Consider the following 354,979-nt stretch of genomic DNA (forward strand, 5'->3'; position numbering starts at 1 on the left):
GAGCGGCCTGCCGGGCCCTGGCAACGCCACAACCGGTTGGCTGAACCGCGCGATAGCAGCCTGCCGGCAGGTGAAAGAGTGGCCAAGCTCGGCGGGCTGGCGGTCGGGCCATCGACCCCGCTGGTGATCCGTGGCGCAGCACCCGTGCTCGGCTGGGCGCCGCAGGCGCTGCCGACGCCCAGCGATGCGCTGGCGGAGCGTGTGCTCGACCTCTACAACCATCGCGACCCGGTGCTGGCAGCGGTGCTGCAGAAGGGCGTCGACGCCGACCGCATGGCGATGAGCGACCAGCTCGATGACAGCACGATAAAACCCCGCGGCGGCCTCGCCAACGCCGCCGGCATGCGCCAGTCCGCGCAAGGCGCGGCGAAACTGATGGCCGCCGACGACGGGCCGCGCATTGCGGCGCTGGCCTTCGACGGCTGGGACACGCATGTCAACGAGGGCGGCGCCACCGGGCGGCTCGCCAACCTGCTCGGCGGCCTCGATGGCGCCTTCGAGGAATTCGAGAAAGGGCTCGGCGAGCGCTGGAAGGACACGGCGATCGTCGCCATCACCGAATTCGGTCGCACCGCCCGCGTCAACGGCACCGTCGGCACGGACCACGGCACCGGCACGGTGGTGCTGCTCGCCGGCGGCGCGATCAAAGGTGGCCGCGTCATCGCCGACTGGCCGGGGCTGAAGCCGGCTCAGCTCTACCAAGGCCGCGACCTCGCGCCGACCAGCGATGTGCGCGCGGTGCTGAAGGGGTTGCTTGCCGAGCAGTTCGGGCTCTCCGCCGCGGTGCTCGGCGACAAGGTGTTTCCGGAGTCGGGAGGGGTGAAGCCGATGCGGGATTTGATTGTGTGAGAGCTTCGACTTTGTCCATCAACCGCGAGGCAGGAAGGCGGCGGCACGAGGTGAGATCGGTCGAGATCCTTCGCGCCCCCCTCTGTCCTGCCGGACATCTCCCCCACTTCTTGGGGGGAGATCGGCAGCTTCGGCGCCGCGACCACTCCGCGCTGTGGAACATGGTACGACACTGGCGATTGACGAAAGCCGGCGTGATGTCTGATCTCCGCCCTTGCCTGTCTGAACCCTCGCGCGGGAAGCGCCCGCGCCGTTTCCAGCGCGGGCGTCGATCCCTCGACGGATCACCTGCTCCAATAGCCGGGATGCCAGCGGTGGTGATACCGGAAGCCCGGATGCCAGTGGCGCACGGGCCGGATGAACCGGCGACCGTTCGGCACGCATCTGCCCCAGTGATTCACGTGCCAACCAGGACCGCAGCGCCAGCCGACCGTCTCGATCGGCAGCGGCGCAGCGCTGGGCTTTGCCATCGGCATGGCCTGCGCGCCGGCGGAGAGCATCAAAGTGCCGGCGGCCAATGCGAACGGCAGCAAATATTTGGTGAGCATAAAGTTCGTCTCCGTGATTCATCCCTACCGCCGTGAAACGGACGACAGGGTCGAAATCCGTCGGAGGAGGATGGATCACATCCTCGTTATCGGGCGGCGTCGTCGAGCGTCGCCACGGTCTTCAACGCGCCGTCGAGCATGTCGCCCTTTTCGTCCTTCAGCGCCGCTTCGCGCAGGCGGCGGACCCAGTCGGCTGCGTCTTCACGGCCCTTGAGCATGGCAAGCGCTGAGAGCACGCGGTCGAATTTCGACTGGGCACGGGCGTGGGTGTCGCTGTAGCCTTTGATCAGCCGTCGGCAGTTCAGGATCTCCAGCCCAAGCGCATAGTTTTCGCGCGCATGGGCAAGCGCCAGTTCGTACCAGCGCTCCAGATGCTCGACCTCGACCTTGTGGCGCAGCAGGCGGCGGCGCCAGCGGCGCAGGCCGCCGATGAACCAGAGCATGGCGAAGCCGGTGAAACTGTCGGTGCGGATATGGCGGCCGCGATTGATGCGGCGGTCAAGGAAGGCGGCGAGCTTCGGGCGGCTCTCGATGTAACTGCCGATCGCTACCGGCAGCGTGCCGCAGAATTCCTCGATGCGCGGATGGAAATATTCGGTGACCTGCAGGACCAAGCCTTCCCTGACACCGACTTCCTTGCGCACGCGCCTGTCGCGGGTCGAACGCGTCTTGAGGTCGGCGACGCGGATCATGTCGTCATAGCACATGGCGTTGGCCAGATGTTTCGCCGCCGCGACCGACAGCGCATGGCCACGCGCCGCACTGTCCAGCGCGATGGCCTTGTCCAGCCGGCCGAGATATTCGCCGCCATAGGCGATGTCCTGGTAATCGACGACCTTCTTCAGGCCGCGTTCAGCCATGTCGCGCAGCGGTTCCGGTAGCGCGGCGACACGGGCGGCGAGTTCCTGCCAGCCCTTCAGCAGGGTTTCGGGACCACTGACCTTGGCCGTTGATGTGGTGTCGGGAGCGGCAGGCTTCCCGCTTGCCTTATTCCCGGCTGTCGCGACCGCGATGCCGCGCGCCCGGTCATAGGCGGCGCCGAAAGCGGCAAGGCTGGCCTTGACGCCGCGGCCGCCGGCGCCGATCGCCTGCTCGTAGTTTTCGCGCGGGAAGGGCAGCGCGTCTGAACCGGCCAGCGCGCCGAGCAGGCTGGCCGAGATCATCGTGCCATGCTCGGCGGCGATCTTTTCCATATCGAAGGCGATGAAGCGCTTGGCGGCCACCTCGGCCGTCGCATGCACCTTTTCCGACGAGGCGCGGCCGTCGCCCGGCTCGATCTTTTCCGAGACGGCGGCGATGCGGTGCGAGGAGGCGATCAGCGTCGTGCGCTCGGGCGTGACGAAACCGCGGATGATGGCGCGGCCAGCCTCCATCAGCTCGGCGGCGATCAAGATGTCGACGTCGCCCTGCGAGGGCGAGAGCGCGAAGACCGGCAGCCGGCCGGTGTCGCGCGCCATCTCGATGTAATAGATCGTCGCCCCCGTGCGCTGGGCGACGCCCGCCACCGACGTTGACTGCGCAATGTAGCCGCTGCGCTCGGCGACGTCGGTGATCCAATCGGCGAGCACGCCGCCGCCCTGGCCGCCGACGGCAAGCACGGCAAGTTTTATCACCCGCTCATCATCAGAGGCGCCCGGCTTCGGGCGCAGCGGTGAAGCCTGCTCAAGCATCGGCGAACATCAAACGGCGACTCTCGCGGCGGCGCTGCAACCGGCCGATCACGGCGCGGCGCGCGCTTTCCAGGAAACGGTCCCAGCGGCTCGGATTGTGCACGACATCGGCGCGGTAGAAGGAGGGACAGAGCACGGCCGCATCCGCCACCTCGCCGCAATTGCCGCAGCCGACACAGTTCTGGTCGATCGAAGCGACCGGATCGTCGCGCAGCGGATCGTCGAGCGACTTCACCGAGAGCGACGGGCAGCCGGAGAGCCGCATGCAGGCGTGGTCTCCGGTGCAGACGTCCTCGTCGACCCCGAATTTCGGCTTCACGACCCGCTCGCCGCCCTTGACCGCCTTCTCGACCAGCGGCCTCTCGCGGCGCTGGCGGTTCAGCATGCATTCGGACGAGGCGACGATGACCTTCGGCCCCTTCTCCTCGGTGGTTAGCGCCTCGCGCAGCGTGTCGCGCATCTTGCCGACGTCATAGGTGCGGTCGATGTGGCGCAGCCATTTGACGCCCATGCCTTTCACCGCTTCGGTGATCGGATGTTTTGTGGACTTGGTGCGGTTCGAGGCGCGCGAGGACAGGATGTCCTGGCCGCCGGTGGCGGCCGAGTAAAAATTGTCGACGATGACGATGACGCCGTCATTCTTGTTGAAGACGGCGTTGCCGATCGAGGAGGTGAGACCGTTATGCCAGAAGCCGCCGTCGCCGACGAAGGAGATCGACCGGCGTTTCGCTTCCGGCGAATTGAAGGCGGAAGCCGAGGCCGGCCCGAGGCCGTAGCCCATGGTGGTGGCGCCGAGCTCGAAGGGCGGCATGATCGAGAACAGGTGGCAGCCGATGTCGGAAGCGATGTGGTGCTTGCCAAGCTCCTGCTCGACCAGCTTGGTCGCAGCGAAGATCGGCCGCTCCGGACAGCCGATGCAGAAGCCCGGCGGACGGCCGGGAACGACATTGATGAGATCGGCCGTGTCGACGCCCTCGCCCAGCTTGTTCGGCGCACGAACCTCGCCGGGCAGCAGATGCGGAGCATAGGCGCGCAGGAAGGAGCCAATGCCGTCCAGCATCACCTGCCCGGTATATTCGCCGGCCATCGGCAGATGCTCCTTGCCGACCAGCTTGGTGCCGCGCCCTGCCTTGTGCAGCATCGCGGCAAAGGCCTGCTCGATGTAGTTGGGCTGGCCTTCTTCGACGACCAGCACCGCCTGTTTGCCCTCGCAGAAGGAAAGGAACTCGTCATCGACGAGCGGATAGACGGCGTTCAGCACATAAAGCGGCACGTCGGTGTCGCCATAGGTGTCGGCAAGGCCGAGCCGCTGCAGCGCGCGGACGACCGAATTGTACATGCCGCCCTGCATGACGATGCCGATCGAGCCATTGCCCGGCCCAAAGACCTCGTTGATCTTGCGGCTTTTGATGAAATCGACCGCCGCCGGCCAGCGCTTTGCGACCTTCTCCTTCTCGTGCAGGAAGGAGGCAGGCGGCAGCACGATGCGGCCGGTGTCGCGGCGCGGGGCCGACAGCGCATCGGCCACCGACATTGGCGGCCGCTTGTTGTCCTTGGCGACAAAATGGCCGTGGACGTGGCAGCAGCGGATGCGCACCTGCAGCATGACTGGCGTGTTGGAGGCTTCCGACAGCTCGAAGCCATCCTCGACCGCCTTGACGATCGAGGGCAGGTTCGGGCGCGGATCGAGCAGCCAGACCTGGCTCTTCATGGCGAAGGCGTGGCTGCGCTCCTGCATGATGGAGGAGCCCTCGCCATAGTCCTCGCCGACGATGATCAGCGCGCCGCCGGTGACGCCGCCCGAGGCGAGGTTCGCCAAAGCGTCCGAGGCGACATTGGTGCCCACTGTCGACTTGAAGGTGGCGGCACCGCGGATCGGGTAGTGCACGGATGCGGCAAGCATGGCGGTGGCGGTTGCTTCCGAGGCGCTCGCCTCGAAGTGCACGCCGAGCTCGCCCAGAATGTCCTGCGCGTCGGCGAGCACATCCATCAGATGGCTGATCGGCGCGCCCTGGTAGCCGCCGACATAGCCGACGCCGCATTGCAGCAGCGCCTTGGTGATGGCGAGGATGCCCTCGCCCGCGAATTCCTGGCCGGCGCCAAGCCTCAGCTTTTCAACTTCCTTGGCAAAAGACCGTTCGGCCATCTCTGCCTCCTTCCGTTACCGCCGTTTGGACGGCGGCGCGTACGTCAAACTCAAATGTCGTGCTTGCGGATGTTCTTCAGCATCTTCTGCAGAATCGCGATCAGCGCGGCATATTCTGCATCGTCGACGCCGTCGAACATCGCTTCGAAGGCATCATGCATGGCCGGCCAGGCGCGGGTGAAAAGCGCCCGGCCGTCATCGGTCAGGAACACATGGCGGAAGCGGCTGTCGGCGACGCCCTGCTCGCGCCGCACGAGGCCCTGGCCTTCCAGCGCGTCGAGCGTGCGACTCAAGGTCGATTGCTCGATCACCGTATAGACCGAGAGGTCGTTGACGGTGATGCCGTCGGTGACCGAGAGCACGGCCAGCGTGCGCACCTGCGGAATGGTCAGGCCCTGCTTGCGAAAGTCTTCTCGCAGGGTGGCGTTGTAGCGGCCCATGATGCGGTTCATCAAATAGGGCGCGAATTGCTGCAGGCCGATCTGGCCGAGGGTCGAGATGCGCTGGCGCTTTTCCGGAAGCTTCTGTTCCATCAGAGCCTCCCCGCCAGCAGAAAGCCGGAGCCGCCGCCGAGCCCCGCGCCCGGATGCGTCGAGGCGCCGATATGGTAGAGGCCTTTAATGCCGGTCTCGTGATTGCGGCTGGCCTTAAACGGCCGCCACAGGAAGGACTGGTCGATGGTGGACGAGCCGCCATAGGGATCGCCGCCGACCAGATTGATGTTCATCGCTTCCAGATCGGCAGGCGAATAGGCGCGGCGCGCGATGATGGCGTCGCGAAAACCATCGATGTGATGAGCGAGGATCGCCTCGACGCGGTCGGCGTAGGCCTCGCGCAGCGCCTCGCTCCAGCGGCCCTCGGCTGGGGCCTCGAGCTTGCCGGCGGCATCGCCCTTGATATGGCGCGGCGCTTCCGGAAGCTGCAGCCACAGGATTGCCTTGCCCGGCGGACAGCGCGACGGATCGAGCGCATGCGGCTGGCCGACGCAGATCGTCGGCACTTCCGGCAACAGGCCGCGCACCGCTTCGTTGCAGGCTTTCGACACACCATCCAATCCCGGCGTCAGATGCAGCAGGGCCACCTTGTCGAGGCCCTCGCCGCGCCAGGCCGGCGGCTTGTTCAGCGCGTAGTGGAGCTGGAAGTTGCCCTTACCGTAGCGGTAGGACTGCGTGGCCTTGGTCGCTGCGTCGGGCGCATCGTTGCCGAGCAGGCGGCCATAGAGCTGCGTCGGCGTGACCGAGCAGATGATGCCCTTTGCCGCCGTCAGCGTCTCGCCGGAGGCGAGCCGCACCCCGGTGGCACGGCCGCCGGTCTGGACGATCGAGGCGACGTCGGCGTTGACGCGGATTTCGCCGCCGCGCTCCTTGATCAACGCCTCGAAGGCGGCGAGCAGGTTCTTCGCCCCTCCCTTGACGATCGGTGCGCCGGCCGCCTCCAGCGCGAAGGCGATGACCTTGGCGATCTGGCCGGAGAAGGCGTCTTCCGGCCCAAGCCCGGCATGCAGCACCCAGGGCGCCCAGAGCGCGCGGACGGTATCGGACTTGTACGCGGTCTCCAGCCAGCCCCGCGCCGGCACCAGCGCCTCGCCCAGGACGGCGGCAAGCTCGCGCGGACCGCGCCGCCACGCCTCGCCGGCCATGAGCTTCGTCGTCGGATAGGACCAGAGCGCGCCACCGAGCAGGCCGAAGAGCAGTCCGGCATTGCGTTCGATGTCGCCGACATCGCCGCCATGACGGTCGCCATCGCCGGAGGCAAATGCGTTCAGCGCCGCGATATTGGCGGCCCGGTCGGTGGTGAGCACGGCATGGCTGCCATCGGGCCGAAGCACGCCGGTGGGTGTGGTCGTGTGACAGAATTCCAGCCCGTGCCGCGCAAGATCCTTGCCGAGCGCGGCATAGGCCGGCGAGGTGATGAAGAGGACGAAGGTCGTCGCCATCACGTCATGGACGAAGCCGGGCGCCGTGATCTCATCGGTGCGCATGCAGCCCCCGATGCGGTCGTTGCGTTCGAGCACGAGCACCTTGGCGCCCTTGGCGCCAAGCATCGCCGCGCAGACCAGGGCGTTGATGCCGCTGCCGACGATGATGTGATCGGCAGCGGTCATTGAGGGGAGCTCCCTGCTTTCGGGAGATCGGTTTCAATTGCGCGGGTCAGGGTTCCTTCGCGCCCCCCTCTGCCCTGCCGGACATCTCCCCCACGAGGGGGGAGATCGGCAGTTTCGGCGCCCTGCTCAATCCTACGACGTCGGAGATTGGCGAAAGCGGAGGTGACGTGCAATCTCCCCCCTTGTGGGGGAGATGTCCGGCAGGACAGAGGGGGGCGCCGTAGAGCGCCAGCGTCGCTCCGATCCCACCTCTCCACTACTCCATTGCGCGCGAGCATGATCTTCTCCCGAAGACCGCCACCTCGCCTATTGGCCCGGCACCAGCGCCAGGGCGCGGATCGGGCTGCCGGTGCCGTGCTCGATCTTGAGCGGGGCGACGATCAGGATCGCGCCTTTCGGCGGCAGTTGGTCGAGGTTGCAGAGGCTGGCCAGCCCATAGCGGTTGGCTTTGTGCATCAGCGTGTGCGCCGGGAAAGGCGGCTCCATGCCGCCGGCCTTGCCGGCATCGGTGCCTATCGTCTCTGAGCCCCAGCCCTTGATGTCCTTGCTGATCAGGAACTGGATGGCTTCCGCCGTCGGGCCGGGCGTGTGCGGGCCGGTCTCGTTGGCATTGAGGAACTCGGCTTCCGAACCGTTGCGCTTGTACCAGTCGGTGCGCATCACCACCCATTCGCCGGCATTGATGGCGCCGTGCTTGGCCTCCCAAGCCTTGATATGCTCGACGGTGAGAAGGAAATCGTGATCGGCGGCGGCTTCCACTGAGCAGTCGATGACATTGACCGGACCGACGAAATTCTGCGCCGGAATGGTGTCGGTGGCGCCGTCCGGATAGTCCTTGCCGGTGATCCAGTGCTGCGGCGCGTCGAAATGCGTGCCCGAATGCTCGCCGAGCTTCAGCCAGTTCCAGGCCCACCACGGACCGTTCTTGTCATACTTTGAAATGGGGTGGATCTCGACCTTCGGCGTGTCGACGGCAAGCTCCGGCGGCAGCTTGATCAGCGGCGTGTTGGGCCCGAGCGGCGCCGACAGGTCGACCACCTTGATGGCGCCCGAAAGCAGCTGGCCGGCGACCTCGCCGAGGAGTTTCTGCGTGTCCATTGTCTTCGTTCCCTCTTGTTCGTGCTCATCAAGGCTCGTTGCGGCCCTTAATATCCTACTAGACGAAAACATATGCATCTGCAATTATCTTTAAGCATAAAGCATTTTGGGGCAGGGCGTGAGCGAGTTCGACGCCATCTTTGTCGGTGCGGGCCACAACAGTCTGGCCTGCGCCGCGCATCTGTCGCTCAAAGGCTGGAAAACCGCGGTTTTCGAGCGCAACGCAACTATCGGCGGCGCGGTCCGGACCGCGGAATACACGCTTCCCGGTTTCAGGCACGACTTCGGCGCGATGAACCTGAGCCTGTTCGCTGGCTCTCCCTTCCATCGGAAATATGCAAATGAATTGAAAAGCCATGGGCTGGAATTCGCGCCCGTCGCCGATTGTTTCGCCAGCGCTTTCCCGGATGGAAGATGGTTTGGCGTCAGCAACGATCTCGAGAAGACGACATCGCGGCTCGCCACCTTCTCCGCGGCCGATGCCGCTACATGGCGCCGGCTGGTCGAGGCCTTTCCAGGCGAGGCGGAGCATCTGTTCCCGCTGCTCGGATCGCCGATGAACCCGCGCGCGCTCGCCGGCACGGCCTGGTATCTTTGGCGCAAGAAAGGCATTGGCGGCGCGCTCGATACCGGCCGCTTGTTGCTGTCTTCCCCCCGCGCGTGGCTCGAGGACAATTTCGAGACGCCGCATGTGCAAACCACGCTCGCCGCCTGGGGCATGCATCTCGACTTCGCGCCCGACATCGCCGGCGGCGCCGTGTTCCCTTATCTGGAATCAATGGCCAACCAGAGTTTTGGCATGGTGCTCGGCAAGGGCGGCGCCGACACCATCATCCGCGCGCTTGTCGGCATGGTCAAAGCGGCCGGCGGCAAGATCATGGCCGGCGCGGAGGTGGCGGAGATCACCGTCGCCGGCGGCCGCGCGACCGGCGTGCGGCTCGCCTCCGGCGATTTCCATGTCGCCAGCAAGGCCGTCATTGCCGGCGTCGCGCCCAAGGCGCTGACTGGCAAGCTGTTGCCGAACGGATCCGGCGATGCCGGCTTTGACGCGGCGATGAAAAAGTTCCGCCATGCGCCGGGCACGATGATGATTCATCTGGCACTGGACGATCTGCCGGACTGGAGCGCTGGCGCCGAGCTTCGCCACTTCGCCTATGTGCATCTGGCGCCGTCGCTCGATGCCATGTCGCGCACCTATCAGCAGGCGATTGCCGGCGTGCTGCCCGATCAGCCGGTGCTCGTCGTCGGACAGCCGACCGCCGTCGATCCCTCGCGGGCGCCAGAAGGCAAGCACGTGCTCTGGGTCCAGGTGCGCATGCTGCCGGCGGAAATCCTTGGCGATGCCGCCGGCAAGATCGCGCCCGGTTCCTGGGACGCGGTCAAGGACGCCTATGCCGAGCGCGTGCTCGACATCATCGAGAGCTACGCGCCTGGTTTGCGCCAGAAGATCCTCGGGCGCGCGATCTTCTCGCCGCTCGACCTCGAGCGCGAGAATCCGAACCTCGTCGGCGGCGACCAGATTTGCGGCAGCCACCATTTGGCGCAGAATTTTCTCTTCCGTCCGGCGCGCGGCTTCGCGCGCTGGAACACGCCGGTGTCAAACCTCTACCTCACCGGCGCCGCGACATGGCCCGGCGCCGGCACCGGTGCCGGATCCGGCTTCATGTTGGCGCAGCAACTGGGAGGGCACTAGCAGCAGAATTCCAGGATGGACAAGGCGCGGTTGCCCACCAGACCTTCCGAATGAACAACGCCGCGCGAACAATGAGTCAAAAACCGACAACCAACAAGGGGAACGACCATGACCATCAACAGACGCGATTTGCTTGGATTTGGCGCGGCAGCGCTTGGCGCGGCGACACTCGGACTGCCGAAGGCAGCCAAGGCGGCGGACGAGCTCACCATTGCCTACAACGTCAACCTGCCATCCTGGGACCCGACGACCGGGCCTTCGGCGGTGAACCCGACCATCCAAGGCCTCTACCAGTCCGTGTTCGACCAGTTCATCCCGCAGAAGCCGGACCTCTCCTTCACACCCGGCCTGCTCACCGAATGGGGTTGGAACGACGATCGCAGCAAGGTGACGATGACGGTCCGCGACGGCGTGAAATGGCATGACGGCTCGCCCTTCACCGCCGAGGACGTTGTCTGGTCGCTGCAGCGGGCGGGCGACGAGAAGGCCGGCAACCCGATCCAGTTCGTCTGGAAGAACGTCAACAACTTCAAGATCGACGGAAACAAGATCACCGGCGACGTCGTGCAGTTCGATCCGGTCTATTTCAAATGGATGTCGTTCCTGACCGGCTACATCATGCCGAAGGCCTATTACGAGAAGGTGGGCGCGGAAGGCTTCGAGAAGGCGCCGATCGGCACCGGGCCCTATATGGTCGACAAATTCGAGCGCAACGCCTTCCTGCGGCTGAAGGCCAATCTGAATTACTGGGGTGCCAAGCCAGCCTTCGAGAATGTGACGATCAAGTTCGTCACCGACGCGGCAAGCCGCGTCGCCGAGGTCGAGTCCGGCTCCTCGCAGGTGACGCTCGAAATCCCCTATGAAGAATATGACCGGCTGATCGCCAAGGACGGACTCGCCGGCTCGATCAAGAATGTCTCCGACATCGGCATGATCTTCTTCAACGACATCGAGGCGATGCTCGACAAGAACGTCCGCCAGGCGGCTGTGATGGCAGTGGACAAGGAGCTCTTGGTCAAGCGGCTGCTGCGCGGCTACGGCCAGCCGATCGCCACGCTGGAGACGCCGGAATACACGGCCTTCGACGCGTCGATCAAAGTCGAGCACAATCCGGAAAAGGCCAAGGAACTGCTCGCCGCTTCAGGCTATTCGCCCAAGAAGCCGGTCAAGTTCACCATCCAAACGACCAAGGGCTTCAAGCCCAAGGATTATGAGATGATCCAGGCGATCGTCGGCATGTGGCGCAAGGTCGGCATCGAGGCCAGTATCGAAGTCTACGAGATCGCCAAGCATTACGAGCTGCGAGCCGCCGACAAGCTGGCGCCGGCCGCCTTCTACAACTGGGGCAATGCGATCGGCGATCCGACCACCTCGACCGGCTTTGCCATGTATGGACCTAGCCCGCATTCGGTGTGGGACAGCCAGGACCTGATCGACATGATCAATCCGCTGTGGGGCGAGAAGGACGAGGCCAAGCGCATCGCCGGCTGGAAGGCCGTCGACAAATACATCGCCGAGCAGGCCTATGTGCTGCCGCTGATGCAGTATGCTCAGCCGATCGTGCACTCGAAGAAGGTCAATGTCGTGCAGCATGTATCGGGCGCGCTGCTGCTGGCGCTGATGACCCCGGCCTGATGACATCTGGGAAGCTGCGCTGGCGCAGCGCACCTTCTCCAACGACGCGCAGGCCCCCTCATTCGGCCGGTGAGGGGCCGAATGCATTAGGCTCAGCGAGCATGCTGCTGCAGAGATTTCTTGTTCGTCTGATGACGATGCTGGTCACACTGTTCGGCGTCGCCGTCGTCGTCTTCGTCGTCATCCGCGTGGCGCCCGGCGACCCGATCGCGATGATGCTGCCACCCGGCGCCAGCAATGACGACATAGCGCGTCTGCGCGCGCTCTATGGGCTGGACAAGAGTATTGCGCAGCAGTTCTTCATCTGGCTCGCCGGCGTGCTGCATGGCCATTTCGGCACTTCGATCTCGCTGCGCCAGGATGTGCTCGGCCTCGTCTTCAACCGGCTGCCGGCGACGTTGGAATTGGCCATCGTCGCGCTGTTGATGGCGGTGGCGATCGGCGTCTCCGCTGCGATCCTCGGTGCGCGTTCGCGTGGCACGGCCGTCGAAGCCGGCATCGACATCGCCAGCGGCGCGACGCTCTCCATCCCCGATTTCCTGTGGGGCCTGGTGCTGATCCTGCTGTTCGGCGTGCTCATCCCGGTGTTCGACATTTCCGGTCGAGTGTCACCGCAACTCGACCTGCCCTTCGTCACCCAGTTCTATCTCGCCGAGAGCATTCTCAGGCTCCGCTTCGATCTCACCTGGGATCTGCTCAAGCACATGCTGATGCCGGCGATCGCGCTGGCGTTGCCGCTGGCGGCGATCATCGCGCAACTCCTGAAACAGTCGCTGAAGGAAGTGCTCGACCTCGACTATGTCGTGCTCGCGCGGGTCAAAGGCTTTTCCGAAACGCAGGTTATCCTGCGCGAGGCGTTGAAGAACGCGGCGCTGCCGACGCTGACGCTGGTGGGCGTGCAGTTCACCTTCCTGATCGGCGGCACGGTTATCGTCGAGCGGCTGTTCTCCTATGAGGGTCTCGGCAATATGGCGATCGATGCCGTCATCAACCGCGACCTGCCGCTGATCCAGGGCATCGTGCTGGTCTTCGCGCTGCTCTTCGTGCTGATCAACCTTGGCGTCGACATGATGTATGCGCTGCTCAATCCGAGGCTGCGTCATGGATGAGGCGCGCATTTTGCATCGGGGCCTCAGCCCGCGGCTATGGCTGGCCGGCGGCTGGCTTCTGCTGGCGCTGCTTGCGGCCATCTTCGCGCCGCTGATCGCACCGCAGGATCCGCTGGCACAGGACCTGATGCTCGAGCGTCTGCCGCCCTTCTGGCTTGACGGCGCCGAGCCCGGCTATTGGCTGGGCACCGACAGCCTGGGCCGGGATCTCCTGTCACGGCTGATCTTCGGCGGCCGCATCGCCTTCATCGTCGCCTTCGCCGCGGCGGCGTCCGCCTGCCTCATCGGCTCGGCGCTCGGGCTCATTGCCGGCTATTTCGGCGGTTGGGCCGACCGCGTCATCTCGCGCATCGTCGATGTCTGGATGGCCTTCCCGCCGGTGCTGTTCGCGATCCTTTTAGTCGCGGTGTTGGGCACAGGCTTGAGCTCCGTCATCATCGCCATCGCCGTCATCGACTGGACGCGCTTCTGCCGCGTGATCCGGGCCGAGGCGATGAGTCAGGCGCGCATGGACTATGTCGAGAGCGCGCGCATCGCCGGCTATGGCCGCATCGGCATCATGCTGCGCGAAGTGCTGCCCAATGTGCTGCCGTCGGTGGTGGCGCTCTTGTCGCTTGAGATGGGCATCGCCGTCATCGTCGAGGCGATCCTCTCCTTCGTCAATCTGTCGATCTCGACCGACGATCCGACCTGGGGCGGCATCATTGCCGAGGGCCGGCTGTCGATCCACCAGGCCTGGTGGGTGCTGGTGTTCCCGCTGATCACATTGATCTTCACCGTGCTGTCCTTCAGCCAGTTCGGCGAAGGATTGAAGGCGCGTTTCGATCCGGTGCTGCGATGAGCGCCAATATGGAACCATGCCTCGAAATCCGCTCCTTGAGCGCAGTGCTGCCCAACGGCCAGCGCGTGCTGCGCTCGGTATCGCTCACCGTGCAGCCGGGCGAAGTCCGCGCGCTGGTCGGCGAGAGCGGCGCCGGCAAGACGATGATCGGCAAGGCGGTGCTCGGCGTGCTGCCGAAAAGCGTGCGCATCGTCGAAGGCGAGATGCTGATCGAGGGCGAGAGTCTCGGCCGCCTCGATGCGAAGGCGCGGCGGACGCTGATCGGCGCGCGTACCGCGCTGATCCCACAGGACCCGCTCACCGCACTCAACCCGTCGCGCCGCATCGGCCCGCAGACGACCGACCGGCTGGTGCGCATCCTCGGCTGGAGCGGTGAGAAGGGAGACGAGCGTATCCGGCAGTTGCTCCAAGAGGTGCAGATCCGCGAGCCCGAACGTGTTCTGAAATGCTATCCGCACGAGCTCTCGGGCGGCATGCGCCAGCGCGTGCTGATCGCGGCCGCCTTCGCCGCCGAGCCCAGGCTGATCGTCGCCGACGAGCCGACGACGGCGCTGGACGTGACCGTGCAGAAGCAGATCCTGCGCCTCATCGCGCAATTGCAGCGCAACCACGGCACGGCGCTTCTGTTCGTCACGCACGATCTCGGTGTCGTCGCCAAGATCAGCCAGAAAGTGTCGGTGCTCTATGCCGGCAAGGTGGTCGAAGAAGCCACGACCGCCGACCTCTTCGCATCGCCGCAGCACCCCTACACGCGGGCGCTGATCGCGGCGACGCCGCGCTATACCGATCCCTACGCATCGCTGATGCCGGTGAACGAAACCGTGCTGGCTGGGCTCGCGGACGAGATCGCGGGCGCCGACAGGGCGTGGAGGCCAAGCCATGGCTGAGCCGCTGTTTTCCGTCCGCGGGCTGAAGGTGGCGCTGCCCGACATGACGCGCAAGCCGCTGATCGGCCGGGCGCCACTGGCCGAGATCCTCAAAGGACTGGACTTCGACCTGCCCAAGGGATCGGTGACCGGCATCGTCGGCGAATCCGGTTCCGGCAAGTCGACGCTCGGCCGCGCGCTGGTGCGGCTGATCGAGCCGAGCGCCGGCTCGATCAGCTTCGAAGGGCGAGACATCGGCCATCTTTCGGAAGCGGAGCTCAGACCGCTGCGTCGCGACCTGCAGATGATCTTCCAGGACCCGATGTCGTCGCTCAACCCGCGGCACACCATCTTCAGCATCATCGCGGCACCCTTGAGGCAGAACGGGCTTGGCGACCGGCTGAAAGAGCGCGTGGCGGAAGCCCTGCAGCGTGTGGGCCTGCCGCAGAGTTTTGCCGGCCGCTACCGCCACGAGCTGTCCGGCGGGCAACGCCAGCGCGTCGGCATCGCACGGGCGCTGGCGCTGTCGCCGAAATTCGTTTTGGCCGACGAGATCGTCTCCGGCCTCGACGTCTCGACGCAGGCACAGATCCTGACGCTGCTGGAAAAGCTCGCGGCCGAGATGGGGCTGACGGTCGCCTTCATCAGCCATGATCTGTCGGTGATCCGGCGGCTCTGCCGGCAAGTCATCGTCATGCGCGAGGGAGGGATCGTCGAAGCCAGCGCAACCGACGCGCTCTTCGACAATCCGAAGGAGACTTACACGCGCGACCTGCTCGCTGCCATCCCGCTGCCTGAGATCGATGCGGATTGGCTGCAGCCGCCTGCAAAGGCACCGGCATGAGAAAGGCAAACCTTGTCCGCACACCGAACAGCGGGCCTCGGATGTGCATGGGAGCAAAGTCAGCCCGCCAAAGGAGGGTGACATGAAATACGCCACAAGCGGCGCAATGGTCGGCGCAATCCTGTTCGGCTCAATGGGAATGGCTTCGGCCGACTCGATCCCCGGCATGCGCGGCCACGACCATACCGGCGTCACCGTGCCCGACATGAAGCAGGCCGTCGACTTCTTCACCAATGTGGTCGGTTGCAAGAAGGCGATGTCCTTCGGCCCGTTCGCCGACGACAAGGGCACCTTCATGCAGGACCTGCTCGGCGTCGATCCAAAAGCGGTAATCGAGGAGATCACCCTGGTGCGCTGCGGCTATGGATCGAACATCGAATTGTTCAAATACACCGCGCCCGACCAGAAGGACCTGACGCCGAAGAACAGCGACATCGGCGGCTTCCATATCGCCTTCTATGTCGACGATGTCGCCGCCGCGAAGGCCTATCTCGACGCCAAGGGCGTGAAGACCAGGATGGGTCCTCTGCCGGTCAAAGAAGGACCGGCCGCCGGTCAAACCATCCTCTACTTCCAGGCGCCCTGGGGACTGCAGCTGGAAGCGATCAGCTATCCCGACGGCATGGCTTACGAGAAAGGCGCCGAGACGGTGCTGTGGAGTCCCAAAGATCCAGCCAAGTGAGCTGATCGCGCCGCAATTGTTCAATTATGAAACTTTAAGATTGAAATAATTGCCGGCAGGCGCGATACTGATGTTGGAACCGCCGGCCCCTCGGCGGTCCCTGATGCCCATTGAGCGTTTGACGCAATTCCGGACGGGAAACCGCTACGCACTTTCCCTGGAATTGCTCTAGAGGAGATCGCAAGACATGAAGGTTGCGGTTCTCGGCGGCGGACCGGCCGGCCTCTATTTTGCCATCTCGCTGAAGCTGCGCGACGCCGCGCATGACGTGACGGTCTACGAGCGCAACCGCCCCGACGATACGTTCGGCTGGGGTGTGGTGCTGTCGGCCGAAACGCTGGAGAACCTGACCAGGAACGACCCTGTCAGCGCGGTCTGGATCAGGAAGCATTTTGCCTACTGGGACGACATCGCCGTCATTCATGACGGCGTGCGCACGGTGTCGACCGGCCACGGCTTCTGCGGCATCGGCCGCAAGCGGCTTTTAATTCTGCTCCAGCGCCGTGCGCGCGAGCTCGGCATCAAGATGATGTTCGAGACCGAGATTTCCGATCCCAGGCCGTTCATGGAAACGCACGACCTTGTCGTTGCGGCCGACGGATTGAACTCGAAGTCGCGCGCCACCTTCGCCAACGTTTTCAAGCCCGACATCGACACGCGCAAATGCAAGTTCGTGTGGCTCGGCACCACGCAGAAATTCGACGACGCGTTCACCTTCATCTTCGAAAGGACGCAGCATGGCTGGGTGTGGGCGCATGCCTACCAGTTCGACAGCGAGACCGCGACCTTCATCGTCGAATGCAGCGAACAGACCTGGGCTGCCTTCGGTTTCGGCGCGATGACGCAACAGGAATCGATCGCTGTCTGCGAGCGCATTTTCGAAAAGCATCTGGGCGGCCATTCGCTGATGACCAATGCCAATCACATCAGAGGTTCGGCCTGGATCAACTTCCCGCGCGTGCTTTGCGAGCGCTGGTCTTACAAGAATCTGGCGCTGATGGGCGACGCGGCGGCATCGGCGCATTTCTCGATCGGATCCGGCACGAAGCTGGCCCTGGAGAGCGCCGTCGCGCTCGCCGACTATGTCGAGTCCGAGTCCGACCTCGAAGCGGCCTTCCGCAAATACGAAGATGCTCGCCGCACCGAGGTGCTGAAACTGCAATCGGCGGCGCGCAACTCGCTCGAATGGTTCGAGGAAGTCGAACGTTATCTCGGGTTGGATCCAGTTCAATTCAACTATTCGCTGCTCACCCGCTCGCAGCGCATCAGCCACGAGAACCTTCGTCTGCGCGATGCCGAATGGCTGGCGGGCGCGGAGGAATGGTTCCAGCGCAAGGCCGGCGCCGGCGGCAACATGCTGCGCCGCGCGCCGATGTTCGCGCCATTCAGACTGCGCGAGATGGCGCTCACGAACCGCATCGTCGTCTCGCCGATGGCCCAGTACAAGGCGGTCGACGGCTGCCCGACCGACTGGCATTTCGCCCACTATGCCGAGCGCGCCAAGGGCGGGGCCGGGCTCGTTTATATCGAGATGACTTGCGTCAGCCCGGAGGGACGCATCACCCCCGGCTGCACCGGCTTCTACCAGCCCGAGCATGAGGTCGCCTGGAAGCGGCTGGTCGATTTCGTCCACGCCGAGACCGAAGCCAAGATCTGCGCCCAGATCGGCCATTCAGGCCCGAAGGGCTCGACCCGCCTCGGCTGGGAAGGAACGGACGAGCCGCTGCCGTCCGGCAACTGGCCGGTTATGGCGCCTTCAGCCGTGCCGTGGTCGCCGCAGAATCAGGTGCCGAAGGCGATGAACCGCGCCGACATGGACGTTGTGCGCGACCAGTTCGTCGCCTCGGCGGAGATGGCCGAGCGCTGCGGCTTCGACATGCTGGAGATCCATGCCGCGCATGGCTATCTGCTCTCCGCCTTCATCACGCCGCTGACCAACAGGCGCACCGACGACTATGGCGGCTCGCTGGAGAACCGCATGCGCTATCCGCTGGAGATCTTCCACGCGGTGCGCGCCGTGTGGCCGGCCGAAAAGCCTATCTCGGTGCGCATCTCGGCCAATGACTGGGTAGGGATCGAAGGCGTCACGCCGGCCGATGCGGTCGAGATCGCCAAGCTTCTGCATCAAACCGGCGTCGATCTCTGCGACGTCTCGGCGGGCCAGACCACGATCGCCGCCAAGCCGGTCTATGGCCGCATGTTCCAGACGCCGTTCTCCGACCGCATCCGCAACGAGGTCGGCATGGCGACGATGGCGGTCGGCAACATCTACGAGCCGGACCACGCCAACTCGATCCTGATGGCCGGACGCGCCGATCTGGTGGCGCTGGCCAGGCCGCATCTCAGCGATCCCTATTGGACGCTGCATGCGGCCGTCACCCTCGGCGATCGCGGCGTCAAATGGCCGGATCCTTATCTACGCGGACGCGACCAGATCTACCGGCTGGCCGAACGCGAAGCGGCGGCAGGGCTGAAGGTATGAGCGCATTTATGTTTTCACGTCGGCGCTGCCCCTCATCCGCCTGCCGGCACCTTCTCCCCGTGAAGGACGGGGAGAAGGCACAAGCTCAAACGCTGGCGGCCCCCTCTCCCCGTCCTTCACGGGGAGAGGGTAAGGGTGAGCGGCAGCGCCTTGCCTGGAGGACTGGCGCATGATCACCGGCAAGCATGCGCTGGTCACCGGCGGCGGCTCCGGCGTCGGCCGTGCGATCGCACTGTCGCTGGCGGAAGCCGGCGTCGCCGTCACCATCTGCGGCCGCCGCAAGGCCGCGCTGAATGAAGTCGCGAAGGCAAACGACCGCATCTTCGGCATCGGCGCCGATGTCACCGACGAAGCCGACATGACGGCGCTGTACGAGAAGGCCGAAGCGGCGCGCGGTCCCTTCGAAATCGTCGTCGCCAATGCCGGGATGGCTGCCAGTGCGCCGGCTTACAAGACCTCGCTCGCCGACTGGCGGCGCACGCTCGACGTCAACCTCACCGGCGCTTTCCTGACCGTGAAGCCAGCGCTTGCCGGCATGCTGGCGCGAAACACAGGCCGTATCGTTTTCATTGCCTCGACCGCCGGACTGAAGGGCTACGCGTATGTCGCGCCCTATGTGGCGGCCAAGCATGGCGTCGTCGGGCTGATGCGGGCCCTCGCAGCCGAGACCGCCAAGTCCGGCATCACCGTCAACGCCATCTGCCCGGGCTTCGTCGAAACCGACATGCTGGAGGAATCCATCCAGCGCATCATCGAGAAGACCGGCCGTTCCGCCGATGAGGCACGCGCGAGCCTTTCGGCTGCGAACCCGCAGGCGCGTTTCATCCAGCCGGAAGAGGTCGCCGCGACAGTGCTCTGGCTCTGCGGCGATGCGGCGCGGTCGATCACCGGACAGGCGATCTCGGTCTCGGGAGGCGAGACATGGTAGCGGGACCGACGTCTATCGGGCCGGGCAAGGACAGGCTGCGGCTGTGGATCCGCCTGCTGCGTGCTTCGCGCACGATCGAGGCCGAGCTGCGCGAGCGGCTGAAGAAGCAGTTCGACACCACGCTGCCGCGCTTCGACGTCATGGCGGCGCTCTACCGGTCGCCGGAAGGCATGCTGATGAGCGACCTGTCGCGATTCCTGCTGGTGTCGAACGGCAATATCACCGGCATCGTCGACCGGCTGGTCTCCGAAGGGCTGGTGACGCGCGCGCGCCGCAACGGCGACCGCCGCACCTCGATGGTGCGGCTGACCGAAGAAGGTTCGAAGTCTTTCGCGGCAATCGCCGCGGCGCATGAGAACTGGGTCGGCGAGCTGCTCGGCACTGTCAGCGAGGACGAAGCGCGCCGGCTGACCGGCATGCTGAAATCGTTCCGCAGCAATTGGGAGGGACGCGAATGAGCGCCATGGCCAAGCTCAAGCCGAAGCACTTCCTCTGGGAGGTGGAAGGCAGGGTCGCGAAGGTCCGGCTCGACCGGCCGGAGCGCAAGAACCCGCTGACCTTCGACAGTTATGCGGAGCTGCGCGACACTTTTCGCGATGTCGCTTACGCCGATGATGTCGATGCCGTGGCGTTCCTGCCCAATGGCGGCAATTTCTGCTCGGGAGGCGATGTCCACGACATCATCGGACCCTTGGTCAAGATGGACATGAAGGCGCTGCTCTCCTTCACGCGCATGACCGGCGACTTCGTCAAGGCCATGCTGAATTGCGGCAAGCCGATCATCGCGGCGGTGGATGGCGTCGCCGTCGGCGCCGGCGCGATCATCGCCATGGCCTCCGACATCCGCATCGCGACGCCGGAAGCAAAGACCGCCTTCCTGTTCACCCGCGTCGGCCTTGCCGGGTGCGACATGGGCGCCTGCGCGATCTTGCCCCGCATCATCGGCCAGGGCCGCGCCGCCGAACTGCTTTACACCGGCCGCACGATGAGCGCGGCCGAAGGCGAGCGTTGGGGGTTCTACAATCGGCTGGTCGATGCGGCTGCGCTCGAGGCCGACGCGCTCGAGATGGCAGCTCGCATCGTCTCCGGCCCGACCTTCGCGCATGGCATCACCAAGACGCAGTTGAACCAGGAATGGTCGATGGGTCTCGACCAGGCGATCGAGGCGGAAGCGCAGGCACAGGCGATCTGCATGCAGACCGGCGATTTCGAGCGCGCCTACAAGGCGTTCGTGGCCAAGGAAAAGCCGGTGTTCGAGGGGAATTGAGATGAGCGCGATGCTGGATACGTTGGCAGGACAGCGCCCCCCTCTGTCCTGCCGGACATCTCCCCCACAAGGGGGGAGATCAGCTGTCATCTCTGCCTTCGCCAATCGCCAAGGCCGCAAGAATGAGCGGGGCGCCAAAACTGCCAATCTCCTCCCAAGTGGGGGAGATGTCCGGCAGGACAGAGGGGGGCGCCGTAAAGTGCAAACCTCGCAGAAGTGCGGAGGCACCGATGCCTGACCGTTCCTTCCTCAACTGGCCCTTCTTTGAAAACCGCCATCGCGAACTTGCCGAAAATCTCGACGCCTGGTGCACCAAGAACCTGCCCGTCGATCACCACGATATCGACGCGGCCTGCCGCAACCTCGTCTCCGTGCTCGGCCGCGACGGCTGGCTGAAGCCGACGGCGCTCGATCCCGACAAGCCGGGGCCGCTCGACGTGCGCACGCTCTGCATCACGCGCGAGACACTCGCCCGCCATGACGGGCTCGCCGACTTCGCCTTCGCCATGCAGGGCCTTGGCACCGGCGCGATCTCGCTGTTCGGCACGCCGGAGCAGCAGCGCTGGCTGGAAAAGACGCGGGCGGGCCAGGCGATCGCAGCCTTTGCGCTGTCGGAGCCGCGGTCGGGATCGGATGTCGCCAACATGGAGATGGCGGCTGTCCGCGACGGCGACTTCTATGTGCTTTCGGGCGAGAAGACCTGGATCTCCAATGGCGGCATTGCCGACGTCTATATCGTCTTCGCCCGCACCGGCGAGGCGCCCGGCGCCAAGGGAATTTCCGCTTTGATCGTGCCTGCGGACACCAAAAGCCTTGGCATCGCCGAACGATTGGAAGTTATCGCCCCGCATCCACTCGCGCGGCTCTCCTTCGACAATGTGCGCGTTCCGGCTTCCGCCCTGATCGGCAAACCCGGCGACGGTTTTCGGATCGCCATGTCGGTGCTCGACGTCTTCCGCTCGACGGTGGGCGCCGCGGCGCTCGGCTTTGCTCGAAGAGCGTTGGACGAAAGCATCAAAAGGGTGTCCGAGCGAAAACTGTTCGGCGCGCCGATGGCCGAACTGCAGATGGTGCAGGGCCACATCGCCGACATGGCGCTGAATGTCGACGCCGCCGCCCTGCTCGTCTATCGCGCCGCCTGGACCAAGGATATGGGCGCCGCCCGCGTCACTCGCGAGGCGGCAATGGCCAAGCTGTTCGCCACGGACAAGGCGCAGGAAGTGATCGACAAGGCGGTGCAACTGCATGGCGGCGACGGCGTGCGCAAGGGCCACATCGTCGAGAGCCTCTATCGCGAGATACGCGCGCTGCGCATCTATGAGGGCGCTTCCGACGTGCAGAAAGTGGTGATCGCCAGGCAAGTGATGGGAGCGGCGTGAGATCATGCTTGCGGACCGCATTTCACTTAAGGGAGGCTAGACATGCACACGATCCTGCAGCCGGAAGGCTGGGCCAAACCGATCGGCTATGCCAACGGCGTTGCCGCGCGTGGCCGGCTGGTCTTCATCGGCGGCCAGGTCGGCTGGAATGCCGAGTGCCGGTTCGAGACCGACGATTTCGTCGATCAGGTGCGCCAGACCCTCACCAATGTCGTCGCCGTTCTCGCCGAGGCCGGCGGGGAGCCGCAACACATCACCTCGATGACCTGGTATTTTACCGACAAGGCCGAGTACCTCGCCAACCTCAAAGGGATCGGCGAAGCCTACCGCGCCGTCATCGGCCGGCATTTTCCGGCGATGGCCGCCATGCAGGTGGTGGCGCTGGTCGAGGACCGGGCGAAGGTGGAGATACAGGCAATCGCAATTATTCCGGAGTGAGCCGGAGGCGCTACTGGCTTCTATTTCGCAATGGCCTGAAGCCGCGAAGGCGGCTACGCCAACTCGGCGCTGACGCTCGAGGGATTGTATCTGCCTCCGTCCGTCAGCATTGCCGTGACAGTACGGCAACGGCCGCTTGGCTGCCGCCACAATCTGTGATCAGATGATCATACCCGCGTCGGCGGATATTCGCACGATAAACTTTGCCGGCACCCAAAGGAAAGCAAAAGCGTGGCTCTGGGCTTCGAACCAGTATCGGGACGCATCACCGTCCAGGATGGCGTCTACCAGCAGCTTCGCCATGCCCTCATGGTCGGCAGCTTCGATCCCGGGCAGGTGCTGACCATCGCCTCGCTGGCGGAGGCTTTCGGCACCTCAAACATGCCGGTGCGCGAGGCGTTGCGGCGGCTGGCGGCAGAGAACGCGCTGGAAATCTCGCAGAACGGCTCAGCCTGCGTGCCGGTGGTGACGCGGGCGCGGCTCGACGACCTCTGCCGGGCCCGGCTCGCCGTCGAGGGGCTGGCCGCCGAGCTTGGCGCGCCGCGCCTGACCGCAGCCGAGATCGGCTTGCTGCAAAGGGTTACCGACGACCAGCGGGCGATCGGCCGCGACGGCAGCATCTACGAGCTGATCGCCAAGAACCAGCAGTTCCACTTCACCATATACCGCGCCTCGGGCTCCGACGTGCTGTTTCAGCTGATCGAGACGCTGTGGCTGCGCTTCGGTCCGTACATGCGGCTGTTGTCCAACCATGTCGCGCCGCTGATGCGCGCCGGCACCATGGAGCCTTCGGGCCGGCACGCCGCGATCATAGCGGCCATTAAGGACAAGGATTTCACCCGCGCGCGCGACGAGGTGGTGGCCGATATCACGGCGACACAAGCGACTTTGCGGGCGATCTGTCCTGACGTGCCGGAGCCCAGACCGGTCGATTTTGCCGCTTTCGGAAGGGCGCCTTGATAGGCGGCCGCCGCAGAGTGGCTTTGAAGCCGCCTGGGCCAAGCTCCTGGACCAAGAGAACAGCCGGATTTTGAGGCGCCGACCCGCATTTCTTCAGCCGCGGCGCATTGATCCCTGTCCGTATTTGTGATCACATGATCACAGGGAGCGAGACAGCGAATGTCCGGCTATTTTCTCTATCATTCGATCGGCACCTTCCCCGGCAAGGCCGAGCGAATGGCCGCCTCGCTGACGGATTTCTCGAACATCTGGTCGGCGGAAGACGACGGTCAGTGGCCTGCCGCGCTTGCGGCGCGGCAACGCTTCATCGATGCCTGGAGGCGGCTGATCGAGGCGCCGCAAGGCACGCTGACCACGGCCGAGAATGTCACCGCCGCGCTCTATAGCCTGATCGGTGGCTTGCCGACGGAGCGGCTGGCGGGAAAGCGGCTGCTGGTCGCCGCCGACTGTTTTCCTAGCCTGCATTTCCTGCTGGCGGGCTTGGGAGAGCGTTTCGGCTTCACCCTCGACACCGTTCCATTGCGGCCTGGCGAGACCTGGGTTCGCGACCAGGATTTCATCGACCGCTGGCAGGCGGATGTCGGGCTCGCGCTCATTACCTTCGTCACCTCGACGGCCTCGCACCGCTGCGATGTCGGCCGCCTCGCCGCGCATGGCCGCGCCATGGGCAGCATAGTCGGCGTTGATGTCACACAGGGTATCGGCGTGGCGCCGTTTTCGGTTGCGGCAACGCCGGTCGATTTCGTCGTCTCGACCTCGCTAAAATGGCTGTGCGGATCCTCCGGCGCCGGCATTTTGCATGTCGCGCCGGACCTTTTGGCGTCCTGCCGGCCGGAGTTGCGGGGCTGGTTCAGCCAGCCGAACCCGTTCTCCTGGGATCTTAACGCTTTCACTTACGCCGACGATGCGCGCCGCTTCGATCATGGCACGCCGGCGATCCTGGGAAGCGTCGCCTCGCTGCCCGGACTGGAGTGGGTGGAACAGACCGGAATCGACGTCATCCGCGCGCAGAATGCCGGGCTCGTCGAGCGTATCATCGGTGCCGCATTGGAAAATGGCTGGGAGGTCCGCTCGCCGCTCGATGCCAGTGAACGTGGCGGCAGCGTGATGCTCGGCCTGCCGCAAGGTACCGAGCCGGCGAAGATCATAGCTGCGCTTCGCGACGAGCGGCTTTACTGCGATGCGCGCGGCACGACGCTGCGGCTGTCTCCCGGCATGGTCACCACAGAGACGGCGGTCGATGCGCTGATCGCGCAGCTCACGGAGCATATCGGTTCGCGGCGACGCCGCGCGTCGTGAATTCAGGTACCGCCTCGCCTGCGGCGCCCGGGAGTTTGGCGCCGGAAAGGGGCGGATCAGGAACCGAACCAGAGGGAAGCAAGATGTTGAAACGTCTAGGACTGATTGGGATGGCCGTCGCTGCCGGCCTCGCCTTTGCGGCGCCCGCCTTCGCCGACAAGATCATGGTGGGCGCCTATCCGGCCAACCCGCCATGGGAATACAAGACCGATTCGGGCGCCTTCGAGGGATTTGAGATCGACGTCGCCAATGATGTCGCCAAGCGCATCGGCGCAGAGGTCGAGTTCCAGGATCTCGGCTTCCAGGCGCTGTTCGCAGCGACCGCTTCGGGCCGCATCGACTTTGCCGTGTCCTCGATCTCGGTCACCAAGGAGCGGCTGCAGAACCAGGGCTTCACGCAAGCCTATTACGACAGCGACGGTACCATCGTCGGCAAGGCGGATTCCGCCATCAAATCGCTCGACGATCTGAAGGGCAAGACCATCGGGGTCATCGCCGGCTCGACAGGCGAAGCCTACATGAAGGAGAACGCCGCCAAGCTCGGCGTTGCAGAAACCAAGAGCTACAACGCCCAGCAGGACCTTCTGCTCGACGTGCAGAACGGCCGCATCGACGGCGGCGCGGGCGAGCTCGCCGGCTTCCTGTTCGCCATCAAGCAGATGCCAGCGCTAAAGATCCTGGTGCGCATCCCGACCGGCGAGCGCTTCGCCATGATGACCAAGAAGGGCCATCCGCTGCTTGAAAAGGTCAACGACGCCATCAGCGAAATGAAGAAGGATGGCACCATGGCCGCGATCCACAAAAAGTGGTTCGGCGTCGATCCGGAAGCCGGCACCAGCACGGTGACGCCTGGCCCGATCCCGCAATAAGCCGGCTGATCAGAAATTTAGACGGGAGCGGCAGCAAGAGTTGGCGCTCTCGCTTCGACCATTTGGGTCTCGCCAAACACGGCGAACCTTGTCTCACGGTGAGCGCCGATGGAACTGATCGACACCTTCTTCAACTGGGGCATCCTGGTCCGATCGTTTCCGATCCTGATCCGCGGTCTTGGCAATACCATTCTGCTCGGCTGCGCGGCGATCGTCTTCGGCACGATCGGCGGGCTGGCGATCTGCCTGGTGCGGCTCTACGCGCCGAAGCCGCTCAGGCGGCTGGCGACGCTCTATATCGACATGTTCCGCGCGCTTCCGATCCTGGTGGTGCTGATCCTGATCTACTACGCCCTGCCCTTCATCGGCATCCGCCTGTCGTCCTTCGTCTCGGCAGCACTTGCGCTGTCGCTGGTGTTGGCGGCCTTCACGGCGGAAGTCTGCCGCGCCGGCATCGAGAACATTCCGAAGGGCCAGTTCGAGGCGGCCTCGGCGCTCGGCCTGCCTTTTTGGGTCGCGATGCGCAAGGTGATCCTGCCGCAGGCGATCCGTGTCGTCATTCCGCCGCTCACCAGCAACTGCGTCTCGGTGTTCAAGGACACCGCGCTCGCCTCGGTGGTGGCGATGCCGGACCTCTTGAAGCAGGCGACCGACGCGCAGGCGCTGATGGCCAATCCGACGCCGCTGATCGGCGCGGCGATCATCTATCTCGCCTTCCTGTGGCCGCTGGTGCGGTTGGTCGGCTACCTCGAAGAGCGCGGTAAAGCTCGGTCCGCGCACTGATCCCCTTAGGATGACCTCGATTAGCTGAAGGAGACTCCCGTGAACCGACACCATGTTTCGAAAGCGCAGGAGAGCGCCGCTTCGTTCCCGGTCGAGAAGATCCGCGCCATGTTCCCGGCGCTCCGGCAGGCCGGCGACTTCATCTTCATGGACAACGCCGCCGGTGCGCAGATCCCGCAAAGCGTGCTCGACGCGGTGACCAGCCATCTGGTGGCGCACAACGTGCAGCGCGGCGGCCGCTACGGCCGCAGCGTCACCGTCGACCAGTCCGTCGCCGAAGCGCGTGAAAGCGTGGCGGTTTTGATCAACGCCTACAGCCCGTCCGAAATCTGCTTCGGCATGAACGCCACCTCGTTCATCCGCCTGGTCAGCCTCGGCATCGGCCAGATGCTTTCGGAACGCGACGAGATCGTCGTCACCGACATGGATCATGACGCCAACATCGCGACATGGCTGGCGCTGGAGCAGGCCGGCGCCAGGTTCAAATGGTGGCGCATGCGCGAGGACGGCAATCTGCATGTCGACGACCTCAAGCCGCTGATGTCGGACCGCACCCGGCTCGTCGCCTGCACGGTAACCGCGCACTCGATCGGCTCGATTGTCGATGTCGCTTCGGTCGCCAAGATCGCGCATGCGGCAGGCGCGGAAGTGTTCCTCGACTGCGTGCATTACGGGCCGCACGGGCTGATCGACGTGCAGGCCTGGGACTGCGACTATCTCGTCTGCTCAGGCTACAAGAATTTCTCGCCGCATATGGGTTTTCTCTGGGGCCGCTTCGAAACGCTGAAGCGGCTGCCGACCTTTCGCGAGGACTTCATCCCGGATGAGCCGCCCTACAAGGTCGAGGCCGGCACCTTCATCTACGAGAATGTCTCCGGCATGGACGCAGCGGTGCGCTACCTGGAGTCGATCGGCCGCAATTTCTTGGCCGAGAACAACCGCTCGCGCCGCGACAACATCGTCGCCGGCATGAACGCCATCCGCGAGTACGAGCTGACGCTGGCGCGCGAGATGATGAAGGTGCTGAAGGCCTGCGGCGCGACAATTTACGGCGTCGCCGACGAGGCGCGCATCCATGAGCGCGTGCCGACCTTCTGCTTCAACATCGGCACACTGTCGCCGCAGAGGATCGTCGAGGAGATGGCGGCCTTGCAGATCGGCATCCGCGACGGTCATATGTACGCGCCGCGGCTGATGAAGCGGCTCCACCTGTCGATGGACAGCGGCGCGATCCGCGCCTCGCTGGTGCACTACAACACGGTCGAGGAAGTGCACCGTTTCGGCGAAGCGCTGCGGGCAATCATTGCGAAGCTGTCGTGACGCCCGGACGTCTGGTTCGAGCCTACGCCGCCTTCTTCGCCAGCCTCGCCTTGATGCTTGCCACGTCGGCGCGCGGCGTCGCGGCGAAAAGCGTCTTGGTGTAGCTGTGCTTGGGGTCCGAGAAGACCTCGTCGCGCGAGCCGTATTCGACCGCCTCGCCGAAATACATCACCATCACGTCGTCGGCGATGTAGCGCACCACCGACAGATCGTGGCTGATGAAGACATAGGTCAGCTTGAACTCGTCCTGCAGGTCGGCGAGCAGGTTGAGCACCTGCGCCTGCACCGAAAGATCGAGCGCCGAGACCGGCTCGTCCAGCACCAGCAGGCTCGGGTTCAGCATCAGTGCGCGGGCAATGGCGATGCGCTGGCGCTGACCGCCGGAGAACATATGCGGATAGCGGTTGTAGTGCTCGGGGCCGAGACCGACCTTCTTCAGCATCTTCATCGCCAGGTCGCGGCGTTCCTCGGCCGGCTTATCGGTATTGATCAGCAGCGGCTCGCCGAGCACGTCGCCGATCTTTTGACGCGGGTTGAGCGACCCGTAGGGATTCTGGAAGACGATCTGCACCTTGCGGCGCATTTCCTTGGTCAACCCGTCCTTGGCGATGTCGACCTTGTTGCCGTCGATGAACAAATCGCCGGCGGTCGCGGGATCGATCAGCGTGATGATGCGGGCGAGCGTGGACTTGCCGCAGCCGCTTTCACCGACGATGGCGAGCGTCTTGCCCTTCTCGACGCTGAAGGAGACGCCCTTCACCGCATGCACCGTGCGCGCGGGGCGGAACAGGCCGCCGCCGACATGGTAGTCGCGCTTGATGTTCTTGCCTTCGACAACCTTGGTCATGCGCCGGCTCCGGTCATGCACTGGCTTCTGGGGGCGCCGGCTCGAACAGCATGTCGGAGACGGTCGGCAGCCGGTCGCCGATGGCGTTCTCCGGCAGCGCCGACAGCAGCGCGCGCGTATAGTTGCTCTTGGGGTTCTCGAACAGCGACAGCACGTCGGCCTCTTCCATCTTGCGGCCCTTGTATTGGACGATGACGCGATCGGCGGTCTCGGCGACCACGCCCATATTGTGGGTGATCATGATCAGCCCCATGCCGTATTTGGCCTGCAGCGACACAAGCAGATCGAGAATCTGCTTCTGGATGGTGACGTCGAGCGCGGTGGTCGGCTCGTCGGCGATCAGCAGCTTCGGATTGCAGGCAATGGCCATGGCGATCATGACGCGCTGGCATTGGCCGCCCGACATCTGGTGCGGGAAGGAGTTGAGCCGCTCGGCCGGCTCCGGAATGCCGACCTGCTTCAACAACTCGATGGCGCGCGCCCGGCGCTGTGCGCGATCCATGCCGAGATGGAAGCGCAGCACTTCCTCGATCTGAAAGCCGACGGTGAAGCAAGGATTGAGACTGGCGATCGGCTCCTGGAAGATCATGGCAATGTCCTTGCCGATGATCTTGCGGCGCTCGGCCGGACCCATCTTGAGGAGATCGCGGCCGCCAAACGTCATGCGGTCGGCGGTGACAGCGGCCGTCCAGGGCAACAGGCCCATAACCGCCAGCATCGACACCGACTTGCCGGAGCCGGATTCGCCGACGATGGCGAGCACCTCGCGCTCGTCGACACGGAGCGAGACGCCGTCGACGGCGCGGAATGGGCCGGAGGCGGTCTGGAACTCGACGATGAGGTTCTGGATGTCGAGCAATGCCATCACGACCTCCTGAGCTTCGGATCGAGCGCGTCGCGCAGGCCGTCGCCGATCAGGTTGATGGCGAGCACCGTGATAAGTATGGCAAGGCCGGGGAAAGTCACCACCCACCAGGCGCGCAGGATGAATTCGCGCGCCGAGGCCAGCATGGTGCCCCATTCAGGCGTCGGCGGCTGCGCGCCGAGTCCAAGGAAGCCAAGCGCTGCGGCTTCGAGGATGGCGTTCGAGAAGGACAGCGTGCCCTGGACGATCAGTGGCGCCAGGCAGTTCGGCAGGATGGTCCTGAGCATCAGCCTCAGGTGCCCGGCGCCGGCGACCTTGGCAGCCACTACATATTCGCGGCTCTTCTCGGCCATCACCGCAGCGCGCACCAGGCGGGCGAAATGCGGCTGCAGGACAAGCGAGATCGCCAGCATCGCATTGAACAGCCCGGGTCCGAGAATGGTGACCAGCACCAGCGCCAGAAGCAGCGACGGGAAGGCCAGGATCAGGTCCATGACGCGCATGATTGCGACGTCGACCCAGCCGCGGAAATAGCCTGCCAGCAAGCCGAGCGTGATGCCGCCGACGAGGGCCAGCGTGACGACGACGGCGCCGATGAGCAGCGAGAAACGCGCGCCATAGAGCAGGCGCGAGAGGATGTCGCGGCCGACCGGATCGGTGCCGAGGATATATTGCGAGCTGCCGCCCGCCTGCCAGGCCGGCGGCCTGAGGAAGGCGGTCTTGTCCTGCACGTCGGGTGCATAGGGCGCGAGCAACGGCGCAAAGAGCGCCGCCAGCACCAGCAGGATGAAGACGACCAGGCCGATGACGGCGCCGCGGTTCACCGAGAAATAGTGCCAGAAGGTCTTGAAGCCGGTCAGCCGGTCCGGGCTGCCTGCGGCCATCGGGGCGATTTCGGTCGACTGGCTCATCACGCCGCCCTGATGCGCGGGTTGATGACGGCATAAAGCACGTCGACGATGAGGTTAACGGCCATGACGATGAGTGCGATCAAAAGCAGACCTGACTGCACGACGACATAGTCGCGCTTGAAGATGGAATCGACCATCCACTTGCCGATGCCCGGCCAGGCGAAGATGGTTTCGGTGAGGATAGCGCCGGCAAGCAGCGTGCCGACCTGCAGGCCGATCGTGGTGACGACCGGGATCAGGGCGTTGCGAAGTGCGTGCGCACCGATGACGCGGGCGGCGGAAAGACCTTTGGCGCGGGCGGTGCGGACATAGTCTTCACCGAGCACCTCGAGCATGGCCGAACGGGTCTGGCGCGCGATCACCGCCAGCGGAATCGTGCCGAGCACGATCGCCGGCAGGATGAGATGGCTGAGCGCCGAGCGCAGCGCGTCCCATTTGCCGTAGAGAATGCTGTCGATGGTCATGAAACCGGTGATCGGCTTCAGGAAGAACTGCAGGCCCATGCGGCCCGACACCGGCGTCCAGCCGAGATAGCCGGAAAAGAAGATGATGAGCAGCAGGCCCCACCAGAAGATCGGCATGGAATAGCCGACCAGCGCGGTGCCCATCAACGACTGATCGAACCATGAGCCGCGTTTGACGGCCGCGAATATGCCGGCCGGGATGCCGATCGCCATGGCGAAGATCATGGCGAAGAAGGACAATTCCAGCGTCGCCGGGAAGAGCGTCTTGAACTCCTGGAGCACCGGGCGCTTGGAGGAAATCGAGACGCCGAAATCGCCGGTCGCGACCTCGCCGACATAGCGCGCATACTGCTCCCAGACCGGCAAATTGTAGCCGAACTGTTCCTTGAGCTCTTCGTAGCGGGCGGGGGTGACGCCGTGCTCGCCGGCCATGGCCAGGATCGGATCGCCGGGCAGCAGCCGGACAAAGGCGAAGGCGCAGATGGTGATGCCGACGAGCGTCGGGATCAGAAGTGCGATTTTGTTGAGGAGATATCTGAGCATCGTGAAATGGAATGGGGCGGCGACAATTCGCGCCGCCCCGTTCGCAAATATTACTCGGCCTTGTCAACGCCGTCGAAGCGATGAATGCCGAGCGGGTCCATCTTGAAGCCGCTGACGTTGTTGCGGACAACGGCATAGACCTGGCTGTGAGCCAGCAGGAAGGCCGGCGCCTGCTTGGCGAAGATTTCCTGGGCCTGCTCATAGAGCTTGGTGCGCTCGCCCTGGTCGCTGGTCTTCTTGGCCTTCTGGATCAGGTCCTCGAAGTCCTTGTCGCACCAGCTGGAATAGTTCGAGACGCCGATGGCCGAGCACGCGAAGAGGGTGGCGAAGAAATTGTCCGGATCGCCATTGTCGCCGGTCCAGCCGATCTGGAAGGCGCCGGGACGCTCCTTCTTCTTGCCTTCCTCGCGATACTTGGTCCACTCGTAGTTGACGATCTCGGCCTTGACGCCGACCTTGGCCCAGTCGGCCTGGATCAGCTCAGCCGCGCGCTGGAAGTTCGGGTTGTAAGGACGAACGCGGTCGGAAGCCCAGAGCTGGATTTCCTTCAGCCCGGCGTCGGCCAGCACCTTCTTGGCCGCTTCCGGGTCATAGGAATCGAACTTCACATCCTTGTCCCACGACCACATGGTCGGCGGAATCAGGTTCTGCGCCGGCGTCGCGCCAGCGTCCTGGAACAGCGACTTGATCAGCGCTTCCCGGTCGATCGCCTGGTTGAGCGCGTGACGAACCTCCGGCTTGTCGAGCGGCGGGATCGTGGTGTTGTAGCTCATGTAGCCGATGTTGAGGCCGGCCTGGTCCATCAGGGTCACGTCCTTGTTGGCCTTGATGGTGGCGATGTCGGCCGGGTTCGGATAGGGAGCGACATCGCATTCGCCGGCCAGCACCTTCTGGATGCGGGCGGTCGCGTCAGGCGTGATGGCGAAGACCAAATCGTCGATCTTCTCCTTGCCCTTGAAGTAGTCGGGGTTCGCCGCATAGCGGATGACCGAGTCGAGCTGATAGTCGACGAACTGGAACGGCCCGGTGCCGATCGGCTTGGTCGAGAAGTCGGCCATCTTGCCTTGCTTCTCGAGCTGGTCGGCATATTCCTTCGACACGATCGAGGCGAAGTCCATGCCGAGATTGGCCAGCATCGGCGCGTTCGGCTCGGTCAGCGTCAGCTTGACGGTGAGGTCGTCGACCTTTTCCCACTTGGCGACGTATTTCGGCATGTCCATGCCGGTGTAGTAGTCCCAGGTCAGGTTCGGCAGATACTTCTCGCCGTTCCACGGATTCTGCTTGTTGAACTGACGGTCGAACGAGAAGACGACGTCATCGGCGTTGAGGTCGCGGGTCGGCTTGAAATAGTCGGTGGTCTGGAACTTCACGCCAGGGTGCAGGTGGAAAGTATAGACCAGGCCGTCGTCGGAGATTTCCCATTTGTCGGCGAGGCCGGGCTCGATCTCGGTGCCGCCATGCTTGAACTCGACCAGGCGCGAATAGACCGTGCGCGACGAAGCGTCGAAGTCGTTGCCGCCCGTCGTCGTACCCGGATCGAAATTGGCCGGCGACGCTTCCGAGCAATAAACAAGCGTCTTTGCATTGGCCATCCCGCCGAGGACGCTTGCAGCCAGCAACGCGGCTGCAAAAGTCATTGTCTTTTTCATTGAGCACTCCCTGATGTTCTTCCAAGCCCCTCTATCAGGCTCGCGAAGCGCGCATATAAGCACCGTTTTTGGGGCTTTGGAACACCCCGTTTGCGTACCCCACGGTAAGCAGGAAAAGAATCCGCATTTTCCTCAAATAGCAGAAAAAATGAGCAGAATTTTTCGCTCACGCTAATGTTAACAACCGCATTTTTTTATTGATTGAGGCTCTGCCGAAATGAAACAAGGAGCTCCTGCCTGCGATCCCAGGTCCTCGTTGGGACACGCCTGCGGGAGGCGTCGAGGGACAGGATTTCGGCGGCAAATCTTTCCGCCGCTGCCGCTGGGGCAAGACTTGCACGGCCGCCGATAGAGGCAATACATAGATGCCAGGCCGGATTTCTTGGAATCCGCAATCGGCCGCAGCGGGAGGAACGCTTCCGAAATCGGAAAGAGATGCGGCGCAGAAGCAAAACCAGGACACCAGGGAGGGATTTGGTGGCAAAAGCAGCAAAGACAACGCCCCCGGCGAAGGCAAGAGCCAAGGCCGCGCCCGTCGATGCGGGCGCGCCCAAGGCTTCATCTTCCAAGACCGCTTCGCCAGCCAAAACGCCGTCACCTGCAAAGGCCGGCTCCAAGCCGAAGACCACTGCGAAACCGGCTGCCGCTGCAAAGAAGACGAACCCCACATCCGCCGCCAAGGCTGCAACCGCAAAGACCGCCAGGCCTGCGGCAAAGGCAGCCTCGGGATCGGCCAGGCGGCTGCCCAAGGCGATCACGGAACTCGCGGCAGGGTTGCCGGAAAAGCCTTGGCTGAAAAACTACCCGAAGAACATGCCGGCGGAGATCGGTCCGCTGCCTTACGATTCCATTGGCGACTTCCTTGTCGGCGCCTGCAAGCAGTTCGCCAGCCGGCCGGCGTTCGTGTGCATGGGCAAGTCGATCTCCTATGCCGAGCTCGAGCGGCTTTCGGCGGCCTTCGGCGCCTATCTGCAGTCGAAGGGACTGGAGAAGGGCGCGCGCGTGGCGCTGATGATGCCGAACGTTTTGCAATACCCGGTAGCGATGATGGCCGTGCTTCGCGCCGGCTTCACGGTGGTGAACGTCAACCCGCTCTACACGCCGCGCGAGCTGGAGCATCAGCTCAAGGATTCCGGCGCGCAGGCCATCGTCATTCTGGAGAACTTCGCCAACACGCTGCAGGCGGTGATCGCCAGGACGCCGGTCAAGCATGTCGTGGTCGCGGCGATGGGCGACATGTTGGGCGGGCTGAAAGGCGCGATCGTCAATCTCGTCGTGCGGCGGGTGAAGAAGATGGTTCCCGCCTGGTCGCTGCCCGGCCACGTCAAATTCAACGCCGCGCTCAAGGCGGGCTCGGCAAGCGCCTTCAAGCCGGCGGCAGTGTCGGGCGACGATATCGCCTTCCTGCAATATACCGGCGGCACGACCGGCGTGTCGAAAGGCGCGACGCTGCTGCACCGCAACGTCTTGTCCAACGTGGCGCAGAATTCGCTCTGGGTGGAGGACGCCTATACGGTCAAGCCGAAGCCGGCGCATCTCAACTTCGTCTGCGCGCTGCCGCTCTACCACATCTTCGCGCTGACGGTGAACGCGCTGATGGGCATGCAGCAAGGCGCGCAGAACGTGCTCATTCCGAACCCGCGCGACATTCCGGGCTTCGTGAAAGAACTGCAGAAATACCCGGTCCACATCTTTCCCGGCCTCAATACGCTGTTCAACGCGCTGCTCAACAATGAGGATTTCCGCAAGCTCGACTTCAAGCCGCTGATCCTCACTCTCGGCGGCGGCATGGCGGTGCAGAAAGGCGTGGCCGAGCGCTGGAAGGCGCTGACGGGCTGTCCGGTGAGCGAAGGCTACGGACTTTCCGAAACCTCGCCGGTGGCGACCGCCAACAAGTTCAGCTCCAGCGACTTTACCGGCACGATCGGCCTGCCGCTGCCATCGACCGAGATCGCCATCCGCGACGACGACGGCAACAACGTGCCGCTCGGCGAAGTCGGAGAGATCTGCATCCGGGGTCCGCAGGTTATGGCCGGCTACTGGAACCGGCCGGACGAGACCGCCAAGGTGATGACCAAGGACGGGTTCTTCAAGTCGGGCGACATGGGCTTCATGGATGAGCGCGGCTACACCAAGATCGTCGACCGCAAGAAGGACATGATCCTGGTCTCCGGTTTCAACGTCTATCCGAACGAGCTGGAAGAAGTCGTGGCGCAGCACCCGGGCGTGCTCGAAGTGGCGGCGATCGGCGTGCCGGACGAGCACTCCGGCGAGGTGCCGAAGCTGTTCGTGGTCAGGAAGGATCCAGCGCTCACCATCGAGACGCTGACTGTCTTTTGCCGCGAGAACCTGACCGGCTACAAGCGGCCGAGATACATCGAATTCCGCGCCGAACTGCCGAAGACGCCGGTCGGCAAGATCCTGCGGCGCGCCTTGCGGGAGCAGATTTGAACGAAAATGTTGCCGGCCTGGCGCCAACAGATCGCGCCGGCCTCGATCCCGCCGAATTCATCAAGGCGAACATGCGGCTTCAGTCGGTGCCGTCGCTGCCTGAAATCCGGCTCTATACGGCCCATCCCGGCAGCGGGCTGAGGCGGCTGCTGGAACCGGAGGACGGCTCGCATGAGCAAGCGGCCGAGCCGCAACCGCCCTACTGGGCCTATGCCTGGGCGGGCGGCGCAGTGCTGGCGCGCTATGTTCTCGACCGGCCGTCAACCGTTGCCGGCCGGCGCGTGCTCGACCTCGGCGCCGGTTCCGGCCTTGTCGGTATCGCCGCGGCGCGAGCCGGGGCCAGGGAAGTGACCGCGGCGGAGATCGACCGCAACGGCATCGTCGCGCTCTGCCTCAACGCGGAGGCCAACGGCGTCGCCATCATCATAATCGGCGAGGACATCAGCGGCGGTCCGCCGCCGTCGGTCGACATTGTGCTCGCCGGCGACGTTTTCTATGGGCAAGCGGTCGCGCGGCGGATCGTCCCCTTCCTCGACCGCTGCCTTGCCGCGGGCATCGAAGTGCTGGTCGGCGACCCGGGCCGAGCCTGGCTGCCCAGGCGGCGGCTTCGCCTGCTTGGCGAGTATCAGGTGCCTGATGTCGGCGGAAACGGCGGTAGCGCGCCGAAACCGAGCGGGATATTTGCGTTCCTTCCCAGCGAGCCCTGATCAGCCCGCCGGCACACTCATCCGCGCGGCGAGAAAATCCGGCAGGTCGGCGACCGAATCCAGGATGACGTCGGCCATCGGCGACAGCGAGTCACGCGTGCCTGTGCCGGAAAGCACGCCGATCGCCAGGCCGCAGCCGCCGGCGCGCGCCATTTCGAGATCGTGGCGATTGTCGCCGACCATGGCGATCTCGCCGGGCTTCAGTCCCGTCAGATCGCAGAACGCGATGACCGTGTCGGGCGCGGGCTTCGGGTTCGCGACCGCATCATAGCCGAAGGCGGCGTCGAAGAGCTGCGCGACACCGAGCGTGGCGAGCGTCTTCTCGGCGCCGCTGGTGGAATCGTTGGTGGCGACGCCCAGCCGGAAGGATCGCTTGTGCAGCGCCCGCAGCGATTCGACGATACCGGGCAGCGCGACAGCCATCGACGAGCCCTGAACCGAGGTGATCTCGTTGAAGCGGGCGACGGCCAGCATCTGGTCCTCCTCCGACAGGCGCGGGAACCAGAGCTCGACGACGTCCATGTTCGAGCCCGAGGCAAAGATCGAATCCGGCTTGAAGCGCTTGCTGACGAAATCGAAGCCGGCGGCGGCGAGCAACCTGTCGGCTTTCCAGCGATCGCCTTCGGCGGCGTCCATGGCCATGAAATCGGCAATGCCGAGCCAGGTAGCGTTGAAGTCGACAAGCGTCCCGTCCTTGTCGAACAGAATTCCCTTGATATCCGCCAATCCGTTTACTCCGCGCCACGCAATTGGTGGACATGAGCCACCAATCCGGCAGTCGAGGCGTCGCGTTTTGCGGCAGTCTCCTTGCCTTCCACGACAGGCAGCAGGCCTGTCGCCAGTTCCTTGCCGAGCTCGACACCCCACTGGTCGAACGAATTGATGTTGAACAGCGTGCCCTCGACGAAGACGCGATGCTCATAGAGCGCGATCAGGCGACCGAGCGTGCGCGGATCAAGCTTCCGGTAGAGGATGGTGAGCGACGGACGGTTGCCCGAAAAGACGCGATGCGGCGCGATGCGATCGACATCGGCGGGCTTCATGCCCTTGGCCAGCATCTGCGCGCGCGCCTCTTCCAGCGTGCGGCCCTTCATGAAGGCTTCCGACTGCGCCAGGCAATTGGCAAGCAAGAGATCGTGGTGGGTCCTCAGCTCGGGCTCGTGGCTGACGGCTGCGGCAAGAAACTCGACCGGGATGAAATCGCTGCCCTGGTGCAAAAGCTGGAAAAAGGCGTGCTGGCCGTTGGTACCGGGCTCGCCCCAGACCAGCGGGCCGGTCGGCGTCGTCACCGGGCCGCCGTCCAGTGTCACGCTCTTGCCGTTCGATTCCATATCGAGCTGCTGCAGATAGGCCGGCAGGCGCGACAGGCGCTGATCGTATGGAATGACGGCACGGGCCGGGTATTTGCAGACGACGCGGTGCCACCAGCCGATCAGCCCCAGCAAAACAGGCAGGTTCTTTTGCAGGGGGGCCGAGCGGAAATGCTCGTCCATCTCATGCCCGCCGTCGAGGAAGGCGCGGAAATTGCGCGGGCCGATGGCGATCATCACCGGCAGGCCGATGGCGCTCCAGACCGAGTAGCGGCCGCCGACCCAGTCCCAGAAACCGAAGACGCGGTCGGAGGCGATGCCGAACTTGGCCACCAGGTCGAGCGCGGTCGAGACGGCGGCGAAATGCTTGCCGATCGCTTGCTTGCCCAGCGCCTTTTCCACCCATCTGCGCGCCGTCTCGGCATTGGTCATCGTCTCGACAGTGGTGAAAGTCTTGGAGGCGATGATGAACAAAGTCGTCTCGGGAGACAGGCCTTTCAGCGTGTCGTGGATGTGGGCGCCGTCGACGTTGGAGACATAATGCGGACGCGGGCCGTCGTGGTAGGGCGCGAGCGCCAGCGTCACCATCGCCGGGCCAAGATCAGAGCCGCCAATGCCGATATTGACGATGTCGGTGATCTTCTTGCCGGTGGCGCCGGCCGCCTCGCCGGAGCGAATCGCATCAGCGAAGGCGCCCATCGCGTCGAGCACGGCGATCACATCGGCCTTGGTGTCCTGGCCATCGACCACGACACTCTTGCCGGTCAGATTGCGCAGCGCCGTGTGCAGCACGGCGCGGTTTTCGGTGATGTTGATCTTCTTGCCTTCGAACATCGCGGCGCGTCGGCCTTCGAGGTCGGCGGCGCCGGAGAGCGTCTCCAGCATTGCCATCGTGTCGGCGTCGACCGCGCATTTCGACCAGTCGAGCAGAAGATCGCCATCTGTGGCGGAGAATTTCTCGAAGCGCCTGGGATCGGCGGCGAAGGCTTCGCGCATCGTGCCCTTGGCTGCCGCGCGCTGCTCACGCAGGGCGGTGACCTGCTTGTCGAAGGCTGACTGATCCAATGGTGGCTCCTGGCGGGTTTTTAGACCATTTTAACAGGCCCGATGTTTCCGGCGCGTGTCGTCGCGACATTGTATTGAGCCGGATTTCCGTTTCGTTCAAGCGCGGCAGTGACGCACTGCATCACGCTTTTATGATGCCCCGCAACATCCGCTTCCCTGGCGGACGCGCCCCTTTCGTGACCAATGGATCACTGGCATAAATCCCAGCGATCAGAAAAATTGATTGGCGCAACCCCTTGTGCCACCCCTACACTCGACTGGTCCAGCCAAGTGAAAACAGCTGGCCATCCGAGGATGATCTCCCATGCCACAGCGCAATGACACGGCCATATGGTCCGGCCTGTTCCGGATTTCGGCCGAATCCGGACAAACTCTCCAGGCACAGATCCGCCAGGCGATCGTCGCAGCCATCCTCGACCGGCAGATCGCCGCTTCGATGCCGCTGCCATCCTGCCGGATTCTGGCGGAAAAACTGGGCGTTGCCCGCGGCACGGTGGTGCTTGCCTTCCAGCAGCTGGTCGACCAAGGTTTTCTTGTGGCGCGCGAGAGGCGCGGCCACTTCGTCAACCCTGAAGTGCTGGCCACCCCCGCCAAGCCGCACCAGAAGGCGCCCGACCAGCAGAATGAGATCGACTGGAAGGCGCGTCGGCAGATCGCCGCCAGCGATATGCCGCCGCCGGCCAAGCACGACAACTGGATCAAGTCCTCCTATCCGTTCGTCTACGGCCAGTTCGATCCGGCGCTGTTTCCGACCGCGGAATGGCGCGAGTGCAACCGCATGGCGCTCGCGGTGCTGGAGATCCGCAACTGGGCATCGGACATGGTCGACCGGGACGATCCGCTGCTCATCGAGCAGATCCAGGCCCGGCTTTTGCCGCGCCGCGGCATCTTCGCCAATCCGGACGAGATCATCGTGACGTTGGGCGCGCAGAACGCGCTCTATATGCTCGCCTCGCTGTTGATGACCAAGGGCTCGAAGGTGGCAATGGAAGACCCCGGCTATCCGGATGCCCGCTCGATCTTCCGGCTCGCCGGCGCCGATATCCAGCCGGTCCCTGTCGACCAGTCGGGCATCGTGACCTCGGCGATCCCAAGCGATTCCGGCTTCGTCTTCGTCACCCCAAGCCACCATTGCCCGACGATGGTGCCGTTGTCCGCCGAGCGGCGGCAGGATTTGCTGGCGCGAGCCAACCGCAACAACCAGATCATCATCGAGGACGGCTATGACAGCCAGCTTCTCGACGAGGCGCCGCAGCAGGCGCTGAAGAGCCTCGATCGCTCGGGCCGCGTCATCTATGTCGGCTCGATGTCGAAGACGCTGGCTCCGGGTCTGAGGCTCGGCTACATCGTCGCTTCGGCAGGACTGATTGCCGAGCTTCGCGCGTTGCGTCGCTTCATGCTCAGGCATCCGCCGGCAAACAACCAGCGCGCCGTTGCGCTGTTTTTGTCGCTCGGCCATCACGAGGCGCTGGTGCGCAGGCTCTCCGCCGCCTTCGACGAGCGGCGCAAGCGTCTGGTCCATGCGATTTCCGCTTTCCTGCCAGAATGGCGCTCGACCGACTCGGCGGGAGGCACATCGTTGTGGCTGGAGGGCCCGCGCGGTACCGATTCACGAGGGCTCGCCGAAGCGGCCGCTTCCCGCAGCGTCATCATCGAACCCGGCGACCGGTTCTTCGACCGCAGCGAAAAGCCCTCGCGTTTCATGCGTTTGGGCATCTCCTCGATCTCGCTGCAGCACATCGAGCCCGGGATTCGGGAGCTCGCCACAGCCGCTGGCCGCAGGCCCGCTGCCGCCTGATCACCACGGACTGCCACATCAAGAGCCGGCGTTTTTGCCGGCTCTTTTATTTTGGCTCGCCTCGAGGCTTTAGCATCCTGGCATATTCGACGGGATTGACTGGCTCATAGGCTGTGCCAATGCCGACGGCATAGTCGAGGCACAAAGGGGACGAGGCAGGCCGATGGTGGACCAACCGCCGCGCATCCTGCCCCTGAAAAAGCAAAGGTGGAGTGCTTTCCATGTCAATTGCTCTTGAGAAGCAGGAAACGACGTCGGACCAGCGTTCGCGGCGGTCCGGCGGGCGCGAAGCGCGCCGCGCGATGCGGGCAGCACCGCTCGCAGACGATATCCGTCCGGTGCGAGCCGGCCTCGAAGGCGGCAGCTACGGGCCATTGAGCCAGAACGACAAAGAACGCATCCATGAAGCGGTGCTGACGCTTCTGGAGACGGTGGGCTTCGCCAACGCCATCCCCTCCTGTATCGAGGCGCTGACCCGGGTCGGGGCGAGCTACGGCGACGACGGCCGCATCCGCCTGCCGCGCGCGCTGGTGCTCGACACGATCAAGAAGGCGGCGCGCCACTTCACGCTCCACGGCCAGGATCCCAAGCACGACATGGTGATCCAGGGCAAACGCGTCCACTACGGCACGGCCGGCGCGGCGGTGCATCTGGTCGATGTCGAGAAGCGCGAATATCGCGAATCGCAGCTGCAGGACATCTATGACGCCGCCCGTCTCGTCGACGGGCTCGACAACATCCATTTCTTCCAGCGCACCATGGTGCCGCGCGATATTCCCGATCCGCTCGAGATGGACTTCAACACGCTCTATGCCTGCGTACTGGGGACATCCAAGCATGTCGGCACCTCGTTCACCGTGCGAGAGAACGTCAAGCCGGCGCTGGAAATGCTCTATGCGATCGCCGGCGGCGAGGAGAATTTCCGGGCGCGCCCTTTCGTGTCGAACTCGAACTGCTTCGTGGTGCCGCCGATGAAATTCGCCGAGGACGCCTGCGGCGTGCTCGAAGCCTGCGTCGAGGGCGGCATTCCGATCCTGCTCTTGTCGGCCGGCCAAGCCGGCGCCACAGCTCCCGCCGCGATTGCCGGCGCCGTCGTGCAGGCGGTGGCCGAAGTGCTGATGGGCCTCGTCTATGTCAACGCCATCAAGCCCGGCCATCCGGCGATCTTCGGCACCTGGCCGTTCGTCTCCGATCTCCGGACCGGCGCCATGTCCGGCGGTTCGGCCGAGCAGGCCGTGTTGACCGCGGCCTGCGCGCAGATGGCGCAATATTACGACCTGCCGGGTGGCTCGGCCGCAGGCATGACGGATTCGAAGCTGCCCGACATCCAATCCGGCTATGAAAAAGGCATCACCGATGTGATGGCCGGTCTTGCCGGCCTCAACCTCGTCTATGAATCGGCCGGCATGCATGCCTCGCTGCTCGGCTTCTGTCTCGAAAGCCTGATCATCGACAACGACATGCTCGGCCACTGCCTGCGATGCGTGCGCGGCATCGAGGTGACGGACGAGGCGCTGTCGATCGACACGATCGCCGACGTCTGCCTCAAGGGCCCCGGTCACTATCTCGGCAACGAGCAGACTTTGAAGCTGATGCAGACCGAATATTTTTATCCGGCAGTCGGCGATCGCTTCTCGCCCAAGGAATGGAACGAGAAGGGCCGGCCCGACATTTTGCAGCGGGCTATCGCCGAGAAGAAGCGCGTGCTGGCCGAGCGCTTTCCGCGCCATGTGTCGCGGCTCGTCGACGACAAGCTGCGCGCGCGCTTCGGCGAGATGATCAAGCTGCCGCGCAACAAGATGGGCGGCTGATCTGCAGATCACTCCGCACGCAGCCCATAGCGCTCGACGACTTCGGCGTTGATCAGCTTCGCATGCAGCGTCAACAGCACGATCTGCGCATCGAGGTTGTCGCCGGCTTCGAGCGCGGCCTCGATGCGGCGCTCGGCTTCCAAAGTGTGCTCCCTGCCATTGGCCCGCTCGAAGGTTTCCGGTCCGGCGACGCAATAGCCGCAGAGTTGCGCCACTGATTGATAAGCCTGAGGCGGCGGCTCCTCGGGCCAATGATCCTTCATCAGGTTGACGATGGTGAGCTTGACGCCCTCAGGAACCAGTGCCGGATGCAAGTCGGCCTTGCGCAAGGCGTCGTCGAGCTGGCGCAAGTCGCCCGAACGGCCGAACATGCCGAGGAAGCCGAGGGAAGAGCGCCGTTTCGCCATATATAGCCTCCCTTCGTAGAACCGCCGAGATCGGGCTAATCTGTAGATGCCCCGCGGCCGAAACAAGGGCCATGAGAAAGGGCGGTCCGCCGGAAAGCGGACCGCCCTTCGATTGTCGCCGTGCTCTGAATTCAGTGGTTGTCGCGCGGGACGCCCCTGGTGTGCGCGACATCCTGATACTTCACCGCCGGCTTCAGCACCATGCCGGCGGAGAACTGGTCGACCATGCCGCGCTGGATCTCCTGCCAGGGCGTCTGGTGCTCGGGATAGTCATAGCCGCCATTGCCCTGCAGCGCTGCCCGCCGCCTGGCGATCTCCTCGTCGCCGACAAGGATATTGGCGGTGCCCTTCCTCAGGTCGATGCGGACGCGGTCGCCGGTCTTGAGCAGCGCCAGCCCGCCGCCGACCGCTGCCTCCGGCGAGGCGTTGAGGATCGATGGCGAACCCGACGTGCCGGACTGGCGACCGTCGCCGATGCAGGCCAGCGAATGGATGCCCTTCTTGATGAGATGGGCCGGCGGCTGCATGTTGACCACCTCGGCGCCGCCCGGATAGCCGACCGGGCCGGCGCCGCGCATGAACAGGATCGTGTGCTCGTCGATGCCCTGCGCCGGATCGTCGATGCGGGCGTGGTAATCCTCCGGGCCGTCGAAGACCATGGCGTTGCCTTCGAAAGCCTCCGGATCGTTCGGGTTCGAGAGATAGCGCTCGCGGAATTCGGGCGAGATGCCGCTGGTCTTCATGATGGCGGAATCGAACAGATTGCCCTTGAGGTTGATGAAGCCGGCATTGCTCTTGAGCGGCTTGTCGACGCCGCGGATGACATCATGATTCTCGTTGACCGCGCCGCGGCAATTGTCGCCGATCGACTTCCCGTTGGCGGTGATCGCGTCGGGGTGCGGCAATAGCCCTGCCTTCAGCATCTCCGCCACGACGGCCGGCACGCCGCCGGCATGGTGATAATCCTCGCCGAGATACTCGCCCGTCGGCTGCAGGTTGACGATCAGCGGCACGTTAAGGCCGATGTTCTGCCAGTCGTCATTGTCGAGCGGCACGCCGAGATGGCGGGCGATGGCATTGAGGTGGATCGGCGCGTTGGTCGAGCCGCCGATGGCCGAATTGACGACGATGGCATTCTCGAACGCCTGGCGGGTCATGATGTCCGACGGCTTCAGGTCCTCATGCACCATATCGACGATGCGCTTGCCGGTCTCGTAGGCGATCTGGCCGCGCTCGCGATAGGGCGCGGGGATCGCGGCCGAGCCCGGCAGCTGCATGCCGAGCGCCTCGGCCAGCGAGTTCATGGTGGTGGCGGTACCCATGGTGTTGCAATAGCCGGTCGACGGCGCCGAGGAGGCGACGATGTCCATGAACTCGTCATAATTGATCTCGCCGGCCGACAGCCGCTGGCGCGATTCCCAGACAATGGTGCCGGAGCCGGTGCGCTTGCCCTTATGCCAGCCATTGAGCATCGGGCCGACCGAAAGCGCGATCGCCGGAATGTTGACGGTCGCCGCTGCCATCAAGAGCGCGGGCGTAGTCTTGTCGCAGCCGATGGTCAGCACGACGCCGTCGAGCGGATAGCCGTAGAGCACCTCGACGAGGCCGAGATAGGCGAGGTTGCGGTCGAGCGCCGCCGTCGGCCGCTTGCCGGTCTCCTGGATCGGGTGGCACGGGAACTCGAAGGGGATGCCGCCCATCGAGACGATGCCTTCGCGCACGCGCTTGGCGAGCTCGAGATGGTGCCGGTTGCAGGGCGAGAGATCGGAACCCGTCTGCGCGATGCCGATCAGCGGCTTGCCCGACATCAGCTCGGCGCGGGTCAGCCCGTAATTGAGGTAGCGCTCGAGATAGAGCGCCGTCATGCCCGGGTTGTCGGGATTGTCGAACCACTCCTGCGAGCGAAATTTCTTCTTCTTGGTGGGGGCGCCTGCCATCGTGGTCTCCGTATTTGTATGACAAATCGATATGACAACGCGCTCATGCAGGCAAGAGGCAGACACGCCGCAGACCCGCACTTTGGTGCGATAGACATGGAAAGGGCCGCGCGCCAGGACCAATCGACATCAGCATTCCGGGAGGTCTTGATGGCTTTGGTGATCGAGGGCGAGGAGCGGATCGCCGCACCTGTCGAGAAAGTGTGGGAAGCCCTCAACGACAGGGAAATCCTGAAGGAGGCAATTCCCGGCTGCCGGAGCCTGGAAAGGAAATCGGACACCCGGCGGCGGCCCGGCGAATTACTCGAACACGATGCTGGGCACTGCCGCCTCGGCGGCGCCGCGTTCCTCTTGGACCCTGTCCCATACCCTCGCGGCGATATCGCGATAGATCTTCGCCTCGGCGCCGTCCGGCTTGGATGCGACCACCGGGGCGCCGGCGTCCGAGCTTTCGCGGATGCCCATCTCCAGCGGCACCTCGCCAAGGAAGGTGACGCCGAGCCGTTCGGCCTCGCGCCGCGCGCCGCCATGGCCGAAGATGTCGTAGCGCTTGCCGGTGTCGGGCGCGAGGAAATAGCTCATGTTCTCGACGATGCCGAGCAGCGGCACGTCGACCTTCTTGAACATGTTGAGGCCCTTGCGGGCATCGATGAGCGCAAGGTCCTGCGGCGTCGAGACGATGACGGCGCCGGCCAGCGGCACCTGCTGGGCCATGGTGAGTTGGGCATCGCCGGTGCCGGGCGGCATATCGACGACCAGCACGTCGAGCGGTCCCCATTCGACCTCGCGCAGCATCTGGGTGAGCGCCGACATCACCATCGGGCCGCGCCAGATCATCGGCGTCTCCTCGTCGACAAGGAAGCCCATCGACATCACCTTGAGGCCGTAATTCTGCATCGGCTTCAGGATCTTGCCGTCGACCGTCTGCGGCCGGCCGTGAATGTTGAGCAGCCTCGGCATCGACGGCCCGTAGATATCGGCATCGAGCACGCCGACGCTCAGCCCATTGGCGGCAAGGCCGAGCGCCAGGTTGACGGCGGTGGTCGATTTGCCGACGCCGCCCTTGCCGGACGCCACCGCGATGATCGCATCGATGCCGGGCACGCCGCGTTTGCCGTGACTGTGAGAAGCCGGCGCTTGCGGGCCAGGACGCTGCGGCGCTGCCTGGGGAGCAGGGCGTGGCGACGCTGCTTGCGAAGCCGGCCGAACCGGCGCCTCCATGCCGCCGCCTTTCTTCTCCGCCGTCAGCGCGACGACGGCGTTGGCGACGCCGGGGATCGCCTTGACGACACGCTCGGCGGCGGCGCGCAGCGGCTCCATCTCCTGGGCGCGGGCGGCGGGAACGGTAATCGAGAAAAACACCTTGGAATCGGCGATGAAAATCTCAGATACCAGGCCGAGGTCGACGATGTTGCCGGTGAAGTCCGGTCCATTGACCGTCCTCAGGCGCTCGATGACGGTTTCCTTGGTTACAGCCATGATCTTTCCTCGGAGTTTGGCGTTCCAGATAGTGCAGTTTCCCGGCAGAACCAAGCCGTGGCGCAATGGCTCGTCCGGCGTGCTCCGCAAAACGACCGGTGGTGTCGGATTTGCCTAGCGCGTCCCGATCCGCCGATTGCCATGGCCAATCGATCCAGGGGCCCTATCTCGGTTGCCATGAGCGACGGCAACCGGAAAAGGAGACTGTCATGCTCGCAAACAGCAACGCAGCCGCCAATGTGGCGGTGAAAGACCTTTCGAGAGCAAAGGGCTTTTACGAAGGAACGCTGGGCCTCAAGCCTGTCGACGACATGGCCGGAGAACTGATCGTCTACAAAAGTGGCGACACGGTCATCAATGTCTATCGTTCAGAATTCGCCGGTACCAACAAGGCGACGGCGTTGACCTGGACGGTCGGCGACCAGATCGGCGCCATTGTCCAGGCGCTGAAGTCGAAGGGCGTCACCTTCGAGCGCTATGAGATGCCCGGGCTGACGCTTGAGGGCGATGTCCATGTCGGCTACGGCATGAAGGTCGCCTGGTTCAAGGACCCGGACGGCAACATACTTTGTCTTGCGGGCGAGTAGATTTCAGCCTCAGACCGCCAGGCGCGTGACAAAATAGGTCAACGCCGAAATCGCCGCAGTCGCCGGCAGGGTGATCACCCACGCCACGACAATGTTGCCGGCAATGCCCCAGCGTACAGCCGAGATGCGGCGGGCAGCACCCACGCCGATGATGGCGCCGGTGATTGTATGCGTGGTCGAGACCGGGACACCGAGCCAGGTGGCGGCGAACAACGTTATCGCCCCGCCGGTCTCGGCGCAAAAACCCTGCATCGGGTTCAGCCGAGTGATCTTCGATCCCATCGTGTGCACGATGCGCCAGCCGCCGAAGAGCGTGCCCAGCGCCAGTGCGGACTGGCAGGTGATGACCACCCAGAACGGCACGTGGAAGCTCTGGCCGAGCATGCCTTGCGAATAGAGCAGCACGGCGATGATGCCCATGGTCTTCTGCGCGTCATTGCCGCCGTGCCCCAGCGAATAGAGCGAAGCCGAGAAGAACTGCAGGACGCGAAAGCTGTTATCGACCGCGAACGGCGTCTGCCGAACGAACAGCCATGAGACGATGAGGATAAGGACAAGCGCCAGCACGAATCCGGTCGCCGGCGAGAGCACGATCGCCGCAGCCGTCTTGCCGAGCCCGGACCAGACGATGGCCCCCGGGCCGGCCTTGGCGACGCCGGCGCCGACCAACCCGCCGATCAGCGCATGCGAGCTGCTCGACGGAATGCCGGCGATCCAAGTGACGATGTTCCAGACGATGGCTCCGATGAGCGCGGCGAAGATCACTGCGGGGGTCACGATCTCGGCGTCGACGATGCCCTTTCCCACCGTCTCGGCGACATGCAGACCGAAGAACAGGAAGGCGATGAAATTGAAGAAAGCCGCCCAGAACACGGCATAGTGCGGCCTCAGCACGCGGGTGGAGACGATAGTCGCGATCGAGTTGGCGGCATCGTGCAGGCCGTTGAGGAAATCGAAGAACAGCGCCACGGCGACGAGGCCGACCAGCAGGGGAAAGGCGATCGCAGCGTTCATCTGTTAGACGTTCTCGATGGCGATGCCGCTGATCTCGTTAGCGACGTCCTCGAAACGGTCGACCACCTTTTCCAGCTGGCCGTAAATCTCCGAGCCAATCAGGTAGGCCATAGGGTCGCTGCGACCGTGCCGCTTGAACAGGTCCTTCAGGCCCTGCTCGTGCAGGTCGTCGGCGCGGCCCTCAACGCGCATGACTTCTTCGGCGATGGCGTTCAGCCGCGCGGCGTTGGCGCCAACCTTGCCGAGCAGTGGGATGGCCTCTGCTACCAGCCGGGCGGCCTCGACGATGACGCTGCCCATTTCCCGCATCAGCGGATCGAATTCCCTCATCTCGAACAATTTCACCGTCTTGACGGCCTTGTGCATCGTATCGATGGCATCATCCATCGACTGGATCAGATCCTTGATGTCGCCGCGGTCGAAGGGCGTGATGAAGGAGCGCCTGACGGCAAGCAGCACCTCCGCGGTGATCCCGTCCGCTTCGTCCTCCAGATCGACGATCGTCTGGCACCAGCGGTCGATGTCCCGGCCCTGGAGAAGCTGCTCAAGCGCCTCGGCGCCGCCGACCACCGTGCGCGAATGCCGTTCGAACAGTTCGAAGAAGCGATCCTCGCGCGGCAACAGTCTGCGAAACCAACCCAGCATCTGCTCCTCCCTGCTTCCGCCTACCTCACATAGCGCCATGCGCGGCGCGGGAAAACAGATAAGCCGGCTCAAAAATGTGGATGAGATCCTATCGTTCATCCGCCTTGCGAAGCAAAGCGATTTCCCCGACCTTGGGCAGACCGTGGATCGGATGACATGATCGACAAGCTGGAATTCTTCATCGCTTTAGCCAGGGAAGAGCATTTCGGCCGCGCCGCCGAGGTGTGCGGCGTCACCCAGCCGACGCTGTCGGCCGGCATCAAGCAGCTCGAGGAGCAGCTCGGCGTCATGCTGGTGCTGCGCGGCTCGCGTTTCCAGGGTCTGACGCCGGAAGGCAAGCAGGTGCTGGTTTGGGCGCGCCGCATCGTCGGCGATTCAAGGACCATGCGCGAGGAGATGCGGGCGGCGCGCCACGGCCTGTCCGGCCGCATCCGCATCGCCGCCGTTCCGACGGCGCTCGCCATGGTGGCGCGGCTGACGACGCCATTCCGCGACAAGCATCCCGGCGTCACCTTTTCGGTGCTGTCACGGACCTCGATCGAGGTGCTGACGCTGCTCGGCAATCTCGATGTCGATGCCGGCATCACCTATCTCGACAACGAGCCGCTGGGGCGGGTAACCAGCGTGCCGCTCTATGACGAGCGCTACCAGCTGATCACGGCAGTCGGCAACCCCTATTCCGACCGCGACAAAGTGACGTGGGCAGAGATCAGCCAGCTGCCGCTCTGCCTGCTGACGCCGGACATGCAGAACCGCCGCATCATCGACCAGCATCTGGCGGAAGCCGGCGTGCAGGTGCGGCCGACGCTGGAATCCAACTCGATGATCGTGCTGTTCTCGCATATCCGGACCGGCAAGTGGTCATCGATCATGCCGCTCAACCTTGCGGAAACATTCGGCTTTTCCGAACCGATCCGGGCCATTCCGATCGTCGATCCGGATGCCAGCCACACGGTCGGGCTGGTGGCGGCGCCGCGCGAGCCGCACACGCCGCTGGTGCAGGCGCTGCTGGACGAGGCAATGGCGCTCGCAGACGATTTCCGCGCCCACCGCTAGGCTAGACAATGCGGGCTCAGCGTTTTTGATAGATAATTTCTATCAAGCGACGAGACTGCTTTATTGATCTCGGAGGTTTCCTCTGATTTCATAAGGACTTAGCGATATTGCGCCCTGTGCATGTCGTTGCCCCAAAACGGCTCTATATTTTGGGGTGACATATGTGTTGGCGCCACGGCCAGGGAGGGCGCTGCATGCCGATGCAGCCTGCAAGTACCGAGATCGCGTCGCGCATAGCGGCGATCATCGAGGAATTGAAGGACCTCGAAGGTCCGCTGCTGCCGATTCTCCACGGCATCCAGGAAGAATTCGGCCATGTGCCGCAGGTGGCGCTTCCGGCCATCGCCGACGGGCTGAACCTCTCAAGAGCGGAGGTGCATGGCGTCGTCACCTTCTATCACGATTTCCGCGCCAAGCCGGCCGGCCGGCATGTGCTGAAGCTCTGCCAGGCGGAAGCCTGCCAGTCGATGGGTTCGGAAGCCGTCGCCACCAAGGTCAAGCAACTGCTCGGCATCGATTTTCACGAGACCGCACGCGACGGATCGGTTACACTGGAGCCGGTCTATTGCCTCGGGCTTTGCGCCTGCTCGCCGTCGGCGATGCTCGACGGCGAAGGGATCGGCCGGCTCGACGACGAGAAGATCGAAGAGATCGTCGCGGAGGTGCGTTCATGATCCCGCGCATCTACATCCCTGCCGATTCCGGTGCTCTGGCGCTCGGCGCCGAAAAGGTCGCCAGGGCGATCGAGAAGGAGCTCAAGGAGCGCGGCGTCGAGGCCAAGATCGTGCGCAACGGCTCGCGCGGCGCCTATTTCCTGGAGCCGATGGTCGAGGTTGCGACCGCCGAGGGCCGCGTCGCCTACGGGCCGGTCAAGCCGTCTGACGTGAAAAGCCTGTTCGACAGCGGTTTCCTCAAGGGTGGCCATCACAAGCGCTGGCTGGGCGCGCCAGACAAGATCCCCTTCCTCGCCAAGCAGACGCGGCTGACCTTCGCGCGCTGTGGCGTCATCGACCCGCTGTCGCTCGACAGCTATAAGTCGCATGGCGGTCTGAGAGGCCTGCAGAACGCGGTCGCCATGGCGCCGGCCGAGATCGTGAAACAGGTGACCGAGTCCGGCCTGCGCGGCCGCGGCGGCGCCGGCTTCCCGACCGGCATCAAGTGGAAGACGGTTCTCGATACGAATTCCGAACGCAAATATATCGTCTGCAACGCCGACGAGGGCGACAGCGCCACCTTCGCCGACCGCATGATCATGGAGGGCGATCCCTTCGTGCTGATCGAAGGCATGGCGATCGCCGGCATCGCCACCGGCGCGACCAAGGGCTTCGTCTATATCCGCTCGGAATATCCGCATGCGGTGGCGACGATGAACAAGGCGGTCGCGATCGCCCGCAAGGCGGGCGTGCTCGGCGTCAATGTGCTGGGCTCGCCCAACGCCTTCGACATGGAAATCCGCGTCGGCGCCGGCGCCTATGTCTGCGGCGAGGAAACCTCGTTGCTCAACAGCTTGGAAGGCAAGCGCGGCGTGGTGCGCGCCAAGCCGCCGCTGCCGGCGATCCAAGGATTGTTCGGCAAGCCGACGGTGATCAACAACGTGATCAGCCTGGCCTCCGTGCCGATCATCATGGACAAGGGCGCCGCCTACTACAAGGATTTCGGCATGGGCCGTTCGCGCGGCACGATCCCGATCCAGATCGCCGGCAACGTCAAGCATGGCGGCCTGTTCGAGACGGCCTTCGGCCTGACGCTGGGCGAAATCGTCGACGAGATCGGCGGCGGCACGGCCTCGGGGCGGCCGGTGAAGGCGGTGCAGGTCGGCGGCCCACTCGGCGCCTATTTCCCGCGCGCGCTTTTCGACACGCCGTTCGACTACGAGGCTTTTGCTGCCAAGGACGGGCTGATCGGCCATGCCGGCATAACCGTGTTCGACGACAGCGCCGACATGCTGAAGCAGGCGCGCTTTGCCATGGAGTTCTGCGCCATCGAAAGCTGCGGCAAGTGCACGCCCTGCCGCATCGGCTCGACGCGCGGCATGGAGGTTCTGGACAAGGTCGCCGCGGGCATCGAGGCGGAGAAGAACCTCGCTCTGGTCACCGACCTCTGCAACACGATGAAGTTCGGATCGCTCTGCGCCCTGGGCGGCTTCACGCCCTACCCGGTGATGAGCTCGATCACGCATTTCCCCGAGGATTTTAAGCCGGCGCCGACGCGCGTGGCTGCCGAATAGGAGCTGGCAGATGAACATCAAAGCCGACTTCCCGACACTCATCGAAGAGATCGACTACGGAACGCCGGAGTCGAAAGCGGCGAAGCAGGTGACGCTGACCGTCGACGGGCAAAGCATCACCGTGCCGGAAGGCACCTCGATCATGCGCGCGGCGATGGAAGGCGGGGTCGAGATCCCGAAGCTCTGCGCCACCGACATGCTGGACTCTTTCGGCTCGTGCCGCGTCTGCCTGGTCGAGATCGACGGCCGCGGCGGCACGCCCGCATCCTGCACGACGCCGGTCGGCGAGGGCATGGTGGTGCGCACGCAGTCCGAGCGGCTCGATGCCATCCGCCGTGGCGTCATGGAACTCTACGTCTCCGACCATCCGACCGGCTGGAACGAGAAGGCCGGAACCGGCGCCAGCGAGTTCGACGCGGTTGCGGAGTCGGTCGGTCTGACCGAGAACCGCTACGGCGTCGAAGGCCGCAACCACGTCAAGGAAGAAGGCGGCGTGGCGCCCGGCCATGGCTCGCTGGCGGTCGACTACATCGCCCGCGATGAGTCCAACCCCTACTTCACCTATGATCCGGCGCAGTGCATCGTCTGCTCACGCTGCGTGCGCGCCTGCGAAGAGGTGCAGGGCACCTTCGCGCTGACCATCGAGGGCCGCGGCTTCGAGTCCCGCATGGTCGCCGGCATGCATGAGGATTTCATCGCTTCCGAATGCGTGTCCTGCGGCGCCTGCGTGCAGGCCTGCCCGACCGACGCATTGCGCGAGAAGACCGTGCTCGAGAAGGGCATGCCGGAGCGCTCGGCCGTCACGACCTGCGCCTATTGCGGCGTCGGCTGCTCGTTCAAGGCGGAAGTGAGGGGTGACGAAGTCATCCGCATGATGCCCTACAAGGACGGCAAGGCGAACCACGGCCATTCCTGCGTCAAAGGCCGTTTTGCCTATGGCTATGCCACCCACAAGGATCGGATCCTGTCGCCGATGATCCGGGAGAAGATCACCCATCCGTGGCGCGAGGTGAGCTGGGAAGAGGCGATCGCCCATACGGCAAAGGAATTCCGCCGCATCCAGTACCAGTACGGACGCGGCTCGATCGGCGGCATCACCTCCTCGCGCTGCACGAACGAGGAGACCTATCTCGTCCAGAAACTGGTGCGGCAGGGCTTCCGCAACAACAATGTCGACACCTGCGCGCGCGTCTGCCATTCGCCGACCGGCTACGGCCTCGGCCAGACCTACGGCACCTCGGCCGGCACGCAGGACTTCGACTCGGTCGAATACACCGACGTTGCCGTCATCATCGGTGCCAATCCCGCTACGGCGCATCCGGTGTTCGCCTCGCGGCTGAAGAAGCGGCTGCGTGAGGGCGCCAAGCTGATCGTGCTCGACCCGCGCCGCACCGAGATGGTGAAGTCGGCGCATGTCGAGGCCGACTACCATCTGCCGCTGAAGCCCGGCACCAACGTCGCGGTGCTGACGGCGCTTGCCCATGTCATCGTCACCGAGGGCCTGTTCGACGAAGCCTTTATCCGCGAGCGCTGCGACTGGGCCGAGTTCCAGGACTGGGCGTCCTTCGTCGCCCTGCCGGAAAACAGCCCCGAGACGGTCGGCAAGCTGTCCGGCGTCGATCCTGAAGCGATCCGGGGTGCCGCGCGCCTTTACGCCAAGGGCGGCAACGGCGCGATCTATTACGGCCTCGGCGTCACCGAGCACAGCCAAGGCTCGACTACGGTGATGGCGATCGCCAACCTCGCCATGGCCACCGGCAATATCGGCCGTCCGGGCGTCGGCGTGAACCCGCTGCGCGGCCAGAACAATGTCCAGGGCTCCTGCGACATGGGTTCCTTCCCGCATGAGCTGCCGGGCTATCGCCATATCTCCGGCGAAGCCGTGCGCGACATCTATGAGAGCCTGTGGGGCGTGAAGCTGGACGAGGAGCCCGGCCTGCGCATCCCCAACATGCTGGATGCCGCCGTCGACGGCTCATTCAAGGGCATCTACATCCAGGGCGAGGACATCTTGCAGTCCGACCCCGACACCAAACATGTCGCCGCAGGGCTGGCCGCGATGGAGTGCGTCGTCGTGCACGACCTCTTCCTCAACGAGACGGCGAACTACGCCCATGTCTTCCTGCCGGGCTCGACCTTCCTGGAGAAGGACGGCACCTTCACCAATGCCGAGCGCCGCATCAACATGGTGCGCAAGGTGCTGGAGCCGAAGGCCCGCTACGCCGACTGGGAGGCGACGCAGGAGCTCGCCCGCGCCATTGGGCTCGACTGGAACTACACGCACCCGTCTGAGATCATGGACGAGATCGCCAAGACTACGCCGAGCTTCGCCGGCGTCTCCTTCGAGCTGCTCGACCGTGTCGGATCGGTGCAGTGGCCCTGCAACGAGAAGGCACCGCTCGGCACGCCGATCATGCATGTCGACGGCTTCGTGCGCGGCAAGGGCAAGTTTATCCGCACCGAATATGTCGCGACGGACGAACGGACCGGCCCGCGCTACCCGCTGCTGCTCACCACCGGGCGTATCCTGTCGCAGTACAATGTCGGTGCGCAGACCAGGCGTACCGAAAACGTCGCCTGGCATGCCGAAGATCGGCTGGAGATCCATCCGCACGACGCCGAGAACCGCGGCATCCGCGAGGGCGACTGGGTGCGGCTGGCGAGCCGTTCGGGCGAGACCACCCTGCGCGCGCTGATCACCGACCGCGTGTCGCCCGGCGTCGTCTACACGACCTTCCACCACCCGGACACGCAAGCCAATGTGATCACGACCGACTTCTCGGACTGGGCGACCAATTGTCCGGAATACAAGGTCACCGCCGTGCAGGTGGCGCCATCCAACGGCCCGACCGAGTGGCAGAGGGACTATAACGAGCAGGCCAAGCAGAGCCGCCGCATCGCCCCGCTGGAAGCGGCGGAGTAGTCTTGGCCGCGCGCCGCAAAGCCACGACGCAAATCTCGCGGCTGGCGCGTCGTGCCGGCGGCACGGCGGCTGCGAACCGCATGGTGCCGGAGGAGACGCCGGTCGCGTTCTCCTATGCCGGCACCACCCATGCGGTGATGATGGCGAGCCCGGCCGATTTCGAGGATTTCGCGCTCGGCTTCTCGCTCACCGAAGGCATCGTTGCCGACCCGGCAGAGATCGAGGCGATCGAAGTCGAGGATCTCGGCGCCGGCATCGACATCCAGATCAAGCTGAAGGACCGGGCCAACACGCGCTTCCAGGCGCGACGGCGCCGGCTTGCCGGGCCGGTCGGCTGCGGCCTGTGCGGCATCGAATCCATCGAGGAAGCGATGCGGTCGATCGACGCGGTCGGTTCGTCGAAGCTTACGCTCGACGCCGAAGACGTCACGCGTTCGGTCAAGCTGCTGTCGAAGCAGCAGCCGCTGCACACCGAGACCGGGGCGGTGCATGCTGCCGGCTTCTACGTTCCCGGCAAAGGTATCGTGATGGCGCGCGAGGATGTCGGCCGCCACAATGCGCTGGACAAGCTCGCCGGCGCGCTGGCCAAAGCCGGCATCGACGGCGCGAGCGGCGCCGTCGTGGTCACCTCGCGCGTGTCGGTGGAGATGGTGCAGAAAACCGCCGCCATCGGTGCCCCGATCATCATGGCGGTTTCGGCGCCGACCGCGCTTGCCATCCGTACCGCCGAGTCCGCCGGGATGACGCTGGTGGCGCTGGTGCGCGGCGACGATTTCGATATTTTCACCCACCCCGACCGGGTGGCTTGCGGAGTTGCCAAGCATGTCGCATGACGAAGACCACATCGCCAGCACCAAGGAAAAGCTGGTGCGCATGGCCAATCAGATCGCCACCTTCTTCCATTCGAAGCCGCACGAGGAAGGCATTGCCGGCGTTGCCGAGCACATCAACAAATTCTGGGAGCCCAGGATGCGGCGGCAGTTCTTCGAGCTGCTGGACGGCGACCCGGAAGATTTCGACGAGTTGGTGATCGCCGCCTCCGCCAAGATCAAGCGTCCGCTGACGGCGGAGCAGGCCGACAAGAGCCTCGGTTACAGCAAGCCTGCGGAGGCTGAGGGCGCCATTCCGCACAAGTAGGGCCTTCGGGCCGCATCGGCGCAAAGGTCTTATATTTCCGCTCTCTAAAGTTTCGCTGCCGCAAGCCGGCTGCCTCTGCTATGGTTGACGACAGGAGATCGTCTGGCCGGGCGGGGTAGTTGCGTGAAGCCGATCGAGACCAGATATGCCCGTAGCGGGGATGTGCGGATCGCCTATCAGGTGGTCGGCCAAGGCTCGTTCGATCTCATCTTCGTCCCCGGCTTCATCTCCAATCTCGACCTCCAATGGGAAGACGAGGGCTACAGCCGCCTGCTGAAGCGGCTTTCGACTTTCTCACGGCTGATTCTGTTCGACAAACGCGGCACCGGGCTTTCGGACCGAGTGGACAACCATCACCTGCCCGGCCTGGAAACCCGCATGGATGACGTGCGCGCGGTGATGGACGCCACCGGCAGCGGCCGCGCGGCGATCCTCGGCGCTTCGGAAGGCGCACCGATGGCGATGCTGTTTGCCGCGACCTATCCGGAGCGGACGCGGGCACTCGTGCTCTATGGCGGTTATGCGCATTTCCACAAATGGGTAATGCCGCCGGAGCGCCTGGAAGCCTTCATCGAGGTTGCCGAGACTTGCTGGGGCACCGGCGCGACCTTGCCCAATTTCGCGCCAGGCCGCGTGGATGACACGCATTTTGCCCGGTGGTGGGCACGGTTCGAACGGCTGTCGGCCGGCCCGACGGCCGCGGCAGCCCTTGCCCGCATGAATGCAGACATCGACGTGCGCGGCATTCTGTCCGCGATCAGCGCGCCGACGCTGCTGATCCATCGCCGCAATGACGCGCGCGTCGATCCGGAGGCCAGCCGCTTCCTTGCCAAGAAGATTCGCGGCGCCCGGCTTGTTGAGATACCCGGGCGCGACCATCCGATCTGGACCGGGGACGTCGACCGGGTGGCCGACCTGATCGAGGAGTGCCTGACCGGCCAGCCGGCGGTGGCCGACACCGAGCGGGTGCTTGCCGCGCTGCTGGTGACGCGCATCTTCGACACCGCCAAGCTCGGCGACCGCATGTGGAGCGAGCGCAGCCAGCGCTTCCAGGAAGCATGGCGGCTGCTGGTGGGCCGCCATGGTGGGCGGATTGCCGGCACGCATGGCGAATTGATGATCTCTCGTTTCGACGGGCCGGCGCGCGCCATACGCTGCGCAGCGGCGCTGCGCGATGCGGCGCAGCAGATCGGCGTGGCAAGTGGGCAAGGCGTGCATGTCGGCGAGATCGAAATGCGCGGCCAGCCGGTCGGCCTCACGGCGCGGGTGACCATGCAGCTCGCCACCCATGCCGGACCCGGCGACATCCTCGCTTCGCGGCTGGTCGCCGAACTGGCGATAGGCTCCGGCCTGCGTTTCATCGACGCCGGACTTGTCAGTCTCGACGAGCTGAGCGAGCCGCTGCCGGTGGTCCACGCCACGTCTGAACAACATCTGGAACCGGCCTGCCGCCCCAGGCCCAGGGCCCTGCAGCCAGCTACACTGACGGCGCGGGAAAGCGAGGTGGTGAACCTGATTGCCGACGGCATGAGCAATGCGGCGATCGCCGCCGAGCTGAGGCTCAGCGAGCATACGGTCAAGCGGCACGTCGCCAACATATTGCTCAAGCTGGACCTGCCGTCGCGCGCTGCTGCGGCGGCCTTCTCGGCAAGGCACACTGGCCCGGACGGGCCATGAGTGCCATGGCGCTTTCGGGCGAAGCGAAAGGGGTGTCTCTAGGACTATGAATTCGTCCCATGCAGGCCAAGCGTCAGGTGGACTCGTCAAGAAGCAGACCGACGACCTGTTCGCAGCCGCCATGGCCAGTTCGCAGTGAGAAGTCCCTGCCCGGCAGTAATCGTCGGGCAGCGCTTCGGACATCTACCACCCAAGACGATGGGCACATGGAGGATGAAATGCTGACCAAGACAGTGGACGGCGCGGCGATCAAGAAAGCGATCGAGAGCCGCGACGGCAAGATGCTGGCGAGCTTCTACAATGACGATGCGCTGGTGCGGGTGATCGACCGCAACAACCCGCCGAGCAAGCCGCGCGAAATCCGCGGCCGCGCGGCGATCAGCACCTTCTGGGACGACATCTGCAGCCGGGCGATGACCCACAAGGTCGACGCCACGATCGCCGAGGGCGACAATCTCGCCTTCACCCAGGCCTGCGCCTATCCCGACGGCACCAAGGTGTTCTGCGCCGCGATGCTCGAATTGAAGAACGGCCGCATCGCGCGGCAGACGGTCGTGCAGGCCTGGGACGAGTAGCTCAAGAACGGATTCATCTGCAAGACAGGGAGGAGAACCAAGATGTTCAGCGCCAGATGGCAGATCGACGCCAAGTTCGGTCACAAGCAGACCGCGCTCGAGCTGATGCGGAAATGGGAGCGCGAGATCGGCTCGCAGGTTGGGCTCGCCGACCTGAAATTCCAGCTCATGACCGGTTCAGTCGGCGCACGCGAAGCGACGATCGAGACCCACCACCAGGTCGAGAGCCTGGCCCAGTTGGAGGAGTTCTTCGCCAAGATCGCCAAGATCGAGGCGCACGCCAAATGGGGCAAGGAGCTGGAGCCCTATGTGGTGTCGGGCACCAGCCTGTGGAACATCTACCGCATCGTCGAGTAGCGGCCTGCGTGGCCGACCTCACCCGTTGTGGGAGAGATAGAGGGCTTACCCGTGCGCCACCATCACATGGCGGACGGCGGTGTAGTCCTCCAGCGCGTAGAGCGACATGTCCTTGCCGTAACCGGACTGCTTCAGGCCGCCATGCGGCATCTCGTTGGTGAGCATGAAGTGGGTGTTGATCCAGGTGCAGCCATATTGCAGCCGGGCGGCGGTCGTCATTGCGCGCGAGACGTCCCTGGTCCACACCGACGATGCGAGGCCGTAGTCGCTGTCATTCGCCCAGTTCACCGCCTCGTCGACCTCGGAGAAGCGGGTGACCGAGACGACCGGGCCGAACACCTCGCGGCGCACGATCTCGTCTTCCTGCAACGCTCCGGCGACGACCGTCGGCTGGTAGTAGAAGCCGGAGCCCGCGCCCGGCTTGCCGCCGGTGGTGATCTCGATGTGCTTCAATTCCGAAGCGCGCTCGACGAAGCTTGACACGCGGTCGCGCTGGCGGCGCGAGATCAGCGGCCCGATCTCATTCTCGGTGTCGTCAGGCAGATTGTATTTGATGGTCGACGCCGCCGAGGAGAGATCGGCAACCAGCTTGTCGTAGATCTTCTTGCCGGCATAGATGCGGCAGGCGGCGGTGCAGTCCTGGCCGGCATTGTAGTAGCCGAAGGCGCGCAGACCGTTGACCACCGCGCCGAGATCGGCGTCGTCGAAAACGACGACCGGCGCCTTGCCGCCGAGCTCGAGATGCGTGCGCTTGACCGACTTGGCGGCCGCCTGCAGCACTTTCTTCCCGGTGGCGACGTCGCCGGTGATCGAGATCATGTTGACCTTGGGATGATTGATCAGCGTGTTGCCGACGCTGTCGCCGCGGCCGAGGACGACATTGACCACGCCCTCGGGCAGGATCTCCGACAGGATCCTCGCCAGCTTCAGCGCCGTCAGCGGCGTCTGCTCCGATGGCTTGAAGACGACGGTGTTGCCGCCGCCGATCGCCGGCGCCAGCTTCCAGGCCATCATCATCAGCGGATAGTTCCAGGGCGCGATGGAGGCGACGATGCCGATCGGATCGCGCCGCACCATCGAGGTGTGGCCGGGCAGATACTCGCCCGCGACCTGGCCTGGCATCGAGCGCACCGCGCCGGCGAAGAAGCGGTAGCAATCGACGATCGCCGGGATCTCGTCATTGAGCACGGCGTTGATCGGCTTGCCGCAATTCAGCGCCTCGAGCGCGGCGAACTCATTCGCTTCGGCCTCGATGCGATCGGCGATCTTCAGCAGATAGCCCGAGCGCTGCGCCGGCGTGGTGCGCGACCAATTGACGAACGCTTGTTCGGCGGCACTGACAGCCGCCTCGATCTGCGCCGGACTTGCTTCCGGCAGGTTGAGGATGGTCGCGCCGGTCTTCGGATTGAGGATCGGCTCCTCGATTTCGGTGCCCTTGTCGAATTTCGAGCCGATCAGCATCTGGGTGTCCATGGGGGTTTCTCCCTTCGCAGTAGCGAGTAGCGAGTTGCGTGCAGCGAGTTGCGAATGGCGGGCAGGGTTCGCGATCGATTTTCCCTATTCGCTATTGGCTAATCCCTATTCGCTGTTTTCATTTGCCCGAGCCGGCGATCTGGTCGCCGTCGCGGGTCAGGTAATAGGCAAAGAGGATCGGCAGCAGCGTCACCAGCACGACGACCATGGCGACGACATTGGTGACCGGACGCTGCCGCGGTCTGATCAGCTCCTCCAGCATCCAGATCGGCACGGTCTGCTGCTGGCCGGCGGTGAAGGTGGTGACGATGACCTCGTCGAAGGACAGCGCAAAGGCCAACATGCCGCCGGCAAGCAGCGCGGTTGCAATGTTGGGCAGCACGACATGCCTAAACGTCTGAAAACCGTCGGCGCCGAGATCCATCGAGGCCTCGATCATCGAGCCTGAGGTGCGGCGAAAACGGGCGACGGCATTGTTGTAGACAACGACCACGCAGAAGGTGGCGTGGCCGAGCACGATCGTCCAGAACGAGAACGGGATGTCGGCGAGCGCAAATGCGGAGCGCAGCGCGATGCCGGTGATGATGCCGGGCAGCGCGATCGGCAGGATGACGAGCAATGAAATCGCCTCGCGGCCGAAAAAGCGCGTGCGCGAAACCGCAGCGGCGCAGAGCGTGCCAAGAACCAGTGCGATCGCGGTCGAAATGGCGGCGACGCGGATCGACAGCGACAGCGCCTCCCAGACATCCGGCCTGTTCCAGGTGACGGCGAACCATTGCGTGGTTAAACCCGGTGGCGGCCACACAAAACTCTTCTCTTCGGTGGTGAAGGCATAGACGAAGATCAAAAGGATCGGCAGGTGCAGGAAGAGCAGGCCGCAGGCGGCGGCGATCTTCAGCCCGAGCGGAGCGGATTGGCCGCGATCAGAGCGCATCGAAAGCTCCCATGCGCTTGGCGCCCCACAGATAGAAGCCCATGATGACGATGGGCACCACGGTGAAGGCGGCGGCTAAAGGAATGTTGCCGGCGGTGCCTTGCTGCGAATAGACGGCCTGGCCGATGAACAGGCGCGAGGTGCCGATGATCTGCGGGATGATGTAGTCGCCCAATGTCAGCGAGAAGGTGAAGATCGAGCCGGCGACGATGCCCGGCAGCGCCAGCGGGAAGAGCACGTTGCGGAAGGTCTGGCCGGGCGAAGCGCCGAGATCGGACGAGGCCTCGACGAGATTGCCGGGGACGCGCTCCAGCGCCGCTTGCACAGGCAGGATCATGAACGGCAGCCAGACATAGACGAAGACGATGAAGGTGCCGGTGAAGGAGACCGACAGCGAGTTGCCGCCGACGATCGGCAACGACAGCCAGGCCTCGAGCAGCCACAGCAGGCCGAGCTTGCCTAACAGCCAAGTGAGAATGCCTTCCTTGGCGAGGATCAGCTTCCAGGCGTAGATCTTGACCAGATAGCTCGACCAGAGCGGCAGCATGACGCCGAGATAGAACAGCGCCTTCCAGCGGCCGCGCGCATAGCGCGCCGCATAATAGGCGATGGGGAAGGCGATGACCGCGGAGGCGAGCGTGACGAGCGCCGCCATCGTCACCGTGCGCAGGATGATGTCGAGATTGGCGGCCTGGAACAGGTCGCCATAGGTCTTCAGCGTGAACTCGCGGTTGATCAGGCCGGAGAACTCGTCGATCGAGAAAAAGCTCTGCAAAAGCAGCGCGAAAAGCGAGCCTATATAGACGATGCCAAGCCACAGAAGCGGCGGCAGCAGCATGAGCAGCAAGAGAAGTATCGGCCGGCGCCAAAAGAGGTCGGAGAGCGCCCCGCGCATGCCGCCGTTGCCGGGCAGGATGGCGGGCACGGGCTTGGATTGAACAGCGGCGATTGTCATCGCGCCGCACCGACGATTAAATCAACGGCGGCAAGGCCGAGATCCTTCACACCCCCCTCTGGCCTGCCGGCCATGTCCCCCGCAAGGCGGGAGATCAGCAGCTCGTCTGCCCCGCCAGTTCTGCAACGTCGAAAATCGGCGAAGCGAGCGGCGAGAGCCAATCCCCCCCCTTGCGCGGGAGATGTCCGGCAGGACAGACGAGGGTGCTTTGCACAAACCTCAATCATGCCGACTCGTCCATCAGATGCAGGTGCTCGCGGTTGAAGGTGAGCATCACCGCCTCGCCTTCGGCAGGGAGCGCGGTCCCCGCCGGCACCATGGCATGCAGCCTCAGCCCATCGGCATCCAGCGCCAGCCTTGTGGTGGCGCCGAGATAGTTGGTCCCGACCAGACGCGCGACAACGCCATCGCCGCTCGTCGCGCCCGATACGCGGATGGATTCAGGCCTGAGGCTGCCCCAGCGATGCTGGCCGGAATAGCGCTGCACGAAATCCGGCGGCAGCACGTTGGACGAGCCGACGAAATCGGCGACGAAGCGTGTCCTCGGCCGCTGGTAAATGTCCTCAGGCGTGCCGACTTGCATGATTCTGCCGTCGTTGAAGACGGCAACACGGTCGGCCATGGAAAGCGCTTCGCCCTGGTCGTGAGTGACGAAGACGAAGGTGATGCCGAGCACCTTCTGCAGCGACTTCAGTTCCTCCTGCATGTTCTCGCGCAGCTTGAGGTCGAGCGCGCCGAGCGGCTCGTCGAGCAGCAGCACCTTGGGCTGGTTGACGAGCGCCCGGGCAAGCGCGACGCGCTGGCGTTGGCCGCCGGAGAGCTGGCCGGGGCGCCGGGCCCCATAGCCCGGCAGGCGCACCAGCGAGAGCGCCTCTTCCGCCGCCTTCAGCCGTTCGACCCTGCCGACGCCCTTGACCATCAGCCCGTAAGCGACGTTGTCGAGCACGTTCAGATGTGGGAACAGCGCGTAGTCCTGGAAAACGGTGTTGACGTTGCGGCGATAGGGCGGAACGCCTTCGGCCCGCTCGCCGAAGATGGAGATCGAGCCGGCCGTCGGCTGCTCGAAGCCGGCGATCAGCCTGAGGCAGGTCGTCTTGCCGGAGCCGGACGGCCCGAGCATGGCGAAGAACTCGCCCGGCGCGATGTCGAGATCGACCGCATCGACGGCGCGCACGCTGCCGAAATGGCGCGAGACTTGTTTGAAGGAAACGGCGGAGGTCATGATCTGTCCTGAAGGTTCAGGCTCTCAAATTCGGGCGTCTGTGCTGCCCCTCGTCCGCCTGCCGGCACCTTCTCCGCGTGAAAGACGGGGAGAAGGGACAAACTCCAGCGCTGGCGCCCCCTCTCCCCGTTCTTCGCGGGGAGAGGGTAAGGGTGAGGGGCAGCGCCAACTTCTAAAGGCCAGGCGAACTCACCGCCCGCCGATGACGCCGATATAGTCCGACACCCAGCGGTAATAGGGCACGCACTTGTCATTCTGGCTGGCGCATTTCGATATCGGCGTCTTCCAGAACTTGATCTTCTCGAAATTGTCGTAACCGTTGGTCTTGCAGCCCTCGTCGCCAAGCAGTTCATTGCCCTTGCAGGCGGCGGGCACGACCGGCAGCGAGCCGAACCAGGACGACACATCGCCCTGGACCTTGGGCGAGAGCGAGTGCTCGAGCCACATATAGGCGCAGTTCGGATGGGCGGCGTCGGCTTCCATCATGGTGGTGTCGGCCCAGCCGGTGACGCCCTCCTCCGGCACGGTCGAGGCGACCGGCTTCTTGGCGGCGACCAGCGTGTTCACCTGATACGGCCACGAGCCGGAGGCGACGACGCCTTCGTTCTGGAAATCGTCGACCTGGATCGCGGCGTCATGCCAGTAGCGGCCGACCAGGGTGCGCTGGGTGCGCAGCAGATCGAGCGCCGCCTTGTACTGGTCTTCGCTGAGCTCGTAAGGGTCCTTGATGCCCAGTTCCGGCTTGTGGAACATCAGGTAGTTGGCGGCATCGGCAATGTGGATCGGGCCGTCATAGGCCTGGACACGCCCCTTGTTCGACTTGCCGTCGGGCAGCTTCATCTCCTCGAAAACGACGTTCCAGCTCTTGGGCGCTTCCTTGAAGACGGTGGTGTTGTACATCAGGATGTTCGGGCCCCACTGGTAGGGCACGCCGTAATGCACCTTGTCGACGGTGAACCAGGGCGCGTCCTTGAGACGGTCGTCGACCGTCTTCCAGCTCTTGATGAGGTCGGTGTTGATCGGCTGCACGCGCTTGCCGGCGACGAGGCGCAGGGAAGCATCACCAGAAGCCGTCACCAGGTCGAAGCCGCCCTCGTTCATCAGCGAGACCATCTCGTCCGACGTATTGGCGGTCTTGACGTTGACCTTGCAGCCGGTCTCCTTCTCGAAGGCGGTCACCCAGTCGTAGTTCTTGTCGGTCTCGCCCCGCTCGATATAGCCCGGCCAGGCGACGATATTCAGCTCGCCTTCGCCCTTGCCGACTTCCTTGACGTGGGCGATCGCCTGACCCGAGAAGGTCAGCGCAACCGTCAACGCCGTGCATGACTTCAGGAATGCATTCATCATCGATCTCCCATTTTGGCCCATGACCCCGAAACCGATCCGGTTTTCAACAAGGATCACGCGCAAACCTGAACGCCAGAGTTCCCATCACCCCGGCAGCCGCGCTCACGAGCGGCTTTGTTCCCTGAGCGAAAAGTGCTGTGAAAATTCCGGTTTCGCAAATCCATTTATCAGAAACCCGATATCGGATTTTCCGATACTCTTTCCGACGCCATTCCGGACGGAAGGTTGCGACGAAGTCGCCGAGCCCAACTGTTCACACTTTGCTGGAATTGCTCTGATCAGAGCCGCTGCCGGACCATGCGCTGCGACTGGGCAAGTCCGATAAAGTCGCGGGCGGCCTGCGGCAGGCTGGAACCGCGGCGCCAAACCATGCCGACCTGGACGACCGGAGGCGAGCCGGAGATATCGCGGGATTCGATGCGGTCGCCTTCCAGCGACCAGGGACGATAGACGAGATCGGGCAGCAGCGCCACGCCGGCGCCGGTGGCCACAAGGCTGCGCACGGCCTCGACGGAGCGGGTGCGGAAGGCGACATGCGGTCTCGCACCGAGCGCCGACAGCAGCTTGCCGGTGTTCTCCTCGATCTCGTCGACGGTCAGCATGATCAGCGGTTCGGAAGCGATGTCGCCGATCGAGATAATGTCGGCGCTGGCGAGCTTGTGGCTGAGCGGCAGCCAGAGCCGATAGGCCGAGACTTCGAGGATTTCCGACTGCAGCGCGGTGCGATCGCGCAAATTCGACGTGACCATGACGGCGATGTCGAGCTTGCCGCCGACCAGCAGATGCTCGAGATAGTCGCCATTGTCCTCGATCGCCGAGACTTCGACGCTTGGATACGCGCGGCGGTAGCGAGCCAGCAGATCGGAGAGCACGTAGCCGGCAACAAGCGAGGTGACCCCGAGCTGCAGCCGCCCGCCTGCTGTGAGTTGATCGCCGAGGAAAGCGCGGCGCGCATCGGAAACGTCGGCCAGGATTTTCGTCGCGTGGCGCAGGAACTGGTGCCCCTTATGGGTGATGTTGAGGCCGCGCGGGTGGCGGTCGAACAACTCGACTCCGAGATCGCTCTCCAGCTCCTTGATCGCCTCGGTGACCGAGGATTGCGAGATGGAGAGGTTCTGCGCGGCGCCCGAGACCGTGCCCTGCTCGGCGACGGCGACGAAGAACTGGAGCTGGCGGATGGTGAAGGCCATGCCCGACTAAACACCGGCGCGGCCGGGAAGGAAAGCCGTTGGCGCATCCGGCGCTAGGCCATCGCAATGCTGAGACGCGCGCCGGCCTGGCTGAGAGCGGCGGCGATGTCGCGCGGCGGCGGCTGGTCGGTGGCAAGCTCGGAGAAACCGTCGAAGCCGCAGACCTGAACCAGGCCCTGCCGGCCGAACTTGGTATGGTCGGTGACGACCAGCGAGCGTTGCCCGCGCGACAACACCATGCGGGCGAATTCCGCCTCCTCCAGCTCGTAGTCGGTCAGGCCGGCGACGGCGTCGACCGCGCCGATGGAGATCACCGCATGGCTGACCGAGAAGCGGCTTACGAATTCGATCGCCGCGACGCCGAGGGCAGCGCCTGAATCGCTGCGCAGCTCGCCGCCGGCCATATAGACCTTGTTGCCGTTCACCGTCGCCAGCGTACGGGCGATGTCGGACGAATTGGTGACCACCGTCAGGCGGCGATGGCCGAGCAGTTCGCGCGCCAGGAAGGACGTGGTGGTGCCGGTGTCGAGCATGATCGACTCGCCGTCGCGGATGGTGGCCGCGACCATGCGGGCAATCAGACGCTTTGCCTCGGCATTCTCGCGCATGCGGCGCTCGAACGGCGCCTCGCCTGTCATCGAGCGCAGGCTGACGGCGCCATGCATCTTGAGCAATGCCCCGTCATCGGTCAGCGGTTTCACGTCGCGCCTGACCGTCTCCAGCGACACGCCCAGGCGCTCGGCCAGGCTGGCGATGGTGATCGTGCCCTCCTCACCGAGGAGCCGCAGGATCTCGCCGTGCCGTTTCGAGTGGATCATGTGGATGTCCGGGATTTTGACCGATTCTACGGCATTCCTAACGCTTTTAAAGGAATTGCTCATATTTTCGGGCAAAACACCCAAAAAAGGTCACAGCTTTTTATTGACAGCAACATCACGCTGGCGTGAGATTGTTGTCGTGACAGGCTCGGAACTGCCACAGGAGGGTGATGGCAGAGCCGCAATCGACTGACCAGATTTTCTGGAACGTGCCTGGCGCGAGCTTTTTTCGAATCCGCGGGGGCGGATGCCGGGATCCTAAGCCTGGCCAAGGGGCTCGTCGGTGTGGTGAGGGATATCAATCCCGGCATCCCGCACCGACGAGGCCTTTCTTTTTTCTCTCATCGCTTTGTGAGAGACCGGCGCTTTGTCGAAAGCCGGCCGAAGCAGGACCGAACCCGTGAGCGCCGCCGCAACCACCGAAGACCGCATCCGCGCCCTGCGCTGCTGGAGCGGCGGCATCGAGATCAAGCCGCTGCCCGGCGGCCTCAGCAACGCCAACTATGTCGTTACCGACGCCGCCGGCCGGCACGTGGTGCGCTTCGGCCAGGACTTCCCGTTCCACCATGTCTTTCGCGAGCGCGAGGTGATGACGGCGCGGGCGGCGCATGCGGCCGGTTTCGCGCCAGCCGTCCACTACGCCGAGCCCGGAATTCTGGTGACTCAGTTTCTCGGCGCCAGGACCTTCCTCGCCGAGGATGTGCGCGCCGATCTCGGCCGCGTGGCGGCGCTGCTGCGGCGCTTTCACCGCGAGATGCCGAACCACGTCTCCGGCGCCGGTTTCATGTTCTGGGTCTTTCATGTCATCCGCGACTATGCGCGCACGCTCGAGGAAGGCGGCAGCCGCAAGAAGGACGAGCTGCCGCGCTATCTCGCTTTAGCCGACGAGCTCGAACGGGCGCAGAAGCTTTTGCCGATCGTGTTCGGCCACAATGATCTTTTGCCGGCCAACATCCTCGACGACGGCAAGCGGCTGTGGCTGATCGATTTCGAATATGCCGGCTTCAACACGGCCATGTTCGATCTGGCCGGCGCCGCCTCGAATGCGGGGATGAGCGACGAGGAATCCTTCGCCTTCCTGACCGCCTATTTCATGAAGGAGCCGGACAGCGAGATCCGCCGCTCGCACGCGGCCATGCAATGCGCCTCACTGCTGCGCGAGGCAATGTGGAGCATGGTTTCCGAGCTCTATCTCGACGCGCCCGGGATCGACTACGTCGCCTATACCGAAGAAAACCTGGTGCGGCTCGACGCTGCACTGGAAAACTACCGGACGAGATACGGGACAAGATCATGACTTTGCCCAGCCATGCCGGGATCGTGGTCATCGGCGGCGGCATCATCGGCTGCTCGACCGCCTATCATTTGGCGCGCGACCACAAGGCCGACGTGGTGCTGCTGGAGCAAGGCAAGCTGACCTCGGGCTCGACCTGGCACGCGGCCGGACTGGTCGGGCAGCTGCGCTCGTCGGCCTCAATCACCCGCGTGCTCAAATATTCCGTCGAGCTCTATAAGGGGCTCGAGGCCGAAACGGGACTGGCGACCGGCTGGAAAATGACCGGGTGCCTGAGGCTCGCCACCAACGCCGATCGCTGGACCGAGTTCAAGCGACTGGCGACGACGGCAAAAAGCTTCGGCATGGACATGCAGCTGCTGTCGCCCGCCGAGGTGAAGCGCATGTGGCCGCTGATGGAAACCGGCGACCTCGTCGGCGCCTCCTGGCTGCCGACCGACGGCCGGGCCAACCCCTCCGACATCACCCAATCGCTCGCCAAGGGCGCGCGCATGCATGGCGCCAAACTGTTCGAGGACGCGCGCGTCACCGGATTCGAGATGACGGACGGACGCATCACCGCGGTGAAGACCGAAAAGGGCGACATTGCCTGCGACAAGGTGGTGAACTGCGCCGGGCAATGGGCGAGGCAGGTCGGTGCGATGGCCGGCATCAACGTGCCGCTGCAGCCGGTCAAGCACCAGTACATCATCACCGAGAAGATCGAAGGGCTGGCCAACGACGCGCCGACAATCCGCGACCCCGACCGCCGCACCTATTTCAAGGAAGAGGTCGGCGGGCTGGTGATGGGCGGCTATGAGCCGAACCCGCAGGCCTGGACGACTGAGCTCCCCGGGGGCGACGTGCCCAACGACTGGGCGTTCCGCCTGTTCGATGATGATTACGACCACTTCGAGCAGCATATGGCGCAGGCGATCGAGCGGGTGCCGGCGCTGGCCAATGTCGGCGTCAAGCAAATGATCAACGGATCGGAAAGCTTCACGCCGGACGGCAATTTCATCCTTGGTGTCGCGCCCGAATGCGCCAACATGTTCGTCGGCGCCGGTTTCAACGCCTTCGGCATCGCGTCCGGCGGCGGCGCCGGCTGGGTGCTGGCGCAATGGGTGGTCGACGGCGAGGCGCCGCTCGACCTTTGGCTGGTCGACATAAGGCGGTTCTCCGGTCTGCATCGCGACCGCGGCTGGGTCCGCGACCGCACGCTGGAAGCCTATGGCAAGCACTACACGATCGGCTTCCCGCATGAGGAATATCTCTCGGGCCGGCCGCGCATCGTCTCGCCGCTCTATGAGCGGCTGAGAGAGCACCGCGCCGTGTTCGGCTCGAAGCTCGGCTGGGAGCGGCCGAACTGGTTCGCGCCCGACGGCATCAAGCCGGAAGACGTCTATTCAATGGGGCGGCAGAACTGGTTCGAGGCGGCCGGCGAGGAACATCGGCATGTGCGCGAGAAAGTCGGCATCTTCGACCAATCCTCCTTTGCCAAATACGAGATGACCGGGGCCGATGCGCTGAAGGCGCTCGACTGGATCTGCGCCAACGACATCAACAGGCCGGTCGGCCGGCTGACCTATACGCAGCTTCTCAACACGCGCGGCGGCATCGAAGCAGACCTCACGGTGGCACGGCTCGGCGAGGACAGGTTCTACATCGTCACCGGCACCGGTTTCCGCACGCATGATTTTTCGTGGATCGGCGACCATCTCGGCCAGGGACTCGACGCGGCGCTGAAAGACGTCACCGAGGATTTCGGCACGCTGTCGCTGATGGGGCCACGCGCCCGCGACGTGCTGTCGGCGGTAACGGGTGCGGATGTCTCCAACGCCGCCTTCCCCTTCGGCCACGCGCGCGAGATCGACATCGCCGGCCACACCGTGCGAGCGCTGCGGGTGACCTATGTCGGCGAGCTCGGCTGGGAGTTGCATGTGCCGATCGCCGCGACGGGCGAGATTTTTGATGCCCTCATGGCAGCCGGGAAACAGCATGGCATCCGCCCGGTCGGCTACCGGGCGCTGGAATCGCTGCGGCTGGAAAAGGGCTATCGCGCCTGGGGGGCGGACATCACGCCGAACGACACGCCGCAGGAAGCGGGCCTCGGCTGGGCGGTGAAGCTCAGGAAGAACAACGACTTCATCGGGCGGCGGGCGCTGGAGAAAGCGGCCGGCCAGCCGCTGGCAAAACGTTTTGCCGGCTTCACGGTCGACGATCCGGACGTCGTCCTGGCCGGACGCGAGACGATCCTGCGCAACGGCCAACCGGTCGGCTATCTCACCAGCGGCGGCTATGGCTATACGGTGGAGAAGAACATCGGATATGGCTATGTGCGCAACGCCGATGGCGTCAGCGACGACTTCCTCGCCTCCGGCGCCTATGAACTGGTGGTGGCGATGGAGCGCACGCCGGCAAAGATCCATCTCGAGCCGATGTACGATCCGGCCGGAGAGAAGATAAAGGCTTAAGTAGGAAAGCGGTCAGCCGACGCGCAGCACGAGGCCTCTGCTTGGCACCGCGTCGCCCTCGCCGGGCATCGAGGCGTAAGGCCGTGTTTCTTCAAGCCGGGTTATGACGCCCTCCGCTTCGAGCGCGGCGATCCGCTCGGCAAAGCCGGCCTGCCAAAGCGTGTTCTTGATCGTCAGCACGATGATGCCGCCTGGACGGCAGATGCGGATCAGCTCGTCCAGCCCCTCGACGCCGACATGGCCGGAGGTGAAGACGCCGGCCGAGACGATGCCGGCATAGGCGCCGTCCGCGAAAGGCAAGGCGCCGCCCAGCGCCAGACGATGCAGCGCCGTGTAGACGCCCTTGGCGCCGGCCTTGTCCAGCATGCCTTGCGAGATGTCGAGCGCCTCGACACGAGGATAGCCGGTGATGGCGAGCCATTCGCCGATCAGCCCGGTGCCGGCGCCGGCGTCGAGCACGGGTTCCGCGCCGCGCGGCAGATGGCGGGCCAGCAGGGCCAGGCAGATGGTCGGATGGCGATAGCCGGCCGCCGACATATCGGCGTCGTAAGTTTCGGCCCAGCTATCGTAGATTGCGGCCACTTCGTCCGGCCGTGTTGCGGCATAGGCCGCGCTTAGCGCGCTGTTGTGCTTGCCGTCCACCATTGCCGCTCCCGCCGCCGATTCGTGTCGGCCATGGTAGCCAAGAGGCAAAAACTGTGGAACCGTTCCGCCATAAACATGGCGTGATGGTTAAGGGGGTGACGATGGAAGAGGCGCGCGCGGCGCTAGCCGCCATTCCGGCGCTTGCCGGCTATGAGGGTCCTTTGGAGCGGTTGGGCGGCCTTACCAACCGTGTCTACAAGGCCGGCGAGGTCTGCCTGCGCATTCCCGGCAAGGGCACGGAGGAATATATCAACCGCGCCAACGAGGCAGTGGCGGCGCGCGAGGCGGCCAAGGCCGGCGTCAGCCCGGAGGTGCTTTTTGACGATCCCGCATCCGGCTTGATGGCAACGCGCTTCGTCGCCGACGCCGAGACCATGTCGCCGGAAAAGTTCAAGGCCAGACAGGGCAGTCCGGCGCGTGCTGGCGCAGCCTTCCGCAAGCTGCATGCGTCCGGCGCGGTCTTCCCCTTCCGCTTCGAGCTGTTTGCGATGATCGACGACTATCTGAACGTACTGTCGACCAAGGATGTGGCCCTGCCGCCCGGCTATCACGACGTGGTGCGCGAGGCGGGCAGCGTGCGCGAAGCATTGGTCACGCACCCGATCCAGCTTGCTGCCTGCCACTGCGATCCGCTCTGCGAAAACTTTCTCGATACCGGGGAGCGGATGTGGATCGTCGACTGGGAGTACTCCGGCATGAACGATCCGTTGTGGGATCTCGGCGACCTCTCGGTCGAAGGCAAGTTCGACGCCGGCCAGGACGAAGAGCTGATGCGCGCCTATTTCGGCGGCGAAGCAAGGCCGGCCGAGCGCGGCCGCGTCGTCATTTACAAGGCCATGTGCGACCTGCTCTGGACGCTGTGGGGGCTGATCCAGCTCGCCAACAACAACCCGGTCGACGATTTCCGCGCCTATGCGGACGGACGCTTCGCCCGCTGCAAGGCGCTGATGGAGACGCCCGAGTTTTCACGCCACCTCGCTGCTGTGCGAGAGGGGTGAGCGCAGGCCTGGATCCTAGTTGACGCCTTTCGGCACGTTCTCGGGCGGCACGACGGTTTCCACCACCTTCTGGCGATGGAAGATGAAGATGCCGGCGAGCACAACGATGGCCGAGCCGGCGAGTATCCGCGGGCTCGGCACATCGCCGAAGAAGACCAGGCCGAAGACAATGGCCCACAGGAGCAGGCTGTAATGCAGCGGCGCCAGCGTTGACGCCGGCGCCAGCTTCAGCGCGCGGGTGATCATCAGATGGGCGGCGCAGGAGACGATGCCGAGCAAAAGCATGGCGCCGAAATCGAGCGCCGACGGCGTACGCCAGGCGCCGATGGTCAGAACGCCGCCGACAATCAACGTGCCGATGGTCTGCCAGGTGACCAGCGTCGTGTCACTCGTTCCGCGCAAACGCCGGCCGAGAATGATGGCGAAGCCGAAGGCAATGCTGCCGATCAGCGCATAGGCTGATGACAGCGAAAACGCGGCCGACGATGGCTTCAGGATGATCAGCACACCGCAGAAGCCGACCAGGATCGCCAGCCAGCGCCGCCAGCCGACCTTCTCGCCGAGCAGGAGATGCGAGAGCGCGGCGACATAGATCGGTCCGGCCATGTAGAAGCTCATCACGTCGGCGAGCGGCAGATAGACGACCGCGGCATAGAACAGCCCGGTGTCAAGCGTGGTCGCCGCGACGCGCAGGACCTGCAGCACCGGCCTTTCCACCTGAAAAAGCTTGCCCGCGCCCTGGTTGGCGATCATCGGCCCGAGCACCAAGAAGGCGCCGATGGAGCGAACCAGCACCACCTGACCGACCGAGAAGGAAGCGACCAGCCATTTGCCCATCGCGTCGTTCAGCGCGAACATGAAGTCGCCGGCCAGCATCAAGAGAATGCCGGCGAGCAGGACATTCTTGATCGTGAGATTGCGGGCGAGGAACTGGGCCATGCCCGGCTCCCTACTCGCAATCTGTCGCTTTGAGGAGGGAAATTCGGACGATCCGTGAGACCAGCGGCGGAAATCGGCTGGCGCTACGCGGATTTGTGCCTGCGGTTGACGTTCTCCGGCCGACCGGCGATCGACAGCCGCGTGTCCTGCCTGGTCCGTTCGGCTACCACCTTGCCCCTGGCGATGACATAGAGGCGCTCGGGGCGCAGGCGGACGGCCTCGATCGGATTGCCGGCATCGAGCACGACAAGGCTCGCCCGCTTGCCGACGGTCAGACCGAGATGATCAAGCCCCATGATGGCGGCGTTGACGTTGGTGACCATGTCGAAGCAGCGCGCCATGTCGGCCGGGCTCGACATCTGCGCGACATGCAGGCCCATGAAGGCCACGTCGAGCATGTCCGCCGTGCCCAGCGAATACCATGGGTCGAGCACGCAGTCCTGGCCCCAGCCGACGCGGATGCCGAGCGCCTGCATCTCCTTCACCCGGGCGAGGCCACGCCGCTTGGGGAAGGTATCGTGGCGCCCCTGCAGCATGATGTTGATCAGCGGATTGGGGATCGCAGAGACGCCGGCCTCGGCGATCAGCGGCAACAGCTTCGAGACGTAGTAATTGTCCATGGAATGCATCGAGGTGAGGTGCGAGCCCGCCACCCTGCCCTGCAAGCCGAGGCGCTGCGTTTCATAGGCAAGCTGCTCGATGTGGCGCGAAAGCGGGTCGTCGGTCTCGTCGCAATGCATGTCGACCATCAGGCCGCGCTTCGCCGCGATTTCGCAGAGCTCCGTCACCGAGCGGGTGCCATCGGCCATGCTGCGCTCGAAATGCGGGATGCCGCCGACGATGTCGACGCCCATATCCAGCGCCCGGATCGTGTTTTCGCGGGCCGTCGGCGAGCGATAAAACCCGTCCTGCGGAAAGGCGACCAACTGCAGGTCGAGATAGGGCGCGACCGTTTTCTTCACGTCCAGCAGAGCTTCCACGGCAAGCAGCCGGTCGTCGCAGACATCGACATGGGTGCGGATGGCAAGCAGGCCCATCGACACCGCCCAGTCGCAATAGGCGAGCGCGCGGTCGCGCACCGCCTCATGCGTCAGGAGCGGCTTCAACTCGCCCCAGAGCGCAATGCCTTCGAGCAGCGTGCCCGAAGCGTTGATGCGCGGAATGCCATAGGAGAGCGTGGCGTCCATATGGAAATGCGGATCGACGAAGGGCGGCGAGACAAGATTGCCGCGCGCGTCGACCTCGCTCCGAGCTGCGCCTTGCAACTGAGGCTCGATCGCGGCGATGGTTTCGCCAGCGATGCCGATATCGGCGATCCTGCCGTCCGGCAGCGTGCCGCCGCGCACGATGAGGTCGAAATCCATCTCGTCATCCCTTTGGTAGAATCAGCGTTATCGTGATCGGAAAGGCGGCCCGCCGCAGCCGTTTCTTCCCTGCCGGCGTTTCCTCCGGCGCCAACTCGCTCTATAAGCCGCCTCTCGCCCCCGTGGCGAATCCGAAATTTGCTAAGCCAGACACAGGATCGGCCGTTTGTTTCGCTTCTTCCGCTCGACGGAGAACCAGCGCCTCGTCGCGAGGCTGGTACGAGAATCTTTCCGAGAGCATAAATTCGGCTATGGCGCGGCCATTGTGTCGATGCTGGTGGTGGCCGCCATGACGGGGGCAAGCGCATGGATCCTGAAGGAGATCACCAACGAATTCGTGGTCTACAAGAGAGCGGATCGCGTCAACCTGATCGCGGCCGCGGTCGCCGCTATCTTCGTCCTCAAGGGCCTGGCGACCTTCGTTCAGGCCTATTTCATGAGCCGTGTCGGCAATGCCATCATCGCCGATAGGCAGCGCAAGATCTATGACCGGATCCTGGCGCAAGGCATCGAATTCTACCATTCGACCTCGTCGTCCGACCTGATCACCCGCATGACCAACAACGCCCAAGCCGCGCGCAGCGTGCTCGACCTCGTCGTCACGTCCTATGTGCGCGATCTGGTGACGCTGATCGTGCTGGTCGCAGTGATGGTCTGGGAGCAGCCGGCGCTGTCGCTGATCTGCTTCGTCGTCGGACCCGTGGCGATCTACGGCGTCAACAGCATTCTCAAGCGCGTGCGCCAGATCGCCAAGATGGAATTCCGCTCGCTCGGCCAGATCGTGCATGTGATGCAGGAAACGGCAATCGGCGTGCGCGTCGTCAAATCCTTCAATCTCGAAGGCGCGATGCGCAAGCGCATGTACAAGGCCGTGTCGGACGTACAGAACCGCGCCAACAACATCGCGACGCTCGAGGCAGCCACCAGCCCGGTGATGGAAACGCTTGCCGGTCTGGCGATTGCCGGCGCAGTCTTCATCAGCGGCTTCCTGGTGCTGCAGGGCGGCCAGATGCCGGGCAACATCATGGCCTTTATCGGGGCGCTGCTGCTCGCTTATGAGCCGGCCAAGCGGCTGGCGCGCGTCCGCATCTCGCTGGAGACCGGCATTGTCGGCGTGCGCATGATGTTCCAGCTTGCCGACCGGCCGCTGACGCTGGCCGAAAAGCCCGGCGCCAAGCCGCTGCAGCCGGGCCCGGGCGAAATCCGCTTCGACAATGTCAGCTTCGCCTATCCCGAGAGCCCGCCGGTTTTCGAACAGCTCAACCTGACCCTGGCGGCCGGCAAGATGACGGCGCTGGTCGGACCTTCCGGCGGCGGCAAGTCAACGATCCTCAACCTGATCATGCGCATGTACGACCCGCAAAGCGGCAAGGTCATGTTCGACGGCCAGGACATCTCCTTCGCCACGCTCGATTCACTCAGGCAGAAGATTGCCTATGTCAGCCAGGACACGTTCCTGTTCGCCGGCACCATCATGCACAACATACGTCTCGGGCGTCAGGACGCGACCGACGAGGAGGTGATCGCCGCGGCCAAGGCCGCCAACGCGCATCACTTCATCAGCGCCATGGCCAAGGGCTACGAGACGGAGGTGGGCGAGAACGGCTCGTTGCTGTCCGGCGGCCAGCGCCAGCGCATCTCGATCGCGCGCGCCATGCTGCGCAATGCCGAGATCCTGCTGCTCGACGAGGCGACCAGCGCGCTGGACGCCGAGTCGGAAGCGCTGTTCCGCGACGCGCTGCAGCAACTCACGGTCGGACGCACGACCATCGTCATCGCGCATCGGCTGTCAACGGTGCATCAAGCCGACACGATCGTGGTGCTGGAAAACGGCAAGGTGCTGGAAAGCGGCCCGCACAAGTCCCTGCTCAAACAGGGCGGACTCTATCAGAAGCTTTATGAATATCAGCTGATGCCGTAGGGCCAGCTTCCCCTTCTCCCCTTGCGGGAGAAGGTGGCCGCGAAGCGGCCGGATGAGGGGTGTTGGACGGAGTAAGGCGCTGGAAATTCTGGCTGGCGAAAGGTGTCGCCAAGCTGGAACACCCCTCATCCGTCTCGGCGCTGCGCGCCGATCCACCTTCTCCCACAAGGGGAGAAGGTGCGGTCGGCCCTATTCCGGCACTTTCCTGACAGCACCTTTGTCGGCGCTGGTGGCGAAGGCGGCATAGGCGCGCAAAGCGGTCGTCACCTTGCGCTTGCGCTTTTCCTCAGGCTTCCAGGCATCCGCGCCCTTGGCCGCCATAGCCTTGCGGCGGGCGTCGAGCTCGGCTTCGCTGACGGCGAGATGGATCTTGCGGTTCGGGATGTCGATCTCGATCGTGTCGCCTTCCTGAACCAGGCCGATCAGCCCGCCCTCGGCGGCTTCCGGCGAGACGTGGCCGATCGACAGACCCGACGTGCCGCCGGAGAAGCGGCCGTCGGTGATCAGCGCGCAGGCCTTGCCGAGGCCCTTCGACTTAAGATAGCTGGTCGGGTAGAGCATCTCCTGCATGCCGGGGCCGCCGCGCGGCCCCTCATAGCGGATGACGACGATGTCGCCCGCCTTGATCTCGTTGCCGAGGATCGCCTTGACGGAAGCGTCCTGGCTTTCGAAGACGCGGGCCGGACCGGTGAATTTCAGGATCGACTCGTCGACGCCGGCCGTCTTCACGATGCAGCCGTCGAGCGCCAGGTTGCCCTTCAACACGGCGAGGCCGCCATCCTTCGAGAACGGCGTCTTGGCCGAGCGAATGACGCCCGTCTCGCGGTTCGTGTCGAGATCCTCCCAGCGGCGATCCTGGCTGAAGGCGACCTGCGTCGGCACGCCGCCGGGCGCGGCGCGGAAGAACTCGCGCACATTCTCTGCGGAAGTGCGGGCGATGTCCCAATGGTCGAGCGCTTCGCCCAGCGTTGCGGTGTGGACTGTCGGCAGATCGCGGTTGATCAGCCCGGCCTGGTCGAGTTGGCCGAGGATCGCCATGATGCCGCCGGCGCGGTGAACATCCTCCATGTGCACGTCGGACTTGGCCGGCGCCACCTTGCAAAGCACCGGCACTTTGCGCGACAGCCGATCGATATCCTCCATGGTGAAGTCGACCTCGCCCTCATGCGCGGCAGCCAGGATGTGCAGCACCGTGTTGGTCGAGCCGCCCATGGCGATGTCGAGGGCCATGGCATTCTCGAAGGCTCCCTTGGAGGCGATGCTGCGCGGCAGCGCACTGTCGTCCTCCTGCTCGTAATAGCGCTGCGCAACATCGACGATCAGATGGCCCGCCTCGACGAACAGCCGCTTGCGATCGGCATGGGTGGCCAAAGTCGAGCCGTTGCCGGGCAGCGAGAGACCCAACGCTTCGGTCAGGCAGTTCATCGAGTTCGCCGTGAACATGCCCGAGCAGGAGCCGCAGGTCGGGCAGGCCGAGCGCTCGATCACCTTGACGTCCTCATCTGAAATTCGGTCGTCGGCCGCGGCCACCATGGCGTCGACGAGGTCGAGCGCCTGCGCCTTGCCGCCCAGCACCACCTTGCCGGCTTCCATCGGGCCGCCGGAGACGAAAACGGTCGGGATGTTGAGGCGTAGCGAGGCCATCAGCATGCCGGGCGTGATCTTGTCGCAGTTGGAGATGCAGACCATGGCGTCGGCGCAGTGCGCATTGACCATGTATTCGACGGAGTCGGCGATCAGCTCGCGCGACGGCAGCGAATAGAGCATGCCGTCGTGACCCATGGCGATGCCGTCGTCGACGGCGATGGTGTTGAACTCCTTGGCGACCCCCCCGGCCTTCTCGATCTCGCGCGCGACGAGCTGGCCGAGATCCTTCAGGTGCACATGGCCCGGCACGAACTGGGTGAAGGAATTGACCACCGCAATGATCGGCTTGCCGAAATCACTGTCCTTCATGCCGGTGGCACGCCACAGGCCACGGGCGCCGGCCATGTTGCGGCCATGGGTGGTGGTGCGGGAACGGTAGGCGGGCATCGGTATTCCTTGCTGGCTGGCCGCGCTCAAACGTGGCGCGGCGGCGCTGTATTTCAGTCGGCAGCGGTTATAGCGGCCAAGGTCCGGCCTTGCCACAATTTTGCGCTGCGCCACGATTCTTCAGGAAATTTGAAAAATGCTGTCGGATCGCGCCGCGCCGAGCCGTCCTTGAGGCAGACGGTACGGAAGCCGCGCCAAATCGCCGGCGCGCCGTTGATGATGAGCCAACCTGAACAAGTCGGAGGAGCAAGATATGCAGAAGATCACCACCTTCCTTTGGTTCGACGGCCAGGCCGAGGAGGCCATGAACCACTATGTCGCCATCTTCAAGAATTCGAAGGTGCTTAGCGTCACGCGCTGGCCCAAGGGCCATCCCCAGGAAGGCCAGGTTCTGGTCGCCTCGTTCGAGCTCGACGGGGTGCAGTTCCAAGCCCTCAACGGGGGGCCGCAATACAAGTTCACCGAGGCGATGTCGCTGTCGATCGACTGCAAAACGCAGGAAGAAGTCGATCATTTCTGGGCCAGACTCACCGAAGGCGGCGGCGAACCGGGACGCTGCAGCTGGCTGAAGGACAAGTTCGGCGTTTCCTGGCAGGTCGTGCCGGAGCAGCTGCCGCGCCTGCTTCAGGACCCCGACAGAGCGAAGGCCGGGCGCGTGATGTCGGCGATGATGCAGATGGGCAAGATCGACATCGCCACGATCGAGGAAGCGGCGAAGGGGTGACTACGCGTGAGTAGTGAATGGTGGATGGTGGATGGTGGATCGTGAGGATGCCCGACTACTATTCACTATTCACTATTCACTATTCACTATTCACTATTCACTATTCACTATTCACTATTCACTATCACTATTCACCATCCACTATTCACCACAATCACGCCGCCTTGTCGCGGACCTGATAGTCCTTGACCGCGGCGAAGCGGATCGCTTTCCAACGCTCGGCCTCGTAGTTGAGCGAGAAGGCGTGCTGGGCGAGGAAGACCGGATCGTTGTCGAGGTCGCGGGCGATGTCGCCGCGATGCGCCTCGATAAAGCGCTGGACATCCGCCCTGTCGTCGGCCGAGATCCAGCGGCAGACGGAGAAGCGCGACATCTCGAAATCCACCGGCAGCGTGTATTCGATGTTAAGCCGCTCCTTCAGCACATCGAGCTGCAGCGCGCCGACAACGCCGACGATGGCCGGCGAGCCGTCCTCAGGCGAGAACAGTTGCACGACGCCCTCCTCGGCCATCTGATACAGCGCTTCCTTCAGCTTCTTGGCTTTCATCGCATCGCCGAGGCGGACACGGCGCAGGATTTCCGGCGCGAAGTTCGGCACGCCGCGGAACAGGATCTCCTCGCCCTCGGTCAGCGTGTCGCCGATGCGTAGCGTGCCGTGATTGGGAATGCCGACGACGTCGCCGGCGAAGGCCTCGTCGGCGGTGACGCGGGTGCGGGCGAAGAAGAATTGCGGCGCCGAGAGGCTCATCGGTTTGCCGGTGCGCACCAGCTTGGCCTTCATGCCGCGCTCCAGCTTGCCGGAGCAGACGCGGACGAACGCGATCCGGTCGCGATGGTTGGGGTCCATGTTGGCCTGGATCTTGAAGACAAAGGAGGTCATCTTCCCCTCGGTCGCCTCGACCGTGCGTTCATCGGCTGCCTGGGCCCGCGGCGGCGGCCCGTAGGCGCCGAGCGCCTCGATCAGGTCGCGCACACCGTAATTGCGCAGCGCCGAGCCGAAATAGACCGGCGTCAGATGGCCTTCCCGGAAGGCGTCGATGTCGAGCGGTCTGCACGCTTCCCGCGCGAGCTCCAGCTCCTCGATGAAGTCGTTGCGCTCGTTTTCCGGCAAAAGCCCGGCGACGCGGTTGGAATCCGGGCCGTTGACGGGCGTGCGCTCCTTCTCGTCATCGCTCCGGCGCACCGCGTTCTGCGCCAGGTGATAGGTGCCGGAAAAGGTCTTGCCGCGGCCGATCGGCCAGGTAACCGGTGCCGTGTCCAGCGCCAGCTTCTGCTCGATCTCGTCGAGGATTTCGAAGGGATCGCGGCTCTCGCGGTCCATCTTGTTGACGAAGGTGATGATCGGGATGTCGCGCAGCCGGCAGACCTCGAACAGTTTCAGCGTGCGCGGCTCGATGCCCTTGGCGGCGTCGATGACCATGACGGCCGAATCCACCGCAGAGAGCGTGCGATAGGTGTCGTCGGCGAAATCCTCGTGGCCGGGCGTGTCGAGCAGGTTGAAGACGTTGTCGTCATATTCGAAGGTCATCACCGAAGTGACGACCGAGATGCCGCGCTCGCGCTCGATCTTCATCCAGTCGGACCGGGTCTGGATGCGATCCTTCTTGGCCTTGACCTCGCCGGCAAGCTGGATGGCACCGCCGAACAGAAGCAGCTTTTCGGTGAGCGTGGTCTTGCCGGCATCGGGGTGGGCGATGATCGCGAAAGTGCGGCGGCGCGAAACCGCCTGTTCGATGTCTTCTGCCAATTTTTGGAATCCTGTCTGTGGCGCGGGCTTCTAGCAGCGCATTTTGGGCGTGTCGACAGTTTCGGGCAGACCGGCACGGCCGAACAGCGTAGTCGATGTGGCCTGACAGGAACCTTAGGCCGTTCAGGTTCGCTCGCGATGACGGTCCTGGCGGCCCAACCGGGTAGCTAAACGTATCTCCGCCCGTTCGATGCCGATGTCGCGCAGCAGATAGTCCGGCAATTCGTCCAGCGTGGCCCGACCCCTGCGATTTCGCAGGATGCGCGCAAGCACGCCTCCGCCGGAACGGCAGATTACGAAGATCGCAACGAGGAACCGTCCGAGCGCGGAGTGGTTGGCCGCAAGCTCCTGTCCAAGGATGGTCATGGTTTATCCTCCTCTGTTTGAATGATGAAATCGGGAGGGCCCAGACTGGCCCTCCCGAAGGTTTGGCCGACAGAAGATCAGGATCGATCGTGCTCGCAGCTCGCCTGCAAGGCACTTCACGATCGATCCCTCCGTCAGGCGGCGGCGTATGCCGTCGTCGGATCGAACAGGCGCTTCACCTGCGTGATCTTGGTGGCCGGGAAGCCGCTCATCTTGGCGTGGCGCTGAATGATGGCCTCGTCCTTGGCGAGGTAGACGCAAAAGGTCTTGTCGTCCGCGACGAAGGATTCGACCCACTGAATGTCCGGGCCGAGCTCGGCGAGAACGGCGTTCGAGGCCTTGGAGGCGTCGCGAAGCTGCTCGCGCTCGAATGTGCCGACCTTGGGAATTTCACGTTCGATGATGTATTTCTGCATTTCGAAATCTCCTTGATCTTGGGTTCAAATGCCTCCGGACGCTCGACCAGATTCGATGCCGGTGACATTCCCGGGGCCGCTGAGCTAAACTGCAGCATGGCTCGCCGGGCAGACGGAGAATTGCGCAAGAGGCGGCCGACAGTCCTTACGCCGTCCTTATCTTCTTCCGATCCTTTGCCTACTGCCGTTACAGGATTGCTGCCGATGGGAACTTATTGCTTCGGCGACTTCGAGCTTAACGAGGACGCTCGCGCCCTCCGTCTCGCCGGAAGCGAGATCGAGGTGCAGCCCCTGGTCTTCGATTTCGTCGCCATCCTACTGCGGCACCGGGACCGGGCCATGAGCAAAGACGAATTGCTTGAAACGCTATGGCCGGGCGTGACGGTGACGGAAGCTTCGTTGCAGCGCGTGGCAAGCCTTGCCCGCGGCGTTCTTCGCCAGGGCGGCATGGAAACGGCGCTGCGCAACCTGCCCCGCTTCGGCTACCGCATTTGCCTCGACCAGCCGCCCATTTCGGCGAACGGGCCGGCCGGCGCGGGCGGCAAGCTTTCGAGCCCCGGTTCACCGGTTCTGTCGGCACGCGAAGCTGTTGCTGTTAGAAAATGGCACGAGGCCGCGGCCTGCTTCACCGAAGCGGATGCCGCTGGCGAGCTGCTGACGGCCGATCTCGAGGAATGGGCACTTGCGCTGGAGTGCATGGGGCGCCCGGCTGAAGCCATCCCGCTTCTGGCGCGCGCGGTGACTGCCTACGGCGTGGCCGGCGAGCGCTTGCGAGCGGCGTCCCCGGCAATCGGCTTGGCCAGGGTTCATCTGGAGAGAGGGGAACTTGCCGTCGCCAAGGGCTGGCACAAGCGGGCGGCGCAGCTGATCGATGGCGCAACCGACAGCAGGGAGCACGGCCTGTGGTGCTGGATGGGAGCGCGCATCATGGGCGCGGAAGCCGAGCCGGAGCAGGCGCTTGCGCTTGCCGAACAGGCTTTCGCGGTTGGCAGGGATCTCGAAGATCCGGTCGTGGAGTCGCTCGGGCTGATCTATCGCGGCTTTTTCAAGCTCTGCCTCGGTGAGACCAAATCCGGCCAGGAGGACCAGGATTTCGCCGCCGCGCTCGGCCTCTCCAGCGACGTGGACCCGGTCGTCGGCGGCATTCTCTACTGCAACATACTTTGGGCCTGCCGGAATTTTGGCGACTGGGCGAGGGCCAACCAATGGACCCTCGGCTATGAGGACTGGTGCAGGGGACATGGGCTTGAGGATCTGTCGGGCTCCTGCCGGCTGCATCGCGCCGAAGTGCTCGGCGTTCACGGCACGCTGAAGGAGGCTGAGGCGCTGGTACGTGCCGCGCTCGACCAGCTCGCCGTCGACGCCCCCTGGGCGACGGGCGATGCGCTGCGTGTCTTGGGTGACATTCATCTGGCTGCCGGAGATCTCACCGAGGCGGAAACAGCCTATCGGGCGTCCCATGCCGCCGGCTGGGATCCGCAGCCCGGCCTGGCGCTGCTGCAGCTGGAGCAAGGCCAGGCCGAGGCCGCCTTCAGCGCTCTCGAGCGCTCCCTGGTCGGAAACGGCTGGCCGACGCTGCAGCGGCGAGGCATGGTCCTTGCCACTCTCGCCAAGGTGGCGGCGCGCACCAATCGTCTCGAGCGCGCAAAAGAAGTTATCACCGAGCTGGAGAGCCAGCCGCAGCGCTGGCCGATGGCCTCCATCCGGGCGCTGACCGCCGAGGCCAAGGCTGAACTTTTCATACGGGAAGGCCGCCTCACCGAGGCTGTTCGGGAGCTGCAGACCGCATGCTCGCGCTGGAGCGAGGTCGGCTCGCCGGTCAATGTCGCCGATGCGAGGCTTGCGCTCGCGGCGCTGCTCATTCAGCTCGGCGATCGTTCCGGCGCGGAGCTGGAACTCGGCACAGCGTTGGCGTTAGCGAAGAAGGTCGACTCTTCACGGCTCACGCGGCGCTGCGAAGAGCTGAAGGGCCTGCTTGTCGGGACGCAGAAGATAGCGGTGGGCGGCGCTTAGCCGCTTCTCGCTTGAGGTCTGGCCGGCGCGATGGCATGACGGGGAAATCTCCTCTGAAGGTCATGACATGAGCAGCGCAAAACAAGTCATCGTCATCGGCGCCGGCATCCTCGGCGCATCGATCGCCTGGCATCTGGCGAAGGCCGGAGCGCGGGTGACGGTCGTCTCGACAAGCGGCGCCGGCGGCGTCGCGACGCCCAACTCCTTCGCCTGGATCAACGCAAGCTGGGGCAATCCGGAGACCTATTTCCGGCTGCGCATCCGGGCCATGGCCGAATGGAAACGCTTGGCGAATGATCTGCCGGGCCTGCCGCTTGCCTGGTGCGGCGGCCTGTGCTGGGACCTGCCGGCGGACAAGCTCAAAGCCTATGCGGCCGAGCATGCGTCCTGGGGCTACGGCATCGAGCGGGTCGGCCGCGAGCAGGCGGCTCGGATCGAGCCCAACCTGACCGAGCTTCCCGATTTTGCGCTTCATGTCGCCGAGGAAGGCGTGGCCGAGCCGGTGGCGACCGCAAAGGCGCTGCTGGCGGACGCCGAACGGCTCGGCGCGCGGCTTATTACCGGGACTGTCGATAGACTGACTCTATCGGGCGGCAGGCTGAGCGGCGTCGTCGTTGCGGGTGAAACCATCGCCGCCGACGAGGTGGTGATCGCCGCCGGCGCCGGCGCCCCGGCGATCGCCGCGACGGCAGGCGTCCAGTTGCCGATCAAGACGCCGCCCGGTCTGATCGTGCATTCGCGACCCTACAGGAAACTCCTCAACGGCCTGGTGCTGGCCGAGAGGCTGCATATGCGGCAGACGGCCGAGGGCCGGATCATCGCCGGCTCGGATTTTGGCGGCGGCGATCCGGGCGAGAACCCGGAGGCAACCGCGCTTGAGCTTTTCGAAGCGGTGAAAGCGATGCTGCGCGGCGCCGACGGGCTGGAGTACGATTTCCATACGGTCGGCTATCGTCCCACTCCAACCGATGGTTTCCCAATTGTCAGCCGCGCCGACGGCGTAGGCGGCCTCTATGTCGCCGTCACCCATTCCGGCATCACGCTGGCACCCGCCATCGGCCTGTTTGCGGCCTGCGAAATCGTCGATGGCGAGCGCGATCCATTGCTCGCGCCTTATGCGCTGTCGCGCTTCGCTCAGTAGCCCGGCGGCCGGCGAAACCCGTCGGTCAGCGGCGCGATCGCCGCAGCGACGCCGAGCAGTCTCGCCTCCGACCAGCGCTTGCCGACCAGTTGCAGGCCGATGGGCAACCCGTTGCTGTCCTGCCCGCCTGGTATCGCCAGCGCCGGATGGCCGGAATAATTGAAGACCGCGCCATAGGCCGGCAGCATCCAATAGCTCTCGTCCTTGCCGTCGACCTTGAGCGCGCTGCCTGGCTTGCAGTGCGGAAAGGCCGTTGTCATGGCGACCGGGCAAAGCAAGGCATCGCAGCTTCCGAAGAACCGCTCCCAGGCAAGGATCGACCGGTCGCGGCGAGCGAGCGCCGCGAACCAGCGCGACACCGGCGCAGGCTGTTCCGGCGGTTCCGGTTGCGCTGCCTCCAGCATCATGCCGATCAACTTGCCGCCCTCGGCGAGATCATCATGCAGGTCGAGCTTCGGCAGTTTGGCTTCCTCGACGTGCGCGCCGGCGGAAGCCAGCCTAGCAGCCAATCTCTCGACCGCGGCGCCGATCTCGGCGGCCACCGGAAAGCTGCGGAAGGTGCCGGCGAAGGCGATGCGCAGCGATTTCAGCTCGAGCGTCGGTATCGCATCAACCGGCACCGGCGCCAGATCGGTATCGCCGCCGTCCGGACCGGCAATGATCCGGTAAATCAGCGCCAGGTCCTCCAGATTGCGAGCAATCGGCCCGACACAGGACATCAAGCGGACGCTGCGCGGAATGCCGCCCGGATCGGGAAAAGCGCCGGCCAGCGAGACGCGATGCTCGGTCGGCTTCAGGCCGTGGACGCCGCAAAAGGCGGCGGGCAAGCGGATGGAACTCTGCATGTCGGTGCCGACCTCGAAGGGCGTCATGCCCGCAGCAACCGCAGCGGCGGCGCCGCCGCTGGAGCCGCCCGCTGTGCGCGACGGATCCCAAGGGTTGCAGGTGCGGCCGAACAGCGGATTGTCAGACTGCCAGTCGCCCAGCATGGTGGCGACATTGGTTTTGCCGACCAGCACGCCGCCCGCTCTCTTTAGCCTGGCAACCACAGGGCTGTCCTGCTTGGGAACGTAGTCGGCAAATGGCGGGAAGCCGACCGTCGTCTTCATGCCAGCGGTCTCGTGCGCATCCTTCAGCGTGAACGGCACGCCGTGCAGCGGGCCGAGCGCGGCGCTGCGGGCCAGTGCCGCATCGGCTTCTCGGGCACGCTGAGGCGCACGTTCCCGGTCGAGGAGGATGACGGCGTTCAGTGCTTCGTTATGTCGGTCGATCTGCGCCAGATGCGCATCGAGCGCCTCCACGGCCGAGATTCTCCGCCGGGCAATTGCTGCCGCGAGTTCGGTAGTCGAGGAAAATCCGATGTCCATTGTGCTGCACTCCGGCTGCTTGCCGCGCTGCGCCTTGAACATGGCGGATGAGAGCGCGGCTTCAAGCCGAACTCAGCATTGTTAGGATAGCGGTGCTTGATCGAAATTGCGCCGAGCTGTTGTCATGGCGGCGCTGTCCCGCGACCTTGGCTAGGTTTGGAGCTAGACGGCCAACGCGAACTTAGCAACGGTCGGCGCGAACGGCCGAATGCTGGTGCCGTCCCTTGTCATGGTGACGAAGCTCGACGGCGGGATCGCCTGCCATTCGCCGCCGTCGCGGTCGAACGGTTCGGAGACGATGCAGCGGCCGGCGCGGCTCGCGAATGCGCCGGTATAGAGCGTTGGCGCCTGGCCGTCGGTGGCGTAGCGCACTGCGTAGAGCGCCTCGCCATCGGAAAATGCCGCTGTCAGCTTCAGGGAGGGTTCGAGACCGGCGTGGCGCGAAGCCTCGAGAACGCGGCTGGTGGCGCGGGCTACCGCGCCTTGCGGGTCGGCGGACAGGCCTTCGTCGAGCATCAGCAGGAAGAAGAGTTCGGAATCAGTCGTCCCTTCGCGCTGGTCGAAGACAGCATCCGACAGCGAATTCTCAAGCGCGCGGCGGATCTTCTCGAAGCCGCCGATCTGGCCGTTATGCATGAACGACCAGCGGCTGGAGACGAAGGGATGGCAGTTCATGCGGCTGGTCGCGCCGCCGGTGGAGGCGCGCACATGAGCGAGGAACAGGCCTGATTTGATCTGCCGGCAGAGGCTTTTCAGATTGGGGTCCGACCAGGCCGGCAGTATGTCGCGGTAAAGGCCGGGCTCGGGACGGTCGCCATACCAGGCGAGGCCAAAACCGTCGCCATTGGTCGGCGACTTGGCCTCCTGGGCGCAGTGGCTCTGGGCAATCAGCGAGTGGCAGGGCGCGGTGACGATGTCTTCGAGGAAGACCGCTTCACCGAGATAGGCCGCCCACCGGCACATCGCATTCCACCATTTATCAGGCGCGATCCATCAGAGCCTGAGGCTCCTTCACCGCGTGTGAGCCTCTGTTATTCGTGCGCTCATAGAGCTCACGGACGATTCGGCTGGCGGTAGTCTCGAACAGAAATGGCAAGAAAGCGTGAACGAGGGCGGCGCCCGCGGCCATCGACAGGCGGGAGCAGAACCAGGCGGCGAAGGCCATGTGGCCGAAATAGGTTTCGCCAACCTTGGCCGGGTGAGACGTAAAGAGCGCCGAAAACCGCGTCGTCATGGTGGTCCCTCCTGCTGGGATGAGCCCCGATATTGAGTATCCTGCCACGAGACGAAGGTTCATCGATCCCAAATTGTCCTTGTGTGTAGCCCTATTTTGGGACATTCATCCCAAGAATGGCGTTTGATATCGACGAAACCGATCGGAGATTGCTGGCCGAGCTGCAGCGCGACGGCACGCTTTCCGTCGACCAGTTGTCGGAGCGCGTGGCCTTGTCCCGCAACGCCTGCTGGCGGCGCGTGAAGCGGCTGGAGGAGGAGGGCGTCATTACCGGGCGCGTGGCGCTGGTCGATGCCGACAAGCTTGGACTCGGGCTTTCGGTGTTCATCCTGATCCGGACGTCGAACCATGACCCGGACTGGCTGCAAAAGTTCCGGGCGGCGGTGACGGGCTTTGCCGAGATCACCGGCGTCTACCGGATGTCGGGCGACCTCGACTATGTGCTGAGAGCCCGCGTCGCCGACGTGAAAGCCTATGACAGGCTCTATCAGCGGCTGATCGCCAAGGTGCCGCTCTCGGACGTCTCCGCTTCCTTCGTCATGGAGGAGATCAAGGAGACGACCGTCGTTCCGGTGGAGTTGCGCTGACGCGGAACCGCATTGAAAGAAAGGCGTTGATAGCGTCGCGGCCGGGTTGACCGAATCGGCAGCCGCGCCGATAGGAATGGGCTCATGCGCACGGCTGTCTATCCTTCCTCCGTCATCGGCCCCACCGTCGGTTTCGTCAGGCTTCCGCATGGCGAGGGCTTGCCGCTGCCGACCTATGAAAGCGCGGGCGCGGCCGGGATGGATCTGCGAGCCGCGGTGCCGGAAGACCGGCCGCTGCTTATCCTGCCCGGAAAACGCGCGCTGGTGCCGACCGGGCTGATCGTGGAAATCCCGGAAGGCATGGAAGGCCAGGTGCGGCCGCGCTCCGGCCTCGCCTTCAAACATGGGCTGACCGTGCTCAACACGCCCGGCACCATCGACAGCGATTACCGCGGCGAGGTGAAAGTGCTGCTCGTCAATCTTGGCGATGAGGACTTCGCGGTGACGCGCGGCATGCGGATCGCGCAGATCGTGTTTGCGGCAGTCACGCAGGTGGCCGGCGAAGAACGGGCGCTCGCCGGCGGCACGGCGCGCGGCGCCGGCGGTTTCGGATCGACCGGCACCGCCTAGATGCAAGTCCCAAAACTGGTCATCTTCGATTGCGACGGGGTTCTGGTCGACACCGAGAACCTTGCCAATCGGCGCCTCGCCGACTGGCTTTGTGAAGCGGGCTTTCAAACCACATTCGAATATTGCCGCAAGACCTTCTCGGGCCGCAGCATGGCCTCGGTGCAGAAAGAGATCGAAGAGGCGACCGAGGCCCGGCTCGGCGCCGACTTCGTCGAACGCTGGAACGCCGGCCTGCCGGATCTGTTCGCGCATGGCGTCGAGGCGATCCCTCACGTGCGCGATTTCATCGAAAAGGTGCGCGCCGCCGGTATTGCCTATTGCGTCGCCTCGTCGGCGCGGGTTTCGAAGATGCATATCACGCTCGGGCAGACCGGCTTGTTGCCGCTGTTCGAGCACGCCATGTTTTCCTCGACCATGGTCGGGCGCGGCAAGCCGTTCCCGCACCTTTTCCTGCATGCGGCAAAGACGATAGGCTTCGCGCCGGCCGACTGCATCGTCATCGAGGACAGCGTCGCCGGCACCCAGGCCGGCATTGCCGCCGGCATGCGCGTGTTTTCCTATCACGCCGATCCATTCTCGGACCGCGACGGGCTGGCGGAAGCCGGCGGCGTCCTGTTCGACGACATGCGCGACCTCGCAGGACTGGTGCCGATCCTTTGATCGGACACTGGAGCGGTTCCGCTTTCGTCGAATTGCCGACCCGCTCCAGCTATTTGTTTTTACGCAATTCCGGACGGAAAACTGTTTCACATTCTTCCTGGAATTGCTCCGGGCTGTTCGGCGAAATCTTCCGTGCTAGCGTGCAGCCGTCAAACAGCCGGCGGCTCCCACCCATGGAATCCACCCTGCTTCGCCTCGCCCTCGCTCTTGTGCTTCTGTCATGGCTTTGGGGCCCGGCGAGCGCGGAGAATGTCAGCTTTCCGGACTTTGCCAGCGCCATCCCGGGCCACAAGGACGTCACCTATCTCGACCTCGCCAGGATGGTCATCCCCGATCTGGCGTTGAACGCCGACGGCTTCTACCACGGCGGCTTGCCGATCGAAATGCGTCACGTCGCCGGTCCGGACAGCGGTGGCTCGCCGCCTGAAACGTCAAGCCTGCCCAATGCTGCGGTGCTTGCCATCAAGGCCGGCGGCAAGGACCGGCTGACCATGCTGTTCGATCTCGGCGACTCTCCCGACAGCGCCGAGGGCTATGCGGTGCTGGCGCTCTACGATCTGACCGGCGGCAAGCCGGCGCTGCTCGACGCGGTCAATGTCGCCGTCGATCGCAGCACCTATTTTCGCGAACCGAACAAACTGTCGGTCGGCGCCGGTGACGATATCCTCACCACCATGAGCACGCATTTCAATTCCAGCCAGGGCTATGTGATCACGCCGCTGATCATGGTGCGCAACGACAAGTTCGAACTGATCGACATGATCTACACGTTCGATGAAAGGCTATGCACCTATAGCCGCAAGCAGGACATCGCTTTTAAGGCCATTGCCGGTGGCCGGCCGCATGCAGCCGTCAAGGTGACGGTGACCGATGCCACGATACCAAGCGGCGAAAGCTGCGACGATGCGGCGCCCGAGGCGTCCTCGAAAGACATTTCAGTCATCTATCATTGGGATAAGAAAGCGTCGCGCTACGTGGCGAGTTCAGACGCCCTCAAACGGTTGTCAGCAGAGAACGAGAAACGCTTCTGAGCCGAGCGCATTCGTTTGCCCGAGCGGGGCGACCGCGATAAATTCCCCGCACGACCCATGATTGAGGACCCGCCATGGACAAGGGCAAGATTTTTCGCGATCTGCACGCCTCGACCTTCGTCATGCCCAATCCCTGGGATGTCGGCACGACCAAGCTTCTGGCTTCCTTCGGCTTCAAGGCGCTGGCCACGACCAGCGCCGGCTTCGCCTTCTCGCGCGGCCTGCCCGACGGCGCGGTGACATTCGAGGCCATGATCCACCATTGCCGCGAAGTGACGGCGGCAACCGACCTGCCGGTTTCGGCCGATCTCGAGCGCGGCAAGGGCGACGGCGCCGAGCAGGCCGCAGAAACCATCTTCGCGGCGGAAGCCGCGGGCCTTGCCGGCTGCTCGATCGAGGACCATACGGGCGATCTAGAGTATCCAATCTACGAGTTCTCGCATGCAGTCGAACGCGTCGCCGCGGCCGCCGAGGCGGCGCGCGCCTTGAAGCACGATTTCGTCTTCACCGCGCGGGCCGAGAATTTCCTTTGGGGCAAGACCGATCTCGACGACACGATCAAGCGTCTGCAGGCTTTCGAGAAAGCCGGCGCCGACGTGCTTTATGCGCCGGGCCTGAGCGACATCGACGCGGTGCGGACGGTCTGCTCCGCGGTCAGCAAGCCGGTCAATGTCATGGCGCGACCCGGCTTCACCGTGGCCGATCTTGCTGCGGCCGGCGTAAAACGCGTCTCGCTCGGGCCATGGCTGACGAATTTCGCCTTTGGCATGCTGGAAACCGCTGCGCGGGAAATCCAGCAGGACGGCACCTTCGGCTTCACCCGTTCGGCGATGCCGTTCGGCAAGCTGCAGGCGCTGTTCCGCGGGGGCGGTACCGAGCAGGATTAGAGCGTTCAGCGTTTCACGGAAACACCGAACCGCTCTATCCCCTTGTTGCGCATTTCCGGACGAAAAACCGCTACGCGCTTTTCCTGAAATTGCGCTGGACCGGGTCCCGCGCCGAAACCGCCTTGTGCAGATGCACCATCATGGCGGCGGCAAAGAGCGGGGTCAAAAGGTTGAGCAGCGGCACGGCAAGGAAGACCGCGATCAGCAGTCCGGCCAGGAATACCGTGCCCGCATACTTCCGGCGCAGCGCCTTGGCTTCGGCCTCGGGGCGGAAGCGCATGGCGGCGAACTCGAAGAATTCGCGGCCCAGCAGATAGCCGTTGACGATGAAGAAGGCGGCGAGGTTGATGCCCGGCACCAGGAGCAGCAGCAGGGCGACGATGTTGCCGAGGATCACGACGCCAAAGAATTTTATCGCCAGCGCCATCGACTGCAGCACCGGCACGGCGCGGCCGGGCAGATCGCCGGGATAGTCGGTGCGCTCGACCACCTCGGCGATATCGTCGAGGAACAACCCTGCGACGATCGCCGTCACGGGTGCCACGAGCAGCGCCATGCCCATTGCCAACAGGATGCCGGCGATGATGCCGCTCAGCCATCCTGCCCAGGACGGCAGGCCGGGTACAAATGTCTGCAGCCACGGCCATGCCAGCCATTCGAGCAGGCTCTCGATGCCGAACCAAAGCGCCACCAAGGCGAGCAGCGTCAGGCCCAGCGTCTTCAGAAAGACGGAGCGGAATTCAGGTGAGAACAGCCGGCTGGCGGCGGCGCGGGCGGCGTCGAGGATCACGGCAGGTCCAAGCCCTTACAGAGGAACGTCGTTCCCGAGATAGGCCGGCTTGCTAAGCGGCGCAACTAAAGCGCGTCGCGTGGACGCGCCTTAGGTTTGTCTCGATGCATGTCGTCCTCCCAAAACCGCCATGCACTTTTGGGCGACATGCATTATTGCGCAAGCCTGGCCAGTCTTGCCGGGATGGTCATGGCCGCGACGCCAACGACGACGAAGCCCATGCCGAACCAGGCGCTCGGCCCGAGGCTTTCGCCCAGAAAGACGGCGCCGATGCCGACGCCGATCGGCACGCGCAGATAGGCCTGCGAGGTGGTGCCGACCGAGCCCAGCGTGTGGATGAGCCGGAAGAAGATCGAAAAGGCGAGCGCGGTGGAGAAGACCGAAAGCCCGAAGAGCGCCAGAATCGACGCCGTCGACGGCGCCAACGTCCAGGGCCGGTCGAAGACGAGGCTCAAGGGAATCAGGATCACGGCGCCGCAGATCATCGAGCCGGCGGCCGGCACCATCGGGTCGAGCCCTGTGAAATTGCGGCCGAAAATGGCGGCGCCGGCATAGCAGACGGTGGCGGCGACGACCGCAATGTGCGCCCAGAGCTGATGGCCGATGCCCCCCAGCGCCTCAGTGCCGACGATGAGGCAAATGCCGGCGATGCCGGCGCCGACGCCGACCAACTTGCGCAATGTCACCGGCTCGTGGCGGGTGATCAGCGCCGTCAGCAGGAAGGTGAAGATCGGCGACGTCGCGTTGAGGATCGTGGCAAGGCCGGCGTCGATGGAACGTTCGGCGGCGGCGATCAGCGTGAACGGGATGACGCTGTTGAGGCAGGCCTGGAGCATGAAGCGGCGCCACATGACCACGCCCGGCGGCATGACAAGGCCGCGCCAGCGGATGAGGCCAAGCAGAATGCCGCCGGCGATCAGCGTGCGCCCGGCGATGAAGGTCACCGGCGGGATCGTCTCGACGCCGATCTTGATGAAGGTATAGGAGGCACCCCACAGCGCCGCCAGCAGGCCAAGCAGCGCCAGCTCGGTCGTCATCTCGATCTTATCGGACATGGTGGTTTCGCGCCTTCAGCCTGGTTCGACGGTCGCTCTAGCTCACATCGCGGCGTGGATGTTTCGATGACGCCCCAACCATAGCCGCCGTCGCCTCTAACGATATGGTCCAGTTCGGCGCGACGGCTGCCGCAGCAACCGACCCGAAAGTCGGCGAAGCGGAAACCGGTGCCGATTTTCGGGGTAGGCAAAGCGGCTGCGAGCCGCTAGACCCGCGCGCGGTCGGCGTGGCAGAAAGCCGGACAGTCGTTGGCGGAGACATTGATGCCGGAATATGACGTGCTTTGCATCGGCAATGCCATTGTCGACATCATCGCGCAATGCGACGAGGCCTTTTTGGAAACCAACGGCATCATCAAGGGCGCGATGAACCTCATCGACACCAGGCGCGCCGAGCTCCTCTACAGCCGCATGGGACCGGCGATCGAAGCTTCGGGCGGCAGCGCCGGCAACACGGCGGCGGGCGTGGCGAGCTTCGGCGGCCGCGCCGCCTTTTTCGGCAAGGTGTCGAACGATGCGCTCGGCGACATCTACAGCCATGATATCCGCGCCCAGGGCGTGGCCTTCGACACCAGGCCACTGCAGGGCGAGCCGCCGACGGCTCGCTCGATGATCTTCGTCACGCCGGACGGCGAGCGCTCAATGAACACCTATCTCGGCGCCTGCGTCGAGCTGGGGCCGGAGGACGTCGAGGCCGACAAGGCGGCCGGCGCCAAGGTCACCTATTTCGAGGGTTATCTGTGGGATCCGCCGCGCGCCAAGGAAGCGATCCGGCAGACCGCGAGGCTGGCGCATGCGGCGGGGCGCGAAGTGTCGATGACGCTGTCGGATTCTTTCTGCGTCGACCGCTACCGCGACGAGTTCCTCGATCTGATGCGCTCCGGCACGGTCGACATCGTCTTCGCCAACAGCCACGAGATCAAGTCGCTCTACCAGACCGCTTCCTTCGAGGACGCGCTGGCGGCGATACGCAAGGATTGCAAGATCGCCGCCGTTACTCGCTCGGAAAAGGGCTCGGTGATCGTGCGGGGCGACGAGACCGTCACTATTTATGCGACCACGATCAAGGAACTGGTCGACACGACCGGCGCGGGCGACCTCTACGCCGCCGGTTTCCTCTATGGATACACGACCGGACGCAGCCTCCAGGACTGCGGCGACCTCGGCTCACTGGCGGCCGGGCTGGTGATCCAGCAGATCGGCCCGCGACCGCGCCAGGATCTGCGCCGCGAAGCGGAACAGGCGGGCCTGCTTTAGTTCCGCTGCGTCATCCCGGTCGGGCGCCAAATGAACCCGGCTGTCGCGCCGCTGTCATAGATCGCTCCTAGAGGCACATTGGGCGTTCCGCGACTGACATTTCGGGCGCCCGCAGCAGTTGGGGTGTCAAAAAAATGCAAGACAGCAACCTTCACGGTCGCTGCGTCCGTCACCATTGCGATTGCCGCTTTCCGCTGTAGCCGTTCAACGACCGGCCCCAGCTTGAGAGGAGCGCGGCGCGCAAGACAGATGCATGACCAGATTTCAGAATCCGCCTGAAGGAATTTCGCAAGACGCCTTGGCCGGCCTTGTGGCCGAGGTTGTGCGACAAGCTTTGATGCAGCACGGCGTTTTGCTGGACGCGGAAGCCCTGGCCTCCGCCAGCGCGATTGCCGGCAGCGTTGCCGCCGCCCTTCCCTTCCTGCCACAGGCGCAGCGGCTTGCAATCACCTCCTTCAAGGGCAGCTGGACCGGGCTGACCTCAGCGTTTTTCCGTGCGATGGCGGAAAGAATCGCGCGCGCCGACCCGGCAGACGCCGACACCATGGACGAATGCCCGACGATCCGGCCTGCTAGGCCCGCCTCCCCGCCCTTGGCCGAGCGAGCCTCCGATCTCCAGTCGATGCTCATCGAAGACTGGGCCGGCGAAGTTGCGGGGTCGACCTACCTGGAGGAAAGATTCCACATCCCGCGCTCGACGCTGCATCGCTGGCAAAGGCGGGGCGAGGTTGTCGCGCTGCGCAAGGGCGGCCGCAAACACGTCTTCCCGCTCGCCCAGTTCGTCGACGGCAGGCCGGCCCCGGGTATAGGCGAGGTGTTGGCAGCCATCACCAATCCGAGGCTGGCTTGGTTCTGGCTGACCCGGCCTTCCCCCGAGCTCGATGGCCGCACCCCCATCGAAATGCTGCGCGAGGACATGATCGAGGATGTGGTTCGCGTCGCGCGCAACCTGTCCTGATCCCCCATTTTCACGGATGCTGGTCCACGTTTTTGTGCGCCGCTTCAAGAGTCATTAGGCGGTTATACATTTGTCATAAAACCGTAATAAATGGCACATATGGGACATTTTAAAGTCAAAAATATCGTCTCTAACGTATATATTGTGCAATATGTGCCATTCTTTCAAATATGTGACGAGATATTTGCGCAACAAGACTTCCATAAGTGTCCAAAAGGCGTTTTTCAGACACAATCTCTGCTGTTAACGACAGCCAGTTAGGCCATGTCGAGGGCGAAGAAGCGGCGCCGGTGCGCGACTTTTTCAACGATGGGGACAGGGGCAGCGGAGCCTGTGGGGTCATACGCAAACCTGTCTTGAACCTTTGACTGGAGATTCAAGAAAATGAACATCAAGAGCCTTCTACTCGGCTCCGCTGCGGCCTTGGTCGCAGTTTCGGGCACCCGCGCCGCCGACGCGGTCACCGTCGCCGAGCCGGAACCGGCCGAATACGTCAAGATCTGCGACGTCTACGGCGCGGGTTACTTCTATATCCCCGGCACCGAGACCTGCCTGCGCATCGGCGGCTATATCCGCTATGATGCCGGCATCGGCGATATCGGGACGTTCGACGGCGCCAAGAGCATCGACGTTCGGGACGGCGACGTCCAGAACACCTTCTACAAGAACCTTCGCTTCACGTTGAAGACCTGGACCGGCCAGGAAACCGAGCTCGGCACGTTGAAGACCTACACCGAAACGCGCTTCAACTTCGGTGACAAGAACCTGGTCACCTCCAACGGTGAGGTTGACACCAACCCCGCTGCCAACAAGGCGCCCGACCTGCATTTCGCCTGGATCCAGCTCGGCGGCCTGCGCGTCGGTAAGGACGAAACGCCTTATGACCAGTTCATCGGTTACGCGGGCAATGTCATCCAGGACACGATCATTCCGTACGGCGTCAAGGACACCAACGTCGTCAGCTACTACTTCGATGTGGACGGCGGCTTCTCGGGCGTCATCTCGCTCGAAGAGGGCTTCGGCGTGACCGGCACGATCGACAGCTACGTTCCTCACGTCGTCGGCGGCTTGAAGTACAAGGGCGACTGGGGTGCGGTCACCGGCGTCGTCGCCTATGACAGCAACTATGAGGAAGTGGCCGGCAAGGTTCGCCTCGACGTCAATGTGAGCAAGGAACTGTCGCTGTTCGTCATGGCCGGCTACGGCACCGACGACAACCTCAATGACAATGCCGGCAATGCCATCGATGCCAGCGGTCGCGGCTTCTACAAGCCGTGGGGCGGCAACTGGGCCGTCTGGGGCGGCGGCACCTACAAGTTCAACGACAAGACGGCATTCAATCTCCAGGCTTCGGCCGACGACGACAAGAACTACGCTCTTGCGGCGAACGTCGCCTACACCATCGTGCCGGGCTACACGATCACGACCGAAGTCGACTGGAACCACTTCGGCCACTTCGACGACGGCACCCCGTTCGGCAACTGGACCAAGGCCGACAAGAAGGACAGCGTCGGCGGCATCGTCCGCTTCCAGCGCAATTTCTGATCGAAACCTGCGACCCAAACAAGAAAGGCCCGCCGCATCGCCACGGGCCTTTTGCTTTTGAGTTCGGCAAAGGGCGGGGCGCGGCGGCCGCCTGTCAATTCCCCGCCGTATAGGCGGCGATCGCGGCCATGTTGACGATGTCTGAGTCCTTGGCGTTGAGCGAGACGATCTGCACCGGCTTGTTCAAACCGACCAGCAGCGGGCCGATGACGGTCGAGCCGCCGAGTTCCTGCAGCATCTTGGTCGAGATCGAGGCCGAGTGGAAGGCGGGCATCACCAGCACATTGGCCGAACCGGTCAGCCTGATGAACGGGTACTGCGCCATGGCGCGCGGGTTCAGCGCCACGTCGGCGGCCATCTCGCCGTCATATTCGAAGTCGACGCGGCGCTTATCGAGGATGCGCACCGCTTCCTGCACGCGCTCGGAGCGCTCGCCCTGCGGATGACCGAAAGTGGAGTAGGCGAGCATCGCAATCCTCGGCTCGTAGCCCATGCGGCGGGCAAAGCCGGCCGCCTCCTCGGCGATATCGGCGATCTGCTCGGCATTCGGCATGTCGTGCACCGCGGTGTCGGCAACCAGCACGGTGCGGCCCCTTGCCAGCACGATCGAGACGCCGATCACGCGGTGGCCTGGCTTGGCGTCGATGACGCGGCGCACGTCGTCGAGCGCGGTGGAATAGTTGCGGGTCACGCCGGTAACGATGCCGTCGGCGTCGCCCAGCGCCACCATGCAGGCGGCGAAATGGTTGCGGTCGTTGTTGATCAGGCGCTGACAGTCGCGGAACAGGTAGCCTTTGCGCTGCATACGTTCGTAGAGATAGTCGGTGTAGATCCCATTGCGGCGCGACAGCCTGGCATTGATGATCTCGAGGCCTTGCTTGTTGAGTTCGATGCCGGCGTTGCGGGCATTCTCCTTGATGACGTCGTCGCGGCCGAGCAGGATCGCCGTGCCCAGCCTCTGGTTCACATAGGAGACGGCGGCGCGCATCACCTGCTCCTCCTCCCCTTCGGCGAAGACGATGCGCTTTGGCTGGCGGCGGACGCGGTCATAGATGCGCTGCAAGGTCGAGGCGATCGGATCGCGGCGGGCGGAGAGCTCATGCGCATAGCGGTCGAGATCGAGGATCGGCTTGCGGGCGACGCCGGACTCCATCGCAGCCTTGGCCACGGCAAGCGGGATCGCCGAGATCAGGCGCGGATCGAACGGCACCGGGATGATGTAGTTGGGGCCGAATTTCGGCCGGTTGCCCTGATAGGCGGCGGCGACGTCGTCGGGCACGTCCTGGCGCGCCAGCTCGGCCAGGGCGCGTGCGGCGGCGATCTTCATCTCGTCATTGATGGTGGTCGCCCTGACATCCAGCGCGCCGCGGAAGATGTAAGGGAAACCCAGCACATTGTTGACCTGGTTCGGGTAATCCGAGCGGCCGGTGGCCATGATGGCGTCGGTGCGAATCTCGCCCACTTCCTCGGGCGTGATCTCCGGATCCGGATTGGCCATGGCGAAGATGATCGGGTTCTTGGCCATCGACTGCACCATGGCGGGGGTCAGCGCGCCCTTGGCGGAGAGCCCGAGAAAGACGTCGCAGCCGTCCAGCGCCTCGGCGAGCGAGCGCGCCTCGGTCTTGACCGCATGCGCCGACTTCCACTGGTTCATGCCTTCGGTGCGGCCCTGGAAGACCACGCCCTTGGTGTCGCACAGGATGATATTCTCCGGCGAAAAGCCCATCGCCTTCATCAATTCGATACAGGCGATGCCCGCTGCGCCCGCGCCGTTGCAGACCATTTTCGTGGTCTTCATGTCTCGGCCGGTGATCTCCAGCGCGTTGATCAGCCCGGCGGCCGAGATGATGGCGGTGCCGTGCTGGTCGTCGTGGAAGACGGGGATGTCCATCAGCTCGCGGAGCCGCTGCTCGATGATGAAGCATTCCGGCGCCTTGATGTCCTCGAGATTGATGCCGCCGAAGGAAGGTCCGAGGAAGCGCACGCAGTTGATGAATTCGTCGGCGTCCTCGGTCGCCACTTCGAGGTCGATCGAATCGACATCGGCGAAGCGCTTGAACAGCACCGACTTGCCTTCCATGACCGGCTTCGAGGCCAGGGCGCCGAGATTGCCAAGACCGAGGATTGCGGTGCCGTTGGAGATGACGGCGACCATGTTGCCGCGCGTCGTGTAGTCGAAGGCGCGGCTTGGATCCTCCGCGATTGCGCGCACAGGAACGGCGACGCCCGGCGAGTAGGCGAGGCTCAGATCGCGTTGCGTCGCCATCGGCTTGGTGGCGACGATCTCCAGCTTGCCCGGCCGACCCATGGCGTGGAATTCGAGCGCCTCCTGCGCGCTGACGGAGGGTCCGCTGCTTTCGGTTTTCCTGGCCATGATGCTTTTGATTTCCTCGCCTGTGCGGCACCGCTTGGGACGGCTGCTTGCTTATAGTTCCCACCGATTAAGGCTACACGCGGCGACTGTAAACCGACAAGCCGGGCGAAGCTGCTTCAACGCAGAAGGCCGGCAATGCGGCGGACCGATTGACGGCGAGTTGGCAGCATGGCTCGCGCTTTCCCCTGCTTTTCGAGCCTCCGGCATTAAACCGCCCTGCCACATCTGCTAGCGTTCGGGCATGAACATGCACATGCCGACCGATACCGACGCCCAGGAAACGACGACGCCGGCGCCCACCATGGGCGGCGTCACGCCGATGATGGAGCAGTATATCGAGATCAAGGCGGCGAACCCGGATTCACTTCTGTTCTACCGCATGGGCGATTTCTACGAGCTGTTCTTCGACGACGCCGAAAAGGCGAGCCAGGCGCTCGGCATCGTGCTCACGCGGCGCGGCAAGCACCAGGGCCACGACATCCCGATGTGCGGCGTGCCGGTGCATGCGGCGGACGATTATCTGCAGAAGCTGATCGCGCAGGGCTTCCGCGTTGCCGTGTGCGAGCAGATCGAGGACCCGGCGGAAGCCAAGAAGCGTGGCTCGAAATCGGTGGTGCGCCGCGACGTGGTGCGGCTGGTCACGCCGGGCACCATCACCGAGGACAAGCTGCTTGCACCCTCGGAGTCGAGCTTCCTGATGGCGCTGGGGCGAGTGAAGGGCGGCAATGCAGCCAGCCATGGCAGTTTCGCGCTTGCCTGGATCGACATCTCGACGGGCGCGTTTCGGGTGGCTGAAACCTCGGCCGAACGGCTGCTTGCCGACATTTTCCGCGTCGATCCGCGCGAGCTGATCGTCGCCGAGCCGGTGTTCCATGACGCGGAGCTGCGGCCGGTCTTCGACGTGCTCGGCCGGGTCGCCAACCCGCAGCCGCCATCGCTGTTCGATTCGGCGTCGGCCACGGGCCGCATCGCCCGCTTCTTCGAGGTGGCGACCCCGGACAGTTTCGGCAGTTTTTCGCGTGCCGAGCTGTCGGCGATCTCGGGCGCCATCGCCTATGTCGAGAAGACGCAGAAGGCCGAACGGCCGCCGCTGTCGCGGCCCGAGCGCGAGGAGAACGGCTCGACGCTTTTCATCGACCCGGCGACGCGCGCCAATCTGGAACTCCTGCGCACGCTATCCGGCAGCCGCGAAGGCTCGCTGTTCAAGGCGATCGACCGAACCGTGACCGGGGCCGGGGCGAGACTGCTCGCCGACCGGCTGATGGCGCCGCTGACCGACCCGGCATTGATTTCCGCTAGGCTGGATTCGGTGTCGTTCTTTCGTGCCGAAGCGCGGCTTTGCCAGGGATTGCGAACGAACCTGAAAAGTGTCGCCGACATGCCGAGGGCGCTCTCCAGGCTGGCGCTCAACCGCGGCGGCCCGCGCGACCTTGGCGCGCTCAGCGCCGGCTTCGAGGCCGCGGGCGCGATCGCCGCACTGTTTGCGACGACGCCGCTCCCCGCCGAACTCGCCGCGGCGCTCGCGGCGATCCATGGCTTGCCCAAGGCGCTCGCCCGCCATCTCAGCGAGGCGCTCGACGACGAATTGCCGCTCATCAGGCGCGACGGCGGCTTCGTGCGATCAGGCTACAATGCCGAGCTCGACGAGATGCGGGCGCTGCGCGATGAGTCGCGAAAGGTGATCGCCGGGCTGGAGCGCTCGTTGATCGAAGAGACCGGCATCCGCTCGCTGAAGATCCGGCACAACAATGTGCTCGGCTACTATATCGAGGTGACCGCCAACCATCATTCGATCATGACCGGCAGCGACGCTGCGAAGGCGCGCTTCATCCATCGCCAGACGATGGCCAACGCCATGCGTTTCACAACGACGGAACTGGCGGAGCTGGAATCGAAGATCGCCAATGCCGCCGATAAGGCGTTGAGCATCGAGCTTGCCACCTTCGACCGGCTGACGGCGGAAGTGGTGAGCGAGGCCGACAGCATCCGCGCCGGGGCCGAGGCACTTGCAGTCCTCGACGTATCGTCGGCCTTGGCGCTGCTGTCCGAAAGCGAGGGCTGGTGCCGGCCGGTCGTGGATTCCAGCCTCGCCTTCGAGATTGCCGGCGGCCGCCACCCGGTGGTCGAACAGGCGCTCAGGCGATCAGGCGAAGGTCCGTTCGTCGCCAATGACTGCGACCTCTCGCCTGAAAACGGGGCAAAGGCCGGCGCCATCTGGCTGCTCACCGGCCCGAACATGGGCGGCAAGTCGACCTTCCTGAGGCAGAACGCGCTGATCGCCATCCTTGCCCAGACCGGCTCCTTCGTGCCGGCCGAAAGCGCCCATATCGGTGTCGTCGACCGGCTGTTCTCGCGCGTCGGCGCCTCGGACGATCTCGCGCGCGGCCGCTCGACCTTCATGGTCGAGATGGTCGAGACCGCGGCGATCCTAAACCAGGCCGGGGAGCGGGCACTGGTCATCCTTGACGAGATCGGCCGCGGCACCGCGACCTTCGACGGTCTGTCGATCGCCTGGGCGGCGGTCGAATATCTGCATGAGAGGAACCGTTGCCGTGCGATCTTCGCCACGCATTTCCACGAGATGACGGCGCTGGCCGGCAAGCTTTCGCGGCTCTCCAACGTCACCATGCGGGTCAAGGAATGGGAAGGCGATGTCGTCTTCCTGCACGAGGTCGGCAAGGGTGCCGCCGACCGTTCGTACGGCGTGCAGGTGGCTCGGCTCGCCGGACTGCCGGAAGCGGTGGTGGCGCGCGCCAAGCAAGTGCTGCACCAGCTCGAGGAAGGCGAGGTTTCCGGCAAGACCAACCGGCTGGTCGACGATCTGCCGCTGTTTTCGGTGGCGGTGAAGCTCGAAGCGCCGAAGCCGGCGAAGAACGATGTCCTGGGCGAAGCACTGGGGGCGATCAACCCCGACGAAATGACGCCGCGCGAGGCGCTGGAGGCGCTCTACAGGCTTAAGGGGCTGGCGGCGAAATAAGGCTTTCCAGCGTCATTGCGAGCGCGCCTAGATCATCTCCAACCCGCGCTTGCGCGTCGGCGGCGGAAAGGCGCGGTCAAGGTCGGCAAGGTCTTCCGCCGTCAGGACTAGGTCGAGCGCCGCAGCATTCTGGCGGACGTGTTCCTGCCGGCTGGCCTTCGGGATGGCGATGACGCCTTTTTGCGCCATTACCCAGGCAAGCGCGACCTGCGCCGCGGTGGCGTTGTGGCGGGCGGCAACGGCATCGAGCCTGGCGTTGCGCGCCAGCGCGCCCTGCTCGACCGGCGAATAGGCCATCAGCGGGATGCCGCGCTCAAGGCTCCAGGACGCGAGGTCGAATTCCGGACCGCGCCGAGAGAGATTGTAGAGGACTTGGTTGGTCTGGACGTTGGCGCCGGAGGGTAGGCCGACCAATTCCTCCATCTCGTCGGTATCGAAATTGCTGACGCCCCAATGGCGGATCTTGCCGGCCGCCTTCAAGGCCTCGAAGGCTTCGATCGTTTCCGACAGCGGCACGCTGCCCGGCCAGTGCAGCAGATAGAGGTCGATGCGGTCGGTGGCGAGCCGTTTCAGACTGTTCTCGCAGGCCCGCTTGACGCCGGCGCGCGAGGCGTTGGACGGCAGCACCTTGGAAACCAGAAAAGTCTCGTCGCGGCGCCCGGCGATGGCTTCCGCCACCACCTCCTCGGCGCCGCCGCCGGCATACATTTCCGCCGTATCGATAAGCGTGATGCCGAGATCCAGCCCAAGCCTTAGCGCCGCGACCTCATCGGCGCGGCGCCGGCGGTCCTCACCCATCTTCCACGTGCCTTGACCCAGCACCGGAACGGCTTCGCCTGACGGCAGGAAAGTGGTTCTGATTTTAGAAGACATGGCCTGCTCCGCGTGAGGCTGGATCGCAGCACAAGCATGGCCGAAAATCCAGGCCGAAGTCCTCGCCTTCGTCCGGATTTCCAGCGCGGGAAACTAGTTCACCGGATGCTTGGCAACCCAATCCTGCATTTTTTTGATCTCGGCTTCCTGCGCCTTGACGACGTTCTCGGCGAGGTTGCGGATTTCCGGGTCCTTGCCGTTGGCGATCACCACCTTGGCCATGTCGATGGCTCCCTGGTGATGCGGGATCATGCCGCGGACGAAATCGACATCGGCATTGCCGGTGTAGTTCAGCATCATGTCCTTGTGCATCCTGTCCATGGCCGCCTTGTAGCCAGCGGTTGCGGGGCTGTCCGCGCCCATGGCCATCCCGGACATGTCGTGCTTCATTTCGTCCGATTGCGCGGGCACGCTTTCGAGGAACACCGCGATCAGCATTCCCGCCGCCATCAGCAGCAGCACAATCTTCTTGGCCAAGGTCATCCAATATCTCCTGTTGAATGGAATGTCGTATTTGGGGGCGTCGCTCAGAGTTTCAACGTTCTCAGCCGCAGCGCGTTGCCGATCACCGAGACCGACGACAGGCTCATCGCCGCCGCCGCGATCATCGGCGACAGAAGCATACCGGTGAGCGGGTAGAGCACTCCGGCGGCGACCGGCACGCCGAGCACGTTGTAGAGGAAGGCGAAGAACAGGTTCTGGCGAATGTTGCGGATCGTCGCCTGGGCCAGTGTGCGGGCTCTGACGATGCCGTTGAGATCGCCCTTGACCAGCGTGATGCCGGCGCTTTCGACCGCGACGTCGGCGCCGGTGCCCATGGCGATGCCGACATCGGCGCCGGCAAGCGCCGGCGCATCGTTGACGCCGTCGCCGGCCATGGCGATGCCGGCGCCCCTGGCGCGCAGTTCGTCGACAAGTGCCGCCTTCTGATCCGGCAGCAGCCCGGCACGGATCTCGTCGATGCCGAGCCTGCCGGCGATCGCTTTTGCCGTGCGCTCGTTGTCGCCGGTCGCCATGATGATCCTCAAGCCCTTGTCGTGCAGCGCCTTGATCGCCTCGGCCGTGGTTGCCTTGACCGGATCGGCGACGGCAACCAGGCCGGCAAGCTTGCCGCCGACGGCAACGAACATCGCCGTCTTGCCTTCGGCCTGCAGCGCTTCCGCGCTGGCGGAAACGGGCGCGGTGTCGACGTTGAGATCGGCCATCATCGCCGCATTGCCGAGCGCAACCTTCCTGCCGGACACGGTACCGGCAACGCCCTTGCCGGTTATCGCCTCGAAGTCCTCGGCACCTGCAAGCTTGGCGCCGCGTTCGGCGGCACCTTCGACGATCGCCTCGGCGAGCGGGTGTTCCGAGCCCTTTTCGAGCGTCGCGGCGAGCGCCAGCAATTCATTCTCCGCAATGCCTTCGGTGGCGACGACATCGGTCAGCCGCGGCCGGCCCTCGGTCAAGGTGCCGGTCTTGTCGACGATCAGTGTGTCGACGGAGGCGAAGCGCTCCAACGCCGCCGCTTCCTTGATCAGCACGCCGGCATGCGCGCCGCGGCCGGTCGCAGTCATGATCGACATCGGCGTGGCCAAGCCGAGCGCGCAGGGACAGGCGATGATCAGCACCGACACCGCCGACACGATAGCGAAGGCCAGGCTGGGCTCGGGGCCGAAGAGCGACCATGCAATGAAGGCGATGATCGCCACCAGCACGACAGCCGGCACGAAGTAAAAGGAAACTCGATCTGCCAGCCCCTGGATCGGCGCGCGCGAGCGCTGCGCCTTGGCGACCATTTCGATGATGCGCGAAAGCGTGGTCTCGGCGCCGACCTTTTCGGCATGCATGATGAGGGAGCCGTTCTTGTTGAGCGTGCCGCCGGTGAGCGAATCGCCCTCCGACTTCTCGACCGGCAGCGGCTCGCCGGTGATCATCGATTCCTCGATGGCCGAGCGCCCCTCGAGCACGATGCCGTCGACCGGCACGGCGTCACCGGGGCGGATACGGAGCCTGTCCCCGGTCTTGACGCTGTCGAGCGGCACGTCCTTTTCGGTCCCGTCAGCGCCGATCAGGCGCGCCGTCTTCGGCGCGAGGTCGAGCAAGGCGCGAATGGCCGAGCCCGTGCGCTCGCGGGCTCTGAGTTCCAGCACCTGACCGAGGAACACCAGCGCGACGATGACCGCGGCCGCCTCGAAATAAACCGGCACGCTGCCGTCATGGCCGCGAAACTGGTGCGGGAAGACATCCGGGAACAGCGTCGCGACAAGGCTGAAGAGATAGGCAGCGCCGACGCCGAGCGAAATCAGCGTCCACATGTTGGGACTGCGGTTGAGCAGCGATGCCCAGCCACGATGGAAGAACGGGAACGCCGCCCACAGCACCACCGGGCTCGCCAGCGCCAGCTCTGCCCATGTCTTCGTGCGGCCGTCGACGAAGCTTTCGAAGCTGACGCCGAGCATCGGCGCCATTGCGATGATGAGAAGCGGCAGCGAAAGCACGGCGCTGACCCAAAAGCGGCGGGTGAAATCGACAAGCTCCGGATTCGGGCCTTCGTCCCCGGAGGGCACGCCCACCGGCTCCAGCGCCATACCGCAGATCGGGCAGGAGCCGGGCCTGTCGCGGATGATCTCGGGATGCATCGGACAGGTGTATTGCGTGCCCTTAGGCATCGGCTGCGGCGCAGGCCGGCCGGCAAGGTACTTTGCCGGCTCGGCTTCGAACTCGTCCTTGCATCCGGCCGAACAGAAATAGAAACCCTGCCCCTCGTGTCGGACAAAATGCCTGGCGCTCGCGCGGTCGACATTCATGCCGCAGACGGGATCGGTGGCCGTCAGATATTTGTCCGGCTCGGCCTGGAACTTCGTGCGGCAGCGCTCGCTGCAGAAATGAAAGGTCCTGCCGCCATGCTCGGCCGCCGGCTTGCCGGCCGCCGCGGAATCGACCGCCATGCCGCAGACGGGGTCGCGAATCACCGCTTCGGTCGCAGGCCGAGCATTCTTCCCCGAACAGCAGGATGCGCCGTGCGCATGATGATGGTTATGGTCGGAATGGGTCATCAGCAAATGCCTCGGAACTCTCGGATTGAGGCGGAGGTAGTCCTTCCAGTAACTGGAAGGTCAAGGGTCAGTTTCGATTTTTAGTCTATAAAGTTGATCGGCTGAGCGTCGAACGCACCTTCCGCGTGATGGAATTCGGCCTGTCGCACGCCCCATACACAGCGCGAAGAAAACGCGCTATAGACGCCGCCGAATGGCCAAGATCTCCCTCAAACTCGACGAAATCATCGATGGCGACGCTTTGCGCCGCGACATGACTGCGCTGACGGCGCCGAGCGCAGGCGACGGCTCCGGCAAGGCTGCCCGCACAGCGGTTCTCCAACTGCTCAAGGGCAAGCTCGCGGAAGGGCGAACGATCGCCGAGGCGATGCTGAAGCAGGATGGCGGCGGCCATGCCTGCGCCGAGCGGCTGTCGCATCTGATGGACGAGCTGATCCGGGCGCTTTACGACTTCGCGGCCACCCACGTCTACCAGGTCAAGAACCGATCCGCCGCCGAGCGCATGGCGGTGGTCGCGGTCGGCGGCTACGGCCGCGGCACGCTGGCGCCGGGCTCCGACATCGACCTGTTGTTCCTGCTCCCTTACAAGCAGACGCCGTGGGGCGAGCAGATCGTCGAATACATGCTCTACATGCTGTGGGACATGGGGCTGAAGGTCGGCCACGCCACCCGCAACATCGAAGAGTGTCTGAGGCTCTCGCGCACCGACATCACCATCCGCACCTCGATCCTGGAAGCGCGCTTCCTGTGGGGCGAACGCAAGCTCTATGACGAACTGCTTACCCGCTTCGACCACGAAGTGGTGCGCACCACCGGACCCGAATATGTGCAGGCCAAGCTCGCCGAACGCGACGAGCGCCACGCCAAGGCGGGCGAGAGCCGCTATCTCGTCGAGCCCAATGTCAAGGACGGCAAGGGCGGTCTGCGCGATCTGCAGACGCTGTTCTGGATCGGCAAATACTTCTATCGCGTGCGTACCGGCCAGGAACTGGTCGAGAAAGGCGTCTTCACCGAAGCCGAGTATCGCGAATTCCAGAAGGCCGAGGACTTCCTGTGGGCGGTGCGCTGCCATATGCATTTCCTCACCGGCAAGGCGGAAGAGCGGCTGCATTTCGACATCCAGCGCGAGATCGCCGAGCGGCTGGGCTACACGACGCATCCCGGGCTGTCGGCTGTCGAGCGCTTCATGAAGCACTACTTCCTGGTCGCCAAGGATGTCGGGGATCTCACCCGCATCTTCTGCGCCGCGCTCGAGGAAGAGCAGGCCAAGCATGTGCCCGGCTTCAACCGCATCTTTCTCACCTTCTCGCGGCGCAAGCGCAAGCTTGCCGGCACGTCCGACTTCATTGTCGACAACCACCGCATCAACATTGCCGACGACAGCGTGTTCGAACGCGATCCGGTCAACCTGCTTCGGCTGTTCTGGTTCGCCGACAAGCACGGGCTGGAGTTCCACCCCGACGCGCTGAAGCTGCTGACCCGGTCGCTCGGCCTGGCCAACAAGTCGCTCAGGCGCGACGAGGAGGCCAACCGGTTGTTCCTCGATATCCTGACCTCGGACCGCAATGCCGAGCTCAATCTCAGGCGCATGAACGAGGCCGGGCTGCTCGGTAAGCTGATCCCCGACTTCGGCAAGATCGTCGCCATGATGCAGTTCTCGATGTACCACCATTATACGGTGGACGAGCATCTCATCCGCTGCATTGGCGTGCTGGCCGAGATCGAGCGCGGCGACGGCGCCAAGGTGCATCCGCTGTCGCACTCGCTGATGCCGGGGCTGAAGAAGAGCCGCGAGGCGCTCTATGTCGCGGTGCTCCTGCACGACATCGCCAAGGGCCGGCCGGAGGATCATTCGGAGGCCGGCGCCAGGATCGCGCGACGCATCTGCCCGCATATGGGGCTGTCGGCCGCCGACACGGAGACCGTCGCCTGGCTGGTCGAGAACCATCTCGTGATGTCGATGACCGCGCAGACGCGCGACCTGAACGACCGCAAGACGATCGAGGATTTTGCCTCGATCGTGCAATCGGTGGAGCGGCTGAAGCTGCTTCTGATCTTGACCGTCTGCGACATTCGGGGCGTTGGGCCCGGCGTGTGGAACGGCTGGAAGGGACAATTGCTGCGCACGCTCTATTTCGAGACCGAGCTGCTGTTGACCGGGGGCTTCTCCGAAGTGTCGCGGGCCGAACGCACCTCCGCCGCGCGCGAGCGGCTGGCCGAGGCGCTTTCCGCATGGCCGGCGAAGGAGCGCAAGCGCTATGTCGCCCAGCACTACGAAAACTATCTGCTGACAGTCGACCTGCCCGACCAGTTGCGCCACGCCGAATTCGTCCGCGAGGCGGATGTGGCCGGCAGAAAGCTCGCCACCATGGTGAAGACGCATGAGTTCGAAGCGGTAACCGAGATCACCGTGCTGGCGCCGGACCATCCGCGGCTGCTGTCGGTGATCGCCGGCGCCTGTGCCGCGGCCGGCGGCAACATCGTCGATGCGCAGATCTTCACCACCTCTGACGGGCGGGCGCTGGACACCATTTTGATCTCCAGAGAATTCGATCGCGACGAGGACGAGCGGCGGCGGGCCGAACGCGTCGGCAAGCTGATCGAGGACGTGCTGTCCGGCAAGAGCTGGCTGCCCGAGATGATCGAGAAGCGCGCCAAGCCGAAGCGCGGCGCCAAGGCCTTCCGCATTCCGCCGCGCGCCGAGATCCGCAACACGCTGTCGAACCGTTTTTCCGTGATCGAAATCGAGGGGCTGGACCGGCCCGGCCTGCTCTCAGAGGTCACCGGCGCGCTGTCGGACCTTTCGCTCGATATCGCCTCGGCCCACATCACTACTTTCGGCGAAAAGGTCATCGACACCTTCTATGTCACCGACCTTACCGGCCAGAAGATCGACAGCCCGACGCGCACGGCCACGATCCACAAGCGGCTGATCGACACACTCGAAGGCAACGCGCCCGAACGCATCGGCAAGGCCAAGGCGGCGGCCGCCGAGTGATCATCACCATCCATTTGACGCAATTCCGCAGGCAGTCATCCTCCGCATGAGCCTTGTCAAGAAATTCGCCACCGTCGCCTCCGGCACGCTGATGAGCCGCGCGCTGGGTTTCGGCCGCGAGATGCTGATGGCGGCGGCCCTCGGCACTGGACCGGTCGCCGACGCCTTCAACGCCGCTTTCCAGTTCCCCAACACCTTCCGCCGGCTGTTCGCCGAAGGCGCCTTCAATGCCGCCTTCGTGCCGCTGTTCGCCAAGGAGATCGAAACGCACGGCACCGACGGCGCAAAGCGCTTCTCGGAGGAGGTGTTCGGCGTGCTGTTCTCGGCACTGCTCGCGCTCACCATCGCCATGGAACTGGCAATGCCGCTGATCGTCCGCTACCTGGTGGCGCCGGGCTTTGCCGACATTCCGGGCAAGTTCGAGACGACCGTCCGGCTGGCGACGATCATGTTCCCCTATTTGATCTGCATGTCGCTCGGCGCCATGATGGCCGGCATGCTGAACTCGCTGCGCCGCTATTTCGCCGCAGCGATCGCCCCCGCTTTCCTCAACATCATCCTGATCAGCGTGCTCGCCTATGCCTGGTATCATGGGCTCGACGCGCATGATGTCGGCTTCGGCCTGTCCTGGGGGGTGCTGGCGGCGGGCATCGTGCAGCTCGCCATCGTCTGGGTAGCGGTGCGCCATGCCGGCATCTCGATCGGCTTCCGCCGACCCAAGATGACGCCGAACGTCAAGCGGCTCCTGATCCTGGCGCTGCCGGCCGCTATTACCGGCGGCATCACCCAAATCAACCAGCTGATCGGCACGGCGATTGCCTCCGGGCAGAACAGCGCCGTGTCATCGCTCGCCTATGCCGATCGCATCTACCAGCTGCCGCTCGGCGTCGTCGGCGTCGCGGTGGCGATCGTGCTGCTGCCGGAGCTGTCGCGGGCTTTGAAATCGGGCAATCTGATCGAGGCGGCCAATCTCCAGAACCGCTCGGTCGAGTTCACGCTGTTCATGACCTTGCCGGCGGCCGCGGCGCTTTGGGTGATGTCGGAGCCGATCGTGCGGCTGGTCTATGAGCGCGGCGCCTTCGCCGCCAACCATTCGACGCCGATCGTCGCCTCGATCCTGGCGATCTTCGGCCTCGGCCTGCCGGCCTTCGTGCTGATCAAGGCCTTCACGCCCGGCTATTTCGCGCGCGAGGACACGCGCACGCCGATGATCTTCGCCGCCATCTCCGTCGGCGTGAACGTCGCCACCGCGCTGAGCTTGTTTCCTTCGATGGGCGCGCCGGGCATCGCTGTCGCCTCGGCCGTCGCCGGCTGGGTCAACGCGGCTTTGCTGCTCGGCATGTTGATAAAGCGCGGCCACTGGGGTCGCGACATACCGCTCTTGAAGCGCATTCCCCGGCTGGTGCTGTCGGCCGCGATCATGGCAACGGCACTTTACTTCGCCGAGCACTATTTCGCCGCGCGGCTCGGGCCCGGCTCGCCGCTGGTGGTGAAGGCGACGACCCTGTTCGCGCTCGTCGGCGGGGGTGCGGCGCTCTACTTCATCACCGCTTTTGGCACAGGTGGCGCCGATTTCGGCATGATCCGTCGGAACGTGAAGCGCGGCACGGCGAAATCTGCGCCGCGGAAATCGAACACCGGCTTGGACGAATAACTCGAGCTGGCTTTCAGCAACACCGGTCTTGATCCCGCATTCGCCTTCGTCCATAAGCCCGCCGTCGCAAGACTTTCGCCGCGCGCGGTTTCCAGCCGCATGATTGGCTCCAAAAAGTCTGCAACTTTTTGGAATCATGCGTATACGGCCCTCCACAAGCCATGAGGAAATCATGTCCGCCTTCAAGCCCCTCGTCTTCTCGGGCGTCCAGCCGACCGGCAATTTGCATCTGGGCAACTATCTCGGCGCCATCAAGAAATTCGTCGCCCTCCAGGAACAGTCCGACTGCATCTATTGCGTCGTCGACCTGCATTCGCTGACGGCGCAGCTCGTGCACCAGGACCTTGGCGACCAGACGCGCTCGATCACCGCCGCCTTCCTGGCATCGGGCATCGACCCCAAGAAGCACATCGTCTTCAACCAATCGCGAGTCATCCAGCACGCCGAGTTGGCCTGGATCTTCAACTGCGTGGCGCGCATCGGCTGGATGTACCGGATGACGCAGTTCAAGGACAAAGCCGGCAAGGACCGCGAGAACGCCTCGCTCGGCCTGCTCGCCTATCCGAGCCTGATGGCCGCCGACATCCTGCTCTACCGCGCCACCCATGTGCCCGTGGGCGAGGACCAGAAGCAGCATCTGGAATTGACCCGCGACATCGCGCAAAAATTCAACAACGACTTCTCGGAAAAGATCGCGGCGCTCGGCGTCGGCGTCGAGATGCAGGTCGGCGAAGAGACGGTGAACGGCTACTTCCCGATCACCGAACCGGTGATCGGCGGTCCTGCGGCGCGCATCATGAGCCTGCGCGACGGCTCGAAGAAGATGTCGAAGTCGGACCCGTCGGACCTGTCGCGCATCAACCTCACCGACGATGCCGACACAATCTCGAAGAAGATCCGCAAGGCCAAGACCGATCCGGAGGCCTTGCCGAGTGAAGTCGACGGGCTGGAAAGCCGGCCGGAAGCCGAAAACCTGGTCGGCATCTATGCCGGCCTCGCCGAAATTTCCAAAGCCGACGTGCTGAAGGAATATGGCGGCCAGCAGTTTTCCGTGTTCAAGCCGGCGCTGGCCGACCTCGCGGTCGAAAAGCTCGCGCCGATCGCCTCGGAGATGCGCCGCATCGAGGGCGACCGCGCCTATGTCGACGCCGTGCTCAAGGACGGCGGCGAGCGCGCCCGCGCGATCGCCGAAGGCACGATGAAGACGGTGCGCGACATCATCGGCCTGTTGCAGGACTGATCGGTCCTCGCTGGTTGACTGGGATCGCCATACCGGCCGGCGGCTTGCCGCCGGTCCGTGGCGGTGGCAGATTGCGGCCGAATTGATACCGAGCGGACAGACATGGTTTCCAAACGCCTCAGCCGTGAAGCCGGACATCGCCGCAAATTCCTGGCGATCATCGACGATACGCCGGAATGCGAGCGCGCAGTCGCCTACGCATCGACGCGCGCACAGAGCACCAGCGGCGTGCTGGTCCTGCTCTATGTGATCGAGCCGGACGATTTCCAGCATTGGCTGGGGGTTGAGAAGATCATGCGCGAGGAAGCCAACGCGACCGCGCGCGCGGCGCTCGACACCTATGCCAGCAAGGTGCGCCAGAAGGTCGGCATCGAGCCGGAACTGGTGGTGCGCGAAGGCAAGCCGACCGAGGAAATCCACAAGCTCATCGAGGAAGACCAGGACATCGCCATCCTGGTGCTGGCGGCCGGCGCCGGCAAGGAAGGTCCGGGGCCACTGGTGAGTGCGGTGGCCGGCCGGGGCGCCGCCTTCCCCATCCCGGTCACCGTGGTGCCGCAGAACCTCTCCGACGAGGAAATCGAGAGCCTGGCCTGAATTGGGAAGGCCCCTCCTGCCCGATTGGAACGTCGCCGATCCGCAGATACACATCGATGTTATCAACCAGCCCATAGCCCTTGGCCCGTGTCGGCGGCGCGCCATTTGGAATGGTCACGGAAACGGCCATTCCAAAGGAGCGCCGGTGGACGAATCAACCCGGAAAGCAGGGCGTAGCGGCACGTCAAAGCCGCGAAACGCTGGGACTGGATCACCGGTGCAGCCGCGCTCGCAGGCAGCGCGATCGCAGCAAAAAGCCCGGCAGACGCCTCATGCGCAGCAGGAGCGCAGGCACCGCGTGCTCGCCAAGGGGCACCCGGCCATGGTGGACAGCATCGCCGGCGCGATTACGGTCAAGAATCTCGATCTCTACTATGTCGTCGCTCCCGACGCCCAGATACCGCTGAAAGGCGAGCACGGCTTCGGGCTCTATTTCCACGACTGCCGTTTCCTCGGCGGCTATGAGATGACGCTGGGCGGTTTGCCGCCGATCGTGTTGGCCTCGACCGCGCAAAGAGGTTACGCCGCGCTTTTCGAACTGGCCAATCCCGACCTGCATTGCGATGGGGGGCGACTGATCCCCAAGGACGAGCTCGGCATCCGCTGGGAGCGCATTCTCGATGCGGAGCAAACATGCGTGCGAGAGGTTTTGACCATCCAGAATTTCGGCCACGAGCCGCATGGCTTTCCGCTGGCCCTGCACTTCGGCGCCGGCTTCGAGGACATTTTCAATGTGCGCGGACTGGTGCCGAAGAACCTCGGCAGGTGCGAGCGGCCCGCCTGGCGCGACGGCAGCCTCCACTTTGTCTATCACGGCGCCGACCACGTTCGCAGAACGGCAACAATCGGTTTTTTGCCGGCACCCGATGCCATGCACAGAACGGCGGCCGAGTTCCAGTTCGATCTCGCGCCAGGAGAAAAGCGTACCATCGCGATTACCATAGAATTGAGGGAACTGTCGGAAGAGCCGGAGGCCGAGCAAATGAGCCCGCACCCGGCGTTTGCTCTCGAGGCCTTTGCCGGGACGGTTCAGGCGGATACTGAAAAATGGCTGGAGCAACACACGAAGTTCGACAGCGACAGCCTGCTGCTCAACAGCATCATGGACCGTTCGCTGCGCGATCTCGCGGCGCTCAGGTCGGATCTTGGCAACAGGGAGTATTTCGCGGCCGGCGTGCCGTGGTACGTCGCGGTGTTTGGACGCGACAGCCTGATCGTCGCGCTCGAGATGCTGGCCTTCCAGCCGGGCATCGCCGCCCAGACGCTGCGCCTTCTCGCCGGCTATCAGGGACGTCGAACGGATCGATGGCGAGAGGAGCAGCCCGGCAAGATCCTGCATGAGCTGCGCGTCGGCGAGCTCGCTCGCGCGGGCAATGTCCCGCATGCCAGATTCTACTGCACGGTGGACGCGACCCCGCTCTTCCTGCTGCTTCTCGGCCGCTATGCCGCGTGGACAGGCGACGTGGGGCTCTTCCGCGAACTGCGGGAGCCGGTGGAAAAGGCCTTGGGCTGGATCGCCAAGGCCGGAGACGGGCATGGCGAAGGCTATGTCAAATACCGCACCATCTCGGAAAGCGGTCTCGTCAACCAGGGGTGGAAGGACTCGGCCGACGCGATCGTCAGGACCGACGGCAGCATCGCCAGGCCGCCGATCGCGCTGGTCGAGGTGCAGGGCTATGTGTTTGCGGCCAAGCATGCCATCGCCGATCTCTACGAACGCATTGGCGAGCGCAACAGCGCCATTCAGCTTCGCGGCGAGGCCGAAAAGCTTCGGACACGGTTCAACCGCGACTTCTGGTGTGAGGACCTGGACACTTTCGCGCTGGCGCTCGAGGCGCGCGGCCGCCCGGTCGCGGTCGTTTCCTCCAACCCGGGCCATGCCCTGTGGACCGGCATCGCGGATCGGGGCAAGGGCCGCCGAACCGTGCGGCGGCTGATGCAGGACGACATGTTCAACGGCTGGGGCGTGCGCACGCTCGCGAGCGCGGAGCGGCGCTACAATCCCGTCGGATATCATCTCGGCACCGTCTGGCCGCATGACAATGCGCTGCTGGCGGCCGGCTGCCGGCGGTATGGCGAGGACGGCGCGGCGCTGCGGATCTTCACCGCCATTGTCGAAGCGGCGATGCACTTCCGCCATCACCGGCTGCCGGAGGCGATGGCGGGCTTTCAGCGCAACGATTTCCAGGTGCCGGTGCACTATCCCGTGGCCTGCCACCCGCAGGCATGGGCAGCGGGCGCGGTGCCGTTCCTGGTGACCACCTGCCTCGGCCTGGAGCCCGACGCCTTCGCAAACAAGCTGCGGATCGTGCGGCCGCGACTGCCCGATTTCGTCAGCCGCATCGAGCTTCGCGGGCTGCGGGTCGGCGAGGCAAGCGCCGACCTCGAATTCATGCGCAGGGCGGACGGCGCCGAGGTGAACATCCAGAAGACGAGTGGACAACTCAGCGTGGAAGTCGGAGGATAGGCTTGCCGTGGCGGGCGCTCCGCCGGGGCAAAAACATTCCGCCAGCCAGCCGTTCGGGCGACGCGTTTCGCTTGAATGTCCAGCCGATAGAGCCTATTTAGAACTATTCCAAACTATCGGCCCGGAAGGGCCTGGAGATATCCATGTTCATCCAGACCGAATCGACGCCGAACCCGGCGACGCTGAAATTCCTGCCCGGCAAGGAAGTGCTGCGCGACGGCACCGCCGATTTCCGTGACGCCGAAGGCGCCGCACAGGCTTCGCCGCTGGCCGGCCGGCTGTTCGAGATCCCCGGCGTCACTGGCGTCTTCTTCGGCTACGACTTCATCACCGTGACCAAGGACGGTCCGGACTGGCAGCACCTGAAGCCGGCAATCCTCGGCGCCATCATGGAGCATTTCATGTCCGGCGCGCCGGTCATGGCTTCGGCGGCTCCGGCCAACGACGCCGGCCAGGCCGGCGAGTTCTACGACAAGGCCGACGAGGAGCTGGTGCTCACCATCAAGGAGCTGCTCGACACCCGGGTGCGCCCGGCGGTCGCGCAGGACGGTGGCGACATCACCTTCCGCGGCTTCGAGAACGGCACCGTGTTCCTGCACATGAAGGGTGCCTGTGCCGGTTGCCCGTCATCGACGGCGACGCTGAAGCACGGCATCCAGAACCTGCTTCGGCATTTTGTTCCGGAAGTGCAGCAGGTCGAGCAGGTCGCCTGATAATTCTGCTCCGCCGGCCGCCTGTTGCGGTTTCTGAGCTTCTCGGCGGAGTGAATTTTCTCCAACCGCAAAAACAAAAAACCGGGCCCCAACAGCCCGGTTTTCTGTCTTTGGACGTCTTGTTGTTGCCTAGACGGTCCGCGCACGCAAGCTTTTGTCCGCGGCCATGGTGATCACATCACGATGACCTTGGCGCCGACCGAAGTGCGGTCGTAGAGATCGATAATGTCCTGGTTCATCAGGCGGATGCAGCCCGACGACATCGCCTTGCCGATGGAGAACCACTCCGGGCTGCCATGCAGGCGGTAGCCCATGTCGCCGCCCTTGTTGAACAGATACATGGCGCGCGCGCCGAGCGGGTTCTTCAGGCCCGGCTCCATGCCGCCCGCGAATTTGGCGAGTTCGGGCTGGCGCTTGATCATCGGCGCCGGCGGCGTCCAGGTCGGCCATTCGCGCTTCAGCGCGATATGGGCGGTGCCGTGCCACTCGAAGCCCTCGCGGCCGACACCGATGCCGTAGCGCATGGCCATGCCGTCACCCTCGACGAAGTAGAGGAACTTGTTCTGGGTGTCGACGATGATGGTGCCGGGCTTCTCGGGAGTGTCGTAGCGCACTTCCTGCCGGCGGAAGCGGGCCGGAACCTTCTCGATCGGGATGCGCGGCAGCTGATAGCCGGCATCGGTCATCGCGCCATAGTTGTTGGTGAAGATTTGCCCGCCAATGGTGCTGCACCCGCTGATCGCGGTCGACAGCGCAAGGGCGGCGACGATTGCAAACGACTTCAAGCGCATGAATAGGTCCGACGCCCCGCCTTTTATCAGCGGCACGAGTCGGCCGCTTTCTCACCATCATTCATGCTGGCATTTCTTTTGCTTGCCAAGCGTGCACTGCCTATATGCATGACCTTCCCTGCCGGTAAGTGCCGAACTGCGGCATTTCGGCAACAGGGATCCCAGGATTGTGAAGTAAAATCAACGGGGCAGCCGGAAAGGCTGCCGGAGACAGGAGAGCGCCATGAATGTCGGTGATGCCGCCGAGCGTTCCGGCCTGCCGGCCAAGACCATCCGCTACTATGAGGAGATCGGCCTGATCCTGCCGGCGCGGGCCGAAAACGGCTACCGCGACTACTCGCGCGACGACGTGCACCGGCTGGCCTTCTTGCGCCGCGCCCGCAACCTCGGCTTTTCAATCGATGATTGCAGGCAGCTGATGGCGCTTTATCAGGACCGCGACCGCGCCAGCCATGACGTGCGCGAAATCGCCAGCGCCCATGTCAGGGCGATCGAGGAAAAGGTGCGCGAACTGCAGTCGATGCGCGCGACGCTGCAGAAGCTGATCCACGCCTGCCACGGCGACGACCGGCCGGACTGCCCGATTTTGGATGACATGGCGGGGGCGGCGTGAAGTCGCCGACCGGAGCTAGACAAGTATCCGATCTCTATCTTAGCTCTTGAGCCAGAAACAAATCCTCGGCAGGAGTGCTCCACCATGAAGGGATACTGGCTCATCGTCGGCACCGAGATTTCGGATCAGGAAGCGCAAGCCGAATACGCCAGGCTTTGGAAGCCCATCGGCGAGAAGTATCAGGCACGCAGCAATCCTTCGAAAGTGCCGCCCCTGCTGGTGGAGGCGCGCGATGCCGGTCGGGTGGTGGTCGTCGAATTCCCGTCATTGGAAGCTGCCAAGGGCTGCTATGACGACCCGGCTTACGAGGAAGCGAAGCGGTTTGCGCTGCAGGCGTCGAACCGCGTGCTGCTCATCTTCGAAGGGGATCTGGGGGAGGCGCGATAGAGGCCTGTACAACCGGCGCATAGCCTTTGGACAAACCGGTTGGCCTCGGCAGGCGCAATAGACACCCTGCTTTAACCGCTGCTGATTGAGCTTCTCGTTTGAGGGGGATTTGCGATGACGAAATATCGGAACCCACACTGGTCAAGGTGGCCCGATAGCAAGCGCTAACGGCTCAACAAGTGAGCTCCCAGCCCGCCAGCGGATAATATGATGGATCCGGTGCCGACATTAACTAGGCGCCGTCAAATCCGGGGGTCTGTCAAATATATAATCATGTTTTGATATCGGGTTCAAACCGTGAACAAAATCTGGCATGGTGCCTGCCATGCCTATCGTTTCCCCGATTCCCCTGAACCCGCTGATCGACGGTCGCCAGTCGGAGCGCGCCATGCTGGTGCGGCGCGGCGTGCAGCGGCTGCTCAGCCAAATGGGCGCGCATGTGCTGCCGGAGCTATCCCTGGCCACCGGCCGGCGGGCCGATCTTGTCGCGCTGACCCGGCAGGGCGACATCTGGATCATCGAGATCAAATCCTCGATCGAGGATTTCCGCGTCGACCGCAAATGGCCGGACTACCGGCTGCATGCCGACCGCTTCTTCTTCGCCACCCATCCCGGCGTGCCCGCGGAAATCTTTCCGGAGGAATGCGGCTTCATCCTCTCCGACGGCTATGGCGCGGAGATCTTGCGCGAGGCGCCGGAGCACCGCATGGCCGCTGCGACGCGCAAGGCGCTGATGTTGCGCATCGCGCGTGCGGGCGCGGCGCGGCTGCTGGCGGCGGAGCTTGCCGGTGTCTCGGTGCCGGTGCTGGACGGCGAAAGCGAGTAGGACGCTATCTCGTCGTCGCTCGCCGCGGGCCGCGCAGCACCGGGCTGCATTGCGCCGGGACCCAAAGCGCAGCCCCTACTCGACATTGACGTCCACGACGATCTTGTACGCGTTCCCATCAAAAGTATGAACCGAGAAGGTCATCTGATCCTGCCCCTTAAACCCGGCAGCCGATTTGTAGACGCCTTTTATTCCGTCGACCTTTCGAGAATTGCATTTAAATCTCTGGTTGGTTTTCGCAAAAGATGTGTAAACCTTCCCTTCAACCAACCTAACTTCCCCATGACTCGGCCCGGAGATGATTTTTACATCGTCCTTGCCGGCAGAAGAGCAGTCCACGTTCAGGCTCGCTCCCTTAAAGACGAGAATCTCTTGGCCCGTCAGTGCCGTTTTTTCATAGCTCGACAGATGTGTGAACGCAGCCGCCGGAGAGAGCCCAAGGCCCAAAACCGCGACCGTTGCTATGACACTTGTTGTGCGGCATACCATTTTTGCTGGCCCCTTAACCGAGTGAATTGCCCCATCGCTGTCTGACGGCACGCTGAAGCACGCTAGCACTCCAGCGATAGCTTCAACTCATCAAATTCAAGTCATCGGAAAGTAGTGGTGCGCCTTACAACGCTTCCATTGATCGGCAAGACCGCGTTCCCCGCTGCCCTACTCCACTTCTTCTTCGGCGCCACCGCGCGCCGGCGCCATCAGCAGCACCGCCGCGCCGACCAGCGCGGCGATCAGCGAGCCGGCGAGGATGCCGACCTTCACCGCGTCTTGAAGGGCGGCGTCATTGGCGAAGGCGAGCAGGCCAATGAACAGGCTCATGGTGAAGCCTATACCGCACAGAAGCGAAATGCCGATCATGTGCAGCCAGCCGGCATTGGCCGGCAGGCCGGCGAGGCCCAGCCGGATGGCGAGAGCCGAGGAGCCGAAGACGCCGACCAGCTTGCCGACGACGAGGCCGGCGGCGACGCCCAGCGTCAGAGGCTCGACCAGCGCGGCAACGCTCAGGCCGCCGAGCGAGACGCCGGCATTGGCGAAGCCGAAGATCGGGATGACGATGAAGGGCACGAGCTTGTGCAGGCCGTGTTCCAGCCGGTGCAGCGGCGAGTGCTCGACGTCGTGACCGATGCCGGGCGAACGCTCGAGCGGAATGGTGAGCGCCAGCGCCACGCCGGCAAGCGTCGCATGCACGCCCGATTTCAGCACCAGCACCCAAAGCAGCGCGCCCAGCACGAGATAGGGCAAGAGGTTCATCACCCGCATGCGGTTGAGCACGATCAATACGGCGATGACCGCGAAGGCGGCGCCGAGATAGGCGAGCGACAGGCCGCTGGTGTAGAACAGCGCGATGATGATGACGGCACCGAGATCGTCGATGATGGCCAAAGCGGTAAGAAACACTTTCAGCGAGGCCGGCACGCGGCTGCCGAGCAGCGACAGCACGCCCAGCGCGAAGGCGATGTCGGTGGCGGTGGGGATCGCCCAGCCGGAAAGCGCCGCCTGGTTGTCGCGGTTGACCAACACATAGACCAGCGCCGGAAACACCATGCCGCCGGCCGCAGCGATGCCCGGCAGCACGCGGCGCGGCCAGGTTGAGAGCTGACCGTCCAGCATCTCGCGCTTGATCTCCAGCCCGACCAGGAGGAAGAACACCGCCATAAGCCCGTCATTGATCCAGTGCGAGACGCTGAGCGGCCCGAGATAGGCGTGGAGGGCGGCGAAATAGATTTCGGCAAACGGCGAGTTTGCGACGATGAGCGCAAGGGCGGCGGCCGCCATCAGGATGATGCCGCCGGCCGCCTCACCGTCGAGGAATTCGCGAAGCATCGATTTCGGCCGCTCGTCGCGCATGCCCCCTCCGTCACATGGCTCGCCGGCCGGTGTCCTTCGCGGATGATGCTCAAACTTGCACGACCGGGCAAGCATTGGACCGGTCGGTCAGCGTCGCCCTCCTTGCAAGCGCCGGCGCCGCCCCTCACCTGCCTGCCGGCATCCTCTCCCCGTATGGCGGGGAGAGGGCGCTCTCATCACGGTTTTCGCCAGTCGCCAGCGTTGCTAGGCGGCAGCCAGCGCTGCCTTCGACACCCGCCATCGGCAGCACCGTACGCGTGTTTAAGCAGGTTACCGCGGCGCCCGCTTTGCCAGAATCCGCTGCAGGGTGCGCCGGTGCATGTTGAGCCGGCGCGCGGTCTCGGAGACGTTGCGGTCGCACATTTCGTAGACGCGCTGGATATGTTCCCAGCGCACGCGGTCGGCCGACATTGGGTTTTCCGGGGGTGCGGCCCGCTCGCCCGCGGTGCGGGTCAGCGCGGCAAATACGTCGTCGGCATCGGCGGGCTTCGACAGGTAGTCGACGGCGCCGAGCTTCACCGCCGTCACCGCGGTGGCGATGTTGCCGTAGCCGGTCAGGATGATGGTGCGGGAATCGTCGCGCTTCTCGCGGATGGCGGCGACCACGTCGAGGCCGTTGCCGTCGCCGAGCCGCATGTCGACTACCGCATAAGCCGGCGGGCGAGCGCGCGCCTTGGCGACCGCCTCTTCCACGCTTTCCGCCGTCTCGACCGCGAAGCCCCTGGTTTCCATGGCGCGGGCAAGCCGGGTGAGAAATGGCTTGTCGTCGTCGACGATCAGCAGCGAGGTGTCCTCGCCTTCTACCATTGCGCCGGTGGGTTCTTCTGCGCTCATTTGCGTCAGCATCCTACTGCCTTACTTTTACGCAGATACAATTCTGCAACTGCAATGTCCAATTTTTACAGCCGGCAACAAAGCTGCCATGCGCCAAATGCATAGGCTCACGCATTGTCGAATGCGGTGCCAGGGGCATGCTCGGGATTGAGGAAGACGCCGCGGGGCCAGGTGATCTGCACCACCGCCCCTTCGCCGAGCCCGCTCGAATTGCGAAAATCGATCGTCGCGCCCGAGCGCTCCAGCAACGTCTTGGCGATGAAAAGCCCGAGCCCGAGGCCGCCACCGGCCTCTGTCCCCTGGCGCGTCGACATATAGGGCTCGCCGATGCGGTCGATGATTTCCGGCGGGAAACCCGGCCCGTCGTCGATGATCGAGAAGGAGACCTCCTCACTGTCCCAGTTCCAGCTGACGGTGACCGTGTTCTTGGCGAAATCGACGGCGTTCTCGACCAGATTGCCGAGCCCGTAGATGACGCCCGGGCTGCGCTGCCCGACCGGCTCCGGGCCGATGCGCTCGCCGGGGCGCAGCCGGATCGAGATGCCGAAGTCGCGGTGCGGCGCCGTCACTTCCTCGACCAGCGAGGTCAGCGGCAGGCGCGAAAGATGCGCCTCGCCTTCCGAGGACAGGCTGGTCAGCCGCTTCAGAATCTCGCGGCAACGCTCGCTCTGCGAGCGCAGCAGCTTCACGTCCTCGCTGAATTTCGGATCCTCGCCCAGCGCCTTTTCCATTTCCTTGGCGACGACGGTGATGGTGGCCAAAGGCGTGCCGAGCTCATGCGCGGCGGCCGCCGCGAGCCCGTCGAGCGCCGAAAGATGCTGCTCGCGCTGCAGCACCAGCTCGGTGGCGGCGAGCGCGTTGGCGAGCAGGCGTGCCTCGGCCGCGACGCGGAAGGCATAAATCGCGGTGAAGGCGATCGAGGCGAACACCGCCATCCACATGCCGGCGACATAGATGAAGGGCATCGACAGCGGCGCGCCCTCGTACCAGGGCAGCGGCAGATGGAAGAACACAAGCAGCGTGGCCGCCGCGATAACCAGCGCGCCGAGCACCGCGGTGAGGCGCAGCGGCAGTGACGCGGCGGAAATGACGACGGGCACCGAGAGCAGGACCGAAAACGGATTGGTCAGGCCGCCGGTCATGTAGAGCAGGCCGGCGAGCTGCAGGCTGTCGATGGTGAGGATGACGAAGGCCGAGAGCGGGGTCAGCCGATGCGCCGCGGGATAGCGGAAGGTGAGCCAGAGGTTCATCCAGGCCGAGCAGGCGATGAGCGCGAAGCACAGCGAGACCGGAAGCGGGAATTTCAGCCCGTAGCCGACGACGAGCACCGCGATGCTCTGCCCGACAATGGCCAGCCAGCGCAGGCGGATCAGCGTGTTGAGCCGCAGCCGCTGGCTCTGCTGGGAATCGGGCGCGCGCAGAATATTGATCATCGACTTACGATTATAGCCGCAGGAGGGTGAGCGCTAGTAGCGCTGTGACGGCGACTTGACCGGTCAGCGGCCGTTGTTTCGGTTCACCATCATGAGCGCTTGATGATTGGCCGAGGCCCCTCGCGATTTCGTCATCCACGGGCGGAGCGACGCGAAGCGGAGCGCAGACCCGAGGATCCATTCCCGACTTCGAAGCTCTGCGATGGTTCAGAATTCTGTTCCGCTGCATTTTACGGTCAAGCTAACGGAATGGATCCTCGGGTCTACGCGCGTCGCTTCGCTCCTTGCTCCGCCCGTGGATGACGAAGTGATGGGCGTTTGCGCCAATCGCCAACGCGCGTTGCCCCCTAACACGAATGGCCCGCCGAAAGCGGCACGAACCTATGTCCCGCGCGGCTTGGCGCGGCTGGTGGCGGCCGCCAGCAGCGGGTTTTCCGGCCAGACATGCTTGGGATAGCGGCCGCGCATATCGGTGCGCACATCCGCCCACGAGCCGCGCCAGAAGCCGGGCAGATCGCGCGTCGTCTGGATCGGGCGATCCGCCGGCGACAACAGCTCCAGAGTCAGCGGCACCGTACCGCCCGCGACCGAAGGATGGCGATCGAGGCCGAACAGCTCCTGCACGCGGATCGCCAGCACCGGCCATTCGCCATCATAGCGGATCGGCACATGGCTGCCCGAGGGCGCGTCGAAATGGGTCGGCGCCAGCGCGTCGACTTTGCGCTGCAGATCGTGTGGGACCAGGGACATCAGGCCTGCCGCAAGCGCCGCCGGCTTGATCGCCGCGAAGGAGGCATCGCCGGCAAGGAAAGGCAGCAGCCAGTCGTCGAGACGGCCGAGAAGCGCCTGGTCCGAGACGTCGGGCCACGGCGCGCCGAGGCCGCGATAGAGCCAGCCGAGCCGCTGGCGCAGCGTTTCCGCCTCCTTGCCCAAGTCGAGCAGCGACAGGCCGTGCTCGCGCAGGGCGTCCAGCATGGCCCGATCGGCCTCGGCACCGGAAGGTGCGGGCAGCATGCGCTCGGAAAGGGTGATGGCGCCGAGCCGCGCCGTCTCGCGCACGCGCACGGCGCGGCGCTCGCGGTCGAAACTCGTCTCGCGCTTCGTCTCGATGCGGTCGGCAAGCGCGGTGCGGATAACCGACTCGTCGACGGGCGCGGCGGCGGTGATACGGGCATTCTGCGCCTTGCCCTGCAGATCGGCGACGACCAGCCAGCTCTCGCCGGCAAGCGGATCGGCAGCATCGACCATCGCGCCGGAACCGTTGGCGAGCACGAAGCGGCCGCGCTCGCCGCGGGCTCTGGCGACACGATCCGGCCAGGCATGGATCAGCAAGGCGCCGGGCGCGGCTGGCGAGTCTGCCCTTGCCCCGCCTGCCTGCTTGGCCAGGCGTGCGGCAAGTTGCCGGGCGGCACCGGCGCGCGGCGATTTTTCGGCGCGGAAGCGGATCAGCCGCCGTTCCAAATCTGCGCTGTCGCCGCCAAGCCCGCGCTCCGTCAAAAGCACGGCAAGCATCGCCGCTTCCTGCGCCTGCCCGATCTCAGCCGCTTCGGCCACCATATGCGCGAGCCGCACGGGCAGAGCGAGCTTGCGCATCGCCGCGCCCGCCTCCGTCAAGCGGCCGGCGTCATCGATTGCATGCAGCGCTTTGAGCAACACCCTCGCTTCGTTGAGCGCCGGCGCCGGCGGCGGGTCGAGGAAGGACAGGCTCGACGGATCGGCGACGCCGAAAGCGGCGCAGTCGAGCAACATGCCGGAAAGGTCAGCCTCGAGGATTTCCGGCGGTGTGAAGGCGGGCAGCGCCGCCGTCTGCTCGGCACGCCACAGTCGGATGGCGACGCCCGGCTGCGTTCGTCCGGCGCGGCCGGCCCGCTGATCGGCGGAAGCCTTGCTGACGCGCACCGTCTCCAGCCGGGTCAGGCCGCTTGCCGGCTCGTAGCGCGGCAGGCGCGACAGGCCGCAATCGATGACGACGCGCACGCCGTCGATGGTGATCGAGGTCTCGGCGATCGAGGTCGCCAGCACCACTTTACGGCGGCCAGGCGACGCCGGCTTGATCGCGGCATCCTGCGCCCTGTTGTCCAACTGGCCATAGAGCGGAACGATGTCGGTATCGGCACCGAGGCGATCTTCTAGCCGCTCTGCGGTGCGCTCGATCTCGCGCTGTCCGGGCAGGAACGCGAGCACGCTGCCCTGCTCGGCGGCTAAAGCCAAGCGAACCGCCTTGGCCATCGCGTCCTCGACCGCCATGCCGGCCGGCCGCTCGTCATAGCGGATGTCGACCGGGAAGGCGCGGCCCTCGCTTTCGACCACCGGCGCCCCGTCCAGTAGTTTTGCGACGCGCGCGCCGTCGAGCGTCGCCGACATCACCAGCAGGCGCAGATCCGGCCGCAGCGCGCCCTGCACATCGAGCGCCAGCGCGAGGCCGAAATCGCCGTCGAGCGAACGCTCGTGGAATTCATCGAAGATCACCGCCGCAACGCCGGGCAGTTCGGGATCGTCGAGGATCATGCGCGACAGCACGCCTTCGGTGACGACGAGGATCTTTGTCCGCGCTGAAGTGCGGTTCTCCATGCGCATCGCGTAGCCGACTGTACCACCCGGCTCCTCGCCGACAAGCTCGGCCATGCGACGGGCGGCGGCGCGGGCCGCCAGCCGGCGCGGCTCCAGCAGCACGATCCTGCCTTCGCCGAGCCAGGGCGCGTCGAGCAGCGCCAGCGGCACCAGCGTCGTCTTGCCGGCACCGGGCGGCGCCACCAGCACGGCGCTGTTGCGCCCGGCGAGCGCCTCGCCGAGCACCGGCAGCACGGCGGATACCGGGAGTTCCGGCAAAATTCCTCTGTTCATGGCGTCCGCATATCAGCGGCCACGGTGAGCGCGCAACCTGTCCCGGAATTGCCTAAAGCCTGGTGCGCGTGAACTGGTTCCAGCGCACGGTGCCCAGCCGTACCTCCTCGCGAACCATGGTCAGCAGACCCGAGGCGCCGAGCACCGCAAGGCCGGCCAGCGTCAGCAGGTCGGGATCTTCGCGGAAGAACAACGAGCCCAGCACCACCGCCCAGACGATCTGCGAATAATGCGTCGGCGCGATCCGGTTGGCGGGCGCGTATTTGGCCGCGAGAAGCTGCAACAGCTGACCGCCGGCGGTGAAGGCGCCGGCCATGACCAGCCAGATCAGTTGCTTGCCATCCGGCAAGGTGAACGACGTTGCCGCCACACCGAGGCCATTGAAGAGCAGGCCATAGCCGACAAGCACGCCGAGCATCGTCGTGCGCTTCTCCTGCTGCGCCAGCGACCGCATCAGAATGACGCTGGTGGCGGCAAGAAAGGCGATGGCAAAGGCCGTGAGGTGGCCGAGATGAAGTTCGCGGAAACCCGGCCTGACGACCAGCATGACGCCGGCAAAGCCGGCGACCACGGCGAGCCATCGCCACGGCCCAACCTTCTCCTTCAGGATGAGAGTGGAGAGGATGGTGACGAACAACGGCGCCAGGAAAATCAACGCATAGACTTCCGCCAGCGGAATAGTGGTGAAGGCATAGACGCTGAGCACGCCAGATGCGATGCCCGCCCAGGCGCGGGCCTGCACGGCCCAGGGCCGGCTGGTGCGCCAGAAGTCGCGCCAGCGCTCATCGGCAGGCCTTGTGAAGAACAGGAAACAGCCGGCAAACAAGGTTACGAAGAAGCCGATCTCGAAGACGGTGAACTGCCCGCCCAGGCTCTTGATGACGGCATCGCTCCACGAATAGCTTGCATAGGCGACGAGGGCAAGCAGGATTCCGTTCGGCACGTTCCATATCCGGGAGAAAAGAAGTGAAGATACTGGCGCTGGGGGCTCATCCCGACGATATCGAGATATTCATGTTCGGTACGCTGGCCGCCTATGCCGCGCTAGGCGCAGAGCTGACTTTTGCGATAGCCACGGACGGCGCCAAGGGCGGCAACGGCGATCCGGCCGCGCTTGTCAAAGCGCGGCGCGAGGAAGCGACCGAGGCGGCCACCCTGCTCGGCGTCACACCGCGTTTCCTCGGTTTCCCCGACGGGGCGCTGGTTGCGGATGCCGCATTGATCGACACACTCAAGGCGCTGATCGGCGAGGTGCAACCGGACCTCGCGATCACGCATGCGCCGAACGACTATCACGGCGACCACCGCGCGCTGTCGGACGGCGTGCGCATCGCGGCGTCCTTCGAGGTACCGGTGCTGCATGCCGACACGCTGGGCGGCACAGGTTTCTCGCCGACGCATTACGTCGACATTTCCAGCCACTGGGACCTCAAGGGGCAGGCGATTCTCGCGCATCGCTCACAGGGGCCCGAGCATTATCTCAACGGTGCACGCATGCAGAACGCGTTCCGCGCCGGCCAATGCAACGGCGCGCCCGGCGCGCTGGCCGAGGCGTTTCGGTTCGAGCCCCTCTTCCCCTTTGCCGACATCCGCGAGCTGCTGCCTCCGGCGCCGCGGATCCGGCCGGTCACGGTGGGCCCGAAGAGCGTCAAGTAGCCGGCTGAAGCTACGAGCCGCCAAGGCACCAACAGTTATTTCCCAACGATTTCAAGCACCGCTTTCGTCATGCTGCGGCGCAGCAACGAATTCGCTTGCGTTGTTTAGTAAAAAGAGCATCACTAAACAAATTACTAAACATCGGCGGCACGGCGCGCGCCATGTTCAGGCCCTCGGAGGAGCGAGGTTGAGGCTTTTGAAACCGTCATCCGGACGCGTTTCGCAAATGGGAGGTAAGGCATGAAATCGACCTTGAAACTGGCGTTGGGACTGGCCTCGGCGGCACTCGCGTCGACCGCCGTCTCGAACGCGGCGCATGCGGAAGACCTGACGCTTTGCTGGGCGGCCTGGGATCCGGCCAACGCGCTGGTTGAACTGTCCAAGGACTTCACAAAGGAAACCGGCATCGGCATGAAGTTCGAATTCGTGCCGTGGACCAACTATGCCGACCGCTTCCTTAACGAGCTCAACTCACACGGCAAGCTCTGCGACCTGATCATCGGCGACAGCCAGTGGATCGGCGGCGCGGCCGAGAACGGTCATTACGTCAAGCTGAACGACTTCTTCGACAAGGAGAAGATCAGCATGGATGACTTCGTGCCGGCGACCGTCGTCGGCTATTCCGAATGGCCGAAGAACACGCCGAACTACTGGGCGCTGCCGGCCATGGGCGACGTGGTCGGCTGGACATATCGCAAGGACTGGTTCTCGCGGCCGGAACTGCAGAAGGAGTTCAAGGAGAAGTATGGCTGGGACCTCGCCCCGCCGACGACCTTCGACCAGCTGAAGCAGATCGCCGAGTTCTTCCAGAAGCGGCAGATCGACGGCAAGACCGTCTATGGCGCCTCGATCTACACCGAGCGCGGCTCGGAAGGCATCACCATGGGCGCCATGGACGTGCTTTACAGCTACGGCTTCCAGTATGAGAACCCGAAGAAGCCCTATGAGATGGACGGCTTCGTCAATGCCGAGAAGTCGGTGAAGGGGCTAGAATTCTACAAGGCGCTCTATGATTGCTGCACGCCGCCCGGCGCCTCCAACAGCTACATGGGCGAAGGCGTCGATGCCTTCAAATCCGGCCAGGTGGCAATGCACATGAACTTCGCCTTCACTTGGCCCGGCCTGCAGAAGGACGAGATTGTCGGCGGCGACAAGATCGGTTACTTCGCCAATCCGAAAGGTCCCGACGGCGACCAGTTCGCGCAGCTCGGCGGCCAGGGCATCTCGGTGGTTTCCTACTCCGACAAGCAGGAATCGGCGCTGAAATACATCAAGTGGTTCGCCAACAAGGACGTGCAGGCCAAGTGGTGGTCGCTCGGCGGCTATTCCTGCCTGAATTCCGTCGTCAAGGATCCGAAGTTCCCGTCCAGCCAGCCCTATGCGCAGGCCTTCCTCGACTCCATGGCGATCGTGAAGGACTTCTGGGCAGAGCCGAGCTACGCGCCGCTGCTGCAGGCCTCGCAGAAGCGCTTCCACGACTATGTCGTCGCCGGCCAGGGCTCGGCCAAGGATGCGCTCGACGGCCTCGTCAAGGACTGGACGCAGATCTTCCAGGACGACGGCAAGATGTAAGGCTCCTCCCGAGCAGGTGCGTCCCGTGCCGCCTTGGCACGGGACGCAGTTCAGATAAATTTCATCGCCGAGGCTGACCAGTGACCGATGCAGGACTAACCATGCTCAATCGGACTGCGGACAACGCTGCGCGGGCCACACCCGAGCCGTTGGCCAGGAAGATCCGGGGCATCAGCGACAAGGGCCTCGCCTGGCTGTTCATTTCGCCGACGATCCTTCTGCTTTTAGCCATCAACATCTTCCCGCTGTTCTGGGCGATCTACCTCTCCTTCACCAATTACCGCGCCAACCGCCCGAACGAAGTGGTCAAGAATCTCGGGCTTTCCAACTACAGGCGCATCCTCGGCGACCAGGATATCTGGATCGCCATGCAGACGACGGCGCATTTCGTCTTCTGGACCATCCTGCTGCAGACGGTGCTCGGCTTCACGCTCGCCTGGCTGATCGACCGGAAATTCCGCGGCCACGCCTTCTGGACCACGATCATCCTGGTGCCGATGATGCTGTCCCCGGCGGTGGTCGGCAATTTCTGGCGCTTCCTCTACGAACCGCAGATCGGGCTGTTCGCCTACGCCATCTCATTCCTCACCGGCATCCCGCCGACGAATGTCCAGATGCTGTCCAATGTCGAGCTGGCGCCATGGGCGATCATCATCGTCGACACATGGATGTGGACACCTTACGTGATGCTGATCTGCCTCGCGGGTCTGCGCTCCATCCCAGAATACATTTATGAAGCGGCCGAGGTCGACCGCGCCTCCAACTGGCGGCAGTTCTGGTCGATCACCCTGCCGATGGCGCTGCCCTTCATCATGCTGGCCGTGCTGTTCCGCGGCATCGAGAACTTCAAGATGTTCGACATGGTCAACCTGCTCACCGGCGGCGGACCGGGCTCGACCACCGAGGTCGCCTCGATAACGCTGAAGCGGCAGGCCTTCGAAAGCTGGCGCACCGGCTATTCCTCGGCTTTCGCCATCGTCCTGTTCGTCGCGGTGTTCGGCCTTGCCAACATCTACGTCAAGGCACTCAACAAGGTGAAGCAGAGATGAGCCTGACCGCCGCCCATTCCGTCGTCGCACCTTCGACGAACTCGAAGCGGATCGCCGGCGTGCTCGTCGTCGGCTACGCGCTGATCTCGATCGTGCCGCTCTTGTGGATCTTCGCCACCAGCTTCAAGACGCCGCCGGATTCGATTGCCTATCCGCCGAAGATCGTCTTCCAGCCGAGCATCGAAGGCTACTGCAACCTGTTCACGACGCGCACCAGGCAGACGCCGGAATATATCAACGCGCTCGGACCGGCGACCGGCTTCTGCGACGAGACGGTGCGCAAGCGCAACATGGTGATCGCCGGCCCGTCCAACTTCCTGCCGCGCTTCGTCAACTCGCTGATCATCGCCTTCGGCTCGACCTTCTGCGCGGTGTTCCTCGGCACGCTCTCGGCCTACGGCTTCTCGCGCTTCAAGGTGCCTTTGGCAGACGACCTCCTGTTCTTCATCCTGTCGACGCGCATGATGCCGCCGATCGCCGTCGCGATCCCGATCTACCTGATGTACCGCGAGCTCGGCCTCTCCGACACCGCGCTCGGCATGATCCTGCTCTACACCGCGGTCAATGTCTCGCTGGCGGTCTGGCTGCTCAAGGGCTTCATCGACGAGATCCCGCGCGAATACGAAGAAGCGGCGATGATCGACGGCTATACGCGGCTGCAGGCCTTCTGGCGCACGGTGCTGCCGCAGGCGACTACCGGCATTGCCGCGACCGCCATCTTCTGCCTGATCTTTGCCTGGAACGAATATGCCTTCGCCGCGCTTCTGACCTCCGGCACGGCGCAGACCGCGCCGCCCTTCATCCCGACCATCATCGGCGAAGGCGGCCAGGACTGGCCGGCAGTCGCCGCCGGCACGACGATATTCCTGGTGCCGATCCTGGTCTTCACCATCCTGCTCCGCAAGCAATTGCTGCGCGGCATTACCTTCGGCGCGGTGCGCAAATGAGCACGATCCAGCCTGCAAAACGCAAATCGCGTTGGCCCGTCTGGGCAAGACGCGGCCTGATGGAAAACATCGCCACCGCGATCATCGCCATCGGCTTTTTGATGCTGTTCCAGCCTTTCGCGCTGTCGCTCTACAGCTATTCCTTCGTCACCATGCTCGCCGGCACCGCCATGTTCATCGTCGTCTCGAAATTCCCGGAATAAAAATGGCCGAGATCCGTGTTCAGAACCTGAGGAAGGCCTTCGGCGAGTTCGTCGCCGTGCAGGATTCCAATTTCGTCGTCGAGGATGGCGAGTTCTTCGTCATGCTCGGGCCGTCGGGCTGCGGCAAGACGACGACGCTCCGCATGATCGCCGGTCTCGAACTGCCCACCGGCGGCAAGATCCTGCTCGGCGGCGAGGACGTCACCATGCGCCGGGCGCGCGAGCGTGACATCGCCTTCGTCTTCCAGCTCTTCGCGCTCTATCCGCATATGAATGTGCGCAAGAACATCGGCTTCCCGCTCTTGGCGCAAGGCATGGCGTCGGCCGAGATCCGCACGCGCGTCGAGGAGACCGCGAAGCTGCTGCGCATCGACCACCTGCTCGACAAGTCGGTCTCCGGTCTTGCCGGCGGCGACCGCCAACGCGTCGCGCTCGGCCGCGCCATCGTCAGGCGACCGAAATGTTTCCTGATGGATGAGCCGCTTGGAACCCTCGACACCGAGTTCCGCGATTTGATGGTGCATGAGCTGCGCGAGCTGCACAACCGCATCCACGCCACCACCGTCTATGTCACGCACGACCAGATGGAAGCGATGTCCATGGCCGACAAGATAGCGGTGATGAACCACGGCGTCATCGAGCAGTTCGGCAGCCCGCGCGAGATTTACGACCGGCCGGCCACGATGTTCGTCGCCGATTTCATCGGCTCGCCGCCGATGAACTTCTTGCGCTTCGGCGGTGGGCTCGCGAAGGGTGCGAAGGAGATCGTCGTGCAGGGCGCCAGGGTGACGGTCCCGGAAGTGCGCGAGGATATTGCGCCGGCCGACATGGCGCTTGGCATCCGCCCCGAGCACATCCGCTTCGATGATGCTTCGAAGCTGCGCGGCGCGATCTACGGCACCGAATATCTCGGCACCACGCAGATCGTCGCGGTGGAGACGGCTGACGGCATCATCAAGGCCCGGGTGCCGGCCGGAATCCATCTAAATACGGGCGAACAGGTAGGGCTGGCATTGAGCAGCGCGCGGCTGTCGCTGTTCGAGAAAGGCACTGGACGCGCGGTGAAAACCGCCATGTACGATCAGGCAGTGGAGGCGCGCCATGGCTGACGTGCAGATTCAGGGTGTGACCAAGAGCTTCGGCGAGACAGTCGCGGTCAGCGATCTCGACCTGCAGATCAAGGACGGCGAGTTCGTCGTGCTGCTCGGCCCGACCGGCGCCGGCAAGACGACGACGCTCAGGCTGATCGCAGGGCTCGAGCGGCCGGACAGCGGCACGATCCAGATCGGCGGCCACGATGCGACGGGGCTGTCGCCGGCCGAGCGCGACACGGCCTTCGTCTTCCAGCAATATTCGCTCTACCCGCATCTTTCGGTCTTCGACAACCTCGCCTTCCCGCTGCGCTCGCCGGCGCGGCGTTTTCCGGAGGAAGCAATCCGCCGCCGCGTCGAGGAAGTGGCGCGGATGGTGCGCATCGACCACAAGCTCAACAACCGCTCGACCAGGCTTTCGGGCGGCGAGATGCAACGCGTCGCCATCGGCCGCGCGCTGGTGCGAAAGCCCTCGATCTATCTGATGGACGAGCCGCTGTCCTCGCTCGACGCCAAGCTGCGCGCCGATCTCAGGCTCGAGCTGAAGCGCATCCAGTCCGAGCTCGGCGCCACCATGCTCTATGTCACGCATGACCAGATCGAGGCGATGACCATGGCCGACCGCATCGGCATCCTTTCCGAGGGCGTGCTGGTGCAGATCGGCACGCCGCGCGCGATCTATTCTGAGCCGGCAAACCTTCATGTCGCGGCCCGCCTCGGCCAGCCGGCGATCAACCTTCTGCCGGCAGGGCTGCTGCCCGACGGCGGCGCGCCCACCGGTACGACGACAATCGGCGCGCGCACCGAACATCTCGTGATCGAGAAGGCGGCGAACGGCCATGCCGACGGCGTGGTCGACTGGGTCGAGCATCTCGGCGACCAGAACCATCTGCATGTCACGGTGGGCGTCAAGAAGCTGGTAACGCTGACGGATCCCGACACGTCGCTCGCAAAGGGGGACAGAGTGACGATCCGCTATCGCTCGCCGCTTTATTTTGGGTCGGACGGGCAAAGATTGATGTAGCCGGCGCATCCGCACTTTTTGACGACCCGCAGATACGGACTGGACGAAATCCATGAAGCACTTTTTCAACCGCAAGGACTCGATCGTTACCGAAGCGCTGGACGGTTATCTGGCCACTGCCGGCTCCGGGGCGCTGGCGCGGCTCGACGGCTATCCGGAGATCAAGGTGGTGTTGCGCGCCGACTGGGACAAGGCGAAGGTCAGCGTCGTTTCGGGCGGCGGCGCGGGGCACGAGCCGTCGCATGCGGGCTTCGTCGGCGCCGGCATGCTGACGGCGGCTGTCTCCGGCGAGATCTTTGCTTCGCCGAGCGTCGAGGCGGTGCTGGCGGCGATCCGCGCGACGACCGGGCCGGCCGGCTGCCTGCTGATCGTCAAGAACTACACCGGCGACCGCCTCAATTTCGGCCTCGCCGCAGAAAAGGCCCGCGCCGAGGGCTTCGCGGTCGACATGGTGATTGTCGGCGACGACATCGCGCTGCCCGAAATCGCGCAGCCGCGCGGCGTCGCCGGCACGCTGTTCGTGCACAAGATCGCCGGACATCTTGCCGAATCCGGCCATGACCTGGCCTCGGTCGCGGCGGCAGCGCGGGCGGCGGCGAAGGATATTGTTTCGCTCGGCATCTCGCTCTCCTCCTGCTCGATCCCGGGCCAGACCCACGAGGACCGCTTCGGCGCCGGCGATGGCGAGCTCGGCCTCGGCATCCATGGCGAGCCGGGCGTGGAGCGCATAACCCTGCAGAGCGCCAGTGCGCTCGTGTCCATCATGGCCGAGCGCCTCGCGGCCCGGCTCGATGCCGGCAGCCGCTATGCGCTCCTGATCAACAATCTCGGATCCGTTCCGCCGCTCGAAATGTCGTTGATCGCCAATGCCGTGCTGACCTCACCGCTGGCAAAGGCGGTGACGCTGACGATCGGTCCCGGACATCTGATGACCGCGCTCAACATGAACGGGTTTTCGCTGTCGCTGATCAGGCTCGAGGCGGAGCGCGAGGCGGCGCTGCTGGCGCCGGTCGGCCCGCATGCCTGGCTGCCGGCCAGGCCGGTTCGCCCGCCGGTCGTGGTGGCCACAGCCCAGCCGGCAGGTCGCGACATCGCCAAGGCGGCCAGCCGTGACGCCGGCGCCGAGCGGCTGATTGCTGCGGTCTGCGAGAAGCTGATCTCGCTCGAGGAGGCTCTGAATGGCCTCGACGCCAAAGCCGGCGACGGCGACACCGGATCGACGGTGGCGACCGGCGCACGCAGCGTGCTCGACCGCGTCGACACGCTGCCGCTTGCGGACAAGGCCGCAACTCTCGCCACAATCGGCGATACATTGGGAACTTCTATGGGCGGTTCCAGCGGCGTGCTTTTGTCGATCTTCTTCACGGCTGCCGCACAGTCGCTCAACGGCGGCGCGCCGCTCAGCAAGGCGCTGCTCGCCGGCCTTGACCGCATGACCTTCTACGGCGGCGCGAAGCTCGGCGACCGCACAATGGTCGACGCCCTGGAGCCGGCTCTGAAGGCGCTCGACACGAACGGGCTGGAGGCGGCTGCTTCGGCCGCGCGGAACGGCGCGCAGGCGACGGCGGCGATGCAGAAGGCGAAGGCCGGTCGCTCGGCCTATATCGGCCGCCAGCTTGACATAGCGGACCCGGGCGCGTTTGCAGTTGCCGAGGCGTTCGCGGCCATGGTGGCCATGTTCGTCCCGGCGTGAAGGACAGGCGATGGCCGCACCCGATTTCTCACAATTGATCGCGGCGACTGCGGATACGATCGCGGCGCATGCCGACGAGCTGACCGCGCTCGACCAGGCGATCGGCGACGGCGACCATGGGCTGAACATGAAGCGCGGCTTCGAGGCGGTCCGCGCCGAAAAGGCCGCAATCGCGGCAAAACCGCTGCCGGACGCGCTTAAGGCGATCGGCACCAAGTTGGTGATGACCGTCGGCGGAGCCTCCGGCCCCTTGTTCGGCACGCTGTTCATGGCGCTTGGCAAGGACCTGTCCGGCACGCCCGACCGCGCCGCGCTGACAGCGGCGCTGGGCAAGGCGATCGAGGCGGTTTCGGCGCGCGGCAAATCGCAGCCGGGGCAAAAAACGATGCTCGACGTGCTGCAGCCGGTGTATGAGGCACTGGCGCAGGGCAAGACGGCTGGCGCAATCGCAGACGCTGCCGACAGGGCGGCCGAGGCCACCGTGCCGATGAAGGCCTCGCGTGGGCGCGCCTCTTTCCTGGGGGAGCGCTCGATCGGGCATATGGACGCCGGGGCGCGCTCGACCGCGCTCTTGGTGCGCGCAGTCGCTGAAGCGATCGAGGGTTCTTGATGAGCAATGTCGGTATCGTCATCGTCTCGCATTCGCCGCTGGTCGCCGAAGGCACGGCCGACATGGTGCGCCAGATGGTGGGCGACGAAGTGCCGCTTGCATGGTGCGGTGGAAACGGCCATGGCGGGCTGGGCACCAGCGTCGAGGCGATCATGGGCGCGATCGAAAAGGCCTGGTCGGAAGCGGGCGTCGCCATCCTGGTCGATCTCGGCGGCGCCGAGACCAACAGCGAGATGGCGGTGGAAATGATCGGCGAGCCGCGCTCCCGCAGAATAGTCGTCTGCAACGCGCCGATCGTCGAGGGCGCGGTGATGGCGGCGACGGAATCTTCCGGGGGTGCCTCGCTCAAGGAAGTGGTGGCGACGGCGCATGAATTGTCGCCGTCGTGAGTGAACGGGAATCGACTGAATGTCCGCATCCGCCGAAGCCACGGTTCTGATCACCCACGAGGTGGGCCTGCACGCGCGCCCTTCGGTGAAGTTCACCAAGCTCGCCAAGTCGTTCGCGGCCGAGGTGGAGGTGGCAGTCGCCGCCAACGGCCCCTGGTTCGATGCCAAGAGCATCGTCAAGGTCATGGCGGCCAAGGCGCCGAAAGGAACCGTGCTGCACATAAGGGCGCGAGGCGACGGCGCAAGCAACGCGGTCGAAGCGCTGGTCGGCCTGGTGCAGCGCGATTTCGACGAGGATGCGGATCATGCCCGCTCCGCTTGAGCCGGGTCTGCCGCCCTCTCAATCCGCAAGGAATGCGGGCCATGCGGATTGAGGGCATCCCTGCCTCTCCCGGCTACGCCGAAGGGACGCTGTTCAACCTCGACCGTCCACCGGCTGCTTATGTGGCCAAGGCGAGCGAGGCGGAGGAGAAAGCAGCGCTGAAGGCGGCCATCGGCAAGGCGGTGAGCCGGCTGACCTCGCTTGTCGAGACGGCCGATGGCGATGCCCCCGGCATCCTCGAATTCCACATCGCCATGCTGGAGGACGTCGCGCTGAGCGCGCCCGCCTTCGCGGCGCTCGGCTCCGGAGAGCCGGCCGACGCTGCCTGGCGGCAAGCACTGGATGCCGAGATCGCCGGCTATGAGGCGTCCGACCAGGACTATTTCCGGGCACGCGCCGCGGACTTGCGCGACATCCGCGACCAGGTGCTGCGAGCGCTGAGCGAGGATAGCGAGACCGCAGCACCCCCGGGGTCCATCCTCTATGGCAGCGATATCGCGCCGACGCGTTTCCTCGAAACCGACTGGAGCAGAGGCGGCGGCATTGCGCTCGGGGCCGGCAGCACCGCCAGCCATGTCGCCATGCTGGCACGCTCGCGCGGCGTGCCGATGGTGGTGGGGCTTGGTGCCTTTGCGGACGAGCCCACCGGAAACGCGCTGCTCGACGCCGAGCATGGCGGCATCGTGCTCTCGCCCTCGCCGAAGGAGATCGAGGCGTTCCGGCAATCATCCTCCTCCTTCGCGGCGCGACAAGGCCAGGCGCAGACTTTTCTCGCCCAGCCGGCGGCGACCAAGGCCGGCACGTCGGTGCGGGTGCAGGTAAACATTGCCTACCCTTCCGATGTCGACGGCATCGACATTGCGACCTGTGATGGCGTCGGGCTCATGCGCACCGAATTCCTGTTCGGCAAGGCCCTGCCGGACGAGGAGACACAGTACCAAGCCTACCGCAAGGTGCTGGAATGGGCCGGAGAAAAACCGGTGACCATCCGCACCATCGATGCCGGCGGCGACAAACTGATCCCCGACTTCACCGTCGAGGAGACCAACCCGTTTCTCGGCCTGCGCGGTATCAGGCTGTCGCTGGCGCGGAGCGACATCTTCCGGGTGCAAATCCGGGCATTGCTGCGCGCCGCCGCCCACGGCAATCTGAAGGTGATGTTTCCGATGATCGCCAGGGCCGAAGAGCACAGGCAGGCCGCCGCGTTGTTTGCGGAGGAGGAGGCCGCTCTCGCGTCGCGCGGTGTTGCGCACAAGCTGCCGCCGCTGGGCATCATGGTCGAGGTCCCTTCGGTGGCCATCGCGCCGGAGGCTTTTGCCGACGTTGCCTTCTTCTCGATCGGCTCCAACGACCTGACGCAATATGTGATGGCAGCCGCGCGTGACAACGCCGCCGTTGCACATCTCAACGCTGTCCGCCATCCGGCTGTGATGCGGCTGATCACTTCGGTCGCGGCCTTCGGGCGCGAGAAAGGAATTCCGGTCAGCCTCTGCGGCGATGCCGGCGGCGATCCGGCCGCCATTCCGGCGCTGATTGAGGCTGGCCTGCGCGACCTATCGGTGGCTCCGGCGCAACTCGCCATGGCCAAGGCGGCCATAGCGGACGTTCCGGTGTAAGCACAGCATGGCCAAGCCTGCCAAAATACAAGAAGCCGGCGCGGAAGACGCGATCCGCGCGTATAAGACCATCCTGTCGCAAGTCATCGACCAGCGGCCTTCCGGCATGCGCCAGCGACTTGCCGATGCGCTCGGCAAGCATCGCAGTTTCGTCACGCAAATCTCCAGCCCGGCCTATTCGATCCCCATCCCGTCGAAGCATTTGCCGGCTATCTTTTCCGTCTGCCATTTCAGCCCGGCCGAGCGCGACCAGTTCCTGGCCGCCTATCACCAGGCGCATCCGGGCAAGCTGCCGGCGGCTTCGGGTCAGCGCAAGACGCGCCACGTCTCGCTCATCGTGCCGGATTTCGGCGACGACAAGCAGAACGCAGCGCTCGACCGAGCGATCAACGAATTCATCCAGAAGATCACCAGCATCGCCGGCAGGGGCAGCGGCTGAGCGAGGACCTATTCGGGAGGACTGCCATGAAGAAGTTTCTGAATTCGGTGGACACGGTCCTCACCGAAAGCCTTGATGGCTTCGTCGCCGCGCATTCCGACATCCTCGCGTTCGGCGACGAGCACAAATTCGTTCGCCGCAAGACGCTGAAACCGGGCAAGGTGGCGCTGATCTCGGGTGGCGGCTCCGGCCACGAGCCGCTGCATGGCGGGCTGGTTGGCCACGGCATGCTCGACGCCGCCTGCCCCGGCCAGGTCTTCACCTCGCCGACGCCCGACCAGATGCTCGCGGCCGCGCAAGCCGTCGACACCGGCGCCGGCTGCCTGTTCATCGTCAAGAACTATGAAGGCGACGTGATGAATTTCGACATGGCCGCCGAAATGTCGGACGGCGTTCTGCAGGTGGTGACCAATGACGACGTCGCGGTCGAGAATTCGTCCTACACCACCGGTCGGCGCGGCGTGGCCGGCACGCTGGTGGTGGAGAAGATCGTCGGCGCCGCGGCCGAGCAAGGCATGGCACTGCCCGACCTCAAGGCGCTGGGCGACCGCGTCAACGCCTCGGCGCGCTCGATGGGCGTGGCGCTGACCAGTTGCACGGTGCCGGCTGCGGGCAGGCCGACCTTCGACATTGGCGACAACGAGATGGAATTCGGCGTCGGCATCCATGGCGAGCCCGGCCGGCGGCGCGATGAGCTGAAGAGTGCCGACGCCATCGCCGAGGAGATCTGCACGGCAATCCTCGGCGATCTTGGTGACCGCGCCAGGGGACCGGCGCTGCTTTTCGTCAACGGCTTCGGCGGCACGCCGTCGATGGAGCTTTATTTGATGTACAACACCGCGCGAAAAATCTTCGAGAAGAGAGGCGTGACGGTGACCCGCTCGCTGGTCGGCTCCTATGTCACCTCGCTCGACATGGCAGGCTGCTCGATCACGCTGACGATGCTCGAGGATGAGACGACGGCGCTTTGGGACGCTCCGGTGCACACGGCGGCGCTGCGCTGGGGGATGTAGCGTCGCGCGGGCTTTTCTGCGACCATGGTCGCCTGTTGTTCGCGATATTGCCCGGTTGATGCTGCTCCCGCTTTCACCTGCCGAAGAAAAACTGCTGCTCGAATTTGCCGATCCGGAGGCGCCGTCCGAGCGGGGCGGGGCCCTCTCGGCAAGCAGCCTCATTGCGCTGCTCGCCAATGCCGAGTTCCACGGCGTGCTGCCGATCATGCTGCGCAAGCTTCGGGAAATCGGCGAGGCCGATCTGCCGAACGATGCCGCCCTGCGGCAACAACTCTCCGGGCTTCGCGATCAGGCTACACTGGCGACCGGCCAGTCGATGCTGCTGCAATATCACGGCGACCGCATTATGAAGGCCTTGGCCGCGAAAGGCGTTGCGGCTCGCATCGTCAAAGGCCCGGTGTTCGCGGGCAAGCTTTATCGCCATGCTGCCGATCGGCCGTTCACCGACATCGACATCCTTGTCGATCCGGCCAGCATCGGCGAGGCCAACAACGTGATCGCCGAATGCGGCTTCAAGCTTGCCAGTGGCGAGGCCGAATCGCATGAGTTGCAGGAGTTCAAGTGGCTGGAGAAGGAGAACTCCAGTCTGCTGATCGAGCTGCATGGCAATCTGGTGCATGACACGGGCATGCGGCGGCGCCTGTCGCTCGGCTTCCGCGAGTTGCAGATCATTGACGGCGGCGGGGCCGACACGCCGGCGTCGCTGCTCACCATCGCCATCGTTCATGCCGCCGGAGGCCACAAATTTCACCGGCTGCAGCTCTGTATCGACGTGCTGCAAGGTGTGCGCGCGCTGCAATCGCCGGAAGCCGAAGCGCGCCTTCTCGAAGCCGCGCGTATGACCGGCATCGAGCTCGAGCTGGCGACCGTGCTCAACGTGACAGGGCGGCTGTTCGACGAGCCGCGCGCGATCGCCCTTGCCAACCGCATCAAGCCCGATCTGTCGATACGGCTCGCCAAATGGCTGATCACCGGCAACGTGCTGCTCAGAGTCAATTCGCGGGACAAGATGCGCTCGCGCCTTAGCCGCGACGCCTTCCGATGGGTCCAGCGGCTTGCCCGGCCAAGGCCCTATCCGGCCTGAAAGCCCGTTTGGAGATCTACTTCTCCACCGCGCCGCGGATCAGCCCCGCTGCATCGGCCGGGCTCGAGCCGACTTCCAGGGTGAAAGTGGGGACGGCCCTGACCAGTGCCGCGATCGACGCCATCCGCCGTTTCTGCATCGGCAACAGGCCGGTCAGGCCGGTCCTGACATTGTCGGTGGCAAGCGCGACCATCGCATCGGTCCTGGCCAAGGGCGTGAGCCGGGTGTGGCCGTCGGTCGAGCGCGCCAGATGCAGCAGCGCCGAGACCGGCCTGGGACGGACGTCCTCGATGCGAATGATCTCGGCGAGACGCTCCAGCGAGACGGCCTGCTCGCCCTCGGCGTCCCATCTGTCGCCAAGGCAGGGCGAGAGGAAGGGCAGCATCGCCGCGGTGTTGCGATGAATTTTCACCTTACGCGGCATGCCCCAGGCCAGGGTGCCTTCAGATGTTGCGCCGAGGATCATCACATCGTCCGAGCATAGGCCGAAGCCCTGCGATGCCAGCGCCATTGAAGTCGTCGACTTGCCAGTGCCGCTTGGCGCATGGATCAGCACGAGCGTCCCACTATCGGGCAGCGTCAGACCGGCGGTATGGAGCATGTACTGCCCGCCGGAATCGAGCGCGGCATCCAGCACCATCATCAGCAGCGTCCATTTGACCTTGCTGTCGGGATGAACGCGGATTTCGGCCGAGCCCTCGTCGGCACGGATCGAGGCCGTCTGGAGGCCGGGAAAGACCAGATGGACGACGTCGCCGGCGTCGATGATGCGGCAATGGCCGTCCAGCGGCACTTCGCCGTCGAAGGCGAGCTTCCCCTCCGGGTTTTCGGGCAGCGCCGACGTTTCGAGGATATCGATGTGAAAGCCGGGTTCGACCGCTTCATTGACGCGCAATGTGCCGAGCATCAGATCGAAGCTCGGCCAGAGCTCGGCGCGCTCTGCCGATATGCCGATGACCTGGCCGTTGAGGTCATAGCAAACGGTGGCTGCGGCGCCGGTCAAGCGGCGCGCGCCTTCACGCTGCCGCCGGGGTGGCGATAGATTTCAACCATGTCGGGAAGGCTGTCGCTGACCACCGGCTTGCCGTCGAGGCAAACCCAGCAATGCGCCGACAGGCGCGGCTCATGCATCGATTTGGCATCGACACCGAAATGGAGGTCGGGGTCGAAGCCCGCCATCCGCAGGAAGCGGAAACCGAGCAGCCCTTCCCTCAGGCATCTGCGATCACGCATCACCCAGGGGTGCCGAACCGTGCGGTTGACGCGGCTGACGACGTAGCTGCATGGCAGGCCACGATAGGGTGTGGGCAATTGCAGCGGCGCCAATTTCAGCACGCTTTCGAAATCGCGCCGGGCGACCAGTACCGGTATCAGCCGGGCGCTGAGCCACAGATGAGTGCGGAACAGGGCGCGCAGGAACGGTCCGCCGGCCATCACGCGCCCGGGTCGGCAAGGATGCCTTCGGCCACCAGCTCGGCGGCCAGCGCCGTCATGTCGTCGCCGAGCGTCGCCTTGTCGACCTCGAATTCTTCCGACAGCAGATCGACGATGTGGTCGAGGCTGCGGGCGCCGTCGACCTTGTCGAGGAACGCTTCGGTGGTGGCGTTGCAGGTGTAAAGCTGGCCGCTGCGCGCCAGAAGCACCACGGCGCCGTCGCCGACATGCTGCACGGAGGCGTCGTCCGCCATCCGCAGAACCGTTTCAAAGGCGATTTCAGCCATACGCCCGCTCCCTATGCCGAACTGCAATTAGCGCGGCATGCCGTCGCTGTCCATTGCCAAGCGGGCAACGCTGCGTGTCAGACGGCCGGGCCTATCGGGCCACTCGGGCCCGCAACGATGCTCGACAGCTTCCCGCGCCTGACCGGAACCGGTTTTTCGTAAGTTCTTTTCGTCAAAACTTCCCCGGAAACACTATCCAACTCGCGCGAGAATGATGGTGGGCTGGAACCACTATCAAGCCGCCGTTCGCGCCAGGGTTGCCATCTTTCCCATAAGTAAGCTAAGAGTCTGCCGGCTTTTTGGGGAGTGGACAGTATGCGTTACAACTGGGATCGCGCTCCGACGGCATTCGAACGCCATCGGAAGGCATTGGCGGCCGCCATTCTAATAGCCGGCGGTGTCGGGCTGATGCTGGCAGCACTGCCGCTCTAAGCCGAATTCACTTGCTGACGTCATAGCGCGCTCCGATCCGGGCGCGGCTGGATCCGTTTGCCGGCAGCGTCGACCAAAATGCGGGGAGACATGGCCGGCCAAAGCGGCTTAGGCTATTGCCATACGACGGAATGTTCCTGGGGAGGAAAAGTCGATGGCCTCACGCTACCACGAAGTCTATGAGGGCTGGAAACGCGACCCCATAGCGTTCTGGGCCGAAGCGGCCAAAGCGATCGACTGGTATTCGCCAGCCGAAAAAGTCTTCGATCCGGCGGCGGGCGTCTATGGCCGCTGGTTCACCGGCGCCACCTGCAACACCTGCTTCAATGCCATCGACCGCCACGTGGCGGGGGGGCGCGCCGGCCAGCTGGCGCTGATCCATGACAGCGCGATCACCGGCACGATCCGGAAATTCACCTATGCCGAACTGAAGCGCGAGGTGGTCGCGCTCGCCTCTGTCCTCAAGAACCGTGACATCGGCAAGGGCGATCGCGTGATCATCTATATGCCGATGGTGGCGGAAGCGGCGATCGCCATGCTCGCCTCGGCCCGCATCGGCGCCGTGCATTCGGTGGTGTTCGGCGGCTTCGCCTCGCATGAGCTCGCGACCCGCATCGACGACGCCAGGCCGAAGCTGATCATCACCGCCTCCTGCGGCCTGGAGCCGGGACGCGTCGTCGCCTACAAGCCGCTGCTCGACAAGGCGATCGAGATGTCGAAGCACAAGCCCGATGCCTGCCTGATCCTGCAGCGCGAGCAATTGCACTGTGAGATGAAGGACAATTACGACATCGACTATGCCGATGCGGTCGCCCGCGAGCGCGCCGCCGGCGCCAATGTCGACTGCGTTCCGGTCTTGGCCACCGACCCGCTCTACATCATCTACACCTCCGGCACGACCGGCCAGCCGAAGGGCATCGTGCGCGACAATGGCGGTCACATGGTCGCGCTGAAATGGACGATGGACAACGAGTTCGGCGTCAACCCCGGCGAGGTGTTCTGGGCGGCCTCGGACGTCGGCTGGGTGGTCGGCCATTCCTACATCGTCTATGGGCCGCTTCTGCATGGCTGCACCAGCGTGCTCTTCGAAGGCAAGCCGATCGGCACGCCGGACGCCGGCACCTACTGGCGGGTGATCTCTGAGCATGGCGTGGTGGCGCTGTTCACGGCGCCGACCGCCTTCCGCGCCATCAAGGGGCAGGATCCGCGCGGCGAGTTCGTGCCGAAATACGATCTGTCGAAATTCCGCACGCTGTTCCTCGCCGGCGAGCGCGCCGACCCCGAGACCATCAAATGGGCGGAGCAGAAGCTCAACCGTCCGGTGATCGACCATTGGTGGCAGACCGAGACCGGCTCGCCAATGACCATCAACCCGGCCGGGCTCGGGCTTTTGCCGGTGAAATACGGCTCGCCGGGCGTGCCGATGCCGGGCTACGATATTCGCATTCTCGACGATGCCGGCCACGAGGTGCCGCGCGGCACGCTCGGCAATGTCGTGGTCAAGCTGCCGCTGCCGGCAGGCTGCCTGCCGACGCTCTGGAACGCCGACGCCCGCTTCCGCCAAGCCTATCTCGAGGAGTTCCCCGGTTTCTACAAGACGGCCGACGCCGGCATGATGGACGAGGACGGCTATCTCTACGTCATGGCCCGCACCGACGACATCATCAACGTCGCCGGGCACCGCCTCTCGACGGGCGCGATGGAGGAGGTGCTGGCCGCGCATCCGGACGTCGCCGAATGCGCCGTGATCGGCGTCGCCGACGCGATGAAAGGCCAGGTGCCGCTCGGCTTCGTCGTGCTCAACGCCGGTGTGGCGCGCGACACCGGCGCCATCGAAAGCGAGGTGGTGGGCCTGGTGCGCGAGCGGATCGGACCGGTCGCAGCCTTCAAGACGGTGGTGACGATCAAGCGGCTGCCGAAGACGCGCTCCGGCAAGATCCTGCGCGGCACGATGCAGAAGATCGCCGACAAGGAGGAATGGACGATGCCGGCGACCATCGACGATCCCGCGATCCTCGACGAGATCACGGCGGCGCTCAAGGGGCGCGGCATCGGAATCTAGCCGTCTCGCGGGATCGCAGCGCGAGGCAGCCTAGCGAATTCATCCTGCGCTGCAATCGACTGTTGTGCAATGCAGCAGCACCCCCTAGAAGTCTGCCCGGGGGGCCGTTCCGAAGGCACGGCATGGCTCAGCACAAGACCACATTCGGCGGCGTCGACATTTTGCGTTTCCTCGCCGCCGTCATGGTGATGTTCTATCACTACGGCTTCTGGGTATGGGCGTTTCCCGACGGCGTGTCGGCGCGCTCGACCGGCGGCATCCCTGCCCATCCCGAAATGGCGTTTGTCGGCTCCGGCTGGGTCGGCGTTCAGGTGTTCTTCGTCATCAGCGGCTTCGTCATCGCATTCAGCGCCGAGAATTCGACGCCGCTGAAGTTCTTCGAAGCCCGTGTCAGACGGCTGGCGCCGGCGGTCTGGGTCTGCGCGCCCATCTCCGCGATCGTGCTGCTGATGGTCGGTCTTTCCTGGCCGACCGATGCCGTGGTGCGACTTGCCCGCACGGCGCTGTTCGTGCCGTTCGAGCCATGGGTCGACAGTGTCTACTGGACGCTCGGCATCGAGATCGCCTTCTACGCCATCGTCTGGACCCTGCTGCGGTTCGGCCGATTCGACCTGATGGAAGCTGTCGCCGTCATCATCGGCCTGGTCAGCACGCTGTTCTGGTGTCTCTATTTCGCCTTCGCCTGGACCGATCTCGCGGAGGCGCGCTGGCTGCAGCTCACCCTGGTGCATCACGGCGCGTTCTTCGCGGTCGGCGTGCTCATCTGGCTGATGCGCTTCAAGGCGGTGACAGCGGCACGACTCTGCTTCTCGGCGCTGTTTCTCGCCGGCGGAGCGCTGCAGATCGTAAGCTCGGTCGACGTGCACAGCATCAAGGTGGAAGCGGCGATGCCCTGTGCGCCGCCGATCATCATCTTCCTGGCCGCGGTGGCGCTGATGGCTTGGTCGCTGCGCCTCAACCTTTCCTGGCGCGGCTGGCGCCGGATCGGGCTGATGACCTATCCCCTCTACCTCATCCACGATGTCGTCGGCGCGGCGCTGCTCGGCGTCCTGATCCGCGCCGGCGTGCCATATCTGGTTTCGATCCCGATCGTCGGCACCGCCATGGTCGCGGCAAGCTGGCTGGTGGCGGCCGAGGCCGAGCCGCGCGTCCGCATGCTGCTCGACCGCACGCTTTTCCGCTATCGGCTCAAAGCAGCCTAAAGCGCATCGCGCTGAGACGGAGTCAGGCGACGCTTTTCGGGGTATTGATGCACGTCGTTTTGCCAAGACCGCTGCGCCTTTTTGGCGATGTGCATCGAGCAGCCCGGTGTGGAAATGTTTGCATTCGACATGATATCGAGGCTGGTCCACGCTCCGTGGCATGACCCTAGTTTGAGTACCGAGCCTCAATCCGTGAGCCTGTTCCAACGATCGAGACGACCCCGGCCCTTGCCGCGCGAACGGCTGATGATGGATATGCGCGACACGGTGGTCTACGCGATCGGCGACGTGCATGGCTGCTACGACGAGCTGCGCACGCTGGAGGGGAAGATCGAGCTCGACGCGCTGCAGTTCCGCGGCCGCAAGATCATCATCATGCTCGGCGACTATGTCGACCGCGGGCCCAATTCGCGGCGCGTGGTCGAGCATTTGATGGCACCGCCGCCAGAAGGTTTCATGCGCGTGTGCCTTGCCGGGAACCACGAAGTGGCGATGCTCGCCTATCTCGACGGCCATCTGTCACTGGAGCCGTGGCTCCGCGTCGGCGGACGGGAAACGCTGTTCTCCTACGGTATCGATCCCGACCGCCTGGCCGATCTCTACGGATCGAGCGAAGAGGTAGACGAGCGTATCCGCGAGGCCATTCCGGCCACCCACGTCGCCTTCATGCGCACGCTGCCGGTGATGATCTGTTCGGAGCGGTTCCTTTTCGTCCATGCCGGCATCCGGCCCGGCATCGCGCTCGAAGCGCAGGACGAGGCCGACCTGCTCAACATACGATCCGAGTTCCTGGCGGCGGCTCACCGCCTCGATCGCTGGGTCGTGCACGGACATACGATCGTGGACGTTCCGACGCTCGACGGGCGGCGGCTCGGCATCGACACCGGCGCCTTCCAGAGCGGCCGGCTGACCGCCCTCAGGATCGTCGGCAAATATGGGCGGCTGCTGTCGACCGGAGAATAACCGCCGCGGCTTTTCGTCGGATAAACTGCTTTAGGCGGCCTGCTTGGCGCGCGATTCCGACTTCTCGAGGTAGTAACTCGAATAGCGGTCGAAGAACTTTTCCGAACCGCCGAGAGAGCCGTATTTCGCCAGCTTCTTCAGCTCGACCTTGTTGAGCACCGCGCCGGTGATCTTTTCGGCGATGTAGGGTTCGGACTCCAGCATCGAGCGCACCATGGCGCGTGGCGTGCGGCCCCACTCGGTGACGAGCACGAAGCCGTCGACCAACGGCGCGAAGGCCTTGGCGTCGACCACCGGGCCGAGCGGCGGTAGGTCGACGATGATGTATTCGAACGTCTCCTTGGCGTTCTCGATGAAACGCCGCATGCCGGCGGAGCCGAGAAGCTCGCTGGTGTGCGAGAACTGGCCGCGCACCACGGCCGGGATGATCGCCAGCTTGGTCTGGCGGTCGACCTTGCCGACCGACTGCCAGGTCTGTCCATTGACCACCGCCTCCATCAGCCCGTGCTCCGACTCCATGCCGAGGCTGCGGCTGAGGCCCGGATTGCGCAGGTCGCCATCGATCAGCAAAGTCTTGGCGCCGTTGGCGGCGAGCAGACCGGCGAGGTTCGCCGCAACCGTCGACTTGCCTTCGCCGGGCAGGACGGAGATGACGCCGATCACCCGACTGCCCTTGTCTTCCATCACCACGTCGAAAGCGATCTTGGCATTGCGGAGCGTCTCGGCGAACATCGAGGCCGGCGCATCGAGGCTCACCCGCATGCGCGCCCGTTTCTCGGCGGCCGACAGGCTGGTGACCTTGCCGTCGGCCGGCAAGTCGTCCGGTTTCGACTCCTTGGCCTTGCCGCCGCCGATCGTCGGCAGATAGCCGAGGAATTTCAGGCCGACACGGTCGCGAATGTCCTCGCCTGTCCGGAAGAAGCGCTCGTTGAATTCGTTCAGGCCTCCGCAGCCGGCGCCGAGCATGAGGCCAAGCACCAGCGAGAGCGCCAGCACGCGCAAGGTGCGCGGAGCCGAGGCGGTGAGAGGCATCGACGCGTCGGAGATGATGCGGACCTTGCCGACCGGGAATGACTGCTGCTGCGACGCTTCCTCGTAACGGCTAAGGAAAGTCTGATAGAGCGTGGTCAGCGCCTGCGCCTGCTGATCGAGTTCCTTCAGCCTGACCTGCGACTGGTTGTCGATCGAGCTCTTGCCTGCCTGGGTGGCGATCTTCTCCCTAAGCGCGGTCTCGCGCGCCTGCGCCACCTGATAGTCGTTTCGATAGCTTTCGGTGATCTGTTTCAGCTGTCCGAAGATCTGCGCCGAGACGTCGGCCTTCTCCTTGGCCAGCGCGACCGCCTGCGGGTGATCCTTGCCGAAGTTGTTCTCGACGTCCTGCAATCGCTTGGCGATCGCGAGATAGCGGGTTTTCAGCGCGATGATGACCGAGCTGCTCGGCTGATCGGCCGCTATCGCGGAATCGTTGAAGGCGCTTTCGGAGCCGCTGTCGACGATCGCCTTGTACTGCTGGTAGCGGGCGCTGGCGCGGGCTGTATCGGCCTGCGCGACGATGAGCTGTGCGTTCAGGTCGGCGAGTTGCTTGTCGCTGAGCAACTGGCCGTCGCTGTTTGCGGAAAGCCCGTGCTCGGCCCTGAACTTCTCGACCGCCAGCGCAGCTGCCTGCGAGCTTTCGCGCAGTTCGGTCAACCTGCCCTGCAGCCAAACGGCCGCGCGCTCGGTGGCGTCGAAGCTGGCGTTGAGCTGGTCGGCAAGGTAGGCGTCCGCATAGGCCTTGGTGATGGCCGTGGCCAGAGCCGGGTTGGCCGACTGATAGCCGATGCTGATAACATTGCTGCGGCCATTGCGATCCGCCATCAATCCGGTTTGCAGCACGAGAACCGCGTAGTCATGGGTCGCCGCCTTCATCATGGCTTCGCGCGTTGCGGCATCGACACTCTCGATCCCGGAGATTTCGTTGCCCCCGCCACTGCGGAAATAGCCGACGATGCCGCGCAAGAATCCGATTCCCTGGGCCAAAGCCGATTGCGGCGGGTTCATGAATTCCTGGTTCTGGTCCAGCTTCAGCTTGTCGACCACCTCCGATGCCAGCCGCGCCGAGTTGAGGATCTCGATCTGGCTGAGGATCGTCGCATCCGTCTGCTGCGTGGCACTGACAGCCGAAATGTCGTCCACGACCTTGTTCAGGCCGTCGTCGATCAGCACGCTCGCAAGGGAGGTGTATTGCTTGGGCGTCGTCTGGAGATAGATCACACCCAGGAACAGACCGATGACGGCGCAGACCGCCACCACCTTGGCCTGCCGGGCGGCCATGCCAAGCAGACGCTCGATGTCGATGAAGTCTTCACCCTTTTCCGGTTCGGTGCTGGGCAATGGCATCCTCTTGTCGAGAGGAAAGTTGGCATAATTCATCGTCGGTCCAATTCCAGGTTGCAGGCGCTACCGGCCTTCGAAGAGGGTCGTCGTTACCAGAAAAGGCCACGCAACATTCGTGCCACGGAGCGCCTGGCCAAGAACGCCAAGAGCTTGCGCGGCTGTCGCGCCATCGCGATTTCGCATATGCACCCAAAATTTGGGCATTATGCGGCTACTTCCCGGCGCTCGTGCGACCGGACGAATTGCTGCAGCATTTCGAAGACAGGTCCTTTCATGTCGTCGCGCGCCAGAGCAAAGGCGATGGTGGCCTCGATGAAGCCCTCCTTGGAGCCGCAGTCGAACATGCGGCCGTTGAAGGGCTGGGCAAAGAAAGGCTGGCTTTCAGCCAGTCGAACCATGGCGTCGGTGAGTTGGATCTCGTTGCCGGCGCCGCGTTGCTGGGTGCCGAGCAGGGCGAAGATCTCCGGCTGCAGGATATAGCGGCCGTTGATGTAGAAGTTCGACGGCGCGTTGGCGGGGGCCGGCTTCTCGACCATGGCGGTCACTTCGAAGCCCGAGGCCACCTCGGCGCCGCGGCCGACGATGCCGTATTTGCTGGTTTCCGAAGGATCGCAGCGCTCGACGGCGATGACGTTGCCGCCGGTCCGCTGATAGAGGTCGACGGTTTCCGCCAGGCAGCCCGGCGCGCCGAAGGACACCATGTCGGGGAGCAGCAGCGCGAAGGGCTCGTTGCCGATCACGTCGCGTGCGCACCATACGGCATGGCCGAGACCGTGCGGCGACTGCTGGCGGATGAAGGAGGTGGCGCCGGCCACCGGCAGCAGGCTTTCCAGCGATTGGAGCTGCGCCTTCTTGCCGGTCTGCTCGAGCGTCCCGATCAGTTCAGGGTGCAGGTCGAAATAGTCTTCGATGACCGCCTTGTTGCGCCCGGTGACGAAGACGATGTGCTCGATGCCGGCCTCGAAGGCCTCGTCCACGGCATATTGCACGACAGGCTTGTCGACGACGGGCAGCATTTCCTTCGGCATCGACTTGGTCGCCGGCAGGAACCGCGTTCCGAGCCCCGCCACCGGTATGACTGCCTTCCTGACTTTCTGCATCGCTTATTCCTTCTGAGGATATCGCTTTTTTACCTATCGCTGGCTATGAAATCGCATTCCATGCGCCTGCATACTTCACCTCCCCGTGCCCACGGCAAACTGTGCCGCAACCCTTCTCAGCCGAACCGCGATCGGCATCGACATATGCCGGACCGCGGCCGGATCGCTGAGCGCCGTGCGTATCGCCTTCAGCGGCGCACGCGCCTTGATGTGCTGCACCAATGACAGGAACGAGGCCGCCTTGCGCAGGCTGCGGCCGCGTCTGGCGAAAGCCGACTTGGCGCCGTCGTCCATGAAATGCGCGGCCGCGAAGGCGGCATCGGCCTCGGCCATCGCCTCGACATGATGCAACTCGAGCACGCGCGAGATCGAGCCGGTGCGGATATGGTAGACATAGCCGACGGTCGGCTCGACCACGCAGCGGCCGCCTTTGGCCAGCGCGCTCGCCAGAAGAATGTAGTCTTCGCCGATGCGCAGCTTCTCGTCGTAGCGGAGCTGATTTTCGTCCAGGAAACGGCGCTGGAAGATCGGCTTCAGATAGCCGAGGTTGAAGCGCGACTCGAAAACGATGTTGCCGGCGATATAGTCGGTCAGCGAGATTTCGCCGAGTTCTTCGAGATACCCGGTCGGGAACATGATGTCTTCGGGCGTGCCGTCCTCGCGCACGACCTGGACATTGTCGACCGCAATCTCGGCACCCGCCTTCTCGGCCCGCGCGATCATGGCCGCCAGCCTGCCGGGCAGGAGGGCATCGTCGGAATCGAGCACGGCGACCCAGCGGCCGCGGGCCAGATCGAGCCCGGCATTCCTGGCGCCGCCAGGGCCGCGGTTGGCGGGAAGAGCGACCACCCTGACGATGTCCTGAGGATAAGCGCGCGCGACATCGAGCGTGCGGTCGTTCGACCGGTCGTCGACGACGATGACTTCGATCGCGACATCGCGCTGGGCCATCGCGCTGGCGATCGCCCGGTCGAGAGTTGCCTCGGCGTTGTAAGCGGCGATGACGAAGCTGACGTCAGGCTGCACGCTTTTCCCCTTCCTGCGGAGTGATGCCGTACTGGCGGATTTCGCGGACTCCGACCAAACCGCTGACGACGCCGAGATGCATAATGCCGCGCAGCATGCTGCGGTTCCGTCGCACCGGGCTGACTGCGGCCAAAAGCGCCATACCGAAGCAGTAGCCCGCCTTCGCCGAGGCGAGACCGATCTGGCAGACGCGGCGCAGGCCGCCGGTGTTGCGCCCGATGAGATGGCCGTGCGTCTGCCCGAAGCGGAAGCGGCGGCGGCGCAGCCAGTCGAAGGCGGCCCTCGAGCTCGGCACCACCTCGTCGACGAAGGCCTGGGAGGCAAAGGCGATGCGCCCGCCGGACTTGACCACTGAATCGAAGAATTCGGTGTCCTCGCCGCCGGTCTGGCCACGCGCCAGGCTGAAGCGCCGGTTGCGCAGGCTTTCCTCGGTCATCCTGAGCAGGACGTTGCAGGTGTAGCCGGTGCGGATCTCGCCGCGCACCCAGACGGGCAAGGTCGAGTGGAAATCGCCTTTGCGCATCCAGTCCGGCGCGTCCTGGCGATATGTCGCGCGGACCGGCCCGAGCACGGCCGTCGCGCCGGTCGCCTCCGCGGTCGCCAGGAGTTCGACGAGCCAGCCCGGCGAAGCCGTCTCGTCGTCGTCGATGAAGGCGACGAGGTCCGAGACGCTGGCATCGAGGCAGGCGTTGCGAGCGATCGAGATGTTGCGCGCCGGCGCGTGGCGATAGCGGATCGGCAGCTTCAGTTCCTGCGCCAGCGCCTTCACCAGCGGCTGCGCGCTCGGCTCGTCGTCATTGTCGGCAACGACGATGCCGATCTCGAAACCGGCGGGGTTCTCCAGCGCGGCGATGGAGCGCAGCGTGTCGGCAAGCTCCGGCCTGCGGAAAGTGCAGATGCAGATGTCGATGCTGCCGCTCTTCTTCGCAGCCATCACGTCGCCTCACGCGACGGCTGCGGGCCGAAAAGTTGCAGCCAAAAGCCCATGGACCAGCCCAGATGCATGACCATCACCGACACGCCGGCCAACGCGATGGCGGGATTGCGCTGGCTGATCGCGGTCCGGATGCCGTAACCGAGGCAGACACCCGCCCACACCAGAAACGGCACGGCTGCCAGCACAAAGATCGGAGACAAGAGCGCCATCAGGACCACCGGAAACACCAGCAGCGGGATCATTTGCCGCAACTTGGGCATCATGCGATGCTTGAGCACGTTCCTGGCGCGGCCGCGGCCATAGCCGAGATATTGGAAAAACAGGCTCTTCAAGGTAGAGCGCGGATAATAAACCATCTGCGTCTTGCCGCTCATCCAGATGCGGTAGCCGGCCAGACGGAGGCGGTGATCGAGCTCGGCGTCCTCGTTGTGGCTGAAGCTCTCGTCATAGCCGCCCACCGCGCGGAACGCGGCAATGCGCATCAGCGCATGGTGGCCGTGATCGACCCACTCGCCGGCCGACATGTGGCGGTGCTTGGAGCCGCCGGTACCGAGCCTGGAATTCTGCGCCGCCGCCACGGCTTTCTGTACCGCGCCCGTGCCGCTGGTCAGCATCGAGACGACGACCGAATCGGCACCCGTGGCATGCGCTTCCTCGACCAGCCTGTCGCAATAATCGGCGGGATATCCGCCATGCGCATCGATGCGGATGAGATAGTCGGCGTCGTCGCCGAAGGTCGCCACCGCAAGGTTGATGGCCGCGCTCTGGATGCGCTTCGGATTGGCGATCAGGATGACGCGTGGATCCTCCGCAGCGAGATCTTCGACGATGCGTTGTGTGCCATCGGTGCTGCCGCCGTCGGCCACGACGATGCGCGCGCCGAGCCGCGCCGCGGCCGGCAGCAACCGCTGGAGCAGCCCGCCGATATGAGCGGCCTCGTTGAGGCAGGGGATGACGATCAGGCTCGATGCCGTCGTGCGCGTCATCGGGTTTTGTCCATTCTTAGCCATCCTATGCCAGCGCCTCGGTCGCAAAGCTTCCGCGACCGGCGGTCAGGCCGCGCAGCTTGTCGACGAAAGCCAGGCAATCACTGCGGTCGTAGCTCCAGGTCCGCGGATTGCGTGCCAGCACCCGCGACTTCAGCTTGCCGTAGTGTTCCTGACCCATTCGGCCGAGCGCGGTGTCGAGTCCTTCGGACGTGGCCTCGGACAGAAGCACACCGATGTCCTGCTGCTTGAGGAACCGGCCGGTTTCGGTGCTCGCCATCGAGATCGGCACGGCGCCGAAGCGGCAGCCTTCGTAGAGGCGGTTGGGAAGCAGCCATTCGGAATTCTGGCCCTGTTCGAAGAAATCGATCGCCCAGGAGAAATGCACCTCGCGGTAGATCGCCGCCATGTCCTCCGGATTGCGGTAGGGACCGCGGAAGGAAAGCCAGGGCTCGGCTTCGACAAAGGCATGAAAATCCGGGAATTCGGAGAGCGCGGGACGCCCCCTGAGCACCACTTCAAAGCGTCCGTCTTGCCGGCGGGTGAACTCGGCCAGGAGTTCCAGCGAGCGCCGGCAGCGCAGCGCGCCGAACCAGCCGATGCGCCAAGGCGGCGCCGCCGGACTGTCGTCCTCGCGGCGATGATCCGCCGGCACAGGCATGGTGTCGAAATATTTGTTCTCGATCAGTTCGACCGGCGCCGCGATTTGCCCGAACGGCTTGAAATAATTGGCGACGAAGGCGGGAGAGCTGGTCACCAGAAGCTTGACGTCGCGGGCCAGATGGCGCTCGGCGCCGCGCAGCGTCTTGCCGATCAGGTCGTTGCGCAACACCAGCCGATGGATGTCGAGGCACTCGTAGACGATCGGCACGCCGGCGCCGAAAGCGCGCCTGGCGCGGCTGGCAAGCGCCAGCATCTCGAGATTGCGCGCGATGATCAGGTCGGGTCGCGCCAGGCCCGCGAATTTGGCTCCGATCGACATGGCGGCCTTGGCAACTGCACCGATGCGCTGGGCGAATCGGCCATCGCGCGTCGGTCCGAGGTCGACGGGCTTGATGCCTTCGATCTCGGCGATCGGATTGGAGGTGCGACGGAAGCCCGCCAGGGTTATCCCGGCGCCGCCTGCCCTGAGCATTTTTATCCTCCGGCGCACCGCCGGGTCGGATATGTCATGCACAAGGTACAAGACATGCAGCATGAAACTCGACCGCTTTTGGGCCCGCCACCCAAGAGGGGATGCTAGTACAGCTTTTGCTGCATCGCAACATTTTTGGTGCAGCGTAGCAATCGGCGCACATTTTTTGTTGCGCTGCAAAAACCTCTTGCGGTAGTTTGTGCATGGCGGCGGGCGCCGGTCGCGATGATGACTGGCGCAAAATCAGGAATCCAGAATTTGGAAACCAGTGCATTCGATCCGCCCGAGGGCTCCCTGCGCAGATCGGTCGGGCGCGGCGCCGTCGTCACCGCGATGGCGCAGGGCGTGCGGGTCGCCACCCAAATCGTGTCGGTCATCGTGCTGTCGCGGCTTTTGTCGCCGCAGGATTTCGGCGTCGTGGCGATGTGCGCGCCGGTGCTCGCCTTCATCGCGCTGTTCCAGGATTTCGGCCTGACCCAGGCGACGATCCAGAAAACCGGCATCCGGCACGAGGAGGTCAACTACCTCTTCTGGATCAACACGGCGGTGAGCGTGATCCTGGCCTGCGTGCTTGCTGCGGCGGCTCCCCTGGTCGCCACCTTCTACGGCGAGCCGCGCGTCACCGGGCTGGTTGCCGCCTTCGGCCTGCAGATCATGGCCTATGGTCTCGGCGCCCAGCATCTGGCGCTGCTGACGCGCCGCATGGAATTCAGCCGGCTCGCCGTCATCGACGTCGCCAGCGCCGTTACGGGCCTTGTGGTCTCGATCGCCTGGACCTTCATCGACCGCTCCTATTGGGCGCTTTTTGCCGGCACCCTGACCGGCGCCGTGTTGCCGACGCTTTGCTACTGGGTGTCATCGCGCTGGCGTCCGGGGCTGCCGCGCAAGGTCGAAGGCATCAGCCAGCTGATCAATTTCGGCGCCGGCATCACCGGCTTCAACTTCGCCAATTTCTTCGCCCGCAATCTCGACAATGTGCTGATCGGCAAATATTGGGGCGAGGCGCAGCTCGGCCTCTACGACCGCGCCTACAAGCTGCTGCTTTTCCCGCTCAGCCAGATCACCAACCCGCTGTCGAAGGTGATGGTGCCGGCACTTTCGCGGCTGAAGGACGAGCCGGACCGTTATCGCAGCGCCTATCTGCGCGTCATGCCGCTGATCCTCCTGGTGGCGTTGCCGGGCGTGGCCTTCGCCACCGCCATGTCGGATACGCTCATTCCTTTCGTGCTCGGCCCGCAATGGCGGGAGAGCGCCAACATTTTCCTCGCGCTGGGCTTCGCCGGCCTGCTGCAGCCGCTCAACAATCCGGCCGGATGGCTGTTCGTCAGCCAGGGCCGTTCGGGCGATTTCATGCGCTGGGGCATCATCACCGCCGTCACCTCGGTGCTGGCCTTCGCCATCGGCCTCCCTTATGGCGCGCTCGGCGTCGCGGTCGCCTATGCGGTCAGCGAATATTTGCGGACGCCTTTCCTGTGGCTCTATGTCGGCAAGGCCGGGCCGCTGCGGGCGAGCCATGTGCTGCACGCAGCCGCCCCCTTCGTGCTCGGCGCGCATCTGGCGCTGGCCCTGGTCTGGGTCGCCAAGCCGATGCTGCCGGCGCAGCCCATCATCGCTCTCGCAGGCGGCGCGGTGCTGTCCTATGTCGTCACCATCATCGTCGCGCTCGCCTTCGGCGCCGGCCGCGAGGCGCTTCGGGAGGCGCTGCGGCTGATCCCGGCGCGCGGGTTTTCCCCCGCGCCCAGCGAGGCGAAATGACCTTGCCGGCGCAAACCGCCAGGCATTCCGGCCGCGGCCGGGCAGCCCAAAACTGCTGATTTTTGAGGGTTAGGCAACAGCATGAATTACCGATCGATCTCAGACATGAACGACGCGATCGCGCGGAACCTGCACCGGCTGCCGCGCGACATCGACCTGGTGGTCGGCGTGCCGCGAAGCGGGATCCTCGCCGCGACGCTGGTCAGCCTGACGGCGAATATCCCGATGACCGATCTCGACAGCTTTCTCGCCGGCAAGATCTACACCTCGGGGGTCACCAAGCGGCGCGCGGCGCTCGATCGGCAGCATTCCGAAATGCGCAAGATCCTGGTGATCGACGACAGCGTCAGCGGCGGCAACGCCATGCGCGACGCGCGCAGCAAAATCGCGGCTGCCGGCATCCCGGGCGATTTCGTCTACGTGGCCGTGTTCGGCCTGATTTCGCAGCACAAGGAAACCGACATCGTCTTCGAGGTCGTGCCGCATCCCAGGATGTTTCAGTGGAACTTCATGCACCACGTCTTCCTCGAGCAATGCTGCGTCGACATAGACGGCGTGCTTTGCCTCGATCCGACGGCGGACGAGAATGACGACGGCCCGGCCTACGAGAAATTCCTCACCGAGGCGCGGCCGCTTCTCGGGCCGACGCGCAAGATCGGCTGGCTGGTGACCAGCCGGCTGGAAAAGTACCGCAAGCTGACTGAAGCCTGGCTGGCCAAGCACGAGATCAAATATGACCATCTCGTCATGCTCGACTTGCCGAGCAAGGCCGAGCGGCAGCGGCTTGGCGCGCATGGCAGCTTCAAGGCCGAGTTCTATCGCAAGTCGGACGCCATCCTGTTCATCGAGAGCGAGCACGAGCAGGCGCTCAAGATCGCCAAGCTATCGGGCAAGCCCGTGCTGTGCGTCGAAACCAACATCGTGAGCTTTCCCGACGCGTTTTCCTTGCCGGCGCTGGAGCAGGCGGCCCGCAACCTGCCGGCACGGCTCAGGCAGATCAATTCGCCCGAGGGGCGCAAGAAGGTCATCAAGACCGCCGCCCGCGCCCTGCTCGGCGAACGCGCCTATGAAATGCTGAAGAGCCGGGTCAAAAGGCCAGCGTAAGCAAAACCTTACGCGGATTTAAGGTGCCTCGCGCCGAATCGAATTCAGTCGACGTTTGAGTCGTTGTTTGATGCCTGTCGCGCCCAGAACCGCTGCAGATTTCTGGGCGAAATGCATTAAGCAGCGCGCCGGGCGCGCTGCCGGGCAGCCCTGTCCAGCAAGGCGAAGAAGGTGGCGAACTGGCGCTCGGGATCGAGTTCAGGGCGCTGCGAGAACGTGAGCGCGGCTTCCGAGACTCGCTCATATTCCTCGCGATCGTTCCACAGCCGCCTGAGCGCCGTGACCCAGTCCTCGAGCGGCGCGTCATAGTCCAGCACGACGCCGCCCGAGCCGATCGCTTCGGGCAGGCCGCCGCGGCGCGAGCCGACGACGGGAATACCGCTGCAATGGGCCTCCGAGGCAACGCGACCCCACGCCTCTTCCCATTTGCTCGGCGCTAGCAGGATCCTGGTGCGGCCGTAGAGAGTTTTCATGTCGTCGGTGCGGTTTTCGAGCTTGATATTGGAGAACGGCGCGATCGTTTCCGCGACGCGGGCGCGGTGATCGTCATCCAGCTTCCAGCTTTCGACAAACAGGAAAGGGATCTCCGGGCAGGCGGCCGCGATCCGCACCGCCAGCTCGAAACCCTTTTCCTCGTAGGGATTGATAAAGGTGACGTACTCGCCCGTCGTCGGCGTGCTGTAAGAGGCCGGATCGATGGTCGGCGGGATCACCGTGGAATCGATGCCGAACTCGCGCTTGTAAGTGCGCGCCGTGAACTCGGAATTGGCGATGTAAGACGCCGAGTTCAGCTCGCGCAGATCGCCCCCGAGTTCATGGAATTCCACATTCCTGAGATAGACCACCAGCGGCACGCCCTCGGCCTCCAGCGCCTTGCCGAGCGGAACCGATTTGTGACACTGCACCACCGCTACGTCCGGCTGAAGCTTCTTGACGGCAAAGGCGGCCGCTTCCCAGGGGAACCAGGCGCGCACCACCGGATAGCCGGGGAAATTGTCGATGACGGCGCGCTGACCGAGGAGCTTCATCTTGGCGCGCGCCTTGTATCCGAACATGCCCTGGCCGAACAAGGCCGCAAGCACCGATGCCTCATGACCGTGTTCGATCAACTGTTCCGCCAGATGATGGGTGCTCGACTGGACGCCGCCGCTGAATTGCGGCGGATAGCCGTTTCCGCCTGCGAAGAGAACTTTCATGTTCGGCTCCTTGTCACATTTTTCTTGGCCAGTTTTCCTGGCTTGCCGGCAAACATGCCGGCGGGCAGTGTTCAGGCAGTCTGCTGCTCGAGGTTGGCGAAAGGATTGGTGCATGGATGCCAGCCGGTGAAGCGGATCGGATCATTGGGCGAGCTGCGCCAGGCATAATCGGTCAGCATGTGGAACTCGGCGATGACCCAGCGCTCGAAATTCCCGACATCCTGCTGCTTGCGCCTGGGCAGCAATTCGCGCGCCCTGTCGAGCCTCACGGTCTCCAAAAGCGTCACCGCGTCCGCCAGCTTTTCGCTCGGGAATATCCACGGGTTGCGGTTGCGGAATTCGAGCACGAATTGCTGCAGGTGCTCGATGCGCATGTTGAGCGGGCCGAAGTATTTCTCGAGCGTGATGCGGACCAGATCTTCATCCGAGAAGGACGATACGGCCGCAGCGGCGATGCCGGTCGAAGCAATGCCGCCGGCAACAACGGCCAATGCGGTGCGTCGCGTGATCTTCATCGACCCCTCCTTCATGCCAGCCGGCTCGCCGCCCGCAGCGAAAGCGCCGCGGCGGTCAGGCTTGGGTTGGCGCAGGAACAGCTCGGATAGGTGCTGGTACCGACGACGACGAGGTTCCGGAGCTGGTGGTGGATCATGTCGCGGTCGACCACCGAGTCGGCCGGGCCGGTGCCCATCCGCAAGGTGCCCTGCACATGCGATTCGGTCGGCCTTATGCCGCGATCGAATATCTGCTCGACCGGAAGAGGCTTGAGCAGCGCCGGCAGCCTCTCGAGCGCCTTGGCCATGCCCTTGGTTGCATAGTCGGAGGCACCCTTGAAGCTGACGAAGGCGTTCTCGTTCTTGTCGAGGATCACCCGGTTTTCCGGGTCGAGCAGGTTTTCGGTGACGATGACCAGCGGCAGCGCCTGCCGCAGCCGCCCCTTCTCGGCTCGCATGCCGTGCTGCCAGCGGTTCTCGAAATAGACCAGCGCCGCCGCGTGCTCGGCGCGATGCGGGCCGTCATAGAGGCCGAAATTCAAACCGGTGGTGATGGTGCTGCCGTCGAAATTGTCGACGCCGTCGAGATAGACCTCGTAGTTCCAGCCATAGGATTCATGCAGGCCGAGCCCGACGAATTCGCCGCCGAGCCCCGAGCGTAGCATGATCGCCGGACTCTGGATGGCGTTGGCGCCAAGGATGACGAGATCGCCGCTGACCGAATATTCCTTGCCGTCGCGCACGAAGGCAACCGAACGCACCGAGCCGGCTGAATGATCGAGCCGGCGCACTTCGGCGCCCAGGCATACCGATACATCCGCGTGCTGGAAGACGTGCATCAAACCATTGTTGGCGGTGAACTTGGCGTCGGCCGGGCACAGCCAGCATCTGAGGTTGGCGCAGCATGAGTTGCGCTGCGCCGTCGCGACGCGGGCGCGGGCGGTCGGCATGACGAAATGCTGCTCCGGCTGCGCCGCCTTCATCATGCGGTCCGGCGTCGACATGCGGTGCGGCGGCTGCGGAAACGGCCGCGAACGCGGCAGCATCCGGGCCATGTCGGGGTCGCCGGAGATCGACATGACCTCCTCGGCGTCGCAGTAGAACGGCTCCAGCTCGTCATAGCTGATCGGCCAGTCGTTGCCGACGCCGTATGTGCTCTTCAGCCTGAAGTCGTTGGGATGGAAACGCGGCGTTTGCGCGAACCAGCAGTTGGTGCCACCGCCGAGGCCGATCGTGTAGTTCCACGGCTTGTCGGCATTGTCGGTCTTATAAGTGCTCTCGTCGTCTATGTCGGTGTTGGCGTTCTGGTCAAGCTGCCATTCATGCGTGTTGTGGCGGCCCCATTCCAGCACCAAGACCCGGGCTTTGCGCCGCTTCAGGAACTCATGCAGGAAAAAGGCTGAACCGAACCCGGAACCGATGACGACGAGGTCGAAATGCTCGTTGGCGATTTGTTCGGGCTGAACGTCCATCACCATCAGATCGAATCTCCCGAAACGCGCACGATCATTATCGACCCTCCATCATTGTCGGTCCCACTGTCGTTCGCCGGAGCCATGCGGCGGGAAGCTGGCGGCGGACACTGTCATGCCGCCATCCTGCCGATCGAGTGGTATTCGATGCCGTAGCGGGCGATGACCTTCGGGTCGTAGAGGTTGCGGCCGTCGAAGATGACCGGTGTCGACAGCGCGTCCTTGAGCGCGTCGAAGGAGGGAGCCCTGAAGCTCTTCCATTCGGTGCAGATGAGAAGCGCGTCGGCGCCGCGCAGGGCCGCTTCCTTGGTCCCGCACAAGAGAAGGTCCTCGCGCTGGCCGTAGATGGCCTGGCACTCCTGCATGGCCTCCGGATCGTAAGCCTGCACCTTGGCGCCGGCGGCCCAAAGCGCCTCCATCAGCGTGCGCGACGGAGCCTCGCGCATGTCGTCGGTGTTCGGCTTGAAGGCCAGGCCCCACAGCGCAAACGTCTTGCCCTTGAGGGCGCCCTGGAAATAGCGGTTGACCTTGTCGAACAGCACCGATTTTTGCGCGTTGTTGCGCTCTTCGACGGCGCGCAGCAGCTTGGCGTCGAACTTGACGCCCTCGGCGGTCTTGATCAGCGCGCGCACATCCTTGGGGAAGCAGGAGCCGCCATAGCCGAGGCCGGGATAGATGAAGTGGTAGCCGATGCGCGGATCGCTGCCGATGCCCTTGCGCACCTCCTCTATGTCGGCGCCCAATTGTTCGGCGAGGTTCGCCATCTCGTTCATGAAGCTGATCTTGGTCGCCAGCATGCAGTTGGCCGCATACTTTGTGAACTCGGCGCTGCGGACATCCATCACGATCATCTTCTCGTGGTTGCGGTTGAACGGCGCGTAAAGCTCGCGCATCACCGCCTCGGTGGCCTCGCTCGACGTCCCGACGATGATGCGGTCCGGCTTCATGCAGTCGGCGACTGCCGAGCCTTCCTTGAGGAATTCCGGATTCGAAGCGACGTCGAAGGTCAGGTCCTCGCGGCCGCGCGCCTTCAGCGTCTGGGCGACCCTTTCCTTGATCTTCTCGCAGGTGCCGACCGGCACGGTGGACTTGCCGACGACAATCTTGGGCGCGTCCATCTCGCGGCCGATGGCCTCGGCGACGGCAAGCACGTACTTCAGGTCGGCCGAGCCATCCTCGCCAGGGGGCGTGCCGACCGCGATCATCTGGATCTGGCCATGCTTGACCGCCGCGGCCGCGTCGGTGGTGAAGCGGATGCGGCCGGCGGCGTGGTTCTCCTTGACGAGAGCTTCCAGTCCTGGCTCGAAAATCGGGATGAAACCCTGGTTGAGCCGGTCCACCTTCGCTTCGTCGATGTCGACGCACACCACCTCGTGCCCGACTTCCGCAAGCACTGCGGCCTGGACGAGACCGACATAGCCAATTCCAAACACCGTCAAATTCATTTGGTTCTATTCCTGTTTAAGGCCGGGCCGCAAAAACGGCCCGGCCAGTTAAGATGTCCCCCAGGCCCATGAGGCCTAGATATTCGGCATGATCCGCATCCCAAAACCAGTTCCTACTTTGGGGGACATGCCTAGTTGCTGTTGGTTATGGTGCATGCCAGCGACTCCGGGAACTGGCACGGCTGGCCGAGCGCTGTGAAAGCGATGCGCTTGACCTGCATGGTCACCTTGCGGCCGGGATCGGCGAAGGCGCCCATCCAGTTGGTCAGTTTGTCGCTGCCCCACAAGCTGAAGAATATTTTTTGCGGATTGGTCGGCAATTCGTCCGGGTTGGTCACCTCGTTGACCAGCTTGCCGTTGACATACCAGCGCAGCCGGTCCTTCTCCCAGACGAACCCATAGTCGTTGAAGCCCTTATCGGCGCCGCCTTCGACGTCGACCAGCTTGCCGTTCTTCGGCTTGCCTTGGATATAGCTGTTCACCTGGACTTTGGTCGGGTCCTTGGTGAGGACCTCGAAGTCGATCTCGTCCCAGGGCTTTTTGTCCTGCGGTCCGATATAGGTGAAAAAGGCGGCATTGAGGCCGGATCCGGTATCGGTCTTCATCCGCGCCTCATAGACGCCGTAGCCATAGCGCTGCTTGGTCTGGACCTCGGCGCAGGCGAAGTCGCGATCCTTCAGCTTGCGCTTTTCGAAGCTCAGCGACAGCACGCCGTCCGAAAGTCGGACAAGGTCCTTCGACCATGTGCAGTTCTGATGATTGCCGTTGCTCCAGCCGTCGGAGACGAACCAGCGCGAACGGTCGAAACTCGAAAAATTGTCGACGAAGGACGGCGCGCTCTGCATCTCCTCGGCATGCACCGAATGGGGTGGTGCCACAATAGCGGCCGCGGTCGCAAGCAATGCGCCGGCGAGCCAGAGCTTAGGCGTCTTCGACCTGTTCGAATTCGCGCGCGGCATGCTGCAAGCAGCCGCGGTGGAGGTGTCGTTCGGATATGCGTTCATGACAAACTTACCTTTGTGCTGTCCGCCCCAACCCAAAGTCATTCCTGGCCCGCCTCCAGAGAGCCGCTTCTGATCCTCCGCCTCTTACTCCTCTAATCTCTTGCAGCTATGACCGCGCCTGGAAGCGCTGTCAGCCTCTGCCCGCAGACCTCGCCTGTGCGGCCTGCGAACCGGGTTGCCCGACACCATCGTCGACAATCGCGTCGAGCGAATGACGCAGTTCCTTCATCAGACCTTTCTGACGCGTGAGTTCGGCGATGCGCCGCTCGTAATTCAGGATCGCGCCGGTCATCGTGTTGACATCCGACGACTTGTCTGTCGACGCGGAGCCGTTCTCCATTGCCTCGACCAGGAAAGCGGCGTTGGTCGCCGTCGACCGATAGCGGTTCTCCAGACCGGTCTTTTCCGCTTCGATCTCGGCAGAGATCTGGTCGAACAGCTTCGCCAGACGGTCGAGCCGCTGGAGATCGGTCTGCCGGTCACGAGCCGGATCCCTGGATCTGAAGCCAAAAATCGAAGCCATTCGATCGGCCTTTCGAAATTGCTGCACCGCAGCATAGCTTGCCATTCTCGGGGCACGTAGGCAACCTCGTAGTTTCGGAAAGCGGATTTTTTTGGGAACGGCGCCCGCGCTGACCGCCTTTGTCGGATCATTCCGTCGCGGGACTTGTTGCCGGCAACAGGAAGCGCATCGGCGGCACCTGCTGCTTCGCAGCAATGCCGGCGCGGCGGAGCAAGGCGTCCAGCTTGTCGGCCGCCACGCCGCGAACGATCGGGATCAGATTGGACTGGCTGGCCAAGGCATAGGCGGCGGCCGATGCCAGGCCGCGCTCCGCCTTCACGTCAAGGAAATTCCGCAGCCGGTATTTGTCGCGCACATGGCGCTCGTGGCGCCGCAACGCGGCCTTCGAGCCCTCCGGCAGGTTGCCCAGCGCCAGCAAGGCCAGGTCGGCATCGGCAAGCCGCTTCAGGTCCTGCGTCCTGTGGCGGCCGCTCAGCGAGTCGGCGCGAACGATCGCGCCATAGCCGCAGGACTTGATGATCTTGAAACGCGCGCCGCAGGCGACCGCGCGCGCATAGAGCTCGTAGTCCTCGCCGAGCCGCAGCTTTTCATCGTAGCTCAGCCCGTGACGATCGAGGAACGCCCGGCTGATCACCGGCTTGAGGAAGCCCAGTTCGCCGCGCAGCACGCGGCGGCGAGAAATGTTGCCTTCGATGAAACGCTCGAAGTCGAGGAATTGCGGTTCTGGCGCGAAGGACGGAGCTGCGACCTTGGTGGGGTCGGTCGCGGCATCGTCCCTGATCAGCATGATGTTGTCCGCCGCGAAATCCCAGTCGGCGTTGGCAAACAGCCGGCGGAAACGCCCTTCGAGGAAGAAATCGTCGGCGTCGAGGATGCTGATGAAAGGCGAAACGGAAGCCTTGATCGCGGCGTTGCGCGCAAAGGACGGACCATGGTTGACGTCGAGACGCATCACCTTGAGCCGACCGCTGCCATCATCGGCGGCGCGCGCCACGTTCTGTGTGTCGTCGGTGGAGGCGTCGTCGACCACGACGACTTCCGCCACCTCCGGCTCGCGCAGAGCCGAAGCGATGGCGACCGGTATGGTCCGCGCCGCGTTGCGGGCGGCGATGATGACGCAGACCCTTGGGGTCGTCACGGCCATGATTCACCTTTCGATTGCATGAGTGACCGCCCACCTATGAATGCAAAACCGAATCTTCATGCGTTGCCCCGCACCGGCGCGGCCGCGGCCGGTCGCTCGAAGATCCGCCGGCTGAGATCGGCGGAAGCCGCCCAGCCGGCCTCCGCCAGATAGCGCACCGGCTCGCGACCGCAGAGCTCCCACAGCACCGTTCGCCGCTGCGGCCAGCGCAACGAGGACAGCCAGGGCGCGATCACCATGTGGAAGAGGTCGGCATTCTCGATGCGCGCCAGGATCCGGGTGGCGCGCTCCGAAAGCAGCGTGGCGGTACCGCCAAGCAGAACGTCGGCCGCGCGCAAGCCAAGCAGCAGCGTGTCGGCAAGGCCCTGCTCCGCAGCATGGTCGAGCAGTTTCTGCTGCTCGGCTTCGTTCAGCCTGCGGGCGGCGGCTCTGACGTCGCAGACATAGCCGGCGCAGGGCTCGCGGTTGAAGAAGGCTTTGGCGACGCTGATGCAGGACAAGAGCAACGTGTCGGACGCCGAGATCAGGGGCATGGAGGTGCCCGCAACCTTGACCTCGCGCTTGCGGCGCAGGAAGCCGTCGATGTCGCGCGGGCTCGGCGAGCCCGGCTGCTGCAGCCGATAATGGAGATCGACCGTTGCGGCCCGCACGCCATCGTCGCGGACCATGTGCTGCTCGCCGAGGAAACGCACCCACCAGACCGACCGGGACTTGCCGGCGACCTCGTAGCCGGCCGAGCGAAGGGCTTCGCGGGCGGCAGCGAAGCCGGACGGGCAAACCAGAATATCGACGTCGCCGGACGGCTTCATGAAATGGTCGCCGTAGAGCAATTGCTGCTGGAGCGGTCCCTTCAGGAAGACGAAGTCGATCTGCCTGTCCTGCAACACCTGATGGATGGCGATCGAATCGCCGATGCAGGCGGCATTCATCGACATGGTACGCCGGCGATAGCCATCGAGCCATGCGAGCAATTCGGGAGGCGTCGCGCCGGTGGCCCCATGCGAGAGAGCCTTGAGCATAAAGACGGCGACCTTGTTCAACCTCGCAATGTCGGTAATGTCTGCCACGCAGATTGCCGGAGCCGGCATACCGCCATGGTCGACCGCGCGCGCTGTCGGATTGAAGAACAGCCGCAGACAGGCCTGCACATAGGCGACTTCGTCGGCACTGCCGGTCGCACGCAGCCTGTCGTAAGAAGCGTCCTGCACGGTCATGCCCGTTGTCGTCTCTCCGCAAAACCGCCCGCGGGGGCCTTATACCGCAACTGCGAAGAAAAGCATCGCCAAAAAATCAGGAGCCCCATCCAGGCCCATCCCAAGCCGCCTCGCGCCTGCAACCTGAGCGTTCATATTCGCTCATGGCCGATCACTTTTGAAGACAAATCCGGTGGCGGCGAGGCGAGCCGGCATTCGCTATTTTCTGAAGTATTTTCTTCGCGATTCCCACATAGCCACTTAAGCTTACGGACTTATGCCAATCAAATCATATGCTTACTTAGACGGCAAAAAGGCTATGTTGAACGTTCGAGTGCTGTTCGCCCGAGATGCAAAAGCCGGCGACGTCATCACCGACGCAGGCATGCGCAACCAAGAATTGATTACTACCTGGTAAATCAGGCTTGACTCATAAATGTTGCCGTGCAGCAATTGCGATGCAGCATAGCAATATGCTGGCGGCATTCCGACGCCGCTTCCAGTCTTAATTGGAGAATAGAATGGAACAGAATGTTGAAAAGCAAGAGTACGAGACCCCAAGCCTGACGGTTCACGGTTCGATCGAAACGATCACGCAGGGTGCCTCCGGGACGACGGCGCTTGACGCGGCATTTCCCGCGCACACACCGGTCGGTGAGCTCACCTTCTCCTGAGCTTGTAGCGCCCGGAGTTGTCACAGTTGGGGCTCCGGGCGTTCCCTTTCTTCGAACACTGAGCCGGGGCCTCCTGCCCGGGCTACCTGGACTCCCTAAGGATCGCAGGCAACCGATCCCGGTCGAGGTCACGCAAGCGTTCAACAATGAGGTTTTAGGATGCACTGGAACCCATCGAACCATGACCGCGTGGTCGCGAGCGGCGATGCCGTGGCTTGTGAATTCGGCAACGGACTGGCGCTGCTCCATCTTAAATCCAACATCTACTACAGCCTGAACGGCGTCGGCGCCTACATTTGGGAGCTGATCCAGGAGCCACGACCGATCCCCGACATAACAAGCGCGGTGCTCGCCCGCTATGATGTCGATACAGAACGCTGCAAGGCCGATGTCGAGGGCTTGCTCAAGGGACTGATCGAAGCCGGGCTTGCGAGGTTCCACCATGAGGAACTGGCCTAGGGTCCGCTCGCTTAGCGGGCCGGAGGCGCTGTTTCTGGCGCGCTGCCTGGCAGTGGTCAGCCTCGTGCGGCTGGGGCTTACGCTTTCGTCCTATAATCGCATGCGCACTCTGGTGACTCGACTGGAAGCGAGGAATGACGCTGCCATCGCCGATCTGCGGCGCGTCGCATGGGGCGTTGCCGCTGCTGCGCGATACGTGCCGGGCGCCAGCTGCCTTACCCAGGCGCTCGCCGGACAGTATCTGCTTGCCCGCCAGGGCAAGGCCTCCACGATCAGCATCGGCATCGCGCGCGACCCCGGCGCCGATCTCAAGGCGCATGCCTGGCTGATCAGCGGCGACCACATCGTGCTTGGCGGCTCCATCAACGGCTTTGCCCATCTTGTCGATCACGGACACTAGGCGATGAGCGGCGTCGCCGGAATTCTGCTCAGACAGGATGGCAGCCCAGCGGCGGCGGCCGACATCCAGCAGATGCTGGCGCGCATGCGCCACCGGGCGCGCGACGGCAGCTCATGGTGGACGGACAGACACGCAGCACTAGGCCATGCCTGGCTCAACACGACCGGCGAGCAGGGCCCTGGGCCGCTGACAATGGCCGGCGGCAAGCTCGCCATTACGGCCGATTGCCGGCTGGACAACCGCGAGGAGCTTCTGGCGCGGCTCGGTGTGCGCGACCGATCGGCCGCCGACGCCATACTGCTGATGCACGCCTATCTCAAATGGGGCGAGGCCTGTCCGACCTACCTGCAAGGCGATTTCGCCTTCGCGGTCTGGGACGCCGAGCGCCGGGCGCTGTTTTGCGCGCGCGACCATTTCGGCGTCAAACCTTTCTACTACCACTGCGCCGACAGGCGCTTTGCCTTCGCCTCGGAGATCGGCCCACTTCTGGCGCTGGACGGTGTCGGCAGGGCGCTCAGCGAGCATCAGATTTCCGGCTTCCTCGCCGGCCTGCCGGACGATCCGCAATCCACGCTCTATGCGGAGATCTTTCGCTTGCCCGCTCGGCACAGCATGACGGTGACCAACAATCAGGTCGTGCTGAGCCGCTACTGGGAGATTGAGCCGTCACAAAGGCCGCTGCGTTCGGATGCAGCGGACGAGTTCCTGCATCTTTTCGCGCGATCGGTTGAAAACCGGATGCGGGGCAATCCGTTCGTCGGTGCCATGCTGAGTGGTGGGCTCGATTCGTCCTCGATCGCCTGCATGGCCGGACTTCAAGCTGCGGCGACGCAGAAGCCGAAGCTCAAAACTTTCTCGCTGGTCTTCGAGAGGGGGTCTTCGATGGACGAGCGGCCCTTCATCGATGCAGTGCTGGAGCAATATGGGCTCGACGGCACGCTGATCGCGGTCGGCAACTATGCGCCCTTCGCCGAGTTTGATCGCATTCTGGAGGAACAGGAAGGGACCTTCCTGGCGCCCGGTCTGTCCTTGACCCGCAGCGTCTATCGCACCGCGAGCGCTAAGGGCGTCACAGTGCTTCTCGACGGCCACGGCGGTGACGAGGTCGTATCGCAAGGTCATGGGTATCTGCATGAGCTCGCCCATCGCGGCAGGTGGCTGGAGCTGTGGTGCGAGCTGCACAGTGCCGCCAACACCTATGGCGACGGGATGCTGCCTCTGTACTTCAAGTTCCTCGCCTCCTACGGGCCGGCCTGGCGGATTGCCAGGATGAGGGCGAAGGCCAGGCGCCTGCTCGGAAAACTGCGGCGCAGACCCTCCCATGCACCGCGCGCGGCCTGGGCAGGACTGGTCAATCCGGAGCTTGCCAGGCGCACCGATCTCGCCGAACGTTTCCATCGCACGGCCTTTATGCCCGCCAATGTCAGCACCAGCGAAGCGCTGACCCATCGCTGGCTTTTGTCCACCGGGCTGGTGTCCCATGCTTTCGAGGTTCTCGACAAGGCCGCCGCCAATTTCGCCATCGAACCGCGCTATCCGTTCTGGGACAAGCCGCTGGTTGAATTCTGCCTGGCACTGCCGGGCGAGGAAAAGCTGCGCAACGGCTTCGGCCGCCATGTGTTGCGCCGGGCTATGGAAGGCGTGCTGCCGCCGGCGGTGCAGTGGCGGCGCGACAAGATCGATTTCACCGCCAGCCTGGTCAAAGGCATGATCGTCAACCATCGCGATCTCCTGGACCGGCTGCTGGTGTCGGACAACGACTTGATCGCCCCCTATGTCAATCTGCCCGAGGTGAACGCGGTCTATGCGCGCATGCTGCAGCGGCCCGAGCAGGCGACGCTGCCCGACGTCCAGCATATCTGGCGTTCGGCCTCACTGTCGCTATGGCTGCGGCAGGTCCAACAGCATGGAAGCCCTGCATGAACTCTCCAGCCGCTTCTCTTGCCGCGAGGCCCGGCTCCGCCATCGAAGCGGCCCCTCGAAACGGGCGTGCCCGTCGGTTCTACAAGGCGTACGGCCTGACGATCGGGTCGGAGGTGGCTTTGCCGGAACTGGAACCGACCGCGCCGGCAACATCGGACATCGAGATCGCTGTTGGGCCGATCGATTTTCCGGAGGCTGCATTGCCGAACGCCGCGGCCTTTCGCTTCGAGCCGACACGCCAGTACCTGTCCTGGCAAGCCGTCGGCACCTTCCTAATCAGCGATGCCTCCAGGATCGATGTCGATCCGGCGCCGGGCGTCGATGATCCGCTGCTTGCCTTTCCGCTCCTCGGTCCGGTGCTGGCGCTCACGCTGCATCAGCGCGGTCTGCTCGTCCTGCACGCCAGCGCGATCGCCGTTGGCGGGCAAAGCGTGATCTTCATGGGCGACAAGGGTGCCGGCAAGTCGACGACGGCGGGCGCGATGATCCGCGCCGGTCACCTTCTGCTTACCGACGATGTCGTGGCGCTGGACCTGTCCGCCCCCTCACGGCCGATGATCCTGCCCGGCTTTCCGCAGCTCAAGCTTGCAGCGGATGCCGCGAACGCCATCAGGATCGGCCGAGCGGAGGTGTGGCCGCAGGTGCATCCGCAGATCGAGAAGGCGCAGCATCGCCTGCAGGAAGGGTTCTCCGGCGAGGCCGTGCCGGCGGCCCGGATCTATTTGCTGGAGCGCGACGGGCAGGCGGCGATCACGCCGCTAAAGGGCGCCGCCGCCCTGCCGGCGATCATCAAGTTCTCCTATGTCACGCGGTTCGGCCGGCAGGCGCTGGTCGGCGATTTCGCGTCCACCCATCTCCAGCAATGCGCGCAGCTTGCCGGCCGGATCGGCGTCAGCCGGCTCGAAGTGCCGGCAGGCCTGGAGCGGATCGACGAGGCCGTCGCCCTGATCGAGCGCGATCTGGCCCGGGCAAGGTGAGCAGCGGCATGGCCTGGTCCTCGAAACTTCGCCTGACACTTTTGCGGGACGTGGCCGGCTTCGGTGGTGTCATGGCGCATATCGGCGGGCAGCGCACGCTGACGGCGCTTGCTTTCCTGGTCCTCGGGAGTGTGACCGAGGGCCTTTCGATCCTGCTTTTGATCCCGCTCTTGCATCTGATCGGCAGTGCCGACCAGGATTTCGCCGTGCGCGTACCGGGCGCCTTGCGCTGGCTGGTGCCGGGCGGGACGCTCTCGCTGGCGACGGTGCTCTGCCTGCTCGTCGCGCTGGTGGCGCTGCAGGCGATGTTCAACCGCTTCAAGTCGCTCTACATGGCGCGGCTGCTCTACGACTTCGTCAACCGGGTGCGCATGAACCTGTTCGAGAGCATCGGCAAGGCGCGCTGGGGTGTCTTCACCCGCATGCGCAGCTCCGATCTCGACCACGCGCTGACCGGCGACATCGACCGCGTTCAGTCCGCAGCCTTCTCGCTGCTGATGCTCGCCCAGACGGCGCTGCTGCTTGCCGGCTATCTCGTGGTGTCGGTGTTCATCTCGCCGGTGATGACGTGCTTCGCCATCCTGATCGGCGTGCTCTTGTTCATCGCGCTGCAGCCCTTCCGTGCGCGCGCCACCGCCTACGGTCGCGTGCTGACCGGCAGCCGCCAGGACCAATACCGCACGGTGTCGGAGTTCCTCGGCGGCATCAAGGTGGCCAAGAGCCTGAATGTCGAGGCGAGCTATTTCGCGCAACTCCGCGCGACGCTGGACAAGATGAAGGCGGACAATGTCGCCTATGTCCGCAACAGCACCATCGGCACCGCGCTTTTCCAGGTCGCGAGCGTAATGGGGCTCAGCCTGTTCATCTACATCGCGCTGGTCCGCTTCCATCTCTCCCTTGCGGAACTCGTCGTGTTGCTCCTGGTCTTCATGCGGGTCGCGCCCCGCTTCATGGACATGCAGGTGCAGGCGCAGCAGATGCTGATCAACCTGCCGGCCTACACCGCCATGCAGGCCCTGCAGGCGCGCTTCGATGCCGAGCGCGAGATGGAGCCCGGCGATGCCGCGCCGAACGCAAGGCTGTCGCTCGACAGGGGCCTGGATATCCGCGACGTCTCGTTCGCCTATGGCGACGGCGATGGAAGGCCGGTGGTGAGCGGCATTAGCTTCGGCCTTCCCGCTGGCGAGGTGACGGCGCTGATCGGCCCGTCCGGTTCGGGCAAGAGCACGATCGCCGACATGCTGCTTGGGCTGCTCGAGCCGAGCCAGGGCGGGATCCTGGCGGACGGTGTCGAGATCACCGCGCAAAACCGCAGGGCCTGGCGCGGCCAGGTGGCCTATGTGCCGCAGGACGTGTTTCTGCTGCACGACACAATCGGCGCCAATCTGCGCCTGGCGGCGCCGCAGGCCGGCGACGAGGAGCTTTGGGCTGCGCTGCGCAAGGCTCATGCGGCCGACTTCGTCGAGCGGCTCGACGGGAGGCTCGAAACGGTGGTGGGCGATCGCGGCGTCAGGCTTTCCGGCGGCGAACGTCAGCGCATCGCGCTGGCACGGGCGCTGCTGCGCGAACCCTCGCTGCTCATCCTCGACGAGGCGACGAGCGCGCTCGACTGGCAGAATCAGTCGCTGATCGCTCAATCGATCGAGGAACTGCGCGGCAAGATGACTATCCTCACCATCGCGCATCGGCCGTCGATGATCGCCTTTGCCGACTGGGTCGTGGCCATCGAGGGCGGCCGCATCGTCGAGGTCGGGCAATATCAGCGGCTGAAAGCAAAGTCGGGCAGCCGGCTGGCCAGGATGCTCTCCGGCGAACGGGCCGAACGGGAAACCGCAACATTGGCCGACAATACGCCGCCCCCGGCGCCGGCTGAAAGATCAGCGGAGGCTGCCGCGCCGGGCGGTTAGCTTTTCGCCATCGGGCACCTTGATGCCGCGGTCGGCCTGCCGCGCCTTGTCGGCGGGTATCGGCCCGCTCCTTGCGATCATGGCGAACACCAGAACGAAGTACCCCACCTGAATGCCGACAGCGCAAATCACGGCGCGCATGATGATGGTGCCAAGCGATTCGCCGTCGAGCCAGGACCAGCCGACTACAACAGCGAGCGTGAATATCATCCCGACGATGAACTTTGGCAAAGACATGCTCGTCGGCCCGTCAACCGGCACGCGCATGCAAAGGCTGTGGCTTACCCACCCGCGTAACTCCCCGTTCCGCCAGAGAGCTATTTCTGGCTGCCCAATCCGACCGGTTGCTTCCGGCCTTTCCGACCCATCCAGACTATGACAGCAACAGTTTGCCACTCTATTAAGGCGAGACCTTTGCGGCAAGGCCAAATGCACATGAAGCCACGGGTTTCGCGGCATCGACTCTGCCATGCTGCGGCGCACACCCCTGCATCGCCACCTATTCACTATAGCGAAATCCTCGACAGTAGAACCCGAAACATTAACCAGTATTTAATGCGAAGAACTTACCTGAGCGAGTGATTCCTACGACGTGCAACCGTCGTTCGTCTGCAGCAAAGAATGCACTGCCCAAAATCAGCCCAAAAGCTGTACTACATCTCCCAAAAAACGTCTCACCTTGTCATAAACATGCCACAAAGGCCAAAATTTGGGCAGGGCAGGTTTATTATTTGATCAATTCATGACGGGAACATTTCACGCGAATGGGAAATTGTGTGTTGCGCTGCAGCATTTTTTTGGTATCGTGCCGTAAACCATCCGTTCAACGTATGGAGCTTTTGCATGAGGGACGTCGCCAAGCCGGCTAATGCGGGTTTTTCGCAGGCCGGCATTGATTTTCCACCCCCCATCGGCGGTCTGCTCAAACGCAGTTTCGATATCGTCGGTTCCCTGGCGGGTCTGGTCCTGCTCAGCCCGCTTTTCCTGATGGTCGCCCTGCTGGTCAAGCTTTCCGACCGCGGCCCGATCTTCTACGGCCACAAGCGGATCGGTCGCGGCGGAAGGATTTTTGCCTGCCTCAAATTCCGCACCATGGTGCAGGATGGCGAGAAGGTGCTCGCCGCGCACCTGGCCGCGAATCCGGATGCCGCCGCCGAATGGGCGGCGACGCGCAAGCTGAAGGACGATCCGCGCGTGACGCGTGTCGGCGCGGTGCTGCGGAAGCTCAGCCTTGACGAGCTGCCGCAAATCATCAACATCCTGCAGGGCGACATGAGCCTGGTCGGGCCCCGCCCGGTCGTACGCGACGAGCTCGAGATCTACGGCAGCGCCGCAGTCTATTATCTGAAGTCGCGCCCGGGCCTCACCGGGCTGTGGCAGGTGAGCGGGCGCAACGACGTGTCCTACGACACGCGCGTCGCCTTCGATCGCCACTATGTCGAGAACTGGTCGATGGTCGAGGACATTCGCATCATCGTCAAAACCGTGCCTGCCGTGTGGATGGCGCGCGGCAGCTATTGACCGCCAGGCCTGTCCCGCCAATCTCGGGACAGGCGTCCGGCAGTAATCTCATCGGGCGGATGGGGCTAACGCGGATCGGAAACGTTCATTGAAAAACCACCCCCTCGGATTCCTTTCCAAGGCGCCCAGCCGATTTGCGGCCGTGGCGCTTGCCCTGTCTCTTGCGATTCCCACCATGGCGGTGGCTGGAGACTATCGTCTCGGGCCGCAGGACAAGCTCAACATCCGCATTGCCGAGTGGCAGACGGTCGACGGCACGTTCCGCGACTGGTCATCCATCAACGGCGACTATTCGGTCGGCCCCGCCGGCACGCTCTCGGTACCGTTCGTCGGCGAGATGCAGGCGGCCGGCAAGACGACCTCGGAGATCGCTGCCGCGATCGGTCTCGCGCTGCAGCGCAAGCTGGCACTGCCCGACAAGCCTGAAGCCTCGGTCGAGATGGCGCAGTTCCGGCCATTCTACATTTCGGGCGAAGTGCAGAACCCTGGCCAGTTCCCCTACGTGCCGGACCTTACGGTACTGAAGGCGGTGAGCATCGCCGGCGGCATCCGGCGCAACGCCGATTACGGCCCTCAGCTCGGCAAGGACCTGGTCACCGCCAAGGGCAGTTTCGATATCTATGACGACCAGCGGCTGCGGCTGATCATAAAGCGTGCCCGCATCGACGCAGACCTTGCCGGCAAGACGAGCTTCGAGATTCCGAAGGAGGCTGCGGACGACCCGAGAACGCAGGCCATCGTTGCCGACGAGATGCAGATCCTCACGGCCGACCAGAAGGCGCTGAAGCTGAAGCTGGATGCGCTCGATGACCTGAAAGGCGTGCTCGAAGGCGAGATTGAATCGCTGCAGAAGAAAATCGCCAATCAGCAGCAGCAAGTGGATCTGGCGCAGCAGCAGCTCACCAGCATCGGTCCGCTGGCCCAGAAGGGCCTTGTCGCCAATGCGCGACTGCTCGATTCGAAACAGTCGGTGGCGGACCTGCAGGGCAAGATCCTCGATTATGAGACGGCCATCCTCACCGCCAAGCAGTCGATCAGCAAAGCTGATCAGGACGCCATCGATGCCCGCAACACGCTCAATTCCAACCTGGCCGCGAGCCGGCAGCAGGCCGAGGCCGACCTGAACGAGGCGACGCTGAGGACTGCCATGCAGAAGGGCCTGATCGCCGCGGCCTCGGATCCCGCAATGGCGGCTGCCATAACAGGGGGCCAGGAACCGGCCCTGCTGTATTCGCTGGTGCGTGTTGCCGACGGCAAGACCAGCGAGATTGACGCCAAGGAAGACACGCCGGTGCTGCCGGGCGACGTCATCAAGGTGAAGCTGGCGCCGAGTGCCGGCGGCCCACCCATGGCCAGCCAGTAGCCAGGCGCCCGGGCCTCGCTCAGCGCGGTCCGCGGGAGGAACAAGTCAGGCTCGTTCGCGCCAAGGTGCGGGCGAGCAATCTGTTTGGACCGCTTGAAGGCATAGCATGCAGCCTGCCGCTCCGCGTCACGTCTACCTCAACCTCGACGCCATCCGCGGCGTCGCGGCGATCAGCGTGATGCTCTATCACTTCTCGCCCTTTCTGGCCGACGGCAAAGTGCTGCCGTCGAGCTATCTTGCGGTAGACCTGTTCTTCCTGCTCAGCGGCTTCGTCATCGCCCACGCTTACGACCGCAAGATCGAGAACGGCATGGGCTTCGGCACCTTCCTGGCCATCCGCCTGATCCGCCTCTACCCGCTCTACCTCGTCGGCACGTTGCTCGGCTGCTTCTATCTGCTGATCAAGAACAGGCTGATTGCGACGGAATACATGCCGTTGTCGGAGATCGGCACGCAGCTCACGACAGGCATGCTCTTCATTCCGCTGGTCGGCGATGCCTACCATACGATCTTTCCGCTCAATCCCGCTTCGTGGTCGCTGTTCTTCGAGCTGATCGTCAACATCGCCTATGCCGCCGTCTTCTTCCTGCTGTCGAAACGTGTGCTGACGGCGCTGGTAGCTGTCAGCCTGGTGCTGCTGATCGTCGCCTCAGCACTTGCCGGCACGCTCGATTTCGGCATGACCGGCAAGACCATCATTAGCGGGCTCCCGCGCGTGTCGTTCTCCTTCTTCCTCGGCGTGCTGCTCTGCCGGTCGATGGCGCGCTACCAGGATGGCCTCGGCTTTCTGCGGCGCGGCTGGTGGGTCGAGGCCGCGATCCTGCTTACGCTGATCGTCTTCGCCATCGCGCCTGCGGGTGCTGCCGGGCGTGTCGCCTACGACCTCGCCTCTATCGCCGTCGTGTTCCCGCTGATGGTGGTGACCGGCGCGGTGGCACCGACGGCGCCGCGACTGGCTAACTTCTATGGCTGGCTGGGGCGGGTCTCCTACCCGATCTACATCATCCACACGCCGATGCTGATGATCATCGCGGGGGCCGGCAAGGCGGCGTCGGTCGACCCGTTCGCGCATCATCCCTGGTTCGGCATCGTGATGGCCGTTGTAGTCATCGTCATCGCCGACATTGCCACCCGCATCTATGACGAGCCGGTGCGCCGCTTCCTGCAGCGGCAAATGCAGCGCTCGCGAGCCGTGGCCTAAAGCGCGTCGCAATCTTTCAGATTTGCTCCATGCCCTTTTAGGTTTTGATTTTAAGCATGTCTTTGACCCGAAATCGGTTCTCGCTTTCGGGGGACTAGGCGAAAACCGCGATCAGACCGGCGCCGGCATGTGGCCGTTGGCAGGCTTTTCATCCTGGACAGGAATGGCAACCCGCCGTCGCCGGGCAACCGGCAGCGGGTTCAGCTTGAACAGCCCATAATAGACGATGAAGGAGGCCATGAAATAAGGGCCGAGGATCTCGACCTCGAAGAAGGAGCGGATTAGCATCAGCCCGACGGCGCCGGCGAGCACCACCGAATCGGCGCTCCAGACCCCGAACACCACCTTCGAGATATGGCCGTAGAAGGCGCGCAGGATGATCAGCGCCAGCATGGTGACGCCGACGAAGCCGATCTCGACCAGGGTCTCGATATAGGTGTTGTGGAAATGGAAGCCGGTGCGGGTCGTGATGTAGAACTCGGCCCACAACCGTTCCGGATCGGCGAACCCTTGCACCCAGTAGGCGGCATAGCCGTAGCCGAGCAGCGGGTGCAGCTGCGCCGCCTCCCAACCCTGCTGCCAGAGATAGGTGCGGCCGGTCAGCGTCGAATCCTTGCCGAAGATGCCGAGCACGACGTCCAGCAGGCCGAGGTTCAGCGCGGCCACAACGCCGGCCACCAACGCGCCGCCGCCGACCACGAACAGCACGCGGCGGTAGCGCCGCGACAGGACCCTGCTCATGGTGAGCAAGATGACGATGCCGAGCACCGCCGGCAGCGAGGCGACGGATGTCGCCGAGTGGGAGATTGCCAGCATGTATGCCGACATCAGGATGATCGGCGCGGTCCAGAAGAAGCTCAGCCAGTTGCGCCGGTAAAACATCAGGAAGACGAAAGACAAAAAGATGCCGAACGACGAGAAGAACCCGACCTGGTTCTTGGAGGCGAAGGCGCCGACGAAATTGAAGGTGCCGTCCATTATGTCCAGCGCGTAAGCGTTGACTTTCAGCGAGTAGAGCAGGACGACGAATATCCCGATCAGCGAGCCCAGGACCAGCGTCCGCACGCTGATGGTGCGGGCCGCGATATAGGCACAGCCGATATGCGAGGAATATTGCACCGCCGCACGCGCGCTGATGCCGGCAGCCTGCGACCAGAAGACCGACAGGCAGACATAAGTCGCGAAGAGTATCGGCAGCCAAGCGTTCGAGAGCTTCCAGGTGAAACGCCGGTAGTCGACGAAGAACAGCGGCAGCCAGACCGCGTAATAGGCGAGGATTAGGACCTGACCGAAATTGCTGGAATAGGCAAAGGCAAGAACGGAAACCGCGACGGCAAAGGCGCCATAGGCCTTGTTTGCCTCCGGATCGAGCAGAATGGATTTTGGAATCTTCATGCCGGATTTTTCGTCCGTTCAGCCTTGGAGCAATTCCAGGAAAAGTGTGTGACCGTCTTCCGTCGGGAATTGCGTAAACAACAGTTAGCGCGGTTCAGTGTCTGATAGCCGGCACGAGCCGATGTTCGGCCCTACCGGGTTCATTGTGCACTGCAGCATAATCTATCGCCCTATCGCCGATCGCTCAACCGGAAATGTCGCCACGGGCAAAGAGGCGTTATCACAGGCATATCGCACAGCGAAAAGGCCGGAATGGGGCGGCCCGTTGCTCGTTGCCGGATGATCCCTTCCGAAAATCGATTTCGATTATCGGCTCATGCGAGAACAGGTCCCCGAGCAAGATGCCCAGCGTCCGCCGCGTTCTTCCGAGCGGAGGAGCGTTGGCCTTTGTTCTTCGGCGTCGTCGCCGACTTTGCAATCTTGAAGTGTTGTCCTGAGTACGGTGCAGTCGATGACGACCGGGAGGTGGCAAAAGCTCGACATCACCACCGAGCGCGAGCTGTTCCTGCAGTTTTTCCAGCACCGCGCCGAGGTGTAGCGGCAGGCGTGTCATGGTAATGCAGTCGTTGCAATGAGATAGGACAACCGCCTACGCTGTGAGGACTCTTATCGCGCCGGAGAAAAACGAATGGCCAAGCCGCGAATCTTCCTGGGCTCGTCAGGAAAACAGAAGAAGCTGTTGCAAGCGCTGCAGCGTGGCCTTGAAGATATTGCCAATGTCGAACCTTGGACGACATCCTTCAATCCCGGGACGACAACACTGGGGCGTCTCCTCGAGCTGACGCGCGAGGTCGACTTCGCCGCTTTCGTGTTCGCCCAGGACGACTGGACGAGCGCGAGCCAGCCGGAATCGACCACCACTGTTCCCGCCCAGGCTTCTCCGCGAGACAATGTGGTTTTCGAGGCCGGCCTGTTCGGCGGGGTTCTCGGCATGCGCCGGACGTTCATCCTGCATGCGAATGGTGCCAAGCTTCCCAGCGATCTGCTCGGCCTGACGTCGGTACGCTACGGCGAGGCAGCGAACGCCGCGGAGACCAGAGCGATCAATCAAAAACTGCGAAATGCCATCGAAAATGAGGGGCGAGTCGCCCGCATAGAGGGGTTTTGGTGGCAGTTCTCCCTGTCAGAGCGCACGGCAAGGGAGCCTTCCGCGGTCAGTCTGCTGAGGATCTCGCGGGACCGCAACGGCGCGCTGGAGCTGAACGGCCGCTCATGGCAAGAGAATGGCAGCCTGTCGGCCAGATACTGGAGCGAGGCGTCGAAGGAGAAAGGAGAGTCTTCGGGCATCTTCTACTATTGGAACGGGGAACGGCCGTTGGACGCGAACGCGCCGCAGCTGCACGGGACAGGCGAAATCCGGCTGGAATCCGCCGAGCGCGCGTCCGGATATTTCACGACACGTTCGGACACGAATCCGGAGGTGAATGCGCGAACGTCCGGCGTCTATCTGCGCGCCGATCCGCAGGACTTAGCCATCCTGGACGGGAACGACAATCAGCGGCGCGTGGAGTTGATCGCAGAACGGCTAAGTCACTGGAAGTCGATCAAGAATGTCTGACGACAGTGCTGGCAGTCGCGGCGAAGGCGACGGCGCTTGACGAACGGACCGTTCGGCTCAACAGATTGTCGGGAACGTCTCGATCCCGGAACATTTGGCGGATGCAGGCTGGGGCACTGACCGACTATGCCATAAGGCTGTTCGAGCGCGGCTATATCTGCCTGCCGCTTCGTGCCGGCGGCAAGCATCTCGACCTCGCGGCCATGGAGTATGATCCGTTGCACCTGCGGACGTTGCGCAAGGACCTGAAGGAACTGGCGTTCACCTCCATCACCTTCCAACTGGCGCAGAAGCCGCCGGGCCGCAGCGACATCGCGCGCTGGTTTGGCGACTTTGCCGGCAATGTCGGCATATTGGGTGGATTTGCGAACCTGATGATCCTCGATTTCGATGACGACGCCGGCTACCGTGCCTGGCGGTCCAGTCACAAGGCGATTGCGAACGGCACGCCAATAGCAAAATCGCCGAGCGGATTTCATGTCTATCTAAGAACGCGGGAACCGGTGGTCTCTTCCAGCCTCCATTTCGGCTTGCGCCGGGTGGGTCACGCGAAGGCGCTGGGCGGTTATGTCGTGGGCTGCCCATCGGAGCTGAAGGACGGCTCCTCCTACAGCTGGATCGAAGGCCAGTCGCCATTCGACATGGAACCTCAGGTGGTGGGCAATCTTGACAGTCTTTCGCTGCGCCCGGTGTCGGTGCTCAAGCATTGCTATGACCGGCTGCTCAAGCGTGGCTTCTTCGAACAGCAATGAGCGGCTCACCTGTGGCGGCTGACATCACCGTCGTTATCCCGGCAAGAAACGCGGCTGCAACCATCGAAGCGGCACTCGGCAGTCTGGCTTCCGACAGAGCGGTCATCCGCGAGATTCTCGTGATCGACGACGGGTCGAACGACCAGACAGCTGCGATGGCGAGGCAAAGCGCGCACCGTCACGGCTTGCCGCTGGACGTGGTGGGCGTTCGACTGGGCAAAGCGGGCGCCGCGCGCAATGTCGGACTCGAGCGGGCAAGCGGCAGATCCATATTCTTTCTCGATGCCGACGACGAGGTGATGCCCGGCAGCCTGTCGCGGCTGAGCGCGGCGCTGGCAGGCCCGCCTCGCGCCGGCCTTGCCGTCGGGGCCAGCATACGGCGGACAAAAGGCCGGCCGGACAAGCTCAAGGCACCGCAAGGCTACGGCCCGGACCGGCGAGAGAATGTGCGGCGCTACCTTCGCAACGAAGTGTGGCCAATCGCGATGGGAAGCGCCCTGGTCGCCGGCTGGGCGACCGCAAACCTCCGCTTTCCGGAAACGATCGGCCTCGATGAGGACACCTGCTACTGGACCGCCGTGCTGGCCCGTGCGGACGTGGTTACCGTCGAGACCCCGGTGCTGCTCTACCACCATGACGAGGAACGTATGGCGCGCCGCTTCATCACGGCACCGCGCAGGACCTTCCTTGCCATAGCGCTGGAACTGGACGGGCTGGCTGCCGCCGGCGTCGAACGGGAGGCGGTGCAGTGGCGAAAGGCCTGGATAGCTCAGCGGATCGCCCGACAGTTGATCAGGCACCGCAAGTTCGCCGATGCTGGCGGCATGATGCGCGCGGTCCGAGCGCATAAGGAGCTGGGCCGCAGTTGGAAGGCGATGCGATATCTGGCCAGGATCCGAATCGGGCGACTGACCGAGACTGAGGCTAGGATGTCGCCAATGCCCAATTCAGCGACGTCGCGCCGCACGCTGATCATATGCCACGACCCGCCGTTTCCGCCGAGGTCCGGCGCCGATCTCCGGAATTTCGGCAACGCGACGGCGGCAGCCGCGTTCGGCCCGGTTTGCCTGGCCTCGCTCCTGCCGCGAAGCAGCGACGTCCAACCTGCCGGGCCCGACATTCGCGTGACTGAGCTCATGAACAAGTCCGAACCGCGAGCGCCTTCGCTCGCCCGCTGGAGGGCCAAGGGCGAGAGCCGGATACCGCTCCCGGCGCTGGCGCGGCTCAAGGCGCTCGTAGCGGATTTTCGCCCGGATACTATTGTCGTCGAAGGCGTTGGTCTGTTCAGATTTCTCGCTCCGTTGCGGCCGATGGTCCGGCAACTCGTTCTGGACATGCACAATGTCGAATCGGATCTCGCCGGTCAGTTGCCGCGCAAGAAGCGTTGGCGGCCGTTTTCCTCAGACCTCAGGGCGCTCGAGAGAAAGGCGGCAGCCATCGTCGACCGGATCTGGGTGTGCTCGCAACGGGACCGCCAGCGGCTGGAGGCGTTTGTCCGGCCGCAAGTCTCCGTCCACATCGTGCCAAACGGCATCCCGCGAGCGGACGAGCTGCCGCGGCTACTGCCGCTGCAGCGAGCCGTCTCGGATGCGTTTCCCCTTATCCTCTATGTTGGGCATCTGGGCTATCAGCCGAACGTCGACGCCGCCGAGCGGCTGGGGCACACCATCTTGCCCCGCATTCGCCAGACGCTGCCGACCGCGAAGCTCGTTCTTGCCGGCCGTTCGCCCGAGTCGCGCGTTCGCGCCCTGGCCAGACTGGATGGGGTCAGTCTGGTCGAAGATCCGGACGATATCAGACCTCTGTTGTCCGTTGCCCATCTCGGCATCGTCCCGCTTGCCATGGGCGGCGGCACGCGGATCAAGATCCTCGAAGCAATGGCCTGGGGGGTCCCGGTCATTGCAACGCCGCTGGCAGCCGAGGGTCTCGACCTGATTGAGGGCGACGAGGTGCTTCTGTCGGACACCGACGAGGGATTGGCCGACATGGCGGTCAGACTTTGTTCCGACGATGCGCGCATGGCCAGCCTTCGCGCCCGGGCCCATGACGCCGCATGGTCGCGGTTCGGGCCGCAAGCGATCCGCGAGGCCGTCGGTCAGGGCCTGGGCCTGGATGGCACCCGCGTCGACGCCGACTGTGACCAAGTTCAAGCCGTGAGCCGCGGATGATCCCGAGAATCCTGCACCAGACGTGGAAGACCGACATCGTCCCACCCCGTTTCCAAGGCTATGTCGACAGCTGGAAGCGGCATCATCCGGACTGGACGATGATGTTCTGGAACGATCGGACTTTGCTCGAGTTCGTGGCCGCACACTATCCCAGCTTCCTGCCGACCTTTTGCAGCTACGAGTATGGTATCCTGCGCGCCGACGCGGGTCGCTATCTGCTTCTCCACCATTTCGGCGGCGTCTATGCCGATATCGATTGCGAATGCGTGGCGCCGTTCGATCCGCTCCTGTGCGAGGATCGGATCGTGTTCTGCACGGAGCCGGACGCCCACGCACGCGTGCAGGCGGACTTTCGCGGATTGCCTTACCTTCTGTTCAACGGGACTATGGCCAGCCCGCCGGGACACCCGTTCTGGCTTCATTTGCTGTCGTTCCTGCCCGGGCTCGTCCGCGCAAAACAGGCGATCGACGCCACCGGGCCGTGCGTGCTTACCTCCGCGCAACTCGGCTATCCTGACCAGACGGCGTTTGCGATCCATCCGGCCGAATTGTACTCGCCTCTCGATTCGTCGGGAAAGCGGGCGGGCAGCGGCGGCATGACGTTGTCGATCCACCACTGGGCGGGCACATGGTGGACGCCGGAGAGGCCCACCCGGTTGCGGCATAGGCTGCGCAAGTTGATCTACCAGGCCCGGAACCGCCTGACGCGCGGGACTGTTTCCGATGAGCAAGCCGCCCGGCAAAGCGTCAGCCAAGCGGCCATCGCGGCGCCGCCGCCATTGGGATCCAACCTCGCCGTGCTGGTGCCGCTGCGCGATGCGGCCCAACACATAGAGCCATTCCTCGCCGCGTTGCGGCAGCTCGACTTCCCAAAGGACAAGATGAAGCTCGTCTTTTGCGAAGGCGACAGTTCAGATGGCAGCTGGGAGCGGTTGCAAGGCGCCACTGCGGCCCTGGGCAAGGACTATCGCGAAGTCGTGCTGCTGCGGAAAAAACTCGGCACCGAGCTTGACCGCGACAAGCGAGCGAACCGGCAGCTGCAACGCTTCAGGCGCAGCGGCATCGCCAAGGTGCGTAACCATCTGATCGATCATGGGCTGAGAGACGAGGACGACTGGGCGCTGTGGATCGACATCGATGTCTGGCGTTTTCCAGCGGACGTCGTGACCCGGCTGATTGCAAGGGGGCACCGCATCGTCGCGCCGCACTGCGTGAAAGTCCCAGGCGGCGACAGCTTCGACCTCAACAGTTTCGTCACTGTGCGGCACAACAGAGATCATAACTACTTCCGCCATGTTCACGACGGTCTCTATCAGCCTCCGCGGCACACACATGCAAGGCTGCATATGAGCGATGTCCGCCACCTCGACAGCATCGGCCTGGACGGTGTCGGCGGCACCATGCTCTTGGTCGATGCCGCCTTGCATCGCGGCGGCCTTCGCTTTCCGGAGATCCCCTATCGCGACCTGATCGAGACCGAGGGTTTCGGTGCCCTGGCGAACGATCTCGGCATCAGGCCGATCGGACTGCCGCGGCTGGAGATACAGCACGTCCCCTGGTGAGGCGCGTCTTTCCCAGTTTCCTTCCAGAAACGGCCGGCCGCGGAGGGCAGCGTCGCAGGTGCGCGCGGGCAGCGCCGCGCCACCATCAATCGTGCAACTCTCTCGCGATTGGCGGGCCCACGCTGAAGCCCGAGAACATCACCTCGAAGCCTTCGCGCTGCGGCGAGCAGCACATCATGCCGACGTCGACGCTCCGCGAGACTGGGAAATGGGCCAGCCGCACCGGTTTCCAGCGGCCGTCCGCGGCTTCGAGGTACTGAACGCGAATGGCTTCGGCGTGGCGGGTCAGACGGATCCGTACGCCGTCGGGGTCTGTCGAAATGCTGACCAGCGACCAGTCGGAGGTGTCGTTGGTGACGACAACGGAAAAATAGGCGAGACCGTCCGTGTATTCGATGCCGGCCTTGATCCAGTGCGTTTCGCTGAGCCGCAGCATCAGCCCGCCCTGATCGTAGAGCGCCTTGTATTCGCCCTTGACGGTGACCTCGGCGCTGAAGTCGCCCGCGACGGGACGATAGAGGAAATGGCCATTGTCGCGGCGGAAGCCGTAGAAGGTCTCGCGCCAAAAATCGGTCTCCTTGCCGGTGCGGACATGAAGCGTCCCCTCGCCGAACACATGGTGCGGCGGCGGGTTGAGCCAGGCCATTCCGGCGAAGTCGGACGTCATGACGCCTGCCCGTCAGCCGGCGAACGTATAGGCCGTCTTGACGGTGGTGTAGAACTCCATGGCGTAGCGGCCCTGCTCGCGCGGGCCGTAGCTCGAGCCCTTGCGGCCGCCGAACGGCACATGGAAGTCGACGCCCGCCGTCGGCAGGTTGACCATCACCATGCCGGCTTCGGAATTGCGCTTGAAATGCGTCGCGTGCTTCAGGCTTGTCGTGCAAATGCCGGAGGTCAGGCCGAACGGCGTGTCGTTGGCCACAGTCAGCGCCTCGTCATAATCCTTGACGCGGATGACATTGGCGACCGGGCCGAAGATTTCTTCGCGCGAGATGCGCATGGCGTTGGTGGCGCCGGTAAACAGCGCCGGCCTGAGATAGAAGCCGGGAGTCTCGCGCTCCAGCCGCTCGCCGCCGAAGGCGAGCTCGGCGCCTTCCTGGCGGCCGATGGCGATATAGTCCTCATCCTGCTTGAGCTGGGTCTGGTCGACGACCGGGCCGATCTGGGTCTTGGCGTCCAGCGCGTCGCCGATGACCAGCTTGTCCAGGCGCTCCTTCATGGCGTCGATGAAGCGGTCGTGGATGCCTTCGGTGACGATGAGGCGCGAGGACGCCGTGCAACGCTGGCCGGTCGAGAAATAGGCGCCGTTGACGGCGCAATCGACCGCGACCGCAAGGTCCGCATCGTCGAGCACGACGAGCGGGTTCTTGCCGCCCATCTCGAGCTGGAACTTGCGCATATGCTCCACACTCGCCGCGGCGACACGCTTGCCTGTGCCGACCGAGCCGGTGAAGGAGATGGCGTTGACGTCCGGGCTGTCGAGCATGGCCTGGCCGACGACAGAGCCCTTGCCCATGACGAGGTTGAGCACGCCCTTCGGCAGCCCGGCACGATGCAGGATGTCGACGATGGTCCAGGCGCTTTCGGGAACCAGTTCCGCCGGCTTGAAGACAATGGTGTTGCCGTAGGCCAGCGCAGGCGCAATCTTCCAGGCGGGAATGGCGATCGGGAAGTTCCACGGCGTGATGATGCCGACCACGCCGACGCCTTCGCGGGTCATCTCGATACCGACGCCGGGCCTGACGCTCGGCACCATCTCACCCGACAGCCGCAGCGTCTCGCCGGCGAAGAAGTCGAAGATCTGCGCGGCGCGGATGGTTTCGCCGACGCCTTCGGCCAGGGTCTTGCCTTCTTCACGGGCGAGAGACCGGCCGATCTCGTCCTTGCGCGCCATGATCTCGTCGGAAGTCTTCTTCAGCACGGTATGGCGCGCCAGCGGGCCGGAGCGCGACCAGCCCGGGAAGGCCGCCTTGGCGGCCGCGATGGCCTGCTTGGCCTCCTCCGGCCCTGCCGAGGCGTATTCGCCGACCACATCGTTGGTGTTCGACGGGTTGATGTTGCGCGAGCCGGCCTCGCCCAGCCACTCGCCGTCGATCAGGTTCTTGCGGAGCACGGTCATCTTCATTCCTTCGAGATTGGCAAGTGTGTTCGAGATTGGCTGGCGTGGCAAAGCGCCGATCATTTGTCAGACAAATGATATAGCCATGGTCGGCGCAAACGTCTACCCGAGAGCTTTCGATAAAGGTAGGCGCGCGGCGGTGGAAGTCCACCGGCTTCGTCCTTCACGACAAAGGCCTGACGGCCTCCTTCAGAGGGAGAACGACCAGAACAGGCAGGCGAGCGTTGCCGCGGCGAAGATGACGAAGAACAGGCTTCTGAGCAGGATGTTGCGGCGAAGCTCATTCATGGCGAGATGCGCGCCGACGATCGCCGGGACGAACAGGAAGCGCCAGTTGAGAATTGTCCAAGGCACCTCGCGCTGGCCGAGCGCCCATCGGGCGAGAAGCGAACCGACAATGGCGGCGAACAGCACGATCGTCGCCCAGAAGATCGCGTCGGCGGCATGCGTAAGCACAACCCCGGCGGCGCGGATGGGCAGGATCATCATCAACAGCGCGCTGAAGAAATAAATGGCGGCGATGGCAAGGAACGAACCCGCGTCGGCAATGCCGTCGAGACGCTTAACGCCGAAGGCGCCCTGGGGGTAGCCGTGCCTGGCGACCGCCAGCGACAGCGCCATCAGCAAGGCGCTCAGAACCGTGACCAATGCGAATGTGCCGAGAGCCTTGCTCATGCCGTTCCCTGTCGAGACGAATCACGGGAGTCTAGCAGAGCGCGGCCGCAGAAAACCGCAATTCACCTCGCGGCAGTATCGAAGCGTCAGGCCGAGACGAGTTCGGCCTTGCGCCGGGCCGTCCCGGCCGACGTCGATGAAGCGGCGCGCATGGCGGGCCAATTCCATGTTGTCGGTCCACAGATTCGCCAGATCGCCGTCTTCTTCGACAGGTTCTCGCCGACGATCTCGGAGGAGAAGGATTCGCGTCGAGCACGACATCCCAGGCAGGGGTCGGTGCAGGCGTGGCGACCGGGCTGGTCTTGTCCGGGATATTGGCCGACTATCAGGCGACCTGACCGGACTGTTCCAAGAGCCTGGCGCGTGGCCCGATTACACTCTGGACGCCTTCCGCCGGCGCTGACCTATCCGATGCGAGCGCCGCTTGCCGGATCGAACAGATGCAGCGCCGCTGGGTCCGCGGCGAGCCGGACCGCGTCGCCCGGTTTGACATTGCTGCGGCCCATGACGAAGACGCAGATCTGCTGGTTGGCCAGCCTGACATAGAATTGCGTCGACAGGCCGAGCGGCTCGACGACCTCGACCTGACCTTTCAGCGGGCCGTCGTCGGCCAGCCGGATGTGTTCCGGCCGCAGCCCGACGGTCAGCGCATCGCCATCCTTCAGCGGCAATCCGTCCGGCAGCCTCAGCTTCTGGCCGTCGCCCAGCACGGCATCGACCTTGCCGCCCTTGGCGACCTTTGCCGGCAAAAAATTCATGCCGGGCGAGCCGATGAACCCGGCGACGAAAGTGTTGGCGGGACGATCGTAGAGCTCCAGCGGATGGCCGACCTGCTGCACATAGCCGTCATGCATGACGACGATGCGGTCGGCCATGGTCATCGCCTCGACCTGGTCGTGCGTGACATAGACCGAGGTCGTCTTGAGCTGCTGGTGCAGCGCCTTGATCTCGGCGCGCATGTGGACGCGCAGCTTGGCGTCGAGGTTCGACAGCGGCTCGTCGAACAGGAAGACTTTGGGATCGCGCACGATGGCGCGGCCCATGGCGACGCGCTGGCGCTGACCGCCGGAAAGCTGGCGCGGCAGGCGGCCGAGAAACGTCTCCAGACCGAGGCGCTTGGCGGCGGCGCCCACCCTGCCGTCGATCGTCGTCTTCTCGGCCTTCTTCAGCATCAGGCTGAAGCCCATGTTCGAGGAGACGTCCATATGCGGGTAGAGCGCATAGGACTGAAACACCATAGCGATGTCGCGGTCCTTCGGCGCCACATCGTTGACCAGCCGCTCGCCGATGCGGATCTCGCCGCCGGTGACCTCCTCCAGGCCGGCGATCATGCGCAGCAGCGTTGACTTGCCACAGCCGGACGGGCCGACCAGCACGACGAACTCGCCGTCGGCGATCTCGAGATCGACGCCGTGCAGGATGCGCAGCGCTCCATAGTCCTTCTCGACATGTTGGAGGGTGACGGAAGCCATCGATTATCCTTTGACAGCGCCGGCGGTAAGGCCGGTGACGAGATAGCGTTGCAGGAAGGCGAAGAAGATGCAGACCGGGATCAGCGCCAGGATGGAGGCCGCCATCATCTGTCCCCAGTCGACGGCGAACTTGCCGATGAAGGTGAGCAGGCCGACGGCAAAGGTCTTCTGCTCGTCGCTGGAGATCAGCATCAGCGCGAACAGCAATTCGCTCCAAGCGGCGGTGAAGACGAAGCCGAGCGTCGCCCCCATGCCGGGCAAGGTGAGCGGCACGATCACCCGGCGCATGGCCTGGGCGCGCGTGCAGCCGTCGATCATCGCCGCCTCTTCCAAGTCCTTTGGAATGCTGTCGAAGAAGGACTGCATGAGGAAGGTGGCGAAGGCGGTGTTGAAGGCGGTGTAGATGATGATCAGCCCGGTCAGGCTGTTGGTCAGGCCGAGATCGCCCATGATGCGGTAGATCGGCGGGATGACCATGACCAGCGGGAAAGTCTGGGTCAGCAGAAGCAGGATCGCTAAAGTCGCCTTGCCGCGGAAGGTAAAGCGCGACATCGCATAGCCGGCAAGCGTGGCGATGACCGTGACCAGTGCCGCCGTCGACACCGAGACGATGACGCTGTTCAGGAAGTAGCGCGGGAAGTCGGAAGCCTCCAGCACGGTGTCGAAGTTCTTGAGCGTCGTTTCCGATGGCCAGAAGGTTATGCCTTCGGAATAGAGCAGCCGCTCCGGCGTCACAGAGATCTTTAGCGTCCAGAAGATCGGGAACAGCGCGAAGACGACATAGGCGGCGATCGCGGCGTAGAGGCCGATGCCGCCGGCGATGCGCGAAGAGGTGGAACGGCCGGCGATCATCAGACATGCCTCACAAGTGTGCGGCGGATGGCTATCAGGCCAACCGCATAGGCAATGAGCAGCACCAGCAGCAGCACCGCGACTGCGGACGCATAGCCTTTGTCCAGCGACTTGAAGGCGCTGACATAGATGTAGACCGGCACCGTGCTGGTCGAGCCTGCCGGTCCGCCCTCGGTCATGACGAAGATCAAGTCGGCGAAGGTCGCGATCCAGATGGTGCGCAGCATGACGGTGATGACGATGGTCGGCGCCAGGAACGGCAGCGTCACCTTGGTGAAGCGCTGCCAGGGCGAGGCGCCGTCGATGGCTGCCGCCTCATGCAGTTCCGACGGGATCGACTTCAACGCCGCAAGCAGCGTGATGGCGAAGAAGGGAATGCCGAACCAAATGTTGGCGACGATCGGCCCCCACATGGCTGTCGCCGGATCGGAAAGCACGTTGGTCGGCTCGGCCTTCAGGCCGAGCGCGAAAAGCCAGTGCGGCAGCGGGCCGATGATCGGGTTGAACAGCCAGGCCCAGGTAAGGCCGGAAAGAAAGGACGGCACCGCCCAGGGCAGGAACACCACGGCCTGCACGACCTTGCGGCCATAAAAGGGCTTGTCGAGCAGCAGCGCCAGACCAAGCCCGAGGAAGAACTGGAAGAACAGGCTGGCGGCAGTCCACCAAAGCGTGTTGACCAGCGCCTGGCCGAGCACCGCGTCCGAGAGCATCGCCTGGTACTGGCCGAGCCCGACATATTCCGATTTGAAGGCGGAGAATTTGCGGAAGGAATAGCTGATGCCGATGATCAGCGGCACCAGGAGCACGACGACCAGCAGGACGATAGCCGGCGAAAGATAAAGCCAGGGCTCGATCGCGGCCTTGCTCAGCCGCTTCTTGCGCGGCAGGCCGGTCGATCGGATTTCGGACACTGCGTAGGTCATCGATTTGGCTCTACGGGTGATGGTGAGGCCAGCGTGGCGACAGCGTCCTTCTCCCCATTCACGGGGAGAAGACGCCGGTTCACCCTCCGTAGCTGCAGCGCAGCTGCTGCGGAGGAAGGCAGGCAGATGAGGAGCGGAGCCGACTTTCAGGATTCGGCGCTGCCCCTCATCCGTCACTTGTCCGTGAATGTCGTTCTCCCAAAACCGCTTCGCACTTTTGGGCGACAATTCATCGGGTGACACCTTCTCCCCTCAAGCGGGGAGAAGGAAGAAAGGTCACTTCTTGTTCTTGGCCAGCCAGGCCTGCTGCTCCTTGGTCAGGAACGCCGCCCACTCGTCGGCCACCTGCTTGGCCGGCTTCTGGCCAAGCAGCACTTCCTGGAAGTTCTTGATCGCCACCTGGTCGACGAAGTTGCCGAGGTTTTCCAGATGCGTCGGCGGCGTCACCATTTCATATTTCGAGCTGTCGTTGAGCTCGGTGAACCAGCCCTTGAACTGCTCGGTCTTGAAGTGGGCGTCCTGATCGGCGCCGTTGTGGATCGGGACGACGCCGACTTCCTTGGCCCATTCCAGATTGTCCTTGGGCGACAGCAGCGTCGCCATCAGCTTCCAGGCTTCGTCCTTGTGCTGCGAATTGGCGAACATCGCCCAGCCGGCATAGCCCAGCGTCGGATAGGATTTGCCGCTCGGGCCGACCGGCAGCGGCGCGACCGCAAAGTCGTCGGCGCTCATCTTGTCGGCGATGCCGAGCAGCGCGTCCGGATCCTGGTTGAGCATGGCGCAGGTGCCGGAATAGAAGCCGGTCACCGTCTCGTTGAAGCCCCAGCTCACGGAATCCTTCGGCGCCAGGCCGTTCTTGTACATGTCGGCCAGCATCTGCAGCCCCTTGACCGAGCCCTCCTCATTGATGGTCGAAGTGCCGTCCTCGGTGAAATAGCCGCCCTTGCCGGCGGCGATGTTCATGAACATGTGCATGCCGTTGAAGGCGCCGGGACCGCCGCGCAGGCAATAGCCGTATTTGCCGGGGATGGCGGAGATCTTCTTGGAGAACTCGACGAACTCGTCGAGGTTTTCCGGCGGACGGTCAAGACCCGCTTCCTTGAACAGCTTCTTGTTCCAGAACAGCGCGTTCACATAGTAGCCGTAAGGGATCATGAACTGGGTGTTGTTGACTGTCGAGCCGAACTGCTTGGCGCGGTCGCCGAGCGTCTTGGCGTCGTCCCATTTGGCCATGTAGGGGCCGAGATCCTCGAGCTGGCCGTTGTTGGCATAGAGGCCCATCCAGCGTTCCGGCATCTCGACCACGTCGGGCGTGTCGCCGGCCTGGACCATGGTCAGGAATTTTTCGAATGCCTGACCCCAAGGCAGCGAGACGAGCTCGACCTTGATGCCGGGATTGGCCTGCTCGAATTCGGCGATCTGCTTCTTCAGGAATTCGGTGCGCGGCGGGCTGGTGATGACCTCGACCATCTTGATGGTGGTGTCGGCCAGCGCGGCCCCGGCGGAAATCGCCAGGCCGGCAGCGGCGGCAAGCAGGATTGTCAGTCTTTTCATGTTCGGAACTCCCATTTTGAACACCTTATTTTTTTGCCTTGTCGAAGGCCTGGGCGATGTCGGCCCAGAGATCCTCGACATTCTCCAATCCGACATTGAAGCGGATGGTTCGGGGGCTGACGCCGAAGCGCGCCATCGAATTCAGACCCGGCGTCTGCTCGAGCGAGGCTTTGGCCGGCACGACCAGGCTTTCATGGCCGCCCCAGCTGACGCCGATGCGGAACAGCTTCAGCGCGTCGATGAAAGCCGGAATGTCGACATCCTCCGCGACCTCGAAAGAGAACAGCCCGGCATAGCCGGCGAGCGTCTTCTTGCCGGGATGATTGGAGTAGGCGGGATGGTTGACCCGCTCGACCTTGCCATGCGCCTTCAGCCGCTCGGCGAGCGTGAGACCGCTCTTCATATGATGCGGCAACCGCAGCGGCAGCGTGCGCAGGCCGCGCAGCAGAAGCCAGCCCTCGAAAGGCGAGAGCTTGCCGCCAAGCGATGAATAGGTCTGCTCGTTGATGTGCTTGATATGCGCGGCCGAGCCCGCCACCACCCCGGCGACGGTGTCGCTGTGGCCGCCGAGATATTTCGAAGCCGAGTGCAGCACCAGATCGACACCATGCGAAATCGGCTTCTGGAAGACGGGCGTTGCCCAGGAATTGTCGATGGTGGTGACGATGCCCTCACTCTTCGCCAGCCGCGTCAGGTGCTCAATGTCCTGCAGCTCGAACATCATCGAGGTCGGGCTTTCGAGGTAGAGCAGCTTGGCGCCCGGAAGCGCCGCCGCCACCGCATCGGGGTCCGAGCCGTCGACATAGTCGACCTTGATTTGCAAGCGCGGGAACAGGCGCTCGAACAGGCGGTAAGCGTCGCCATAGCAGTTGCGTACGGCAACGATCCGTTCGCCGGCGCCGACGAAGGCGAGCACGGTGGCGCTGATCGCCGCCATGCCGCTGGAAAAGCCCCGCGCGGCTTCCGCACCTTCCAAGGCCGCGACGCGCGCCTCGAATTCCATCACCGTCGGGTTGTCGCCGCGCGAATAGATCGGCTGCCTTCTCCTGCCGGCAAAGGTGTCGGCCATTTCGGCGTAATTGTCGAAGGTGAAGAGCGATGTCTGGTAGATCGGCGGCACCACAGCGCCGCCGGGGAACGGATCGTCATGCGCGAGAAGCGTCGCCGCCTCGCCGAGATAGTCGCTGGCCAAAGAAGCCGGGTCGAACCCTGTGGGATGCTCGTTCATTTGCGGTCCAAAAGCTTGAGGTTGGCGGCGCCGCGCTTGAGGTCGTTTTCGACAGTAGCGATGAGCTTCAGCGCTTCGGCCCGGGCTCCCTCCGGGTCGTGCGCGGCGATGCGGTCGAAGATGGTGCGGTGATAGGGAAAGCTGGCATGGCCGAAATCGCGCACGCCGAGCGGATGCTCCCAGAAGCGGTGGAACAGCTCGTGCATGGCGCTGATGATCTGCTCGAACAGCGGATTGCCGGAGGCGCGGTAGACCGACTGGTGGAACTCCCAGTCTTCCTCCGACGACATGCCGGCGCGGCTGTGGAAGGCTTCTTCCATGATGTCGAGCTTGCGCTCGATCTCGGCGACCTCAGCCTTGCCGGCGCGGACGGCGCAAAGAGCGGCGGCCTCGGCCTCCAGCGCACGGCGGATCTCCAGGGTGCGCATCAGGCCGGCGAAGTCGTTGCCGCCGGCAAGGGTCAGCGGCATGTGCAGCATGTCGGGCGAAACCGCCGCCTTGAGGTAAGTGCCGCTGCCCTGGCGCCGCTCTACGAGGCCCAGCCCCTCCCAGCGGGTGAGTGCCTCGCGAACCGTGTTGCGGCTGACCTTGAGGCGCTCGGCCAGGATGCGCTCGGTCGGCAGTTTTTCACCGGGACCCAGCGCCTCCTGCCGCACGAAGCCGGCCAACGTCTTCAGGACCGCATCATCGCGGGCCGTCGTCTGGATCGGCGGGAGAGGGTCGGTCACGCTGGTGAATTCCGAAAGTGGTCCAATGGTCCAACCAATTTCTGCATGAACGAAGAGGTGAGTCAACCATGCCGGTCCGATTCGGCGATTTCGATCGATAGCCGAGGGTGCGCGGGCGGCGTCGGCCGGTCACGCGCCGAGCTTCGCTCCAAGCTGCTCGACCTGCAGCGGATCGTCTAGGATCCCATGAGATTGTGCGGCCTCCTGGCCGGCTTCGGTCAGAGCGTAGATGCCGCGCTCGGCCCTGGCGAACCAGCCATAATAGTTGTGCAGCAGGATGCTGGCCGCGCGGGGGGCGACGAGTTTCAAATCGCGCGGCCGCTTCGGGCCGTCGGCCATGGCAGCGGCGCAGGCAATTGCTTCCTGGCGGTATGCGGTCATGATCGGCTTTTGCCGCGTGCTGCCGCCGATGGAGGGATCGCCCTTGCGGCGGTGATGCTCCTCGACCAGCCGCGAGCGCCGCCTCGGGTCGCGCCGCGGCGGCACGGCGGCCGGGCTGAGCAGCAACTCGACCTTGCCTTTCCCGTCGACCGCGAGCAGGCCGAAGCCGAGCCGCCGGCAGAGCGCGCGAAAACGTCGATCGTGCTCGCGGCCCTTGCCGCGCGCCGACATCCGCGCGGCGAGCCAGACCTCGTCGCAGGCCGCCGCCCGATCGACGCCTTGCAGAACGAGCTCGAGATTGAACTGCAGCTTCAGCTCGCAGATGACGACCACGGGCGGCTCGCCTTCGCGCAACCCGACGATGTCGCAGCCGCCGACCTCGCCTTTGACGGTGAAGTCGAGGCTCTCGAGGAACCGCTTCACCGGTGCATAGAGGGACGTTTCCTGCATGGGAGAGGCATAGCCGATTCGAGCCCGGCCGACACGGCAGAAGGCGACGCGACCGCGGGCCGCTATTGCTTGGCAAACTGGCCCCTATAGGTCTGGCCGGCAAGCGTGTAGGTGCCGGCAAGCGTTCCGTCAGGCTGCATCGTAAACGTGATGTCTGCGCCGTTCGGCAGGCGTCCAAGCTTTAATGTGTTCCCGGCGATCCTGCCGGCGCCATCGGCGATCCCCGGCTTGTTGTCGGCCATATCGCCCCATGCGTAGCTGACCGTCACCTGCCCGGCCGGTGAAACGGTCAGCACGGCCAGCTTGCCTTCAAAGGTGCCATCCAGCCGTCCCGCCCAAATGCCTGAAAACGCCGCATATCGGGCGGGGACACTCTTGCCCGGAGGCGTGATCGCCACGGTTTGGTCGAGCACCGCAGTGTCCGGGACAGCGGGAGCCGCGACAGCAGCCGGGGCAGGTTGAGGAGGAGGAGGCGGGGCCTCGGATACCGATTGACAAGCGACAAGCGCCAATGCCGCGAAACCGAGCATCACAGAAAGACTGTTTGGTGGAGCCAATCGGAATCGAACCGACGACCTCTTGAATGCCATTCAAGCGCTCTCCCAACTGAGCTATGGCCCCACTCCCGGCAGTCAGCCGGCGCCGTTTCCGGCGAAGAGATCCGGCGCGGTTGGGCACCGCGCCGTCGTTTAGTGCTGGCGGCTTCTAGCGCCGCCTTCGGTCAAGATCAAGCCTTGAAAAGCCGCTTTTTCGTCACAGGTCAAAATGGCCGGCAAACAATCGCGCCGGGGCCGAAATCAGACCTCGTCCTCGTCGTCGCCGACGCCGATCATATCGGAAACGTCGTCGTCCTCTTCCTCCTCGTCGGCAAGGAAGGTGTCATCGTCATCGTCACCGAGATCGACATCATCCTCGTCGTCGCCGAGATCGGGCAGATCGTCGCCGCCGCCCTTGGTCTCCTCGTCCGCATCTTCGAGCGAGACGATTTCGGCGCCTTCTTCCTCCTCGGAGTCGACTTCCTTGTCGGCGACGTCCTCATCGTCCTCGATCGCGGAAATCTTGCCTTCCTCGAAATAGGAGCGCGGATAGCTCTTGCCGGTGTAGGGCGAGACGATCGGGTCCTTGTTCAGATCGTAGAATTTCCGCCCCGTTTCGGGGTCGACACGTTTTGTGCCAAGTTCAGGTTTTGCCACAGCAAGCCTCGTCAAAAAAAGAATGGTCCCCTTAACCGCAGTTTTCCGCGCTGTCAAAGCCAAAAGCCGGCATCGCAAAACCTTGCATTCGAAGGCCCGCGTGAGGGGATGACCATTGCGGCGCGCCGTGATACGAGACCGCCGCAACACGACGAATTGAGCCGGCCCGCCGGCGCCCGCATTTGGAACAGGACAATGTCTCACGCTGCCGCCCCGAAGCCGGCTACGGCCCGCAAATCCCCTGCCCTTGCCGGCACGGCGCGGGTGCCGGGCGACAAGTCGATCTCGCACCGCTCCTTCATGTTCGGCGGCCTGGCTTCCGGCGAGACGCGCATCACCGGCCTGCTGGAAGGCGAAGACGTGATGCGCACGGGCGCCGCCATGAAGGCGATGGGCGCGCATATCGAAAAGACGGGCGCCGAATGGGTGATCCGCGGCACCGGCAACGGCGCGCTGCTGGAGCCGGAAGGCCCGCTCGATTTCGGCAATGCGGGCACCGGCTCGCGGCTCACCATGGGCCTGGTTGGCACCTATGACATGGAGACGACCTTTATCGGCGACGCCTCGCTCTCCGGCCGGCCGATGGGCCGGGTGCTGGAGCCGCTGCGCCAGATGGGCGTGCAGGTGCTGAAAGCGGCGCCCGGCGACCGCATGCCGATCACGCTGCGCGGCCCCAAGCATGCCGCGCCGATAACCTATCGCGTGCCGATGGCGTCCGCCCAGGTGAAGTCGGCGGTATTGCTTGCCGGCCTCAACACGCCGGGCATCACCACCGTCATCGAGCCGGTGATGACGCGCGATCACACCGAAAAGATGCTGAAAGGCTTCGGCGCCAACCTGACCGTCGAGACCGACGAGCGCGGCGTGCGCCACATCTTCATCGAGGGCCAGGGCAAGCTCACGGGGCAGACTATCGCCGTGCCGGGCGATCCCTCCTCGGCCGGCTTCCCGCTCGTGGCGGCGCTCATCGTGCCGGGCTCGGATATCGTGATCGAGAACGTGCTGATGAACCCGACCCGCACCGGGCTGCTCCTCACATTGCAGGAGATGGGCGGCCGCATTGACATCCTCAACCCGCGCAATGCCGGCGGCGAGGACGTGGCGGACCTGCGCGTGCGCTCCTCCGACCTCAAAGGTGTCGTGGTGCCGCCGGAGCGGGCGCCGTCGATGATCGACGAATATCCGGTGCTAGCAGTCGCCGCTGTTTTCGCCGAAGGCGAGACGCTGATGCAGGGTCTGGAGGAATTGCGCGTCAAGGAATCCGACCGGTTGTCGGCGGTGGCCAACGGGCTGAAGCTCAACGGCGTCGACTGCAGCGAGGGCGAAGCCTCGCTCGCCGTGCGCGGCAAGCCCGGCGGCAAGGGCCTGGGCGCTCATCCCAACGGGCCGGACACGGCGGTGAAGACGCATCTCGACCATCGCATCGCCATGAGTTTCCTGGTGATGGGGCTGGCGACGGAAAAGCCGGTGACCATCGACGACGCCAACATGATCGCGACGAGCTTTCCGGAATTCATGGGGCTGATGAAGGGGCTCGGCGCCGAGATCGAGTGACGGGCGATGGGTTGGAGCCGAACCGAGATGCAGGCGGAACAGCACCCTGCTTTGTCCTGCCGGACATCTCCCCCGCAAGGGGGGAGATTGGCGGCTCCGGCGCTCCGCTCAATCCTGCAACTTAGACAATTGGCGCAAGCCGCGATGACGGCTGATCTCCCCCCAAGCGGGGGAGATGTCCGGCAGGACAGAGGGGCGCGCGAAGGATCGCGGCGCTCATCTTGCTCATTGCGCCTATCGTTCGAGGCGAGCCAATGAGCACCCCCTTCACCATCGCAATCGACGGCCCCGCGGGCGCCGGCAAGGGCACACTCGCTCGCCGGCTCGCCGATCATTACCGGCTGAACCTGCTCGATACCGGCCTCACCTATCGCGCCGTCGCCCATAAGCTGCTCGAGCTCGGTCTGCCGCTCGACAATGTCTCGGCGGCGGAAACCGCGGCACGCCAAGTCGATCTTTCGAACCTCGACCGTACGGTGCTTTCGGCGCATGCGGTAGGCGAGGCCGCCTCAAAGGTCGCCGTCATTCCGTCGGTCCGGCGCATCCTGGTCGATAAGCAGCGCGAGTTCGCCAAGGCGCCGCCAGGCGCGGTGCTCGACGGACGCGACATCGGCACGGTCGTGTGTCCCGACGCCGATATCAAGCTCTATGTCACAGCGAGCGCGGAAGTGCGGGCAAGGCGCCGGCTGGCCGAGATCGAAAGCATGGGCGGCAGCGCCGATTTTGCCACGATTCTCGCCGACATCGAGCGCCGCGACGAGCGCGATATGGGCCGTGCCGACTCCCCGCTCAAGCCGGCGGCGGACGCGCACTTGCTCGACACCAGCGACATGGCAATCGAGGCCGCGTTTCTGGCGGCCATGGCTATCGTTGACCGAGCCATGGCCGCGAAAGACCTCGCCTGAGCTTGGCTATCACGACCGGATCGTGCCTTCGATCGCAGGTCTGCCTGACCTGCTCACGACGGCTACGAAAACCGCCGCGGTGACATAGGCAATCAAGGCGTAAAGCGCTGGCGGGATGGCCATTTCGGCATTGTTGAGCAGATATTCGCTAAGCGCCAGGGCTATGACGAACGCGGCGTTGTGGATGGCCGTTGCCATGGTGATGGCGACCGCCTGCCGCCTCTCCAGGCGCAGCAGCGACGGAACGGCGTAGCCGAGCGCCATGCTCACCACGTTGAACGCAAAGGCGGCAAAGCCGACAACAGGTCCCCAGGTCACGATGACCTGCCGCTGATCGACGACGGCAAAAATAACGACCGCCGCAAGAAAAAGCGTCGCCAGTAGCTTGACGGGCCCCTCCAGGCGCTCGGCCAGGGCCGTGTAGCGGTGCCGGACGGCAACTCCGATCGAAACCGGGACAAGCACAACGGCAAAGAACTGCAGGAATTTCTCGATCGGCAGCGGGATGACGTGCCCGGCGCCATAGAAATGCAGCAGCGAAAAATTGGTGATCAATGGCACCGACACAAGCGCCACCATTGAGCTGATCGCCGTCAGCGTCAGGCTGAGCGCCGTATCGCCCTTGGCAAGGTGGGTGAAGAGAACCGCGGACGGGGCGCCGGGACTGGCCGCGAGCAGCATCATGCCGACCGCCATGGCAGGCGGCAAAGCCGAAACCGACACGATGCCGAAGCAAAGGACGGGAAGAACCAGTATCTGCACGATAAGAGCCACCAGGAGGGCCTTCGGTCGCAGCACCACCTGCAAGAAGTCCTGGAGCTTGAGCGACAGGCCAAGCCCCAGCATGATGATGACGAGGGCAACCGGCAGGAAGATGTTGAAAGTGGCGCTTGACTGCATGGTGATGCTCCCCGTGACAATCCATGTCGGCAAAAAAGAACTGCAACCGCGAACGCGTAATCGCAAAAACATTCGGGCGGAGCACGCGCACCGCCGCGACGCGCACTTGCCTGACACCGGCGAAGTGTCTATAGAGACCGCGTTTCTGGCGGCCATGGCTAACCATCAAAGACTGCTGGCCAAGAGAAACAAGGCCTGATGCGGGTTTTCCTCGTGTTTTCCGTTGCCGGAGGCGATGAAAATACCCATATCGGGCACGAACCAGCCTGCCAGCATTCTCTATGCGCCGGACTTGCCGCTTAAGCGGCCGAGGGCTCTTCAGCCCGGAACGCCGGCAGGCTCACGCAACGCTAACCCACGGCGCCCGCTTCGCTTGTTGTGCGAAGCATTCCAGGAGAAACAATGTCAGCTGCAAATCCCACTCGCGATGATTTCGCGAGCATGCTCGAAGAATCATTCACCGCCGGCCATTCCGGCGAGGGCCAGGTTGTCCGGGGCACGATCACCGCGATCGAAAAGGACATGGCCATCATCGATGTCGGCCTCAAGGTCGAAGGCCGCGTGCCGCTGAAGGAATTCGGCGCCAAGGGCAAGGATTCCTCCCTCAAGGTCGGCGACACCGTCGAGGTCTATGTCGAGCGCATCGAGAACGCGCTTGGCGAGGCCATGCTGTCGCGCGAGAAGGCCCGCCGCGAGGAGAGCTGGGTGCGCCTCGAAGAGAAGTTCACCAAGGGTGAGCGCGTCGAAGGCGTCATCTTCAACCAGGTAAAGGGCGGCTTCACCGTCGATCTCGACGGCGCCGTGGCGTTCCTGCCGCGCAGCCAGGTCGACATCCGTCCGATCCGCGACGTCTCTCCGCTGATGCACAACCCGCAACCCTTCGAGATCCTCAAGATGGATCGCCGCCGCGGCAACATCGTGGTGTCGCGCCGCACCGTGCTCGAGGAGAGCCGCGCCGAACAGCGTTCGGAAATCGTGCAGAACCTCGAAGAGGGCCAGGTGGTCGAGGGCGTGGTCAAGAACATCACCGACTACGGTGCGTTCGTCGACCTCGGCGGCATCGACGGCCTGCTGCATGTCACCGATATGGCATGGCGCCGCGTCAACCATCCGACCGAGATCCTCAACATCGGCCAGACGGTCAAGGTGCAGATCATCCGCATCAACCAGGAAACCCACCGCATCTCGCTCGGCATGAAGCAGCTCGAGAGCGATCCGTGGTCGGATATCGGCACCAAGTTCCCGATCGGCAAGAAGATCAAGGGCACCGTCACCAATATCACCGACTACGGCGCGTTCGTCGAGCTGGAGCCGGGCATCGAGGGCCTCATCCACGTTTCGGAAATGTCGTGGACAAAGAAGAACGTGCATCCCGGCAAGATCCTGTCGACGACGCAGGAAGTCGACGTGGTGGTGCTCGAGGTCGATCCGGCCAAGCGCCGCATCTCGCTCGGCCTCAAGCAGACGCTGGAGAACCCGTGGGAAGCCTTCGCGCGCAACCATCCGGTCGGCAGCCAGGTCGAGGGCGAGGTCAAGAACAAGACCGAGTTCGGCCTGTTCGTCGGCCTGGAAGGCGACGTGGACGGCATGGTGCACCTCTCCGACCTCGACTGGACCCGTCCGGGCGAGCAGGTGATCGAAGAGTACAATCGCGGCGACATGGTCAAGGCGCAGGTGCTCGACGTCGACATCGAGAAGGAGCGAATCTCGCTCGGCATCAAGCAGCTGGCCCGCGACACGGTCGGCGAGGCGGCGAGCAGCGGCGAGCTGCGCAAGAACGCCGTCGTCACCTGCGAGGTCACCGCGGTGAAGGATGGCGGTCTGGAAGTGCGGCTGGTCGACAGCGGCCTCGATACCTTCATCAAGCGTTCGGACCTTTCCCGTGACCGCGACGAGCAGCGCCCCGAGCGCTTCACCGTCGGCCAGAAGGTCGACGCCCGCGTCATCGCCTTCGACAAGAAGACCCGCAAGCTGCAGGTCTCGATCAAGGCGCTGGAAATCGCCGAGGAGAAGGAAGCGGTCGCCCAGTACGGCTCGACCGACTCCGGCGCCTCGCTGGGAGACATCCTGGGCGCGGCGCTGAAGAAGCAGGGCAACTAAGCTCCTTTCTTTACCGAAAGCAAAAACCCCGCTGGAGCGATCCGGCGGGGTTTTTCATTGCACTTTGATCTATGAGGTCAGGCTCGCCCGTAGAGCGGCACCAGCGTGCCGCTCATCGCCTGATTGGCGGGCGAGGCGAGATAGGCGATCGCCTCGGCGGCGGCCTCGAGGCTGACCCATTTGGTGAAATCGGCGTCGGGCATGTCGGCGCGGGTGGTGGGCGTGTCGAGCGTCGAGGGCGCGACCGCATTGACCAGGATGCCCTTGTGCTTCAGCTCCTCGGCCATCGCCTGGGTCATCGCGGCGACCGCCGCCTTGCTCGCGGCATAGGCGACCATTCCGGCGCCGCGCCTGGGATCAAGCCCGGCACGCGCGCTGACGTTGACGATGCGCCCAGCGGTGCCCGACGTCAGCATCGAGCGCACCGCGGCGCGGCTGCAAAGGAAGGTGGTCCGGGCATTGGTGTCCATCATCTCGGCAAAGGATGCCGTCTCGATCTTTTCGACCGGCGCCATGGTGAAACCGCCGGCGAGATGGATCGAAGCCCAAAGCTCCGGAACCTGATGGTAGAAGGCCTCGACCTTGGCGGAGTCCGACAGGTCGACATTGTGCGCCAGATGGACACTGGCGTGAGCCGCGTAGGGAAAATGCGGCGGAGCCGCGGCATGCGCATTGGGCACGTGGCAAATCGCGCCCTGCTCCAGCAATCTGCCGACAACCGCGCCGCCGAGCGCCCCGGTGCCGCCCGTCACCACGACATGCCTGCCGTTAAGCGTTTCCGTCATATTTCGACTGCTCCTGTCGTATTCTTATGGTTATGCCGCCCCAGCCTCGAACGTCGCGCCTTTCGCGTTGTCACTCAATTGAAATATCGACATGGCAGGCGTCCCGTCTTTGCATGCGTCGAGACAAAGCCGCGTAACGTGGCGCGGGCTGCGTCTCGGCCGGATGGGACGGTCGCCAGGACCTTCAATCGACGGTGATTTCTATAACCCGCGGCTTGCCGGCAGTTCGCGCGCGCTTCAGCGCACCGGCCAGGTCACCGACCCCTGTCAGCCGCTCGGCTTCGATGCCGTAGGCCTCGGCGAGCTTGCAGAAATCCGGCGGCGCCGGCGACACGCCGACCGGCTCGACGCCGACATCAAGCATCGAGGTCTCGATCTCGCGATAACCGCGATTGTTCCAGACGACGAAGATCACCGGCGCCTCGGCGTCGAGCGCCGCGCCGAGCTCCGGCAAGGTGAACTGGAAGCCGCCGTCGCCGGTGAGGCACACGACCGGCGCTTCGGGCACGGCAAGGGCGGCACCGATCGCCGCCGGCGGACCGTAGCCCAGCGCGCCGAAACCGGTCGCGGCATTGAACCAGCCGGCCGGACGGTCGTGGTCGTAATAAAGATTGGCGGCGTAGATCGGTTGCGTCGAGTCGCCGACGATGATGGCGCCGGGCAGCGCGTCACGGATCGTCTCCACCGCGCGCAGCTGCGACAGATAGTCTGGCCGCAGCTCCGCCAGAGCGGCCTCTCGCCCTGCGGCAGCGCGGGCTTCGCCGTCTTTCGCGGCGACATGAGCCGCGCCGAGTGCAGCCAGCAGGGCAGAAAGCGCCTCGGCACAATCGGCGTGGATGCCAACCGTCACCGGACGGCGCGCGAGCTGGTCGGCGCCGATATCGATGCGGATGAGGCTCGGCGGCAGCACGAAGCCGCCATCGCCGTAGCCGTCATAGTCGGTGGGGCCGAATTCGGTGCCGGCGGCGATCACCAGATCGGCGTCCGCCATCAGCGCGCGCACCGCCTTGAGGCTGGGGCTTGCCGGCACCAAGAGCGGGTGGCCATGCAGCAGGCCGCGCGCATTGGCGGTCTCGACCACCGGCGCGCCGAGCGCTTCGGCGAAGCGCGTCAGTGCCGCGTCGGCCTTCTTGGCACCGCCACCGGCAAGAATCAGCGGACGGCGAGCCGCCTTGATCAACCTCGCAGCCTCGGCAACCGCCGCCGCGTCCGGAGCGGGCGGCGCGGCGTAGCCGAGCACCGGCGCGAGCCCCTCGGCGGGCTTCACCATGACGTTTGTCGGGATCTCTATGTGAACCGGACCCGGCCGCGACGAGGAGAAGACGGCGAAGGCGCGGGCGAGCGCACCCGGCAGTTCCTCGGCCTCGGTGACACGCTCAGAAGACAGCGCCACCTTCTCCATCATGCCGCGCTGGTCCGGCAATTCGTGCAGGAAGCCCAAACCCTTGCCGAGCGTATCGGTGGCATTGACACCGGAGATCACCAGCATCGGCACCGAATCGGCGCGCGCCTGGCCCATCGCGGTGATGGTGTTGGTGAGGCCGGGTCCGGTGATGACGAAAGCCACGCCCGGCCGGCCGCCGGCGCGGGCGTAGCCGTCGGCCATGAAGCCGGCGCCCTGCTCGTGGCGCGGCGTGATGTGGCGGATCTTCGAACGCGCCAAGCCGCGATAAAGCTCGACCGTATGGACGCCTGGAATGCCGAAGACGGTGTCGACGCCATGCGCCTCGAGCAAGGTGATGAGCGCTTCGCCGAGCGTGGTCATTGGTTTTCTCCCTTTGGAGCGGATCACCGTTTAACGGAAACGGTGATTTGCTCTATCTCTTTGTTTGTTACGCAATCCCGGACGGGAAACCGCTTTTCACCTTTTCCTGGAATTGCTCTGGCCCGTGATGGCGTTTCGTTGAATTGCCATCCCGATCTAACCTTTGTTGAGCATGATCTTTCTCCGAAAACCGGGTCCTACTTTTCGGGATCATGCTTCAGCGGCGCGAGGCCGAGTTCGGCCTCGACAGCCTTGATGCCAATCGCCGCCAACTCGCCGGGCGAGAACATCTCACCGGCCAGGCAGCCTTCGATCCAAAGCCCGTCGATGATCGCATTGATGGCGATGGCATGACGGCGCAGCTGACTTGCGTCCGGTTCGCGCTGTTCGGCGGCGAGCACCTCGGCGACGACCGCTTCCACCTCGTTACGAAAGCCAAGATAGCCTTCGCGGTGAGCACGGGCGAGCGTCGGATCCGCACCGGCACGGCCGATGAAGGTCGCCCAGAGCGAAAACACCCGCTGGTCGATGATCGGCGCGCTGAGATTGGCGGTGACGAAAGCTGCAAGGCGTTGGCGAGGCGAAGCCTCTTCCATGACCAATGCTGCTTTCGCCTGCTCGGTCATGCGGCCGACCAGCGCCGTATAGGCCCCCTGCAGCAATTCTTCCTTGCCGGGGAAATAGTGCCGGATCAGGCCGGCGGTGACGCCGGCACGCAATGCGATGGTGCGCAAAGTGGCGCCCTGCAGGCCATATTCCGCCACGCAGTCCAGAGTCGCTTCGATCAGATCCTGCCGCCGCCGCTCCTCGCCCTCGCGACGGAACTTGCGGCGCGCCGTCATCGGCGCAGGATCGGCCGCGTCAGGCATGTCGGCCCGCCTTCGCAGGCGATACAGAGCGCATCCGCCTCGAAAATCTCAACCGTGCAGCCGGCGGCCTCCATCGCGGCTTTGGTCTTGGGAAAGCCCGCAACGGCAATGACCTTGTGCGGGCTGGTCGGCAGCACGTTCAGGCTGAGGCCGTTGGAAGCGGCGAATTCTCCGGCGTCGCCTTCGACCAGCCTGATGCCGCGCGCCTTCAGCATCTGATAGAACGGAGCCGGCAACAGCGGCGAATAGACCAGCGCGAGATCGTCGGCCAGCGGGCTGATCACCGACATCAGATGCAGGCACGCCTCTTCCCCCTGCCACAGCGGCAGATCAAAACCGTAGACAGAAATTCCCAGCGGCGTCAGCAGGTTCGAAACCTGCTGGATGCCTTCCTGGTTGGAGCGGACCCCGCGCCCGATCGCCAGCGTGCGGGCATCCACCCATACGCAATCACCGCCTTCGACCTGGCCGGGAGCCTCGACGCGGCCGAGGATCGGAATACCCAGCCCTCTGTAGGTTTCTTCATGCAGGGAGGGTTCCCTGGCGCGCAATGGCTTGCCCATGGACAGGATCAGCGCACCGTGCTCGGTCATCAGCGATGGGTCGTGCGTGAACACCGAATCCGAAAGGCCGTCGGCCTTGTCCTCGATCCATTCGATTTCGGCGCCGGAAGCGGCTACCAGTTCAGCAAGGACCGCGTGCTGCGACGCTGCCTTTGCCGGGTTGAACCCCGGGCCGTAGTGCCATTGAGCTCTGTCGGCGTCGCGCATCGCGTTCGCCGCCGACCGCATGAGAACGCGCCGCAGCGGCGCTGCCATGGATTGTGATCCGAAAGCGCTCATCAATGACCTTTTAAGATGAAAAAAACCGAAAAAATTTCATGAACGGCTATTTATACACTTGCGCAACAAGGTCGCAAGTGCCGTAATGAACGGGATTGACGGGCTCGCGCTGCCGGGTCCATGCTGAAGTGAGGAGCGGGACAGTACAGCGTATGTTGATGAGCCGGATGGACGTTCGACGAACTGCCGTCGCCCCTACAGAGGTTGCCCGGTGAGCGCGGTGGAAGCCGCCGCCGTCCCAGCCGGCCAAGCGCAGAGCGGCGCCGCCGAAGCCATCCATGTCGAGAACCTGCACAAGAAGTTCGGCCAGTTGCATGTGCTGAAGGGCGTTTCGCTGTCGGGCGCGACGGCGAGGTGATCGCCATCATCGGCGGCTCGGGCTCCGGCAAGTCGACGCTGCTGCGCTGCATCAACTGCCTGGAAAACCCGACCAGCGGCATCATCCGTGTCAATGGCGAGGAGATCAAGCTGAAGGCCGACAGCCACGGCCATACGGTTCCTGCCGACCGCAAGCAGATCGAGCGCATCCGCTCGAGACTCGGCATGGTGTTCCAAAACTTCAACCTGTGGAGCCACATGACGCTGATCGAGAACGTCATCGAGGTTCCGGTGCACGTGCTCGGCGTCAAGCGCGACGAGGCGATCGCCCAGGCCGAGAAGCTGCTCGCCCGGGTCGGGCTGGCGGAGAAGCGCGACGTCTACCCGGCATTCCTGTCGGGCGGCCAGCAGCAGCGCGCCGCGATCGCCAGGGCACTGGCGATCAATCCGCGCGTCATGCTGTTCGACGAGCCGACCTCCGCGCTCGATCCGGAGCTGGTCGGCGAGGTGCTGAAGGTGATCGGCGACCTGGCGCGCGAGGGGCGCACCATGGTGCTGGTGACGCATGAAATGAAATTCGCCCGCGAGGTCGCGACCCATGTCGTCTACCTCTACAACGGGCTGGTCGAGGAAGAAGGCCCGCCGGAACAGCTGTTCGGCGCGCCAAAATCCGAAAGGCTCAAGCAATTCCTCCGCAATGTCGGCTAGGGCCGGCGTCAAGCGGAGCGAAAACCGGGAACGACAACAAACTGGGAGTCCTGAAATGAAGACTGTTCTCAAGACCTTCGCCGCGGCGCTGCTGTTCGGCGTCGCCGCGATGGGCGTGGCCAAGGCCGATCAGGTCAAGATCGGCGTCGCCGCCGAGCCCTATCCGCCATTCACCTCGCCGGACGCGACGGGCAAGTGGGTCGGCTGGGAGATCGATTTCATCGACGCTGTCTGCGCCGAGGAGAAGCTCGACTGCGTCATCACGCCCGTTGCCTGGGACGGCATCATTCCGGCGCTCACCACCAAGAAGATCGACCTTATCGTCTCCTCGATGTCGATCACCGACGAGCGCAAGAAGACGATCGACTTCTCGGATAAGTACTACAACACGCCGACAGCAATCATCGGACCGAAGGATCAGAAGTTCGGCGCCACGCCGGACGATCTCAAAGGCAAGGTGATCGGCGTTCAGGTGTCGACCGTGCATGCCGTCTACGCCAAGAAGCACTTCACCGGCGCGCAGGAGATCAAGGAATACCAGACGCAGGACGAGGCCAACAACGATCTCGCCGCCGGCCGTCTCGATGCGGTGCAGGCCGACTCCATCGCGCTCGGCGAATTCCTCAAGACGGACCAGGGCAAGGCCTGCTGCGATCTGAAGGGCATGGTCGCGCCGGACGACGAGGTGCTGGGGCCGGGCGTCGGCGCCGGCGTGCGCAAGGAAGACACCGCGCTCAAGGAAAAGATCAACGCCGGCATCAAGGCGATCCGCGCCAACGGCAAGTACGATGAGATCTCCAAGAAATACTTCGACTTCGACATCTATGGCGGCGCCACGCAGTCGAACTGACGCCTCCATTTGATATTTGGGGGCATGGCCAGCGCCATGCCCCTTGGCCCAAACCTTGCCACGCAAGCCCGCCGCTGAACGCTGCGGTCGGCGGCTGCCAGCAATTCGGGGGCGAAGCTGATCAATGCCTTTCTTCCGGCCTCGGCGGCCGGCATCATCGAACTCCTGTCGCCCGTGCCGCCCGGCTGGGGCGGCACCCTGCTGGTCGGATTGCTGCATTCGATCGAGATCGCCATCGGCGCCACCTGCCTTGGTCTTTTGATCGGCACCGGCGGCGCCTGGGGCAAGCTTTACGGCGGACCGGTGACGCGCGATCTGCTCGCCGTCTACACCACGGTGGTGCGCGCCGTGCCGGAACTGGTGCTGATCCTGCTGCTCTATTACGCCGGCACCGATCTCATCAATCAGCTGCTGACCGCGATGGGTTACCAGCGCGTCGACATCAGCGGGCTGGCCGCCGGCATCTTTGTCCTTGGCGTCGTGCAGGGCGCCTATTCGACGGAAGTCATCCGCGGCGCCATCCTGTCCATCCCACAAGGCCAGATCGAGGCCGCCCGCGCCTATGGCATGCCGCCCGGCCTGATGTTGAGGCGCATAACATTGCCGGCAATGCTGCCTTTCGCCATTCCCGGCCTTGCCAATCTCTGGCTGATCGCCACCAAGGACACCGCGTTGCTTGCCGTCGTCGGCTTCTTCGAACTGACGCTCGCGACGCGTCAGGCGGCCGGCGTCACCAAGGCCTATCTGGTCTTCTATCTTGCTGCCGGCGCGCTTTATCTGGCGCTGACGCTGTTTTCCAACGTGATCATCGGCCGCGTCGAGGCCTGGTCGCGGCGCGGCATGCCTTCCGTCAAGGAGGCGCGCTGATGTCGGCCGAAGCGACCGCGATCAATATGGCGGCGCGTGCCTCGCTCTGGCTGAAGCCGCACCGCATCGTGCTGATCCTAATCGCGCTGGGATTGGTCCTCTGCGCGGCCTTCTTCATGCGCTGGGACTGGCTGCCGCAATATTGGCAGATGGGGCTGCTCGGCATCTGGCGGTCGCTGTGGATCCTCGTCGTGACCTGCGCGCTGGGCTTTATACTAGCCGTACCGCTTGGGCTGGCGCAGGCCGGTGGGCCGTTCTGGCTCGCCGCACCGGCCAAGATCTTCTGCACCATCATCCGCGGTACGCCGCTGCTGCTGCAACTGTGGCTGCTCTACTACGGGCTTGGATCGCTTTTTCCGCAATATCCATGGATCCGCGAGTCCTGGATGTGGCCCTATCTCAGGCAAGCCTGGCCCTACGGCGTATTGGCGTTGACCTTGTCATTCGCCGGCTATGAAGGCGAGGTGATGCGCGGCGCCTTCGCCGGCGTGCCGAAAGGGCAGCTGGAAGCCGCGCGCGCCTTCGGCATGAGCCGCTTCAAGATCTTCCGCCGCATCTGGCTGCCGCAGGCCTTTTTCCGCGCGCTTCCGACACTGACCGGCGAAACCGTGCTGCAGCTCAAGTCGACGCCGCTGGTGGCGACGATCAGCGTCATCGATATCTTCGCCGTCTCGTCCAAGGTGCGGCAGGACACTTATCTCACCTACGAGCCCTTGCTGCTGCTGGCGCTGATCTACATGACCATCACCGGCATCCTGGTTCTCATCTTCAGCCGCATCGAGGCCCGGATTCCGGTCAAGATCGGTTAGCAGGGGAGTAGGGGAGTAGGGGAATAGGGGAGTGTTCAGCCACGATCCGCATTCACATTTCCATCCCCATTCGCTATTTGCTCCACAATTTCCCCCTACTCCCTTACTCCCTCAGGACGGCTCCGATGCAACTCACTCTCGACCAGGCAACAGGGCTCTGCCGCATGGCGGCGCTCGGCGCCGGCGCCAACGAGGAGGCGACGCAGTCGCTGGTTGCCTCGATCATCGCCGCGCAAGCAGAAGGCCTGTCGGCGGTCGGCCTGTCGCATTTCATCGACTATCTGGAGGCCATCGAGGACGGTCGCATCGACGGCGATGCCGATCCGGTCGTCACCCGGCCGGCGCTGGCCGTCTACCTGTCCGACGCGCGCGGCGGGCTTGCCCATACCGGCTTCGACCGCACTATAGATGACCTCGTCAAGGCGGCGAGGCTGTTCGGCGTCGCCATCTTCTCGCAAAGGAACGCCTATACCTGCGGCGCGCTCGGCTATTTCACCGGACGGCTGGCAGCGCAGGGGCTGGTCTCGTTCGCCGCGACCAACGGGCCGGCGGTGCTTGCAGGCTCGGGCTCGGTCAAGCCGGTCTACTGCACCAACCCGATGTCCTTTGCCGCGCCTGCCGCGGACGGGCCGCCGTTGGTGATCGACCAATCGTCGAGCGCCACCGCCTTCGTCAACATCCGCAAGGCGGCGGAAGACGGCAGGAAGATCCCCGAGGGCTGGGCACTCGATGCCAGCGGCAACCCGACCACCGATCCGGCGGCGGCGATGAAGGGCGCGATGCTCGCCTTCGGCGGCCAGCGCGGCGCCAACATCGCGCTTATGGTCGAGGTGCTGGCGGCGGGGATTTCCGGCGCCAACTGGTCGCTCGACGCACCCTGGTTCTCCGGCGGGCCGGACAGCCCCGGAACCGGGCTCTTCGTGCTCGCTATCGAGCCCAAATTGGTCGATCCGGATTTTGAGCAGCGCATGAAGGACCAGCTCGACCGGCTGCGGCGGCGCTACGGCGTGCACATCCCCGGCCGTGCCCGGGCAGAGGCCGCTGAAAAGGCGACGGCGCGCGGTGTCGATATCCCGAAGGCGGTCGTGCAGCGCATTTCCGAATTCGCCGAACGCTACTCGGCCTGATCGAGGCATCGCCCGGCAACAAGGCGCGCATTTGCTTCGCGCCGCTTTGAACCTTTCTTAGCCCGGCAGCGACCCATCAGCGGCACCCCACATCGCAAGCCGCAAAAGGGTGGCTTGGATCGCGGCTTGCGATTGGCGGCCGTCGCGCCGGGCGTCCAGGGCCGGGGCGGGCGTGCTTGCTTCACGCCGCCTTGATACCGTCTCAGGTCAGGCCGCCTCGTTGGACCCTGTTTCGGTGCGCTCACTGCCCGGAAAACCCCGCCTCGGCGGGGTTTTCTGTTTCTCACTGCGGCAATAAAACATGCGAAAGTTCGTCAGGTTTATTCTATTTGACGGAGTGGACGCCTTTGCGTCCGTCAAATCAGCAAAAAGGAGACCGCATGTTCGCCAGCACCGACACGTCCAGAACAAGGCTTATCGTTCCGGCCCTAGGCGGACTCTATGCGACACTGAACAATGCGGCCGAAACGCTGCTGCGCGCCGTTGCCGGGGCCTTCCTCGCCATTCATGGCTCGCAGAAGATCGTCAATCCGCTTGGCGCCACGGAAATGGTCGAAGGTCTGGGCTTCTATCCTGGCGTCTTCTGGTCGCCGCTGCTCGCCTGCACCGAATTCTTCGGTGGCATTTTGATTGCCATCGGCCTCGTCACCCGCCCGGCCGCTTTCGCCGGCCTGATCGTGCTTCTGGTCACGGTATGGTTCCACTGGGTCACCATGGGCCAGGGCTTTTCGGGCGCGGAAAAGTCGCTGCTTTGGGCGGCAATCCTCGCCTTCTTCGTCATCCGAGGCGGCAACCGGCATTCGGTCGACGCGCGTATCGGCAAGGCGTTCTGAGCGGCTTTTACCCTGACGCAATTCGGCACGGAAAACCGCTCCACACTTTCCTGGAATTGCTCAAAAACAAGGCGGCGGCGACCTCCGGTCGCTCTTTGCCTTTGACGCGAAACGGATTAAGAAGCGGCTCAGCCAAGCTTTTGCGCGCGGAGCCAGCCATGACCGAAATCCTGCAGACCCCCAAGCTCGTCGTCGTGTTCGGCGGCTCGGGATTCGTCGGCCGTCATGTCGTTCGCGCGCTCGCCAAGCGCGGCTATCGCATCCGGGTCGCCTGCCGGCGGCCCGACCTTGCCGGCCATGTGCAGCCGCTCGGCAATGTCGGCCAGATCCAGCCGGTGCAGGCCAATGTGCGCGTGCGCTGGTCGGTCGACCGCGCCGTTCAGGGCGCCGACCACGTCGTCAACCTCGTCGCCATACTGCATGAGAGCGGCCGGCAGAAATTCGGCTCCGTGCACGAGTTCGGCGCGCGCGCCGTCGCCGAGGCCGCGCGATCGGTCGGCGCCGGCCTCACCCATATATCGGCGCTCGGCGCCGACCTCAACTCGCCGTCGGGATATGCCCGCACCAAGGCTCTCGGCGAGAAAGCAGTGTTCGAGACGGTGCCCGACGCCGTCGTCTTGCGGCCCTCGATCAATTTCGGACCCGAGGACGCCTTCTTCAACCGCTTCGCCAACATGGCGCGCTTCTCGCCCGTGCTGCCGCTGATCGGCGGCGGGGAGACGAAATTCCAGCCGATCTATGTCGGCGACGTCGCCGAGGCGGTGGCACGCTCGGTCGACGGCAAGGTCGAGCGTGGCCAGACCTATGAGCTCGGCGGCCCGCAGGTGTTGACCTTCAAGGAATGCATGCAGGAGCTGCTCGCCGTTATCGACCGCAGACGCCTCCTGGTGCCGGTGCCGTGGTGGGTGGCCAATATCCAAGCCTCGATCCTGCAGCTGTTGCCCAATCCGCTGCTGACCAAGGACCAGGTGCTGCAGCTGCGCGAGCACAACGTCGTCTCCGAAGCCGCCGCCAAGGCGAACAGAACGATCAATGGCCTCGGCATCCAGCCGCAGGCGATCGCCGCGATCCTGCCGAGCTATCTCTGGCGCTTCCGCGCCGCCGGCCAGTTCCAGCAGCGCCGGCCGATCGCCGACCGGTAGACTGTTCCCGATCGGGACCGTTCCAATCAGGCGCGGCGGGAAATCTGCATCGGCAGGCCGCCCTGCGGCTGCGTGGTCAGCTTCTGCACCGGCCATGGCCGAGTTTGTGACGTTACGTCGAAACGGAAGCGCGACAACAGGATGGCCAAAGCAATGATCGCCTCCTGCATGGCGAAGCTGGCGCCGATGCAGACGCGCGGCCCGGCGCCGAAAGGCAGATACTGGAAGCGGTCGATCCGTTCGCGGTTCTCCGGATGGAAGCGCTCCGGCATGAAGGCGTCCGGCCTGTCCCATAGCTTGCGATGGCGATGCACCACCCAGGGCATCACCAGCACGGCGGCGTATCTCGGGATATAAAGGCCGTTCCAGGTCTCCGGCTCGATCGGCTCGCGATTGATCGAGGGCGCTGGCGGATAAAGCCTCAGCGCTTCCTCGAAGGCGGCGCGGGTGAGCGGCATGGCGTCCAGCCATCTTGTCGGATCGGGCTCGCGCGCCAGCACCGCATCGATCTCCTGCTCGACCTTGTCGCGCTCCCAGGGCGCTTCGGCGAGACAGTAGATCGTCCAGCCGAGCGCGCGCGCCGTAGTCTCGTGCCCGGCGCCGATGAAGGTGATGATGTTGTCCTCGACTTCGGCGCGGGTCAGGCCATCCGGCCCCTCGGCTTTCAGGAGTAGCGTCAGGAAATCCTGCGGCACGCCGTCGGGATCGCGCTTCAGCCGCTCCTCGCGCATTTTCACCGTGTTGGCAACGATGTTGCGGAAATAGGCCATGGTCTTGCGGCCGCGGATGCGGGTCAGCCGCGGCAGCCATTCCGGGGCGCGCAACAGGTCGAGCGGATCGACCCGGCCCATGGTCTCGAACAGGCGGTCGATCTCCTTGGCGAAGCTGCCGGGCTCGCCGGCGATCTCGCCGGAAAACAGCGTCTCGGCCAGGATGTCATAGGTGAGCATCGTCATGTCACGGGCGACGTCAGTCGTGCCGCCGGCCTCGTAGCGGGTGGCGAATTCCAGCGTGCGCTTCAGCATCGACTCGGCGAAACCGAAGATGTGGCGCGGCGTGAACACCGGCGCCATCGCCTTGCGCGAGCGCTTCCACGTCTCGCCCTCGGCGGTGAGCAAGCCGTCTCGCAGGATCGGGCGCAGGATCAGCTGGCGCACCGTCGCCATCTTGTAGTTCCTGGCGTTGTCGACCAGCACGTGGCGGATGAGGCCGGGATCGTTGGCGATGACCAGCGGCCCGCCGATACCGGTCACCGAGATCCAGGGCTCGTTGTAGGTATGCTCGCCCCACAGCTCGAGCGGGTTGCGGTAGACGATGCGCATCATCTCCAGCGTCGAGGGCGGCTGGGTGCGCGGCTTCGGCGCAGGCGGCACGAAGGGGGCGGGCTTTGTGTCCATCGGATGCTCCGCTACGACGGCAAATGTAATGCGCGGCAAAGCGGGCGTCCATGTGACCGAACGGAAAGCCCATGGAGAGACCGCCTCGCCTGAATGTGAACGGCGCCCTTCGATGGCTGCTTGTTGACGGTGACCGGTTCCTTTAGTCGCCAACGGATACCGTCAATCGAGGAGCCACCCGTGAAGCACCAGTTGAGCATCATCATCGGCAGCACGCGACCGGGACGGGCCGGACCGATCTTCGCCGAGTGGCTGGAGGGGTTCGCGCGCGAGCACGGCAAGTTCGAGCCGGCGCTCGCCGACATTGCCGCCTTCAAGCTGCCGCTGCTCGACGAGCCGCATCATCCGCGCCTGCGCAAATACGAGAACGACCACACCAAGGCCTGGTCGACGGCGATCGACGCCGCCGACGCCTTCGTCTTCGTGGCGCCGGAATACAATTACTTTGCCGCTCCGGCGATTGTTAACGCCGTGGACTATCTGCTCAAGGAGTGGCGCTACAAGCCCGCCGCCATCTTCAGCTATGGCGGGGTGTCCGGCGGCCTGCGCGCGGCACAGGCGCTGAAGCCGCTGCTGACCTCCGTCGGCGTCATGCCGATCCCGGAAGGCGTGGCGCTGCCTTCCTACAGGACCTTGCTCGACAAGGAGGGCGCGTATCATCCGAGCGAGCAGGTGCTGGGCGGCGCCAAGGCCATGCTGGACGAGTTGTTCCGCTGGAGCGAGGCGCTGAAGGCGCTGCGCGCCGGCCTCCCGGCAGAATAGCAGCCGCCCCGATGTGACTGTTGCAAGGCCGCTCGGGCGCGACTTTCGCGCCGGCATAGCCCGCTGCCCGCACCGCGCTTCCCGGTGTATCGCGCCCGGCCTGCCAACGGCCGCTCGCCAAGCCGGCAAAACGCCTGCAAACCTTGGAAAAACGGCCATTTGCGCCTATATCTAGGACATCAAAACGGCGCGATTCGGGACCATTTTTCCGCGCCGGATCAGCGACATCAATCAGACAGGTATTTATGAGCGATCAGACCGAAAGCGCCATTGGCGCGGAAGCCGAGTATGGCGCCGATTCCATCAAGGTTTTGAAGGGGTTGGATGCTGTCCGCAAGCGGCCGGGCATGTATATCGGCGACACCGACGACGGCTCGGGCCTGCATCACATGGTCTATGAGGTGGTGGACAACGCCATCGACGAGGCGCTGGCCGGGCATGCCGATCTCGTCTCGGTGACGCTCAACCCCGACGGCTCGGTGACCGTTATCGACAATGGCCGCGGGATTCCGACCGATATCCACCCCAGTGAGGGCGTCTCGGCGGCCGAAGTGATCATGACCCAGCTGCATGCCGGCGGCAAATTCGACCAGAACTCCTACAAGGTTTCGGGTGGCCTGCACGGCGTCGGCGTCTCGGTGGTCAACGCTCTTTCGGCATGGCTCAAGCTCAAGATCCGTCGCAACGGCGAAATCTTCGAGATGAGCTTCACGCACGGCAATGCCGACGCTCCGCTGAAGGAGACCGGCACCTACGAGCAGGACAAGCGACCGGGGACCTATGAAGGCCGCAGCGGCAGCGAGATCACCTTCTTCCCGTCAGCCGAAACCTTCACCATGGTCGAATTCGACTACAACACGCTCGAGCACCGGCTGCGCGAGCTCGCCTTCCTCAATTCCGGCGTGCGCATCGTGCTGACCGACGCGCGCCATGCCGACCTCGTGCGCCACGAGCTGCATTATGACGGCGGCCTAGAGGAGTTCGTGAAATATCTCGACCGGGTGAAGAAGCCGCTGATCGAGAAGCCGATCGCCATTCGCGCCGAGCGCGACGGCATCACCGTCGAGGTGGCGATGTGGTGGAACGATAGCTACCACGAGAATGTGCTGGCCTTCACCAACAACATCCCGCAGCGCGACGGCGGCACGCATTTGGCCGGATTTCGCGCCGCGCTGACCAGGCAGATCACCGGCTATGGCGAGTCCTCCGGCCAGACCAAGAAGGAAAAGGTTTCGCTGACCGGCGACGACTGCCGCGAAGGCCTGACGGCCGTTCTGTCGGTCAAGGTTCCGGATCCGAAATTCTCCTCGCAGACCAAGGACAAGCTGGTCTCCTCGGAAGTCCGGCCGGTGGTGGAAAGCCTAGTCAACGAGGCGCTGGGCACCTGGCTGGAAGAGCATCCAACCGAAGGCAAGGTGGTGGTGGAGAAGGTGATCCAGGCGGCCGCCGCGCGCGAAGCCGCGCGCAAGGCGCGCGACATAACCCGCAAGAGCACGCTCGGCGTCACCTCGCTGCCCGGCAAGCTTGCCGATTGCCAAGAGCGCGATCCCGCGAAATCGGAAATCTTCATCGTCGAGGGCGACTCGGCCGGCGGCTCGGCCAAGGGCGGGCGCTCGCGCCAGAACCAGGCTATCCTGCCGCTGCGGGGCAAGATCCTGAATGTCGAGCGGGCGCGCTTCGACCGTATGCTCAGCTCCGACATGATCGGCACGCTGATCACGGCGCTCGGCACCTCGATCGGCAAGGACGAGTTCAACGCCGACAAGCTGCGCTACCACAAGATCATCCTGATGACGGACGCCGACGTCGACGGCGCCCATATCCGCACGCTGCTGCTCACCTTTTTCTTTCGGCAGATGCCGGAGCTGATCGAGCGCGGCCATCTCTACATCGCCCAGCCGCCGCTTTACAAAGTGACGCGGGGCAAGAGCTCGCAATATCTCAAGGACGAAAGCGCCTATGAGGAATATCTGATCGAGTCCGGGCTGGAAGAGGCTTCACTGACGCTCGCCTCCGGCGAGGTGCGGACCGGACAGGACCTGCGCGGGGCCGTCGACGACGCGTTGGCGGTGCGGCACCTGATCAACGGACTGCACACGCGCTACAACCGCAGTGTCGTCGAGCAGGCGGCGATCGCCGGCGCGCTCAACGCCGACGTGCTCGCCGATCTCGGCCGCGCCACCGCCATGGCCGAACACGTCGCCAGGCGGCTCGACATGATCGCCGAGGAGACCGAGCGCGGCTGGAGCGGACGGCTGTCGACCTCCAATGACGGGTCGGGCGGCTATGTCTTCGAACGCACCGTGCGCGGCGTCAAGGACGCGGTCCAGCTCGATGCCGGGCTGATCAATTCGGCCGATGCGCGCCAGCTGGACCGCTATGCAGCGCGTCTGGCGGAAGTCTATGGCGAGCAGCCGACGCTGCGCCGCAAGGAGACTTCCGAGCTCCTTTCCGGACCGCTGGCGCTGCTCAACGCGGTGTTCGCGGCGGGCCGCAAGGGACTGACCATGCAGCGCTACAAGGGCCTTGGCGAGATGAACGCCGAACAGCTCTGGGAAACCACGCTGGATCCGAATGTGCGCTCGCTGCTTCAGGTCAAGGTGGCCGACGCGACCGACGCCGACAGCTTGTTCTCACGGCTGATGGGCGACGAGGTGGAGCCGCGGCGCGAGTTCATCCAGGACAATGCGCTGTCGGTGGCCAATCTGGATATTTGAGGACCGTGCCAATCGGCCCTCTCAGCCTGCCGTCGGTCCGCCGTCCGTGGCGGATGGGGTGATCCGACCGGAACAGAAGGTCTCCTGAAACATTGTGACAGATCGATCACAACTTGTTTCAGGAGGTTTCGATGGGCCGCGGTATCTTGCTCTGGTTGCTCGGGGTTCCGATTCCGATCATCATTCTCATTATGCTTTTTGCCCGCTAGGAGGCTTCGATGCAGCCCACCCTATCGGCAACCGATGCTCCCGGTACGCTAGAATCCTCCGCCACCGCCGTCAGTTGGGGGCCGATCATCGCTGGCGCTTTCGCAGCCTCGGCTTTGACTCTCATCCTTACCTTGCTCGGCTCCGGACTCGGGCTGACGATGGTTTCGCCCTGGTCCGCGTCGAACCCTTCGGTCACCACCTTCGCGGCTACCACCGGCGCCTGGTTGATCGTCGTGCAATGGCTGTCGGCGGGCCTAGGCGGTTATCTTGCCGGGCGGTTGCGGACCAAATGGGTTGGCGTCCACACTGACGAGGTCTATTTCCGCGACACCACCCACGGCTTCCTTGCCTGGGCGCTGGCCACGTTGCTTGTCGCCGGTGTTCTCGGCTCGGTCCTGTCGGCTGCAGTTGGGACGGGCGTGCAGGCGGCATCCACTGTCGCGTCGGGCGCCGCGATGGGTGCCTCGGCAGGCGCGTCGGCAAACGCCAACGGCGCCTCGGTCGACAATGCGACATCGTATTTCGTCGACACGCTGTTCCGTCCGGCGGATGCGAGCAAGCTTGCAGCCGCAAATCCGCAAAACGACGCGGCGACCACCGCGCAAGCGTCTCGCATCCTGGTCGCAAGTGCTGCCGCCGGTGAGGTGTCGGCCGACGACAAGGCCTACCTGGCGCAGCTTGTGACTGCCCGCACAGGCCTTCCGGAAGCCGACGCAAAGGCCCGTGTCGATGCGGTGCTTGCAAAGGTGGAGGAGGCTAAGACCAAGGCCAAGCAGGCGGCAGACACGGCCAGGAAGGCAACGGCCTCATTTGCCCTGATCGGCGCCTTGGCATTGGTCATCGGCGCATTCATCGCCAGCGCTGCCGCAGCTCTCGGCGGCAAGCAGCGCGACGAAGACGAGGCGCTTTTCCTGTCCAAAGGCTAGACTGAACCATCCGGTGATTGAAAGACAAAGCCCGGCTCACGGCCGGGCTTTTCGGTCTTTGAGATGGCAAGCTGGATCAGTGATCGAAAGCCTTGACGATTTCCTCGGTCATCTTCTTGGCGTCGCCGAGCAGCATCATGGTGCCGTCCTTATAGAACAGCGTGTTGTCGATGCCGGCATAGCCCGAACCCAGCGAGCGCTTGACGAAGAGACAGGTGCGGGCCTTGTCGACGTCGAGGATCGGCATGCCGTAGATCGGGCTGCTCTTGTCATCTCGCGCGGACGGGTTGGTGACGTCGTTGGCGCCGATGACATAGGCGACATCGGCCTGCGCGAATTCGGAGTTGATATCCTCCAACTCGAACACCTCGTCATAGGGCACATTGGCCTCGGCGAGCAGCACGTTCATGTGACCGGGCATGCGGCCGGCGACCGGATGGATGGCGTATTTTACCTCGACGCCGTTGGCCTTGAGCTTGTCGGCCATCTCGCGCAGCGCGTGCTGGGCCTGGGCCACCGCCATGCCATAGCCCGGCACGATGATGACCTTCTGCGCGTTCATCATCAGATAGGCGGCGTCGTCGGCCGAGCCCTGCTTGACGGTGCGCTCGATCCCGTCGTCGGCAGCCGCAGCCGTCTCGCCGCCGAAGCCGCCGAGGATGACGGAGATGAAGGAGCGGTTCATGCCCTTGCACATGATGTAGGACAGGATCGCACCGGAAGAGCCGACCAGCGCACCGGTGATGATCAGCGCTAGATTGCCGAGCGTGAAGCCGAGCGCCGCCGCCGCCCAACCGGAATAGGAATTCAGCATCGACACCACGACCGGCATGTCGGCGCCGCCGATCGGGATGATCAGAAGCACGCCGAGCACCAGCGAGGCGGCGACGATCAGCCAGAAGATGAGCTTGGATTCGGTGGTGACGAGCAGCACGATCAGCACCACGAGGGCTACGCCAAGCGCGATGTTGATCAGGTGGCGGCCGCCGATCATGATCGGCTTGCCGGACATGCGGCCGTCGAGCTTGAGGAAGGCGATGACCGAGCCAGTGAAGGTGATGGCGCCGATGGCGACGCCGAGGCTCATCTCGATGAGCGCCTGGGCATGGATGTCGCCGGCCGTGCCGATGCCAAAGCTTTCCGGCGCGTAGATGGCGGCCGCCGCCACCATGACGGCAGCGAAACCGACGAGCGAGTGGAAGGCGGCGACCAGCTGCGGCATCGAGGTCATGGCGATGCGGCGCGCCACATAGGCGCCGACGCCGCCGCCGATGGCAAGCCCCAGCACGATCAGGCCGAAGCGGCCGGCCGAGGGCAGCGCCAGTGCCAGCGTGGTGGCGATGGCAATGCCCATGCCGATCATGCCGTAGAGATTGCCCTGTCGGCTGGTGGTCGGATGCGACAGGCCGCGCAGCGCCAGGATGAACAGGATGCCGGAGACCAGATAGAGGAAGGAAGCGAGATTGACGGTCACGTCACTTTTCCTTCTTCTTGTACATGGCGAGCATGCGCTGAGTGACGAGGAAGCCGCCGAAGATGTTGACCGACACCAGCACCAGGGCGATGAAGCCGAAGCCCGCCGCAAGGCCGGAGGCCGCGATGCCGACGGCGAGCAGCGCGCCGACGACGATGACCGAGGAGATGGCGTTGGTGACGGCCATCAGCGGCGTGTGCAGCGCCGGCGTCACCGACCAGACGACATAATAGCCGACGAAGATCGCCAGCACGAAGATGGCGAAGCGGAAGACGAAGGGATCGATGGCGCCGCCCGAGAGCGCGTGCGCCGCGTTGCCGACAGCCTCGGCGCCGGCGGGCGCATTGGCGAGATCCTGCACCGCGAGGCGTACGGCAGCCGTCGCCTGATCGAGCTGGTCGAGGGCTTTCTGCAGCTGTTCCATCACGCGGTCCCTTCTGGCTTAGGCGAGGGTGACTTGGCTGCGGCCCTCTTCCTGGGCACCGGTTTCTTGTCGGCGGCATCCGCGACCAGGACGGTGGCCGGGATCGCAGCCGGCTCGGTGCGCGGCGTCTCGGCGGCCTTGGCGAAACTGGGGTGCACGACTTGGCCGGCATCGGTCAGCATCGTCGCTTTGACCAACTCGTCATCGCGCTTGATGGCAAGGGTCTTCGTCGCCTTGTCGACCATCGTCTCGAGGAAGGCGTAGAGGTTCTTGGCGTAGAGAAGCGAAGCGGATGCAGCGACACGACCGGGAACATTGAGATGGCCGACGATCTTGACGCCGTTTTCCGTCGTCACGACCCTGCCGGGCACCGCGCCTTCGACATTGCCGCCGCGCTCGACGGCGAGGTCGACGATCACCGAACCCGGCTTCATCGAAGCGACCATGGCGGCCGACACCAGCTTCGGCGCCGGACGGCCGGGGATCAGCGCCGTGGTGATGACGATATCCTGCTTGGCGATGTGCTCTGCGGTCAGTGCCGCCTGCTTGGCCTGATATTCCTTCGACATTTCCTTGGCGTAGCCGCCGGCGGTCTCCGCCGCCTTGAACTCCTCGTCCTCGACCGCCAGGAACTTTGCGCCGAGCGACTGCACCTGCTCCTTCACCGCCGGACGCACGTCGGTGGCGGTGACGACGGCGCCGAGACGGCGCGCGGTGGCGATCGCCTGCAGACCGGCGACGCCGACACCCATGATGAAGGTTTTTGCTGCCGGCACCGTGCCCGCCGCCGTCATCATCATCGGCAGCGCGCGGTCATATTCGGCCGCCGCATCGACCACCGCCTGGTAGCCGGCCAGATTGGCCTGCGAGGAGAGTACGTCCATCACCTGCGCGCGGGTGATGCGCGGCATGAACTCCATCGAGAAGGCGGTGATGCCGGCACTGGCCATCGCGGCAAGCGCCGCATCGTTGCCGTAAGGATCCATGATGGCGATGACGGCCGCGCCCGATTTGTAGCCCTTGAGCTCGGCATCGGTCGGCCGGCGCACCTTCAGCACCACATCGGCGTTCTTGGCGTCCCCGGCAGTTCCAATCGTGCCGCCGGCGGTGGCAAATTCCTGATCGGTGATGCGCGAGCCCAGGCCGGCGCCCTTCTCGACGATCACCTCGAAGCCCAGGCCGGCCAGCCTTTTCACCGTCTCGGGCGAGGCCGCGACTCTCGGCTCGTTCGCGTCAAGCTCACGAGGGATGAATACCGTCTGCCCCACCGCATGATCCTTTCGGCTGGAACCTTGCTGCGCAAGGCGTCGGCCGGGACCTCCGGCGAAACGTCGAACGCAATGGCTTGGAAAGTCTACCGCAGAATGAAATAGCCGACGGCCATGATCACGATGAACAGGATGGTCGCCGAGAAGAAGCCGCCCGCGAAGAAGCCGAAGGCCATGGCCAGCAGAATGGCAGCGCAGACGAGCGAGCCGTATTTGGCGAGCGTGAGAAATGCGTTGTAGGTGCGATCATGCTCGGCATAGTCCATCTGCGCGCCCAGTTCGACAGGACCGGTCGGCGTGTGATCAGCCATAGGAATACCCCTTCGAAAATGCCTTCGAGGCACATAGCGAAAAGCCCGAGCAAGAGCAATGGCGCTATTGCCGCACGGCCGGCGACAACAGCCTCAAACGAAAGTTGAAATGGGCGGAAGCTAAAATTGCGATGGGAGGCCCTCGCCGTGACGAGGGGCGTCGTAGGCCTTTAAAGCGCGTCACGCTGAATCGGATTCAGGCGAGACGCTTCAAAGCTCTTTTTGATGGGTGCCGTTGCCCAGAACCGCTGCACGGTTCCGGGCGAGATGCATTAGGCGGCGAGGTGCGGAAACAGGCCGAGCAGGCCGACCACGATCAGATAGAGCGCGACGATGTAATTGAGCAGGCGCGGCATCACCAGGATCAATATGCCGGCGATCAGCGAGATCAGGGGCGTGAGCGCAAGCGAGTGGATGGTCATAATAATCTTACTCCTTCCGGTGAAAAACCCGATTTGAGCCGGCGACAAGCCTGGGGGCAAGAATGCGGCGCCGCCGATGATCAGTGACGCCGGTACTCGTAACGCGGGAGCGGCGGGGAAGGTTCACGAGGCGCGGAAGGACGCCCGTTCAGGCGGCATCGCGATAGTATTTGGCCGTCGGTACGATCGACAGCGGGGTGAGCCGGTTGATGGCCGGATTGGCGAACATCATCCGCTGCTCCACCGGCGTCGACTTGAAGAAAGGGAAGCGGTCGAGCGTCTGGCGCAAGTTTTCACCACAGGGGATCTCGAACAAGGCGATCGGCGCAAGGACACCCGGAAACACCTTGCCTTCTGTCCGCTGCACGGCATGGAAGATGCGGGCGTAGTAGGCGGAATGTTCGACCTTGACCGGCGTCAGCACGGCCGTCTGGCCAAAATAGCTGGAAGCCACCATGCCGAGCCTCAGCGTCAGGAAAGGCAGGACTCCGGGCGCGGGCGCGCTATCCGCGTCGGTTGCGAACCGGGTTCCGTCTATGAAGGTTTCTCCGCGGGCAAGCCGCTCGGCCAAGATTTCCGGATAGGCGTCGACAGAGGGCGAATAGGGGTGCTCGCGGGAAATGTAATGGAGCCGCAGCGTGCTGACCAAGTGGCCATCGAAATAGACGCCGAACCGGTAGGAATTCGGCAGGTTGTCCCAGCGATCCTCGAACATCCCGCTGGCGATCGGGCCGCACATGCCTGAGCGCAGGTAGGACTGATAGCGAAGACGGTAGATCGCCTCCAGATCTTCGCCCCCCGTGATCAGACGATAATCGACATGCTCCAGCAATTGCATGATCGAACGATTCAGCGCCGAGCCAGCATTTGCGCCGGCGCCAGCCTGCGCATCGTTCCTTGCAGCATCCATTCTCAAGTCCTCGTATCCGCCTGTAAACAGGCTATTCGAGTCAAAATGAGACACAAGCCGAAAATTCGATACTGCTGGTTTACCTTCCGTTAACCTTAACAATGCGCCGGAAAGGGTTGCATGGAAAAGTCGACCGGGCGCCCGGACCTTGGCTCGCATCCGATATCAAAGAGTACACAGCTGCCAGAACTGATAGGACTGGGCCGCCGCAGCTGACAGCAATATAGGACATCTGGCCAAAATACTCGGCTGTATTGAATTGCTTAGAGAAAACAATTGCGAGCTTTTGAACCTGAATAACTCGGGTGAAAACCTTCCGATTTGGCGAAAATGGCTGCGCAGCCAAAGCAACGCGCATTCTCAATCCTGCTTGATGAAATTCCCTATCTGGCCGACCGTCTGGGGGCGAGGCGCAGGTCCGCGGCGAACGGCCAGGTGACGTTCGACATCGTCTCGATGCCGGACGCGCTGAGCGCGGCGCCGAACAGGAAGCCTTGCACGAGGTCCGGCTTGACCGAACGCACCAATATCTTCAGCTGCTCGAAAGTCTCCACCCCTTCGATCGTGACGACCAGGCCCAGCGTCCGGGTCAAGCCGACGATACCCTTCAGAAGATCGAGCGACTGGGGGCTCTGGGTCACGTCGATGAGGAAGGAGCGGTCAATCTTGATCTTGTCGAGCGGCAGCTTGTGCAGGTAGCTGAGGCTGGAATAGCCGGTGCCGAAGTCGTCGAGCGCGATGCGGACGCCCAGCGCTTTCAGCTCTTCGATCAGCTCGCGGGTCAGCGATTTGTCGTCGAGCAGGGCAGTCTCCGTCACCTCGATCTCGAGCCGGTGCGGCGCAAGGCCCGACGCCGCCAGGGCATCACGCACCTTCTGCACGACGTCGCGGTTGCGGAAGTCCTTGGCCGACAGGTTGATCGAAACGCTGGTCTGGGCCGGCCATTTGGCGCATTCGGCGCAGGCCGCCTGCAGCACGAAAGAGCTGATCTCGGAGATGATGCCCATCTCCTCGGCCAGCGGAATGAAGACGCCCGGCGAAATCGGGCCGAGATCGGGATGATCCCAGCGGCAGAGCGCCTCGCAGCTGGCGATGCGCATGGTGCTCATCGACACGATCGGCTGGTAGACGACGCGCAACTCCTTGGCTTGCACGGCGCTGCGCAGATCGGCCTTCATCAGCTGGCGATTGCGGAAGGCGGCGTCCATCGATGCCTCGAACAGCCGCCAGCTGTTCTTGCCGAGCTCCTTGGCTTTGTAGAGCGCGAGGTCCGCCTTGACGATCATGCCGTCAACGTCGGTGTCCTTGACCACGGACAACACCGCGCCGCCGCTGGTCTGGATGCGCAGGCCGTGACCGGCGACGTCGACTTCGCCCTGCAGGCCGGCGAAGATCTCGTCGAGCAGGCTGCTGAGATGGCTCTCATCCTCGATGCGGTCGAAATAGATCATGAATTCGTCGCCGCCGAAGCGGCTGACATTGATGCCCGGCCCGGCGACCGCTGCCAGCCGCTCGGCTACGGCGTAGATCAAACCGTCGCCGACCGGGTGGCCGAGCGTGTCGTTGACGCTCTTGAAATCATCAAGGTCGAGCACCGCCAGGCCGCAGAGCCGGTCGCGGTCGCCGGACGCCATGGCTTCGCCGACCAGCTCGTGGAAGTAGGCACGGTTCGGCAGGCCGGTGAGGTTGTCGTAGCGCGCCATGAAACGGATCTTTTCCTCCGCCTCGACCCGGGCCGTGACGTCCTCGAAGGTGATGACGCCGAGTTCCTGGCTGCCTTCGCGCGCGGAGAACTCGTAGTGCTGGCCATTGGCGAGCGACACGAGCACCTTGCGGTCCCGGCCCTCGCGCAAGGCGCGCGTCAGCTGCGCCTCGATGTAGCGGCAATCCTTCGGTGCCAGCATGCCGCCGGCGACGCCGCGCATCAGAAGGCCGTGGATCGAGCGCCCGAGCAGCGCGTCGGCCGATTTCAGCGACATCAGATGGGCGGCCTCGGCATTGGCGACGGCGACGCGCCCGTCGGGGCCGAGCATGACCAGGCCGTGCGACATCGTGTTGAGCGCGCGGTCGAACCTGCGCGTCAGGTTTCTCGCCTGCTTGTGGCCGATGACCGCCGAGAACAGCACGTTGCGGACATGATCGGCGCCGGTGATGGTGATGAACGTCATCGGGATGATCATCAGGCCGAGGACGACGGAGGGCGCATCCATGCGCAGCAGGAGCGCGAGAGCCGCCGGACCGATGAAGGTCACGGAAAAGATCCGCACCATGCGCGGCGACCCATAGTTGCGGGCGACAACGGTGACCAGGGTCGCCAGCGTCAGCGACATTGCCGCCAGCTCGGCGAACGGTTCGGGATATATGTAGATCGACACGAAACACAGCGCGCCCAATCCGAGACCCTGAAGGCAGCCCTTCAGGATGTAGCTGCGCTCCAACCGCTGCGCGTGTTCGACATCGGCAATCGCGCCGCCTGTCCTCAGGAAGCCGCGAATGCCGAAGTAACGGATAAGGCTGACGGAAAGCAGGGCAAAAGAAAACGCCAGGAACAGGGGATTGTGGGTGCGCAGATAGATCATGAATCCGAGGATCCAGTAGCACGCGCCACCGATCAACAACATGTGCGCGTTGTCGAACAACGACCGCACAAATTGGATATAAACATCCGCGGGGATGCTTTCGGTCTTTGTTTTGCCCATAGGGTCGGCCCAACGCTAAGCCTTGTCATGACACAACCGCCTTAAGAAAGGCTTAGAACAGAACCGTCTTGAGCAGCGGCTTCGGTCTGCCCGCCAAGGGCGCAAAGGACCTAACGCATGTCACCCACAAGTGCGCAGCGGTTTTTGGGAGAACGACCTGCATCGAACAAAGGCCTAAAGCGCCTCGCCTGGATCCATTTCGACGCGAGGCACTTTAGGCCGACCGACGAAAACTTCGGGATTGGTCTGGCGCAATCACTCGGCAGCGCTGAGAACGGGCACCGGAGCGGCCTCGGTCAGCCGCTGCAGCAGCCTGGAGCGCTCTTCGGACGCCTTGGCGGCGCTGGCCTGCCGGACATGGCCATAGCCGCGGATGAGCGCCGGAACGGAGGCCAGAGCGGCGGCGGCCTCGACCTTGCCCGGCGCAAGCGCTGCGGCGATCAGATCAAGATCGGCCTCGTATTGCGCAAGCAGTTGCCGCTCGGCGCGCCGTTCGGCGGTATGGCCGAACAGGTCGAACGCGGTGCCGCGCAGGCCTCTCATGACAGCAAGCAGGCGAAATGCCTTCATCATCCACGGGCCGAAACTCGATTTCCTCGGCTTGCCGTCATTGCCGCGCCGCCCGAGGATCGGCGGCGCGAGGTGAAATTCCAGCTTTTCGTAGCTTTGGAACTGCCTTGCGAGATCGGCGGCGAAGCTGTCGTCGGTGTAAAGCCGGGCCACCTCGTATTCGTCCTTGATCGCCATCAGCTTGAAGAGGTTTTTCGCGGCCGCCTCGGTGACGGCCGTTGAGCCGGGAACCGCTCTCGCCTCGGCTGCGCGCAGGGCCGCGATCCTGTTGGAATAGCGCTTGCCATAGGCGGCGTTCTGGTAGGCGGTGAGGAAAGCCACCCGCCGGGCGACAATGTCGTCGAGCGTTTCGGGTGCCGACGCCGGCTTGCCGGTACGACCGACCAGGCCGCGCACGAAATCCGGCTGGTGCGCGGCGCGACGGCCCCAGCGGAAGGCGGCGATGTTCATCACCACCGCTTCGCCGTTCAATTCTATCGCTTTTTCAACGGCTTCGGCCGAGAGCGGCAGCCCGCCATGCTGGAAGGCGAAGCCGAGCATGAACATGTTGGCGCCGAGCGAATTGCCGAACAGCGCGGTCGCCGTGCGGGTGGCATCGAAGAAGTGGGCCTTGTCGTCGCCGGCGGCGGCACGGATCGCCTTCTTCAGCCGCTCGACCGGCAGCGAAAAATCGGCGGAACGGGTGAATTCGCCGGGCATGATCTCGGCGGTGTTGGCGAGGAACATGGTATGGCCCTCTCGCACCGCGGCGAGCACCTTTTTGGCGCCGGAGACGACGAGGTCGCAGCCAAGCACAAGATCGGCCTTGCCAGCGGAAACGCGGATGGCGTGGATGTCCTCGGGCGTCGGGGCGATGCGGACATGGGTGAAGACCGAGCCGCCCTTCTGGGCAAGGCCCGCCATGTCGATCATGCCGCAGCCCTTGCCCTCGATATGGGCAGCCATGCCCAGCACCGCGCCGATGGTGACGACGCCGGTGCCGCCGACGCCGTCGATGATCGCCGCCCAGCCCTGAGATCCGAGTGGAAATTCGCCGGGTGACGGCACGCCTTCGAGCGGATCGCTCTTGCCGGCAATCCCCTCGGCCTTCCTGATCTTGCCGCCATGCACCGTCACGAAAGAGGGGCAGAAGCCGTTGAGGCAGGAAAAATCCTTGTTGCAGCTCGACTGGTCGATCCGGCGCTTGCGGCCGAATTCGGTCTCGACCGGCTGGATCGAGACGCAGTTCGACTGCACGCCGCAATCGCCGCAGCCTTCGCAGACCAGTTCGTTGATGAAGACGCGCTTGTCGGGATCGGGGAAGGTGCCGCGCTTGCGGCGCCGACGCTTTTCCGCGGCACAGGTCTGGTCATAGAGAAGCACCGACACGCCCTTGACCTCGCGCAGCTCGCGCTGGACGAGGTCGAGGTCGTCGCGGTGATGGATCGTGGCGCCGGGCGGGAAATCGGCCTTGCCGGCATATTTAGCCGGCTCGTCGGTGACGACGGCGATGCGCTCGACGCCCTCGGCGCGCACCTGTCTGGCGATCATATCGACGGTGAGGCCACCTTCGTGCGGCTGGCCGCCGGTCATGGCGACTGCGTCATTGTAGAGGATCTTGTAGGTGATGTTGGCGCCTGAGGAGAGCGCAAAGCGGATCGCCAGCGCGCCGGAGTGGTTGTAGGTGCCATCGCCGAGATTCTGGAAGATATGGCCGCGCTTGGAGAACGGCGCCTGGCCGACCCATTGCGCGCCCTCGCCGCCCATGGCGGTGAAGCCGACCGTGTTACGGTCCATCCACAGCGCCATGAAGTGGCAGCCGATGCCGGCGGCGGCAAGCGAGCCCTCCGGCACCTTGGTCGAGGAATTGTGCGGGCAGCCCGAGCAGAAGAACGGCGTGCGCGAACCGATGTCGACGGTATCGGCGAGCATCGCCTGGAACTGGCGCAGCTTCGCCACGCGCGCCGCGATCTCCTCCAAGGGGCCGATGGTGCGCAGGATACGCTCGCCGAGCGCGATCGCGATCTCGTTCGGGTCGAGCGCGCCCTTGGCCGGAAACAGCCAGTCCCCGCGCTCGTCCTTCTTGCCGACGATGGCAGGCTGAATAGCGGAACCGTAGAGGTTCTCGCGCAACTGGACCTCGATCAACGAGCGCTTCTCCTCGACGACGACGATGGTGTCGAGGCCGCGGGCGAAGTCGGCGATATGCTGATAATCGAGCGGCCAGGGGCAGCCGACCTTGAACAGGCGGATGCCTATGCGATTGGCCGCATTTTCGTCGATGCCGATATCCTCCAGCGCCTGGCGGACGTCGAGATAGCTCTTGCCTATGGTGATGATGCCGAGCTTCGGGTTGCTGCCGCCCGAATAGACAGTCCGATTGAGCCCGTTGGCCTGGATGAAGGCGGAAGCGGCGGCGCGCTTGTGCTCCTGCAGGCGCTCCTCCTGGCCGAGCATGTCGATCTCGTGGCGGATGTTGAGGCCGCCCGGCGGCATGTCGAAATCAGGAATGACGATGTTCAGCCGCTCGATCGAGGCGTCGACCGAAGCGGTCGATTCGATATTGTCCTTGACGCATTTGATCGCCGCCCAGGTGCCGGCGAAACGCGACATGGCGAAGCCAAGGAGACCGTAGTCGATGATCTCCTGGACGCCGGCGGGGTTGAGGATCGGCACCATGGTGTCGACGAACAGGAATTCGGTGGCATGTGCGTTCGTCGAGGATTCGGCCATGTGGTCGTCGCCCATCAGGGCGAGAACGCCGCCATTTCTCGACGAGCCGGCGAGATTGGCGTGGCGGAAAACGTCGCCGGAGCGGTCGACGCCCGGCCCCTTGCCGTACCAGACGGCAAAGACGCCGTCATGGATGCCTTCGCCGAGCAACTCGGTCTGCTGCGAGCCCCAGCACGCGGTGGCGGCGAGCTCTTCGTTGAGGCCCGGCTGAAAGACGATGTCGGCCTGCGCAAGCTGCCGCTTCGCCTTCCACAGCTGCATGTCGAGGCCGCCCAGCGGCGAGCCGCGATAGCCGGAGACGAAGCCTGCGGTGTTGAGGCCGGCGCGGCGGTCGCGCTCGCGCTGCATCAAAAGCATGCGCACGACGGCTTGCGCCCCGGACAGGAAAACGCGCTCCTTGCCAAGGTCGAACTTGTCGTCGAGCGCGACGTCATGCAGCGTCATCAGGCATGTCCTCTGCGGAGGCGCGCCGTGGATCGGCGGCCAACGTCGGAGTGAGAGGCCGCAGTCTTTCTTCCCTTGCGGGACAGGTCAAACGAAATCGCAGCGACCAGAGCGCACGCAACAAACGGTCCCGCTGGAAGCGGTCGCCGCATTCAATCGCACGCTAAACGCTTTGCAGCGCACGAAAATTTCGACCGGTCAACGGGCCTCAAGCCGCCTTCGAGCAATCCGGCTTGGGCGCATCCGGCAGCTTGCCGTCGGGATGGCCGGCAAGGTCCGGGTTGAGCTCGTATTTCGGCCCGATCACCAGCGGCCGGTCCGGCAGCATGGTCTGGTCCGCCGAGGAGGTCATCGTCGTCTCGAGGCTTTGAAGCAACGTGCCGCTCGAATCCTCGATGCGGATCGTCACGGAATAGGGCTTGTCCTTGACCACGCAGGTGAGCGGCGGGCTGGTCAAGGTGATATGCGGGAGCTTCGGCCAGATCTTCTGGTTGACGATGAGCGGGTCGCCGCCGGCCGGATTCTGGAAATTCACCACCGCAATCTGTCCCTCGCCCATCGGCCGCAGCGGTCTCAGCGTGATGACATAGGTGGCGATGCCAAGCCGGTAGTTGAACTCGAACAGCTTGCCGGAAATGGCGAAGAGCTGCTCCTTGCCGGTGTCGCGGCAGGCGCCGAGCGCCGTCGCGGCGATCAGGGCCGCGCCGAGAGCGATCGAACGGAATTTTCTAAGCATTGGTGGCCTCCCTGGCCGCCGTGCGGCGGCGATAATAGCGGTTCGCTTTCTGGCGGTTGCCGCAGACGGCCATGTCGCACCAGAGGCGGCTTGAGTTGCGGCTGCGGTCCAGAAAGAGCCAGCTGCAGTTCGGACAGATCCTGAGCCTGGCAACGGTGTCGTCGCGCAGCAGCGAAAGCGCCGAGACGGCCAAAGCCGCCTCGAAGGCTATCGGCGTCGCCGGATCGCCAAAGGGCCTGCCCGGTGCGCCGATTTCGATGCTGCTGCCGGAGAGGCCGTTGGCGCAGGCGGTCAGGAAATCCGGCAGATGGCCGGCGGCGATCGCGCCTTTCGCTATGGCATGGCGGAACAGGCGGTCCGTCGCCTCGCGGATCGACAGCACGGCCGCGGCGATGCCGCCCGGTTCAGGCGCCTCCAGCCGCCGGCCGCCAAGCTCGGCGGCGCGAAAGCCGCTCGCCGCCTCGGCGAAGCGGGCGATCTCGGCGGGATCAGCGAAACGGTCGAAGGTCTTTTCCGGGTCATTGCGCAGGACGACCGTGTTCGCCGTGTCGAGCGCGAGGATGCCGCCGGTGAAGCGGTGCGGGGTCCAGGATACCGTCATGCCAGAAATCTAACCGATAAAACGTATTTGACAAGTTAGATTTCGGATGCAACGCTCCAAACGGGGGCCAGTTCGCACGGCCCTAGGGATGCTCCATGCTTTATTTCTATCAGCAGGTGCTGAACGGCCTGCATTCGGGCGCGCTCTATGCGCTGCTCGCCTTCGGCTACGTGCTTACCAACGGCATCCTGCACCGCACCAACCTTGCCTATGGCGCGCTGTTTGCCTTTTGCGGCCACACCATGATCCTGACCGCCGCCTTCGGCTATCAGGCGCTGTGGCTGACGCTGTTCGCCTCGGTCGCGCTAGGTATCGTTGCTGCCCTGCTCTATTCGGTGCTGATCAGCCAGGTGCTGTCGCGCAGCGTGTTCGAGAGGCTGGCGGACCGGTCGCCCAACGCCATCGTGGTGACGACGCTCGGCATCTTGCTGTTCCTGTCGGAAGCAAGCCGCATCGCCGCCGACACCCATGATCTCTGGCTGCCGCCGATGCTCGCCCAGCCCGTCGTCTTCGCGCAGGGTGCCGGCTTCAAGGTGACGCTGACCGTTATCCAGCTCTTGGATTGCGCGGCGGTGATGGCGATGGTGGCGGTGGCCGCGTGGCTGTTTTCGCATTCGCGCTTCGGACGCGCCTGGCGGGCCGTGTCCGACGACCCGAAGGCGGCAGCGATGTGCGGCATCGACGTCACCGCGGTGTTCCGCCGCGCGGTGCTCTATGGCGGCTTCTGCGCGGCTTTTGCCGGCATGCTCGCCGGCATCTACTATGGCAACATCAGCTTCGGCACGGGCCTCGTCTACGGCCTCAAGATCCTGTTCGTGACGGCGGTCGGCGGCTACATGTCGCCGCTCAAGGCTGCTCTCGGCGCCGCGGCCTTCGGCATGGCCGAATCGCTGTGGGCCGGTTATTTCCCGCTCGAATGGCGCGACGGCTGGATATACCTCTTCCTCGTCGCCATGCTGGTGCTGATCGGCGCCGGCCGCGACCAGGCCAAGGTCGCCTGAAACCCATCAGACTTTGGTTGCATGAGGCGCCGTGAGGTGACCGGTTTTTACCGTTGCTCGCCGCGTGGGTCGCCGGCACGTGCTTTGCCATGTTGACCATCCGGGCCACGCACTGCATACCGTTGGGCCAAGCGGCGCGACACCGGAGGGGGACTCGGGCGCGGCGCCAGCACTTTGAGTTAGGCATCGTGCTTTCCGAAATCGAACGCGATTCTCGGGGCCGGTGCGCGAGGGAGGAAATGCATGGCAGGGCTGCTCGCTCTATCCACGACGATCGACCGCATCAACGAGTTCATCGGCCGCTGGGTCTCGTGGCTGATCCTGCTTGCGATCCTGGTGAGCGCCGGCAACGCGGTCATCCGCAAGGTGTTCGACATCTCCTCCAACGCCTGGCTCGAACTGCAGTGGTATCTGTTCGGCGCCGCCTTCATGCTGGCCGCCGCCTATACGCTGAAACAGAACGACCATATCCGCATCGACATCGTCTACGGCATGTTCCCCCGCCGCGTGCAGCACTGGATCGACCTCCTCGGCCATCTCCTCTTCCTGATGCCGTTCGTGGTGCTGATGGTGATCTACTTCGTGCCTTACGTGTCGCTGTCCTTCCGCAGCGGCGAGATGTCGACCAATGCCGGCGGGCTGATCGTCTGGCCGGCCAAGGCCATCCTGCTCGTCGGCTTCTTCCTGCTGGCCATCCAGGGCGTCGCCGAGATCATCAAGAAGATCGCCATCATGCGCGGCGACATGGAGGATCCCACTCCCTATGTGTCGGCCCACGACCAGGCCACGCTCGAGGCCGAAGCGCTTGCCGAAGAAGCCAAGGCGCTGTCCGGCGAGGTGCGCTCATGATCGAGTTCATCGCGCAGAACATGGCGCCGATCATGTTCGCCTCGCTGATCATCTTCCTTTTGATCGGCTACCCCGTCGCCTTCTCGCTCGCTGCGAACGGCCTGTTGTTCTTCTTCATCGGCGTGCTCTTGTCGCCCTATTCCGGCGGCTCGATCAACCTCGCCTGGCCGCTGCTGCATGCGCTGCCGGATAATTTCTACGGCACAAGGGTGATGTCGAACGACACGCTGCTGGCCATTCCATTCTTCACTTTCATGGGGATCGTGCTGGAGCGATCCGGCATGGCCGAGGACCTGCTCGACACGGTCGGGCAGCTGTTCGGCCCGATCCGCGGCGGGCTTGCCTATGCGGTGATCTTCGTCGGCGCACTGCTTGCCGCAACGACCGGCGTGGTGGCGGCCTCCGTCATCGCCATGGGGCTGATCTCGCTGCCGATCATGCTGCGCTACGGCTACGACCGGCGCCTCGCCTCGGGCGTGATCGCGGCTTCCGGCACACTGGCCCAGATCATCCCCCCCTCGCTGGTGCTGATTGTGCTGGCCGACCAGCTTGGACGCTCGGTGGGCGACATGTATGCGGGCGCACTGATCCCCGGCCTCGTTCTGACCGGCATCTACATGCTCTACATCCTGATCATGTCGATCGTCCGGCCGAACTCGATGCCGGCATTGCCGCTCGAGGCCCGCACGCTCGGCCACGGCGTGATTTCGCTGATCGTGGCGCTGCTGGTGACCGGCGCGATTTCCTATGCGGCCTATCATTACCTCGCGCCGACGCATGGCGACAATGCGGACATCCTTGGCGCCACCGTGGGCGTGATCGCCATCTACATCGTGGCGATCGCCGACCAGCGCCTCCACATCAACATGATGTCCAAGCTGGCACAGCAGGTGGTGATCGTGCTGATCCCGCCGCTGGCGCTGATCTTCCTGGTGCTGGGCACCATCTTCCTCGGCATCGCCACCCCGACCGAGGGCGGCGCCATGGGCGCCGTCGGCGCGCTGATCATGGCGGGCTTCAAGGGGCGGCTGACGATGGATGTCATCAAGCAGGCGCTGGCCTCGACGACGCGGCTCTCCGCCTTCGTGCTGTTCATCCTGATCGGCGCGCGCGTCTTCTCGCTCACCTTCTACGGCGTCAACGGCCACATCTGGGTCGAGCATCTCTTGACCTCGCTGCCGGGCGGCGAGACCGGCTTCCTGATCGGCGTCAACGTGCTGGTTTTCGTGCTCGCCTTCTTCCTCGACTTCTTCGAGCTCGCCTTCATCATCGTGCCACTGCTGGCGCCCGCCGCCGACAAGCTCGGCATCGACCTGATCTGGTTCGGCGTGCTGCTTGGCGTAAACATGCAGACCAGCTTCATGCATCCGCCGTTCGGCTTCGCGCTGTTCTACCTGCGTTCGGTCGCGGCGCGCGTGCCCTATCTCGACCGCATCACCGGCAAACAGATCGCGCCGGTCACCACCGGCCAGATCTATTGGGGCGCGGTGCCGTTCGTCTGTATCCAGGTGATCATGATCGGGCTTACCATCGCCTTCCCGCAAATGGTGATGCGCTACAAGGGCACCGCCGTCGAGCCGAGCACGATCGACCTCAAGCTGCCGGACATGCCGGGACTTGCGCCGCTCGGCACGCCGCCGGCCGACAATGGCGCGGCGCCCGCCAGTGGCGGCTCGGCGCCCGCCGCGCCTGGCACCCCGGACTTGTCACAGCCGCCGAATTTCGGCGATACGGCCCCCGCCAAGCCGGCGGCGCCGGCGCCCGATCTTTCCAAGCCGCCGAGTTTCAACTGAGGTGACCAAGTCATGAGAGCCGTACGGCTGGAAGCAATCGGCGGCATCGCCCTTCGTGAGGTCGACAAACCTGCGCCGGGGCCGGAGGATGTTCTGGTGCGGATCGAAGCCTGCGGCGTCTGCGGCACGGACCGCCACCTGTTCCATGGCGAATTCCCGTGCACGCCGCCGGTCACGCTCGGCCACGAATTCTGCGGCATCGTCGAGGCGGTCGGCGACGCGGTGTCCGGCATCGCCGTCGGCGATCGGGTCACGGGCGACCCCAACATCGCCTGCGGGCGCTGCAGCCAGTGCCGAGCCGGCCGCGTCAATTTGTGCAGCAATCTCAGGGCTATCGGCATCCACCGGGACGGCGGTTTCGCCGATTATGTCGTGATGCCGCAAGGCCAGGCCTTCCTCCTGCCCGGCAACCTCAAGCCGACGCATGGCGCCTTCTGCGAGCCGCTGGCCTGCTGCCTGCACGGCATCGACCTAGCCGGAATCAGGGCCGGCGGCTCGGTGGTGGTGCTCGGCGGCGGCGTCATCGGCCTGCTCACCGTGCAATTGGCGAAGCTTGCCGGTGCCGCGACCATCATCCTATCGACCAGGCAGGCCTCGCGCCGGGCGCTGGCCGAAGAACTCGGCGCGACCGCTACGGTCGATCCCAGCGCCGTCGATCCCATCGAGGCCATCGCCGGAAAAGCCGGGCTTGTACCGGGCGGCGTCGACGTGGTGCTGGAATGCGCCGGCGTTCGCGACACCGTCGAGCAGTCGATGCGAATTGCCAAGGCCGGAGGCACGGTGGTGATCGTCGGCGTGATGCCGCAGGGGCAGAAGGTGGCTTTCGAGCCTTTCGACGTGCTGTTCCGGGAGTTGAAGGTCCTCGGGTCCTTCATCAATCCCTTCACGCATCAACGCGCCGCGGACCTCATCGCGTCCGGCGCGATCGAGATCGACAAGCTGATTTCCAGGCAGGTGCCACTCGAAGAGGCGCCGCAGGTGATCTCGAACCCAGCCGCCCCCGGCGAGGTCAAGGTGCTGGTCGTGCCGGGCCGGACCTGAAGTCCTGCAACGTTGGCGATTGGCGAAACCGGCGGTGACAGCGCCCTCTCCCCGTCACCATAGGGGAGAGGGCGTAGACCCCGGCTACAGCTTGCCGTTACGCTGCTGCACCATCATGAAGGTGTCGTAGTTGTATTCGGCGACCTGGGCCCAGAGATAGTGCTCCTTGCGGAAGCCTTTGATGGATTCCCAGATCTTCTTGAACGGCGCGTTGTTGGCCTCCATTTCGGCATAGACTTCGTTGGCCTTTTCGAAGCAGGCGGCCATGATTTCCTGGCTGAAAGGAGCCAGCTTGGCGCCGCTGGCGACCAGCCGCTTCACCGCCGCCGGATTGAGGTAGTCGTATTTCTGCAGCATGTTGGCGTCGGCGGCTTGCGCGGCCGTGTGCACCAGCGACTTGTAGGCAGGCGACAATTCCTCGTATTTCGCCTTGTTGAACATCAGATGCACGGTCGGGCCGCCTTCCCACCAGCCGGGATAGTAGTAGTAGGGCGCGACCTTGTAGAAGCCGAGCTTCTCGTCGTCATAGGGGCCGACCCATTCGGCGGCGTCGATCGTGCCCTTTTCCAGCGCCGGGTAGATGTCGCCGCCGGCGATCTGCTGCGGCACGACGCCGAGCTTCTGCACCACTTTGCCGGCAAAGCCGCCGATGCGCATCTTGAGGCCGGAAAGATCGGCGACCGTGTTGATCTGCTTGCGGAACCAGCCGCCCATCTGCACGCCGGTGTTGCCGCCCGGCAGGCCGAACAGGCCTTGCGTTGCAAGGAATTCGTTGAAGAGGTCAATGCCGCCGCCATGGTAGTGCCAAGCGTTCATGCCGCGCGCGTTGAGCGAGAACGGCACTGCGGCACCCAGCGCCCAGGTTGGGTCCTTGCCCCAATAGTAATATGCCACCGTGTGGCATGCCTCGACGGTGCCTGCGGCGGTGGCGTCGGCCGCCTGCAGGCCGGGAACGAGCTCGCCCGAGGCGAAGACCTGAACCTGGAAATTGCCGTCGGTCGCTTCCGACAGCATTTTTGAGAACACTTCCGCACCGCCATAGATCGTGTCGAGCGATTTCGGGAAGGACGATGCCAGCCGCCAGGTCACTTTCGGATTGGACTGGGCTATCGCCGGCGTGGCAAGCGCGGCGGCCGCTGCCGCGACACCAACACCGGATGCACCGGCCTTACGGATGAACGAACGACGATCCATGCATTTTCCTCCCGTTTAGAACCAACAGACCGATGCTCGGACATCCGCGGTGCCCTGATCGGCTGCGCGAAACAATACACGGGCAAGATGTCGAGTCCAGCACCGCGGGCAGCGTGCAACTATAGTCTAACGCCGACCGTCCTGGCCCATTCGGCGAGCCGAAACTTGCCATGGCAAAGTGCCGGCTGATCGCCTATTTTGTAGGCAGAATAATTCGTTAGCCCTCGATGGAACCCGTATCCAAAATGCAGCAGCCGCTCGTTGCCGTCTCAACCGATGTCCGCCAGTTCGACAACTACACATGGCATGCCGCGCCCCAGCAATATATCGAGGCGGCGATCGCCGGCGCCGACGTGTTCCCGCTCTTGGTGCCGTCCTTCGGCGACCGGCTCGATTTCGACGAGCTGCTGTCCTCGGTCGACGGCGTGATGGTGACGGGTTCGAAATCCAATGTGCATCCCTCGCTCTATGGCGGCGATCCCAGCGAGGCCAACGGCCCCTACGACCCGGCGCGCGACTCCACCACGCTGCCGCTGATCCGCAAGGCGATCGAGCGCGGCGTGCCGCTGCTCGCCATCTGCCGCGGCATCCAGGAGCTCAACGTGGCGCTGGGCGGGACGCTCGGCACCGAGATCCAGGAGCGCGAAGGCTCGCTCGATCACCGCGCGCCGGTGAGCGAGAATCAGGACGAGCGCTTCGGCATCCACCAGACGATTTCGATCAAGCCCGGAACCTGTCTCGCCGGCGTGTTCGGCGCCGGCGACATCAAGGTCAACTCGCTGCATCGCCAAGCGATCGACCGGCTCGGATCGAAACTGCAGGTCGAGGCTTTGGCGACCGACGGCACGATCGAGGCCGTCTCGGTCAAGGAGGCCCGCGCCTTCGCCGTCGGCGTCCAGTGGCATCCCGAATATTGGGTGAAGTCGGACAGCAACTCGGCAAAGATCTTCCGCGCCTTCGGCGATGCCGTGCGCCTGCATGCGGCGGCGAAGGCCGGTGCACGCGCGGCGGCGGAATAGCCGAACTCAGTCGCTGGTCGTCGCGTTCAGTGCCAAAAGCGGGGCGGCCGGCGCATAGGATTCGTAGCCGTCGCCATCAGCAACACCGAAGGTGACGATCGGATCGATGCCGTTCTCGCTGAACGCGACCGAGCCGTCGGCCTGCTCGCGCCAGAATTTCACACGCTCGATGCCGGGCATCAGCTTGCTGCAGTTCGGAGCAATTGTCAGCAGCGACAGGCCGTCCGAAACCTCGGCGCCGCGCTTGATTGCGCAGGCCGCTTCGTCGCCATTGGCCGTCAGCCGATAGCTGTTGGAGAGGCCGGCTTGCTCGACCGCGCTTTGGCCGTTGCCGTCGTGCAGGGACTGAACGCCCCCGTATAAGGCGACTGACGCAACCAATCCGGCTAACAGCTTCACTCCGCCTCTCCACATCCTGGCTTGCCGTGCCATGCCGTTCTCCAAACCACGCGCCGATTTTGGACAACATGCATAACGAAGTATGCAGAATGATGGTTAAGCAGGCGTTAATGAGTGTGGCAGGCGTTCCACTCAGGCGCGTGGCTTGACGTTGATCGTCTCCGGCACCGGGGTCAGCGGCCGGCGCTCGCCGAACCAGGAGATGAGATTATCGACGCACAGATCCGCCATGGCCCGGCGGGTGTGGTCGGACGCAGATCCGACATGCGGCAGAAGGGAGGTGTTGGGCGCATCGAGCAGCGCTTTGGGCACATTCGGTTCGTCGGCAAAGACATCGAGCCCGGCAGCAGCGATGGTGCCATTGGAGAGTGCCGCAGCCAGAGCCGCCTCATCAACCGTGCTGCCGCGGCCGATATTGACGAAGACGCCGTCGGGACCGAGCGCCGCCAGGACGCCCGCGTCGATGGCTTTCTCCGTCGCGGCCCCGCCCGGCGCGATGCAAATCAGAGTGTCGACCGCTTCGGCCAGACCCTTCAGCGTCGCATGGTACTCGTAGGACAGGCCATCGACCTGGCGGCGGTTGTGATAGGCGATCGGCAGGCCGAAAGCCTCGAGGCGACGGGCGACGGCGAGGCCGATGCGGCCCATGCCGAAGATGCCGACGCGGCGGCCGCGTAAGGTGAGCCGGCTCAGGCGATAGTCACCCTTCCTCACCCAGTCGCCGTCGCGCAGCCATTTCTCGGCGGCGTACATTTCGCGCACAGTGTTGATCAACAGGCCGATGGCGGTGTCGGCAACCTCTTCGGTCAGCACGTCGGGCGTGTTGGTGACCATGACGCCGCGGGCGGCCGCGTGACGAGCGTCGACGGAGTCATAGCCGACGCCGAAATTGGCGATGATCTCGAGATTGGGCAGCGCGTCGATCATGGCCGCGCTGATGCCGCCGAAGGAGGCGATGCCGCGCACGCTCTCGCGCATCTCGCCGGTGACGAGCGACGGATCGGCGCGCTCGATCCGCACGCGCTTGAACGCCTTGTCGATCCGGCCGATGGCATGGTCGTTGAAACGGCCCGGCACCAGGATGGCGACCGGCGACTTCGCTTCTGTCTGTGTCATTGACGCTCCACCGGCTTGCCGGTGGACTGGCGCACGTGCAGCTCCGGCTTGATCAATTCCTGCGACGGCCGCACGGCCTGCCCGTTCAGCTTGTCGAGCAGCGCGCTGGCGGCGCGGCGGCCGACCTCGCGCTGGCCATTCCAGACCGTGGTCAAGGCCGGCGTTGCTATCGCAGCCTCCTCCAGGTCGTCGTAACCAGTGACGGAAATATCGACGCCCGGCACCAGGCCGGCGCGCGCGATGCCGTTCATCAGCCCGATCGCAACCAGATCATTCCAGCAGCAGGCGGCGGTCGGCTTGTCCTTCAGCGCCAAGAACTGTCCTGCAGCCTCGAAACCAGCCTGCTTGGTGCGCGGTCCAGGAATGCGCCAGGACGGCTTCACCTCCAGCCCGGCCGCCTCCATGGCGTTGACATAGCCCTGGTAGCGATCGCGGCCGGTCGAGGTCTGGTCGGTGCCGCCGATCATGGCGATGCGTTTGTGGCCGAGCGAGATGAGATGGTTGGTCGCGAGTGCCGTGCCATAGGCATCGTCGCCGCGGAAGACCGGCACGTCGGCGCCGGTGACGGTGCGCGCGATCAGCACCGCCGGGAGGCCGTTTTCCTCGGCCATGATGATGTCCTCGGCCGGCGTGCCTATGGCCGGCGACATGATGACGCCGTCGGCGCCGAGCTGCAGCAGCGTGTCGATGAAGGTGCGCTGCTTTTCCAGCTGGTCATAATGGTTGGACAGGATGAAGGTCTGGCGGCTGCGGTCGAGCTCGCTTTCTATCGAGCGCAGAATCTCGGCGAAGAACGGGTTCATGATGTCGTGCACGACGACGCCGACAATGCCGGAGCGCGAGGTGCGGAGCGACGCGGCCCGTCGGTTGTAGATATAGCCGATGGCGCGCGCGTGCTCCTTGATGCGCTCGCGCGTCGAGCCGGCGACCAGCGGGCTGTCGCGCAGCGCCAGCGACACCGTTGCCGTGGACACGCCAAGCGCATCCGCGATCGTCGAAAGCTTGATCTTCTGTGCCAGCCTTGGTCCCCGGCCTTTAAACTGTTTAAATGGGGCTTATGCCATCGATCGAGGGCAAATCAAAGTTTTTTTGCCAAGCTCTCGGCTTCCGTGTCCAAGGAAGCGGAATTGGGCAGGCGAAGCCTGTGCTCGCGGTGGATGATGTAGAGGCCGCTGGCGACGATGATGGCAGCGCCGAGCAGGGTCCAGCGGTCGGGAAACTGGTGGAAGATCAGCCAGCCGGAGATGATCATCCAAACCATCTGCGAATAAGGGTAAGGCGCGAGCGCCGTCGTCGTCGCCAGGCGATAGGCCTGGACCAGGAGCCAATGGCCGCCGGCGCCGAAGACGCCGAGCATCAAAAGGATCACCCAGCGCCAGCCGTCCTGCGGCAGGGACAATGAGAAGGGCAGCATGGGCAGGAGCAGCACCGCCGGCGCCAGCGCCGAGAACAGGATCAGGCTCTCGGATGTCTCCGTCGACGACATGCGCCGGGTCATGATGACGTAAAAAGAATTCGACAGCATCGAGCCCAGCGCGAAGAGATGGCCCATGCCGAACACGCCGACGCCGGGCCGGGTGATGATGAGGACGCCGACGAAGCCGGTGAGGATCGCCAGCCAGCGCCGCCAGCCCGCCCACTCGCCGAGCAGCGGGCCGGCCAATGCGGTGATCACCATCGGGCCGAAGAAATAGATCGAGGTGGTCTCGGCGAGTTGCAGCGTCCTGAGCGCCAGGATGTTGAACATGGTCGAGCCGAAAAGCAGGCATCCGCGCAGGATGTGCGCCGGCAGGTTGTTGGCGCGGAAGCGCGACGGCTCGCGCCAACCGCGAAGGAAAACGCCGACAAGCAGGACATGCACGATGAATCGAGCCCAGGCGACGATCAGCGCCGAGACGCCGGCGAGCACCAGATATTTGCTTGAGGTGTCGAGAAAGGTGAAGCAGACATAGACGCAGAGCATCAACAGCATCGCCGCGGGCGGCGTCGCGCTGTCGTCGTGATTTTTGGGAACGCTCAAAATCGGGCCGGAGGAGAGGTAGACGCCATTCTTTTGCGGCAATCGCCGCCGACCGGCAAGCCAAAAGCGACTGGCCCAACAAGACGTGCCGACAGGCTTAGAGCGCAGTGCCTTGGCGATCAGCAGAACGTTCCTGGTTCGTCATCCCGTGCGGAGCAAGGAGCGACGCGACGCTCGCAGACCCCAGGCTGGCGAAGCAGGGAGGTCGCGGCCAATCTCGAACGTGCGCGACGTCGTCCGGACGAATGGTCAATCAGTCACCAAGAGCATCCTTCCCGGAGAATCAAGCATGCATGCGGGCGCCCTTGGTAATCTTGTCGACGAGCTTCTTTTCGGCGCGCAGCGCGATGCCGACGATCTTGGCGTCGTCCGGCGCGAATTCGGCGAAGACGGCGCGGTTGGCCAGGTCATGGCCGGTGGAGAACATCTCCTCGACATAGGCCGATGTCGTCACGCCGCGCTCCAGGGCCCGGCGGTGGATCGCGGCAAGCGTCGACCCGTCTGCCGACAGCACGATAACGGGCTGGATCGAGAGCGGATTGAAGAAATTGCCGGCGCGGTCGCGATAGGCCTCGCCGATGATTTCAGGACATTGCGCGACGATGCCGCTGGTCAGGAAAGCGGTAACGTTGAGCTTCTGCCAGACGGCGAGATCTTCCTTGAGCACGATTGCAAATTTCGTGTCGAACACCAAAATGTCTCTCCGAGATGTGGATCAGGGACCATGGCGCACGATCTAGGCAATGAGGCGCTGGGAGGTCTTGAACGTTCGTGCGCTGAGGACGACCGGATCGTTTCGGCGCCCGGCGCCACGGGCCTCGAGCGCATCGAGGCGCGATTCCACGGCAATGCTTTCGACCTGCACCGCCACGACACCTACGCCATCGGCGTGACGCTCGACGGCGTGCAGCGCTTCCACTATCGCGGCGCGCTTCGGCACAGCCTCCCCGGCCAGGCAATCGTTCTGCATCCCGACGAACTGCATGACGGCGGCGCCGGCACCGAGCACGGCCTACGATACAGGATTCTCTATCTCGAGCCGTCGATGCTGCTCGACTGCCTCCACGGATCGCCGCTCCCCTTCGTTAAGGATGCTGTGGTGAGCGACCCTCAGTTGCGCGGCACGCTGCTGTCGGCGCTAACACCGCTCACCGAGGAGTTCGACGACCTGTTCGTGGCGGATTTCATCGCGCAGCTGGCGCAGCAATTGAAACGCCATGCCGGACAGCCGGCAAAATCAGCGGGAAAGATCGCGTGGCGGGCTGCCGAGCTGGCGCGCGACTATCTCGAAGAAAACGCTGAACGGCCGGTGCGTTCCGACGAGCTGGAGGCGGTTACCGGCCTCGACCGTTACGCGCTGTCGCGCCATTTCCGCGCGACCTATTCGACAAGCCCGCATCGCTTCCTGTTGATGCGTCGGCTGCAGCGAGCACGGCGCATGATCGAAGCGGGAGAGCCGCTTGCCGAAACCGCTGTTGCGGCCGGCTTCAGCGATCAGAGCCATTTCGACCGGCATTTCAAGAAGGCGTTCGGGCTGACGCCGGGACGCTGGGCGACGCTGGTGCGCGACGCGTAGCGTCGTCGCCCTTTCCGCTAAGCTGCCGATGCTTGGTGGTGCCTGAAGCGACGATGCTGTGCATCGCGCTTGGGTCGCTCGAGACGACGCTTACGCGTCGCTCGTGGGTCACCAACGCCCAGCGGCTAAGCGACGATGCTGCGCATCGCGCTCACGCGTCGCTCGAGACGACGCTGCGCGTCGCTCGTTAATCATCCAGCTCGGCGTCGTCGTCGATGAGGATCAGGTCCTCGTTCGACAGGTTGGCCTCGATGCGGGCGAGCAGCTTGAACAGCGCCTTCTGGTCTTTCTTGTCGAGACCCCTCAGCGCCTGCTTCTCGGTCTTCTTGACCGATTTCTCGATGGCGCGGATGGTTTCGCGGCCGGAGCCGGTAAGGAAGATATGGGCCTGGCGGGCATCGGCGTTGGAGGCGCGCTTTTCGAGAAAACCCTGCGCCTGCAGCCTGTTGATGGTTTTTGTGATCGTCGGCGGACGTACGCCGAGCTTGTCGGCGAGATTGCCGGGTGTCTGGCCGTCTTCGCGGTCGAGCGCCAGCATGATCTGGTCCTGGCCGGCGTAGAAGCCATGTGCCAGAAGCCGCGCAGCAAGCGCCGTGCGCGCCAGCCGCGCTGCCGAATGCAGCCGGCTCATAGTCGCTGTTCTGTCCGCCTTGGCCATGGTCATTCCCTCTTCGGCCGAACCGGCGCGGGCAGCATAGAGGCTGTCCGGCGGCTGGCAAATGACGATTTAACGAGTCCGGCCTGCAAACACTTTGCCGGCAAGCATTGCGGTGCCCGCGCAGGTGATGCCAGATGTTTATTTCAGTTAGATGACAAACGAGTTTTGGCCCGCCGGCATTCACAGCGGAACATCCCGGAGGGGCTCTGATGCCGTGCGGCTGCCCTGTTCCTTTAACCCACTGCGGCTGCCCCGATCGGGACCGGCTGGCCCATCGGTTTGGCGCGTGCAAAAGCGCGGCTCGCATCCTATATGAGGCCGACAAATCCTTCGAGGCACAGATTTTTCGAGGCAGGCCATGAGCGATGCACAGACGCAGATCCCCGTAACCGTTCTCACCGGCTATCTCGGCGCGGGCAAGACGACGCTGCTCAACCGCATCCTGTCGGAGAACCACGGCAAGCGTTACGCGGTCATAGTCAACGAGTTCGGCGAGATCGGCATCGACAACGATCTGATCGTCGAATCCGACGAGGAAATCTATGAGATGAACAATGGCTGCGTGTGCTGCACGGTGCGCGGCGACCTGATCCGCGTCGTAGAGGGCCTGATGCGGCGGCCCGGCCGTTTCGATGCCATCGTGGTCGAGACCACTGGCTTGGCCGACCCGGTGCCGGTGGCGCAGACCTTCTTCATGGACGACGATGTGCGCTCCAAAACCAAGCTCGACGCGGTGGTGGCGCTGGTTGACGCCAAGCACCTGCCGCTGCGCCTGAAGGACTCGAAGGAGGCCGAGGACCAGATCGCCTTCGCCGATGTGGTGGTGCTGAACAAGACCGATCTCGTCACCCCGGAAGAGCTCGAAAAGGTCGAGGCGACGATCCGCGCCATCAACCCGGCGGCCAGGATCCATCGCACCCAGCGCGCCGGGGTGGCGCTCGGCGAAGTGCTCGACCGCGGCGCCTTCGACCTGTCACGCGCGCTGGAGAACGATCCGCATTTCCTCGAGGCGCACGACCACGATCACGACCATGAATGCGGTCCGGATTGCGATCACGACCACCACCATCATCACGACGGGCACGATCACCATCACCACGGCCATCCTTCCGACATCCACGATGTCACGGTGAAGTCGGTCTCGCTGCGCGGCGGCGAGATGGATCCGAAGAAGTTCTTCCCCTGGATCGAGAAGGTGACCCAGATGGAAGGGCCGAACATCCTCAGGCTTAAGGGCATCATCGCGCTGAAGGGCGACGAGGACCGCTATGTCCTGCAAGGCGTGCACATGATCCTCGAAGGCGACCACCAGCGCGCCTGGAAGGACGGCGAGAAGCATGAAAGCCGGCTGGTCTTCATCGGCCGCGATCTCGACGCCGAGCGCCTCAGGAAGAGTTTTGAAGCCTGCCAGGCGGCTTGATTTCCGGACTTTCAGGCGCTAGCGCTGCCCCTTCTCTCCTTCTCCCCTTGTGGGAGAAGGTGGCCGAGCGAAGCTCGGTCGGATGAGGGGTGTTCCAGCTTGGCGATGACGGCACTCCGTCGAACACCCCTCATCCGTCTTGGCGCTACGCGCCAATCCACCTTCTCCCACAAGGGGAGAAGGGGGAGTCACACCTAGCCGCGCCGGCTTAGTGAAATCGAATGGACCATCCCCATGCCGACAGTCGCCCCGCTTGATCTCGAAGGCCATTGCGTCGCCGCCGTCTTCCTCAACGATGTGCCGCATTTCGCTTTGGCCGACGGCGCGATCCATCGGCTCGACAATGGGCACAAGACCGTACAGGCGAATGACGGGCTGCTCGCCGCCTTCCACGATGCGGCGAACGACCGCCTGATCACCGGCGGCGAGGACGGCAAGGTGTTTGCGGTCAAGGCCGGCGGCGAGGCGAGCGAACTTGCCAGCGCCGGCAGAAAATGGATCACCAGCGTTGCGGCGGGCCCTCAGGGCGCAGTCGCCTATGCCTCGGGCAAGACGGCGTTCGTCCGTTTCGCCGACGGCAAGATCAAGGAATTCGCCCATCCGCGCTCGGTGGAAGGGCTCGCCTTCTCGCCCAAGGGCATGCGCTTCGGCGTTGCCCGCTACAATGGCGCGACGCTGCATTTTCCTGCGGCGGAGGGCAAGCCGGTCGAGCTCGAATGGGCCGGCGCCCATACCGGGATCAGCTTTTCGCCGGACGGCGCTTTCCTGATTACCACCATGCAGGAAAACGCGCTGCATGGCTGGAAGCTGGCCGACGGCAAGCACATGCGCATGAGCGGCTATCCGGGCAAGGTCAAAAGCCTGTCCTGGAGCGTGAAGGGCAAATGGCTGGCGAGCTCCGGCGCGCCGGCGGCGATCGTGTGGCCTTTCGCCAGCAAGGACGGGCCGATGGGCAAGGCGCCGCTGGAGCTCGGCACGCGCGGCAATACCATGGTGACGTGCGTTGCCTGCCATCCCAGCCAGGAGGTCACCGCGATCGGCTATGAGGACGGCATGGTGATCGCGGCCCGCTTCGCCGACGCCAAGGAAGTGCTGCTGCGTCGTCCCGGCAAAGGCGCCATCACCTCGATGATGTGGGACAGGGAAGAGCGCCGCATCGTCTTCGGCAGCGCGGCCGGCGATTGCGGCGTGATCGACATCACTGCCTAAGGGATTAGGGGAATAGGGAAAGGAGAGACACTTCCTGCACTTTCCTCCTGTACCGCCTTACTCCGTACTCCCCTACTCCCTGAGCCAACGCCCGCCACCTGCGCGGCCAATTGCGGTTTTGCCGACCGGTTGGCAGAGTGCCGCGCGAGAAAGAGGGGCTTCATGCATTCAATCGACCGGACTTCCATCGGCGGCATCGCCGCCGCCCGCATCGCGGAACTGCGCGAAACGGAGGCGGCCGCCTTCCGCAAGGCGCGGCCAAAGTCCGGGGCCAAGGTTGGCAACGGCATGGCCGGCTTCCTCGGCGGCGTGCCGATGCATTGGATGGCCGACTGGCCGACGCCTTTCCCGATCCTGGTCGACAGCGCCAAGGGCGCCACGATTATCGATGTCGACGGCAACAAGCTCGACGATTTCTGCCTCGGCGACACCGGCTCGATGCTCGGCCATTCGCCGCCGGCGGTCGCCCGCGCCATCCGCCGGCAAGCAGCACGCGGCTTGACCTATATGCTGCCCAGCGAGGATGCGTTGGCGATCGGTCCGCTCTTGCAGCAGCGCTTCGGCCTGCCGGATTGGCAGATCGCCACAACCGCTACCGATGCCAACCGCTTCGCCTTGCGGGTCGCCCGCGCGGTGACGGGGCGCGAAAAGATCCTTGTCTTCAACGGCTGCTATCACGGCTCGGTCGACGAGACGATGGTGCGACTGATCGACGGCAAGCCGGTCAACCGGCCTGGGCTGGCAGGCGAGTTCCGCGATCTCACACGGGCAACCAAGGTTATCGAATTCAACGATATTGCAGCATTGGAAGCGGCACTTGGCGACCGTGATGTGGCCTGCGTGATCACCGAACCGGTGCTGACCAATTCCTGCATGGTGCTGCCACAACCCGGCTTCCACGACGCGCTGCGGCGCCTCACCCGGGCCGCCGGCACGCTGCTTTTGATCGACGAGACGCACACCATTTCAACCGGGCCCGGCGGTTACACGCGACGGCACGGGCTGGAGCCGGACCTGTTCGTGCTCGGCAAGCCGGTGGCCGGAGGCGTGCCGGCCAGCATCTGGGGCATGAGCGAGGAGATGGCGACGCGCTACGGCGCCTACAATCGCAGCAAGGAGCCCGGCTATTCCGGCATGGGCACCACGCTGTCGGCCAACCCGTTGCAATTCGCGGCGATGCGGGCGACGCTCGAAGAGGTAATGACCGAGGAAGCCTATGCGCATATGGACCGGCTGGCGCGCCGCCTCGACGCGGGGCTCTCCGACGTCATCGAGCGAAACAAGCTGCCTTGGCATGTCGCGCGCGTCGGCGCCCGCGTCGAGTTCATCTGCGCGCCCGGGCCGCTCAAGAACGGCGGCGAGGCGGAGACGGCACATGCGCCGGAACTCGAAGCCGCCGTCCATGTCGCGCTGGTCAATCGCGGCGTGCTGATCGCGCCGTTCCACAATATGATGCTGATCTCGCCGGCGACGACCGCGGCGCAGGTAAGCCGCCTGATCGCGGCTTTCGCCGCGGTTGCCGCCAGGCTTACGGCATGAGACAAGCGGCTATGGACAATCCGAGCACAGTTGTGACCTCCCCTTCGGGCTCGACGCCGGCCGAGGCGAAAGCGTTTCTCGCCGCCCATCCCGACATCGAGGCCTTCGACATCGTGCTCACCGACGCCAACGGCATCGGCCGCGGCAAGATCGTGCGCCGGCACGAGCTGATGAGCATTTTCGAGGGCGGAAGGCATATGCCGATCTCGATCCTCGGCCTCGACATCACCGGGGAGGATGTTCACGAGACCGGGCTGATCTGGGACACCGGCGACGGCGACCTCAGGGCATGGCCGGTTCCAGGCACGCTCGTGCCGCTGCACGGCACCAAGCCGCCGCGCGGCCAGGTGCTGATGGCGATGTATCGTCTCGACGGCCAGCCGATGACCTCCGATCCGCGGCTGGTGCTGGCAAGGCAAGTCGAGCTCCTGGCGGCGCGCGGCCTGCATCCGGCCGGCGCCTTCGAGCTGGAATTTTTTCTCCTTGCCAATGAGCGCGACGCCGACGGCAAGGTGCAGGCGGCGCGCGCGGTGCTCGACGGCCGCCGCTCGGGCAAAACGGAAGTCTATTCGGTCGACCACCTGCACGGCATGGAGCCGCTGTTTTCCGACATCTACGCCGCCGCCAGGGCGCAAGGCATTCCGGCCGAGACGGTGATTTCCGAATATGCGCCCGGACAGTACGAGCTGACGCTCAACTACCGCAAGGACGTGATGCGGGCGGCCGACGACCTGGTCATGCTGAAGCGGCTGGTGAGGGCGCAGGCGCGCCGGCACGGCGTCACCGCCTGCTTCATGGCCAAGCCGATCGAGGCCTATGCCGGTTCGGGCATGCATTTCCACGTCTCGCTGCAGGACGATGCCGGCCGCAACGTCTTCACAGAATCTGCCGGCGAGAAATGGTCGCCCAGCCTGCTCAACGCGCTTGGCGGCCTGATCCACACCATGGCGGAATCGATGCTGGTGTTTGCGCCGCATGCCAATTCATGGCGGCGTTTCGTGGCGCAATCCTATGCGCCGGTGGCGCCGACCTGGGGCGTCAACAACCGCTCCGTGGCGTTGCGCGTGCCGGCGGGCGATGCGATGAACCGGCGTATCGAGCACCGGCCGTCCGGCGTCGACGCCAACCCTTATCTTGTGGCGGCGACGGTGCTGGCGGGCATAGTCAAGGGCCTCGACGAGGCCCTTGACCCCGGACCGGAAACGACCGGCAACGGTTACGAGCAGCCAACGGAAGCCTCCACCATGCCGACCGATTGGCGCGCCGCGATCGAGGCCGCACGTGGCTCCGAATTCCTGAAATCGGCGCTCGGTCCCGACCTGCACCGGACCTTCGTGGCGATCAAGCAGGCGGAATATCTGCGCGTCGCACGCACCGTCAGCGAACTCGACTACCACCTCTACCTCCACGAGGTCTGAGGACTTGGCCTCGCAGACGGAGTGATCACGTTTCGCCGCGACACTCAAAAGTTATAGCCAGGCGACTTTCTGGAACATATCATGAACACATGGCTGTGCTTTCCGTCCGCGAGAAACTGGCGATCCTGTCCGACGCCGCTAAATACGACGCCTCCTGCGCATCGTCCGGTTCGGCGAAACGCGATTCGCTGAAATCGGGCGGCATCGGTTCGACCGAGGGCTCGGGCATCTGCCATTCCTACGCGCCGGACGGGCGCTGCATTTCGCTGCTGAAGATCCTGCTCACCAATTTCTGCATTTACGACTGCAGCTATTGCATCAACCGCTCCTCCTCTAATGTGCGGCGAGCCCGCTTCAGCGTCGACGAGGTGGTGCGGCTCACCATGGATTTTTATCGCCGCAACTACATTGAGGGTCTGTTCCTGTCCTCCGGCGTCATCCGCTCGCCGGACGCGACGATGGGCGAGATGGTCGAGGTGGCGCGACGGCTCAGGATCGAGGAAAAATTCGGCGGCTTTATTCACCTCAAGACCATTCCCGAAGCGTCAGCCGAACTGATCGAAAAAGCAGGCCGTTATGCCGATCGCCTGTCGATCAATGTCGAGCTGCCGACCGACGAAGGGGTGAAGAAGTTGGCCCCGGAAAAGAAGCCGGAAACGATCCGGCTTTCCATGGCCAAGCTGCGCCGCAAGATCGAAGAGAAGGCCGAACCAACGTTGCAGAGCCGCAAACGCGAGCGCTTTGCGCCGGGCGGCCAGTCGACGCAGATGATTGTCGGCGCCGACAAAACGTCCGACGACGGCATCCTGCGCGCCAGCGCCCGGCTTTATGGCAGCTACCATCTGCGCCGCGTCTATTATTCCGCCTTCAGTCCGATCCCGGATTCGTCTGCGGCGCTGCCGTTGCAGAAGCCGCCCTTGATGCGCGAGCACCGGCTTTACCAGGCGGACTGGCTGATGCGCTTCTACGGCTTCTCGCAGCCTGAAATCCTGGCCGGCAGCAATGACGGCATGCTCGACCTTGCCATCGATCCCAAACTTGCCTGGGCGCTGCGCAACCGCGGCCGGTTCCCGGTCGACGTCAACCGCGCCGATCGGGAGGCGCTGCTGCGTGTGCCCGGGTTGGGCACCAAGGTGGTCGACAGGATTCTGCAGACGCGTCGCCATCGCCGGCTGCGTCTCGAAGATGTCGGACGGCTCTGCCATTCGGTCGCCAAGGTACGCCCCTTCATCACTGCGGAAGGCTGGTCGCCAGGCGCGCTCACTGACAAGTCGGGCTTGCGCCAGATCATCAGTCGCTCTTGCGAGCAGCTTTCGCTGTTTTGACCATGGCACGGACCCAGCTCAGCCTCGCATCTCATCTCGTCCGGCTTGAAGGCGAGACCGATTTCGCCGGTTGGCGCGATGCGGCGCGCCGGCTGGCCACGAATGATATTCCGCCGGAAGACGTGGCGTGGCAGGTGGGCCACGACGATGATGATCGCGCCAACGATTTGCCGGCTTGCCGACAAGATGCGCGGCTTGTCGTGCCGCGCGACTTCATCGAACGCGCAAAGACGGTCATCTGTCATTCGGACCCCGAGCGTTTCAACTTCCTCTATCGGCTGCTCTGGCGGTTGCGCGTCGAACCGAAGCTGCTGTCGATCGCTTCCGACCCGGATATCCGCAGGCTCGAGTTCATGGAAAAGGCGGTTCGGCGCGACATTCACAAGATGCGCGCCTTCGTGCGCTTCCGGAAGATCGGCGACGGCGCGGAGGAACGTTATGTCGCCTGGTTCGAGCCCGACCATTTCATCGTCGAGCGCAATGCCGATTTCTTCGTGCGCCGCTTCGCCGGCATGCGCTGGACGATTCTCACGCCGCACGCCTCGGCCGACTGGGACGGCGAGCGGCTGGCGATCGGCCCAGGCGCCGGCAAGCGCGACGCGCCGGCAGAAGACGACGCCGAGACGCTGTGGCGGACCTATTTCGAGAATATCTTCAACCCGGCCCGCCTCAAGGTGAAGGCGATGCAGAAGGAGATGCCGAAGAAATATTGGCGGAACCTTCCCGAGGCCTCGCTCATTCCAGACCTGATAGCAGGAGCGGACAGAGCCGCGACAGCCATGATCGCCCGGATGCCAACCTCCCCAGCGCCGCACCACGCCAAAGTGAAGGCAAAACACTGGCCTTCGCCGGAGCCGGCGGATGTGGTGGCGCCCGAAAGTACGGATATTCCGGCATTGCGCGAAGAGGCGAGCGGTTGCCGGCGTTGCCCGCTCTGGCGCGATGCTACGCAAACCGTGTTCGGCGAGGGACCGGAGAATGCCGACGTGGTGTTTGTTGGAGAGCAGCCCGGCGACCAAGAGGACCTTGCCGGCAAGCCGTTCGTCGGGCCCGCGGGCAAGGTGTTCGACAGCATTTTGGACCAGGCCGAGATCGACCGCCGCAAGGTCTATGTGACCAATGCGGTGAAGCATTTCAAGTTCGAGCCGCGCGGCAAGAGGCGGATCCATTCAAAGCCTAATGCCGGCGAAATTCGTGCCTGCCGCTGGTGGCTCGACAAGGAACTTGACATCATCAAGCCAAATCTTGCGGTGGCGCTCGGCGCGACAGCAGCGCAGTCGCTGCTCGGCAAGGCGGTGCCGATCACCAGGATGCGCGGCGATGTCATCCAGCGCGAGGACGGCTTGCGCGTCTTTGTCACCATCCATCCCTCCTTCATCCTGCGCATCCGCGAGCACGAGGACAAGGAGGCCGAGAGGGAGCGGTTTCTCACCGATATGAAGAAGGTGAAGCAGCTGATGGCTGCTTGACCCGATCTGCGCGCCTGAACGGGACTTGCGCGGACGGATGCTGTTGTACGAGTCGTGCGACTGGGGAGAATTGGGCGAGATGCCCGTCGCCTCGTCATCCACGGGCGAAGCAAGGAGCGGAGCGACGCGCGCGCAGACCCGAGGATCATTCCGTTACCTGCAGGCGTCGCAACGATGCACAATTCTGCTCCGCTGCATTCCATGCCCGAGGTCACGGAATGGATTCCAGGGTCTCCGCGACGGAGCTTCGCTCCTGCTTCGCCCTGGAATGACGACTTCAGCGTTTATTGCGCTACCGGACGAGTATCGCCCTTAGATCATTGACGTTGGTCCCGGTCGGACCGGGCACGAACAGATCGCCGACCGCGTTGAAGGCGGTCCAGGCATTGTTGCCGGCAAGCATAGCCTTGGCATCGACGCCTGCGGCACGCATGCGCGCCACGGTCGCGCCGTCGGCGAAGGCGCCGGCATTGTCCTCGGAGCCGTCGATGCCGTCGGTGTCCGCGGCTAAAGCATGAATGCCGCTGAGCCCATCGATGCCGATGGCGAAGGCAAGCAGGAATTCGGAATTGCGGCCGCCCTTGCCTTTCGCCCGCAGCGTTACCGTCGTCTCGCCGCCGGAGAGGATCAGCATCGGCTTCTCGAAAGGCCGGTTACGGGTCGCCACCTCGCGGGCAACCGCGGCATGCACGCCGCCGACCTCGCGCGCCTCGCCCTCGATCGAATCCGACAGGATGACGGCTTCGATGCCCTGCCGCTTCGCTGCGGCGGCCGCGGCTTCCAGCGAGACGCCGGCCGAGGCGATGAGATGCACTTCATTGCCGGCAAAGACTGGATCGTCGGAGCGTGGCGCATCGGCTGCGGGAGACTGAATATGCGCCATGACCGCATCCGGCAGGCTCATGCCGTAGGCGGCGATCGACGCCAGCGCATCCGCGCGGCTGCCGGTGTCGGGGACGGTCGGCCCCGAGGCCACCAGCGCCGGATTGTCGCCGGGAATGTCGGAGACGACCAGCGATACGACCCGGGCCGGATGTGCGGCGCCGGCCAGCCGTCCGCCCTTTATGGTCGAGACGTGCTTGCGGATGGTGTTCATCGCCGCGATCGGCGCGCCGGAAGCGAGCAGCGCCTCGTTGACGGCGATCTCGTCGGCAAGAGTCAGGCCGGGAGCGGGCGACGGCAGCAGCGCCGAGCCGCCGCCCGAAATCAGCGCCACGACCAGATCGTCCGCGGTCAATCCCCGCACCTTCTCCAGCAGCCGACGCGAGGCTTCGAGGCCGGCGGCGTCCGGCACCGGGTGCGCCGCCTCGATGATCTCGATGCGCTCGGATTTTGCGCCATAGCCGTAGCGGGTCACGACCAGCCCATCGATCGGACCATCCCAGACCTTCTCGAAGGCCGCCGCCATCTGCGCCGAGCCCTTGCCGGCGCCGATAACGATGGTGCGGCCCTTCGGTTTTGCCGGCAAATGATTGCGGATCGTCTTTTCCGGATCGGCGGCGGCGACGGCGGCGTTGAAGATCGACGTAAGGAAAGTTTTTGGATCGGTCATTGCTCTTCCGGCGGCAACTTGAGCTTGCTCGCATCGACTCCGAGATGGGCGCAGAGCGCATCGACAACGACACCGTGGTCTTCTCGTTCGGGCAGACCGGAGACGGCGATGACACCGATCACGCCTGCACCCTTCACCGCGACGGGAAAGCCGCCGCCGGCCAGCACATAGTCGGCGATGTCGAGCGCTTCGCCGACCTTGAAGGTGCGGTCGGGTCGCTGCTGCTCCAGCACCATGCGATAGGTGCTTGTGAGATAGCGCTTGACGACATTGATCTTGCGCCGCGCCCAATCGGGGTTGGAGGCGTTGGAGCCCGGCATGGCGGCGTAGAATAGCGGACGGTCGAAGGTCCTGATGTCGACGATGATCGGCAAGTTTTCGTTGAGCGCCCGCTCCCTGATCGCCGCGCCTATCTGGAAGGCCACGGCCTCGTCGAAGGCCGGAAAGACCAGCGTGGCTTCCTGTTTCTTGATCAGAGCGATGTCGTCGGCGGCAGCCATGGCGTTTCCCCTGTCAATGTCGACGCACGCTTTGGCCGATGGCTGACGCGGGGTCAAGCGACGAGCACGTTTAATCTATGCGACAATCGCGCTCTTGGCCGGCCGGCCCGCCACATAGACCTCGGTCACGGCGCGGTCGTCGCCCAGCGTCTGCAGCAGGAAGAGCTCTTCCGCCAGGGTCTCCACCGTCTCCATCCTCAGCCGCATCGCCGGCGTGGCGTTGGCGTCGAGCACGACGATGTCGGCATCCGTGCCTTCTTCCAGCGTGCCGACTTTTTCGGCGACAGACAGCGCCTCGGCATTGCCGCGCGTCAGCTGCCAGAAGGACTGGAAGGGGTTCAGCTTCTCGCCATTCAGCGCGATGACTTTGTAGCCCTCGTCCATGGTCCGCAGCATCGAATAGTTGGTGCCGCCGCCGACATCGCTGGCGGCAGCGATCCTGAGCGGCTTTTCGCGGCGGCGGTAGCGCTGGTAGTCGAACAGGCCGGAACCGAGGAAGAGGTTGGAGGTCGGGCAGAACACCGCAACCGAACCCGATTGCGACAGCGCATCGGCTTCGCGCTCGGAAAGATGAATGCAGTGGCCGAACAGGCTCTTTTTGCCCAGCAGGCCGTAATGCTCATAGACGTCGGTGTAGTCGCGCGACCAGGGGTAGAGCTCCTGGGTGAAGGCGATCTCGGCGTGGTTTTCCGACAGATGCGTCTGCATGTGGAGATCGGGATGCTCACGGCAGAGCGCGCCGGCCATCTCCATCTGCTCAGGCGAGGAGGTGATGGCGAAGCGCGGGGTGATGGCATAGAGCTGGCGGCCCTTGCCGTGCCATTCGGCAATCAGCGCCTTGCTGTCGTCATAGCCGGTCTGCGGCGTGTCGAGCACGCCCTCCGGCGCATTGCGGTCCATCATCACCTTGCCGGCGATGTTGAGCATATTGCGGTCGTGCGATTCGGCGAAGAAGGCTTCGGCCGAAGATTTGTGCACCGAGCAATAGGCGACGACCGTCGTCGTGCCCTGGCGCAGCATCTCGTCGAGGAAGAGCCTGGCGATGCGGCGGCCATGCTGCGCGTTCGCGAATTTCGACTCCTCCGGAAAGGTGTATTTGTTCAGCCAGTCGAGCAGCTCGGCGCCGTAGGACGCGATGATCTGCATCTGCGGCACATGCACATGTGCGTCGATGAAGCCCGGCAGGATGAGATGCGGGCGATGGTCGATCGTCTCGACGCCGGCGCCGGCACGCTTGGCGATCTCGGCATGCGGACCGGCGGCAATGATCTTGCCGTCGTCGATCAGCAGCCCGCCATCCTCCTCGTAGCGCCAGGCGGAATGGTCGTCGATTGCTTCGGGCCAGCGCAGGAAGGAGAGCGTGCGGCCGCGCAGGAGTTTCGAGGTCATGCTTACTTTCCGGCGCCTTCGAACCAGGCCACCAAAAGGGCCCGTTCCTGGTCGGTTATCTGAGTGACGTTGGCGGGCGGCATGGCATGCGCGCGGCCGGCCTGGAGGTAGATCTCCCGGGCATGCTCGGCGATGCGCGCGTCGGTGTCGAGCAACACGCCCTTCGGCGCATGGTAGATTCCTTCATAGGCCGGCTCTTCGGTATGGCACATCGAGCAACGGCCGAGCACGGTGTCGCGCACGGCCGGAAAATGCGCCGAGGCGATGTAGACCTGGGCAGCGGCGGATGCGGCGGAGGCCTTGGGCTCCGCTGTCAGCACCTTGGGCACGGTCGACAGCCAGATGACGATCATGAACAGCACGGCGGCACCCAGCCAGGTCCAGGTCGGGTTGCCCTTCCTCGCGTGCACGGTGTTGAAATAGTGCCGGATCAGCACGCCGATGATGAAGACCAGCGAGGCGATGACCCAATTGAACTGCGTGCCGAAGGCCAGCGGGTAGTGGTTCGACAGCATCAGAAACAGCACCGGCAAGGTCAGGTAGTTGTTGTGCAGCGAGCGCTGCTTGGCAATCTTGCCGTATTTCGGGTCCGGCTTGCGGCCGGCGATCAGGTCGGCGACGACGATCTTCTGGTTGGGGATGATGACCATGAAGACATTGGCCGACATGATCGTGGCGGTGATGGCGCCGAGATGCAGGAAGGCGGCGCGGCCGGTGAAGAGGTGGGTCAGCCCCCAGGCGATGAAGACCAGCACGCAGTAGAGCACCAGCATCAGGCCGGTATCGCTTTTGCCGAGCGGCGAGCGGCAGAGCAGGTCGTAGACGATCCAGCCGACGCCGATCGTGGCGAGCGACAAGAGGATGCCGACGGGCACCGAGATGTTGAGCACGTTGGGGTCGATCAGGAAGAGGTCGGCGCCGGCATAGTAGACCACGCAAAGCATGGCGAAGCCCGACAGCCAGGTGGCGTAGGATTCCCATTTGAACCAGGTCAGGTGCTCCGGCATTTCGGCCGGCGCCACGAGATATTTCTGGATGTGGTAGAAGCCGCCGCCATGCACCTGCCACTCCTCGCCGAAGGCGCCGGCGGGCAGGCCGGGACGCTGGCGCAGCCCGAGATCGAGGGCGACGAAATAGAAGGACGAGCCGATCCAGGCGATGCCGGTGATGACATGCAGCCAGCGGACGGCGAAGCTCAGCCAGTCCCAGAAAATCGCAAAATCCATCATCGAGTCGCCCCTGGGAAATCGTCCCTGCCGATCAGGCGACTTTACGGTCTGGAGCGCAAACGAAAAGAGGCGGGGCGCGCGATGACTTTCAAAAAAAAATGGAAAATACTAGGGTCGTCCCACGCAGCCATTTGAGAGCCACGACCGTCGCATGGCCTATCTCGACAATATCGCCGTCTTCGTCCGCGTCGTCGAGCTCGGCAATCTGTCGGCGGCCGGGCGCGACATGCGCATCTCGCCGGCGGTCGCCTCCAACCGCATCAAGGAGTTGGAGAAGCACCTCGGCGTGCGGCTGTTCAACCGCACCACGAGGCAGCTGATGCCGACCGAGCACGGCACGGTGTTCTACACCGGCGCCAAGCAGGTGCTGGACGCGATCACCGAGGCGGAGGCCGCGGTCGCAGCACTTTCCGGCCAGCCGCGCGGCACGATCAAGGTGACGGCGCCGCTCGGCCTCGGCCGGCGGCTGATCGCCTCGGGCATTCCGGATTTCCACGACAAATACCCCGATATCGAGGTGCGGCTGAGACTCTCCGACCACAATGTCGACATCATGAAGGAAGGCATCGACGTCGCCTTCCGGCTTGGCATCATCGAGGATTCCAGCCTTCGGATGCGCGGCATCATGGAATGCGAGCGCGTGCTGGTCGCGGCGCCGAAATACCTCGAGGCGCGCGGCGAGCCGGTCGAGCCGCAGGAACTGATCGGCAAGAAACATGATTGCCTGATGCTGCGCTATTCCGGCACGCGCGAATATGTCTGGACGCTGCAGACGCCGAACGGTCCGCAGAAATTCGAGGTGCATGGACCCTACGATACGGACGATGGCGATGTGCTGACAGGCTGGGCGCTGTCGGGGCGCGGCATCATCAACAAGCCGCGCTTCGAGGTCGAGCCGTTCATCCGCGACCAGCGGCTGAGAGTGATCCTGGCAAAGACGCCGCCGACGCCGGTCCAGTTCGCCGCCGTCTATCCGCACAAGAAGCTGCAGGATCCGAAGGTCCGCCTGCTGCTCGACTTCATGGCCGATCGCTGCCAGCGGCTGATCAAGGACATTCTTGCCGGCAAGTAGGCTGGCGGGCACGCGCCTTCGCGTGGGTGACCACACTCAGTCTTCGTCCATCAGGCGGGCTGTGCCGGATACCCGGATCGAGCTGCCCGGGGTGGGCGGAATATCGGCATGCAGCCGCGAGCGCATGCCCATATCCTCGCCCTGAACGATGTCGACCGCGCCGCCATGCGCCCAGCCAATGTCGCGCAGATAGCCGGCAAAGGCGGCGGTGGCAGCGCCGGTCGCCGGATCCTCATAGACGCCGCCGGAAGCGAAGGGATTGCGCGTGTGGAAGAGACGCGGCGTTTCGGCATAGGCGAGCAGGATCGTTACCAGTCCCTCGCGCCGCATCAGGGCCCGGCCCTGTTTCAGGTCATAGGCCATGGCGGCGAGCGCCTTGCGCGACTTCAAGGCCAGCACCAGATGGTCGGCGCCGCCATGAACCAGCGCGGGCGGAATGGCGGGATCGAGATCGCCCTCCTGGTAACCGAACATCGCCAGGGTTTCGCCGGCCAGCTCCGACGGGGCCGGCCGGCTGCGCGTCGGCGGCGACTGCAGGGCGGCGGCAAAATTGGCGCCGTCGCGAAACCCTTCGACGGTGATGGCGGCCTGGTTCAGGAGCAGCTTGAAAATTCCGTCGCCGAACCTTCTGACCAACGCCGCGCCCAGCGCGATGGTGGCGTGGCCGCAGAACGGCACTTCCGATTCGGGCGAAAAGTAGCGGACACGCCAGCCTTCCCCTTCACGTGCGGCAAAGGCGGTCTCGGAAAAGCCGACCTCTGCAGCGACGCGCTGCATGTCTGCGGCGTCGGGCAGAACCTCGCCAATCACCACGCCGGCCGGGTTGCCGCCGCTGTTGCCGTCCGAAAACGCCGCTATGGGCAAAACATCCATGTCGCTCGTCCCGTGTTCGTCATTCGTGTTCGTCAGGCGTGCAGAAAACACGGTTCAATCCGGTTTGGGAAACGAAGAAAGCGACGAGCAGCTGTGAGCATCAGTCATACCTTCGCCAGCTGTGCGCCCCTCGATCCGATGCGGAACGAAACCCGCTCCGTCCCCGTTCTGGCGATTGGCGGCTGCACGGCCGCCCTTCGAGACCAGTCCCCAGCTTTCGCAGCGACCCAGCGCCACAGGAGCCGACCATGGACGCCATTGTCACCAAGAACGACCTCAAATCCGACGCCAAGAAGGAATCGATCGATCTTCTCAATGCCAGGCTTGCCGATGCCATCGACCTAGCGCTGGTCACCAAGCAGGCGCACTGGAACGTCAAGGGACCGCAGTTCATCGCCATCCATGAGATGCTCGACGAGTTCCGCGAGGAGATCGACGGCCATGTCGACATCATCGCAGAACGCGCCGTGCAGCTCGGCGGCACCGCGCACGGCACCTCGCAGGACGTGTCGAGGGCAACGAAGCTCCAGCCCTATCCAACCGACATCCACAAGACCAAGGATCATCTGGCGGCGCTGATCGACCGTTATGCCACGGCTGCCAGGCTGGCGCGTGAGGCGATCGACGAGGCGGACGACGCCGGCGATGCCGACACCGCCGACATCTTTACCGCCTACTCGCGTTCGCTCGACAAATTGCTGTGGTTCCTCGAAGCGCATACGCAGGAAAAAGAATAGCCGGCTCAGCGTTCCTCCGATGGCCGGGTAAATCAGCCGGCCATCGCCTTCTCGGGCGCGGCCGAAGCCTGGGCCGCATGCGACACCAGCGCCGTCATGATTTCGGCGGCGGCGAGCGCGGCGATCACCGGCGGGCGCTTGTCCTTCACGGTATTGCCGCCGATCGGCGAGACGAGACGGTTGAACTGGGCCTCGCTGCCCTCGTCGGACTTCAGGAACCAGTTCTTGAACGTCGCCTTCTTGGTCTTCGAGCCGATCATGCCGACATAGGCGGCGTCGTCGCGCTTGAGCGCCTCGGCGACGATCAGGAAATCGAGCGCATGGTCATGGGTGAGGATGGCGAAGGCCGATCCGGCCCGGGCTTCGCGCACCACCGCTTCGGGCATCGGCGTCAGCCGCGTCTCAACCGTTTCCGGCATGCCTTCCAGCGCATCGGCCCGCGTCTCGACGACCTCCACATGAATGGGCAGCAGCGCCAACGACGCGGCCAGCGCCTGGCCCACATGGCCGCCGCCAAAGACATAGACATGCGGCAGATGCGCCTCCTCGGCCTCGGCCTTGACGATCAGTTCCTGTTCGATCCTAGCGTCAACCAAGCGGATCAGCACCTCGACGCGGCCGCCGCAGCATTGGCCGATTTCAGGACCCAGTGGAACATCTAGGGTCGCGCAGGTTTCGTCGACCTCGATGCGGGCTTCCCTCCCCCTCCAGGGCAGGGTGGCGGCGGAGCCGCCAGGTGGGGTCACCGGGGCAGTGCGCGGCGCTCTCGTGCCTTCTGAGATCACCCCCTCTGGCCTCTTCGCGGCCGTCTCGCCCTCAAGGGAGGAGAAAAGCATCTGCCGCGCCTTGTCGATCGCCATGAATTCAAGCTGGCCGCCGCCGATGGTGCCGAAAATCGCCGATGATGAGACGAGCATGAAGGCGCCGGCTTCGCGCGGGGTCGACCCCTTGGTGGCCGCGACCTCGACAAGCGCGACTCGGCCTGTCTGGCCGAGAAACCCCTTCAGGCTTTGCACTTTCGAGTTCATCGTCTGCATTTCCACCGAGGAAATATAGCGTTTCGTGCCCCGAATTGCACGTTTTGGCCCGTTCAGGCCGGCTTTGCGGCTTCCCGCTTCAGCCTTTCGATCGCCATCAGCACCCGTTCCGGCGTCGCCGGGGCGTCGAGGCGCGGGCAGATCTTGTGATCGGCGACACTCGCCACCGCGTCGGAGAGCGCATGCAGCACCGACATGCCGTGCGGCAGCGGCGGCTCGCCGACCGCCTTGGAACGATGGATGGTCGGCTCGTAGGCCGACGACCAGTCGGTCAGCTTGACGTTGAAGATTTTTGGCCTGTCGGAAGCGAGCGGGATCTTGTAGGTCGACGGCGCATGCGTGCGCAGCCGGCCGCCGTTGTCCCACCAAAGCTCTTCCGTCGTCAGCCAGCCCATGCCCTGGATGAAGCCGCCCTCGACCTGGCCGAGGTCGATCGCGCGGTTCAGCGAGCGGCCGGCATCGTGCAGGATGTCGGTACGCTCGACGACATATTCGCCGGTCAGCGTGTCGACCGAGACTTCCGAGCAGGCCGCGCCATAGGCGTAGTAGTAGAAGGCATGGCCGCGGCCCTTGCTGCGGTCCCAATGGATCTTCGGCGTTTTGTAGAAGCCAGCCGCCGAGAGCTGGACGCGGTTCATGTAGGCTTGCTTGACCAGATCGTTGAAGGCGATTTCCTGGTTGCCGATGCGCACCCGGTTGGGCAGGAACACGACCTGGTCGAGCGGCACCTGGTATTTTTCGGCCGCGAAATCGGTCAGCCGCTTGCGGATCTGCCGAGCGGCATCCTGCGCCGCCATGCCGTTGAGGTCGGCGCCGGAAGATGCCGCCGTCGGCGAGGTGTTCGGCACCTTGGCTGTGGTGGTGGCGGTGATCTTGACCCGGTCGAGATCGATCTGGAATTCCTCGGCGACGACCTGCGCCACCTTGAGATGCAGGCCCTGGCCCATTTCGGTGCCGCCATGGTTCATATGCACCGAGCCGTCGGCATAGACATGCACCAGGGCGCCGGCCTGGTTGGCCTCGGTCTTTGTGAAGGAAATGCCGAACTTGACCGGCGTCAGCGCCAGGCCGCGCTTGATGAAGCGGCTGTTGTTGTTGAAGGCGCTGATCTCGCGCCGCCGCCGCGCGTAATTGGCGCTGTCCTCCAGCTCCGCGACGATGCGGTGGATGATGTTGTCCTCGACCTTCTGGTGATAGGGCGTGAGGCAGCGTTCGCCGATCGCATCCATCGGGTCATAGAAATTGAGCTTGCGGATTTCGAGCGGATCCTTGCCGACCGCGAAGGCCACTTCGTCGATGACGCGCTCCGCGCCGACCATGCCTTGCGGGCCGCCAAAGCCGCGGAAAGCGGTGTTCGAGACCGTGTTGGTGAAAAGCGGCGCCGATTTCGCGTGCACCGCCGGATAGAAATAAGCGTTGTCGCAATGGAAGAGCGCCCGGTCGCCGACCGGACCGGACAGGTCGGCGGAGAAGCCGCAGCGCAGGGCATAGGTGAAATCGACGCCGAGGATGTTGCCCTCGTCGTCGAAGCCGACCTCGTAGTCGATGGCGAAATCATGCCGCTTGCCTGTGGCGGTCATGTCCTCGTCGCGGTCGAGCCTGATCTTCACCGCGCGCCCCAGCTTCTTGGCCGCGATGGCGGCTATGGCCGCGCATTGGTTGGCCTGCGTCTCCTTGCCGCCGAAGCCGCCGCCCATGCGGCGCACTTCCACCGTCACCGCATGGCTCGGCACGCCGAGCGCATGCGCAACCAGATGCTGCGTCTCGCTCGGCCCCTGCGTCGAGCAATAGACGATCACCTCGTCGTCCTCACCGGGGATCGCCAGCGAGACCTGGCCCTCGAGGTAGAAATGGTCCTGGCCGCCAAGCCACATGCGGTTCTTGATGCGGCGGGGCGCTGCCGCGATCGCGGCAGCCGCATCGCCGCGCTTCAAGATCAGCGGCGAGGTGACCTGCTTGTCCTTGACCGGGTCGAGGTCCCAGATGTCGATCACAGCCGGAAGCTCGTCATATTCGATCCTAGCCAGGCGTGCCGCGCGGCGCGCCGCCTCGCGTGTCTCGGCTACCACGGCGAAGATCGGCTGGCCGTAGAATAGCACCTTGTGCTCGGCGAGCACCGGATCGTCATGCATGTTGCTCGGCGACACGTCGTTCTCGCCGGGCACGTCGGCACAGGTCAGCACATCGACGACGCCTGGCGCTGCGCGCACCGCCGACAGATCGATACTCTTCAGCGTGCCGTGCGCGACCTTGGCGAGGCCAAGGCCGACATGCAGCGTGCCGGCAGGCTCAGGCATGTCGTCGATGTAGACGGCGGCGCCGCTGACATGCTTGTGCGCGGAATCGTGCCGCTGCTCGGTGGCCACGCCGCCGACGATTTTTTCGGCCTTGAGGTTGGGAGTGGCGTGCTTGTTCATCAGGCCGCCTCGTTGCGGGTCACTTGGAACGGCGCCCTGGTGCCGGTGGTTTCGACATAAAAACGCAGCAAAAGATTTCTCGCCGCCAGCGCCCGATACTCGGCGGTTGCACGCATATCGGTAATTGGCGTGAAGTCGCTGGCGTATTCGGCCATCGCGGACTCGACACTTGCTTCGCTCCAGACTTTGCCGATAAGGGCGGTTTCAACCGCGGTCGCTCGCTTCGGCGTCGGCGCCATGCCGCCATAGGCGATACGCATATCCGCCACGGTGCCGTCCTCGGCCTCGGTCAGGAAGAAGGCGCCGAGGGTAGCGGTAATGTCCTCGTCGCGGCGCTTGGTGACCTTGTAGACGGCAAATTTCGTGCCCTCTGCCGGCACGGGCACATGGACGGCCTCGACGAATTCGCCGGGCTGCCGATCCTGCTTGCCATAGGCAATGAAGAAGGTTTCGAGCGGGATCGTGCGTCGGGCATTGCCCTTACGGAGCGTGAGCTGCGCGCCGAGCGCGATCAGCGGCGGCGGCGTGTCGCCGATCGGAGAGCCGTTGGCGATGTTGCCGCCGATGGTGCCCATGTTGCGCACCTGCTCGCCGCCGATGCGGTCGACCAGCGGTCCCAAGGCCGGGATGCGACTGGAAAGAGCTGCGAAGGCTTCGCTGTAAGTCACGCCGGCGCCGATCGTAATCACGCCATCGGCCTCCGAGATCGTGCGCAAGCCGTCGAGGCCACCGATGAAGATAGCCGGCGAGATGTCGCGCATATGCTTGGTGACCCACAGCCCGACATCGGTCGAGCCGGCAACGATGGTGGCGCCAGGCTCCTTCTCGAGCGCCACGGCGAAATCGTCGACGTCAGCCGGCACGATCAGCCGCTCCTTACCCGAACCGACCTCGACCCTGGCGCCGTCGCGCAGCGCTCCCAGCCGTGCAGTGATATCCTTGCGCTCCACTGCCAGCGGGTCCTTCGCCGCCTTGCCGTAGCTTGATATGGCGCGCGCGGCGCGCATGATCGCCTCGTAGCCGGTACAGCGGCAGAGATTGCCCTGCAGCGCCTTTTCGATCGCCGCGTCGGACGGGTTGGGCGTCTTCATCCACAGCGCATAGAGCGACATGACGAAGCCAGGCGTGCAGAAACCGCATTGCGAGCCATGGAAATCGACCATCGCCTGCTGCACGGGGTGAAGCTGTTCGCCATTGCCGCGCAGATGCTCGACGGTGACGACATGGGTGCCGTCGAGCGAACCCATGAAGCGGATGCAGGCATTGACGCTTTCATAGACCAGGCCCTCGACCGAGAGCTTGCCGACCAGCACCGTGCAGGCGCCGCAATCGCCCTCGGCACAGCCTTCCTTGGTGCCGCGCAGCGAGCGGTTCAACCGCAGCCAGTCGAGCAGGGTCGCGTCGGGGGCGATGTCGTTCAGCGCGACATCGGCGCCGTTCAGGATGAAGCGTATCTGATTACGAGTCTTGTCGGCCATGTCTCAGCTCCCGCGATAGGTCGAGTAGCCGTAGGGTGAGATCAAGAGCGGCACATGATAATGCCGCTCCTCCGCCATGCCGAAGCGGATCGGCACGGTGTCGAGGAAAGCCGGCTCCGGCAGGCTGGCGCCCTGCCCGCGCAGATAATCGCCGGCAGCGAAGACCAGCTCGTACTCGCCGGTGCGGAAGTCGGCGCCGGCAAGTAACGGCGCGTCGCAGCGGCCGTCATCATTGGTGGTGACGGTCTTCAAATGCGTGCGGGCCTGGCCTTCGAGGCGGAAAAGCCCGATCGAAAGGCCCTTTGCCGGCCTGCCGGTCGCGGTATCGAGGACATGGGTCGTCAGACGCCCGCCATCGGCTTTCGACGTTTCTGCCACTGGCCGCCTCCCATCCCAAGTAGTCGAACGTTTTCAGGTCAATTGTGCGCCAATTAAAGGCGATGCATAAGCCCCGGTCGAGCGGAGTGCGGCAAAAAGCACTTTCAAAAATTTTCGGGGGAATGCACGAGCACTCCTTTCGATATCTTCATCTCAACATTCGGGCAGGAGCGATCATGCGTTACGAACGGGACATGCGCGGTTACGGAGCCAATCCGCCGGACCCGAAATGGCCCGGCGGCGCCTATGTCGCGGTGCAGTTCGTCGTCAATTACGAGGAAGGCGGCGAGAACTGCGTGCTGCACGGCGACAAGGCTTCCGAAGCCTTCCTATCCGAGATTGTCGGCGCCGCCCCCTGGCTCGGCCAGCGCCATTGGAACATGGAATCGATCTATGAATACGGCGCCCGCGCCGGCTTCTGGCGGCTCTACCGGCTGTTCACGCAAGCTGAGGTGCCGGTGACCTGCTACGGCGTCGCCACGGCGCTGGCACGCTCCCCCGATCAGGTCGCGGCGATGCAGGAGGCCGGCTGGGAGATCGCCTCGCACGGGCTGAAATGGATCGACTACCGCGACCATAGCGCGGAGGACGAGCGACGCGACCTCGAAGAGACGATCCGTCTGCATTACGAAGTGACCGGCGCGCGGCCGACCGGCTGGTACACCGGCCGCACTTCGGTCAACACGGTGCGACTCGTCGCCGAGGAAGGCGGCTTCGATTACGTCTCCGACACCTATGACGACGAATTGCCCTACTGGTTCGACCGGGATGGTTTGGAGAAGCCGCAGCTCATCATCCCCTATACGCTCGACGCCAACGACATGCGCTTCGCCACGCCGCAGGGCTTCAATTCGGGCGACCAGTTCTTCGCCTATCTGAAGGACAGTTTCGACACGCTCTATGCGGAGGGCAAGGCGGGGCGGCCGCGCATGATGAATATCGGCCTGCATTGCCGGCTGGTCGGCCGTCCGGGCCGCGTGGCGGCGCTGAAGCGCTTCGTCGACTATGTGAAGTCGCATGACAGGGTGTGGCTGACCCGGCGCATCGATATCGCAAAACACTGGCGCGAGACGCACCCCTACCAGGCGCCGGCGCTGCGCCCGTCTCGGATGGAATTCGAGGAATTCGTGCATGCCTTCGGCGGGGTGTTCGAGCATTCGCCGTGGATCGCCGAGCGGGCCTACGAGCTGGAGCTCGGCCCGGCCCATGACAGCGCCGGCGGCCTGCACAACGCGCTCTGCCGCGTCTTCCGCGCGGCGACCGAGGCCGAGCGGCTTTCCGTGCTCAACGCCCATCCCGACCTTGCCGGTAAGCTGGCGGCGGCCAAGCGGCTGACGGCGGAATCAGCCAAAGAACAGGCCTCCGCCGGGCTCGACGCGCTGACCGACAAGGAGCGCGAGCTGTTTTCGAAGCTCAACGCCGCCTATGTCACGACCTTCGGCTTTCCCTTCATCATCGCGGTCAAGGGCAAGACCAAGGACCAGATCCTGGCGGAGTTCGAGGCGCGCATCGGCAACAGCCGCAGCAATGAATTCGACACCGCCTGCAAACAAGTCGAGCGCATCGCGCTGCTTCGGCTCAAAGACATGCTTCCAAAATAGGCTTCAACACATGGACAGGATGAACATGGCCGAGCGAACCTATTACGCGCCGCATGGCGGCCATCCCGGTCAGCACGAGCTGTTGACCGGCCGCGCCGTCTTCACCGAAGCCTATGCGGTGATCCCCAAGGGCGTGATGCAGGACATCGTCACCAGCCCGCTGCCGTTCTGGGACAAGACAAGGGCCTGGATCATCGCAAGACCGCTTTCGGGCTTCGCCGAGACCTTTTCGCAGTACATCGTCGAGGTCCTGCCCGGCGGCGGCAGCGACCGGCCTGAGCTTGACCCCGAAGCCGAGGGCGTGCTGTTCGTGGTCGAGGGCGAGCTTACGGTCTCGCTTGCCGGCAAGAACCATGTGCTTCGCCCAGGCGGCTTCGCCTTCCTGCCGCCGGGCAGCGGCTGGACGGTGCGCAATGAGAGCAGCGGTGCGGTCCGCTTCCACTGGGTCCGCAAGGCCTATGAGGCGGTCGACGGCCTCGACGTTCCGGAAGCCTTCTTCAGCAGCGACCAGGAGGTCGAGCCGAGCCCGATGCCCGGCACGGGAGGCCACTGGGCGACGACGCGCTTCGTCGACCCGGCCGACATGCGCCACGATATGCATGTCACCATCGTCACGCTCAAACCCGGCGCGGTCATCCCCTTCGCCGAGACCCATGTCATGGAGCATGGCCTCTATGTACTCGAAGGCAAGGCAGTCTATCGCCTCAATCAGGACTGGGTCGAGGTCGAGGCCGGCGACTTCATGTGGCTGCGCGCCTTTTGCCCGCAGGCCTGCTACGCCGGCGGTCCCGGGAATTTCCGCTACCTGCTCTACAAGGACGTCAACCGGCACGCCAAGCTTGGCGGCGCCCTTGGGGCTCGCGCGCGATGACCCAAATCGTGGCCCAGCCGCTGACACGCGAAAACTTCGCGCCGTTTGGCGACGTGATCGATATGGGCGGCGAGAACCGCTACCCGATCAATGGAGGCAAGGCGATGCGCTACCACGATCTCGCCACCGCCGAGGCCACCGGGCCGGATGCCAAGGTGCTGATCTCGATGGTGCGCGGCACCCCCTACGAGATGCCGCTGAAACTGACCATGGTCGAGCGCCATCCGCTCGGCAGCCAAGCCTTTATTCCGCTGTCGCCGCGGCCCTTTCTGGTTGTCGTCTGTCATGACACTCAGGACGGCCCAGGCGAGCCGCACGCGTTCATCACCGCGCCCGGGCAGGGCATCAACTACCGGCGCAACCTCTGGCACGGCGTGCTGACGCCGATCGGCGAGGAACAGGACTTCCTCATCGTCGACCGCGGCGGCGACGGCGCCAACCTCGAAGAGTGCCATTTCTCGCACCCTTACGAGATCCATCTTCCCTGAAAGCTGCCAGTTTTTCCCGATGACAGACATTTCGCTGATCGACCGCCTGCTCGACATTATCGAGCACGATATCGTGCCGAAGACCGCTGAAGGCGTTGCCCGTGGCAACAAACTCTTCGGCGCCGCCATCCTGCGGAAAGACGACCGCTCGCTGGTGCTCGCCGAAACCAACAACGAAATCGAAAATCCGCTCTGGCATGGCGAGATGCACTGCCTGAAGCGATTTTACGAAATGCCCAGGGCCCAGCGCGTCGACACCAGGGATGCGCTGTTCCTGGCCACGCACGAGCCCTGCTCGCTGTGCCTGTCGGCGATCACCTGGACCGGCTTCGACAATTTCTACTACCTCTTCAGCCACGAGGACTCGCGCGACAGCTTCGCCATCCCGCATGACCTGAAGATCCTGAAGGAGGTCTTCACACTCGATCCCGGCGGCTACAACGCCGAGAACGCCTATTGGAAGAGCTTTTCCATACGCCGGCTGGTGCGCGCTTTGCCCGAGGCGGAACGCAGGCGGCTGGAGGCGCGCATTGCCAAGATCTCCGCACGCTATGACGCGCTGTCCGGTACATACCAGGCGAGCAAGGCCGACAACGACATTCCGCTGAACTGACGCTTTGAACTGACGCTTATTGACCAGCCGATTTCGCCGGCTGGCCCACGACGCCTCGGCGACGGTTCCATCATGTGCCTTGCATGAAAACCGTCACAGAATTCCCTCGCAAGGTCGTCGAATTTCCCGATATGGGCATCGTCATGCCGGATGGCTGCCGGCTGTCGGCGCGTATATGGATGCCTGAGGATGCCGGCGACAACCCGGTGCCGGCGGTCCTCGAGCATTTGCCCTACCGCAAGCGCGACGGCACCATCTTCCGCGATCAGCTGACGCATCCCTATTTCGCCGGACACGGCTATGCCTCGATCCGCGTCGACATGCGCGGCAACGGCGATTCCGAAGGGCTGATGGACGACGAATATTCCGAGCAGGAATTGCAGGACGCCTGCGACGTCATCGCCTGGGCGGCCGCGCAGCCCTGGTGCAACGGCAATGTCGGCATGATGGGCATATCCTGGGGCGGCTTCAATTGCCTGCAGGTCGCGGCAAAGCAGCCGCCTGCGCTGAAGGCGGTGATCAGCCTGTGCTCGACCGTCGATCGCTATGCCGACGACATCCACTACAAGGGCGGCTGTCTGCTGCTCGAGAATTTCGGCTGGGCCTCGACGATGCTCTCCTACTCATCGCGGCCGCCGGATCCGGAAATCGCCGGCGGCAACCGCTGGCGCGATCTGTGGCTGAGCCGGCTGGAGAACCAGGCTTTTCTCGCGCCGCTATGGCTCAGCCACCAGCATCGCGATGCCTACTGGAAACGCGGCTCGATCTGCGAGGACTTTTCGGCCGTTAAGGCGGCAGTGCTGTCGATCGGCGGTTGGCATGACGGCTACCGCAACACGATCTCCAATCTCGTCACCAACATCCAGGCGCCGGTGAAGGGCATCGTCGGCCCCTGGATCCACAAATATCCGCATTACGCGGCACCCAATCCGGCCATCGGCTTCCTGCAGGAGGCGCTGCGCTGGTGGGACCGCTGGCTGAAGGGCGCGGCGACCGGCGTCGAGGCCGACCCGGACTACCGCGCCTATGTGATGGACAGCGTGCGTCCGGCCCGCTGGCATCCCGAACGGCCAGGCCGCTGGATTGCGGAACAGCAATGGCCCTCGCCCAACATCAAGATCAAGGCAACCGGGCTCATTCCCGAGGGCGCCGGGCCGGCAATCGTCGCCTCGCCGCAAAGTTGCGGGCTTGCGGGCGGCGAGTATTTTCCCTTCACCTTCGGTCCGGAACTGCCGGGCGACCAGCGCCCCGACGACGCGCTTTCGGTATGCTTCGACCAGGTCGAACTCGAGGAGGCGATCGACATCGTCGGCGCGCCGGAAGTCGAAGTACGGGTCGCCTCGGACCGCCGCCAGGCCAACATCGCGGTGCGTCTCTGTGACGTGCATCCGGACGGCGCCTCGGAGCTGATCTCCTATGGCGTGCTCAACCTCACCCACCGCAACTCGCACGAGTTCCCGGAAGCGCTGGTGCCAGGCGAGACGGTCTCGGCACGCGTCGTGCTCGACCAGTGCGCCTATCGGGTGCCGGCCGGCCACCGGCTGCGGGTCGCCGTCTCGACCGCCTACTGGCCGATGATCTGGCCCTCGCCGGAGCCCGCGACGCTCGAACTGTCGGCAGCGATGCTCAAGCTGCCGCTGCGCCCGCCGGCGACGGCCGACGAGGTGTCGTTCCCCGAACCGGAAGGCGCTACGCCTTGGGCGACCGAGACGATCAGGCCCACCAATTCCGAACGGCATATCCACCGCAACGAAAAGACCGGCGTCGTCACGCTTGCCGTAACGGACGATTTCGGCGAGGTGCGCGACCTGGAGCACGGGCTGGTCCACGGCAGCATGGTCAGGGAGACATGGGCGATCCAACCCGACGATCCGCTGTCGGCGACGGGCAGCACGCATTGGACGCAGACATTGTCGCGAAATGAATGGTCGGTGCGGACCGAGACCTTCGCCGAGATGCGCTCGGACGCGCAAGACTTCATCCTCAGCGCCAGAATCGAGGCCTATGAGGGCGAAAAACTTGTGTTCGAGCGCGATTTCAAACAGACGATTCCCCGCGCTCTCGTGTGAGCGCTGACAAGATTGGTCCAAATGCGACGCGCCATTTACGCCACGGCATGTCGCATTCGGTCTTGCTTACAGCTTTCCGTTGCGCTCATTATCCCTCACAAGAACAAGAACCGACCACATGGTCGTACCATCAGAGTGAGGAACCCGTAATGACAAACGAACTCGACTATCTCAGCCGGCGCGTCGCTGCCGGAAAGCTCAGCCGCCGCGACTTCCTTGGCCGCGCCGCCGCGCTCGGCGTCACCGCGCCCTTCGCCAACTCGCTGCTTTCGAGCGCTGCCCGGGCTGCCGGCCCCGTCAAGGGCGGCACGTTGAAGGCCGGCCTGGTCGGCGGTGAATCCACCAACAGTCTCGACCCCGCGCTGATGATGACCCAGGTGCCCTTCGCCTTCGGCAAGTGCTGGGGCGAAATGATCGTCGAGCTGTCGCCCGACGGCAAGCTCGAGAACCGCATCGCCGAGGAAATCGGCTCTTCCGACGACGCCAAGGTCTGGACGCTGAAGATCCGCGACGGCATCGAATTCCACAACGGCAAGACGGTGACCGCCCAGGACGTGGCAGCCACGCTCGAGCGCCATTCGGACGAGAAGTCGAAGTCCGGCGCGCTCGGCTACATGAAGGGCATCGAGACCATCAAGGCCAACGGCAAGGAAGTGGTGCTGACCCTGAAGGAAGCCAACGCCGACCTTCCCTATCTGCTCAGCGACTATCACCTGATCGTCCAGCCGAATGGCGGCAAGGACAAACCCGATGCCGGCATCAGCGCCGGCCCTTACAAGGTCAAGGTCAACGAGCCCGGCGTGCGCCATGTCGGCGAACGCTTCGCCAACTACTGGCAGGGCGACAAGATGGGCCATGCCGACCAGGTCGAAGTCGTCGTCATCAACGACGCGACGGCGCGCACGGCGGCCCTGCAGGGCGGTCAGGTCAACATGATCAACCGCGTCGAGCCGAAGATCGTCGACCTGATCAAGCGCGTGCGGGGCGTCACCATCCGCAACCACTCCGGTCCCGGCCACTACGTGTTCATCATGCATTGCAACACGGCGCCGTTCGACAACAACGACCTCAGGATGGCGCTGAAGCTGGCGATCAACCGCGAAGAGATGCTGAACAAGGTGCTGCGCGGCTACGGCTCGCTCGGCAACGACTTCCCGATCAACGCCTCCTATCCGCTGTTCACCGAGATCGAGCAGCGCAAATACGATCCCGACAAGGCCAAGTTCCACTACAAGAAGTCGGGTCACGACGGCGCCGTGCTGCTCAGGACGTCGGACGTCGCCTTCCCCGGCGCGGTTGATGCCGCGCAGCTCTATCAGCAGAGCGCGGCCAAGGCCGGCATCAAGCTGGAAATCAAACGCGAACCCGGCGACGGCTACTGGAACGAAGTCTGGAACAAGCAGCCCTTCTGCGCCTCCTATTGGGGCGGCCGCTCGACGCAGGACCAAATGTACTCGACCGCCTACCTGTCGAGCGCCGACTGGAACGACACGCGGTTCAAGCGGCCGGACTTCGACAAGATGGTGCTGGCGGCGCGCGCCGAGCTCGACGAGGCCAAGCGCAAGCAGATGTACCATGACATGGCTGTGATGGTGCGTGACGAGGGCGGCTTGATCCTGCCGATGTTCAACCAGTTCATCGACGCAACTGGTCCCAAGGTCGGTGGCTGGGTGGACGATCCGCATCAGGAGCTGATGAACGGCTACGCCTTGGCGAAGTGCTGGATGGAAGCCTAAGGTCCGGCCTTGCGGAGATGTCCTCACCCGTCGTGAAACTGGTGGCCCAGCGCGTTGCGCTGGGCATCCTCCTTCTGCTGGCCGTTTCGGTCCTGATCTTCGCCGGCACGCAGATCCTGCCCGGCGACGTCGCCCAAGCCATCCTCGGACAATCGGCGACGCCGGAGTCGCTCGCCAATCTGCGCGAACAGCTCGGGCTCAATCAGCCTGCCTATATCCGCTACTTCCACTGGCTGGGCGGCGTGCTCACCGGCGATCTCGGCACTGCCATGTCGAGCGGCCAGGACATAGCGACATCGATCAAGGAACGGCTGTGGAACACCTTGTTCCTGGCCTTCTGGGCGGCAATCGTGGCCATTCCGCTGGCGATCACGCTTGGCCTGATCGCGGTGCGCTACCGCAATGGCTGGGTCGACAAGATGATCTCCGGGGTGGCGCTCGCCTCGACTTCGTTCCCGGAATTCTTCATCGGCTACCTGCTGGTCTTCTACTTCGCGGTCGAGCATCAATGGTTCCCCGCCATCTCGACCGTCTATGACGGAATGTCGTTAGGCGAGCGCTTGCAGGCGATCGCGCTGCCGGCGGCGGCGCTGACGCTGGTGGTGCTGGCCCACATGATGCGCATGACGCGAGCGGCGATCCTCAACGTCATGCAATCGGCCTATGTCGAGACGGCGGAGCTCAAGGGGCTCTCGGCTTTCGCGGTCATCCGCAAGCATGCCTTCCCGAACGCGATCGCGCCGATCATCAATGTCGTCATGCTGAACCTCGCCTATCTGGTGGTCGGCGTCGTCGTGGTCGAGGTGATTTTCGTCTATCCGGGCATGGGGCAATATCTCGTCGACCACGTCACCAAGCGCGACGTTCCCGTCGTCCAGGCGGTCGGCCTGATCTTTGCGGCTGTCTATATCGCCCTCAACATCATCGCGGACATTGCGGCGATCGTCGCCAATCCGCGGCTCAGGCATCCGAAGTAGGGGGCGCCGGTATGCTAGATATCAGACGCACTCCTGTCGCGGCGCTGATCGGCATTGTGCTGACGACGCTGTTCGTGCTGGCCGCGGTCTTGGCGCCATGGATCGCCCCTCACGGCAATGCCGAGATCGTCAGCGACGTCCCTTGGGAACCGATGTCATCGGTGCACCTGTTGGGCACCGACAATCTCGGCCGCGATCTCCTGTCCCGCATGATCTATGGCGCCCGCATCACGCTGTTCATCGCCGTGCTGGCCACCGCGCTGTCCTTTTCGCTCGGCGCCATTCTGGGCTTCTCGGCGGCGGTGTTCGGCGGCTGGTTCGACACGATGCTGTCGCGCCTCGTCGACCTGCTGATGTCGATCCCGACGCTGATCATGGGCCTGGTCGTCCTGTCGGTGCTGCCGTCCAACCTGGTGACGTTGATCCTGGTGATGGGCATCCTCGATTCGACCCGTGTCTACCGCTTGTCGCGCGCGGTGGCGGTCGACATCAACGTCATGGACTATGTCGAGGCCGCGAAACTGCGCGGCGAAGGCAGCGGCTGGATCATTTTCCGCGAGATTCTGCCGAACGCGCTGTCGCCCCTGGTCTCGGAACTCGGTCTGCGCTTCATCTATGCGGTGCTTTTCCTGTCGACGCTCTCCTTCCTCGGCCTCGGCGTGCAGCCGCCGGACGCCGACTGGGGCGGCATGGTGAAGGAGAACAAGGACGGCATCGTCTTCGGCATCCCGGCGGCGCTCATCCCGGCGGCGGCGATCGCGGCTCTGGCGATCTCGGTCAACCTTGTCGCCGACTGGGTACTCAACCGCACGACCAGCCTGAAGGGAGGGCGCGGGTGATGGCTGACAGCAAAGCAAACTCCGGCCGACTCCTCGACATCCGCAATCTGCGCATCGAGGCGACCGTCTACCCGCCCGGCGAGGCGCCGAAGACCATCACCCTTGTCCATGATGTCTCGCTGACGCTGGAGAAGGGCAAGGTGCTCGGCTTGATCGGCGAATCCGGCGCCGGCAAGTCGACGATCGGCCTGTCCTCCATGGGCTATGGCCGGGGCGGCGTGCGCATTACGGGCGGCGAGGTGATCCTCAACGGCCGCGACATACTGAAGGGCGGCAAGGAGGGCTTGCGCAAGCTGCGCGGCCGCGAAGTGTGCTATGTCGCCCAGTCGGCGGCGGCGGCCTTCAATCCGGCGCACCGGCTGATGGACCAGGTGGTGGAGGCGACGCTTCTGCACGGCACGGCAACCCGGGCCGAGGCCGAGAAGCGAGCCGTCGCGCTGTTCAAGAAGCTCAGCCTGCCCAATCCGGAAACGATCGGTGAGCGCTTCCCGCACCAGGTCTCCGGCGGCCAGTTGCAGCGCGTCATGACGGCGATGGCGCTTTGCTCCGAGCCCGACCTGATCGTCTTCGACGAGCCGACCACGGCGCTCGACGTGACGACGCAGATCGACGTGCTGGCGGCGATCAAGGACGCAATCCGCGATACCCATGTGGCGGCCTTATACATCACCCACGACCTCGCCGTGGTGGCGCAGGTAGCGGACGAGATCATGGTGCTGCGCCATGGCCGGCTGGTCGAATGGGGCGGTACTCGCCAGATCATCAAGGAGCCGCGCCAGGAATACACCAACGCGCTGGTCTCGGTGCATGAGATCGAGCACAACGAACAGCAGCCCGGCACCACACCGATGCTCTCGGTGAAGAACGTGACGGCCGCCTATGGCGGCGGTCTCGTCAAGGTGCTGAAGAACGTCTCGGTCGACATCTACCCGGGCCAGACGCTGGCCGTCGTCGGCGAGAGCGGTTCCGGCAAATCGACGCTGGCGCGCGCCATCACGGGCCTCCTGCCGCCCGAGCAGGGCAGCGTCTTCTTCGACGGCCGAACGCTTGGCAACAGGCTCGCCGACCGGCCGAAGGAGGATCTGCGCCAGTTGCAGATGATCTACCAGATGGCCGATGTGGCGATGAACCCGCGCCAGACCGTGGGAACGATCATCGGCCGGCCGCTCGAGTTCTATTTCGGCATAAGAGGCCGCGAGCGCGACAAGCGCGTCGCCGAGCTGCTCGACCAGATCGAGATGGGCAAGGGCTTCATCGACCGCTATCCGGCCGAGCTTTCGGGCGGCCAGAAGCAGCGCGTCTGCATCGCCCGTTCGCTGGCCGCCAAGCCGAAGCTGATCATCTGCGATGAGGTGACCTCGGCGCTCGATCCGCTGGTCGCCCACGGCATCCTCAAGCTGCTGCTCAACCTGCAGCAGATCGAGAAAGTGGCCTATCTCTTCATCACCCACGACCTCGCGACAGTGAAGTCGATCGCCGATTCGATCGCGGTCATGTATCGCGGCGAGGTCGTCCGCTACGGCTCCAAGAGCAAGGTGCTGGCGCCGCCCTTCGATGCCTATACCGACCTTCTATTGTCCTCCGTCCCCGAAATGGAGATCGGCTGGCTGGAGAAGGCGATCGCCGGCCGGCGCATGGAAAGCGCCGGCAACTAAGCTGGCTTGCTCTTCTCTGTGCTTCTGGGACTTGGCCGGGTCGGTCAAGCCCTCGATGCTGATCCTCCCGCAAGACCGCATGGAATTGCCGTGGCGCTTAAATCCAAATTGCTGCTCATCATCCTTGACGGCGTGCCCTACCGGAACTGGCGCCGGCTCATGGGCAATCTCGAAGGCTGGGTACAATCGGGTGAGGCGCAAGTGTGGAGAATGCGCTCCGTGCTGCCGTCAACATCGGCCTGCTGCTACGCCTCGATCCATACCGGGGTCACGCCGCAGGTTCATGGCATCCTCTCCAACGAGAACCGGTTCCGGGTCAGGCAGCCCGATATCTTCTCGGAGGTCAGCAAGGCGGGCGGCAGAACCGGGGCGGTGACGCATTCCTACTGGTCGGAGTTCTTCCGCTCCTATCCATTCGATCTCGTCGAGGACATGGAATTCGACGAGCCTGGCGGGCCGATCACGCATGGCCGCTTCCACACCATGACCGGCTACAATCTCAAGAACCAGATGACGCCGAGCGATGTCGACCTGTTCGCGACATTGACCATGCTCACCCGCCGCCTCGGCATCGACTACGGCATCCTGCACAGCTGCACGCTGGACTCGATGGGCCATCGCTTCGGCCACGACTGCCACGAGATGGATCATGCCTGCTACGCGATGGACGGTATGCTCGCCGCCTTCCTGCCCGGCTGGCGCGAAGCCGGCTATGAAGTCATCGTCACCGCCGATCACGGCCAGACGGACCGCGGCCATCACGGCGGGCATGACGGCGAGATGCAGGATTTCGCGCTCTACTATTTCGGGCCGGCGAAGGGTCCAGAAGCCGACGCGCTGCTCGACCAGCTGCAGCTCGCGCCGACGGTGCTGAGCCGGCTCGGCGTGGAGGTGCCGGCGACGATGAAGGGGAAGGTGTTTTTGATTTAGCTCCCCTTTCTCCCCTTGTGGGAGAAGGTGTCGCCAAAGGCGACGGATGACGGTGTTCCAGTGAACGCCAACGTCTCACTCCGCTGGAACACCCCTCAACCGTCTCGGCGCTCCGCGCCGATCTACCTTCTCCCACAAGGGGAGAAGGGGGCGCCACCTCTGGCAACGCTCATCTTCTTCGGCTAGCTTCCGAAAATTCCTTGGCGGAGGATGAACCTTTTTGGACCGACCAGCGACAGAGCCACGAGGAGCCAGGCGGCTCGACCGGCCATGAACGCGGCGACCGAAACCGATCGCGCGCTTGTAGACCGGGTCGCGAAGGGCGACCGGGCCGCCGTGCGGCTCCTGTTCATGCGTCACCACGCGCGGATCTACCGTTTCGTGGCGCGCCAGACGGGATCGGAAATGATGGCCGACGATATCACCAACGAGGTCTTTCTTGAGTTGTGGCGCCAGGCGCCAGGCTTCGAAGGCCGCTCCGAAGTCTCGACCTGGCTGCTCGGCATCGCCCGCTTCAAGGCGCTGTCCTTGCTGCGCAAGAAGAAGGAAGACTGGATCGACGACGATGCCGCGGCGCAGGTTCCCGACAGCGCCGACACGCCGGAAGTCGTCACCATGAAAGAGGACAAGGCCGCCGCCTTGCGCCGCTTTGTCGATGCCTTGCCGGAGGAACACCGCACGGTGGTCGACCTTGCCTATTACCATGGCCAGTCGGTGACCGAGATCGGCGAGGTGCTCAACATCCCGGTCGCCACCGTCAAGACCAGGATGTTCTACGCCCGCAAGAAACTCGGCGAGGCCCTCAAGGCCGCCGGTTACGACAGGGGGTGGCCATGAGCGCCGCTGAAAAGATGTCGCGCCGCGACGAGATGGAGACGTTGCTGCCGTTCTACCTCAACGGTTCGCTGGAAGGCGCCGAACTCGAAGCCGTCGAGGAATGGCTGGCCTCCGATCCTGCGGCGATGGCCGCGCTCGGCGAGGCGGAGGCCGAATTCTCTGGCACCGCCGCCGCCAACGAGGCGATCCGACCGCCGGCCGACGCGCTCTCGCGCTTTGCAAGGGCGCTCGACGCCGAGGCCGGTCCGGCGCGCGCGCCCGCCGGCCAGTCATGGCTGGCGAAGGTCTTCGGCCGGGTCACGGCGATCCCCTCGGGCGTCGCCTGGACGGCGGCCGCGGCGCTGCTTGCGCTGGTCGTGGCGCAGTCTTTCGAGCGGCCGGGCGGCAAGGGCAACGACTTTGAAATCGCCGGCGCTCAGGATGATCTGGCGAACCTGCCCTTCGCCCTGGTCAAGTTCAAGCCGGATGCCAAGATGTCGGACATCGCCGCCTTCCTTGGCCAGAACGGGCTGAAGATCGCCGGCGGGCCGACCGCCGACGATGTGTTTCACGTGACGATCCCGGCCAGCACGGCGGCCGACTACGACAAGCTGGTCGGCCTTATTGCCGCCCAGCCTTTCGCGGAAGCTGTGGCGCAGGGAAGGAAACCGGTCGATGGCGGCTAAGGCGGTCGTTCTTCATGCGGCAATGCTGGCGGCGACATTTGTAGGCGCTCCCGCCGTTGCGCAGACCAACGATCCGAACCTCTCGCAAAAGCAGATCGACTGCCTCAACCGCACGACGGCGGCCGGCGCTGACTGCGAGGACGGCGCCAAGAATGGCGGCGGGAAATCCGGCGCGGGCAATGCCGCCGGCGGCGCTGTGTTCCTGCCGGCGCTGATCGTCGACCTGTTCCCGAATCCGCCTGCACGGCCGACGCCTGCGCCAACGCAGCCGGCGCCTCCAAAGAGTCCAACAAGCACAGCGGCGCCCGCTCCGCCGCCAAGCGGCCCCATCACACCGCCTACCGGGCTCAATCTCGCCGCGCCGCCGCGTGCGGTCAGTGGCGAGTTCGTGCCCGACGAGGTGCTGGTGACGGTCGCCGGCGATGCCGGCGCGGTGCAGCAGATCGCCACCACCTTGGGCCTGCAGGTGCGCTCGCAGCGCCAGTCGCGGCTGCTCGGCACAACGCTGGTACGCTACGGCATTCCGGACGGACGGCCGGTCGGCGTCGTGCTGGCGCAGCTTGCCGCCGACGGGCGCACGCAACGGCGTGAGCCCAACCACGTCTATTCGCTGCAACAGGCCGCCGGCATCGTGAACTATGCCTTCGAGCGCATCGCGCTCGATTCGAAACAGGCGAGCGGCGAGAACGTGCGCGTTGCCGTCATCGACACCGGCATCGACGACGCCAACCCAGCGCTGAAAGGCGTGATCGCCGGCCAGTTCGACGCCATGCCGAACGTGCCGATCAAAAAGCGCGACCACGGCACCTCCGTCGACGGGCTGATCGCCGGCGTCGGCGCGCTGGAAGGCATGGCGCCGGGCGCCAAGATCTATCACGCACGGGCCTTCGAGGGCGGCAAGTCGAGTATGGATGTCATCCTGTCGGCGCTCGACTGGGCGGCGGAACAGGACGTGCGCATCATCAATATGAGCTTCGTCGGGCCGAAGAACGACCTCCTCGGCACCGCCTGCCGCAATGCGCGCGCGCTCGGCATGGTGCTGGTCGCAGCGGCCGGCAACAACGGGCCGAAAGCGCCTTACGGCTATCCGGCAGCCTTCGACGGGGTCATCGCGGTCACCGCGACCGACGCCAAGGACGGGCTGATGCCGCAAGCCAATCGCGGCGCCTATGTCTTCCTCTCGGCGCCGGGCGTTGAGATGGTTGCGCCGAGCGGCACCGGCTCGGACGTGGTGACCGGCACCTCCTTCGCCGCCGCGATCGTCTCAGGCGCGATCGCCAACCTGATCCATGCCGCGCCCGACCGCTCGGCCGATGAGATCGAGAAGGCGCTGGCGGCCACGGCCAAGGATCTCGGCCCGAAGGGGCGGGACAATGACTTCGGCTATGGGCTGTTGGATATCAAGGCGGCCGCAGCGGCGAAGGAGTGAGTCTCGTGTTTGAGGCTCATGCCCGATGCTTTTCTGTTGCAACTCAATCAATTGGCTATCGCAAATGACCGCGATGAGCGGAGTCGGCCGTTCGACAAATAGGCACGAACATCTTAGCTTCTACAAATGATAGCCGATCTTCCCGAACTTCGGGGCGCTCGCCTCATCCTTCGCAGACCAATTCCCCAAGATGTGGAAACGCGGCCAGCGCTTGGTCGGCATCGCGAGATCGTTGAAGCCTATGGTCGGACATTCGGCCCAAACACAACCTTTACCCGAGGAGAAGCCGAGGCTGCCATTCGCTTCATCGAGCAACAGAACTGTGCCTGGGTCATTGATGCCGGTTCCTTTGTCGGCCATGTCCGCCTGCACAGCATAGATTGGCAGGACAAGAGGGCAGCCTTGGCCATCGGCATCGACGACCAAGCATATCTAGGCAAGGGGTATGGTACCGAAGCGATCAGGCTTGTGCTCGAACATGCGTTCGGTCGTGGCCTGCATCGAGTTTCGCTAAGGGTCTTATCGAGCAATTTCCGCGCGATCGCCTGCTATCGCAAGTGCGGATTTGTGGAGGAGGGGCGCGAGCGCGAAGCCGCATTCGTCGGCGGGGCTTGGCAGGATGACATCATTATGGGGCTGCTGGACAGAGAATTCAGTCCGTTCTGAAGGTCGACCCCCCGGTCGCTTCAGAAGAATTGAGGTTTGACCTACACCGGCGCGCCGGCCACCGATCCCCGCACCACCAGATCGACCGGCCAGACCTCGCCGCGCGCGCCCTCTTCCAGCCCTGATATGCGCGCCGCCAGCCGCTCGGCCACGCGCGCGCCGGCAAGGCGGATCGAGGAGCGCGTGGTCGACAGCGGCACCGGGAAATTCTCCGGCCGCAGCCAGGGGAAGACGTCGTCATGGGCGACCAGCGACAGATCGCCCGGAATGGTCAGGCCGAGATCGCGCACGGCGCGGACGACACCGAGCGCCATGATGAGACTGGAGCAGACGATCGCCGTCGGGGCTCCGCTTTCTTCGAGCAGGCGGCGGGCGGCGCGATAGCCATTTTCCTCGGTCATGGTCGTGGAACAGATGTGGCGCTCGCCCAGTGTCAGTCCGCTGGCGGCAAGCGCCCGGCGCACGCCGCGCTCGCGATGGATAGCGAAGGTCTCGCGGTCGTCGCCGTTGATCAGCGCCAGCCGCTTGTGGCCGAGCTGGACGAGAAGCCTGGCCGCTTCGTGGAAGGCGCCCTCGTTGTCGATATCGAGATAGGGATAGTCGAACTCAAAACCCTCGCTGCGGCCATGGACGATGAAGGGGATGCCCAGCGTGTTGACCAGCGCCAGCCGCCGATCGGCGGGGCGTGGCGAGGAAATGTAGACGGCGTCGACCTGCCGGTTGGCGACGATACGCCGATAGGTCGTCTCCTGGTCGTCGGCGTCGGCCGGCGAGAGCACCAGATCGAGCTCGTGCGAGCGGGCATAGTCGCCGAGACCCGAAAGAAACTCGACGAAATGCGGATCGATGTCGACGGCGTTGCCGGTCGGCAGCACATAGCCGATCATTCCCGATTTGCCGGTGGCCAGCCGCCGCGCGCTGGGGTTCGGCCGGTAGCCGTGGCGCTTAGCGGCATCAATCACGCGACGCCGCGTCTCCTCGCTGACCTCCGGGTAGCCGTTCAGCGCCCGGCTTACCGTGGTTTGCGAAAGCGACAGCATGTGCGAGAGTTGCTTGAGGTTCATCGAGGCCTCCAGCCTCAAAGCGCTTTCAATTTGAATCGATCCGAGGATCGCTGGCGCCATGGCCCAGCGTTATGACCTTAGGGGCGGCCACAGGCAGTTTGAAGCCGAAATTGCTGCTGCAGCGCCAAAAAAGCTTGCTGCATTGCACTTTTTCCTTTCTCGCAAGCGGATTTAAATCGATTAGCACGGCGGCCCTCTTGACTTCCGCCCAATTCAATGGCGAGATCAGAGTAGCCAAAGCGCTTTGGAAGACTCTTCGAAAGGTTGCGGTTGCCTTCTCGCTGAGTCACAGTTCCGTGGGCGTCGGCGGACGAGATGGAGGTTTCGTCCGAACTGTCTCAACACTGGGAGGACTGCCATGAAGAAAATGCTTCTCTTGGGTGCTGCGTTCGCTGCGCTCACCCTTGGCCTGCCGGCACATGCCGAACTGAAATTCAAGCCGGGCGAGGATTCGAAGTTTCATTGGGCGAATTACGACGATCTCAAGAAGGTCGACCTCAAGGGCGAAACGCTGACCATCTTCGGTCCGTGGCGCGGCGAGGACGAGACGCTCGTGCGTTCGGTGCTCGACTATTTCTCCGAGGCGACGGGAGCAGAGGTCAAATACTCCTCGTCGGAGAATTATGAGCAGCAGATCGTTATCGACACACAGGCCGGCAGCCCGCCCAACATCGCCATCCTGCCACAGCCGGGACTGATCCAGGATCTCGCTTCCAAGGGTGTGCTGACCCCGCTGGGCGACGACGTCGCCGCCTGGATCAAGGAAAATTATGCCGCCGGCGACTCCTGGGCCAAGCTCGGCACCTATACGGGCAAGGACGGCAAGCCGGGCTTCTATGCCTTTCCCTACAAGATCGACGTGAAAGGTCTGGTCTGGTACTCGCCAGATAATTTCGAGGAGGCCGGCTACAAAGTTCCGAAGACCCAGGAGGAACTGGCCGATCTCGAAAAGAAGATCATTGCCGACGGCGGCAAGCCCTGGTGCATCGGGCTGGGTTCGGGCGGCGCCACCGGTTGGCCGGCGACCGACTGGGTCGAGGACATCATGCTGCGCACCCAGCCGCCGGAAGTTTACGACAAATGGGTGAAGAACGAGATTCCCTTCACCGATCCGGCCGTGGTCAACGCCCTCGATATCTTCGGCAAGATCGCAACCGACGACAAGATGGTCGACGGCGGTGCCAAGGCAGTCGCGGCAACCGACTTCCGCGACAGCCCAAAGGGCCTCTTTACGGTGCCGCCGAAGTGCTACATGCACCATCAGGCATCGTTCATTCCTTCCTTCTTCCCGGAGAATGTGAAGCTCGGCCAGGATGCGGACTTCTTCCCCTACCCGCCCTACGCCTCGAAGCCGGAACTGGGCACGCCGCTGGAAGTGGCCGGAACGCTGGTGATGATCACAAAGGATTCCAAGGCTTCGCGTGAGTTCATCAAGTTCCTCGAGATGCCGCTCGCGCATGAATTGTGGATGGCGCAGAAGAGCTTCGTCACGCCCTTCAAGGGAGCCAACAAGGACGCCTATGGCAGCGACGCGCTGAAGAAGCAGGGCGAGATCCTGGTCGGGGCCACCACGGTGCGTTTCGACGGCTCGGACCTGATGCCCGGCAAGGTCGGCGCAGGCTCCTTCTGGACCGGCATGATCGACCTGGTCGGCGGCAAGTCCGCCCAGGACGTCGCCGCCGATATCCAGAAGAGCTGGGATGCCATCAAGTAGGCCGCCGCGCGCGACCCGAGACTTCCTCATCCTCCTACCGGATCCGGGCTACGGCCCGGGTCCGACCGGCAGCCCACGCCGGAAGCCTTCGCGTCTCGACTGTTCCGAATAACTGAAAGTCGGTGCATGCGGCCGAGCCTTGGCCGGCCGGTCATGCCCAGGGAGAGGGACCCATGGCGGCTCAGATTTTCTCGGCCATATTCGTCATCATCATCGGCGTCGGCGGCTGTGTCGCGTATTTCTGGGGCGCCAACAAGCTGCTCGATCTGATCTTTCCGTCGCGCGGCGTCTCCGGCAGCGCCGCCGTCGACAATCTGCGCCGGCAAGGGCTGGTGCGGCCATGGCTGTTCGTCGGGCCGGCGATGATCATCCTGACCATCTATCTGATCTATCCGGTGATCGAGACGCTGCGGCTCTCTTTTCTCGACCGCGGCGGCGAGCACTTCGTCGGCCTCGCCAACTACCAATGGGCGTTCAGCGACCAGGATTTCCGCAACTCGATCTTCAACAACATCTTATGGCTGGCGGTGGTGCCGGCGGCCTGCACCTTCCTCGGCCTGATCATCGCCGTGCTCACCGACAAGATCTGGTGGGGGACGATCGCCAAGAGCCTTATCTTCCTGCCGCTGGCGATTTCTTTCGTCGGCGCCAGCGTGATCTGGAAATTCATTTACGAGTATCGCGGCGAGGGCCAGGTGCAGATCGGCTTGCTCAACGCCATCATCCAGTATTTCGGCGGCCAGCCGCAGGTCTGGATATCGCTGCCGTTCTGGAACAATTTCTTCCTGATGGTGATCCTGATCTGGATCCAGACAGGGTTCGCCATGGTGATCCTGTCGTCGGCCTTGCGCGGCATTCCGGAAGAGACGCTGGAGGCGGCCGTCATCGACGGCGCCAACCCGTTCCAGATCTTCTGGAAGATCATGGTGCCGCAGATCTGGGGGACGATCGCAGTTGTCTGGACCACCATCACCATCCTGGTGCTGAAAGTGTTCGACATCGTGCTGACCATGACCAACGGCCAATGGAACAGCCAGGTGCTCGCCAATCTGATGTTCGACTGGATGTTCCGCGGCGGCGGCGATTTCGGCCGCGGCGCCACGATCGCCATCATCATCATGATCGCGGTCATCCCGATCATGGTCTGGAACATTCGCCAGGCCAACAAAGAGACGGGAGGACACTGAGATGGCTGCGACCCGCGGAAAGTCCTTCGTCGGCCGATTCGGCGTTCATCTCGCCGTGCTGGTCTTCGTCGTCATCTGGACCATCCCGACACTCGGCATCCTCGTGTCGTCGCTGCGCGACAAGGACCAGATCATCGCGTCGGGTTGGTGGAACTCCTTCTCAAGCTCCAGCCAGACCGAGGCTGGGCGTCTGCCGGCTGCGTCCGCACAAACCCAGAAGGACGGCAAATACGTCATCGAAGGCAACGTCTTCGGCGATGGCGCCAAGCGTGCGATCAGCGCCTTCGGCACCAAGGCGGCGGCGCCGACACAATACAAGGCCGGCACGGCCGCCGATCTCGGCGATGGGGTGTCGCTGCAGGTCAACGCCGACGGCACGTTCGTGCTGTCTTCGCCGAAGGCCTTCGAAGGCGATCGCGGCCAGCGTGTCTATTATGCCTCCTCGGCGCCGCCGAAATTCACCACGGAAAACTACGAGAACGTGCTTCTGTCGCAAGGTATCGGCCGCTCCTTCATGAACTCGCTGACCGTGACCATTCCGGCGACGGTGATCCCGATCCTGATCGCCGCCTTCGCCGCCTATGCGTTGGCCTGGATGCGCTTTCCCGGAAGGGCGCTGCTGATTGCGGTGATCATCGGCCTGCTCGTGGTGCCGCTGCAGATGTCGCTGATCCCGCTGCTCAAGCTCTATAACGGCGTCGGGACCTTCTTCGGCGTGCCGTCGAAAACCTATCTCGGCATCTGGCTGGCGCATACCGGCTTCGGCCTGCCCTTCGCCATCTACCTGCTCAGAAGCTATATCGCCGGCCTGCCGCGCGAGATCATGGAATCGGCACGGATCGACGGCGCCAGCGATTTCGAGATCTTCGTCAAGATCGTGCTGCCGCTGTCATTCCCGGTGCTTGCCTCCTTCGCCATCTTTCAATTCCTGTGGGTGTGGAACGATCTGTTGGTGGCGATGGTTTTCCTCGGCACGGCGCCCGACCAGATCGTGCTGACGGCGCAACTCAACGCGCTGCTCGGCTCGAGAGGCGGCAATTGGGAAATCCTCACGACATCGGCCTTCATCACCATCATCGTGCCGCTGATCGTGTTCTTCTCACTGCAGCGCTATTTCGTCCGCGGGCTGCTTGCCGGCTCGGTGAAAGGAGGTTGAGACAATGCAATCGGCTTTGAAGACGAGTTCGAGACCGGACCCCGCCGTCGACCGCGACTGGTGGCGGGGCGCGGTGATCTACCAGATCTATCCGCGCTCTTATCAGGACTCGAACGGCGACGGCATCGGCGACCTGCAAGGCATTGTCCGGCGGCTGCCCTACATCGCCTCGCTCGGCGTCGACGCCATCTGGATCTCGCCCTTCTTCAAATCGCCGATGAAGGATTTCGGCTACGACGTGTCGGACTATTGCGACGTCGATCCGATGTTCGGCACGCTGGCCGACTTCGACGCGCTGGTGGCGGAAGCCCATCGGCTGGGCCTCAAGGTGATGATCGACGAGGTGCTGTCGCACACCGCCGACATCCACCCCTGGTTCAAGGAAAGCCGCTCCAGCCGGACCAATCCGAAAGCCGACTGGTATGTGTGGGCGGACGCCAAGCCCGACGGCACGCCGCCCAACAACTGGCTGTCGATCTTCGGCGGCTCGGCCTGGCAATGGGATACAAGCCGCCAGCAATATTACATGCACAATTTCCTGGCCGAGCAGCCCGATCTCAACTTCCACAACGCAGAGGTCCAGGACGCGCTGCTCAACATCACCCGCTTCTGGCTGGAGCGCGGCGTCGACGGGTTTCGGCTCGACACCATCAATTTCTACTTCCACAGCCTGGGGCTGGAGGACAACCCGCCGCTGCCGCCGGAAGAGCGCAACGACCAGACGGCGCCGGCCGTGAACCCCTACAATTACCAGGACCATATCTACGACAAGAGCCGGCCGGAGAATCTCGGTTTCCTTGAGCGCTTCCGCGCGCTGCTCGACGAATATCCGGCGCAAGCCGCCGTCGGCGAGGTCGGGGATTCGCAGCGCGGGCTGGAGGTGGTGGCCGCCTACACCGCCGACGGCAAGCGCGTTCACATGTGCTATTCCTTCGACTTCCTGGCACCGGAAAAGATCAGCGCCGCCAAGGTGCGGGCGGTACTGGAGGCCTTCGGCCGGGTCGCCAGCGACGGCTGGTCGTGCTGGGCCTTCTCCAATCATGACGTGATGCGCGTGGCCTCGCGCTGGGCCGCCAACGAAGCCGACCCGAGCGCCTATCTCAAGGTGATCTCGGCGCTGTTGATGTCGCTGCGCGGCTCGGTCTGCATCTACCAGGGCGAAGAGCTCGGCCTCGGCGAGGCGGAACTCAAATTCGAGGACCTGCAAGACCCCTACGGCATCCGTTTCTGGCCGGAATTCAAGGGCCGCGACGGCTGCCGCACGCCGATGGTGTGGGATGCGGCGGCCAAGAATGGCGGCTTCTCGACCGCCAAGCCATGGCTGCCGGTGCCGGGCAAGCATCTGGCGCAAGCCGTGAATGTGCAGCAGGGCGATCCGGGCTCGCTGCTCGAGCACTACCGGCGCTTTCTCGCCTTCCGGCGTCAGCATCCGGCGCTGGGCAAGGGCGCCATCGACTTCATCGAAAGCGATGGCGACACCGTCGCCTTCACGCGCCGCGAAGGCAACGAGCGCATCGCCTGCGTCTTCAACCTCGGCAGCAAGCCGGCCGAAGTCGATCTCGGCAAGGGCTCGCTGCAGACCTTGCCGGGACATGGCTTTTCGGGACAAGGTGGCAGCGGGCCCATCCGCCTTGGCGGCTATGGCGCCTGGTTCGGGCGGATGGACTGAGTTGAGAACAGACAATCACTGGGAGAGGAAACCATGGCCGATGTCACGCTGAACCAGGTGAAGAAATCATACGGCAACCTCAACATTCTCCACGGCATCGACCTCGACATCAAATCGGGCGAGTTCATCGTGTTCGTCGGGCCGTCGGGCTGCGGCAAGTCGACATTGCTGAGGTCGATTGCCGGTCTCGAGGAAATCACCTCCGGCGTGCTCCAGATCGACGGCGAAGTTGTGAACGACGTGCCGCCTTCGAAGCGAGGCATCGCCATGGTGTTCCAGTCCTATGCGCTCTATCCGCATATGACCGTGTACGACAACATGGCCTTCTCGATGAAGATCGGCAAGGAAAGCAAGGCCGAGATCGACAAGCGCGTGCGCCAGGCGGCCGAGATCCTGCAGCTCACCAAGTATCTCGACCGCCTGCCCAAGGCGATGTCGGGCGGCCAGCGCCAGCGCGTCGCCATAGGCCGTGCCATCGTGCGCAATCCGAAGGTGTTCCTGTTCGACGAGCCGCTGTCCAATCTCGATGCGGCACTGCGCGTCGCCACCCGCATCGAGATCGCCAAGCTGAAGGAATCGATGCCGAACACGACGATGATCTACGTCACGCACGACCAGGTCGAGGCGATGACGCTGGCGGACCGCATCGTGGTGCTGAAGGAAGGCGTCGTCGAGCAGGTCGGCACGCCGATGGAGCTCTACAAGCGGCCGGGCAATCTCTTCGTCGCGCAGTTCATCGGATCGCCGGCCATGAACATATTGCCGGCGAAGATCGAGAAGGCCGGCAATCCGACCGTGGTCAGCCATGTCGGCGACCGCAAGGCGACGGTGCCGATCACAACGCCCGCTTCGGCGAACGGCGCGGCGGTGAGCTTCGGCGTGCGGCCCGAGGATCTCGCGATCGCGACCGGGACGGATTACCTGTTCGAAGGCAAGGTCGATTATATCGAGCAGCTCGGCGAGGTTCAGCTCGTCTATGTCGACATCGGCCGCGCCGATCTGCCGCTGGTGGCCAAACTGCCGGGAAATGTCGAGGTCAAGCGCGGCGAGACGCTGCGGCTCAATGCCGGCGCCGGGGATCTGCACATCTTCGACGCGGAGGGGCATTCCTTCACGCTGCATCGCGACGAGGCGAAGGCGGCCTGACGCGCGGTGCTGCCGTTTCGGCCAAGAGGCGCGAGACGGTCCGGCTAAAGAAAGAGCGGCGAGGTTTGCCCTCGCCGCTCTTTTTCGTCAACTGCTTGCGGCTGTTAGCGGCCGAACAGATTGCGGTCGCTGCCCTGCGGGGCCGACTTGTGCACGTCATTCGACGAGTTCAGCAGCTTGTAGACCGGCGAGTCGGTGCCCACCGACGAAGTGCGGGTCGTGTCGACGGCAGGGGCCTGCTGGCTGGCGCCAGCCGAGCCGTAATTGTCGCTGCCTGCGAAAGCTGCGCCGGAGAGGGCCAGAACGGCCGTTGCGGCAAGAACGATCTTCTTCATTTCAATACTCCTGAATTCTTAACCTGATGTCGTTTCCAAAACTGGGGTACACTTTTGGGCGACATGCCTTGGGGACGCGGCGGGTGAACCCACCGTCTGTCTCCTGTCGGCCATGGCCCCTCATGGATCATGGCCAGGTTCGGCAGTTTAGTTGTTGCCGAAGAGGTTGTGGTCCGCGCCCTGGGTGACGGGCTTCTGAGCGGCCGCTTCCGACCTGTGGGTCGAGGCCGTGCGAGAAGTGTCGACCGCGGCGGCCGGCTGATTGGCGGCGTTGGAACCGTAGTTGTCGCTACCAGCGAAGGCGCTGCCGGAAATGGCCAGAAGGGCGGCGGCAGTGAGAACAATCTTTTTCATTTTTGGTACTCCAGTATGTTTTTTCGTCCGTCTAGCGGCGTGTCTTGGGAGTGAAAATCGCGTCGTTCGGACAAGGCCCGATGTGGGTGAGCCGGCTGCCGGATTCCAATCACGAAGTTGTTTCGGCTGGACCATGAATCCCCATCTTGAAATTGTACCAATCGCCCGCCACGATCGGTTTTTACACTGTTGAATCAGTTAGTTATCGCACTTATCCATTTGGCTCACCAAGTGTATACGCGCGCCGATGTTCACCCCGTCCTGCACGCACAGTCAACAGAAACGAACTGTTCGGTTCGATTTTAGAATCTCCTAATAGTCACTTTCCGATACCGCTTAACCATTTTGGACCTACCGGCTTGATTCGGGAGCGTTGCCGCCCACGGGTCAAAGGCGTCGGCAACTCTGGGCGCAGCCTCGTCTGAGCGTCCTTCTCTCCGATCTGGAAGGATCGCGCCGGCCGGGCGCCGAGCCTGCTCGCGCGTCAGCGTCAGCACCAGATCGAAGCCGTCGCGACGATCGTCCAGTTCAATCAACTCGTCGCGGAAGTCGACCTCGTTTGCGGGCAACCGAAATCTTGTCGGCGGAGCCTGCCGAAGAGGCCGGCAGGCTCCTTGGAAACCTTTCTCAGCCGGCGGCGAAAGGCACGGCGACGAATATCTGCGCGTCGCCGCGATCGACCAGCAGCAGCACCGACTTCCTGCCGGACTTGCCGGCCTCGGCGATCGCCTGGTTCGCTTGCCTTGCGTTTTTCACCGGCGTGCGGTCGACGGCGACGATGACATCGCCGGGTTCAATGCCGGCCGCGGAGGCCGCCTTGTCCGGGTTGACGCGCTCGACCACGGCGCCGCGCTGATTGTCGGCCAGGTTGAGCTGCTCCCGGATGTCCGGCGTGAGGTCCGTAAGGCCAAGGCCGAGCGAGGGCACGCGCAGGCCCTGTTCGGCAGATGGCTTGCCGCCCTTGTCATTCGAGGCGGTCTTCTGGTCTTCGGCATTGCGGCCGACATCGGCCGAGATCTGCATCGCCTTGCCGTTGCGCCAGACACTCAGCGTTTCCTTGCTGCCGGGGGAGACGTCGGCGACGGCGCGCGACAGATCCTTGGGATCCTTGATCTCCTGGCCGGCGAAGCCGGTGATGACGTCGCCGGTCTCGATGCCGGCCTTGGCCGCCGGCGAACCGTCGGTGACCGCCGCGACCAGCGCGCCGCCCGGATGGTCGAGGCCGATGGCGCTGGCGACGTCCTGCGTGACCGGCTGGATCTGCACGCCAAGATAGCCGTATTCGATGTCACCGCCCTTCATAAGCTTGTCGACCACTTTTTGTGCCTGGTCCGAAGGAATGGCGAAGCCGACGCCGACGCTGCCGCCATTGGGCGAATAGATCGCCGTGTTGATGCCGACAACATCGCCCTTCACGTCGACAAGCGGGCCGCCGGAATTGCCGTGGTTGATCGGCGCGTCGATCTGGATGAAATCGTCGAACGGCCCGCTGTGCAGGTCGCGGCCGCGCGCCGAGACGATGCCGGCGGTGACCGTGGTGCCGATGCCGAACGGATTGCCGATCGCCAGCACCTGGTCGCCGGTCATCAGTTTGTCGGAATCGCCCCATTTGACGGTCGGCAGCGGCTTGCTCGCCTTGACCTTGAGCACCGCCAGATCGTTCTTTGCGTCGTGGCCGACGAGCTTGGCGGGAAGCTCGGTGCCGTCGTCGAGCGTCACCTTGATCGAGGTCGCGCCGTCGATGACGTGGTTGTTGGTGACGATGGTGCCATCGTACCCGACGATGAAGCCGGAGCCCAAAGCCTCCTGCCGCGGCGCCTGCTGCGGCGGCGTCTTGGGCATCGGGATGCCCTGGTCGCCGAAGAACTGCTGGAAATACTGGTCGAAGGGCGAATTGCCGTCGAAAGGCGAGCCGTCGTCCGTCGCGCCGGGCTGGGCTTTCATCACGGTCGTCACGGTCACGACTGCCGGCTTGGTGGTGGCGACAACCGGCGCGAACGAGCCGTTCGGGGCGGTAATGCCGGCGACCGGCGTCTGTGTCGTCGCGACCACGTTGCTCAGGCCGGCATTGCCGGGATTTTGCGCAAAGGAAACAACGACGGGGGAGATGATCAGCGCAGCGCCCAGCAGGGCCGCGACGCGATGTCTGCGAAGAATGCTAAATGGTGACATGGTCGTTTCTGTCCGGGCGAGAGTTGATCCGGCGCCGCGGACGGCTCTCTCCAAGGACGCGCCCGCCGGCGTGTCGACGGCCGGGATTGCCCGTCTCGCCATGCTTGGCAGCCGGCCGGATCGACAGCCACGCATTTAGGGCGTGGAATGGTCCGAATTAGGGTTTTGGCGCGACCTTACAAAGATTTAATTCAGAGAGCGCTCACGAAGCGCTCTCGGCGGCGTAGGTAGGAAGACGCGATCTCTCCCATCCTCGCGCGGCCGAAACTCGGGCCATGGCCGCCATGGCCGAGGCGTATCGGCAGGTCGAGCAGCCGCTGCATGGTGCGGCAATAGGCGGCGCGGTCCGAATCCGGCAGGTCGTCGATCAGCATGCCGTCATAGATGGCGTCACCGGCGAAGAACAGGCCGTCGGCCTCATCGAACAGCGCGATCGAATCCGGCGAATGTCCGGGCAGATGCAGCACGCGGAATTTCCGATCGCCGAGGTCGACGATGTCGCCCTCGTCGAGCATTCGCGTCAACGGTGCGGAAGGGATGCGATAGTCAGCCGCCTTCCAGCCGGGCGCCGGCAATTTGGACACCGCAACATCGAGATTGTGGAACATGTTGGCGTAGGTGACGGCATCATCCATGCCATCGAACTCCGCCGCACTGACCTTCGGCCCCATCCTGAGCGGGAATTCGTGCAGCGAGCCGACATGGTCGAGATGAATGTGGGTGGCGACGACGATCAGCGGCTTGCCGGCCGGGCTGTCGATCTCGGGCGCCAGCGGGCAGATGCCCATGCCGGTGTCGACCAGCAGGTCGGCGTCCCGGCCCTTGAAATGCCAAATATTGGCGCGCACGAAATCGTGCACGAATGGCTCGGTCAGCATCGTCGTTCTGGCATCGACAATGGATTTGCCGAACCAGTCGCCCACCACAAGGTCGCCCATCAGACGAACGGCTTTCCGACCTTGTATTTTTCCGGCACCAACCGCTTCAGATAGGCCATGCCGGCCTCGGACAACTGGTTGACGTCCGGCTTCATGAAATTGTCCGGCATGTGGCGGGTCTTGCCAGCCACCGCCTCGAGCGGCACCTTCTTCAGCACGGTCTTAGTGCCGTCATATTGCAGCGCCACCGAGCCGCCACCCTCCCCGGCAACGGCAACCGCGAACGCGCCGGCTTCGAAGGCTTCCTTGGCGTCCACGGGACTGATCGCGCCGACATAGCCGCGCGGCATATAGCCCAGGGCATCGACGCGCGCCCGCTTGCCCGGCAGGCCTTCCGCCAAAGCGCGTTCGAGCGCCGCCGGCAGATCGCTGCCCGACAATTTGACGTTGCCGTGCTGGTCGCGCTCGAGCTTTTCCGGCGGCACCAGGCTCTCGACCAACGCCTTGCCGTCGGCGGTGCTGACGCCTTCCGAGACGGCGACGGTGCAGCGCTTGTGGCGGTCGAGCGTCCTGCGGACATCATCGATGAAACGTTCGGCGGAGAAGGCGCGCTCCGGTACATAGACCAGATGCGGACCGCTATCCGGATCGAGCTGCCAGGCGGCGGCCGCGGCAGTCAGGAAGCCGGCGTGCCGGCCCATGACGATGCCGACATAAATGCCGGGCAACGCGCGGAAATCCAAATCGACCGACAGGAAAGCGCCGGCGACGAATTCGGCCGCCGAGATGAAGCCCGGCGTATGGTCGTTCTCCTCGAGATCGTTGTCGATGGTTTTCGGCGCATGCACGAAGGCGATCGCGCCGCCGGCGGCGTCGGTCAGGATCTGCTGGGTGCCCGAAGTGTCGTTGCCGCCGATATAGATGAAGGCATCGGCGCCGGCCTTCTTGAGGCCGTTGAGGATGACCTCGCAATAGGCCGCGTCGGGCTTGTCGCGGGTCGAGCCAAGGGCGGCGCTCGGGGTGCCGGCGATCAGCCGCAGCCGATCTTCGGGGATGGCTGAGAGGTCGACATAGTTGCCGTCGCGGATGCCGCGCACGCCATGGATCGAGCCGAGCACCTTGGCGCCGGGATGCCGCTTGCGGATCTCCAGCGTGGCGCCGACGACCGTCTGATTGATGACGGCGGTCGGGCCGCCGCCCTGCGCGATGACAAAGGTTCCGGCCATGATCGTTCTCTCCCGAGGCGAAGCTTTTCAGAGCACCTTCGCCTGTCTTGCGGCATCACGCAACGGGAGAAAGGAGGAGCATGATCCCGAAAAAATAGCGGCCGTGCTGACCGCCGAAAAAATCAGACGACGACGACTGGGTTCTTCTTCGATACCCTGTTGTAGAGGTCGATGATGTCTTGGTTGATCAGCCGCACGCAGCCCGACGACATCGCCTGGCCGATGGTCCACCATTCGGGCGAGCCGTGGATGCGGTAACCGGTGTCCTTGCCGTTCTGGTAGATGTAAAGCGCGCGGGCGCCCAGCGGATTGGTCAGGCCGCCGGGCTGGCCGCCCTGCCATTTCACCAGTTCCGGCTTGCGCTTGACCATCTCCGGCGGCGGCGTCCAGACCGGCCATTCCTTGCCGTACTGGATGTTGGCGCGGCCCGACCAGCGGAAGCCGTCCTTACCGATGCCGACGCCGTAGCGGATGGCGTCGCCGCCGGGCTGGACGAGATAAAGCATGCGCTCCTGCAAATGCACGACGATGGTGCCGGGCGCTTCGCCGGTCTTGTCGACGACGATCTGGCGGCGGAACTCCGGCTTGACCTTCTGGTAGGGCACCGCCGGGACCTGGAAGCCGTTGTCGGTCAAGGCAGCATACATCACGTCGGGACCAGTGATGTTCTTGTCGACGCTGATCGCCGGTCGGATCGGCACCGATCCGGTGGTGGTGTCGTCGATCTGCAATTGCGGCAGGTCGAGCGTGTCGGTGGTGCTGCAGCCGGCCATGCCGAGCAGCGCCATGGCGCCCATGCCTGAAAGCATGGCGCGGCGGGAAAGCGGAACTTCGGTTTCGACAGTTTCGCCGCTCGAAGGCGGCGTCAGACTTTGCGGCAACTCGCGCATACACCAAACCCTACGCTGTCGGCGGGAAGCACGGTCCGGCCGAATGGCTGCAATTTTCGTCAGTCATGGTTGAAAAAGGGTGAAAGAACTTTGCCCGCACTTAACCCTGACAGGGCGTTGTCCGGGCCAGGCGCCAGGGCAGGCCGGCGCCGAAGATTTTCTCCAACGCCTCTTTACAATCTCGCATACCCCAGGATTTATCCTGTTCTTTGCGCTCAAGGAGTAGGGAAATGTCCTTCGAAAACTGGGCTGCCTTTGCCGCCGCCTCCGCCATCCTCCTCGTCATCCCGGGCCCGACGATCCTCTTGGTCGTCTCCTATGCGCTCGGCCAGGGCTGGCGTACGGCGCTGCCGATGGCAGTCGGCGTCGCGCTCGGCGATTTCACCGCCATGACGCTTTCGATGCTCGGCATCGGCGCGCTGCTTGCGGCTTCGGCCACTGTGTTCACCGTGCTCAAGGTGATCGGCGCCGGCTACCTCATCTATCTCGGCATAAAACTGTTCCGCGCCGGCGGCGCGCTGAAGGCCGAACCGCGCACCGACGCCGTGTCGGCGGCAAGGATGATGGCGCATGCCTGGCTGGTCACGGCGCTTAACCCGAAGAGCATCACGTTTTTCGTCGCCTTCCTGCCGCAGTTTCTCGACCGGCATGCCGATTTCTGGACGCAGATGCTGATCTTCGAAGCGACCTTCCTGGCGCTCGCATTCAGCAATGCCTTCGGCTATGCGCTGATTGCTTCACGAGCGCGCGCCATCGTGCGCAACCCAAGGGCGATCCGTATCTTCAACCGCACCGGCGGGACATTGCTTGTCGGCGCCGGCATCGCCACGGTGGCGATGCGTTCGGGGAATTGAGGAGAAGTCCGGTTCGACACAGTCGAAGCCCTCGCCGGTTGGCGGGCCGATGGTCGATGTTCTAGGATCGCATCGGTTCGACCGGACGAATAGGCATCAAAGGACGCGGCATGGCGCTGAAGGACGCATTCGGCCTGACGCACTCGGGCGCGACCGAAGCCGGGCTTTCGTCCTACGCCAGAGCCGTCCGTGAGCTGCAGTGCTTCATCGGCGACCCGGTCGGCTCCATCGATAGCGCGATCGCCGATGAGCCCAGCTTCGTGATGGCGCATGTGTTCAAGGGCTATCTGTTCGGCCTCGCCACCGAGCGGGAGGCGACGGCGATTGCGCAAACCTGCCATGCGGCGGCGCTGCCGCTCGCCGGCACCGCGCGCGAACGGGCGCATGTCGCGGCGCTCGGCCATCTTGCCAGCGGCCGCTGGCATGACGCCGCCCGCATCCTCGAGGACATCGCCATCAACAATCCGCTCGATGCGGTGGCGCTGCAGGTTGGCCACCAGATCGACTTCTTCATCGGCAATGCGCGCATGCTGCGCGACCGCATCGGTCGGGCGTTGCCGGCTTGGGAGAAGGACATGCCGGGCTACCACGCCGTTCTCGGCATGCAGGCCTTCGGGCTGGAGGAAATGGGCGACTATGCGCGCGCCGAAGCCTTCGGCCGGCAGGCCATCGAGATCGAGCCGCGCGACGGCTGGGCGCAGCACGCGGTCGCGCATGTCATGGAAATGCAAAGCCGGCAAAGGGAGGGCATCGCCTGGATGCGCGCCAATCCGGAGGCGTGGACGAAGGACAGCTTCCTCAAGATCCATAATTGGTGGCATCTGGCGCTGTTCCACTACGATCTCGGCGAGACAAACGAGGTGCTCCAGCTCTATGACGGGCCGATCTACGGCGACCGCTCGACGCTGGCGCTCAACATGGTCGACGCCTCGGCGATCCTGTGGCGACTTTATCTCCACGGCGTCGATGTCGGCGACCGCTGGGCGGCGCTTGCGGCGAACTGGGCGCCAAAGGCGGCCGCCGGCAATTACGCCTTCAACGATGCGCATGCGATGATGGCTTTTGTCGGCGCCGGGCTGCACGCGCCGGCGCAGACCCTGCTCGAAGCGCAGCGCGAAGCAATGCGCGGCGATGACGACAACGCCGCATTCACGCGCGACGTTGGCCACCCTCTGACCTTGGCGATCAAAGCATTCGGCGAGGGCAACTACGGAGAAGTCGTGCGCCTGATCCGGCCAATCCGCTGGATCGCGCACCGCTTCGGCGGCAGCCATGCACAACGCGACGTGATCGACCTGATGCTGATCGAGGCGGCGCTGCGTGCCGGTGACAGCGCGCTGGCACGGGCGCTGACCGCCGAGCGTCAGCTGGCGCGGCCGGACAGCCCGCTGTCGGCGCTGTTCTCGCGCCGCGCGGCCGATTTGTCAGAGAATTGACCGGAGGCGGATCTTGGCTTAAGAACTGGCCAAGCCAGATTTTTTCGAGACCCGAAAAAATTAACGGCATCGGGAGGAAATCATGTATCTCGGCCTCGACCTGGGCACCTCGGGCGTCAAGGCGCTCCTGATCGATGATCGCCAGACGGTCGTCGGGTCCGGCCACGGCTCGCTGGACGTCTCGCGGCCGCATGCCGGCTGGTCCGAACAGAATCCGGCGCACTGGATCGAAGCCTGCCAGACAGCGATTGCCGAGCTCAAGACTTCCCATCCCAAGGAGCTTGCAGCGGTCAAGGGTATCGGCCTCTCCGGCCAGATGCATGGCGCGACCCTGCTCGACGCCTCGGACAAGGTGCTGCGTCCCTGCATCCTTTGGAACGACACCCGCAGCCATGTCGAGGCAGCGGCGCTCGACGCCGACCCGCGTTTCCGCAAGCTCACCGGCAACATCGTCTTCCCGGGCTTCACGGCGCCGAAGCTTGTGTGGGTGAAGGACAACGAGCCCAGTGTTTTTGCCGCTGTCGCCAAGGTGCTCCTGCCCAAGGACTATCTGCGGCTCTGGCTGACCGGCGAGCATATTTCGGAGATGTCGGATTCGGCTGGCACGTCCTGGCTCGACGTCGGCAAGCGGCGGTGGTCCTCCGAACTGCTTGCCGCGACAACGCTCGACGAGAAGCATATGCCGTCGCTGGTCGAAGGCACGGCGAATGCCGGCGCCTTGCGCGGCGAGCTTGCCTCGAAATGGGGCATTGCTTCAGGCATTCCCGTCGCCGGCGGCGCCGGTGACAATGCGGCTTCGGCCTGCGGCATGGGCACCGTGGGCGCCGGCCATGCCTTCGTGTCGCTCGGCACGTCGGGGGTGCTGTTTGCGGCCAACGCCTCCTATCTGCCCAATCCGGAAAGCGCGGTGCACACCTTCTGCCATGCGCTGCCCAACACCTGGCACCAGATGGGAGTCATCCTCTCGGCCACCGATTCGCTCAACTGGCTGTCGGAGATCACCGGCAAAGGCGCCGGCGACCTGACGGGCGAGCTCGGCGACAAGCTCAAGGCGCCGACAGGCGTCGCTTTCCTGCCCTATCTCTCCGGCGAGCGCACGCCGCATAATGATGCGGCCATTCGTGGTTCCTTCACCGGCCTCGCGCATCAATCGAGCCGCGCCGTGCTGACCCAGGCCGTGCTCGAAGGCGTGGCGTTTGCCTTCCGCGACAGCCTCGAGGCGCTGAAGACAGCGGGCACGACCCTGACCAGGGTGACGGCGATCGGCGGCGGCTCGCGCTCGCGCTACTGGCTGAAGGCGATCGCCACCGCGTTGCAGCTGCCGGTCGACATCCCGGCCGACGGCGATTTCGGCGCCGCCTTTGGCGCGGCGCGTCTCGGGCTGATCGCCGCGACCGGCGCCGATCCGCTTGCCGTTTGCACCGCGCCGGCGACCGATGCGACGATCGAACCGGATGCCGGGCTTGGTGGGGCGTATGCAGATGCTTATCAACGCTATCGTGCGCTCTATCCGGCGATCAGGGCGGTAACCGCGTGAGTATGCGCGAGGCACCCCCCTCTGCCCTGCCGGGCATCTCCCCCTCAAGGGGGGAGATTGGCAGCTTGGGCGCCTCGCTCCCTTTTGCAGCGTTGGAGATTGGCGAAATCCTAGATGAAAGCCGATCTTCCCGCTTGCGGGGGAGATGGCCGGCAGGCCACAGGGGGGTGCCTCGCGCCTCCCTTACCCAGTTAGCCTCACTGCGCCGGCACCTTGTCGAGGAAGCCGGTGACGCTCTTCAGGCGGCCGTTCTCGATGACGCAAATATCGGTGCCTTCGATGACGGATTCTGCGCCTTCGGGGCCCAGATTCCACGAAAAGCGGATGCGGTCGGCAAAACCGTCCGGCTCACCCTTCAGCGAGAAGCGGAAGCCGGCGAATTGCTGCTGCACGCCGTCGATCAGCGCGGCGATGCCGTCGTGGCCGTCGCCTTGCATGATCGGGTCGCGATAGCTGACGTCGCTGGTGAAGGCGGCCTCGAGCAGGGCCTTGCGGCGCGCCGCATCGCTCTCGTTCCAGGCGGTGATGTAGTTGCGGGCGATCGTGTTGAGGTCGGTCATGGTCTTCATCCTTCATTGGATCGTTTCGACATGACCCTTTTGGACCCACGGAAGCGCCAAACCAATTACGCCTGAGGTAATCGGCGAAAGCAGTTGGAGAGGAAGGAAACCATGAGCAGCGGATTTTTCGGCAACATCAAGGCCATCAAGTATGAAGGGCCGGATTCGACCAATCCACTGGCCTACCGATATTACAACCCGGACGAGGTGGTGGGTGGCAAGCGGCTGGAGGACCATCTGCGCTTCGCCGTCGCGTACTGGCATTCCTTCGCCTGGCAGGGGGGCGACCCGTTCGGCGGCCAAACCTTCGACCGCCCCTGGTTCGCCAGGCCCGGCGGCATCGACACGATGGAACTGGCGAAACTGAAGGCCGACGTCGCCTTCGAGCTGTTCTCGCTGCTCGGCGTCCCCTATTTCTGCTTCCACGACGCCGACGTTCGCCCGGAAGGCAAGGATTTCTCCGAAAGCGCGGCGCGCCTCGACGAGATCGCCGATTATTTTTCGGCCAAAATGAACCAGACCGGCGTCAAGCTGCTCTGGGGCACGGCGAACCTTTTTTCGCATCGCCGCTTCATGGCGGGTGCCGCCACCAATCCCGATCCGGACGTGTTCGCCTACGCGGCGGCGACGGTGAAGAAATGCATCGACGTGACCAAGAAGCTGAAGGGCGAGAACTATGTGCTGTGGGGCGGGCGCGAAGGCTATGAGACGCTGCTCAACACCGACCTCGCGCGAGAGCAGGAGCAGGCCGGCCGCTTCCTCAACCTCGTCGTGGATTACAAATACAAAATAGGTTTCGAGGGCACGATCCTGATCGAGCCGAAACCGCAGGAGCCGACCAAGCACCAGTACGACTACGATGTCGCCACCGTCTACGGCTTCCTGAAGCGCTTCGGGCTGGAGAAGGAGGTGAAGGTCAACATCGAGCAGGGCCATGCGATCCTTGCCGGTCACTCCTTCGAGCATGAGCTGGCCTTGGCCAACGCGCTCGGCATTTTCGGTTCGATCGACATGAACCGAAACGACTATCAGTCCGGCTGGGACACCGACCAGTTCCCCAACAATGTGCCGGAGATGGCTTTGGCCTATTACCAGATCCTGCAGGGCGGCGGCTTCAAGACCGGCGGCACCAATTTCGACGCCAAGCTGCGCCGCCAGTCGCTCGACCCGGAGGATCTGCTGATCGGCCATATCGGCGGCATGGACGCCTGCGCGCGCGGGCTCAAGGCGGCGGCCAGGATGATCGGAGACAAGGCGCTGTCGGGCCCGCTCAACGAACGCTATGCCGGCTGGAACACGGCCGAAGGCAAGGCGATGCTTTCCGGCAAGCGTACACTGGAGGAGATCGCCGAACGCGTGGTGGCGGACAAGATCGAGCCGCAGCCGCGCTCCGGCCGGCAGGAGCTCCTTGAAAACATCGTCAACCGCTACGTCTGACGCTTTTCCTGCGGCGCCCGAATCGAGCGCCGCAGAGCTGAAATTGCATTCCATGCGGGGTGAACCTACACGACAAGGTTTTGCCCCGCGCTGCCTCTCAATCGCCGCGCTCTTGCCTTCAAACAGCCGTCACGAATCGCGTATATTGTCGACATGCGGCGGGAAGGAAAGAAGGAGGCGAAACGTATGCAGCACGAACGCGAAATCGACGCCCTGCTCTCTTCCGGCGAGGCTGGTTCGATCATCGATCGGCTGATGGCGCTGCCGCATCCGAAGGATGGCGCCGGCGAAGCAAATGAATGGGATCGCGCGGTCGCCGCGCGGTTGGAAACGGCGCTGGCCAAGAGCATGCGCTCGCGCATTGTGCGCGAAGGCCGCGACGCCGCCTGATTCTTCGGCCCCTGTGTCCGTGGGCCTATTTTCGGCAGTTTGACGAACGGAGACTGTTTCTCCATCCTGCACCGATGATACGCGCGGTGCTGCTCGATCTCGCGGGTGTCGTCTATGATGGCGACACCCCGATCGCCGGCGCTGTGGCTGCGGTCGAGCGTTTGCGCAAGGCCGGACTGCCGCTCCGGTTCGTCAGCAACACGACACGTTCGCCGCGCCACAGAATCATCGCGCAGCTCGCCGCGCTGGGCGTCGAAGTCAGGGATGAAGAATTGCTGACGCCGGCGCGCGCCGCGCTCGAATGGCTGCGAAGGCATGGCCGCCAACCTCACCTGCTCGTCCATCCCAACCTCGAAGCCGAGTTTGCCGGCCTGGACGGCGGCAAGAGCCGCGCTGTCGTCGTCGGCGACGCCGGCGAGGCCTTCGACTATGCCGGCCTAAACCGAGCGTTCCACGAACTCGTTGCCGGCGCCGATTTTCTGGCTTTGGCCACCAACCGCACCTTCAAGGACGCCGACGGTGAGCTCAGCCTCGACGCCGGCGCCTTCGTGGCAGCGCTCGAATTCGCCTGCGGGCGAAGCCCTGTCGTGCTCGGCAAGCCGTCGCCCGATTTCTTCCTCTCGGCGCTTGCCGGCTTGAATTGCCCGCAGACCGACGCGGTGATGGTCGGAGACGACGCGGAAAGCGATGTCGCCGGCGCGCTCAGCGCCGGGCTCGGCGCGGCGCTGCTCGTACGCACCGGCAAGTATCGCCCCGGTGACGAGACACGCTTCGACCCGGCGCCCACGGCGCTGGTCGACGACCTCAGCGCGGCGGTAGACTGGATCCTCAGCCGCGCCGCAGCCTGACCGGCGCTTCGCCGAACGCGCGGGAAAACGCCCTGGAAAACGCCGCGGCTGATGAAAAACCCGTACGCCCGGCAATGTCGGCCATGGCGATGCGCGTGTCGACCACCAGACGTCGGGCGGCGGCGAGCCGCAGCCGCAGATAATAGGCGCCCGGCGTCTCGCCGATGGACTTGCGGAAGATGCTCTCGAGTGTTCGCGCCGTGACGCCGGCGCGCTTGGCCACGGCATCGATGGTCAGCGGCTCATCGACATGCGCTTCCATCAGCCGGATCGCCTGCGCCAGGCGCGGATCGTAGCCGTCGAGCCGGCCGAGCGAGACCAGCGGCTGAGCGTCGGTCGCCGCGCGCGTCTGATCGTAGATGAAGACGCTCGCCACATCGAGCGCGGCCGCCATGCCGAGCCGGGTGCGGACCAGATGCAGCATCAGGTCGAAGGTGGGCGAGGCACCGCCCGAGGTGAAGACCGGCCCGTCGATGACATAGCGGTCGGGGCGCACATCGACGCCCGGAAAGGCGGCGGAGAAATCCTCCATGTCTTCCCAATGCGTGGTGGCGCTGCGGCCTTCGAGCAGGCCGGCGCGCGCCACCAGCCAGGTGCCGGCCTCGACGCCGCCGCAGGCGCGGGCTGCACGCGCCGCGCGGCGCAACCCGGCCAGCAACGCCGACGTCGCATAGTTCTGCGTTCCGAAGCCGGCGACGACGACCAGCATGTCGGTCGCTTCGGCGGCATCGAAGCGGCCGCTGACGGCGACCGGCAAGCCGCAGGTCGTCACCGGCGCCTCTCCGGTGAGCGAGACCAGCTTGAAGTCGAACAAAGTCTCGCCAGAGATGCGGTTGGCGGCGCGCAGCGGGTCGACCGCCGAGGCCACGCACATGATCGACGAGCCCGAGAACACCAGAAACGTCACCTTGAGGGTTTCCCGCTCGGCGCGAAAGATCATCGGTTTTTCGCTTTTAGTCATGGCGCCTTCGTAAAATGCAAAACAGTTTCCGGCAAGTCGGTCATGCTTGGCCAGCTTCGGCGCAGGTCGTCATAGCAAAGCCGGTTTCCGGCTTCATCAATGGCTGATCGAATTTGGGAGGAAAGACGATGCCGCTCGCGATGAACCGTGAGGTTTTCATCACCTGTGCCGTGACCGGTTCGGGCGGGACGCAGGACCGCAGCCCGAACGTGCCGCGCTCGCCCAAGCAGATCGCCGATTCGGCGATCGAGGCCGCCAAGGCGGGTGCTGCGATCGTCCATTGCCATGTGCGCGACCCCGAAACCGGCAAGCCCAGGCGTGACGTCCATCTCTACCGTGAGGTCACCGAGCGCATCCGCGAGGCGAACGTGGACGTGGTGCTGAACCTCACCGCCGGCATGGGCGGCGACATGGTGTTCGGCTCGCCGGAAGCGCCGCTGCCGCTCAACGAGAAGGGCACCGACATGGGCGGCGCCACCAACCGCATGGAGCATGTGCGCCAGTGCCTGCCGGAGATCTGCACGCTTGATTGCGGCACGATGAATTTCGCCGAAGCCGATTATGTGATGACCAACACGCCCGGCATGCTGCGCGCCATGGGCGGCATGATGACGGCGCTCGGCGTGAAGCCCGAGATCGAGGCTTTCGATACCGGGCATCTGTGGTTCGCCAAGCAGCTGGTCGAGGAACAGGTGCTGAAGCCGGATGCGCTGGTGCAGCTGTGCATGGGTGTGCCTTGGGGCGCGCCGGACGACCTCAACACCTTCATGGCGATGGTCAACAACGTGCCGTCGACCTGGAACTGGTCGGCCTTCTCGATCGGCCGCAACCAGATGGCCTATGTCGCGGCGGCGGTGCTGGCCGGCGGCAATGTCCGTGTCGGCCTGGAAGACAATCTGTGGCTGGACAAGGGCGTGCTGGCGACCAATGCGCAGCTCGTCGAGCGCGCGGTGAGCATCGTCTCCAATCTCGGTGCGCGCGTGCTCGGACCGGAGGAAGTGCGCAAGAAGCTCAACCTCACCAAGCGGGCGCCGATCGCGGCATGAGCATGATCCCGCAAAGTGGGAACCGGTTTTTGCTTCGCTGACCTGCGGTTCGGAAAAGATCATGCTCAATCAACATTGAAAAGCGGGAGGTCGAGATGGCTACCGTCAAATTCACCGCGATGAAGGACGGCGACAAGGAAGACTATGAATTCCTGACCGCCCACGAGATCGACTATGCCGCCAGGACAGGGGATCGGCTGCTTTCCGCCCTGGTGCAGCTCGACGAAGGTTTGTCCGGCTACAAGATCACCCGGCTAGGCCATTCGCTGCAGGCGGCGACGCGCGCCTGGCGCGACGGCGCCGACACTGACTGGATCGTCTCCGCGCTTCTGCACGACATCGGCGACATCTACGCGCCCTACAATCATGACGAATATGCCGCCACGATCCTGAAGCCGTTCGTGCGCGAGCAATGCACCTGGGTTGTCGAAAAGCACGGCGACTTCCAGCGCCTCTATTACGCGCATCATTTGGGCGGCAACCAGCATGCCCGCGACCGCTTCGCCGGCCATCTCTATTTCGACGATTGCGACCGGTTCTGCGAGCGCTGGGACCAGTCGAGCTTCGATCCCGACTACGAGACGCTGCCGATCGAGTTCTTCCGGCCCCTCGTGCTCGAAGTCTTCGCGCGCAAAGCTTACGACCCAGCCGTGATCCGCGCCGGCGAGCGCGTGCCGCTTTCCGATCCCGAAACAGCCAAGACCAGAACCGGAGCCTGACCATGAGCATCATCAACAAGGCGGCCGCCATCGGCGGCGGCGTCATCGGCGCCGGCTGGGTGGCGCGCCTGCTCTTGAACGGCATCGATGTTTCGATCTTCGATCCCGATCCCGAGGCGTCGCGCAAAGTCGGCGAGGTGATGAAGGGCGCACGCCGTGCCTACAAGCAGATGCTGCCCGGCGGCCTGCCTAAGGAAGGCAAGCTCACCTTCGCCAAGACGATCGGCGACGCGGTGGCGGATGCCGATTTCATCCAGGAGAGCGTGCCGGAGCGGCTCGACCTCAAGCACAAAGTGCTGGCCGAGATCGACGCCCATGCGCCAGCCAATGCCATAATCGGCTCCTCCACCTCCGGCATCAAGCCGACCGACATGCAGGTGGCGATGAAGAAGCACCCGGAGCGGCTGGTCGTCGGGCACCCGTTCAACCCGGTCTATCTTCTGCCTCTGGTCGAGATCGTCGGCGGCCAGCAGACTTTTCCCGAGGCGATCGAGGTCGCCAAGGAGATCTACGCCTCGATCGGCATGAAGCCGGTGGTGGTGCGCAAGGAGATCGAGGCCTTCGTCGGCGATCGCCTCCTGGAGGCCGCGTGGCGCGAGGCGCTGTGGCTGGTCAAGGACGGCATCTGCACCGTCGAGGAACTCGACGACATCATGCGCTATTCCTTTGGCCTGCGCTGGGCTCAAATGGGAATGTTCCAGGTCTACCGCGTCGCCGGCGGCGAAGCCGGCATGCGCCACTTCATGGCGCAGTTCGGACCTTGCCTGAAATGGCCGTGGACCAAGCTGATGGACGTGCCGGAGTTCAACGACGAGCTGGTCGACCTGATCGCCACGCAGTCGGACGAGCAGGCAAACGGCCTCTCGATCCGCGAGCTTGAAAAGATCCGTGACGACAATCTGGTCGCCATCATGGATGCACTGTCGAAGCAGAACAAGGGCAAGGGCTGGGGCGCCGGCGCGCTTCACAAGGACTATACCAGGCAGTTGGCCAAGCTGGCGGCGAAGCCGGCCGCCAAGGCAGGCGACAAAGCAAAAGCCGCCAAGCCGGCGAAGAAGATGGCGAAGCCCGCAAAGGCCGAGAAGCCCGCAAAGGCCGACAAGGCGAAAACAAGCAAGAAGAAGGGCTGAGGCGATGCATTTCGGTCTTTCGGAAGAACAAAAACTGATCGTCGAGACGACGCGTGCCTTTGTCGAGAACGAGCTTTACCCGCATGAGCGCGAGGTGGAACGCACCGGCGAACTGCGCCGCGAGCTGATCGACGAATTGAAGGCGAAGGCGATCGCGGCCGGGCTCTACGCCGCCAACATGCCGGCCGATGTCGGCGGCGCCGGCCTCGATACGGTGAGCTGGCTGCTCTACGAGAAGGAACTTGGCCGCGCCAATTACGCGCTGCACTGGACCTGCGTGGCGCGTCCCTCCAACATCCTGCTCGCCGGCACACCGGAGCAGCGTGAAAAATATCTCTTCCCCTGCATCCGCGGCGAAAAGTGGGACTGCCTGGCGATGACCGAGCCCGGCGCCGGCTCCGACCTGCGCGGCATGAAGGCGACCGCGGTTCAGGACGGCTCGGACTGGGTGCTCAACGGCACCAAGCACTTCATCAGCCACGCCGACATCGCCGACTTTGCCATCGTATTCATGGCTTCGGGCGAAGAGGATTCGCCGCGCGGCAAGCGCAAGAAGATCACCGCCTTCTTCGTCGACAAGGGCACCAAAGGGTTCACGGTGCGCGACGGCTACCGCAACGTCTCGCATCGCGGCTACACCAACTCGATCCTCGAATTCGACGACTGCCGGCTGCCGGCTTCCCAGGTGCTCGGCGAAGTGCATAAGGGCTTCGAGGTGGCGAATTCGTGGCTCGGCGCCACGCGCCTGCAGGTCGGCGCCACCTGCCTCGGCCGCGCAGAGCGCGCGCTTTCGCATGCCATCGAATATGCCGCGCAGCGCCAGCAGTTCGGCCAGCAGATCGGCAAGTTCCAGGGTGTGTCGTTCAAGCTCGCCGATATGGCGACGGAGTTGAAGGCCGCTGACCTGATGGTGTTCGAAGCCGGCTGGAAGTACGATCAGGGCACCGTCACCGATCAGGACATGGCGATGGCCAAGCTGAAGGCTACCGAGATGCTGGCTTTCGTTGCCGACGAGGCGATCCAGATCCATGGCGGCATGGGGCTGATGGACGACCTGCCGCTGGAGCGCATCTGGCGCGACGCGCGCGTCGAGCGCATCTGGGAAGGCACTTCGGAGATTCAGCGACATATTATTTCGCGGGCGTTGCTGCGCCCGTTCGGGGCTTAGAGCATGATCCGCCAAAACCGGGATCCGGTTTTGGCAACGATCGTGCTCAAATGAAAAGATGACCATGCATAAACTCGAACGTCTCCTGCGCCCGAAATCGATCGCCGTGTTCGGCGGGGCGCAGGCCGCCGCCGTCGTCGCGCAATCAATCAAGATGGGCTTTGCCGGCGAAATCTGGCCGGTGCACCCGACCAAGGACGAGGTCGCAGGCCGCAAGGCCTACCGTTCCGTCGCCGACTTGCCCGGCGCGCCGGACGCCGCCTTTGTCGGGGTCAACCGGCATCTCACCATCGAAGTGGTCAAGGCATTGGCCGAGCGCGGCGCCGGTGGCGCCGTCTGCTTTGCCGCCGGCTTCCTCGAGACCGAGGCCTATGACGAGGACGGCGAGCGGCTGCAGGCCGAGCTGGTCGCCGCCGCGGGTGAGATGCCGATCATCGGCCCGAACTGCTATGGCCTGATCAACTATGCCGACGGCGCGCTTTTGTGGCCCGATCAGCATGGCGGGATCAGACTGGCCGAGGGCGGCAAGGGCGTCGCCATCATCACTCAGTCGTCCAACATCGCCATCAACATGACGATGCAGAAGCGCGGTCTGCCGATCGCGTTCCTGATGACGGCCGGCAACCAGGCGCAGACCGGCCTTTCCGAAATGGCGCTCGGTCTGATCGAGGACGAGCGCGTCACGTCGCTTGGCCTGCATATCGAGGCCTTCGATTCCGTGGCCGGCTTCGAGCGATTGGCGGCGAGAGCCCGCGAGCTGAAGAAGCCGATCATCGCCATGAAGGTCGGCCGCTCGGAACAGGCGCGGCAGGCGACGGTTTCCCATACCGCGTCGCTTGCCGGTTCGGATGCCGCCTCGGGCGCGTTCCTGAAGCGGCTGGGCATCGCGCGCGTCGATTCCATACCGGCCTTCATCGAGGCGTTGAAGCTCTTGCACATCACCGGGCCGCTGCCCGGCTACAGACTGTCGTCGATGAGCTGCTCGGGCGGCGAAGCCTCCGTGATGGCCGACAGCGCGGAAGGACGCTGGGTGCATTTCCCGACGCTAAGCGCCGAGCATCGCGCGCATGTCAAATCGACGCTCGGGCCGCTGGTCGCGGTCGCCAATCCGCTCGACTACCACACCTTCATCTGGAACAACGAGCCGGCGATGACGGCCACCTTCACTGCCATGGTGTCGGGCGGCTTCGACCTCAACATGCTGGTGCTCGACTTCCCGCGCCCCGACCGCTGCTCGGACACCGACTGGTGGGCGACGCTGCGTGCCTTCGAGGCGGCGCTGAAGACCAACAGGGCGCAGGGCGCGATCGTCTCCTCGCTGCCGGAAAACCTGCCGGAGGAATATACCGCCGGGCTGATGGCGCGCGGCATGGTGCCCTTGTTCGGCATTTCGGAAGCGATGGACGCCGCCCAGGCCGCCGCCTTCATCGGCTGGGCCTGGCGCGAGCCGCAGGCGCAGCCGGTCGACACCACGGCGGCGGGCGCTTCCGACGGCGACCACGTCACACCGGACGAAGCCGAGGCCAAAGCGCGTCTGATCGAGGCCGGGCTGCCGGTGCCGAAGGGCGAGCGCGCCTCGAACGCGGTCGAGGCGGTGATTGCGTCCATGGCGCTTGGTTTCCCGGTGGCGCTGAAGACGCTCGGCGTGACGCACAAGTCGGAGGTCGGCGCCGTGCGGCTGAACCTCAAGGACGCCGAATCCGTCAGCAATGCCGCGCATGACCTGTTGCCGCTCGGCACCGGGCTCTATGCCGAGCGCATGGTGCGCGACGGCGTCGCCGAACTGATCGTCGGCTTCACCCGCGACCCGATGTTCGGCGCGGTGATGACGCTCGGCACCGGCGGCGTGCTGGTCGAGCTGCTGCGCGACAGCGTGACCCTGATGCTGCCGGCGACGCGCGACGACATCGAGGCGGCGCTGCGTGGCCTGAAGCTCTATCCGCTGCTGGAGGGCTATCGCGGCCGGCCCAAGGCCGACGTCCAGGCCGCCATCGACGCCATCGCCGGCATTGCCGACTTCGTGCAGAAGAATGAAGGCGAAATCGAAGAGCTCGACATCAACCCGCTGATCGTCTGCGCCGAAGGCAAGGGCGCCTGGATCGCCGACGCACTGCTGGTGCTTGGAGAAAAGAAGAATGGCTGACGTCATCACCACCCGCCGCGAAGGCACGATCCTGGAAGTCACGCTCGACCGGCCCAAGGCCAATGCCATCGACCTCAAGACCTCACGACTGATGGGCGAGACGTTCAAGGCGTTCCGCGACGATCCCGGCTTGCGCGTCGCCATCGTCAAGACGGCCGGAGACAAGTTCTTCTGCGCCGGCTGGGACCTGAAGGCGGCTGCGGCCGGCGACGCGGTCGACGGCGACTACGGCGTCGGCGGCTTTGCCGGGCTGCAGGAACTGCGCGACTTGAACAAGCCGGTGATCGCCTGCGTCAACGGCATGGCGGTGGGCGGCGGCTTCGAGCTGGCGCTGTCCTGCGACCTGATCTACGCCTCTGACCATTCTTCCTTCGCGCTGCCCGAGATTCGCGCCGGCACGCTGGCCGACGCCGCGACGATCAAGCTGCCGAAACGCATTCCCTACCATATCGCCATGGACCTTCTCCTCACCGGCCGTTGGATGGATGTGGCGGAAGCGCATCGCTGGGGCCTGGTCAACGAGGTGCTGCCCAAGGAGAAGCTGGAGGACCGCGTCTGGGAAATCGCGCGGCTTTTGGCCAGCGGCCCGCCGCTGGTTTTCGCCGCGATCAAGGAGACGGCGCGCGTGGCCGAGGCGCTGACCTTCCAGGAGGCCATGAACAAGGTGACGCGCAGGCAACTGCCGACGGTCGATATCCTCTACGGCTCGGAGGACAATATGGAAGGCTTCCGCGCCTTTGCGGAGAAGCGCGATCCGGTGTGGAAGGGTAGATAGGCCGCAGACGATGGCGTTCCGTCACACCCCCCTCTGCCCTGCCGGGCGTCTCCCCCGCAAGGGGGGAGATCGGATGTCACGGTCGCTTTCGCCAATTGCCAGCGTCGCAGTTGGATCGCCGGCGCCCAAGCTGCCAATCTCTCCCCCTGCGGGGGAGATGTCCGGCAGGACAGAGGGGGGTGCTCAGGCTCGACCTTCGCGATCGGCCCAAGCGCTATGACCGACTACAAGACCCTCATCGACGCCGAGACCTGGGCTTTCATCGAGAAGACCAATTCCTATTACCCGCCCGACACGATCGACTACACGATCGCAGAGCAGCGGGCGATCTACGACCGGATGTGCCGCGAGTTCTTCGCCGGCTATCCGCAAGGCGTGACGGTCGAAACGACCGCCATCGCCACGCCGACCGCCAGCATCCCGATCCGCATCTATAGCAACGCGGAAACGAACAGCGCCGCAATGGTGCTCTATGTTCATGGCGGCGGATTCATCCTCGGCGGGCTGGACAGCCATGACGATGTCTGCGCCGAGCTGTGCGCCCGCACCGGCTACGAGGTGGTCTCGGTCGATTACCGGCTGGCGCCGGAACATCTGCATCCGGCCGCCTTCGACGACGTGCTAAGCGCCTTTGAATGGGCCGCCAAGATCTATGTTTGCCCTGTCCTGCTTTGCGGCGACAGCGCCGGCGGAAACCTCTGCGCCGCCGTTGCCCACGCAACGCGCGGTCACGTCAAGAAGCCGGCCGGCCAGGTGCTGATCTATCCCAGCCTCGGGGGCGACCACTCGCGCGGCTCCTATGTGGCGCATGCTGACGCGCCGATGCTGACCCTGCGCGATATCGAATTCTACCTGAACATTCGCACCGGCGGCGTGGACCGGACCGGCGACCTCACGCTGTCGCCGCTCGCCGACGCCAATTTCGCCTATCTCCCGCCGACAGTGCTGATCACAGCCCAATGCGACCCGCTGTCCTCAGACGGCGAGGCCTATCGCGACCGCGTCGTCGCGGCCGGCGGGTATGCCTACTGGTTCGAAGAACAGGGGCTGGTGCACAGCTATTTGAGAGCCCGGCATACGGTCGGTCGTGCTCGCGCGAGCTTCACCCGCATCGTCGAGGCGGTCTCCGTGCTCGGCAGAGGCGAGTGGATCTGGTGATTTTGCCAAGGCGCGTCGCGTCGAGAATTCAAGCGCCGCGCTTCGGGGCTGATGCCAAAATCGCTGCTCTCTTTTCGGCGACTTGCATGAGACGGGCAAAGACAGCTCTACCAGCCGGGCGCCTGGAGCATTTCACCGTTTCACGGAAACGACGAAATGCTCGGGCTTGTTTGTTCTGACGCAATTCCGGACGGAAAACCGCTCACACTTTTTCTCGAATTGCTCTAGACCGCATTGAACCTTTCCGCCTCAGCCTGCGACTGACGGCCAGGCGCCGCATGGCGCGGGCCGGAAAGGGAGCCCGTATGATCAGAAATCCAGAGCCGCGGTGGTCCGAGAAAGCAACAGGAGCTCGGCGCGATCATCGGCTTCGGGATGGAGACGACGCGCTCGGCTTTCGGCTGATTCCGTTGACCCTGCCAGGCGCCCGGCGTATCGTGAACAGGCGGAAAACAGACAATTCTATCAGGGACGAACGAGCCGGAACGCTGCGACTTACCTTGTTTTGCGCGGCGAAATCGGAGGGTTCTTCCGAAGACTTCGGGGGGAGCTCAATGTCTCGCGACCGCGGCTCGTTCGTGTCTTTTCGCGGCGGCGGTTTGCGCCGTGCGATCGTGACCACCAGCGGAATGCTTGCCCTGGCACTGGCTGCCGGCTTTTGCCTCGGCGGTGCGGCAAAGGCTCAGGAAACCCAGATCATCTATCCGGGCTCGATGGCGGTGACCGGCTTCCCCGGCACGATCATCCCGGATTTCGGCTCTCCCGATTCCGAAAAGGGCGGCCTGCCGCCCGGCGTCGACCCGGTCGACGAAACCTTCATCGACACTTCGCAGGCCTCGTTGCGCATTTTCAACGTCTCGCAACTCGGCGGCCCAGCTTCGGGCCAGCTCGTCTACACGCCGCCGCCCTTCGAGGTGACAGCCGGCCAGATCGGCGAGGTGTTCGGCCTCACCTATGACGACGGCGTGCGCGATGGGGTGCCGTCGGGCATTCCGAACCTCTATGCGGCGGCGACCTCGCTGCACGGCATCGAGATCGTCACGCCCGACACCGACGAGGACGGGCGGCCTGAGCGACAGCGCCGCGGCGCCGCCGGCGCCGTCTTCATGAACGGCCAGTTCGGCACCGAAAATGGCGGCGGACCGGGCACCATCTGGAAGATCGACGGTATCTCGGGCGCCGTCTCGAAATTCGCCGACATCGATACCAACACCGGGCCCGGCATCGGCAACCTCGCCTTCGATCCGACCCATCGTGAGTTCTTCGCTTCGGATCTCGATACCGGGCTCATCCACCGCATCGATATCGAGGGCAATCTGATCGACAGCTTCGACCATGGCGTTGCCGGGCGTCCCGCGCATGGGCTGGCCCCGGTCGCCGACGACGGCGCCGTGATGGACATCCACGACACTGCCTTCGATTCGGAAGACCGCCGAACCTGGGGCTATACGCAGGATGCGCGCCGCGTCTGGGCCGTCGCCTACCATGGCGGGCGGCTCTACTATTCCGTAGGCGAGAAAGCCGAAATCTGGTCGGTCGGCATTGCAAGCGACGGGGGTTTTGGCCGCGATCCGCGCTGGGAACTGACGGTCAAGGCCGACCAAGATTATGCCGTCACCGATATCGCCTTCGACAATCAGGGTTTCATGTATCTCGCCCAGCGCGGCCCGGTCGAGAACCGCTACGATTACAGCCGCTTCGCCGAGACGGGCAAAGGCGCGGTGATCCGCTACCAGCGCGAGGATCCGGACGATCCGGCAACGGAATCGGTCTGGGCCGAGGTGCCGCAGGAATATGCGGTCGGCTTCCCGCAGGGCAACCGTCAGTCGGCAGGCGGCGTCGACCTACAATACCGCTACGACCCCGAAGGCAATCTTGACACCTCGGTCTGCACTGACACGGTCGTGAACACCGGCGACAAATTGCGCGACAATCCGGAGCTTGCCGAGCGCCTCGCCGCCGGCGGGCCGCTTGCCGTGCATGGCGTGCAGCTCACGCCAAACAAGCTGGTCAAGCCGGCAAACGTGCCGCCCTTCGGCTCCTGGTTCGTCGACTTCGACGGCTATTTCGAGAACCCCGACGTCCAGGGTCATGTCGGCGACGTGAGGGTCTGGCGCCCCTGCGAGCGCCGCGCCGGCTATTATGAGGAAATCCCTGGCGGCTTCCTGCCTCCCGTCTATCCGCCGGACTTCCCACCGCCCGGCAACCTGCCCCCATGCCTCGATGTCGAGGACGTGCAGTATTTCTGCACACCCCGCGGCCTCCAGGCCGACCTCTATCTCCATGACCACGCCGGCTTTGGCGGCGATTCGATCAAGGCTTTGTCCAAGACACCGGGCGTCGGAGTAACCTCACCCATGTCGCATGCGCCGGGCAAGCCCTACACGATCGGCATAACCGGCCATAATCCGGGCGACACCGTCAATGTCGGGCTCTGCTTCTACCGGAAGTCCGACCGGGACAAGGGCGGCTACTATCCTTGCTGCAAGTTGACGCTGCCGCTCAGGACGCCGGTCGTCGAGTGCGAAGCGCCGAGGAGGGACAGATGAGCGGTCTCGTCCCTTCCCGCCCTGCCCCGCGCAAAACCGTCATGGGCACGATCATAAAACCCCTGTCGCACGCCAGGCGCGGCGCACGCTGGCTGATGGCGGCCGGTGTCGCGATCGCCATGATGCCGGCAGTGCCGGCGCTTGCGCAGGACAAGGCACCGGCTGGCCAGATCGCCAATCCGGAAATCACGGCTGGATCGCGCGGCATCAATCCGGAGCTCGGGCGGATCATCCCCTTCTTCACCAAGAAGGGTGCCCTAAGAGGCTGCGATAGCGTCGAATACGTCTTGAGCTTCGGCATCCATGGCGACCCGCAGGACTTCGACCGGCCAAGCGTGGCGGCCCTTCTGAAGGCGACAAGGCTCGACTTCAAGGACCAGCTGCCGCACGGCTTGCAGATCGTCAGCGTCGACGTCGTCGGCGACGGCACGAGCGCTTCCGGCGGACCGCTGCCCGCTGCTTCGATCAGCACATCGGCCGGTCCAAACGATACGGCAAGCGTTTCCAATTTCCGGATCAGCGCTTCGAACCTCGACGGCGTCGGCGCTGCCGACGAACGCGTGATCACTTTCCGGATCACGGCCAAGATAGACCATGCCGCCTTCGCCGCGCCGGCAACGGTCGATAACCAGGGTGAGATGAAGGTGGCCTTCAGGGGCGGCCCGGCAACCACGATCCCCTCGCAGGATCCAGACAAGCCCGACGACGCCGATTTCCTCACCGGCGTGAAAACCTCGATCACGATCGACCTGAGCAAGTGCAACCCGCCGCCTCCGCCTCCCAGCAAGGAATGCTTCAAGGTCGAACGCGGCACGGTCGACTGCGTGCCCGGCGGCGGCGCCTTCATCTATCACATGCCGGTCGGTCCGGAGATGGCCGGCAAATGGGTGCAGCTGTCGACGACGACACCCGGCATCACCATCGCCACCGACACCCAGCAGGTACCTGCCGGCGGCGGCGTGTTGAACTGGAAGATCATCGGCGCCTCGCCGGGCGAGGCCATCCATCTCGTCGTCACCGGCATCGACACCTATGCCGGGCCGAAGGAAGGCTGGGGACTTTGCTGCACGCAGGAGATCGACATCGACATTCCGCGTGATCTCAGGTGCCCGCCCGAAAAGCAGCCCGACCTCAAGGTGGAGAAGTGGGCAGAGGTGCCGCGCTGCACGATGTCCGGCGGCTGCGACTTCACCATCACGGTCACCAATGTCGGCGATGCGCCCTATAACGGCAAGATCGTGCTCGACGAGGTGACATTGCCGGCCGGGTCGGCGCTGTCGTCGGGACCGAACCCACCCTGGGTCTGCGCGCCCGGGACGACGCCGATGACCTGCACCCATCCGGCAACCACGCTCAACCCGGGCGCCTCCGCCGTCCTCAAGCTCGGCTTCAAGCCGGCCGGCGGCTGGCAGGGCAGCGTGCTGCGCAATTGCGCCGCCTATGACTACCAGGCGAGCGGCAAGCCGCTGTTCGGTAGCCAGCAGAACGATCGCGGCTGCGCCTCGATCCCCGTCTGCCGCCGTGGCGATCGCGATCCGCAGTGCCAGCCTGCGGCCGAGAAGAAGGTCGACCTGATGCTGAAGAAGCGCGCCCGCATGCCGGTCTGCACACCGGACGGCATCTGCAGCTTCGTGATCGATATCATCAACAACGGCACCGGCACCTATCACGGGCCGCTGACCGTGATCGACACCTATCCTGGCGACGCGCCGACCTCCTCGGCCTTCGGGCCCAGCCCGCCATGGACCTGCGGGCCGAACGGCCCCGGCCAGTTCCGCTGCGACAATGCCGGCATCTCGCTGCCGCCGGGCGCCTCGACGCCGATCGTGGTCAAGACGGTCATGCCGGCAAACTACCGGCCGGACACGGTCGAGAACTGCGCCGAGGTGAAGGCAATTGCCGGCGAGGTCGACCTCGCCAACAACAAGGCCTGCGCGACCGAGCGCATCCGCCGTCCGAATGGCGCCAAGCCCGGCCTGCGCATCACCAAGGCGTGCGAGAGCTCGCTGGCCGGTGCGTCTTCGGTATCCTGCCGCATCACCGTGACCAATGCCGGCACTGCTGCCCCCATCGGTCCGGTGCGGGTCAACGATGCCGCCACGCTGGTGTCGGGCGGCGCGCCGGTCGCTGTCCGGACCGTGACCCCGGATGGCGCTGACTGGAACTGCGGGCCAGTGCCCGCCAACATGCTGTCTTGCCAGATTGCCGGCGCCGTCATGACGCCCGGAACCAGCCGGCACTTCGACGTGACGGTCGGCGGCAATGACGCGTTCGAGAACTGCGCGCGCGGCTCTTTTGGGCCGGCGCCCCGCGACGACATCGTCTATCCGATCGGCCAGGCTTGCGCGAAAGGCGGTGGGGCCTCCACGATCCGCGTCGAGAAGACCGGCGACAGCGAATGCCAGCCAGGTGCGCCCTGCTCGTTCGAGATCACCATCACGAATGAGGGGCCGAATGCCTTCTCAGGTCCGGTCCGCATCGGCGATGCGGTCGGCATCGACGGTCTCGGCAGGCTGGAGGGTGTCAAGATCACCGCGATCGACCCGCCTTTCGGCTGCTCGCCGGAGCCGGCGACGCTGCCGGCGTCCTGCATCGCCAATCTGACGCTGGGCGCCGGCGAAAGCCAAACGCATCATGTCACAGTAGTCCTTCCCGACGACGCGCGCCTTGCCACTCTGCGGGGTACGGTCAGCGGACAGAACTGCGTCGGGGTGCTCTCGCCAAACACGCCGGTGCAGGGCGGCGGCGATGTGCTGTCGCGCGCGCCAGCCAACGCGCAAGGCGACCGCGGCAAGGCCTATGCATGCCACCCCTTCACGATCAAGGGTGAGGTGAAGTGTTCGGGCGGCATGGTGCTCAACTCGGCCGGCCGCTGCGCCTGCCCAGACGGCACCACCTTCGGCAACGGTCAGTGCTCGTCCGGCGGCGCCAAACTGCAGCCGCTGCCAGTGCCGCAGCGCTGCGTCCTGCTCAAGGGCCAGATCCGGACCGAGGACGGACGCTGCGTCTGCCCGCGCGGCGCCGAGCTGGAAAACGGCAGATGCGTTCAGAGCGAGCAGCCGCAGGAGCCGCAGTGCACGCTGCGTCCCGGCCAATACCGCGACCAGGAGGGCAATTGCGTATGCCGGCGTGGCGAGCTGGTGAACGGCGTCTGCCGGGTCGCTCCGCCGAAATGCACGATCCGCGGCGCCGTGCCGACACCGGATGGCTGCGCCTGTCCCAAGGGCACGCATGTCGACCGCGCCGCCAAGGCTTGCGTGTCCGACAGGCAGCAGACGCCCAGCCAGTGCCGCATTCGCGGCCAGGTGCGCAATGCCGATGGCGATTGCGTCTGCCCGAGGGGGACGGCGTTGAAGGGCAAAGCCTGCGTGCCGGTCAGGAAGCCGCAAGCATGCTCCATCCGCGGCCAGTTCCTCAACAAACGCGGCGTCTGCGTGTGTCCACGCGGCACCGAAGTGATCGAAGGTAGATGCGGCAGGTTCGAAGACGCTGTATGCGCGCCGGGCTCGGAGATGATCGATGGCATGTGCCAGCCGATCATCAGGCGGCGCTGCCCAGTCGGAACGGCCGGCCGGTATCCGGATTGCTTCCCGATCCGCAGGCGGCCAGGCTTGGAGATCGATCCGGACCTGCTGCTCAATCCGAATATCCTGCAGCAGTTGGTGCCAAGAAGCCAACCAAGGCTGCAGCGGAACCCGGCGACCGACAATCTTCAGTAAGGCAGCCCATCACTACCGCGCCCGCGAACCCGCCGGAGAAATCCAGCGGGTTCTCTCTTTCCCGCATCGCAGCTCGCGTTTTGCGCGCCCGTCGAGCGAAGCGGAAAACACGCTTCCCCTTGGCCGGACGATGGTCTAGGCAGACCCGCGTGCCAGCGCGCAGCACAGCGCGCCGATGAGGATGCCGGGAGAAGCCTTTCATGAGCAAGAAGACCCTGATCGCACCATCGGTGCTGGCGTCGGATTTCTCGAAGCTCGGCGACGAGGTCGAAGCGGTCGCGGCGGCCGGAGCCGATTGGATCCATCTCGACGTGATGGACGGCCATTTCGTGCCCAACATCACTTTCGGCCCACCGGTGATCAAGGCGATCCGCAACCGGACAAAAACCTTCTTCGACTGCCATCTCATGATCGCGCCTGCCGACCCCTACCTGGCGGCTTTTGCCGAGGCCGGCTGCGACGGCATAACGGTGCATGCCGAGGCCGGCCCGCATCTCGACCGTTCGCTGCAAACCATCAAAGGTCTCGGCAAGAAGGCCGGTGTCTCGCTCAACCCGGCGACGCCGGAAACGGCGATCGAATATGTGCTCGACCGGCTCGACCTCATCCTGATCATGACCGTCAATCCCGGCTTCGGCGGCCAGGCTTTCATCCCGGCGATCGTCGACAAGGTGCGAAAGGTCAAGGCGCTGATCGGCGAGCGCCCGATCCGCATCGAGATCGACGGCGGCATCTCGCCGGAAACGGCGCCGCTGGTGACGGCCGCCGGCGCCGGCGTGCTGGTGGCCGGCGCGGCCATTTTCAAAGGCGGCACAGTGGAAACCTATCGGGCAAATATCGAAGCGATCCGCTCAGCCGCCGACAAGGCCGCCCGTTAAAGACGTCGACAGTGCGTTCCTAGCAAAGCCGCCTCGCTAACTGAGGGCTGTTCAGTATACCGAGTTATGTCAAGTCTCCCACTGACGCCAGCCTTTTTTCAAGTGGATTTTACTTTATTCGATAATTGACCCCGCCTTGTCTTAAAGTACGAATATCGCCATCATACGTTTTTAGGCGGCAGTGCTCGGCTGCAAGATACATCGTATGAAATTGCTTGGCCGAGGGACCCTGCAAAACAGGGGCCGGCAACAGGAGTCAAATTGCCATACGGGAACGCCGATACGGGCGAAGGCAAGGGTGCCAAGAGCACGCTGGCCAGTTCGGTCTACCATCAGCTCCGCGAGGACTTGCTGCGGGGAGCTTTGGAAGCCGAGGGCAAGCTGCGCGTCGAATGGGTCGTTTCCCGGTATGGCGCCGGCGCCTCGCCGGTGCGCGAGGCGCTGAACCGTCTGGCCGCCGAGGGATTGCTCGGCCGCCACGACCAGCGCGGCTTCTTCGTGATGCCGGTCAACGCGGCCGAGCTGGAGGAGCTCACCCGCACGCGGTGCTGGCTGGAAGAACGCGCATTACGCGAATCCATTGCGCACCGAACGGCGGAATGGGAAGAACAGCTGGTGCTCGCCCTGCACCGCCTGGCGCGCGCCGAACGCCGCCGGCCCGACGACCCGGCAACCAACAATCCGGAATGGGAGAAGCTGCACCGCGCCTTTCATCGCGCGCTGATCTGCGCCTGCCGCTCGCATTGGCTGATCGGCTTTTGCGACCAGCTTTCCGACCAGGCCTCCCGCTACCGGCTGATCTCGCAGCGCGGCCCCGGCTCCGAACGCGACGACTTCGGCGAGCACCGGACGATTGCCGAGCGGACCATGGACGGCGACGCCGACGGCGCGGTCGAGGCCTTGCTCAGTCACTACCGCCTGACGGCGGAGATGTGCATGGCGCAGCTCAGCCCAGGCGACGGTCCGCGGGCTCGCGCAGGCAAGGCCGCGCGCGGTCGCAAATAGCTGCCCATCGCTGACAAATCTGATATTCGCTCTGGCCGAGCTTTCGACGCCAGGGGACGACATGACCAATCACCTGTTCGACGCGTTTCGCGCCAGCATGCCGGCGCCTGGCCAAGTGCTGATGGAGACGGATGACGGGCGTTCGATTTCCTATGCCGACATGCTGGCGCGGTCCGCGCAGTTTGCGCACGCGCTGGTCGCCGCTGGTGTGCTGCCCGGCGATCGCGTCGCCGTGCAGGTGGAGAAGACCCCTGAAGCTTTGCTCCTCTATCTCGCCTGTCTGCGCGCCGGCGCCGTCTTCCTGCCGCTCAATACCGCCTATACGCTGCCGGAGCTCGACTATTTCTTCCGCGACGCGGAGCCGCGGCTGGTCGTGTGCGATCCGGAAAAGGTGAAGGATGTGCAACCGCTTGCCGCATCGGCGGGGGCGGCGACGCTGACGGTAGGCCGCGACGGACAGGGCACGCTTGCGGAACGTGCGGCGCTGCAGCCGGCGGATTTTGCGGATCTGGAGCGCGGCCCCGACGATCTTGCCGCCATCCTTTACACATCGGGCACGACGGGCCGCTCCAAGGGCGCCATGCTCAGCCACGAGAACCTCGCCTCCAACGCGCGCGTGCTGGTGGATTACTGGCGCTTCAGCAGCGATGATGTGCTCATCCACGCGCTGCCGATCTTCCACACGCACGGCCTGTTCGTCGCGACCAACGTCATCCTGATGGCCGGCGCAAAGATGCTGTTCGAGCGGAAGTTCGACCCGGCCCGTGTGATTTCGATTCTGCCGCGCGCGACCGCGCTGATGGGCGTGCCGACCTTCTATGTGCGGCTCCTGCAGCAGCAGGGCCTGACGAAGGAGGCGGCCAGCCGCATGCGGCTGTTCATCTCCGGTTCGGCGCCGTTGCTTAGCGAGACGCATAATGCCTGGCGCGAGCGCACCGGCCACGCCATCCTCGAACGCTACGGCATGACCGAAACCAACATGAACACCTCCAACCCCTATGACGGCGAACGGCGCGCGGGCACGGTCGGCTTTCCGCTGCCGGGTGTCTCGCTGCGCGTCGCCGACCCCGAAAGCGGCAAGCCGCTAGCCCAGGGCGAGATCGGCATGATCGAGGTGAAGGGCCCGAACGTCTTTGCCGGCTATTGGCGGATGCCAGAGAAAACCAAGGCCGAATTCCGCGACGACGGCTTCTTCATCACCGGCGACCTCGGCCTGATCGATACCGGCGGCTATGTCCACATCGTCGGCCGCGGCAAGGACCTGATCATCTCGGGCGGCTACAACGTCTATCCCAAGGAGATCGAGAGCGAGATCGACGCGCTTGCCGGCGTTGCCGAAAGCGCGGTGATCGGGGTTGCGCATCCCGACTTCGGCGAAGGCGTCACGGCCGTGGTGGTGCGCAAGCCGGGCTCGGCAATCAGCGCAGCCGAGATTGCCGACGCCATCGCTGGGCGGCTGGCGAAATACAAGCATCCGAAGCAGGTGATCTTCGTCGACGAATTGCCGCGCAACACGATGGGCAAGGTGCAAAAGAACGTTTTGCGCGAGGCGTATAGGGATATCTACACAACGAAAGCCGGCCGGTAATACGAGTCGTTATCCTAGGGCGGAGCAAGGAGCGAAGCGACGCGCGCAGACCCTAGCATCCATGCCTTAAAGCCAAAGCATTGCAACGATTACAGAATTCTGCACCCGTTGCGCCCCACCGCAGAGGTCACGGCATGGATCCTCGGGTCAAGCCCCGAGGATGACGAAGGAAGAGGCCTACGCCGCAAACACCTTCTCGCCGCCGATCCAGACATTCTTGACGTCCAGGTCTTCCGACAGCCCGACAATGTCCGCTGCGGTGCCGTTGGCGAAGCGGCCGAGGCGATGCGCCTGGCCGATCGCTTCGGCGGGATAGAGCGACGCCATGCGGAGCGCCTCGTCGAGATCGAGCCCGACCACGCAATGGACAAAGCGCACGGCGGAAATCATGTCTAGATCGGCGCCGGCCAGCGTGCCGTCGGCAAGCCTGAGACTCCCGTCCTTGCGGTAGATGGTACGGCCGTTGAGGGTGAAGGATGTCATGTCGGTGCCGATCGTCGCCATGGCGTCGGTGACCAAAAGGATCTTGCCCGGGCCTTTCTTGGCATTGAGTGCAAGCGTCATGGTGCCGGGATGGACATGGATACCGTCCGCGATGAGGCCGGCGTAGAAGCTGCCGGTGTCGATCGCCGCTCCGGCCAGTCCCGGCTCGCGATTGCCGATCTGGCTCATGGCGTTGAAGAGATGGGTGACGACCGTGGCGCCGGCCTCGGCGAAGGCCGTTGCCGTGGCATAGCCGGTGTCGGAGTGGCCGAGGCTGACAACGATGCCGGCCGCGGCCAGCGCCGTGACCCGGGCCGGCTGGACCGATTCCGGTGCGACCGTGGTGAGCAGCACCGGCAAGCCCTGACGCGCCGCGACCAGCGCAGCCTGGTCGGCGTCCGTCATTGGCCGGATAAGAGCCGGATCATGCGCGCCCTTGCGCGCGACGGACAGATGCGGGCCTTCGAGATGCAGCCCAAGAAAACCCGGCACCTTCTTCCGGGCGGCCTCGGCGCCGGCGGCGACCGCCGCGGCGGTGATCGCCGGCGTGTCGGTGATCAGCGTCGGCAAGAGCGCCGTGGTGCCGAAGGGCGCGTGCGCCCGGCAGATGGTCTCGATCGAGGCGACATCGGGATGGTCGTTGAGCATGACGCCACCACCGCCATTGACCTGGATGTCGACGAAGCCGGGAACCAAGAGGCCGCCACCGGTCTCGACACGGGAGACGCCTGACGGCACGGCGCCGGTGGGCAGAATGGCCTCGACCATGCCGTCCTTGATGACAAGGGCCGCATCGTCGTGCCAGTCGGCCCCGTCGAAGATACGGGCGCCGGCGAGGGCGAAACGGTCGCTCATACGGTTTCCGTCACCTTGCGCAGATTGCGTGGCGCATCCGGATCGAGGCCGCGATGGCGGGCGAAGGCCTCGACGAAGCCATAGAAGGACACGATCAGCGGCAGCGGATCGGTTAACGGATGGCCGGTTGCGACATACGGCAGCAGCCTGGCTGCCTTCGCCTTGTCGGAGGTGACGAAAGCGGCCGCGCCTTTGGCCGTCAAGCTATCGGCCGCCTCGGCCACCGAAGGCTCCGACGCGTCGCGGGCAGCAAGCGCCAGGACCGGGAAGCCCGGCCCGACCAGCGCCAGCGGCCCGTGCATGACCTCGGCGGCGCTATAAGCCTCGGCATGCATGGCGCAGGTTTCCTTGAATTTCAGCGCCGCCTCGCTGGCGATCGCGAAGGATGGGCCGCGGCCGAGGATGAACAGCGAGCGCGGCGTTTCGAGCGCCGCGGCGAGCGCCATCCAGTCGCAGGCGATCGCCTTCTCGAAATGCTCCGGCAGGCGGGCGAGCGCAGCAAGCAGCGCCTCATCGCCAGTGCTGTGCGCCATCAGCGCCAGGGCGGCGACGGCCGAATTGACGAAGGTCTTGGTGGCCGCGACGCTGCGCTCCGGGCCGGCGAGAATGTCGATGGCGTAATCCGAGGCGCGCGCCAGTGGCGAGTCGGCGGTGTTGGTGATGGCGACGGTGAGCGCGCCGCCGGCTCTCGCGGTTTCGGCCATGGCGACGATGTCGGGACTCTTGCCCGACTGCGAGATCGCCAGGCAAGCCGAGCCGCGTAGCCTCAGCTTCGCGCCATAGATGGAAGCGATCGACGGGCCGACGGACGCGACGGCGAGGCCGGCCGTCAGCTCCACGGCATATTTCATGAAGGTGGCGGCATGGTCGGACGAGCCACGCGCCACGGTAACGACGAAATGCGGATCGCGCTCGCGAAGGCCGCGGCCGGCCTCGGCCAGCACCTTGGCCGAGCCGTCGAGCAGGCGGGCGGTGGCCTGCGGGATCTCCTCGATCTCGCGCCGCATGTGGGTGGCGGTTGCGATCATGGCCGGCTCTCCTCTCCCGGCCCGGTCAGCCGGAGTTCCGCGACGAAGTCATAGGCGTCGCCCCTGTAGATCGAGCGCGTGAACTCGATCACCTTGCCGCTCGCCAGATAGGAAATACGTTCGATGTGCAGGCCGGCAACCCCCGGCGGCACTTCGAGAAGGCGCGCGTCGCCGTCGCCGAGATTGGCGGCCGAAATGCGCTGCACGGCCCGCACCGGGCGGTTGCCGGTCAGTTCCAGCGCCGCGTAGAGCGAGGAGCCGATCGCTTCGGGGTCGGGAAGCACGCTCGCCGAAATCGCGGCGCGCTCGATCGCCAGCGGCGTGTCGTTGGCGATGCGCAGGCGCGCCACGCGCGCCACCAGCTCGCTCGACGACAGGCCGAGCACCATCATCTCGTCCGGCGAGGGCGCATAGAGGCCGCGATCGAGCCAGGCCGAGCGCACGACCATGCCGCGGCGCGCCATATCCTCGGTGAAGGAGGTGAGCCGCGACAGCGACTGCTCGACACGTTCCATGCGCGGGGCGACAAAGGTGCCGGAGCCATGGCGCTGGACGAGGATGCCGCCCTTGACGAGATCCTGCACGGCCTTGCGCACAGTGACGCGCGAAATGTCGGCCTTGCTGGCTATATCGCGCTCTGAAGGCAGCGCGTCACCCGGCCCGATCAGGCCGCGATTGACCGCTTCCTCGATGCTTTTTCTCAGCTGCAGGTAAAGCGGCGCTCCGCTCTGCGAGGATTCTTTCAGCATAGCGAAGATCTGGTCGGCGGCGCTCATCGCGGCGCCTCCGGCAGCATAGCGAAGATCTGGTCGGCGGCGCTCATCGCGGCGCCTCCGGCAGCATAGCGAAGATCTGGTCGGCGGCGCTCATCGGGCGCCTCCGGATTTGCCCGCGAAGATGCGCGCGGCCATCTGCACCGCGCCGCCGAGCGCATCGTCAAGCGGGGCCTTCAGCAGCGCCTGATAGCGCGCCGATAGCCGCGGCGCGTAGAGCGGCGCCAGGCCGCCGAGCAGGCATAGCGGCGCGTCGTCGGCGAGTTCGAGCGCGCCCAGCGAAGCCTCGACATCGGCAACCGCCTTATCGAGGATCCAATTGGCGACGAGATCGCCCTTTTCGGCATGCTCGAAGACTTTTGGCGCGAAACCGCCGAAGTCGCCGGGCTTGGCGTTGGTGGTGAACTCGACCACGTCCTCGGGATTGTTGCGGAAGACGGCAAGCATGGCATCCGTCAGCGGCGAGCCGAGGCGGATGCCGTCATAGGCAAGGAGCGTCTGCTCGAGCAGGTCGCGGCCGATACGGGCGCCGCTGCCCTGGTCCCCGACCTGAAAACCCCAGCCGCCGATGGCGCGGGATTTGCCCGCTTTGCGCGCCATATAGGCGGTGCCGGTGCCCAGGATCGCCATGGCGCCGTCGCCGGAGCCGACGGCGCCTTCGAGCGCGATCTCGGCATCCGTCTCGACGCGGCTTTTGCTGAACGGCAGGATCGCTTCCAGCTGCTGCCTGTAGGTGCCGACATTGGCTCCGGCGAGGCCGAGAATGGCAGGCGTCTCGGGGATCAGCTCCGGATCTTCACCGGCGGCCACGAAAGCTTGCCTTGCCGCCTCGACGATGTTTGCGCGCGCACCGGTAAGGTCGGTGCGGATATTGGCCGCGCCGCTCTTGGCGCGGCCAACGATAGCGCCGTCGGCGGTCGCAAGGGCCGCCCTGCAGCTTGTGCCGCCGCCATCGATGCCAAGCACGAATTTCACGCGATTTTCTCCTCGTCGCGGATAATACCAATAAAATACCAATAGCCAAGCGTTAATTTCGGTTCAAAAAAGATCAAGGCGTATTTGATTGAAAGGACATGGAAATTTGACCCCGGTGCGCTCCGGGGCATGAAAACGCGATGAGGGATGTGGACAAGTGGTATTTTTTTGGTATTGTTCGATCAGTTGGAGGAAAGCGGATGGTCGAGACGCGCACGGAAGCGCTTCATCAGAACGCCGCGGGGCTGGATGTCCAGACCCCGGATGCCATCCTTTCATTCCTCGCCAATGCGCAGATCGAGGCCGCCAAGGCCGTGCACGGCGCCATCCCGGCCATAGCCGAGGCCGCCGAGCTTGTCGCCAGACAATTGAAGGGTGGAGGCAGGCTCGCCTACGCGGCAGCCGGCAGCTCCGGCCTGATGGCTGTCGCCGATGCGCTGGAACTTCCCGGCACATTCGGTATCGCGCGTGACCGCATCGCCATCCTGATCGCCGGCGGCGACGCGGCGTTCCGCACGCTTGCCGGCGGACCGGAAGACGATACCGAGGAAGCCGCGGCAGCCGTCGCGAATGCCAATATCGGCAAGGGCGACTGCCTGATCGCCATCTCGGCCAGTGGCTCGACGCCCTATGCCGTCCAGGCGATCGGCGACGCGCGGCGCCGGGGCGCGGCGACGATCGCGATCGCCAACAACAAGGGCGCGACGCTGTTCGGTGAGGCCGACGTCGCCGTCCTGCTCGAGACGCCGCCGGAGCTGATCGCCGGCTCGACGCGCATGGGCGCGGGTACAGCCCAGAAGATCGCGCTCAACATGCTGTCGACGCTCGCTGCCGTCCATCTCGGCCATGTGCATGACGGCTACATGGTCAACCTCGCCGCCGACAACATCAAGCTGCGCGACCGCGCGGTGCGCATGGTGGCCGCCATCGGCGGACGCAGCCGCGAAGACGCGGCGCGCCTGCTCGAAGAGAGCGGCGGCCGCGTCAAGACTGCCATTCTGCTCGCCGCGGGTGCTGCCAATGCCGATGCGGCCGAGAAGATACTGGAAAAAACCGGCCAGAAGCTCAGGCCGGCGCTTTCCGCGATCGAGGGGAGCAAGGGGCGCTAGCCGCTGTTCTCATCAAAACCGAACCTGAAAAAGGTCAACAGGGAGACTGGACATGACGACCAAACTACTGACGGCACTTCTCATCGGCACGAGCATTCTCGGCACCACCGGGATGGCCCTTGCCGAAGACGTCACGCTCAACATCGAGAGCTGGCGCGGCGACGACCTGACCATCTGGAAGGACAAGCTGATCCCGGCCTTCGAAGCCAAGAACCCTGGCATCAAGGTGGTGTTCGCGCCCTCGGCGCCGACCGAGTATGACGCGGCACTCGGCGCCAAGCTCTCTGCCGGCTCGGCGGGCGACCTGATCACCTGCCGCCCCTTCGACAAGTCGCTTGAGCTGTTCAAGAAGGGCAACCTCGCCGACCTCTCGTCGCTGCCCGGCATGGACAACTTCTCTCCAGTCGCCAAGGCCGCCTGGCAGACCGACGACGGAAAGTCGAGCTTCTGCGTGCCGATGGCTTCGGTCATCCACGGCTTCATCTACAACAAGGACGCCTTCGACAAGCTCGGCCTCAAGGTGCCGACGACCAATGAAGAGTTCTATGCCGTGCTCGACAAGATCAAGGCGGACGGCACCTATATCCCGATGGCGATGGGCACGAAGGACCTTTGGGAAGCCGCGACCATGGGCTACCAGAACATCGGCCCGAACTACTGGAAGGGCGAGGAAGGCCGTCAGGCGCTGATCAAGGGCGAGCAGAAGCTGACCGATCCGCAGTGGGTCGAACCCTACAAGGAACTGGCCAAGTGGAAGCCCTATCTCGGCGACGGTTTCGAGGCGCAGACCTATCCGGACAGCCAGAACCTGTTCACGCTCGGCCGCGCCGCCATCTACCCGGCCGGCTCCTGGGAGATCGGCCTGTTCAACACCCAGGCGCAGTTCAAGATGGGCGCCTTCCCGCCGCCCGTGCAGAAGGCCGGCGACACCTGCTACATCTCCGACCATACCGATATCGGCATGGGCCTGAACGCTGCCTCGAAGCACCCGGAAGAAGCCAAGAAGTTCCTGTCCTGGGTCGCTTCGCCGGACTTCGCCAACATCTACGCCAATGCGTTGCCGGGCTTCTTCAGCCTGAACAACACGCCGGTGAAGATGGAGGACCCGCTGGCGCAGGAATTCGTCTCCTGGCGTGGCAAGTGCAAGTCGACGATCCGCTCGACCTACCAGATCCTGTCGCGCGGCACGCCGAACCTCGAGAACGAGACCTGGGTCGAATCGGCCAACGTGATCAACGGCACCGACACGCCGGAAGCCGCGGCCAAGAAGCTGCAGGACGGCCTCGACAGCTGGTACAAGCCGGCGAAGTAAGGCTTTAGCCATTCGAACCGGCCGGGCGCTGCCCGGCCGGCCTTCGGACAGATCTAGATAGCGATTGTCGGCGCCGCCTCTCGGTCTTACCCTCACCCTTGCGGGAAGACGAAGCCGCACTGTCGCTGGCCTTGTCCCTCGCATCATGGGGACAGTCAGGCCGCCGTGCATCGAGGCATCAGCCAAGCACCATCGACCTGGAACCGAGAGACGGCGGGGACCGAACTCATGGCCGCACAAACACGACCCAAGAAACCGATCCGCTGGCATATCGGCGTCTTCCTGGCGCCGGCGGTGCTCGTCTACACGGCAGTCATGATCCTGCCGCTGTTCGGGACCCTGCAGCTTTCCCTGTTCCGCAACATCAACCAGGCGCAAGTGTTCGTCGGGTTCGACAATTTCCACACGCTGTTCGGCGATCCCAACTGGTCGGTGAATTTCTGGAACGCGCTGCGGAACAATGTCTGGTTCTTCATCATCCACATGCTGGTGCAGAATCCGATCGGCATCCTATTGGCGGCGCTTCTCTCCAGCCCGAGACTGCGGTTTGCCGCCTTCTATCGCACCGCGATCTTCGTGCCGACGATCCTGTCCTTCGTCATCGTCGGCTTTGCCTGGAAGCTGATCCTTTCGCCGATCTGGGGCGTGGCGCCGCATCTGCTCGACTTTGTCGGGCTGAAGAGCCTGTTCACGCCGTGGCTCGGCAAAGAGCAATATGCGCTCACCGCGCTCAGCCTCGTCTCGGTCTGGCAGTTCGTCGGCATCCCGATGATGCTGATCTATGCAGCACTTCTGTCGATCCCCGACGAGGTGATCGAGGCGGCCGAATGCGACGGCGTCACCGGGATGGCGCAGTTCTGGAAGATCAAGCTGCCGCTGATCCTGCCTTCGATCGGCATCATCTCGATCCTGACCTTCGTGGGCAATTTCAACGCCTTCGACCTGATCTACACCGCGCAAGGGGCGCTAGCCGGTCCGAATTATTCGACCGACATCCTCGGCACCTTCCTCTACCGCGCCTTCTTCGGTTTCCAGCTGCAGGTCGGCGATCCCAACATGGGTGCCGCGATCGCCACGATCATGTTCCTGATCATCCTCGCCGGCGTCTGCGTCTACCTGTTCCTCGTCCAGACGCGCCTGCGTCGCTACCAGTTCTGAGGCGCGCCATGAGCACCGCAACACATTCGCTTCCCCGGACCATCGGCGCCCATGCCGTCCTTTTGACCTACACGGTGATCGCGCTGTTCCCGGTGATCCTGGTCATCATGAACTCGTTCAAGTCGCGCGCCGGTATTTTTGGCGCGCCGCTGACGCCGCCGACGCCGAAAACTTTCGACCTGATCGGCTACACCACCGTGTTCGGCCAGGGCGACTTTCTGCATTATTTCCAGAACAGCCTCGTCGTCACGGTCGCCTCGCTGTTCTTCGTGCTTCTGTTCGGCGCCATGGCCGCTTTCGCACTGTCGGAATACCGCTTCCGCGGCAACACGATGATGGGGCTCTATCTCGCGCTCGGCATCATGATCCCGATCCGCCTCGGCACCGTCGCCATCCTGCAGCTGATGGTGGCGAGCGGGCTGGTCAACACGCTGACGGCGCTAATCCTGGTCTACACGGCGCAAGGCCTGCCGCTCGCCATCTTCATTCTGTCGGAGTTCATGAAGCAGGTGTCCGACGACCTGAAGAACGCCGGCAGGATCGACGGGCTGTCGGAGTACACGATCTTCTTCCGGCTGGTGCTGCCGCTGGTGCGCCCGTCGATGGCGACGGTCGCCGTCTTCACCATGATCCCGATCTGGAACGACCTGTGGTTCCCGCTGATCCTGGCGCCGTCGGAAGAGACCAAGACGGTGACGCTCGGCGCGCAGCTCTTCCTCGGCCAGTTCGTCACCAACTGGAACGCGATCCTGGCGGCGCTCTCGCTGGCGATCCTGCCGGTGCTGATCCTCTACGTCATCTTCTCGCGGCAGCTGATCCGCGGCATCACGTCAGGAGCCGTCAAGTGAGTGCAGAACAGCCTCTTCGCGTCGTCGTCGCCGGCCTTGGCAATATGGGCCGCAGCCATGCGCTGGCCTATCACACCAATCCGGGCTTCGAGATCGCCGCGCTCGTCAACCGTTCCGAGGTGCCGCTGCCGGATGGGCTCGCGGGCTATCGCATCAGGCGCTCCTTCGAGGACGTGCTGCGCGACGAGAAGCCGGACGTCGCCGCCATCGCTACTTATTCCGACAGCCACGCCGACTATGCGGTGCGGGCGTTCGAGGCCGGCTGCCATGTCTTCGTCGAGAAGCCGCTGGCGACCACGGTGGCGGACGCCAGGCGCGTCGTCGATGCCGCCAAAGCCAACGGCAGGAAGCTGGTGATCGGCTATATCCTGCGCCACCATCCGTCCTGGATGCGGCTGATCGCCGAGGCGCGCAAGCTCGGCGGGCCATACGTATTCCGCATGAACCTCAACCAGCAGTCCTCCGGCCACAGCTGGGAAACGCACAAGCAGTTGATGCGGACCACCTCGCCGATCGTCGATTGCGGCGTGCATTATCTCGACGTGATGCTGCAGATCACCGACGCCAGACCGGTCGAGGTGCGCGGCATGGGCGTGCGGCTCAGCGATGAAGTGGCGCCCTCGATGTACAATTACGGCCACCTGCAGGTGCTGTTCGAAGACGGCTCGGTCGGATGGTACGAGGCCGGCTGGGGACCGATGGTTTCGGAGACCGCCTTCTTCGTGAAGGACGTGATGTCGCCCAAAGGCTCTGTGTCGATCGTCATGAAGGAGGGCGTTAAGTCCGACGACATCGACACACACACCAAGACGTCGACCATCCGCCTGCACAGCGCCGCGACCGGGCCGGACGGAAAGTTCATCAAAGAGGACGAACTGCTGTCGATGGAAGGCGAGCCGGGGCACCAGGAACTCTGCGATCTTGAACAAGCTTTCCTGCTCAAGGCCATCCGCGAGGACATCGACCTGACCCGCCACATGGAGGACGCGGTGAAGTCGCTCGCCGTCTGCCTCGCCGCCGACCAGAGCGTGCGCACCGGCGCGCCAATCAAACTCTAGAACAAGGACGAAGCCGTGGGCTCGCTGAACATCGAGAACGTGAAGAAGGCATTCGGGCCGGTCGAGGTGCTGAAGGGCATCGACCTCGAGGTCAATGACGGCGAATTCGTCGTCTTCGTCGGCCCGTCCGGCTGCGGAAAGTCGACGCTGCTGCGCGTGATCGCAGGGCTAGAGGATTCGACCTCCGGGCGCGTGGTGATCGACGGCGACGACGTCTCCGTCACGCCGCCCGCAAAACGCGGCATCGCCATGGTGTTCCAGACCTACGCGCTCTATCCGCATCTGACGGTGAAGAACAATATGGGGCTCGGCCTGAAACAGGCCGGCACCCCTTCGGCCGAGATCGAGCGCCGCATCAAGATCGCTTCCGCGATGCTGTCGCTCGAGCCCTATCTCGAGCGACGGCCGGCGGAGCTGTCGGGCGGGCAGCGCCAGCGCGTCGCCATCGGCCGCGCCGTGGTGCGCGAGCCGAAGCTGTTTCTGTTCGACGAGCCGCTGTCCAATCTCGACGCGGCGCTCCGCGTCAACACCAGGCTGGAGATCGCGCAGCTGCACCGGCGGCTAAAGGCAACGATGATCTACGTCACGCACGACCAGGTCGAAGCGATGACGCTGGCCGACAAGATCGTCGTGCTCAATGCCGGCCGCATCGAGCAGATCGGCAGCCCGATGGAGCTCTACAATGCGCCGGCCAATGAATTCGTCGCCGGCTTCATCGGCTCGCCGAAGATGAATTTCATCGACGGCGCCAAGCTTGGCGAGACGGCGAAGACCGTCGGCGTGCGCCCGGAACATCTGACCGTCGATGCAAAATCCGGCGCCTGGAAAGGCACGGTGGTGCATGCCGAGCATCTCGGCGCCGACACCAATCTCTATCTCGACTGCGAGAAGGCCGGGCTGCTCACCGTGCGGATCTTCGGCGTCTACAATGCCGAACCGGGCGCGACGCTCTATGCAACGCCGGATCCGGCGAAGACGTATCGGTTCGGGGCAGATGGAAGGGTGTTGAAGTAGCGCCGGCCTCCCCTTCTCCCCTTGCGGGAGAAGGTGGATCGGGGCGCAGCGCCGAGACCGATGAGGGGTGCTCCAGCGGCGTGCGACGCTTACTTCTGCAACGCAGAGATCGTTCCAACACCCCTCATCCGGCCGCTTCGCGGCCACCTTCTCCCACAAGGGGAGAAGGCGAGGTCTGCGCGTACTCGTCCGCCTTGAAGGTCTGCTTCTGCTGGCCCATGCCCTCGATGCCGAGCTCGACGACGTCGCCGGCCTTCAGGAACACCGGCGGCTTCATGCCCAGCCCGACGCCGGGCGGCGTGCCGGTGGAGATGATGTCGCCGGGATGCAGCGACATGAACTGGCTGAGATAGGAAACCAGATACTTCACGCCGTAGACCATCGTCTTGGTCGAGCCGTTCTGCATGGTCTTGCCGTTGACCGTCAGCCACATTTTGAGGTTCTGCGGGTCGGCGATCTCGTCCGTGGTCACCAGCCAGGGGCCGATCGGGCCAAAAGTGTCGCAGGACTTGCCCTTGGTCCACTGGCCTTGGCGCTCGGCCTGGAAGGCTCGCTCGGAAACGTCGTGCGCGACGCAATAGCCGGCAACATAATCCAGCGCGTCGTCCTCGCTGACATACTTCGCCGTCTTGCCGATGACGACGCCGAGCTCGACTTCCCAGTCGGTCTTGACCGAGCCGCGCGGGATCAGCACGTCGTCGTCCGGCCCGACGATGGCCGAACTCGCCTTCATGAAGATGATCGGCTCCGGCGGCACTGTGGCGCCGGTCTCGGCAGCGTGGTCGGAATAGTTGAGGCCGACGCAGATGAATTTCCCCGTGCCGGCGACGCAGGCGCCGATGCGTGGGCTACCGGAAACAGCCGGCAGCGATTTCGGATCGAGCTTCGACAGCATCTCCAGCGAAGCCGGATGCAGCGCCGTCCCGGCGATGTCGGCGACATAGGCTGAAAGGTCGCGGATCGTGCCATCCTGATCGAGCAGGCCGGGACGCTCGCTTCCCACCTCGCCATAGCGCAGCAACTTCATCTTTTCTCTCCACCTTGCGGCCAAAGACCGATTTGCAAAACTTCCCGCCACGACCTCATGCGAAAATCGGGCGGACCCTAGCCATCAGCCTGGTACCCCGCAAGCGCGGACTCCGCGCAGTCGGTCGGCAGGCTGGATTTTTCAGACTTTTCGATGCTTCCGATGAACGCGTAGACTCGATCCGATCTTCCTGTTCGCCCACTACCACCGCGAACCGCCCTATTTTCGAAACGGGAGTCAGATCGACCAGCCGCCATCAATATTGTAGGCCTGCCCCGAAGTGTAGGTGGCGCCTGCCAGATGGAGAGCGAGATCGGCGATTTCTTCCGGCGTGCCCAGCCTTCCCATCGGCTGGCGGGCGATGAAGGCGGCGCGCGCCGCCTCATAATCGCCCTGCGCATGCATGCGATCCTGCAGCGACGGGCTCTCGACCGTGCCCGGACAGATGGCGTTGCAGCGGATGCCCTTAGCCACATAATCGGCGGCCACCGCCTTGGTCAGGCCGACGACCGCCGCCTTGGTCAGGCCGTAGACGAAACGGTTCGGCACGCCCTTCTGCGAGCTTGCCAGCGATGCCATGTTGATGATCGAGCCGTCGCCGCGCTCCAGCATGCCGGGCAGCACGGCGCGGATGGTGCGGATCATAGAGCGGACATTGAGATTCAGGGCGAAGTCGAGATCGGCATCCGTCATTTCGAGGATCGACCCCGAATGGACGAAGCCGGCGCAATTGAACAGAACATCGACCGGGCCGATCTCGGCGAAGGCCGATGTCACGGCTGCGTCATCGAGCACGTCGAGCTTGCGGGTTTTTATGCCGGAAGTCTTGCCGAGTTCGGCCAAAAGCTGCTCGTTGATGTCGGTGGCATGAACGGTGGCGCCGGCCTTGGTGAAAGCCAGCGCGCTCGCCCGCCCAATGCCTTGCGCCGCCGCGGTGATGACGACCACTTTGCCTGCCAGATCCGCCATGCTTCCCTCCGGTGTCGCAAGCTTTCTTAGTGGCGGCCAGACGGGATGCAATGTGCCAGGCGAGCCTGACCACTATTCCGCAGGCCAATTGTTTTTTCTGGTTAAAGAACACATGCCGATGCGTCAAGCCTCGAAGCCTGCGGCAAACGCGCCGAATTTGCGGCGCGAGTGTCGTCAAACCAGACCCGGTCTGGAACGCGCTTAGTCGCCGTAAGGCACCCAGACGTTCTTGACCTCGATGGCGCGGCGCAGGACGGCCTCGCCAGCCGCCTCGCTCGATGTCCAGTCGAGGCTGCGGCCATTGCCGGTCCAGACGCGCTTGAGGTTGCCGATGGAATCGGCCTCCGCCTTGGCGCAGGTGTCGGCATCGGCAAACACCCAGAGCCCATCGACGTCGTCGTGCTTGGCCAGAACGCCGCAGAGCTCGGCGCTGCGGCCGGTGACGATATTGATGGCGCCGGCCGGAATGTCGGAATATTCGATGACCTGGTAGAGATCCGTGGCTAAAAGCGGGTGACGCTCGGACGGCACGGCCACCACGGCGTTGCCCATGGCGAGCGCCGGCGCCACCAGCGAGACGAAGTTGAGGAGCGGCTGATTGTCCGGCGCAACGATGCCGACGACGCCGACAGGCTCGTGCAGCGCAAGCGTCACGGCGCGGGCCGGCGGCTGGTGGACGCGGCCCTCGAACTTGTCGGTGAGGCCGGCATAGAGGAACAGCCGCTCGACGGACTGCTCTACCTCCTCGCGCGCTGCCTTCGCCGTCACGCCGGTGAGTTGGACAAGGCGTGCAGCGAACTCATCAGCACGGCCCGAAAGGTTTTCCGCGAAGTAGTAGAGCACCTGGCTGCGGTTGAAGGCCGTCGCGTCCGGCCAGGCTTTGCAGGCGCGCGCGGCGGCGACCGCGTCGCGGATATCCTTGCGGTTGCCAAGACCGACTTCGCCGGCAAGCTTCCCCTTGGCGGTGGCGACGGCCAGCGAGTAGTTGCCGTCCGGACGCACCTGCTTGCCGCCGATGAACAGCTTTGCCGTGCGGTCGATGGCCATACCGTCAGCCTGCTCGACGACCTGCGCTGAGCCGACTGCGGCCGGCTTGATGGCGGGGCCGACCGGCAGCTTGGCGGCAAGATATTCGAACATGCCTTCGCGTCCGCCTTCGCGACCGAAGCCGCTTTCGCGATAGCCGCCGAAGCCGCAGGCCGCATCGAACATGTTGGTGCCGTTGACCCAGACGACGCCCGCCTTCAATTGCGGCGCGACATGCAAAGCGAGATTGACGTTCTCGCTCCACACCGAAGCGGCGAGACCGTAACGCGTGTTGTTGGCCAGCTCGACCGCCTCCTCGGTGTTGCGGAAGCTCATCGTCGCCAGCACCGGCCCGAACACCTCCTCCTGCGCCAGGATATTAGCCGGCGAAACAGAGGTGGCGAGCGTCGGCAAGTGATAGTAGCCCGTCGTCGGCAAGGCAGCGTCCGGCTGCCAGCAAGCGGCGCCCTGCCTGGCGCCCTCGGCGATCAGGCCCTTGACGCGGTCGAGCTGCGTGCGGTCGACCAGCGGCCCGATGTCGGTGTTCTTGTCGAGCGGGCTGCCGACGCGCAGGCGGCTCATCCTGACCTTGACCTTGGCGATGAAGGCCTCCGCGATGCCTTCCTGCACCAGGAGCCGCGAGCCGGCGCAGCAGACCTGGCCCTGGTTGAACCAAATGCCGTCGACCAGTCCCTCGACGGCGCTGTCGAGGTCGGCATCCTCGAAAACGACGAAGGCCGATTTGCCGCCGAGCTCCAGCGACAGCTTCTTGCCCGATCCGGCGGTTGCCTTGCGGATGATCTTGCCGACCTCGGAGGAACCGGTGAAGGCGATCTTCTGCACGCCCGGATGGTTGACGATGGCGGCACCCGCCTCCGGTCCGCCCTGAACGATGTTGACGACGCCTTTCGGCACGCCGGCGCGCTCGCAGATCTCGGCGAACAGTATGGCGGTGAGCGGCGTGAATTCGGCCGGCTTCAGCACCACCGTACAGCCGGCCGCGAGCGCGGGCGCGATCTTCCAGGCCAGCATCAGCAGCGGGAAGTTCCACGGAATGACCTGGCCGACGACGCCGACCGGCTTGTGGCCGGGAAAATCCTTCTCGAGCGTCTGCGCCCAGCCGGCATGATGGATGAAATGGCGGATCGCCAGCGGCACGTCGATGTCGCGGCTCTCGCGGATCGGCTTGCCGTTGTCGATCGATTCCAACACTGCGAACAGGCGCTGATGGCGCTGCATGGCGCGGCCGATGGAATAGAGCACTTTCGCTCTGGCGTAGCCCGATGATGCCGACCATTTCGGCAGCGCCTTTGCGGCCGCCGCAACCGCGGCGTCGATGTCGCCGGCACCCGCATCCGAGATCTTCGCCAGCAGCTTTGCGGAGGACGGCTCGCTGGTATCGAAAGTCTTGCCGCTTGCCGCCGCCTTCCAGGCGCCGTCGATGAACAGCGCCCTGGAGAAATCGCGGCCGGCGAGCCAGGCGTCGGCCTCGTTGCGGGCTTCCGGCGCCGGGCCGTATTCCATGGCGCGATAGCGTTCGAGGATGTTCATGGGGTCGCTCCTTTACCCTCCCCCTTGTGGGGAGGGTCGATCGGCGAAGCCGATCGGGGTGGGGGTAAATGGCTGATGGTCTGGTGCATGGATCAGGCAGATTTGTTTTTCGACCCCCACCCCGCCGCTTCGCGGCGACCCTCCCCGCAAGGGGGAGGGGGGTGGCTCACGCCATCGCGTGGCGATGGTTGGCCGAATAGTGGCCGGTCAAATGATGTTCGAGCTGGCGCTCGATGTCGGTGAGCAGGCTGGAGGCGCCGAAGCGGAACAGCTGCGGCTCGAGCCAGGGCCGGCCAAGCTCTTCCTTCATCAGCACCAGCCAGTCGAGCGAGACCTTCGCGGTGGAAATGCCGCCCGCCGGCTTGAAGCCGATCAGATAGCCGGTCTCCTCGAAATAGGCGCGGATGGCCCGCACCATCGCAAGCCCGACGGGAAGCGTGGCGTTGACGCTTTCCTTGCCGGTCGAGGTCTTGATGAAATCGGCGCCCGCCATCATCGCCACCATCGAGGCCAGCATGACGTTGCGCAGCGTGGCGAGATCGCCCGTGCCGAGGATGACCTTGAGATGGGCGTCGCCGCAGGCGGCGCGCATGGCCACGATCTCGTTGAACAGCTCGCGCCATTTGGCGCCGTAGACCAGGCCGCGCGGAATGACGACGTCGATCTCGTCGGCGCCGTCCTTCACCGAGGCCTCGATCTCCTGCAGGCGGGTCGAGAGCGGCGCAAGGCCGTGCGGGAACGCTGTGGAGACAGCCGCGACATGGATGCCGGTGCCGCGCACCGCATCCACGGCCGTGGCCACGAAGGGATGGTAAACACAAACCGCCGCGGGGCGGATCGTTTCGTCGGCGATGCCGAGGCCCTCGACGATGTCCCGGCGCAGCGGATTGATCGCTTTGGCGCAGAGCCGGCGCACGCGCTCGTCGGTGTCGTTGGAATTCAGCGTGGTCAGGTCCATGCAGGCGATCGCGCGCAGCAGCCAGGCGGCCTGGTTGTCGGCCTTGATCGAGCGCCGCTTGGTGAGGGTGGCGACGCGGCGCTCCAGCGCCGAGCGGTTGACGCTGCGCACGGATTCGAGGAAGCCGAGGTCCAGCTTCATGCCAGGATTGCGGGCAATGCCGTGCTCCAGCGGCATCGGCGTGTTGGCGGCGGCACGCGCCGGCAGCGGCATGATCTTGGACGCGCCTGCGCCGGCCTCGCGGATGGTGCTGCTCATCTCCTGCCCTTTCATTCAGCGACGTGCACTGAAGATAGCCCGCGAAGTTGTCCTTCACGAGTCCTTCAGTGGCTCATAGCGGAAAAAGGCGGCAAAAGCAGTAGGTTTTTGACCGCATGGTCAAAACACTGGGAGATGCCTCAGCCGACGAAGGCGCGCTCGACGACGAAGCTGGCGGGATGGCTGAGCGAGCCCTCCTGGAAGCCGAGGCTTTCGGCGAGCTCCTTGACGTCCTTCAGCATGTGCATCGAGCCGCAGATCATGATGCGGTCGGTCTCCGGATTGAGCTTGTCGATGCCGAGGTCGGAGTAAAACTTGCCCGAACCGATCAGGGCCGTGATCCGGCCCATGCGCGCCGACTCCTCGCGGGTCGTCGAATTGTAGAGCGTGACACGCCCGCCGGTCAGCTCGCCGATCAGCGGATCGGTCTCGAGCGCAGCGACCAGTTCCTGGCCGTAGGTGAGTTCGGCGTTGTCGCGGCAGGTGTGGGCGAGGATCACCTGATCGAACTTCTCATAGGTGTCGGGGTCGCGCAGCAAGCTGGCGAAAGGCGCGATGCCGGTGCCGGTCGAGATCATGAACACGCGCTTTGCAGGCGTCAGCGCGTCGAGCACCAGCGTGCCGGTCGACTTCTGGCGCATGATGACGGTGTCGCCGACCTCAATCTTCTGCAACTCGGAGGTCAGAGGACCGTCCGGGACCTTGATCGAGAAGAATTCGAGCTCGTCGTCCCAGGCGGGGCTGGCAACGGAATAGGCGCGGAAGATCGGCTTCTCGGCATTGGGCAGCCCGATCATGACGAACTCGCCGGAGCGGAAGCGCAGCGACTGCGGGCGGGTGATGCGGAACGAGAACAGGCGGTCGGTGTAGTGCTTCACCGACACCACGGTCTCGGCATAGACATTGGCCGGGATCGGGAACTGCAGCGGCTTTGCGCCGGCGAGGTTCAACGCGGATGTCGTGTTCATCAAACCCAACTTTCCGGCGCGGACGCGAGGCGCTGGCGCCAAACTTTCTCATGCGCGCCCGAACGGTCAGGTTCCGACGTGCTCTCTGCACACTGCCAAGCGGTAAACTCTTGTGTCCGGAATTTATTAGTATACAAATGATCTTCAGGTCAAGATGGCAGCGTAAAACGGCTTTCCAAACCGAGGCATATCCGTAGTCCTGGCATTTCGGGTTTCGGCAATGAATGAGAAATTTTCGGCGTCGGCGGGAAGCGTGGTTGCCGGCATCGATGTCGGGGGAACCTTCACCGATCTGCTCCTGATCGACGGCAAGGCCGGCGGCAAGGTGCACATCGCCAAGACCCCGACGACGGTAGAAAATCAGGCCTTTGGCGTGGTCGCCGCACTTGGCGCGACCGGCTTTCCGGTTGAGGGCATCGACCTCATCGTGCACGGCACGACGACCACCACAAACGCCGTGCTGGAGCGCCGGCTGGCCAGGACCGGCATGATCACGACGCGCGGCTTCCGCGACGTGATCGAGCTCGGACGGCGCACGCGGCCGCAAGCCTATGGCATGACGGGCACCTTCGTGCCGGTCATTCCGCGCGATCTGCGGCTCGAAGTGTCGGAGCGCGTCGAGGCCTCCGGCGCGGTTCGCCTGCCGCTCCACGAGGCCGAAATGCGCGATGCCGTGAAAAAGCTGCTCGACGCCGGCTGCGAGTCGCTCGTCATCCATTTCCTGCATTCCTACGCCAACCCCTCGCACGAGCGGCGCGCGGCCGAGATCGCGGCGGAGCTCTGGCCGAACGGCCACATCACCACCGGCCATGCGCTGCTTTCGGAGGCGCGCGAATTCGAACGCGGCGTGACGGCGGCGGTCAACGCCTCGGTGCAGCCGATCCTGGAGCGCTATGTCGAGCGGCTGCGCAAGGAGCTCGCGGCGAAAGGCTATGCGCGCGACTTCCTGATCATGAACGGCAATGGCGGCATGATCTCGGCCCGCTTCGTCACGCAGGAATCGGCAAAGACCGTCATGTCCGGTCCGGCTTCCGGCGTCATCGCCGCCGCCTATACGGGAAAACGCGCCGGCTTCGCCAACCTGGTGACCTACGATATGGGCGGCACCTCGACCGACGTGGCGCTGATCCGCAATGCCGAGCCCGCGGTCTCGAACGAGATCGAGATCGAATATGCGATGCCGATCCATGTGCCGATGGTGGCGGTGCACACCGTCGGCGCCGGCGGCGGCTCGATCGCGCGCGTCGACGCCGCCGGCCTGATCCAGATCGGCCCGGAAAGCGCCGGTGCCAATCCCGGCCCGATCTGCTACGGGCGCGGCGGCACGGAACCCACCATCACGGATGCCAATCTGGTGCTCGGGCGGCTGGCGCCGAAGAAGCTGCTTGCGGTCGACAATCCGGTCACTGTCGAGCGCGTCACCGCAATCTTCGAGGACAGAATCGGCAGGCACACGGGCCTTTCCGGCGTCGAGGCGGCCGGTGCCATCTTGAGGCTCGGCAACATGAAGATGGCGGGCGCCATCCGCATGGTTTCGGTGTCGCGCGGCCACGACCCGCGCGATTTCGCGCTGTTCGCCTTCGGCGGCGCCGGGCCGCTGCACGCGACGGCGCTGGCCCGCGAACTCGGCCTGCCGAAAGTGGTGGTGCCGGCACGCCCGGGTATCACCAACGCGCTCGGCTGCGTCGTCGCCGACCTCAGGCACGACTTCGTCAATACGGTCAACCAGCCGGTAGCGAGCCTCGACGAAGCAAAGCTTCGCGAGTTGTTGGAACGGCACCGAAACGAAGGCGAGTCGCTGATCGGCAAGGAAGCGGTGAAGCCCGATGCAATCCGCGTCACCCACTCCGCCGACATGCAGTTCGTCGGCCAGACGCACATCATCAACGTGCCGCTACCCTCATCCTCGGTTTCACGGGCGACGCTGCAGCAGCTGTTCGAAAAAGCCTATTTCGCCCGTTTCAAGGTCGAACTGCCGGAGATCCGCGCCAATCTCGTCAACCTCAACACCTCGGTGACCGGGGTGCGGCCGCAGATCGACCTGTCTCAGCTGATCGACCCGGCAGGACGCGCGGCGACGCTGGAGGCAGCGCGGCGCGAGATCCGGCCGGTCTGGTACAGCGGGCGCTGGCACGACACGCCGGTCTATGCGCGTGAAAGGCTGCCGCTCGACGCAACAATCGAGGGACCGGCGATCCTCGAGCAGATGGACGCCACCACCGTGCTTGAGCCCGGCGATCATGCGCGTTCGGACGCCGACGGCAACATCATCATCGACATCGGCGAGGCCTGACAATGGCAGTCGAAGGGGCAAAGCTCGACACGATCACGCTTTCGGTGCTGCAGGCCGCCCTGCAGCAAGTTTGCGACGAGATGGATTTGACGTTTTCCCGCGCCGCCTTCTCGCCCGTCATCGCCGAGGCCAATGACCGCTCCGACGGCATCTATTCCGCCGTCGACGGCTCGCTCATCGCGCAAGGCGGCCAAGGCCTGCCGGTGTTCGTCGGCGTCATGCAATATTCGACCAAGACGGTGATCGAGATGATCGCCGACGGACGCTGCCTGGCCCCTGAACCCGGCGACATCTACATCGTCAACGACCCCTATCTCGGCGGCACGCATCTGATGGACGTGCGCTTCGTCATGCCGGTCTACCGCGACGGCAAAATCTTCTGCTGGCTGTCCAACACCGGCCATTGGCCGGATATCGGCGGCGCGGTGCCTGGCGGCTTCTCGGCCTCGGCCACCGCCGTCGAACAGGAGGGTCTGCGGCTGCCGCCGGTGAAGCTGTTCAAGAAGGGCGTGCTCGATCCCGAGATTTACGCCATCATCTGCTCCAACATCCGCGTCGCCGACCAGCGCATCGGCGACATCCATGCGCAGGCTGCGGCGCTGCTGATCGGCCAGGACCGGCTCAATGAAATCCTCGATCGTTACGGAGACGAAACCGTGGTCGACGCGGTCGCCGAACTGCGCCGCCGCGCCGCCGACCAGATGCGCGCCTCGATCGCCGTCATCCCGGACGGCGTCTACCGCTCACAGGCTTTTGTCGATTCTGACGGCGTGGTGAACGAGCCGCTGACCATCAATCTGGCCGTCGAGAAGCAGGGCGACAGCCTGACCTTCGATTTCGCCGGCTCGTCAAAGCCCTGCGCAGGCCCGATGAACAGCGTGCTGGCGACGACGCTGTCGTCGGTCTATCTCGCCATGCGCCATATCTTCCCCGAAGTGCCGATCAGCGCCGGCGCGTTCGAGCCGCTCAATGTCAAGCGGCCCGAAGGTACCTTCCTCGACGCCAAATATCCGCGCCCGGTCTCGGGCTGCGCGGCGGAAGTTTCGCAGCGCATCGCCGAGGCCGTGTTCGCGGCCATGGTGCAGGCCTTGCCGGAGAAGGTCACGGCGGCGCCCGCCGGTTCCAGCGGCAATTTCGCGCTCGGCGGCAACGACCCGGCGCGCGGCCGCGACTATGTCATGTACCAGATTTCAGGCGGCGGCTATGGCGGCAACGCGGGCCATGACGGCTTGAGCAATGGATGCTCGACCATCGGCATTTCGAAATCGCCGCCGGTCGAAATCATGGAGCAGGCGTTCCCGGTACTCTACCGCCATTACGCGCTGCGCGAAGGCTCCGGCGGCGCCGGCAAACATCGCGGCGGCTTCGGGCTCGCCTACGAGGTCGAGATCCTGCGCGGTGAAGCCCGCGCGTCCTTCGTCATGGACCATGGCCGTTTCGGGCCGCAGGGCGCGCTTGGCGGCAGGGACGGCGCGCCGAACACAGTGACCGTGTTCCGGGGCGGCGAATCGCATGTGCCGCCGCATCTGTCGAAAGAGCAGGATATCGCGCTCAAGGCCGGCGACCGCGTGCGCGTCGGCACGCCCGGCGGCGGCGGCTATGGCGATCCGCGCGAGCGTGATCCGAAGCAGATCACCGAGGATGTCCGGCTCGGCTATTATACGCCTGAGCAGGCGCGAGAGATGTTCGGGGTCGATCCGGAGGTTTGATCAGGCCAGCTTCGCCAGCAGCCGCAGGAAGGTCGCGGCCTCCTTGGCCGTGAGCGGCGCCAGCGTTTCCTCGGTGATGGTGCGCGCAAGCGGAATCAGCCGCTCGATCGCCTCGCGGCCTTCAGCCGTCAGATTGACCAGCAGCCGCCTCTTGTCGACCTCGTGCTTGGAAAGCTCGACCAGCCCGCGCGCCTTCAGCCGGTCGATGACGCCCTTTACGGTCGCAGCATCCATGGCGATCAGCGCGCCGAGCTGGTTCTGCGAGGTCTCGCCGATGTCGTAGAGCTTGGCGAGAGCGGCGAATTGCGGCGGCGTCAAATCCCCGATGTGCGAGGCGAAGATCGCGACGTGGCGCTGATGCGCCTTGCGCAGGATGAAGCCGACCTGGTCCTGCAGATGGTAGTTGTTCTCGTCCAGCTCTTCGGCCTCGACCAGCCGCAGCAGATTGTCCTCGCCGCTCATCTCAAGCCGTCCCAAGCCTTGATGTCTCCGGCCGCAAGGCCGCCCATACGGTTGTGGACGCGCGGGCCGCAAGTCATGGCGAGACAGAACAGGATCTCGTCGGGACGTGGGCCGTCGCTGATGCCGACTTCCATCGCGTCGAAATGGCTGCGCACATAGGCGGCGTTGATATGGCCGAGCGGGACATCGAGCCGTGCGCCGAAGGCGCCGACCTTCTTCGCCGACGGCACGATCGCCTTGGCGTCGCCGAGCCGCTCGCGCATGGCGTAGCCGCCGGGCACGTGCCAGAGCGCGCCGTGCTCCAGTTCGCCGGCACTGCCGACGATGGCGCCCTTGCCGTAACCGTCGATCTTTTTCACATCGCCGCCAAGCGCTGCGATCAGCCTGTCGGAAAGCAAGAGCCCGAGCGGCTTCAGGTCTTCCATTGCGCCCTGCAGGTCCTCGACATAGTGACCGGCAAACGGGTTCTTGACCACGGCGAGAGCCGCGGCGCGCAGGCGCGGCTCCTTCGCCACGGCGCCGCCATCGTGGAAGATCTCCTCGGTCAGCACCGCGACCTTGCGGATCGGGAATTCAGGCATGGGCAGTTTCCTTCGCTTTATGCTTGTTGGGCGCGGCGAGCGCCACGGAGCCACTGATGCGGGTTTGGCCGGCAAGGAACAGCGCCGACGCGGCGATCAGGCCGCGCCGGCGAAAATTTTCGGCGACGGCAAGGCCGTTGTCCAGCGCCCGGGCCACCTCGCCGGGCGCTAGCCCGCCGACGCCCTGCGTCACCAGCCGTTCGCCGAGATCGCTGTCGGGTGAAAGGTCCCGCGCGGGCACGCGATGAACCGCCGGATGCCCAGGCAGGTCGACCGCGTTGGCAATCAGCGTCGCCGCGGCATCCGCCTCGGCGCCGGTCCGCGCCAGCACGGTGACCGCGTCGGCGATGCCCAGCGAAAAGGAGCGGCCGCGCCAGCCACTGGTGGCGACGCCGCGCACGCCGTCTTCGGCGCGGATCGTGATGTGGTCGGCCATGCCGTGCCCGGTGCCGGCGATCGCCAGCGTTATTGTCTCGCCCTTACCGAGATAAATGGCACTGTCGCCGCCATTGTTGACGTAGGCGCGCTCGAGCCGGCGTCCGGCGAGAAGCGCGGCCAGAACTTCGTCGGCTACCGAACCCGCAACGGCGGCCATTGGCGTGATGAAGCTGTCCGCGAGCGGTGCGACCGCGGCCTCCATGCGCCGCGCGGTCGGACCTGCAAAAACGCGCGGCGTCAAAGACGCCGGACGGCGCAATTCGGGAAGCTCGTCGACCAGTTCGGTCAGGATCGTCTGGAAGCGCGCGACGGCCTGCACGCAGCCGGCGCGGCGTTCAGCTGCATCGCCAAAGGCCTCGACGATGAGGTCGATCGGCCCGTGGTTGAGATGAAGCCGCCTGCCGTCGGCGAGCCAATGCGCCTGCGGACCGTTCATCAGTCGGCCCCATTGGCCGGGGTGCGGCGCAATTGCGCCAACGGCGGCCAGGGATTGCCGGCCGGCGCGCCGGCATTGCTGCGCGGATTAAGGTACTCGCCGCCCTTGGCAAGAATATCCTCGACGCTGCGGATTTCGTCCTCGTAACCGCCGAGCCGGACGTAGTCGTCGCGGCGCATGGTGAATTCGATCGGCGCGACCAGCGCCGGCGTCGGCACATAACCGAATGCGCCTTCCGGCACGCGGGTGACATCGACCATCAGGGTGATGCCGCCGCCCGGCCAGACATAGACCGGCGCGCCGCCGACCGTGACATAGGTCTTCAGGCCCTGAACCGAGCGGGTGAGATTGACCGGGTTTTCGGTGACGCCGGCGCGCAGCGAGCCGCCCGCGCCGCCGATGAAGAGCACAGTGCACAGGGCCGGCTCGCAATTGTCCTCGATCAGGCCCACGGATTTCTGCAGCCGCTCCGGGAACGGTTTTTCGACCGGTTTCAACTGATCGTCCAGCTCGTAGTAAGCGAACTGTTCGCCCGTGGTCGAGACCATCAGCAGCGACAGGCCGGGGCGAGCACCCTTCTTGGCGTTCCAATCGCCCAGGATCGACAGCGGATCGGAGATCGTCGTGCCGCCCCAGCCGAGACCGGGCTCCGAAACCTTGAAGTAGCGGCCGGGCGTCGAGCGGCGGCCGATGATCTTTATCCCGGTATCCTCCCAGCCCAATACCTTGCCGGCCTGATGTTCCGACACGACGCCGGTGATATGGTCGTCAACCACCACAACCTCGTCGACGAGCCCGCGCCATTGCGTGGCGAACATGCCGATGGTGGCCGAGCCGCAGCCGACGCGCATGCGATGCTCGATCTTGCCGTCGATGACCGGCGCCTTGCCAGCCTCGACAATGACCGTCGCACCGCCGTCGATGGTGAGTTCGACCGGCTTTCTGTTGCAGAGGTTGAGAAGCGCGTCGCAAGTCGCGCGGCCTTCAGCCTTGGAGCCGCCGGTCAAGTGATGCACGCCGCCAAGCGACAGCATCTGCGAGCCATACTCGCCAGTGGTGACGTGGCCGATCGCCTCGCCTTCCGAGCGCACGGTCGCCGTCTCGTCGCCGATGTGGCGGTCGGTATCGATCTTCACCTTGACGCCGCAATAAGAGAAGATGCCCTCGGTGACGACGGTGACGAGATCGACGCCCTCGACCTCCTGGCTGACGATGAAAGGTGCGGGCTTGTAATCCGGGTAGGTGGTGCCGGCGCCGATCGCGGTGACGAAGCGGCGGCCGGTGTTGACCAGCTCGCCACCCCACTCCTCGCCCTCGGCGACGAATGGCACGACCGCGCCGCCGGTCTCGGCCGCGTGGTCGAGGACGGTGAGAGGGTCCATGCGCACGATGCGCCCGCCGACATTGCCGTAACGGTCGCAGGCCCCGGTGCGGCCGTCGGCGATGTAGCACATCACCGGACAGGCATCGCATCGAATCTTCTCCGCCACCTGCTTCTCACCGGGATCGTGGGTTTCGAAACGTTCGGCAAGCTCGCTCATCGGCGCGCCTCCTTCTCGCGGATCGCCGCCAGGATGCGGCTCGGCGTCGCCGGCACTTTAGTGACCAGCACGCCGGTGGCATGTCGGATGGCGTTGAGGATCGCCGGCGCGGTCGGGATCAGCACATGCTCCCCCAAACCCTTGGCGCCGAAAGGTCCTTCCGGGTCCGGAACTTCCACCAATATGTGCTCGACCGGCGGCACGTCGCCGATGGTCGGGATGAGGTAGTCGTGCAGGTTCTCGGTGCGGCCGGGGATATATTCCTCCATCAGTGCCATGCCGATGCCTTGCGCGATGCCGCCCTCGATCTGCCCCTCGACCAGTACCGGGTTGATGGCCTTGCCGACATCATGCGCGGCGGTGATCTTGAGCAGCTTCACCGTGCCCAGCTTGAGATCGACCTCGAGCTCGGCGATCTGGGCGCCATAACCATAGACGGCGTAGGGCTTGCCCTGGCCCTTGGCGTCGAGCGGCAGCGTGGGCGGATCGTAGGTCTCTTCCGCGACGAACACCAAGCCATCGGCATCGATCTTCAGTGTACGCAGATCGATGCGTCGCGTCGCATCCCCCTCGCGGATGGAGATGCTTGCACCGTCGAGCGCGATCGTCGCCTTCTCGGAAACATTGGCGAAGCGCAGGATCTTGTCGCGCAGCGCGCGGCCAGCCTTCTCCGCCGCCTTGCCGGTCACAAAAGTCTGGCGCGAGGCGGATGTCTTGCCGGCGTCCGGCGTGATGGCGGTGTCGGCGCTCTTCAGCCGGAATTTCGCCAACGGCAAGCCGAGCGCATCGGCACAGATCTGGGTGATGACCGTGTTCGAGCCTTGGCCGATGTCGACGGCGCCCTGGTGGAGCACGACATCTCCGGAGGCAGAGATGCCGACCTTGATCGTCGAAGGATTGGGCAGCGAAGTGTTGCCGCAGCCATACCAGCAAGAGGCGACGCCGACGCCGCGCTTGCTTGCCGTGTTGACGGCGTTGAAGCCTTCCGCCTCGCCAAGCGCGCGCGCCCAATGCGGTTGAAGCAACTCCAGGCATTCACCGATGCCCACGCCCGATTCCAGGCGCTGGCCTGTGACCGTTTCGCACCCGTTCCGAAGGCAGTTCTTCAGGCGGAAATCGAGCCGATCCATGCCAAGCTTGCCGGCGAGCTCGTCGTAGAGGGTTTCCTGCATGATGGTCGCTTGCGGCACGCCGAAGCCGCGGAAGGCGCCGGCGATCGGGCCGTTGGTATGGATGGCCCTCCCCGTCGCCCGATAGTTCGGCGTCTGATAGGGGCCGGAGGCATGCACCGGCACGCGGTTGGCAACCGTCGGGCCCCAGCTTGCATAGGCGCCGGTGTTGAAATCGCCCTCAAAGATCATTCCGGTGACGCGGCCCTCGGAATCGGCACCGATGGTCGCCTCCATTTCGGCCGGATGGCGCTTGGTGGTCGACATCATGGATTCGTTGCGCGTGTAGGCGAGTGCCGCCGGCCTGCCGGTCTTCATCGCCACAAGGCCGATCAGAGGCTGAAGCGAGACATCGAGCTTCGAGCCGAAGCCGCCACCGGTGGCGGTCGGCACGATGCGCACCTTTTCGACCGGGAGGCCGAGCACCTTGGCCGTGTCGTCGCGATCCATGTAAGGCGCCTGCGTGCAGGCGCCGATGACGAGCGTGTCGCCATCCATGTAAGCGAAGCCCGCCTCCGGCTCGATATAGGCATGCTCGACGAAGGAAGTCTCGATGGCGCCGGAGGCGGTGACAGCAGCGGCAGCAAGGGCGCCGTCGGGGTCGCCATGCTCGACATAGCCGGAGGTGAGCAGGTTCGCCGGGCGATGCCGGTGGATCACCGCCGCGCCGTCGGCTTTCGCCTCGCGGGGCTGCAACACATGCGGCAGTTCCGTCCAGGCGATCGGAAAATCCGTCAGGTCGAGGTCGAGGATGGCTTCGCGCTCGCCCGCCACCAGCGCGACCGCCTCGCCGCGAAGGCGCGCGAAACCTTCGGCGAGGGCCGGCTGATCAGCAAAGGGGCCGATGACCCCGAAGCAGTTCTTGCCCGGAATGTCGGCGGCGGTGAAGACGCCGGCAATGCCGGGATGCTGTTTGGCCCAGGCGTCGAGATCCCCGAAGCTGAAACCGGCGTGATAGTAGGGCGAGCGGACGACCAGCACCGACAGCGCGTCGTGCGGAAAAGAATCGCCGCCGAATTTTTCGTCGCCGGTAACCTTCGGCACGCCGTCGAGCCGGATCGGCGAGGCGCCGACGGCGCGGCCGACCTCCGGCAGGCGACGGTCGAAACCATCCATATGCTGCGAGGCATGCATCACCGCCGCGACGATTTTCCGGTACCCCGTGCAGCGGCAGAGCACGCCGCCCAGCGCATCCTGCGTCTCGGCCTCACTTGGCGTTGGGTTGCGCTCCAGCAGCGCGGTAGCCGCCACCAGCAGCCCCGGCGTGCAGATGCCGCATTGCGCGGCGCCGTGTTCGAGAAATGAGGCCTGCAAGGCCGACAACCTGCCGTTGGCGAGGCCCTCGACCGTGATGACGGACGCGCCGGAGACCGAGGCCGTCGGCACAAGGCAGGCGCAGACGGGATTGCCGTCGACCAGCACGGTGCAGGCGCCGCAATCGCCGGCGTCGCAGCCGACCTTGGTGCCGGTCAGCCGCAACTCGTCGCGCAGAACCTGCGAGAGCCGCCGCACCGGCGGCACCGACACGCTGACAGCCGCGTCGTTGACCTCGAAGGCAATATCGGTGCGCTCCATTGTCATGCGGCCACCTTGCCTTCGCCAAGGCTGGTCGCAGCGCACACTGCGCGGACAACGATCTCGCGCGCCGCATGCTCCCGGTATTCGGCGCTGCCGCGCACATCGGCGATTGGCGACAGTTCGTCGATCGGCGCGGACAGCACCGCATCGGCGAGCGCGGCGGTAACCGGCTGGCCGCGCAGGGCCGCCTCGACGCCACCAAGACGACGGGCGACGGCGGAGCAGGCGCCGACAGCGATAGCAGCATCGGCGACCACGCCATCTTCGATCACGAGACGCGCCGCCGCCATGGCGATCGAGATCACGAGATAACGCCGCGCGCCAAGCTTGACGAAGGCGGACGAGCCGACAGCCGAACGTTTCGGCACACGAATGGCGGTAACCATCTCGTCCGGCTGCAGCGCCGTGCGGCGATTGCCGAGAATGAACCCGCCAAGCGGCAGGTAGCGCGTGGCTTTCGCCGACCGCAATTCGACTTCGGCATCGACCACCTGCAGCGCCGGCACGCCGTCGGCGGCGGGCGAAGCGTTGCAGAGATTACCGGCGACCGACGCGACGTTCTGGATCTGGACCGAGCCGACTTCGCACGCGGCCGCCTTCAGCGCATCGAACGCCCTGGGCAGCTTGTGGCGCACAACGTCGGTCCAGGTGGTGCGGGCGCCGATCCACCAATAGTCGTCCGTCTCGGCGATGCCGCGCAGCGCGGCGAGACCATTGATGTCGAGAATGTTGTCGCGGAATGGTTTCGCGCCCTGCGCCGGATAGAAATCGGTGCCGCCGGCCAGAATGCGCCAGCGGTCCTCGCCAAGCAGAGCGAGCGCCTCGTCGACCGTGGTGGGTTTCGCGTAACGGATCACGCTTTGCCTTCCCAGAAAGGGGCCTTTCCGAGGGAATCTGCCGCCGTCCAGCCGGGCAAATTCATTCGTATGCAAATGATATCAACTTCGCCGCGATTGTCAAAGCGAAGTGGTCGGCCACGGCTTTGTTATGCCTGTGGAGGTTGACGCAGCCGGCCATCTGGTCAAGGTTCCGTGTCCGGTCGCGTCAACTGGAGCCCAAGCCGAGAAAGAAGGGAGGCCGCATGGCCGACGAAGCGCTCATCGTCATCGACCTGCAGAACGACTTTTGCCCCGGCGGCGCGTTGGCCGTGGCCGGCGGCGACGAGATCGTGCCGCTGGTCAACGACCTGATCCGGCGGACCGATCACGTGATCCTGACGCAGGACTGGCATCCGGCCGGCCATTCGAGCTTCGCTTCCAGCCATCCAGGCAAGCAGCCCTTCGAAGCGATCGAGATGCCCTACGGGCCGCAGACGCTTTGGCCGGATCACTGCATCCAGGGCAGCCTTGGGTCCGATTTCCATTCCGGGCTCGCCTGGACCAAAGCGGAACTGGTCATCCGCAAGGGTTTCCGCACCGCGATCGACTCTTATTCGGCTTTCTTCGAGAACGACCACACGACCCCAACCGGCCTTGCCGGCTATCTCAAGGAGCGCGGCATCGATGCCATCACCTTGGCCGGCCTGGCCACCGATTTCTGCGTCGCCTTCTCGGCACTCGATGCCGCCAAGCAAGGTTTCAAGACGACGGTGCGGCTGGATGCCTGCCGGGGCATCGATCTCAACGGCTCGGTCGGCACGATGCTGAAACGGATGCGCGAGGCCGGGGTGATGCTCGAAGATCACCTTTCGGACTGACCGCGCCGTGAGGCATCGAGGGGGCTTTGCGACATTGGCGAAGGCGCTGGCGGCAACCATGACGGCCGCACTCCTTCTCGCCTTTCCACAAGCGGTTTTCGCAGCCGAGGCGCATGAGCTGCCCGGCGCGGCGATGTCGCTCTGGTGGGCGCTGCCCTTTGCCGGCCTGTTGCTGTCGATCGCGACCGGGCCGCTCCTGTTCCATCATGTCTGGGAGCATCATTACGGCAAGATCGCCGCCGCGTGGGCGGCACTTGCCGTGGTTCCGCTGGCGATCGCTTTCGGCATGCCGGCGGCAAGCGAGGCGGTGCTGCACACGCTGCTCACCGAATATCTGTCCTTCATCATCCTTTTGTTCGCGCTGTTCACCATTTCCGGCGGCATCCTGGTCGCCGGCAACATCCACGGCACGCCGCTGGTCAATTCCGGCCTGCTGCTGATCGGCGCAATCCTCGCCTCGGTCATCGGCACGACGGGCGCCTCGATGATCCTGATCCGGCCGGTGCTGCGCGCCAACGACAACCGCCCGTTCAACGCGCATGTGGTGATCTTCTTCATCTTCCTGGTTTCGAACATCGGCGGCTCGCTGACCCCGCTTGGCGACCCGCCGCTCTTCGTCGGCTTCCTGCGCGGGGTCGACTTCTTCTGGACGACCGCGAACCTCTGGCGCGAGACGCTGTTCACCGGCGGGCTGGTGCTGATCATCTTCCTGGCGCTCGACATCGTGCTGCATCGCCGCGAGGGCGGCTTGCCGAAGATCAAGGACCCGACACCGGACACGAAGGTGCGCCTGCGGGGCCTCGCCAACCTGCCGCTGCTGGCCGGCGTGATCGGTGCGATCCTGCTTTCCGCCAGTTGGAAGCCGGGCATCAGCATCCCGATCCTCGGCATCGGCCTGGAACTGCAGAACCTGGTGCGCGACGCGATCATCCTGGCGCTGGCCTTTCTGTCGCTCAAAGTCTCGTACAAAAACCACAGGGAAGCGAACGGCTTCAGTTGGGGGCCCATCGCCGAGGTGGCGAAACTGTTTGCCGGCATCTTCATCTGCATCGTGCCGGTTATCGCCATCCTGAGAGCCGGGCACGATGGCGCGCTGGCGCCGCTGGTTTCGCTGGTCACCTCGGCGGACGGCCAGCCCGACGATCTCGCCTATTTCTGGCTGACCGGAGCGCTGTCGTCCTTCCTCGACAACGCGCCGACCTATCTGGTGTTCTTCGAGCTTGCCGGCGGCGACGCCAGGCACCTGATGACGGAGGCGGCCTCCACGCTCGCCGCGATCTCGGCCGGCGCCGTGTTCATGGGCGCCAACACTTATATCGGCAATGCGCCGAACTTCATGGTCTTTGCTATCGCCAGACATCGCGGCTTCAAGGTGCCGGGCTTCTTCGGCTACATGGCGTGGTCCGGCCTGGTGCTGATCCCGACGTTTTTGATCGCGGGATTTTTGTTTTTTAGGTGAAGCGGTGCAGAGCTTTACCTCCCCTTGTGGGGAGGTCGGGCCAGGTCCGGGTGGGGGTCGGCGCCAGCTCCCGCTGCTTAGCAGTGACCTTCAGCCCACGCCTACATAGCGCCGAACCGCGGAGGGGTCGGCGCGCAGTTCCTCGACATCGACCGTCTCGCGGTTGCGGCCGTTCTCGATGAATGAGATGCGGTCGGCGACCGACAGCACGGCGTCGACGCGCTGCTCGACCAGGATCGTCGAGACGCCCAGATCGCGCAGCTTCGCCACCGTCTCGCGGATCTTGGCGATCATCGACGGCATCAGCCCTTCGGTGGGCTCGTCGAGAAGAAGCACCTGCGGCTCGAGGCAGAGCGCACGCGCCATGGCAAGCATTTGCTGCTCGCCTCCGGAAAGCGTGCCGGAGCGTTGCTTCAAGCGCTCTCGCAACAGCGGGAAAAGGTCGAGGACGCGTTCCCGCGTCGCCTTGCCCTTGCCGCGGGCCATCAGGCCGATCTCGACGTTTTCCGCCACCGTCATGTCGGCGAATAATCGCCGGCCCTGCGGCACATAAGCGACGCCCGTCTTCGGCACGTCATGCGCGGCAAGCCCGGTCAGCTCCTTGCCGGCCAGTCTGATCGAACCGGCAGCGGCCGGAACCAGCCCCATGATCGCCTTCAGCGTCGTCGTCTTGCCGGCGCCGTTGCGGCCGAACAGGCAAAGCACTTCGCCCTTGTTGAGGACAAGGTCGAGCCCGTAGAGCACCTGCACCTCGCCGTAAAAACAGTCGAGGCCGGAAATGGCGAGCAGCCCGCTCTCGGTGCCGGGGAGATCAGCCATGGGTCGCTCCGAGATAGGCATCCTGCACCTCGGCATTGGCGCGGATCTGATCGGGCGTGCCTTCAGCGAGAATCTTTCCCGAATTGAAGACGGTGATGCGGTCGGCAAGCTGCATGACCACCGGCATGTTGTGCTCGATGAGCAGCACGGTGGCATGCTTGGCGATCTCGCGCACCAGTAGGACGAAATTGTCGATCTCGCTGTCGGCCAGCCCTTGCGTCGGCTCATCGAGGATCAGCAGGCGCGGCCTCAGCGCCAGGCCCATCGCCACCTCCAGCAGGCGCTGGTGGCCGTAGGAAAGCTGGCCGGCCGGCGTGCCGGCGCGGTCGGCGAGGCCGGTGCGTTCCAGCGCCGCCATGACGCCGCTCCTCACCTGCCCCTTCGAGCGGCCGTCGGTCAGCGTGCGCTGCACCGGCAGCGCGACATTGTCGTAGGCCGTGAGGTTGGCGAAGACGCTGGTGATCTGGAAAGTGTAGGCAACGCCGAGGCGAACCCTTTTGTAAGCCGGCATGGTCGTGATGTCGGCGCCGTCGAAGACGATCATGCCGGAGGACGGCTGGATGCGGCCGCTGAGCAGGCTGACGAAAGTTGTCTTGCCGGCGCCGTTGGGGCCGATGATGGCGCGGATTTCGCCCGGCATCAGCGCGAAATCGACGCCGTCGACGGCGCGCAGGCCGCCGAAACGGCGCGAAAGACCCTTGGTGGTGAGCAGCGGCATCACGGCAGCCATCCGAGCCAGCGCTGGCGGACGCTGCCCAGAATCCCCTTCGGAAAGAAGAGCACCAGCAGGATCAGCGCCACGCCGACGATCAAAAGATAGGCGGAGGTGAAGCCGCTGGTGATGTCGGTGACATAATACATGAACAGCGTGCCGATGAGCGGCCCGAGAATGGTCGCGGCGCCGCCGAGCAGCACCCAGAGCAGTGGCAGGATCGAATACTGCACCGACGCGAAGCTCGATCCAATATAGCCGAACAGCAGCGCGTAAGCGGCACCGGACGCGGCGCAGATGGCGCCCGAGGCAACGACGGCGACGAGCTTGTTGGCGACGGTGTCGTAGCCCAGCATCTTCGTGCGCTCCTCATTCTCGCGAATGGCGACCAGCACGCGGCCGAAGCGGGAGCGAACGAGGACAAGCGTGATGAGCAGCACGACCGAGAACAGCGCCAGAGCGCTCATGTAGCGCACAGTCGGATTGGTCAGGTCGAGCGATGCGCCGCCGATCGCGATTATTCTCGACGGCTGCTGGATGACCAGGCCCTGATCGCCGCCGGTCCAGGCGGCGAAATAAAGGATGAGCAGATAGAAGACCTGCGCGAACATCATGGTGACGATCATGAAGGCCACACCCGATGTGCGCAGCGCGAGCAGGCCGATGACCAAGGCAAGCAGGGCGCCGCAGGCAACCCCGGCAACGAAGGCTTCCGGCACGCCCCAGCCCAATTGATAGACAGCCAGCCCGGCACCATAGAGGCCGGCCGAGAAGAACATGGCGTGACCGAGGCTGAGAAGGCCGACATAGCCGAAGAGCAGATTGTAGCCCATGGCGAAGACGGCAAGCGCCATGATGCGCGCGAACAGGCCCTGATGATAATCGGGCAGGACGAAATTCAGCGCGAACAGGAGCGCGATGACGCCGATATGCAGCGCGTAGGTCTTCGCCGGCGAAGCATCCTTCATCGCGCCGCCGTCCCGAACAGGCCCTGCGGCCGGAACACCAGCACCATGGCGACCACCAGCGTGGCGATGATCTTGGCCAAGGTCGGCGAGAAGAACACCGAGACGATGCCGTCGGAGAGGCCGATCAGGATGGCGGCGACCAGGGTGCCGCGCAGCGAGCCGAGCCCGCCGATGATGACGACGATGAAGGACAACAGCAGCGGGTCCTGCCCCATCAGGTAATGCGCCTGGCTGATCGGCACGATCAGCACCGCCGCGATCGCCGCCAGCATGGCGCCGATGGCGAACACGCCGGCATAGACGCGCTCGACCGGGATGCCGAAGGCCTGCGCCGTCTCGCGGTCATACTGGGTGGCGCGCATGATCAGGCCGATTTTCGTCCGTGTCAGCACCAGCCAGGTGATCACCAGCAGAACCGCGGAGGCGGCAATGACCGAGAGCTTGTAGCCTGAATAGCCGAACCACGGCAGCAGGATGCGGTAATTGAAGGGCGGCTCGACCGGGCGCGCTTCCGGGCCGTAGAAGGTCAGCGCCAGCTGCTGGATGATATAGAGCATGCCGATGGTGGCGACGATGGTGCCTTCGGGATTGTAGTTCAGCCGGCGCAGCACCAGCCATTCGGCAAGAAACGCGACCAGCCCGACCAGCAAGGGCGCAATCACCAGCGCGGCGACGAAGCCGACCGCGGGATGGCCGGAAATCGCCGTCGAGATCGCCCAGGCAAGCACGGCGCCCAGCATGAAGAACTCGCCATGCGCGACATTGACGATGCGCATGACGCCGAACACCAGCGACAGGCCAAGCGCCGTCAGCGCCAGCACGGCGGACGTGACGAGGCCTTCCAGGGCGGCGAGCAGGAGGTGGGGTCCGAAGTGCATGGGCTAGATACCGGCGGATGCGCGAGGCACCCCCCACTGCCCTGCCGGGCTGTCCGGCAGGGCAGTGGGGGGTGGCTTGGCGCTCACGCTCGGTGAAACGTCGAAGCTCACAGCGCTTGCGTCGTGTAATCCCCTTCCGGCTCGTAGAGGCCGTCCTCGATCTTGGTCTTGTGGACGACCTTCAGCTTGCCGCCTTCGACCTTGGAGATGTTCTGGATGCCGAAGCATTGGTGGATCTTGCCGTTAAAGGTTTTCGGACCCTGCGGATGCTCCGGCCCTTCGGCGAATTCCTTCAGCGCTTCGGTTGCCTCGACCAGCTTGGCGCGGTCTTCCGGCCCCTTGTAGCCGGCATCCTCCATCGCCTTCTTGACGACATAGAGCGTCTCCCAGCAGCCGAACATGTGGGCGGCGGTGGAGACGTCCTTGGGGTCGCCGACGGCGGCGCCATTGTCGTCGATGCCGACGGCGGCGCGATAGGCCTTCTGCGCGGCGGAGTCATCGGGCTGCGCGTAGCGCGGCGAGCCTTCCCAGAAATGGCTGCCGTCGAGGAATTCGAGGCCGGGGCTGTTGATATCGACGGCTTCGAGGGAGTCGATGAAGCCGAAGAGCTGCGGCCTTTGCGAGCCGTAGAACTCGCCGAGTTCCTTGACGAAGGTGAGCACGGCCGGACCGACCATGACGTGGTAGATCACCTCGGTCTCGGCCGGGATCTGCGGGAAATATTTGGTGAAGGACGACTCCGTCGGCGGGATGGCGATCTGCGCGATCACGTCGGCGCCTTGCGCCTTCAACGCCGGCGGCAGATAGTCGCGATGGTCGTAGCCGAAGGCGAAATCGGGGAAGATCTGCGTCACCTTCTTGCCGGCATTCGCCGCGATCCACGGCGCCATCGATTGGATCTGGCTCTTCACGTCGGTGATGCCGGGCTGGAAGACGTAGCGGTTGAGCTTCGTCGAGGCGACGTGGTGGCCTTCGCTGACCACGAAATAGGGAATCTTGTTCTCGCCGGCGGCGGGCGCCGAGCCGATCACCACATGCGAGAACAGCGTGCCGAAGACGATGTCGGTCTTATGCTGCGTGGCGAACTTGCCGACCACCTCGGCGCCGCGGGCAGGATCGGTGCCATCATCTTCGATCACCAGCTCGACCTTGCGGCCGCTGATACCGCCGGCATCGTTGATCGCCTTGACGGCGGCGGCGCTCGTCTTCTCGTACCAGCGGCCGTAGGCGGCGCCGATGCCGGTGCGGTGCGACTGGAAGCCGATCTTGATCGGCGCCGAGCTCTGCGCCTGGCTGTAGCGAACGAAGCCGGGCGCGAGCGCCAGGCCGGCGCCGGCGGCGATGCCTTTCAGCGCGGTGCGGCGGGAAAGCGTGCTTTTGGAGAGGTCGAAAAATCCGTTCTTGTCAGCCATGTCCGTTCCCCTGTTTTCAGTTTTTTGACCAGCGATAAGGCGGCTCGATCCTCCGCGCTCGGAGGACCCGAAAATTGCATGTGTACAAACTAAATCACCAAAGCCGTGACGTGGCAAGCGAGCTTCCACTCCAGCGCCGCGCGTCCTCTAGGGGACGCGCAAAGGACGCTGGAGCACTTTCATGTTGCGCATGATCCTTTCCGAAAATCGAACCCGGTTTTCGGGGTCATGTGCGCGTCATGACGGGCCCTTGTCTCATCCCACCGTCGGCGTGGCAAGCAGCCATAGGCCGAATATGGTGTAGGCGATCATCAGAAGCGTCAGCGGCAGCTGGCTGAGCGCCGCGCGCGACGGCTGCGGGTGGAGTCGCCAGGCTAGGCCGTGTGCGATCAGGACCGCCAGCACATGGCCGGCGATGATGACGCCGGCATGCAGATTCCACAGCCACCAGGCCGACTCGGCGCCGGCGACAACGCCCGCCTCGACCATCCTGTCGGCGGTGCCGAACAGGTTCCAGCCGAGCGCGAACGGGTCGGACAAAGCGACCAGCGCGTATTGGCCGTCGACGAGCAGCGCCGTGAGGTAGTGGGCGATGTGGTAGGCGAGCGCGATCGGCACGATCGACCAAACCAGGAGGCCGGCGGCTTTCTCGAACGGTTGCCCGTCGCCGGCAAGGCGCTGGCCGAGTGAAACGGCAAGCGCGAACACGGCCGCCAACAAGATGAATGTCAGCACCAAGCCAAAGCTGCCGATGCCGATCAACGCGGTGCGGCCGGGAAATTCCAGCGGATTGACGCCGAACAGGCCGAGCCAGAAGAAGGTTTTGGAAAGACCGTCGAAGGATACGGACGAGAGCGCCAGCAGCAGGAACGCCGTGCCGCTTGCCGGCAGCGACGAGGCGGAAAGCAGCTTCGCACCGGGCCAGCCGAGGTGGAGCCGGCCTTTCTCGCGCTGCAAAGGCGCGAAGCGGGCGACCATGGAGAAAAAGACGGTCAGGAATTCGCCGCGCCGACTCCAGTCTTCGTAGCCGAAGACGCATATGGCGGCGAAGCTGAGCAGCCAGTAGATGCCGGCGGCGAAGGCCAGGCGCGACGGATCGTCGGGCGCGGGATCGATGAGCTCGAACCAGGCGAAGCCGAAGAACAGGACGAACGCCGGCCAGTAGCCGAGCCATTTGGGAAGGAGCGATGGCTCGGCTTCGTCAGTGCGAAGGCTGAAGACGCGAGATGCAACGCGCCAGGGGCCGTACCACGGGTTGAGCCAGGACCAGAGATCGCCAAGTACCCCCTGCAGCAGCGTGAAACCGGCCCAGAGCAGCGTCCAGATCACCAGAGGCAAGGGGTTGGAGAGTGGATCACGGCTGCCGAACAGGCCGGTGGCGATGAGAAGCACGAAGCCGGCAAGGGAAAGCAGGCTGAGGACGGTGCGCGGGTGGTCGCTGACAGTGAACAAAGAGAGGCGTCGGCGCCAGAAGCGGTCAAGAGCGGCGGGCGGCAGCAGCGCCAGCGTCAGAAAGCTGAAAGCCACCGCAAGCGCGCCACCAGCGATGTAGTAGCCCGTAGGAAGAAGCAGGACGTGGCCGCGGTCAGAGGCGTGGGCGAAGGCGGGGGTGGGGAGG

306 protein-coding genes, 1 tRNA gene and 4 pseudogenes (1 of these 311 only partly in view) are annotated in these 354,979 nt (G+C 64.4%); 169 read left to right on the top strand and 142 right to left on the bottom strand.

From position 1 onward, the window contains the following. Positions 1 to 849, top strand: a pseudogene (locus CK218_RS13545) (DUF1501 domain-containing protein) (it extends 389 nt beyond the left edge of the window). Between the two features lie 284 nt (positions 850 to 1,133). On the opposite strand, the gene CK218_RS13550 reads toward CK218_RS13545, so the two are convergent. From CK218_RS13550 to CK218_RS13580, 6 genes are all read right to left on the bottom strand, one after another. Then, the gene (locus CK218_RS13550; protein ID WP_095828041.1) at positions 1,134 to 1,397 is read right to left on the bottom strand and encodes a hypothetical protein; all 264 of its coding nucleotides are present in this window, start codon (positions 1,395 to 1,397) and stop codon (positions 1,134 to 1,136) included. Between the two features lie 86 nt (positions 1,398 to 1,483). Next, positions 1,484 to 3,067 (bottom strand): indolepyruvate oxidoreductase subunit beta family protein, encoded by a 1,584-nt coding sequence (locus tag CK218_RS13555; RefSeq protein WP_095828042.1) that lies wholly within the window; start codon positions 3,065 to 3,067, stop codon positions 1,484 to 1,486. Further along, the gene (locus tag CK218_RS13560; RefSeq protein WP_095828043.1) at positions 3,060 to 5,213 is read right to left on the bottom strand and encodes an indolepyruvate ferredoxin oxidoreductase subunit alpha; all 2,154 of its coding nucleotides are present in this window, start codon (positions 5,211 to 5,213) and stop codon (positions 3,060 to 3,062) included. The genes CK218_RS13555 and CK218_RS13560 overlap by 8 nt, the downstream gene beginning before the upstream one ends. 50 nt (positions 5,214 to 5,263) lie before the next feature. Continuing rightward, on the bottom strand, positions 5,264 to 5,746 hold the full coding sequence (locus tag CK218_RS13565) for a MarR family transcriptional regulator (protein WP_067324441.1): 483 nt from the start codon (positions 5,744 to 5,746) through the stop codon (positions 5,264 to 5,266). Then, on the bottom strand, positions 5,746 to 7,317 hold the full coding sequence (locus CK218_RS13570) for an NAD(P)/FAD-dependent oxidoreductase (RefSeq protein ID WP_095828044.1): 1,572 nt from the start codon (positions 7,315 to 7,317) through the stop codon (positions 5,746 to 5,748). The genes CK218_RS13565 and CK218_RS13570 overlap by 1 nt, the downstream gene beginning before the upstream one ends. 306 nt (positions 7,318 to 7,623) lie before the next feature. After that, positions 7,624 to 8,415: a cyclase family protein gene (locus CK218_RS13580; RefSeq protein WP_095828045.1), complete on the bottom strand. Its 792-nt coding sequence runs from the start codon at positions 8,413 to 8,415 to the stop codon at positions 7,624 to 7,626. Positions 8,416 to 8,533: 118 nt separating this feature from the next. Between CK218_RS13580 and CK218_RS13585 the strand changes: the two genes are divergently transcribed. The 18 genes from CK218_RS13585 to CK218_RS13675 all read left to right on the top strand — a co-directional run bounded on the left by CK218_RS13585 (position 8,534) and on the right by CK218_RS13675 (position 27,810). Further along, entirely contained in the window at positions 8,534 to 10,108 is a 1,575-nt protein-coding gene (locus CK218_RS13585) for an NAD(P)/FAD-dependent oxidoreductase (protein ID WP_095777545.1), read from the top strand. A 108-nt stretch (positions 10,109 to 10,216) separates the two neighbouring features. After that, positions 10,217 to 11,743, top strand: coding sequence for an ABC transporter substrate-binding protein (locus CK218_RS13590; RefSeq protein WP_095828046.1), 1,527 nt, complete (start codon positions 10,217 to 10,219; stop codon positions 11,741 to 11,743). Positions 11,744 to 11,844: 101 nt separating this feature from the next. After that, the gene (locus tag CK218_RS13595; protein WP_095828047.1) at positions 11,845 to 12,852 is read left to right on the top strand and encodes an ABC transporter permease; all 1,008 of its coding nucleotides are present in this window, start codon (positions 11,845 to 11,847) and stop codon (positions 12,850 to 12,852) included. After that, the gene (locus tag CK218_RS13600) at positions 12,845 to 13,693 is read left to right on the top strand and encodes an ABC transporter permease (protein WP_067003665.1); all 849 of its coding nucleotides are present in this window, start codon (positions 12,845 to 12,847) and stop codon (positions 13,691 to 13,693) included. The genes CK218_RS13595 and CK218_RS13600 overlap by 8 nt, the downstream gene beginning before the upstream one ends. Beyond that, entirely contained in the window at positions 13,690 to 14,580 is an 891-nt protein-coding gene (locus CK218_RS13605) for an ABC transporter ATP-binding protein (RefSeq protein ID WP_095828048.1), read from the top strand. Before CK218_RS13600 ends, CK218_RS13605 begins: the two co-directional genes overlap by 4 nt. Then, positions 14,573 to 15,403, top strand: coding sequence for an ATP-binding cassette domain-containing protein (locus tag CK218_RS13610; protein ID WP_067003663.1), 831 nt, complete (start codon positions 14,573 to 14,575; stop codon positions 15,401 to 15,403). Before CK218_RS13605 ends, CK218_RS13610 begins: the two co-directional genes overlap by 8 nt. An 82-nt stretch (positions 15,404 to 15,485) precedes the next feature. After that, the gene (locus CK218_RS13615) at positions 15,486 to 16,085 is read left to right on the top strand and encodes a VOC family protein (protein ID WP_095799285.1); all 600 of its coding nucleotides are present in this window, start codon (positions 15,486 to 15,488) and stop codon (positions 16,083 to 16,085) included. Between the two features lie 187 nt (positions 16,086 to 16,272). Next, positions 16,273 to 18,567 carry a bifunctional salicylyl-CoA 5-hydroxylase/oxidoreductase gene (locus CK218_RS13620; RefSeq protein WP_095828049.1) on the top strand — a complete coding sequence of 765 codons (2,295 nt, stop codon included), beginning with the start codon at positions 16,273 to 16,275 and terminating at the stop codon, positions 18,565 to 18,567. 169 nt (positions 18,568 to 18,736) lie between these two features. Then, positions 18,737 to 19,495, top strand: a complete 759-nt coding sequence (locus tag CK218_RS13625) for an SDR family NAD(P)-dependent oxidoreductase (protein WP_095828050.1) — start codon at positions 18,737 to 18,739, stop codon at positions 19,493 to 19,495. Further along, positions 19,489 to 19,953, top strand: a complete 465-nt coding sequence (locus CK218_RS13630; protein WP_095828051.1) for a MarR family transcriptional regulator — start codon at positions 19,489 to 19,491, stop codon at positions 19,951 to 19,953. The genes CK218_RS13625 and CK218_RS13630 overlap by 7 nt, the downstream gene beginning before the upstream one ends. After that, positions 19,950 to 20,762, top strand: coding sequence for an enoyl-CoA hydratase family protein (locus CK218_RS13635; RefSeq protein WP_095828052.1), 813 nt, complete (start codon positions 19,950 to 19,952; stop codon positions 20,760 to 20,762). Before CK218_RS13630 ends, CK218_RS13635 begins: the two co-directional genes overlap by 4 nt. A 230-nt stretch (positions 20,763 to 20,992) precedes the next feature. Next, positions 20,993 to 22,141 (top strand): acyl-CoA dehydrogenase family protein, encoded by a 1,149-nt coding sequence (locus CK218_RS13645; RefSeq protein ID WP_095828053.1) that lies wholly within the window; start codon positions 20,993 to 20,995, stop codon positions 22,139 to 22,141. A gap of 42 nt (positions 22,142 to 22,183) precedes the next feature. Continuing rightward, positions 22,184 to 22,579, top strand: a complete 396-nt coding sequence (locus CK218_RS13650) for a RidA family protein (RefSeq protein ID WP_067003651.1) — start codon at positions 22,184 to 22,186, stop codon at positions 22,577 to 22,579. A gap of 231 nt (positions 22,580 to 22,810) precedes the next feature. Further along, complete coding sequence (locus CK218_RS13655) at positions 22,811 to 23,539, top strand: GntR family transcriptional regulator (RefSeq protein WP_095828054.1); 729 nt, start codon at positions 22,811 to 22,813, stop codon at positions 23,537 to 23,539. Positions 23,540 to 23,698: 159 nt separating this feature from the next. Then, a complete protein-coding gene (locus tag CK218_RS13660) occupies positions 23,699 to 24,838 on the top strand; it encodes an aminotransferase class V-fold PLP-dependent enzyme (RefSeq protein ID WP_095828055.1) in 1,140 nt (379 codons plus the stop codon). 83 nt (positions 24,839 to 24,921) lie between these two features. After that, positions 24,922 to 25,707, top strand: a complete 786-nt coding sequence (locus CK218_RS13665) for an ABC transporter substrate-binding protein (RefSeq protein WP_067003647.1) — start codon at positions 24,922 to 24,924, stop codon at positions 25,705 to 25,707. Positions 25,708 to 25,815: 108 nt separating this feature from the next. Then, positions 25,816 to 26,490: an amino acid ABC transporter permease gene (locus CK218_RS13670; protein WP_095824273.1), complete on the top strand. Its 675-nt coding sequence runs from the start codon at positions 25,816 to 25,818 to the stop codon at positions 26,488 to 26,490. 39 nt (positions 26,491 to 26,529) lie between these two features. Then, complete coding sequence (locus CK218_RS13675; protein WP_095828056.1) at positions 26,530 to 27,810, top strand: cysteine desulfurase-like protein; 1,281 nt, start codon at positions 26,530 to 26,532, stop codon at positions 27,808 to 27,810. 22 nt (positions 27,811 to 27,832) lie between these two features. Here CK218_RS13675 and CK218_RS13680 read toward each other — a convergent pair whose 3' ends face one another. The 5 genes from CK218_RS13680 to CK218_RS13700 are packed head-to-tail and all read right to left on the bottom strand — an operon-like array spanning position 27,833 to position 33,089. Then, a complete protein-coding gene (locus CK218_RS13680) occupies positions 27,833 to 28,657 on the bottom strand; it encodes a dipeptide ABC transporter ATP-binding protein (RefSeq protein WP_095828057.1) in 825 nt (274 codons plus the stop codon). Between the two features lie 13 nt (positions 28,658 to 28,670). Further along, complete coding sequence (locus tag CK218_RS13685) at positions 28,671 to 29,522, bottom strand: ABC transporter ATP-binding protein (protein WP_095828058.1); 852 nt, start codon at positions 29,520 to 29,522, stop codon at positions 28,671 to 28,673. After that, positions 29,522 to 30,406: an ABC transporter permease subunit gene (locus CK218_RS13690; RefSeq protein ID WP_067003755.1), complete on the bottom strand. Its 885-nt coding sequence runs from the start codon at positions 30,404 to 30,406 to the stop codon at positions 29,522 to 29,524. Before CK218_RS13690 ends, CK218_RS13685 begins: the two co-directional genes overlap by 1 nt. 26 nt (positions 30,407 to 30,432) lie before the next feature. Then, positions 30,433 to 31,440, bottom strand: a complete 1,008-nt coding sequence (locus CK218_RS13695; RefSeq protein ID WP_067003640.1) for an ABC transporter permease subunit — start codon at positions 31,438 to 31,440, stop codon at positions 30,433 to 30,435. A gap of 50 nt (positions 31,441 to 31,490) precedes the next feature. Continuing rightward, entirely contained in the window at positions 31,491 to 33,089 is a 1,599-nt protein-coding gene (locus CK218_RS13700; RefSeq protein WP_095828059.1) for an ABC transporter substrate-binding protein, read from the bottom strand. Between the two features lie 477 nt (positions 33,090 to 33,566). Here CK218_RS13700 and CK218_RS13705 point away from each other — a divergent pair, with 477 nt between their 5' ends. Together CK218_RS13705 and CK218_RS13710 are read left to right on the top strand one after the other, a co-directional pair. Then, entirely contained in the window at positions 33,567 to 35,540 is a 1,974-nt protein-coding gene (locus CK218_RS13705; RefSeq protein ID WP_095828211.1) for a long-chain fatty acid--CoA ligase, read from the top strand. Next, positions 35,537 to 36,247: a 50S ribosomal protein L11 methyltransferase gene (locus CK218_RS13710; RefSeq protein WP_245435026.1), complete on the top strand. Its 711-nt coding sequence runs from the start codon at positions 35,537 to 35,539 to the stop codon at positions 36,245 to 36,247. Before CK218_RS13705 ends, CK218_RS13710 begins: the two co-directional genes overlap by 4 nt. Here CK218_RS13710 and CK218_RS13715 read toward each other — a convergent pair whose 3' ends face one another. After that, on the bottom strand, positions 36,248 to 36,973 hold the full coding sequence (locus CK218_RS13715) for an HAD family hydrolase (protein ID WP_067003634.1): 726 nt from the start codon (positions 36,971 to 36,973) through the stop codon (positions 36,248 to 36,250). It abuts the gene before it with no gap. 5 nt (positions 36,974 to 36,978) lie between these two features. After that, on the bottom strand, positions 36,979 to 38,622 hold the full coding sequence (pgi, locus tag CK218_RS13720; RefSeq protein WP_095828060.1) for a glucose-6-phosphate isomerase: 1,644 nt from the start codon (positions 38,620 to 38,622) through the stop codon (positions 36,979 to 36,981). Between the two features lie 304 nt (positions 38,623 to 38,926). Between pgi and CK218_RS13725 the strand changes: the two genes are divergently transcribed. Both CK218_RS13725 and CK218_RS13730 read left to right on the top strand, forming a co-directional pair. Beyond that, on the top strand, positions 38,927 to 40,420 hold the full coding sequence (locus CK218_RS13725; RefSeq protein WP_040974759.1) for a PLP-dependent aminotransferase family protein: 1,494 nt from the start codon (positions 38,927 to 38,929) through the stop codon (positions 40,418 to 40,420). Between the two features lie 221 nt (positions 40,421 to 40,641). After that, positions 40,642 to 42,231: a trimethylamine methyltransferase family protein gene (locus CK218_RS13730; protein WP_095828061.1), complete on the top strand. Its 1,590-nt coding sequence runs from the start codon at positions 40,642 to 40,644 to the stop codon at positions 42,229 to 42,231. A gap of 8 nt (positions 42,232 to 42,239) precedes the next feature. On the opposite strand, the gene CK218_RS13735 is transcribed toward CK218_RS13730, so the two are convergent. Continuing rightward, positions 42,240 to 42,638: a hypothetical protein gene (locus tag CK218_RS13735; RefSeq protein ID WP_095828062.1), complete on the bottom strand. Its 399-nt coding sequence runs from the start codon at positions 42,636 to 42,638 to the stop codon at positions 42,240 to 42,242. 131 nt (positions 42,639 to 42,769) lie between these two features. Beyond that, a complete protein-coding gene (locus CK218_RS13740; protein ID WP_095828063.1) occupies positions 42,770 to 44,575 on the bottom strand; it encodes an IlvD/Edd family dehydratase in 1,806 nt (601 codons plus the stop codon). Positions 44,576 to 44,725: 150 nt separating this feature from the next. Between CK218_RS13740 and CK218_RS13745 the strand changes: the two are divergent. Continuing rightward, positions 44,726 to 44,857 (top strand): annotated as a pseudogene (locus tag CK218_RS13745) (SRPBCC domain-containing protein); the annotation flags it as partial. 18 nt (positions 44,858 to 44,875) lie between these two features. Here CK218_RS13745 and CK218_RS13750 read toward each other — a convergent pair. Then, positions 44,876 to 46,054, bottom strand: coding sequence for an Mrp/NBP35 family ATP-binding protein (locus tag CK218_RS13750; protein WP_067003626.1), 1,179 nt, complete (start codon positions 46,052 to 46,054; stop codon positions 44,876 to 44,878). A 209-nt stretch (positions 46,055 to 46,263) separates the two neighbouring features. Here CK218_RS13750 and CK218_RS13755 point away from each other — a divergent pair, with 209 nt between their 5' ends. Next, the gene (locus tag CK218_RS13755) at positions 46,264 to 46,641 is read left to right on the top strand and encodes a VOC family protein (protein ID WP_067324386.1); all 378 of its coding nucleotides are present in this window, start codon (positions 46,264 to 46,266) and stop codon (positions 46,639 to 46,641) included. A 9-nt stretch (positions 46,642 to 46,650) separates the two neighbouring features. Here the strand turns inward: CK218_RS13755 and CK218_RS13760 are convergent, their stop codons facing one another. Further along, positions 46,651 to 47,655 carry an inorganic phosphate transporter gene (locus CK218_RS13760; RefSeq protein ID WP_095828064.1) on the bottom strand — a complete coding sequence of 335 codons (1,005 nt, stop codon included), beginning with the start codon at positions 47,653 to 47,655 and terminating at the stop codon, positions 46,651 to 46,653. Positions 47,656 to 47,658: 3 nt separating this feature from the next. Next, positions 47,659 to 48,300, bottom strand: coding sequence for a DUF47 domain-containing protein (locus tag CK218_RS13765; protein ID WP_067003620.1), 642 nt, complete (start codon positions 48,298 to 48,300; stop codon positions 47,659 to 47,661). 156 nt (positions 48,301 to 48,456) lie between these two features. Here CK218_RS13765 and CK218_RS13770 point away from each other — a divergent pair, with 156 nt between their 5' ends. The 9 genes from CK218_RS13770 to CK218_RS13810 all read left to right on the top strand — a co-directional run bounded on the left by CK218_RS13770 (position 48,457) and on the right by CK218_RS13810 (position 58,252). After that, positions 48,457 to 49,356 carry a LysR family transcriptional regulator gene (locus CK218_RS13770; RefSeq protein ID WP_095777568.1) on the top strand — a complete coding sequence of 300 codons (900 nt, stop codon included), beginning with the start codon at positions 48,457 to 48,459 and terminating at the stop codon, positions 49,354 to 49,356. A gap of 194 nt (positions 49,357 to 49,550) precedes the next feature. Continuing rightward, the gene (locus CK218_RS13775; RefSeq protein WP_095828065.1) at positions 49,551 to 50,030 is read left to right on the top strand and encodes a formate dehydrogenase subunit gamma; all 480 of its coding nucleotides are present in this window, start codon (positions 49,551 to 49,553) and stop codon (positions 50,028 to 50,030) included. Then, on the top strand, positions 50,027 to 51,583 hold the full coding sequence (locus tag CK218_RS13780) for an NADH-quinone oxidoreductase subunit NuoF (protein ID WP_095777570.1): 1,557 nt from the start codon (positions 50,027 to 50,029) through the stop codon (positions 51,581 to 51,583). Before CK218_RS13775 ends, CK218_RS13780 begins: the two co-directional genes overlap by 4 nt. A 10-nt stretch (positions 51,584 to 51,593) precedes the next feature. Continuing rightward, entirely contained in the window at positions 51,594 to 54,506 is a 2,913-nt protein-coding gene (gene fdhF / locus CK218_RS13785) for a formate dehydrogenase subunit alpha (RefSeq protein WP_095828066.1), read from the top strand. Positions 54,507 to 54,508: 2 nt separating this feature from the next. After that, positions 54,509 to 55,339 carry a formate dehydrogenase accessory sulfurtransferase FdhD gene (gene fdhD, locus CK218_RS13790; protein WP_095828067.1) on the top strand — a complete coding sequence of 277 codons (831 nt, stop codon included), beginning with the start codon at positions 54,509 to 54,511 and terminating at the stop codon, positions 55,337 to 55,339. Further along, positions 55,329 to 55,643: a formate dehydrogenase subunit delta gene (locus CK218_RS13795; RefSeq protein ID WP_095777573.1), complete on the top strand. Its 315-nt coding sequence runs from the start codon at positions 55,329 to 55,331 to the stop codon at positions 55,641 to 55,643. The genes fdhD and CK218_RS13795 overlap by 11 nt, the downstream gene beginning before the upstream one ends. Positions 55,644 to 55,766: 123 nt before the next feature. Further along, on the top strand, positions 55,767 to 57,320 hold the full coding sequence (locus CK218_RS13800) for an alpha/beta fold hydrolase (RefSeq protein ID WP_095828068.1): 1,554 nt from the start codon (positions 55,767 to 55,769) through the stop codon (positions 57,318 to 57,320). A gap of 218 nt (positions 57,321 to 57,538) precedes the next feature. After that, entirely contained in the window at positions 57,539 to 57,895 is a 357-nt protein-coding gene (locus tag CK218_RS13805; protein WP_095782332.1) for a nuclear transport factor 2 family protein, read from the top strand. 42 nt (positions 57,896 to 57,937) lie between these two features. After that, entirely contained in the window at positions 57,938 to 58,252 is a 315-nt protein-coding gene (locus tag CK218_RS13810) for a hypothetical protein (protein ID WP_067003605.1), read from the top strand. A gap of 45 nt (positions 58,253 to 58,297) precedes the next feature. Here CK218_RS13810 and CK218_RS13815 read toward each other — a convergent pair whose 3' ends face one another. The 7 genes from CK218_RS13815 to CK218_RS13850 form a co-directional block, all read right to left on the bottom strand. Then, positions 58,298 to 59,725, bottom strand: coding sequence for a gamma-aminobutyraldehyde dehydrogenase (locus tag CK218_RS13815; protein WP_095828069.1), 1,428 nt, complete (start codon positions 59,723 to 59,725; stop codon positions 58,298 to 58,300). 118 nt (positions 59,726 to 59,843) lie between these two features. Further along, positions 59,844 to 60,659, bottom strand: a complete 816-nt coding sequence (locus tag CK218_RS13820) for an ABC transporter permease (protein ID WP_067003601.1) — start codon at positions 60,657 to 60,659, stop codon at positions 59,844 to 59,846. Continuing rightward, entirely contained in the window at positions 60,649 to 61,554 is a 906-nt protein-coding gene (locus tag CK218_RS13825) for an ABC transporter permease (RefSeq protein ID WP_206519861.1), read from the bottom strand. The genes CK218_RS13820 and CK218_RS13825 overlap by 11 nt, the downstream gene beginning before the upstream one ends. A 283-nt stretch (positions 61,555 to 61,837) precedes the next feature. Then, positions 61,838 to 62,836: an ABC transporter ATP-binding protein gene (locus tag CK218_RS13835; RefSeq protein ID WP_095828072.1), complete on the bottom strand. Its 999-nt coding sequence runs from the start codon at positions 62,834 to 62,836 to the stop codon at positions 61,838 to 61,840. Between the two features lie 189 nt (positions 62,837 to 63,025). Further along, entirely contained in the window at positions 63,026 to 64,180 is a 1,155-nt protein-coding gene (locus CK218_RS13840) for an ABC transporter substrate-binding protein (RefSeq protein ID WP_067003747.1), read from the bottom strand. A 281-nt stretch (positions 64,181 to 64,461) separates the two neighbouring features. Beyond that, positions 64,462 to 65,373 (bottom strand): LysR substrate-binding domain-containing protein, encoded by a 912-nt coding sequence (locus CK218_RS13845; protein WP_095828073.1) that lies wholly within the window; start codon positions 65,371 to 65,373, stop codon positions 64,462 to 64,464. Between the two features lie 53 nt (positions 65,374 to 65,426). Continuing rightward, positions 65,427 to 66,191 carry a DeoR/GlpR family DNA-binding transcription regulator gene (locus tag CK218_RS13850; RefSeq protein WP_067003591.1) on the bottom strand — a complete coding sequence of 255 codons (765 nt, stop codon included), beginning with the start codon at positions 66,189 to 66,191 and terminating at the stop codon, positions 65,427 to 65,429. 4 nt (positions 66,192 to 66,195) lie between these two features. Between CK218_RS13850 and CK218_RS30100 the strand changes: the two genes are divergently transcribed. The 3 genes from CK218_RS30100 to CK218_RS13860 all read left to right on the top strand — a co-directional run bounded on the left by CK218_RS30100 (position 66,196) and on the right by CK218_RS13860 (position 69,938). Beyond that, positions 66,196 to 66,384, top strand: a complete 189-nt coding sequence (locus tag CK218_RS30100) for a hypothetical protein (RefSeq protein WP_127214944.1) — start codon at positions 66,196 to 66,198, stop codon at positions 66,382 to 66,384. Between the two features lie 207 nt (positions 66,385 to 66,591). After that, complete coding sequence (locus CK218_RS13855) at positions 66,592 to 67,488, top strand: phosphotransferase family protein (protein WP_095828213.1); 897 nt, start codon at positions 66,592 to 66,594, stop codon at positions 67,486 to 67,488. Next, positions 67,485 to 69,938, top strand: coding sequence for an FAD-dependent oxidoreductase (locus CK218_RS13860; protein ID WP_095828074.1), 2,454 nt, complete (start codon positions 67,485 to 67,487; stop codon positions 69,936 to 69,938). Before CK218_RS13855 ends, CK218_RS13860 begins: the two co-directional genes overlap by 4 nt. A gap of 12 nt (positions 69,939 to 69,950) precedes the next feature. Here the strand turns inward: CK218_RS13860 and CK218_RS13865 are convergent, their stop codons facing one another. Beyond that, the gene (locus CK218_RS13865) at positions 69,951 to 70,583 is read right to left on the bottom strand and encodes a class I SAM-dependent methyltransferase (protein WP_095828075.1); all 633 of its coding nucleotides are present in this window, start codon (positions 70,581 to 70,583) and stop codon (positions 69,951 to 69,953) included. A 95-nt stretch (positions 70,584 to 70,678) separates the two neighbouring features. Between CK218_RS13865 and CK218_RS13870 the strand changes: the two genes are divergently transcribed. Further along, on the top strand, positions 70,679 to 71,581 hold the full coding sequence (locus CK218_RS13870; protein ID WP_095828076.1) for a phosphotransferase family protein: 903 nt from the start codon (positions 70,679 to 70,681) through the stop codon (positions 71,579 to 71,581). A 15-nt stretch (positions 71,582 to 71,596) separates the two neighbouring features. Here CK218_RS13870 and CK218_RS13875 read toward each other — a convergent pair whose 3' ends face one another. Then, a complete protein-coding gene (locus tag CK218_RS13875; protein ID WP_067003583.1) occupies positions 71,597 to 72,520 on the bottom strand; it encodes a DMT family transporter in 924 nt (307 codons plus the stop codon). Between the two features lie 83 nt (positions 72,521 to 72,603). After that, complete coding sequence (locus CK218_RS13880; RefSeq protein ID WP_095828077.1) at positions 72,604 to 73,884, bottom strand: amidohydrolase family protein; 1,281 nt, start codon at positions 73,882 to 73,884, stop codon at positions 72,604 to 72,606. A 166-nt stretch (positions 73,885 to 74,050) separates the two neighbouring features. On the opposite strand from CK218_RS13880, the gene CK218_RS13885 reads away from it, so the two are divergent. Then, the gene (locus tag CK218_RS13885; protein ID WP_095828078.1) at positions 74,051 to 75,805 is read left to right on the top strand and encodes an ABC transporter ATP-binding protein; all 1,755 of its coding nucleotides are present in this window, start codon (positions 74,051 to 74,053) and stop codon (positions 75,803 to 75,805) included. Positions 75,806 to 75,994: 189 nt separating this feature from the next. Here CK218_RS13885 and ilvD read toward each other — a convergent pair whose 3' ends face one another. Beyond that, the gene (ilvD, locus tag CK218_RS13890) at positions 75,995 to 77,839 is read right to left on the bottom strand and encodes a dihydroxy-acid dehydratase (protein ID WP_095828079.1); all 1,845 of its coding nucleotides are present in this window, start codon (positions 77,837 to 77,839) and stop codon (positions 75,995 to 75,997) included. A gap of 253 nt (positions 77,840 to 78,092) precedes the next feature. Between ilvD and CK218_RS13895 the strand changes: the two genes are divergently transcribed. Then, the gene (locus CK218_RS13895) at positions 78,093 to 78,563 is read left to right on the top strand and encodes a VOC family protein (RefSeq protein WP_095780208.1); all 471 of its coding nucleotides are present in this window, start codon (positions 78,093 to 78,095) and stop codon (positions 78,561 to 78,563) included. A 154-nt stretch (positions 78,564 to 78,717) separates the two neighbouring features. Here the strand turns inward: CK218_RS13895 and CK218_RS13900 are convergent, their stop codons facing one another. The 3 genes from CK218_RS13900 to CK218_RS13910 all read right to left on the bottom strand — a co-directional run bounded on the left by CK218_RS13900 (position 78,718) and on the right by CK218_RS13910 (position 81,092). Further along, the gene (locus CK218_RS13900; protein WP_095828080.1) at positions 78,718 to 80,310 is read right to left on the bottom strand and encodes a peptide chain release factor 3; all 1,593 of its coding nucleotides are present in this window, start codon (positions 80,308 to 80,310) and stop codon (positions 78,718 to 78,720) included. Between the two features lie 123 nt (positions 80,311 to 80,433). After that, entirely contained in the window at positions 80,434 to 80,676 is a 243-nt protein-coding gene (locus CK218_RS13905; RefSeq protein WP_095782325.1) for a DUF1127 domain-containing protein, read from the bottom strand. A gap of 134 nt (positions 80,677 to 80,810) precedes the next feature. After that, positions 80,811 to 81,092 carry a DUF4242 domain-containing protein gene (locus CK218_RS13910; RefSeq protein ID WP_067003570.1) on the bottom strand — a complete coding sequence of 94 codons (282 nt, stop codon included), beginning with the start codon at positions 81,090 to 81,092 and terminating at the stop codon, positions 80,811 to 80,813. 204 nt (positions 81,093 to 81,296) lie between these two features. Here CK218_RS13910 and CK218_RS13915 point away from each other — a divergent pair, with 204 nt between their 5' ends. Both CK218_RS13915 and CK218_RS13920 read left to right on the top strand, forming a co-directional pair. Continuing rightward, the gene (locus tag CK218_RS13915) at positions 81,297 to 83,105 is read left to right on the top strand and encodes a winged helix-turn-helix domain-containing protein (RefSeq protein ID WP_179294503.1); all 1,809 of its coding nucleotides are present in this window, start codon (positions 81,297 to 81,299) and stop codon (positions 83,103 to 83,105) included. A 67-nt stretch (positions 83,106 to 83,172) separates the two neighbouring features. Continuing rightward, positions 83,173 to 84,246, top strand: coding sequence for an FAD-binding oxidoreductase (locus CK218_RS13920; protein ID WP_067003566.1), 1,074 nt, complete (start codon positions 83,173 to 83,175; stop codon positions 84,244 to 84,246). Here the strand turns inward: CK218_RS13920 and CK218_RS13925 are convergent. The 3 genes from CK218_RS13925 to CK218_RS13935 all read right to left on the bottom strand — a co-directional run bounded on the left by CK218_RS13925 (position 84,240) and on the right by CK218_RS13935 (position 86,847). Beyond that, positions 84,240 to 85,613, bottom strand: a complete 1,374-nt coding sequence (locus CK218_RS13925; protein WP_095828214.1) for an amidase — start codon at positions 85,611 to 85,613, stop codon at positions 84,240 to 84,242. The two genes, CK218_RS13920 and CK218_RS13925, sit on opposite strands and share 7 nt — an antisense overlap. Before the next feature lie 162 nt (positions 85,614 to 85,775). Continuing rightward, complete coding sequence (locus CK218_RS13930) at positions 85,776 to 86,576, bottom strand: class II glutamine amidotransferase (RefSeq protein WP_095828082.1); 801 nt, start codon at positions 86,574 to 86,576, stop codon at positions 85,776 to 85,778. A gap of 16 nt (positions 86,577 to 86,592) precedes the next feature. Further along, entirely contained in the window at positions 86,593 to 86,847 is a 255-nt protein-coding gene (locus CK218_RS13935; RefSeq protein WP_067003741.1) for a DUF6356 family protein, read from the bottom strand. A gap of 116 nt (positions 86,848 to 86,963) precedes the next feature. On the opposite strand from CK218_RS13935, the gene CK218_RS13940 reads away from it, so the two are divergent. The 5 genes from CK218_RS13940 (at position 86,964) to CK218_RS13960 (ending at position 90,582) form a co-directional block, all read left to right on the top strand. Next, positions 86,964 to 87,434: an Lrp/AsnC family transcriptional regulator gene (locus tag CK218_RS13940; RefSeq protein ID WP_095780205.1), complete on the top strand. Its 471-nt coding sequence runs from the start codon at positions 86,964 to 86,966 to the stop codon at positions 87,432 to 87,434. An 84-nt stretch (positions 87,435 to 87,518) separates the two neighbouring features. Further along, positions 87,519 to 88,004, top strand: a complete 486-nt coding sequence (gene dut, locus CK218_RS13945; RefSeq protein WP_095828083.1) for a dUTP diphosphatase — start codon at positions 87,519 to 87,521, stop codon at positions 88,002 to 88,004. Next, on the top strand, positions 88,005 to 88,664 hold the full coding sequence (locus tag CK218_RS13950) for an HAD family phosphatase (protein WP_095828084.1): 660 nt from the start codon (positions 88,005 to 88,007) through the stop codon (positions 88,662 to 88,664). 173 nt (positions 88,665 to 88,837) lie between these two features. Next, positions 88,838 to 89,695 carry a hypothetical protein gene (locus CK218_RS13955; RefSeq protein ID WP_095828085.1) on the top strand — a complete coding sequence of 286 codons (858 nt, stop codon included), beginning with the start codon at positions 88,838 to 88,840 and terminating at the stop codon, positions 89,693 to 89,695. A gap of 74 nt (positions 89,696 to 89,769) precedes the next feature. Next, positions 89,770 to 90,582, top strand: a complete 813-nt coding sequence (locus tag CK218_RS13960; RefSeq protein ID WP_095828086.1) for an oxaloacetate decarboxylase — start codon at positions 89,770 to 89,772, stop codon at positions 90,580 to 90,582. Between the two features lie 70 nt (positions 90,583 to 90,652). On the opposite strand, the gene CK218_RS13965 is transcribed toward CK218_RS13960, so the two are convergent. Continuing rightward, positions 90,653 to 91,372 (bottom strand): sulfate transporter family protein, encoded by a 720-nt coding sequence (locus tag CK218_RS13965; RefSeq protein ID WP_067003553.1) that lies wholly within the window; start codon positions 91,370 to 91,372, stop codon positions 90,653 to 90,655. A gap of 152 nt (positions 91,373 to 91,524) precedes the next feature. Next, positions 91,525 to 92,427, bottom strand: a complete 903-nt coding sequence (locus CK218_RS13970; RefSeq protein ID WP_095828087.1) for an EamA family transporter — start codon at positions 92,425 to 92,427, stop codon at positions 91,525 to 91,527. A gap of 264 nt (positions 92,428 to 92,691) precedes the next feature. On the opposite strand from CK218_RS13970, the gene CK218_RS13975 reads away from it, so the two are divergent. The 3 genes from CK218_RS13975 to CK218_RS13985 all read left to right on the top strand — a co-directional run bounded on the left by CK218_RS13975 (position 92,692) and on the right by CK218_RS13985 (position 96,187). Further along, on the top strand, positions 92,692 to 93,684 hold the full coding sequence (locus tag CK218_RS13975; RefSeq protein WP_095828088.1) for an adenosine kinase: 993 nt from the start codon (positions 92,692 to 92,694) through the stop codon (positions 93,682 to 93,684). 337 nt (positions 93,685 to 94,021) lie between these two features. Next, positions 94,022 to 94,642 carry an antitoxin Xre/MbcA/ParS toxin-binding domain-containing protein gene (locus CK218_RS13980; protein WP_348628725.1) on the top strand — a complete coding sequence of 207 codons (621 nt, stop codon included), beginning with the start codon at positions 94,022 to 94,024 and terminating at the stop codon, positions 94,640 to 94,642. A gap of 384 nt (positions 94,643 to 95,026) precedes the next feature. Next, a complete protein-coding gene (locus CK218_RS13985; RefSeq protein ID WP_095828090.1) occupies positions 95,027 to 96,187 on the top strand; it encodes a porin in 1,161 nt (386 codons plus the stop codon). 94 nt (positions 96,188 to 96,281) lie between these two features. Here the strand turns inward: CK218_RS13985 and CK218_RS13990 are convergent, their stop codons facing one another. Next, positions 96,282 to 98,561 carry an NADP-dependent malic enzyme gene (locus CK218_RS13990; protein WP_095780196.1) on the bottom strand — a complete coding sequence of 760 codons (2,280 nt, stop codon included), beginning with the start codon at positions 98,559 to 98,561 and terminating at the stop codon, positions 96,282 to 96,284. Positions 98,562 to 98,802: 241 nt separating this feature from the next. On the opposite strand from CK218_RS13990, the gene mutS reads away from it, so the two are divergent. Next, complete coding sequence (gene mutS, locus CK218_RS13995) at positions 98,803 to 101,538, top strand: DNA mismatch repair protein MutS (protein ID WP_095828091.1); 2,736 nt, start codon at positions 98,803 to 98,805, stop codon at positions 101,536 to 101,538. A 27-nt stretch (positions 101,539 to 101,565) separates the two neighbouring features. Here mutS and CK218_RS14000 read toward each other — a convergent pair whose 3' ends face one another. The 3 genes from CK218_RS14000 to CK218_RS14010 all read right to left on the bottom strand — a co-directional run bounded on the left by CK218_RS14000 (position 101,566) and on the right by CK218_RS14010 (position 105,452). After that, positions 101,566 to 102,411: an aldo/keto reductase gene (locus CK218_RS14000; protein WP_095828092.1), complete on the bottom strand. Its 846-nt coding sequence runs from the start codon at positions 102,409 to 102,411 to the stop codon at positions 101,566 to 101,568. Between the two features lie 93 nt (positions 102,412 to 102,504). Then, positions 102,505 to 102,894 carry a DUF305 domain-containing protein gene (locus CK218_RS14005; RefSeq protein ID WP_095828093.1) on the bottom strand — a complete coding sequence of 130 codons (390 nt, stop codon included), beginning with the start codon at positions 102,892 to 102,894 and terminating at the stop codon, positions 102,505 to 102,507. A gap of 44 nt (positions 102,895 to 102,938) precedes the next feature. Next, complete coding sequence (locus CK218_RS14010; protein WP_095828094.1) at positions 102,939 to 105,452, bottom strand: heavy metal translocating P-type ATPase; 2,514 nt, start codon at positions 105,450 to 105,452, stop codon at positions 102,939 to 102,941. A 193-nt stretch (positions 105,453 to 105,645) separates the two neighbouring features. On the opposite strand from CK218_RS14010, the gene CK218_RS14015 reads away from it, so the two are divergent. The 6 genes from CK218_RS14015 (at position 105,646) to CK218_RS14040 (ending at position 115,118) form a co-directional block, all read left to right on the top strand. After that, positions 105,646 to 108,450 carry a [protein-PII] uridylyltransferase gene (locus tag CK218_RS14015; RefSeq protein WP_095828095.1) on the top strand — a complete coding sequence of 935 codons (2,805 nt, stop codon included), beginning with the start codon at positions 105,646 to 105,648 and terminating at the stop codon, positions 108,448 to 108,450. 46 nt (positions 108,451 to 108,496) lie between these two features. Next, a complete protein-coding gene (gene murJ, locus CK218_RS14020) occupies positions 108,497 to 110,104 on the top strand; it encodes a murein biosynthesis integral membrane protein MurJ (RefSeq protein WP_095782307.1) in 1,608 nt (535 codons plus the stop codon). A gap of 172 nt (positions 110,105 to 110,276) precedes the next feature. Continuing rightward, on the top strand, positions 110,277 to 111,344 hold the full coding sequence (trpS, locus tag CK218_RS14025; RefSeq protein WP_067003531.1) for a tryptophan--tRNA ligase: 1,068 nt from the start codon (positions 110,277 to 110,279) through the stop codon (positions 111,342 to 111,344). 102 nt (positions 111,345 to 111,446) lie between these two features. Next, on the top strand, positions 111,447 to 111,938 hold the full coding sequence (locus CK218_RS14030) for a universal stress protein (RefSeq protein ID WP_067003529.1): 492 nt from the start codon (positions 111,447 to 111,449) through the stop codon (positions 111,936 to 111,938). Positions 111,939 to 112,155: 217 nt separating this feature from the next. Further along, the gene (locus CK218_RS14035; protein WP_095828096.1) at positions 112,156 to 114,405 is read left to right on the top strand and encodes a glycogen debranching N-terminal domain-containing protein; all 2,250 of its coding nucleotides are present in this window, start codon (positions 112,156 to 112,158) and stop codon (positions 114,403 to 114,405) included. Between the two features lie 143 nt (positions 114,406 to 114,548). After that, the gene (locus tag CK218_RS14040) at positions 114,549 to 115,118 is read left to right on the top strand and encodes a NifU family protein (protein ID WP_067003527.1); all 570 of its coding nucleotides are present in this window, start codon (positions 114,549 to 114,551) and stop codon (positions 115,116 to 115,118) included. Between the two features lie 173 nt (positions 115,119 to 115,291). On the opposite strand, the gene CK218_RS14045 is transcribed toward CK218_RS14040, so the two are convergent. Next, positions 115,292 to 115,909 carry a L,D-transpeptidase gene (locus tag CK218_RS14045; RefSeq protein WP_067003525.1) on the bottom strand — a complete coding sequence of 206 codons (618 nt, stop codon included), beginning with the start codon at positions 115,907 to 115,909 and terminating at the stop codon, positions 115,292 to 115,294. A 223-nt stretch (positions 115,910 to 116,132) separates the two neighbouring features. On the opposite strand from CK218_RS14045, the gene cueR reads away from it, so the two are divergent. The 3 genes from cueR (at position 116,133) to CK218_RS14060 (ending at position 117,735) form a co-directional block, all read left to right on the top strand. Next, positions 116,133 to 116,522, top strand: coding sequence for a Cu(I)-responsive transcriptional regulator (gene cueR, locus CK218_RS14050; RefSeq protein ID WP_067003523.1), 390 nt, complete (start codon positions 116,133 to 116,135; stop codon positions 116,520 to 116,522). A gap of 84 nt (positions 116,523 to 116,606) precedes the next feature. Then, the gene (locus tag CK218_RS14055) at positions 116,607 to 116,909 is read left to right on the top strand and encodes a DUF1330 domain-containing protein (protein WP_095828097.1); all 303 of its coding nucleotides are present in this window, start codon (positions 116,607 to 116,609) and stop codon (positions 116,907 to 116,909) included. A gap of 325 nt (positions 116,910 to 117,234) precedes the next feature. Then, a complete protein-coding gene (locus tag CK218_RS14060; RefSeq protein ID WP_179294504.1) occupies positions 117,235 to 117,735 on the top strand; it encodes an MmcB family DNA repair protein in 501 nt (166 codons plus the stop codon). 75 nt (positions 117,736 to 117,810) lie between these two features. On the opposite strand, the gene CK218_RS14065 is transcribed toward CK218_RS14060, so the two are convergent. The 6 genes from CK218_RS14065 to CK218_RS14090 all read right to left on the bottom strand — a co-directional run bounded on the left by CK218_RS14065 (position 117,811) and on the right by CK218_RS14090 (position 125,637). After that, positions 117,811 to 118,275: a hypothetical protein gene (locus tag CK218_RS14065; RefSeq protein WP_245435028.1), complete on the bottom strand. Its 465-nt coding sequence runs from the start codon at positions 118,273 to 118,275 to the stop codon at positions 117,811 to 117,813. Positions 118,276 to 118,392: 117 nt separating this feature from the next. Continuing rightward, the gene (nhaA, locus tag CK218_RS14070) at positions 118,393 to 119,583 is read right to left on the bottom strand and encodes a Na+/H+ antiporter NhaA (protein ID WP_095828098.1); all 1,191 of its coding nucleotides are present in this window, start codon (positions 119,581 to 119,583) and stop codon (positions 118,393 to 118,395) included. A 270-nt stretch (positions 119,584 to 119,853) separates the two neighbouring features. Beyond that, complete coding sequence (locus CK218_RS14075) at positions 119,854 to 120,417, bottom strand: ActR/PrrA/RegA family redox response regulator transcription factor (RefSeq protein ID WP_040974834.1); 564 nt, start codon at positions 120,415 to 120,417, stop codon at positions 119,854 to 119,856. A gap of 107 nt (positions 120,418 to 120,524) precedes the next feature. Beyond that, a complete protein-coding gene (locus tag CK218_RS14080; protein WP_067003513.1) occupies positions 120,525 to 121,850 on the bottom strand; it encodes an ActS/PrrB/RegB family redox-sensitive histidine kinase in 1,326 nt (441 codons plus the stop codon). Positions 121,851 to 122,231: 381 nt separating this feature from the next. Continuing rightward, on the bottom strand, positions 122,232 to 124,694 hold the full coding sequence (gene hrpB / locus CK218_RS14085; protein WP_095828099.1) for an ATP-dependent helicase HrpB: 2,463 nt from the start codon (positions 124,692 to 124,694) through the stop codon (positions 122,232 to 122,234). 52 nt (positions 124,695 to 124,746) lie between these two features. Further along, positions 124,747 to 125,637 carry a DMT family transporter gene (locus CK218_RS14090; protein ID WP_095828100.1) on the bottom strand — a complete coding sequence of 297 codons (891 nt, stop codon included), beginning with the start codon at positions 125,635 to 125,637 and terminating at the stop codon, positions 124,747 to 124,749. A 23-nt stretch (positions 125,638 to 125,660) separates the two neighbouring features. Between CK218_RS14090 and CK218_RS14095 the strand changes: the two genes are divergently transcribed. From CK218_RS14095 to CK218_RS14165, 15 genes are all read left to right on the top strand, one after another. Beyond that, complete coding sequence (locus CK218_RS14095; protein WP_095828101.1) at positions 125,661 to 126,350, top strand: PIG-L deacetylase family protein; 690 nt, start codon at positions 125,661 to 125,663, stop codon at positions 126,348 to 126,350. Positions 126,351 to 126,590: 240 nt separating this feature from the next. Then, on the top strand, positions 126,591 to 127,922 hold the full coding sequence (locus CK218_RS14100; protein ID WP_095828102.1) for an extracellular solute-binding protein: 1,332 nt from the start codon (positions 126,591 to 126,593) through the stop codon (positions 127,920 to 127,922). 101 nt (positions 127,923 to 128,023) lie between these two features. Next, entirely contained in the window at positions 128,024 to 128,971 is a 948-nt protein-coding gene (locus CK218_RS14105) for a sugar ABC transporter permease (RefSeq protein ID WP_095828103.1), read from the top strand. Beyond that, positions 128,968 to 129,918, top strand: coding sequence for a carbohydrate ABC transporter permease (locus CK218_RS14110; RefSeq protein ID WP_067003501.1), 951 nt, complete (start codon positions 128,968 to 128,970; stop codon positions 129,916 to 129,918). The genes CK218_RS14105 and CK218_RS14110 overlap by 4 nt, the downstream gene beginning before the upstream one ends. Then, the gene (locus CK218_RS14115; RefSeq protein ID WP_095777044.1) at positions 129,915 to 130,121 is read left to right on the top strand and encodes a hypothetical protein; all 207 of its coding nucleotides are present in this window, start codon (positions 129,915 to 129,917) and stop codon (positions 130,119 to 130,121) included. Before CK218_RS14110 ends, CK218_RS14115 begins: the two co-directional genes overlap by 4 nt. 2 nt (positions 130,122 to 130,123) lie before the next feature. Beyond that, entirely contained in the window at positions 130,124 to 131,230 is a 1,107-nt protein-coding gene (locus CK218_RS14120) for an ABC transporter ATP-binding protein (RefSeq protein WP_095828104.1), read from the top strand. After that, entirely contained in the window at positions 131,223 to 132,236 is a 1,014-nt protein-coding gene (locus CK218_RS14125; protein WP_095828105.1) for an ABC transporter ATP-binding protein, read from the top strand. Before CK218_RS14120 ends, CK218_RS14125 begins: the two co-directional genes overlap by 8 nt. Positions 132,237 to 132,288: 52 nt before the next feature. Next, positions 132,289 to 133,929: a dihydroxyacetone kinase subunit DhaK gene (locus CK218_RS14130; RefSeq protein WP_095828106.1), complete on the top strand. Its 1,641-nt coding sequence runs from the start codon at positions 132,289 to 132,291 to the stop codon at positions 133,927 to 133,929. 10 nt (positions 133,930 to 133,939) lie between these two features. Next, complete coding sequence (gene dhaL / locus CK218_RS14135; RefSeq protein WP_095828107.1) at positions 133,940 to 134,539, top strand: dihydroxyacetone kinase subunit DhaL; 600 nt, start codon at positions 133,940 to 133,942, stop codon at positions 134,537 to 134,539. Next, positions 134,539 to 134,928, top strand: a complete 390-nt coding sequence (gene dhaM, locus CK218_RS14140; protein ID WP_067003489.1) for a dihydroxyacetone kinase phosphoryl donor subunit DhaM — start codon at positions 134,539 to 134,541, stop codon at positions 134,926 to 134,928. Before dhaL ends, dhaM begins: the two co-directional genes overlap by 1 nt. A 19-nt stretch (positions 134,929 to 134,947) precedes the next feature. After that, positions 134,948 to 135,250, top strand: coding sequence for an HPr family phosphocarrier protein (locus tag CK218_RS14145; protein ID WP_067003487.1), 303 nt, complete (start codon positions 134,948 to 134,950; stop codon positions 135,248 to 135,250). A gap of 41 nt (positions 135,251 to 135,291) precedes the next feature. Beyond that, positions 135,292 to 136,866 carry a phosphoenolpyruvate--protein phosphotransferase gene (ptsP, locus tag CK218_RS14150; protein WP_179294505.1) on the top strand — a complete coding sequence of 525 codons (1,575 nt, stop codon included), beginning with the start codon at positions 135,292 to 135,294 and terminating at the stop codon, positions 136,864 to 136,866. Positions 136,867 to 136,873: 7 nt separating this feature from the next. Beyond that, positions 136,874 to 137,305 carry a hypothetical protein gene (locus tag CK218_RS14155; RefSeq protein WP_095782290.1) on the top strand — a complete coding sequence of 144 codons (432 nt, stop codon included), beginning with the start codon at positions 136,874 to 136,876 and terminating at the stop codon, positions 137,303 to 137,305. A gap of 26 nt (positions 137,306 to 137,331) precedes the next feature. Then, entirely contained in the window at positions 137,332 to 138,318 is a 987-nt protein-coding gene (gene dhaK, locus CK218_RS14160) for a dihydroxyacetone kinase subunit DhaK (RefSeq protein ID WP_095828109.1), read from the top strand. Positions 138,319 to 138,376: 58 nt separating this feature from the next. After that, the gene (locus tag CK218_RS14165; protein WP_095828110.1) at positions 138,377 to 139,402 is read left to right on the top strand and encodes a nucleotidyltransferase family protein; all 1,026 of its coding nucleotides are present in this window, start codon (positions 138,377 to 138,379) and stop codon (positions 139,400 to 139,402) included. Between the two features lie 16 nt (positions 139,403 to 139,418). Here the strand turns inward: CK218_RS14165 and CK218_RS14170 are convergent, their stop codons facing one another. Genes CK218_RS14170 through CK218_RS14180 form a run of 3 tightly spaced genes read right to left on the bottom strand, consistent with a single transcriptional unit; the run spans position 139,419 to position 141,123 of the window. After that, entirely contained in the window at positions 139,419 to 140,405 is a 987-nt protein-coding gene (locus tag CK218_RS14170) for a serine kinase (RefSeq protein WP_095828111.1), read from the bottom strand. Further along, positions 140,402 to 140,836, bottom strand: coding sequence for a lasso peptide biosynthesis B2 protein (locus tag CK218_RS14175; RefSeq protein WP_095828112.1), 435 nt, complete (start codon positions 140,834 to 140,836; stop codon positions 140,402 to 140,404). Before CK218_RS14175 ends, CK218_RS14170 begins: the two co-directional genes overlap by 4 nt. Next, positions 140,836 to 141,123 carry a PqqD family protein gene (locus CK218_RS14180; RefSeq protein WP_095828113.1) on the bottom strand — a complete coding sequence of 96 codons (288 nt, stop codon included), beginning with the start codon at positions 141,121 to 141,123 and terminating at the stop codon, positions 140,836 to 140,838. Before CK218_RS14180 ends, CK218_RS14175 begins: the two co-directional genes overlap by 1 nt. Before the next feature lie 586 nt (positions 141,124 to 141,709). Between CK218_RS14180 and CK218_RS14185 the strand changes: the two genes are divergently transcribed. The 3 genes from CK218_RS14185 to CK218_RS14195 all read left to right on the top strand — a co-directional run bounded on the left by CK218_RS14185 (position 141,710) and on the right by CK218_RS14195 (position 145,782). Beyond that, positions 141,710 to 143,617 (top strand): propionyl-CoA synthetase, encoded by a 1,908-nt coding sequence (locus CK218_RS14185; protein WP_095828114.1) that lies wholly within the window; start codon positions 141,710 to 141,712, stop codon positions 143,615 to 143,617. Positions 143,618 to 143,739: 122 nt separating this feature from the next. Continuing rightward, on the top strand, positions 143,740 to 144,819 hold the full coding sequence (locus CK218_RS14190; protein ID WP_095828115.1) for an acyltransferase: 1,080 nt from the start codon (positions 143,740 to 143,742) through the stop codon (positions 144,817 to 144,819). A 246-nt stretch (positions 144,820 to 145,065) separates the two neighbouring features. Beyond that, the gene (locus CK218_RS14195; RefSeq protein WP_245435030.1) at positions 145,066 to 145,782 is read left to right on the top strand and encodes a metallophosphoesterase family protein; all 717 of its coding nucleotides are present in this window, start codon (positions 145,066 to 145,068) and stop codon (positions 145,780 to 145,782) included. Between the two features lie 30 nt (positions 145,783 to 145,812). Here CK218_RS14195 and CK218_RS14200 read toward each other — a convergent pair whose 3' ends face one another. From CK218_RS14200 to CK218_RS14225, 6 genes are all read right to left on the bottom strand, one after another. After that, positions 145,813 to 148,194: a polysaccharide biosynthesis tyrosine autokinase gene (locus CK218_RS14200; RefSeq protein ID WP_095828117.1), complete on the bottom strand. Its 2,382-nt coding sequence runs from the start codon at positions 148,192 to 148,194 to the stop codon at positions 145,813 to 145,815. A gap of 167 nt (positions 148,195 to 148,361) precedes the next feature. Beyond that, positions 148,362 to 149,258, bottom strand: a complete 897-nt coding sequence (gene galU, locus CK218_RS14205; protein WP_067003460.1) for a UTP--glucose-1-phosphate uridylyltransferase GalU — start codon at positions 149,256 to 149,258, stop codon at positions 148,362 to 148,364. Between the two features lie 75 nt (positions 149,259 to 149,333). After that, complete coding sequence (locus CK218_RS14210) at positions 149,334 to 150,284, bottom strand: glycosyltransferase family 2 protein (RefSeq protein WP_095828118.1); 951 nt, start codon at positions 150,282 to 150,284, stop codon at positions 149,334 to 149,336. Next, on the bottom strand, positions 150,274 to 151,218 hold the full coding sequence (locus CK218_RS14215; protein ID WP_095828119.1) for a glycosyltransferase: 945 nt from the start codon (positions 151,216 to 151,218) through the stop codon (positions 150,274 to 150,276). Before CK218_RS14215 ends, CK218_RS14210 begins: the two co-directional genes overlap by 11 nt. Beyond that, positions 151,218 to 152,207, bottom strand: a complete 990-nt coding sequence (locus tag CK218_RS14220) for a glycosyltransferase family 2 protein (protein WP_095828215.1) — start codon at positions 152,205 to 152,207, stop codon at positions 151,218 to 151,220. Before CK218_RS14220 ends, CK218_RS14215 begins: the two co-directional genes overlap by 1 nt. A 25-nt stretch (positions 152,208 to 152,232) precedes the next feature. Then, a complete protein-coding gene (locus CK218_RS14225; protein WP_095828120.1) occupies positions 152,233 to 153,405 on the bottom strand; it encodes a glycosyl transferase family 1 in 1,173 nt (390 codons plus the stop codon). 195 nt (positions 153,406 to 153,600) lie between these two features. On the opposite strand from CK218_RS14225, the gene CK218_RS14230 reads away from it, so the two are divergent. After that, positions 153,601 to 155,097 (top strand): lipopolysaccharide biosynthesis protein, encoded by a 1,497-nt coding sequence (locus CK218_RS14230; protein WP_095782280.1) that lies wholly within the window; start codon positions 153,601 to 153,603, stop codon positions 155,095 to 155,097. Between the two features lie 81 nt (positions 155,098 to 155,178). Further along, positions 155,179 to 156,201, top strand: coding sequence for a phosphoribosyltransferase (locus CK218_RS14235; RefSeq protein WP_095828121.1), 1,023 nt, complete (start codon positions 155,179 to 155,181; stop codon positions 156,199 to 156,201). Positions 156,202 to 156,317: 116 nt separating this feature from the next. Here CK218_RS14235 and CK218_RS14240 read toward each other — a convergent pair whose 3' ends face one another. The 8 genes from CK218_RS14240 to CK218_RS14275 form a co-directional block, all read right to left on the bottom strand. Next, positions 156,318 to 157,397: a glycosyltransferase gene (locus CK218_RS14240; RefSeq protein WP_067003450.1), complete on the bottom strand. Its 1,080-nt coding sequence runs from the start codon at positions 157,395 to 157,397 to the stop codon at positions 156,318 to 156,320. 71 nt (positions 157,398 to 157,468) lie between these two features. Then, on the bottom strand, positions 157,469 to 157,912 hold the full coding sequence (locus CK218_RS14245; protein WP_067003730.1) for a hypothetical protein: 444 nt from the start codon (positions 157,910 to 157,912) through the stop codon (positions 157,469 to 157,471). An 11-nt stretch (positions 157,913 to 157,923) separates the two neighbouring features. Then, complete coding sequence (locus CK218_RS14250) at positions 157,924 to 159,369, bottom strand: GMC family oxidoreductase (protein ID WP_067003448.1); 1,446 nt, start codon at positions 159,367 to 159,369, stop codon at positions 157,924 to 157,926. A 107-nt stretch (positions 159,370 to 159,476) separates the two neighbouring features. After that, the gene (locus CK218_RS14255) at positions 159,477 to 160,808 is read right to left on the bottom strand and encodes a UDP-glucose/GDP-mannose dehydrogenase family protein (protein ID WP_067003446.1); all 1,332 of its coding nucleotides are present in this window, start codon (positions 160,806 to 160,808) and stop codon (positions 159,477 to 159,479) included. Between the two features lie 131 nt (positions 160,809 to 160,939). Further along, on the bottom strand, positions 160,940 to 161,812 hold the full coding sequence (locus CK218_RS14260; protein ID WP_095828122.1) for a glycoside hydrolase family 16 protein: 873 nt from the start codon (positions 161,810 to 161,812) through the stop codon (positions 160,940 to 160,942). Positions 161,813 to 161,942: 130 nt separating this feature from the next. Beyond that, positions 161,943 to 162,335 carry a hypothetical protein gene (locus CK218_RS14265; protein WP_095828216.1) on the bottom strand — a complete coding sequence of 131 codons (393 nt, stop codon included), beginning with the start codon at positions 162,333 to 162,335 and terminating at the stop codon, positions 161,943 to 161,945. Between the two features lie 127 nt (positions 162,336 to 162,462). Next, positions 162,463 to 163,479 carry a glycosyltransferase gene (locus CK218_RS14270; protein ID WP_095828123.1) on the bottom strand — a complete coding sequence of 339 codons (1,017 nt, stop codon included), beginning with the start codon at positions 163,477 to 163,479 and terminating at the stop codon, positions 162,463 to 162,465. 56 nt (positions 163,480 to 163,535) lie between these two features. Beyond that, positions 163,536 to 164,693 carry a nucleotidyltransferase family protein gene (locus CK218_RS14275; protein WP_095828124.1) on the bottom strand — a complete coding sequence of 386 codons (1,158 nt, stop codon included), beginning with the start codon at positions 164,691 to 164,693 and terminating at the stop codon, positions 163,536 to 163,538. A gap of 500 nt (positions 164,694 to 165,193) precedes the next feature. On the opposite strand from CK218_RS14275, the gene CK218_RS14280 reads away from it, so the two are divergent. The 6 genes from CK218_RS14280 to CK218_RS14305 all read left to right on the top strand — a co-directional run bounded on the left by CK218_RS14280 (position 165,194) and on the right by CK218_RS14305 (position 171,012). After that, the gene (locus CK218_RS14280) at positions 165,194 to 165,346 is read left to right on the top strand and encodes a lasso peptide (RefSeq protein WP_082953851.1); all 153 of its coding nucleotides are present in this window, start codon (positions 165,194 to 165,196) and stop codon (positions 165,344 to 165,346) included. Between the two features lie 159 nt (positions 165,347 to 165,505). Continuing rightward, the gene (locus CK218_RS14285) at positions 165,506 to 165,805 is read left to right on the top strand and encodes a PqqD family protein (protein WP_067003437.1); all 300 of its coding nucleotides are present in this window, start codon (positions 165,506 to 165,508) and stop codon (positions 165,803 to 165,805) included. After that, the gene (locus CK218_RS14290) at positions 165,789 to 166,205 is read left to right on the top strand and encodes a lasso peptide biosynthesis B2 protein (protein ID WP_095828125.1); all 417 of its coding nucleotides are present in this window, start codon (positions 165,789 to 165,791) and stop codon (positions 166,203 to 166,205) included. Before CK218_RS14285 ends, CK218_RS14290 begins: the two co-directional genes overlap by 17 nt. 3 nt (positions 166,206 to 166,208) lie before the next feature. Further along, positions 166,209 to 168,128 carry a lasso peptide isopeptide bond-forming cyclase gene (locus CK218_RS14295; RefSeq protein ID WP_095828126.1) on the top strand — a complete coding sequence of 640 codons (1,920 nt, stop codon included), beginning with the start codon at positions 166,209 to 166,211 and terminating at the stop codon, positions 168,126 to 168,128. Further along, entirely contained in the window at positions 168,125 to 169,105 is a 981-nt protein-coding gene (locus CK218_RS14300) for a serine kinase (RefSeq protein WP_095828127.1), read from the top strand. Before CK218_RS14295 ends, CK218_RS14300 begins: the two co-directional genes overlap by 4 nt. Before the next feature lie 8 nt (positions 169,106 to 169,113). Then, positions 169,114 to 171,012, top strand: coding sequence for an ABC transporter ATP-binding protein (locus tag CK218_RS14305; RefSeq protein WP_095828128.1), 1,899 nt, complete (start codon positions 169,114 to 169,116; stop codon positions 171,010 to 171,012). Here the strand turns inward: CK218_RS14305 and CK218_RS14310 are convergent. Continuing rightward, positions 170,983 to 171,249: an exopolysaccharide production repressor exox gene (locus CK218_RS14310; protein ID WP_095828217.1), complete on the bottom strand. Its 267-nt coding sequence runs from the start codon at positions 171,247 to 171,249 to the stop codon at positions 170,983 to 170,985. The genes CK218_RS14305 and CK218_RS14310 overlap by 30 nt on opposite strands. 606 nt (positions 171,250 to 171,855) lie before the next feature. Between CK218_RS14310 and CK218_RS14315 the strand changes: the two genes are divergently transcribed. The 3 genes from CK218_RS14315 (at position 171,856) to CK218_RS14325 (ending at position 175,097) form a co-directional block, all read left to right on the top strand. Further along, entirely contained in the window at positions 171,856 to 172,533 is a 678-nt protein-coding gene (locus CK218_RS14315) for a sugar transferase (RefSeq protein ID WP_067003431.1), read from the top strand. 175 nt (positions 172,534 to 172,708) lie between these two features. Further along, entirely contained in the window at positions 172,709 to 173,896 is a 1,188-nt protein-coding gene (locus CK218_RS14320) for a polysaccharide biosynthesis/export family protein (RefSeq protein ID WP_095777021.1), read from the top strand. 106 nt (positions 173,897 to 174,002) lie between these two features. Then, positions 174,003 to 175,097, top strand: coding sequence for an acyltransferase (locus CK218_RS14325; protein ID WP_095828129.1), 1,095 nt, complete (start codon positions 174,003 to 174,005; stop codon positions 175,095 to 175,097). A gap of 111 nt (positions 175,098 to 175,208) precedes the next feature. On the opposite strand, the gene CK218_RS14330 is transcribed toward CK218_RS14325, so the two are convergent. Continuing rightward, complete coding sequence (locus CK218_RS14330; protein WP_095828130.1) at positions 175,209 to 176,492, bottom strand: O-antigen ligase; 1,284 nt, start codon at positions 176,490 to 176,492, stop codon at positions 175,209 to 175,211. 628 nt (positions 176,493 to 177,120) lie between these two features. Between CK218_RS14330 and CK218_RS14335 the strand changes: the two genes are divergently transcribed. The 4 genes from CK218_RS14335 (at position 177,121) to CK218_RS14350 (ending at position 182,532) form a co-directional block, all read left to right on the top strand. Then, positions 177,121 to 178,050, top strand: coding sequence for a TIR domain-containing protein (locus tag CK218_RS14335; protein WP_095828131.1), 930 nt, complete (start codon positions 177,121 to 177,123; stop codon positions 178,048 to 178,050). Between the two features lie 101 nt (positions 178,051 to 178,151). Then, on the top strand, positions 178,152 to 178,802 hold the full coding sequence (locus tag CK218_RS14340) for a bifunctional DNA primase/polymerase (RefSeq protein WP_095828132.1): 651 nt from the start codon (positions 178,152 to 178,154) through the stop codon (positions 178,800 to 178,802). Continuing rightward, positions 178,799 to 180,970: a glycosyltransferase gene (locus CK218_RS14345; RefSeq protein WP_095777016.1), complete on the top strand. Its 2,172-nt coding sequence runs from the start codon at positions 178,799 to 178,801 to the stop codon at positions 180,968 to 180,970. Before CK218_RS14340 ends, CK218_RS14345 begins: the two co-directional genes overlap by 4 nt. Further along, the gene (locus CK218_RS14350; protein ID WP_095828133.1) at positions 180,967 to 182,532 is read left to right on the top strand and encodes a glycosyltransferase; all 1,566 of its coding nucleotides are present in this window, start codon (positions 180,967 to 180,969) and stop codon (positions 182,530 to 182,532) included. The genes CK218_RS14345 and CK218_RS14350 overlap by 4 nt, the downstream gene beginning before the upstream one ends. An 85-nt stretch (positions 182,533 to 182,617) precedes the next feature. Here the strand turns inward: CK218_RS14350 and CK218_RS14355 are convergent, their stop codons facing one another. The 13 genes from CK218_RS14355 to CK218_RS14415 all read right to left on the bottom strand — a co-directional run bounded on the left by CK218_RS14355 (position 182,618) and on the right by CK218_RS14415 (position 194,107). Continuing rightward, positions 182,618 to 183,199 carry a DUF1349 domain-containing protein gene (locus tag CK218_RS14355; RefSeq protein ID WP_095828134.1) on the bottom strand — a complete coding sequence of 194 codons (582 nt, stop codon included), beginning with the start codon at positions 183,197 to 183,199 and terminating at the stop codon, positions 182,618 to 182,620. A 12-nt stretch (positions 183,200 to 183,211) separates the two neighbouring features. After that, positions 183,212 to 184,651 carry an aldehyde dehydrogenase family protein gene (locus tag CK218_RS14360; RefSeq protein WP_095828218.1) on the bottom strand — a complete coding sequence of 480 codons (1,440 nt, stop codon included), beginning with the start codon at positions 184,649 to 184,651 and terminating at the stop codon, positions 183,212 to 183,214. Positions 184,652 to 184,840: 189 nt separating this feature from the next. Beyond that, a complete protein-coding gene (locus CK218_RS14365) occupies positions 184,841 to 185,326 on the bottom strand; it encodes a hypothetical protein (protein ID WP_067003420.1) in 486 nt (161 codons plus the stop codon). Positions 185,327 to 185,730: 404 nt separating this feature from the next. After that, positions 185,731 to 186,798, bottom strand: coding sequence for a sn-glycerol-3-phosphate ABC transporter ATP-binding protein UgpC (gene ugpC / locus CK218_RS14370; protein ID WP_095828135.1), 1,068 nt, complete (start codon positions 186,796 to 186,798; stop codon positions 185,731 to 185,733). Positions 186,799 to 186,801: 3 nt separating this feature from the next. Further along, entirely contained in the window at positions 186,802 to 187,650 is an 849-nt protein-coding gene (locus tag CK218_RS14375) for a carbohydrate ABC transporter permease (protein ID WP_067003416.1), read from the bottom strand. Continuing rightward, positions 187,650 to 188,573, bottom strand: a complete 924-nt coding sequence (locus CK218_RS14380) for a sugar ABC transporter permease (protein WP_095828136.1) — start codon at positions 188,571 to 188,573, stop codon at positions 187,650 to 187,652. Before CK218_RS14380 ends, CK218_RS14375 begins: the two co-directional genes overlap by 1 nt. A 276-nt stretch (positions 188,574 to 188,849) precedes the next feature. Then, positions 188,850 to 190,127, bottom strand: coding sequence for a sugar ABC transporter substrate-binding protein (locus tag CK218_RS14385; protein WP_095828219.1), 1,278 nt, complete (start codon positions 190,125 to 190,127; stop codon positions 188,850 to 188,852). A 25-nt stretch (positions 190,128 to 190,152) separates the two neighbouring features. Continuing rightward, entirely contained in the window at positions 190,153 to 191,355 is a 1,203-nt protein-coding gene (locus tag CK218_RS14390; protein ID WP_095782261.1) for a PLP-dependent transferase, read from the bottom strand. Then, positions 191,352 to 192,083: a FadR/GntR family transcriptional regulator gene (locus CK218_RS14395; RefSeq protein ID WP_095828137.1), complete on the bottom strand. Its 732-nt coding sequence runs from the start codon at positions 192,081 to 192,083 to the stop codon at positions 191,352 to 191,354. Before CK218_RS14395 ends, CK218_RS14390 begins: the two co-directional genes overlap by 4 nt. Before the next feature lie 129 nt (positions 192,084 to 192,212). After that, complete coding sequence (locus tag CK218_RS14400) at positions 192,213 to 192,914, bottom strand: DUF2161 family putative PD-(D/E)XK-type phosphodiesterase (RefSeq protein WP_095828138.1); 702 nt, start codon at positions 192,912 to 192,914, stop codon at positions 192,213 to 192,215. Positions 192,915 to 192,976: 62 nt separating this feature from the next. Further along, positions 192,977 to 193,327, bottom strand: a complete 351-nt coding sequence (locus CK218_RS14405) for a hypothetical protein (protein WP_245299804.1) — start codon at positions 193,325 to 193,327, stop codon at positions 192,977 to 192,979. Positions 193,328 to 193,459: 132 nt separating this feature from the next. Next, positions 193,460 to 193,535 (bottom strand) — tRNA-Ala (locus CK218_RS14410). A 176-nt stretch (positions 193,536 to 193,711) separates the two neighbouring features. Beyond that, entirely contained in the window at positions 193,712 to 194,107 is a 396-nt protein-coding gene (locus CK218_RS14415; protein WP_067003406.1) for a TIGR02300 family protein, read from the bottom strand. 195 nt (positions 194,108 to 194,302) lie between these two features. Between CK218_RS14415 and aroA the strand changes: the two genes are divergently transcribed. Both aroA and cmk read left to right on the top strand, forming a co-directional pair. Then, complete coding sequence (aroA, locus tag CK218_RS14420; protein ID WP_067003404.1) at positions 194,303 to 195,661, top strand: 3-phosphoshikimate 1-carboxyvinyltransferase; 1,359 nt, start codon at positions 194,303 to 194,305, stop codon at positions 195,659 to 195,661. A gap of 254 nt (positions 195,662 to 195,915) precedes the next feature. Further along, the gene (cmk, locus tag CK218_RS14425; protein WP_067003402.1) at positions 195,916 to 196,566 is read left to right on the top strand and encodes a (d)CMP kinase; all 651 of its coding nucleotides are present in this window, start codon (positions 195,916 to 195,918) and stop codon (positions 196,564 to 196,566) included. Positions 196,567 to 196,575: 9 nt separating this feature from the next. Here cmk and CK218_RS14430 read toward each other — a convergent pair whose 3' ends face one another. After that, a complete protein-coding gene (locus CK218_RS14430; RefSeq protein WP_095828140.1) occupies positions 196,576 to 197,466 on the bottom strand; it encodes a bile acid:sodium symporter family protein in 891 nt (296 codons plus the stop codon). Here CK218_RS14430 and CK218_RS14435 point away from each other — a divergent pair. Together CK218_RS14435 and rpsA are read left to right on the top strand one after the other, a co-directional pair. Further along, positions 197,465 to 197,665 carry a hypothetical protein gene (locus CK218_RS14435; protein WP_067003398.1) on the top strand — a complete coding sequence of 67 codons (201 nt, stop codon included), beginning with the start codon at positions 197,465 to 197,467 and terminating at the stop codon, positions 197,663 to 197,665. The genes CK218_RS14430 and CK218_RS14435 overlap by 2 nt on opposite strands. Before the next feature lie 203 nt (positions 197,666 to 197,868). Next, positions 197,869 to 199,566, top strand: a complete 1,698-nt coding sequence (gene rpsA / locus CK218_RS14440; protein WP_095828141.1) for a 30S ribosomal protein S1 — start codon at positions 197,869 to 197,871, stop codon at positions 199,564 to 199,566. A gap of 77 nt (positions 199,567 to 199,643) precedes the next feature. On the opposite strand, the gene CK218_RS14445 is transcribed toward rpsA, so the two are convergent. From CK218_RS14445 to CK218_RS14460, 4 genes are all read right to left on the bottom strand, one after another. Then, positions 199,644 to 200,351, bottom strand: a complete 708-nt coding sequence (locus tag CK218_RS14445) for an SDR family NAD(P)-dependent oxidoreductase (protein WP_095828142.1) — start codon at positions 200,349 to 200,351, stop codon at positions 199,644 to 199,646. Positions 200,352 to 200,535: 184 nt separating this feature from the next. After that, positions 200,536 to 202,116 (bottom strand): 5-guanidino-2-oxopentanoate decarboxylase, encoded by a 1,581-nt coding sequence (locus CK218_RS14450; RefSeq protein WP_095828143.1) that lies wholly within the window; start codon positions 202,114 to 202,116, stop codon positions 200,536 to 200,538. Between the two features lie 197 nt (positions 202,117 to 202,313). Continuing rightward, positions 202,314 to 202,985 carry a TetR family transcriptional regulator C-terminal domain-containing protein gene (locus CK218_RS14455; RefSeq protein ID WP_095777005.1) on the bottom strand — a complete coding sequence of 224 codons (672 nt, stop codon included), beginning with the start codon at positions 202,983 to 202,985 and terminating at the stop codon, positions 202,314 to 202,316. Further along, positions 202,955 to 203,827: a dimethylarginine dimethylaminohydrolase family protein gene (locus CK218_RS14460; RefSeq protein WP_095777103.1), complete on the bottom strand. Its 873-nt coding sequence runs from the start codon at positions 203,825 to 203,827 to the stop codon at positions 202,955 to 202,957. Before CK218_RS14460 ends, CK218_RS14455 begins: the two co-directional genes overlap by 31 nt. A 211-nt stretch (positions 203,828 to 204,038) precedes the next feature. Between CK218_RS14460 and CK218_RS14465 the strand changes: the two are divergent. The 7 genes and pseudogenes from CK218_RS14465 (at position 204,039) to CK218_RS14495 (ending at position 210,481) form a co-directional block, all read left to right on the top strand. Continuing rightward, positions 204,039 to 204,853, top strand: a pseudogene (locus CK218_RS14465) (ABC transporter ATP-binding protein). A 55-nt stretch (positions 204,854 to 204,908) separates the two neighbouring features. Next, positions 204,909 to 205,703 carry a transporter substrate-binding domain-containing protein gene (locus tag CK218_RS14470; RefSeq protein WP_067324186.1) on the top strand — a complete coding sequence of 265 codons (795 nt, stop codon included), beginning with the start codon at positions 204,909 to 204,911 and terminating at the stop codon, positions 205,701 to 205,703. A 201-nt stretch (positions 205,704 to 205,904) separates the two neighbouring features. Further along, positions 205,905 to 206,570 carry an ABC transporter permease subunit gene (locus CK218_RS14475; protein WP_127247917.1) on the top strand — a complete coding sequence of 222 codons (666 nt, stop codon included), beginning with the start codon at positions 205,905 to 205,907 and terminating at the stop codon, positions 206,568 to 206,570. Continuing rightward, positions 206,570 to 207,379, top strand: a complete 810-nt coding sequence (locus CK218_RS14480; protein ID WP_067003383.1) for an ABC transporter permease — start codon at positions 206,570 to 206,572, stop codon at positions 207,377 to 207,379. Before CK218_RS14475 ends, CK218_RS14480 begins: the two co-directional genes overlap by 1 nt. A gap of 125 nt (positions 207,380 to 207,504) precedes the next feature. After that, positions 207,505 to 208,506 carry an Ldh family oxidoreductase gene (locus CK218_RS14485; protein WP_095828144.1) on the top strand — a complete coding sequence of 334 codons (1,002 nt, stop codon included), beginning with the start codon at positions 207,505 to 207,507 and terminating at the stop codon, positions 208,504 to 208,506. A 380-nt stretch (positions 208,507 to 208,886) separates the two neighbouring features. Further along, on the top strand, positions 208,887 to 209,339 hold the full coding sequence (locus CK218_RS14490; protein WP_095828145.1) for a DoxX family protein: 453 nt from the start codon (positions 208,887 to 208,889) through the stop codon (positions 209,337 to 209,339). Between the two features lie 158 nt (positions 209,340 to 209,497). Then, positions 209,498 to 210,481 carry a complex I NDUFA9 subunit family protein gene (locus CK218_RS14495; protein ID WP_095777001.1) on the top strand — a complete coding sequence of 328 codons (984 nt, stop codon included), beginning with the start codon at positions 209,498 to 209,500 and terminating at the stop codon, positions 210,479 to 210,481. A 26-nt stretch (positions 210,482 to 210,507) separates the two neighbouring features. Here CK218_RS14495 and CK218_RS14500 read toward each other — a convergent pair whose 3' ends face one another. Beyond that, positions 210,508 to 211,878 (bottom strand): cytochrome P450, encoded by a 1,371-nt coding sequence (locus tag CK218_RS14500; protein WP_095828146.1) that lies wholly within the window; start codon positions 211,876 to 211,878, stop codon positions 210,508 to 210,510. Positions 211,879 to 212,058: 180 nt separating this feature from the next. Here CK218_RS14500 and CK218_RS14505 point away from each other — a divergent pair, with 180 nt between their 5' ends. The 3 genes from CK218_RS14505 to CK218_RS14515 all read left to right on the top strand — a co-directional run bounded on the left by CK218_RS14505 (position 212,059) and on the right by CK218_RS14515 (position 216,493). Then, complete coding sequence (locus CK218_RS14505) at positions 212,059 to 212,640, top strand: NADPH-dependent FMN reductase (RefSeq protein WP_095828147.1); 582 nt, start codon at positions 212,059 to 212,061, stop codon at positions 212,638 to 212,640. Between the two features lie 245 nt (positions 212,641 to 212,885). Continuing rightward, positions 212,886 to 215,357 (top strand): DNA topoisomerase (ATP-hydrolyzing) subunit B, encoded by a 2,472-nt coding sequence (gene gyrB / locus CK218_RS14510; protein WP_095828148.1) that lies wholly within the window; start codon positions 212,886 to 212,888, stop codon positions 215,355 to 215,357. A gap of 218 nt (positions 215,358 to 215,575) precedes the next feature. Continuing rightward, positions 215,576 to 216,493, top strand: coding sequence for a hypothetical protein (locus CK218_RS14515; protein ID WP_095828149.1), 918 nt, complete (start codon positions 215,576 to 215,578; stop codon positions 216,491 to 216,493). Positions 216,494 to 216,569: 76 nt separating this feature from the next. Here the strand turns inward: CK218_RS14515 and CK218_RS14520 are convergent, their stop codons facing one another. The 10 genes from CK218_RS14520 to CK218_RS14565 all read right to left on the bottom strand — a co-directional run bounded on the left by CK218_RS14520 (position 216,570) and on the right by CK218_RS14565 (position 229,064). Beyond that, positions 216,570 to 217,967 (bottom strand): NAD(P)(+) transhydrogenase (Re/Si-specific) subunit beta, encoded by a 1,398-nt coding sequence (locus CK218_RS14520; RefSeq protein ID WP_067324170.1) that lies wholly within the window; start codon positions 217,965 to 217,967, stop codon positions 216,570 to 216,572. 1 nt (position 217,968) lies between these two features. Beyond that, the gene (locus CK218_RS14525; protein ID WP_095828150.1) at positions 217,969 to 218,391 is read right to left on the bottom strand and encodes an NAD(P) transhydrogenase subunit alpha; all 423 of its coding nucleotides are present in this window, start codon (positions 218,389 to 218,391) and stop codon (positions 217,969 to 217,971) included. Then, entirely contained in the window at positions 218,391 to 219,659 is a 1,269-nt protein-coding gene (locus CK218_RS14530) for a Re/Si-specific NAD(P)(+) transhydrogenase subunit alpha (RefSeq protein WP_095828151.1), read from the bottom strand. The genes CK218_RS14525 and CK218_RS14530 overlap by 1 nt, the downstream gene beginning before the upstream one ends. An 86-nt stretch (positions 219,660 to 219,745) precedes the next feature. Then, a complete protein-coding gene (locus tag CK218_RS14535; protein ID WP_067003362.1) occupies positions 219,746 to 219,970 on the bottom strand; it encodes an aa3-type cytochrome c oxidase subunit IV in 225 nt (74 codons plus the stop codon). A 272-nt stretch (positions 219,971 to 220,242) separates the two neighbouring features. Continuing rightward, entirely contained in the window at positions 220,243 to 220,392 is a 150-nt protein-coding gene (locus tag CK218_RS14540; RefSeq protein ID WP_067003359.1) for a DUF3096 domain-containing protein, read from the bottom strand. A 148-nt stretch (positions 220,393 to 220,540) separates the two neighbouring features. Beyond that, positions 220,541 to 221,461 carry a hypothetical protein gene (locus CK218_RS14545; RefSeq protein ID WP_245425934.1) on the bottom strand — a complete coding sequence of 307 codons (921 nt, stop codon included), beginning with the start codon at positions 221,459 to 221,461 and terminating at the stop codon, positions 220,541 to 220,543. 224 nt (positions 221,462 to 221,685) lie between these two features. Then, a complete protein-coding gene (locus CK218_RS14550) occupies positions 221,686 to 224,001 on the bottom strand; it encodes an EAL domain-containing protein (RefSeq protein ID WP_067003356.1) in 2,316 nt (771 codons plus the stop codon). A 255-nt stretch (positions 224,002 to 224,256) separates the two neighbouring features. Then, entirely contained in the window at positions 224,257 to 227,760 is a 3,504-nt protein-coding gene (locus CK218_RS14555; RefSeq protein WP_280950826.1) for an indolepyruvate ferredoxin oxidoreductase family protein, read from the bottom strand. Between the two features lie 175 nt (positions 227,761 to 227,935). Then, on the bottom strand, positions 227,936 to 228,463 hold the full coding sequence (locus CK218_RS14560) for a hypothetical protein (protein ID WP_067324162.1): 528 nt from the start codon (positions 228,461 to 228,463) through the stop codon (positions 227,936 to 227,938). Further along, a complete protein-coding gene (locus CK218_RS14565) occupies positions 228,456 to 229,064 on the bottom strand; it encodes a CGNR zinc finger domain-containing protein (protein ID WP_095828153.1) in 609 nt (202 codons plus the stop codon). The genes CK218_RS14560 and CK218_RS14565 overlap by 8 nt, the downstream gene beginning before the upstream one ends. A 95-nt stretch (positions 229,065 to 229,159) precedes the next feature. On the opposite strand from CK218_RS14565, the gene CK218_RS14570 reads away from it, so the two are divergent. From CK218_RS14570 to CK218_RS14585, 4 genes are all read left to right on the top strand, one after another. Next, positions 229,160 to 230,065, top strand: a complete 906-nt coding sequence (locus tag CK218_RS14570; protein WP_095776991.1) for a branched-chain amino acid ABC transporter permease — start codon at positions 229,160 to 229,162, stop codon at positions 230,063 to 230,065. A gap of 243 nt (positions 230,066 to 230,308) precedes the next feature. After that, positions 230,309 to 230,914, top strand: coding sequence for a TRAP transporter small permease subunit (locus CK218_RS14575; RefSeq protein WP_095828154.1), 606 nt, complete (start codon positions 230,309 to 230,311; stop codon positions 230,912 to 230,914). Continuing rightward, entirely contained in the window at positions 230,911 to 232,707 is a 1,797-nt protein-coding gene (locus CK218_RS14580; protein ID WP_179294506.1) for a TRAP transporter large permease subunit, read from the top strand. Before CK218_RS14575 ends, CK218_RS14580 begins: the two co-directional genes overlap by 4 nt. A 12-nt stretch (positions 232,708 to 232,719) precedes the next feature. Further along, positions 232,720 to 233,748 carry a zinc-dependent alcohol dehydrogenase family protein gene (locus CK218_RS14585; protein WP_095828155.1) on the top strand — a complete coding sequence of 343 codons (1,029 nt, stop codon included), beginning with the start codon at positions 232,720 to 232,722 and terminating at the stop codon, positions 233,746 to 233,748. Positions 233,749 to 233,832: 84 nt separating this feature from the next. On the opposite strand, the gene CK218_RS14590 is transcribed toward CK218_RS14585, so the two are convergent. Then, entirely contained in the window at positions 233,833 to 234,942 is a 1,110-nt protein-coding gene (locus CK218_RS14590) for a TRAP transporter substrate-binding protein (RefSeq protein WP_067003340.1), read from the bottom strand. A gap of 245 nt (positions 234,943 to 235,187) precedes the next feature. On the opposite strand from CK218_RS14590, the gene CK218_RS14595 reads away from it, so the two are divergent. Continuing rightward, on the top strand, positions 235,188 to 235,961 hold the full coding sequence (locus CK218_RS14595) for a gamma-glutamyl-gamma-aminobutyrate hydrolase family protein (RefSeq protein WP_095782240.1): 774 nt from the start codon (positions 235,188 to 235,190) through the stop codon (positions 235,959 to 235,961). Positions 235,962 to 235,967: 6 nt separating this feature from the next. Here CK218_RS14595 and CK218_RS14600 read toward each other — a convergent pair whose 3' ends face one another. From CK218_RS14600 to CK218_RS14620, 5 genes are all read right to left on the bottom strand, one after another. Then, positions 235,968 to 236,360: a hypothetical protein gene (locus CK218_RS14600; RefSeq protein WP_164747262.1), complete on the bottom strand. Its 393-nt coding sequence runs from the start codon at positions 236,358 to 236,360 to the stop codon at positions 235,968 to 235,970. A gap of 132 nt (positions 236,361 to 236,492) precedes the next feature. Then, positions 236,493 to 237,476: a 2-hydroxyacid dehydrogenase gene (locus tag CK218_RS14605; protein ID WP_095828157.1), complete on the bottom strand. Its 984-nt coding sequence runs from the start codon at positions 237,474 to 237,476 to the stop codon at positions 236,493 to 236,495. After that, complete coding sequence (locus CK218_RS14610; protein ID WP_067324144.1) at positions 237,473 to 238,495, bottom strand: LacI family DNA-binding transcriptional regulator; 1,023 nt, start codon at positions 238,493 to 238,495, stop codon at positions 237,473 to 237,475. The genes CK218_RS14605 and CK218_RS14610 overlap by 4 nt, the downstream gene beginning before the upstream one ends. Before the next feature lie 59 nt (positions 238,496 to 238,554). Then, entirely contained in the window at positions 238,555 to 239,439 is an 885-nt protein-coding gene (locus tag CK218_RS14615) for a DMT family transporter (RefSeq protein ID WP_179294515.1), read from the bottom strand. 340 nt (positions 239,440 to 239,779) lie between these two features. Next, the gene (locus CK218_RS14620; protein ID WP_067003707.1) at positions 239,780 to 240,187 is read right to left on the bottom strand and encodes a DUF2000 family protein; all 408 of its coding nucleotides are present in this window, start codon (positions 240,185 to 240,187) and stop codon (positions 239,780 to 239,782) included. Positions 240,188 to 240,220: 33 nt separating this feature from the next. Between CK218_RS14620 and CK218_RS14625 the strand changes: the two genes are divergently transcribed. Further along, entirely contained in the window at positions 240,221 to 241,072 is an 852-nt protein-coding gene (locus tag CK218_RS14625; RefSeq protein ID WP_095828158.1) for an AraC family transcriptional regulator, read from the top strand. Between the two features lie 38 nt (positions 241,073 to 241,110). Then, positions 241,111 to 241,263, top strand: a complete 153-nt coding sequence (locus CK218_RS30605; RefSeq protein WP_179294507.1) for a hypothetical protein — start codon at positions 241,111 to 241,113, stop codon at positions 241,261 to 241,263. Here the strand turns inward: CK218_RS30605 and CK218_RS14630 are convergent. Further along, on the bottom strand, positions 241,260 to 241,730 hold the full coding sequence (locus CK218_RS14630; protein WP_067003705.1) for a MarR family transcriptional regulator: 471 nt from the start codon (positions 241,728 to 241,730) through the stop codon (positions 241,260 to 241,262). The genes CK218_RS30605 and CK218_RS14630 overlap by 4 nt on opposite strands. A 358-nt stretch (positions 241,731 to 242,088) precedes the next feature. Here CK218_RS14630 and CK218_RS14635 point away from each other — a divergent pair, with 358 nt between their 5' ends. The 6 genes from CK218_RS14635 to CK218_RS14660 all read left to right on the top strand — a co-directional run bounded on the left by CK218_RS14635 (position 242,089) and on the right by CK218_RS14660 (position 250,110). Further along, positions 242,089 to 243,150, top strand: a complete 1,062-nt coding sequence (locus CK218_RS14635) for a GTP-binding protein (protein ID WP_067003322.1) — start codon at positions 242,089 to 242,091, stop codon at positions 243,148 to 243,150. A gap of 234 nt (positions 243,151 to 243,384) precedes the next feature. Next, the gene (locus CK218_RS14640) at positions 243,385 to 244,359 is read left to right on the top strand and encodes a WD40 repeat domain-containing protein (RefSeq protein ID WP_067003320.1); all 975 of its coding nucleotides are present in this window, start codon (positions 243,385 to 243,387) and stop codon (positions 244,357 to 244,359) included. Positions 244,360 to 244,521: 162 nt separating this feature from the next. Then, positions 244,522 to 245,898, top strand: coding sequence for an aspartate aminotransferase family protein (locus CK218_RS14645; protein WP_095828159.1), 1,377 nt, complete (start codon positions 244,522 to 244,524; stop codon positions 245,896 to 245,898). A gap of 11 nt (positions 245,899 to 245,909) precedes the next feature. After that, entirely contained in the window at positions 245,910 to 247,316 is a 1,407-nt protein-coding gene (locus CK218_RS14650; protein ID WP_082980505.1) for a glutamine synthetase family protein, read from the top strand. Positions 247,317 to 247,405: 89 nt separating this feature from the next. After that, positions 247,406 to 248,641 carry a putative DNA modification/repair radical SAM protein gene (locus CK218_RS14655; RefSeq protein WP_095828160.1) on the top strand — a complete coding sequence of 412 codons (1,236 nt, stop codon included), beginning with the start codon at positions 247,406 to 247,408 and terminating at the stop codon, positions 248,639 to 248,641. A 2-nt stretch (positions 248,642 to 248,643) separates the two neighbouring features. Next, entirely contained in the window at positions 248,644 to 250,110 is a 1,467-nt protein-coding gene (locus tag CK218_RS14660) for a UdgX family uracil-DNA binding protein (protein ID WP_095828161.1), read from the top strand. 292 nt (positions 250,111 to 250,402) lie between these two features. Here the strand turns inward: CK218_RS14660 and CK218_RS14665 are convergent, their stop codons facing one another. The 4 genes from CK218_RS14665 to CK218_RS14680 form a co-directional block, all read right to left on the bottom strand. Next, positions 250,403 to 251,662, bottom strand: coding sequence for a glycerate kinase (locus CK218_RS14665; RefSeq protein WP_095828162.1), 1,260 nt, complete (start codon positions 251,660 to 251,662; stop codon positions 250,403 to 250,405). Beyond that, positions 251,659 to 252,162, bottom strand: a complete 504-nt coding sequence (locus CK218_RS14670) for a heme-degrading domain-containing protein (RefSeq protein ID WP_066995935.1) — start codon at positions 252,160 to 252,162, stop codon at positions 251,659 to 251,661. The genes CK218_RS14665 and CK218_RS14670 overlap by 4 nt, the downstream gene beginning before the upstream one ends. Positions 252,163 to 252,237: 75 nt before the next feature. Then, positions 252,238 to 253,551 (bottom strand): guanine deaminase, encoded by a 1,314-nt coding sequence (guaD, locus tag CK218_RS14675; RefSeq protein WP_095828163.1) that lies wholly within the window; start codon positions 253,549 to 253,551, stop codon positions 252,238 to 252,240. A gap of 2 nt (positions 253,552 to 253,553) precedes the next feature. Continuing rightward, positions 253,554 to 254,780, bottom strand: coding sequence for a urate hydroxylase PuuD (locus tag CK218_RS14680; RefSeq protein ID WP_095776977.1), 1,227 nt, complete (start codon positions 254,778 to 254,780; stop codon positions 253,554 to 253,556). A 151-nt stretch (positions 254,781 to 254,931) separates the two neighbouring features. Between CK218_RS14680 and CK218_RS14685 the strand changes: the two genes are divergently transcribed. Beyond that, positions 254,932 to 255,852, top strand: coding sequence for a LysR family transcriptional regulator (locus CK218_RS14685; protein WP_066995946.1), 921 nt, complete (start codon positions 254,932 to 254,934; stop codon positions 255,850 to 255,852). A 36-nt stretch (positions 255,853 to 255,888) separates the two neighbouring features. Here the strand turns inward: CK218_RS14685 and CK218_RS14690 are convergent, their stop codons facing one another. Continuing rightward, positions 255,889 to 256,725 (bottom strand): PhzF family phenazine biosynthesis protein, encoded by an 837-nt coding sequence (locus CK218_RS14690; protein ID WP_095828164.1) that lies wholly within the window; start codon positions 256,723 to 256,725, stop codon positions 255,889 to 255,891. 248 nt (positions 256,726 to 256,973) lie between these two features. Between CK218_RS14690 and dps the strand changes: the two genes are divergently transcribed. Then, positions 256,974 to 257,462, top strand: a complete 489-nt coding sequence (gene dps, locus CK218_RS14695) for a DNA starvation/stationary phase protection protein Dps (RefSeq protein ID WP_066995949.1) — start codon at positions 256,974 to 256,976, stop codon at positions 257,460 to 257,462. Positions 257,463 to 257,494: 32 nt separating this feature from the next. Here the strand turns inward: dps and xdhC are convergent, their stop codons facing one another. The 4 genes from xdhC to uraH form a co-directional block, all read right to left on the bottom strand. Beyond that, entirely contained in the window at positions 257,495 to 258,490 is a 996-nt protein-coding gene (xdhC, locus tag CK218_RS14700; protein WP_095828222.1) for a xanthine dehydrogenase accessory protein XdhC, read from the bottom strand. Positions 258,491 to 258,552: 62 nt separating this feature from the next. Beyond that, the gene (gene xdhB, locus CK218_RS14705) at positions 258,553 to 260,916 is read right to left on the bottom strand and encodes a xanthine dehydrogenase molybdopterin binding subunit (protein ID WP_095828165.1); all 2,364 of its coding nucleotides are present in this window, start codon (positions 260,914 to 260,916) and stop codon (positions 258,553 to 258,555) included. Beyond that, on the bottom strand, positions 260,916 to 262,394 hold the full coding sequence (gene xdhA, locus CK218_RS14710) for a xanthine dehydrogenase small subunit (RefSeq protein ID WP_095828166.1): 1,479 nt from the start codon (positions 262,392 to 262,394) through the stop codon (positions 260,916 to 260,918). The genes xdhB and xdhA overlap by 1 nt, the downstream gene beginning before the upstream one ends. Before the next feature lie 3 nt (positions 262,395 to 262,397). Further along, positions 262,398 to 262,772, bottom strand: coding sequence for a hydroxyisourate hydrolase (gene uraH, locus CK218_RS14715; protein ID WP_066995957.1), 375 nt, complete (start codon positions 262,770 to 262,772; stop codon positions 262,398 to 262,400). A gap of 176 nt (positions 262,773 to 262,948) precedes the next feature. On the opposite strand from uraH, the gene puuE reads away from it, so the two are divergent. The 14 genes from puuE (at position 262,949) to CK218_RS14785 (ending at position 278,148) form a co-directional block, all read left to right on the top strand. Further along, positions 262,949 to 264,373 carry an allantoinase PuuE gene (gene puuE, locus CK218_RS14720; RefSeq protein ID WP_095828167.1) on the top strand — a complete coding sequence of 475 codons (1,425 nt, stop codon included), beginning with the start codon at positions 262,949 to 262,951 and terminating at the stop codon, positions 264,371 to 264,373. 25 nt (positions 264,374 to 264,398) lie between these two features. Beyond that, on the top strand, positions 264,399 to 265,244 hold the full coding sequence (locus tag CK218_RS14725; RefSeq protein ID WP_245435035.1) for a bifunctional allantoicase/(S)-ureidoglycine aminohydrolase: 846 nt from the start codon (positions 264,399 to 264,401) through the stop codon (positions 265,242 to 265,244). Further along, positions 265,241 to 265,732, top strand: a complete 492-nt coding sequence (locus CK218_RS14730; RefSeq protein ID WP_095828169.1) for an ureidoglycolate lyase — start codon at positions 265,241 to 265,243, stop codon at positions 265,730 to 265,732. The genes CK218_RS14725 and CK218_RS14730 overlap by 4 nt, the downstream gene beginning before the upstream one ends. A gap of 19 nt (positions 265,733 to 265,751) precedes the next feature. Then, complete coding sequence (locus tag CK218_RS14735; protein WP_095828170.1) at positions 265,752 to 266,345, top strand: nucleoside deaminase; 594 nt, start codon at positions 265,752 to 265,754, stop codon at positions 266,343 to 266,345. An 83-nt stretch (positions 266,346 to 266,428) separates the two neighbouring features. Further along, positions 266,429 to 268,414 (top strand): CocE/NonD family hydrolase, encoded by a 1,986-nt coding sequence (locus CK218_RS14740; RefSeq protein WP_095828171.1) that lies wholly within the window; start codon positions 266,429 to 266,431, stop codon positions 268,412 to 268,414. Positions 268,415 to 268,563: 149 nt separating this feature from the next. Continuing rightward, positions 268,564 to 270,150 carry an ABC transporter substrate-binding protein gene (locus CK218_RS14745; RefSeq protein ID WP_095776969.1) on the top strand — a complete coding sequence of 529 codons (1,587 nt, stop codon included), beginning with the start codon at positions 268,564 to 268,566 and terminating at the stop codon, positions 270,148 to 270,150. 17 nt (positions 270,151 to 270,167) lie between these two features. Then, on the top strand, positions 270,168 to 271,127 hold the full coding sequence (locus CK218_RS14750) for an ABC transporter permease (RefSeq protein ID WP_067324105.1): 960 nt from the start codon (positions 270,168 to 270,170) through the stop codon (positions 271,125 to 271,127). Positions 271,128 to 271,138: 11 nt separating this feature from the next. Beyond that, positions 271,139 to 271,966 carry an ABC transporter permease gene (locus tag CK218_RS14755; RefSeq protein WP_066995982.1) on the top strand — a complete coding sequence of 276 codons (828 nt, stop codon included), beginning with the start codon at positions 271,139 to 271,141 and terminating at the stop codon, positions 271,964 to 271,966. After that, on the top strand, positions 271,966 to 273,621 hold the full coding sequence (locus CK218_RS14760) for an ABC transporter ATP-binding protein (protein WP_067324103.1): 1,656 nt from the start codon (positions 271,966 to 271,968) through the stop codon (positions 273,619 to 273,621). The genes CK218_RS14755 and CK218_RS14760 overlap by 1 nt, the downstream gene beginning before the upstream one ends. 90 nt (positions 273,622 to 273,711) lie before the next feature. Beyond that, positions 273,712 to 274,551, top strand: coding sequence for an alkaline phosphatase family protein (locus tag CK218_RS14765; protein ID WP_095828172.1), 840 nt, complete (start codon positions 273,712 to 273,714; stop codon positions 274,549 to 274,551). A gap of 270 nt (positions 274,552 to 274,821) precedes the next feature. Further along, positions 274,822 to 275,388, top strand: a complete 567-nt coding sequence (locus tag CK218_RS14770; RefSeq protein WP_066995992.1) for a sigma-70 family RNA polymerase sigma factor — start codon at positions 274,822 to 274,824, stop codon at positions 275,386 to 275,388. Continuing rightward, positions 275,385 to 276,053 carry an anti-sigma factor gene (locus tag CK218_RS14775; protein ID WP_095828223.1) on the top strand — a complete coding sequence of 223 codons (669 nt, stop codon included), beginning with the start codon at positions 275,385 to 275,387 and terminating at the stop codon, positions 276,051 to 276,053. Before CK218_RS14770 ends, CK218_RS14775 begins: the two co-directional genes overlap by 4 nt. Next, the gene (locus tag CK218_RS14780) at positions 276,043 to 277,482 is read left to right on the top strand and encodes a S8 family serine peptidase (RefSeq protein WP_095828173.1); all 1,440 of its coding nucleotides are present in this window, start codon (positions 276,043 to 276,045) and stop codon (positions 277,480 to 277,482) included. The genes CK218_RS14775 and CK218_RS14780 overlap by 11 nt, the downstream gene beginning before the upstream one ends. A gap of 126 nt (positions 277,483 to 277,608) precedes the next feature. After that, on the top strand, positions 277,609 to 278,148 hold the full coding sequence (locus CK218_RS14785; protein ID WP_095828174.1) for a GNAT family protein: 540 nt from the start codon (positions 277,609 to 277,611) through the stop codon (positions 278,146 to 278,148). Positions 278,149 to 278,189: 41 nt separating this feature from the next. Here the strand turns inward: CK218_RS14785 and CK218_RS14790 are convergent, their stop codons facing one another. Continuing rightward, on the bottom strand, positions 278,190 to 279,212 hold the full coding sequence (locus CK218_RS14790; RefSeq protein WP_066996003.1) for a substrate-binding domain-containing protein: 1,023 nt from the start codon (positions 279,210 to 279,212) through the stop codon (positions 278,190 to 278,192). A gap of 358 nt (positions 279,213 to 279,570) precedes the next feature. Between CK218_RS14790 and CK218_RS14800 the strand changes: the two genes are divergently transcribed. The 5 genes from CK218_RS14800 (at position 279,571) to ugpC (CK218_RS14820) (ending at position 286,084) form a co-directional block, all read left to right on the top strand. Next, entirely contained in the window at positions 279,571 to 280,926 is a 1,356-nt protein-coding gene (locus CK218_RS14800) for an ABC transporter substrate-binding protein (RefSeq protein WP_066996009.1), read from the top strand. 173 nt (positions 280,927 to 281,099) lie between these two features. Then, a complete protein-coding gene (locus tag CK218_RS14805; RefSeq protein ID WP_066996012.1) occupies positions 281,100 to 282,113 on the top strand; it encodes a sugar ABC transporter permease in 1,014 nt (337 codons plus the stop codon). A 1-nt stretch (position 282,114) separates the two neighbouring features. Next, a complete protein-coding gene (locus CK218_RS14810) occupies positions 282,115 to 283,269 on the top strand; it encodes a carbohydrate ABC transporter permease (protein WP_066996015.1) in 1,155 nt (384 codons plus the stop codon). A 4-nt stretch (positions 283,270 to 283,273) separates the two neighbouring features. Next, positions 283,274 to 284,938 (top strand): alpha-glucosidase, encoded by a 1,665-nt coding sequence (locus tag CK218_RS14815; protein WP_095828175.1) that lies wholly within the window; start codon positions 283,274 to 283,276, stop codon positions 284,936 to 284,938. 33 nt (positions 284,939 to 284,971) lie between these two features. Next, a complete protein-coding gene (gene ugpC, locus CK218_RS14820; protein WP_066996021.1) occupies positions 284,972 to 286,084 on the top strand; it encodes a sn-glycerol-3-phosphate ABC transporter ATP-binding protein UgpC in 1,113 nt (370 codons plus the stop codon). Positions 286,085 to 286,188: 104 nt separating this feature from the next. Here ugpC (CK218_RS14820) and CK218_RS14825 read toward each other — a convergent pair whose 3' ends face one another. The 6 genes from CK218_RS14825 to CK218_RS14855 form a co-directional block, all read right to left on the bottom strand. After that, entirely contained in the window at positions 286,189 to 286,419 is a 231-nt protein-coding gene (locus tag CK218_RS14825; RefSeq protein WP_066996024.1) for a DUF680 domain-containing protein, read from the bottom strand. A gap of 147 nt (positions 286,420 to 286,566) precedes the next feature. After that, the gene (locus tag CK218_RS14830; RefSeq protein ID WP_066996029.1) at positions 286,567 to 286,773 is read right to left on the bottom strand and encodes a DUF680 domain-containing protein; all 207 of its coding nucleotides are present in this window, start codon (positions 286,771 to 286,773) and stop codon (positions 286,567 to 286,569) included. A 627-nt stretch (positions 286,774 to 287,400) separates the two neighbouring features. Next, entirely contained in the window at positions 287,401 to 288,945 is a 1,545-nt protein-coding gene (locus tag CK218_RS14840) for a DegQ family serine endoprotease (protein ID WP_095828176.1), read from the bottom strand. 191 nt (positions 288,946 to 289,136) lie between these two features. After that, on the bottom strand, positions 289,137 to 289,883 hold the full coding sequence (locus CK218_RS14845; RefSeq protein ID WP_179294508.1) for an MBL fold metallo-hydrolase: 747 nt from the start codon (positions 289,881 to 289,883) through the stop codon (positions 289,137 to 289,139). Next, positions 289,883 to 291,049, bottom strand: a complete 1,167-nt coding sequence (locus CK218_RS14850; protein WP_095828177.1) for a diphosphate--fructose-6-phosphate 1-phosphotransferase — start codon at positions 291,047 to 291,049, stop codon at positions 289,883 to 289,885. The genes CK218_RS14845 and CK218_RS14850 overlap by 1 nt, the downstream gene beginning before the upstream one ends. A gap of 122 nt (positions 291,050 to 291,171) precedes the next feature. Continuing rightward, on the bottom strand, positions 291,172 to 291,939 hold the full coding sequence (locus CK218_RS14855; RefSeq protein ID WP_095776964.1) for a L,D-transpeptidase: 768 nt from the start codon (positions 291,937 to 291,939) through the stop codon (positions 291,172 to 291,174). Positions 291,940 to 292,169: 230 nt separating this feature from the next. Here CK218_RS14855 and CK218_RS14860 point away from each other — a divergent pair, with 230 nt between their 5' ends. From CK218_RS14860 to xylB, 3 genes are all read left to right on the top strand, one after another. Beyond that, positions 292,170 to 292,793, top strand: a complete 624-nt coding sequence (locus CK218_RS14860; RefSeq protein ID WP_066996047.1) for a LysE family translocator — start codon at positions 292,170 to 292,172, stop codon at positions 292,791 to 292,793. 110 nt (positions 292,794 to 292,903) lie between these two features. Then, entirely contained in the window at positions 292,904 to 294,229 is a 1,326-nt protein-coding gene (locus CK218_RS14865; protein ID WP_095828178.1) for a tetratricopeptide repeat protein, read from the top strand. An 82-nt stretch (positions 294,230 to 294,311) separates the two neighbouring features. Next, positions 294,312 to 295,766, top strand: coding sequence for a xylulokinase (xylB, locus tag CK218_RS14870; RefSeq protein ID WP_095828179.1), 1,455 nt, complete (start codon positions 294,312 to 294,314; stop codon positions 295,764 to 295,766). Between the two features lie 197 nt (positions 295,767 to 295,963). On the opposite strand, the gene CK218_RS14880 is transcribed toward xylB, so the two are convergent. Continuing rightward, complete coding sequence (locus tag CK218_RS14880; protein ID WP_066996191.1) at positions 295,964 to 296,326, bottom strand: nuclear transport factor 2 family protein; 363 nt, start codon at positions 296,324 to 296,326, stop codon at positions 295,964 to 295,966. 111 nt (positions 296,327 to 296,437) lie between these two features. Here CK218_RS14880 and xylA point away from each other — a divergent pair, with 111 nt between their 5' ends. The 3 genes from xylA (at position 296,438) to CK218_RS14895 (ending at position 299,001) form a co-directional block, all read left to right on the top strand. Next, a complete protein-coding gene (gene xylA / locus CK218_RS14885; RefSeq protein WP_095828180.1) occupies positions 296,438 to 297,763 on the top strand; it encodes a xylose isomerase in 1,326 nt (441 codons plus the stop codon). Positions 297,764 to 297,949: 186 nt separating this feature from the next. After that, positions 297,950 to 298,153 carry a hypothetical protein gene (locus tag CK218_RS14890; protein WP_066996194.1) on the top strand — a complete coding sequence of 68 codons (204 nt, stop codon included), beginning with the start codon at positions 297,950 to 297,952 and terminating at the stop codon, positions 298,151 to 298,153. Positions 298,154 to 298,227: 74 nt separating this feature from the next. Beyond that, on the top strand, positions 298,228 to 299,001 hold the full coding sequence (locus CK218_RS14895) for a TIGR01458 family HAD-type hydrolase (protein ID WP_095828181.1): 774 nt from the start codon (positions 298,228 to 298,230) through the stop codon (positions 298,999 to 299,001). On the opposite strand, the gene CK218_RS14900 is transcribed toward CK218_RS14895, so the two are convergent. Then, a complete protein-coding gene (locus CK218_RS14900) occupies positions 298,982 to 299,962 on the bottom strand; it encodes a GlxA family transcriptional regulator (RefSeq protein WP_095828182.1) in 981 nt (326 codons plus the stop codon). The two genes, CK218_RS14895 and CK218_RS14900, sit on opposite strands and share 20 nt — an antisense overlap. Positions 299,963 to 300,090: 128 nt before the next feature. On the opposite strand from CK218_RS14900, the gene CK218_RS14905 reads away from it, so the two are divergent. The 12 genes from CK218_RS14905 to CK218_RS14965 all read left to right on the top strand — a co-directional run bounded on the left by CK218_RS14905 (position 300,091) and on the right by CK218_RS14965 (position 317,840). Then, the gene (locus tag CK218_RS14905; RefSeq protein ID WP_066996067.1) at positions 300,091 to 301,008 is read left to right on the top strand and encodes a 3-keto-5-aminohexanoate cleavage protein; all 918 of its coding nucleotides are present in this window, start codon (positions 300,091 to 300,093) and stop codon (positions 301,006 to 301,008) included. A gap of 95 nt (positions 301,009 to 301,103) precedes the next feature. Then, on the top strand, positions 301,104 to 301,727 hold the full coding sequence (locus CK218_RS14910) for an HD domain-containing protein (protein WP_066996070.1): 624 nt from the start codon (positions 301,104 to 301,106) through the stop codon (positions 301,725 to 301,727). Positions 301,728 to 301,729: 2 nt separating this feature from the next. After that, complete coding sequence (locus CK218_RS14915; protein ID WP_095828183.1) at positions 301,730 to 302,857, top strand: carnitine 3-dehydrogenase; 1,128 nt, start codon at positions 301,730 to 301,732, stop codon at positions 302,855 to 302,857. A gap of 4 nt (positions 302,858 to 302,861) precedes the next feature. Beyond that, on the top strand, positions 302,862 to 304,025 hold the full coding sequence (locus CK218_RS14920) for an acyl-CoA dehydrogenase (RefSeq protein ID WP_066996076.1): 1,164 nt from the start codon (positions 302,862 to 302,864) through the stop codon (positions 304,023 to 304,025). 64 nt (positions 304,026 to 304,089) lie between these two features. Continuing rightward, positions 304,090 to 306,168 carry an acetate--CoA ligase family protein gene (locus tag CK218_RS14925; protein WP_066996197.1) on the top strand — a complete coding sequence of 693 codons (2,079 nt, stop codon included), beginning with the start codon at positions 304,090 to 304,092 and terminating at the stop codon, positions 306,166 to 306,168. After that, positions 306,161 to 306,943, top strand: coding sequence for a carnitinyl-CoA dehydratase (locus CK218_RS14930; protein WP_066996079.1), 783 nt, complete (start codon positions 306,161 to 306,163; stop codon positions 306,941 to 306,943). The genes CK218_RS14925 and CK218_RS14930 overlap by 8 nt, the downstream gene beginning before the upstream one ends. 216 nt (positions 306,944 to 307,159) lie before the next feature. Further along, complete coding sequence (locus tag CK218_RS14940; protein WP_095828185.1) at positions 307,160 to 308,101, top strand: alpha/beta hydrolase; 942 nt, start codon at positions 307,160 to 307,162, stop codon at positions 308,099 to 308,101. A 278-nt stretch (positions 308,102 to 308,379) separates the two neighbouring features. After that, a complete protein-coding gene (locus tag CK218_RS14945) occupies positions 308,380 to 310,650 on the top strand; it encodes a hypothetical protein (protein ID WP_179294509.1) in 2,271 nt (756 codons plus the stop codon). After that, complete coding sequence (locus tag CK218_RS14950) at positions 310,647 to 314,369, top strand: DUF11 domain-containing protein (RefSeq protein ID WP_095828187.1); 3,723 nt, start codon at positions 310,647 to 310,649, stop codon at positions 314,367 to 314,369. Before CK218_RS14945 ends, CK218_RS14950 begins: the two co-directional genes overlap by 4 nt. Before the next feature lie 200 nt (positions 314,370 to 314,569). Further along, positions 314,570 to 315,247 carry a ribulose-phosphate 3-epimerase gene (gene rpe, locus CK218_RS14955; RefSeq protein WP_066996092.1) on the top strand — a complete coding sequence of 226 codons (678 nt, stop codon included), beginning with the start codon at positions 314,570 to 314,572 and terminating at the stop codon, positions 315,245 to 315,247. A 261-nt stretch (positions 315,248 to 315,508) separates the two neighbouring features. Continuing rightward, entirely contained in the window at positions 315,509 to 316,252 is a 744-nt protein-coding gene (locus CK218_RS14960; RefSeq protein WP_067324052.1) for a GntR family transcriptional regulator, read from the top strand. A gap of 61 nt (positions 316,253 to 316,313) precedes the next feature. Then, positions 316,314 to 317,840 (top strand): malonyl-CoA synthase, encoded by a 1,527-nt coding sequence (locus CK218_RS14965; protein WP_095828188.1) that lies wholly within the window; start codon positions 316,314 to 316,316, stop codon positions 317,838 to 317,840. A gap of 177 nt (positions 317,841 to 318,017) precedes the next feature. On the opposite strand, the gene nagA is transcribed toward CK218_RS14965, so the two are convergent. The 4 genes from nagA to CK218_RS14985 all read right to left on the bottom strand — a co-directional run bounded on the left by nagA (position 318,018) and on the right by CK218_RS14985 (position 321,954). Further along, positions 318,018 to 319,178, bottom strand: a complete 1,161-nt coding sequence (nagA, locus tag CK218_RS14970) for an N-acetylglucosamine-6-phosphate deacetylase (RefSeq protein WP_095828189.1) — start codon at positions 319,176 to 319,178, stop codon at positions 318,018 to 318,020. Next, positions 319,175 to 320,206: an SIS domain-containing protein gene (locus tag CK218_RS14975; protein WP_095776948.1), complete on the bottom strand. Its 1,032-nt coding sequence runs from the start codon at positions 320,204 to 320,206 to the stop codon at positions 319,175 to 319,177. Before CK218_RS14975 ends, nagA begins: the two co-directional genes overlap by 4 nt. Then, positions 320,203 to 320,982, bottom strand: coding sequence for a GntR family transcriptional regulator (locus CK218_RS14980; RefSeq protein ID WP_067324046.1), 780 nt, complete (start codon positions 320,980 to 320,982; stop codon positions 320,203 to 320,205). Before CK218_RS14980 ends, CK218_RS14975 begins: the two co-directional genes overlap by 4 nt. Positions 320,983 to 321,072: 90 nt before the next feature. After that, positions 321,073 to 321,954 carry an N-acetylglucosamine kinase gene (locus tag CK218_RS14985; RefSeq protein WP_095828190.1) on the bottom strand — a complete coding sequence of 294 codons (882 nt, stop codon included), beginning with the start codon at positions 321,952 to 321,954 and terminating at the stop codon, positions 321,073 to 321,075. Between the two features lie 200 nt (positions 321,955 to 322,154). On the opposite strand from CK218_RS14985, the gene CK218_RS14990 reads away from it, so the two are divergent. The 6 genes from CK218_RS14990 to CK218_RS15015 all read left to right on the top strand — a co-directional run bounded on the left by CK218_RS14990 (position 322,155) and on the right by CK218_RS15015 (position 328,453). After that, the gene (locus CK218_RS14990; protein WP_095828191.1) at positions 322,155 to 323,063 is read left to right on the top strand and encodes an N-acetylmuramic acid 6-phosphate etherase; all 909 of its coding nucleotides are present in this window, start codon (positions 322,155 to 322,157) and stop codon (positions 323,061 to 323,063) included. A 52-nt stretch (positions 323,064 to 323,115) separates the two neighbouring features. Beyond that, entirely contained in the window at positions 323,116 to 324,375 is a 1,260-nt protein-coding gene (locus CK218_RS14995) for an ABC transporter substrate-binding protein (protein ID WP_067324040.1), read from the top strand. Positions 324,376 to 324,603: 228 nt separating this feature from the next. After that, positions 324,604 to 325,533, top strand: coding sequence for a sugar ABC transporter permease (locus CK218_RS15000; protein WP_066996121.1), 930 nt, complete (start codon positions 324,604 to 324,606; stop codon positions 325,531 to 325,533). 8 nt (positions 325,534 to 325,541) lie between these two features. After that, positions 325,542 to 326,381: a carbohydrate ABC transporter permease gene (locus CK218_RS15005; RefSeq protein WP_066996124.1), complete on the top strand. Its 840-nt coding sequence runs from the start codon at positions 325,542 to 325,544 to the stop codon at positions 326,379 to 326,381. Then, entirely contained in the window at positions 326,378 to 327,439 is a 1,062-nt protein-coding gene (locus CK218_RS15010) for a Gfo/Idh/MocA family oxidoreductase (RefSeq protein ID WP_095828192.1), read from the top strand. The genes CK218_RS15005 and CK218_RS15010 overlap by 4 nt, the downstream gene beginning before the upstream one ends. Before the next feature lie 15 nt (positions 327,440 to 327,454). Continuing rightward, entirely contained in the window at positions 327,455 to 328,453 is a 999-nt protein-coding gene (locus tag CK218_RS15015) for an ABC transporter ATP-binding protein (RefSeq protein ID WP_066996130.1), read from the top strand. Positions 328,454 to 328,640: 187 nt separating this feature from the next. On the opposite strand, the pseudogene CK218_RS15020 reads toward CK218_RS15015, so the two are convergent. The 5 genes and pseudogenes from CK218_RS15020 to CK218_RS15040 form a co-directional block, all read right to left on the bottom strand. Beyond that, a pseudogene (locus tag CK218_RS15020) lies at positions 328,641 to 329,480 on the bottom strand (fumarylacetoacetate hydrolase family protein); the annotation flags it as partial. Positions 329,481 to 329,717: 237 nt separating this feature from the next. Next, positions 329,718 to 330,449, bottom strand: a complete 732-nt coding sequence (locus CK218_RS15025) for an SDR family oxidoreductase (RefSeq protein WP_095828194.1) — start codon at positions 330,447 to 330,449, stop codon at positions 329,718 to 329,720. A gap of 201 nt (positions 330,450 to 330,650) precedes the next feature. Further along, on the bottom strand, positions 330,651 to 333,026 hold the full coding sequence (locus CK218_RS15030; protein ID WP_095828195.1) for an aldehyde dehydrogenase family protein: 2,376 nt from the start codon (positions 333,024 to 333,026) through the stop codon (positions 330,651 to 330,653). 166 nt (positions 333,027 to 333,192) lie between these two features. Further along, positions 333,193 to 334,242 (bottom strand): deoxyribose-phosphate aldolase, encoded by a 1,050-nt coding sequence (gene deoC / locus CK218_RS15035; protein ID WP_066996200.1) that lies wholly within the window; start codon positions 334,240 to 334,242, stop codon positions 333,193 to 333,195. A gap of 140 nt (positions 334,243 to 334,382) precedes the next feature. Beyond that, positions 334,383 to 335,210 (bottom strand): ferredoxin--NADP reductase, encoded by an 828-nt coding sequence (locus CK218_RS15040; protein WP_095828196.1) that lies wholly within the window; start codon positions 335,208 to 335,210, stop codon positions 334,383 to 334,385. Positions 335,211 to 335,430: 220 nt separating this feature from the next. On the opposite strand from CK218_RS15040, the gene CK218_RS15045 reads away from it, so the two are divergent. Beyond that, complete coding sequence (locus CK218_RS15045; RefSeq protein WP_095828197.1) at positions 335,431 to 337,503, top strand: hydantoinase/oxoprolinase family protein; 2,073 nt, start codon at positions 335,431 to 335,433, stop codon at positions 337,501 to 337,503. A gap of 2 nt (positions 337,504 to 337,505) precedes the next feature. Next, positions 337,506 to 339,212, top strand: coding sequence for a hydantoinase B/oxoprolinase family protein (locus CK218_RS15050; RefSeq protein ID WP_095828198.1), 1,707 nt, complete (start codon positions 337,506 to 337,508; stop codon positions 339,210 to 339,212). Here CK218_RS15050 and CK218_RS15055 read toward each other — a convergent pair whose 3' ends face one another. The 6 genes from CK218_RS15055 to CK218_RS15080 are packed head-to-tail and all read right to left on the bottom strand — an operon-like array spanning position 339,213 to position 346,274. Continuing rightward, positions 339,213 to 339,674, bottom strand: coding sequence for a MarR family transcriptional regulator (locus tag CK218_RS15055; protein ID WP_095828199.1), 462 nt, complete (start codon positions 339,672 to 339,674; stop codon positions 339,213 to 339,215). It abuts the gene before it with no gap. Then, positions 339,671 to 340,255: an amino acid synthesis family protein gene (locus tag CK218_RS15060; RefSeq protein ID WP_095776936.1), complete on the bottom strand. Its 585-nt coding sequence runs from the start codon at positions 340,253 to 340,255 to the stop codon at positions 339,671 to 339,673. The genes CK218_RS15055 and CK218_RS15060 overlap by 4 nt, the downstream gene beginning before the upstream one ends. Further along, positions 340,248 to 341,129, bottom strand: coding sequence for a hypothetical protein (locus CK218_RS15065; RefSeq protein ID WP_095828200.1), 882 nt, complete (start codon positions 341,127 to 341,129; stop codon positions 340,248 to 340,250). Before CK218_RS15065 ends, CK218_RS15060 begins: the two co-directional genes overlap by 8 nt. Continuing rightward, positions 341,129 to 342,670 (bottom strand): 6-hydroxynicotinate reductase, encoded by a 1,542-nt coding sequence (locus tag CK218_RS15070; RefSeq protein ID WP_095782188.1) that lies wholly within the window; start codon positions 342,668 to 342,670, stop codon positions 341,129 to 341,131. Before CK218_RS15070 ends, CK218_RS15065 begins: the two co-directional genes overlap by 1 nt. Next, complete coding sequence (locus CK218_RS15075; RefSeq protein WP_095828201.1) at positions 342,667 to 345,420, bottom strand: molybdopterin-dependent oxidoreductase; 2,754 nt, start codon at positions 345,418 to 345,420, stop codon at positions 342,667 to 342,669. Before CK218_RS15075 ends, CK218_RS15070 begins: the two co-directional genes overlap by 4 nt. Further along, entirely contained in the window at positions 345,417 to 346,274 is an 858-nt protein-coding gene (locus CK218_RS15080) for a xanthine dehydrogenase family protein subunit M (protein ID WP_095828202.1), read from the bottom strand. The genes CK218_RS15075 and CK218_RS15080 overlap by 4 nt, the downstream gene beginning before the upstream one ends. A gap of 224 nt (positions 346,275 to 346,498) precedes the next feature. On the opposite strand from CK218_RS15080, the gene pncA reads away from it, so the two are divergent. Together pncA and CK218_RS15090 are read left to right on the top strand one after the other, a co-directional pair. Further along, entirely contained in the window at positions 346,499 to 347,113 is a 615-nt protein-coding gene (gene pncA, locus CK218_RS15085) for a bifunctional nicotinamidase/pyrazinamidase (protein ID WP_095828203.1), read from the top strand. A gap of 58 nt (positions 347,114 to 347,171) precedes the next feature. Next, on the top strand, positions 347,172 to 348,572 hold the full coding sequence (locus tag CK218_RS15090) for a sodium:proton antiporter (protein ID WP_066996202.1): 1,401 nt from the start codon (positions 347,172 to 347,174) through the stop codon (positions 348,570 to 348,572). A gap of 90 nt (positions 348,573 to 348,662) precedes the next feature. On the opposite strand, the gene CK218_RS15095 is transcribed toward CK218_RS15090, so the two are convergent. The 6 genes from CK218_RS15095 to CK218_RS15120 all read right to left on the bottom strand — a co-directional run. Then, the gene (locus tag CK218_RS15095) at positions 348,663 to 349,391 is read right to left on the bottom strand and encodes an ABC transporter ATP-binding protein (RefSeq protein WP_095782184.1); all 729 of its coding nucleotides are present in this window, start codon (positions 349,389 to 349,391) and stop codon (positions 348,663 to 348,665) included. Then, positions 349,384 to 350,112, bottom strand: a complete 729-nt coding sequence (locus CK218_RS15100) for an ABC transporter ATP-binding protein (protein ID WP_095828225.1) — start codon at positions 350,110 to 350,112, stop codon at positions 349,384 to 349,386. The genes CK218_RS15095 and CK218_RS15100 overlap by 8 nt, the downstream gene beginning before the upstream one ends. Further along, positions 350,109 to 351,071 (bottom strand): branched-chain amino acid ABC transporter permease, encoded by a 963-nt coding sequence (locus tag CK218_RS15105; RefSeq protein WP_095828204.1) that lies wholly within the window; start codon positions 351,069 to 351,071, stop codon positions 350,109 to 350,111. The genes CK218_RS15100 and CK218_RS15105 overlap by 4 nt, the downstream gene beginning before the upstream one ends. Then, the gene (locus tag CK218_RS15110) at positions 351,068 to 351,949 is read right to left on the bottom strand and encodes a branched-chain amino acid ABC transporter permease (RefSeq protein WP_066996178.1); all 882 of its coding nucleotides are present in this window, start codon (positions 351,947 to 351,949) and stop codon (positions 351,068 to 351,070) included. The genes CK218_RS15105 and CK218_RS15110 overlap by 4 nt, the downstream gene beginning before the upstream one ends. Before the next feature lie 107 nt (positions 351,950 to 352,056). Beyond that, entirely contained in the window at positions 352,057 to 353,361 is a 1,305-nt protein-coding gene (locus CK218_RS15115) for an ABC transporter substrate-binding protein (RefSeq protein WP_095799108.1), read from the bottom strand. Positions 353,362 to 353,616: 255 nt separating this feature from the next. Beyond that, positions 353,617 to 354,979 (bottom strand): hypothetical protein (locus CK218_RS15120; RefSeq protein ID WP_095828226.1); only part of this gene is annotated, 1,363 nt, incomplete at its 5' end.

The sequence above is a fragment of the Mesorhizobium sp. WSM3879 genome (genome assembly GCF_002294915.1).
GTDB lineage: Bacteria > Pseudomonadota > Alphaproteobacteria > Rhizobiales > Rhizobiaceae > Mesorhizobium.

Coding starts and splice junctions, on each gene's coding strand:
- CK218_RS13550 (WP_095828041.1), bottom strand. CDS start 1,397: ATGCTCACCAAATATTTGCTGCCGTTCGCATTGGCCGCCGGCACTTTG.
- CK218_RS13555 (WP_095828042.1), bottom strand. CDS start 3,067: ATGCTTGAGCAGGCTTCACCGCTGCGCCCGAAGCCGGGCGCCTCTGAT.
- CK218_RS13560 (WP_095828043.1), bottom strand. CDS start 5,213: ATGGCCGAACGGTCTTTTGCCAAGGAAGTTGAAAAGCTGAGGCTTGGC.
- CK218_RS13565 (WP_067324441.1), bottom strand. CDS start 5,746: ATGGAACAGAAGCTTCCGGAAAAGCGCCAGCGCATCTCGACCCTCGGC.
- CK218_RS13570 (WP_095828044.1), bottom strand. CDS start 7,317: ATGACCGCTGCCGATCACATCATCGTCGGCAGCGGCATCAACGCCCTG.
- CK218_RS13580 (WP_095828045.1), bottom strand. CDS start 8,415: ATGGACACGCAGAAACTCCTCGGCGAGGTCGCCGGCCAGCTGCTTTCG.
- CK218_RS13590 (WP_095828046.1), top strand. CDS start 10,217: ATGACCATCAACAGACGCGATTTGCTTGGATTTGGCGCGGCAGCGCTT.
- CK218_RS13595 (WP_095828047.1), top strand. CDS start 11,845: ATGCTGCTGCAGAGATTTCTTGTTCGTCTGATGACGATGCTGGTCACA.
- CK218_RS13600 (WP_067003665.1), top strand. CDS start 12,845: ATGGATGAGGCGCGCATTTTGCATCGGGGCCTCAGCCCGCGGCTATGG.
- CK218_RS13605 (WP_095828048.1), top strand. CDS start 13,690: ATGAGCGCCAATATGGAACCATGCCTCGAAATCCGCTCCTTGAGCGCA.
- CK218_RS13610 (WP_067003663.1), top strand. CDS start 14,573: ATGGCTGAGCCGCTGTTTTCCGTCCGCGGGCTGAAGGTGGCGCTGCCC.
- CK218_RS13615 (WP_095799285.1), top strand. CDS start 15,486: ATGAAATACGCCACAAGCGGCGCAATGGTCGGCGCAATCCTGTTCGGC.
- CK218_RS13620 (WP_095828049.1), top strand. CDS start 16,273: ATGAAGGTTGCGGTTCTCGGCGGCGGACCGGCCGGCCTCTATTTTGCC.
- CK218_RS13625 (WP_095828050.1), top strand. CDS start 18,737: ATGATCACCGGCAAGCATGCGCTGGTCACCGGCGGCGGCTCCGGCGTC.
- CK218_RS13630 (WP_095828051.1), top strand. CDS start 19,489: ATGGTAGCGGGACCGACGTCTATCGGGCCGGGCAAGGACAGGCTGCGG.
- CK218_RS13635 (WP_095828052.1), top strand. CDS start 19,950: ATGAGCGCCATGGCCAAGCTCAAGCCGAAGCACTTCCTCTGGGAGGTG.
- CK218_RS13645 (WP_095828053.1), top strand. CDS start 20,993: ATGCCTGACCGTTCCTTCCTCAACTGGCCCTTCTTTGAAAACCGCCAT.
- CK218_RS13650 (WP_067003651.1), top strand. CDS start 22,184: ATGCACACGATCCTGCAGCCGGAAGGCTGGGCCAAACCGATCGGCTAT.
- CK218_RS13660 (WP_095828055.1), top strand. CDS start 23,699: ATGTCCGGCTATTTTCTCTATCATTCGATCGGCACCTTCCCCGGCAAG.
- CK218_RS13665 (WP_067003647.1), top strand. CDS start 24,922: ATGTTGAAACGTCTAGGACTGATTGGGATGGCCGTCGCTGCCGGCCTC.
- CK218_RS13670 (WP_095824273.1), top strand. CDS start 25,816: ATGGAACTGATCGACACCTTCTTCAACTGGGGCATCCTGGTCCGATCG.
- CK218_RS13680 (WP_095828057.1), bottom strand. CDS start 28,657: ATGACCAAGGTTGTCGAAGGCAAGAACATCAAGCGCGACTACCATGTC.
- CK218_RS13685 (WP_095828058.1), bottom strand. CDS start 29,522: ATGGCATTGCTCGACATCCAGAACCTCATCGTCGAGTTCCAGACCGCC.
- CK218_RS13690 (WP_067003755.1), bottom strand. CDS start 30,406: ATGGCCGCAGGCAGCCCGGACCGGCTGACCGGCTTCAAGACCTTCTGG.
- CK218_RS13695 (WP_067003640.1), bottom strand. CDS start 31,440: ATGCTCAGATATCTCCTCAACAAAATCGCACTTCTGATCCCGACGCTC.
- CK218_RS13700 (WP_095828059.1), bottom strand. CDS start 33,089: ATGAAAAAGACAATGACTTTTGCAGCCGCGTTGCTGGCTGCAAGCGTC.
- CK218_RS13725 (WP_040974759.1), top strand. CDS start 38,927: ATGCCACAGCGCAATGACACGGCCATATGGTCCGGCCTGTTCCGGATT.
- CK218_RS13730 (WP_095828061.1), top strand. CDS start 40,642: ATGTCAATTGCTCTTGAGAAGCAGGAAACGACGTCGGACCAGCGTTCG.
- CK218_RS13735 (WP_095828062.1), bottom strand. CDS start 42,638: ATGGCGAAACGGCGCTCTTCCCTCGGCTTCCTCGGCATGTTCGGCCGT.
- CK218_RS13740 (WP_095828063.1), bottom strand. CDS start 44,575: ATGGCAGGCGCCCCCACCAAGAAGAAGAAATTTCGCTCGCAGGAGTGG.
- CK218_RS13750 (WP_067003626.1), bottom strand. CDS start 46,054: ATGGCTGTAACCAAGGAAACCGTCATCGAGCGCCTGAGGACGGTCAAT.
- CK218_RS13755 (WP_067324386.1), top strand. CDS start 46,264: ATGCTCGCAAACAGCAACGCAGCCGCCAATGTGGCGGTGAAAGACCTT.
- CK218_RS13760 (WP_095828064.1), bottom strand. CDS start 47,655: ATGAACGCTGCGATCGCCTTTCCCCTGCTGGTCGGCCTCGTCGCCGTG.
- CK218_RS13765 (WP_067003620.1), bottom strand. CDS start 48,300: ATGCTGGGTTGGTTTCGCAGACTGTTGCCGCGCGAGGATCGCTTCTTC.
- CK218_RS13770 (WP_095777568.1), top strand. CDS start 48,457: ATGATCGACAAGCTGGAATTCTTCATCGCTTTAGCCAGGGAAGAGCAT.
- CK218_RS13775 (WP_095828065.1), top strand. CDS start 49,551: ATGCCGATGCAGCCTGCAAGTACCGAGATCGCGTCGCGCATAGCGGCG.
- CK218_RS13780 (WP_095777570.1), top strand. CDS start 50,027: ATGATCCCGCGCATCTACATCCCTGCCGATTCCGGTGCTCTGGCGCTC.
- fdhF (WP_095828066.1), top strand. CDS start 51,594: ATGAACATCAAAGCCGACTTCCCGACACTCATCGAAGAGATCGACTAC.
- CK218_RS13795 (WP_095777573.1), top strand. CDS start 55,329: ATGTCGCATGACGAAGACCACATCGCCAGCACCAAGGAAAAGCTGGTG.
- CK218_RS13805 (WP_095782332.1), top strand. CDS start 57,539: ATGCTGACCAAGACAGTGGACGGCGCGGCGATCAAGAAAGCGATCGAG.
- CK218_RS13810 (WP_067003605.1), top strand. CDS start 57,938: ATGTTCAGCGCCAGATGGCAGATCGACGCCAAGTTCGGTCACAAGCAG.
- CK218_RS13815 (WP_095828069.1), bottom strand. CDS start 59,725: ATGGACACCCAGATGCTGATCGGCTCGAAATTCGACAAGGGCACCGAA.
- CK218_RS13820 (WP_067003601.1), bottom strand. CDS start 60,659: ATGCGCTCTGATCGCGGCCAATCCGCTCCGCTCGGGCTGAAGATCGCC.
- CK218_RS13825 (WP_206519861.1), bottom strand. CDS start 61,554: ATGCGCGGGGCGCTCTCCGACCTCTTTTGGCGCCGGCCGATACTTCTC.
- CK218_RS13835 (WP_095828072.1), bottom strand. CDS start 62,836: ATGACCTCCGCCGTTTCCTTCAAACAAGTCTCGCGCCATTTCGGCAGC.
- CK218_RS13840 (WP_067003747.1), bottom strand. CDS start 64,180: ATGAATGCATTCCTGAAGTCATGCACGGCGTTGACGGTTGCGCTGACC.
- CK218_RS13845 (WP_095828073.1), bottom strand. CDS start 65,373: ATGGCCTTCACCATCCGCCAGCTCCAGTTCTTCGTCGCCGTCGCCGAG.
- CK218_RS13850 (WP_067003591.1), bottom strand. CDS start 66,191: ATGATCCACTCGAAACGGCACGGCGAGATCCTGCGGCTCCTCGGTGAG.
- CK218_RS30100 (WP_127214944.1), top strand. CDS start 66,196: ATGTCCGGGATTTTGACCGATTCTACGGCATTCCTAACGCTTTTAAAG.
- CK218_RS13860 (WP_095828074.1), top strand. CDS start 67,485: ATGACTTTGCCCAGCCATGCCGGGATCGTGGTCATCGGCGGCGGCATC.
- CK218_RS13865 (WP_095828075.1), bottom strand. CDS start 70,583: ATGGTGGACGGCAAGCACAACAGCGCGCTAAGCGCGGCCTATGCCGCA.
- CK218_RS13875 (WP_067003583.1), bottom strand. CDS start 72,520: ATGGCCCAGTTCCTCGCCCGCAATCTCACGATCAAGAATGTCCTGCTC.
- CK218_RS13880 (WP_095828077.1), bottom strand. CDS start 73,884: ATGGATTTCGACCTCATCGTGCGCGGCGGCACGCTGCCGGACGGCAGG.
- ilvD (WP_095828079.1), bottom strand. CDS start 77,839: ATGCCCGCCTACCGTTCCCGCACCACCACCCATGGCCGCAACATGGCC.
- CK218_RS13895 (WP_095780208.1), top strand. CDS start 78,093: ATGCAGAAGATCACCACCTTCCTTTGGTTCGACGGCCAGGCCGAGGAG.
- CK218_RS13905 (WP_095782325.1), bottom strand. CDS start 80,676: ATGACCATCCTTGGACAGGAGCTTGCGGCCAACCACTCCGCGCTCGGA.
- CK218_RS13910 (WP_067003570.1), bottom strand. CDS start 81,092: ATGCAGAAATACATCATCGAACGTGAAATTCCCAAGGTCGGCACATTC.
- CK218_RS13915 (WP_179294503.1), top strand. CDS start 81,297: ATGGGAACTTATTGCTTCGGCGACTTCGAGCTTAACGAGGACGCTCGC.
- CK218_RS13920 (WP_067003566.1), top strand. CDS start 83,173: ATGAGCAGCGCAAAACAAGTCATCGTCATCGGCGCCGGCATCCTCGGC.
- CK218_RS13925 (WP_095828214.1), bottom strand. CDS start 85,613: ATGGACATCGGATTTTCCTCGACTACCGAACTCGCGGCAGCAATTGCC.
- CK218_RS13930 (WP_095828082.1), bottom strand. CDS start 86,576: ATGTGCCGGTGGGCGGCCTATCTCGGTGAAGCGGTCTTCCTCGAAGAC.
- CK218_RS13935 (WP_067003741.1), bottom strand. CDS start 86,847: ATGACGACGCGGTTTTCGGCGCTCTTTACGTCTCACCCGGCCAAGGTT.
- CK218_RS13940 (WP_095780205.1), top strand. CDS start 86,964: ATGGCGTTTGATATCGACGAAACCGATCGGAGATTGCTGGCCGAGCTG.
- dut (WP_095828083.1), top strand. CDS start 87,519: ATGCGCACGGCTGTCTATCCTTCCTCCGTCATCGGCCCCACCGTCGGT.
- CK218_RS13950 (WP_095828084.1), top strand. CDS start 88,005: ATGCAAGTCCCAAAACTGGTCATCTTCGATTGCGACGGGGTTCTGGTC.
- CK218_RS13955 (WP_095828085.1), top strand. CDS start 88,838: ATGGAATCCACCCTGCTTCGCCTCGCCCTCGCTCTTGTGCTTCTGTCA.
- CK218_RS13960 (WP_095828086.1), top strand. CDS start 89,770: ATGGACAAGGGCAAGATTTTTCGCGATCTGCACGCCTCGACCTTCGTC.
- CK218_RS13970 (WP_095828087.1), bottom strand. CDS start 92,427: ATGTCCGATAAGATCGAGATGACGACCGAGCTGGCGCTGCTTGGCCTG.
- CK218_RS13975 (WP_095828088.1), top strand. CDS start 92,692: ATGCCGGAATATGACGTGCTTTGCATCGGCAATGCCATTGTCGACATC.
- CK218_RS13980 (WP_348628725.1), top strand. CDS start 94,022: ATGCAGCACGGCGTTTTGCTGGACGCGGAAGCCCTGGCCTCCGCCAGC.
- CK218_RS13985 (WP_095828090.1), top strand. CDS start 95,027: ATGAACATCAAGAGCCTTCTACTCGGCTCCGCTGCGGCCTTGGTCGCA.
- CK218_RS13990 (WP_095780196.1), bottom strand. CDS start 98,561: ATGGCCAGGAAAACCGAAAGCAGCGGACCCTCCGTCAGCGCGCAGGAG.
- mutS (WP_095828091.1), top strand. CDS start 98,803: ATGAACATGCACATGCCGACCGATACCGACGCCCAGGAAACGACGACG.
- CK218_RS14000 (WP_095828092.1), bottom strand. CDS start 102,411: ATGTCTTCTAAAATCAGAACCACTTTCCTGCCGTCAGGCGAAGCCGTT.
- CK218_RS14005 (WP_095828093.1), bottom strand. CDS start 102,894: ATGACCTTGGCCAAGAAGATTGTGCTGCTGCTGATGGCGGCGGGAATG.
- CK218_RS14010 (WP_095828094.1), bottom strand. CDS start 105,452: ATGACCCATTCCGACCATAACCATCATCATGCGCACGGCGCATCCTGC.
- CK218_RS14015 (WP_095828095.1), top strand. CDS start 105,646: ATGGCCAAGATCTCCCTCAAACTCGACGAAATCATCGATGGCGACGCT.
- murJ (WP_095782307.1), top strand. CDS start 108,497: ATGAGCCTTGTCAAGAAATTCGCCACCGTCGCCTCCGGCACGCTGATG.
- trpS (WP_067003531.1), top strand. CDS start 110,277: ATGTCCGCCTTCAAGCCCCTCGTCTTCTCGGGCGTCCAGCCGACCGGC.
- CK218_RS14030 (WP_067003529.1), top strand. CDS start 111,447: ATGGTTTCCAAACGCCTCAGCCGTGAAGCCGGACATCGCCGCAAATTC.
- CK218_RS14040 (WP_067003527.1), top strand. CDS start 114,549: ATGTTCATCCAGACCGAATCGACGCCGAACCCGGCGACGCTGAAATTC.
- CK218_RS14045 (WP_067003525.1), bottom strand. CDS start 115,909: ATGCGCTTGAAGTCGTTTGCAATCGTCGCCGCCCTTGCGCTGTCGACC.
- cueR (WP_067003523.1), top strand. CDS start 116,133: ATGAATGTCGGTGATGCCGCCGAGCGTTCCGGCCTGCCGGCCAAGACC.
- CK218_RS14055 (WP_095828097.1), top strand. CDS start 116,607: ATGAAGGGATACTGGCTCATCGTCGGCACCGAGATTTCGGATCAGGAA.
- CK218_RS14060 (WP_179294504.1), top strand. CDS start 117,235: ATGCCTATCGTTTCCCCGATTCCCCTGAACCCGCTGATCGACGGTCGC.
- nhaA (WP_095828098.1), bottom strand. CDS start 119,583: ATGCGCGACGAGCGGCCGAAATCGATGCTTCGCGAATTCCTCGACGGT.
- CK218_RS14075 (WP_040974834.1), bottom strand. CDS start 120,417: ATGAGCGCAGAAGAACCCACCGGCGCAATGGTAGAAGGCGAGGACACC.
- CK218_RS14080 (WP_067003513.1), bottom strand. CDS start 121,850: ATGATCAATATTCTGCGCGCGCCCGATTCCCAGCAGAGCCAGCGGCTG.
- hrpB (WP_095828099.1), bottom strand. CDS start 124,694: ATGAACAGAGGAATTTTGCCGGAACTCCCGGTATCCGCCGTGCTGCCG.
- CK218_RS14100 (WP_095828102.1), top strand. CDS start 126,591: ATGAAATCGACCTTGAAACTGGCGTTGGGACTGGCCTCGGCGGCACTC.
- CK218_RS14105 (WP_095828103.1), top strand. CDS start 128,024: ATGCTCAATCGGACTGCGGACAACGCTGCGCGGGCCACACCCGAGCCG.
- CK218_RS14110 (WP_067003501.1), top strand. CDS start 128,968: ATGAGCCTGACCGCCGCCCATTCCGTCGTCGCACCTTCGACGAACTCG.
- CK218_RS14115 (WP_095777044.1), top strand. CDS start 129,915: ATGAGCACGATCCAGCCTGCAAAACGCAAATCGCGTTGGCCCGTCTGG.
- CK218_RS14120 (WP_095828104.1), top strand. CDS start 130,124: ATGGCCGAGATCCGTGTTCAGAACCTGAGGAAGGCCTTCGGCGAGTTC.
- CK218_RS14125 (WP_095828105.1), top strand. CDS start 131,223: ATGGCTGACGTGCAGATTCAGGGTGTGACCAAGAGCTTCGGCGAGACA.
- CK218_RS14130 (WP_095828106.1), top strand. CDS start 132,289: ATGAAGCACTTTTTCAACCGCAAGGACTCGATCGTTACCGAAGCGCTG.
- dhaL (WP_095828107.1), top strand. CDS start 133,940: ATGGCCGCACCCGATTTCTCACAATTGATCGCGGCGACTGCGGATACG.
- dhaM (WP_067003489.1), top strand. CDS start 134,539: ATGAGCAATGTCGGTATCGTCATCGTCTCGCATTCGCCGCTGGTCGCC.
- CK218_RS14145 (WP_067003487.1), top strand. CDS start 134,948: ATGTCCGCATCCGCCGAAGCCACGGTTCTGATCACCCACGAGGTGGGC.
- ptsP (WP_179294505.1), top strand. CDS start 135,292: ATGCGGATTGAGGGCATCCCTGCCTCTCCCGGCTACGCCGAAGGGACG.
- CK218_RS14155 (WP_095782290.1), top strand. CDS start 136,874: ATGGCCAAGCCTGCCAAAATACAAGAAGCCGGCGCGGAAGACGCGATC.
- dhaK (WP_095828109.1), top strand. CDS start 137,332: ATGAAGAAGTTTCTGAATTCGGTGGACACGGTCCTCACCGAAAGCCTT.
- CK218_RS14165 (WP_095828110.1), top strand. CDS start 138,377: ATGCTGCTCCCGCTTTCACCTGCCGAAGAAAAACTGCTGCTCGAATTT.
- CK218_RS14175 (WP_095828112.1), bottom strand. CDS start 140,836: ATGGCCGGCGGACCGTTCCTGCGCGCCCTGTTCCGCACTCATCTGTGG.
- CK218_RS14180 (WP_095828113.1), bottom strand. CDS start 141,123: ATGGCTGAAATCGCCTTTGAAACGGTTCTGCGGATGGCGGACGACGCC.
- CK218_RS14185 (WP_095828114.1), top strand. CDS start 141,710: ATGGCCTCACGCTACCACGAAGTCTATGAGGGCTGGAAACGCGACCCC.
- CK218_RS14190 (WP_095828115.1), top strand. CDS start 143,740: ATGGCTCAGCACAAGACCACATTCGGCGGCGTCGACATTTTGCGTTTC.
- CK218_RS14195 (WP_245435030.1), top strand. CDS start 145,066: ATGATGGATATGCGCGACACGGTGGTCTACGCGATCGGCGACGTGCAT.
- CK218_RS14200 (WP_095828117.1), bottom strand. CDS start 148,194: ATGAATTATGCCAACTTTCCTCTCGACAAGAGGATGCCATTGCCCAGC.
- galU (WP_067003460.1), bottom strand. CDS start 149,258: ATGCAGAAAGTCAGGAAGGCAGTCATACCGGTGGCGGGGCTCGGAACG.
- CK218_RS14215 (WP_095828119.1), bottom strand. CDS start 151,218: ATGGCTGCGAAGAAGAGCGGCAGCATCGACATCTGCATCTGCACTTTC.
- CK218_RS14220 (WP_095828215.1), bottom strand. CDS start 152,207: ATGACGCGCACGACGGCATCGAGCCTGATCGTCATCCCCTGCCTCAAC.
- CK218_RS14225 (WP_095828120.1), bottom strand. CDS start 153,405: ATGCTGCATGTCTTGTACCTTGTGCATGACATATCCGACCCGGCGGTG.
- CK218_RS14235 (WP_095828121.1), top strand. CDS start 155,179: ATGAATTACCGATCGATCTCAGACATGAACGACGCGATCGCGCGGAAC.
- CK218_RS14240 (WP_067003450.1), bottom strand. CDS start 157,397: ATGAAAGTTCTCTTCGCAGGCGGAAACGGCTATCCGCCGCAATTCAGC.
- CK218_RS14245 (WP_067003730.1), bottom strand. CDS start 157,912: ATGAAGATCACGCGACGCACCGCATTGGCCGTTGTTGCCGGCGGCATT.
- CK218_RS14250 (WP_067003448.1), bottom strand. CDS start 159,369: ATGGTGATGGACGTTCAGCCCGAACAAATCGCCAACGAGCATTTCGAC.
- CK218_RS14255 (WP_067003446.1), bottom strand. CDS start 160,808: ATGAATTTGACGGTGTTTGGAATTGGCTATGTCGGTCTCGTCCAGGCC.
- CK218_RS14260 (WP_095828122.1), bottom strand. CDS start 161,812: ATGAACGCATATCCGAACGACACCTCCACCGCGGCTGCTTGCAGCATG.
- CK218_RS14265 (WP_095828216.1), bottom strand. CDS start 162,335: ATGGCTTCGATTTTTGGCTTCAGATCCAGGGATCCGGCTCGTGACCGG.
- CK218_RS14270 (WP_095828123.1), bottom strand. CDS start 163,479: ATGGCCGTGACGACCCCAAGGGTCTGCGTCATCATCGCCGCCCGCAAC.
- CK218_RS14275 (WP_095828124.1), bottom strand. CDS start 164,693: ATGACCGTGCAGGACGCTTCTTACGACAGGCTGCGTGCGACCGGCAGT.
- CK218_RS14280 (WP_082953851.1), top strand. CDS start 165,194: ATGGAACAGAATGTTGAAAAGCAAGAGTACGAGACCCCAAGCCTGACG.
- CK218_RS14285 (WP_067003437.1), top strand. CDS start 165,506: ATGCACTGGAACCCATCGAACCATGACCGCGTGGTCGCGAGCGGCGAT.
- CK218_RS14290 (WP_095828125.1), top strand. CDS start 165,789: ATGAGGAACTGGCCTAGGGTCCGCTCGCTTAGCGGGCCGGAGGCGCTG.
- CK218_RS14295 (WP_095828126.1), top strand. CDS start 166,209: ATGAGCGGCGTCGCCGGAATTCTGCTCAGACAGGATGGCAGCCCAGCG.
- CK218_RS14300 (WP_095828127.1), top strand. CDS start 168,125: ATGAACTCTCCAGCCGCTTCTCTTGCCGCGAGGCCCGGCTCCGCCATC.
- CK218_RS14305 (WP_095828128.1), top strand. CDS start 169,114: ATGGCCTGGTCCTCGAAACTTCGCCTGACACTTTTGCGGGACGTGGCC.
- CK218_RS14310 (WP_095828217.1), bottom strand. CDS start 171,249: ATGTCTTTGCCAAAGTTCATCGTCGGGATGATATTCACGCTCGCTGTT.
- CK218_RS14315 (WP_067003431.1), top strand. CDS start 171,856: ATGAGGGACGTCGCCAAGCCGGCTAATGCGGGTTTTTCGCAGGCCGGC.
- CK218_RS14320 (WP_095777021.1), top strand. CDS start 172,709: ATGGCGGTGGCTGGAGACTATCGTCTCGGGCCGCAGGACAAGCTCAAC.
- CK218_RS14325 (WP_095828129.1), top strand. CDS start 174,003: ATGCAGCCTGCCGCTCCGCGTCACGTCTACCTCAACCTCGACGCCATC.
- CK218_RS14330 (WP_095828130.1), bottom strand. CDS start 176,492: ATGAAGATTCCAAAATCCATTCTGCTCGATCCGGAGGCAAACAAGGCC.
- CK218_RS14335 (WP_095828131.1), top strand. CDS start 177,121: ATGGCCAAGCCGCGAATCTTCCTGGGCTCGTCAGGAAAACAGAAGAAG.
- CK218_RS14340 (WP_095828132.1), top strand. CDS start 178,152: ATGCAGGCTGGGGCACTGACCGACTATGCCATAAGGCTGTTCGAGCGC.
- CK218_RS14345 (WP_095777016.1), top strand. CDS start 178,799: ATGAGCGGCTCACCTGTGGCGGCTGACATCACCGTCGTTATCCCGGCA.
- CK218_RS14350 (WP_095828133.1), top strand. CDS start 180,967: ATGATCCCGAGAATCCTGCACCAGACGTGGAAGACCGACATCGTCCCA.
- CK218_RS14355 (WP_095828134.1), bottom strand. CDS start 183,199: ATGACGTCCGACTTCGCCGGAATGGCCTGGCTCAACCCGCCGCCGCAC.
- CK218_RS14360 (WP_095828218.1), bottom strand. CDS start 184,651: ATGACCGTGCTCCGCAAGAACCTGATCGACGGCGAGTGGCTGGGCGAG.
- CK218_RS14365 (WP_067003420.1), bottom strand. CDS start 185,326: ATGAGCAAGGCTCTCGGCACATTCGCATTGGTCACGGTTCTGAGCGCC.
- ugpC (WP_095828135.1), bottom strand. CDS start 186,798: ATGGCTTCCGTCACCCTCCAACATGTCGAGAAGGACTATGGAGCGCTG.
- CK218_RS14375 (WP_067003416.1), bottom strand. CDS start 187,650: ATGATCGCCGGCCGTTCCACCTCTTCGCGCATCGCCGGCGGCATCGGC.
- CK218_RS14380 (WP_095828136.1), bottom strand. CDS start 188,573: ATGACCTACGCAGTGTCCGAAATCCGATCGACCGGCCTGCCGCGCAAG.
- CK218_RS14385 (WP_095828219.1), bottom strand. CDS start 190,127: ATGAAAAGACTGACAATCCTGCTTGCCGCCGCTGCCGGCCTGGCGATT.
- CK218_RS14390 (WP_095782261.1), bottom strand. CDS start 191,355: ATGAACGAGCATCCCACAGGGTTCGACCCGGCTTCTTTGGCCAGCGAC.
- CK218_RS14400 (WP_095828138.1), bottom strand. CDS start 192,914: ATGCAGGAAACGTCCCTCTATGCACCGGTGAAGCGGTTCCTCGAGAGC.
- aroA (WP_067003404.1), top strand. CDS start 194,303: ATGTCTCACGCTGCCGCCCCGAAGCCGGCTACGGCCCGCAAATCCCCT.
- cmk (WP_067003402.1), top strand. CDS start 195,916: ATGAGCACCCCCTTCACCATCGCAATCGACGGCCCCGCGGGCGCCGGC.
- CK218_RS14435 (WP_067003398.1), top strand. CDS start 197,465: ATGGTGATGCTCCCCGTGACAATCCATGTCGGCAAAAAAGAACTGCAA.
- CK218_RS14430 (WP_095828140.1), bottom strand. CDS start 197,466: ATGCAGTCAAGCGCCACTTTCAACATCTTCCTGCCGGTTGCCCTCGTC.
- rpsA (WP_095828141.1), top strand. CDS start 197,869: ATGTCAGCTGCAAATCCCACTCGCGATGATTTCGCGAGCATGCTCGAA.
- CK218_RS14445 (WP_095828142.1), bottom strand. CDS start 200,351: ATGACGGAAACGCTTAACGGCAGGCATGTCGTGGTGACGGGCGGCACC.
- CK218_RS14450 (WP_095828143.1), bottom strand. CDS start 202,116: ATGACCACGCTCGGCGAAGCGCTCATCACCTTGCTCGAGGCGCATGGC.
- CK218_RS14455 (WP_095777005.1), bottom strand. CDS start 202,985: ATGCCTGACGCGGCCGATCCTGCGCCGATGACGGCGCGCCGCAAGTTC.
- CK218_RS14460 (WP_095777103.1), bottom strand. CDS start 203,827: ATGAGCGCTTTCGGATCACAATCCATGGCAGCGCCGCTGCGGCGCGTT.
- CK218_RS14470 (WP_067324186.1), top strand. CDS start 204,909: ATGAAGACTGTTCTCAAGACCTTCGCCGCGGCGCTGCTGTTCGGCGTC.
- CK218_RS14480 (WP_067003383.1), top strand. CDS start 206,570: ATGTCGGCCGAAGCGACCGCGATCAATATGGCGGCGCGTGCCTCGCTC.
- CK218_RS14485 (WP_095828144.1), top strand. CDS start 207,505: ATGCAACTCACTCTCGACCAGGCAACAGGGCTCTGCCGCATGGCGGCG.
- CK218_RS14490 (WP_095828145.1), top strand. CDS start 208,887: ATGTTCGCCAGCACCGACACGTCCAGAACAAGGCTTATCGTTCCGGCC.
- CK218_RS14495 (WP_095777001.1), top strand. CDS start 209,498: ATGACCGAAATCCTGCAGACCCCCAAGCTCGTCGTCGTGTTCGGCGGC.
- CK218_RS14500 (WP_095828146.1), bottom strand. CDS start 211,878: ATGGACACAAAGCCCGCCCCCTTCGTGCCGCCTGCGCCGAAGCCGCGC.
- gyrB (WP_095828148.1), top strand. CDS start 212,886: ATGAGCGATCAGACCGAAAGCGCCATTGGCGCGGAAGCCGAGTATGGC.
- CK218_RS14515 (WP_095828149.1), top strand. CDS start 215,576: ATGCAGCCCACCCTATCGGCAACCGATGCTCCCGGTACGCTAGAATCC.
- CK218_RS14525 (WP_095828150.1), bottom strand. CDS start 218,391: ATGGAACAGCTGCAGAAAGCCCTCGACCAGCTCGATCAGGCGACGGCT.
- CK218_RS14535 (WP_067003362.1), bottom strand. CDS start 219,970: ATGGCTGATCACACGCCGACCGGTCCTGTCGAACTGGGCGCGCAGATG.
- CK218_RS14540 (WP_067003359.1), bottom strand. CDS start 220,392: ATGACCATCCACTCGCTTGCGCTCACGCCCCTGATCTCGCTGATCGCC.
- CK218_RS14545 (WP_245425934.1), bottom strand. CDS start 221,461: ATGCGAGCCAAGGTCCGGGCGCCCGGTCGACTTTTCCATGCAACCCTT.
- CK218_RS14550 (WP_067003356.1), bottom strand. CDS start 224,001: ATGGGCAAAACAAAGACCGAAAGCATCCCCGCGGATGTTTATATCCAA.
- CK218_RS14560 (WP_067324162.1), bottom strand. CDS start 228,463: ATGCTTAGAAAATTCCGTTCGATCGCTCTCGGCGCGGCCCTGATCGCC.
- CK218_RS14565 (WP_095828153.1), bottom strand. CDS start 229,064: ATGACGGTATCCTGGACCCCGCACCGCTTCACCGGCGGCATCCTCGCG.
- CK218_RS14570 (WP_095776991.1), top strand. CDS start 229,160: ATGCTTTATTTCTATCAGCAGGTGCTGAACGGCCTGCATTCGGGCGCG.
- CK218_RS14575 (WP_095828154.1), top strand. CDS start 230,309: ATGGCAGGGCTGCTCGCTCTATCCACGACGATCGACCGCATCAACGAG.
- CK218_RS14580 (WP_179294506.1), top strand. CDS start 230,911: ATGATCGAGTTCATCGCGCAGAACATGGCGCCGATCATGTTCGCCTCG.
- CK218_RS14585 (WP_095828155.1), top strand. CDS start 232,720: ATGAGAGCCGTACGGCTGGAAGCAATCGGCGGCATCGCCCTTCGTGAG.
- CK218_RS14590 (WP_067003340.1), bottom strand. CDS start 234,942: ATGGATCGTCGTTCGTTCATCCGTAAGGCCGGTGCATCCGGTGTTGGT.
- CK218_RS14595 (WP_095782240.1), top strand. CDS start 235,188: ATGCAGCAGCCGCTCGTTGCCGTCTCAACCGATGTCCGCCAGTTCGAC.
- CK218_RS14605 (WP_095828157.1), bottom strand. CDS start 237,476: ATGACACAGACAGAAGCGAAGTCGCCGGTCGCCATCCTGGTGCCGGGC.
- CK218_RS14615 (WP_179294515.1), bottom strand. CDS start 239,439: ATGCTCTGCGTCTATGTCTGCTTCACCTTTCTCGACACCTCAAGCAAA.
- CK218_RS14625 (WP_095828158.1), top strand. CDS start 240,221: ATGGCGCACGATCTAGGCAATGAGGCGCTGGGAGGTCTTGAACGTTCG.
- CK218_RS14630 (WP_067003705.1), bottom strand. CDS start 241,730: ATGGCCAAGGCGGACAGAACAGCGACTATGAGCCGGCTGCATTCGGCA.
- CK218_RS14635 (WP_067003322.1), top strand. CDS start 242,089: ATGAGCGATGCACAGACGCAGATCCCCGTAACCGTTCTCACCGGCTAT.
- CK218_RS14640 (WP_067003320.1), top strand. CDS start 243,385: ATGCCGACAGTCGCCCCGCTTGATCTCGAAGGCCATTGCGTCGCCGCC.
- CK218_RS14645 (WP_095828159.1), top strand. CDS start 244,522: ATGCATTCAATCGACCGGACTTCCATCGGCGGCATCGCCGCCGCCCGC.
- CK218_RS14650 (WP_082980505.1), top strand. CDS start 245,910: ATGGACAATCCGAGCACAGTTGTGACCTCCCCTTCGGGCTCGACGCCG.
- CK218_RS14655 (WP_095828160.1), top strand. CDS start 247,406: ATGGCTGTGCTTTCCGTCCGCGAGAAACTGGCGATCCTGTCCGACGCC.
- CK218_RS14660 (WP_095828161.1), top strand. CDS start 248,644: ATGGCACGGACCCAGCTCAGCCTCGCATCTCATCTCGTCCGGCTTGAA.
- CK218_RS14665 (WP_095828162.1), bottom strand. CDS start 251,662: ATGACCGATCCAAAAACTTTCCTTACGTCGATCTTCAACGCCGCCGTC.
- CK218_RS14670 (WP_066995935.1), bottom strand. CDS start 252,162: ATGGCTGCCGCCGACGACATCGCTCTGATCAAGAAACAGGAAGCCACG.
- guaD (WP_095828163.1), bottom strand. CDS start 253,551: ATGACCTCGAAACTCCTGCGCGGCCGCACGCTCTCCTTCCTGCGCTGG.
- CK218_RS14680 (WP_095776977.1), bottom strand. CDS start 254,780: ATGATGGATTTTGCGATTTTCTGGGACTGGCTGAGCTTCGCCGTCCGC.
- CK218_RS14685 (WP_066995946.1), top strand. CDS start 254,932: ATGGCCTATCTCGACAATATCGCCGTCTTCGTCCGCGTCGTCGAGCTC.
- CK218_RS14690 (WP_095828164.1), bottom strand. CDS start 256,725: ATGGATGTTTTGCCCATAGCGGCGTTTTCGGACGGCAACAGCGGCGGC.
- dps (WP_066995949.1), top strand. CDS start 256,974: ATGGACGCCATTGTCACCAAGAACGACCTCAAATCCGACGCCAAGAAG.
- xdhC (WP_095828222.1), bottom strand. CDS start 258,490: ATGAACTCGAAAGTGCAAAGCCTGAAGGGGTTTCTCGGCCAGACAGGC.
- xdhB (WP_095828165.1), bottom strand. CDS start 260,916: ATGAACAAGCACGCCACTCCCAACCTCAAGGCCGAAAAAATCGTCGGC.
- xdhA (WP_095828166.1), bottom strand. CDS start 262,394: ATGGCCGACAAGACTCGTAATCAGATACGCTTCATCCTGAACGGCGCC.
- puuE (WP_095828167.1), top strand. CDS start 262,949: ATGCGTTACGAACGGGACATGCGCGGTTACGGAGCCAATCCGCCGGAC.
- CK218_RS14725 (WP_245435035.1), top strand. CDS start 264,399: ATGGCCGAGCGAACCTATTACGCGCCGCATGGCGGCCATCCCGGTCAG.
- CK218_RS14730 (WP_095828169.1), top strand. CDS start 265,241: ATGACCCAAATCGTGGCCCAGCCGCTGACACGCGAAAACTTCGCGCCG.
- CK218_RS14735 (WP_095828170.1), top strand. CDS start 265,752: ATGACAGACATTTCGCTGATCGACCGCCTGCTCGACATTATCGAGCAC.
- CK218_RS14740 (WP_095828171.1), top strand. CDS start 266,429: ATGAAAACCGTCACAGAATTCCCTCGCAAGGTCGTCGAATTTCCCGAT.
- CK218_RS14745 (WP_095776969.1), top strand. CDS start 268,564: ATGACAAACGAACTCGACTATCTCAGCCGGCGCGTCGCTGCCGGAAAG.
- CK218_RS14750 (WP_067324105.1), top strand. CDS start 270,168: ATGTCCTCACCCGTCGTGAAACTGGTGGCCCAGCGCGTTGCGCTGGGC.
- CK218_RS14755 (WP_066995982.1), top strand. CDS start 271,139: ATGCTAGATATCAGACGCACTCCTGTCGCGGCGCTGATCGGCATTGTG.
- CK218_RS14760 (WP_067324103.1), top strand. CDS start 271,966: ATGGCTGACAGCAAAGCAAACTCCGGCCGACTCCTCGACATCCGCAAT.
- CK218_RS14770 (WP_066995992.1), top strand. CDS start 274,822: ATGAACGCGGCGACCGAAACCGATCGCGCGCTTGTAGACCGGGTCGCG.
- CK218_RS14775 (WP_095828223.1), top strand. CDS start 275,385: ATGAGCGCCGCTGAAAAGATGTCGCGCCGCGACGAGATGGAGACGTTG.
- CK218_RS14780 (WP_095828173.1), top strand. CDS start 276,043: ATGGCGGCTAAGGCGGTCGTTCTTCATGCGGCAATGCTGGCGGCGACA.
- CK218_RS14785 (WP_095828174.1), top strand. CDS start 277,609: ATGATAGCCGATCTTCCCGAACTTCGGGGCGCTCGCCTCATCCTTCGC.
- CK218_RS14790 (WP_066996003.1), bottom strand. CDS start 279,212: ATGAACCTCAAGCAACTCTCGCACATGCTGTCGCTTTCGCAAACCACG.
- CK218_RS14800 (WP_066996009.1), top strand. CDS start 279,571: ATGAAGAAAATGCTTCTCTTGGGTGCTGCGTTCGCTGCGCTCACCCTT.
- CK218_RS14805 (WP_066996012.1), top strand. CDS start 281,100: ATGGCGGCTCAGATTTTCTCGGCCATATTCGTCATCATCATCGGCGTC.
- CK218_RS14810 (WP_066996015.1), top strand. CDS start 282,115: ATGGCTGCGACCCGCGGAAAGTCCTTCGTCGGCCGATTCGGCGTTCAT.
- CK218_RS14815 (WP_095828175.1), top strand. CDS start 283,274: ATGCAATCGGCTTTGAAGACGAGTTCGAGACCGGACCCCGCCGTCGAC.
- ugpC (WP_066996021.1), top strand. CDS start 284,972: ATGGCCGATGTCACGCTGAACCAGGTGAAGAAATCATACGGCAACCTC.
- CK218_RS14825 (WP_066996024.1), bottom strand. CDS start 286,419: ATGAAGAAGATCGTTCTTGCCGCAACGGCCGTTCTGGCCCTCTCCGGC.
- CK218_RS14830 (WP_066996029.1), bottom strand. CDS start 286,773: ATGAAAAAGATTGTTCTCACTGCCGCCGCCCTTCTGGCCATTTCCGGC.
- CK218_RS14840 (WP_095828176.1), bottom strand. CDS start 288,945: ATGTCACCATTTAGCATTCTTCGCAGACATCGCGTCGCGGCCCTGCTG.
- CK218_RS14845 (WP_179294508.1), bottom strand. CDS start 289,883: ATGGGCGACCTTGTGGTGGGCGACTGGTTCGGCAAATCCATTGTCGAT.
- CK218_RS14850 (WP_095828177.1), bottom strand. CDS start 291,049: ATGGCCGGAACCTTTGTCATCGCGCAGGGCGGCGGCCCGACCGCCGTC.
- CK218_RS14855 (WP_095776964.1), bottom strand. CDS start 291,939: ATGCGCGAGTTGCCGCAAAGTCTGACGCCGCCTTCGAGCGGCGAAACT.
- CK218_RS14860 (WP_066996047.1), top strand. CDS start 292,170: ATGTCCTTCGAAAACTGGGCTGCCTTTGCCGCCGCCTCCGCCATCCTC.
- CK218_RS14865 (WP_095828178.1), top strand. CDS start 292,904: ATGGCGCTGAAGGACGCATTCGGCCTGACGCACTCGGGCGCGACCGAA.
- xylB (WP_095828179.1), top strand. CDS start 294,312: ATGTATCTCGGCCTCGACCTGGGCACCTCGGGCGTCAAGGCGCTCCTG.
- CK218_RS14880 (WP_066996191.1), bottom strand. CDS start 296,326: ATGACCGACCTCAACACGATCGCCCGCAACTACATCACCGCCTGGAAC.
- xylA (WP_095828180.1), top strand. CDS start 296,438: ATGAGCAGCGGATTTTTCGGCAACATCAAGGCCATCAAGTATGAAGGG.
- CK218_RS14890 (WP_066996194.1), top strand. CDS start 297,950: ATGCAGCACGAACGCGAAATCGACGCCCTGCTCTCTTCCGGCGAGGCT.
- CK218_RS14895 (WP_095828181.1), top strand. CDS start 298,228: ATGATACGCGCGGTGCTGCTCGATCTCGCGGGTGTCGTCTATGATGGC.
- CK218_RS14900 (WP_095828182.1), bottom strand. CDS start 299,962: ATGACTAAAAGCGAAAAACCGATGATCTTTCGCGCCGAGCGGGAAACC.
- CK218_RS14905 (WP_066996067.1), top strand. CDS start 300,091: ATGCCGCTCGCGATGAACCGTGAGGTTTTCATCACCTGTGCCGTGACC.
- CK218_RS14910 (WP_066996070.1), top strand. CDS start 301,104: ATGGCTACCGTCAAATTCACCGCGATGAAGGACGGCGACAAGGAAGAC.
- CK218_RS14915 (WP_095828183.1), top strand. CDS start 301,730: ATGAGCATCATCAACAAGGCGGCCGCCATCGGCGGCGGCGTCATCGGC.
- CK218_RS14920 (WP_066996076.1), top strand. CDS start 302,862: ATGCATTTCGGTCTTTCGGAAGAACAAAAACTGATCGTCGAGACGACG.
- CK218_RS14925 (WP_066996197.1), top strand. CDS start 304,090: ATGCATAAACTCGAACGTCTCCTGCGCCCGAAATCGATCGCCGTGTTC.
- CK218_RS14930 (WP_066996079.1), top strand. CDS start 306,161: ATGGCTGACGTCATCACCACCCGCCGCGAAGGCACGATCCTGGAAGTC.
- CK218_RS14940 (WP_095828185.1), top strand. CDS start 307,160: ATGACCGACTACAAGACCCTCATCGACGCCGAGACCTGGGCTTTCATC.
- CK218_RS14945 (WP_179294509.1), top strand. CDS start 308,380: ATGGCGCGGGCCGGAAAGGGAGCCCGTATGATCAGAAATCCAGAGCCG.
- CK218_RS14950 (WP_095828187.1), top strand. CDS start 310,647: ATGAGCGGTCTCGTCCCTTCCCGCCCTGCCCCGCGCAAAACCGTCATG.
- rpe (WP_066996092.1), top strand. CDS start 314,570: ATGAGCAAGAAGACCCTGATCGCACCATCGGTGCTGGCGTCGGATTTC.
- CK218_RS14965 (WP_095828188.1), top strand. CDS start 316,314: ATGACCAATCACCTGTTCGACGCGTTTCGCGCCAGCATGCCGGCGCCT.
- nagA (WP_095828189.1), bottom strand. CDS start 319,178: ATGAGCGACCGTTTCGCCCTCGCCGGCGCCCGTATCTTCGACGGGGCC.
- CK218_RS14975 (WP_095776948.1), bottom strand. CDS start 320,206: ATGATCGCAACCGCCACCCACATGCGGCGCGAGATCGAGGAGATCCCG.
- CK218_RS14980 (WP_067324046.1), bottom strand. CDS start 320,982: ATGAGCGCCGCCGACCAGATCTTCGCTATGCTGAAAGAATCCTCGCAG.
- CK218_RS14990 (WP_095828191.1), top strand. CDS start 322,155: ATGGTCGAGACGCGCACGGAAGCGCTTCATCAGAACGCCGCGGGGCTG.
- CK218_RS14995 (WP_067324040.1), top strand. CDS start 323,116: ATGACGACCAAACTACTGACGGCACTTCTCATCGGCACGAGCATTCTC.
- CK218_RS15000 (WP_066996121.1), top strand. CDS start 324,604: ATGGCCGCACAAACACGACCCAAGAAACCGATCCGCTGGCATATCGGC.
- CK218_RS15005 (WP_066996124.1), top strand. CDS start 325,542: ATGAGCACCGCAACACATTCGCTTCCCCGGACCATCGGCGCCCATGCC.
- CK218_RS15025 (WP_095828194.1), bottom strand. CDS start 330,449: ATGGCGGATCTGGCAGGCAAAGTGGTCGTCATCACCGCGGCGGCGCAA.
- CK218_RS15030 (WP_095828195.1), bottom strand. CDS start 333,026: ATGAACATCCTCGAACGCTATCGCGCCATGGAATACGGCCCGGCGCCG.
- deoC (WP_066996200.1), bottom strand. CDS start 334,242: ATGAGCAGCACCATCCGCGAGGCCGGCGCAGGCGCGTCCAAGATCATG.
- CK218_RS15040 (WP_095828196.1), bottom strand. CDS start 335,210: ATGAACACGACATCCGCGTTGAACCTCGCCGGCGCAAAGCCGCTGCAG.
- CK218_RS15045 (WP_095828197.1), top strand. CDS start 335,431: ATGAATGAGAAATTTTCGGCGTCGGCGGGAAGCGTGGTTGCCGGCATC.
- CK218_RS15050 (WP_095828198.1), top strand. CDS start 337,506: ATGGCAGTCGAAGGGGCAAAGCTCGACACGATCACGCTTTCGGTGCTG.
- CK218_RS15055 (WP_095828199.1), bottom strand. CDS start 339,674: ATGAGCGGCGAGGACAATCTGCTGCGGCTGGTCGAGGCCGAAGAGCTG.
- CK218_RS15060 (WP_095776936.1), bottom strand. CDS start 340,255: ATGCCTGAATTCCCGATCCGCAAGGTCGCGGTGCTGACCGAGGAGATC.
- CK218_RS15065 (WP_095828200.1), bottom strand. CDS start 341,129: ATGAACGGTCCGCAGGCGCATTGGCTCGCCGACGGCAGGCGGCTTCAT.
- CK218_RS15070 (WP_095782188.1), bottom strand. CDS start 342,670: ATGAGCGAGCTTGCCGAACGTTTCGAAACCCACGATCCCGGTGAGAAG.
- CK218_RS15075 (WP_095828201.1), bottom strand. CDS start 345,420: ATGACAATGGAGCGCACCGATATTGCCTTCGAGGTCAACGACGCGGCT.
- pncA (WP_095828203.1), top strand. CDS start 346,499: ATGGCCGACGAAGCGCTCATCGTCATCGACCTGCAGAACGACTTTTGC.
- CK218_RS15090 (WP_066996202.1), top strand. CDS start 347,172: ATGACGGCCGCACTCCTTCTCGCCTTTCCACAAGCGGTTTTCGCAGCC.
- CK218_RS15095 (WP_095782184.1), bottom strand. CDS start 349,391: ATGGCTGATCTCCCCGGCACCGAGAGCGGGCTGCTCGCCATTTCCGGC.
- CK218_RS15105 (WP_095828204.1), bottom strand. CDS start 351,071: ATGAAGGATGCTTCGCCGGCGAAGACCTACGCGCTGCATATCGGCGTC.
- CK218_RS15110 (WP_066996178.1), bottom strand. CDS start 351,949: ATGCACTTCGGACCCCACCTCCTGCTCGCCGCCCTGGAAGGCCTCGTC.
- CK218_RS15115 (WP_095799108.1), bottom strand. CDS start 353,361: ATGGCTGACAAGAACGGATTTTTCGACCTCTCCAAAAGCACGCTTTCC.